This window comes from Arthrobacter sp. TJ-170, from assembly GCF_058269305.1.
Map to the genome: position 1 here is coordinate 1 of NZ_JBZCNL010000002.1, position 459,704 is coordinate 459,704.

The following is a 459,704-nucleotide window of genomic DNA, read 5'->3' on the forward strand; positions in this document are numbered from 1 at the left end:
GAATCCGGCGGGTTCGTCCGGGATCACTTCTTCGGCAAGACTCCGGCCACGAAGGATCTCGTGGCGGACATGACCGACGCCCAGGTGTGGGGCCTGAAGCGCGGCGGGCATGACTACCGAAAGGTTTACGCGGCGTACAAGGCTGCCACGGAGTTCAAGGGCAAGCCCACCGTGATCCTGGCCAAGACCGTCAAGGGCTACGGCCTCGGACCGCATTTCGAGGGCCGCAACGCGACCCACCAGATGAAGAAACTGACCAACGCCGACCTCAAGGCCTTCCGCGACCACCTCCGCATCCCCGTCACGGATGAGCAGATCGACGCCGATCTCTACAACGCCCCGTACTACCACCCGGGTCCCGACGCACCCGAGATCCAGTACCTGCACGAACGCCGCAAGGCGCTCGGCGGCTACCTGCCGGAGCGACGCTCCAAGCACACCGAGGTAACCCTCCCAGGGGATAAAACTTACGAGGTTGCCAAGCGCGGATCCGGGAAGCAGCAGGCTGCCACCACCATGGCCTTCGTGAGGCTCCTGAAGGACCTCATGCGGGACAAGGAGTTCGGTAAGCGAATCGTCCCCATCATTCCCGATGAGGCCCGCACGTTCGGTATGGACTCGTTCTTCCCCACGGCGAAGATCTACAACCCCAACGGACAGAACTACCTATCCGTGGACCGGGACCTTGTCCTCGCCTACAAGGAATCCATTGAAGGCCAAATTCTCCACGCCGGCATTAACGAGGCAGGGTCCGTTGCAGCTTTCACCGCCGCAGGCACCGCCTACGCGACGCAGGGTGAGCCGCTGATCCCGATCTACGTCTTCTACTCGATGTTCGGATTCCAGCGCACCGGTGACTCCTTCTGGGCCGCCGGTGACCAGATGACCCGCGGATTCATCATCGGTGCCACCGCCGGACGCACCACCCTCACCGGCGAAGGCCTGCAGCACGCAGACGGACACTCACCCATCCTCGCCGCCACCAACCCTGCCGTCATCACCTACGACCCTGCCTACGGCTACGAGATCGGGCACATTATTCAGGATGGCCTCGAGCGGATGTACGGGGACGGCCACGCTGTATCCGGGTCTGACCCGAACGTCATGTACTACATCACCGTCTACAACGAGCCCATCATCCAGCCCGCCGAGCCGGAGAACCTCGACGTGGATGGACTGCTTCGCGGCATCTACAAGCTCAAGGACGGACACGCGGCGGAGAACACTCCGAGGTCGCAGATCCTCGCCTCGGGCGTGGCTGTGCCGTGGGCGCTTGAAGCACAGCAAATTCTCGCGGACGAGTGGGGAGTATCTGCCGATGTGTGGTCGGTGACCTCCTGGAATGAACTTCGTCGCGATGCCCTTGCCGCCGAGGAAGAGGCATTCCTCAACCCCGGCGCAGAAACCCGCGTCCCGTTCGTCACGCAGCAGCTGGGCGAAGCACCCGGACCGATTATCGCCGTCACGGACTACATGAAGGCCGTACCCGACCAGATCCGGCAGTTCCTCCCCCAGGACTTCGCCACCCTCGGCGCCGACGGCTTCGGCTTCTCCGACACCCGCGCCGCCGCCCGCCGCTACTTCAAGATCGACTCACACTCCGTCGTCGTACGCACCCTGGAACTGCTCGCCAAACGAGGAGAGGTCGACCAGGACGCACCACGCCAGGCGATCGAGAAGTACTCCCTCCTCGACGTCAATGCAGGCACGACGGGTAATACGGGCGGGGAGTCCTAACCAACACCGCCGTAGCAGGACCCGCCGGCTCACGAGATGAGCCGGCGGGTCCTGCTCGGAGTTTAAGCCCACCTTTGTAGCCTTCGTACAAAATGGAGCCAGACGTACCGGAGCCGTATGCTCGATTCATGGCATCGCCCAACCCCCCTCGCGGGACATCCCTGCCCGCTCCGGATCCGGCCACGGTGGACCGGCTGAGGACGCAGATCGGCGCCCTCTCGACGACCACGCTGAAACAGCTTGATTCCTCCCTGCCGTGGTACCGCAGCCTGCGCCCGGATGAAAGATCCGCTCTTGGCCTGGTCGCTCAGAAGGGCATCGCGTCTTTTGTTAACTGGTACCAGAAGCCGGTGTCCCCAGCCTGGGTCCTCAGCGATGTTTTCGGAACGGCTCCGACGGAACTTACCCGCTCCATCAGTCTGCAGAAGGCACTCCAGCTCATCCGCGTCGTCGTGCAGGTGGTTGAAGACCAAGTCCCTGATCTCGCCTCTGACGCCGACCAGGGGCTCCTCCGCGAGGCCGTTCTCAGGTATTCCCGTGAGGTGGCTTTCGCGGCAGCTGACGTCTATGCCCGCGCGGCTGAAACCCGTGGATCGTGGGATACGCGTCTTGAAGCGCTGGTGGTGGATGCGATACTGCGAGGAGAAAGTTCTGACGCTCTTCGGTCCCGGATCGCAGCGGTGGGCTGGAAATCCCAGGCGCCGATCACGGTCATGGTGGGCACCTCACCAGCCGAGTCGAACGCAATGTTCCTCAATGACCTGCGCCGTACCACCGGCAGACTGGCTGAAGACACCCTCGTCGGCATTCAGGGCGATCGCCTCATCCTCGTCCTCGGAGGAGTACAGGACCGCGACAGTTCCTATGCAAGGCTGAGCGAACTGTTCGGACCGGGTCCGGTTGTCTATGGACCGGAATCAGCCTCACTCGTGGCGGCGAGCGGTTCCGCCCAGGCGGCGTTTGCCGGACTCACAGCAGCGCGAGCCTGGCCCTCCGCACCCCGTCCGGTCGCCGCTGACGATCTGTGGCCGGAGCGTGTCATCTCCGGCGACGATACCGCCCGCAAGGCGCTGCTACGCAACATCTACCGTCCTCTCGCCAACGCGCAGAACGGTCTGGAAGAAACACTTTCGGCGTACCTGGCACTTGGTCATTCCCTCGAAGCGACGTCCCGCGAACTTTTCGTCCATGCCAACACCGTCCGTTACCGCCTGCGACGCGTTTGCGACATCACCGGATGGGATCCACTGCTCCCCCGAGAGGCCTTTGTACTTCAGACAGCGCTTGTCATCGGACGCCTGGCACCCCCTCCCAAGGCCGCAGCAGAGCGGTCATCGGCAAGGGTGGATCGGACTGCTTCGTTGTAGACTTCCTACAAAGTGGCTTCGGGAGCTTGGTGCACCGGAACACCCTGCTAATGACCGCCCATTTGGAAAGCTTGATACGTGCTTGCAATTCTCTGCCCTGGACAAGGGTCCCAGTCCCCCGGATTCCTGACCCCATGGCTTGACCTTCCCGGCGTACGCGAGCATCTTGATGCCCTCAGCGAGGCCGCCGGCGTCGACCTGGTGCATCACGGCACCGTCTCCGACGAGGAAACAATTCGTGACACCGCCGTAGCGCAGCCGCTCATTGTTGCCGCCGGATTGGTCGTTGCCCGTGTACTCCTTGGTGATACGCCGCTCACGTCGGCAACCGTCGTGGCCGGGCACTCGGTGGGCGAACTGACCGCGTCGGCCGTGGCCGGAGCCCTGACCGAGCAGGACGCCGTCACACTTGTGCGCACACGGGCGCAGTCGATGGCTGCCGCGGCTGCGGTCACCCCGACGGGTATGAGCGCGGTTCTGGGCGGAGACCCGGACGACGTCGTCGCTACCCTTGAACGCCATGGGCTGACCGCGGCGAACGCAAACGGCGGTGGCCAGATCGTTGCGGCGGGTACGATCGAGCAGCTCTCCGCGCTGGCTGCAGATCCGCCGCAGAAAGCCCGCGTTATCCCGTTGAAAGTGGCCGGGGCCTTCCACACCCACCACATGGCGCCTGCTGTGGAAGCACTCGAGGAGCTACGGCCTTCCCTCACACCGGCCGAGCCCCTCGCCACACTGCTCTCCAACGACGACGGTGAACCGGTGGCATCCGGTGACCTGAATCTCGACAGCCTGATTGCCCAGGTGTCCCGTCCCGTCCGTTGGGACCTGTGCATGCAGCGGCTTCAGGACATGGGCGTTTCGGGTGTGCTTGAGCTTCCTCCAGCGGGTACCCTGACAGGGCTGGCCAAGCGCGGGATGCGCGGGACAGCCAGCCTCGCAGTAAAGACCCCTGAGGACCTGAGCGCGGCACGGGACTTCATGGCAGAACACTCCCGCACCCCTCCCCCGGCCGACGCACCCATTGCAATTGCAGAAGGAAACGCGTGACTACTCCTACTCTTCAACAGTCCCCGCTGCGGGAACATACCCGCATCCACGGCATGGGTATCTTCCGTCCGGAGGTAATCGTCACCAACGAGGACATCTGCCAGTGGATCGATTCCTCGGATGAGTGGATCCGCCAACGCACGGGCATTGTGACGCGACACCGCGCTGACAAAGACACCAGTGTCATCGACATGGGTGAGGCGGCGGCGCGGGCGGCCCTCGCTGACGCAGGCATTGAAGCGTCGCAACTGGGCGCTGTGCTGGTTTCCACCGTCACGCACCCGTATGCCACGCCCTCTGCCGCCGCGCAGCTGGCAGACCGCCTCGGCGCCACCCCGGCCCCTGCCTACGACATCTCGGCAGCCTGTGCCGGCTACTGCTATGGGATCGCCCAGGCCGACGCCCTGGTGCATGCGGGAACCGCTGACTACGTCCTCGTGGTCGGCGTCGAGAAGCTCTCCGATTTCATTGACAACACTGAACGGACCATTTCCTTCCTGCTCGGCGACGGGGCGGGCGCCGTCGTCATCGGCCCGTCCGATTCACCCGGCATCGGTCCCTCCGTCTGGGGTTCTGACGGCAGCAAGCACGAGTCAATCCGTATGTCCCATTCGCTGCTCGATGTGCGGGACCTTTCGCTTGCAGCGCTTGCAGACGGACCGGACGCGCTGTCAACCGCTGCCGAATCCGCAATTTGGCCCACCATGCTCCAGGACGGCCCCACGGTGTTCCGGTGGGCCGTATGGGAAATGGCGAAGGTTGCGCAGCAGGCGCTCGATGCTGCCGGCATCAAGGCCGAGGACCTGGTGGCGTTCGTACCGCACCAGGCGAATATCCGCATCATCGACGAGATGGTGAAGCAGTTGGGCTTGCCCGAACACGTGGCGGTAGCGCGTGACATTGTCGACGCCGGTAACACCTCCGCTGCCTCAATCCCGCTGGCGATGCATCGCCTCCTGTCCGAGAATCCGAACCTCAGCGGTGGTTTCGCCCTGCAGATTGGCTTCGGTGCTGGATTGGTATTCGGCGCCCAGGTGGTTGTCCTCCCTTAGTTTTCCACTTCAGGCCGCAGCCCGCGGCCTGATCAAACGGATCCGGTACGCACCGGAACACAGAGAAAAGGAGCCATCATGGCTAACAATGAAGAGATCCTCGCAGGACTGGCTGAGATCGTTAACGAAGAGACCGGCCTCGCCCCCGAGTCCGTCGAGATGGACAAGTCCTTCACCGACGACCTCGACATCGACTCCATCTCCATGATGACCATCGTGGTCAACGCGGAGGAGAAGTTCGGCGTACGCATCCCCGACGAGGAAGTCAAGAACCTCAAGACCGTCGGCGACGCAGTGGACTTCATCGCCAGCGCCCAGTCCTAGTGGCGTGCGGCGATGGCACGCTGATCCCGCCATCGCCGCCTCATCAGGCACATCTTCCAGCCTCATCAGGCACATCTTCCATACGGAAACAACGACGCATCAGAGAGTGAACCATGGCACGCAAAGTAGTCATCACCGGCTTGGGCGCCACCACACCCATCGGCGGCGATGTTCCCACCATGTGGGAGAACGCATTGAAGGGCATCTCGGGTGCACGCACGATCGAGGCCGACTGGGTGGCGGAGTATGAGCTCCCCGTAACCTTCGCTGCTCAGGTTTCGACCCCGGCAAGTGAGGTTCTGACCCGCGTCGAAGCCAAGCGGATGGACCCGTCCACCCAGTTCGCCGTGATTGCTGCCCGCGAGGCGTGGCGCGATTCCGGAATCGAAGAGGTGGATCACGACCGCTTCGCCGTAGCGTTTGCGACCGGCATCGGCGGCGTTTGGACGCTGCTCGATGCCTGGGACACGCTGAAGGCGAAGGGGCCTCGTCGCGTGTTGCCCATGACGGTTCCAATGCTCATGCCCAATGGTCCTGCGGCTGCCGTGAGCCTGGATCTCGGCGCGCGCGCTGGTGCACATACGCCCGTATCGGCGTGTGCATCCGGCACCGAAGCCCTACATCAGGGGTTGGAATTGATCCGTTCCGGCAAGGCCGACGTCGTCATGTGCGGTGGCGCCGAAGCTGCCATCCACCCGATGCCGATCGCTGCCTTTGCATCCATGCAGGCGCTGTCGCGCCGCAATGACGATCCCGAGCATGCCTCTCGCCCGTACGACATTGACCGCGACGGCTTCGTGATGGGTGAGGGTGCAGGAGCACTGCTTATCGAGGCGGAGGAACACGCCCTCGCCCGTGGCGCCCGGATTTATTGCGAGCTGGCGGGCACCTCGGTCACCGCCGACGCGTATCACATCACGGCGCCTGATCCCGGGGGTCTGGGTGCAACCCGGGCACTGAAAGCCGCGCTGTTCGATGCGCGGGTGCAGCCCTCGGACGTCGTCCATGTCAATGCCCACGCTACCTCCACGCCGGTGGGTGACCAGCCTGAGTATGTGGCACTGAAGACCGCTCTGGGTGACCAACTGGACTCGGTTGCCGTTTCGGCTACCAAGTCGCAAACCGGCCATCTGCTGGGTGCGTCGGGTGCAGTCGAGGCTGTGATGACTGTTCTTGCGGTCCACGACCGCCGGGCACCGCTCACCATCAACCTTGAGAATCAGGATCCGCAGATTCCGCTTGACGTGGTGACGTCGGCTCGTGATCTTCCTTCGGGCGATATTGTAGCGCTCAGCAACTCGTTCGGTTTTGGTGGCCACAATGCGGTCATCGTGGTGAAGAACGTCTAGCCTGCCGACATCCTTCAGACCGTGAATGAGGCCCGGGTACCTGTCGGTACCCGGGCCTCATTCTTGCGTTCAGTGGATGATTCTAGCCAACCTGGTGCAGCCAGCGTACGGGTGCGCCCTCTCCTGCATGGCGGAAGGGCTCCAATTCCTCGTCCCAAGACTCGCCCAGGGCAAGGGAGAGCTCGTGGTAGACCGCTGCCGGGTCGCCGGCTCCGGTCTCATAGGCGTACCTGATGCGGTCTTCGGAAATCATGACGTTGCCGTGAACGTCCGTGGTGGCGTGGAAAATTCCCAACTCCGGGGTGTGCGACCAGCGGCCGCCATCGGCCCCCGCGCTCTGCTCCTCGGTCACCTCGTACCGCAGGTGTGCCCAGCCCCGCAAGGCGGATGCCAGCTTGGCCCCTGATCCCTGTGCAGCTACCCAGGAGAGCTCGGCGCGAAACATTCCGGGCGCGGCAGGCTGCGGGGACCACTGCAGGTCCACACGCTGGTCAATGACCGATCCCACGGCCCACTCGATATGAGGGCACAACGCAGAAGGGGCTGAGTGAATATACAAAACACCGCGCGCCATCACAACAGACATTCCATCCTCCATAGCTGTAGGTACGTCTTCCCCAACGACCTTCAACCCTTGGTGGTACTGTCCCGTTGTTGCTCGGGTACGGTGTGCTCAGTCCTTAGATTTCGAACTACGCTTATTCTGCCCTATGAACGCAAATGGCGCCACTGTAATTACTCCCGCCGTATTCCGCGACTGCGGATAGCCGACGCGACGGTCAGGCGCGGGGGTGGGCCTGCTCATAACTGCGGCGGAGCCGGTCCACGGACACATGGGTATAGAGCTGGGTGGTTGCGAGGCTCCGGTGTCCCAGGAGTTCCTGTACGGCACGCAAATCCGCACCGCCGTCGAGCAGGTGCGTTGCTGCCGTATGGCGCAACGCATGCGGGCCGCTCGCGCCCGTGCCCTCGACTGTTAGAAGGAGTTTCTGGACGATCGACCTCGCCTGACGCTGGTCGAGGCGGTGCCCCCGCGGTCCCAGAAAGAGCGCGGCACCGCTGTCCGGCCTGGCCCATTGGTTCCTGCCGCGGGCCAGCCAGTCGTTGAGGGCTTGAGCAGCAGGCACACCGTATGGCACAGTACGCTCCTTGTTGCCCTTCCCCAGGACACGGATGGTCCGGCGGTCATGATCCACATCGTCGATGTCCAACCCGACCAGTTCACCGACGCGTATCCCGGAACCATAGAGCAATTCCAGCACTGCCCGGGCACGAAGCGTCGCGGGATCGCCTCCTATCGCCGCTTTCTGTGTGGCTACCAACAACGGTTCGAGCTGCGACTCTGACAGGACGTCGGGAAGACCGTTCTGCCGACGGGGTGCCTTCAGCCTGAGCGACGGGTTGTCACCGATGTATCCCTCGCGGGTGGCCCAAGCCAGGAAATTCCGCACGGTCGCTGCACGTCTGGCGATAGTCGCCCTAGATAGTCCCTGCTGATCGAGGAAAGCCAGCCATGACCTGAGACAGCTCAGATCCACTTCCGCAAGAGCCGAAATGCCGTGGGCACCCGAGAAGGACGCAAAGTCGTCGAGGTCACCGCGATAGGCGCGCACCGTGTTGGCGGACCGGTTCCGCTCTCGGGAGAGGTAGCTGATGAATCCGTCCGATTCGCGGACGAAGAGGGACGGAGGGCCGCTGCCGGGCGCTGCACTCATTCCCTGTCTCCCAACTCTTCCGCTGACGCGCCTGAACCTACTGTGCGTCACGATGGGGTGCCCATCAAGGAGGCGCACCGCCGATCCTTCGATGCTGCCGTACAAACTTGCGCCTTGGGAAAGGATTCACGCCGCGGCGCCAGCGGTTACCGCGGCTTCCAACTCGAGCAACGCACGCTTCACGGCGACCCCAGCCGCGTAGCCCGTGACTGCTCCGCCCGCACCCACCACCCGATGCCCCGGGATGATGATCGATAGTGGATTGGCGCGCACCGCCGCACCGACAGCCCGTCCCATCGATTCATTGCCCAGGGCGCCTGCGATGTCCTTGTACGTGCGGGTCTCACCGTACGGGATGGCCGCGACCGCTTCCCAGACGGTGTGCTGAAACTCGGTCCCATTCACGAGCTCGTACGGTAACGGCTGGGCAACGGTTCCGCTGAAGTACCGCTGCAGCCAGTCACCCGTCCCACGGAATACTTCGGATGCGCTCTCCTCGTTAGGGGCTGGGGAATCATTCGACCCGCCCTCCGGAAAGCACGTGTTTTGTGATCCTTCTGCAAAGGGCAGCCCGAGGAGAACCGGAGAGGGCTCCGGCGAGTGATACTCATGGTAAAGACCGACCAATTTTTCATTTCGGGCCACAAGCACCAGTCCTCCTAAGGGGCTGTCGACAATCTTGAACGTATTCATAGGTGGTTCCTTTCTTCATGCCGGGTAATGCAGGGATCCTTCCGGCTGAATCTGTGAAGGGTGTCCGGTGGGAGCGGATCAACGTGGATGCTTCCGCCAGCCGCCGTCATCGGTACGTTGCGCAAGGCCGTCGGTCTCCAGGCGGCCGAGGCCTGCAAGGACACCGGGCACGCTGAGGCCAGCGACCACCGCGAGCTTGTCGACTGTGGAGGAGGCACGCACAGGCAGCGCGTCCAGAAGCAGCAAATCCTCCACGGTCAGGCCGTCATGCGGCGCCCGCTGCTCGGGGCGCTCCTCACCGGGCGTCGCTAGGAGGGGACCCGCGAGTTCAACGACCTCAGCAACGTCAGTGACGCAGATCGCGCTGCCGTCGCGAAGCAGTCGATGACAGCCAGCGGAATTGGGTGACTGGACAGGTCCGGGAACCGCTCCGACCGCCCGGCCCAGGTTGGCCGCGTGATGTGCCGTGCTGAGTGCTCCCGAGCGCCAGCGCGCTTCAACCACCACAGTGACTGAGCTGAGGGCGGCGATCAGCCGGTTCCGTTGAAGAAACCTGTAGCGCGTAGGTGATGAACCTGGCGGTACCTCGGAGATCAGCAGTCCGCGCTGGGCGATTTCCCGGAGAAGTCCCTCGTTCCCGGCCGGGTAATACCGGTCGATGCCGCAGGCAAGAACTGCCAAGGTGGGCAATGGATGGTGCTCCCCCGCTATTGCCAGCGCTCCCCGGTGTGCCTGCGCATCGATGCCGTAAGCGCCGCCGGACAACACGGTGTAGCCTCGCCCGATCAGGCCAGCGGCGAGTTCGGCGGTCACGGAAGCTCCGTAGTTGGTGCTATCCCGCGAACCGACCACTGCCACTACCTGCTCCTGTGACGGGATGGCAACGGCATTCTGCCCGCGAACCCACAAACACAGAGGTTCTTCCAACTGGAGATCCTTCAGAGCCTGAGGCCACCAGTCCGATTCGGGGGTGAGCAGGGTTCCGCCGAACCGGCGCACGGTTTCGAGGTCCCTGAGCGGTGCAAGAGTCTCGGCGCGTGTCCGCCATCGATCAAGTGCCTGTGTGAGCGCGTCTGTTCTCATCCGGTGTCCGTTCGCGGCCAGCACGTCGAGGAATGCCCGGTGCAGCCGAGGACCACAGGTTGTGGTGCCCGTAGCTATCTTCAGGGCCTCAACGGGACCTGCAGCGGACACGAGCGCCAGCCCGACATTGTCGGATGGTTCCAACAGGCGCGCGAGAGCTGCACGCGCCACTTGCTCTTCGCTCCACCCGGAAGCGTTCATGCTGCGTCCTCCTGGGTGCGGAAGATCAGCGCTGTTGTGACGTCATCGCAGTTGGGCGAGGCCCTTCCGGCCAGATCAGCGATTGTCCAGGCGACTCGCAGGACCCTGTCGTAGCCGCGTTTGGTGATGGCAGCCTGCTCCATTTTCTTGTCCACGGATTCGGTTGCCTTCCTGGTAAGCCGGAGTTCGTTGTGCAGAAGTCGGGCGGGGATCTCGGCGTTGGTGGACAGTTCCCAGCGGCGTAGCCGCTCGTGCTGCGCCGCTCGGGCAGCGGCAACGCGCTTTGCGACCGCAGCGCTGGATTCTGCCGCGGCAGACCCGGAGAAATCCTTGAGGGACACTCGGTGTACTGCCAGTTGCAGGTCGACCCGGTCAAGGAGAGGCCCGGACAGCCGGTCGAAGTAGCGCCGGCGCTGCTGCGCGGAACACCTGCAATCCATTCCCTTACCGGTGGCCAGCCCGCACGGGCAGGGATTGGCCGCGAGCACGAGCTGGAACCGCGCGGGGTAGGTGGCCGTTCCGGCTGCCCGGTGTAGCACTAATTCCCCGCTCTCCAGGGGTTCCCGGAGCGCATCGAGAATGCGGCGCTGGTATTCCGGCGCCTCATCAAGGAACAGGACGCCACGATGCGCACGTGAGGCTGCGCCCGGACGGGGGATTCCGCTGCCGCCCCCGATGATCGATGCCGCGCTGGCGGTATGGTGTGGGCTCTCAAAGGGCGGCCGACGACGTAATTCCCGGCACGATTCGGCGCTCCCGAGAGAGTGTATGGCTGTCACTTCCATCGCCTGCTTGTCCGAGAGATCCGGAAGTATCCCGGGCATGCGCTCCGCCAGCATGGTCTTTCCCGCACCGGGCGGACCAACCATCATCAGGTTGTGTGCTCCAGCGGCGGCTACCTCCACTGCGAATCGTGCCTCCGACTGGCCCGCCACATCAGACATGTCCTTGGGGACGAGAGCAGCACTCACACGAGACCCTGACGAAAGCTCCGACGCCTGCGGTACAGGAAGATCGACGGAGGCTGGATCCGCTCCGAACGCCAACGCCACTTCGGCAAGGGAGTCATAGCTTCTCACCTCAGCGCTCGGTACGAGAGCCGCTTCCGCGGCGTTCCCGCCGGCAACGACCACGCTGGTGAAACCGGCCGCCACCGCAGCCATCACTGCTGGAAGCACCCCGCGGATGGGCCTGAGGCGCCCGTCCAGACCCAGCTCGGCAAGGAAAACGGTACGGCCGCAGTTGCGGACGTCTCCCGCCGCTGCCAAAGCAGACATAACGATGGCAAGGTCGAAGCCCGAACCTCTCTTGGGCAACGACGCTGGAACCAGGTTCACCGTGATCTTCCGGCGTGTGAGTGGGAGCCCTGCGTTTCTCGCCGCTGCCCTGATTCGCTCCTTTGCCTCGGAAAGCGAAGCGTCGGGCAGCCCGAGGAGGACAAAGGCGGGGAGAGTTTGCCCGATGTCCGACTCGACCTCAACGATGTAGCCGTTCAATCCCACCAGTGAAACGGCGTAGGTGCGTCCAAGCGGCATCAGCTCACCGCCCGCAGGTGCTCGATGGCAGGTTGACCGGTGCCGTCATCCACGATGGCGACTGCGTCCACGCGAAACCCGGAGAACCGGAGATCATGTGCCCGCGCCCAGCGTGATGCCAACAGATACAGCCGTTCCAGTTTCCCGGGCGTGATCGCTTCCAGCGGGTGACCGAATGCCTCGGAGGACCGCGTCTTGACTTCAACGACGACCAGCGTGGCGCCCTCAAGCGCTACAAGGTCAATCTCGCCGATCGAGCACCGCCAGTTGCGATCGATGATCCGGAGCCCGCCGTCCTCCAGGTAACGGGCCGCAAGGTCCTCGCCCCGCTTACCCAGCTCATCCTTGGTTCTCATAAAAACACCTCCGGTACCAGCGTGTTGCAACTGGTACCGGAGGTGCCGGAGTTTGGGGTCTATGTGGGAAACTGCAGGAAAGCCACCGGGTTGTGGAGCGGCAGTCAGCTGCCCAGCGAGCCGTCCTTGGGAAGCGGGATGTCATCGCTCTTCGCCAGTTCCTCGACGTTCACATCCTTGAAAGTTATGACGCGCACCGTCTTGACGAAGCGGGCGGAGCGGTACACGTCCCACACCCAGGCGTCATTCAACGTGAGATCGAAGTAGATTTCGCCGTCCGCCGAGCGCGCCTGCAGGTCAACGTGGTTGGCGAGGTAGAACCGCCGCTCCGTTTCGACCACGTAGTTGAAAAGGCTGACGACGTCGCGATACTCACGGTAGAGCTGCAGCTCCATGTCGGTTTCATAGTTTTCGAGATCTTCGGCGCTCATGAACCCATCATCCCCCAATTTCTGCGGCAGTCATGCCGGTATCCGCGCTCATGCTGCCAAGGCGCCAGGTCCGCCGATGTTCGACGCAGGGTCCGAGCCCGTCAATTGCAGCCCGGTGGGCAGCGGTTGCATAACCTTTGTTCACTTCCCAGCCATACCCGGGATACTTCTCTGCGAATTCCACCATGAGCCGGTCCCGTTCCACTTTCGCCAGGACACTGGCCGCGGCAACGCTCAGGCACTGCATATCAGCCTTGATCCGGGTATGAACGGGGGCATCGCAGCTGGCTTCTTGGATATCGACGTCGTCGAACAGTGAACCCTGGGAAGTGGGTGCCAGCCAATTGTGGTTACCGTCCAGGATGACCGCATCCGGCCGGACTACCCGTGTGGCCTGTGCCCATGCACGGTTCCCGGCGGACCGCAGCGCCGCCATGAGGCCGACGGCGTCGATCTCCGCAGCGGTCGCGTGACCCACGCCATAGGCCACTGCCCACCGCTGTATTCTCGGCACCAGCGCTTCCCGATCCGGCGCACTGAGCAGCTTGCTGTCCCGGACCCCGCGCAGGCCTTTCACTGCTGCGAGGTCAACGACTACGAGGCCGACAGTAACCGGTCCTGAGAGTGCGCCCCTCCCCACCTCGTCACAACCTGCGAGGAAACGGAGCCCCTCATCAAGGAAGGAGCGTTCATAGCGCAGCGTTGGGGCTTTTCCGGTCACGGCGTCGACTGATCCCGTCCGGTGCTGCTCTGGGGAGCATCAGGAACGTCGGCGAAGACGTCAGGGTAGTTGCCCAGGAAGCCCATGCGGTTCAGGGGCCATGCGATGACGGCTGCCTTGCCCTCGATCTCATCCACGTCGATGAATCCCCCACCGGACTTGCCGGTGTTCGCTCGGGAGTCCGCCGAGGCATTCCGGTGGTCGCCCATGACCCAGATCTTTCCTTCGGGCACGGTCACATCGAAAGGCGTGTCCGAGGGGTTGGCGCCCGGGAACAGGTACGGCTCATCGAGGGGCTCACCATTGACGGTGAGTCGGCTCTCGGCGTCGCAACATATCACCCGGTCACCTTCGAGACCGATGACCCGCTTGACGAGATGCTGCTGGGACTCATCCGGCAGGAGCCCGACGAATATTACGGCGTCCTTGAACCAGTTGCTTGTCGCAGTTGCGGCCGCTGACTCGGGGAGCCAGCCCTCGGCATCGCGAAAGACAACGATGTCGCCGCGCTTCAGCTCGAACGGTTGGGGAACCAGCTGGTTGACGAAGATACGGTCATCGACCTCGAGGGTGTTCTCCATGGAACCCGAGGGAATGAAAAACGCCCGGAAGAGGAACGTTTTGATGAGGAAGGAAAGCAGCAGCGCGACCGCGACAATGATGACGATTTCCTTGGCCCAGCTGCCCAGGCTGCGGACCGCGGACCTGCGAGAGGACGCCTCCTCGGCGGCACCATCGAAACGCGGCGCGCCTGCGGGATCTTCCGCGCCGTCGTTCGGGGTCCCGGAGTGGGCTTTAGCCATTATGTGTGGTTCCTCTGCTGTACGTTCGGTGTAGGACCGGCCGAGGGTGACCGATCAGCGGGGCGCGGGACTATGGTGGAGCGGTCAAGAGGCCAGATCACGTGGGTGGCACGGCCGATGACCCGTTCCTCGGAGACGAGGCCACCGCCCGGTGCGCCGAGCAGGCCTCGTGAGTCGAAGGACTCCGATCGGTGATCGCCCATGAGCCACAACTTACCCTCTGGGACCACGACCTCGAACTCCGTTTCGCTGGCAGTGTCCATGGGGAAAACGTAGGGCTCCTCGAAGGCGTTCCCATTGACGGTCAGCCTTCCGCTGGAATCACAGCATGCGACCGTGTCACCGCCCATTCCGATTACCCGTTTCACATATGTGGTCTCGGAGGACCCCAGGCCAAAGAAGCGGGCCGTATCTGTCAGCCTCTGCCCGAGTCCGCCGTGACCGAGCGGTGCGAATGATCCCCTGCCATCGAAGACGACGACGTCGCCCCGCCTGATGTCGCCGAACGCATAGTCGGTGCGCGAGACAAGGACCCGGTCGTCTTCCTCGAGCAGTGGTTCCATCGACCCGGACGGGATGTAGAACACGTCAGCCAGGAGCGCACGGACGGCAATGATGGCGACACACACGAAAGCCACGGTAAAAAAGGCGAAGCGCCAACCCGCAATACCGGGCCAGCGCTTCGACGGCTGCCTGGGTGCTTTCCGTGCAACGGAAAATTCAGGCATGAGAAAGGAAAAGAGTTACTTGGCGGTCTTCGGATCGCGCTTTTCCTTGATCTTTGCAGCCTTGCCGCGAAGATCACGCATGTAGTAAAGCTTCGCGCGACGTACGTCACCCTTGCTGACAACCTCGATCTTGTCGATCACCGGAGAGTGCACCGGGAAGGTACGCTCAACACCGACACCGAAGCTGACCTTGCGGACCGTGAAGGTCTCGCGAACGCCGTCACCCTGGCGGCCAAGAACGAAGCCCTGGAAAACCTGAACACGGGTGTTCTTGCCTTCAATGATGTTCACGTGAACCTTGAGGGTGTCGCCCGCACGGAAATCGGGGACGTCGCTGCGCAGCGATGCTGCATCCACATTGTCGAGAATATGCATTTGATTGCTCCTGGTGAACGCCACAGGTCATTCACGTTGGTCACAACGACGAAGACCTGCACGCAGGCAATTGCCGTTGAAGATTAGTACCGGCGCGCCCTTTGGCGAATGCCGGTGTGCCTTCCTGTTGGCTACGCTCCCCCTGTGGCAGGTGCGTACCAGTTGGCACGAGCTTCAATTATGCCACAGGCAGCGCTTCACCTGGAATCGGACGGCGAATCGGACGACGGCGGTGCAGCCGGCCGCACCTTTCCTTCGACGAGCGCGTAACCCTCCTCGGAGAGGACTCTCAGGTCGGCAGCATCCAACGTGCCGGCGCCGAGCTTTTCCAGAAGATCCGGCCGGCGGTTTGCCGTCCTGCGCAACTGCTCATCCCTGCGGTACCGCGCTATACGGGCATGGTTGCCGCTGAGGAGCACATCCGGGATGTCCAGGTCCCGCCAGGACGAGGGCTTGGTGTAGACGGGATATTCCAGCAGGCCGTCGGAGTGCGACTCCTCGACGAGGGACTCCGGGTTACCGACCACTCCGGGAAGCAGCCGCGCCACCGCCTCGACCATTGCAAGGACCGCCACCTCACCGCCGTTCAGAACATAGTCACCCAGACTGAGTGGACGCACATCGAACGATTCTTCGGCCCACTCGATCACCCGTTCATCGATGCCCTCATAACGACCGCACGCAAACACCAGATGTTCTTCCCGGGCCAGTTCGTGCGCCATCGCCTGAGTGAAAACTGCTCCAGCCGGTGAGGGAACCACCAGGACCGGGCGCGACTCTCCGCGCACGCTCTCGAGTGCCTGAGCCCACGGCTCCGGCTTCATGACCATCCCTGCGCCGCCGCCGTACGGAGTGTCATCGACCGTGCGGTGCCTGTCGGTCGTGAAGTTCCGGAGATTATGAACGGAGAGGGTGAGCAGCCCGTCCTGCCGAGCCTTCCCGATTAGCGAGAGATCCAGGGCGGCGAGGTACTCCGGAAAGATACTGACGACGTCGATACGCACTAGCTGCCGTCAGCCTTCTGCTCATCGCTGATACCCTCTTCCTGATCGAGCTCTTCCTGATCGAGCTCTTCCTGATCGAGCTCTTCCTGATCGAGCTCTTCCTGATTGTGCTCTTCCTGATCGGAGTTTGCCTCTTCGGCGTCTGCCTGGTTGGACCCGGGAAGGTTCAGCTCCAGCAGGCCCTCCGGCGGGGTCAGGAGCACGAAGCCGCCCTCGACGTCGACCTCGGGAACAATTTCCTCGACGAAGGGCACCAGGATCTCCTCGCCGTCGGACCGCTCAATGATGAGCAGATCCTGGACCGTCATGGTGCGCAGCGCGCTGACCCTGCCGACGACCTCGTTTCCAACGCGAGCCTCGAGCCCCACCAGCTCGTGCTCGTACCAGGCGTCATCTTCGTCGTCGGCAGTCTCATCGGACTCGATGAAGAGCTTCGCGCCCCGCAGCACCTCGGCCGCATTTCGGTCAGCAACTTCCTCAAAGCCAAGAACGAGAATTTCCTTGTTCCATCGTGCGCTTGAGACGGTAAGCGGCCCATGCGCTGCCGGCTCGACACGGAAGACAGCTCCGGGTTCGAAGCGCTCCTCGGGTGCGTCTGTGAAGAGCTGGACGGTTACTTCACCCCGAATGCCGTGGGGCTTTCCGATACGGGCGACCTGCAGATCCATGGGTTCTCCGGTGTATAGGTGGCGTGTCAAAACAGTAAAAAAGTCCGGCCCCAACACCTGCGTGGTGGGGCCGGACTTCAGGAATTTGTGCTGCTGATCAGCGGCGGCGGTCAGTGTCCACGACATCGACCCGCACCGGCTCGCCATCCGCGAGGGCGGAAATGACGGTGCGCAATGCGCGTGCCGTTCGACCCTGACGGCCGATCACGCGGCCGAGGTCTTCCTGATGGACGCGCACCTCGAGGGTCTCACCACGACGGTTCGACTTGGAGGAAACCTGCACATCATCAGGGCTGTCCACGATTCCGCGGACTAGGTGCTCCAGCGCTTCAGCGAGCAACTTACTCGGCCTCGGTAGCTTCAGCCTCGGACTCGTCAGCCTTCTTGCTCTTCGGGGTGATGGCCTCAGGCACAATGACTGAGCCCTTCTCAGGAGCCGTGAAGGACTCCTTGGGAGCCTTGGTCTTCAGGGTGCCTTCCTGGCCCTCGATGCCCTTGTACTTCTGCCAGTCACCGGTGATCTTCAGGATCGCGGCAACCTGCTCTGAGGGCTGTGCACCGACGCCAAGCCAGTACTGTGCACGGTCCGACTTGACCTCGATGAACGAGGGCTCCTCGGTGGGATGGTACTTGCCGATTTCCTCGATGGCGCGTCCATCGCGCTTTGCGCGGGAGTCCATGACGACAATGCGGTAGTACGGTGCGCGCATCTTACCGAAGCGCTTCAGGCGAATCTTTACGGCCACTTGTGTGGTCACTCCTTGTTGATCAAAAGGGCGAACTCCGGTTTCTGCTCCCGTGGGGCGGGCCATACATTTTGGAGTCCTAGAGGACACAATGCGCGCAGAGAGAGGGGCTGCGCGGATTGGGTACGGATCCATTGTGCCAGAAGTTCATGCATAGTGGCGACTTCGCGCAGTATCGGTCGCGTCTTACCGCACAGCTACGCGGAGCTTGTTCCGCCACGGGTCTTCGAAGCGCAGCTCCAGACCGGTGTGGTGGTGCCCGATACCGGCGCCCTTCAGGCGCTCGGCAAGCGCCTCGACCTCATCGGTGTGGGGCACCCGGATGAGGACTTCCCCGAGCCCGAGGGTGTCCTTGCGGGGGCCGGCACCGCGGCTGTTCCACACGTTCATTGCCATGTGGTGGTGGTACCCGCCGGCGGAGACGAACAATGCCTGGCCGTGCCAGCCGGCAGTCCGCTCGAATCCGAGTGTGTTGACGTAGAACTGTTCCGCGGTCTGTACGTCACCTACCTGCAGATGAACATGCCCGACGCCGGCAGCCGCCTGCTGCTGATGCGCCACGGACTCTTCAGTGAGGTTGCTTTCGAGGTATTGCCTTGGCGGGAGCGGCGCGTTGTCCATGACGACGGTGCGCCGGCCCTCGCTGATGGTCCAGTCCCAGGTGTCACGCGGCTTGTCGAAGTACAGTTCGATCCCGTTTCCTTCCGGATCCGAGAAATAGAATGCTTCACTCACGAGGTGGTCCGCACTTCCCACATACCGCCCTTCGGCGGACTGTGCTGCCTGTGCGGCGGACGCCACCGTAGCTGCAAGGTCGGCACGGTCGGCGAACAACAGCGCGGTGTGGAAGAGGCCGGCCTCCGTGGGTGCTGGCAGCCTCAGCCCGGCTGCGGGAGCCAGATGAATCAACCGCTCGTTTCCGCGGCCGAGGTAAAGGCCGCCGTCGGATTCGGCAATATCAATGAGGCCGAGCGCGCTTCGGTGGTAGGCGGCCATACGGTCGAGATTTCCAACTTTGAGCATCACGGTGCTCATAGCGGTCTCCGCCGGCATCAGGTCTTGTGCATTCATGGTGTCCTCCAAGCATGTGGTTCATTTACCACAACTACTTGAAGATTAAACTTATTCCCGTTGACCCCGGAATATCAATGGCTGGTGACGAACTCACGGATGAGGGCATTGCCCTCATCCGTATCCTGCGGACGATGTCCGCCTCCAACAACCCTGTGGACGGCACCGGTCCCCGCGAGGTACTCCGCCACCTCTTCATAGAGCGGCTCCCAGCCACCGGTCAGCACGAGAGTGGGCACACCGGGAACAATCGTCAGCGGCGCCGTCCAGGGCGGTGTCTGGAGCCGGAGACGCCGGGCACGGTGACGGTCTTCGGCGGTATTGATCGGCTGCGGTTCCGAATCGAAGAGCGCCCGCGCGAACTCGCGGTGAAATTCCTCATCAGTCAGGTCCGCTGCACGGGCGAACAAAGGCTCCACCCGGGCACGGTGCGCCGCTGTTGCAGGCAACTCCTCTGTAAGGGACAGGCACGCGGGTTCCGCAAGAATGAGCGACCGCACCAGCACTGGCCGCTCAACCGCAAGCATCATCGCAGAAACAGCGCCCTGCGACGCCGCCACAAGATGACCGCCCTCCCCCAGTGCGTCCTCGAGGATTCGCAGGTCCGCTGAGAAGTCTGTTGGGAGCGGAGCCGCAACGGGATCAAAACCGTGGCGCCGCACGAAGAGGCAGTCAAACTCGAGCGCCATTCCGTGTTGCCTCGGCCAGGCTGCCGCACCGAAGGTTCCCGCGCCATGCACGAAGGTAACGCGATCGCCTTTCATGACCTCAACCTAGCTGCCGCGCCGGACATACCTGGCCGGCCGGCGTCACGACCGTCGGGACGGTCTATTTCCCGAGAAACTTCTCGAACCCCTTCGGAAGGTTCAATGACGCCGGGTCGAAGTCGTTCTGCTGGCCGAAGGCTGCACCGGTGGGAACGGACGCACGCTGACCGTTCCGGCGAGCCTCCGCGGCAGCAGCCTCCTGAGCGGCCTTCGCGGGATTGCCCGAGCGCGGCTTCTTCTTCCCCTTGGCGTTCGCCTTGCCCTTCCTTGCACCACCATTGAAGCCACCCGGGCCCGGTACACCCGGCATACCGGGAATGCCGCCACCGGCAGCCATCTTGCGCATCATCTTCTGCGCCTGACCGAAACGCTCCAACAGGCCGTTCACCTCGGAGACGTGGACACCGGAGCCGCGCGCGATACGGGCGCGCCGTGAGCCGTTGATAATTTTTGGAGCAACCCGCTCATGCGGGGTCATGGAGCGGACGATTGCCTCGACACGGTCAATCTCGCGCTCGTCGAAGTTCTCCAGCTGCTGCCGCATGTTGGCGGCACCGGGCATCATCATGAGCATTTTCTTCATGGAGCCCATGTTGCGGATCTGCTGCATCTGCGCGAGGAAGTCGTCGAGGGTGAAGTCTTCCTGATCGGCGAATTTCTTCGCCATCCGGGCAGCCTCGTCCTTGTCCCACGCCTGCTCCGCCTGCTCGATCAGGGTGAGGATGTCGCCCATGTCGAGGATGCGCGAGGCCATGCGGTCAGGGTGGAACACCTCGAAGTCCGTCAGTGCTTCGCCGGTGGAGGCAAACATGACCGGCTTGCCGGTGATGGATGCGACCGAGAGTGCGGCACCGCCGCGGGCGTCGCCGTCGAGCTTGGTCAGGACGACGCCCGTGAAGTTGACGCCCTCGTTGAAGGCCTGGGCAGTGTTCACTGCGTCCTGGCCGATCATTGCGTCAATGACGAAAAGCACTTCGTCCGGGTTGACGGCGTCGCGGATATCGGATGCCTGCTGCATGAGCTCGGCATCGATGCCGAGGCGGCCGGCTGTGTCGACGATGACGACGTCGTGGAGTTTGGTCCGTGCCTCGGCAACGCCCTGGCGGGCTACCTCCACGGGGTTGCCGGTGGCGGCCTCGAACTCGGAGCTGACACCCGGATGGGGAGCGAAGACAGGAACGCCGGCGCGCTGCCCGTTGACCTCCAGCTGCTTGACTGCGTTGGGCCTCTGGAGGTCACACGCCACCAGCAGGGGGCTGTGCCCCTGCCCCTTGAGCCATTTAGAGAGCTTTCCCGCGAGGGTGGTCTTACCCGCACCCTGCAGGCCGGCCAGCATGATGACCGTCGGCGGGTTCTTGGCAAGGCGGAGCCGGCGTGTCTCGCCGCCGAGGATGCCGACGAGCTCCTCGTTCACGATCTTGACGACCTGCTGCCCCGGATTCAGCGCCTGGGAGACTTCCAGTCCGAGGGCGCGTTCCTTGACCTGCGCGGCGAAGGCGCGCACCACCGGTACGGCGACATCCGCGTCGAGCAGCGCGCGACGGATCTCGCGGACCGTTGCGTCGACGTCGGCCTCCGACAGACGGCCCTTGCCGCGAAGGTTTTTGAAGGTCGCTGTCAACCGGTCTGAGAGTGAATTGAACACGGTGCGTGAACTGCTTTCCTCGAACGGAGTGGATTCAACTTCTAGGGTATCAACTGGGTTCGCTCCCACGGGCAGCAGACAGCCACCCCCTGGCAGTGGCAGGGTGTAAGGGTGACTACTCATGCGATTGACGAAAAGGCATCCGGGCAACAGTTCCGGGGGCAGACAATTCGTACACTGCTGATTCTTGGGGCCTCAGGCGACCTGACGGGCCGGCTGCTGCTGCCCGGGCTTGCCCGGCTGGTCAGGCACGGAAAGGCCGAAGGCCTGGCCCTGGTGGGAGCAGGATCCGATGTCTGGAACGCGGAAGACTGGCAGGAGCGACTGGCCACGTCATTCGCCGCTGCATCGCCAGACTCCGGCACACGGGACGACGGCGGAGCCCTGCAGCAGATTTGCGCCGCCAGTACCTATCATCAGGTCGACGTCACAGCGAAGGGTGCGCTGGCGGAGCTCATCGCCGGGTTGGAGCCCCCGGTAGCAATCTATTTCGCACTGCCGCCGGCTGTCAGTGAAAGAGCCTGCGCCACGCTCGAGCCGGAAGATCTCCCGGACGGCTCCCGCCTGGTGATGGAGAAACCGTTCGGCACGGACACGGAATCGGCAACCCGGCTGAACACAATCCTGAGCCGGCTGGTACCTGAGGACCATATCCACCGTGTTGACCACTTTCTCGGCAAAGCCACGGTGCTGAATATCCTCGGCCTCCGCTTCGCGAACCGGCTGTTGGAACCGGTGTGGAACAGTCTCCACATCGATTCAGTGGACATTGTGTTCGACGAGAAGCTGACGCTAGAGAACCGTGCACGCTACTACGACGGCGCCGGCGCCCTGCGAGACATGATCCAGAGCCACCTCTTGCAGGTGATGGCCCTTCTCGCTATGAATGCGCCGTCGACCCTGCACGAACGGGACCTGCGGGATCATATCGGTTCCGTGCTGAGGGCCAGCTCGGTGCATCCGGACTTCCGGGCCAGTACCCGGCGTGCCCGTTACACCGCCGGAAGCATCGATGGACGCGACGTCCCGAACTACGTGGACGAAGACGGCGTCGACCCGTCCCGCGGAACCGAGACGCTCGCTGAAATAGTGGTGTCCATCAACAACGACCGTTGGGCCGGGGTGCCGTTCCGGTTGCGGTCAGGAAAGTCGCTCGGCCGGACCCGCAAGGAAGCAGTGATCACTTTCAAGCCGGTCAACCACCTCCCCGATGGCTTCACCGGGGTTGACTCCCCCACCCGGCTCCGGATCGGATTCGGACCGGACACGCTCGAGCTGGACATCGACGTGAACGGACCCGGTGACGTGTTCTGCCTGGACCGGGCAACTTTGCAGGCAGAGTTGAACGCCTCAGACCTCCTCCCCTACGGAGAGGTTCTGGACAGCGTACTCTCGGGTGACCCCACGCTATCCGTTCGTGGGGATACCGCTGAGGACTGCTGGCGCATTGTGGAGCCGGTACTCGCTGCCTGGGACGCAAACGAGGTTCCGATGGACGAGTATCCTGCCGGGTCCGACGGCCCACCGAACTGGTAAGCAGCGACTCATCGGTTGCGCTGCGCCCCTGTGCAGCAACAAAGGTCAGGCCACGTGCTGAACACGTGGCCTGACCTTTGAGTACGGTTTATCAAAGGGCTGCTTCGCCTCTTTCGCCCGTGCGGACGCGGACTGCGTCCTCAACGGGCAGGACCCAGACTTTGCCGTCCCCGGCGCGGCCTGTGTTGGCTGTCGAGACGAGCACGTCCACGATGTCGGTGACCGAGGAGTCCGAAACCAGTACCTCGACCCGGGCCTTCTGCAGCAGGTCAACGGTGTATTCCGCGCCGCGGTAGACCTCCGTGTGCCCACGCTGGCGGCCATAGCCGCTCGCCTGGCTGACGGTGAGGCCCTGGACTCCGTAGTTCTCGAGGGCTCCGCGAACACTATCCAACTTGTCAGGACGAACGATCGCTGTAACTAGTTTCATGAGTTCACCTTCTGCTCGGCCTGATCGGCGACGGGAGCCTGACTGGTTGCGTGGAACGGGTGGAACTGTCCTCCAACGCCCAGCCCACCGAATTCGTAGGCGGTTTCTGCGTGTTCGGAGAGGTCAACGCCCGATACCTCGTTGTCAGGAGTGACCCGGAAACCAATGGTCTTGTGGATTGCCAGACCGATCAGAGCCGTCATCACCGCGGACAGCGTGACCGCTACGAGCACGGAGACGATCTGTGCGACCAGCTGACCGGCACCGCCGCCATAGAACAGGCCGCCGCCTTCGCCATCAACCGGCATTGCGATGAAGCCGATGGCGATGGTTCCCAGTGTGCCGGCCACCAGGTGCACGGCCACCACATCGAGCGAGTCGTCAAAGCCGAGCTTGTACTTCAGGCTCACGGCCAGCGCGCATACTGCGCCGGACACCAGTCCAAGTCCGATTGCGCCGATAGGGCTGACGCTTGCACAGGCCGGTGTGATCGCAACGAGACCGGCGACGATACCGGAGGCTGCACCGAGGGAGGTGGGTCGGCCATCGCGGAAGCGTTCAGTGACGAGCCAACCGACCATCGCCGCTGCCGGTGCTGCCATGGTGTTGACCCAGATCAAGCCGGCTTCCTCGGCAGTACCCGCGGCACCGCCGTTGAAACCGAACCAGCCGAACCACAGCAGTGCTGCGCCAAGCATGACCAGGGGAACGTTGTGGGGGCGGTGTGCCGGGTCCTTGCCGAAGCCCTGACGCTTGCCGAGGATGATCGCGAGGACCAGGGCGGCAACGCCTGCGCTGATGTGGACGACGGTTCCTCCGGCGAAGTCGATAGCCTCACCGACCGCACTGCCGATGGCGCCTTCGGCGCTGAGCAGGCCGCCTCCCCACACCATGAATGCGAGTGGGCAGTAAACGGCGGTGACCCAGATGGGCACGAAGAGCGACCAGGCACCGAACTTGGCCCGGTCTGCGATGGCACCGCTGATGAGTGCAACTGTGATGATCGCGAACGTTACGCCGTACCCGGCGCCGATCATGTCTTCCGTCCCGATGAGTCCTTCAAGCCCGAATGAGGCGAAGGGATTTCCGAAGAGCTGGGCGACGCCGTCGCCGCCTGTCATCGAGTAGCCCCAGAGCACCCACACGATGCCTACCAGGCCCACAGCGATGAAGCTCATCATCATCATGTTCAGGGCTGCCTTGGCACGGGTCATGCCCCCATAGAAAAATGCCAGTCCGGGGGTCATGAGCAATACCAGGGCGGCGGAAACCATGACCCAGACGTGACCTGCTGTCAGATCCATCTTTACGTCCTCTCGCGAGTGGCGGGCACTTCCCGCTGTCGAAAAGTCTCGCAATGGCGTGTTTCGTCGTCTTGGGAATTGTGTTGCCGGGACGTTACGAGCGCTTCACTGACGTAAAGAGTGCATATCAGTCATGTTTCCTTCGTGTTTCCGGGCTGCAGAAACGGCTCCGGGGCCTGTTAAACGGGTACACCCCGCGTTAGGATCACTTCCTTCGCGGGGCGTACCGGGTGCTGACTGCGGAGTGCACCGGGACTTTTGATGTCAGTTCAGCAGCGCATCCACAAATTCTTCTGCGTCGAACGGAGCCAGGTCATCGGCACCTTCACCGAGGCCGATCAGCTTCACCGGCACACCGAGCGAGCGCTGGATGGCCACTACGATGCCGCCCTTGGCTGTGCCGTCCAGCTTCGTGAGGACGATTCCGGTGATATTGACGACCTCGGCGAAAACCCTTGCCTGGTTGAGACCGTTCTGTCCGGTTGTCGCGTCAAGGACCAGCAGCACCTCATCGACGGTGCCCTGCTTTTCGATGACGCGCTTGACCTTGCCGAGCTCGTCCATCAGCCCAACCTTGTTCTGCAAACGGCCAGCAGTGTCGATCATGACGACGTCAACCTCGCCTTCGATTCCGGCCCTGACCGCCTCGAAGGCAACGGAGGCAGGATCGGCGCCGTCGACGTCGGACTTCACTGTGGGCACCCCGACCCGTTGTCCCCAGGTTGCCAGCTGCTCAGCAGCGGCGGCCCGGAAAGTATCTGCTGCTCCGAGCAGCACGTCCTTGTCTTCGGCCACGAGGACACGCGCGAGCTTGCCGACCGTGGTCGTCTTGCCGACGCCGTTCACGCCGACCACCATGACGATGGCGGGGCGGTCCGCGTGGCGGTGGGTGGCGAGGGAACGGTCCATGGTGGGGTCAACGAGCTTGATCAACTCATCCCGGAGCATGTCCTTGACCTCTTCGGGGCTGCGGCTGCCGGCGATCCTGACCCGGTGACGGAGGGCGTCCACGAGTTCACCCGTCGGTTCGGTGCCGAGGTCGGCAAGGAGCAGCGTCTCCTCGATCTCGTCCCACACGTCTTCGTCTATGCGGTCACGGGAGAGCAGGGCCAGAAGACCCTTGCCTAGTGCGTTGTTGGACTTGGCGAGCCGCGCCCTCAACCGGGCCAGGCGGCCCTGTACCGGGTCCGGAGTTTCGATCGGAACGGTCTCGACACCGATCTGGGTTTCCTCGAGGTCCCGCAGGTCATCGGGGACAACTACATCCGGCCCGGTGTCGAAGTCCGTGGGCCTCTCAAGCGTGTCAGTGCCTACGCGGCGCGCGGCGATACCGCCGTCGTCGTCGGCGTCCCGCGTGGTGGTATAGGTGCCCGGCGGCGTGCGGCGGGAGCGCACGAACAAGGCGGCAAGGGACCCCAAAAGGGCCAGTGCCACGACTACGTAAATTACTATCGGGAGGATCTCATTCACGCTCCCAAGCTTCTCACACGGCCGGCGGACGGACGGGGGGCCAAGAAGCTGGGAGAATCGTGAATCGTGGTTGCTTCTCGAAACTTTCTCCGGCGCGGCAAGCAGGACCCGGATACTGAAGAACGCCCGCGCCTGCCGCGGGAACTGAAGGTCCTCATCGCCGCGGCGTTTGTCATTGCGATCGGCTTCGGGCTGGTTGCCCCGGTCCTCCCCCAGTTTGCGCAGAGCTTCGGCGTGGAGGCGACCGCCGCGGCGGTCATCGTCAGTGCTTTCGCGTTCACCCGGCTGGTCTTCGCGCCCGCCGGCGGCAAGCTCGTTGAGCGCCTCGGTGAGCGCCCCGTGTACGTGACGGGGCTGCTGATCGTCGCGCTGTCGACGGCCGCCACCGCATTCGCTGCCGACTACTGGCAGTTGCTGATCTTCCGCGGACTCGGAGGGATCGGTTCGACCATGTTCACCATTTCGGCGATGGGCCTGATTGTCCGGATGGCACCGGCAGGAATGCGTGGGCGTGTCACAGGCGCCTATGCGTCGGCGTTCCTTCTCGGAAGCATCGGCGGGCCGTTCCTGGGCGGGCTGCTGGCCGGGTTCGGCCTGCGGGTTCCGTTCCTGGTCTATGCCGGAGCTTTGCTGGTTGCGGCCGCCGTCGTCTTCTTCCAGCTCAAGGACACGACGCTGGGCAGTCGGAGAGGTGCCGCAGCGCAGCCGGTGCTCACAGTCCGCGAGGCGGTCCGAGACTCGGCGTACCGCGCCGCGCTGGTTTCCGGGTTCGCCAACGGTTGGGCGTCATTCGGGGTCCGGATGGCCCTTGTCCCGCTGTTCGCGGCGGCCGTACTGGGAGCAGGCCCGGAAGTGGCGGGTATTTCCCTGGCCTTCTTCGCCGGAGGCACCGCGCTCGCTCTCACTGTCTCGGGCAGACTCGCCGATTCACTGGGCCGAAAGCCTCTGGTGCTAACCGGGCTGGCAGTGAACGGTGCCGCCATGGCGTGCCTCGGCCTGACCGGTGACGTGGTGACGTTCCTGGTCGTCTCGGTGGTTGCGGGCATCGGTGCAGGAATCCTCAACCCAGCCCAGCAGGCGGCGGTTGCCGACGTCATCGGGAACGATCGGAGCGGCGGCAAGGTTCTGGCAGCGTTCCAGATGAGCACCGACACCGGAGCAATCTTCGGTCCCATCCTGGCCGGCCTGCTGGTGGATGCGTTCTCCTATGGCTGGGCGTTCGGGCTGACCGGCGTCACGGCCCTCGCGGCTTTCATGATGTGGCTGGCCGCACGCGAAACCCTGGTCGACCCGGGCCGGTCCGTCACGCGTCCACCAGCCGTTGGCTGATCACCGTGGACACGCCGTCGCCCCGCATGGTCACGCCATAGAGCGCGTCCGCGACTTCCATGGTGCGCTTCTGGTGGGTGATGACGATCAGCTGACTGGACTCCCGCAGTTCTTCAAAAATGGTGATGAGCCGCCCAAGGTTGGTGTCATCCAGAGCCGCTTCAACCTCGTCCATCACGTAGAAGGGCGACGGCCGAGCCTTGAAGATGGCCACCAGCAGCGCGACGGCGGTCAGGGACCTTTCGCCCCCGGAGAGCAGTGAGAGCCGCTTGATCTTTTTGCCCGCGGGCCTCGCCTCGACCTCAATGCCCGTGGTCAGCATGTTCTCCGGGTCGGTCAGCACGAGACGGCCCTCACCTCCCGGGAACAGGCGCCCGAAGACCCGCTCGAACTGCTCGGCTGTGTCACGGTAGGCGGCGGTGAACACCTGCTCCACCCGCTCATCGACCTCTCGGATGATGTCCAGCAGATCCTTCCGCGTGGCCTTTAGGTCCTCAAGCTGCGTGCTGAGGAACTGGTGCCGTTCCTCGAGCGCCGCGAACTCTTCGAGTGCGAGCGGGTTCACCTTGCCCAGCGCTGACAGGTCCCGCTCGGCACGCTTGAGCCGCTTTTCCTGCTCCTCACGCACAAACGGCACTCCTTCGCGGATCGGTTTGCCGTCGTCGTCCACAGCCACGCGCAATTCCGCCCACTTGTCCGCCGGTTTGGCGGCCGTGGGAACGGGCTGGTCCGGTCCGTACTCCGCGACAAGGTGGTCCGCGGTAAGTCCGAGCTCGTCAATGGACCGGTTCTCCAACGCCTCGATCCTCAGTCGCTGCTGAGCGCGTGCCAGTTCATCCCGGTGAACGGAGTCGGTAAGCTCTGCCAGCTCGGTCATCAGCGACTCATTGCCGCTGCGGACGGCGGCAAGCTCGGTCTCCCAGGCTGATCGCACCTCTTCTGCAGCGTCCCGTGCCCGGCCGGCGCGGTCAACTGAGACATCAATGAAGGCGAGCGCCTGACTCACTGCCTTCGCGACTGCAGCGGCCTTGGCCGCCTGAAGCCTTCGGATCCGAGCCCGTTCCGCAGCCTGCTCGCGGGCTTTCCGTTCTGTCTGGGCGGCGTGCTCCAGCGAGGCGGCCCGGTTTGAAGTTGCCCTGAGCTGCTCCTCCGCGCTGCGCAGCGCGAGGCGAGCCTCCATCTCCGCCTGGCGGGCGGAGGTGGCGGCGAGCGCGAGCATGTCGCGCGTCCGGGTGTCGGGTTCAACGTCCGCCGGGGCCTCCTGGGCCTGGGCAAGCCGCTGGGTGATTTCCTGAAGGCGCTCCTGCTCCGCAGCGAGGTTTCCCTCCGCGGCCTCAGCCAGCCGGGCCAGGCGCTCCGCTTCGCCCGATGCCGAACGCAACACGGAGCCAAGCTGGCCGAGCTTCTCGGCGACTGCTGCAAGCCGCGCGTCCGACTCGTGAAGCCGCTCAAGCGCGCCATCTGTCCGTTCCTGTGCCTCCTCACGTTGGGCGGTGGCCGCCGAAATACCAAATCGGGCCCGCTCGTACCGTTCAGTGACCATACGAAGGGCTTCGGCAGCCTCGTCGACGGCAGCCTGGACCTCAAGGGTCCCGGGAGCTGCGGCGGTTCCTCCCCGCACCGACACGGCCGTGTAGACATCTCCCTCTCGGGTCACCGCAGTCAGTAGGGGGTGCCGCTGCACCAGATCGGCGGCGTCGGCCAGAGAATCAACGACGACGGCGGCGGAAAGCATCGTTCGCACGGCACCTTCCAGTGCCCCCTGGGTCGAGACAAGCGAGGAAGCCGCACGGGCGCCGTCGGGCAGGCCGCCGCTTGCCAGAGCGCTCTGAGCGCCCGCCTCGGCGGCGACCGAATCTGCAGACACGACCAGTAGCTCGACCCGGCCGGCGTCGTCGTCCTTCATCCGGCGAAGGGCGGCACCCGCTGCCTCGAGAGAATCGACCGCTACGCCTTCTGCCACCGTGCCGAGCGCTGCCGCAATGGCGGCCTCATAACCGGACTCCACAGTCAACAGTTCAGCGACAGGACCGAGTACCCCGTCCATGCCGGCATCCAGCAGCGTGCGTGAACCGTCCTTGCGCTCCAACCCCAGCCGCAGCGCCTCGATACGCGCCTGCAGCGCATCGCGTTCCCTCTCGGCGGTCCTCTCTTCGGCGTGGAGTTCCTCGAGGGTCTCAAGCACGGCGTCGAGGGCAGCGCTGGCCGCTTCATAGTCGGCGTCGAGGCTTTCCTCCCCCTCTTCGGCGCCCGCTACCTGGGTTTCCAGTGCCGTGAACTCGCTCTGCGCATGCCGACGGCGATCCGCCACTTCGACGACGGAGTCCCGGAGCCTTCCCAGCTCCGCCTCTGCCGCCTCAACCCGGGACCGCGCTGCCCCGACCTGGCCGGACAGCTTCGCAAGCCCCTCGCGCCGGTCGGCAGCCGCTCTCAGGCGTGACGCGAGGCGCTGCTCCTCGGCGGCCGCCGCGTCTTCGGCTTCCGCACGCTGTTCCAGCGCATCCTCGAGCATGTCGGAACGCTCAGCGATATGTTCCTCCAGCTCGGCCTCCTCTGCCCGGACGAGTGCGGCCTGCCGGTCCAGCTCATCAGGGTCCCGTCCACTCTCCACTGCCGTATCCGCCGACCCCAGCAGACGACGCCGTTCCTCGGCGAGGCTGCCGAGGGAGCGGAAGCGCTCGCGGGTGGATGAGAGGCGGTACCAGGCATCGCGTGCTGCGTTCAGCCGCGGTGTTGCCTCCGCCGCGAGGCGCTCAAGTTCAGCCTGCCGGGAGCGCCCGGACTCCAGGAGAGCTTCAACCTCCGCCCGGCGTTGTTTCAGGGCCGTTTCGTCGGCAATCTCCTGCTTGAACGTCGTGATTAATTGAACCAGGTCGTCAGCGAGCAGGCGGGCGCGTGCATCGCGTGCCTCGAACTGCACCTGTTGGGCGCGGCGCGCAATGTCTGCCTGCTTACCGAGCGGCGTCAACTGCCGTCGGAGTTCCCCCGTGAGATCGGTGAGACGGGTGAGGTTCGCCTGCATCGCCTCGAGCTTGCGGACAGTCTTTTCCTTGCGCCGACGGTGTTTCAGGATGCCGGCTGCCTCCTCGATGAAACCGCGCCGGTCTTCCGGGGTTGCATGCAGGACGCGGTCGAGCTGGCCTTGCCCCACGATGACGTGCATCTCACGCCCGAGTCCGGAATCGGAAAGGAGCTCCTGGATGTCAAGGAGACGGCAGTTGTTCCCATTAATTGCGTATTCGGAACCGCCGGCCCGGAAAAGGGTGCGGGAGATTGTCACCTCCGAATACTCGATCGGCAGTGCGCCGTCGGAGTTGTCGATGGTGAGCGACACCTGCGCCCGGCCCAGCGGGGGCCTGCCGGAGGTGCCGGCGAAAATGACGTCCTCCATCTTCCCGCCGCGGAGAGTCTTGGCCCCCTGCTCGCCCATTACCCACGCCAGAGCGTCGACGACGTTGGACTTGCCGGAACCGTTGGGACCGACGACGGCGGTGACTCCGGGTTCAAAGTCGAAGGTCGTTGCAGAGGCAAAAGACTTGAAGCCTCGAACGGTCAGACTTTTCAGATGCACGGGTCTCGGGTTCTCCGATCGGGATTGTTACCCCACAATCTACTGTGTTCACGGCTATTTCAGAGGCATTTCACCCGGCACGGGCGCCCCTCGCGTCCGCGAGGCGAGATGCCGTTATCTGCTGGAGGAACTAGGCTTTCTTTAGGATCGTTAGTAACCGAAGTATGCTTATCATTTCCAGATTGGCATTCACTGCCGGCAATGCGCTATCGGTTCCGGTGCAGCAAACAGCGGACCAGCGGATAAATCCGCGGAACACTAGGCAGGAAATTTGACCGGTAATTCTAACTTCCGACATCACAACACCGCGCTCATCGGCGTGGAAAGTGTTGAGGCACCGGTCATTATCACCTCCTCAGAATTCGATCGCATACTCTCTCCGGCTCTCAGACGGCTGCGGCTCTCAAAGGGCCTTCTGCAGCGCGTCGCCGGCATCACCGAGCGGCGTTGGTGGGCCCCCGGTACAGGCTTCGAAGACGGAGCGATCGAGGCAGGCGCAAAGGCGCTGGCTTCTTCCGGCATCGAAGCGTCCCAAATCGGTCTCCTGATCAACACATCGGTTTCGCGCACCAATCTTGAGCCGTCCGTCGCCGTGAAGATTCATAACGGGCTTGGGCTGCCCTCTTCCGCCATGAATTTTGACGTCGCCAATGCGTGCCTCGGTTTCGTCAACGGCATGACCCTGGCCGCCAACATGATCGAAGCGGGCCAGATTCAGTACGCCATGATCGTCAACGGCGAAGACGCTCAGGCCACGCAGGAAGCAACGCTCCGCCGTCTGAATGAACCGACCGCTACGCGGGAGAGCTTCATGCAGGAGTTCGCAACCCTGACCCTGGGCTCCGGCGCTGCTGCGGCAATTCTCGGTCCTGCCGACCTGCATCCGGGTTCCCACCGGATCCTCGGCGGTGTTGCGCGTGCGGGGACCGAACATCATGAACTGTGCGTCGGGGGTATCGACGGAATGTACACCAACGCGCAGGGGCTGCTCGATGGCGGCCTCCAGCTGGTGGTTGAGGCCTGGAACGAGGCGCAGCAGGACTGGCAGTGGGCGGACATGGACCGGTACATCACGCACCAGGTGAGCACCACCCATACAGCCGCCATCATCGACGCCGTCGATCTCGACCCGAAGAAGGTCCCCCAGACCTTCCAGCGATGGGGGAACGTTGGGCCCGCGTCGCTGCCCATGACGCTTGCCGCGGAGGCCCAGACGTTGATCACAGGCGACCGCGTACTGTGCATGGGGGTCGGCTCCGGCCTCAACACCGCGATGCTGGAGATTGAGTGGTAGAACTTCCCGGCGTCGACCCTGCGTGGTCGGCCTACCTCGACGTGCCGTCGACCGCTGGTGTGGACCCGGACGGGACCGTCAACCGCTGGCATTACTTGGACAACCTGCCCACCCTGGACGGTGAGGCGCGCGGCACGCTGCTGTGCGTGCACGGAAATCCCACCTGGTCCTATCTCTGGCGCACCCTGCTTGCCGCCGGTGTCCGGCACGGCTGGCGCGTCGTCGCCGTTGATCAGCTTGAGATGGGCTTCTCCGAGCGGACGGGCCGGATGCGGCGGCTCGCCGACCGCGTACGGGATCTTGAGGACTTCGTGTCCTCGCTCGGACTGAGCGGACCGCTGGTGACCGTCGGCCACGACTGGGGCGGCGTTGTCAGCCTCGGTTTCGCCGACCGTAACCGCGCCCACCTGACCGCCGTCGTGCTCACCAATACGGCAGTCCACCAGGAACCGGGCTCCCCCATCCCAGCACCGCTCCGTCTTGCGCTCAATGGCGCTGTCCACCGGGTGGGAACATCGACCACACCCGCTTTCCTCGAGACAACGCTGGCACTGGCGCGCCCACGCCTCTCCGGTGATGTACGTGCCGCCTATCGCGCGCCTTACCGCACGGCGGCCCGCCGCCGGGGCATTGAGCAATTCGTTGCCGACATCCCCGTCGGTCCGGAACACCCAAGCCACGCGGACCTGATCCGGATCGCCGAGGGCATACGGTCCCTTCAGGTACCAGTACTCATGCTCTGGGGCCCCGGCGATCCCATCTTCTCGGACACCTATCTGGAGGACCTCGCCCGGCGCCTTCCCCAGGCGGATGTCCACCGGTTCGAAGGCGCAAGCCACTTGGTTGTTGAAGATCGCGACATCGCCACGCCGGTTTTCGACTGGCTCGATCAGCCCACCACGAGCCGTGACGGCGGACCGGCAAGTGGTTCCGACGGAAACTTCACGCCGCTGTGGCACCAGATCAGGGAACGGAGCAGCGGTCCGGCCGCGGACACCCTCGCTATCGCCGACATGGGGCACGATGGCGCGGTGGCCAACTCGCTCTCCTGGCGGGACCTGGACGCCCAGGTCAGTCGCCTCGCAGCGGCGTTGAACGGGATTGGAGTGACGACCGGCAGCCGGGTTAGTCTGATGGTCCCCCCGGGCATCGAGCTGACCGTCCTTATCTACGCCTGTCTCCGTCTCGGCGCTGTCATTGTCCTTGCCGACGCCGGACTGGGCGCAAAAGGCCTTAGCCGGGCAGTCCGCGGCACCGTGCCGGATTTCCTCGTCGGCATTGAACGGGCGCTGATCGCCGGAAGAGTCTTCGGATGGCCGGGCGTCCGCATCAGCGTTGGACAGGTACCGACGGCGCGTGCCCGCCTGCTCGGGGTGAGCCACCACCTCGAGGACCTTACATCACAGCGCATCACCTACGAGGGCACCGATCCATCTCCTGACTCGGACGCGGCGATCCTCTTCACCTCCGGATCAACAGGACCGGCGAAGGGCGTCGTGTACACGCACCGCCGGTTGTCCGCGATGCGCGATACCCTCGCTGCCACTCTGGATCTGGTACCCGGCAGCGCGCTGGTTGCGGGTTTTGCCCCTTTCGCCCTCCTCGGACCCGCGCTGGGAGCCGCGTCCGTCACTCCCGATATGGACGTCACCGCACCCCGTACGCTGACAGCGCGTGCTCTTTCCGATGCCGCCGCTGCTATCGAAGCCACCACGGTCTTTGCCTCCCCTGCCGCGCTGCGCAATGTCCTCGCCACAGCCTCAGGGATCACATCTCAGGGAAGACAGGCACTGCAGCGGATAAAGGTTCTGCTCTCGGCAGGGGCGCCCATTCCGGTAACCCTCCTCGAGCACCTGCAGCCACTGGTGCCGAATGCCTCGCTGCACACCCCCTACGGAATGACCGAGGCGCTTCCGGTCACGGACATTCATCTGGAGCAGCTCCGGGAGGCTGTCGCTGGATCCGTAACCGGAGCGGGGAACGGCGTCTGTGTGGGCAGGTCCGTGCCGGGGGCAGAGGTCAGAGTCAGTGCACTCGACCATCAGGGTCAGGCCTCAGGCGAACCCTCGGCGGAACCGGGCATCACCGGTGAGATTCTTGTCCGTGCCCCGCACGTCAAGGACCGCTACTACCGGTTATGGGTTACCGAAAGGGAATCCTCGCGTACCGCGGGCTGGCACCGTACCGGCGACGTCGGGCACTTGGACACGGAGGGGAGGCTCTGGGTGGAAGGCCGGCTCGCGCACATCATCACGTCCCCGACCGGCGTCGTCACGCCGGTCGGTCCCGAGCAGATAATCGAACAGCTCACGGAGGTCCGCCAGGCAGCCGTTGTCGGTGTTGGCCCATCGGGCACGCAGGCTGTGGTCGCTGTCGTCGTGACTGCTGACGGAACGAGCGCCGCCGGCCTTGCCCCGAGCAGTCTGTCCAAGAGCATCAGGAAGGCGCTCCAGGCGAGTGGAGTACAACTCGCTGCCGTGCTGACCCTTCCGTCCCTTCCCACGGACATCCGTCACAACGCGAAAATCGATCGGGCAGCCGTGGCGAGCTGGGCGGAGGAAGTTCTGGAAGGGAACAGGAGGAAGAAGCCGTGAAGGTTCTTGTCACCGGTGCCAGCGGGATGCTTGGCAGCGCCGTGGCCTCCCTGCTCGTGCGGAATGGGTATGCCGTCCGAACTTTCCAGCGTCGCCCCTCCGGGGTTCCCGGCGTCGTCGACATATCCGGACAGCTGACTGACCATACGGCCGTAGCGCACGCTGCAGCCGGGGTTGACGCCGTCATCCACCTGGCAGCCAAAGTGTCCTTCACGGGAGATGCCGATGAGTTCCACCGGGTCAACGTACTCGGAACAGATGATCTCCTGAAAACCGCCAGGGCAGCCGGCGTCGAGCGGTTTGTGCATGTTTCCTCGCCATCGGTGGCCCACGCCGGACGGTCACTGTTCGGGGCCGGAGCCGAACCTGCCGACCCTGATCACGCGAGGGGGTACTACGCCCGCACCAAGGCGCAGGCGGAAATCCTTGCCCTGAGCGCAAATGACGAGCGCATGTCCGTCGCTGTCGTCCGGCCGCACATCGTCTGGGGCCCGGGCGACACCCAGTTGGTGGAGCGGGTCCTCAACCGTGCCCGCGCGGGCCGGTTGCCACTACTCAGCGGCGGCACCGCTCTGGTCGACACAACCTATGTGGACAATGCCGCATCGGCCATCGCTGCCGCGCTGGAGCGCATGAAGTGGGTGCGCGGGCTGCCGCTGGTTGTCTCCAACGGCGAACCGAGACCCATCGGCGAACTCCTCGCGAGCATCTGCTCAGCCGGCGGTGTGCCGGAGCCGCGGAGGTCGGTCCCTGGATGGCTCGGCAGAGCTGCGGGTAGCGCCGTTGAGACCCTGTGGCGCGGCTCAAACCCGGACGGTGAGCCGCCGATGACTCGGTTCCTTGCAGAGCAACTTTCCACCGCGCACTGGTTCGACCAGCGGCAAACCAGATCATTGCTCAGCTGGACACCTGAAGTGGGCCTGGACGAGGGCTTTGCCCGGCTGGCAGACCACTACGGAAGCCGTTCCCCCCGGCATCTCTCCGTCCCCTGAGTCTTCGCGAAGGCTCAGGCCGTGATGTCGCGGCGCTGGATCAACGCGGCAGCGGCCCCCGCAAAGCTGACGGCCGCAGCAATCAGCAGCGCGGCACTGATTGGTTCAAAGCGTTCGACGGGCATTGCCGAGGAGTGGCGGAACGGGCTCAGGTCCTGCACCCAGACGGGAAATCCAAGGAGGCCGCCGAACTGACCCAGGATCAGTGCGGCGGTGAGGAAACCCCATCCTGCACCAATACTCACGCGCGGAATTACAGCGTAAGCAATGGCCGCCAGGGCAGGAAATATGATCGCGGCCGGAGCGTGCGCGAGGCTGGCGCCCACAATGGACATCCCCCGTGTGCCGAGAGACCCTGACAGCGCAAGCCCAGCTGTCGCGGAGCACCCCGCCAGGACGGCGACGGAAAGAACCGATATACCCGCCACCACGAGGTTCGCGGCAACCCATCGGCTTACGGTGGCGGGCGTGGCCAGCAATAACTCCGCCCGTCCTTCCACTTCCTCAGCCCTCAGCCGTAGAACTGCCTGCACACCGGCAGCAGCGGCAAGAACCGAGGAGATACCCAGCAGGGCAGTGAGGAAGAGATCGACAATTCCTGACCCAGAGGCCGTTCCGGGAGCCAGTCGGCCAAACAGGTCCTGCATGGTTGGGTTGCCCGCAATCACATTGGTAACCACAGGAGCCAAACCGCCGGCCAAACCTCCGAGGACCGCTCCGGCTGTGCACCACCCCGCAAGGGTTCCACGCTGCAACCGCCATGCCAGCCCGACCAGAGATTGACCTGCACGCCCGGCCCTTTCCCTTGCCGTCCGTTCACCGAGCAGGCTGGCCCCCAGATCCCGGCGACTCCGGATCAGGAACGCAATCAGCCACAAACCTCCGGCCGCGATGGCCAGTATGAACAACGGCCGGGCGTCGGCTTCCGTGAAGGGCCGAACCCGCTGTCCCCATCCGATGGGTGAGAACCAGGATGGCCATGCCGGATCGACTCTCAGGAGCCCAGCGTCAGGCTCCCCCAAGGCGTCGCCGATCCCCCTGATCAGGTAGGCGAGGCCGACGAGGGCCGCTGAAACACCGTTGGTGCCGCGGGCCGTGGGCATGAGCTGAGCGATGACCGACGCAGCGCTTGCAAAGAAGAGCCCGACGACGCCTATTGCGGCACCCGCCCGCATGGAACCGGCAAGGGGCAGCCCTGCAGCGGCAAACCCGAGCCCCGTGGAAACGGTCAAGACGAGAAAGGCCAGCAGGCTCAGCAGGAGGGTCGCTGCCAGTGCGGCTGCGCGGGGAATGGGAGTGGACTCAAGGATCTCACTACGACCGGATTCCTCTTCCGCCCGAGTGTGTCTGCTTACGAGTAAAACTCCCAGGAGTCCTGCCAGGACAGCCGTGAAGGCGTAACCCTGGAAGAACACTACGGAGCCGAGGCCGGTGCCGTCCGGCAGCCCACGCAGGAACAGGAATGCCGGGCTGGCGGAGGCAATTGACACGATCGCCGCACGCTCATCGGTACCGGTGAACTGGGTGGACACTGCTACGGCCGCAAGTAGCCCGAGCGCACTGATCCCCCCGATCCAACTTGGGAGGAACCAACGATCGCGGACCAGGTGCATCCGCAGCATCAGCAGGACCCCGAACATTAGGGTGATCGATCCGTGGAAGACGCGTCGCCAGCCTCGGTATAGTGCCGAAGGAACAGTTCCTCGAGGGACGGCGGGTTTGCTGTGATCCCAGTCAGTCCGGCCCGTGAAAGGTGGGCCAGCACGGCCGGCAGGTGTGCCTGGTCAGCGTCGAACTGGGTGCCGCCGGGCACCGTATACAGGTCATAAACACCGGGGAGGCCTTCCAGAACATCTGCTGTCTGCGCCCCTGCCACGAGAAAGCGAGTGCGGCGGAGGTGCCGAAGTTCGGACAGGGCGCCGGATTCAACCACTGTCCCGGCACGAATGATGGTGATGCGCTCGCAAAGCTGCTCCACCTCGCTCAGAATATGGCTGGAAAGCAGGACAGTTGCACCCTCCGCGCTTACGCGCTGCACCTGTCGTCGGAACACAGCATCCATGACGGGATCAAGACCCGCGCTCGGCTCGTCCAGCAGGTAGAGGCGCGCGGGCCGCGCGAACGCCGCGATCAGCGCAGCTTTCTGGCGGTTGCCCTTTGAATAGGTCCGTGCCCGGCGTCGGGGATCAAAGTCGAACTCCTCAATAAGCTCGCGGCGCAGTCTCTCGTCCGCGCCGCCGCGGAGGCCGGTGATCAGATCAATCACCTCACCTCCACTCAGGTCCGGCCAAAGATTCACATCACCCGGCACATAGGCAATGTCCCGGCGCGCGTGAATGGGTTCAGTCCACGGGTCCAGACCCAGGACCCGGACGGAGCCGCTGGTAGGACGCATGAGTCCAAGCAACAGCCGGAGGGTGGTGGACTTCCCGGCACCGTTGGGGCCGAGGAACCCGTGAACTTCACCGGCCCGGACGCGCAGGTCAAGCCCCGTCAGCGCCATGACCGAGCCGAATCTCTTGACCAGGCGCGAAGCCCGGATGACGTGTTCCGGTTCCATGGCAGGGCATTACCTCCCGCGCGTCGCACTCTGAGGAGCACAGCCTATACCGAGGTGCAGCGGCACCCGCAGAGTGACAACCCGTCCTTCTGCGTAATCCTCCGAGTGATGTAACCGGCGCTTAAACACCGCTGGGGAGGACCTTTTCAGGTCCTCCCCAGGGAGAAAGGCTAGTCCGAAGACTAGACGCGCACGAAGAACGCGCCGGCGAGGTCGCTCAGCGGGTGCTGCATGGTGAGGTTTGCACCATTCATGCCGCTGCTGATGACCTGGCCACCGCCAGCGTAAACAGCCACGTGGCCACCGGTGATGACGAGGTCACCCGGTGCCGGGGTGCTTACCTGCGCGCCGTAGCCTGCGAACTGCATGGGGCCGAGGTCACCGACAGGCTTCCCGGCTGCAGCCATTGCGATCTCAACGAGGCGGGTGCAGTCCTGAACAGCGCCACCGGCGAGCTGCGCCCGGGCAGAAGCGAGGATCGATGCGCCTGCGCCGCTTGAAGAACCATCAGCCACGGTGATCTTGGAGGACGCGGTGGTGATGTTCATGGTGCTGGTCTCTGCCGGTGCCGGAGCAGCCTGAACCTGCGGTGCAGGTGCGGGAGCCGGTGCCGGAGCGGGTGCAGCAGGAGCCGGAGCGGGTGCAGCCGCGGCAGGAGCCGGAGCGGCTGCAGCAGGAGCGGGTGCAGCCGCGGCAGGAGCCGGAGCGGCTGCGGCGCTGCCGGACAAGCTGATGACCTGGCCCGGGTAGATGATTGACTCCCAGCCGAGGCCGTTCGCAGCGAAGATGGCGTCGAGGCTGACACCGTAGTTGCCGGCGATGGCGCCGAGGGTGTCTCCGGCCTGAACGGTGTGGGTCGGAGCGTTCACAGCAGGTGCCGGAGCAGCCGGAGCCTGAGCAACGGGGGCCGGGGCGACGGGCGCCACTGCTGCCTGCACGCTTACCTCAGCGGCCGGGACGGTGGCAGAAGTGGTGGTGGTTCCCGCGCTGGCCGGAAGGGCGGCTCCGAACATGATGCCGGAGGCTGCTACAACTACAGCTGCAGGGCGGCCAACGGTGCCAGCGTGCGAGCTGACTGCCTTGGACACGATCTGCATGGTGCTGGGCGGAGTTGCACGGTGGCGCGCGATATGACGGTTTTTGGACACGGAATAGCCTCTCCCAACGCCTGCGGAGTTAGCTGTCGGATTCGGATGGGAGCCACCCGGACGACCGGCACAGAGCCGGTACGTCTTCACCCCTAGGACTTCACAGAAGTCCGCTAATCTGGTTCCCCCGCTCCTGCCGCAGTGTGTAGCGAACGGACCTTCCAGCGGCGGCAGGATTAGGCAATCCACCAGAAGGAAGCCGGGCTTTTGAACCCGGCGTGTCCATAACGTTACATACCTTTCATTGAATTGTCACGTTTCGATCACGGAGAGGCTGATCACACGTGCCGCAGCATCCGGTCAGATCTTGTATTCGGCGTTCGGGTCTTTTGAAGCTTCGTTATCGCCGCCACGGTGCATCGCCGACTGGGCCTTCTTCAGTGCCTGCTCAGCCTGCGCCTGAACCTCGGGAGCTTTGGCTTTCACGGTCTCCGACGCCTGGGAAACCTTGCCCTGCACCTTCGGACTGTTCCACAGCTCGTTGGCCTTGACCTTGATCTGCTCATAGCTGGCACGACCGGCCCGGGCGCCCAGAACGTAGCCTGCCGCCATGCCTGCTGCAAAAACCAACTTGTTCTTCATCGCGTTACTCCTGACGTGTCGGATACTGAGATATCGAATCTAATCAGCATACTTACTTTTGTCACGTCAGGGGATACTTACCACCGTCCGTTGCGGGGCCTCGGCTGGCATCGTGGGCAGGTATATGAGGAACGGTTCATGAAGGTGTCGCGCCGGATGCGCGAGTCCAGACCGTCTGCCGAGCATCGCCGGCAAGGGTCGCGTTCCCTGCCATAGGCGTTCAGTGAGCGTTCAAAGTAACCGGAGGCGCCGTTGACGTTCACGTAGAGGGAATCGAAGCTCGTGCCTCCTGCGTCGAGCGCGCGAGCCATCACGTCGCGGCAGGACGTGAGCAGCCGGGCAGCTTCCGCCCGGCGGAGAGTGTCCGTGGGACGCGCATAGTGCAGTCTGGCAGCCCACAGCGACTCGTCCGCGTAGATGTTGCCGACTCCCGAAACCAGAGTCTGGTCGAGCAGTGCACGCTTCAAACCGGTGCGCCGGGCGCGCAGCTTCCGGTAGAACTCCTCGAAGGAAAATGCCGGGTCCAGCGGGTCCCGCGCGATGTGCGCCGCTTCGAGCGGCACCAGTGGCGCTGGACACTCCCCCAGTCCACCCGGAAGCCCGTCCGAGGTGGGCACCATGCTAGTAACGAAGAGGCCACCGAAGATTCGCTGATCAACGAAGCGGAGCTCTTCCGGCAGCGGTTCGCCTCCGGAAACTGTGGACAGCCGCAGCCGTACCTTCAGGTGCTTTTCGTCGGGCTGGGTGTGGTCTTCGACCAGAAGCTGTCCGCTCATGCCTAGATGCGCCATCAGCGCTATCTGTTCCGTGCCGGCCGTGAGGCCGGCCGGAGGCGGCGGGTACGACGACATAGGGTCACCGATGTCGCCGTCATCCGTAGCGAGCGGCAACCAGAGAAATTTCCCACGGCGTACCGCATCTGTGACGCGGGCGCCGACAAGGTTGCCTCTGAAGTCCTCAGTGCCGAGGGCATGACGGCGGATTGAGCGGGGGTCAAGAACGTCTACCGCCTCGATGCGGCGCCCGCTGACCCAGCGTGCGAGCCCCCGGCGTACAACCTCCACCTCGGGAAGTTCAGGCATCACAAGCTCCCGGGATCACGTGGACTGACGTGCCTCCGCGTCAGCGTGCGCATCGACGTTCCCTAGCTGCAGCAGCTTCCAGGAGGCCGCCGCCGCCTCTTGCTCGGCTTCCTTTTTGGAGCGGCCGGAGCCGGAACCATAACTGGTACCGCCGATGACAAGCACCGCTTCAAACCTGCGGTCGTGATCGGGACCGAATCCGGTGACCTTGTAGTCGATGACGCCCATCCGCTGCGCGGCGGCGATTTCCTGAATACTGGTTTTCCAGTCCGTTCCGGCACCGAGCGCTGCAGCGTCTTCCAACACAGGGCCGATGATGCGCATGACCAGGCGCCTCGCCGTCTCCATGCCACTACTGAGGTAGGTGGCGCCGATGATGGCTTCCATCGTGTCGGCAAGGATGGACGACTTGTTCCAGCCGTTGGTGAGCTTTTCGCCCTGCCCCAGCAGGATGTGTTGCCCGAGGCCGAGACCACGGGCAATCTCGGCGAGGGCGCGGGTACTGACGACGGCGGAGCGCCTCTTGGCGAGCTCGCCCTCGGACAGATCCGGATTGTCCCGATACAGGGCATCCGTGACCGAGAGTCCAAGGACTGCGTCGCCCAGGAACTCGAGCCGTTCGTTGGTGGGGATGCCGCCCTGCTCATACGCGTAGGAGCGATGCGTCAGGGCAAGACGAAGCGTCTCGGCGTCAATACTGACACCGAGACGCTTCAAAAGATCTTCAGAACTTTCCACGCGGGCGACGCTTTCGCGATCGTTGCCGGCAGCACCGTGAAGCGGTGCCGTCAGCATTTAGACGTCGGCTACCTTGCGGCCCTTGTACTCAAGGAACAGCTCGGTACCGGCGGAGTCGGTGACAACCTTGGCCTGGTGGGCAAGGCTGTAGGTGACGCGACCGTTCTCCACCGTCTTCACCAGCTTGGGAGCAACAGCCTTCCACTGGGACCGGCGTGCACGCGTATTCGAGCGGGACATTTTCCGCTTGGGAACAGCCACGACTAACTCTCTTCTCTCTTGTCTGACTCTGTCTTAACTTCTGGTTCCGCTGCCTCAGGGCCGGCGGCCGCGCCGGCCAACCCTGTCAGAGCAGCCCAGCGGGGGTCGAGGACCTCGTGCTGGTGTCCGGGATCCTCTTCCAGGCGTGCACCGCATTCAGCACACAGACCCTGGCAGTCCTCCCGGCATACCGGCTGGAACGGCAACGATGTTACTACCGCATCCCGCAGTACCGGCTCAAGATCGACGGTGTCGTTCTCAACCAGGCGCTGCACGTCCTCCTCTTCATCCTCCGCCGACTCAGGGGCGTCGTAGTAGAAGAGTTCCTGCACATCGACACTGCTGCCATAGCTGAGCGGGTCAAGGCATCGGCCGCATTCGCCAGTTACTTCGACGTATACGGTTCCCGATACCAGGATCCCCTCATGTACAGCCTCGAACCTCAGGTCCAACTCCACTTCGGAGCCTTCCTGAACGCCGATGAGCGCCACACCAAAATCCTTCGGTGCGGGCACATGTTCTTCGACTGTTCGCATGCTCCCCGGGCTGCGCCCGAGATCCCTGACACTGAAGACCAGGGGCGAACTGAGATCGCTTCTAATGAAAACTCCTGTAGAACATGTGACCGACGAACCATCTTAGCCCGAAACGAAGCCCCACCCCAAACCGGTGGGTCTCTCGCACGCCTGGCGAATAGGAAATCTGTGGCATCGGGAGAACAATCCTCGCAAATACCACGCTAAGTTTGGAATTATGACTCAGATACGTGTGCGGGATGCTGCACAGTTCCTCGGCGTCAGCTCAGATACGGTGCGTCGCTGGGTAGAAGACGGAACACTGTCCGCCTCGCGATCCTCGGGTGTTCTCTCGGTTGACGGGCTGGGACTGGCCCGGTTGGCTCGGGATCGTGCCGTGCTTCCCTCGGACCTGTCCAGCGTGGCCACCTCTGCGCGCAACCGTTTCGTCGGGCTGGTTACCGAAGTGATCAGCGACCGGGTGATGTCCCAGGTGGAGCTCCAGTGCGGGCCGCACCGGGTCGTGTCCCTCATGAGCAGCGAAGCCGTGCGCGAGCTTGGGATAGAACCCGGCACGGTCGCGGTGGCCGTCATCAAAGCGACCAATGTGATCGTGGAGACAGCCACAGCCGAAACCACCCCGGCAACGCGCCTTCCGGACGGACCGCGATGATGCACCGGCTGCTCCGTGCGGCGAACGGGGCCGTCGTCGTGCTTGTCGTGGCAGCCTGCGGCAGCACGAGCCCTGCAGCGGAGGACACGCTCCATGTATACGCTGCGGCCTCACTGCAGGCGCCCTTCGAGGAGATGTCCTCGGAGTTCGAAGCCGATCATCCCGGGGTGAGTGTCCAGCTGAATTTTGCCGGCTCCTCCGACCTCGCAACGCAGATCATCGCGGGCGCACCCGCCGACGTGTTCGCATCGGCCAATACTGCAACGATGGAGAAGGTTGCCGCTGAAGGGCTGCTGGCGCCCGGACCCCGGACCTTCGCCACCAACGTCCTGACGATCGCAGTGGCAGAGGGGAACCCGCTTGGCATTGACTCGATGGAGTCGCTCGCTGACCCGGCTATTTCGGTGGTGTTGTGCGCGGCACAGGTGCCGTGCGGCGAAGCGGCCATGAAGGTCCAGCAAGCCGCCGGCGTTTCCATCGAACCTGTCAGCGAGGAAGGTTCGGTCACGGACGTCCTCGGCAAGGTTTCCTCGGGGCAAGCCGACGCAGGCCTTGTCTACGTGACAGATGTACAGGCGGCAGGCGGCGCCGTCGACGGTGTGCCCCTCGATGCTGCCGCACAGGCCCGGAATGCCTACCCCATTGCGGCGACCGGTTCGGGCGGCGCCCTGGCTGCAGACTTCGTCGACCTCGTTGTCGGCCCGCGAGGCCAGCAGATTCTCTCTGGTCACGGGTTCGGGGGTTCAGACCAGTGACAGGGACCTACTCCGGGATCCCGCGATGGCTGCTCGCAGTCGCCGCAACAGGAGCCGTGTTTCTGGTCCTTCCGCTGCTTGCCATTGTGCTTCGTGTCGACTGGCCCCGGTTCGGTGAACTGATCACCTCCGACTCGTCCCGCGCCGCGCTGATACTGAGCCTCCAGACGTCGGGAACGAGTACGGTGCTGTGCGTACTGCTCGGTGTTCCCATGGCCTTCGCCCTTGCGCGGACCCGGTTCAGGGGACAGCGGCTGCTCCGCGCGCTCGTCCTGCTGCCGCTGGTGCTACCGCCGGTTGTCGGCGGCATCGCCCTGCTGTACACCTTCGGGCGTCAGGGACTGCTCGGGGAGTCGCTCCAAGTTATCGGCGTGGATATCGCTTTCTCGACGGCCGCCGTCGTGCTCGCGCAGACTTTCGTCGCCCTGCCGTTCCTCGTGTTGAGCCTCGAAGGGGCGCTGCGGACAGCGGGCACACGGTATGAGACCGTCGCTGCGACGCTGGGAGCACGACCCACCACTGTTCTCCGACGGGTGAGTCTTCCGCTTGTGGGGCCGGGCATTGTCTCCGGCGCCGTGCTGTCCTTCGCCCGGGCCCTGGGCGAGTTCGGGGCGACACTGACGTTTGCCGGCAGCCTGCAGGGTGTCACCCGGACGCTGCCGCTGGAGATCTATCTGCAGAGGGAGACGGATCCGGACGCTGCCGTCGCACTGTCGCTCGTGCTTGTCGCGGTTGCCGTCCTCGTGGTTGCCCTCGCCCACCGGATCCACGAAGGCTCTGCGCCGTGAGCCTTGAATGCAGCGCGCAGCTTGCCGCACGGAACGTCGATGTGCGGTTCTCCCTCTCAGCCGGGGAAACGGTAGCGCTCATGGGCCCGAACGGCGCCGGAAAATCCACTGTGCTGGGCGTGCTGGCGGGCCTGGTTCGTCCCGACCACGGCACTGCGACCCTCGATGGACAAACCCTGTACGACGACGGCACGTGGTTGCCGCCGCATGCCCGTGGCATCGCGCTGCTGGCCCAGGATGCGCTGCTGTTCCCCCACTTATCGGTTCTCGATAACGTGGCCTTCGGGCCGCGGTGCGCCGGCGTCCCGCGCACCAATGCCAGGGAAGCAGCGCGCCGTTGGCTTCGTGAAGTCGACGCCGCGGACCTCGCAGACCGTCGACCAACGAGCCTGTCCGGAGGGCAGGCGCAGCGGGTGGCAGTGGCGCGGGCACTCGCCGCTGAGCCTGCGCTCCTGCTGCTGGATGAGCCGCTGGCAGCCCTCGATATTTCAGTGGCGCCGATGCTGCGCAGGACCCTTCGGCGGGTGCTTGAGGGGCGCAGCGCGATCATTGTCACGCACGACATCGTCGACGCGTTGCTGCTCGCCGATCGGGTGATGGTTGTCGACGGCGGACGGATCGTTGAGGACGGACCGACCCGGCTGGTCCTTGAGCAGCCCCGGAGCTCCTTCGCAGCGGGGCTCGCGGGTGTGAACCTGATGACCGGCACCACGACCCCTGGAGGCCTGCTCACGTCATCCGGGATGCACGTGGCAGCCCTGACGGATCAGGAACTTCCGGCGGGAGAGGAAGCAGCCGCCATCTTCAGTCCGCGCGCCGTCGCCGTGCATCGGGTTCAACCGACAGGCAGTCCGCGCAACGTGCTGGCCGTGACCATCACAGACCTTGAACAGCACGGAGGACGAACAACCGTGCGGGCAGGCCACCTGAGCGCGGAAATTACCACTGCGGCCGCAGCAGAACTGGACCTGCTGCCCGGCGCGGAGGTGTTCTTCGGTGTGAAGTCGGCTGAGGTGAGTATCTACCTGCGCTGATCAGTAGCGTCGATCAGGATTGCGCTCCGGGGCAAGTTCCGGCACTGAGGCTTCGGGCGCTGATGCTTCGGGCACTGCCGCTCCTCCGCCGTCGTCGTTGTAGTCGTCCGAGGATGTTTCGACAGAAGGCCTGATCGAAACTTCCGACAGGAGGTCCCGATCATCGAGTTCCTCGTTGATCTCTTCCTGTCGGTTCTCGGTCTCGGGATGAGGAAGGCCCTCCTCGACATACTCGACCTCGAGCTGACGGTGGACCTTGCTGTTCAGGATCTCGACCTGATCGTCTTCCAACTGATTCAGGTTCTCAGGAAAGGAGTCCTCCGGCTTGATTCGACTCTTGCTCAATGCTGCCCCCTCTGTCCGCCTGCCATGGAAATCTTGATTGTACTGGCGCAGCCCCAGTTTCAGGAGGTGGTCTCCCGGAGTCTTTTGAGCACCGCCTTCGGGACGAACGGCGAAATGTCACCGCCAAGAGCGGCGACTTCCTTCAGGAGGGTTGACGACAGGTGGGAGTAGCTTGCCTCCGCCGGAATGAATACAGTCTCAATGCCGCCCAGTTGGCGGTTCATGGTGGCCATGGGCAGCTCGTACTCGAAGTCGGCGCTGGAACGAAGCCCCTTGACGATCAGGTTCGCTCCGTTTTCGCGACAGAACTCAGCAAGCAGCCCATCCCCCATGGGCAGCACCGAGACGCCACGGAGGTAAGTGAGGGTCTCGTTGGCGATGTCCAGCCGATCCTCGAGTTCGAACCGGTACTTCTTCGCGTAGTTCGTTGAGACAGCCACGATCACTTCGTCAAAGAGACTGGCGGCACGGGCTATGACCTCGAGATGGCCGTTATGAATGGGATCGAAGGACCCGGGGCAGACGGCGCGACGCATACAACGAATGTACCCTTTTGTTCCCTTCGTTGTTCGCTTTCGCTGTTCCCTCTCGCTCACCGGCCCTTCCGCCGCCGAACTGCATGGCGCCAAGCGCATTCGACATACTGGATGACATGGAATCGAACCAACCCGTCGCCACAGGCCGGCTTTCCGGCTGGCAGCGCACCGCGCAGGGTGCGAACCTCCTCTCCCCCGACGGCCGCCTTGGCACCGTCATCTTCGAGGAGATTACGGCGCTCGCGGCGCAGCACCGTGCGATCAACCTCGGCCAGGGCTACCCGGACGAGGACGGGCCGGACGTCCTCCTGAACAGCGCCCGGGAGAACATCGCCTCGGGCCTGAACCAGTACGCGCCCGGGCGCGGGCTCCCAGCGTTACGGGAAGCGATCGCGGCCCACCAGCAACGCTTTTACAGACTTCCGGTCGACGCCGAGCGGGAGGTTGTGGTCTCCACCGGCGCCACCGAGGCCATCGCTGCGTCAATCCTCGCCTTCGCCGGACCCGGAGATGAAGTGCTGACATTCGAACCGTTCTACGACTCCTACGGCGCCATCATTGGACTCAGCGGAGCCCGGCACACCACCGCGCCGCTGCTCGGACCCGACTTCCAGCCGGACCTGGATGCACTTGAAGACGCCATGAGCGAGCGGACCCGGGTGATCGTGGTCAACAACCCGCACAACCCTATGGGCACGGTCTTCTCAAGGGAGTCACTCGAACGCGTCGTCGAGTTGGCGGAGCGGTTCAACGCCATCATTGTGACCGACGAGGTGTACGAACACCTGACGTTCGACGCGGCACACATTCCCGTAGCGACGCTGCCCGGCGCCTGGGAACGCACGGTCTCGATTTCATCGGCGGGTAAGACCTTCTCCGTGACCGGCTGGAAGATCGGCTGGTTGACCGGGCCGTCAGCCCTCGTGGATGCTGTGCGCAGCGTGAAGTCCTTCCTCACCTACAGCTCCGGCACACCGTTCCAGGGAGCTGTGGCACTGGGGCTGGGTCTGGAGGACGGGTTCTACCGCTCCATTGCCGATTCACTTCGCCACAAGCGGGATGTGCTCGGTGTCGGCCTTCGCGCCGCCGGTTTTGAGGTTTTTACGCCTCAGGCAACCTACTTCACCGTGGTCGACGCAGCTCCCCTCGGCATCACGGACGCCACGGTGCTGGCGAGGCGGTTGCCGGAGCTGATCGGAGTGGCGGCCATCCCCGTCCCCGTCTTCTGCCACGAGGACGGCGCACGCCGGACGCGATCACTACTGCGTTTTGCCTTCTGCAAGAAGGAGGAGGTGCTGGCCGACGCTGCCCGTCGCCTGGCCGAGCTCCAGGACCGGTTATGACCGTTCCGTCGCGTTACCTTCGGGCGGCGGGAGCTCATGCCGAAATCGACCAGGACGCCTTCAACGACGGCGCTTTCATCCTGAGCATCGGCGGAGCTCAGCAATCCCATGTCGATCTCGCCAATCCCCGGAACGTGTTCTACGAGTACCTCCGCAGGATCGCGAACGTCCTCGACGTCTTCAGACCCGGGGCCGAGCCGATTCGCGTCCTGCATCTTGGAGCAGGTGCGCTGACACTTGCTCGTTATGTCCAGGCCACCCGCCCCGGTTCCCCCCAGGTCGCGGTCGAGCGGGAACGGGAATTGCTTGCCTTCGTTGTGGAACACCTGCCGCTACCGCCGGGCACCGATTGCACGCTGCTCGTGGAAGATGCGCGCGACACACTCGCTGCCTGCACCCCAGGTTCCTTCGACGCCGTCGTTCTGGATGTTTTCTCCGGCATCGATGGAGCCACGGAACTAGCCGCGCCGGAGGTTTATGGGCTGCTCACCCGGGCGGTCGCGCCGGGAGGCGTGGTGCTCGTCAACGTCGGCGATGATCCCCCGCTTGCTTTCGCCCGCGCGCAGGCGCGCCTGCTGCAGGACACCGGATACGACGTCGCTGCCCTCGGTGAGGTTGCCATGTTCACCGGGCAGCACGCAGGCAATATTGTGCTCGCTGCGACCTCGCGCTGGAATCCCGACTGGGAACCTGCTCTGGTAGCTGCAGGACCGCATCCCGCGGCGGTCCTCACCGGCTCTGGATACGACGATTTCGCCCATCCCGGGCTCTGATTTACGCGCAAATATCATGCGCTATTGAACCCGTGTCATCGGCCGGCACCCGCAGTACCGTTGAACTACAGCACGGATGAAACAGTTTCCGAATCACCACTGACGGAGGAATCATGACTGCGGAAATTACAGAAGTATCCGATTGCAGTGTTCACAGTTGCGCCTTCAATCACGACGGCTGCACCGCGTACGCGATCACGGTCAGCGGCAGTCCCGATCACGCATCCTGTGCCACCTTTATCGACACGTCGGAAACGGGCGGCCTGCCGATGATCCTTGCGCACGTTGGAGCCTGCCAGCGTAACGAGTGCGTACACAACAGCCATCTCATGTGCAACAAACACGATGTGAAGATCGGATCTGGCTCCGACCTCGCAGACTGCCTTTCCTACGAGCCGCGGTAGGGTCACTGCCTTCAGACGCTGAACCCACGAGGCGCCCATCCTGCCTGCAATTGTCTCTGGAGGCAGGATGGGCGCTCGTTCTTGCATTGAGGAATCCGGACGGTCGGTTCCACTCTGCGGGGTGAAATGAAGCCCTCTCAACGGGAAGATTAACCAGCGGTAACGGACCTGTCCCGATTAGCTAACGACACGACGACACATGCAGTAATGGTCAGCAAGCTGTTCAATACTGAGTGCATGGGCACGCAGCAGTTCGAAGAGACAGTCAGGGCAAAAGTGCGTCGGATACTGCGTTGGGATTGTGCACCCGCAGTGATCGTTTTGCTCGGAGTCGCGGTTTTCTGGATCGGGGGGTCCTTGGAATGGTTTGAGATGCTCAGCGTTCCTGAGAACGCAGTGGGTAGCGTGGTGTGGCTTTACCTGATTCTCGCTGCGGTGGCAGGCTCAATCGTGCTGGGAGGCGGCGCTGTCGTCGATCTCGCCCGCCGCATGAACCGCAGGTCCGGACGGGACCAATAGCGGCAGCCCCTTCGGCCGGTTAGCGGTCGGGAACAGCGCCGCGTGTGGACGCCCGAGTGCACGGTAGGTCCAGCCGGCGTCGCGCCAGGTGGCCGGGTCCAGGCAGTTACGGCCATCCACAATGGCCGGACGTGCCACCAGTTCACCGAGCACCCTCGGGTCCAGCGTGCGGTACTGCTCCCACTCGGTGAGCACCAGGACGGCGTCGGCGTTTTGCGCTGCTTCTTCGACTGAGGCCGCATAGGCAAGGTCGGGAAACCGACGGGATGCGTTTGGGACCGCTTGCGGATCGCTGGCCGTAACCGCAGCCCCTTGAAGCTGAAGCTGGGCGGCGACGCTGAGCGCAGGCGAATCGCGGACGTCGTCGGAATTGGGCTTGAAAGCCAAACCGAGTACGGCGATCCGTTGCCCGAGCAGTGATCCGCCACAGACCTCGCGTGCCAGGTCCACCATGCGGGAGCGCCGCCTCATGTTGATGGAGTCCACCTCGCGCAGGAAGGTCAGCGCCTGATCAGCACCGAGCTCGCCGGCACGGGCCATGAATGCGCGGATGTCCTTGGGAAGGCAGCCTCCACCAAAACCAAGCCCGGCATTGAGGAACTTCCGGCCGATACGCGCGTCGTGCCCCATAGCATCCGCAAGCATGGACACATCGGCACCGGTCGCCTCGCAGACCTCCGCCATGGCATTGATGAAGGAAATCTTCGTAGCAAGGAATGCGTTCGCTGATACCTTCACCAGCTCAGCCGTTTCATAGTCCATCACCAGGCGCGGACGACCCTCGGCAAGCGCCTGCGCGTACACCTCGTCGAGAATCAGCTGGGCTCCGCTGTCCGTATTCCCCAGTCCATAGACGAGGCGGTCAGGCTCGAGGGTGTCCTTCAGCGCGAAACCCTCCCTTAGGAATTCCGGATTCCAGGCCAAAGTCGCTGAGGGACATACCTCTCTGATCCTGGCCGAGATGTCGCGGGCAGTGCCGACAGGAACGGTGGATTTTCCCACCACGACATCCCCGGCGCGTAGATGCGGCAGGAGCGAGTCGACGCTCGCGTACACGTAACTCAGGTCGGCGCCGTTCTCGCTGCGCTTCTGCGGCGTTCCGACCGCGATGAAGTGCACGGTCGAACCGGCAGCGTCGGCGATATTGGTCGAGAAGCGGAGGCGGCCGGTCCCGAGTGCGTCCGCGAGCAACTCGGGCAGTCCCGGTTCAAAGAAGGGAGCCTCCGCTGAGTTGAGGGCGGCGACCTTCGCGCCGTCAACATCGATGCCCACCACCTCGTGTCCCAGCTTTGCCATGCAGGCTGCGTGCACTGCTCCGAGGTAGCCGCATCCGATGACAGACAACCGCATAATGAAAGCCCCTTGCTCCGATATTTCCGTGTTCTGCAGACACGGTACGGACGCTGGGTGGGGCGCAGATGAACTGGAGATGAGAGTTAGATGAGCTCGGGTGGTCGGGCCGGCGCCGGCTACGCTTTCGGAAGCGTCAGGCCGGTTCCAGGTACCAGAGCCGGGTCTCGCCGTATTTCTTCTCCGCGAAGCGCTCAAGCCCGTCCGGCCAGGCCGGCTCCCCGGAGCGGGACGAGCGTTCCAGTACGACGACGGCGCCCTCCGCAAGATGCGGAAGCAGGGCAGAGAGGATCGTCATTAGCGGTGCATCACCCAGCGGGTAGGGCGGGTCCATGAGCACGACGTCCCAGAGGGCATCATCCGGGACCCGGTTCACGTAGGTCTCAACCTTGGATCGGTGCACACGCACGCACGTCCATCCCAGGACCCGGTTCATGGCATCGGCGTTGGCTTTGCAGACCGCGGCTGCGCGATCCGCGGACTCCACCAGGTCGACAGTTGCTGCGCCCCGGCTCGCCGCTTCCACTCCGAGTGACCCTGACCCGGAGAACAGGTCGAGCACGTGCGCACCGTTCAGGACGTTGTATGCGTCGAGCCGTGAGAACAGTGCTTCCTTCACCCTGTCCGTGGTGGGCCGCGTCGCATTGCCAGGAACGCTGGCGAGGGGAGTTCCTCCTGCGGCGCCGGCGATGATTCGACTCATGAAGAAACACTCTAATCCACTAACAGAAACAGGTTCCGCATGGTCAAATAAGTGCAGCCGAAAAGCAGCCGCGTCAGCGAAGTGCAAGCGGCGCGCGCCGCTCAAGGGGGACTTGGGGGCTTCTCACGAAAGTCAAAAATACAGATGAATACTCGCTCCTGCCTGCTTACTGTTGGTGTCTCAGCACTTCTCGCCACAGGTACGGTTGTTACCGCTGCGCCGGCATCCGCCGCTTCCGGATCGGCTGGATGTGTCGCTGCGCAGAGCGCCCTGAAGACTCAGCTCGGCGTCGCATCGGTCGATATCAGCCTGGCGAATCAGCTTCGTGACGGGCTCGCGGCTTTCGACGCGCTCTTCGCGCAGCTCGATCCGCTCGTGTTTGAAGCAGAGCTGACCCTCGAAGACGAGTGGGCCACACTGGAGCTGGCCTGGGCAGCCGAAGCAGATGCGGACGCTCGTGTTGCAGCTGCGGAGATTGCGCTGGAACAGGCAAACACCGCAGACCCCGCGGATTCCGACGCAGTAGCTGCGGCGGAGTTGGAATTGGCGGATGCGCTGGCAGAGCAAGAGAAAGCAACAGAAGCCGTGGCTGTCGCGGATGCAGCCCTTCAAACTGCCACAGATGCTGCACTCGGTACACCGGAGATTGTCGCGCTCGAACAGCAGATCGAGACCGTCTCAATATCCCTGGAGGACGCCTTCACCCGGCTGGGGCTGACTGACGGAACCGACCCTGAGCAGCTCATCGCCCTCGCGGATGACGCGGTTGCGATGTGCTCCGCTTCGGCAGTGCAGGCTCCTGTGGTCCGCGCAGCCGCCCCCCAGCAGCAGCGTGGCTTGAATATCCAGACAGCAGCGCACGACGCCGGTGCCACCGATCCGGCGAACCTCGCCCTTCTCGCGGGGCTGGCAGGATTTGGTGCGGCGGCAGCAACGGGCGCCGTCGTCGTGCGACGGCGGCGCGCAGGACGGGTCTAACACCGTAGAGGTACGCCTACAGCGAGACGATGCCCCTGCTCCCCGACCGCGCTGCGGTCACGCAGCAGGGGCAGCAATGCTTGGCGGCCTGCGAAGAACGGCCTCTAGAACGTGCCGAATCGGCGTCGCTCCGAGTTCAGGTTCTGTATCCGGTCGTTGCGCTCCGGCGAGGACTGGGCGCCCGGAAGCGGAACTTCCGGGCGCCCAATGCCGACCCATCGGAGTGCGCGGCGAGGCCAGCTTTCTTTCACTGCTGGATGCCGCCCCGATCAGAGTCCGCGGCGGGTGTCATCCGTCCCGTCGGTCTCGACCTGTTCCTTGCGAACTTCCTCGCTGACGGTCTGCTCCTCGGTGACGACCTCTTTGTCGAGGCGCACCCGCTCCACCGGCACAGTTTCCTTCTCCACCACGGCGCGCTCCTCGTGAAGCGTCACCTCGTGCTCCTCCTCGCTGAGGGCCGGACCGTCGTATGCGGCGTCGCGGTTCGCATCAGTGATCGGCTCGCGCTCGATTCGTACTTCCTCACGCTGCACCGGAACGGTCTTCGTTACGTTCTCCGTCACCACGTATTTGCGGAGTCGGGCGCGTCCGGTTTCCCGGTTCTCGGTGCCTACGCGCAAGCGCTCCTCGGACAAAGTCATGGCGTCATCCGTGGTGGGACCCGAGGTGTCGTGTCCCACGGTTCGGTCACCGCGATCCGCGTCGTATGGATCCCGCTCACCGGCGTCGGCAATGCCCGGACCGGAATCACCAAGATCGTCAGTGCCGGTGGTGGTTCCGGCGTAGGTGCCGCGTTCGGCTGCGTCGTAGTCGCCGCCCGACCGGCTCAGTGCGTAGTGGCGGTAGAGTTCCGCTTCTTCCGCCTCGCTCAGGTTTTGGTCTGGATCGACCTTGGGAGCGTCCTTGACCTGGTCCTTGGTATAGGCGATGCGCACGTCGTCGCCCTGCATTGAAGCACCCTGTAGCGGTGCGAAGGATTCAGAGGTGCCGAAAAGCCCGGTCTTCACGGTGACCCAGCTCGGCTCTCCTGTGTGGTCATCCACGTAGACCTGGCCCGCGGATCCGACCTTGTTGCCGTCCCGGTCGACAACGTTGCCATTGCCGTCAAGGATGCGGTCGATGTGTTCCTGCGTGATCATGGTATCTCCTTGAGATTGATAGCAGAGGACTTCTTCCGAAGTATCCGGTGCCACAAGCGTAGGCACACCTGAAGCCAAATTGGAAGCATGCTTATTACTTTCTTGGAAACAGGAGTGGAACAGGCGTAGAACTGTCCTCCGCGCACCCCGTAGACCAAGGACAGACGACACGCTGATGCCAGTATGTGAACCCGTCCCGGTGTTGCCACACGATGTGAGCCGACTAGACTGACAACAGGTTCAGCAGCGAGCCACAGTAAAACTACTTGTGGGAGTGCCTCCACTATGGACGCTCAGTTGCGCTCAATATTAGAACCTCATCAAACCTCGCCCTACAGTTTCTCCGTTGATGCTCCTACGCCGGCCGAGATCGACGACGACTTTCCGACAGACCTCTCCTCGACCCCGGAACGCTGCCTCTTCCAGTTGTCCGACACCCTGTTCCTTGAGCTCGATTCGGAGACGCCCGATCTTCGCGCCATAGAGCGCTACCAGACAGTATGCGATGAGCTCACACTTCGCCAGCTCAACTCCGGTGTTGCCTGATTAGGCAAAATACTTTGTCAGCCTACTGATTGTCGCTATAGTTGTTTGTACGGTTCAGCAGCGAGCCTCACCAGCCTCATTTGACTGTGGGAGTTCTCATGGACCTGCGTTCTACAAACGCCTCTTTTACCAATCTGCGTACCGCCGTTCGGGACAATATGAAGTTGAGCCGTTTCGAACTGTACGTTGACGGCGACAATGTCGGTCATCTCCAATATGAGACGCGACAAGGCCAGATCTGGCTCCTGCATACAATCATCGAGCAGCGCTTCAGGCGGTCCCGGATGGACAACTACTTCATCGGGAACGTACTGGAAAACCTCCACAGGAGGCGGCTCGCAGTGATGCCGTTCTGCCCCGCCGTACGCGGTTATCTGGCAGGGCATCCCGAATGGGCACCGTTGATTCCGGCCTCCGAACGATCCCGTTTCCGGCTCCCGACCGCCACAAAGTCACGGAAAACCACGTCCCGCGCTTCCTGACGGGGACCTTCTGTTTCTACCCGCGCTCCAGGAAGGCTTCCTTTTCGGCATTCAGGTAGAGGTCTAGTGCCTCTTCGAGTTCGGGGTGGTCCGCGAGCGTCGGGTCCGCATCGATGAGTTCCTGCGCGTCCGTCCGGGCTTTCTCGATTACTCCGGCATGCTGGATGACTTTGAGGAAGCGTAGAGCCGACCTCCCGCCGGACTGTGAGGCACCCAGGATGTCGCCTTCCCTGCGCAACTCGAGGTCCTTCTGGGATAGCTCGAACCCGTCGGTGGTAGACGCGACTGCATCGAGTCGTTCCCTGCTGGGGTGGTCCGGTTCCAGCTGGGTTACCAACAGACACGTGCCGGGGTGTCCCCCGCGGCCGATCCGACCGCGCAGTTGGTGAAGCTGCGAGATACCGAACCGGTCCGCGTCCATGATCACCATGAGCGTTGCATTGGGCACGTCCACCCCCACTTCAATAACGGTGGTGGAGATCAGTAGGCTGACAGATCCGTCATTGAACCCGGCCATGGTCGCCGCTTTCTCTGCCGGGTCCAGCCGCCCATGCAGCGATCCCATGCTCACGCCGTTCAGGGCGGGAACGTCCGAGAAGGCCTCAAACAGCTCGACGACCGATGTCAGCTCCTGCCGCGGCGCCGACGGCCCCTCGTACAGCTCCAGCGCGTCGGCGCTGTCTGCTTCCATCTGGGAGTCCCCGATCTTCGGGCATACAACATAGACCTGCCGACCAGCGTTTATCTCTTCCCGTGCCCGGGCCCACGCGCGGTCGATCCAGCCGGGATTCTCTGAGAGCCCCACCACGTGGGTGGAAATCGGGGCACGCCCGGCGGGCAGTTCCGTAAGCGTGGAAACATCCAGGTCTCCAAACACCGTCATGGCGACGGTCCGGGGAATCGGTGTGGCCGTCATCACCAGCATGTGGGGTGCCGCGGCCGCTTTTGCCCGGAGGGCATCTCGCTGCTCAACACCGAAGCGGTGCTGTTCGTCCACCACGATCAGTCCAAGGTCGAAGAACTGGACGTTTTCGGACAGAAGCGCATGCGTTCCGATCACTATCCCCGCATCACCGGAGGCGGCGGCCAGCAGTGCCTCGCGTCTCTGTGCTGTCGACATTGAGCCGGTCAGAAGCACCACGCGGGTGCCGTCCTCGGCCCCGCCAAGCATGCCCCCCTCGGCCAGCGGACCCAAAGTCCGTGTGATGGATTGATAGTGCTGCGCGGCCAGTACTTCCGTGGGCGCAAGGAGCGCCGCCTGCCCTCCGGCGTCGATGACCTGAAGCATGGCCCTGAGCGCCACGAGTGTCTTGCCCGACCCCACCTCTCCCTGTAGCAGCCGGTTCATGGGGTGCGCCGCTGCGAGATCCGCGGCCAGCTGCTCCCCTATCTCTCGTTGGCCGGCGGTAAGGGTGAACGGGAGCGAAGCTTCGAACCGCTCCCGCAGGCCGCCCGCGCGCTGCGGACGCGACGTAGCTTCCTCCGCAAGCACCTCCGCTCGCCGTCGTGCCAGTGCCGACTGCAAAACGAGAGCCTCCTGGTATCGAAAGCGGCGTTGGGCACGGTACGCATCCTCCACCTCGACCGGGCGGTGGATCATCTCGTACGCCTGAGTGATGTTCATGAGCCGGTCACGGCGCGCGATGTGCGCCGGAATGGGATCGTTCAGTTGCGAGTGGACGAGGCCGTCGAGAAGCTGATCGACGCACTTCTTGATTGTCTCGCTGCTGATCTGCTCGGTTGCCGGATAGATGGGAACGGGCTTCAGGTGCTCATCCACTCCGGCTTCTCCTTCGTTCAGGAGGGAGAACCGGGGATTGGTGAGCGTGAGTTGCCCACGGTAGCTGCCCGTCTTACCGGAGAAGATGGCGCGGGTGCCGACGGTGAGCTGCCGCTCAGCGGCGAAACTATTGAAGAACGTGAGATGCATGGTGCCGAGGCGTCCGGCGTCGTCATCGGTAATCACGACGTCCAGCAGCTTGCCCTTCCGTGTGCGCATACGCCGGGAGTTGGCAGACTGGACACGCGCTATGAGGGTGATCTCCTCGTCAAGCGGAACGTCCGTCAGCGCAGTCAGTTCACCGGCAGCCAGGTAGGTTCGCGGGAAATGGTTGAGCAGTTGACCGACCGTGTGAATGCCCAGGCTGTCCTGAAGTGCCTTTGACGCCTTGGTACTGCCCAGTTTCAGGTGCAAGGGGGTGGCAAGCTCGGGCGTGCGCCTGTTCTCCATATACCTTCCCTAAAACAGCCCTCCTGCGCGGCAGGAACCATCGTCATGACAGTGCGAGCATAGCGGAGGCTTCTGACGATGTTGTTAGTCCTCATAATGGGTTGCGGGGGAAGATCCGGAGACCCGCTGGACGATTTCCGACGCGATGACCCGCAGCTTGACGTTGCGCGTACTCGATGCCCGCTGCAGAATTTCGAACGCTTCGACCTGTGAGCACCGGTTCTGAGCCATCACAATGCCAACGGCTACGTCGATATCCGTCCGCGACTCCATGGCCCGGCTGCGGTTGTCGGCTTCCTCGCTGTAGTGCGCCATCCGCAGCGCAAGCTGCAGCCCCTTCGACGCCTGCCGTGCATACGACTCGGCGAAGTTGATTTCATCATCCCCGAAGGAACCTGGGCGGTATGAGTACAGATTCATTGCGGCCTGCGCGCCCGGCCCGATCGTGAAGGGGGCGGAAAGAATCGAGCGAAGACCGTGTTCCGCGACCGCCCCTGCGTACGCCGGCCACCTTTCGTCGGTGCGGAAGTCCTCCACGATTATGGTGCGCTGATCACGGGCTGCAGTGAGACACGGACCTTCTTTAAAGGCGTACTGCAGCTCGTCCATTGCTTTCGCCTTGTCGGTGTTGTACGCCACAGTTGCGGCACGACGGCGGCGGAGCAACGTGATGCCGCAAAGGATGTCTTCCTCTTTCCCGCTCACGCTGCGGGCTGAAAGCTCCGCAAGTTCGTTGAGGAATTCCTGCATGTCAGAGGTGGACAGGATGAGATCCTGCATCTCCTCAAGGAACGACCGCCGAGCACCCGCAACGGACTGCTCCGCTTCAGGACCGGGTGCGTAGATCTCCTCCTCAGCATCGAAGGAGACGGATTCGCCCACGGTTCCATCCTTTCAATGGTTCAAACGTCAAGTTTCATCGCATAGGATACTTCACTAAGCGCCCTTCTTAATTCAGGAAGATTCCTACCGTCCGTGGGGTGGCGCCGCCGGTGCCGTACCACCGGGTTTGGTTCGAGTGTGCAGCACTACCACAGTGCGCACCTCTTTCGGCGTTAGAAGGTTGAGGCATGGATACTTCGCACTGGTCAACAAGCCGCCTGCTGAGCACAGCGGCTCGGCTGAATGAAAACCGCGACAATGAGCGGCTCCGCAGCATCGGAGTTACACATTCCGGCGTAACCATCCTGAAGGTTCTTGCCACCGTTGGGTCGATGAGCCAGGTGAAGTTGGCGCAGACCGTCCGGGTTCAGGCACAAACGGTGGGAAAGGCTCTGGAGCGCCTCGAAGCGCGCCAACTGGTCACTCGCTCCAAGAGCGATACCGATCGGCGCGTGACCTTCGTCGCCCTCACCCCGGCGGGCCTGGCGCTCCTTGACCAGGTGCAGCAGGGTGAAGGGGTACCTCTCGGAGGCGGGGGCTACCTGGAGGAAGACCTGCGTGCAGCGCTCATCAGCGTCATCAACGCCACCCGTGACAATCTCCTCGCCAGCGGCGTCGCCCCCGAGCCGGAGTTGGCTGTTTCCGCCTAGAGTGCTCCCGAGCCGACTGCTGTCTCGCGGCTGATCACCCTCTCTCTACCCGCAAGCACGCCCATCAGCGCGAGTACTGCCATGATGGCCGCGGTGGCGAGGAGCGGAAGCGTCCAGTCACCGCTCACATCACGCAGTGCGCCGAACATCACCGGCCCGGCTGCTCCCAAGCCATACCCGACAGATTGGGCCATACCGGAGAGGGCAGCGGCCTGCGGATAGTTCACGGTGCGGAGGCTGAACAGAGACAGTGCGATCACGATGAGACTGCCGCAGCCCACCGCACCGAACAGCACCCACAACAGCGAGAAGTCCGGCGCAACCGCCAACCCGAGAAAGGTAACGAACGTCAACGCGCTGCTTGTGAACGATACAAGGCGTTGATCCGACCCCCGATTCAGGATCCCCCCGGTCGCAAGGCTCGCGAACACGCTGACGAGCAGGAAAACGGACAGATGCAGACCGGCTGCCGTCGCTGACACTCCTCGGCTCTGCTCAATGGTCGGCAGCCAGGCCATCAGGACGTAGAACGCGATCGACTGCAGCCCCATGAACAGCGTCACCTGCCAGCCCAACGCTGAGCCCCAGGGCGACCGATACGGAGCGGGCGGCGTGACAGCATGCGCGCTGCCCGATGCCTGGCGGCGCACCCATGGCAGCAGAACGGCCATGGCGATCAGCGCAAGTCCCACCCAGATGCCGAGGGCCAGCCGCCATCCTGCCGGCGAAGTCTGTGCTACCGGAACGACGACGGCGGCGCCGATCGCGGCGAAAGCGGCCTGTGTTGCGGTATAACTTCCGGTGATCTGGCTGACCTTCGTCGGGAAGTCCCGTTTCACCAGAGATGGCAGGAGGACGTTGAGGAATGCAATCGCGAGACCGATCAGGGCAGTGCCTACCCAGATGAAACCGGGGACCGGCAATGATCGGAGCACGATACCGGAAGCGAGGATCAGCAGGGAAATCCATAGCGCCCGGTCGAGCCCCAGACGGACAGCAAACCCGGGCGCCACGGGTGAGAAGACTGCGAACGCGATGAGCGGCAGGCCTGTGAGTAATCCGGCTGCGGCGCTGGATAGTTCAAGATCGCTGCTGATGTTCGCGAGGACAGGCCCCACGCTGACGAAGGACACGCGTAGGTTGACCGCAATAAGAAGGACGCCGATGAAGGCGAATCCGAAGCGGGCAGTTCGTTCCGGTGCGTTCCAGGTGGCAGCGGGCATGGTGCGGTCTTCCATCCTTCGAGGCTAGAGGAGCGCCTCACCGCGCATCCTCTTCCACCCTAGCGCCGGGTACGCCTCAAATTGCCGTACCGCGGGTCCTGCAACAGGCCTCGTGCCGCTGCCGTCCGAGTCTTTAGTGGGGGTCCTGGGGCACGACCGCGCCCGCTCCTGCGAGCTGGGTGATCGCGATGTGGCTGGGCTCGCCGGCTTCCTCAATGAACTTCAAGGCCAACGCGGCCTCAGGAACGTGAACGTGCACGCGCCAACGGTAGCCTTCCTCGACTTCTGTCACGGCGCTCATGATCACCGAATCGCCCACCTCGTCCAGGTGCAGGCGCAGGGTCGCGGCGTCGAGGGGGCTGAGGTTTATGGTGCACATCACTTCGACGCCTTCAGCGGGCATGCTGCTGTGGATATGCGGTGCCTGGACGTCGTAACCGTGCAGGCCGTCGAGTAGCTCGTCCTGCAGCTCTTCGCCCAGTGAGGCTGCACGGAGCGCGTCCATGATGAGAAGGAACCCCACTCCTCCGGCATCCACGACTTGCGCTTCGGTGAGCGCTCCGAGCTGGCTTTCGGTGTGCACGACGGCTTCGAGCGCGGCTTCCACGGCGCCCTGCAGGGTCATGGCGAGCGCGTGATTGCTGTCATCACCCTGGTTCGACTGGTCCACTGTTGCCGCGCCGATGGCTGCTGCCTCGAGGACAGACAGCATGGTGCCCGGAACCGGGTCGCTGAGTGCAGACCAGCTTCGGATCTGCGCGCGGTTGAGAGCGGTTGCCAGCAATGGCCCGGACAGTCGGGAAGCACCGTGAAGAGGCTCGGCGATCGCCGCCAGGAAGACGGCGAAAAGCGTGCCGGAATTACCGCGGGCATCCTCCATGGCAGCCTCGCCCGCGATTTTCAGCAGGTCGCCGAGATCGTGTGTGTCGAGCTCCGCAATAGCCTGTGCTGCCGCTCTAACGGTCAGGTAGAGGTTGGTGCCGGTGTCACCATCGGCCACCGGGAAGATATTGATGGCATTCAGCCGGTCGCTGTGATTGCCGAGGGATTCTTCAGCCTTGCCTAACCATCGCTTCATCGCTGTTGCGTTTGCGGTGATTTTAGTCTGCAAAGTGATCCCATCCCACGGTGGCTGGAGACTGTGACCCGACGGTCACTTCGGCAAGTCCGGCCTCTATCGAGCCTACCGCAGTGAAGCCCGCCAGCGGCATAACGTTTGGGTTAACCGCGGCCAGCAGCCCGTGGTCCTCCCCGCCGCCGAGGACCCATTCAAGGGGGTCTATAGCCAGCAGATCAGCGGCCGGTGCCAGCGGTCCGGCAAGGCGTCGGAGAGCTGCCGGGTCGAAGTCGATCCGTACTGAACTGGCGGAGGCGAGGCGATGCGCGTCCCGCACCAGGCCGTCGGAAATATCCATCATCGCGCTTGCTCCGGCGCCAGCCGCGGCTGGGCCCGCGTGCAGCGGCGGACACGGCCTGCACTGCAAGTCGATCAGTTCGCGATGTTCAGCTCCCAGCGAACTGTAGTCATGGGCGGACTCCAGCAGCGCCAACCCAGCTGCTGCGCGCCCTACCGTGCCGGCGAGCACAACGACGTCCCCTGGTTGCGCACCGGACCGGACCACCGGGAGGCGCCCATCCAGGGAACCGGTGGCGGCCGCGGTGACTGAGATTTCCGTCCCCCGTCCGAGGTCACCACCGACCACTGCGCAGGTGGAGGCGCCCAGTTTACGGATCGCTGCGGTGAGACCGTCAGCGAGATCCTCGACCCAGGAAACCTCTGTACTTCCGGGCAGGGTAAGGCTGACCACCAGGCAGGTGGGGCGGCCGCCCATGGCATTGATGTCGCTGAGATTCTGGGCGGCAGCCTTCCACCCGACGTCGAACCCCGTGGTTCGGTACCCACTGGGCCACTGCAGCCGAAAGTCCATGTCCTGGACCTGGGTGTCGATGGAAACCACCACCCTGCCGTCCGGAGCGGCTATTAGGGCCGCGTCGTCGCCGGGCCCTAGGAGGACCCCCTCAGAACCACTGTGCCCTCCCCCGAGGCGTGGCAGGATGCGCTGCAGCAGGGCAGCCTCGCTCAAGTGGGCAACGGTGAGTGGCATGGTTCCACCGTACTTGCCGGAAAGGACATTTAAGTGATCATCAGCGGCAGCTTTGAGAGCCACTGGACTGCACGTTCCTCGCCCTGCCACTTCGTCAGCCACCAGCACCTCCAGAAGCCCCCTTGAGTTTCCCCAATCACTGTGGGACTGTTCACACATGGCAAGCGACTCAGTTAAGGTCAACGATCGGGTCCGGGCACCGCTCGGCGCCTCCTACTGGAAGCTGTGGACCTCCTCCGGCCTCTCCAACCTTGCCGACGGCGTCTTCAAGATCGCGCTGCCACTGCTCGCGATTCAGTTCACCCAGTCGCCCACACTGATTGCAGGACTGACCTTCGTCGCTACGCTTCCATGGCTGCTCTTCGCGTTGACGGCCGGCGCACTGGCGGACCGGCTGGACCGCCGCCGGCTCATGCTCGTAGCCAACCTCACCCGCGCCGCGTTGCCCGTCTTGCTCATCGGAGTCATCCTCCTTGACCTCGGGTCCATCTGGGCGCTTTACGTCACGGCGCTCCTGGTGGGAGTAGCTGAAACCCTCTACGACACGTCCGCGCAGTCGATCATGCCGCAGCTGGTCCACCGCGATCAGCTTTCACGGGCGAACGGACGGCTCTACGCCGTCGAACTCGCAACCAACCAATTCATTGGCCCTCCTCTGGGCGGACTGCTCGTCGCAGCCGGAGTCATCGGTGGATTCGCCGTTCCCGCTGCGCTGTGGCTGGCCGCCGTCGGCGCCCTGTTCCTGGTACGCGGAAGCTTCCGCATCGAACGCGAAGAGAAAACCACCCTGCGGTACGACGTCGCCGAAGGCCTGCGGTTCCTCTGGAACCAGAAGATCCTGCGGACACTCGCCGTGATGACGGGAACCTTCAATTTTGCTTCCAGTGCAGCCTTTGCCCTCTTTGTCCTGTTTGCCGTCGGTCCGTCGTCAGCCATGCAGCTTTCCGAAGTGGGTTTCGGAGTGCTGCTCACCACCTCTGCGCTCGGCGCCTTTCTCGGCTCCTTCATCTCGGAATGGGCCGAACGGAAGCTGGGACGGTCCAGGTCCCTCGGCCTGACGATCCTTGGTGGTTCCTTCTTCGTCGGAGCACCCGCGCTCACCGACAATCCCTACATCCTCGGGTTCGTGTTCTTCATCGGCGGCATGCTGGTCATGCTCTGGAACGTCATCACCGTATCCCTGAGGCAACGCATCACACCGAACCGGCTGTTGGGACGCGTGAACAGCGCGTATCGCCTGCTCGCGTGGGGCATCATGCCGCTGGGCGCCGCAGCCGGCGGCCTTCTTGCGCAGTGGCTGGGACTGCAGGCGATGTTCGGCATAATGGGCGTGCTCACGCTTGCCCTGCTGGCCCTTATGCCGATCCTCACAGACAGGGCAATAGACGCGTCCGACGTCGAATCCTGAAGTCTTCTAGCCTTGCGCCTCCCAGCGGTGGGAAAGTAGGGTATGGTCACCGAAACTGACGTGCGGCGGATCTGCCTCTCGCTGCCGGACGTCGTGGAACGACCCAGTTGGGGTCAACCCGCCTGGTTCGCCAGGACCCTGATGGCCCGCATCTGGGAACCGGGAGTGCTGACCGTAAAAGCCCGGGAGCGCGATGCTCTCGCGGGCTCCGACCCGGAAACCTACTTCTGGACGCCGCATCACGAGAGGTCGCCACAACTGGTCCTCACCCGGCTGCCCCGGCTCTAGCTGGAGGAGCTCAACGAACTGCTTGAGGATTCGTTCCTGCTCGCCGGTGGCCGGCTGGCCAAGAGGTAGTCCCTCGCCTATTGGATGCGGCTCAGGCGTCCGGCGCGTCCTCGCCCCGGTCCACCCGGAACGGGTGCCGCCGCAGCGCCCGCTAGGCTTTAATCCATGCCTTTGAAACTGCACGCTTTCGTCCGCGCCTCCGGCTCCGGTGTGCTGCTCGTGGCATCGCTGAGTGCCTGCTCCCCCATCGTCGATGTTGATGCGGCTCCGGATGCCGTCAACCCGGCGTGCGCCAACGTCATGGTCGCTTTGCCGGAACAGGTTGCGGGAAACGACCTGCGGGAAACGAACAGCCAGGCCACGGCGGCGTGGGGTGACCCGTCGCAGGTGGTCCTCAGGTGCGGAGTCGAGGTCCCCGGACCCACCACCGATGCGTGCGCCTCAGTGAACGACGTCGACTGGATCATCCAGGAATCCACGGAGACGGATATCTGGACGGCCGTAACCTACGGCCGCAACCCGGCCGTCGAGGTTCTTTTCGACCCCAACCAGGTCGCTTCCAGCACGGTTCTGGTCGATCTCGGCGGTGCGGTCTCGCAGGTCGAGCAGACAGAAAAATGTTTGAGTCTGAACGACACGGTGGACTTGCCCACGGACAGCTAGCACCGCCGTCGTTCTCACGTTCTACACTGGGGCTCGATGAAAACTACCGATTCCACTCCCCTGTCCGGTACCCAGTACACCCTCCAGCACGGTCCCTACACGGCGTCGATCGCCAGCGTTGGAGCGACCCTGCGCTACCTCCGCCATGAGGACCGCGACCTCGTGGTGCCCTATGACGCCGGGGAAATTCGGCCGTCCTTCCGGGGTGCGGTGCTGGTGCCCTGGCCAAACCGGGTGGTGGACGGCAAGTACTCCTTCAACGGTGAGTCGCATCAGCTCGCGCTGACCGAGCCACAGCGCTCCCACGCCATCCACGGCCTGCTCGGCTGGGTGGACTGGACACTGGTCGATCAGTCTTCTGCCGCGGTCCGTTTGGCGGCCTCGGTCATCCCGCAGAAGGGCTACCCGTTCCGCCTCGAGGTTGAAGTGCTCTACACGCTCGACGACGACGGCCTCGCGACGACGATCACCGCCGCGAACCCAGGACCCTCCGCAGCCCCCTACGGCGCATCGGCGCACCCATACCTCGTCGCCGGCGAGGGACTCGTGGATGACTGGACACTGCAGGTCCCCGCGTCAACGGTCCTGCAGGTGACCGAAGACCGGCTGATCCCCACAGAGCTCACCGGCGTGACGTCGTCGCACTTTGACTTCCGTGAACCGCGTCTCATCGGGGATACTTTCGTTGACCACGCCTACACGGACATCACGTACGACGACGGCGCCGCCACCGTTTCGGTGCACGCAGCAGACGGCCGCGGCGCGGCCATCACCTTCGACGAGTCATGCACGTGGGTACAGATCCACACCGCGGACAAGCCGAACCCGGCGGTGTCGCGGCTAGGCCTTGCAGCCGAACCCATGACGTGTCCGCCGGACGCGTTCAACTCCGGGACAGACCTGATCGTCCTGGAGCCCGGGGACAGCCATTCGGTGGGGTGGCGCATTCACGCGCTATAGCCCCTACGGAGTCCCCGGCGGCGTGTGGCAGGAGCCGGTGGAGCCGCGGACCAGGAACTCGGGACGAAACGAGACCGATGCCGGGACGTCTTCATTCACGACGGACTCGATGGCGGCCGCCACGATGGCCGACTCGTCCCAGCCGAAGGTGGTGAGCCCGGGGCTGACGAGCGGGGCCATCTCGCTGTCATCGAACCCCATGATCGAGACGTCCCCGGGGATGGACAGATCGAGGGACCGGGCCGCCCGGTAGGCACCAAAAGCGAGTGAGTCGCTCAGGCATAGCAACGCCGTCGGACGCTCCGGCCGGGCGAGAAGGACGGTTGCCGCCTCTGCCGCTCCAGCTACCGACGACGTCGACGGCGCCACGGCAACGCTCAGCCCCATGTCCGCGCCCAGTTTTTCCACCAGCAGCTGCGCAGGGCGCCCCGGCGTCGACGGCAACGACGGCGCCAGCAGCCCGACCGAACGATGCCCCAGTTCGGCGAGGTGACCAAGGGCACTGCTAATCCCGAACTCGTTGTCGAAAAGAACAGTACGGGCAACCGGGCGGTGAAGCAGCGCGTCACCGACCGACACCAGCCGGATCCGTTCCGGCACGTCGGCCCAGTACAGGGCGGACGGGTCCACGGGAAACACTATTGCGGCGTCAACCCGGCGGGTCGCGAGCGTGCGCAGCGCGTTCTGCTCACGTTCCGGCGATGTGTCCACGTCAGCGATGGCCGAGAACATGGCCTGGTCGTGCAGTGCTTCCGACAGCATCACCGCGAGGCCCTGCCGCCAGAGGTCTCCCAAGGATCCGATGATCGCCACGTTGCCGCTCCGGCCGCCCGCGAGGGCCCGCGCTACCGGATCCGCCGTCCATCCCATCTCCTTGGCAATGGCCTGGACTCGGGCAACCGTCTGCTCCGACCCACGGAGCCCACGCAGCGCGTAGGACGTGGCTGCTTTGGAAAGCCCCGCCGCCCGGGCGATGTCCTGTAGGGTTGCCCGCTTCGGCTCTGTCATCGATTGGTGCCTGCCGCGCTTAACGCAGGCCCGTCCTGCGATGCAGCGCCAACTCGATGAGTTCGTCGATCAGCTCCGTGTAGGTCAGTCCTGACTTGGCCCACATTTGCGGGTACATGCTGATGGGTGTGAACCCCGGCATGGTGTTGATCTCGTTAATGATGAGATCACCGGCAGGTGTGTAGAAGAAGTCGACCCGGGAGAGCCCTTCCGTACCGAGAGAGTCGAAAGCGCGGGTAGCGAGCTCCCGGACCTTGTCCGTCACAGCGGGCGGGAGGTCGGCGGGGCAGCTCAGCTCGGCCGCGGAACCGTCAACGTACTTCGCCTCGAAGTCATACCATTCGTGTTCACCGGGCTGGACCGCAATCTCTCCGGGCAGGCTCGTCCGTGGCGCTTCCGTTCCGCGGCCCTGCAAGACGGCGACCTCGATCTCACGCCCAACAATTCCGGCTTCGACGATCACCTTCGGGTCGAAGGCCCGTGCAGTTTCCACAGCGGTCTCCAGTTCCGCCGGTGAGGTCGCCCGGGAGATGCCCATGGAAGAGCCGGCGCGGGCCGGCTTGACGAAGACGGGGAAGCCCAGCTTCGCGGCGCGGTCAAGGCATGCTGAACGGTCACGAGCCCAGTCCCGGTCAGTAATGACCTCGTAAGGTCCGACCGTGAGCCCGGCGGCGGCGAACACCACCTTCATGTAGTGCTTGTCCATCCCGACTGCGGACGCGAGCACGCCCGCACCGACGTAGCGCACGTCAGCCATCTCGAGCATGCCCTGCAGGGTGCCGTCCTCACCAAAGGGACCGTGCAGCAGCGGCAGTACAACGTCCACCGCGCCGAGGCTGCGGGGCAGCTGCTCGGAGGCAGTTGCAACAAGTTCCTGCGCCGTTCCGCCGTCGGACGCCGTCGCCAGTACCACCGGCTCCGATGACACGGGGACTTCCGGAAGCACGGTGGAGCGCAGCGACCACTGGGAGGGGTCGGAGGAGACAAGTGACCACTGGCCGTTCTTCGCGATGCCCACCGGAACGACGTCGTACTTGTTCCGGTCGATTGCGTCCAGCACGCCCGCAGCGGTCACGCAGCTGACGGCATGTTCGCTCGAACGCCCACCGAAAAGCACAAGGACGCGGGGCTTCGCAGATGAGGTCACAGTTAGCCTTCGGATTTCAGTTCGCGGGCCAGCAGTCGCGGGCCAAGGTCATGTACGGACAGGTTTCCCTGAAGTACGGCAACAACACTATCCGTTATCGGCATATAGACATCGAGTTGGCGCGCGAGATCAGCCACAGCCTGCGCGGATTTGATGCCCTCGGCGGTCTGGTTCATGTGGGTTGTGACCTCGTCCAGGGTGAGTCCCTGTCCCAGGAGCCTGCCGGCGGTGTGGTTGCGCGAGAGCGGTGAGGAGCAGGTGGCGATCAGGTCTCCCATGCCGGCGAGTCCCGACATGGTTTCGGGTTCGCCTCCCAGCGCAACGGCCAGACGGGTTGTCTCGGTGAGCCCGCGCGTGATGACAGAGGCCTTGGTGTTGTCCCCCATCTGCTTGCCCTCGCAGATACCTACGGCCAGTGCAATCACGTTCTTCACGATGCCGCCGATTTCCACACCCACCACGTCGGTGTTGGTGTAGGGGCGGAAGTACGTGGCGGTGCAGGCCGCGGCAACCCACGTGGCTACCTCGGCGTCCGGGCAGGCCACCACCGAGGCGGTCGGCTCGCGGCGTGCAATCTCCATGGCAAGGTTAGGGCCGGAGACCACTGCGATGCGGTCCGCGGGCAGGCCGAGCTCCTGGGCCAGGACCTGGCTCATGCGGTCATCCGTGCCGACTTCCAGGCCCTTCATGAGCGAAACGACGACGGCGTCAGGCGAGATCAGCGGTTTCCAGGCTGAGAGCTGGGACCGGAGGGACTGCGCGGGAACGGCAATGACCACGAGCTCGACGCCGTCAAGAACCGCCGCGACGTCGGCGGAGCACCGGATGTTGTCCGGCAATACCGTGTCCGCGAGGTAACGGCCGTTGGTGTGGCGGGTATTGATTTCATCAGCGATTTCCTGACGACGCGCCCACAGCCGCACCTGGGTGCCGTAACGCGCACCCGCGTCCGCGAGCACCTTGGCGAAGGTGGTCCCCCAGCTGCCGGCCCCCAGCACGGCAACGACGGCGGGTGGCCGACGCGTCACTGACCCTCACCCGCGGGGGACTCGAAGTTCCTGCCCGTCTGCTTCTGCTTTCGTGCGGTGGGGTCCCACCGCTCCGTGGGCGGCGTTTCGCCGCGTAGCTCGGCAACAAGCTCAGTAAGCGCGTCCATGATGCGGGTGGTCGCTGCGTCCAACGTGGTGCGCGTGATGGGGCCGCCCCGGAAATCAGACAGGTCTACCGGCTTCCCGACAAGTACGCGGGATCTCTTGCGCGGGAACAGATACAGCCGTTTCGCGTACCGCGGGAACACCTCCTGCGCACCCCAATGCGCAATGGGCACAACCGGCGCGCCGGTCTGCAGGGCCAGCCGCGCTGCTCCGGTCCGGCCCTTCATAGGCCACATGTTCGGGTCACGGGTCAGCGTGCCCTCGGGGTAGATGATGATTCCGCCGCCGCCCTCAATGGCCTCTTTGGCGACATCGAGCGAGTGGTTAGCTCCCGCCGTCGTGCGTTCCACCGGCACCTGCAGTGTGGCGCGCAGCACTGTGCCCATCACGGGGACCTCGAACAGCGAGGCTTTCGCGAGAAAGTGTGGCATCACCTTGTTGTTGTAAAGGAAGTGCGCAATCACTATCGGATCGATCTCGGTGACGTGGTTGGGGCAGACAATGAAGCCGGTGTCGCGCGGAAGGTTCTCGGCTCCGCTCCATTTCTTGGCCATCAGGGCATTCATGAGCGGCCGGATGAAAGCCGCGAGGACCGCGAACGTGGCGCGGGAGGAGACTGGTTCCGTCATGCTGATGCGGCCGCGCTTAGCGGCCGGTTCCCGGCTCTGAGGATTCGGCGATGTCGAAGTCCGCGCCGAGTCCCTCAAGCTTGCCCTGGAACCGCTCGTAGCCGCGGTTGATCAGCTCGATGCCGGTGACACGGGACGTTCCGTTCGCTGCCAGTGCGGCGATGAGGTGGCTGAAGCCACCGCGCAGATCCGGCACGTCGATGTCGGTTCCGTGCAGCTGCACCGGACCGGAGATCACGGCGGAGTGCGAGAAGTTCCGCTGACCGAAACGGCACGGAACACTGCCGAGGCATTCACGGTGCACCTGGATGTTGGCGCCCATGCGGACCAGCGCGTCGGTGAAACCGAACCGGTTTTCATACACGGTCTCGTGCACGATCGATACGCCTTCAGCCTGGGTGAGTGCAACGACCAGCGGCTGCTGCCAGTCGGTCATGAAGCCCGGGTGGACGTCCGTCTCAAGCACCAGCGGCGATAGTTTCCCGCCCGGGTGGTAGAAGCGGATGCCGTCGTCGTTCACATCAAACGCCCCACCGATCTTGCGGTAGGTGTTCAGGAAGGCGGTGAGGTCCAGCTGACGGGCGCCTTCAACGTAGATGTCACCACGGGTGACGAGCGCAGCTGACGCCCACGACGCCGTCTCGTTGCGGTCGGAGATGGCCTTGTGGTTGAAGCCACTGAGCTTGTCCACACCCTCGATGCGGATGGTGCGGTCCGTCTGCACTGTGATGATGGCGCCCATCTTCTGCAGCACGGCAATGAGATCCATGATCTCCGGCTCCACAGCGGCACCGCTCAGTTCGGTGATGCCCTCGGCGCGGGTAGCTGTCAGCAGTACCTGCTCGGTGGCGCCGACGCTCGGGTACGGGAGCTCCAGCTTGGCGCCGTGAAGGCCCTTCGGAGCGGAGATGGAGATACCGCCGGGGCGCTTGTCCACGACGGCGCCGAAGTTCCGCAGCACCTGCAGGTGGTAATCAATGGGACGGTCACCGATCTTGCATCCACCCAGATCAGGGATGAAAGCCTCGCCGATGCTGTGCATGAGAGGGCCGCAGAAAAGAATAGGGATGCGGGAATCACCGGCGTGGGCGTCGATATCCTTGGACGCCGCCATCATGGCGTTGGCGGGATCCATGGTGAGATCGCCCGTCACCGGATCCTTGGCCACCTCGACGCCGTGCAGCTTCAGAAGGCTGGTCACGACGTCAACGTCCTTGATTTCAGGGACGTTCCTCAGCACCGAAGGTGCACTTCCCAACAGCGCCGCAACCATTGCTTTCGGCACCAGGTTCTTGGCGCCGCGGACGGTCACCTTGCCTGCAAGGGGGACACCACCACGGATTGTCAGAACGCTACCCATGAACACCTATTTCCTTCAACGTGTAAGCCCCAACAGCAGATAAGACCCTTGCTAAGCATAGGAGCTACTGTTACCAGACTGAAATACCGACGGCCCCCGAGCGGGATCGTGTTGGATCGTTATGATCCCGACAGGTAGTTCAAACGGCCGGGTTCAGCCCAGAATTCCGGTGTAGCGAGTGATTTTCCTTGCACCGGTGTTGGAGTCTAGGTGCGGACGGGCAGCGTCTTGGGTTTGAAGCTTGGGCGTTCGGCCTCGTAGGCAGTGATGTCCTCCTCGTGTCGGAGGGTCAGCCCGATGTCATCGAGTCCCTCCAGAAGGCGCCAGCGCGTGTAGTCATCGATCTGGAACGTGGCAACGATGGAGCCGCACGTCACCAGGCGGGACTCGAGGTCCACGGTGATCTCTGTGCCCGGGTGGTTCTCGAGCTCTTTCCAGATCAGTTCGATGTCATCCTGGGCCACCTGGGCCGCCACAAGCCCCTGCTTCCCGGAATTGCCGCGGAAGATGTCCGCGAACCGGGACGAGATCACCGCCCTGAACCCGAAGTCCTTCAGCGCCCAGACAGCGTGCTCACGGGAGGAACCTGTGCCGAAATCCGGTCCCGCAACCAGCACGGAGCCGCGGTTGAACGGCTCCCTATTAAGGATGAAGTTTTCATCCTTACGCCACGCTGCGAACAGGGCGTCTTCGAATCCGGTGCGGGTGATCCGCTTCAGGTAGACGGCGGGGATGATCTGGTCGGTATCCACGTTGCTCTGCCGCAGTGGAACACCGATCCCGGTGTGCGTGCTGATCTTTTCCATGGTGTTCTCCTCTTGCCCGAATCAGGCAGCGTGGCTTGTGGAGCCGTTCTCAGCGGGCAGCGCAGCGCCCGGCGGTACGGGATCCAGGTCCGAGGGTGAGCTCAGGGTTCCGCGTACGGCGGTGGCTGCGGCAACGACTGGAGAGACCAGGTGGGTACGCCCTCCTTTGCCCTGCCGGCCTTCGAAGTTGCGGTTCGACGTCGACGCGCACCGCTCCCCCGGCGCCAACTGGTCCGGGTTCATACCCAGACACATCGAGCAGCCGGCGAAGCGCCATTCGGCGCCGAAATCCTTGAAAACCTTGTCCAGGCCCTCTGCTTCGGCTTCCAGACGCACCCGGGCGGAGCCCGGGACCACCATCATGCGGATGTTCGGGTCTTTCTGCCGACCGCGGATGATGTCCGCGGCAAGACGCAGGTCCTCGACCCGGCTGTTGGTGCAGGAGCCCAGGAAGACGGTGTCCACCCGGATGTCCTTCATCTGTGTACCGGCTTCGAGCGCCATGTAGTCAAGCGCGCGCTGGCACGCAGCCTTTTCATTCTCATCGGCGAAATCGTCCGGGGAAGGAATGGCCTGGCTGAGTGACACGCCCTGTCCGGGATTGGTTCCCCAGGTGACGAAGGGCTCCAGCTCATTGGCATCCAGGAAGACTTCGGCGTCGAAGGTCGCGTCGTCGTCGGTACGCAGCGTGCGCCAGTTCTCGACGGCGGCGTCCCAGTCCGCGCCCTCCGGCGCGTGCGGGCGGCCCTTGAGGAATTCAAAGGTGGTCTCATCCGGCGCGACCATGCCGGCACGGGCACCGGCTTCGATCGACATATTGCAGATGGTCATCCGTGCGTCCATGGACAATGCCCGAATGGCGGAGCCGCGGTATTCCAGCACGTAGCCCTGCCCGCCGCCGGTACCGATCTTGGCGATGACGGCCAGGATGATGTCCTTCGAGGTGACGCCCGGCTTGAGAGTGCCCTCGACGTTGATCGCCATGGTCTTGAACGGGGTCAGCGGGAGCGTCTGAGTAGCCATGACGTGCTCCACCTCGGACGTACCGATGCCCATCGCCAGCGCTCCGAAAGCACCGTGTGTGGAGGTGTGCGAGTCTCCACACACCACGGTGAGGCCGGGCTGCGTCAGGCCGAGCTGTGGGCCGATGATGTGCACGATGCCCTGCTGTGCGTCACCCAGTGAGTGCAGCCGCACTCCGAACTCCTTGCAGTTCGCCCGCAGGGTTTCGATCTGCGTCCGGCTGGTGGGGTCGGCTATGGGACGGTCGATATCGATCGTCGGAGTGTTGTGGTCTTCGGTGGCGATCGTGAGATCGGGCCGCCGCAGCTTGCGGCCGGCCAGCCGGAGGCCTTCGAACGCCTGCGGCGACGTGACCTCATGGACGAGGTGCAGGTCAATGTAGAGCACATCGGGCTCGGCCTGGCCGTTGACGACCTCACCCTTGCGCACAATGTGCGATTCCCAGACTTTCTCTGCGAGCGTCTTGCCCATGGCCGGTTCCTCCGCGTGCCTTCGATCAGATCTTTCAATAACTGAAGCAGGAGCGCGGCGATCCGCGCTAGTCCAGATACTTGCGTCTCAGATAATGAGACGGCAATATCAGTCTATGGACAATTCTAGTGGTGTCGGCGTGATTGATAAAGCAGCACTTGTGCTTGACGCATTGGAGGCCGGACCAACCACGCTCGCCCAGCTGGTTACCTCAACCGGGCTCGCCCGCCCAACCGTGCACCGGCTTGCCCAAGCACTCGTCCACCACCGTCTCGTCAGCCGGGATATCCAGGGGCGCTTCGTCCTGGGGAGCCGCCTCGTTGAGCTTGCTTCGGCCGCCGGCGAGGACCGCCTGATTGCGTCCGCCGGTCCGGTCCTGCTCCAGCTACGCGATGCGACCGGAGAAAGTGCCCAGCTCTTCCGGCGTCAGGGCGATGCGCGCGTCTGCGTCGCCTCCGCTGAACGCCCGATCGGTCTCCGCGACACCATTCCGGTCGGCACACAGTTGTCCATGAGGGCAGGATCCGCTGCGCAGTGCCTGCTCGCCTGGGAAGACCATGACCGGCTGCTCAAGGGTCTTCAGAACGCCCGGTTCACCCCCACTGTCCTTGCCGGAGTACGACGGCGCGGCTGGGCACAGAGTCTCGGCGAACGTGAGGCCGGGGTTGCGTCGGTCTCGGCCCCGGTGCGCGGGCCTTCCGGACGCGTGATTGGTGCGGTGTCGATCTCCGGACCGATCGAGCGTCTCACCCGCCAGCCCGGCAGAATCCACGCCGAGGTCGTGGTGAACGCCGCCCTGCAACTGACCAACGCGATCAGCAAGTCAGCCGAATAGCAGGTGTTGGTGGACGTCGCCCAATAGGCTGGCCCCGTGACCAGGTACGCGGTATTTCTTCGGGGCGTCAACGTCGGCGGGATCACCATCAGGTCCGCAGACCTACGGGAGACCTTCGGTGCACTCCCGGTGTCGGACGTGCAGACGTTGCTGGCATCAGGGAATGTGGTCTGTAGCAGTGACCTCACGGCGGCCGATCTGAAATCCCAGAGCGAAGATGCCCTGAGGGAGCGCTTCGGATATGAAGCCTGGGTCGTGGTGCTGGAGGCGGACACCGTACAAACCATTGTGGCCGGTTGCCCTTTTCCCGCGGACGACCCTGCCACCCACACTTACCTCACGCTCTTCTCGGACCCCGCGGTGCTCACTGAAATGGTCGAATTGGCTCGTTCCATCGACGAACCGATCCACAGGCTGGGAACGATCGCCGCGGCCTGGCAATCACCGAAGGGGAGCACGCTTGATAGCCCGCTCAACGCATTCACCAACCGGGCCCGTTTCAAGAGTGCAACAACCACCCGTAACCTTCGGACACTTCAGAAGGTGCTCGTCGCCCTCCGAGCCTGACTACCGGCGGGAACGTGCAGCCTCAACCGCCCGAACGAAGTTGTTATAGCGCTCGATCTCGGCGGCGGCCGGTCCAACCGCCACAGCTTCCGTGGTCTCCGTGATCGAGCCAACCAGGCGCCGTCGTACGCGTTTTCCTCGCCGGCGGGCGCCGAGGCGGGCCAGGCCGGCGCACAGGATGCCGAGCGCTATGCCCGCGGCCACTCCCCCGACCGCGAGGAGCGTGGGGACAGGGATCCCCTCGACCGTCGGTGATTCGGGAACCGGGAACTGCAGGAATCCGAGGCCGGCCAGCAGCGCCAACCACCCGATGCCAACGACCATCGCAGCGAGGAACAGCCACTGGAGCACACCGGCGACCGGCCACCACCAGGCACGGGATCCGGAGGTGAAATCGGTGCGGGCAACGGCCTCATCCAGGCGCTCGAGCAGCTCCGGCTCGGGGCTCCTCGCTGAATCCCGGATGGCCGTCTGCCACGGTTCCACCGCCCCGCTCGAAAGCTCTTCACCGAACGTCCGCAACGCGCGGTCCACGGACGCCCGCTGGGCGGGACCCGGCTCGGGAAGGGAGGTCCGGCCCACGAAGTCCTGCACATCGCTGCGCCTGAGGTTCAGGCGCCGCAGCGGATCGGCACGGAGGTTCCCGAGCCATCGCGTCACGGGCCACCCTGTCACCGCGTGCGCATCACGGCGATAGGAACGCACGACGGCGTCAATCACCGCATCGGCGCCGGTCGCGCCTGCCAACCGGTCCGAGAGCGCACTGCGCGCCGCTTTCGACGGCGGCGGAAGTTCCGGTCCGGTGAATTCCCGCAGGGACTCGACGGCCACATCGACGTCCGCCGACAAGCGTCCGGTTGCAGCTTCCTTCCGGCGCACAATCGCACGAACTTCCTCCGCCAGCCCAGCCAGCCCGGTACCGGTGACAGCGGAGATCGAGTGCACCACCGCAGAACCGTGCCCCTCCGAGGCAAGGATCTGCTTGAGTGACCCGGTTACCTGCGTGAGGTCCTGCGCGGAGAGGCGGTCAGACTGGTTCAGCGCAACGAGGATGACGGCCTCATGCGTTGCCAGCGGCTCCAGGAACTCGCGGTGAAGCGCGGCATCCGCGTACTTTTGGGGGTCTGTGACCCAGAGCAGCACATCCACCTGCCCGGCGAGCCGTTCGACGATCGCACGGTGGCCAAGCGCAGTGGAATCGAAATCAGGAAGGTCGAGCAGGATAAGCCCGCCATCGGCGGAACCGTTCCGATTCGGGCGGTGACCGTTGCTGGACACGGCGAGCAGGGGCGACCCATCCGGCATCACGTGGCGGTTCTGCACCTGCAGCCAGTCGAGCAGGTCTGCGCTGCCGTCCTCGCCCCAGATCACGGCGAGGGGTTCGGCGGTTGTCGGTCGGCGTGCCGCGACATGGGCAAGGTCGGCGCCCGTGAGCGCGTTCAGCAGGGAGGACTTTCCGCTCCCGGTGGGCCCGAAAATGCCGACAACGGTGTGTGCCGACGAGAGCGATCTGCGCGAGCTGGCGCGGTCCAGCACGTCGTAGACCGCCCCGAGCTGATGTTCATCCACCCGCCCCTCAGCGAGTTCGCGAGCGGTGTTCAGCGCCTCCAGCCGGACCTGCAATCGGGAGGATGATGCCTCCCCGCGGTGACGGCTCACTGGCTGCCCTCCGGCGCAGGAGCTTCATTGCGCAAGTCTTCCGCTACCGAGCGCCGTTCCGTAAGGTTGACTGCCAGCGCGCGCAGATCCTGCGACGACGGTTCGTCCGCCAGAACCTGAAGCCTGTCGGTAAAGCTCCCGCGCTCGGCGGCCATGAGTCTTTCGCACCGCTCCTGTAACTGCATGCGGGCGGTCTTGGTAAGCCGACGGACTGCTTCCTCGCCGAAGATCGCCTCAAGGAGTTTCTGGCCGACAACCGCGGACCCGCCGGCGATGAGCACTTCCCCTCCGGTGAGCCCCGCCGTGGAAGCGAACACCACGATCATGAGCGCCACGGCAACACCGTTGACGCCGAAGGAGAGCATCCGGGCTGCGAATCGCTTGTCTTCGCCCTCGGAGCGGACAAGGTCCAGCAGATCCTTCTGCCAGGCACGGATTTCGCGGGCGACCGTATCGGTGAAGTCCGGCGACATGACCGGAGTTCCAGGTTCCAGCAGTGCGCGTCCGGCGGCCTCGGCACGCCATTGCCGTTCCGTCCGGTCCGCAGCTTTCGCCGCTTCCTCCACGATCACGGTTTGAAGCCCGGTCTCGATGGCGTTTTCCACAGTAACTGCGCGCGGCGGTTTCCCGGTGAGGAAGCCGCCGATGCGGTCACGAATGCGTCCAACCGTTGATTCGAGACCCCGCATGAATTCCCCCGTGCCGACGAAGTCCTGCCAGCGGGCCAGCACCTCTCCGCGCAGGAGGGTGCCGTCCTTGGTTGATTCGAGGACGGCATCGAGGGCGGTTTCGTAAGACTCGTGTGCCGCTCCGTCGAGCCGCGCAGCAGTCTCTGCCTGCCGGTCTACTGCATCTGCCACCTTCGCCACCCTGTGCCCCAGTGCGCGCAGTGCGCCCTCGAGGGTACGCCGGGCGATCTCCCGCCGTCCCTCAGCGTCGGCGGCGATGGCACCCAGCCAACGCCGCAGCGGGTCAACGCTCTCGGGCGGCAACATGCCGAGCGGGTCCAACCGTTCCTCAGGGATCACGAAGATGGGCGCGTGTCCAAGCTCCTCGGCGGCGAGCAGCGTATGCAGGTCCGCCCGAATCTCCTCTTCGACGCCGTGTGGAACACGGTCCAGCACGACGGCGAGCAGGATGTCCCGCTGAGCTGCTTCCCTGAGCAGATGCCAGGGAACGGCGTCGGCATAGCGGTTGGCTGTGGTGACGAACAGCCACAGGTCAGCTGCCGCGAGCAGCTGTGAGGCGAGGCGGCGGTTCTCATCAGCAATTGAGTCGATGTCCGGCGCATCCAGCAGTGCCAGCCCAAGGGGAATTGTTGGGTCCGGCTGCAGCAGCAACGCAGCTGCTCCGCCGGCGTCGTTCGAGGAAGAGATCTGCGACGCCGGTACGGTCTGCGCTTCCGCGCTAACGACGACGGCGCGCTGCCGAGCCAGCGACGGCAGCACGCGGTCGCCTGCGAACCAGTGTCCTTCAGCAGGGTGGTGCAGCAGGATCGGTTGCCGGGTGGTGGGTCTGATCGCTCCGGACCGCGTAACCGGGTGTCCTACAAGGGCGTTGACGAGCGTGGACTTGCCGGCTCCGGTGGACCCGCCCACTACGGCCAGCAGCGGCGCGTCCAGGCTCTTGATGCGGGGCAGGATGTAGTCATCGAGTTGCGCTGCGGCGGCGTGCGTTTCACGCCGGGCTTCAGTAGCACCCGGAGACTCCAGGGGGAACGTGAGGCTGGTGAGCGTTTTGCGTACGCTGCCCAGCAGCTCGGCAAGCCCCGCAGCATCGGCGTCGGGCAGCGAGGCATCCATGGTCCCATCATGCCAGTTCCCGAGGATTCGGCGGGGATTGACCGATTAAACGAAAATTCCGCCCCAACCGTGACCGATTGAGGCGGAATCTTTGTGACCCCAGCGGGATTCGAACCCGCGTTACCGCCGTGAGAGGGCAGCGTACTAGGCCGCTATACGATGGGGCCAGTACTATGTTGTTTGCCGGTTTCCCGTCAAACAAGCTAGATGATTCTTTCACATCCGATGCTGTGAGCCAAATTGATTCGAACCATGATGCCGACGTGGCGATCCGCTCAATTTTTGCTGTTTCTACAGCGCTGGGGTACCAGGACTCGAACCTAGAATGTTGGTACCAGAAACCAATGTGTTGCCAATTACACCATACCCCAATGGCACTTTTCGGCGGTTTTCCTTGCTTCGCAGCAGGTCAACCCCGTCCGCGCCGAGATACGACTTTACCGGATTCCCTGCACGATTCGCAAAACGTCGTCCAGAGCAGTAATCCGGCGGACTGAGAAACCGTCATCCTGACCGCCGCGACGGTCCAACCAGACGCCGATCAGACCGGCTGCGTCCGCTCCCTCAGCGTCCAACACGAGGTTATCGCCCACATAGAGGGTGCACGCGGGGTCGGTGCCAAGCCGCCGGGCGCCTTCCAGGTAAATCGCCGGGTCGGGTTTGGCCACCCCGACCGCATCTATTCCAACGAGCGCTGCAACCCGCTGCAGTCCGGCCTTGTCCAGCTTGGCCCGCTGATAGTCGTGCACATTGTTGCTGACGGCACCGTACGGAATTCCCTGCAGGTCCAGCTCGTCAAGGACAGGAACGACGTCGTCGTAGGGTTCAAAGTGCAGCGGCAGTATGGCCTCGTACGCGTTGTTCCACCGCACTGCAGCTTCACCCTCAAGGGGGTCGGCGATGAACGATGCCTGGGCATGCCGCGCACGGTGGATGCGCTGTTCCGTGAAGGTCAGCTTCCCGGCGAGAAACTGTTCGTAGTAGCCGAGCGGGTCCCGCGTATACAGATCCTTGTATTCGATCCACTCCGCCTCGCTGAGGTGCGCAAGCGTCTCAGCGCCGATGTGATGGAGCGTGCGCCCCATCGCTGTGGCGAGGTCCACCAGCGTGTCGTCAATATCGAACAGCACGCCTTGGATAGCCGGCAGAGCGGACTCACTGTTCACGCAGCGACCTCACCCGAGCCAGCGATGATTCCTTGCCGAGAATGACCATGGACTCGAACAGGGGCGGTGAGATCTTGCGTCCGGAAACCGCTGTGCGCACGGGCCCGAAAGCGACGCGCGGCTTCAGTCCCAGTTCATCGACGAGGGCTGCACGCAGTGCCGCCTGGATGGACTCAGCGTTCCAGTCCTGAACCGGCTCAAGAGCGCGCAGGGCAGCATCAAGGACCTCCTGGTAGTTCGCAGGCAGGCCCTTGCGGGCGTCTTCAGCGACCTCGATCTCGTTGTCCGCCCTGAACAGGAAACCGAGCATCTCGGGAGCCTCCCCGAGCAGGGTGATTCGTTCTTGGATGAGCGGCGCAGCCTCCGTAAGGATCGCCAGTTCGCGAGGGCTGGTCGTCTGGCCCAGCAAACCTGCGGAGTGCAGATACGGAACGAGTCGCATCCGGAAGTCCTCCGGGTCCAGCAGACGCACGTGGGAACCATTGATCGCTTCGGCCTTCTTGACATCGAAGCGTGCCGGGTTGGCGAGAACGTCATGGACGTCGAACTTCTCAACAAGCTGCTCGACGGTGAAGATGTCCTCGTCAGCACTCAGTGACCAGCCCAGCAGCGAGAGGTAGTTGAGCAGACCCTCACGGATGAAGCCGCGCTCGCGGTGCAGGAAGAGATTTGATTCCGGGTCCCGTTTGGACAGCTTCTTGTTGCCCTGGCCCATCACGTACGGGAGGTGGCCGAATAGCGGCATGTAACGGGCGACGCCAATATCGATGAGCGCGCGGTACAGCGCTATCTGGCGCGGCGTCGAGGAGAGGAGGTCCTCACCACGCAACACATGTGTGATGCCCATCAGCGCGTCATCAACGGGGTTCACGAGCGTGTAGAGCGGAGCACCGTTCGCCCGTACTACTGCGAAGTCCGGAACGCTCCCGGCAGCAAAAGTGATATCCCCGCGCACAAGGTCCGTGAAGGTAATGTCCTCTTCCGGCATGCGCAGACGCAGGACCGCCTGCCTGCCGTCCGCTTCATAGGCAGCTTTCTGCTCCTCAGTGAGATCGCGGTCGAAATTGTCGTATCCGAGCTTCACATCCCGTCCCGCTGCCTTGTGCCGCTCCTCAACCTCGTCCGGTGTGGAGTAGGACTTGTAGAGGTGGCCGGCGGAGACCAACCTTGAGATGACGTCCTGGTAGATCCCACTCCGCTGGGACTGACGGTAGGGCTGGTGCGGCCCGCCAACTTCGACGCCCTCGTCCCAGTCGATACCGAGCCATTTCAGCGCGTCGAGAAGTTGCCCGTAGCTTTCCTCACTATCGCGGGCGGCATCCGTGTCCTCGATCCGGAAGATCATTTTTCCGTCAGTGTGCCGTGCGTACGCCCAGTTGAACAGGGCGGTACGGATCAATCCGACGTGCGGCACACCGGTTGGAGAGGGACAGAAGCGGACGCGAACGGGAGTTTCGGGCGTGACGGTGGGGAGATCAGCAGTAGTCATGATGGACCCCAGTCTACTGTCCGGCTGTCAGCGCTCCGGCAGGGAAGCTAGCGGCGGACGGGGTTGGAAAGCCGTCCGATTCCTTCGATTTCCACTTCGTACCGCTGGCCCTCCGTGATAAGGCCGACCCCGGCTGGGGTGCCCGTGAGGATGATGTCGCCAGGCAGAAGCGTGAAGGCCTGGGAGACGTAGGAAACGAGCTCTTTCACGCCCCAGATCATCTGGCTGGTGGAGCCGTCCTGCTTGAGTTCGCCGTCCAGCCAGCCGCGTACGGCAAGGTTCTCAGTGTCGAGTTCCGTTTCGATCCACGGCCCGATCGGGCAGGAGGTGTCGAACCCTTTTGCCCGGGCCCATTGGTTGTCCGTTCGCTGGATGTCACGGGCTGTGAGGTCATTGGCGCAGGTGTAACCGAACACGACGTCATCGACGCGATCAACAGGCACGTCCTTGCAGATTCGGCCAATGATGACTGCGAGCTCTGACTCGTAGGAGATTTCCTCGGAGAAGGAAGGAAGGACAACCGGGTCCCCGGGACCGACAACCGAAGTGTTGGGCTTCAGGAACATCAGCGGAGCGGGCGGCACCTCGTTGCCCAGTTCGGCGGCATGATCGGCGTAGTTCCGGCCAATGCCGACAACTTTGCTGCGGGGAATCACGGGAGCCAGCAGCCGAACGTCCTCAAGCTTGTGGCGCGCCCCGGTGGGCTGGACACCCCCGTAGAACGGGTCGCCGCTGATGACGGCTACCTCTTCCTCCCCCTCACGTCCTTCAACAAGGCCAAACGCTGGATCATCATTGAGCACAAAACGGGCGATACGCATGGACCTAGGCTAGTACAGACCCAACCCGAAAACGCGAGAGACCGTTCGAAGGACCGGAGTCCTCCGAGCGGTCTCTAAACCGTGCTTCATTAGTAACTGTCAGTGAGGCCAATCGTCGATCAGGATGCCATAGGTGACAACGCCCGTTTTCGGTGCGCTCGCTTTGTCCTTGGCTACAGCCGCAGAGCCGCCTCCCAGTGCCAGGGCCGCCGTAAGCAACAGAACTGCGGAGAGTCTTTTCATAACGGGTTCCTTTGAGTTAGGAGTGCCGAGGCTCTGACACCAGATTGATTCAGTATACGAAGCGGTTGTGATATGCAACACCCTCAGGCCCCCGGATCAGTTTCCGTTCTTTGCTTCCTGTTCTTCCACGGCCCCTGTTTCAACCGCGCCTTTACGCATAAACTCAGGGACAGTCACGTCGGATCCGCCGGGAATCCCCCGCCCGTCCGGCACAACCTCAAGAAAAAGGGGGAAACGTGGCAGCCCAGCAGTCGGGTGAATTGGTGATGCGTGAGCTGCGGGCGCGTGAAGCGTGGAGTCAGCGCGACTACCCTGCTGCGAGACAACTCGCGGCAGCCGCCGTGGTACTCGCGGCGCAGACCGAAGATCACCATGCCTGGTGGAATATGACGTTTCTTCAGGCCGAGTGCCTACGCGAGGAAGGGTCCCTCGATGACTCCCTCCAATACGCTGAGGCGCTCAGCATCAACAGCCTCACGCTGGAATCCGCAGCACTCAAGGCACGCGTCCACACCCTTGCCGCGGTATGCCAGCAGGGCCTAGGACATCTGGACCAGGCAGTGGAAAGCGCCACGATCGCCTTGAAAAGCGCGGCCACCGTCCCCGATGCTCCCGAACTCCAGATAGAGGCGCACCACGCGCTCATTGCCGCTCTGGCCGAGAGCGATCGGCTGGACGAAGCCTGGAGCACCTGCCTTGACCTTTCCACCCACATCACGCCGGGTATCCACAGGCAGACGGCGGGTAAGGCATTCTGGGTGATCGGGAATGTAGCGTTCATGCGACACCAGGTCAACGACGGCACCCGCTTCCACCGGCTTGCAGCGGACCATCTCGCTCCCAACAACGACCTGGATCTGTGGGCGCGGTTCAACCGCGCATCCGCTTCACGGCGTCTGGCCGCTGGTGTTGTGGATGCGCAGACCCTTGAGTGCATCGAACGGGCCGAGGTAGCCAGTTCCATAGTGGGTGGCACCGAACGGGATCAACTGCAGCTTTCACTGACCCGCGCGCACTGGCTTTTCCTGACAGGCCAAATCAATGCCGCAGTGGAACGCTTGCGGCCTATTTGCGCGGAGGGCTCGGCTCTTTCCCGGCAAACCGAGGGAGAAGCAAACCTGCTCCTCGGTCAGGCACTATCAGCACGGGGCGAATGGGTTGAGGCACTGGCCCACTTCGAGACGAGTGAACAGTGCTTCAACGAGGCCGGCGCGCCGGACCGGGCAGCGCATGTCCGGGACATTGAGGCCAAACTGAGAGCCTGAGTGAAAGCGCTACGGGCATGCAAAAGGCCGTGGAATTGGATCAGACTTCCAATCTTCCACGGCCTCTTTGCAGTCCGGAGTGAAGCGGACCATTGCGGGCAATTACTAAACAGACCGGTACGTGCTGTCCGGCCAGTTGCCGCTCTTCGTTGTCGTTGTAGTGTCCGGCCAGTTACCGCTCTTGGCAGCCTGAGCAGCCGTGCCGCCCCCAACCAGAAGCAACGCAGTCAGCAACAGAGTTGCGGAGACCTTCTTCATACTTATTCCTTGTCACTTGATGGACGCAGAAGAACGAATTGCCTTCTGCGGTGCACAGCACCCCCAGTATATGGATCTGGCTCAAGCAAATCAGTCACTTTTGTCTCATCTTTTCCGCAGTTTTCTCGCGCTTTTAGAGAAATAAAGAACTCCTGCCACACCACTGACAATATTGGCGGATCATTCTGAGAGAATTATCCGCGGGGACCCATCCGAGCACAGCGTTGGAACGAGGCCATGAACAATACAGCGGAACCCGGACATCATGTTTTCCTGGAATTGCGCGCCCGCGACGCCTGGGCTCAGCGGGATTACGGTGCCGCCCGAGAAATCGCTGCTGAGGCACAGCGTGCTGCAGACGCCAACGGGGACGAGAACGCTTCCTGGAATATGGCGTTCCTACAAGCGGAGTGCTTGAAGAAAGAAGGCCTGTTCGAGGAGGCCGCTTTGAGCGCGGAGACGCTTCGTGGGCACCACCTGACACATCGATACTCTGACCTGGCGGCCAGAGTTTCCACTTTCCTCGCCGACACCCTCATTGGACGTGGCAATCTTGAGGCGGCTGTAGTTGAGGCGCGCCGAGCAGTTGATGCTTCTGAACAGGCTTCCGGGTCGCCTGATCTCCGGATTCGTGCCGAACACGCCCTCATCGCCGCGCTCGCAGAGAGCGACCAGATCGATGATGCCTGGAACGAGTGCCTTCGGCTGGCAGAGCTCATCACCCCCGAAGTGAACTCACAGACTGCCGGTAAGGCGTACTGGGTCATAGGAAACGTGGCGTACCTCCGCCGGGATGCGGCTGTCGGAACCGACTACCATCGGCGGGCGGCCAGCCATCTCTCACCCTCGAACGACCTCGACCTGTGGGCGCGGTTCAATCGCGCGTCCGCTGCGCTTCGCCTGGCCGGCGGCGTCGTGGAACCGGAGACGCTGGAATGCATCGAGCGGGCCGAGCTCGCGGCGTCGATCGTCGGAGGAAGTGAACGCGACAAGATTGAGCTGTCCCTGACCCGCGCGCACTGGCTGTTTCTTACCAAGCAGTTCGACGCCGCCGCCGAGCGGCTCAGGCCGATCTGCGAGGCGTCCTCCCTCATTGCAAGCCAGACCGCGGCGGAAGCCTACATGCTCCTGGGTCAGACACTGGCTCGGTCCGGGGACCCGCTTGAGGGCCTGTTCCAGCTTGAGAAAAGTCAGGAACTGTTCAGGCAATCAGGAGCCCCCGACCGGGAGGCTCACGTGGGCGCACTGATCGACGAGGTCGTTCGAAAGGCAGAGGCCTAGACATCCGGTCTAGGTTTCCCATGAACGCACCCTCGCTGATACCCACCGATGCACCGATGCCTGCCTCCTTCATCCGGCTGGTGCTGCCGCAGGGCGAACACATCACCGCAGAAGTGGCGGGTGCGTTCGCGGAGCAAGCCCATACGGAAGCGGCCGGCGTCCCCCGTCCTGTTTTGCTGGTGATCACCGGGGTGGCATCGCTCAGCCGCGAGGCACGCGGCGTTCTGAGCCGCTCGCGGTCAGCATCGGCGCTTGCGGTGGTTGGAGCGAGCGCTGTGGACAGGGTGCTCGCTAACTTCCTCCTCGGCGGGGAACCGCCGCCGTGCCCAACGCGCTACTTCGGGGACGAAGAGTCCGCCGCTGACTGGTTGACGGGGCGCACGTATGACAGCTGACGACGGCGACCCCCGCCTGGCCATGCTGGTCAACGGCATCGTGCGGCTGTCCCGGGGAGACCTCAGCAGCCGGATGACCCCCTCCCCCGCGCGGGATGACGTTGACGCTGTCATCACCGGGGTGAACCTCCTCGCCGAAGAACTTGAACTGGTCTACCGGCAGTTCGAGAAACGCGTGGAGAACCGCACGGCCATGCTTCACCAGGCACATCTGGATATGAAGCGCATGGCAATGACCGACGCACTCACCGGATTGTCCAACCGCGTGGAGCTCGTCGAGAAAATCGAGGAGTCGCTCACTGCCCAACACGACGGCGCCCCTCCCCCTGCGCTGCTGTTGCTCGACCTCGATTCCTTCAAGAACGTCAACGACCGCTTCGGGCACGACGCCGGCGACGATGTCCTGCGCGAAGTCGCGGAGCGTTTGCGCAGCGTAGTCCGGGCTACAGACACCGTTGCCCGGCTGGGCGGCGACGAGTTCGCCATCCTGGTGACCGAAGCCACCATGGAAATTGCTCTCAGCGTGGCACACCGTGCACTGGAAGTGCTTGAGAAGAGCATTGACGTGGATGAGTTCAGCGTGCACCCCCGCGCGAGCATAGGCCTTCGGCTCGCCACCGGCGAACACACGGCGGCATCGCTACTGCACGAGGCCGACACAGCCATGTATGCGGCGAAGAACGAGGGCCGCAGCATCATCAAGACGTTCGAGCCCGTGATGCTCTTTAACCGGCAGCTTCGCACGCTCATGGCCTCCGAACTGCGGGACGCCATCGGGACGGACCAACTGTGCGTGCACTACCAGCCGGTGGTCAACCTGGACGACGGATCAGTCAATGGCGTGGAAGTCCTGGTGCGCTGGGACCATCCAACCCGGGGCGTGATCTCGCCGGAATCCTTCATCCCGCTCGCAGAAGAGATAGGCGCCATCTCAGAGCTCGACCGGTGGGTTATGGCCACCGCGCTGCAGCAATACGCGATCTGGCGTGCGGCGCTCCTGATCCCGGAGGATTTCCAGGTACGGGTCAATATCTCGGCCATCGAGCTGCGCCAGATCGACATGGTGGACTTTGTCCGCGGACTCCTCAAACGCATGTCCGTGCCACCGCCCTCACTGGTCATCGAAATCACTGAGTCGGCGCTGATCAGCGGCGGTGAGGTGGAAACCTACTCGTTGCTCAGCTTCAGGCAGTTGGGTGTGTGCATTGAGATTGACGATTTCGGAACGGGTTATTCGTCCATCAGCTACCTTCGCAAGCTGCCGGTCGACATGGTGAAGGTGGACCGCTCCATCCTGCAGGAGCCCGCAACCGGATCCTGGCAGCCCGAGTTTGTGGCCGCCGTCTTCCAGCTCATACGGGCAGCGGGCCTTGGGGCTGTCTTCGAGGGCATAGAAACCGAGGAACAGGCCGAGTTCCTTCGCTCCCTCGGTGAGCTCAGCGGTCAGGGCTACTACTTCAGCAGACCCTTACCCGAACCGGATGTCACCGCGCTGCTGCGCTCGGGCAGTGTCCTTCCGCTGAAGTCCTCCCACTGACGCCCCGCGGGAGCTGACGAAACCGAAGCCCGGCCCCCGTCGGGGAACCGGGCTCCAACCTGTGCAGTTTCGGAATCTGCTAGACGAGGCGGGTCATCCAGCCATGGGGATCCTCGACCTTGCCGGTCTGGATTCCGAGCAGCTGCTCACGCAGGGACATGGTGACCTCCCCGGCCGACGGATCCGGTGCGCTGATGACATCGTCGCCGTCCTTGAGCTGACCGATCGGGGTGATCACTGCGGCAGTGCCGCAGGCGAAAACCTCCGCGATGTCGCCGCTGCTGACGCCGTCGCGCCATTCATCGAGCGTGATGACGCGCTCCTGGACGTTCAGTCCGCGGTCCTTGGCCAGCTGAATGATCGAGGAACGGGTTACCCCTTCAAGGATGGTCCCGCTCAGCGCGGGGGTGACGAGCGTGCCGTCCTTGAAGACGAAGAACACATTCATGCCGCCCAGTTCCTCGACGGCGTTGTTGTTCAGCTGGTCGAGGAAGAGCACCTGCTTGCAGCCGTGTGCCTCTGCCTCCAACTGTGCCGCAAGCGAGGCCGCGTAGTTGCCGCCGCATTTCGCGGCGCCCGTACCGCCCCGACCGGCGCGCGCATAATTCCGGGACACCCAGATGGAAACAGGAGCCAGTTCGCCGCCGAAATAGTTTGCTGCGGGTGAGGCGATGACCCGGTACGACACCTCGCGGGCCGGACGGACGCCGAGGAACGCTTCGGTGGCGATCATGAACGGACGCAGGTAGAGGCTCTCGCCATCACGCGTGGGCACCCACTCCTTGTCAGCTGCGACGAGCTGGCGAAGAGATTCCAGGAATATCTCCTCGGGCAGTTGGGGAAGTGCAAGCCTTGCTGCTGACCGGTTGAGCCGCGCCGCGTTCGCCTCCGGCCGGAAGGTCCAGATGGATCCGTCCGCATGGCGGTACGCCTTCATACCCTCGAAGATTTCCTGACCGTAGTGCAGCACTGCAGCGGCCGGGTCCATTGCAATGGGCCCGTAGGCTTCAAGGCGTGCGTTTCCCCAACCTCCCTCACCGGCGGCGTCGACCGTGTAGTCGACCACGACGGTGTGGTCGGTGAAGTGGTTGCCGAAGCCGGGGTTGGCGAGAATTGCCTCCCGGTCCGCCTCCGGCTTGGGGCTCGCGGATGGGTACTGGGCGAATTCCAGCTGCGTAGCTGTCATGGTTCCTCCACGGTTACCTGGCCGCCGCGTGCACTGCGGACGGACCCTGTCATGCCTCGCGGTGATCCCGAACGGGATGCACTCGGACGGCTAGTTGAGTTAACGCTTCCTAACCAGCTTAGGACACCGCGGCGGCAATCGCATCGCCGACCTGCGCGGTGGCGCGCGACGCGCCGGACCGGGTGGCGACGTCGTTCTCCACCGCCTGCTCAATCCGTGCCGCCTGCTCTCCGAAGCCAAGGTGCTGCAGTAGCAGCGCCGCGGAGAGAATCGCCGCAGTAGGATCTGCCTTCTGCTGTCCCGCGATGTCGGGGGCGGAGCCGTGTACCGGTTCGAACATCGAGGGGGCAGTGTGGTCCATGTTGATGTTTCCGGACGCTGCCAGGCCGATTCCGCCGGTAACGGCTGCGGCGAGATCGGTGATGATGTCACCGAACAGGTTGTCGGTCACGATCACATCGAATCGTGACGGGTCGGTGACCAGGAAGATCATCGCCGCATCTACGTGGAGGTAGTCATGAGTGACCTGCGGGTACTCTGTGGCGACAGCTTCGACGGTGCGCTTCCACAGGTGACCGGCATGCACCAGGACGTTGTGCTTGTGCACCAGAGTGAGGTGTTTCCGGGGGCGTTCGCTGGCCCTACGGAATGCGTCACGGACCAGCCGCTCAACACCATGTGCCGTATTCACCGAGACCTCGGTCGCGATCTCGTGTGGCGTGCCCGTGCGCAGTGCGCCGCCGTTGCCCACGTACGGCCCTTCGGTGCCCTCGCGGACCACCACGAAGTCGATCTCGCCGGGATTGGCGAGGGGACTCGTCACACCCCGGTAGAGCCTCGACGGACGCAGATTGACGTAATGGTCGAGGCTGAAACGAAGCTTGAGCAGCATCTCCCGCTCAATCAGGCCGGAGGGAATGCGGGTGTCTCCCGGGGCAGCGCCAACGGCACCGAACAGGATGGCGTCGTGTCCGCGCAACCGGTCCAGGGTCTCCTCCGGGAGCGTCTCCCCTGTGGCCAACCAGTGCTCGGCGCCGAGCTTGTACTCGGTGAGGCTCAATTCCGTGTCTGCGGCGGACGTTGCCGCACGGAGCACCTTGACCGCCTCGGTGATGACCTCCGGTCCGATTCCGTCCCCGGGGATTACTGCCACATTGATGCTGGATGAAGTCATGGGATTAGCGTAGGCAACTATCCCGCATCACGGACAATTCCGGTTCGTATATTGAGACGGGTACGCACGGCCGCCTTGCCCGCCACCTCCCCTATTCCGGAGGTGGCCCGCGGCGGTTCGCGTACGGAAAGAACTCCACCCGTGGGGCGATGCCCGTTGCTCTCAGCCCGCCCTAGAGTTGGTAGCTATGGATGCGCACCACCGGTTGGCCACCTGGCTGCGGGAGAACCACGGAACGGTCGACCTTGTAGTGGCGGGAGCAGCGTTCGTCCTCCTGGCTCTGCCGTTTGTGCTCACTGGATCGCCGGCGGAGTTTGTGGTGTCGACGGCGCTGGTGATTCCTTTGGCATGGCGACGCCGGCGGACCGTCGCTGCTGCCTCCACGGTCGCCGCCGTATCCGTCAGCCAGCTTCTGATCAATCAGCCACCGGTTCCTGCGCAGTTGAGCGTCCTCGTGATGGTGTATACCCTCGCGGCATATGCCCCGCGTTGGGCAAGCCTCGGCGGTCTGGGCATTGCGTGTTTCGGCATGGTAGCCGGCGTGGCGCAGTTCGGGCTGAACCAGTACGAGACCGGCGTTGCTGAGCTCCCGCTGTATGCGCTGTACATCTTCTTCGCCGTGGCTGTGGTGCTGCTCTGCTGGGCCTTCGGCGATCTAGCCCGCAACCGCAGACTCACACTGCAGGCGCTGGAGGACCGAACCCGCAGGCTGGAGATCGAACGCCAGCAGGAACGCGACCTCGCCGCCGCCGATGAGCGCAGCCACATAGCCCGCGAGATGCATGACATCGTTGCCCATTCCCTGTCGGTGATGATTGCCCAGGCCGACGGCGCCCGTTACGCCGCCGCTGCGGATCCCGCCGTCGCAACATCCACGCTGGGAACCATTGCGGCAACCGGGAGGGGATCGCTACGCGAGATGCGCCGGCTGCTGGGCGTGCTGAGGAACGATAACGACACACCCACCCGCCCGCTGCCGACTCTGGCGGAGGTACCTGCCCTGATCGAGACGGTGAGACGGGCGGGGCTCGATGTGGCGCTGACCTACCTCGGCACGCCGCGGCGACAGCTCCCCGCCGGCGCGGAACTCACCGTTTACCGGGTGGTTCAGGAGGCCCTGACGAACGTTCTGAAGCATGCCGGACCCCGGGCGTCGGCATACGTTTCCCTGTCCTGGACGGGGAAAGGCCTCGAAGTGACAATCGACGACGACGGACGCGGCGCCGCGTCCGACGGCATGGGGAATGACACGGGAAGCGACAATTGCGGTCAGGGCATCAGGGGAATGGCGGAACGGTTGAAACTTTACGATGGGACTGTGGAAACCGGTCCGCTCACCGGCGGCGGCTTCCGCGTCCGCGCACAGATCCCCTACACAGAGGCCTGAATGAGCACCCCTCTAACCACCGCAACCATCCGTGTGGCCCTGGTCGATGACCAGCATCTCGTCCGCAGCGGTTTCTCTATGCTGATCAACTCCCAGCCGGACCTGGACGTCGTTTGCCAGGCCGGCACCGGCACGGAGGCGGTGTACCTGCTGGCGTCCACGGCAGCCGACGTCGTACTCATGGACGTGCGGATGCCCGGCATGGACGGGATCGAAGCGACCCGGCGCATCCTGGCGCAAGCACAGGAGCCTGGGCCGCGCATCATCGTCCTGACTACTTTTGATCTCGACGAGTACGCGCTTGCCGCGATCCACGCCGGAGCCAGCGGCTTCCTGCTGAAGGACGCACCTCCCGAGGAACTTCTGGAGGCGGTACGGACGGTTCATCGCGGCGATGCTGTCATTGCCCCGTCCACCACACGCCGATTGCTTGAACACGTGGCGCCGCTGCTGCGGGCACCGTCTGCGGCGAACGAACGGGCGAAAACCGCGGTGGAATCCCTCACTGCCCGCGAGCGCGAGGTGTTCACCCTGATTGCCCAGGGAAGGTCCAATACGGAGATCGCCTCGGACCTGTTCCTGTCGGAGGCGACCGTGAAGACGCACGTCGGGCACATCCTCGCCAAGCTCGGCGCCAGGGACCGGGTGCAGGCCGTAGTGCTGGCCTACGAGGCCGGCGTCGTTCAGCCCTGATCCCCTCATCCCGTTCTCCCGTCCACCTCATCCCGGGGTAGGAGGCTGGAGCCTGCAGAAACCTCCCCCCGTCCGATCCGCGGGCACCCACGCGTTTCCTAGCGTGGAACCATGACACCGAATCCTTCAACGGCCACCGCGCCGTCGTCCGTCTCCGCCGCAGCGGTTGCTGCTGAAACCCTGAACAAGTCCTATGGCAGGGACAACACCATCGTGCACGCGCTGCGCGATGTAACGGTTGCTTTTCCGAGCGGTCGCTTCACCGCAATCATGGGCCCGTCCGGGTCCGGGAAGTCCACCCTGATGCATTGCCTTGCGGGACTGGACACAGCGGATTCAGGACGTATTTATCTGGGCGGAGCGGACATCACCGGACTGAACGACGCCGAGCTGACGCGGTTGCGCCGCGACCGCGTGGGCTTCGTGTTCCAGTCCTTCAACCTCATCCCAACCCTCACTGCGGAACAGAACATCACCCTCCCGGTAGCCCTCGCGGGAGGGAAGGTGGACCGCGAATGGCTGGAACAGATCTGCACCATCCTCGGCCTGACTGACCGGCTCAACCACCGCCCGCATGAGCTCTCCGGAGGACAGCAACAGCGTGTAGCGGTGGCCAGGGCCCTGCTGACCAAGCCGGACGTCATCTTCGGCGATGAACCGACCGGAAACCTGGACTCGCGTTCGGGAGCCGAAGTGCTGGCACTGCTGAGGCGCAGCAGCCTGGAGATGGGTCAAACCATCATCATGGTCACGCACGACCCGGTGGCCGCGTCCTATGCCGACCGGGTGATCCTGATGCAGGACGGCGCCCTGGTCGGGGAGCTGGACCGGAGCACGCCCGATGCGATCCTCGCGGCGCTCTCGCAGCTGGGAGCGTAACCGTGCTCACAGTTGCCCTTTCCCAGGTTGCGAGGCACTCCCGCCGCTACATCGCCGTCGGTCTTGCCGTCATGCTCGGCGTAGGATTCCTCGCAGCGACCCTGATGGTAGGTGGAACCACTACCGCCACCCTGCAGAACAGCATCGGCACCGAGTACGCCAAGGCTGATCTGGTGGTCTCCGACGCAAACGGCAATACGCTTCCTGCCGACGTGGCTGAACGGGTGGAAGCCGTCCCCGGCGTCCAGGATGTCCACGCAGATACGCAGGGGGTCTTTGCCCTCGCCGCCTCGTCAAGGACAAACGTCGCCTCCATCGCCACGCTCGCATCGCCTGCGTTGGAATCTCTGAAAATCGAAGAAGGTCGACTTCCAACATCCGCCGGTGAGATAATCATCGACTCGGAATCAGCTGCGCAGCTGGACCTGGCGGTCGGTGACCTCGTCGAGGGCGCCCCGCTGAGCGAGGGAACGCCCGCAGAGAACGTCGCCTCTGCCGGTGTGGAACTGGCCGTGGTCGGGTTGAGCGAGCCGTCCACACACCCCTTCGCCTCCGGAATGATCCAGGTGCACGCGGTCGGTTCCCAAGTTGCGGTGCTCGCGGTCGACGCTGCTCCTGCCCGGCTCCAGCTGGCCCTGAGCGATAGCGCTGATCAGACTCAGGTCCGCGAAGCCCTGCACCCGACCCTGAACGACGCCGGCGTCGATGCTTTGGTACTCTCCGGTTCAGAGCAGACCGCCGAGGATGTCGCCGCCCTGTCCGGCGGGCAGGACCAGCTGACCATTATTCTCCTGGCGTTTGCGGTCGTCGCCGTCATTGTCACCGCGTTGGTGATCTCGAACACCTTCGCCGTGCTAGTCGCCCAGCGAACCCGCGAACTGGCGCTGTTGCGCTGCATCGGGGCAGGCCGCGGCCAGATCCGGCGCTCCGTACTCATCGAGGCGGCTGTGGTGGGAAGTGTCGCCTCGGCGCTCGGGGTGCTGCTGGCTGCGGGCGTTATGTGGACCCTGGTGTCGATTGCACGTACTGTTCCGGGCAGCGAGTTCGCAACCCTCGCCGTGCCGATGTCCGCCGTAGTCATCGGCATGGTGGTGGGCATTACGATGACTCTTGCTGCTGCACTGGTACCCGCACGGACGGCGACCGCGGTCGCACCCCTGGCGGCCCTTCGTCCGGCGGATTATGCAGGGATCGGTACCCGTCGCGGACGTCTTCGACTACTGTTCGGCGTGACGCTCCTCGTCGGTGGAAGCCTGCTCCTCGCCGTGGGCGCGATCACCGCCAACCTGCTCGTTGCCCTGCCCGGCGGCGCCTTGTCGTTCCTCGGGCTGCTGCTCTGCGCCGGTCTCTTCGTCCCGGCACTCGTCACGAAGGTGGGTGGGCTGGCGAAGCCGCTCGGCGTGCCTGGAACGCTGGCGGCGGTCAACGCGGTACGCAATCCTGCCCGGACCACAGCCACGGCGACCGCCCTCATCGTCGGTGTCACTCTGGTCAGCATGATGATGACCGGAGCGCAGACCTCACGTACCGCCTTCGATGATGCCCTGGCTCAGAACTATCCCGTGGACCTGGCCGTCGTGCTCGAGGGTAGCCAACCGGCGGAGCCCGCGAACCTGCTGCTGGCAATGGAAGGTGTCGAAGCCGTGGTCCAGCCCACCCCCGTCGCGCAGACCGGCGAGGACAGCGGCGCTCAGGTCGTGTACACGCTCTCGCCAGCTGAGGCGGAAGCAGTCCTGCGTTCCGAGACCGCATACCCACAGGAGGGTGCCGTCATTATGCCCGAGGGCACAGAATCGGTTGCACTCACGGTCGAGGGTTCGTTCTCGGAACAGACGCTTCCAGTGGTGGAGGCTGAGAGCAGTACTCTCGTGCCGCTCATTGCAGAGTCGACGGCGGCGGACCTCGGTGTTGCGCAGGATTCCGGCGGCGCGGCGGACCTTATTTGGCTGAAGCTGGATGATTCCATGAGCTCCGGCGACATCACTCAACTGCGTACGGAGATCGTCAACTCCCTCGGCCTGGCCGAGTATCTCGTTTCAGGAGCGGCACTCGAGCGTGCGACATTCAATCAGATCATCGATGTGCTCCTCCTCGTGGTCACCGCTCTCCTCGCCGTCGCCGTCCTGATTGCATTGATCGGGGTAGCCAATACGCTGTCCCTTTCGGTACTAGAACGCACCCGCGAGTCGGCGCTGCTGCGCGCTCTGGGGCTGACCAAAGGCCAGTTGCGCGGAATGCTGGCCGTTGAAGCCGTGCTGATCGCCGGCGTCGCGACCCTGATCGGAATCGGGCTCGGGATGCTCTACGGCTGGTTGGGTGCCCAAGCCGCACTGGGCTCAGTGGCCGTGGTGACGCCGTCATTCCCATGGCTGCAACTGCTGGGTGTACTCATCGTCGCCACGGTCGCGGGCCTCGCGGCATCGGTGATGCCGGCACGCCGCGCTGCCCGGCTCTCCCCCGTCCAGGGATTGGCCGTAGAGGGCTGACCTGAAAGGATTGCTTCACGGTCCGCGAGTGCGGACCGTGAAGTCAACAGGAGGACCGGTGAAGAAACCTGCCCACGCAGAACCGCAGTGGATGTGCCGCTATCTTGAGGACCATCTCCTCGGAGCGACGGGCGGAGTACGCCTGTTTGATGCAGCCGCACAGACATGGAAGGGTACGCCGCACGGGCGCACCCTTGCCCGTCTCCACGACGAGATCGACAGCGAGCGCTCCGAGCTTCATCGTTCGCTGAAGGCTCTCGGACATCGCCCGAACGTCTTCAAGATGGGCTTCGGGCATTTGGGCGCAGTCGCTGCTCGGCTGAACCCGCTCAACGCACGCAGAACCGAGAAAGGCCCCGGCGCTCAGCTTGAACTTGAAGCACTGCAGAGCCTGGTCCGCGGCAAGCAGGCACTGTGGGAGACGCTCCTGGTCCTGCTGGACGCCGGCTGGTCCTTCCCCGGGTACGACCGCGATCACCTCAGGGAGCTCGCCGAGCGGGCACGCGGACAGCAGCAGGAGGTTGCTGCCATCATGGTGGCGACGGCGGCGGACCGTTTCCGTTCCTGAACTGCGTCGGCTTGGCAGGACACAGCGTGTCCTGCCAAGCCGCTTTTCTGACAGGCCGATCAGGCCTCGGCGGGTTCCTCGTACTTCGGGAAGATCGGAGTAGGCGCCGGCAGTGCGATTCCGACTACGAGCGGTGTGGCGAGCGCATCGAAGCGGCGCGCGGCGTCGTCGTCCTCCGTGCCCTGTCCCAGTGCTGTGAGCAGTTTCGCCGCGCCGTCGGGCATTACCGGCTGCACAAGGATGGATACAATCCGGAGGATCTCCAGCGTCACGTAGAGGACGGTGTTCATGCGGTCCAGGTCCGTCTTTCGCAACACCCACGGCTGCTGCTCGGCGAAGTACGCATTGGTATCGCCGAGGACCGTCCAGATCGCCTCCAGCGCGCGGGACAGTTCCTGCTTCTCGTACGCCGCCCGGCAGGATCCGAGCAGGGTATTCGCGGCCGCCAGAATGCGCTGGTCGGCGTCTGTCAACGACGACGGCGCCGGCACCAGTCCATCGCAGTTCTTCGCCACCATCGACAGGGACCGCTGGGCGAGGTTCCCCAGATTATTTGCGAGGTCCGAATTCATGCGGCTGACGATCGCCTCATGGCTGTAAGAGCCGTCCGCCCCGAAGGGCACCTCGCGGAGCAGGAAGAAGCGGATCTGGTCGCGGCCGTACTGTTCCATCCAGTCCTTCGGCGCAATCACGTTGCCTAGTGACTTGGACATCTTCACGCCCTTGTTGTGAAGGAAGCCGTGGATCATCACACGCTTGGGCAACTCAATGCCTGCCGACATCAGGAACGCCGGCCAGTAGATGGCGTGGAAGCGGGAGATGTCCTTGCCGATCACATGGACGTCCGCCGGCCAGTACTTGCGGAAGGACTCCGATTCGGTGTCAGGGTACCCGACGCCGGTGAGGTAGTTGGTGAGCGCGTCCACCCAGACGTACATGACGTGCTTGGGGTTGCCGGGCACCGGTACACCCCAGTCAAAGGTGGTGCGGCTGATCGAGAGGTCATCCAGTCCGCGTTTCACGAAGCTGATCACCTCGTTGAACCGTGACTGCGGCGCACCGAATTCGGGCTGGTCCGCGTACAGCGCGAGTAGCCGATCCTGGTAGCTGGACAGGCGGAAGAAGTAGCTCTCCTCCTCCGTCCACGTGAGCTCCGTGTCGGTGTCCTTCGAGTAGCGGATGCCGTCCTCGCGGAGCTCCGTCTCTTCCTCGGTGTAGTAGGCCTCATCCCGTACCGAGTACCAGCCGGCGTACTTGTCGAGGTAGATGTCGCCGTTGGCCTCCATCCGCCGCCAGATGTCCTGGGAGGCGGCGTAGTGGTCCTCGTCCGTTGTGCGGATGAAACGGTCGTAGGTGATCGCGAGGTCGGCGTGAGCCGCCTTGTAGACTGCGGCGTTGCGGTCCACGAGCTCCTTGGGGGTGATCCCCTCTTTCTCGGCCGTCTGGGCAATCTTCATGCCGTGCTCGTCAGTACCGGTCAGGAACATGACGTCGTAACCATCCAGCCGCTTGAACCGCGCGATGGCGTCGGTAGCCACGTATTCATACGCATGCCCGATGTGGGGCACGCCGTTCGGGTAGGTGATTGCCGTGGTGATGTAGAAAGGGGGTTTCTGCGCAGAACTCACCCTAGAAAGTTACCCTGCCGTGGTTGGGTTGTCGCATCATTGCGCCGGCGGTACCCGCGATCATGGTTTTCCCATGGTGGAAACCGAACACTACTTGCATGGCACACCAGCTCGACGACCGCCCCGTTTCCCGCCCACGGGCTGTTCCCCGGCACCGGATACTTGTTCCTGCCGCGCTCCTGATCGGCGTGATGGGCGGGACAACATGGGTGCTCACGAACAGCGTTGAGGAGGAGACGCCCACGATGCTCGGCGCATCGGACACGGTGGATGGCGGACTCGCCCGCATCAACGGAATCCTGCCACTGGAGACGGACGGGTGGGCACCTCCCGATAACGGCGCAGCATTGCAGACGGAAATGCCCGACGGCGCTCATCGCGTGCGCGTGCTACTCGAACTGACGGCGCTGGAACCGGACGGCATTACGTTCAGGGCCTCGGACTACTTCATTGACGGTCTTGGCACGGGCGAACCGCGGGTCATCTGGGCATCACCGTCCGAGCACACCGCCGAGCAGGGCGAAACCATCGACGCCACACTGGTCTTCGAAATCCCGAACAATGCCCTTGCGCTGGTACTCAGCGACGACGGCGAAACCCGGCTTTCGCTGGGAACTGAGCATCACACAGCGGGTCAGTGAGTACAGTGAGTAGCCGTCTCCGCTACTCAGGAGACCACCCGGATCGATACTCTCGCATTTTCGAGTAGTGCCCCCGAATCCTCTCCGATCGGGGGCATATTTTCGGGTAGACCCTACTCGTGATCCGTGTTTCTCGGGTCCCTAGGTTTGATCTCGTCATCACAAGCAAGAAAGACGAGGTCTCGCTCATGTTGCAGTCAGACACCTTCTCACCGTTTCACTCCGGTATACCTGCGGATGCGCCAGGCGTGCCGGCATTCCTGAGCGTCCAGCTGATCGGCTCCCTTCGTATCCGGCGCGGTGATACCGTGCTGACCGCCCGGACCCTCGGCGGCCCGAAGCCGCGCCAGATCCTGGAGATCCTCCTGCTGAGCCTCGGCACCCCCGTTTCGAAGGACCGCCTCATCGAGGTCCTCTGGGAAGGGCACGCACCGACAGAAGCGCTTCCTACGCTTGAAAGCTACGTCAGTGTCCTTCGGCGGAACATCCAGCCCGGCAGCGGCAAGCAGGGTCCCCTGCGTACCACGACGGGCGGCTATGTCATGGACGCCGCCATGGTGGACCTGGACGTGTTCCGCTTCGACCAGCTCCTTCGCCAGGCACAGCAGAGCGCACCGCAAACGGCGCTTGAGCTGCTCCATGAGGCCCTCGCACTCGCGACAGCACCGTTGCTCGGTGACGAATTGCTCCCGGCATGGGCGGAAGATGAGCGGGAACTCCACAGCTCCCGGGTCCTCGAAGCGACCGTTCTGGCGGCAGAGACGGCCGCAGAGCTCGGTGCCGTGTCCGAGTCGATCGAATGGGCGCAGAAAGCCCTGGGTATGGACGCGCTGAACGAGCGGGCCTGGCTGGTCCGCGTCGGTGGCCTTGAGCGTTCGGGACGATACGCAGAAGGTCTTCAGAGCTACGAGAAGTGCCGGCGGGCCATGATTCGGGAGCTGGGCTGCGCACCCGGACCCGGCCTGAAGGCCGCACACGCACGACTCCTGCAGGCTACCGCCGAGAGCGAAGGGGAACTCTCCGATGTTCTGTCTGCGCTCCTTGTTCTGCACAGCCAGCTCAGCAGGACAGCTGCACCGGTGGCGGCAGCAGCATCCCCGCAGGTGGTGCGGCAGTCCCTGCGGGAAGCTACCCACGTCATCAACTCGTTCCTCGTACGGGCGATGTCCGGAGCGTAAAACTTCCCGTCCCGTGCCCGTCCGCGATGGGGCGGGAGGGCGCGGACGGGACACTGAGAGGGTTTCTGCCCATGAGGGCGGGAACCCTTTCAGTGTGTCCGGGAGGGCCTTTCGGTGTTTCGTTGCAGATGTGAGCCGGCACGAAAGAGAAGGACCATGGCGGGTGGTCGAAGCTACCCGCCATGGTCCTTCCCGGTCGAACCGGTCCTACGCACTCACGCGATCAGGAAGGAACCCCATCCGCTCCCGATCTGCGTCCGGGTTGTGACCCGCCCCGTGCCGGTTCCCGGGTACAGCCACAGCCTTCCTGCGGAGTCCCGCGCCAGGAGATCGGAGCGCGAATCGCCGGTCTGGTCGCCGATGCCGATCAGTGTGTACCCACGCCAGCCGCTGCCGAACTGACTCCTGGACTGGAAGCCGCCGATGCCGTTCCCTGGGTAAAGCCACAGCCGCCCCGTGCTGTCGTACGCGATCACGTCCGAGCGGCTGTCGCCGTTGAAGTCACCGGTACTGTCCATCCGGAAGCCGTTCCAACCACTGCCTGCGAGGACCCGAGACTGGAACCCATTGGCTCCGTTTCCGGGGTAGAGCCAGAGCCTGCCGGACGAGTCCCGCGCGAGCAGGTCGGATCGCTTGTCTCCGTTGAAGTCGCCTGGGGCGGTGAGGGTGAAGCCGCTCCACCCCTTTCCGATCTGAACCCCCCGCTGCAACTTGCCCGCGCCGTTGCCGCGGTAGAGCCAGAGCCTGCCGGTGGAATCGGTGGCGATGATATCCGCGATGGCGTCACCGCTGAAGTCGGGGGTGGCAATAATGCTTCGCATTCCCTGCCAGCCGGTTCCGAACAGTGATCGGGTCTGGAGGTGCCCTGCCCCGTTCCCGGGATACAGCCACAGCCTTCCAACGCTGTCCCGCGCAACCACGTCACCGATTCCGTCCCCGTTGAAGTCTTCCTTCAACTCGGAACTGACGGGCGTAACGGGCTGGGAGAGAGCAGAGAACTCACCGGCGCCGAGGGCGTTTACAGCCCTCACCTGGAAGCGGTACTCCGTTCCGTTGGTAAGGCCGGTAACCTCGAGACGTGTGGCTTCCGCACCGGCTGCCCGAAGGGCTCCCACCGGCTGTCCATCAGCACCGACCACCTGGACTGCGTAACCGGTGAGGGCAGAACCGCCGTCGGTTTCGGGTGCCGTCCAGTTCACCATTACGGATCCCGCCCCCGCAGTCACCGCTCCGACCACGGGAACGCCCGGAACAGTCACTGGCGTGACCGGTTCCGAAGCCGCCGAGAGCGCGCCGTCACCGTGGGCATTGAATGCAAGGACCCTGAAGCTGTAAGCCGTGCCGTTGGCAAGGCCGGTAACCTCCGTGGTCGTCGCTGTCCCCGTGAGGGGAATGTTCTGGATGAGGGTCTCTCCGACGAGCACCTGCACCTTGTATCCCGTGAGCGCTGTGCCGCCGTTGGAAGTCGGCGCGGTCCATGAGAGACTGACGACGCCGTTGCCGCCGACGCCCGTCACGTCCACCGGTGCGTTTGGCACGACGTCCGGGACTACCGGTGCGGACAGGGGCGAGAACGCACTCGTCCCGATTTCGTTGGAAGCGCGTACCTGGAAGCGATATGCCTGCCCGTTGGTCAGCTCGTTCACAACCGTGGTGGTTTCATTGCCGGGGACTTGCCGGAGTGCTCCGACAGGGGCCCCGCTGGCGTCCACCGCGCGCACTTCATAGGTGGTGACGGGAGAAGCCGGTGCATTCCATTCCAGGTTGACGGAGCGGTCGCCCGCGGTTGCGGCCGCGACCTCCGGCACACCGGGTGCCACTGAATCCGCGAACAACAGCTTTTCGACGTTCCGCAGGGTGTCAACGCCGTCGCCGTCACCGAGTTCCGGCAGGGCATCCGGGTCATCACCGAGGTGGGTCACCGTGGTGACGCTGCCTGGAGCCCCCAGAGCCGCACCCGATGGAACGGTGGTTACGGTGTAGTTCTGTTCGAGGTCCGAGAAGACGGCGCTGTCCACATCACTACCGGTGCCACCGTCGACGATTTCCCGGACAATGACGATGTTTCCGGGATCGACGTCACCGGCGAAGACCGCAGCCTGCAGGGTCCGTGAGCTGCCGGACAGGTACGGCTTGTCCATTGCCTGGGTGCTGCCGATTTCCGTCGCAGGATCCGCAGGGTCGGTACGGACGCTCAGCCGCACGCGCAGTTGCCTGTCCCCATCGAGGATGTCGTTGCCGGCACGGCCCTCAAGGACATCGCTGCCTCCACCTCCCAGGATGATATTGCCTTCGCCCCAGACGCCGCCGTTATCGGTTGCGCCGGCGGGAAGCAGGTCCCCGAGGCCGCTGATCCGTGCCACACCTTGGCCGTCAAGCCAGTTCTTCCCGGAGAAGCCTTCGCCCTCGACCAGCCTCGGGACAACGTTGTCGCCGCGCAGCACATCGTTCTTTCCCGCACCTGAGAGCGCCTCCACCTCCGCGTAACGGTCCCGCAGGACGTCCACGGGCTGCGGGACACCGAGTAGCTTCAGGGCAAGGTCGGCGTTTGCCGCCAGCGGGTCGAACTGGTGACTGGACCAGTCGAACCCGGCCGCGCCCGCATTCCGCTCGATTCCGGGATCGGCAAGCATGATGTCGTCGCCGCCTTCGGCGTCGTAATCGTCGTCGCCGTTCCCGCCGATCAGGACATCGTGGCCGGGATCGTTCGGATCGTCGAAGAACGGGGCGCCGCTGTCGCCCATCAACAGGTCGGCACCTTCGCCGCCCTGCAACCAGTCGCTCCCGGAGTCACCGCGGGCCATATCATTACCACCGCCGGCGATGATGAAGTCATTGCCCACGCCGCCGAAGACGTTGTTCGTGTTGGCTCCGCCATTGATGAAGTCCTTTCCGTCACCTCCGAGGATCAGGTCCAGGCCGGGACCTGCGTCGAGTGCGTCGTTACCGGGTCCGCCCTTGAGGACGTCGTCGCCGGCGGAGTCGGTGATGATGTCGTTGCCCTCTCCTCCGAGGGCGGTATCGCCGCCGTCGTTGCCTTCAATGATGTCGTTGCCCTCGTTCCCGAGGAAGGTGTCATTGTCGACGCCGCCCCACACCCGGTCGGCCTCAGCCGTGCCGTTGTAAACGCTCTGGCCATTGATACCGGCCGGATCGACGGAATTGGTGGTTCGGTACCGGATGGTGCCGTCGGGCATCCTGATCAACAGCGACTCTTCGTTGCACTGCGACAGCGGATCGTCCAGCACTGTTGTGCCACTGAATTGCAGCCGGCCGAGCTCGAACGTGCAGTCGGAGGTCCCGAAGACATCAGCCTTCATGGCGGTGGCGGTGGTGTTGCGCATGATGATCTCGGCGAAAGAGTTACCTTCCAGCTGGGAGAGGAGGTTCATGCCGCCGGTTCGTGCCAGGTAGTAGAACCGGTCTCCGCTTTGCAGGTCGAGCATCTGCTGCTCGAAGACGTAGTTGAACGTTGACCCGAGCAACCCGCCGAAAAGATTGGTGCGCTCGGCAAGTCCTCCCACCCACAGATCCACTTTGTCCAGACCCGTCTTTGACGCATCCCCATCGTTCGCCCATGCTCCGGTTGAGCCCATGAAGTCCGCCGCGTCCGTGGGGACTGTGCCCTCCGCAGCGTCGATAGGCGGGTTCACCAGTAGCGTGGCGGCTGCCCGCTTGTCCGCCAATGTCGTGGCGTCGGTGATGGTTGGGTGCTGGCCGTAGGCAGCGACGAAGTTCACCAGCGACTGAGGGTGCTTCAGGTTCAATCCGAAGTCGATCCAGTTGGTGTAGGGCTTCAACTGTCCGTCGTTAGTGGTGTTGTAAAGCTGTTTGCGCAGATTGTTCAGCGATGGGATGCCGGTTTCCCGGGCGCGGCCGATATTGATGGCGGCCAGATCCAGCGGCAGCCCCAGGAGGTTGTTGCGCAGGGTGTCCGTTGTGAACTCGTCGAGCTCGTTACCGACCTGGTCAGACATGCCCATGGCGATGGCTCCCGCTGCCTCCTTGGGCGTCAACTTTCCGGCACTTCCGCCGTCGAAGTATTCCTGCGGATTGAGGAAAGCGTCCAGCAGCGGGACATCGTTGGTTGAGCCGTCGACATTGGTCCGCGAAACGGTGTCGGTCAGCATGGAGTGACCGAAGCGGTAAACCGCGTGGGCGAACTCTGCAGTGATGGCCGGGTTGACGTCATCGTGGTAGGTGCCGAAAGGTTCGATGAGTGGCTGTACCTTGCGGGCGAACTCCTCGAAAGCCAGGTGTTGGTACTCCATCTCGGTCACGAACCGTGCAGCCTGGAAGATACGCTCGCCGTTCCAACCGTCGGCGCCGGCTGCGCTCCTCCATTCGGCCAGGGCAGCTATGCCACGGGCGGAAGTGTCTGCCTCCAACGTGCGCTTGATGTCATGCACCATGCGGTTGTGCTCGGAGTGGAAGACCTGGTGGATCATGGTGAGCGCCACGTTCTCGTTGACGCGGCCGTCACCGGCGACGAAGTGCGCATCCAGCATCTCGTTGTCGTAGGTGCTTCCCGGTGCTCCGGGAGGAGTGATGACATCGTCGGCGTCGGGCGTCAAGCCGGGCTTCGGCACAGCGTTGTGGGCGATGTCGTCCAGGAATGCCTCGTTGATCCGGAGAGCATTGTCCGGAACCGGGACCGGAGCGGCGACATTGCCCTCGACCAGGCCGTCAGCCGTTACATACTGGGGCAGTCCGCGTGCCGGGCCGGGGATGAACTTCCCGTACGGGTCGACGGCGATCATCGGAATGCTCAGTGCATCGGAATCAACCAGTTTCAGGCCCAGCTTTGTTTCCGCTTGCGCCTTGAGCATCGCCCAGGTGCCCATGCCGCCGTCCGCCGATTCGAGGAGGATTCCCGTGGACACCGGCTTCCCGTCGACGTTGTTGGCGTACTCCCTCAGGAACACCTGATGGGAGGGGTCGGAGCTGTAGGTCTGTGACTGGTCCACATAGGGGTTGGTCCGGTTGGTCGCCTCACGTACGTCGTCAGCGGTGCCAAGCTGCCCATCCGGGCCCGGCTGGTTGGTTGCCCGGGTGAGCACCATGAAGCGCATACGGGCCGGAAGGTCGTCAGCGGTTCCCAACTGGCCGTCCGCTCCGGGAATCAGCGGATCGTCGTCCTTCAGCGGAATGAAGACAGCACTTCCGGACTTGTTGACCAGGTCCAGGCCATGGTCGAAGAACTGGCCGAAAATGGTGAACAGGGAGTTGTAGGGCGGTGATAGCCCGACGTCGGTGGTGATGTTCGGAATGAAGAGTGTCTCCCCGGCGGGCACGCACCCTGCCGGCAGTCCCTCGGCGTCACACGGGACAACGCCTTCGTTGCCCTGGCTTCGCACTGGATACTGGGCCGCGGCGACGGCTGCGGGATTGGTCGAGGTTTGGTCGACGATCAGGTTGCTGATGACGCGGGGGTGGGAATCCACCACGTTTCCGATGCCGTCATAGGTTGTCTGCCCGGGTTGGCGAATAATCGCTCCGTCTTCGGCGGCGTGAAACTCCGGCGTAGTCATGCGGGGGAACGGGTGGTTCGAGGCACCGAAATTCTCGCGCTCGGCCTGCAGGTTGTTGCAGGATCCGTCCACGGTGCGAAGTCCGTAGGAGACCAGCGGCCCCGGCACCTGGTCGGGTGAGGTGCCGAGCAGCGCGCCGCAGGGTCCCGTTTCTGACGTGGTGTTGCGGACGTGCGCCTCAGAAATCTTGATCTGGCGCAGGATGAACGCCAGGTCCGAGGACGTCACGTTGAATCCCTGTCCGACCGGCGCCGCCTGCGCGGGTCCAGCAATGAGGGGCAGACCAACGCCCGTGAGCATGACAAGCGAGGTGAACGCTGCAAGTGTGCGCCTGAACGGGAACGCCCACGGCCGCGTCTGCGCGGCCGGGTGCTCCTCCGGAGTGTGTGGTGCCTTTCCCATAATTCCTCCCAAGACCTAGTCGACGGACTTCCGCCGGTGCCGCAAGGGTTTCGTACGAGCGTTATGAATACCTTGGGAGGGTCAGGGTTTCCCCAAGCAGACAGGCGGATCATCGAACCAGTCGACGGTTGGAGTTGGATTCATGGGTAACCACGTGGTGATCACCACACGCAGTTCCTCCGGCTCCGCAGTGCATCGCCTGCTGGTGACGCTCACCGCAGCGGCATTCGTGCTCACGCTGCGGCTCTGGGTTATGGAGCCGCTCTGGGTTTCGTCCTCAAGCATGGAACCGACCATCGCCGAGGGGAGCGTCGTACTGCTCTACCGGCACGGCGAAGTCACGGAAGGTTCTTTAGTCTCATTCCAGAATCCCGTCGAAACGGGAACAGTCCTCAAACGGGTTGTGGCCGTAGGTGGGCAGACAGTCGCCATCAAGGACGCACGGCTCTACATTGACGGCACCGCGGTGCCGGAACCGTTCGTTGACCATTCGCGTATCGACGGTACGTACTTCGGGCCTGTCACCGTGCCGGACGGCCACGTCTTCGTCATGGGCGATAACCGTGCAGAGTCTGTGGATTCCCGCGAATTCGGTCCACTGCCTGTGGACGGCGTCGAGGCAACCGTCGTCTGGCCGGACGTGTCCTGAACCCACGGGACGAACCGTGGCTTAAACGACGGGGGCGTCCGCGCGAAGAACGCGCAGACGCCGCCGACTCATGGTTGCGGACCAACTAGTCCTGCAGGTCCACCTCACGGGCAACCGAAGCGCCGATGGCTTCCTTCAGGCTCTCCAGAACGTCCTGGGGCACAGAGCTGTCCACGGTGAGCAGGGAGAGCGCCTGGCCCCCCTCCTTGCTGCGGGCAACCTGCATACCGGCGATGTTGATGCCGCGCTCCCCCAGCACCTGGCCGAGGGTACCGATCACTCCGGGCCGATCCTGGTACAGGATCACCAGCAGGTGCTCGCTGATGGGAATTTCCAGGTCATAGCCGTTGACGCCCACGAGTTTCTGGATTTGCTTCGGTCCTGTCAGGGTACCGGCCACCGAAATCTGGGAACCATCGGACAACGCGCCGCGAATTGTCAGTACGTTTCGGTACTCCTCCGAGTGGTCGGTTGTGACTAATCGGGTGTTGATACCCCGCTGCTCGGCGAGAACCGGTGCGTTGACGTAGGAGACCTGTTCGGAGACGACGTCGGTGAAAACGCCCTTCAGTGCGGCCAGTTCCAGCGCCTTCACGTCGAGTGATGCAATCTCGCCCGCTACCTCGACCTCGATCTGCGTGAGCGAGTCGTGGGTCAGGGCGGTGAAAATACGCCCAAGCTTTTCCATTAGCGGGATGCCGGGACGCACGTCCGGCGCAATGACGCCGCCCGCAACATTGACGGCGTCGGGCACGAGCTCACCAGCCAGGGCAAGGCGAACCGACTTGGCGACGGAAATGCCTGCTTTCTCCTGGGCCTCGGCCGTAGACGCGCCGAGGTGGGGTGTGACCACAATGTTGTCCATCTCGAAGAACGGCAGGTCAGTGCTGGGCTCCTTGACGAAGACGTCAACACCCGCGCCGGCGATCTGCCCCTCCTTCAGGGCACTGTAGAGCGCCTCTTCATCGACGAGCCCACCACGGGCCACGTTGACCACGTAGGCGCTGCTCTTCATCTTTTGGAAGGCGGAGGCCCCGAGCATGCCCACGGTCTCCGGCGTCTTTGGCATGTGGATGGTGACGAAGTCCGACTCGGCCAGGAGCTCGTCCAGTGTTACAAGCTGCACACCCAGCTGCGCAGCGCGGGCGGAAGTGACGTACGGGTCATAGGCGAGGATTTCGGTGCCGAAACCCTGCAACCGCGCCGCGACCAGCGCGCCGATACGGCCGAGGCCGATGATGCCGATCTTCTTCTCGTAGAGCTCCGTGCCCGAGTACTTGGAGCGCTTCCACTCGCCGCCCTTCAGCGCGCCGCTGGCCTGCGGGATGTGGCGGGCAAGGCTGAGGATATGACCGACGGTGAGTTCGGCAGCAGAGATGATGTTCGAGGTCGGTGCGTTGACCACCATCACACCGGCCTGCGTGGCGGCCTTGATATCAACATTGTCCAGCCCCACGCCTGCGCGGGCGATTACCTTGAGTTTGGACGCCGCAGCGATCGCCTCGGCATCCACCTGGGTTGCGGAACGCACGAGAATAGCGTCCACGTCAGCGATAGCTGCTAGCAGCTTGGACCGGTCGGCGCCGTCGGTCTGACGGATTTCGAAGTCCGGTCCGAGCGCGTCCACGGTTGCCGGCGAGAGTTCTTCAGCAAGGAGAACTACTGGTTTTTCCACGGGAGATCCTTCGCAGTGCGTTGGGCAGAAAAGTTCGAAGTATGTCGTTCAGGAGTTGCGTTAAGTGTAGTTTGCTGCGCTGGACCACCCACTTTGTTACCCCGATTCGGGGCAGATGAGAGAAGCGCCACACATAGGCGCGGCCGGACCGGCGGAACACTCCGCCGGTCCGGCCGCCCTATGAAGATAATCAGCGCCAACGGCTAGCGGGCGACTGAACCTTCGGTGTAGTCGTCGTTGGTCTTGATCCACGAGAACAGCTTGCGAAGCTCGCGTCCCGTTGCTTCGATCGGGTGATCCTCACCCTGCTTGCGCAGCTTGGCGAATTCGGGAGCACCGGCATCCTGGTCGTCGATGAAGCGCTTGGCGAAGGCACCGTTCTGGATGTCCGCGAGGACGGCCTTCATGTTCTCCTTCACCTCAGGGGTGATGACCCGCGGGCCGGAGACGTAGTCGCCGTACTCGGCCGTGTCGGAGACGCTCCAGCGCTGCTTGGCGATGCCGCCTTCAACCATCAGGTCGACAATGAGCTTGAGCTCGTGCAGCACCTCGAAGTAGGCAACCTCCGGCTTGTAACCGGCCTCGGTGAGGGTCTCGAAACCGTACTGGATGAGCTGGGACGCACCGCCGCAGAGCACTACCTGCTCACCGAAGAGGTCGGTCTCGGTCTCTTCGGTGAAGGTGGTCTCGATGACGCCCGCGCGGGTGCCGCCGATGGCCTTCGCGTAGGACAAGGCCAGCTCACGTGCCTTGCCGGATGGGTTCTGCTCCACGGCAATCAGGTCGGGAACGCCGCGGCCTGCTTCAAACTCGCGGCGGACGATGTGGCCGGGGCCCTTGGGAGCCACGAGGGCAACGTCGACATCCGCCGGCGGCTGGATGTAGCCGTAGCGGATGTTGAAGCCGTGGCCGAAGAACAGTGCGTCCCCGGGCTGCAGGTTGGGGGCGATGTCCTCGGCGTAGACATGGCGCTGGACCTGGTCCGGGGTCAGCACCATGATGAGGTCAGCCTCGGCGACGGCGTCGGCAACGTTCAGGACGCGGAGGCCCTCGGCTTCGGCCTTGGCACGGGACTTCGAGCCCTCCTTGAGGCCGACGCGGACGTCGACTCCGGAGTCCCGCAGGCTCAGCGCGTGAGCATGGCCCTGGCTGCCGTACCCGATAACAGCCACGGTGCGGCCCTGGATGATCGAAAGGTCTGCATCGTCGTCGTAGAACAACTCGGTCACTTGTATTTCTCCTGTGATGTGATTCTGCTGCCCACCTATCGTGGACAAGCGTGGTTTCGGGTACTTGATGCTGTTTGTGCGCTACCGGCTATGCGCTTCGCAGCGCCCTGTCACTCATTGACTTGGCGCCGCGGCTGATCGCCAGCGTCCCGGACTGCACTATTTCGCGGATGCCGAACGGCTCGAGCACTGACAAGAGGGCTGTGAGCTTTTCGGCGGTGCCGGTGGCTTCGATGATCAGCGAGTCTGTGGACACGTCAACCACTGAAGCACGGAACAAATCTGCTGCCTGGGTTACCTGCAGCCGTGTTGCGGCATCCGCACGGACCTTGACCAGGATGTGGTCGCGCTGCACGGAAGATTCGGGAACAAGCTCGACGATCTTGATGACGTTGATGAGCTTGTTCAGTTGTTTGGTGACCTGCTCGAGCAGGTCACCCTCTGCTTCGACCACAACCGTGATCCGGGACATTCCGGTCACTTCAGTGGGGCCGACAGCGAGCGAGTTGATGTTGAAGGCGCGCCGTGCGAACAGGCTGGCAACGCGTGTCAGAACGCCCGGGACGTCCTCGACCAGAACGGATAGGGTATGACGGGCCATGGTTAGTCCTCCTGCTCCCAGTCCGGGGTCAAGTTGCGGGCAATCTGGATAAGGTCGTTGCTGACGCCGGCGGGCACCATGGGCCAGACCATCGAGTCCCGGCTGACGACGAAGTCGACGACGACGGGACGGTCGTTGATCTCGAGCGCCTGCTGGATGGTGGCATCGATGTCCTCGTCCCGCTCGCAACGCAGTCCGGCGCAGCCATAGGCGTCGGCCAGCTTCACGAAGTCGGGGACGCGAACCGTGTTGTGCCCGGTGTTCAGATCGGTGTTGGAGTAACGGCCCTCGTAGAACAGGGTCTGCCACTGACGCACCATGCCCAGGGACGAATTATTGATCACCGCCACCTTGATGGGGATGTTGTTGATGACACAGGTGGCAAGCTCCTGGTTGGTCATCTGGAAGCAGCCGTCGCCGTCGATCGCCCACACCACCCGGTCCGGGTCTCCGATCTTGGCGCCCATGGCTGCGGGCACCGCGTATCCCATGGTGCCCAGGCCGCCCGAGTTGAGCCAGGCGTGCGGACGCTCGTACTTGATGAACTGTGCTGCCCACATCTGGTGCTGACCGACGCCCGCCGCGTAGATGCCTTCAGGGCCGGTGAGCTCACCAATGCGCTGGATGACGTGTTGCGGGGCGGAAAGTCCGTCGTCGGGCTGGGTGAACCCGATGGGGTAGCTCTGGCGGAGGCGGTTCAGCACGGTCCACCAGGCGCTGTAGTCAGGAGCACCGGAGGCGGTGAACTGCTCACGCAGGGCAGCGGTGAATTCCGGAATGATTTCCTTTACCGAACCGACGATCGGTACGTCCGCGGTGCGGTTCTTCGAGATTTCCGCCGGGTCGATGTCTGCGTGGATGACCTTGGCGCCGGGCGCGAAGCTCGACAGTACACCGGTCACGCGGTCGTCGAAGCGGGCGCCCAGCGTGATCAGCAGGTCCGACTGCTGCAGAGCGGTCACGGCGGAAACCGAGCCGTGCATCCCCGGCATGCCGACGTGCTGCGGGTGGGAGTCGGGGAACACGCCGCGGGCCATCAGGGTGGTGACAACAGGTGCGCCGACGAGTTCGGCCAGTTCCAGCAGCTCAGCAGCTGCACGTGCCTTGACCACACCGCCGCCCACGTAGAACACCGGTCGTTCGGACGCCATGATGAGCCGGGCCGCCTCACGGACCTGCTTGGAGTGACCCCGTACAACCGTGCGGTACCCGGGGATATCGATTTTCGGCGGCCAGGAGAAGGTCATCGACCCCACCTGGGCATCCTTGGCGATGTCCACCAGCACCGGCCCGGGGCGGCCGGTGGACGCAATGTGGAACGCCTCGGCAAGGACCCGCGGGATGTCCTGCGACTTGGTCACAAGGTAGGAATGCTTGGTGATCGGCATGGTGATGCCGACGATGTCTGCTTCCTGGAAAGCATCGGATCCGATGACGGCGCTGGAGACCTGGCCGGTGATGGCGACCATCGGCACGGAATCCATGTGTGCGTCGGCGATTGCGGTGACCAGGTTGGTGGCGCCGGGACCTGACGTTGCAATGCATACGCCCGGGCGGTCCGTCACCATCGCATAGCCCTGCGCAGCGTGGCCGGCGCCCTGTTCGTGACGAACGAGGATGTGCCTGAGCTTGGTGGAAGCCATCAGCGGGTCATACGTCGGGAGGATGGCACCCCCCGGAAGGCCAAAGATGTCATCTACGCCGAGTTCCTCGAGAGCGCGGACAATCGCCTCGGAACCGGTCATCTGGGTGGGCGGCACCACCCGGTTGGGTCCGAGGACGGGGCTGACGTGCGCAGTCGCAGCGTCCCTACCCGACTGCTGGCCGGGCGCCGCCGGGGCGGGTTGTTTGGCTGCCATCAGCGCTGGGCTAATGGGCGATCCCTTGGACATCCTTGAACTTCCTTTTGTATCCAGCACAGCGTGACCGCTGCGCAAATGTTCTGCGCGTTGTGTTCGGTGGGAACAAAAAAACCCCTCAGCCTGGTGGGCTCTGCGAGGGGTTTGCGCGTGACGTAGAAGTACCAGTCGGGGCTTTAGGCCACGCGCTTGGTAACTAGGACTACGGATACGAGCTGCATACCTGTAGTTTTCACTCCCCCGCGAAGAGTGTCAACAGCGCCTCCCCGCGTCTCACTATATGGACAGGCGTTCCAGTTACTGGACTGTAACTGAAGGCTACGACAGCCGCGCGTGGCCGCCGTCGTAGCCTTCGGTCCTGCTACCGGAACGAGAGCGGAACTAGCCGCAGTATGCGCCCTCGGAAGCCGAGTGCACCAGCTTCGCGTACTTCGCCAACACTCCCCTGGTGTACCGGGCGGGAAGCGGCTCCCAGCCGATCTTCCGGCGCTCCAGTTCCTCGGGCTCGACCAGCAGGTCGAAGGTCTTGTTCGGGATGTCAGCCCGGATCCGGTCGCCGTCCTCGACGAACGCGATAGGGCCGCCGTCCACTGCCTCCGGTGCGACGTGGCCGATGCACAGGCCGGTGGTGCCGCCCGAGAACCTTCCGTCCGTCAGCAGGAGCACGTCCTTGCCGAGGCCGGCACCCTTGATCGCGCCGGTGATGGCCAGCATCTCCCGCATCCCGGGACCGCCCTTGGGCCCCTCATAGCGAATAACGACGACGTCGCCCGCCTTCACTTCGCCGGCGGCGAGCGCCAGGAGGGCTCCCTGTTCGCGCTCGAAGACACGAGCGGTACCCTCAAACACCTCGGCGTCGAAGCCGGCTGTCTTCACGACAGCGCCCTCAGGAGCGAGTGATCCCCGCAGGACGGTCAGGCCGCCGGTCTTGTGGATGGGGTTGTCCAGCGCGCGCAGGATCTTGCCGTCAAGGTCCGGCGGATTGATCGACTCAAGATTCTCGGCCAGGGTCTTGCCGGTCACGGTCATCACATCGCCGTGCAGGAGCCCGGCGTCAAGAAGCGCGCGCATGATGACGGGCACGCCGCCGATCTTGTCCACGTCGGTCATCACGTAACGGCCGAACGGCTTCAGGTCTCCCAGGTGCGGGACCCGGTCACCGATGCGGTTGAAATCATCGAGCGTCAGGTCGACGTCGGCCTCACGGGCAATCGCGAGCAGGTGCAGGACCGCGTTCGTTGATCCGCCGAAGGCCATGGTGACCGCAATGGCGTTCTCAAACGCCTTCTTGGTCATGATGTCGCGGGCCGTGATACCGAGCCGCAGCAGGTTGACAACCGCCTCGCCCGACTTGCGGGCGAACTCGTCCCGACGCCGGTCGGCTGACGGTGGCGCGGCAGAACCCGGGAGGGACATACCGAGCGCCTCGCCGATGCACGCCATGGTGTTCGCGGTGTACATGCCCCCGCATGCACCCTCGCCCGGGCAGATGGCGCGCTCGATGCGGTCGAGGTCCCCCTTGGACATCTTTCCCGCTGCACACGCTCCAACGGCTTCGAAGGCGTCAATAAGCGTGACTTCCTTCTCGGTGCCGTCTTCCAGCTTCACCCAGCCGGGCATGATCGAGCCCGCGTACAGGAAAACGCTTGAGAGGTTCAGGCGGGCAGCCGCCATGAGCATGCCCGGCAGGGACTTGTCGCAGCCTGCCAGCAGGACCGAGCCGTCTATGCGCTCGGCCTCCATCACGGTCTCCACGGAGTCCGCAATGACTTCACGGGACACGAGCGAGAAGTGCATTCCTTCATGGCCCATGGAAATGCCGTCAGAGACCGAGATGGTTCCGAACTGCATGGGGAAACCGCCGCCTGCGTGTACGCCTTCCTTGGCCCCCTGGGCCAGCCGGTTCAGCGAGAGATTGCAGGGCGTGATCTCATTCCACGAACTTGCGACGCCGATCTGGGGCTTGACGAAGTCGTCATCGCCCATCCCCACCGCCCGCAGCATGCCGCGGGCGGGCGCCCGCTCCATGCCGTCTGTGACCGCACGGCTTCTCGGCTTGATATCTGGTGTTGCTTTGGCTTCGCTATCCACGCTCATGGGTAAAAGTCTAGGCCCGCCGCGACACCGCCTCGTGCGTGTGACCCACCTATTACAGGACTCCCGGAAGGCGTCCTGTCTCGCACCCCGGCAAAATTAGCTTCCAAAGGGCTCCGAAGAACGCCGGCCTCTTCATCGGGTAGGGTGGTCGGCGCGGACCTTGTGCGGCCGGCCAACGGCGGCCGCATCCTGACCAGCCGTCCCGCGGGCACATCCCCTATCCAGGCTCATGACATGACCCCCCAGTTGCCGCACGCCTCATACAACGAGCCCGACAGCGACGCCCTGAAATCGATACTGAGGGGGATTTTTGATTCCCAGATCCTGAATTACGGTGACTACAACCTGGTCTTCGCCGTGAACGAGCGTCGCGAGGGAAGGGACTCAAATGGGGTCCGGATCAATAAACCGAGGTATTACGTGATCGGTTACCGCTGGCAGCCGGCGGAGATTATGGTGGCGCCCGTCAACGGCCAGACCCTCACCGGCGGCGGCGTCCCGGTGGAGCTGAACATGACCAACCTCTCCCATGCCATTCAGTTGGCGGACGGCGATTACGAGGTCGGCACCAGCACGGGCAGAACGTTCCGCTTCGGAGTGCAGCCGGAAGTGATCTTCAAACCTGCGCCGGACAAGGAACTTCGGCTCGAACAGACGAACGACTGCGCCGACTTCGAACTCTTCATGCACGCTTTCATCGCGATGGCGTAGGCGTTACCCCTCAGTGCGGTCGGTCCCCCACGGCCCCGGCACCACCAGGTTGACCGGCTCCTGACCGGCAGCGAGCGCTTCGAGCTGCTTCCGCAGCAGCCGCACGATCCGCGGCCAGAACGCGCCGGTGTTTCCGCCGTTGTGAGGAGTGATAATCGCATTGTCCGCACCCCAGAGTGGGTGATCGGCAGGGATGGGTTCGGGGTCGAAGACGTCCACGGCGGCGCATAGGCGTCCGCTGACGACCTCCGCCGTGAGCGCGTCCGAGTCCACCACGGGTCCGCGTGCCACATTGACCACGAGGGCGCCGTCGGGCAGAGCTGCGAGCACTTCGCTGCCCACCAGGCCGCGGGTGGAGTCCGACAGCGGAGTAATGATGATCAGCACATCGTGATCTGCCGCCAGTTCAATGAGCTCGTCGCTGCTGTGCACCTGTCCGCGTTCATCCGACCGTGCACTGCTTCCGACCCTCGTGAGCTCAACCTCGAAAGCGTCGAGGCGCCTGGCGATTTCTTCTCCGATACCGCCGACTCCAAGCAGCAGTACCCTGCGATCGGCGAGGCCAGGGAAGCGCCCCGGCTTCCACACACCCTCGCGCTGATTGCGTACCGCGACATCAATACCGCGAAGTGACGCGATGGCCAGGCCGATCGCCATCTCGGCGGTGGCCGCCGCATGGACTCCAGCGGCGCTGCACACGGCGACGCCGTCCCCCGCCATTTCCGGCACGCCCTCGTATCCAGTGGACTGGGTCTGTACCAGCTTGAGCGCCGGAGCTGCCTGCAGCTGATCGCTGAGATCGCCCCTGGACATGTACGGCAGGACCGCAACGTCGATGTCCTGCAGGTCCGCACCGACCGGCGGGGTCTGAAAGTCCCACACGGCAAGGTTGATTCCTTCAGGAACAGGCTGAAGGGCTTCCAGGAGATCGTGATCGGGCACTGTGACGGTACGGATAGAAGGAGCTGTCATCCGACCAGCGTATCGACAGCGAAGGACCGCCGGGGCCTGGTGACCACTGCTTCCCGTGTCCCGCTGAGCGGATGCGCTTATGGACAGCCGTTTTCCGCCGTCGTAACGTTCTAGTCATGCGGGCCGCACGGGATGGAAAGCGGGACAGTGGGATGGACCCAGTACTCTGGGCCCTGCTCATCGGCTCCGCGGTGCTGGCTGTCCTGTGGTACCGGAACCGGCCGGAGCCGGCTCAGAGCGCGGCCCGGAATGAGTGGACGCTAACGCCGGCTGAGACCGTGATCCCCTCTACTGGCAGGAAACAGTGACGGTGTGCCGCCCCGGGTGGTCCATCAGACGTGCCGCGGTCATTGCCACAGCATTCGGCATGCTCGCCGGTCTCACTGCGTGCAACGGTGGGCCGGGATCCGACCCGGTCATCCAGCAACCCGACCCTTCACAGACCACGGCGGGCGCATCCGCCACGGAGTCCGTTCAACCGGAGGCAGACCCGACAGTCACAGCCGAACTGGTGACCGGCCTCGGCAGCCCCTGGGCCATGGCGGTGCTGCCGGACGGAAGCCTCATTGTCACTGAGCGGGATACCGCGGAGGTTAAGCGGATCGTCGACGGTGAGGTTGAAGTCATCGGCGTGGTGGAAGACGCAGTCGCTGCCGGCGGTGAGGGTGGACTGTTGGGTGTTGCGGTGCCGCCCGACTTCACTGAGGATCCGCGCCTCTACCTGTACTACACGAGCCCGGACGACAACCGGATCGTCACCATGGCCTATGACCAGGACGGCCTGGGGACTATGGAAGAGATCCTGACCGGGATCCCGAAGGCCAGCATCCACAACGGAGGGCGCATCAAATTCGGCCCGGACGGGTATCTCTACGTCGGTACCGGGGACGCAGCGAACGCAGACAACGCCCAGGACCAGACGAGCCTCGGCGGGAAGATCCTTCGGCTGCGCGCCGACGGTGCACCTGCACCGGATAATCCGTTCGGCTCTGCGGTTTATTCTTTGGGTCACCGCAATGTGCAGGGTCTGGACTGGGACTCTGATGGCCGACTCTGGGCGAGCGAGTTCGGCCCGGATCGCGATGACGAACTGAATCTCATTGTGCCCGGCGGCAACTATGGGTGGCCTGCTGTCACCGGGGCCCCGGGAGATAGCGACTTCATCGACGCTAAGGTCGTGTGGCCGTCCACCGCCACCTCGTCGCCGAGCGGCATGGCCATTGTCAATGATGTCGCCTTCATCGGCGGGCTGCGGGGTGAAAGATTGTGGCGGGTTCCCTTGGCCGGTACCTCCGTTGGAGAGCCGGTGAGCTACTTCGAGGGGACTTACGGACGGTTGCGGGACACGATTACGGGGGGTGACGGCGAGCTGTTGATAGCGACCAACGAAGGCGGCGGTTCCCGCATCCTGCGGGTGGAAGTGGACTAGCTCACATCCGGCCTCCCGATTTCAATTTTCCGTCAGAGTGCTGGTACAGTTTAGTGCTGTTGCGGAACGCGGTAGGACCGGATTTCGCAGGCACCTCTAGCTCAACTGGCAGAGCAATTGACTCTTAATCAATGGGTTCCGGGTTCGAGTCCCGGGGGGTGCACAGAGAAAAAATCCTCCTGTCGGGCGTACCGACGGGAGGATTTTTTATACTTTTCGGGCAGATTCGTTCAAGGGCAACCGATGACTCACCGGTTGCCCGTGAACGAATGAAGCTATTCCGCTCCTAGTTTTCCTGCTGGCCCCGACGGGTCGCGGGAGCCTGCTAATCCTTACTCAGCGCAGGCTCCAGCAAGCCCACCTGCGGCACACCGGAACCCGGCGTCGCAACATCCCAGCTCCAGCGCGGAGCGCCAAGATCGCGAATGACGCCCTGAAGGTGTGATCTCAGTTCGTTCGATACGAGTCCCTCACCGGGGATGAGCGTACGCTCGACGTCCTGGGCTTCGCTGAGGACCCGACGTCCGGCCGGCGTGATGGAGACAGCATGGCTTCGACGGTCAACATCACTGCGTGTCCGGACGATATGTCCCCGCACTTCGAGGCGGGAGAGCGTCTTGCCCATAGTCTGTGCTTGTACACGAACAAGTTGCGCGAGGTTGGCCTGCGTCATGGCACCCTGGGATTCCAGGACCCCAAGTGCGATCACTCCGGCATGCGTGACGCCGATGGAAACCAAACGTTCATTCCACGCATGCTCCACCAACCGAGCGGCCGTCGTCAGTAGTCGACCTGTCGGCCATTGCTCGAGATCCGGCATCTGCTAAAAACTTCCTTCCGCCCCACGCTGCCTCGTGCAGCCTCGCTGGGGACCTACAAATCCACCCCCATATGATAGCTACGGCCGAAGCCATAACTCGGACGAGTTGCACGGCTGATGCACAATTGAGACCGAAAAGAGAGGCTCGTATGTCAGAACGACTCCAGGCCGGGGACCGCGCACCCGACTTCACACTCCAGTCGGCGGACGGCTCCACCGTTTCGCTCGGCGACTTCGCGGGAGAGAACGTCGTCGTCTATTTTTACCCGGCGGCAGCAACACCGGGCTGCACCACTCAAGCCTGCGATTTCCGGGACAACCTCGCCTCGCTGGGCTCAGCGGGCTACAAGGTCGTCGGCATCTCCCCTGACTCAGAGACCAAGCTCCGCTCCTTCACCGAAAACGAGGCGCTTACCTTTCCGCTGCTCTCTGACCCTGACCACGCAGTGGCCGAGGCTTGGGGAGCCTGGGGCGAGAAAAAGAACTATGGGAAGACCTACGAGGGTCTCATCCGCTCCTCCGTCGTAGTGGATGGATCGGGTCATGTTGCATTGGCGCAGTACAACGTGAGGGCCACCGGACATGTCGCTAAATTGCGCCGCGATCTGGGGCTCAGCTGACCGACCCGCGATCGGCTCGTAACCAGGAACTGAACGCCGACTGAACTGAGTACAATGGAGCGTGCGTTGGCCGGTTTCGGCAAGTCAGCGCACCTATGCGCGAGTGGCGAAATTGGCAGACGCGCTGGATTTAGGTTCCAGTGTCTTCGGACGTGGGGGTTCGAGTCCCCCCTTGCGCACCAGTGATTGCGGTCGTCTCAGACGCCGAACATGTGGACCCCCGGCCTTGGGCCGGGGGTCCACTGCTTTAACGCCCGGCGGTTGCCCTCCTGCGGCCTCGCGATCACCCTTCCCGGATAGCTCCCACACAATTTCTTTTCATCCTCACCCATCCACCGACATTTCCCAGCCGAAGTAAGCGTGAGACACCTGCACGGTGTGTTCGTCCGGAAATTAGACCGCCGCGTTTGACGTGAGGTCGGAATCTTTAAAGGAGAATTGAAATGGAACTTCTGAAGCGCAGGAACCTTTCCGTACTCGGTGTCGCAGCTGTCGCCATGTTCGGCCTGGCTGCATGTGGCGGCGGCGAAGAAGCAGCTACCGGCGATACGGGGACCACCGAATCGACGACGACGGAGTCCTCCGAGGCTGAGATGACTGAAGAGTCGACGGATGAGGCAATGGATCCCGCCGCAAATCTGGTGGGTCCCGCTTGTGAGGATTATGCAGCACAGGTTCCGGATGGAGCAGGCTCCGTTTCCGGCATGGCCGAGGATCCCGTGGCCACTGCTGCCTCGAACAACCCGCTGCTTACCCAGCTGACTGCGGCTGTTTCCGGCGAACTCAACCCCGAGGTTGATCTTGTCGACACCCTCAACGGTGGCGAGTTCACGGTCTTCGCACCGGTTGATGAAGCCTTCGAGGCACTTGATGCCGAGACGGTAGAGGCTCTGAAGACAGATGCAGACCTCCTCAGCGGCATCCTTACCTACCACGTGGTTGAGGGCCAGATGGCTCCCGATGAGGTGGCCGGAACCCACACCACCGTCAACGGTGCTGAGCTGATGGTCGAGGGCGAAGGCGACTCCATCACGGTCGGCGAAGAGAATGCGGCCGTGATCTGCGGCGGCGTCCAGACCGCCAATGCCACGGTGTACCTGATCGACGCCATCCTGATGCCCCCGGCCGAGTAATTCCTCGGACTATCTCGTCGAGCAATGGACTGAATAATCAAGCCAGCCAAGTAGGCTAAGCGATTCAGTCCAGCAATAGAGCCAGATTATTAGGGCGCGTATTTGGCCCGCGTAAAAGGCAAAACAATCATGCGAGAAATCGCTCGATATAAAACCCCTGATTCGAATCCTCTAATCTGTTTCAGGGATACGGCGGGTATCTGCACCTCTGTGCAGATACCCGCCTTCATCGTCTCGAAGCTCCCACCTCCCCGGTGCCACGATCAGCCGCCGTCCAGCCTCGTGACCTACACTGGATATTCCGTCCGCAGTCCTTGCCCACTGCACGCGCGCCCAGAGGAGACCATGCCAGCGAGCCCCACGCACCGCCGTCGTCGGCTGTCGATGCCACTGCGCGCGCTGGCGGCCGCTACAGCTCTCGGGCTCACCGCGTGCACTGCCGGAACTCCCATAGCTACGCCGACGATGGCGCCCGCCACCTCGACGGAACCGTCGGCATCGGTCGGAGACACCACCACCGGTACGTTTTCCTTCGGCGCCGCCGCGGATCCTACCGGCCTGGACCCGGCACTTGCGTCAGACACCGAGTCGTTCCGGGTCACACGGCAGGTACTCGAAGGCCTTGTCGGGATCGACCCGCTCACCTCTGAACCGGTTCCGCTTCTGGCCACATCGTGGGAGGAACGGAACGAAGGCCGGGCCTACGCCTTTGAGCTGCGCAAGAACGTGAGCTTTCATGACGGCCAACCATTCAACGCGGCGGCCGTCTGCGCCAACTTCGAGCGCTGGTACACGATGCCTCCGGAGACCCGCACGGCGGTTGCATCTATCGCCTTCAAGTCGGTATTCAAGGCATTTTCGGACGCACCCGGGGAGTCTGTCTTCGACTCCTGCCAGCCTCTCGGCGAGCATAAGGTGCTCATCCGGCTCACCGGGCGCCTGACCTCGTTCATTCCGGCCCTTGCACTGCCGGCCTTCGGCATGGCCTCCCCGCAGGCGCTTGAGGAGCTCAACGCCAATGAGCTGACTGTGGAGAAGGATGGCAGGCAGCTCTCGGAGTTCGCACTCAGCCCGGTGGGTACGGGACCGTTCACCTTCGAGGCGTGGTCCGAGGACGGGGTGATCCTGAACGCCTATGACGATTACTGGGGTTCACCGGGGGAAATACAGACCGTGACATTCCGGACGATTCCCCGCCCGGATGCACGCCTTCGTGCGCTGTTGGGTGGAGATATTGACGGCTACGACCTTGTGACCGTGGACAACGCCGCTGAGCTTGCCAGACAGGGCCAGCAGATCCTCCAACGCGACCCCTATTCCGTGCTCTACCTCGGGATGAACCACGACTTCCCTGGAGTCGACGATGCACTGTTCAGGCAGGCGGTTGCCCACGCCATCGACAAGTCAGCCCTCATCGAGGGCCGCTTCCTGGACGGCACAAGCCCGGCAACGCAATTCACCCCGCCGAAACTCGGCGTAACCAACGAAGAAATCACCGACTACGAGTACAACCCGGAGCGTGCAAGGGAACTTCTGGATGAGGCCGGGTATGACGGGGAGCCTCTCCCCTTCCATTACCCCCGCAACATCTCCCGCCCATACCTCTCCTCCCCCGAGAAGGTCTATGCCGAGCTAAGCCGCCAGCTCACAGCGTCCGGGTTCAACCTTCAGCCCGTCCCCACGGAATGGTCACAGGGCTACATTGAGACCGTCCAGAACGATGACAACCGGGCCTTCCACCTGCTCGGCTGGAGTGGAAGCTACCAGGATCCTGACAACTTCGTCGGGGTGCTCTTCGGAAGTTACGGCGAAGAGTTCGCCTTCCGCGACAACCAGCTCTTCAGCAAGGTCGCACGCGCCGTCACCCTGCCCAACGGGGATGAACGCACAGCCGCTTACCGGGACATCAACGAAAGTATCGCCGTCGACGTTCCGGCGGTTCCGCTCGCCTTCCCCATCTCGGCCGCGGTGGTCTCCCCGCGGGTGCTCAGTTACCCCGTGAGCCCGGTTATGCACGAGGTGTTCAACAACATTGACCTCGCCGATGTCGAGCAGCCCACCCCTTCGAAAGGCAGCTGAACAGGGAACTGGGCATGCAGCTCAACTGGGACGAGGATCACGCCGCCGCCAGGGCGTTCAAATTTAGGGAACACCACCGCCAGAGGCTACGCTTCAAGGGCTAGCGCCCTTGCTATTGGAGACCCATCGTGACTGCTGAGAGCCAGGCGGGAAAGCCCGCGAACCACACTGACGTCGTTCTTATTGGCGGCGGAATCATGAGTGCCACCCTCGGTGCGTTCCTCAAGCAACTGCAGCCGGACTGGGGCATCACTCTTTTCGAGCGGCTCGACCGGGCCGGACTGGAAAGTTCAGACCCCTGGAATAACGCCGGAACCGGCCACGCAGCACTGTGCGAGCTCAACTACGCGCCGGCCGGCAAGGACGGCTCGGTTGATCCGTCCAAGGCCATCGCCATCAACGAGCAGTTCCAGGTCTCCCGCCAGTTCTGGGCGCACATGGTCTCGAACGGACATCTCGGCGATCCGGGCACCTTCATCAACGCTGTACCGCACATGAGCTTTGTGTGGGGCGAAGGCAACGTGGAGTACCTCCGCCGCCGGTATGAGGCTCTCCGCACGCAGCCGCTCTTCAAGTCGATGGAGTTCGCAACGGACCACTCCGCCATTGCCGAGTGGGCTCCGCTCATCGTGAAGGAACGCAATCCCTCACAGCACGTGGCAGCATCGCGGGTGGCCGGTGGAACCGACGTCGACTTCGGCGCTCTCACGCGCGGCCTCACAGCCTATCTCGGTGAGAACGACGTCGACCTCCGCTACGGACACGACGTCACGAACCTTTCCAAGACTTCGCAGAACCGCTGGGATGTCACGGTGCGAAACCGTGCAACCGGCGAGGAGCACACGGTCAACACCCGCTTCGTGTTTATCGGCGCCGGTGGCGGCGCGCTGCACCTGCTCCAGAAGAGCGGGATCCCTGAAGGGCGAGGATTCGCCGGGTTCCCGGTCTCCGGTCAATTCCTGCGCTGCACCAACCCGGATACCGTCAACCAGCACAGTGCCAAGGTGTACGGGCAGGCGTCGGTCGGTGCACCGCCCATGTCCGTGCCGCACCTTGACACCCGCTACGTCAACGGCGAACGGTCATTATTGTTCGGTCCGTACGCGGGGTTCTCCACCAAGTTCCTCAAGCGCGGATCGCTGCTGGACCTGCCGACCTCAATTCGACCGTCCAATCTCGTGCCCATGCTCGCAGTAGGCAAGGACAACATTCCGCTCACCAAGTACCTCATCAGCGAGGTGCTCAAGAAGCGGGAGGCGAAGAACGAGTACCTCAAGGAGTTCGTACCGTCGGCCGATGGCAACCGGTGGGAACTGATCACTGCGGGGCAGCGTGTACAGGTCATCAAGAAGGCACCCGGGAAGGGCGGCGTCCTGCAGTTCGGCACCGAGATCATCACCTCGGCTGACGGCACTGTCGGCGCCCTGCTGGGTGCATCCCCAGGAGCATCGACCGCGGCACCGATCATGATCGAGCTGATGCGCCGGTGCTTCCCCGGACAGCTTGCTGGCTGGGAGCCCAAACTGAAGGAAATGATCCCCGGGTACGGCACGAAGCTCAATGAGAATGAGTCTCTCGCCGATGATGTCCAGTCAATGACCGACAGGGTGCTGGGGCTCAAGTAGACCGCGGCGCCACCAGGACTGGTCGCCCGCAGAAGGCAGAACCGATGTTCCGTTTGGCGCAACTGTCCCTGGGGAATCGCGCACTGATTGCCCTGATCACCGTGTTCGCTGCGGTGTTCGGGGTAATCACCATGGGCTCCCTGAAACAGGAGCTCATCCCCTCGCTGGAGTTTCCCCAGGTCACGGTGGTGTCCTCCCTCCCAGGGGCCAGCCCGGAGTACCTTGACAAGCAGGTCAGTGAGCCGCTGGAACGAGCGCTGAGCGGTGTGGAGGGGCTGGAGTCGTCGTCGGCGACCTCACGCAACGGCGTCTCCACGGTCAGCCTGATGTTCGCCTACGGCACCGACCTTGACCGTGCCCGCGGCCAGGTCGACCGCGCTATCTCGACCGTGCGGCCCGCGCTTCCCGAGGATGTGGAACCCCAGTCCCTGGCGGGCAGCATCAACGACTTACCGATCGTCTTCATGGCGGTGTCCTCTAATCAGTTGCTCAGTGAACTGGGTGAAGAACTGACGCGGCTCACCGTGCCGCAGCTTCAGAAAATAGAGGGCGTACGCAGCGCCGAAATTACCGGCGGCGCCGAACAGCATATTTCCGTCCTCCCTGCCCCCGAGGAACTCGCAGCCCAGGGGCTCACCGTCGGGGACATCGTTGACGCCCTCGAGAACAACGGCGAACTGTTTCCGATCGGCACCCTGGACGAGGGCGAACGCTCGCTGACGATTCAGGCCGGCAGTCCCATCCAGTCACTGGCCGATATCCGGAACCTGCCGCTCCTCCCCCAGGATCCGCCGACTGGCTCCGCCACCGACCCTGTGACCATCGGCGACGTTGCGGATGTGGCAGTAGCCGACGACGACCCCACCTCCATCACGCGGACCAACGGCGTCGAGACGCTGGCACTGACCGTGACGAAGGTTCCATCGGCGGATACCGTCACGGTCTCGAACGCAGTCACGGCCCTGATCCCGGAACTTGAGGCCGAACTGGGTGACGGTGCGGACATCACGGTGATCTTCGACCAGGCGCCCTTCATCGAGCGTTCCATCTCCGACCTCACCACCGAGGGCCTGCTTGGTCTGGGATTCGCCGTCCTCGTTATTCTGGTGTTCCTCCTCTCGGCCCGCTCCACCCTGGTCACCGCCGTGTCCATCCCGCTGTCGCTTCTCATCACGTTCATCGGGTTGGCGGCCACCGGTTACTCGCTCAACATCCTGACCCTGGGAGCGCTGACCATTGCGATCGGTCGCGTTGTCGACGATTCGATCGTGGTCATCGAGAACATCAAGCGCCATCTCAGCTACGGCGAAGACAAACGCTCGGCGATCCTGACGGCCATCCGCGAGGTGGCCGGCGCCATCACCGCCTCCACCCTCACAACAGTGGCGGTGTTCGCACCGATCGCCTTCGTCGGGGATCTCGCGGGTGAGCTGTTCCGGCCGTTTGCCCTGACCGTCACCATGGCCCTGCTCGCCTCGCTGGCTGTCTCGCTGACGATCGTTCCGGTGCTGGCCTACTGGTTCCTGCCGAGGACCCGAATTTCCTCGGAGCTGACGGATCCCGCAACGGCGGCGGCCGAGCAGCGGTACCTGGCAGAAGAGAAGGAGAAACGCTCCTGGCTCCAGCGGGGGTATCTTCCGATTCTTCGCGTGACCCAGCACCACCCGGTGTGGACGGTAGTGGCCGGAGTGCTGGTGCTTGCCGGGACGGTTGCGCTGGTGCCCTTCATGCAGACCAATCTTCTGGGCAACACCGGCCAGAACAGCTTTAGTGTCATCCAGCGCCAGCAGCCGGGCTCGAGCCTGGAAAACACCGTTGCCGAGGCGGGGCGCGTGGAGGAAGTCCTCTCCGGCTTCGAAGAAATCCGTGATGTGCAGGTGACCGTCGGAAATGCAGCCGGAGCCGTAGGCGCGCGGTTCTCCGCCGGTGCTTCCACCGCGCAGTTCACGGTGACCACGGAGGAAGAGGCCGATCAGCAGCAGCTTCAGAATGAGGTTCGTGCCTCGCTGAACGAACTTGAGGGAGCAGGCGAGATCGCGCTGTCGACCCAGCAGGGCGGGTTCGGCACGTCGAACACCGTGGACATCAACATCACCGCGCCGGAACCTGACATCCTTGCCGAGGCAAGTGACGCCGTCGTCACCGCGATGCAGGGTGTACAGGGGGCCCGCGACGTGACGTCCAACCTCGCTGCAGCTCAGCCGCAGATCCAGGTCAGCGTCGATCGCGCGGCCGCGGTGCGGGCGGGACTGAGCGAGGGCCAGATCGGCGCCCTGCTCGGAGGCAATGTCAGCGCCATCCCCGGCGGCGTGGTCCGGGTTGAAGCCACCGACTATCCCATCCTGATCGGGGAAGGGACCGAGATCACCAGCCTGGACCAGCTCCGCGACCTCACCGTGCCGACCCCCGCCGGACCGGTCCCCCTCACGGATGTCGCAACCGTCGAGGAGGTACAGGTTCCGCTCACGATCACCAGCTCCAACGGTGAACGAACAGCACAGGTTTCCATCACGCCGTCGGGAGACAACCTGGGCGCCCTGACCGCGGCCGTCACCGAACGCCTGGAGGGTGTAACGCTCCCGGCCGGCGCAACGGCCACGCTGGGCGGGGCATCGGAGCAGCAGGCGGAGTCCTTCGGGCAGCTGTTCCTGGCACTGTGGGCTGCCGTGGCCATCGTGTACGTCATCATGGTTGCCACCTTCAAGAGCCTCATCCAGCCGCTGATCCTCCTCGTATCGGTCCCGTTCGCGGCGACGGGCGCCATTGCCCTGCTGGTGATCACCGGGATCCCGCTGGGGCTGCCTTCGCTGATCGGCATGCTGATGCTGGTCGGGATTGTCGTCACCAACGCGATTGTCCTGATCGACCTGATCAACCAGTACCGGCGGCCGCTTGACGGTTCTGTCGGGCTCAACGTCGCGGACGCAATCACGCGAGGAGCCAGACAGCGGCTTCGACCGATTCTCATGACTGCGCTGGCGACCGTCTTCGCGCTGACACCGATGGCGCTTGGTCTGACCGGAGAAGGAGGCTTCATCTCCCAGCCGCTTGCCGTCGTCGTTGTTGGAGGTCTGGTCTCCTCAACGCTGCTGACGCTGGTGCTGGTTCCAGTGTTGTACCGACTGGTCGAAGGCCGCCGGGAGAAGCGTGACGAGGTGGCGGAGGAGTGGGAACAAATCCGGGAAGGCGCTGGTTACGGAGTACAGTAGATGCAAATGCATGTACTTCTAGGAGGAGGAATTCCATGCAGATCGGTATCTTCAGCGTCGGCGACGTAACGGTTGACCCCATCAAAGGCACCGCTCCCACCGAACACGAGCGTATCAAGGCCATGGTGACCATCGCGAAGCACGCCGAAGACGTTGGACTGGACGTCTTTGCCACCGGCGAGCACCACAACCGCCCGTTTGTCCCCAGCTCCCCCACCACCATGCTCGGATATGTGGCGGCGCAAACCTCCCGCATCATCCTCTCGACCTCAACGACACTGATCACCACCAATGACCCGGTCAAGATCGCCGAAGACTACGCGATGCTCCAGCACCTTGCCGACGGCCGGGTGGACCTGATCCTGGGACGCGGCAACACCGCACCCGTCTACCCCTGGTTCGGCAAGAACCCGCAGGACAGCGTCGAACTCACGGTCGAGAACTACCATCTGTTGCGCCGGCTCTGGGACGAGGACGTAGTCACCTGGGAAGGCAAGCACCGCACGCCCCTGCACAACTTCACCTCCACCCCCCGCCCGCTCGACGGCGTCGCCCCCTTCGTCTGGCACGGCTCCATCCGGACTCCCCAGGTCGCTGAGATTGCCGCTTACTACGGTGACGGCTACTTCGCCAACAACATCTTCTGGCCGAAGGAGCACTACCAGCAGCTCATCTCGCTCTACCGGGAACGGTATGCGCACTATGGGCACGGCACTGCGGAACAGGCGATCATCGGTCTAGGCGGACAGTTCTTCATCCGCCCCAACTCCCAAGACGCCATCAACGAGTTCCGTCCGTATTTCGACAATGCGCCGGTGTACGGTCACGGCCCATCGCTGGAGGACTTCAGCTCCCAGACGCCACTGACCGTAGGCAGCCCGCAGGAAATGATCGACAAGACGCTTTCCTTCCGCGAATTCTTCGGTGACTACCATCGCCAGCTGTTCCTCGTGGACCATGCAGGGCTCCCGCTGAAGACGGTGCTGGAGCAGCTCGACCTGTTCGGTGCCGAGGTCCTGCCTACCCTGCGCAAGGAATTCGCCGAGCGCACACCTTCTTCAGTGCCCGCTCCACCGACATTCGAGAACCGCAAGGCTGCGGTGCCTGCCGATGCCTGAGTCCCCAGGCACGCCGATGCGCCTCACCGCCGAAGCATGGGAGTCACTCTTCCGGGCGCAGGTTGCGGTGATGCGCAGGCTACGGCGGGAAGGGTCCTTCTCTCCGCTCGCAATCGGTGAGTACGACGTCCTTTTCAATCTCAGCCGCTGCCCCACCGGATGGACCAGGCTCAATGAGCTGAACAGCCACCTTTTGATCAGCCAGCCGAGCCTCAGCCGGATGGCGGAGCGCCTCGAAGACAAGGGACTGATCCAGCGCAAGCAGGCGCCGAACGATCAGCGCGGTGTCCTGCTGGCCCTCACCGACGAAGGACGTTGGCTCCAACGCGAGATCGGGGCGGCACATGTGCGCAGCATCCATGCCATCCTGGGGCCGATCCTTGACGAGGAGGAACTGGAGCAGCTGTTGAGCCTGACCACGAAACTCAGGGCAGGCCTGGAGAACGACGACGGAGCGCATCATCCGGCCTGACGGCCGCTTTGCAGCCGGTCGGCTGGATGCACGCTAGTTGAGTTGCACCAGCGAGGCGCCGTCGTCGTCGTGCAGGGTGCTTGACGTAGCGGTGACCGTGAGTGTGTCCAGCGTGAGGCTGCCACCGACGGTGGACAGGAAAGCCGTATCTGCGGCGTCGCGTCCTGTTGCAATGCGCAGGAGGTTGGTCCGCGGTGCGAGGCCGGTTGCGTCGACGACATGCCACGCCCCGTCCACCCATGCCTCCACCACCGCGTGGAAGTCCATCGGGGTCAACCCTGGGGCATAGACGGACACCAGTCGGGCGGGGACATCCTTGGCCCGCAACAGCGAAATCACCAGGTGAGCGTAATCACGGCAGACGCCGCGGCGGGACAGCATCGTGTCCGTGGCGCCGTCCGTGTGGCGGGATGAGCCGGAGACATAGCTGAGGTTCCCGCTCACCCACTCCCGCACGGCCGACAGCAGTTCACCGCCCTGCATACTTCCGAACAGGGCGTACGACGACGGCAGCAGACGGTCCGATTCGCAGTAGCGGCTGGGGCGCACATAGCGGATGAGGTCGGCGTCGTCCTTTTCAGCGGCGGCGGCTGTGCCCGAGACCTCCGCACGGTAGTTCAGTTCAAGCGTTGCGGGCCGCTCGAGCGTGAGCGTATGCAGGACTCCCCCATGGAGGTCCCCGACGGGCGTGAGCGCCACCGGTTCGCCGTCGGCCGTGACCTCGAAGACTTCGTCAACGGATGAATACCCGGCATTCCGGGCAACCGCCACAGAGAAGGCAATCGACGTGTTGGCCCGTGCCTGGGCGGTCAGGTGAGCCGTAACGGTTCGATTCATTCGGCGAAGCTCCTGGCGGATCTCGGTGAGCGTGGACTGTGCCGGTCTGAAACACTGGCTGTAACACGGTACGACGAGAAAGGCGCACTTTGTGAATCACTCAATCAACGAAACGTCCGGAGAGTCCCGTCTGGACGGGCTGACCGCTGTTGTCACCGGCGCCAACAGCGGCCTCGGGCTGCAAACCGCCATTGGTCTGGCCCGGCGCGGGGCGTCAGTGGTTCTCGCGTGCCGCAACGAGGAGCGGGGTGCGGCCGCCCTGCAGCGGGCGCGCGACGCGTCCGGAAGCGCGTCACTGACCCTGCGGCAGCTTGACCTCGCAGATCTTGGGTCGATCCGGTCCTTCAGTCGCGACTGGGCCGGTCCGCTGGATCTTCTGGTCAACAATGCAGGGATGATGGCCACACCGCTGAGGCGCACGGCTGACGGCTTTGAGCAGCAGTTCGGCATCAACCACCTGGGTCATTTCGCGCTGACCGGACTGCTGCTGAACGCACTCCGCCAGTCGCCCTCGGCGAGGGTGGTCACTGTCTCCTCGCTGGCTCACAGGCGCGGGCGGATTGACTTCCAGGACCTCAATGCCCATTCCCGGTATCGGCCGTGGAAGGCCTACAACCAGAGCAAGCTCGCCAATCTGCTGTTCACGATGGAACTCGACCGCCGGGTACGCGCTGCCGGCTGGCCGCTGATCGCCGTTGCCGCACATCCCGGGTTGTCCACGACCAACCTCACCGCTGGGATGCGTGGCGCGGCAGTTCTCGATTTGATGGGCGGTTTTTTCCGGCTGATGGGCCAATCGGATGCAGAGGGCGCAAAGCCGATCCTTCTGGCTGCCACCGGCGCGCAGGTGCACGGCGGCGACTACTACGGCCCGAACGGACCCGGCGAAACCCGCGGGACCCCGGTTCTCGTTGCTCCCTCTCCGTCGGTGCTCGACGAGGCTGTCGCCGCGAGGCTGTGGGCAGTCAGTGAGGAACTTACCGGGGTGACCTACGACAGCCTTCCCGCCGGCCTTGGTTCTGATTTCCAGTCCGGCCCTTGATCAGAGGCGAATGGTAAGCATACTGTTTGTTCGTGCCGCGGAGCTGCCTGCAGCGGCTGCTCCGTAGCCCGAAACCGAGCGAAAGGAACACCATGGCTGATTCACCCAGCCCGATCGACATCCAGAAGGCCCTCGGCGGCGTCAGCTACCCCGCGAAGAAGGACGACCTCATCAGCAACGCCGAAAGTTCCGGTGCGGACGACACCGTGCTCGAATCGCTGAGGGGCATTCCCGACAAGGAGTACGAGTCGCCCGCCGATGTCAGCAAGGCCGTTTCCAAGTAGGAACTCCCCCGCCTGCCGGAGTTTGGATCATCCGGGAGTGACAATCGACGTGAGGATTCAACTCGCTACCTGGAGCGACAAGATCATCCTGCGTATCTGGTCAAAGTCCTTCTGACCGAACCGCTTCTGAGCCTCCGCGATGGTCGCAAAGGAGGCGGTTCGGGAACCGACCTGCGCCGGCTCCAGGGCACGAAGCTGGATGCTGTCCCCGAAGGAGTACAGCCCGATGTGGTTCGGCCCCTGGACGGTGTTGTGGAGAACGCACGCCGCACCATCCGCTCCACCAACCATGTCCGTAATCCCATACGAACTGAAGAACCTGTACCCCTGGATCAGCCGTACTACGAAGCGTGGCTCAATGGAGCCCTCCGCTTCTGCTGTCGACGGGATGTCAACGGGCTCGCTGCTCAGCACAATGTAGGGACTTGCGGCGTCCGCTGCACACTCCTCCGACGGCGGGGTTATCCGGGTGTGCAGTTCAGCCACGGTGGCGCCGTCGGCATTGGACACTTCGAAGTGCACACCGCCCTCACCGAACCCTTCGCCCGGGTTCTCGATCACCTCTACCGTCCAGTCCTCCGGCACCTCGAAACTGACGAACCGTTGCTCGTCCGTGAACGCGGTCCACCCGTCACCCGGCGCCGCCCGTTCCGGAAGCATCGGGAGCGCAATAGGGGTCGGGCTGGCTGTTGCCGGAGCCGGACTCTCGGCGGCGGCACTCACAGAAGGGCTGGCTGGCGGACGATCACCGATCTCAAAGTCCTCACACCCGGTGATCGTCGCGGTAACGGCAAGAAGTGTGACAGCACCGAGGAGACCAAACCTCACAGGTCGCGTCATATTCGATCCTTCCGAGTAGCCCTGCTTCCACTCTATGCAGTGAAGTGAGCCGTCTGGAGGCATCCGCGGCAGGCGTGGCGCAGAATCACTACCATGAAGCGCTTAGTCCAGACCTCGCTGGGGCCGGTCGTGATTCGCATTCATCGCGGTTCGCATTCGGTCACAGACCCCGACGCACCACCGTGGGTGTTCCTGCACGGCGCATCCGGTTCGTGGCGTTCCTTCCGCGCGCTGGCTGACGACCACGCGGTGCGGGAAGGCAGTGATCGGGTCTTTGTTGATCTCCCCGGCTGGGGCGATTCCCCGGGCCGGTTCCCCTTCACGGTTGAGCAGCAGAGCGCAGCCGTCGTGGAAGCGCTGAGAGAGCTCAACTACCGGAGGTGGTACCTCTTCGGCCACTCGATGGGAGCAGTTCTTGCACTGGATATCGCAGCGTCATATCCGGCCGAGACCTATGCCGTCGTCGCCCTCTCCCCAACCGCGCTGACTGCCGTCGCAGCTTTGAACCAGCCGTTCCGCTATCCCGCCATGGCGCCGCTTGTCGGCATGTACGGGCTCATGGTCATTCTGCGTGCGCTCGGAGGCATGGCGCCTGGGCTACTTCGCATCGTGGAGCGCTTAGGACTTCTCCGTCTCATCCTGAGCCCGTTATTCGCCCGTCCGTACCTGCTGCAGCGTCAGGTATTCGTTGATCTGGCAGTAGACGCCCGGCCGGCATCATTCATTGCTGCCGCGGGCGCGCTGAGAAAGTACGACGTCGGCACCTGGCAATCCATCGCAGCGCCGACAATTCTTGCCCGGGGAAGCAGGGACATCTTCACCCAACCGTCCGAACTCCGCGCGCTTGCGAACCTCATCCCGCATGCCCGAAGCGTGGTGCTGGACGGTTCCGGGCACTTTGCGCATCTTGAGGATGCGGACCGCACCGCCGCACTGCTCACGACCTTACGCGCGGGTGCCCAGCCCCTGGACGGTCTTGACTGACGAGACGACGGCTCGTGCGGCGAGCGCGATCTCTGCATCGGTCGTTGCAGCTGTCCAGGACAGGCGCAGTGCGGTCTGGGCGACCTCGGCTTCCAGGCCCAGTGCCAGCAGCACAGCGGAGGGCTCGCTGGCACCCGCGGCGCATGCCGATCCACTTGAGGACACCACGCCCGCACGTTCGAGTTCGAGGAGGATCGCCTCACCGCTGGCGCCCGGGAAACAGAACGAGGCGATATTCGGCAGCCTCTGCGTCCTGTGTCCGGTCAGAAGGGCGCCGTCCACTCCGCCGAGCACCGAGTCAATCACATGGTTCCGGCGCGCCACCGAGGCAGCCGAATGAGCAACCCGCTCCTGCTGCGCCAGCCGTAACGCCGTCGCGAGGGCCACCGCACCCGCAACGTTCTCGGTACCGGACCTCTTCCCGCGCTCCTGCCCGCCCCCATGCACCAGCGGCTCCAACGGAAGCCGCGAGCGCACGAACAGGACGCCGCAGCCTTTCGGTGCACCGAGCTTGTGACCGGAGATGCTCATCGCATCCACACCAAGCTCGACGGTATCCAGCGGCAGCCATCCCGCGGCCTGCACGGCATCGGTGTGGAAGGGCACGCCCTGCTCACGGCACACTGCCGCCAACGCAGGGATGGACTGCACGGTTCCGACCTCGTTGTTTGCGTACATCAGCGTGCACAGCGTGGTCTCTTCGGTCAGGGCCGCGCGGAGTGTTCCTTCCTCCACGAGGCCCTCCGCGGTCACAGGAAGGAGGGTGATCCGGAAGTTGTGCAGCCGCTCGAGGTAGTCCAGCGTTTCGAGCACGGCCGGATGCTCGATCGCCGACGCAACGATATGTCTCCCCCTGGGCCGCGCCAGTGCAATCCCCTTGATTGCAAGATTGTCCGCCTCCGTGCCGCCCGAGGTGAAGACGACGTCGTTCGCTTTGCAGTTCAGCTCCGCCGCTACCAGCCGGCGCGCATAATCCAGCGCCCGTGCGGCAGCCTCACCCACGGTATGGTGACTGGATGGGTTCCCGTACTCGGTAGTGAGCAGCGGCCACATGGCTTCCAGCACCTCCCGACGTACTTCGGTGGTGGCAGCTGCGTCGAGGTAAATCACCGCACACCGTCCGAATTGGTGTGGCTGTGCTGGCCTCCTGCACCGAACGCAGGCGTACCGATTCGGATGTCGAGGCCGAGATCCAGCGCCCGGACGCTGTGGGTCAGCGCTCCCGACGAAATAATGTCTACACCTGTGCGCGCAATGGCACCGATGGTTTCCAACCGCACGTTGCCGCTCGCTTCCACGAGTGCCCGCCCGGCAATCTGTTTGACTCCGGCTTCAAGGTCTTCAAGGCTGAAGTTGTCGAGCATGATCGTATCCACGCCGGCGGCGAGTACCGGTTCCACCTGGTCGAGACGGTCCACCTCGACTTCGAAATGGACGGTATGCGGCAGGCGCCGGCGCGCAGCACGCAGTGCGTCGGTTACATCGACCGCACCGCCCTGCGTCAGTACAGCAAGGTGATTATCCTTGGCCATGACGGCGTCGGAGAGGCTGAAACGGTGATTGGCCCCCCCGCCGCAGCGCACCGCATACCGTTCAAGAACCCGCAGCCCCGGAGTCGTCTTGCGAGTGTCCACCACGCGGGCGCCGGTTCCGGCCACCTCTGCAACGAAGCGGCCTGTGAGCGTCGCAATACCGCTCAGGCGCTGTGCCAGGTTAAGTGCCACACGCTCGGCAGTGAGGACGGACCGTGCGGGGCCGGACACGGCAGCCAGCACGGCACCGGCGTCGAACGCGTCCCCGTCGCGGACCTCGAACGTGACCTGGATCCCCGGGTCCGTCAGGCGCATGGCGGCCTCAATGACCTGCTCGCCGCAGAAGACGCCCGGTTCTCGTGCAATGACGGCCGCGTCTGCGCGTGTTTCTCCGGGTATGAGCGTCTGGGATGTCACGTCTCCCCAGGGCGCATCTTCGGCGAGCGCAGCCGCAACGATGCGGTCGACGTCAGCGGCAGACGGTCCGGCTGGTGCAAAAGTCATGAGGTGCTCCTCAGGATGATGGGGCTGCCCGAAGGCTCGGAGGTGGCGGGGAAATCGGCACGGTAATGAGCTCCACGCGATTCCTTGCGCGCGAGTGCTGCCGAGGCGATGAGCCGGGAGCAGAGCAATAGGTTCGCAGTCTCTCTCTCCCCGAGCGAGGTACCGGTGGAATGCCATTCGGCGAGTTGCTTGGAGGCAACGCGGAGGCCGGCATCCTCGCGAAGGATGGAAACGTGTTCGGACATGACGCGCAGCACGTCGTTCCGGGCAGCCTTCAGCGGACCCGGTGCCAGCGTGAGCGTCTCAGCTTCAACGGTTGGCCAGGCCGCAGGCGTGGCGACAATCGCCTCCGCGGCCCGTGCACCGAAGACCAGCCCCTCCAGCAGCGAATTGGACGCAAGCCGGTTGGCGCCGTGCACCCCTGTTCGGGCAACCTCTCCCACGGCATACAGTCCCGGCAGGGATGTCCGGCCTTCGGTGTCCGTGACCACTCCGCCCATCCAGTAGTGCGCCGCCGGAACCACCGGCAGCACGTCGCGCCCCCAGTCGAACCCGGCTTGCCTGGTCACCGCGGTCAGGGTGGGAAACCGCTTGGCCAGGAACTCACCGCCGAGCGAGGTCGCATCGAGGAACACTTCCCTACCGCCGGAGCGCGCGAGGTGCAGCGCTATGCTCCGGGAAACCACATCCCGTGGCGCCAGCTCACCGGCGGGATGGTAGTCGGCCATGAATCTGTGCCCGGTCCCGTCCCTGAGCACCGCTCCCTCGCCGCGCACCGCCTCGGAAATGAGCGGGTGCCCGGGAACGTTGAGCGATGTTGGATGGAACTGGAAAAACTCGAGGTCCGCTACAGCCGCACCTGCCCGCCAGGCGGCGGCAACGCCGTCGCCCGTGGCGACTGACGGATTTGTGCTGTGCTCGAAAATACCTCCAGCACCGCCCGTTGCGAGCACGACGGCGTCAGCGGACACGCTCTGAAGCTCACCGGCGCGGAGAACGACGGCGCCCGTCACCTTCCCGCCGTCCATGACGAGGTCGGCGGCGAAGGCGTGTTCCTCCAGGCTGATACCCGGATCCGCCTGGACAGCACGGATAAGCGGAGCCCCAATTCCCGCTCCGGTTGCGTCACCGCCAATGTGGAGGATGCGCGGTGCTGCGTGCGCCGCTTCCCGCCCGAAAGCCAGGTGTCCGTCGGCGGTGCGGTCGAAGAGCACACCGAGCTCGATCAGCCTCCTGATACCCGCCGCCGCGCCGGAAGACAGCACGCGCGCTGCTTCTTCGTCACAGTGCCCCGCACCCGCCGCAAGGGTGTCTGCCACGTGGGACCCGACGCTGTCCTCCCCCGCCGGCACTGCCCCAATCAGGGAACTGTCGAACGGCGCTGACCCGGCAAGGACCGCCGCTATGCCGCCCTGGGCGTACCAGGTATTGCTCTCGGCAACGGCGGCCTTGGCAAGAATCGTGACGTGCACGTCCGAACGCCGGCGCAGTTCCAACGCCGTGTACAACCCGGCAATACCGCTGCCGATCACGAGGACATGATTCACGGCTTGGCCGCCAGCATCCGTTCCAGTGCCACTCGTGCATGAGTCGCCACGTCGGAATCCACCGTGATCCGGTTACGGACTTCTCCTGCTACAAGACCCTCAAGTACCCAGGCCAGATACCCGGGGTGAATGCGGTACATCGTGGAGCACGGGCAGATGACCGGGTCGAGACAGAAGATGGTGTGCTCGGGGTACTCAGCGGCAAGCCTGTTCACCATGTTGATCTCCGTACCCACCGCAAAAGTGGTGCCTGGAGCTGCCGCGGCGATAGCTTTCCGGATGTAGTCCGTGGAACCGGCTTCGTCCGCAGCATCGACCACAGGCATGGGGCATTCCGGGTGCACTATTACGCGGACGCCCGGGTACTCGGTGCGCGCCTGCTCGATCTGGTTGACGGTGAACCTCTTGTGGACGGAGCAGAAGCCGTGCCAGAGGATCACCCGCGAATCCAGCAGCTCCTGCTCGGAATTTCCGCCGAGCGCCTTGCGGGGGTTCCACATGGGCATCTGGTCGAGTGGCACGCCCATTGCCTTCGCCGTGTTGCGTCCAAGATGCTGGTCCGGGAAGAACAGAACCCGCTGGCCGCGCTCGAAGGCCCATTCGAGCACTGTGGCGGCGTTGGAGGAGGTACAGACGATGCCGCCGTTCCGTCCGCAGAATGCCTTGAGCGCAGCGGAGGAGTTCATGTAGGTGACGGGGATGACCGGTTGGCGGCCGGCCTCGTCGGGTTCTGATCCGAAAAGCTCTTCGAGCTGCTCCCAGCACTCGGTGACCGAATCGGCATCAGCCATGTCCGCCATCGAGCAGCCGGCAGCGAGGTTGGGCAGGATCACGTTCTGATCGGACCGGGAGAGGATGTCAGCGGTTTCTGCCATGAAGTGCACCCCACAGAACACGATGGCTTCAGCGTCCGGACGGGTCAGCGCCGCGTTGGCAAGCTGGAATGAATCGCCCACGAAGTCGGCGTGCTTCACTACCTCGTCACGCTGGTAGAAGTGGCCCAGGATGACGAGGCGGTCGCCGAGCGTTTCCTTCGCCGCAAGGATGCGCGCTTCGAGTTCCGCCTCACCGGCGAGCTGGTACTCCTCCGGCAGGGCACCCTGACGCGGGGTGGAAGCCGGAGCGATGTCCTGCATGGATGCACCGGGGCCGTAGTCCGGACCCTGTGCAGGACTGGCGGGAATGTCGAATTCCCATGGGTTCTTGGCGAGGTCGGGACTGCACGTTCCGCCCCGTGCTGCGGACCGCTCCGCGTCGTCGCGCGTCATGAGCTGAATGGCGGTATTAATGCTCGTCATGGGACTCTCCCTCGTGGAAACGGGCTGGTGTAAGCCGGTGGGTACTGGGTGGGTTTGGGCGGAGGTTCACGGTCACGGCGATTCAGCCTGCTGCGGCTGACGCGCTGCCGTCAGGCACCGGGCCGGCGTAGCGGTAGAGCCGCGGCGGCCGGTGGCGCGTGCCGGTGAGGTAGTCATCAGTGGGTTCGATGTACGGTGTGGCACGGAGCTGGCGACGGAAATTAGCCGGATCCAGTTCCTTGTCCAGCACTGCCTCATAGACCTCGCGGACCTGAGCCAGCGTGAAGCGGTCCCCGAGGAGGTGGTAGGCGATGGAGCCGTACTCCATCTTGTTGCGCAACCGCCAGAGCGAGTAGTCGACAATCTCGTTGTGGTCGAACGCGAGGCGCTCCAGCCTGTCAGCCCGAAACCACCGGACGTTCTCGGATTCCCGCGTCAACGCCGCCTCGTCAGGTTGCACGAGCGCCCAATAAACAATGGACACCAGACGCTGGCCGACAGATCGATGCAAGCCTCCGAAGGCGTACAGCTGCTCAAGGTATCGGGGCGCCAGGCCGGTGGTTTCAAGCAGGTTGCGCGACGCCGCGTCCTGCAGGGACTCGGAATGCGCCAGGGGCCCGCCGGGCAGCGCCCACTGACCAAGATACGGCTGGCGGATGCGGCGAACCAGCGGCAACCACAACGTCGGGCGTCCGGAGGCTTCGCTGGGGCGCAGGCCGAAGATCACCGTAGAGATAGCCAACGACGGCGGCTGCTGGCTCCGCTCGGAGACATTGGCTGACGTTGGGCTCATTCGGCACCCCCTTCCAGGTCCACCGTAACGGGCCATCTGATCACTTATGGTCAATATGACTATAACTCATTGTAGACTGCCCGCCGGTCAGGAACGAATCGGACACCATGGCGCGGTCTTCACCTCACAATTCTGGGAAATGGATGGGAATGCGTCTCTTCGATTTGCTTTCCTGCACAAGCGGTGACTAAAGTCACACGGGTTGGCCACTGCTGGCCGGGCGGCGGAGATCTGTTCAATGGAGCACAGTTCTCTGCCGCTTTTTCTTTTCCCGGCCACTCGCGCACGGGGCGCTAGAGTTCAGGGAAGAGCCGCAGCAAGGAGAACCCGGGAGGAACGCATGGGACGACACAGCGATCATCTTGTCGAGGGGACGAATCCGGGGCTGAATGTAGTTGTTCATGAGCCAACTTCCGCATCTGCACTGAGGCCCGTCCTGCTCCTTCACGGATTTGCATCCTCTGCCAGGCTCAACTGGGAAGATTCCGGCTGGGTGCGTGCGCTGACGGACGCGGGCCGGAAAGTCATCACTCTGGATCTGCCCGGCCATGGTTCAAGCGCCGCTCCGGAAGAGATGGACGCCTACTCCCCCAGCCGCATCCGCGCCGACCTGCTGCAAATCCTGCTGGATGCGCACGTCCGTCCCCTTGTCGAGGATCGCCCCGATAGCGGCGTCGACATCATCGGCTACTCGCTGGGCTCGAGGCTCGCCTGGGAATTCGGTGCAACACAACCGGAACTGGTGCACCGAATGGTTCTGGGCGGACCGGGAACCGGCGACCCTTTGGCCGCGTTCGATCTTGCTGCTGCGCAGCAGTTTCTGACCGACGGAACCCCCATCGAGGACCACTCAACCAACGAGCTCCTGCGCATGGCGCGCCTCATCCCGACCAACGATGTTTTCGCGCTGCTCACCATGATCGAGGCCATCAAGCGCGAGCCCTTCATTCCGGCAGATGCAGTGCCTCATATGCCCCTGCTCCTCGTGGCCGGAGACCAGGACGAACGTGCACGCACCCTTCCGGATCTGGCGGAACTGAGCGGCCGGGCGGAAATTGTCTGGCTGCCCGGGCGCACCCATACCAACGCAGTCACATCGCGCGCCTTCAAGGGCGCAGCGATAGACTTCCTCGCTGCGTAACAATTCCCAAACTTTTGATGGCTGGCGTAGTGTGCTGGCTTCCGCACTGCCTCCGACAGGGTAGGATAATCAAGGTGATCAGCATGCTTATCACCTGCTCTTCACCCCATAACATTTTCTTTCTTCCCCGGAGGTCTCACGTGGATGAACTCCTGGCCGAGCGGTACCAACCCATTGAGTTGATCGGTACCGGCGGCGCAGCATCGGTGTTTCGGGCACTGGACCGGAACCTCGGCCGGGACGTAGCGATCAAGGTCTTCAACCCCACTACATCCGATGATGACGACTATCGGCGGCAGCACACGGAAACGATGCTGCTGTCCACGCTGAACCACCCCGGATTGGTGACGCTGCATGACGCCGGCCTGCAGGAGGACGGCACGGGCAAGACCACCAGCTTCCTGGTCATGGAACTGGTGGACGGTCTGGATCTGCGCAAACTGCTGAAGTCGGGCGCGCTACCTTCCGAGCATGTAGCGCAACTGGGCGCGGACCTCGCGGATGCACTGGCGTATATCCATTCTCAGGGTGTCATTCACCGTGATGTGAAACCGGCGAACATCCTCATGTACCACTCAGGTGAACATGAAACGCGGCTCTACCCCAAGCTCACCGATTTCGGCATCGCACGAATGATGGAAGCCACGCACTCCACCGCGCACGGCGCCACTATCGGCACGGCGAACTACCTCAGTCCGGAGCAGGCCGAGGGTATCACTGTTGAACCTCGCACCGACATCTACTCGCTTGGCCTGGTGCTCCTCGAGTGCCTCACCGGTGAGAAAGCGTTTCCTGGGCCGGTTGTCGAAGCGGCCGTCGCCCGCCTGCTGCGGGACCCCGAGATTCCCGAGCATCTCAGCTCCGATTGGGTTCAGTTGCTGACCCGCATGACCGCCAGGGACCCCCAGGCCCGCCCCGACGCGCATGAGGTCGCAGTGGCCCTACGCGCGCTGGGTTCCGACAACGACGACGGCGCCATGACACTAAACCTACATACCCCCCATGAGGCGCTACCAGACACTCCCGACGTCATCACAGGCGGCGTGACCACCGGAAACGTGCATATCCCGGCACCGCCGTCGCGGGCGCCATCCCTGGGCTAGCTTCTTCGCTCTAACAAAATGAGACTTGACGCGGTTACTGCTGGCTGCCGTCCTCTTCGGAGTCCTTCCCGGTGTCTTCCTCAGGTTCGAAGCTGCTCGGCTCCTCAGTGGTGGTGACGCCAACACCGTCTTCCGTATTGGGAATGGTTCCCTCCGGCTCCGTGTGCGACGAATCCTCGCCTTGGTCGTCCTGCGCGCGGTCGCTTGGTTCACTTGTCATGATGACCTCCGTAGTTGGAACCGGATCCTTACACTCTCGATCTTAGGGTTCCCGGTGGAGCAACAAAAGGGCAGGCCATCAGCAACAGCCCTCGAACCGGCATCGGCGTCCACATCAGAAGATGTAGAGGTGCTCGGTCACTTCAGAAATTTGGAGGTTCGCCGGTCCGCAAGCGGTTTGCCCCCCGTCTGGCACGTCGGGCAGTACTGGAGCGCTGAATCGGCGAATGACACCTCACGAACGGTGTCCCCGCACACGGGGCAGGGCTCACCGGTTCTACCGTGCACTTTCATTTCGCGCCGCTTTGCATCCTTCAACTCCTTCGCTGGTTTGCCGGCAGCTGCACTGATGGCGGCTCCCAGAACCGAGTGCATGGCGTTGTGCAACGCGGCCAACTGCTCGTCACTGAGGTTGGCCGCCAGCGTAAACGGAGAGAGCCTTGCGGCATGCAGGATTTCGTCGCTATAGGCGTTGCCGATCCCCGCAATGAACGATTGATCACGCAGCACGCCTTTTAGTTGGCTGCGGTGTCCGTGCAGCATCGCCACGAACTGTTCCTGCCCCACATCCAGCGCTTCGGGACCCAACCTGCTTACGCCCGGGACCTCGGCGACATCACGCACAAGGTAGACCGCGGCTGACTTCTTGGTGCCGGCCTCGGTGAGGTCAAACCCATAGCCTGAAGGTTCGGTGCACCTCAGCCGGAGCGCTATCGGGCCTTTCCCAGGCCGCAGAAGGGTGTCGGGAACGGAATCGGACCACCGAAGCCACCCGGCGCGCGCCAGATGCATCACGAGGTGCACACCCTCCAGACTCAGGATGAGGAATTTACCCCGCCTGTCAACGCTGGTGAATTTCATGGAGGACGCCGCTGAAAGCGGCACCTCAGCCGTCTTGAGCACGGCGAAGGAGCCAAGCTGAATGTCCCGTACACGAGCGGGTGCGCCGTCGTCGGGAACCAGTTTGCTGGCCAGGAACTGGGCGAGCCCCTGAACCTCAGGCATCTCCGGCATGGCACTACGGTAGCAGCGGACACGTTGCCCATGGGGCGGCGGCCACGCGCCGTCTGTGTCGGGCGGGCAACACTGCAGGAGGTCTTCCATTACCGTGTAGGTGAGGGAGCATCTCCGCTCCGGACTGGGAAGGATTCAGGAACACAGGCAATGGTCAGCGCAACCGGTTCTACCCGTCGATCAGCCGGCAGGCCGCTGAACAGGATCCTCTCCCAGGAGGCGATCACCCGGGCCGCCCTCACGCTCATCGAAGCCCGCGGGTATGAGGGGCTGACCATGTCCTCCCTTGCGCGTGCACTGAAGGTGGCCCCGTCATCGTTATACAACCACGTCGAGTCCAAGGGCGATGTATTGATTCTGGTGCAGGACCACGTCATGACGCAGGTCGACGTATCGGGGTTTGATACCGAGCCGTGGGATGAGGCCATCCGCCGGTTCGCGTGGTCCTATCGCGATGTCTTCACCCGGCACACACCGCTCATCCCGGTGATCGCCGTGCTGCCGGTAAGCGGTGCCCCCCAGACCCTGGCCGTCTATGAGGCGCTTACCCAGGGTTTCGAAAAGGCCGACTGGCCGGAGCCCCTGATCGTTCCGGCAATCATTGCGTTGGAGTCCTTCATTTTCGGATCCGCTTTCGACGCCACCGCCCCTGAGACGATCTTCGAGTCAGGACAGCTTGCAGCACACTATCCGCGATTCACCTCCGCAGTGTCTGCACAGAAGAAGAACGCGGACCAACGGCAGGCCGACATAGCATTCGGCATGGGCCTTGATGCGCTCATCCACGGGTTGCGGGCGCGGGCGGCCGGGTACTCAACGTAACCCGCAGGCAGCAGGAAAGCCGCCCCACCTGCACCCGGTATTCCTACCTATGGGCGGTGGAGCGGCCTTCTCTGGTACTACTTTGCTTCCGTGTGGCGTTCAGCTACACGCAGTGGCACCCCGCGGGTTTCCTTCACCAAGGTCACGCCGACGAAGGAAATGACGCACAGCACCATGATGTACACGCCGATTGAAATCGACGTCCCGGTGCTCGTCAAGAGCGCTTCCGCGATCAGCGGAGCGAAGGCGCCGCCAAGGATCGCGCCCAAAGCATAGCCGATCCCGATCCCGGAGTACCGGACGTTCGCCGGGAACATCTCTGCGTACATCGCCGACATCGGTCCGTAGGACAGTCCGAGGCCGATAGTGAGAACAAACAGGGCAACCCCATAGGCAACGATATTCTGGGTATCGATCATCATGAACAGCGGGATCATCCAAACGAACACCAGGGCGTATCCGATCTGGAAGGTCCGCACCCGGCCAATCCGGTCGGAAAGGATCCCGCCGAACATGGTGAAGGTGAGCCATCCGAAGGACGCCAGTAGAGTCGCAAACAGGACGGGGCCTCCGGGCATACCAAGCGTGCGCTGGGCGTAGGACGAGAAGAAGGCAATCAGCAGGTATCCGGCAGCGTTGTTGGCGATGAAGATGGCCGCCGTGAGCACAACCTGCTTGCTGCTGTGCTTGAAGAGCTCCTTGAGCGGAACCGACGACTCCAGCTTCCGCTCGGTCATCTCCTTGAAAACTGGGCTCTCCGCGACTGCCATCCGGATGAAGTATCCGACCACGATCAGTACTACGGACAGCAGGAACGGCACACGCCAGCCCCAGTCGAGGAAGGCTTCCTCCGACATCGACGAACGCAGGGTGAAGAGCACCAGCGTAGCGAGGATCATTCCGAGAGGAACACCGATCTGCGGGTAAGCGCCCCAGAAGCCGCGCTTGTTCACGGGCGCGTGCTCTACAGCCATGAGAGCAGCCCCGCCCCACTCTCCTCCGGCCGAGAAACCCTGGAGGACGCGCAGGATCATCAAAAGGATGGGCGCCGCGACCCCGATTTGGGCGTAGGTCGGCAGGAGGCCGATCAGCGCCGTGGCTGAACCCATCATTATCAGGGTGAAGACGAGCATCGCCTTGCGCCCGATGCGGTCTCCAAGGTGACCGGCAACTACTGCCCCGAGCGGCCGGAAGAAGAAGCTGATACCGATGGTGGCCCAGGAAACCAGCTGTGCCAGCCCGGGGTTCTCATCATTCAGTGGCGCGAAGTACAGCTGGGCGAAAATGAGGCCCGCTGCCTGCGCGAAGATGAAGAAGTCGTACCATTCGATGGTGGTGCCAACCATGGTGCCGGCGACGACCTTGCGGTCCTCCCGGGACATACGCTGCCGGGGGGCAGCCGTTGAAGACGTCATTGTTACTCCAAGTGGACGGATTGAATTACTGACAGAACGTTCGGTAATTGTGGTCTAGATCATACCCGCAATCAAGAGCGCGGCCCAGTCCTTCCAATCCCGTGCAGGATCGATGACGAGAACGGAGTTGGTCCCCCTCAGTTCCTGTTCGATAGTTGAACATATCGTTCCGATATAGAATAATATCTGAACGTGACCTCCGACACAACGACTCAGCATTCACAGACCCTCTCCCGAGGTCTACGCTCCCTCGAAATCCTTGCGGATGCCCCAAGGGCGCTATCCATTGCGGAACTATCAGCAGAACTGGGAGTGCATCGTTCCATCGCGTATCGGATCGTTCGCACACTGGAAGATCATTCGCTTGTCGTCAGGGATGACGCAGGCAAGATCTCGTCGGGTCCCGGTCTTGCCGCGCTCGCCCGGGGAGTGTCCCGCGACCTTCAGACGGCTTCACTCCCGGAACTGACAGTTCTGGCGAATGAACTGGGCATGACCGCTTTTCTTGCTGTCTGGGACCGCCATGACTGCGTGACCCTCGTGACCGTGGAGCCGCGTCATTCCCGTGCCGCCGTCGCGCAGCGCCCGGGAACCCGCCACGCGTTCAGCGCAGGGGCGCCGGGAATAGCGATTCAGTCCGCGGTCAGCGAGGAGGAATGGGAACGGCTTGCACCCGGTCAGCTTTACCGCGAGGAATCTGCTTCGGCACGCATCCAGGGGTTCGCCACCAGTCACGACGAGGTCATTGCCGGCCTGTCTTCTGTCGCCGCACCGGTCAGGGTGCCGGGGAGGCTGCCCGCGGCAGTTGCCGTCGTCTATATCCGCTCAGCCCACCCGGAGGCCGAACTCGGCGCCCGGATTGCAGCCAGTGCCCGTGCTATTGAGGAACAGCTCAGCTGACCTCTGCGACTTCCGGCCTGCGACGAAGTACACCGGCGGAGACGAAACCCAGGAGCAGCAACACGACGGCGGCCACGACAGGCACCAGGAATGCATTCTGCACACTGCCCTCCGCCAGCGCCCCGGCAATCGAAGCGCCGATCGCGGTGCCTGCGACGATTCCACTCGCCAGCAGGGTCATCACCGTCCCGACCAGATGCTTGGGCGCCACCAGCGAGCCGACGCTGAAGATGCTGACCATTGTTGGTCCTACGGGGAGGCCGAGGATCAACAGCGCAGTGAGCATCAGCGGAATGTCAGGTGCAAACAGGGGCAGTAACGCGGCGATGCTCATGGTCCCGGCTGAGACCACCCACCGCAGTGGGTGCCGGAATCGCCGCGGCCAGTAGGCAACGGACAGCGCCGTAAGCGCAGAGCTGATGCCCATGACGGCATAGAGCAGGCCTGCCGCCGTCTCGACGCCGAAGCCGCCGGCGAAGGCGATGAGTGCCGTTTGCGTTGAACCGAAGAACGTTCCCATACTCACCATTCCGAGAACCGGCAACGCCACGAGGAACCGCACCCGCGAAGGTCCTCGCTTGCCTCCCCGATGGGGCTCCCGAACCCTGGGGCGGCGCCGCAAGGGAACCACCGCCCGTTCGGTGGGGTGGACAGCGAACGCGGAAACGAAGGCAACCGTCAGCGCCGCAGCCAGCGCCAGCGGCAGCCATGGCGCGATGAGGCTGGCCAGCAGCCCGACCAAGGCGGGGCCGAGTACGAAGGTCAGTTCGTCGGCGGTGCTTTCGTAGGAGAGCGCTGTATCGAGATCGGCCGGCCGCTTGTCCTGAGTCAGCGCCATCCAGCGAACCCGCGCAAGAGGACCGATTTGCGGGCAGGTTGCGCCCATCAGGAAGGAGGCAATCAGCGTGGGCAGGAGGCCGGTTCCGCTCCCCGGGAGTCCACTGACGGCAAGCAGCGCGACGATGGCCAACGCATTGAGCACGGCCGCGACCAGCAGGACCGGGCGCTGGCCGTGACGGTCGGCCAGATAGCCGAGAACCGGCGCGCCCAGGGCAGAGCCGATTCCCACCGATCCGGCCGCGAAACCACCGGATGCATAGGAGTCAGTGGCGGCGGTGACAAGAGTGAGCGCTCCGACGGTAAGCATCGCCAGCGGCAGGCGTGCAACCAGGCCCAGGGGAATGAAGCTGGAGCCTGCGATGTCCGGCAGGCGGCTGAAGCGTCCGCGATCGCTCGCAGGTGGCGGTGCGTTGCCGGGAACCGGCGATGTACCCGATGATGCGGCGGACGCATGTTCGGTCGGAAAAGTTTCAGATTCAGAGGTTGGTGTAGCCATGTGCTTTCCGGGTGCTTTGAACCGCGCATCGTCCCTCCTCCCGATGCGCCCGACCCGGTAACACCTCGATTTTACACTCGCTGCAGTTGATTCACTAAGCGGACGGTGGAACCTGTCCGGCCCTTGGAGACGTGCAGCTGCGCGGGTATACGCTGCTTGAGTTCGCCAACGTGGCTGACCAGACCGACTACGCGTCCGCCGTCGCGCAGGTTCTCGAGGGCATCCATCACCTGTTCGAGGGACTGCTCGTCGAGGCTGCCGAATCCTTCATCCACGAAGAGGGTCTCGATGTCGAGTCCGCCCGACTCCTGCTGTACGACGTCGGCCAGCCCCAGAGCAAGAGCCAACGAGGCCATAAACGACTCCCCACCGGAAAGCGTTGCGGTGTCGCGGCGCACACCGGTCCAGCTGTCGATGACATTGAGTCCTAGCCCGGACTTCCGGTTTCCCGACTTGGAATCGCTGTGCACCAGAGAGTATCGGCCATCCGACATCTGCTGCAGACGCGCAGTGGCAGCGTCTGCGACCTGTTCCAGACGGGCGGCAAGCACATAGGTCGACAGGCTCATCCTGTAGAGGTTCTCGCCGTTGCCGCGGGCTGTGTCCGCGACCGATTTCGCAAGCTGGTATGCGTGCCGCAACGGCACCAGTCGTTCCTCAAGGGCTGCAGCTCGGTCGGCGTACGAGCCCAGCTGAACCACTGACTGTTCAAGCAAGCCCACCTCAAGCACAGCGCGACCGAGCCGCCTTGCTGCTTCCGCTTCGTCATTCGCAGCGGAAGCAATCTCGTCCTCCTCAGGCAGCCCCCCGCCATCCTTCTCAAGGGCGGCTGCGGCAAGATTCTCCGGACGCTCCAGGTCCCGTTCGATCCTGTGAGCTGAATTCTCGGCGTCCCGGATGGCCTGCTCCGCGCTCTCCACCTGCGCCTTACTCATCAGTGAGTCACGGACAGCATCCGGCGACGCGAAATTCGTTGCCAGCAACTCGGCCTGCAGTGCAGCTTCGGCTTTCTCCAGTCTCGCCTCTGCCTGCTCGCAACGTGTCAGCGCAGCACACACAGCGCCAAGCCGCCGCTCTGCCCTCTCAAGCGACGCTGCCTTTTCAGACGCGGAGTTGTAGGGGCCGCGCACCTGCGAGAGCCTCGCGGTCAATGCGGCCTGATGCTCCAGGAGCGCGCCAAGCCGTGATGATCCTTCAGCCTGACTCTGAGCGAGGTCACTTTGTTGGTCCTTCAGACCGGTGAGCGTTTCCTCCAGCTCCGATTTTCGTGCGCTGAATTCTGTGACCGCACGTACCGCCTGTTCCGCCTCGGCTCGTTCCTGTTCGAGTGACGAGAGCGCAGCGCGGAGTTCAGGTGCCGATATATCGCCGCTACGGGCCCGCAGTCCTGCGGCTTTAAGAGCCACAGCGTCGCGAGCCGCTGAGGTCTCCCGCAGCCGGAGCTCAGCGTGGTCCTGTTCAGCACGCGCAAGCTCCTCCTCCTCGCGGCTTACGAGGGATTGGAATCCTGCTGTTGCCGGCTTCGGATGTTCTTCGCTGCCGCAGACCGGACAGGGCTCCCCTGCGCTCAACCGAACCGCAAGTTCCGCAGCTGTTTGTTCCAGGCGCAGCTGCAGCTTCCGCAGCCAAATCTCCTTCGCAGTGAGGAAGACCGTCTGATGTTCCTGTTGTTGCTCGTCGAGCTCCTGCAGCGAACGTTCCGCGAGTTCCGCCTGCGCAAGCAGCTCTAACCGGGAGGCCGCTTCCGCACAGTCAGTTGCCAGCTGCGCCGCTCGTCCTGCTGTTGCCTCTGCGACGACCAGCCCCTCTGTCAGCCGCGTAAGCTCCCGGCCAAGATTCTCCTGTCCCTCCTTGCACTGCACCGCCTCCAGCCTCTGCTGTTCGAGCCTGCACTCCACATCCCGGATTCTCTGCGCGAGCTGGGTGAGATCCTCTTCCAACGGAAGGGCCGCACGCGCCTCGGCCAGCTTTTCCCGAATCTGCTCGTGTGCCCGCGCAGAGCAGGCCAGCGACCGCGTAGCCTCGGGTTCGAGGATTTCGGGTACCTCGTGCCCGACCGCAGGGTCCGTCTTCAGCTGGAGCGTCGTGGAAAGCAGTTGCTCCTGATCGATGTGCAACTGTTCCGCTGCCTCATCCCGTGCGTGGAGGGGGCCCTGGAGGATTTGTGCCCGCCGGTGGTTCTCCAGCATGGACCGCAGCGTTGCTGCCTCCCCCAGTGCGACCTGGTTCGCCTCAGCCTCGGCTACCAGACGCCGGAAGGCAATGCGGTCCCAGCGTTCGGCCTCAAGCTTGGAACGCTGCGTTGCCGTGGCATCCCGCAGCGCGGTGAGCTCCTTGGCATGGTGACGCCCTGCAGCCAGCGCGGCCGTCAACCGATCCTGCAGGGCACCAAGATCCGGTTCCGGGTCAGCAGTGTCGCTTCCCACCGGGACCATGTCCGAAGATTCTTCTTCAGGAAGCGCCGACGCATCCGACACCGGCTGCGCGGATAAGCCGTGACGCAGTACCTCTTCAGCAGCCCGGGCAAAAATATCCTCCAATTCCCCTTCGACCTTCTGGACCCGTGCGGCAGCTGTGGCGGCGTGGTCCGCGAGCATCTGCTCCACGGTGGAAAACCGGTCGGTCGCGAACAATCGCTGCAGGAGCTCACCGCGAGCGACAGCGTCCGACCGGAGGAAGGCCGCGAACTCGCCCTGGGGCAGCATGACCACCCGTGTGAACTGCTCACGGTTCATCCCGAGGAGGTTCTGCAGTTCCGCTCCAGCCTCATCGTTGCGGGTGGAGCGGACAACCCACTCCCCCGCAACGCGCTCGCGCAGGAGCGTTTTTGCCTGCTCCGTGGTTGTTCCACTGCCCCGCCTGGTCGGCCGGTTCCAGGACGGGTTGCGCGTGACTTCAAGACGGCGGGAACCTGCCGAGAATTCACAGACCACCTCCGGTGCGAGGCCGTCCGCGGCGTGGTCGCTGCGTAACCGCTTGGCGTTCTGGCGCGCGCCCGGAACAGAGCCGTACAGGGCGTAGCAGATCGCATCGAGCACGCTCGACTTACCCGCGCCGGTAGGCCCGTTCAGCAGGAACAGGCCCTGCTCGGTGAGAGTGTCGAAATCGATGTGCTGGCGTTCGGCGAACGGCCCGAAGGCCTGGATCTCGAGCCGGTGGATTCTCATACGCCGCTCTCCGCAGCACGCATGGCATCGATTGTTTCGGCGAAGAGGGCCGCCTCCTCAGCGTTGGCCTTGCGCTGGCGCACGTGCTCAAGGAACCCGCAGCAGATCGCGGCGTCATCAGCGGCGCGTGCGATGCGTTCACTGTAGGTGCGTTCCTCACCGGAGTTCCGCGACGCAGGTTCGAAGGCGAGTACCAGTGTGCCGGGGAAACGGGCCCGCAACCGTTCCATGGCCTGTTGCGGCCGCTCAGTGTCGGTCAGCGTCACATGGCACCACGCGCCCTCCGCTTCAACATGGTCGGGTGAGGAGATGAGGTCATCGATGGGACCGCGCAGAATGGCCAGGTGGCGTGGCGGTGTCCACCTCACCGGCCTGATGCCGCCCACACCATCCACCCCGATGTCGATGAGCCACGCGCCCTTCGACTGATGTACCTCCGAAAATGAATACGCCAGCGGAGATCCCGAGTACCGGACCCGCTCATGCAACTGCTGTTGACCGTGCAAATGACCCAGCGCAACGTAGTCGAAATCCTCGAAGAGGTCCAACGGCACCACACCGAGGCCGCCCATGCTGAGCTCCCGCTCGCTATCCGACCCGACACCACCGCTCGCGAAAGTGTGTGCCATGACCACTGAATGTACGGTGTTCCGACTTCGGCGGCGTGCCAGATCCGCGCGCACCCGTTCCAGCGCCGCGGACGTCACAGCAGTATGCGTAGCGCTCTCACACCCAAGCGGGTCTGCAACCATGCGAGGTTCCAGATACGGCACTGCGTAGACTGCAACCTCAACGCCGTTCTCCAGCGGGAATACGGCAGGGCGTCCGATATCTTCCAGCCGCGTGCGCAGGTGGACGCCGCCTCGCTCGATCAGCTTTCCACCGAATCCCAGCCGGACTGCTGAGTCATGGTTGCCGCTGCTGACAACTACCCGAGCGCCTGCCTCTGTGATCCGTTCCAGCGCTTCATCGAAGAGTTCAACGACGTCGACAGCAGGCAGTGCGCGATCGTAGACATCCCCGGCAATCAGGACCACATCCACGTTCTCCTCACGGACCGTCTTCTCCAGCTGGTCGATGAAGAGTTGCTGCGCCTCAAGCATTCCCACCCCATGGAAGGATCGACCCAGATGCCAGTCCGACGTGTGCAGTAACCTCATGATTCCAAGCTACCGGCCACCTCCGACAGTTCCGGAGGGCAACGCCGCGGCACCGTGGAACGAGGTGCCAACCGGGCAGGTGATCTCGATTACCGGCTACCGGCGTAGTCGTCGTTCGTCCCGAAGCGGCGCCGGTAGTGAGCCCCGTGCATCGACTGCCTACACTGGCGGGGTGACTCATTCTGCAGGCTCCTCCACCACACTCCGCAATAAGATCACCGGTTCCCTCCTGGGCTGCGCGCTCGGTGAAGCAGCCGCAGGATCACCCGATGCTTCCACGTTCGCCGACGCCACGCAGCTCACGCTTTATACGGTTGATGGCATGACCGAGGTGCTCGAGTGGGCCAACGACGGCGTCGCGGCCGACGAGGCCGCCTGCCTCTGGCTCGCCTATCTCCGCTGGCTCGGCGCCCAGGGTGAGACGCCGCCATCGTCAGCTCCCGCTCCTCCCGCCCGCTGGATCGACAGGCAGGAGGTGCTCCACCGCCGCCGGTCACCCGACGCTGCCACCCTCCGCGCGCTCAGGAGCGGCGACATGGGCAGCCGCCAGCGCCCGCTCGAACGCGACGACGACGGTCCCGGCGCCCTGCAGCGCTCCGCGCCTTTCGGACTGGTTGCCAATGTGCCGCCCGCGATGATCGAGAAGCTTTCACTTGACGCCGCAGCTATCACCCACGGCAATCCGAACGCGCAGATGTCCGCTGCCGTCTTCGCCGGGCTGATTCACGTGATCGTTGTGAACAACCATTCGCTGACTGAAGCGGTGAGTGCGGCGGCGGAGCATGCAGCAACGTTGAGAGCGACGCCCCTGTCCGAACAGCTGCAGGCACTGACCGCATCCTCGCCTGTCACGGGAGAGGATGCAGCGGGCGTTCTGTGTGCGGGGATCCGGCTGGTCCTTGCCACCGCGGATGACGACGGCGCTGTTTCCATGCGCGCGCTGCTCGCCGCAGCGGCGGATCAGGACGGACCGGCAGCACGCGCTGTCGGTGCTGTTGCCGGTGCGATTGCCGGGGCTTTACACGGCCGCGATTCTCTCCCTCCCGCTGCATGCGAGCAGCTGGAAGGAGCCGGCGTCGTCGAGGAAGTGGCTGTTCGCTTCGCCGCGGCGATGGGCGCCTGAGAGTAGCGCTACTGGCTGGTGACGGGCCAGCGCCCGCCGGTCATCTGCAGGAATTCCGCTTCGGAGAGTACCTCGATGTTCTGTCCCCGGCTGTGCAGTTCCATTACCCGCCGGGCCTTTCCCGTCACGCGACCGCTGCGCAGGTCTGCGGCAACGAAGCCATTGCCCACCACCAGCACCGTGGTGCTTCGTGTCACCGTGCTCGCAGGCTGGGCGCCCAGCACCGCAGCACGCTGTTTCGCCTGGGGCCGCGGGATGCCCAGATCGCCGGTGAAAACGACGGTCTGTCCATACAGAGGGTGCGTCGGGTCCGCGCCCGGGTTCGGCTCCGGGTTATTCCCTTCGTCCGGCCACCCTGCCCAGCCTGAGGCAGGCCCGCGGTCCAGAGCGGTCCGGGTTGCCTTCGAAAGCTCAGACACTCCAGGCTCGTAGGCTTCCAGACGAGACAGTTTGAGGCGGTGCCCTGACACCAGTTCATCGATCGTCGCCGCTTCCGCGCGGCGTGCTATATCCACCAGAATTCCGGCGCAGGCGCGGGCGTCCTCGACGGCGTCGTGATGGTTCACCAGCGGCACGCCGGCGGCCTCCGCGACATAGGGCAGCGAGTAGGAGACAAGGAAGTAGCTGCGCCGTGACAGTAGAACCGTGCAGGCGTAGTCATACGCAGGACCCGCGCGGTTGGACACCTCGAGCGCCGAGCGGATAACCCCCATATCGAAGGCGGCGTTGTGCGCAACCACGACGTCGTTCCCGATGAAGGCGCCTATCTCCGGAAAGAGCTCACCGAAGCGTGGGTGGTGCGCCACCATGTCGGCTGTGATTCCGTGAATGGCGACGTTGCGCGAATCGAAGTGATCGTGGCCCGCGGGCGGACGCATCAGCCACTGTGCTTCCTCGACGATGCGGCCGTCACGTACCTTCGTGAGCCCTACGGCGCAGGGCGAGCCTCGAAACCCATTGGCAGTCTCGAAGTCGATCGCCGTAAACTCAATTGCCACCTGATCACGTTATCGGGTAGTAGGTCTCCAACCCCGGAACCGGCTCCGCGTGGCGGACGCTACTGCGCGCTGCAGCCCCTCGGCGCTCTACTGCGCTCCGAGAGATGGCAGGATCCGTTCCACGCCATCCACCTCCAGCGCCCAGTCCGGCCGTCGGAACAGGTCTGCCTCGAGACGCATATGCACTTGCTTAGTCACCTCACCTGGGCGGGCAACCACCTCGGACACGCCGTTCGCTTCGTAACCCAACGCGCGGGAAACCCCAAGCGAGGCGCTGTTCCATTCGGCGGCTTCTGACAGAGCAGTGGCGGCACCGAGGTGGTCGAACGCAAACAGGAGCATTGCCGCCCGCATCTCCCTGCCGATGCCGCGTCCCTGCACGGACTGTGTGAGCCAGGAACCGCTGTGGACTGTGCGCAGGACAGAGAAATCACGGGCGGAGATGTCCTGCATGCCAACCACGCACCCTTCGAAGCTCACGGCGAGATTTATGGTCCAGTGATCCCGTTCGAGGGAACAGCGCTGACGCCACTGGTGTTTGGCGGTTTCGCGGATCAGGACGTCGCGGGGAGCGTCCGTCCACGGCACGCTGAACGGCATGACTGCCGGGTCATGGATCCCGGCCAGCGCCGCATCGACGAGCTCGGGCAACTGCTCATCGCGGATGGGTGTCAGCGACAACCTCGGAGTTCGAAGCTCGAGCCCGAAGAGCGGCCACACGTCGGTGGGCAGCATCATGACGCTTCGCGCTTGCGCCGCACCTTCCGCACCTTGCTGATGACAAAGAACGCCAGCAGAAGCACGACGGCGGCAATCACCAGCTTCTGGAAGATGTCCGCATACTGCTCCACAAGGTGCCAGTTCTCGCCCAGGTAAAAGCCAGCCAATACGAAGATGGAGTTCCAGATGAGGCTCCCCGCGAGGGTCAGGCCGAGGAATGTCCAGACCGGCATTCGTTCGATGCCGGCAGGAATGGAGACCAGGCTGCGGAAGATCGGCACCATGCGCCCGAAGAACACGGCCTTGTAGCCGTGGCGGTTGAACCATGCCTCCACGCTGTCAACGTCCTCAAGATCGACCAGCGGCACCTTGCCTACCAGCCGGCGCATGCGGTTCCGGCCAAGGAGCACGCCCAGCATGTACAGCAGGTAGGCCCCCACGACGGATCCGGTTGTGGTCCAGAACAACGCCTCAAACAGGGTGAAATCTCCCCGGCTGGCGGTGAATCCTGCCAGCGGGAGGATGACCTCGCTCGGAAGGGGCGGGAAGAGATTCTCGAGAGCGATGGCAAGGCCCGCGCCGGGCGCGCCGATCGTCTCCATCATGGTGACCGCCCAGTCGGCGACACCTCCGAGGGCGGATTCATTCCCGGTCTGCAGGGGCAGGTAGCTCACGAAAGTCCTCATATCCCGATCAAGTTTGCCCTATCGAACTGTGCACGCTGGAACGGCAGTTGAAACGCCGGCCCAGGACGATACGGTCAGCGCAGGACCTCGATGATCGACGGCAGCAATGCGGCAAATGCCTTGGCCCGGTGGCTGATGGCGTTTTTCTCTTCGGGGGTCAGTTCGGCACAGCTGCGGTTCAGGCCGTCAGGCTGGAGCGCCGGATCATATCCGAAACCGCCGTCTCCGCGCGGCTCGTTGAGCAACGTTCCCCCCAGTTCGCCCCGGGTCACGACGTCGGCACCGTCAGGAACTGCCAACGCTGCGGCGCACACGAACCTGGCCGCCCGCCGATCCGCCGGAATGTCGGCGAGCTGGCTGAGCAGCAGGTGCAGGTTCGCGGCATCATCACCGTGCCTCCCGGCCCACCGGGCCGAGAAGATGCCGGGAGCTCCCCCGAGCACGTCGACGGCAAGGCCGGAGTCATCGGCCACCGCGGGGATGCCCGTGGCTTCCGCCACTGCGCGTGCTTTGAGGAGCGCGTTTTCCTCAAAGGTTGTCCCGCTCTCCACCACGTCGGGAGCACCCGCCGTGACGGCATCGATCACCTGGGTGTCGACGTCGAGCCCGGGAACCCGGTCCCGCAGCAGGGCGCGGAGTTCACGCAGCTTGCCCGCATTGCGGGTTGCGAGAACCAGCCGTGCCGGTGCAGACCCGGCGTGCTCAGGCACCGGCGGCTTCCCCGAGCGTCTCGCGCTGGATCTGTGCGAGTTGTGACGTTCCCAGCAGGGCGAGGTCAAGCAGGGCGTCCAGTTCGTCCCGGTCGAACGGAGCGCCCTCGGCGGTCCCCTGAACCTCGACGAAGCTTCCGCTTCCCGTCACGACGACGTTCATGTCAGTTTCCGCGCGGACGTCTTCGACGTAGGGCAGGTCCAGCATCGGCACACCATCGATGATGCCGACGCTCACCGCGGCGACCGTATCGGTCAATGGACGGGAGGACTGCGGAATGATCCCGTGTTCCTTGGCGTACCGGATCGCCTCGGCGAGCGCCACATACGCGCCGGTGATCGCGGCGGTACGGGTGCCGCCGTCGGCCTGCAGTACGTCGCAGTCCAGGACGATGGTGTTCTCCCCCAGCGCACGGGTATCAATGATCGATCGGAGGGACCGGCCGATCAGGCGTGAGATTTCATGGGTACGCCCACCGATTCGGCCCTTCACCGACTCACGGTCTGAGCGGGTGTTGGTGGCACGGGGAAGCATGGCGTACTCGGCCGTCACCCAGCCCTTGCCCTCGCCCTTCAGCCACCGGGGAACACCGGTGGTCAGCGAAGCAGTGCACAGCACCCGCGTGTTGCCGAACTCGATCAGCGCGGACCCTTCGGCCTGGTTGGACCAGCCGCGCGTGATGCTGATGTTTCTGAGCTGGTCCGGCGCCCTGCCGTCTGCCCGGACAACTCCATTTTCGGAAGCGGATGGAGACATGGATGCAGAAACGGACCCGGGAGAGGAAGGGGAAGTCATGGGTCCAGTCTGCCAGAGGCCGTTCTGTGTGAGCGATTTACGCAGGTGCGGACCGGTCCCGCCGTCATACCGAGTAGGAGACCCCGGCAACGGCGACTGCGACATCCCCCGAGTAGCTGCTCCGCGCCTCTTCCATGGTCCGGACCGCGTCATTCCAGACAGGGAGGTGGGTAAGCAGCAACCGCCGCGACGCGGCGGCGGATGCGACGTCGCCGGCCCGTTTCCCCGTCAGGTGGACGCCGCGGACGGCGTCGTCCCTGCCTTCGTGGAAAGCGGCTTCGCAGAGGAAAATACTTGAATCGGCTGCCGCCTCGATGAGACCGTCGCACGCGTCAGTGTCGCCCGAGTAGGTTAAGACCCGTTTTCCGCCCGGAACGCCGGGGTCGGCCACTTCGACGCGCAGCGCGTATGCCTCCTCGACCGGATGAAGGACGGGATAGGGCGTAATGCTGAAGGGCCCTACCTGCACGGCCGTCCGCGGTGACCAGGCGTGGAACTCGAAGTCCTCGTGCATCCCGGGTTCCAGGTCCAGCCCGTAGGCGGTGGCCATCCGGTCTGCAGTGCCGGCGGGCCCCCACACGGGGATCCGCGGCTGGTTCCAGCCCTCCGGGTCCCAGTGGACTGCCACGTGTAAGCCGCACAGGTCCATGCAGTGATCGGGATGCAGGTGGGTCAGCAGGACGGCATCAATGTCCCGCAGGTCCATGTAGCGCTGCAGCGCGCCCAGCGACCCATTGCCGAGGTCAAGCAGGATCCGCCATGTCTTGCCGTCCTCCTGCACCGTCACGAGATAGCAGGAGGCAGGCGAATGCGGGCCGGGGAAAGATCCACTGCATCCGACGATGGTCAGCTTCATACGCGGCGGCTCCCGCCGGCATCTGCGCGGGCGGTGGCAATCATCTCCGGAGTGATGCGGGCCATGCTCCCCGTCGGGTATTGGGCCGATACATGGTCAACGTGTTCCACGCTGAGGACTTCCGGACCAAGAAAGCGCCGTGCAAGCTCCTCGAATCGCGCTGCGTTCCCGGTGGCGACGAAGTGATGTTGAGGCTGGCCGGAGCCGGTGCGCAGGAGGTTATGGGACACGAGTGCGCGGTAGACGTCCTTGGCAGTTTCCTCCGCACTGGAGACAAGCGTTACGGAATCGCCCATGACGTACGAAATCACCCCCGTCAGGAGCGGATAGTGGGTGCATCCGAGAACCAGCGTGTCGACGTCGGCCTCCTGCAGCGGCCGCAGGTAGCGGGCTGCTGTTTCCAGAACCTCGGAACCTGCAGTGACGCCGGCTTCCACGTAGTCAACGAAATCCGGACAGGCCGCGGAGAAAATCTCCAGGTGCGGGGCCGCGGCGAATGTGTCCTCGTAGGCGCGGGAGCCGACGGTGGCACTGGTTCCAATGACACCCACCCGGCCGGTGCGCGTGGAGGCCACCGCGCGCCGGACTGCCGGCTGGATCACCTCGATGACCGGAATCCCATACCGGGCGGTGTAGCGCTCGCGGGCATCCCGCAGCACGGCAGCGGACGCCGAGTTGCAGGCGATGACCAGCAGTTTAACGCCGGAATCGACCAGTTCGTCCATCACGCCGAGCGCGTACGCCCTCACCTCGGCGATGGGGAGCGGGCCGTACGGGGCGTGGGCGGTATCTCCGACGTAGAGCACCGATTCGCGGGGTAGCTGGTCGATGACTGCCCGGGCGACGGTGAGACCTCCGACGCCTGAGTCGAAGATGCCGATGGGTGCTTCGGTGGACCTCAGTGCGGCCATCTCGGCAGCCTCAGAGTCGGCAGGGTCAGAACTCATGATCTCTTGAGAATAGGACGCGCCGCTCCGGTTGGCGAAGAGATGGGGCGTGTCCTTAATCACAGTGTTTCCCCGCGGGCGGGGCACGCGACCGTCACCGGACGGTCATTCGGCGGGCTCTACAGTCGCAAGTAGAGCTTGCATCAGCCCCTCCTGCACCCAGGTGACGAAGTTGTAGACCAGGGCGAGATAGGACTCAAGATCATCCGCGTCCTCAAGGTTCGCAATCTCGTGCAGCCGCGCGGCGTCGTCGTCGGTTTCGATCTTCAGGCGGTCAGCCAGAACCAGCCGCACGTCATTGAGCGCGCGGGCCAACACCTGCGCCTGGTCCGGGTTCATAACCACCCGGGTGTTCTCAAGCAACAACGCCGCCCCGCGCAGGACACTGACTTTCTCTTCCCGCAGCGAGCGCTCGGTAAGGCGGCGGAATTCGAGCGCGCCGTCGTCGTCGTTCTTCACAGCGTCCGGCAGCAGGCGGATCACCGCGCTGTCCTCAGGCTTCACTGCTTCCATATCGAGGCCTACCAATGCCACCAGGGGATCCTCGTTCTCCCGCTTCTCCGGTTCGAGCAACTGCACGACGTCGGCGAACAGCCGTCGCAGCAACTTCAACTCGCCCGGTTCGAAGTCACCGGTGATACCCCGCCGCGTTCTCCTGAATGCCCTGGCCACTGCCGCTCCCTATGCGTCCGCTGTCTGGAAAGTAGCCCACAGGCCGTACGAGTGCATTGCAACGGTGTCCCGCTCCGCCTGTTCCCGGGAACCGGTGGAGACAACCGACCTGCCCAGCTCATGAACCTCAAGCATGAGGGTGCGAGCTTTAGCCTCGCTGTAGCCGAAGTAGGTCTGGAAGACGTACGTCACATAGCTCATCAGGTTGACCGGGTCATTCCACACGATCACAACCCACGGCACATCGGTACTGGTCAGCGAGTCTTCTTCCGTCGCCTCAGTCTGGTGGGTTTCGGGAACAACGCCAACACTCATGGTCCCCATTGTAGGTTGGCGGGCGGATGCCACTGCGCGACCCCCGGCGCGGGCCCTTCTGCACACCCTGCCGGTACTCACACAGCAAACGCGGGGCTAGAGTTTTGGTGTGAGCCCCCATAAAACCTGGCAGCACCCCAATTCCGCGCTCTACACGGACCACTATGAGCTGACCATGCTGCAGGCTTCCCTTCATTCGGGAGCCGCGCACCGTAAGTCCGTGTTCGAGGTCTTCACCCGGCGCCTGCCGGAGGGGCGCCGCTACGGCATCGTGGCGGGAACCGGGCGCCTGCTTGAGGGCCTGAAGCATTTCCGCTTCGAGCAACCGCAGCTGGACGCGCTGTCAGCGGCTGGGGTTGTCGATGACGCCACGCTCGGCTGGCTCGCGGACTTCCGCTTCACCGGCAGCATCTGGGGGTACGCCGAGGGCGAAGCCTACTTCCCCTCCTCTCCCATCCTCATCGTGGAGGGCTCGTTTGCGGAGGCGTGCATCCTCGAGACGTACCTGCTCTCCGTCCTGAACCATGACAGCGCCATAGCCTCCGCAGCATCCCGCATGACAGGGGCTGCCGGAACCCGCCCGTGCATCGAGATGGGTTCCCGGCGGACGCAGGAGGAATCAGCCGTGGCGTCCGCGCGTGCAGCCATCATCGGCGGCTTCGCCAGCACCTCCAACCTCGAGGCAGGACGCCGCTACGGCCTGCGGACCGTCGGCACGGCAGCGCATTCCTTCACGCTGCTCCACGATTCCGAGCCCGAGGCCTTCGCCGCGCAGGTCGCCGCCCTCGGGAAGGGCACTTCGCTCCTTGTCGATACCTACGATGTCGAGCAGGGCGTCCGCAACGCTGTCGCCGCCGGAGGGCCGGATCTAGGAGCGGTGCGCCTTGACTCCGGCGACCTCGTTGAACAGGCCCGCTGGGTCCGGCAGCTGCTCGACGACCTGGGCAACCACCAGACGCGCATTGTGGTCACCTCCGACCTTGATGAGTACGCCATCGGCCTGCTCGCGTCCGCTCCGGTGGACTCCTACGGCGTCGGCACCTCCCTCGTCACGGGCTCAGGAGCGCCCACCGCCGGCATGGTTTACAAACTGGTCAGCCGGACGGACGACGACGGCACTTTCGTCTCGGTGGCGAAGGTCGCCAAGAACAAGGCCTCCGTGGGAGGCCGCAAATACGCGCTGCGGCGCCTCAACGAGTCCGGCACGGCGGTCGCCGAAGTGGTCGGGATCGGCAATAATCCGTACGACGACGGCAACGACCGTCCGCTGCTGCAGCAGTTCGTGGCAGACGGCGAGGTGCTGCCCGGGTGGACCGGCCGGGAGGGCGTACAGCGCGCCGTCGAACGCCACCGGGTGTCCATGGCGGAGCTGCCAAGCTCCGTAATGCGGCTCCAACGAGGGGAGCCCGCTATACCCACCGAGTACGAGGAGTCCGCATGACACGCGCACTAATTATCGTCGACTTACAGAACGATTTTTGCGAGGGCGGATCCCTGGCGGTCGCCGGCGGTGCCGGTGTGGCTCAGGATCTCAGCGATTACATAGACGCCCAGGGCGACCACTACGACTACATCGTCGCCACCCAGGACTGGCATATCGACCCGGGTTCCCACTTCTCCGACCAGCCGGATTTTGTGGATTCGTGGCCGGTGCACTGTGTGGCGGACCAGCCCGGCGCCCAGTTCCACCCGAATCTGGACACCGAGGGGCTCGACGCCGTCTTTCGGAAGGGGCAGTACGAGGCGGCGTATTCCGGCTTCGAGGGCGTTCTTGCCCCCGAGGACCAGGTGCCCACCGGTGACCAGAAACTGGGCGCGGCCGTTGCGGTCACAGCCGACGATGCCGTCTCGCTCGACGACTGGCTGCGCGACCACGAGGTGGATGAAGTGGCGGTCACCGGCCTGGCGGCCGACTACTGCGTGCGGGCCACGGCCCTGGATGCGGTGGGCGCCGGATACACCACGCGGCTCCTCGTCGACTACATCCGTCCCGTTCACCCCGAACGCCTCAGTGAAGTTCTCGCCGAACTCGAAGACGCCGGCGTCGAACTCATCGACTGACCCGCACTCGGCCGCGGACGTAGCGGAAGGGGCGGGTCAGGTGCGCCCGATGAACCAGTCCTGGAGCTTCTTCAGCCGCCGCCGGAGCTGCTCCTCGTTCGCCTGTGCCACGGCCGGACCGCCGCACGCCTTGCGCAGCTCGGTGTGTACGACACCGTGCGGCATCCCGGAACGGGCAGACCAAGCCGATACGTTCTTGGCGAGCTGTCCACGCAGTTCCGTGAGCTGGCGGTGATCAACCACCTCAGGAGCCACCGGTTCATGTGCGGCAACCGGGCGCCGTCGTCGTGATTGCTGCTCCTGCTGGCGCTGCCGCAGCAGAGCGCCCACCTGATCGGCATCAAGCAGACCGGGGATTCCAAGGAAGTCCAGCTCCTCCTCGCTGCCCATTTCGCCGCCCGTGCCGAACTCACCGCCGTCGAACAGCACGCGGTCAAAGGAGGCCTGGGACTCGAGCGCCTCGAACTTCTGCTTCATCAGCTCACCGGAGGCCTTCTCCTCACGGTTCGCGGCCTCCATCAGCGCTTCTTCGGGCGCGAAGCCGTCCTCGTTGTTCTCCGGCCGGTCGAGCGCGTGGTCCCGCTCCACTTCCAGCTGGTTTGCCAGCGCCATGAGGTTCGGTACCGAAGGCAGGAAGACCGACGCCGTCTCCCCCCGCCGTCGTGCACGCACAAACCGTCCTACGGCCTGCGCGAAGAACAGCGGCGTGGCAGTTGATGTGGCATACACGCCAACTGCCAGGCGCGGAACGTCCACGCCCTCGGACACCATGCGGACGGCGACCATCCAGCGCGCCTCGCCCGCGGAGAATTCCTCGATCTTTCCCGATGCCTTGGCGTCATCGGACAGGATGACCGTGGGTGATTCACCCGTGATCTTCTTCAGCTGCCCTGCATAGGCCCGTGCATCCTCGTGGTCGGTGGCGATCACCAGGCCGCCCGCGTCCGGGACTGCGCGCCGGACCTCGGTGAGGCGCCGGTCGGCCGCCGCAAGTACTGCCGGAATCCATTCGCCGTTCGGGTTCAGGGCGGTCCGCCACGCCTGCGCGGTGATGTCCTTGGTGACGGCCGCCTCGCCGAGGGAAGCCGCCATCTCCTCCCCCGCGCTTGTCCGCCAGCGCATCTGGCCGGAGTAGGCCATGAACATCACCGGACGGACTACGTGGTCCCGGAGTGCTTCGCCGTAACCGTAGGTGTAATCCGAGCGCGAACGCCGGATGCCGTCTGCATCTTCCACGTACTCAACGAACGGGATGGCTGCCGTGTCAGAGCGGAACGGGGTTCCGGTGAGGGCGAGCCGGCGGGTTGCGGGTTCGAAGGCTTCGCGGATGCCATCGCCCCAGGACAGTGCATCACCGCCGTGGTGGATCTCGTCGAGGATCACCAATGTCTTTGCTGCTTCGGTCTTCGCCCGGTGCAGCATCGGTTTGCTGGCCACCTGCGCGTAGGTCACGGCGACGCCGATGAAGCCCTCGCCGTGACGACCGTCGGCATTGCGGAAGTTCGGATCAATCGACAGCCCGACCTTGGCGGCGGCGTCGGACCACTGTCGCTTGAGGTGGTCCGTGGGAGCAACGACGACGATGCGGTTGACGATCCGCCGGTCCACCAGTTCCGTAGCGACCCGCAGCGCGAAGGTGGTCTTACCGGCACCAGGCGTTGCTACCGCCAGGAAATCCTGGGGAGAGTTGGCGAAGTACTTCGCGAGCGCCTCTTCCTGCCACTGCCGAAGCTTGGGTGCGGTACCCCAGGCGGCTCGTTCCGGGTACGCGGGAGGAAGAGCCGGACCGGCGCCGAACAGTGCATTGTTGCTCACTCTTGGGACGGCACCTTTCGTGTGTCGGTCGTTACTGGGAGGGGTTCCCGGTCGCCCCGGGCAGCCCTCAACCCGGCCACTATACCGACTACCGCGAAGACGCACAGAGCCAGCCAGATTGCAACAAAGACGGGTACCTGCCCGGGTGCATCCGGGTCCCGCAGGAGGGCGAACATGCCACCGGCACCGGCGGTTCCGATGACCCCGCCGAGCTGGTCCGAGAGTTGCAGCGCGGCCGAATTGCGGCCCTGCTCGCTCGGGGGTGACAACTTGAGGACGAGCACCGACGTGCTGGAGAGGGTCAGTCCCATGGCGAAGCCGGCAGCACTCCACACGAGCACGAGAACCCAGAATGGAACCTCAGCCGCTGCGGCGAGGGCAAGGCCACCGATGCATAGAGCCAACAGGGATGAGCCGATGACCAGCAGCCATTGACGGCGGAAGCTCACCCGGGCCTGGACGAATGAACCTGCGCTCCAACCGATCGCGGCAGCACTCAGGGCGAGGCCCGCTGTTGATGCGCTCAGACCGCGGGCGGAGACCAGCATCAGGGGCACGAAGGCTTCCGCACCGAAGAAAGCGACCGTCAGAAGGCCGCGAGTGGCAATGACGCTGGGGAGCCCCGGCGCCAGGCGCACTGTCCCGGGAGGCAGAAGCCGGGGGAAGGCGACAGCAGCGGCAGCAAACCCGGCCACTCCGAACGCCACCAGGAGCCAGGCCCGTACCGTGTCGGCAAAACCGCCCGTAGCGATTTGCGTTAGAGCGAACTGGGCTGCGAAGACGCCAGCCGCCAGCAGTACGCCGGTCGCTGCGTTCCTGCGCGCCGCCGCGTCGAGCGGCTCACGCGCACCGGAAACCTTCAGGCCCCGTGTACGCGGCCAGACCAGCAGGAACGCCGCAACAACCACGGGAGCTACGCCCAGGAAGACCCAGCGCCAGCTCGCCTGTTCGGCCAGCACGCCGGAAACGTACGGCCCGATCAGCGAGGGCACCACCCATGCGGCGGCAAGCCAGCCGAACACCACGGGCTGCATACGCTGGGGGTACGCCCTCGCGATGATCACGTAGACGGCGACAATCATGAAGCCGCCGCCGAGTCCGGACACAGCGCGTCCGGATGTCATGATCCAGAAGGCCGGAGCGCTTCCGGATACCGCGAGGCCGGCAACCATGAGACCCAGGCCGGCGGCAAGTGCCGGGCGCGGTCCACGCCGATCGCACCAGATCCCGCCGAGAACGCTGCCGAGCAGCGAAGCGGTCAGGTACATGGAGAAAGCCAAGCCATAACTGGATACACCGTCCAGTTCCGCTGCCACCGACGGCATTGCCGTCACCACCGCCATGGCCTCGAAGGCGGCGCAGGTGATGATGGCGATGACCCCGACCGTCAGCGGCCGCAGAGAGGACATCTCCCCGCCACGCAAAGCCTCTGGTTGTGACATGGCTTCCTCACGAACATGCGAACGTCCGCCAGGCCGGGCCCGGCGGACGTGCCAATCAACTTTCCTAGGACTTGTCCCCGGGACGCATGGAGTTGTAGATTTCCTTGCACGTTGGGCAGACCGGGAATTTCTCCGGATCCCTGCCGGGCGTCCAGACCTTGCCGCACAGAGCGATTACAGGCTCTCCGGACAGCGCCGACTCCATGATCTTCTCTTTGCGCACGTAGTGGGCGAACCGATCCCTGTCACCGGGCTCGATCTCCTCGCGCAGTTCCTCGCGCTCGATCGTAGCCGTGGATGTGCCGGAATCGCCGGGTGCTCCGTGGGGGCTGTCATCAAATGGGTCTGCTGGCGTGCTCATTGCTCCATCCTACTGCCGATGCTGTGTGCGGTCAGGGGCTCACTTATTGACGCTGACTGCCTGCAGCAGTTCGGGGCCGCGCTTGTCATACCAGGCGCCACCGAGGCGAATACCACCGATGAGAACCGCGCCACCGAGCACCACCCCCGCGAGGAGCGTCAACCAGCCGAACATGGCGCTGCCGGTAAGGAGGTACGCAATTGCCAGCGCGATCTCCGGCAGCAGAAGCACCAGCAGGACCACCCAGCCAAGGAACTGGATGGCGAGCATCGAAAACCCCGTTCCGGGCGGTGTCTTGAACGGGCTTTCGCCGGGAAGCGGAACATTGTAGGTGTAGCGCGCGGAGAGGACACTTGAAAATCCCGCTCCCGACAGGAGCGCACCGAGAGTCAGCCCGAGCATCATGGGGAGATCTGCCAGCGAGCCGCTCATCCAGAGCGGGACGATGGTGAAAATCAGCACCACGGGCACTGCGAAGACCATCAGGGCGATCGTTCTGCCCGCGCGATCCGCCCTGCCGCTCACCCCAGCCGAGAGGTGAAGCCAGAAGGCGGTGTTGTCGTAGGAGATGTCCGCCGAGATGGACCAGGCGAGCAGGAAGGCCGTGATTGGACCGAGGTAGTTTAGCAGGAACAGGTCACCGGACTCCCCGTTGATGAACCAGAGCAGAATCGGCAGCAGCGGCACCACAATGATTGATGCGGCATACCGCGGGTCCCGCATCCAGTAGGTAAGGGCGCGTGCGGCGACCGCGCCCGTGGGCGTTGCCGGGAAACGAGCGAAGAGGCCCAGCCGGCCCGCACCCTTACGGGTCACTGCGTTATACGGCGGCGTGACCAGGGCATGGCTAAGGCTCCTGTGCCAGAGGTAGACCAATCCCGCGATGGTGCCCAGACCGATAGCAAAACGTGCCAGAGCAGTAAGCACCTCACCCGCGGCAAGGTCCGCAGGGATGGCAACGAAGACGCCGAGGGGCGTCCACGCCATCACATTCGCCAGTTCCCCTGCGAACTGGGGTGAGTTCTGGAACCCTGCGGTGATTCCGGCAGATATCGGACCGAGAAGAATAAGTGGGATGATCGCGATCGTCGAACTGAGATCCTTGAACCGCCGCGAAGAGGCGAGAGCTGTGCCCGCCGTCGTAATCAAACGGGAACCCACGATGCACAGCAGGACAATACAGACCGCGCACACGATCGCTGCGAGCGCCGCAGCAGGGTAACGAATCCAGGTCAGGGCCAGGGTAAGGAACGCGATCAGCGTGACGACCCCTGGGATACCGATGACACCGCCAAGAGCGAGCCCGGTCATAAGCTGACGCATCGGTACGGCGAACGTGACAAACCGGGCAGGATCCAGCGTCATGTCGACGCCCGCGGCAACAAGAGGGATGACCAGCCAGCCAAGTACAGCAGCAGATCCGCCCAGCACCACAACGGTTCGGATCAGTTCGAGGTCCAGGGCGCCCAGACCGATCAGGCCCGCGACGATCAATCCGAGCAGGCCCAGGCCGTACAGACCGCCGAGGATCACTCCGACAAGCTGCCAGGTGCTGCGGCGGAGCGAGTTGCGCAGAAGCAGGAGTTTTAGCTTCAGGAGGTGCGCAACCATGACAGCCCCTCTGCGGTGTTCCTGCCCCCGACAAGCTCCACGAACCGGTCTTCAAGGCTCGCGTCGCCACGCACTGCGTCGACCGTGCCCGCAGCCAACACGGTACCTGCCGCGATGACGGCGACGTGGTCACACATACGCTGGACCAGGTCCATGACATGGCTCGACACGATCACGGTCCCGCCGGAACGTACATAGGTGGCGAGGATATCGCGGATATTGGCCGCCGACACCGGGTCAACCGACTCGAACGGCTCATCCAGGACCAGCAGCCGGGGCGCGTGAACTAGTGCGGATGCGAGGGCGATCTTCTTCGTCATGCCGGCTGAGTAGTCCACCACGAGGGTTCCGGCGTCCTCCGCCAGATCGAGCGCCCGCAGCAGGTCCGCGACCCTCGTTGCAACCTCGTCCCGGTCCATTCCGCGAAGCAGGCCGGCGTAGGTCACCAGCTGTTCACCGGTCAACCGGTCGAAGAGCCGGACACCATCCGGCAGTATCCCCATCAGCCGTTTGGCCTCGAGCGGATTCTGCCACACACCCACGCCATGCACCCACGCCCCGCCATGATCCGGACGCAGCAGTCCCGTGGCCATGGAGAGCGTTGTGGTCTTGCCCGCACCGTTCGGCCCGACCAGCCCGTAGAACGACCCGGCCGGAACATCGAGGTCGATGCCATTGACCGCGACCTTGTCGCCGAAGCGCTTCGCCAGCCCGCGCAGCGCCAGTGCGGGCCGGCCGTCCGCCTGTGCGTCGACCGGTTGCTCATGCGGTTCCGGGACAGGCGGGAGCGAGGGGAATGGCGGGGAGGTCATGCGTCAACGCTAACAACGGCGCTGGCCGCATTCGTCATCCGAAAGGACTAAAAACCCGCCATACGCTGGTACCGACAGGATCTAGAACAGCGCCCTCGCCAACGCGCTGCGCGCCTTGTTCACCCGCGGGTCAGTGGGACCGATGATGTCGAACAGCTCCAGGAGACGGACACGTGCCGCCTCCCGGTCCTCTCCAGCGGACCGGGCAATGAAGGTGGTCAGTCGCGCGAAGGCGTCCTCCACATGCCCGCCCGCCAAATCCAGGTCGGCTACGGCCAGCTGGGTCTGGAGGGAGTCCGGAGCTTCTGCCGCCGCAGTGCGCAGGGCGGTGGCGTCTGCGTCCTGAAGCCGCTGCATCAGCTGTACCTGCGCAAGGCCTGCCTTTGCGTCGGCGTCGGCCGGTTGTTCCGCCAGGGCCTTGCGGTAGGCAGCGGCAGCTGCGGCGTAATCGCCTGCCTCGATGGCGTCGAACGCCTCCTGGTGCAGTGGCGGCAGGGATTCTTCAGCCGGTTCGCCCGCGGCTGCCGGATCACCGGCCGGCGCGTCATTGAGCGAACCGCTCACACCGTTGGCCTGTGCGACCTTGAGGAGTTCATCCACGTAGGTCCTGATCTGGGGTTCTGCGAGCATGCCCTCGAACAGGGGCACGGGCTGTCCCTTCAGGATGCCGACGACGGTGGGAACGCCCTGCGCCTGGAACGCCTGTGCGATCCCCGGCTGGCTATCAAAATCGACCCGTGCGAGCAGGATCCGGCCAGCCTGTTCCACTGCGATCGCCTCGAGGACCGTGAGAACCTGCGAAGACTGGTCGCTCCAGGAAGCCCCCAAGGCAACGATCACGGGTACCTGGGCGGACAGCTGCACGAGCTGCGGAAAAACCTGCTCGGTGACGTCGACGATATAGGCGCTGCCGCTTTCCGCTGCACCGGTAGGGCCGGCGCCTCCGGCAGCCGGTCGGCCCGGTGTGCCGCCCGGCGCACTGCCGGACTGCGCTCGGGCTTTCAGCGCCGACAGGTCGACGGCGCCGCGCAGGTTCATTGACGACGGCGCGGAGCCGCCGGGGATATTCGGAGTGGTCATGCTTTCACCTTATTACTGGGGCAATATGTGTGGGCAAAAAGAGATTCTGCTGAGGATCTTCCGGCGTCATCTCAATTCAGCGGAAAGCAGCTGCTGCGCGGCACCGATTACGGTGATTTTCCCACCACTGCCTTCGGCGGGAACGTACATCATCACTGCTTCCCCGTAATGGACGTCGATGCCGTCCTCCGTGGACTCTTCACCGGTGAGCGCTTCGTAGACCGTATCCTCAAGGGCGATCGAGTCTCCGGGCCCTTCCGGCACGCTGCTGTAGGTGTGGTCGAGATATCCGAACACCATCGCTCCACCGTCACCGGTCGAGATTGCCCTCGTGTATTCAGCGACGGGTTTATGAGAGAAGGTGATTTCAGCCGAATCATTCCCGGCATCGGCTACCACGTCGGACTGGAACGAGGTGATCGCATCCGCGAAGGAGTTCGACTCGAATGTCGCCTCGTTCCTGCCGTCCGGGCTGGTCAGGTAGTCGGCAATGGCCGCAACTGCATCCTCCGGGGAAGCAACGAGGCCCTCATCGCCGTCGACGGGAACCTCCTGAAGACCGTCCGGTGACCCCGCTGTGGGGAAGGTTGTGCCGGGCAGCATCTGGATGGAGGAGGTGAGCCGGTAATTGGAACGGGGGTCCTCCTGCACGAGCACGAGCGCCTGCGGCACCGGGTTTGCCTCGCCCTGCGTCAGAGCGACGACGGTGCGGGGCCATTCGTTCGCCGCCGGGATCATCGTTGTGAGTACCGGATCGGCGACAACCGGCGTGGGTGCGGGCACATCATCAGCCTGGGCGCGGACTGAATAGTTGGCGCTTCGCAGGGCGGCGGCCGCGCCGGCAACGCGCGGCTCAAGGAGGGTGGCGTCAGCGGCGGCATCGGCTTCCGTGACCGTGGTGGCCACGGAAGCAAGAATGCGGTCCAGCTGGCTCTCCAGGATCACCGGGTGCTGTTGAGCCGTTCCACTGTCGACCGGCCCCGCGGATTCTGAAGGCACCACGGATTCTGAAGGCACTGCGGATTCTGAAGGCACTGCGGATTCCGTGGCAGCCGGCTCGCTCGGCTGCGCCGACTCGGTCTGGGATGCTTGGCCCACAGCAGTTCCGGAAATCCCGAGTGCGGTCGCCAGTCCAATCGCTGCCCATGGACGAACGGGGTGGGCAGCGAAAACAGTTCCCGAATCGCGGCCACGGTTCTGCTGCCGGGCATGGGCGCGGGAACCGACTGTGGCTGGTTGACGCCGGGGCCTGCCCGGCGTCATAAAGGCAAGGGCAATACCGAGGACTAACAGCAGCGCGCCCAGGATGATCAGCGGGACCGCCCACGGAGTCGCCGTGTCGTTGGCGCTTGTGATCGAAATCGCGGTGGGAGCCGGAGATTTGCCGTCAGCAGCGATGAGGATGGACCACTCCCCCTCGCCCGGATCGAGCCAGCGGTGGGTCAACGTGCGGTCGGCGGTTTCCTCGCTCGTCCAGAGGTCCGCGCCGCTCGGGTTGGGAACCGTCTCCTCACCTTCCGCGAATTCGGTCAGCAGCTCATCCTCTCCAACACCGGTCACCGTAAGATGAGCCGCGTCTGCCACCCAGGAGTCGACGTCGGACGCCCTGCCCACAGCAAGAGTGAAGGTGCCCTCCGATTCCACCGTGATGTCAACGTCCTCGGTCTCGGTTTCCTTGGCACCGGCATCAATGACTGTGACAGGTCCGCTGCGTGCATCCGCCGGGACGGCAACCGTCACCGTTTCCGACGGCGCCCACCAGGTGAGCTGGCCGATACCCAGCAATACCAGCAGCGCGCCGATCGCCATGGCGGGAACAGCAAGAGGAAAGCGCACGCGAGAACCTAACGTTGGGTTGGGTGAAGCCCGGATCACCGGGCAAAAAGGACTAGACCCATGGTAACGAAATGTGTTGGCAGCACCTGCCGGGCACCGGCATCGGGCCCCGCGGCGAGGCTTCCCCAGCCAAGGCCCGGAGCGAGGCCTGCGTTTGCCACGAAGAGCCTTACGCGCCTGTTACTGTTTCGCTAGTCATACAAGGGTTCTGCCCGTGCCGATACGCGAACGAAAGCGGACCATTACGTGAGTGAACACGAAGACGTGCCGATCAGCGAGCCCCTGCCTCGCCCGGCGTCGTCAGTGACGGAGGCGCCTGAGGCGGAAGAAACCGTTCCGCGTGTTGAGGCACGCCGCCGGGCACTGGGTATCGCCATGGCGCGCCTGCGGCACCTGATGCCGGTCGCGCACCCCCGGCCGCGATTCGAGTTCCCGCCTGAAGTCAGCGATGACATTCCCGTGGACGAGTCGGTAACCATCAGGGATGCCCGGCTGAAGTTCGGCGGCCCGCAGCCGCGGTCCATGCGCCAGCACCCCATCCACTTCGGTTTCATGGCCAGCGTCGGTGCGGGGCTGGCGCTGCTCGCATACTTCATGATCACCAACGTCGGCCATCTCCTGGTCTGGATCGGCGCCGCACTGTTCATAGCCCTCGGCCTGGACCCGATCGTGCGCTGGCTTGAAAACCGGCGTTTTCCCCGCCCAGCCGGCATCACCCTGGTGCTGACGATGCTTGTGGGCATCATCGTGGCTTTCTTCGCGGTCCTTATCCCGACGATCGTCTCGCAGACGACCCAGCTCGTTGAACGGGCTCCGGGTTATGCGCGGGAATTTCTTGCTTCGGACTTTTTCCAGACCGTCGACCAGCAGTTCGAGTTGCGTGAACGGGTCACGGAGGAAGTAAACAGGTTCTTCGCCGATTCCGAGGCGGTCGGTGGCATCTTCGGCGGCGTCGTGGGGGTCGGTACGGTCATCCTCAACAGTGTGTTCGGTGTCCTGGTCATCCTGGTGCTCACGCTGTACTTCCTTGCCTCACTGCCGGCGATGAAGAAGTGGGCCTACCGCCTTGCCCCGCGCTCACGCCGCGCGCGCGTGGAGCGGCTCGCTGAGGAAATAACGAGCAGCGTCGGCAACTACGTGATCGGGCAGGCGTGTGTCGCCCTGCTGAATGCAACCTTCGCGTTCATTTTCATGACGATCGCTGATGTCCCGTTCTCTGTCCTCCTCGCATTCATTGTGGCGATGCTGGCATTCATACCGCTGGTCGGTGCGATGATTGCGGCCGTCGTCGTGAGCCTCGTGGCTCTCACCGTCGGATGGCAGACCGCGGCGCTCTTCGCGGTGATGTACGTTGCCTACCTCCAGGTGGAGGCGTACTTCATCTCTCCGCGCATCATGCAGAAGGCTGTGGCGGTGCCGGGCGCGGTGGCCGTCATCGCGGTCATTGCGGGCGGAAGCCTGCTGGGCGTGCTTGGGGCGCTCATCGCCATTCCGTTGGCGGCCGGCGCGATGCTGCTCCTCAAAGAGGTCTTCATCGCGCGCCAGGACAACCAGTAGCGGCAGCCCCAGGAGGACGGCGCTCTAGTCCGCGCGCGCCGTCGGACCTTCCCATTCGGTGGGCAGGCTGACTGCTTTCCCGAGCACGACGCCGGCAATCTCATCAAGCACGCGGCTCACGTACTTCTCCCCCACCCAGAGGTGCTTCGCGCCGTCGGCGCCGACAACGCGCGCCTGGGGCACTCGGGCGAAACGTTTGGCGGCTTCCTCTGGCCGGAGGAAATCATCATGCTCCGGGACCAGGACGTGCAGCGGAAGGCCTGACCTTGCCCAGGAGTCAAGGTCAGGATCCTCTGCGCGGTGCAGCGGCGGAGAAAGCAGAATCGCGCCCTCGATGAGTTCGGCGACGGGCTCCCTTGCTCCGTACTTCAGGCAGAGCTCGGTGCCGAAGCTCCAGCCGACCAGCCATACGTGGGTCAGCCCTTCGTTGACGACCCACCGCACAGCTGCTTCGAGATCATGCTGCTCCAGGCCGCCGCCGTCGAACTCCCCTTCGCTGCGACCGCGCGGGGATGCGGTGCCGCGGGTGTTGAAGCGAAGGACCGCAATATCCGCCAGCGCCGGAAGCCGGAAGGAGGCCTTGCGGTAGACGTGTGAGTCCATGAATCCTCCCGCAGTGGGAAGCGGATGCAGCGTCACGAGCGTCGCTGCCGGCGTTCTGCCCTCCGGTGAGGCGAACTCGCCCACCAGCGTCTTGCCGTCCGCTGTCGTCAATTCAACGTTGCGGCGGGTGGCGGGCAGCACTGTCCCTGCCCTTATCTCGGCGGGTTCGGAGCTTTCGGAGAACTGGTACACGGGCTCTGGGCTGGTCATCTGATTCAGTCTACTGAAGTTACAGGTGCGCCCCGGGGGACCGGCCCGCTGTTCGTGTCGGCCGGTTAACCCGACCGGCGGGTCCGCCAGCACGTTAGATGCCAGTGGCGCCGGTCTGCCAGCGCGGTTTCCGCCCCAAACAACGAATCCTCCTGCCACGCCACGAGGTGGGCAAGGCCGGGCGGGATGTCGCGATGGCAACCCGGGCACACGTAGTGCTTCGCAGCGTTCCGTTCGGTGATTCGCCGGACCGACCAGACGCCGTCGGATGCGGATTCCCTGGTCGGAATGCCCGCACGGGCGCGTTCGAGATCCAGTTCCGGCGCATCGGACCACTTTGGACGCGGCTGGCCGCGGGGCTTCCGGGGCCGGTTGGATCGGGGCATGGATCCAGTCTGCACCGAAGGCTCGGTGAACAGAAAACCGCCGCCGGCCCGGTAAAGTTCCAAGGGTGCGTTTAGTTATTGCCCGCTGCTCCGTTGATTACGTCGGACGCCTCCGTGCCCACCTTCCGTTGGCGACCCGGCTGCTCATGGTGAAAGCCGACGGGTCGGTTCTGGTTCATTCCGACGGCGGTTCATACAAGCCGTTGAACTGGATGAGTCCCCCGGCCACGCTTAGGATCCTCGAGCCCGCGGCCGAGGACGCCGAACTGGGTGTGACCGAGACCTGGAATGTGCAGCATGCCAAGAGCGATGACCGCCTGGTGATCAGCATCCACGAACTGCTTCACGAAAGTTCGCACGAACTTGGGGTGGACCCTGGGTTGGTCAAGGACGGGGTGGAAGCCGATCTACAGAGGCTCCTCGCGGAGCAAATCAGTCTCCTCGGCGACGGTTATTCACTCATTCGCCGCGAGTACATGACCGCCATCGGTCCGGTGGACATTCTGGCCCGTGACGGTCAAGGCCGGACAGTTGCCATTGAGCTGAAACGACGCGGCGACATCGACGGCGTCGAGCAATTGACCCGGTACCTGGAGCTGCTCAACCGGGACCCGCTCATGGCTCCGGTCAAGGGAGTTTTCGCGGCCCAGCAGATCAAGCCTCAGGCGCGAGTCCTCGCTCAGGACCGTGGCATCGATTGCCTCACCCTCGACTATGACGCCATGCGGGGCGTCGACGACGTCGATTCGCGCCTCTTCTAAAACCAACTCCGCGGACGGTGTGCGCTACACGACCGGTTTGAACCGGTTACCGCAGTCCTGACCGTCCGGATATTCGAATTTCCCCTTAACAATCGGTTTAATCGTCGGATTGTCCGTTGACCAGCCCATACGGCTATGTGATGCTTATTTCAGTCTTTGTGTACGTGGTTTTCATGCTCGCAAGACAGGTTGCGAGCGTGAAGTTTCGCGTAGGTACAAGGTCATTCCTGTCCTCGGTGGAATTCACGCGAAGTAACTCGCGGTCGGCACGCAGGGTGCCGATTAGAAATATGTTCCATTATGAGGAGATATACAAATGGCACAGGGAACCGTGAAGTGGTTCAACGCTGAGAAGGGCTTCGGCTTCATCACGCCGGACGACTCCGAGGGCGACGTTTTTGTTCACTACTCCGAGATCCAGACCGGCGGGTTCCGGACTCTTGATGAGAACCAGCGCGTACAGTTCGAGATCGGCCAGGGCGCCAAAGGCCCGCAGGCTACCGGCGTCACCGCGCTGTAACTCGTCCTTACGCAAATAAGTCAGGGCCCCCACTTTGTGCGGGGGCCCTGACTTATTTATTCCTCTGTAAGTGTTGTTCGCCCACGGGTGGGCGCCTAACGCCAGGTGCCGATGCCCACCACCGGACCAGCTTCCAGCCACGAAGATAGCCCAGCGTAGACGTCGAACTTCATCGCAAGGAGCACATCAGCGCCTTCATAGTTCAGCATGACCACTATTGCTCCGGGTTGAATCTGCGCCTTCTCCGCTTCCGTGGGCTGACGCCAGCCCTTCAGCTCAAGAGAGCTGCGCAGATACCGGTGCCGTGGCCGTGGGCTGAGGGAAACCAGCCGTAACCACTCCAGATGCTTGTCGGTATAGCGACAAACCCCCATCCGCCACCCCTTGGAGGGGAGGCGGATGGAGGCGTCGAACGTTCCCAGCGCTGTCCGCAGCTGATACTGCCGGAGGCAGAAAGCACCGACCATTAGCACCAGCAGGGCAAACAGCACCCCGAGCGTGATGAACGTGATACCGATTCCGTCCATCAAGCCAACTGCTACTTCGCGTCTGCGGTCACTGAACCGCCAATTCTGGCATTGTCGGCAACAATCACAACACGGTTGCTGTCCACGGAGAAGAATCCACCGTCGACACCCACCGAGATACGCTCGCCGGAAACCGGCTGAATAGCGAGTTCACCTTCCGCGAGAATTGCCAGCACCGGCGAGTGTCCGGGAAGGATTCCGATCTCACCGTCGGCGGTGCGGGCTTTGACCATGGTCGCCGCACCGGACCACACGAAGTGGTCCGCCGCGACGATTTCAACCTCAAGCTCGGCCATCGGGGCTTACTTTCCGCTCTGCTCTTGGATCCGCGCCCACTGACGCTCGACGTCGTCGAGGCCACCGATGTTGAAGAATGCCTGCTCAGCGATGTGGTCCAGGTCGCCGTTGCAGATCGCGTTGAAGCCCTCGATGGTGTCCTTGATGCTGACGGTCGAGCCCTCGACACCGGTGAACTGCTTTGCGGTGTAGGTGTTCTGCGACAGGAACTGCTGGATGCGACGTGCTCGCGAGACGACAATCTTGTCTTCTTCGGAGAGCTCGTCAACGCCGAGGATGGCGATGATGTCCTGAAGTTCCTTGTTCTTCTGCAGGATCTGCTTCACGCGGACCGCGGTGTTGTAGTGCTCGTGTCCGATGTACTGCGGATCGAGAATACGCGAAGTCGAGGTCAGCGGGTCGATAGCCGGGTACAGACCACGCGATGCGATCTCACGCGAGAGCTCGGTGGTGGCATCCAGGTGCGCGAAGGTGGTGGCCGGAGCAGGGTCCGTGTAGTCATCCGCCGGCACGTAGATTGCCTGCATCGAGGTAATCGAGTGGCCCTTGGTGGAAGTGATGCGCTCCTGGAGGAGGCCCATCTCATCAGCAAGGTTGGGCTGGTAGCCCACTGCGGAGGGCATACGGCCCAGCAGGGTCGAAACCTCGGAGCCCGCCTGCGTGAAGCGGAAGATGTTGTCGATGAAGAGGAGTACATCCTGCTTCTGCACATCGCGGAAGTACTCCGCCATTGTGAGTGCCGACAGCGCAACACGAAGACGCGTTCCCGGCGGCTCATCCATCTGGCCGAAGACCAGCGCCGTGTCCTTGAGGACGCCTGCCTCTTCCATTTCGACCCAGAGGTCGTTTCCTTCACGGGTACGCTCGCCAACGCCGGCGAAGACCGAGGTACCACCGAAGTTACGTGCGACACGGGTGATCATTTCCTGGATCAGAACCGTCTTGCCGACGCCGGCTCCACCGAAAAGTCCGATCTTTCCACCCTTGATGTAGGGCGTCAGAAGGTCGATGCTCTTGATACCCGTCTCGAGCATCTCAGTTGAGCCCTCGAGGGACGCGAAGGACGGAGCCTTGCGGTGGATCGGCCAGCGCTCGGTGATCTCGAGCTGGGATTCCTCAACGTCAAGGGGCTTGCCCAGAACGTTGAAGATGTGGCCCTTGACGCCGTCACCGACGGGAACCGAAATAGCAGCACCCGTGTCCTGCACGATGGTGCCACGGACGAGGCCGTCAGTTGCCTGCAGGGAGATCGCGCGCACCAGGTTGTCGCCCAGGTGCTGCGAGGTCTCGAAGGTGATGGTGTGTGTCTGGCCGTTGAGGGTCACCTCGGTGGTCAGCGCATTGTAGATGGCGGGAATGGCGTCAGCCGGGAACTCGACGTCGACAACCGGGCCGATGACACGGGCAATGCGGCCGGTCGCGCCGGGGGCAACTGAGTCCGTACTGTTCTCAACAGTCTGGGCAGTCATCTCTCTCACTTCATTCGGTAGATGGCGTGGTGCTAATAATAGTGCGGGTGGGATCCCGTAAGGATCCGCGGAGGCCTGCGGTCAGGACGCGCTCAGTGCGTCCGCACCCGCCACGATCTCCGAAAGCTCCTGCGTAATCTCCGCCTGGCGGGCGGTGTTGCGAAGGCGCGTGTACTTTTTGATCAGTTCGGTTGCGTTGTCGCCCGCAGACTTCATGGCGCGCTGGCGTGCCGCCAACTCACTTGCGGCTGCCTGGAGCAGAGCTGCGAAGATCCGTGACTCGATGTACCGCGGAAGCAGTGCATCGAGGACTCTCTCGGGTTCGGGTTCATACTCGTACAGCGGAAGGAAATCCGACTCGCTCGCGGCTTCCTCTTCCACGACCTCCAGTGGCAGCAGTCGGATGACCGTCGGTTCCTGGGTGACCATCGAACGGAAACGCGTGTAGACAACGTGGATCTCGTCCACGCCACCGTCTTCGAAATCCGTTCCAAATTGCTCCAGGAGCACCCGGCCGACCTCGCGGGCGGTGTCGAACTCCGGCGCATCCGTGCCGCCGGTCCACACCTGCTCGTACGGCCTGCGGCGGAAATCGAAATATGCCTGGGCCTTACGTCCGACCAGATAGGTCTTGACTTCCTTACCCTCCTCGTGCAGCAGCTCGATGAGGGATTCTGCCTGCTTCAGCACGGTGGCAGAGTAGGAGCCTGCCAGGCCTCTATCCGCGGTCATGATAAGCACCGCCGCGCGCCGAATCTGCTCCGGCTCGGTGGTCAGCGGGTGATCAATCTCGGACTGCGACGCCACAGCGGAAACTGCACGTGTAATTGCGTTGGCATAGGGCAGTGACGACGACACGCGAGCGCGTGCCTTGCCAATGCGAGAGGTGGCGATCAGTTCCATCGCCTTGAAGATCTTCCGCATCGACGTCGTCGACACGATCTTCTGGCGGTAGACCCGGATCTGGGCTCCCATACTTGTCCTTTCCTTCGTAGTCCCTTCGAAGGCACTACGGCTCAGGCATCGGGCGTTCGCGCGCTGTGCGCGAACGCCCGCACCGTTAGCGCTTCTGCTTGACGATCTTTTCCTGGTCTACAGCGCTCTCATCGAGCGGGCTGTATTCCTCGTGCCCTGCGACAAGACCGTCATGGCCCTCACCGAAGAAGCCCTGCTTGAAGTCCGTGATCTGAGACTTCAGCTCGTCCACGGTTGAGTCTTCGAGCTGGTTGGTCTGTGCCAGCGTGTTCAGCACGGAGGACTTGTGACGCAGGTGCTCGAGGAACTGGGACTCGAACTTGCGGATGTCCTCGACCGGGACGTCGTCCAGGTACCCGTTGGTGCCGGCCCAGATCGAAACGACCTGCTCCTCCACCGGGAAAGGCGCGTACTGACCCTGCTTCAGCAACTCCATGAGGCGTGCGCCACGGGTCAGCTGCTGACGTGACGCCGCGTCCAGGTCCGAAGCAAACATGGCGAAGGCCTGCATGTCGCGGTACTGGGCGAGATCGAGCTTCAACGTACCCGAAACCTTCTTCATCGCCTTCACCTGTGCAGCACCGCCCACGCGGGACACCGACACACCCACGTCAACGGCGGGTCGCTGGTTCGCGTTGAACAGGTCCGACTGGAGGAAGATCTGTCCGTCGGTGATGGAGATGACGTTGGTCGGGATGTAAGCGGAAACGTCGTTAGCCTTGGTTTCGATCAGCGGGAGACCGGTCATCGAACCGGCACCCAGCTCATCGGAAAGCTTGGCACAACGCTCCAGCAGACGGGAGTGCAGGTAGAACACGTCGCCTGGGTAGGCTTCGCGTCCCGGCGGGCGGCGCAGCAGCAATGAAACGGCGCGGTAGGCCTCTGCCTGCTTGGAGAGATCATCAAAGATGATCAGGACGTGCTTGCCGCCGTACATCCAGTGCTGGCCGATGGCGGAACCTGCATAGGGCGCGAGGTACTTGAAGCCGGCAGGGTCGGACGCAGGAGATGCCACGATTGTGGTGTACTCCAGAGCGCCCTTGTCCTCGAGGGTCTGACGAACCGCAGCGATCGTCGACGCCTTCTGCCCGATGGCAACGTAGATGCAGCGAACCTGCTTCTGTACGTCACCGGACTCCCAGTTGGCCTTCTGGTTGATGATTGTGTCGACCGCGATGGCGGTCTTGCCGGTCTGGCGGTCACCAATGATGAGCTGGCGCTGGCCGCGACCGATCGGAATCATCGCGTCGATGGCCTTCAGGCCGGTCTGCATCGGCTCGTGAACCGACTTGCGCTGCGTTACGCCCGGTGCCTGGAGCTCAAGCGCGCGACGCGCTTCCGCCTTGATCTCACCGAGGTCATCGATGGGCTGTCCCAGCGGGTCAACCACGCGGCCGAGGAATGCGTCACCGACGGGAACGGAGAGAATCTCTCCGGTCCGGTGCACTTCCTGGCCTTCCTCGATACCGGTGTAGTCACCGAGGACAACGACGCCGATTTCACGGGTGTCGAGGTTCTGGGCGAGGCCCAGCGTGCCGTCTTCAAAGCGCAGCAGTTCGTTTGCCATGACGGAGGGAAGTCCCTCTACCCTGGCGATGCCGTCACTTGCGGTTGTTACGCGGCCAACTTCGACCCGCTCCGCGTTTCCGGGTTCGTAGGACGCCGCGAACTCGTTCAACGCATTACGGACGTCGTCGGCGTTGATGGTCAATTCGGCCATCTGCAGTCCCTGCTCTCCTGTGTTGTGATCACCGCGGGGAGCGGCGACCGGTGTTGTATTCGTCTGTGTCGAAGCCCGGGAGCTTCAGCGTTGGCCGGCAGCTAGACAGCCATCTTCCGGCGGAGGTCAGACAGGCGGGTTACCGCCGTGGCATCCACCACTTCGTCCCCCACCTTTACGCGAACGCCGCCCACAAGACGTGGGTCCACGGTCACATTGATCTTGAGATCCCGACCATAGAGGGCGTTCAGCCCAGCCTCAAGACGTGCATATTGAGCATCCGACAGCGGACGGGAGACGCTGACGTGCGCAATCCACCGTTCTTGGCGCAGGGCTACAAGCTCAATGAACCGTTCCACCAGTGCGGAAGGCCGGAGTCCGCGTGGCGAGAGAACCGCCTGGCGGATCAGGAGCCGGGCCTCGTCCCCGGCTTCGGGAACGAGCTTCAGTGCAAGGGCCACCTTGGCGGACCCAGCTGCTTGCGGCTCAGACAATGCCCGCTGCAGATCGTGGTTCGATTCAACGACGCGCAGGAAGGAGAAGAGATCATTCTCCAGACCCTCGAGTCCCTGGATCCCCTGTCCCCTGTTCTCCGCCACGGCGATGGCTACGGTCGCAGCAAGTGCTTCCAGTGCATCGCCGAGATCGCGGGGCCTGGCCCAGCGACGGGCAACGAGGTCCCGGACGATCTCCCCGGCTTCCGGTGAGATGCGGCCCGCGAACAGCCGCGTAACAAGAGCAACCTTGTGCTCGCCTTCGCGGTTGGGGTCAGTCAGGGCACGGCGAAGTCCCGCGTTCGAATCGAGTGCATCAAGCACGCCGAAAAGTTCCTCCGCCAACGTCAGCGATGCTGAGCTGAGGCGGGGTTCGAGCTCGAGTCGTGCCGCCGTGAGGGACTGGCTTGATACGCCTGCCATTACTTGGCTGCACCTGCGCTCTGGGTAGCGGACTGCGCTTCCAGGTCAGCGAGGAAACGATCGACGACGCGGCCTGAACGTGCGTCATCGGCCAGGGACTCACCGACGATTCGGCTGGCCAACTCAGTAGCAAGGGTTCCGACCTCAGCGCGCAGCGAGACAGCAGCTGCCTGGCGGTCAGCCTCGATCTGTGTTGCAGCCTGTGCGGAGATGCGGTTGGCCTCGTCAACGGCCTTCGCCTTGAGCTCGGCCAGAATCTGGGCGCCCTCGGCACGTGCTTCCTCGCGAATGCGATTGGCCTCGGTGCGGGCATCCAGGAGTTGCTGCTTGTACTCCTCGCGCGCCGCGTTGGCCTCAGCCTGAGCGGCCTCCGCCTTGGCGATACCGCCCTCAATGGCTTCAGTCCGCTCTGCAAACGTCTTCTCAAACGCCGGCATGACGAACTTGATAACGATGTACATCAGTACAGCGAAGCCTGCGACCGTAACCAGTAATTCCCACAGGTTCGGTGCGAGGGGACTTTCAGCTGCAAGTATGACTGCGCTATCCATGTTTCACCCGTCTTTCTACAACTAATCCGTTGAGATGATCGAAGCGGAACTACGCGCCGATAACGAAGGCGAAGACCAAGCCGAGGATGGCGAGGGCTTCGGTGAGTGCCAGGCCAAGGAAGGCGATTGGCTGCAGCACACGCTGCGCTTCAGGCTGGCGTGCAACACCGTTGATGTACGCGGCGAACACCAGGCCCACACCGATACCACCGCCGATTGCGGAGAGACCGTATCCAATGAGGTTGAGGCTACCCTGTACTTCCATTGTGTTCCTTTCAAGATGCCGCGCTGTGCGGCAGGTTGGTTGGGATCATCCCCAGCGGGGAAGACTTTGTTACTTATTAGTGGGCGTCCGCATGAAGCGCGCCCTCGATGTAGATCGCGGCCAGCAGGGTGAAAACGTAGGCCTGCAGGACCATGATCAGCGCTTCCAGCATGTACATCGCGATAGCGCCACCAAGAACCAGCACGCTAGTTCCCTGCAGAAGAATGTTCCCGGACAGCGCCATGAACTCGATGGCGCTGCCTGCCAGCATCACGATGAGGTGACCGGCCAGCATGGTGGCGAACAGACGGAGGGAGTGCGTTACCGGGCGAACCAGGAAGTTCGAGATGATCTCGATCGGTACGACCAGAGGAAGGATGTACCAGGGCACACCCGAAGGCACCACCGACAGCTTGAAGTAGCGAAGGCCGTGTTTCTTCAGCCCGACCGCGATCCAGAGAATATAGAAGATCGCCGCGATCGCGTAGGCACTGCCCGGGTGCGAGAAACTCGGTATCTGAAGCAGCGGCACGGCACCGAAGATGTTGTTCACCAGGATGAAGAAGAACGCGGTGAAAAGCCACGGTACATACTTCAGGTAATCCCGACCACCGATGATGTCCTTGCCGATGGAGTTGCGCACAAAGCCATAGGCGGCTTCGCCGACAAACTGCAATTTCCCGGGTACCAGCTGCCCTCGGCGCGATGCGACGTAGAAGAAGGCACCAATGAGGACGACTGACAGGATGACGAGCAGCATCTGCTTGCCGAAGCCCGGCGCGAACCATACGCCGTACTCGGTGTTCCACGGCAGGATGTTCGGAGGGTGCGCTTCATCTATCGTGGGAGCGACAAAGCCCTCTTCAGTGGTGGTTTGAGCGGGGAGCGCAAGCGCGATCAACGCGTTTCCTCTCTGCAGTGTCCATCGTTGGGCGTGGTTGAATCGGGCACAGCGTTGCTGCTCCGACGCATGAAGTTATTTGACGTCACTCCGGGGACCTTCCTCCGGACCGTTCTTGCGTTCCGGCGAAGAACCGGAGGCGGAAGGGCTGGAACGAGTGAGGTTGTGCTTGTAGGAAAGGTAGAAACCACCCACGGCACCCAAGAGGCCCCCTGCGAGCACGAGTAAACGCGTTCCCAGGAGATTGTCCAGAGTCAACCCTATCAAACTCCAGACCAGGATCCCGCCAATGATGTAGCTGAAAACGGCCAGCCCAGCGTTATAACCGGCCTCGCCGTATCGCCCGCGGGGATCGGCCTCGGAGCGTTCGTTGCGCGAGTCTTCACCGGCGTCGAACCCACCCTTATGCATGTCCCTCCACCGCCTGCGCGCCGGAGATTCCGCCGCCGTCATAGTCGTTGTACAACTGATGGCGTGCCCGGGCGAAAACGGCTACCTCGACAAGCTGCCACAGGACCACGGCACCCACCGCCGAGCTGAAGAACCACGTGCGGTCGAGCCAGTCCGGAGTGCCAAGGAAGAATAGCGCAACCGCGAACCCGACCACCTTGACGGCGTAGGTCACGATGAAAATTCCCAGCGCCCCGCTTGGATTGGAGCGCCCGACAAAGTGTCCAACAAGCAGGCTGACCGCGAAGAAGAGGGCTACAACAAGATAACCGAAGGCGGCACTGGTTGCTGCACTCTCCCCGTGCACCAGGTATGCCACGACGGCGACGACAAGGAGCGCAGCGCCTGTCACGGTCGCACATCGCACCAGTATGCGCAGCCACAAGGAACCCGTGGGCCCGGATGCGCCGGAGCGCGGGGCACTTGGTGTCTTCATGGGGGTTCCGTTCAAGCTGGAGGAAGGGCGGTGCAGATAGCACCGCCCGCACCTGAAGATTCTACAACACGTAGAACTCTTCTTATCCATGAACCTTTCGGTCACGGAAATAGGGAACCGCTGTAAACGTGGCCAGGAGAAGAACGGCCACGGTGTCGATCACTATCACCAACTGCCAGGGTAGAAACGCGAAGGCTATCCCGCCGAAAGCCAAGACGAAGGTCCATAGATACATCATGGACACCGCGTGCCGGTGTGAGTAGCCGAGGTCGATCAATTTGTGGTGAAGGTGTCCCCTGTCTGCTGACCACGGAGTACGCTTTGCTGCGGTTCTCCTGATAACTGCCAGACCGAGATCCAGCATGGGCACCATCAGGATCGCAATGGGCAGGATGATCGGCATAACTGTTGGTAGACCGTTGGCACGGTCGTAGAGACCGGAGAATATCTGGCCGGTCGCTGCCATACCTGCGGAAGCCATCAGCAGGCCGATGAGCATAGATCCGGAGTCCCCCATGAAGATCTTCGCCGGATGGAGATTGTGCGGAAGAAACCCGAGACAGGCTCCTACCATGAGAGCCATCAGAAGCGTCGCCAGGTCCGAATAGTCAGGGAGAAGCGCGTTCCGTCGCACCCAGTAGGAACACACAAAGAATGCTATGCCGGCGATGACGGCGACGCCTGCGGCTAAACCGTCAAGTCCGTCGATGAAGTTGATGGCGTTCATGGTGACGACGATCAGGAAGACGGTCAAGAGCACCTGAACCACGCGGGATTCGATGGGGAGTGGACCGGTAATGAAGGGCAGTACCGACATCCGGACGCCCCATGCGGCCACGATCGACGCTCCTACTACTTGGCCCAACAACTTGACCCACCATCGGGCGTCATAGATGTCGTCAATCACGCCGACAACCATGATCACAATGGCACCGGCAAGGATTCCCCACGGCGCGACGGTGTCTTTGAAGATTTCCTTCACGAAGTAGGTCTGCGACGCAACCAACAGGGTCACGGCAAATCCTGCAAAGATTCCCAGACCACCCAACCGGGGCACAAGGTCTGAGTGGATGTCCCTGGAGCGAATCGGAGCGTAAACCTTGAACCTCAGCGCGATCCTACGCGCTCCCCAGGTGCTGAAGTAGGAAATGAGGGCAGCCAAGCCCAGCATGAGCAGATAGATCGTCATCTAGCTGAAAACCACGCTCTCATCACAGGCCATCAGCTGATCGTGCGTCAGTCCAACCGTGGCGCTGGCGCCTCGGCCACTGAACACTCGCATGCGTCCATTGTGCCACTGGGGATGAGTCGTACCCCGCAAGAGGGCATTTCGCCCGGCGATTTGCGGTGTGCAACGTCAGGCCGCAATGTCCTTGTAATAGGGTGGACCTGTCTTATGATCGACCGGATCATGCGCCAGATAGCGAGGATTTTTTGCAGAACAAGGTGGCGGTGGCGGCCGTAACATACAACCGGCCCGAAGAAGTGAAGATTCTGCTCGATTCACTCGCAGTCCAGAGCCACGTTCCTACCTCCGTGGTGCTGGTCGACTCAGGATCGGAGGCTGTCGGAGACATCGCCTCCTCCAGCGCCGCACCCGTCACATATGTGCGATCGGAGGCGAATCTCGGCGGCGCCGGCGGATTTTCGCTAGCTATCCTCACCGCTCTTGCATCTGGGGCCGACTGGGTGTGGATCATGGATGATGACGCCCACCCCGAGGACGCCAATGCTCTCGCCGCTCTCTTGGCCGCTGCCAATGAGCGGGATCTCGACGTGATCAGCCCATTGATCGTGGCCCCGGACGAACCTCAAAAATTGTCCTTCCCCTTAAGGCTGGGGGGACACCTGATTCATGACCGCGCCGAAGTTGAACCCATGTCCTTCATTCCCAACATCGCGTCCTTCTTCAATGGAGCGCTCATACGGTCAGAAGTCTTCTTCAAGATCGGCTTGCCTGACCTCCGCCTGTTCATTCGCGGAGACGAGGTCGATTTCATGCTGCGTCTTCGTGCGGCCAAGGTGCCCTTCGGCACTCTTACAACGGTGGCGGTTACGCATCCGCCAGGCTGGAGCGAGGTGAAGTACATTCTCGGTGACCGGATGCACATCCTGGTACCCGAAACGCCCTTTAAGCAGTTCTACTTCTACCGCAACCGGGGGCAACTAACCCGGAAGTATCGTCGGATCAAGTCTCTCGTCGCCGACCTGACGGGTTACCCCATCTACTTTTGGCGAACACGGGACATGCCGGGACTAGTCAAGTGGGCGAGGACCTATGCAGCCGGCTTCCGCGGCCAGGCGTTTGGTCCCCCCGAGAAGCAGGATCATTGAGCTCGGAGGACCGGAGCATGAGCTTCCAGATCGTCATCACTACCTTCAACCGTGCAGGATATCTCCGCCGGTTACTCTCGTCCATCGCTGAGCTCGATCCGGCTCCGGACAAGGTTATCGTCGTGAACAACGCGAGCACGGACGATACGGCATCGGTCATAGCAGACGCGGCTGCTTCCTTGTCCTTCCCATTGATCGAGGAACACCTCGCCGAGAATCGTGGGGGTGCGGGAGGGTTTTCAGCCGGGGTTCAGCGCGCGCTGGATGAAGGTGCGCAGTGGTTGTGGCTCATGGATGACGACGTGGAAGTATTGCCCGGTGCAATTGGCGCCCTTCTGCCGTGGCTCGACGAATATAGCTGCGTCATCGGGCGACGGTATGACTGCAATGGCCAGCCCTTCTTCTGGCAGCACAGTTTCAAGGAGTTTCTCGGAGTCTTCCTTCCTGTCCCTGGCAACGTCTTCAAAGAAAAGGACACCTTCGCCACCAACGTCGGCGTATTCGAAGGGATGGTCGTCGGTGCCTCTGCTGTTCGGAGCGTCGGCCTTCCCGACCCCCGCTTCTTCATTACCTGGGATGACGCTGTCTACGGCTGGCTCATCTCACTTGAACGCCCGGTGGTTTACGTGAATGAATTTACCCTTCGCAAGATACGTCCCCAGAAGCAGATCGACTTCGGGATCCGCCATCTCAACGACTCGAGCGACTTGAGTCGGTTCTACGTGATGAGGAATCGTGGCTACGTCGCCTGCTACTTGCGCGCACACAACAGGTACAACCCCTTGGGATTTGCGCTGGGAACCGCAATTACAGCTGCGAAGGAAATCGTGCGCCTCGTGGCGGTCGAACGCACATTGAGAGGCTTGGGCGCCCTTTGGAGGGGCTGGAGGGCATCCCGAATCCTGCTGAAGGATAGGGATTGGCAGCCTATGCCGCCTGTGACCGTCTAGGGTCAGTTCGATCCTTGAGGAGGCCGGGGTACGTCAACACCCTGCCCGGTAAGGTCCGGGCTCTCGTCCGACGTACTCCCAGCTGCCCCCTCTGCACCTTCCCCGGTTGCATCGGCGTCATCGTCGCGGGTTCCAAGGACAATCCCGGGTACCACTGCGCGTATTTCCTCGAAGGAGATCACGCCTTCGCGAACCACTATGGGCAGGTCACCCGTGGTGTCCACGATGGTCGATGCGCCGGCGTCGGCCGAACGCGCCCCGTCCTCGAGGTACACCTCGACCGCGTCTCCCAACTGCTCGTACGCTTCCGCCGCAGTAGCGGCAGCAGGCTGTCCGGTGCGGTTGGCTGAGGAGACCGCGAGTGGGCCTGTCAGGATGAGCAAATCCAGGGCAACGCGATCATTCGGCATGCGCAGTGCCACGGTCCCGAAGGTGTCGCCAAGGTCCCAGGTCAGGGAGGGCTGGGCATGGCAGATGAGGGTCAGCCCGCCGGGCCAGAACTCCTCTGCGAGCCGGCGTGCCTCAAGACTGATATCGGTCGCCAGTCCGTCCATGGTTTGCAGGCGCGGGATGAGAACGGGCGGCGGCATGCTGCGTCCTCGACCCTTGGAAGCCAGCAGCGTGGCGACAGCCTGCGGAGCGAAGGCGTCGGCGGCGATCCCGTACACCGTGTCAGTAGGAATCACCACGCACTGCTTTGCGGCAAGCGCACGTTGGGCGCGCGCAATGCCCTCACTGCGCTCGGTCGGATCCGAACAGTCGAACGTGTCACTCACGCGAGCCATCCTTTCATTTACTGCCGTCCCATGGCACATCGGTTCGAACGGCCGACGTCGCGCGGTCCCGCTCGGAGAGGTCCTGGTGCGTACGAACTGTCCCCCACAACGGATCCGTCCCCAGGATGCGTGCCAGGGCTGGGGCCTGCACTTCGGCATGCTCCATCACGAAGAAACCCCCGGTTTTGAGGAGGCGGGCGGCTGCGGCGGCGGCGGCCAGCGGCAGGCGCAGCCCGTCGGCGCTTCCTCCGTAGAGCGCAATCTCGGGATCGTGCTCAGCCACTTCAGGCTCCCTCGGAACAGCGTCGGTGGGGATGTAGGGCGGATTGGAGACGACGACGTCGAAGGTTTCGTTCTGCTCTGCAAGCGCTTTTGCGTAGTCGCCCCTGACCAGCGTGACGTTCAGCGGCGCAAGATTGCGTTCAGCCCAGGCAAGAGCGAGATCACTCAATTCCACGGCGAAGACGTCCGCTTCCGGTACTTCCTGCGCAACCGATCCCGCGATGGCGCCGGAACCGGTGCCAAGGTCGGCCACACGGGCGCCGGGAAAGAGCCGGGCGGCATCGATGGCGAGCTGGGCGACGGTCTCCGTCTCGGGCCGGGGAATGAAGACGCCGGGTCCCACTGCGAGTTCCAGTCCGCGGAAGTATGCGACGCCGGTGATGTGCTGGAGGGGAACGCGCTGTGACCGCTCCGCGACGAGCTCGCCGTAACGTTCCGGAGCTGCCGCACCGATCAGGGCAAGTGCACGGACCCTTCCCACGCTCTCCCCCAGCAGGTGCGCCGCAAGCAGCTCCGCGTCAGTCCTGGGACTTGGCACGCCTGCCTCTGCCAACGTCGACGCAGCATCGCGCAGGGCATCGGCGAGCGATTCCATGGTGCTGAGCGCTCCCTACGCGTCGTCGCCGATGGCGTCGAGCCTGGTCTGTTCGTCCAGCTCAATGGCTGACTGCACTACCGGTTCGAGTTCACCATTTATGACCGCGTCGAGGTTGTAAGCCTTGTAACCGGTGCGGTGGTCAGCAATGCGGTTCTCCGGGAAGTTGTAAGTGCGAATGCGCTCCGAACGGTCCATGGTCCGAACCTGGGACTTGCGGATGTCGGAGTTCGCGGCGTCGATCTCTTCCTGCCTTGCGGCGAGGATTCGGGAACGCAATACGCGCATGGCCGCCTCACGGTTCTGCAGTTGCGACTTCTCGTTCTGCATTGCGACGACGATGCCCGTGGGAAGGTGGGTGATGCGAACGGCCGAGTCAGTGGTGTTCACCGACTGCCCGCCGGGTCCCGAGGAACGGTAAACGTCGATCTTGAGGTCGTTCTGGCTGATCTCAACTTCCTCGGGCTCATCGACCTCGGGCAGCACCAGTACCCCGGCGGCGGACGTGTGAATACGCCCCTGCGACTCGGTCACCGGAACGCGCTGTACCCGATGGACGCCGCCCTCAAACTTCAGGCGCGCGTAAACGCCTTCAGCCGGATCATTGGACGATCCCTTGATGGCCATCTGCACGTCCTTGTATCCACCAAGATCGGATTCCGTTGCGGAGATGATCTCGGTCTTCCAACCGCGGGTTTCGGCGTACCGCGTGTACATGCGGAGCAGGTCACCGGCGAACAGTGCAGCCTCGTCGCCGCCTTCACCGCCCTTGACCTCGATGATGACGTTCCTGGCGTCGTTGGGATCGCGCGGAATGAGCAGACGGCGCAGGCGTTCCTGTGCAGTCGCGAGCTGCGCCTCGAGCTCGGGAACCTCGGCAGCGAACTCGGGGTCGTCGGCCATCTCACGGGCAGCTTCGAGATCGTCAGCGAGCGCCTGCCAGCGTGTGTGTGCTTCGACGATGCCGCTCAGTTCGGCGTAGCGCCGTCCTAGCTTTCGGGCAAGTGACTGGTCAGCATGTACCGCTGGATCGGACAGCCGAACCTGCAGATCAGCGTGCTCGTCGAGCAGGCCCTGAATGGACTCAAACATGGCAGACACAACCTCTTTCGGCTCTTTCGAGCCAGTCTAGATTAGGACAATTCCATCGACCCGTAGGCGATCGGTGGCTTAACGCGGGAAGCCGCTCGAGACATGCCGGCCAGGGAGTGGCATCGGGCCTGTCGGAGCGCGGAGCGCGAGTCCGACAGGACGAGTGCCTCCGCGCGCAGGGGCGGGGCCGGCATGTCTCGAACGGCTACTTAGCTAATCGTTGTCGCTCTTCGCTCCAAGCGTGGTCTTCTGGACCTGCATCAGGAACTCAACGTTCGACTGGGTCTCCCGGATCTTGTTGGTGAGCAGCTCAAGTGCCTGCTGCTGCTCCAAACCGGACAGTACCCGGCGGAGCTTCCACATGATCTTGACCTCGTCCGCGGAAAGGAGGTTCTCTTCGCGGCGGGTACCGGACGCGTTCACATCGACCGCCGGGAAGATGCGCTTGTCCGCGAGGTTGCGGGACAGTCGCAGTTCCATGTTGCCGGTGCCCTTGAACTCTTCGAAGATCACTTCGTCCATCTTCGAACCGGTCTCGACCAGCGCCGTGGCGAGAATGGTGAGCGAGCCGCCGTTCTCGATGTTGCGGGCTGCTCCGAAGAACCGCTTCGGCGGGTACAGTGCCGCTGAATCGACACCGCCCGAGAGGATACGGCCCGATGCCGGCGCTGCCAGGTTGTAGGCGCGTCCGAGTCGGGTCATCGAGTCGAGAAGTACGACGACGTCCATGCCCATTTCGACGAGGCGCTTGGCGCGTTCAATCGAGAGTTCGGCAACAGTCGTGTGGTCATCAGCCGGGCGGTCGAAGGTGGAGGCAATGACCTCACCCTTGACGGTGCGCTGCATGTCGGTGACTTCCTCGGGACGTTCGTCCACGAGAACCATCATGAGGTGCACTTCCGGGTTGTTCACCGTGATGGCGTTGGCAATAGCCTGCAGAATCAGGGTCTTGCCGGCCTTCGGAGGTGAGACGATGAGTCCGCGCTGGCCCTTGCCGATCGGTGCCACGAGGTCGATGACCCGAGGACCGATCTTCTTGGGCTCGGTCTCCAGGCGCAGGCGCTCGGAGGGGTAGAGCGGAACCAGCTTCGCGAAGTCAACGCGATCCTTCAGCTCTTCGGGGTTTTTCCCGTTGACAGAGGTCAGACGGACCAGCGCATTGAACTTCTGGCGGGTGCTGGCCTGGGTCTCGCCGTCGCGGGGCGCACGGATGGCACCGACGACTGCATCGCCCTTGCGCAGTCCGTACTTTTTGACCTGTGCCAGCGAAACGTAGACGTCGTTGGCGCCGGGCAGGTAGCCGGAGGTGCGCACGAACGCGTAGTTCTCCAAGACATCCAGGATGCCCGCGACGGGCAGCAGGACGTCGTCATCGGTGACCTCGACGTCGTCGACATCGGGATTCTGGTTACGCCCGCGGCGGCGCTCGTTGCGGTCGCGGAAGCGGGTGTTGCGGTCGTCCTCGCGGTTGTTGCGGTTACGGTTGCGCCGGTTCCGGCCGTTGCCCTCGTCGCGGTCGCCACGGTTGTCCCGGTCGCCACCACGGTTGTCACGGTCGTTGCGGTTATCGCGGTCGTTCCGGTTATCGCGGGTGTCATCGCCGGAGCGGCGCTCATCGTTGGAGCGGCGCTCGTTGCGGTCACGGTTGCGGTCGCGGCGGTCGTTGCGGCGCTCGCCCTGGCCTTCGCCCTGCGAGTCGGCGCTGTCCGTGTTCTCGCTGCCCTGCTGATCGCCCTGCTCGCTTCCCTCAGCGGCAGCGGCTTGTGTACCGGCCTGCGCATCGGAGTCAGCGCGACGGCCGCCGCGACGGCCGTCGCGGCTTCGGCGTCCGCGGTCAGCGGTTTCGGCTTCGGGTGCGGAGGTTTCCTGCGCAGCGCCACCGTCGGATTCAGCGGCGGAGGCCGGAGCTGCGTCGTTCGGTGCATTGTCTGGAGCGGACTGGTCCGTCTTGACGACACCGTCGCTCACTGCACGCCGATTGCGGTTGCGGGTGCGTGTGGGCTTCTCGGCAGGCTCCGATGCCTGCTCCTGCTCGGCAACACCGGAACCGTTCTGTGCGGAAGCGTTGCGCGTTGATTCCTTCGCGGGCGCTGCGTCTTCCTGCGCCGGAGCCGGGGCGGACAATGCCTTGGGGCGGTCCGCTACTGCCGAGCCGCGCTGGTGGTCGGAAATTGCAGCCACAAGGTCGCCCTTGCGCATACGGGAACCCACGGAAATGCCAAGCTGGCCGGCAAGAGCCTGCAGTTGGGCGAGCTTCAGGCCGGCAAGTCCGGAACTTTTGGAAGCTGGTGCGCCGTTCGTTTCGGCGGCTTGGGTATCCACGCCTGTCGGCAGGTCAGTGGTTTGAGTCACGAAGGATTCCTTCCCCCTCGTCGGGCGATCCATCTCTGATGTGGATCGCGGTTTGGTTTGCCCGCCGCCAAGTCGTGAAGAGTTGGAAGCTAAGGTTTTCGGTGCTGACCGGATGCTCTCCGGCATGGCCGAGCGTGCTGAAACCTCAAACCCGGTGCAAAGCAGCGCACGATTTAATGTGCTGCCGCATCAGGTTCTGGGAGGTACACCTGAGATTGAGCCACTGCTGACACACAGGCAGTTTCACGACGGTCACAGAAATGACGGCCAGATCAACAGAAGCACATCTAAATACAGAATTGCCTTCGTGACATCGGTGAGTGATTAAGGTCAACGATTCAAGCTGGCGATTACCGTTGGTGCACCTTCACTTTAGCACCTTCTGTGTCAACGTTCAGCCGAAGAACACGCCAATCAGTGCCCTCTTCCATACCGACGACGATGCGTTCCACCGCGGAGATGACCGCGGCTGCCTGATCCTCCCCGACGGCGAGGGTCATCACGGTGGGACCGGCACCGGAAATCACCGCGGCGAAGCCCTCTGCCCGCAGTGCGCGCATCAGCGTGGCACTGTGCAGCATTGCCTGCGCGCGGTAGTCCTGATGCAGCAGGTCACGGGTCCCGTCGAGAAGGAACTCCGGTGCTGATGTCATGGCATGCACCAGGAGTGCTGCGCGGCCCGCGTTGGAGGATGCGCTGTTGTGCGGCACCGAGGCCGGAAGCAAAGCGCGCGCCGTCTCGGTGGACAACTCACTGGCGGGAATCGCCACAACGGGCACCACATCGGGGTGTACCGGAATGATGGTGCTCTGGTATGCCCGGCCCGTTTCCCAGGACACAGCCAGCGATCCGAGCAGCGCCGGGGCCACATTGTCGGGGTGTCCTTCGAGCGTGGAACACAACTGCAGCACGGCCCGGTCGTCCATTCGCGCGGACTCGGGCAGAAGGGCGTTGGCAGCGAGCACCGAGGAGACAATGGCCGCAGCCGAGGAACCGAGGCCCCGGCCGTGCGGAATGATGTTGCGTGTCTCGATCTCCAGGCCCGGGCTGGAGAAGCCCGCCCGCTCAAGCGTGCCGAGGATGGTGGCGGCGACGAGGTGCGTCTCGTCCTGCGGCAGGGACTCTTCGCCCTCACCGGTTACCGTTACCGTCGTCGTACCGGAGTCGGTGGTGCGCACGAGCACCGAGTCGTAGAGCGTCACTGCCAGGCCGAGGCTGTCAAAGCCCGGGCCAAGGTTGGCGCTTGTCGCCGGAACCTCGACCGACACTTCCTGCCCGGACGCGACCACGGCCGCTGCGGCCACGGCCGGCGCTCCGCTAAGCATCTGCCGGCTGGCCTACGTGGGCGTCGGCAAGTCCGAGGGCGCCTGCAACGCTGACGACGTCGAATTCCACCTTGGTTGGCTCGACATCCGAACCGTCAGCCGCCTTCAGCGCCCACTGCGGATCCTTGAGACCGTGTCCCGTTACGGTGATGACGATGGTCTTGCCCTCGGGAACGTCGCCGGCCGCATGCTTCTTGAGCAGACCCGCCACTCCCGCAGCCGACGCCGGCTCCACGAAGACGCCCTCGCGGGAGGAGAGCCAGCGGTGTGCCTCGAGAATTTCTTCGTCGGTCACTGCCTCGATGAGCCCACCGGATTCATCCCGCGCAGCGATGGCCTGATCCCAGGACGCAGGATTGCCGATCCGGATGGCGGTGGCGATGGTGTCGGGCTCGGTAACCGGGTAGCCCTTCACGAGCGGCGAGGCACCTTCTGCCTGGAAACCCCACATGGTGGGGGTCCTGGTCGAAACCGCCGGCAGCTCACCGGCCGTAGGCGAGGTGTAGGGCTGCGAGTACTCCTTGTAGCCCTTCCAGTAGGCGGTGATGTTGCCTGCATTGCCGACCGGGAGCAGATGATAGTCGGGGGCGTCTCCCAGGAAGTCGACAACCTCGAAGGCCGCCGTCTTCTGCCCCTCGATACGCGCGGGGTTCACGGAATTGACGAGGAACACGGGGTAGGACTCCGCAAGCTTCCGCGCCACCTCAAGGCAGTTGTCGAAGTTGCCGTGAACCTGGAGCAACTCGGCGCCGTGCGCGATGGCCTGGCTGAGCTTGCCCATCGCGATCTTGCCGTCCGGCACCAGCACCGCGCAGGTCAGCCCCGCCTGCGTCGCGTAGGCCGCTGCGGACGCAGAGGTATTGCCCGTGGAGGCGCAGACCACTGCCTTGGCTCCGGCTTCGACGGCTGCGGTGATGGCCATGGTCATGCCGCGGTCCTTGAAGGAACCGGTGGGATTCATTCCCTCGACCTTCAGGTACACGCTGCAGCCGGTGCGTTCGGAAAGCGCCGGTGCATATACCAGGGGTGTTCCGCCTTCACCGAGCGTGATCACCCGGGTGGATTCGGTAACGGGCAACCGGTCAGCGTATTCGCGGATTACTCCGCGCCATTGGTGAGCCATCAGACTCCCTCTACTCGGAGGACCGATGTCACCGCGTTGATGACGTCCAGATCCTGGATGTGTTTCACAGTTGCCGCCAGCGCCGACTCAGCGGCCCGGTGCGTCACGATGCGCAGTTCCGCACTGGCCTCACCGCCGTCGTCCGCAGAGTGGATGGTTTGGCGCATGGTTTCGATCGAGACGCCGTGCTCGGCGAAAAGGTGCGCAATCTTGGCGAGCACGCCAGGCTGGTCAGCCACGTCCAGCCCGATGTAGTAGCTCGTGTTCACCATGTCGATACTGAGCGCAGGAACGTGGCCCGTGGTGGTTTCGGTTCGGCCGGGCCCACCGAGGACCATACGCCGGGCGGCGCTCACCACATCGCCCAGTACGGCGGAGGCGGTCGGAGTGCCGCCGGCTCCCTGGCCGTAGAACATGAGCTCGCCGGCGTTCTCAGCCTCGATGAAGACGGCGTTGAACGCGCCGCGCACAGCGGCGAGGGGATGCTCCCGCGGCAGGAGGGTGGGGTGCACGCGGACGCTGACGCCGTCGTCGCCCGCCTGGTCCTGCAGTAGCTCCGCGATTGCAAGAAGCTTGATGACGAAGCCTGCGTCCTTGGCCGCGGCAATGTCTTCCGCCGAAACCGAGGTGATGCCCTGGCAGTGCACATTTTCCAGTGCAAAGCGGGTGTGGAAGGACAGGGAAGCGAGGATCGCGGCCTTCGATGCGGCGTCGTATCCCTCGATGTCGGCCGTGGGGTCAGCCTCGGCGTAACCGAGTCGCTGCGCGTCAGCCAGGGCATCGGCGAACTGCGCGCCGGTGGTGTCCATCTGGTCGAGGATGTAGTTGGTGGTGCCGTTCACGATGCCGAGGACGCGCGTGATGCGGTCGCCCGAAAGGCTGTCGCGGATCGGGCGCAGGATGGGGATGGCACCGGCGACGGCGGCTTCGTAGGACAGCTGGACGTGGGCGGCATCCGCCCGCTCGTAGAGAGTAGGTCCGTCCTGGGCGAGCAGCGCCTTGTTGCCGCTGACGACGGTTGCCCCGTGGTCGATGGCACGCAGAATCAGGGTGCGGGCCGGCTCAATGCCGCCCATCAGCTCGATGACGATGTCCGCGCCCTCGACCAGGGACTCCGCGTCCGTAGTGAACAGCTCCCGCGGCAGCTCGGCTTCGCGCGGCGCGTCAATCGAACGCACGGCAATACCGGTGAGCTCAAGCCGTGCGCCGATGCGGGCAGCAAGGTTGTCTGCGTCTTCCAAGAGGATCCGCGCAACCTGCGAACCGACGTTTCCGCAGCCCAGCAGGGCAACACGCAGTGTCGCATTGGGAACGGTGGTGTGGGGGGCATTCATCAAATCGATCAGGCTCCTGCTTCCAGAGTTGCTCGTTCGTTTCTCTCCTGCCGCAGCACGTCGCGCGAGAGGAGGTCTTCTTCGGTTTCGCCTCGCACGATCAAACGCGCTTCGCCGTCCTTGACAGCGACGACGGGCGGGCGGGTGAGGTAGTTGTAGTTGCTGGACAGCGACCAGCAGTAGGCACCCGTTCCGGGAACCGCGATGAGGTCTCCGTTCGCGGTGTCCCCGGGAAGGTACACGCTGCGCACCACGATGTCGCCGCTCTCACAGTGCTTGCCGACGACCCGCGACAGCAGCGGCTCCTGGCGGGAAGTGCGCGATGCGACCGCCGCCGAGTAGTCGGCGTCATACAGAACCGGCCGCGCGTTGTCGCTCATGCCGCCGTCAACCGAAACGTAGCGGCGTGGGTGGGAGGCGCCGTCGACATCCACCTGAACCGTCTTGGTGGTGCCGGCGGTGTACAGCGTGAAGGTGCTCGGGCCGACAATCGCGCGGCCGGGCTCGATCGAGATCCGCGGCGCCCGCAGACCGTGCTCGGCACAGGCATCACCGACGACGGCGGCCAGCGCCTGCGCGATTGCCGCGGGCGAGCGCGGGGTGTCGGCTTCGGTGTAGGCGATGCCGTAACCGCCGCCCAGATCAAGTTCCTTCAGTTCGACGCCGTGGTGGTCTCGGATCTCAGCCAGGAATCCGAGGAGTCTGCGGGCCGCCAGTTCGAATCCGGCCGACTCGAAGATCTGCGATCCGATGTGGCTGTGCACGCCCAGCAGGCGGATGGAGGGGTGCCCCAAAGCGGCTGCTACACCCTGCGCTGCCGGTGACGCCTCCCCCGACGACGACGGCGCCAGCGAGAGCCCGAACTTCTGGTCTTCGTGCGCGGTGGCAATGAATTCGTGGGTGTGGGCGTGGACACCGGGAGTGAGCCGGAGCATCACGTTAGCGGTCGCGCCGCGCGCCTGAGCCAGTGCACCGACACGCTGCAGCTCATCGAGGCTGTCGACCACGATGCGGCCGACCTCCAGATCGAGTGCACGGTTCAACTCCGCGTCGGACTTGTTGTTGCCGTGCAGCGCGAGCTGGCGCCCCTGCAGGCCGGCGCGGACCGCGACGGCGAGTTCTCCGCCCGAGGCCGTGTCCAGGCGGAGCCCTTCCTCCGCCACCCAGTGCGCCACCTCGGAGCAGAGGAACGACTTGCCCGCGTAGTAGACGTCCACTCCCCCGCACAGGTCCCGGAAGGCGGCGTTGAACGCGTCCCGGAAACCCCGTGCCCGGGTACGGAAGTCGTTTTCGGACACTACGTAGACGGGTGTTCCAAACTGCTCGACCAGTTCGGTGGCCGATACGCCGTCCACGGACAGCACGCCGTTCCGCGCCCTGCTGACTGTGGAAGCCCACAGGGCAGGATTGAGCGTATTGGCGTCCTCAGGGTAGGACAGCCAGTCGGGAGCAAGAGGTGAGACAGCCACGCTACATCCGTTCCGGCGCTGAAACGCCCAGCAGGTCCAGCCCGTTGGCAAGCACCTGGGTTACGGCGTCGTTCAGCCACAGCCTGGTGCGGTTGGTGTCGGTGACCGGTTCGTCGCCAAGCGGTGTGACGCGGCAGGCGTCGTACCAGCGGTGGTAAGCACCGGCGATGACCTCGAGGTGGCGCGCGACGCGGTGCGGCTCACGGAACTTCGCTGCCTGCGCCACAACGGCGGGATAGGAGCCGAGGTGCGCGAGCAGTTCCTCGTCAGCCGCCTGGTCCAGGGCACCGGCGTCGAAAGCGGACCGGTCAACGTTCGCAGCGACCGCGTTACGTGAAACCGCGCAGGTACGGGCATGTGCGTACTGGACGTAGAATACCGGGTTTTCATTGGTGTTCTTCTTCAGCAGCTCCGGGTCCAGGGACATGGCGGAGTCCGCGGGAGAGCGCCCGAGCGAATAGCGCAGCGCGTCGGCTCCCAGCCAGTCCAGCAGATCGCGGAGTTCGATGATATTGCCGGCGCGCTTGGACAGCCGCGCACCGTTGACCGAGACCATCTGGCCGATCAGCACCTCGATGTTGGTGTCCATGTCATCACCGGCGCACGCGGCAATCGCTTTGAGCCGGCCGATGTAGCCATGGTGGTCAGCGCCCAGCAGATAGATCTTCTCGGTAAACCCGCGGTCCTTCTTGGAAAGGTAGTACGCGGCGTCCGAGGCGAAGTAGGTCGGTTCGCCGTTGGCGCGGATCAGGACGCGGTCCTTGTCGTCGCCGAAGTCCGTGGTGCGCAGCCAGACCGCACCGCCGTCGTCGTACACGTGACCCTGCTCGCGCAAACGGTCCACGGCCTGCTCGACCGCACCGGCGTCATGCAGGGCTGCTTCGGAGAAGTAGACGTCGAAATGGACGCCGAACGCGGCCAGGGTCTCCTTGATGTCATCCATCTGAGCGCGGTAGGCGATGTCCCGCACCACCGGCAGGGCGTCCTCGTCCGGCAGCTCCGCCGCGTCGGGGCGCTCAGCCAGCACCGTGCGGCCGAGGTCAGCGATGTACTCACCCGGGTAGCCGCCCTCCGGCGTCGGCCTGCCCTTGACGGAGGCAAGCACGGAGGCGGCGAAGTTGTTCATCTGGGTACCGGCATCGTTGATGTAGTACTCCTTGGTGACCTCCGCACCGCTTGCGGACAGCACGCGTGCAAGGGAGTCACCGAGGGCAGCCCAGCGCGTGTGCGCCAGATGCAGGGGGCCGGTGGGGTTCGCGGACACGAACTCCATATTGATCACGTGGCCGTCGAGCGCAGCGTTCTTGCCGTAGGCATGGCCGGCTTCAACGATGCTGCGGGCAAGTTCACCGGCGGCGGCTGCATCGAGCCGGATGTTGAGGAAGCCCGGCCCTGCGATGTCCACGGAGGAAACGCCGTCGATTCCCTCAAGCCGCGATTTCAGGATGCCTGCGAACTGGCGCGGGTTCATGCCCGCCATTTTCGACAGCTGCAGGGCGATGTTTGTGGCCCAGTCCCCGTGGTCGCGGCTCTTGGGCCGCTCGACCCGCACCTCTGAAGGCAGCTCCACGTCGATTTCGCCGGCAGCGACGGCCTCTTTCAGGCATGAGGAGATTGCGGAGGAGAGTTCTTCGGGAGTCACCCATCCAGCATAACGGCGCGGGTCTAATCCCCCTGATTCTGTGACGGACGCCTTATCCGGGCCCATTCCGGAACGCTGTCCATCCAGAAGGCCTGCTGAACCGAATCGGGGGTACTAGCGTTGTACGGAGCAGAACCGCCACCAAGCCCGCCAAGGAGATTTCGTGACGAACGCCGTGAACAAGCCCTACCAGCGCTGGACCCTGACGGGGCTCGCGGCGGTTTCCCTCCTGGGTTCAGCTGCGTGTGCTGCCAGCCCGACGCCGTCGCCCGGGGCCGGTGGGGATGCCGCCAACGCTGCCGAGGAGACCCCGGTCGGCGCTGAGACCGGCGAGTACACGGACGGAACGTACTCGGCCACCGGGTCCTACCAAACGCCCGGCGGTGAGGAGTCGATCGGAGTGACGGTCACGCTTGAGTCGGGCAGCGTCGCCGACGTCCAGACCGAACCGATGCCGAGCAACCCCACCACGGAGCTCTACCAGGGCAAGTTCAGCAGCGGAATCAAGGAGCAGATCGTGGGAACGCCGCTTGGCGAGTTGAACGTCGAGAAGGTGTCCGGGTCGTCCTTGACCAGCGGCGGCTTCAGCGACGCAATCGAGCAGATCAAGAGCGAAGCCGCGCAGTGACCCCAGCGGGCTACGGGCAGCGGTACAGCTTCGACGCGATCGGCACGAAGTGGCAGATCGACATCCCGGGAGAGCTGCCCGCAGCGGCCCGCGCCACCGTGTCCCGCGTGATCGAGCAGTACGACGCCGTCTATTCCCGTTTCCGCCCCGACTCGCGGATCATGGCCCTCGCCTCCGGCGGCCGCGTCGACCTGCCGCCTTCGGGCGAAGCGCTGGGCAACCTCTACCGGACGCTTCACCGTCTCACGGACGGTGCCATGTCACCGCTGGTGGGCCGGTCGCTGGAGCAGTTGGGGTACGACGCCGGCTACTCTTTCGTGCCGCACGGCACCCCTGTTCCGGCAACGGCCTGGGACGCAACCTTCCAGTGGCACGGATCTACCGTGCGGTCCGAACAACCGGTCACGCTCGATGTCGGGGCAGCAGGCAAGGGTCAGCTCGTTGACCTGGTGTCCGCAGCACTGCGGGACTGTGGTTTCCCGGAGCACACCGTAGATGCCGGCGGGGACATGCTGCACGTCGGTCCCTCAACCCTTCTGGCTGCGCTGGAACACCCGTATACACCGGATTCGGCCATCGGCGTGGTGACTCTTAAGGACCGGGCGCTGTGCGCGTCGGCCTCCAACAGGCGCCGCTGGGCTGACGGCCTGCACCACGTCGTGGATGCCACAACCGGGCAATGCGTCGATACAGTTGTTGCTACCTGGGTGCTGGCCGACGAGGCGCTTGTCGCGGATGCGCTGGCCACTGCACTCTTCCTTGTCCCGCCCGAAGTACTGCTGACCGAGTTCGATTTCGACTATGTCCAGGTTCACTCCGAGGGACGCGCGCAATACTCATCATCCCTGGCAGGAGCGTTGTTCTAGATGGTCGGACGGCAGAACTGGCTCACGAAGGTCGACACATTCCTCGGCCGCGCCACCATGTACAGGCTGGTCCTGATCCTCCTGCTGGTCCTCGCCGCGTACGCGTTTGCCCTGTCCGCCGTCGGGCTTCTCGCGTTTACGCCGGCAGAACTTTCCGCAACGCTTGCCACCGCCGTCGTCGCCTCCTGGGGAGGTACGCGCGTGATGGCGATGATGTTCCGAACCCGCCCGCACAACGAGTCGTCACTCATCACCGGCCTGCTGCTCTTTTTCGTGATGTTTCCCTCCGATGAGCCGGCGGGCGTAGGCGGTATTGCACTGGCCGGCCTCATTGCGGCTGCCTCCAAGTACCTGATCGCCCTCCGCGGGCGCCACATCTTCAATCCCGCAGCGTTCGGCGCCGTCGCCGTGACGCTGCTTGGACTCGGCGCCGCAGCGTGGTGGGCTGCGAACCCCGCCATGTTGCCGCTCGTGTTGCTCAGCACCGCCCTGATCCTCTACCGGACCCGGAAGCTCTCAATGGGAACGGTGTTCCTCGTCGTGGCCGTCGGTATTCTGGTGGTCCGTCTTGCGGCCGGCGGCACCGACCCCGCCACCGCCCTGCAATTGGTCCTCACGTCCTATCCCGTGTTCTTCCTGCTCGGCTTCATGCTCACCGAACCGTTGACCCTTCCGCCCAGGCGCTGGCAGCAGCTCCTGGTAGCCGCCGTCGTTGCAGTGGTGCTGGCCCTGCAGATCAACTTCCCGCCGGTGTTCCTCGGGCCGGAGTACGCGCTGCTGATCGGCAACGCCGTGGCGTTCGCCATGGGCCAGCGGCGCCGCATCCGTCTGCGCTACACCGGGTCCCGGCAGCTGACTCCCACCAGCACCGAGGTCTCCTTCGCTCCCGAGACGCCGGTACGTTTCGAGCCCGGCCAGTACATGGAGCTCACGCTGCCCCACGCGAGGGCGGACCGCCGCGGACTCCGGCGCATCTTCAGCATCAGTTCCGCGCCCGACGACGGCGCCATCCGCTTCGGCCTGCGCCTGTCGGACCCGCCGAGCTCCTTCAAATCGGCACTGTTGAACCTGCGTCCCGGTGCGGCAGTGGATGCCACGTCAGTGGCCGGCGACTTTGTACTGCCCGCCGATCCCTCAGTGCCGCTGCTGTTGTTCGCCGGTGGAATCGGCGTAACGCCGTTCCTGAGCCAGATCCGGGCGGGGGACGGATCCGGGCAGGGCCGCGACATCGTTCTTGTCTACGTGGTCAGCGGACCCGCGGAGCTCGGTTACGTCGACGAGCTTGCTCCGTACCGAGTGATCCTGTTCTGCCCCGGCGAGCCCGGGCCGCTTCCGGACGCCTGGATTCACTGCGGCACGGGTTTTCCCACGGCCGAAGAACTGCATTTCCTCGTACCGGACCTGGACCGGCGGAGTGTCTACCTGTCAGGATCCCCGGCGACCCTCGCGCGGGCAAAGCCAGTGATCCGCGATGCCGGTGGGAAGTCCATCCGGACCGATGCCTTCCTCGGCTACTAGGGCTACCGGGAGCACCGCCTCCAGCGTTTCGTTCAGCCAACTTTTCCCTGCTAAGCTTCATAAGTCCCTTTCGGCCACTGGTTCAGTCCAGTGGGCCGTGCCCTCGTAGCTCAGGGGATAGAGCGTCTGCCTCCGGAGCAGAAGGTCGTAGGTTCGAATCCTATCGAGGGCACTTTTTCTTCCACCTGGACGTCGTTGCGTAGTCCGGATGATCAGGACCTTTCACCGTGAACGTAGCGGTGCGCCCACAAGTCCCGCAGTAGCGCCACCTCGGCCAAATGGTGAATCATTTCCCGATTGATGTGCTGGATCAGCGCAGCCATGGGAGCCTCGGCGAACGGACCCTCCGCCGGGCCAACCGGGCGTTCCAGTTCCTCCTGCGACAGCGCAGTGACAGCACCGGACCAGTGCGCATACATACCGTCCAGCTGTTCAAGGGCGTGCTCTGCGTCCCCGGGATACTCGTAGTTTTCATAGCTGACCGGTGCGCCGTCGAAATGCGAAGCCAGCCGCTCGCCCAACACGCCGACCAGCATGTGGCCGAGCCGCCAGGCGATGGTGGTAACCGGGGCCGGCTCGGGTTCCGGATTGGCGAAGTCGATCGTGTAGTCGCCCCGGCCGACCTGGAGCGGCGCAGTGCCTGTGCCCCGCCGACGTACATTCCAGCTTCCGGGTACCGGTTCCCAGAAGTACTCCTCATCACTAAGCCCATCCAGTCTCGGACGCGCCTGGTTCTCCCAGTGCCATTGAAGCTGATCCGTCAGTTCCTTGCGGATGTCCATGTTCCTTCCCTTCTTACCGGCCCCTCTGCGTGGCGCTGATCACACTGTAGGAGCTATTGCGGACAGGAGCTGTCCGCGTCCATAGGTACCGTAGTGGCATGTTGGAAACCTCTGCGAGGCTGCTGCAACTGCTTTCCCTGCTTCAACTTCGGCGGGAGTGGACCGGATCCGCGCTCGCCGAACGGATGTCCGTGACCGAACGCACCGTCCGCAGGGATATCGGCAAGCTGCGCACCCTCGGTTACCCCATCCACGCCTCCCCCGGCATTGCCGGTGGCTACCAGTTGGGCGCGGGCGCGCAGCTGCCTCCGCTGCTCCTCGATGATGATGAAGCCCTCGCCGTCGCCATCGGGCTCAGCGCCGTCACGGCAAGCCCTGTTTCAGGGCTGGGGGAAGCCTCCGTCCGTGCGCTTACAAAGCTGGAACAGGTCCTTCCGGGCAGGCTGCGGCCGAAGTTCGCCGGGCTGCGCACCGCGGTTACCCGGATGGCTGCGGTCAGCACACCGGTGAACCCCGAAGTGCTCACTGCGCTCTCTTCCGCCATCACTGAGCGCCGGGTCGTGGTGTTCCGGTACGCACGGCAGGACGGCGAATCCTCCCGCCGCGTTGTGGAGCCCGTGCGGCTGGTGGACACCGGGCGGCGGTGGTATCTCGTCGCGTGGGACACCGCCAGGCAGGATTGGCGCACCTTCCGCGTGGACCGGTGCCAGAGCGTCCCGTCCCCGCGGGAAAAGTTCGCCGCACGTCCGCTTCCCGCCAAGGATCTTGCCGCTTACGTCCAGAAATCAATCACCCGCTCGCCGTACAGTTACGACATCGTGGTGCGTATCCACGGCCCCCTCGCAGACGTCGGCCAGATGATCCCGCCCAATATCGCCGAACTGGAGGACGACTCCGGAACCACCCTCATGCGCTTCGGGGCAGATTCCCTCGACTGGCCGCTCATGCACGTGGTGGCGTTGGGTTTCGAGTTCGACATCGTTGCACCCCAGGAACTCCGGGAGCACGCCGTGGCGGCTGCCGAGCGGCTGACCCGGGCAGCAGGCGAAGGATTCAGGAGCGACTGAAAAGCGCGGCCGCGCGGGTGACCCTCGTCAGCCATTCCGTTCCCGCCGTGGCCGTCCCGGTCGACGACCACCAACTCTGCCGCAGGCCAGGCCTTCGCGAGGTCCCAGGCGGTTGACAGCGGTGAGCTGCCATCCAGGCGGCCGGTGATCCAGGCGATTTCAGCGGCCGACGTCGTCGTAACCGCTGCAAGGATGAGTTCCGAGACCCGATCCGGGCCCACCATGGACGTAGAGCGCGGCCTTTCCGGACGGGTTGCCGGACGCCTCCCAGTAGATTTCGTTTCCGTCCCCGACTGGTAGCATTCCGGGGCCGAGGGGCTCGTCGGAGATGAACATCCGTCAAGCCTACGCACCGGGCCGGCCGCGCCGAGTAAACTTGCAGGTAATCATGTCGCTGACAATCTCTTACCCTGCCCAGCTCCCTGTCTCGGAACGCCGGGCGGACATCATGGCTGCCATCGCAGCGAACCAGGTCACCATCATCGCCGGCGAAACCGGCTCGGGGAAAACTACGCAGATTCCCAAGATGTGCCTGGAGCTGGGGCTTGCCCAATCCGGGATGATCGGCCATACGCAGCCTCGACGCCTCGCAGCGCGCACGGTCGCCGAGCGCATTGCCGAGGAACTGGACGTCAAACTTGGTGAAGAGGTTGGATACCAGGTCCGGTTCACCGGGGAGGTGGGCCGAAGCACCCGCATTAAACTAATGACGGACGGCATCCTGCTCGCCGAAATCCAGCACGACAAGCTGCTCAAGAAGTACAGCACCATCATCATCGACGAGGCCCATGAGCGCAGCCTCAACATTGACTTCATCCTCGGCTACCTCAAGCGCATCCTGCCCAAACGCCCGGACCTGAAGCTGATCATCACCTCCGCCACCATCGATCCGGAGCGCTTCGCCAGCCACTTCGCTGCGGATGAAGCGGTTCCCGAGAAGAAGCCTGCGCCCATCATCGAGGTTTCGGGACGCACCTACCCGGTCGAGATCCGGTACCGTCCGCTGAGCCAGCCTGCCGGTGACTCCGAGTCCGATTCAGACGACGAGCTTGAGGAAGACCGCGATCCCCTCGACGCTGTGTGCGACGCGGTTGACGAACTCGCGGGCGAAGCACCCGGAGACATCCTCGTCTTCTTCTCCGGCGAGCGCGAGATCCGTGATGCCGCCGACGCACTCCGCTCGCGCGTGCAGGTGAACCCCCGCCTGCGCGGGACCGAGATCCTGCCTCTCTTTGCCAGGTTGTCCCTGCAGGAGCAGCACCGCGTCTTCAACCCGGGCGGGCCGGGCAGACGCATCATCCTGGCAACGAACGTCGCCGAAACTTCCCTGACCGTCCCGGGAATCAAGTACGTCATTGACACCGGCACCGCCCGAATCTCCCGGTACTCGCACCGCACGAAGGTGCAGCGGCTTCCCATCGAACGTGTGTCGCAGGCCTCGGCGAACCAGCGGTCGGGTCGCTGCGGCCGTGTGTCCGACGGCATCGCCATCCGCCTTTACTCCGAGGAAGACTTCGAGTCCCGACGGCCGTTCACGGATCCGGAGATCCTGCGGACCAACCTTGCGGCCGTGATTCTCCAGATGACGGCAATGGGTGTGACGCGCGGCCCGAAGGATGTCGCCGCCTTCCCCTTCGTCGAGCCTCCCGATTCAAAGGCCATCAACGACGGCGTCACGCTACTCCGTGAACTTGGCGCGGTGACGGCCGACGGCGGTATCTCCCCGGTGGGCCGGCAACTGGCCCAGCTGCCGGTGGATCCGCGCCTCGGACGCATGATCGTTGAAGCCGGGCGCCGTGGCTGCGCCAAGGAGGTTATGGTTCTGGCCGCCGCCCTCACCATCCAGGATCCGAGGGAACGCCCCCAGCCGGATCAGGCGGCGAAGCTTCAGAGCGCAACGGAGAAGCACCGCAGGTTCGCGGATGAGAATTCGGACTTCACCGGCTACCTGAACCTCTGGCGGTACCTGCAGGACCAGCAGAAGGAACTGTCCTCCACACAGTTCCGCAAGCTGTGCCGGAATGAATTCATCAATTACCTGCGGGTGCGCGAATGGCAGGACCTTTTCGCCCAGCTGCGCCAGCTCGCCAAGCCGCTCGGCATTACCCTGTCTCCGGCCGAGGTGGATCCGGTGGCGCAGCATGATGCCGTCCACATCAGCCTGCTGTCCGGTCTGCTCAGCCACATCGGTCTGTATGACCAGCGGAAGCGCGAGTACGCCGGTGCCCGCGGCACCCGGTTTGCGGTCTTCCCCGGCAGCGCACTGTTCAAGAAGAACCCCGACTGGGTGATGGCAGCGGAACTGGTCGAAACATCCCGGCTGTGGGCTCGGGTAGTCGCCAAATTCGATCCGCTTTGGGCTGAGGAAGTCGCACCGGACCTGGTGAAGCGCAGCTACAGCGAACCGCATTGGTCGCGCAAGATGGGCTCGGTGATGGCCTACGAGAAGGTCACTCTCTACGGCGTGCCGATAGTTCCGCAGCGGCGCATCAACTACGGCCGCATCGACAGGGAACTCGCTCGCGAACTCTTCATCCGGCATGCGCTGGTTGAGGGCGACTGGCGCACCCATCACAAGTTCTTCCACCGCAACAAGGCTCGGATTGCGGAGATCGAAGAGATGGAAAACCGCATGCGCCGCCGCGACCTCATGGTCGATGACGAAACGCTGTTCGAGTTCTACGACGCACGCGTCGGCAAGGATGTGGTGTCCGAGCGCCATTTCGACAAGTGGTGGAAGCAGGCCCGCCAGGACAGCCCTGAGCTGCTGGACTTCAAGCCCGAGGAACTTCTCAGCCGCGACGCAGATCTCGACGAGACCGCCTTCCCGAAGACGTGGGGCCAGCAGGGATTCGAGCTGCCGCTGACCTACGAGTTCTCTCCCAACGTTCCCGGTGTCTCGGACGGCGTCACTGTGCAGGTCCCGATCCTGTTCCTGAACCAGCTGGACCCGGCACCGTTCCACTGGCAGATTCCCGGGCTGCGCGTGGAACTCGTGACCGCGCTGATCAAGTCCCTGCCCAAGCAGGTCCGCAAGAACTTCATTCCCGCTCCGGACGTCGCCCGGTCCGCCGTCGACGGACTCCATGCTGACTTCGACCCTGCCAGGGACGAGCTTGAGGCGTCACTGGAACTGACCCTGCGCAGGCTGAAGGGACACGTTATCCCGCCGGGTTCGTGGAACCGGGATACGCTGCCGCCGCACCTGTTGATGACCTTTCAGGTGGTCGATGCGAACGGCCGCATCCTCGATGAGGACAAGGACTTGCCCGCGCTTCAGGACAGGCTCGCCCCGCAGACCAGGCGCGCGATAGCCGAGTCGCTGGGGGCAACGCCGGGGTCCGTGCAGCAGACGCATAAGGCGCCGCGCCGGAAGCAGCAGGTGCCGCCGCCGTCGTCGTCGGACGCCGGCCCCGGCATCAAAGAGATCAGCGGCGCAACAGCGTGGACGTTCGGTGCGGTCCCGCGGGAGGTGTCCCGGATCGTCGGCGGGCACCGGGTAACCGGGTATCCCGCGCTCGTTGATGAGCAGACCGCCGTCGGGCTCAGGGTCTTCCCCAATGCGGCCGAGCAGACAGCGGCGATGCGCACAGGTGTCATCAGGCTCCTCGCGCTGCGCGTCCCGAGTCCCGCCCGGTATGTCCTGGAGCATTTGAGCAACTCCGAGAAACTCACCTTCAGCCAGAATCCGCACGGCAGCGTCAGTGCGCTGATCGAAGACTGCTCGATAGCAGCGATCGACAAGCTCACGCCCGAGGAGCTGCCGTGGGCTGTCGAGGAGTTCGATGCGCTGTACGAGAACGTCCGGGCCGACCTCATTGACACGGTCTTCACCGTGACCGCAACGGTCGAGAAGATCCTCGCCAGCGCCCGCAGAATCGAGAAGCGGCTGAAGGGTTCCACGAGCCTGGCCCTCATCACTGCCCTGAACGATGTGAAGAGCCAGCTCGAGCAGCTCGTTTTTCCGGGTTTTGTAGCCACTACGGGTTATGCCCAGCTGGCCCATCTCCCCCGGTACCTCGCGGGTATCGAGAAGAGGCTGGAGAAACTTGAGACCAATGTTCAGCGCGATGCCTCGAGTACGGCGATTGTGCAGCGCCTCGAAGACGAGTACGACGACGCCGTGGCGGCCGTCGCTCCAAACGGACGCCGGGTGCCGCCCTCTTTGGGACGGGTCCGCTGGATGCTTGAGGAACTGCGGATCAGCCTGTTTGCGCAGGAGTTGGGAACCGCCCACTCGGTATCCGAGAAGCGCATTCGCGCCGCCCTCGGGGAAGCTCTCGCCGCCTAGGCAGCGGGAACATTCTCGGCATACCCGGCGTCGCGCAGCGCAGCCCGGAGCCGTTCCGCGTTCTCGTCGAGTTTTGCCAGATCGGGATTGGGGTCAACGTTGTGCACGTCGAAGTCAGCAGCGCTCTGCGTCGGCCAGATGTGGACATGCACGTGGGGGATCTCGTACCCCTCAACGAGCACACCGATGCGTTTGGCGTTGAATTCCGACTCCTGCACCTTGGCGATCTTCTGCGCGACGTCCATGACCTTGCCGAGCAGGTCCGGTTCGAGGTCCACCCAGTGCGCCACCTCACGGCGGGGAACAACCATGAGGTGACCGTCGGTGATGGGCTGGATGGTCAGGAATGCCACAACGTCCTCGTCCTTCCAGACGAAGCGGCCGGGGATTTCACCTTCGATGATCCGGGTGAACAGCGTGCTCATGAGTCCTCCTTCAGGGTGCTGGCGTCAAGAACGAACCGGTACTTCACATCTCCCGCAACCATGCGGTCGTAGGCCGTATTGAGCTGGTCGGCTGTGACAAGCTCAATATCCGACACCACTGAATGCTGCGCGCAGAAGTCGAGCATCTCCTGGGTTTCGGCTATACCGCCGATGAGCGAGCCGGCGTAGGTGCGCCGCTTGCGGATCAGCAGTCCGGGGTCAACGGCCGGCATCGGGTCTGCGGGCAGACCGAGCTGGAACAGGGCTCCGTCGAGCCTGAGTGTGCGGATCAGCTGGTTGAGGTCATGCGGCGCTGCAACCGTATCGATCACCACATCCAGCGTGGTCGCGACGGCCTCCATGGCCTTCGAATCCCTGGAGATGACAACGTGGTCGGCTCCAAGCTCCCGCGCGGCATCCACCTTGCCGGACGAGGTGGTGAATACCGTTACCTCTGCGCCCATGGCCTTGGCAATCTTCACCGCCATGTGGCCCAGTCCGCCCAGTCCGACGACGCCGACAGCGTCCCCTTTCTCGACACCGAAATGGTTCAGCGGTGAGAAGGTGGTGATGCCGGCACAGAGAAGCGGCGCGGCGGCGGCCGGGTCCATGTTTTCGGGTATCCGGAGAACGTATCCTTCGTTGACCACGATGGAAGTCGAATAGCCGCCCTGCGTGATTTCGCCGTCGTTCCTGCGGTCCGGAGTGCCGTAGGTGCCGGTCACCCCTCTCTCGCAGTATTGCTCCAGGCCGTCCGAGCAGCTCTCGCATTCCCGGCAGGAGTCCACCATGCAGCCGACTCCCACCCGGTCGCCGACGGCGAACGACTCCACGGAATCCCCCACCCGGGTCACCCGGCCGACGATCTCATGGCCGGGCACCAGCGGATAACGGGCGGCGCCCCACTCACTCCGCGTGGCGTGGACATCCGAGTGGCACAGTCCGCAGAATTCGATGGCTATTTCGACGTCGTCGTGGTTCGGTTCCCGGCGCTCAACGGTGGTGCGGCCCAACCCGCTGGACGCCGACGTAGCGGCGTAGGCGTATGCAGTGGTCATACCGGTTACTCTCTCACAACGAAGTTCGGCGGGCCGAGTAGGGCCCGCTGCCCCGTCAGGGACCGGTGGCCACCGGCAGATCAGCGCGCTGGGACCACTGGGACCACGATCCCGGATACAGCGCCGCCGCGAACCCGGCAACCTCGAGGGCGGCGATCTCGTGCGCCGCGGTGATCCCCGATCCGCAGTACACCGCGACGTCGACCGTGTCCGTGATGCCCAGCGCGGCAAACCGTCGGTGCAGCTCCGCTGACGGAAGGAAGGTCTTCTGCGGTGTGAGATTCCCCGACGTGGGAGCACTGCATGCCCCCGGGATATGCCCGGCCTTCGGGTCAACCGGCTCGATCTCGCCACGGAAACGTTCCGGTGCCCGGGCGTCGAGCAGGACACCGTGCTGCGTCAGGGCCGGAACGTCATCGACTTTGAGGACGGGCATGTGGCCGGAGCTCAGGGTGACATCACCGAGGCAGTGCTGCTCCTCGCCTCGCTCGGTCTCAAAACCGGCTGCCTGCCATGCACTCAATCCGCCGTCGAGCAGATAGACACGGGTCAGGCCCGCATCCCGTAGCAACCACCAGAGCCGGGCCGCCGCCAGGTTGCCCGTGTCGTCATACGCAACAATCACATCGCCGTCGTTGATGCCCCATTGACGGGCCGCTTCCTCGAACGCTTCCGGTTCCGGCAACGGGTGGCGTCCTTCCGCCGCGGATGGGCCTGAACACAGTTGCCTTTCAAGGTCGACGTAGACTGCGCCTGGGATATGAGCTGATCGGTACTGCTCGTGGCCGTGGGGATCACCCAACGCCCAGCGAACATCCAGCAGGACGGTCTGCTGACCGGAGGTCATCCGGTTCCGCAGCGCCTGCACGTCCATCAGAGTCTCCATGAAGATCTCCTTATGAAAGTGTGACCGGTGGCACACCGGTCAGGTGTGAGCCCAGTTCACCACAGCTCCGCTCCTCGCTCCAAGCCCGTCGCGTCGGGATGTATTTACTGCTCTGGCCCTCCCACCCGTCAGGGGGTACAAAAGGGTAATGACAGCTACTCTGGTGCTCGGTCCGATGCTCCGGTATGTCGATGAAACTTCGGCCTCGGTTTGGGTGGAGACCAGCGCAGCGTGCACCGTCGTCGTGCGCGCCGACGGCAGTGAATGGTCCGCCCCCACGTTTGCCGTCCATGATCATCACTACGCGCTGGTGGAGGCGTCGGACCTCCCCCCGGGTGCGACCGTGCAGTACACCGTTGAGATCGACGGTGAAAGTGTCTGGCCGGAGCCCGGCTCATCTTTCCCTGCCCCGTCCATCCGCACGCTCCATCCCAACAGACGGCTGCGGCTCGCGTTCGGCTCCTGCCGAACGAGCGTCCCCCACGACCGCATGGGCAACGCTACCCACGGCGTCGATGCGCTGCGTGCCTACGCGCTCGACCTTGCGGACAACCACGACGACGACGCCCGTCCCGACCTTGTCGCCTTCCTCGGCGACCAGGTGTACGCCGACGCAACGAGCAGCGAGATGCAGGACTTCATCAAATCGCGCCGGTCGATCCATGAGCTACCCGGGGAGGAACTGCAGGACTACGAGGAGTACGCCCATCTGTACAGGCTCGCCTGGTCCGACGAGGCGAACCGCTGGCTGCTCTCCACCCTTCCCAGCGCCATGATCTTCGACGATCACGACATCCGGGATGACTGGAACGCATCACTTTCCTGGCGGGAACAGATGCATGCAACCACCTGGTGGCATGACCGAATCGTCGCTGGGCTCTCGTCCTATTGGGTATACCAGCATCTCGGGAACCTCTCTCCGGCGGCCCGCGCAGAGGACATTCTGTGGCGCAGGATAACTTCCCACGCGGGTCCTAAGGAACTGGATCTCACCGCCGAGCTCGACGCATTCGCCGAACGGGCGGATTCTGACCCCCTCAGCTACCGCTGGAGCTACTCTCGGGACATCGGCGATGTACGGATCATCACCGTCGATTCACGTGCCGCGCGGGTCCTTGATCCGGGTCAGCGCTCCATCCTGGACGAGGTTGAACTCAAATGGCTGGATGAGCACTTTCAGGGCGGCATGAGGCATCTGCTGATTGCGACCTCGCTTCCCTTCCTCCTCCCCCGCGGCCTGCACTATATCGAGGCGTGGGACGAGGCTCTAGCGGAGGGCGCCTGGGGAAAACGGGGTTCGAGGATCGGCGAGGGCCTTCGGCAGCTTCTCGACCTTGAGCACTGGAGCGCGTTCCAGCGCAGCTTCCGGTCGGTTGCGGACCTTGCTATTGAGGTGGCCGACGGTAAGCGCGGACCCGCTCCGCAGACCGTGACGTTCCTTTCCGGAGACGTTCACTTCTCATACATTGCTGAGATCGACCGCCCGTCCGGCAGCCGCATTCTTCAGTTCGTCTGTTCACCCATCCGCAATCCGCTCCCGCGCGCCCTGCGGTTTGCCACGGTGGTCATGTCCTACAGCGTCGCCAGCCCGATCGGTTCCCTGGTGGCGCGCTCGGCGAAGGTCCCGAAACCGCCGTTCTCCTGGACGAACATCAAGGGGCCGTGGTTCGACAACAACCTTGCGGTACTCGAAGACAGCGATGACGGGTTGAAACTGCGGTGGGCAACCGGCGTGACCGACGGCGGCCCGGACACCCCCCGGCTGAAGGAAGTGGCGAGCTATACCGTCACCCCCGAAGGACGTCGCGTCAAAGGGTGACGCTCTGGCCGGGGGCCAGGTGCTCGAAGTCCGTTCCATAGTGCTTCCCCAGTCGGGAAACATGGCCCTCGACCATTTTCAGACCGGTCTCGTTCAGCAGCGCGTCATGAATCTGGTGCGCCCGCGGTGCCCGAACCGACGTGACGAAATCGATCACCTCGGCGGTCTTCGACCATGGCGCGTGCACCGGCACGAGCAGGGTATGCACCTGGACCCCATGCGGGACTATGAACGAGTCGCCCGGATGGTAGAGGGCGCCGTCGATCAGGTATCCGATGTTCTTTACGACCGGGATGTGCGGATGAATGAGGGCGTGCTGCCCGCCGAAAGTTCTGACGTCGAACCCTGCGATGGTGTAGTGCCCCTCAGGTTCCAGAGCATGGACGCGGCCGGCGGCGTCGTCGTGGTCTGAAAGTTCCTCCCCCAGCTGGGTGGCGACGCCCTGCGGGGCATAGACCTCCAACCGGGAATCAGCACGGACGGCAGCTGCAATCCTTGTCTTGTCAAAGTGGTCGGCGTGCTCATGGGTGATGAGAATCGCCGCCGCCCCGGAAACGGCCTCTTCGACCTCGGAGAAGTTCCCGGGGTCCAGAACGATTCGGGTCCCGTCCTTCTCAAGGCGGACGCACGCATGGGTGAACTTCGTCAGCAACATTCGCCCAGACTATCCGGCGTTCGACCCCTCTGTCTGCGGGCGCCACCCAACCGGCGCAGTGGGCGCAGCGTGCGCCGGTGCTACCCTTGACGCGGGTCAAATTGAGTACATGGGAGGTGACCAGCCGGGCATGTCATCGGAGGCAGAACAGCCGGTCCGCAAGGGGTCGGAACAGCGGGTGACCAGGCAGCGCCGGGCGGTCAGCGCCACCCTCGATGACCTGGACGACTTCGTGAGCACGCAGGAGCTGTACCGCAAGCTTCACGAACGGGGCGAGTCGGTCTCGCTGGCCACCGCGTATCGAATCCTGCAGTCAATGGCCGACGACGGCCTCGTGGACGTTCTGCGAAACGGCGAGGGCGAAGCTGTCTACCGCCGGTGCGCCGTCGAACACCACCACCACCACCTGCTGTGCCGCAAGTGCGGACGGGCTGTTGAGATTGAGGCGCCTGCGGTCGAGCAGTGGGCTGCACGTATGGCGCAGGAGCACGGATACACCGACGTAGCACATACCGTCGAGATTTACGGCCTGTGCCCGGAGTGCACCTCCGCGAAGAACTAGGCCTGCTGCGCCGCGCGGAGCTCGGACGTGGTGGCCTTCTTGGAACGGTGCCAACTGATGGCCCTGCACACCAGGTAGATCACGAAGGAAATGGTGGTCACATAGGGGCTGATCGGTATCCGCCCACCCAGCGCCAGCAGGATGCCGCCCACAACCGACGTACAGGCGAACACGACGCTGAGCAGCACCACCAGCCGTGGTGATGAGCTGACCTTCAGCGCCGCCGCTGCGGGTGTGATGAGCAGCGCAAGCACCAGCAGCGCGCCCACCACCTGGATGGACAGCGCCACCGAAACTCCCAGCAGGAACATGAACGTCAGGGACAGCCCGCGCACCGGCACGCCCCGCGCCTCGGCCAGCTCCGGGTCTACGCTGGCAAACGTGAGTGGGCGCCAGATGGCCCCGAGGGCAACCATGACGACGACGGCGCAGCCGGCCAGGAGCGTCAGCTGCACCTGGTCAACAGAGACGATCTGCCCGGTAAGCAGACCGAACTTGTTCGCCGCCCTACCCTCATAGAGCGCCAGAAACAGAATTCCCAGGCCCAGCCCGAACGGCATGATGACGCCGATGATCGAATTGCGGTCGCGGGCGCGGATGCCCATCAGTCCGAGCAGAAGAGCAGCTATCACCGATCCGGTCAGCGAGCCGAACACCACGTTAGCGCCGATCAGCAGGGCAAAGGCGGCACCGGCGAAGGAGAGTTCGGCGATCCCATGAACGGCGAAGGCCAGGTCCCGCATCATCACGAAGGTGCCGATCAGCCCACCCAGTAGACCCAGCACAGCACCGGCCCAGATCGAGTTCTGCACCAGCGGGAGCAGCTCGGCGTAGTTGTCGAACGTGAAAATCGCCCGGAATATCTCTTCAAAGGTCACGGCAGCGCTACCTCTGCATGATGGTGGTGTGTGGTGGCATCCGGCAGGCCCACCACGACAATGCGGCCGTTGTTATGCATGACGTCCACTCTGCTGTCGTAAAGATCGGACAGAACTTCACTGGTCATGACATCCTGCGGCCGGCCGACCCGGAACCGTCCGCCCGCGAGGTAAAGGACACGGTCAACGTAATCGATGATGGGATTGATCTCATGCGTCACGAAAACCACTGCGGTGTTGTGGTGGCGACACTGATCGTTGATGAGCTTGCTCACCGCCTGCTGGTGGTGAAGGTCGAGCGAGAGCAGCGGTTCGTCGCAGAGCAGCACCTGCGGATCGGTGGCGAGGGCCTGGGCAGCGCGCAGCCGCTGCTGTTCCCCGCCGGACAACCGTCCGACCGGCGCGTCCGCGTACGACGACGCCCCCACCTTCTCTAGGAGTGCATCCACCGTGCGCCGGTAGCTTCCCCCGCCCCGGCGAAAACCCCAACGGTGTCCGTCGACCCCGAGTCCGACCAGGTCACGTGCGCGCAACGGGGTTTCGGCCGCGAAGGACTTCTGTTGCGGGATGTAACCGAAAGCGCGGCTCCCGCGGTGCAGCGCGTGACCGTTGACCGTAGCTGTACCCGAGTCCAGCTCCTGCAGGCCAAGGAGTACTCTCAGCAGGCTCGTTTTGCCCGAACCGTTGGGACCGAGAACGGCCAGGAACTCCCCCGGACGGATGTCCAGGTCCAGATCGTGCCAGAGCGTTCGGCGGCCAAACGAAAGGGACGCCGAGCGCAGGCTCGCCACCGGGTCAGCGGCAGCACCGTCGTCGGCCACGCGGCCTCCTAGCTGCAGAGTTGGGAGTGTCTTGGCCAATTCTGTCAGGACTTAAGAGCTTCGGCGACGTTGTCGACGTTGGTGGTCATCCAGGAGATGTAGTCTGCGCCTTCGGGAAGGGTCTCGGTGAAGTTGACCACCGGCACTGAGGCCGATTCGGCGGTGCTGCGGACGGCCTGGGTCTGCGGGCCTTCGGTCTGCTCGTTGTATGCGAGGAAGGCGACGGAGCCGCTCTTCATGAGTCCCTGCATCTCGTTCAATGCGGCAACGGGCACATCCGCGTCCTCTTCGATGGCCTCCGTGTAATCAGCGGGGGTCACGTCCTCAAGGCCGACAGCTTCCAGCAGGTAGGCGGGAACAGGCTCGGTGGCCGCAACGGGCTTTCCGTCAGCGTCGGGGGCCAGCGCCTCAGCTCGGTCCTGCAGCCCGGCAATCTGCTCCGCAAAAGAGGCGGCGTTACTCTCGTAGGTATCTGCGTTGTCCGGATCGAGCGCCGACAGCTTTTCACCTACTGCGCCTGCGAGATCTGCCATGGCGTCCAGCTTGTACCAGACATGCTCATTGAAATCACCGTGAGCGTGCTCGTCCTCGGCGCTGGCCTCCTCTTCTGAGTGGGCCTCCTCTTCTGAGTGCGCCTCTTCCTCGGCGGCTACGCCGGCGATTTCGACGGCGGTGAGGATGTATTCGTGGTTCATCTCCACTGAGTCGGCGAGGGTGTGCAGGAAGGGATCGTAACCGCCGCCGTTCTCCACCAGAAGGTCCGCCTTGGACACAGCGAGCTTGTCCTGCACTGTGGCCTCGTAGGAATGGGGATCCTGGCTCAGGCTATTGACGATTGCCGTCACTTCCACGTGCTCACCGCCCACGGACTCGACGATGTCGCCGTAGACGTTCGTAGAGGTCACGACCTGCAGCGCACCTGATTCTGATGTCTGTCCGGAGCCTTCGGCGTCCTGTCCGCAGCCGGTGAGGGCGAATGGAAGAAGAGCTGAAGCGGTGAGCGCCGCCGTCGTTCGCGCGTAGATGCTGCGCATGATTGTCCTCTACTTTTTCTCAGAGAGTATGGGGCCCTCGACGGGCTCATCCAACTCTAACCTAAACGTGAATCATTCGCATTTCGGTTCGAGTCGGATGAGCCCGGAAATGCGAAGATGAAGCCGTGTCGAATTACACCGTGCGTTGGTGCCCAGGCCCGTGACCGCGATTGCCTTACTCTTTGTGTCGGCGTGTGCAACGTACCTGCTCAACGCCTGTTTTGGTGTGGCGGTGCGGACGGGGCTGGTCGATTCGAGTGGATTCCGCTGGTTTCATCACGGATTTTATGTCGTCACGTTCGGCCTGGCACTGATTGCCGCGAGTTCGCTGTGGTGGAGCCGCAGCCCGGCCGGTTGGTACCTGATTCCCGCGCTGGTGGCCTTGGCCGCCCTCCCCTACATCGGGTCAGCACGACGCCATCCCTACCGGCATGCCTGCGCGGCGATGGTTCCGTTGCCGTTCTATATCCTGAGCGTAATGGCGGCACTTGCCCCCTGATCCGCACACCCTAGGACACCAGTGGAATTCCTTGACGTCATCTTCAATCGCAAGACCACCAACGGTCCGTTTCTCCCCGATCCGGTAAGTCAGGACCACCAAAAGCTGCTGATGCAGGTGGCCGGCGCCGCACCCTCCCAGCTGAACAGCCAACCGTGGCGCTTCGTCATCGTCGAGGATCGGGACGCTGTCGGGCGGATCGCGGCCATAAGCGGCGAGAGCATGACCCAGGTCATGGCTGAGGGAACGTTCTTTGAGCGCTATAAACGCTATTTTCGCTTCAGCGAGGCCGAAATGGACGAACGGCGGGACGGCATGCTCTTCGACCAGCTCCCCGCGGTGCTTCGCCCCTTCACCAGGAAGGTCTTCACTCCGTCCGGGCAGACCCTGATGAACAAGCTTCGGGTGCCGCAAACCCTCGGTGAGGAAAACCGGAAACTCGTGGCGGGCTCGCCACTGTTGCTGGGCGTCATGCTGGACAGGAGCGAATACCGCCCCGGCGAACTGTCCGGTTTCTACTCGGTGTTCAGCATGGGTGCCGCGATGGAAAATCTGTGGCTCACCACCGTGGAGCTGGGGATGGGCATCCAGTTTGTCTCCTTCCCCATGGAGGTCCCAGCGAACTGGAGGAGGGTCGAATCGATTCTCGGGATACCGGACGGGTTGGAGCTGATGGCGGTGTACCGGCTGGGCTACCTCCCCGAAAAGCAGCGGCGCCCAGCCATCGACTGGTCAAGCCGGCAGCGGAAGCGCCCTTCCCAATATGTGTTCCGGGACACCTGCGCCACGCCGCAGCAAGGCTGGGACTGACGCTTGGCAGCGACAGCGGGGACCCTGTCATGAGTCAGGATCCCGCTGTCGAACCTTTGGTTAGCGCGCTTCCCTGGTTCCCAGGTGCACGCCCTGCTGGAGAAACTCGCCGGTTCTCCGAAGTCCCTGGTTCTGGGTGGCGTCACGGATCTCCCCGATCAGCTGCTCGATGACGTCCTCCAGGAAAAGCACGCCCCGCGCATGTCCGTCGTGGGTCATCACGCGAGCCAGGTGTGAGCCGGTGCGCTGCATGATCGCCAGTGCGTCCTCGATTTCGTCGTCCACGCTCAGGTTTGCGAGGGCGCGGACCTTGTTCTCCGTGATCGGCCGCGAGTAGGCCGCTTCCGGCATGGACATGACGTCCTTGAGATGCATGTACCCGGTGAGGTTGTTGTGCTGGTCGACCAGCACAAAACGGGAAAAACCGGTGCGTCCGACTGCCTTCTCAAACTCCTCGGGCGTGGAGTCGGTGCTGAGCGTGACGAGTTCATCCAGCGGAACCATCACGGTTCCGGCCGTCTGCCCCGAAAATTCAAGCGCACTGCTGATCAACCCGGCGTCGTCGTCCACCAGCCCATGCCTCGTGGACTCCTGCACGATGGACTGCACCTCCTCCAGTGTGAAGGACGAAGTCACCTCATCCTTGGGCTCGATGCGCATGGCGCGAAGGATGTGGTTGGCCGTCCAGTTCAGGCTTGAGATGACAGGGTGCACTACGCGCGCCACCATCACGAGCGGCGGCGCGAGGAACAGCGCAGCCTTGTCTGCCACCGAGACCGAGATGTTCTTCGGCACCATTTCGCCGAAGGTGACGTGGAGGAAAGTCACCAGCGCCAGTGCGATACCGAAAGCTATACCGTCCGCCAGGGCGCCCGGGAGCCCGATCGCTTCGAGCGGAACCACCATCAGGTGGTGAATAGCGGGCTCAGCCACCTGAAGGATCAGCAGGGAACATACGGTGATACCCAGCTGCGCACAGGCGAGCATGAGGGAGACGTGCTCCATCGCCCAGAGCGTTGTTCGCGCGCGTTTCGAACCTTCTTCGGCAAGTGGCTCAATCTGGCTCCTGCGTGCGCTCATGACTGCGAACTCCGCACCAACGAAGAACGCATTGGCAATCAGGAGAATGACCAGCCACAGTATTCCTGCCCAGTCGCTCATCGTGTACCCCCTACGGCACGCGTGCCTGGATCGGACTGTTCGGCATCTTCGGGCACGATCGGGATGAAGCTGATGCGGTCGATCCGGCGTCCGTCCATGCGTTCCACTTCGAGGATGCCGCCCGTCACCTCCACCCGGTCGCCGATCTCGGCGATCCGGCCGAGGACGGACATCATGAATCCGCCGACCGTCTCATAGCCGGGTTCGTCAGGAACTACCAGGTGCGGGACCTGGTCGCTGACCTCGTCGGGACGCATGATGCCGGGGAAGAACCAGTTACCGGCCGCGCTTTGCAGGACGCCGGCCTTCAGTTTGTCGTGTTCGTCGGCCACCTCGCCGACGATCTCCTCGACCAGATCTTCGAGCGTTACAACACCGGCCGTGCCCCCGTACTCGTCAAGTACCACCGCGAGCTGCAGGTTCGCCTCCCGGAGTTCGCTCAGCAGGGAGTCCAGATGGACGGTCTCGGGAATGCGCAGTACGTCGGTCATGATCGTCCCGGCCGGTAGCTCGGCTCGCTTCGGCCGGGGCACGGCCACGGCTTTCTTGACGTGCACAACGCCCCGGATGTCATCCGGAGACTCTCCGATGAGCGGGAACCTGGAGTATCCGGTGCTTCGTGCCAGATCGACGACGTCGGCCACCGTTTGATCGGACTCGATCGTGGCCATTCGAATTCGCGGCGTCATGACATCAGCAGCGGTGCGCTGCGAAAAGCTGAAAGTTCGGGCGAGGAAGTTCGCGGTGCCCTGATCGAGGGTTCCCAGTTCGGCTGACCGCCGCACCAGTGACGACAGTTCGGAGGGTGTTCGCGCTCCGGAAATTTCTTCCTTCGCTTCCAGGCCGAACAGATGCAGGACACGATTGGAAAAGCCGTTCAGGACAACGATCGCGGGCTTGAAGATCGCGGTGAAGATGAGTTGCGGGCGGGCAAGTGCCCGCCCGACCCTGAAGGGCAGGGCTATTGCCATGTTCTTGGGCACCAGCTCACCGATCAGCATCGAGAGCAGGGTCGCCAACACCATGGCGAGGATGAGGGAGATCGAGGCGCGCGCAGTCTCCGGGACGCCGACGGCGCCCAGAGGCGTCTCAAGCAGTCGTCCAACCGACGGTTCCATGACATAACCGGTGAGCAGCGTTGTCAGGGTGATCCCCAGCTGGCAGCTGGAGAGTTGCGTGGAGAGCGACTTGAGGCATCGAAGCACTGGCTCCGCCCGCTTGTCACCTGAGTCCACCGCCCGCTGAACATAGGTTTGATCGAGCGCAACAAGCGCGAACTCAACGGCGACGAAGAAGCCGGTGCCGAGGATCAGCAGCAGGCCGACAACAAGGTATAACCATTCCATTATCTGGTCACCGCCGAGGGCAGCACAGGTGCGCCGGTTCCAACCGGCGCACCGGGTTTCGGAGGTTCCGCCGGTTGGGAGGGCTCGTCCGGTTGGGAAGGCTCCGGCGGCGCCGCATTACCGGAGACAAGGTCTCCGGTCCCGGCGTCCGCACATGCAGTGGCGACCGAGGACGGTCCGCCTACTGCTGAACGGACGGAAGCGGATGGGTGATGGGCATGTGAACGGGGATTGCCGGCACTGGATGGCTGCGCTGCACATCGGATCGATGCTGCCTGTCGCTGCGTGCGCGCCATGGGCCGGCCCCTAGAGGAACTGTCCATAAGGTTTCCAGTTTACAGCAACGGCACCGACCCTGCCGCGAAGGCCTCCCCGCCGACTTCGCCCTACCAGCTCTGCTGGAGCGGGCGGCCTTCGTCATAGCCGGCTGCCGACTGCACGCCGACGATCGCCCGGTCGCGGAACTCCGCGAGCGACCGCGCTCCTGCATAGGTCATTGAACTGCGCACACCCGCCGTGATCATGTCCAGCAGGTCCTCAACGCCGGGGCGGGCGGGGTCGAGGTACATGGTGGAGGTCGAGATGCCTTCCTCGTACAGTCCCTTGCGGGCCCGGGCGAATACATCGTCCCGCTGTGTCCGGTTCTGGACCGCACGGGCGGAGGCCATGCCGAAGCTCTCCTTGTACTGGCGTCCCTGGCTGTCGGTCTGCAGGTCTCCGGGGCTCTCGTACGTGCCGGCGAACCAGGATCCGATCATCACCTGACTGGCACCGGCCGCCAGTGCGAGTGCCACGTCCCGCGGGTACCGGACACCGCCGTCCGCCCAGACATGGGCGCCGAGTTCCGCAGCGGCCTGCGAGCACTCGTAGACTGCAGAGAACTGCGGCCGGCCTACCGCCGTCATCATCCGGGTGGTGCACATGGCGCCGGGGCCCACGCCGACCTTGATGATCGAGGCTCCCGCCTCCACGAGGTCGCGCACGCCGTCGGCGCTCACTACGTTTCCGGCCACGACGGGAACAGAGGGATCGAGTGACGTGACCGCTTTCAGTGCGTCGAGCATCTTCCGCTGGTGTCCGTGGGCAGTGTCCACTACGAGGACATCAACACCTGCTTCCAGCAGTTCGGCCGCCTTGGCAGCGACGTCGCCATTGATACCGACGGCGGCGGCCACCCGCAGCCGTCCCTGGCGGTCTGTTGCCGGCTGGTAGATGGTGGACCGCAGCGCACCCTTGCGCGTAATGACGCCGGCAAGTTGACCGTTCCGTGAGACGGCTGCGAGAGACGCACCTGCGGCGTCGAGTTCCTCGAAGGCCTCCTGAAGGGCTGCGTCGCGGTCCGCAGAGAACCGCGAAGCCTCAAGGTTCAGGGGTGGCCGCATAACAGCTTCGAGCGACGCGAAGCGGTCCACACCCTCGCAGTCGGCTGCACGGACTACACCGACGCAGCGGTTGTCGTCGTCGACCACCATGACGGCTCCGTGTGCCCGTTTGTTGATCAGGTGCAGCGCGTCGATCACCGTGTTGCCCGGCTGCAGCTTCAAAGGTGTCTCGAAGATCAGGTCACGCTGCTTGACCCACTGTGTGACTTCCCTGATGACGTGCGTGGGCACGTCCTGCGGAAGTACGGCAAGTCCGCCTCGCCGGGCCACGGTTTCCACCATGCGGCGTCCGGTGACGGCCGTCATATTCGCGACAACCAGCGGGATGGTTGTGCCGGTTCCGTCTTCGGTGGCCAGGTCGACGTCGAACCGTGAGATGACTTCCGAGGCCGACGGTACAAGGAAAACGTCCGAATAAGTGAGGTCAGTTGAGGGCGTGTTGATGAAACGCACGGGTGCTCCTGCGGTCGGTTACACAAGCGAGTGTATGCCTAATCTCACGTGGATCCCGACCCGTGTCCGGACATGGCGATACCTGCGTGCAAGGAAGCCGCGAGATTGGCTTGTTGCCCAAAACTGTCATTAGACTGAAGGGCAGGTCAACAGGGTCAGGCGAGCGCCGACGTAAACCTTTTTTGGGCCAAGGGCAACTCATGGAAGAGGGCGTATAACAAGTGCCACAACAACCCAACCACCGTCTACCGGAAGAATTCGGCGGAAACGAATGGCTTGTGGATGAGCTCTATGAGCAATTCCGGCAGGACCGGAGCTCGGTAGACAAAAAGTGGTGGAGCCTTTTCGAATCCTTCGAGGCCGAAGACAGCGGCTCGGACAATGGGCGGCATGCAGCGCAGCGGTCAGCCGGTTCCGATCCCCATCCGCCTACGCGGGAACTGCCCGTCGTCTCGGCGGAGCAGAACGCGCCCAAGGCCTCGGGTGAGTCACCGGCCGCAACCCAGGAGTCCGGCAAGCCTCCGGTCGCCAAGGATCCCGGCAAGGACAAGGGTGCGGAGCAGCCGGCTCCTGAGGCCAAGACTGAAGCAAAGGCAGAGACTAAGCCGGAAAAGGCTCCGATCCCCGCTCAACTCCCCAAATCGGAGCTCAACCCGGAAATGGACGAAGACACCGTCACGGTCCTTCGCGGGCCGGCCAAGGCGATTGCCACCAACATGGACGCCAGCCTCACGGTTCCCACCGCAACCAGCGTGCGCTCCGTGCCGGCAAAGCTGCTCATCGACAACCGGGTGGTCATCAACAACCATCTCGAGCGCGCTCGCGGCGGCAAGGTCTCGTTCACCCACATCATCGGTTACGCGATCATCCGGGCCCTGGCGCAGTTCCCGTCCCAGAATGTCTACTACGACGTCGTCGACGGCAAGCCTGCAGCGGTGCAGCCTGCCCATGTGAACTTCGGTCTGGCGATCGACATGCCGAAGCCGGACGGCACCCGACTGCTGGTTGTGCCCAACATCAAGAAGGCGGAGACGCTCAACTTCTCCGAGTTCTGGCATGCCTATGAAGACCTCGTGAAGCGGACACGGGCAGGCAAACTCGGCGCTGATGATTACGCCGGCACCACTGTCTCCCTCACCAATCCAGGAGGCATCGGTACTGTTCACTCGGTTCCCCGTCTGTCGAAGGGTCAGGCCTGCATCATCGGCGCCGGTGCACTGGAGTACCCGGCGGCATTCCAGGGTGCCAGCGAGAAGACGCTGGCACAGCACGCGATCAGCAAGACGATCACGCTTACGTCGACCTACGACCACCGCGTCATCCAGGGTGCGGGCAGCGGTGAGTTCCTCCGGATCGTGCACCAGCTCCTGCTCGGTGAGCAGAACTTTTACGACGACATCTTTGAAGCCCTCCGCATCCCGTACGAGCCTGTGCGCTGGAGCGCGGACATCCAGGTTGATCCGATGGACGAGATCAACAAGGTTGCCCGTATTCAGCAGTTGATCCATGCCTACCGTGTGCGCGGCCATCTTATGGCGGACACCAATCCGCTCGAGTACGTGCAGCGTAAGCACGCTGACCTCGATGTCCGCACCCACGGGCTGACGCTGTGGGATCTGGACCGTGAATGGCCCACCGGCGGTTTCGGTGGGAAGCCCGCGCTGAAGTTCCGGACCATCCTCGGCGTACTTCGGGACGCCTACTGCAGGACCACCGGCATCGAGTACATGCATATCCAGGATCCCGAGGAACGCCAGTGGTTCCAGGACGAGCTTGAGCACTCCTATTCGAAGCCGAGCCGTGAGGAACAGTTGCGCATCCTGCACCGGCTGAACGCTGCGGAGGCCTTCGAAACCTTCCTGCAGACCAAGTTTGTCGGTCAGAAGCGGTTCTCGCTGGAAGGCGGGGAATCACTGATTCCGCTCCTGGACGCTATCCTGTCCGACGCCGCAGACGACGGACTGGACGAGGTGGCCATTGGCATGGCTCACCGCGGACGCCTGAACGTCCTCACCAACATCGCCGGAAAGACCTACGCGCAGGTTTTCCGCGAGTTCGAGGGCACCCAGGATCCGCGTTCCGTGCAGGGTTCCGGTGACGTGAAGTATCACCTCGGCACCGAGGGCACCTACACCTCGGACAGCGGCAATGAAACGAAGGTCTACCTCGCGGCGAACCCATCCCACCTGGAGGCCGTCGATTCCGTGCTTGAGGGAATTGTGCGCGCCAAGCAGGACCGACTGGATCAGGGAGACACGTTCCCCGTCCTGCCGATCCTGATCCACGGTGACGCTGCGTTTGCCGGCCAGGGCGTGGTGGCGGAAACGTTGAACCTCTCCCAGCTGCGCGGTTACCGCACCGGTGGAACCATCCACATCATCGTGAATAACCAGGTCGGCTTCACAACTTCCCCCACCGCATCCCGCTCCTCGGTGTACTCAACCGACGTCGCCAAGATGGTGCAGGCCCCGATCTTCCACGTGAACGGTGACGATCCGGAGGCCGTGGTTCGGGTGGCCCAGCTCGCGTACCAGTTCCGCCAGCGGTTCAACAAGGATGTTGTCATCGACATGGTCTGCTACCGTAGGCGCGGCCACAACGAGGGCGACGACCCCTCGATGACACAGCCGATGATGTACAACCTGATCGAGGCAAAGCGTTCGGTGCGCAAGCTGTACACCGAGGCCCTGATCGGTCGCGGCGACATCAGCCAGGAAGAAGCCGAGCAGGCATTGCGCGACTACCAGGAGAGGCTCGAGCGTGTCTTCGCGGAAACGCATGCCGCCCAAACCTCGCCGATTCCAGTGGTCACCAAGGACTCCGCAGCTGTCTCCAACATCGAGCGCCCTATCGCCCAGCGCGATAACGGAGTGGGAGTACCGGCGAGTACTGCAATCACGGCGGAGACGCTGGCGCACATCGGAAAGGCTCATCTGGCCTTCCCCGAGGGCTTCACCGTCCACCCCAAGCTCAAGGCGTTGCTCGAGAAGCGCGAGCAAATGTCACGCGAAGGTGGGATCGACTGGGGCTTCGGTGAAATCGCGGCTTTTGGTTCCCTGCTGATGGAAGGCGTGCCGGTGCGTCTCGCCGGACAGGACTCCCGCCGCGGGACCTTCGTCCAACGGCACGCGGTGTTCCACGACCGCGCCAACGGCAACGAGTGGCTCCCGCTCGGTGAGCTCAGCGAAGGACAGGCCAAGTTTTGGATCTACGACTCACTGCTGTCCGAGTACGCAGCCATGGGGTTCGAGTACGGCTACTCCGTGGAGCGGCCCGACGCACTCGTGCTGTGGGAAGCCCAGTTCGGTGACTTCGTCAATGGGGCGCAGACCATCATCGATGAGTTCATCTCTTCGGCCGAGCAGAAGTGGGGCCAGCGTTCCTCGCTTGTACTGATGCTCCCCCACGGCTATGAGGGCCAGGGACCGGACCACTCGTCGGCACGCATCGAGCGATTCCTGCAGATGTGCGCGGAAGACAACATGGTCGTGGCCAACCCCACCACGGCAGCGTCACACTTCCACCTGCTGCGGCGGCAGGCGTACAGCCGCCCCCGGAAGCCGCTCATCATCTTCACGCCGAAGCAGCTGTTGCGCCTGAAGGCAGCGGCAAGCAGCGTGGAAGACTTCACGCAGGGCGGATTCGAGCCGGTCATCGAGGACACCGCCGGGCTCAACCCGTCGGATGTCAAGCGTGTGTTGTTGGTCTCCGGTCGGCTCTACTACGATTTGGCAGCCGCCCGCCAGAAGGCGGATGACACCTCAACCGCAATCCTGCGCGTGGAGCAGTTGGCGCCACTCCCTGTGGACGAAATCAAGACCGCAATCTCCAAATACCCGGACGCGGATGTGGTGTGGGCTCAGGACGAACCGGCGAACCAGGGACCCTGGCCCTTCATCGGCCTGAACCTCCCGCAGCACCTGGACCGTCAGCTTCGGCTGGTATCCCGTCCGGCCTCTGCATCGACGGCAACCGGGTCAGCCAAGCACCACGCGGTGGAACAGGAAATCCTCATCAAGAACGCGTTCGACCACAACTAGTAAGCCTGGGGCCCGAACGTACAATGGGCAGGGTCTGTTTGGACCCTGCCCATTGGCGTTTCCCGCATGGATGGCTATGTAATCGCGCAACCATCCAGAAACAACACGACAAGCAACCAGAGGTGACGAGTGGAACAGCGCAGAATAAGGCTTGCCGCAGTGGGAGACGAACTACTCGCGGGACTGGGTGATCCGCGGGCACTCGGTTGGCTCGGCAGGGTCTTGGCGCGGACCACGCCGGATAACGCAACGCTCGAAGCGTTCAGCCTGGCCGCTCCGGGTGAGGGGACTGAGGCTCTGGCAGCCCGTTGGCTGGAAGAGTCCAGCCGCAGGTTCGCGGACAACACGGAAAACCGCCTGCTCATAGGACTGTCGGACCGCGATCTCGATCTGGAGATTTCCACGGCGCGAAGCCGGCTGAATCTCGCGAACATCCTCGACGGGGCAGCGCAGATGAGCATCAAGGTGCTGGTGGTTGGACCGCCGCCGGGACTGGATGCGGAACGGAACCGCCGACTTGCCGACCTCTCGGCGGCTTTCGCGGACGTGACGACGCGCCGTAAACATGTGTACGTCGACACCTTCACTCCCCTGCATGCCCATGAGCAGTGGCGTTCTGATCTGGCTAAGAATGGCGGCGGACCGGGTCAGGCCGGTTACGGTCTCATAGCGTGGCTCGTCCTCCACCGCGGCTGGTTCCAGTGGCTGGAGATTCCCGCACCCGCCTGACGTGAGGACTGGCCGATGTCCGGGAGGGCGCCGGCATCAGGTCCCGTGGTTGAGAACAACCTTCCCAAAGACGCCGCCGCCAGCCATACGCTCAAATCCTGCGCGTGCGTCCTCCAGCGCATGAACTGAGTCGATGGTCGGGCGAACTCCGGTCACGGCAAGGAACTGGGCCAGACGTTGGAGCTCGTCACGGGTACCCATGGTGGAGCCCAGCACGCGCAACTGCAGAAAGAACACGCGGTTCAGGTCCGCCGACGGAGCCGGGCCGCTCGTGGCGCCGCAGGTAACGACGGCGCCACCCGGCTTCAGAGCTTTCAGTGAGTGCGCCCAGGTTGCTTCTCCGACCGAATCGAACACGACGTCGACGCGCTCCGGAAGCCGGGCACCGGCGTCGAACGCGTCGGCCGCTCCCAGTTTCAGCGCCATTCGCCGCTTCTCTTCGCTGCGGCTGGTGACCCACACCCGGTAACCGGACGCTGCGGCGAGAAGGATGAGCGCGGTGGAGACACCGCCTCCAGCCCCCTGCACCAGGACGGTCGAGCCTGGAGCAGCGGGCGACGTCGTAAACAGCATCCGGTATGCAGTCAGCCAGGAGGTCGGCAGGCACGCTGCCTCCTCAAAGCTCAGGTCCGTGGGCTTCGGTACCAGGTTTCGCTCCGGCACCCACACGTAGTCCGCCATTGTGCCTGGATAGTGCTCGGAGAGCAGGGATCGGCGGGGGTCCAGGGTTTCATCACCCTGCCAGCCCGGCGAGGAAATGACGCTGTGCACAATGACTTCATTGCCGTCGTCGTCCACTCCGGCGCCGTCACAGCCGAGGATCATCGGCAGCTTGTCCGGGCCTAGGCCGACCCCGCGCAATGTCCACAGGTCGTGATGGTTCAGGGTAGAGGCCCGCACCCGAACCCGGCGGAAGCCTGTCGGCACCTCAGGTTCCGGGAGCTCACCCACCCGCAGTCCCTCGAGCGGGGACTGAGCGGACATCGACTCGGCGTACACTGCGCGCATTCGGCGCTCCTTCGCTCGGGTTTGCTGGGGATGCTTCCGTTCCATCCTAGGCACGAGCTATCCGGCAGACGCCCCCGAAAGGCAGGCCCGCCCGTTTAGGTTCCCCGCGCTTGCGTGTGGGAGACTGGAGGACAGTCCGGACCCATGTGGTCGATCGGCAAAGCCAAAACAGGCAAATGTAAGGAGGCAGCCATGAGCAAGCGTGCACGCAAGCGCCGTGATCGCAAGCGCGGCGGCGCTAACCACGGTAAGCGCCCCAACACCTGACATCACGGTCAAAGCAGACAGAAGAACCCCCGTACCTGTACGGGGGTTCTTCTGTCTGTCGGCGGTCCTTCTGAAGGGAGCCCTAGTGGTCCACGGTCTTGATCTGGCTTATGCGATCAAGAATGTTCGCCTTCAGTTTCGCCGGTGCGACCTCAGTGCAGGACCGCTTCACAACCGACCGGATAAGGCACTCCAGGTCGTGTTCCTGGGCGCAATCCGGGCAGTCCTCAAGGTGGTCCTTGATCTCGACCAGATCGGAGTGCGAGAGGGCGCCGTCAAGGTACTCATAGAGTCGTTCGATCCTTGAATCGTCGCAGTCGCCAAGGCTATGGCAGTCGCTCATTTTCCGTTCTCCTGTGTAGTTCCACGATCAGCTGTGGAGGCGCGTACCGCGGCACCCATGCCCCGCTCGTGAGCATACTCGGACAGCAGATCCCGCAGGAGCTTGCGTCCGCGGTGCAGCCGTGACATCACAGTGCCGATCGGTGTGTTCATGATTTCCGAGATTTCCTTGTATGCGAAGCCCTCGACATCCGAGAAGTAGACCGCCAGGCGGAACTCCTCGGGGATGGCCTGCAGAGCCTGCTTCACATCCGAATCGGGAAGGTGGTCGAGTGCTTCCACCTCGGCCGAGCGCAATCCTGACGAGGTGTGCTCGGCCGCCTTGGCCAACTGCCAGTCCTCGATGGTGTCCGAGTGGGACTGCAGGGGCTCGCGCTGCCGTTTGCGGTAGAGATTGATGTACGTGTTGGTAAGGATCCTGTACAGCCACGCCTTGAGATTGGTGCCCGGCTTGTACTGGTGAAATGCGGAGAACGCCTTGGTGTAGGCCTCCTGCACGAGATCCTCGGCATCAGCCGGATTGCGTGCCATTCTCATCGCGGCCGAATACAGCTGATCCACATACTGCATGGCATCCCGCTCGAACCGTGCAGTCCGCTCCGCAACGGACTCGGTTGACAGGTCCAGTTCCTCATCTTCGGCCGGGGTGGGCCCCGCCGCGGCTGTGGTATTCATTGCTGCAAAGTCTACGCGCCCGACGGTTCGCCGGCGCTGCGCCGGACGTGCCGGTGCGTCCACGTGGAGGCGCGGCATCTGGTCCCGTACCGATGTTGCTGTACCCATCTGCTCCTCGTATCCGTCTGTCCGATGTTCAGGCTCCGGTATTCACAACCATCGGACGGATGCGGATATTCCGGCGCGGACACCGCAGCCGGATCGCCTCGATGCGCCAAAAGTGCAAAACTAGACACATTCCATCCACGGTTGTAACTGACGTTGTTCGCATAAGTAGATCCGGTGCCTCCAGGGGTGCTGGAAGCCAGGAGGCATTGTGACCCTTGTTCGCGTACTCGCCCGCCCATTGCTCGCCAGCAGCTTCGTCCTCACGGGCATTGACCGGCTTCGGCACACCGACGCCACGGCCACAGCTCTACGTCCTACCCTGGACCGCATCACCAAGGCGGTGCCCGCGGCAGCATCGGCCACGGGCAACGAACAGCGCGTCGCGAAGGTCCTCGGCGCGGCGCATCTCGGTGCGGCGGTGCTGCTGGGGATCGGCCGTTTCTCCCGGCTTTCAGCGACGGTGCTGGTCGGTACGTCTGCGCTGAACGCCATAGTCGAGTTCAACAACGCCGACTCATCCACGTCGAAAGCCCGCAAGGACCGGCGTAATCAGCTCATCAAGAACCTCTCCCTGATGGGTGCCGTGCTGCTTGCAGCGGTGGACACCAACGGACGCCCGAGCTGGGCATGGCGTGCAGAACACTTCGCCGAAGATGCGCGCCGAAATGCTCTCGCTCTGAGCCATGACACGCGCAAGAGCGCACGTTCGCTGGCCCGCGACACTGAAAAGCGCCTCAAGATCGCCGAGAAGGCAGTGCGCAAGACGGCGTCGGAAGTCACGGGTAGCTAAGGGGCATGAGCGCGCTGTCCGCTGCACCATCCACGTCGTTCTGGCCTGCACCACACGCACGAGGCCCCGTTGATGCAACGGTCGAGGTCCCGGGGTCGAAGTCGCTGACCAACAGGTACCTCATCCTTGCCGCACTTGCCGACGGTCCGAGCAGGCTGCGCGCTCCGCTCCACTCGAGGGATTCACAGCTGATGGTGGATGCACTGAGATCGCTCGGTGCCCACGTGGAGGAGGTCGAGGGCGACGGCACGTTCGGACCGGACCTGCTCATCACCCCCATCCCGGCGGATGCATCGGGGGAGGCAAGCGTGGACTGCGGGTTGGCCGGTACGGTGATGCGCTTCGTCCCGCCGCTGGCAGCGCTCCGCAACGGACGTACCTCGTTCGACGGTGACCCGCATGCCCGCCGGAGGCCGATGGGTGCGGTGATCAGCGCGCTACGCGGTCTCGGCGTCAACCTCGAGAACGACGACGACGCCCTCCCCTTCACGGTCGCCGGTTCCGGATCCGTGGAGGGAGGCACCCTGGTCATAGACGCCAGCGCCTCCTCTCAGTTCGTGTCGGCGCTGCTCCTCGCTGGCGCGCGTTTCGCCGAAGGCCTCCATCTGCAGCATGTGGGCAAGCCTGTCCCGAGTCTGGACCACATCTCGATGACCGTCCGAGTACTGCGCGAGGTCGGCGTCGTCGTGGACGACTCCGAGCCCAACACGTGGCGTGTGGAGCCTGGGACCATCAACCGGTTTGACGTGCGCATCGAGCCGGATCTTTCCAACGCGGGACCGTTCCTCGCCGCGGCCGTTGCCACGGGCGGAACTGTACGGATCCCTCACTGGCCCGCTAACACCACACAGGTCGGTGAGAAGTGGCGGACCATACTGCCCATGTTTGGCGCCGCCGTCGAACTGACCAGTGATTCCACTCTCGTGGTCCGGGGCTCCGGGATGATCACGGGCGCTGAACTCGCTGATACCAGCGAGCTGGCACCTACTGTGGCTGCGCTCTGCGCGCTTGCACAGTCGCCGTCGGTGCTGACGGGCATCGCCCACCTGCGCGGTCACGAAACGGACCGCCTCGCGGCGCTTGTCGCCGAGATCACGCGTCTCGGCGGCGATGCCGAAGAGACAGCCGACGGACTGATCATTCGACCGGCTCCGCTGCACGGTGGCCCTTTCCACACCTACGATGACCACCGCATGGCCACCGCAGGGGCAATCCTCGGCCTCGCGGTGGAGGGCGTCGAGATCGAAAACATTGCAACAACCGGTAAGACCATGCCCCAATTCCCCGAGCTGTGGGAGGCAGTGGCAGCCACCGCTGATCCGAGCGACTCACTGTGACACCCGCCGGGTCCAGGCGTGGGACCTCCTCCTGGGACGAGTCCGATGTCCGCATCAGGCCGAACAAGAAGGGTTCCCGTCCCCGCACCAAGGACCGCCCGGCTCACGATGACGCGGTGACCGGCCGGATCATCACTGTGGACCGCGGACGGTATACCGCCGTCGTGGATGAAGACACGAACGCGGAACGCATTGTCATTGCCGCCCGTGCCCGGGAGCTGCGCCGCTCCCCCGTCGTTGCCGGCGACCTCGTTGCACTGGTGGGTGATGTGAGCGGCGAGCCGGACACCCTTGCCCGGCTGGTCCGGATCCAGGATCGACACACCCTCCTGCGACGCAGCGCCGATGACACAGATCCCGTGGAGCGGGCGGTGGTCGCCAACGCCGACCAGCTGGTAATCGTCGTGGCTGCCGCCAACCCCGAACCGCGCACCGGATTCATCGACCGCGCGCTGGTCGCCGCGTACGACGCCGGTATCCAGCCGCTGCTGTGCGTCACCAAGGCGGACCTCAAGGATCCGGCGGACCTGCTGGCCAATTACGAACACCTCGACCTGCTCATCATCACGAGCCAGACCGCCTCCACCCCCGACGGCGTCGAAACGACCTCCGCCAGCGGCACTTCCGCGCTGCTGGCCCCGGGTGCCGTAAGCCGGCTGAAGGGTCTCCTGGAGGGGAAGGTGAGCGTGCTCCTAGGCCACTCCGGGGTCGGCAAGTCCACCCTGGTGAATGCGCTCACGGGAGCCAACCGTGCCACCGGCGGCGTCAACGCGGTGACCGGCCGCGGTCGCCATACCTCTTCGTCGGCCTACGCGCTCAAGGCCGCCGACTCCGCGCCCGGCACGTGGATCATCGACACGCCGGGGATTCGTTCCTTCGGCCTCGCCCATGTCGACGCCGACCGCATCCTGGCCGCCTTCCCGGATCTCGCGCCCGGGACCGAGCAGTGCGAACGGGGGTGCAGACACGACGACACCGCAGTCAACTGCGGGTTGGACGGCTGGGTCGATTCCGGGGACGCCGGAGAGTCGGGACCCGTGCGCCTAGCTTCCCTGCGAAGGCTGCTCGGTGCTGGGATCGAGCCCGCCCAAGGCTCGAAAGAATTAGGGCTCCAATAGCCGGTGCGCGCACAGCGGCTCATTGCCTGCTAGACTGAACGTAGTTGTTGTGTTGCGCATGAATATTTAGCCTTGATTTCTCTACGGAGTTCGAAAGCTTTTTTTGCAGGCGATGGAACACCGCGACGGGAACCCCGAAGTACGGGGGGATCCTACACTCAAGGAATGATTTAAATGGCAACAGGTACAGTCAAGTGGTTTAACGCTGAAAAGGGCTTTGGATTCATCGCTCCTGACGACGGCGGCGCTGACGTCTTCGCTCACTTCTCCGCAATCAACTCCGGCGGCTTCCGCTCGCTCGAGGAGAACCAGAAGGTCAGCTTCGAGACCACCCAGGGACCCAAGGGCCCCCAGGCTGAGAACATCTCCGTTCTCTAACTCTTAGTTTTCAAAGGAAGGGACATCGGCTATCGGCCGATGTCCCTTCCTTGCGTTAAGACCGCAGTCAGCGGGCATCGCCCACGTGCAAGGGCACTCAACGCCCCGGGCATCAGGCCTCCCGCATCTGCGCGTCCCGAGGATATAGGTTGAACAGTATGAACCTCCAGAGCTACAACGATGACCTTCGCCTTGCCCATGTGATGGCCGATTCCGTCGATGACCAGACCATGTCCAGGTTCAAGGCGTTGGATCTGGCGGTTGAGACCAAGCCGGACTACACCCCGGTTACCGATGCAGACAAGTCAGCGGAAGAGGCAATCCGCGGACAACTCTCACGCGCCCGCCCGCGGGATGCCGTGCTCGGCGAGGAATTCGGGAGCAGCGGCGCGGGCTCGCGGCGGTGGATCATCGACCCGATCGACGGCACCAAGAACTTTGTCCGTGGAGTGCCGGTGTGGGCCACACTCATCGCTCTGGTGGATGAGGGCCGCCCCGTCGTCGGCGTCGTCAGCGCTCCCGCCCTCGGGAAACGGTGGTGGGCAGCAACCGGGACGGGAGCTTTCACCGGCAAGTCGCTGGCCGCCGCAACACGCCTCCGGGTCTCAAGCGTGTCTCGTCTGGAAGATGCTTCACTCTCCTACTCGAGCCTGTCGGGATGGAAGGAACGCGGCAACCTCGATGAATTCGTATCTCTCACCGAATCGGTCTGGCGTACACGGGCCTATGGTGACTTCTGGTCATACTGCCTCGTCGCTGAGGGCGCTGTGGACATCGCGTGTGAGCCTGAACTCAACCTGTACGACATGGCCGCCCTGGTACCGATTGTTACGGAAGCCGGTGGCCGGTTCACATCATTGGAAGGCGCGGACGGGCCCTTCGGCGGCAACGCGCTCGCAACCAACAGCACCCTGCATAACGATGTCCTGAAGATGCTCAACCCTTCGCTGGACGATCTGCTCCAGGAGAATACGGGTGCCTGACGTAGCCGCGTAACAAAGCGAGCGGAGGGTCCGGACTGTCTTATTCTGGACTCATTGGTCACGAGTGCCAGCGATAAACCCCGGTTTGCTGGCCGGCAACCCTCCTTCCGCGGTGGGGTGCCCCGGGTGACGACCAGGCCGTTCCAGAAAAGTGGTTCGGCAAGCGCGGGGCCTCCCTTGGCAGGTCCCTTGAGACCACTATGGGGTTAACTTCCGTGAGCAATGCACTTCTAGAGAGCACCAGCGAACTATCCGCGGCACCGCTTGCATCCGTGTTGGGCGCTGAACTGCAGGCGCCGCTGGTTGACGGCACCGCTGTCCGCTACGTCAATCTGGACTACGCCGCTTCGACGCCGGCACTGCAGCAGGTCAATGACTACCTGCAGAGCGTTCTGCCCTACTACGCCAGCGTTCACCGGGGCGCCGGATACGCATCCCAAATTTCAACGTCGCTGTACGAGAATGCACGGAAGACCGTCCGGACCTTCGTCGGCGGTCGTGAAGACGACGCGGTCATCTTCACCCGAAACACCACGGACTCCCTGAATCTCCTGGCAGGTTGCGTACCTGGAGACGGCGAGGTCCTTTACCTCGACCTGGAACACCATGCCAATCTCCTGCCCTGGCTGGGCCGCCCCCATCGCGGACTCGTCGCCGCCGACACGATAGAGGCGACGTTTACCGCTGTGGAGGAGGTGCTGGCTTCCGGGGGAATCAACCTGCTTGCCGTAACCGGTGCCTCAAACGTGACCGGTGAGGTTCTGCCCATCAACCGGCTCGCCGCCCTCGCCCATGCTCATGGCGCACGCATCGTCGTCGACGCAGCCCAACTGGCACCGCACCGACGGATGGATATCGGGCATGACGGCATCGATTACGTCGCTTTCTCCGGACACAAGCTGTATGCACCGTTCGGCTCCGGAGTTTTGGTCGGCAGGCCTGACTGGCTTGACGTCGGAACACCCCACCTTGCCGGCGGCGGCGCCGTGAAGGCGGTGAAGGTCGATTCAGTTTCCTGGACAACCGGCCCTGCACGGCATGAAGGCGGGTCGCCGAACGTCCTGGGCGCAGCAGCGCTTGCCCACGCGACGGAGGTTATCGCAGCCCTGGACGCGGAAGACTGGCTCCGCCATGAATCAGATTTGCGAAACGCCCTGGTGGACGGGCTCTCCGCCCTTACCGGCGTCACCGTACACCGCATCTTCTCCGACAGCACCGACGCAATCGGTGTAGTGAACTTCTCCGTCCACGGTTACGACGCCGGCCTCGTCGCCGCCTACCTTTCCGCGGAGCATGGCGTGGGGTTGCGGGACGGGAAGTTCTGCGCCCACCCGCTGCTGAAGCGCCTGGGCCTGCCATCGGGATCGCTGCGCGCAAGCTTCGGGCTTGGATCGCGGCAGGACGATGTCGACAGGCTGCTCACCGGCCTCGCCTCACTCATCCGGGATGGGCTGGGAACCGACTATGTTGTCGACGCAGGGCGTTGGGTACCGGCTGTCGAGACCCGTTCCTTCCCGGATTGGGCTCCGCACACTCCGGGAACTGCGGGCGCAGCACCCTGCACAGCTGACTGATGGCGCGCTGACACTCCCGTTTCCCGAGCAGTCGAGACCGGGTGATTTAATTGACGGGTTCTGATCAAGTATCGACAGGAGCTATCGTCATGGGCGTTGGGGGTCCGCGCCTCGCTGAGCACCGCCGTCGTGAGTTGGCTCGGGGCTATCTGCAGGACAGTGAGCGCTATGAGCGCGTCCGTCCGGGGTATCCCCCGGAATGTGTGGACTGGCTCGTCCCGCGGGATGCACGGAGCGCTGCCGATATCGGGGCGGGAACAGGAAAGTTCACTAGGGAGCTCATCCACCGTTGCCCTGAGGTGACGGCGATCGATCCGTCGGAGGACATGCTCTCCGTCCTAGGACAGCAGCTCCCGGCGGTGGAGAAAGTTCAGGGCACGGCCGAGGCATCCGGTCTCGGCACTGCGAGCGTTGATGTTGTTTCAATCGCCCAGGCCTGGCACTGGTGCGACGCGGCGTCGGCGAGCGCGGAAGCGGCGCGCATCCTGGTACCGGGAGGAGTCCTCGGCCTTGTCTGGAATCAGCTGGATGTCAGCGTGCCGTGGGTGCACCGGCTCTCCCGCATCATGCATGCCGGAGACGTGTTCCGGCCGAACTACCGTCCCGCGTTGGGACCACTCTTCTCGGAACCGGAATCGATGGTAGTCGCCTGGACCCAGGCCCTCCCGGCTCCGGACATCGTTGAACTCGCCCGGTCCCGCAGTTACTATCAGAACGCTTCGCTGGGCACGCGTGCGAAAGTGGAGGCGAACCTGTCCTGGTACCTCCACGACCACCTCGGGCACAATCCCGAAGCCGTGCTCAACCTGCCGTATCTGACCTACTGCTGGCGGGCCGTCCGCCTCGACAGCACCGGCTCCGCCGGCATGTGATCCCTAGTCCGGGTCCGAGGCCCCGGATGTTTCCGCCGCGGAATCCGCACCCTCCGCAGGATCCTGCGCATGCGTCCCTGTGTCGGCCGGATCCTGCGACCGGTCCCCTTCCGCGGGCTGTTCGCTGTGCTCTCGCGGTTCTTCCTCGTACATTGACTCTTCGCTCATCCTGCCGGCCTCCTGGGTCGCGTTGGTGTCTGCACCCACTCTGCACTGCCGGGCGTGTCCTGTCGAGGGAACCTCCGCCCGGTCCCGCCCTGAGGCTAGCCATCCAGGGATGAGGCGAGTTAGATTTAGGTATGCCGAAATTTATATTTCCGGTATGCCTCATCTGGTTGCTCGTGCTGTCGGGATGCGGCAACCCGCGCACGGACCGTACAGCGGCCGCTGCTGATCCGCGCCCCGTGGTGTTGACCACATTCTCCGTCCTTGCGGATCTCACCCGTACAGTGGCCGGTGACCATATCCGGGTCGAATCCATCACCAAGGTCGGTACCGAGATCCACGGATATGAGCCAACGCCCTCCGACCTCATCAATGCGCAGGATGCCGACCTGATCCTCGATAACGGTCTGGGACTGGAGCGCTGGTTCGAGCGTTTCGTACTGTCTGTCGATGCGCCGCACGTGGTGCTGTCAGAGGGTGTGGTCCCCGTTGACATCAGGTCCGGAGACTATGAGGGGCTTCCCAATCCGCACGCGTGGATGTCGCCGAAGGCCGCACAAATCTATGTCGACAACATCGTTACCGCACTGTCGGACCTCGACCCGGCCAACTCCGAAGACTACGCGGCCAATGGCGCCGCGCTGAAGAAGGAGCTTCAGATACTGCTGACCGATCTCGAGAGCGCCTTCGAAACGGACACGGCAACGCCGGCACTGGTCACCTGCGAAGGAGCTTTCTCCTACCTCGCCCGTGACGCCGGTTTGAAAGAAGCATTCATCTGGCCGGTCAATGCCGATAGCGAAGGCACTCCACGGCAAATCAAGGACGTCATCTCGTTCGTCGAGGAGCACAACGTGCCAACGGTCTTCTGCGAGTCCACAGTGAACCCGTCGGCGCAGCAACAGGTCGCCAACAGCACCGGTGCCACGCTTGCCGGCCCACTGTACGTGGACTCCCTGTCGGAGGCCGACGGACCGGTTCCCACCTTCCTTGACCTGTTGCGGCACGACATCAACCTCATCGTCGAAGGATTAGGCTCATGACCCTGACATCCACCGGACAAACCGCACACCCGGCAATCGCCGTCGAACGCTTGAGCGTGCACTACGGCGATGTCACCGCGCTCGACGACGTGAGCTTCACCCTCCACCGCGCCCAGGTGTGCGGGCTGATCGGAGTGAACGGCTCCGGAAAGTCCACCCTCTTCAAGTGCCTGATGGGGCTGGTAACCGCCCAGCGAGGGTCCCTCTCACTCTTCGGCCGGACCTCCACGGCAGCCCGGAAAGGCAAGCTGGTGGCCTACGTGCCGCAGTCCGAAGACGTCGACTGGAACTTCCCCGTGTCAGTCGGCGACGTCGTCATGATGGGCCGCTACGCGCACATGGGGCCGCTGCGGCATCCGTCGCGGGCCGATCGCAACACCGTAACTGAAGCACTCGAGCGGGTGGGTCTGGCGGAACTGCGCAACCGGCAGATCGGAGAGCTTTCCGGCGGTCAAAAGAAGCGGGCCTTCGTTGCACGGGGAATCGCGCAAGACGCCCAGCTCCTCCTCCTCGATGAACCCTTCGCAGGCGTGGACAAGGGCAGCGAGGGCACCATCGTTGAGCTACTTCACCAACTGAAGGATGAGGGAAGAACCGTGTTGATGTCCACGCACGACCTCGAGGGCCTCCCCCAGCTGTGCGACCGCGCGATCCTGCTGCACCAACGCATCCTTGCCGAGGGAACGCCCGCCAGGGTGCTCACCCACGCGAACCTGGCGCGGGCGTTCAGCGCCACGGGCCCACGTGCCGCCGCTACCGCCTCACCGGGAGCATAAATGGACCCCGTCACATTCATCCTCGAACCGCTGCAGTACGGTTTCCTGACCCGTGCGCTCCTGGTCACCCTCGCGGCCGCCGTCGTTGCTTCAGTTCTGTCCTGCTGGCTCATCCTGATGGGCTGGTCGCTGATGGGCGATGCAGTGTCCCACGCCGTGCTGCCCGGGGTCGCGCTTGCGTATATTGTCGGTATTCCGTTTTCAATCGGTGCGTTCATCTTCGGGGCGGGGGCAGTTGCGTTGATCGGTGCCGTGAAATCGACCACGAAACTGAAGTCAGACACAGTGATTGGTGTGGTGTTCACCGCACTCTTCGCCGTGGGTCTGGCGATTATCTCGCGGACACCGTCCCAGGTGGACCTCATGCACATCCTCTTCGGAAACGTTCTCGGCGTCACGGACGGCGAACTCTGGCAGGTGCTGATCCTCGGAGCGCTGACGCTCGGAATTGTGCTGTTCAAGCGGCGTGATCTCACCCTGCTCGCTTTTGACCGCACACACGCGCATGTAATCGGATTGAACACGAAGGCACTGGGCGCACTTCTGCTGGGGCTTCTCGCCCTCAGCGTCGTGGTCGGACTGCAGGCGGTCGGGATCATCCTCGTCGTGGCGATGCTGATCACGCCGGGCGCTACGGCGTTCCTGCTGACGCGCAGCTTCGACCACATGCTGATTCTCGCTGTCCTGATCACCACAACGGCTGCCGTCTCAGGTGTCTATGCAAGTTACTACCTCGACATCTCCACAGGAGCATCCGTGGTGCTTGCGCAAGCGCTGGCGTTTGCCGTGGCCTACTTCGCGGCGCCTCGCACCGGACTCATCCGTCAACTGAGGCAACGGCAACTGAGGCACCGGCAGCAGCGAGGCCGTTCCGACGTTACGCAGGCGGCCTGACATGGCCGCGAAAACAAACGCTCCCGGCGTCGATTCCTCGAGCGTCCAGGACTATGTGAAGACCATTTACGCGCTGTCGGAGTGGCACGATGAGCCAGTAACGGCGTCACGGCTCGCAGCCCGGCTATCCGTGGCTAACTCGTCGGTGTCCGAGATGATCCGGAAGCTGGCCGAGCTGGGTCTTGTTGACCACAAACCGTACCGACCCGTTGAGCTCACCGTTGACGGCAGGCGTCTGGCTCTGGCCATGGTGAGACGCCACCGGCTGCTCGAGACTTTCCTGGTGCAGGACCTCGGCTACCGGTGGGACGAAGTGCATGATGAGGCCGAGCTGCTCGAGCACACCGTCTCTGATACCTTCATCGATCGGCTGGACGCCCGGCTCGGCTTCCCCGCAGTCGATCCGCACGGTGACCCAATCCCGACGGCAGCAGGTTCGATTTCCCTTCCGGATGCGCTCCCCCTGGACAGCTTCGACGACGGGCACTCAGGACGGGTGACCAGGATCAGCGATGAGAACCCTCAGCTGCTGCGATTCCTGGCCGCCGAAGAGGTGGGCATCGGTTCTCCCGTCACAGTGCTGCGGCGGACGCCTTTCGGCGGCCCCCTTCAGGCCCGCGTCGGCACAGGCAGCGGCGCCCGCGATCTCAGCTTCGGTGATGAGCTCACCCGGTCCATCTGGGTGGAATCGGTGGGAGATCACGCCGGCTGTAGTTTGGTCCAATGACCGCACAGCCGCACGATCTTCCCGCACGCATTGGCTGGAAGATATGGACCGCCGTTGCGATCGGCGGGTTCATTGGAACGGAAGCGCGCTACCTGCTCGGTCTGCTGGTTCCGGAGACGCCCGCAGTCTTTCCCTGGACCACGCTTGGAATCAACGTTGCGGGCAGTTTTGTGCTTGGTTGGCTGACAGCCCTGTGGGCAGGTGGCACGCGGGAACCCCGGTGGCTGCAGGCCGGGCTCGGGCCGGGGATCCTCGGCTCCTTCACCACGTTCTCGGCAGTCACGCTGACTATGGTCACGGAGCCCGTCCTCCTGGTGCCATATCTGGCGGTGTCACTCGCGGTGGGCCTTGCTGCCGCAGCAGCCGGGATCGCGGCCGGACAGAGGACAGCGGCGTGATCATTGCGGCCATGGTCGGCATCAGCGGCATGGTCGGAGCGCTGGTTCGCTTCGGCATCGACAGGGGGTTTGAAACGCTCCGTGCACGACGACGGCACCCCATACCGCCGAAACCTCCCTTCCCCGGCGGCACACTGGTGGTCAATACCCTGGGGTCCGGCGGCATCGGCGTTCTCTGGGGCATGCTGCTGAACTCCGCCATCGATGCCCATTGGTACTCTGTGTTGGCCGCCGGGCTGGCGGGTGGCCTCACCACGTTCAGCACCTTCACGGTCGCCGCCGTCTCGCTGTGGCAGGGCAGGAGGCAGGCTGCCGCCGTCGTTCATGTGATTTCCAACCTGGGATGCGGGCTCGCGGCAGCGTGGCTGGGCCTGCTGGCGACAGCTGCGGTGTGACACGGGCGCCCATGGACTCCGGTCTGTCTGCCTACACTGGGGGAAGCTGCTCGCTCCACCGGAAGGCCCTCCATGACCACGCTGGGAATTGAAGAAGAGTACCTCCTGCTCGATCCGGCAACAGGATTGCCCGTCTTCAATGCGTCTGAGGTCCAGGCGCTGCTGGAAACCGGCGGCACGGTCAAGGGTGAAGATATCCAGCGGGAGTTGCTCAGTTGCCAGATTGAGACGGCGACGCCGGTGTGCCAGACGCTCACCGAGGCGGAGGAATCGCTCCTGAACTTCCGGCGCCAGCTTTCGGCCGCGGCGCGGAAGTCAGGCGTCCGGGCGTCGGGCTCGGCAACCGCGCCGCGCATCGAGGAGGGTTATCCCAAGCTCACGGACAAGCAGCGCTACTACGAGTTGAAGTCGAGCGCCCGGGGAATCGTGGCGGACCAGTTCGTCAACGGACTGCACGTGCATGTGGGGATTCCGGACAAGGAGACCGGTGTGCAGGCCCTCAACCGGACCCGTCCGTGGCTTCCGATCATTACCGCGCTCAGCACCAATTCGCCGTTCTGGCTGGACCGGGACAGCGGATTTGCGAGCTGGCGGACGGTGCACTACCGCCGCTGGCCTGTGCAGGGTTGTGCGCCTATTTTTGCGGATGCAGCGGATTATGAACGGCGCATCCAGCGCCTGCTCGACACCGGAGTGATTATTGACCGCGGCGTCCTCACCTGGGTGGCGCGGCTTTCAGACCATTACCCCACCCTGGAGGTGCGCACGGCTGATTCCCAGCTGGAAGCGCAGGACTCCGTGCTGATTGCCGGTCTGGTACGCGGCCTGGTCACCACGGCAGTCAATGAAGCGCTCGCCGGCGCACCGTACCCTGATCCGGACCCCGAGCTGCTGGATGCAGCCCAGTGGCAGGCGGCGCGGGAGGGGCTGGGGGGCGTCGTCGTCAATCCCCTGACCGGAGAGCTGACGCCCGCCCGGGAACAGATGGACCGGCTGCTGGAGCACATCGGCACGGCGCTGGACGACGCCGGTGATTCACACTGGATCCAGACCTGCCTGAAGACGGTCTGGGAGCGGGGCACCGGCGCGGTCCGTCAGCGCCGTGCGATGGAGCAGAGCGGCATGACCGGGCTGATTGACCTCTACACCGCGACGCTCACCGCCGAGCGGTAACGCGAAGCGGCAGGACACACCCCTAATGCCGCGCATGAGGGGTGTGTCCTGACAACTCAGGGCAGGTTTCACAGCTGGAGGATGCGCACTTCCCATGGTCGGAGCTCGGGGGTCAGCTCTCCGTCGTAATTCCCAAGGATCAGCATTCCGCCTTGTGCGGAGTCCGTGAGCGATGGCTCGTCCGGCAGAGCCATCGTGGCGCCGGAGACATTCCCGAGGACCAGGAGAGTGGTGCCCTGGTGTGAACGGGTGAACGCGTACAGGGTGGGATGATCCTCGGCAAGCATCGCGAACCGGCCCAGACGGACCGTCTCGTTCTTGTGCCGGAATTCGATGAGCTGCTGGTAGAACCGAAACACCGAGTTCTCCGCCGCACGGTCGGTCTCGGCATTGACCAAAGTGTGATTCGGGTTGACCCCGATCCACGGTGTACCACTCGTGAACCCGGCGTGCTCCGCCGCCGTCCACTGCACGGGCGTACGCGCGTTGTCCCGGCTCATGATGCGCAGGTTCCGCAGCACCTCCTCGGGCTCGTGGCCCAATGGCCCTGTTGCCTCGTAGAAGTGATTGATGGACTCGACGTCGCGGAAGTCGTCGACGGTCTCGAAGGGTGCGTTGGTCATGCCGATTTCTTCGCCCTGATAAACGTACGGCGTACCCCGGTGCAGGTGGAGCAAAGCGGCCCAGAGGGTGGCGGACTTGTACCGGTAGGCGCCGTCGTTGCCGAACCGGGAAACCACTCGCGGCTGGTCGTGGTTGTTCAGGTACAGGCTGTTCCAGCCCGTTTCGGCCAGACCCTTCTGCCACCTGTTCCACGAGGTCTTCAGGTCACGGAGGTCCAGTCCCCTGTAGTCCCACTTGCCGCCCTCCCCGTGGTCGAGACCGACGTGCTCGAACTGGAACACCATGTCCACTTCACGCCGGGAGGGATCCGTGAAGAGTTTCGCCTCGTCGATGGTGACGCCGGGCATCTCACCAACTGTGATCAGACCTGACTCGCGACCATCGAAAACCTCGCGGTGCATCTCCTGGAGGTACTCATGAATCCGCGGACCCGAAACGAAATACCGTGAGCCGTCGCCCCATAACCTTCCGGTCGGTACCGGCCCGTCGGGCAGGGCGGGGTCTTTGGAGATGAAATTGATGACGTCCATGCGGAAACCGTCGACGCCGCGGTCCAGCCACCAATTCATCATCGCGTAAACCGCCCGGCGCACCTCGGGGTTCTCCCAGTTCAGGTCCGGCTGCTCCGGTGCGAACAGGTGCAGGTAGTACTGGTTCGTGGTGGGGTCCAGCGTCCAGCTCGGACCGCTGAACGCTGAGCCCCAGTTGGTGGGTTCGGCGCCCTTCTCGCCGACCTCGAAGCCCTCACGGGCATCCCGCCACCAGTACCAGTCCCGTTTGGGGTTATCGGTCGACGAAGAGGATTCAACGAACCAGGGATGCTGGCTGGACGTGTGGTTGACCACGAGGTCCATGACGAGTTTCATCCCCCGGCCGTGCGCGCCCTGCAGGAGTTCGTCGAACTGCTCAAGCGTGCCGAAGGTCGGATCGATCTGCTGGTAATCACTGATGTCGTAGCCGTTGTCGTGTTGCGGCGAAGAGTAGATCGGGGACAGCCACACCACGTCCACGCCGAGTTCCTCAAGGTGGTCCAGCTTGCTGACGATCCCGCCGAGGTCACCGACTCCGTCGCCGTCGGAGTCGGCAAAGCTGCGGGGGTAGACCTGGTAGACAACGGCGCTTGTCCACCAGGCGGGTTCGGCTGCCGGGTTCTCTGTACTTGGGCTCATGTGGTTGGTCCTCTCGTCACGCCCGAGACTACCCATCGCCGGGCGAAAAGGTACACCGGGCGCAGTTTCCCTAAACCGAGTGCGCCCGGACTTCGATCAGAACGGACTGTTCCGGGAAGATCACCGGCGCGTGCACGCCGAGTGCGCCCAGAAGCCGGCCGCTCATGGCAAGGGGTGTGCCGGAACGCGCTGCTTCGGCCCAGGCGAGGCCGGATTGGCCCTGGTCTGCGTAGTCGAAGGATGCCGGTGCGATGGTGTAGGTCACCGAGGGGTCCAGCCCGGGGAAAGTGATCCTCCCGGGAGGGTAGGACGCACTGGAACCGGTGAGTGAATAGCCGTACAAAGCGCTCTGCCGGTCGCGGGCAACGACGCCGCGCAGGTCCATTGATGGGTCCGGAAGGTCCGCGTGCACGGTGGTGCCGCTATGAAGCACGTCCCGCCACTGTTTGTGCAGCTCAACCCAGGAAGCGAGCTGGTCCAGCTCATCGTCGTTGAGCCCGGAGATATCCCATTCGACACCGAAGTGCCCGAAAATGGCGGTAGCGACACGGAATGAGAGCGTGTGGGTGCGGCCGGTGGAGTGTGAACGGGGACCGCCCACGTGCATGCCCATCAGCTCCGGCGGGACGAGCAGCCCTGTGTGCTTCTGGTTCACGAGCCGCTCGATGGGGTCAATGCAGTCACTCGTCCAGATACGGTCAGTGTGACGCAGGATCCCCATGTCCACCCGCGCGCCGCCCGAGGCACAGGATTCGATTTCCAGCCCCGGGTGGCGCCCCTTCAGCTCGGCCATGAGCCGGTAGACCGCCTCGACATTGGAATGCACGACGGCGGCACCGCTGGTTGCGTCGCTGGCCTCCAGCAGGTCGCGGTTGTGGTCCCACTTGATGTAGGCGATGTTGTTTGCGTTGAGGACGTCGTCGATGCACGTCAGGATGTAGTTGTACGCGTCGGGCTTGGCAAGGTTGAGCACCTGCTGCTGCCGGGCTGCGACGGGAAGCCTGCCCGGGGACTGCACGATCCACTCGGGATGGTTGCGGGCGAGCTTCGAGTCCGGGTTCACCATTTCAGGTTCGAACCAGAGACCGAACTCCATCCCCAGGGCGTTCACATGCTCAATGAGCGGCGTGAGACCCTCCGGCCATACTGTCTCGTCAACGAACCAGTCCCCCAGTCCGGCGGTATCATTCCGGCGACCAGCGAACCAGCCGTCGTCGAGTACGTACCGTTCTATCCCCGCCTGGGCTGCCCTGTCCGCGAGGGCTTTCAGGGTGGACAGGTTGTGGTCGAAATAGACGGCTTCCCATGTGTTGAGAGTGACCGGTCGCGGCCGTACCGGATGTTCCGGCCGGTTTCGAAACTCGGAGTGGAAGCGGGACGCGAGTTCGTTCAGCCCGTTGCCCCAGGAACCAAAGGCGTCCGGCGCAATGTAGGTCGCTCCGGGAGCAAGGGTCATCTCCTGAGACAGCAGCAGCTCACCGCATGCCAGAAACTTCTCCCCGGAGGGAGTCTGCTCCGCAATGTACTGGTGATTTCCACTCCAGGCCGCATGGACGGCGTGAACCAGACCCTGCTCGAAGCCGAACGCTCTCTCTCCCGCGGCCACGAGCACGGTCGCGTCAGCACCGGGACGGCCCCGCCTGCTCTCGCGGTGATAGGAGCCGGTGGTGAGGTTATGGCGCTGGGGTGAACGCTCCCGCAGGTGGCGGCCAGTGTGATCAAGAATTTCCTGCGCACTCGCGGGGAGCGGGAAGACCGCAAGGAGGGAACGCACTTCGTACTCTTCGGCGCCGGTATTCGTAACGGCCAACCGTTGATGGAGGAGACCAGCCGCAGTCAGGGTGAGCCGAACCGTCAGGGTGAGGCCGGCGTCGTCGTCGTGGGCTGTCACTCTCAGCTGGTGGTCATCGGCATCGAGCTCCGCGACCCGGAAGGCAGGCGTGAGGAAACCTCCGCGGCGATGGCCTGTGAACGCCGGGGTGCCCTGCCATCCGTGCGCTTCCAGCGGAACCAGGGAGAGACGGGCGGGTTCATCAATGCTGCCGGATACGCGCTGTGGGACGGATGCGGCTGCCAGGGACTCGAGCTCGGAGGCCGGGATCTCGCCAAGGGCCGGTCCCCAGTAGAGGATGGTGGGGAATCCAGCGGTGGTGGTATCGAGAAGCACGCTCGTGTTGGCGCGGGAAAGGTGGACGGTGCCTGGCTGGTGCATTCAATAGTTTTTACCGTAGAACTAATGGAGCGTCAATTGGTGCAGTCGGGCTGGTAATCCGCAGGACGGAGCGCTATCCCTGGGCATAGTATGTTTCACGACGAAATCATTCTCGCGACGGAAGGAGCGCTGTGAACGTAGTCGCGTCCCTCGCTCGTGATAGCCCTTCCCGCCTGCTCGCGAGGGAGGTTCTGATCGTCGGTCCCCTGTCCCGGGGAGAACTGTCCCGGCGTCTCGGACTCTCGGTCGCAAGCCTCACCCGTCTGAGTAAGCCGTTGATCGAGGCCGGAATCCTGCAGGAGGGCCGCGAGATTCTTGAAGGCGGCGTCGGCCGGCCAACCAGGCCCCTCGAAGTGCCGGGTGGAACCCACAGGTACATCGGAATCAAGCTGACCGGCGATGCCGCCTGCGGGGTAGCGACGGATCTGAAATGCCAACCCGTCGCTACAGCACAGGAGCTGCTCGGCAGCGCAGCTGTAGATGAGGTCGTGGACGCAGTTGCCGCCGTCGTCGACGGGTTGTCGGACGGTAATGCGGTAGACGGAATCGGCATCAGTCTCGGCGGCAAGGTATGCGACGACGGCACGGTGGTGCGCGCGCCGTTCCTGCGCTGGCGGAATGTGCCGCTGGGTCATCTCGTCCGGGAACGCACCGGTGTGCCGGTCACTGTGGAGAACGACGTCGTTGCCCTCACCGTGGGAGAGCAGTGGTTCGGAGCGGGCAGGGGGATCAGCAGTTTTGCGGTGCTCACCATCGGCGCCGGCGTGGGCTACGGCCTCGTGATCAATGATCGCGTCGTCGCTCCGGTGGACGCGGGGCTCGGGCTGGTGGGGCACTATCCGGTAGCTTCATCAGGACCGCTGTGCCGGGAGGGGCACCGGGGATGCGCAGATGCCGTCCTCACTTGGGGAGGCATTTGCGGCCAGTTCAGAATAGCCACTGACGAGGACTGCAGCTATGAAGAAATCCTTGACTTGGCGAAAAACGGCGACAGGGTGGCTTCCCTGGTGGTGAAGAGCGCAGGTACCGCCCTCGGCGTACTCGTTGCCGCCGTCGCCAACCTCACTATGGTGAACCTTGTGGTCCTCTCCGGCGAAGGTGTTGCCCTGGCGGATGTTGCATCGGAGGAGATCACAGCGTCGATTCTTGAGCACCGGGATGCCGAAGCCGCACCGGTGAGGCTGGTGCGTGAGCCGACCGACTTCGGCCAATGGGCAAGGGGAGCTGCGGCCGTGGCTATCCAGAGCTCGATACTGGGGCGAAACCGCTGAGCTATCGACCTTCGTTTCGCCTCGTCAGTCCCACGATCAGGCAGAGCAGCCCGGTGGCGAGCGGAAGCAACGTGTACAGGGTGTGCGTGCCGCCCAGGTAACTCATCACGAAAAAGTAGACGAACGTGCCGACCACGAGCACAAGACCGACCGTGATCAATGCACGGCCACGGTGTGGAGGCGGCAACGGAGGCAACCACGACGGGCGATCATTCATCCAGCTCACACGGACAGTCTACGGTTGCTGGTTCCCCGGTAAGCGGGCCAGGCCTCGATCAGCGGAAGAGGTTGTAGCTGCTCCATCCGGACCCGATGACGGATCTGCTGCCCCAGCGGCCGCCGGCGAACGGATAGTAGGCGAGTCGGCCGTCGGTGAGCCTGGTCATCAAACCCTGCTGACCGATCCCCCCGAAGCCCGGCAGATTCGTCACCGAGTCGATGCTCTGCCATCCGCTTCCGACCGTCCTGCGTGGCTCCGGGACGAAGCGACCGCTTCCGTCCGACCGGTACTGAACAAGCTTCCCGTCGGATTTCTTCGCGAGGATGTCCATGCGGGAGTCCCCGTCGAAGTCCGTCATCGTCAGGTACAGGCCCTGCCAGCCTGTGCCGATACCGGTCCTGGGGCTCAGCCCTCCCGCCGCAGCGTTTCCGTAGAACCACAGCGCGCCGGTGGGATCCGTAGCGACAATCCCTGGGTACCGGTCTCCCGAACGCCACTTTCCAACAGTCACGAAGTAGCCACCCCAGCCATGTCCAATGGATTGAGCCGGCGCGAACCCTCCCTCGTACTTTCCTGCGTAGTGGCTTAGCCGTCCGTCCTTCCACTGGGCGATGATGTCCAGTACGCCGTCCTGGTTCCAGTCGGTGACGAACCCGGTTTTCAGGGATCCCCATCCGCTGCCGATGCTCGCCCGCCTCAGGAGGCCGCCGGTGCCGTTTGACGGGTACGTCCACAGGGTGCCGGCGGAATCGGCGGCGACCACATCGGCGGGGCTGTGGAGGGATGGCGAGTAGGTAACGCCTGCCGCCTGCCTGAGCGCAGCACCGGCGTCCACGATGCCGGTGCCACAGCCCGCGGTGCACTTCCCGGCCAGTGGCCGGGTCGATCCTCGCAGGATCTGCTCGACGTGTGCCGGTTTCAGAGCCGGATTGACCGCCAATATCAAAGCCGCAACTCCGGCGACGTGGGGAGCCGCCATGGATGTACCCTGCATGTACCGGTACGTCTCGCTGGACGGATCGATTAGTCCGAGATTCGACGTGGACAGAATGTTCTGTGATCCGGTGCTGCCGTCTCCACCCGGTGCCATGACGTCTACTTCGGGTCCGTAATTGCTGTAGATGGCGATGTTTCCCAGTCGGCTGCTCGCTCCGACCGTCACTACGTTGGCGCAGTTTGCAGGCGCAACCTTCGCTGCGGGTTGTGCCTCATTGCCGGCAGCCGCGATGACGACGGACCCTCGCTGCACAGCAGAATCGATGGCCGATTGCAATGTGGGACCGCACGCTTCCTCGGATCCCAGGCTCATGTTGATGATCCGCGCCGGAGTGGTGTTCGCCGGAACACCCTTCACGGTTCCACCAGCTGCCCAGGTGAGCGCGTCCACGGTGTCGCTCAGGAACCCTCCGCAGGCTCCCATCACGCGAAGCGGCAGAAGCTTTGCCCCATAGGCCACCCCCGCCATTCCCCTGCTGTTGTTCGCCTCGGCTGCCACTATTCCCGCCACGTGAGTGCCGTGCCAGGAAGAGTTCGTCGGTTCCTCCCCGGGTTTCGGAATGAGGCAGGCGTCGCCCGGGTCACTGGGATCGGGGTCGCGTCCGTCGCCGTCAAGCGCAATGACCGGATCGGCAACGAAGTCATAACCGGCAAGGCTGTTGCGCGCCAGGTCGCTGTGCGGCGTGTGGCCGGTATCAAGGATCGCTATGGTCTGGCCGGTACCGATGGAACGCGTCCATGCTTCCGGGACCCGAAGCCCCCCGGCCTCCTCATACAGGTTCCACTGGTACTGGTAGAGCTGGTCATTAACCGTGGCGAGGGGACGCATGAGCACGTCCTCTTCGGCGTACTCCACGTCAGGATGCGCGTCGAGGACCGCGACGACGTTACCCGCACCCTCCGCCGAAACCTCACCCGCAGCTTGAACCACCACCGCTCCGTCCACCGTTTCGCGCAGCTCCCTGACCGAGATACCAAGCTCTTTAGCCAGCCGGCCGTACGCATGTCCCCTGCTGCCCGACTCGGCTCCCTCCTCGAACTTGACGATGAAGCGCTCCGTGGACTGAGATGCGTCCGAGTCCGCCGTGAAGGGCCCCGTCACCACATAGTCGGAAACGATCTGGGTCGGCGCAGGGGTAGCGTGGGCAGGAGGCGCCGCCAGCAGGGTGCCGCACACCGCCGTCGTAATGGCGGCTGGAAGCAGAGTACGGAAGCCTGGACGCAGAAAGGGCATGCTGAAAGTCCTGAAGGTTGTGGAAGGGAGCGCAATGATGTCTACGGTACAGAAATCGACTCACCGCGGGGGTAGTCCTGTGCATAACTTGCCGGTCTTCACAGCACAAAACTGAGGCGGACACAGAAAAAGCCCCGGCGAACCGGGGCTTAGTCAGTGGAGATGGCGGGAATTGAACCCGCGTCCGATGCAGTTTAGTCAGGGCTTCTCCGGGCGCAGTTTGCGTCGGGTTTTCTCAGCTCCAGCCATCTTGCAAACAAGTGGCTGCCGAGCTCAGTTGCATAAGAGTCCCCTTGGTTCCTGCAACGAAAACCAAGAGCAGTGGCCCTCTAAATGACGCCAGTATCCGGGTCGAGAGCATACCCGGGCTGACGGACTAGCTCCGCTGCTTAGGCAGCGAGAGCGAAGTCAGTGCGCTTCTGTTCGGCACTTATTGTTTTACAGAGAGCGTTTACGAGATAACTCTGTATCCTCGGCCCGCTTCCCCTGTCGCGACTAACATCGTCGAAACCTGTCATCCCCATATGCAGTTATCAACCAGCGTGATCAATCAACCGTGCCAATCAATTTTGCTGTCCCCGAATTCCTCCGGGTTGTCTATTCTAACGCACCCGGGCCGGGAATGATTCCCTACGGGACCCGATCCCGATGCCTGCTCCTAGAACCTGATCCCAAGGATCACTATCTGGGCCTGCCACAGCATCAGCACAACGAACGACACCGCGACGAAAGCCAATCCCAAGGCTGCCAGCGCCGTGGTCGCGGCCTGCTTGCGCCGGAAACTCCACCAGAACACGGCAATGTTGAGCAGGACCAGGATCGGCGAGATCCAGACGAGGATCTGCGCGAAAAAGACGTAAATCAGGAAGAAGAAGGGGATCAACGCCAGAAACCCAGCCGGAACCACGGCGAACAACAGCAGCAGGTTGACGATGGCACCGATGGTCACCCACCAGGGGCGCTTGTACCTGAGTTCGGATTCTTCCTCTACGTCATCAGGTTCCTGCGCATCCCAGAAAACGTCGCTCATGCGCCGAGGTTCCGCTCTCGCATGGCGCGTTGCGCCTCACGGTTGTCCTGTTGCTCGCGCAGGGTCTGGCGCTTGTCATAGTCCCGCTTACCGCGGGCGATGGCGATCTCCACTTTCGCGCGCCCATTAAGGAAGTACAGCTGCAACGGAACGATGGTGAAGCCGCTTTCCCGGATCTTGTGGGAGATCTTGGTGAGCTCCTCCCGATGCAGAAGCAGCTTACGACGGCGGCGCGCGGCATGGTTTGTCCAGCTGCCCTGCGAATACTCGGGAATGTGGATTCCCTCGAGCCAGAGCTCATCGTTATAGAAGATCGCGAACCCGTCCACCAGGGACGCCCGGCCTGCCCGAAGTGACTTCACCTCGGTGCCCTGCAGGACGATTCCAGCCTCATAGGTATCCAGCACCTGATAGTCATGCCGGGCCTTCCGATTGGTGGCCACTACCTGACGGCCACTTTCCTTGGGCACGGTTCAACTCCTTCAATAGTGCGGTGCGCTTCAGAACTGAAGCAAACAACGCGTCCCAGTCTACGGCGTCGGGCTGTCTGCGGCTGCTCACGGAGAGTGAGCTTCAGCGCCAGCGCTAGAGGAGGCCCATCGGATCGACCAGGCTTCCGTTGAGAACTGTCTCGAAGTGCAGGTGGCAGCCGGATGAGTTGCCGGTAGTGCCGGTGTACCCGATCAATTGGCCCGCGCTAACGCGCTGTCCCGGTCCCACGAGATAGCTCGAGAGGTGATAAAAGTTGGTAGCCAACGCATTGCCACCGACGACGCCGTGATTCAGTACGATTCGGTTGCCCGCCCCGGGGAGAGCGTTGGCGTCTGCATACCAGACTTCGCCTGCCGCGGGAGCGTACAGCGGCGTTCCGCAGGCTACTCCGTAGTCGATTCCGGTGTGGGTGTAACCGCCCGAGCCGTTGAAGTCGATGGTTCCCAGCGGCGTGGGACGCCAGCCGTAGCCGGAGGTGATCGGGCCGCTTACCGGGGCGCGCAGCGCGAACGCTGACGGGCTCGACGCCGGCGGAGGCACAATCACCGGCGCTACCGGTCGGGGGACGACCGGGGGCGGCACCACCACGGGCGCGGGCTTCGGCCGGTTGGCCGCGGCCGCTGCTTCTGCGGCACGCCGGTTGGCTTCGGCCGCCTCCGCTGCCGCGCGGCGGTTCGCCTCGGCCGCTGCAGCCGCACGACGCTCGTTCTCGATCCGCGCCCGCTCCTCGGCTTCTGCCTTCAGCCGTGCTTCTTCCCGCTTGCGTGCCTCTTCGATCAGCTTGCGCTGGCGTTCGGCAATGTCGACAACAACCTGTTGGTGCGCGTTCTCGACCTTGGCGAGCTTGGCCTCGATCACCGGCTTCTGTTTCTGCAACTTGTCGGAGAGAGTCGATGTGTCAGAGATGAGCTTGTCCACCTTGGCCTTTTCGGCCGCAGCTTCATCGCGGGCAACTTGCTCAGCGGCGAGCGCGGCATCCGCCTTGGCTTTCAGGTCAACGATTTCCTCTTCAACCGCAACGAGGCGCGCCTGCGAGTTCACGTTCGTTGCGTTCTGCTCGGCCAGTCGTTCCAAGGCCGAATTCTGGTTACGGAGCGCCTGCTCCACCAGTTCCATGGAAGCGAAGCCGTCGGAACCGTTGCTGCCGAGCATCAGCGAGAGACCGGTGGGCACGCCCCCGCTCTTGTAAGCCTGCGTTGCAATCTGACCGATCACCTTGCGGGTCTCAGCCATCTCGGCTTCGTCCTGCTTCAGCTGCTCGGTGATCTTGTTCTTGGTTTCCTGCGCCAACTGCACGCGTTGGGCCAGTGCGTTAACTTCGCCGGTCGCTGCTTCGACCCGGCCCTGTGCGTCTGCGAGCGACTGCTGCGCGCCCGGTAGCTGGCCCTGGTAGACCTTCAGCTGCGCGATGGTCTCTGCGATGTCCGAGTCGAGGTACTCAATCGACTGCTGAACTTCCTCAATCTGCTGCTCAAGGGCGGACTTGCGATCTCTGAGCTCATCCGCGTGGACAGGTCCGCTCAGCGTCAAGGTGAGCGCTGCCACGGTGGCCAGCGACAGGGCAGTAAGCGTTCTTACGCCTGCGGCACGGCGAATCTGTCGAAGCTCGCAAGGGGTTACGCTGCGCATACGGTCTCAGTTCTCACAAGTACCTACCCTAAACCTTCAAGTAACGTCTGAGGGTCAGGAGGGACGAAGCACCCGCAAGGAGTGCACCCAGAAGGAACAGCGCGGGAACCACCAGCAAGAGTTCCTGTGTGGAGATGAAGCCCATTTGCGGGTATTCGCGTGCAAGCCACTCCCCGCCGTAACGGAGCACAGCCCACAGCGTCCCGGAAGCGATGGCTGCACCCAGGATTGCGGCGATGACGCCCTCGAGAACAAAGGGAAGCTGGATGATCGCCTTGCTCGCTCCTACCAGGCGCATGATGCCTGTCTCCCGTCTCCGGCTGAAGGCAGAGAGGCGGATTGTGGTTGCAACCAGCAGGACCGCGCCCACGCTCATGACGACGGCAATCCCCAGCGCAACGAGCGAGGCGATATTGATGTAACCGAAGATCTCTTCGAGGTACTCGCGTTGATCGCTGACAATATCAACGCCGGGCTCCGAGGAGAAAGCCTCGCTGATGACTTCGTACTTTTCGGGATCCACCAGCCCCACGCGGAATGATTCGGGAAGCTGATCGGCTGTGATCGCTTCCACTATGGGCGAGTTCGCGAGCTGCTCACGGAAGTGGACCAGAGCCTGGTCCTGCGACTCATACTCCACAGTGTCAACGTAGGCACTGAGCTCCGGGGATTTCAGCTTGGCCTCAACAGCCGCCCGCTGCTCATCTGTGACCGGTCCCGATGCGCAGCTTTCGGAGGTGGAGTTTTCCACGCACAGGAACACGGCAACCTGCACGCGGTCATACCAGTACCCCTTCATCTGGTCTATCTGAAGCTGCAGGAGACCGGCCGCGCCGACGAACGTGAGCGAGATGAAGGTGACGAGCACAACCGACACCACCATCACGAGGTTCCGCCGCATGCCTGAGGCGATCTCGCCGAGAACGAATGCAAACCTCATCCGGCGGCCGCAGCCGTCGTAGTCGTTGATCCGATGTAGATGCCCTGCGCATCATCGCGGACCACGGAACCGTCCCGAAGCTCTACTACCCGCTTGCGCATGGTGTTCACGATGTCGTCGTCGTGGGTTGCCATCACCACGGTGGTGCCGTTCTGGTTGATTTTGTCGAGCACTTTCATGATTCCCATGGAGGTGGTGGGGTCCAGGTTTCCCGTTGGCTCGTCAGCGAGCAGGATGCCCGGCTTGTTCACGATCGCGCGCGCAATCGCCACGCGCTGCTGCTCGCCGCCGGAGAGTTCATGGGGCATGCGGTTGTTCTTGCCCTCCAGACCGACAGTCTTCAGTACCTCCGGAACCGTCTCGCGGATAACCGCCCGGCTCCTTCCGATGACCTGCATCGCGAAGGCGACATTTGCGAAGACCGATTTATTCGGCAGCAGTCGGAAGTCCTGAAAGACGACGCCGATGCCGCGCCTCAGCTTCGGAACACGCCAGCTGGGGATGTTGGCAACGTTCTGTCCTGCTACGTATACCGCGCCGCGGCTGGGCCGATCCTCCTTGAGCACCAACCGGATGAACGTCGACTTGCCGGAACCGGACGCGCCGACCAGAAAGACAAACTCGCCCCGGTCAATATCCAGGGTGACACCGTCAAGGGCCGGCTTCGACTTCTGGTCGTAGACCTTGGTGACTTGCTCGAATCTGATCATGATTTTTCTGCGCCCACATCCTTCTGCCTGTGCTCGGGCATGGGTGGAGGAAGCAAGCACCCAGCTCTTTTGACTATAGGCAGCCCGCCGGCGCAACGGCGGCATGGGGGCGGTGTGTCGCGATCTATCACCGACGCCCGGAAGCCGTGATCAGTCGTCGCTGTTTCGGTTGTTGGCGCGCCAGCGAATGCCAGCGTCGATGAAGTCATCGATCTCACCGTCGAACACCGCGGAGGTGTTGCCCACCTCGTGCTCGGTGCGCAAGTCCTTCACCATCTGGTACGGGTTCAGCACGTAGGATCGCATCTGGTCTCCCCAGGATGCCTTGACGTCACCCGCGTGTGCCTTTTTCTCGGCGTCTTCCTGCTCCTTCTTGAGCAGCAGGAGCCGCGACTGAAGGACCCGAAGCGCGGCGGCCCGGTTCTGGATCTGAGACTTCTCATTCTGCATGGAGACGACAATGCCCGTGGGGATGTGCGTCAGCCGCACGGCCGAGTCCGTGGTGTTGACCGACTGGCCACCCGGGCCGGAGGAGCGGAAAACATCGACGCGGATCTCGTTGTCGGGGATCTCGATGGAGTCTGTCTGCTCGATGAGCGGTATGACCTCGACCGCCGCGAAGGACGTCTGGCGCCTGCCCTGGTTGTCGAAGGGGCTGATTCTCACCAGTCGGTGGGTGCCCGCTTCGACTGACAGAGTTCCGAACGCGTAGGGAGACTTGACCTCGAACGTTGCTGACTTCAAGCCGGCTTCTTCCGCATACGAGGTGTCGAGCACCTGCGTGGGATAGCCGCGACGTTCAGCCCAGCGCAGATACATGCGCAGCAGCATCTCGGCGAAGTCAGCGGCGTCCACTCCCCCGGCGCCGGAACGTATGGTGACGACTGCTTCGCGCTCGTCCCACTCACCGGCGAGCAGCGTCACGACTTCGAGTTCATCGAGGGCCTTGCTTAGGGAGGTGAGTTCCTTGACGGACTCAACGCGGGAATCTTCGTCGTCCTCATCCGCAGCGAGTTCGACCAGGACTTCCAGATCATCGATGCGGGCCGCCAGCTTTTGGATCCGCGCGATTTCGGTCTGCTTATGGGAAAGACGCGACGTAATCTGCTGACCAGCGGAGGGGTCATCCCACAGGTTCGGCTCCCCTGCCTGCTCACTGAGTTCAGCAATTTCTGCTCGGATCGCTTCGACGTCGGTGACAGCCACAATGGAGTCGTATTTTGCTCGGAGGGCGCGGATCTCCGCGGAAAAATCAATATCTGCCATGGTGTTTCAAGACTACGTCATGGTCCTGCCGGCGCAGTTACCGCGTCAGGTCAGCCCGTGCGTCGGACGTCGCGGCAATCGGGATGCCGGCGGGAACCAGGAAATTCACGATCGGGGGATGAACAACCGCGGTGAGAACTACCCGAGCGGTTCGGAAATCCGGTGCCCCTGTTGCGGAATCCAGGGCAAGCCCGTTGAAGCGCGAAGGGGCTCCGGAGCGCTCAAGGTAAGCGGTAGCCGCCCGTGAGACGGATTCGGAATCGAGTGCGGGGGCCGGTTCGCCTCCGTTCGCGTCGATGGAGGCTACCGAGAACGTGTCCGCTGCACTCAGCGCCGCTCCGTCCGCTACCGAAAGCAGCTTCTTGTGCTCGATGTAGACGGCGGAGACAGCGGTGACCACCGCAACAACCAGCAGCGAGAGCAGGATGTAGCCGATGATCAGTACCGTGATCTGGCCGTCTTCATCCGTGGAGTGTTCGTAGTTGCGTGCGCGGGCTGCCATCATCCGAATCGCTCCACGAGTTGGGTGGCGCTCGAGTCGACTGTGGCTGCCGACGTATTCAGGCCCGGCATGGTGGGAATTAGTGGAAGCGGAACCAACAAGTCAACGGCGACGGTAACACTCGAGCCGGGTTCGAGACAGGTGCCGCCGCAGGTGATTGTGATCCCTGCACTGTCGGACGGGAAGCCGAAATCGGTCACCGTAAGGCTGACTGCCTGCTGCGCACGGGCGTAGGCCTCTTCGGTTGTCTCCGAGTCCACAAAGACCTTCGCCGCCTGATCAGCCGCACCGACCACGGCGAACGATGCCCCCTGCACTGCGCCCACCGTCAGGACCAGGTAAACGACCGGCGCCAGGAGGAGCAGCCCAAGGAAGGTGAACTCGAGAACCGCGCTGCCGCCGTCGTCGTCGGAATGCGCGGCAGCGCGGACATGCTCAGGAAGGGAGCGCAGAATGACCCGTCACCTCCATGGTTCCGCTCGGACCGATGAGTCCGATCACTGGGATAGGAGCCCGGACGGTTACCTGCAGTACGACGGCTCCTCCGCGGTTGACCTGGCTCACCGATACGTCCTGCGCATACGTGCTGTTGATCGCACCTGCGATCAGGGAACTTGTACGGGCAGCAGCGTCGGCGGGCGAACGGTCGGCAAGGGTTCCATAACGGGCGCCGGAGGAGGCGGCGTCGATCAGGGTGTTTCGCACATGAAGGACCAGCGTGAGCTGCACGACAGCGATGAAGAGTACCGTCACCAATCCGCCGATAAGCGCGAAGTCGACGCTCGCAGCGCCGCGTTCATTCGCGAGCCCTTGGCGAGGCGTTGTGTGTTGGGGCCGGTGAATCACCGCCTTATCGACTGACGCGACTGATCGCCTCGTTGAACAGTCCTTCCAGGGCTGGGGAGGCAATCGCCAGGAGTCCTGCCACAAGGACAGCGGACATCAGCGTGATCATCACCCAACCAGGGACATCTCCGCGCTCGGGATGGTCCTCTGAGGAAGGGACAGTCAGATTGGTCCGTAGAACGGCGGTGGTGAACAGGAAGCTTGCGATGAGGCGGTTACGCATGCTGGGTTCCTCTCTTTCGTGTGGTGTTCAGTAGGGAGTCGAAGGTACGTCTGCCTGGTCAGAGTCCGAGGTTGATCAGGGCGATGCCGGGGTAAACGGCAAAAAGAACTGTTAGCGGCAGAACGCCGAAGACCAGCGGGACCATCATGGCGATTTCCTTGCGTCCAGCGGACTCCATGAGTTCCCGTTTGGACAGGTCTCGAACGTCCTGGGCTTGCGCGCGGAGGACCTCTGCGAGCGGCGTTCCACGCTCTACCGCGACGCTGATTCCGTCGACGAACCGCACGAGCGGCGCCAACTGAGTACGGTTGGAAAAGTGCTGGAGGGATTGCAACAAAGGCGTTCCGGCTCGCGTCTCAGCGAGGACCTGGGCGAATTCCTTCGTGAGTTCGCCGTGCCCTGTCCTACAGATGCGCTCCAATGCACCCGTAGCGCTCTCACCCGCGCTGACGGCAAGGGCCATCAGCTCGGCAAGGCTTGGGAATTCCGCCAGGATCCGGCTTTCCCGTTTCCTTATCTCGGCGCCCAACATGTAGTCACGGAGCAAATAACCGCCGGCAGCGCTGCCGAACACAATGAGAACAGCCAGCATTGGGCTGAAGCTTCCGGAAGCTGCCAGGCTCAGGATGATGGTTGTCGATGCAGCGAGCCCGACGCTTCCCCAGATGACCTGCTCAGCACGGAAGTCGAGGACGGTCTGGGTTCTTCCCGCCTGCTCCAACCTTCGCGCGAGAGCCGATGAGGCAGGGCTGAACTTATTGAGCCAGGTAACGGCGTCGCGGGTAACCGGACGGATGATGCGCTCGAGTGGACCGAAGGGCGTCACTGCCTGCGCATTGAGGAGCCTGGAGCTGACGTCGACGGACTTGAGCTGCGGAGCGATGCGCTCAGCGAATCTGGGCAGGCGCATGATCGGCAGCCGAACGAAGGTGAGCCATAGTCCCGAGCCCAGACACGCACCGACCAGGGCCGCCAGGGAGGAGGCGGCCATCAGCGAAGCACCCGCTCATCGTTGGGAAGGGCACCAATGCGCAGCATCACCCAGTAGCAGAACGCCGAGACCAGCAATCCGCCGACAAGCACGATTGCGCCGCCCGCGGTGTTGTAGGCAGCGACGGCCTCCTGGCGCGTTGAAAGAAGTGCGAGCACAATCCACGGCGCCGCCACGGCGAGACGGGCAGCATTGACGGTCCAGGACTGACGGGCTTCCAGTTCGCTCCGGGTGCGTGCGCTGTCCCGTAGGAATTCCGCCAGTGTGCCGAGCAGCCTGCCCAGGTCCGTGCCACCGACTTCGCGAGTAAGGCGTAGGGCTTCCACGATCCTGTCCGCCACCGGGTCAGCCAGGCGGTCCTTCAGCCTGTCGAGGGAATGATCGAACTGTCCGCCCGACCGATAGTCAGCCGAGAACTCGCGGAAAGCCGGCCGCAATTCCTCGGGCCCCTTCACGCCAAGCTGCATCAGCGCTTCCGGGAGAGACAGACCGGCCCTGATCGCGGATCGCAGGTGGTCGACGACATCAGGCCACAGTTCCCGCAGTGATGCTGTGCGTTTGCGTGCGCGCCACCGCACCAGCATGAGAGGTGACAATCCACCGAAGAGGGCGAAACAGGCCGCAATAGCCGGTGTTCCGGTGAAGACAAACACGACAAGAAATACGAACATCCCGGCGACGCCACTGGCGGCGAACAGACCGCCCGCTGACACCCGCTCCACTCCAGCCCGCAGGAGGAGTTCCTCCACCTTTGCCGCGCGCCGCTTACTCATCCGCGGACGCGGGGGAACCTCCCACGTAGACCACCAGACCAGAAACAGACCCGCTCCAAGTGCTACACCGACTGCAACTGTCATGACGGCATGAGGAGGGAAGCGACGGTATATCCGGCGGACGCGAATTTCTCCTCCGCCGGCATGGTTGACGCAGTGACATGCAGTTCACCATCGACCCGTTTGAACACGGTCGACGTCTCGATCACGCCGTTCTCGACTCTGCGGCCCAGTGCAACGATTTCCGTCACGCGTCGTTGACCGGAACGCTCGCGGACACAGTGCACCACCAGGTCAATGCAGGAGGCGACAGTAGGCACCACAAAAGCGCTCGAGATGTTTTGGCCCGCCAGCAGAGGAAGCGTGCAGATCTTCGTTATGGCATCGTGCGCGCTATTGGCGTGGACGCTGCACATGCCGGGAAGGCCCGAATTCAGGGCGATCAGCATGTCGAGGCTCTCAGCTTCGCGGACCTCGCCGACGATCAGGCGGTCCGGTCTCATGCGAAGTGCTTCCTTCACGAGTCGGCGCAGAGGAATCTCACCATGACCCTCAAGATTGGGCTGTCTGCACTGCAGGCCGACCACATCGCGCAGGGGAAACTGAAGCTCGAAGATTTCCTCGACCGTCACAACTCGTTCGCGCGGCCCGATGCTGGCGCCAAGGCAATTGAGCATCGTCGTCTTGCCAGCCTGAGTTGCACCGGAAACGAGGATGTTCAGACCGCTCGCCACGGCAGCACTTAGAAATGTGGCGGCCTGCGGCGTCAGGGATCCCAACTCAACGAGATGCTCCAGCCTCGTCGCACGAGAGATGAACTTCCGTATGTTCACTGCCCAGTGGCGACGGGTGACATCGGGTATCACCACGTGCAGCCGGGAGCCGTCCGGCAGCGATGCATCGACGAACGGGGATGATAGATCCAGCCGTCGGCCGGACGCTTTGAGCATCTTCTCCACCAGATCGCGAACCTGCTGCTCGGAGAGAGTCAGTGAGGTCAGCTCGGACTCCCCCGCTCGCGCTACGTAGATTTCCGAGGGCGAGTTGATCCAGATTTCTTCGATGGCGGGGTCATCCAACAGCGGCTGCAGGGCACCGTAGCCGGCAACCGCGTCGAAAACATAGCGATTGGCCTGTTCGAGGTGCCCGAGGGGAGGCAGGGATCCGACGAGCGACCGCTCGTCATAGTCATTTACGGCAGCTTCAACAAGACGCCGCACCTCCGCGCTTTGAAGCGTCGGGTCTAGGCCACGGCGGCGGATGAGTTCTCTTACTTCATCCTCAACAATGCGCACTGCATCCATAGTTTTCCCCAAGGATTCGGCATGCAGACGGGAGAGGCACGCCGGAGACTGTCAGACTGATATTGCACGTTCAAGCTCGTTTCCCTGGCTCAAAGCGTAGGGCACACCAAATCAACTTACCTAGCCGGATGAAGGGCCTGTGGAGAACTTTGCCACGGCTCGTCACTCCCGACCCTCTAGCCGCATACGTAACACGCAGGTTCCTCTCCACCGGGAAGATACCCGGTCCATTCGGGGGCCTGCACCTATCTGGAGACCTCACCGTGATAGCTTCCCGCGCATCCAAGACCTTCGCGCTCTCTTCCCTCGTTACCCTGAGCCTCCTCACGGGTATGACACCGGCAGTCGGCATTGAACCGGGAGCTACAGCATCTCCGAGTCCCGCCGACGCGACGGCCACGACCGAGTCGGCGGTTCCAATCGAGGAGCCGTCGCCTTCCCCGTCGGCGACGCTTTCGCCGTCGGTGACAGCGACGCCGTCGTCGGAAGGGGAGCTCACTGCAGCTGACTACAAAAACAACGCAGCCTTGCTCGCGGAGCTTATCGGGAAACACGGTGCCAGCATGGGCCAGGGACTCGACCGTCTGGAAGAGACGGGGAACGCGCAGGAGCCGTCGCCGGCTGAAGCTTCTTCTCTCCCGAAGAGCTTCGACAGCACCTCTGAAACGGACTCAGGCGCTGCGATGGCTCCCACCGCTACCAACTACTGGCAACCGTCGTCGGGAGTTCTGGGCGTCGATGTAAGCAGCCACCAGGGCGAGGTCAACTGGAGCGGCGCCTGGAATTACGGCTCCCGCTGGGCGTACGTCAAGGCCACGGAAGCGCTGGTCTATAAAAACCCCTACTTCGGCAGCCAATACAACGGCGCCGGCAACCGCGGCATGCTCCGCGGCGCATACCACTTCGCCATCCCCAACGTCTCCAGCGGCGCTGCACAAGCAAACTATTTCGTCGCCAACGGTGGTGGGTGGAGCGCAGATGGGAAGACTCTTCCCCCGCTCCTGGACGTGGAATACAACCCCTACCCCGAGTTGGGCAATACCTGCTACGACATGAGCGCTTCGCAGATGGTCAACTGGATTCGCGATTTCTCCAACCGGATGGTCACGCTCACGGGACGCAAGCCGATGATCTACACCACCACGGACTGGTGGTACCGGTGCACGGGAAACAGTGCTGCGTTTTCGGACCATGCTCTGCACATAGCCTCATACAACAACTACGGTGCCGGCACTCTGCCCGCGAGCTGGAGCTTCTACAGCGTCTGGCAGTACACGGACAAGGGTCCGGTCGTCGGCGACTGGAACCAGTGGAACGGTTCCATGACCAGCCTCCAGTCGTTCGCGGGGGGCGGGAGCGCTCCCACGGCTGTCTCAAGTAAGCCGTCGGTGGGGGCGCTTGCGGATATGGTGGCGATCGATTCATCCGGCAGGCTGTGGAACTACCCAGCCAACGGGAAGGGCGGCTTCGGCACACGATTCCAGATCGGTTCAGGATGGACGGGTATTAAATCGATCAACCCTGTCGACTGGAACGCCGACGGCACCATCGACCTCCTCACCCAGCGGGACAATGGAACCCTGAGCTACTACCCAGGCAAGCCCACCGGCGGATTCAACCCGCCCGTTCAGATCGGCTCCTCCGGCTGGCAGAACTTCAGCCTCGCAGTAGGACCATGGGTCAAAGGCCAAGGCATCACAATAGTCGGCGCACGCTCCGACGGAGCCCTCTACTACTGGCCCCACACCTCAACCCACCAACTCGGCAGCGCAGTCAAAATCGGTTCCGGCTTCACCGACATGCCCATCGTCATGGCCGACCAAAACCTCGACGGACGCATGGATCTACTCTCCCGCGACGCCAACAACAACCTCCTGCGCTACACCGGAAGCGGAACCGGAACCATCCTCTCCGGCTCACGCACCACCATCGGTAAGGGCTGGGGAGTCATCGATACCGTAAACGCCGTCGACGGATTCAACGGCACCACCAGCCGCGGCATCATCGGACGCAACACCACCGGAACCCTCACCTACTACCCCTTCACCACCAACGGCTTCGGAACGGCCGCCACCATCGGCGCCGGCTGGACCACCTACACCCTCGCCGGAACAGACTTCGCGCAAAGCGCACCGCTGTCCGAGTCGACCTCGGCTCCGGCCCCTGAACCGGCTCCTGCACCTGCACCTGCACCTGAGTCACCGTCGGTGGGGGCGCTTGCGGATATGGTGGCGATCGATTCATCCGGCAGGCTGTGGAACTACCCAGCCAACGGGAAGGGCGGCTTCGGCACACGATTCCAGATCGGTTCAGGATGGACGGGTATTAAATCGATCAACCCTGTCGACTGGAACGCCGACGGCACCATCGACCTCCTCACCCAGCGGGACAATGGAACCCTGAGCTACTACCCAGGCAAGCCCACCGGCGGATTCAACCCGCCCGTTCAGATCGGCTCCTCCGGCTGGCAGAACTTCAGCCTCGCAGTAGGACCATGGGTCAAAGGCCAAGGCATCACAATAGTCGGCGCACGCTCCGACGGAGCCCTCTACTACTGGCCCCACACCTCAACCCACCAACTCGGCAGCGCAGTCAAAATCGGTTCCGGCTTCACCGACATGCCCATCGTCATGGCCGACCAAAACCTCGACGGACGCATGGATCTACTCTCCCGCGACGCCAACAACAACCTCCTGCGCTACACCGGAAGCGGAACCGGAACCATCCTCTCCGGCTCACGCACCACCATCGGTAAGGGCTGGGGAGTCATCGATACCGTAAACGCCGTCGACGGATTCAACGGCACCACCAGCCGCGGCATCATCGGACGCAACACCACCGGAACCCTCACCTACTACCCCTTCACCACCAACGGCTTCGGAACGGCCGCCACCATCGGCGCCGGCTGGACCACCTACACCCTCGCCGGAACACCATTCATGAAATGACAACGTTTGCCTCAAGAGTGCAAGGCTTCAGATTAAGCCTGCTCTAGAACCCGTCCATACAACTCCAGCAGGGACTGGACGCCAACCTTTACGTCGTGATGCTCGGCGATGAACTGCTTGCCTCCTTGCTGTCGGGAACCCTGTCCCGGGTCGGCGAGAATGCGGGCAACGGCTTGTGCCACCGCTACCGGTGTCGGGGCGCTCAAGTGAACCAGGTCCGGGTAAAACTCAGGTGAAGCGCTGCTGACCAGCGGTACTCCGATCGACAGCGCTTCAAGCTCGCTTGTTGCCAGGATGTTTGTCATCTGGCCGACGACGACGGCGGCGCTCCCAAGCCACGCTTTGTACTCCGCGTAGGGCATTTTCGGGAGCAGCTTTACCCCTGCACTGCGTGCCGCTTCCGCGTCCTTCCCCCAGTCCAGGCCTAGCAGCTCAGCTTCGGGGCATTCAGTGCGAATCCGCCGCGCGACCTCGATCTGGGCCTCGCTGCCCTTTACCTCTTCCCAACGGGAGGCAAAAATTACCCGGTTTGGGACCGGTAACCAGCGTGGCGCCTGGTCCAGCCGAACCGGGATCGGGAAGTAGCTGGCTTCCGAGCGCGGGTCGAGGTTATGAACGTGCGGCAGCAGATCGGGTGTGGCATAAAGGATCGCAGCCGCGTGTTCGGCGCCAAAGCGCAACCGCGGCGCCCATCCGTCATACTGCCGGCTTCGGACATCGGAGCCATGCAGATGCAGCACCCACGGCCGCCGCACCCAGCGCATGTGGGGAGACAGGCCTCCGGTGTGAAGGTGAACCACGTCCGTCTGCATACTACTCACTGCCAGCGCGCCGTCCCACAGCGCCGGGCGCGCCCGGATGGCAGGATGCATCAGGGGGCCGGTCCATACTTTCCGGTAATACCAGGGTATGTCCGTGGTCCTCCAGGCTTGCCCGGTCTCGTTGGCATAGTCGACGAGATTACGCCCGACGCTCGCAGCATCGTGGACGTGAAGGGCGCGGATGCGGGGCATCGACTCAACCATTAGTGATACCAGCAATCTTCCGTACGGCGTCGGGCCACGCACTGCTCGTCGCTTCGGCGCTCAGTTCCCTTGCTGCGGTGTGCGAAGCTTCCTTCATCCGCATCACTTCATTTGCTGACATACGGGTGAGCGCGACTGCGGCGGACTCCGCGTTGAATCCCCCCGCTACGAGTCCAACGCCGTGGCGCTCCACCAGTGCCTGCATCTCCGGGGAAGGACCTATGAGAAGGGCAAGCCGCGCCTGAATGAATTCAAATAGCTTGTTGGGCAGCGCGTGTTCCATATTGAAGTTACTGGGCGGGCAAAGGTAGAACCCGATGTCGTAAGCCTGCAGCATAGGGACGATCTGCTCAAAAGGGACCGGAGCCTTCATACACACGGCGCCGTCAGGCACGGTGGAAGCCTTCTGCGCTAATTCGTCAATGTAGCGTTGTTCCCCCGGCACAAGTACCAGGTCCAGCGTCGCTGTGCCCGGACGAAGTTCGTTGGCGCGGCGGACGGCTTCTATCATCACTTCGATTCTCCGTACACGACCGGCCGCGCCAGTGTGCACCACCCTGAGAGGTGATTGAACGGGAGTCGGGCTGAAACAATCCTCATAAGCGGAAGCATTCGGAACAACCGAGGGCTTCGGGATTCCGTACACGGAGGCGTATTCGTCCGCGATGCCGTCGGCCACTGTCGACACCGAATCCGCTTTCGTGACGTATTGCCGGCATGCCCAGTCCATGAACGGGCCCATCACCAGACGCCATTTCAGGTCGTCCTCGCCTTGTTTGGGTGCGTACTCGTGGAGATCGGCGTGCACTCCTCTGCGCGGTTTCAGGGAGACAGCCAACGGAACGGCGAGTACATCGTTCGCGACCACGACGTCCACGCTGCCTGGGGGAATATGGTCCTGCACCAACCGGACCTTGTCGGCGCCGAAATAGAGGCGGTGGTATCGGCGCGCGCTGAGGAAAAACCCGACACGGAATTTGCTTGCGTGCCAGGCGGGGAGGCTGTCGGGGATCTCAACGTGCCGGACCACGCCGTCAGGCGATGGCCCGTAACCGCAGGAGATAACATCAGCGAACTCCCGGAATAGACCAATTTGCCGAAGCACGCGGGGATCGCGCGCTATCCCAGAGAACGAGAGGACAAGTACCCTTGGGCGGGTTGGGCCAGATGCTTCATCGTGTGGCATATTTTCCACCCTAGCGACGTCGGTGCAAGTCCATGGCGAATCTGACATTCCCAGGACGTTAACCCATGGCAGCGAGCTTTCGTACCGCATGGATCCATGGGCGGGTCAGCTGTTCTGAGCTCAGTCGACTCGCGGCCCTGTGGGCGTTCTCCTTCAGCTCGCTCACCCGCTCGTCCGTGAGCGACAGGAGGACCTGCGCGGTCGCCTCCGCATCAAATCCCGCCGCTACGCATCCCACTCCGTACTCGTGAATCAATTTGGCCATCTCCGGGGAGGGACCGATCACAATCGCGAGCCGGGCCTGAATGAACTCGAAGAACTTGTTCGGCAGCGTGTGTTCCAGGTTGAAGGTGCTGGGTGGGCAGACGAAGACGCCGACATCGTAGTCCTGCAGCATGGGCACAATTTGGTCGAACGGCACCGGAGGTTTCATGCGCACGGCACCGCCCGGCACGGACGCTGCTCGGACTGTCAACTCATCGATATATCGTTGCTCACCCGGCACGAGCACCAGGTCCATTATCGCCGTCCCGGGACGGAGCTGGTTGACCCGCTCGACGGCGTCTATCATCACTTCGATTTTCCGTCCGCGGCCTGCGGCTCCCGTGTGGACCAGCCGCAGTGGTGACTGAATGGGGGTGGGCGCAAACCTGTCGTCGTACCCGGAGGCGTTCGGTACCACGGCGGGCTCGACGATGCCGTACACCGAGGCGTACTCCTCGGCGATCCTCTTGCCCACGGTTGATACCGAATCTGCTTTTGTCACGTACTCGCGGCAGGCCCAGTCCATCAGGGGGCCCACAAGAAGCCGCCATTTCAGATTGTTTTCTCCCTGACGAGGAGCGTACTCATGAAGGTCGGCATGCAAACCCATGCGTGGACGTAGAGACGATGCCAGCGGGACGGCAAGAGCGTCGTTCGCTACCACCACGTCCATGCTGCCTTGGGGGAGTCGGTCCTGCACAAACCGGACGCGCTCCGCTCTGAAGTAAAGGCGCTTGTGTTGGCGGGTGGCCAGGAGCGCCGCTACCTTCTTGTAATTGGTGCGCCACGAGTTTAAATGGACCGGTATCTGGATATGCTCGACGACGCCCTCCGGCGCCTCTCCGTAACCGCAGGAGATAACGTCGGCGAACTCACGGAAGAGACCAATTTGGCGCAGCACCCGCGGGTCCCGAGTGATGGGCGAGAACGACAGCACCAGTACGCGCGGTCGAGACGAGTCACGCGGATTTTCAGTCACCGTTTCCATATCTCTGCTTTCATAAAGCACAACCGGCGAGCGACTGTGATCGTCGCTATTCTATCGGCCAGGTCTGAACCTCCACTGAATGCGGATAATACCGATCTCAGTGTTTGACAGCAGCCCTATAAATGGCGGCAAGCTGCGGAACGAGTGTTTCCGGCCCGTGGTGCCGGCGGACCCAGGATGCACCGTTCGAGGGTCTTGACGCTGATATGGGGTCCTCGAGAACCTGTCGGACGCGATGTGTGACCGCTTCCGGATCGGCCTCGGTCAGGAACGGGCTTCCGGGATAGTACCCGGACCGCACACTCGTAACCGTGGGAGCCCCCATAGCAACTGCCTGGAGTTCACTTGTTGCCAGGATGCCTGCTGTTTGTCCCACCACACAGTGGGCTCCTGCCATCCACTGTAGGAAGCGGTCCTTGGCCATCCGGGGAACCAGCTGAACGCCCAGGGCTCGAGCTTCGGCGGCTCGGTCACCCCAGTTCAAGCCTTCGAAAAGAACGTCTTTTTCTAGACCTGCTTTAAGCTGCCGAAGGAGTGCCACCTGCGTTTCCCCGCCTTTAGACTCGTCCCAGCGCGACGAGAACACCAGCTTGGGAGGCCCGACCGGTTTCCACGAAGGAAGTTCCGAGAAGTCAATCGGGATTGGCAAGTAGGTCGCATCTGGCCGAGCTGGTAAGGCGTGTTCGGCCAGGTCTGGTGTGGCGTAAACCACGTGCGCTGCTCGTTCTGCCCCCCACTGAATAGACGGCCGGCTCGCGGCATTGTAGTAATAGTTTCTGATGTCCGTTCCGTGCCAGTGCATCACGAACGGAATGTACGGCCGGCTCCTGGCTGCCCCGGCCCGCGTGCCAAAGTGGATGTGCATGATGTCCCCCCTTGCTGCTTCTACAGTCCTGCGAATCCTCCACTGCGTCTCCGTCAGCGCGGGAAATCTGGGCTTCTGATCCTGCGGGCGCATACTTTCGGCAAGCCAGGGTCGGTGACGCCATCGATATCCTGCCTCTCGTCCATACTTCACCAGAGTCCTGCCCACGTCGGCGCAGTCGAAGAAATGAACGACTTTCGGGTCTAATCCTCGCTCGACCATGTGAGAGAATCTACGGCAAGTACACCGCTGACCATGGAATTTTGCGTACGGCGCCCCATGTTCCGTAGAGCAGTTCCTGGTACGCCGACGTCATTGCCTGCGTCAATGGAAATTCCTGTACCACGGTTCAGCGGGAGTCCCTTGCTCGGAGGTTTCGAGTACGCTGTTGGACGGCATGAAAAACCTATTCGACATACTGCGCCCTCTTCTGGCCACGCTCCCCGCAGGCAGCCGCCGCTTCCTTCTCGGTTACGGAGTTGCCAGCGCATGTCTGGCCGTACTCGACATGGTGGCACTGGGAGCTGTAGCCCTGATTCTTCCTGCTCTCGTTAGCGGAGAGTCAGTCGTGCTTCCCCTCATCGGCGATGTGTCGGGAGTGATTCTTCCTATCCTCATTGGGGTTTGCCTACTCATTGTCCTCAAGGGCGTCTTGGCAGTCCTGCTACTGCGGATGGCCACTGCGCGGTTCGCCCAACATGAAGTTTCCATCGGTGACCGCCTTTTCGCCTCTTATCTCGCTTCCCCCTGGGTGAATCGTCTGAAGAAGAATTCCAGCGAACTCGTCCGCATGGTCGACGTTGGTGTGGGAATTACAGTCGCGGGCGTGCTCATCCCGGCCATGACGTTGTTCGGTGAGTTCGGAACGCTTCTGGCCGTTATCGTCGTGTTGTTTGTGGCGGAGCCGATCATCGCGGTCGTGACACTTGTTTATCTTGGTTTCGTTGCCTTCCTGCTCGCCCGGGTGATCTCTCCCATGTCAGTTCAAGCGGGTCGAGAGAATCGTCAGTGGTCGGGAAAAACCGTCACGATGCTCACCGAGGCAATGAACACTTTGAAGGAACTGACGTTGGCGGGGAGGGCTCCCGACGTTCAGGAGCGAGTCAACATGACCCGGACCAGGAGCTCGAGGGCACGCGCGAGATCCATCTTTCTGAGCCAAGTGCCGCGCTACGTCCTCGAAACAGCGCTGATCGTAGGGTTCGCGCTGGTGGGCGGGGTTGGACTGGCAATGGACGGCCCTGAGGGTGCTGTCAGCGCGGTCGGTCTCTTTGCCGTGGCCGGCTTCCGGCTCGTTCCGTCGCTCACTCGCCTTCAGGCGGTTCAGTCGCAAGCGAACTCGAGCGCTTCCTTTGCCAATAACGTCATGCGGGATATTCGGGAAGGCGAGGAGCTACTCGCGGCCCGCGTGCGTGATCGTCCTCAACAGAAGTTGGATTCAGGAAGAGTTGATATCGAGCTGCGAAACGTCAGCTTCACCTATCCCAATGCTGAATCGCCGGCCTTGGACCGCGTCAGTATCCTCGTTCCTGCCGGAACCCACGTTGCTTTTGTCGGAAGTTCCGGTGCGGGGAAATCCACACTCATAGACCTTCTCCTGGGGCTGCTTGAGCCCAGCGACGGGCACATCGAAGTGGGTGGCGTGCGCATGGACTTTGTTCTTGATGACTGGCGCAAGCGCATCGGCTACGTTCCGCAGGAGGTATCCCTGTTCGATGCAACTGTCGGGCAGAACGTTGCGCTCACATGGAACCCGTCCAATGTTGACCGGGCCAAGGTGGAGACGGCGCTTCGACGGGCCCAGCTGCTGGATACGATCAACAGTCGCCCGGGAGGAATCGATGCTCTGATCGCTGAAAGGGGCCATTCGCTCTCGGGCGGCCAGCGGCAACGATTAGGGATAGCGCGCGCCCTCTACGACAACCCGAATGTTCTTGTGATGGATGAAGCCACGAGCGCGCTGGACACAACGACTGAAGCAGCAGTAACAACTGCAATACGAGAGCTTCACGGTGAGGTTACCGTTATAACGGTGGCCCATAGGCTTTCGACCATCAGGAATGCCGATATCGTTTTTTTCATGAAGGACGGGCGCGTAGACGCGCAGGGGTCGTTCGACGAGGTAGTTGCGCAAGTCCCCGACTTCGCGCGGCAGGCTGCTCTGGCAGGTCTAAGCTAGTTGCCCATAAATCGTTGCAAGCTGGTCCACGATGACGTCGGGCGAGTGGTATTTCTCCACCCACTTACGTGCCTGTAACTGGTTTGCAATCGTCACCGGGTCCTGCATGACAAAGGCGACCTTGGCGGCGAGATCCTCCGCGGTTAGTCCGGTGACAACGGGAACGGGATCTGGATATAGTCCCGGGCCGAGACGCGCCACCAGCGGAATCCCCATGGCAACGCTCTGAAGCTCGCTCATAGCGAGGATCCCCGACGTTTGCCCCACGACGCAATGTGCCTTCGAAAGCCACCGTAGATAGTCCTGCTTGGACATCCGCGGAACTAGCTCGACGCCTCGTCGCTGCGCCTCCTTAGCATCGCCACCCCAATCGAGGCCTTCTATTCGAACCTCAGGTCCCAATACCCGACGAACTGCGGACAGTAGCTCCAGTTGCTGGTGTCCGCCCTTGGAATCCTCCCACCGTGAGGAAAAGACTACGAGGGGCGCTCGCCCTGGCCGCCACGATGGCAGTTCACTCAGATCTACGGGGTTAGGCAAGTAGATGGCGTCGCTCCGCGCCTGTTCCGCATGAACTTTGAGATCCGGCGTCGAATATAGTACAGCCATCGCGTTGTCCGCTCCCCACTGGATGCTGTCGCGTTGAGCCGGATCATGATAGAAGGTCCGTATATCGGTCCCATGATAGTGAACGATGAAGGGCCTGCGGGGCCACTTAGCAAGGACATCTAGTCTGGTTCCAAAGTGAACATGGATCAGATCAGCATCAACACTTCCCAGCCAGCGCTTTGCAGTCCATCCTGCAACGCTGGCACTCCTCCTGAGAGACCCCACCGGGCTCACGCCATCAACACTTGTGTCTCGCGCCGGAAGGTAGCGCCACGGACGGCCCCCAGCGCGGCCGTACTTGACGAGCGTCGCTCCGACGTCGGCACAGTCGTAGAGATGGAGCGCTTTGGTTTCCTTGATGCTGTCAGACATACTTCGAAACTAGCAGTCCTTTCGCTCACTCGAGCATGCCAATGTAAAGTTGCTAGCGCCCTAGCCCGGAGGAGACCACTGGATGACTGCTGAGAACCGACCCCATCTGCTGTACGTCGCTTGGGGGTACCCGCCTTCTAGGGGCGCGGGCGTTTACCGCGCACTTGCCACGGCGAACGCGTTCGTTAGTCAAGGGTGGGATGTGACGGTTCTGACTGCTAGTCGCGAGGTCTTCGAATACCAGACTGGGACCGATACGGAACTCGAGAAGAACATCGATCCCCGAGTCAACGTGGAGAGGGTACCGTTCAGCTGGATCCGAGGGGAACCCGATCTTTCCAAATGGTCCCGTGGGCGCGTCACTTCCAATCTCTTATGGACCTATCTGCGCTCGCAGAAAGACCGGATCCGGTTCCCGGAACCCGTGTACGGCGGATGGAAGGGCGCGCTTATCGCCGCCACGGATAGAGTGCATCGGATCAAGCCAGTCGATCTGGTCATCGGTACAGCGAATCCGAATGTCGACTTCGTTCCAGGATGGCACTTGTACAAGCAGGCAGGCGTTCCATATGTCATGGACTATCGAGACACTTGGCATCTGGACGTTTATGCAGACAAACGCATCGGATCGCCTCGCTCCCGCTCGGCGCGCAAAGAGCGAGAGCTTCTCAAACACGCGGCCGAAGCGTGGTTCGTAAATGCACCGATACGCGACTGGCACGCCCAGGCGTACCCTACAGACCGAGCGAACTACTACGTCGTGGCCAATGCGTTCGAGAAAGAGTTCGCCGCTGAGTTTAGAGGAATGCGACCCCCGGCGCTGGAGAGTCAAGGTGGTGGCCTCGTGTTCGGTTACCTAGGAACTATCTACGGCCCCATGCCGCTTCGCGAATCTCTGGAGGGATGGCGTTTAGCCCGAGAACAGTCCGAACTGGTTGCGGCGTCTCGCTTGGTTTTTCGAGGGCGATTGGGGCACTACGCGGAGCCCGACCCCAAGGTGCTTGCATTGCTGGATGAGTATCGCAATGATGCTGTTTCCTATGAAGGACCGGTGAGCAAGACGGACGTCGCAAACGTTTACAAGCAATTCGACGCGCTACTTTTGATACTTGGACGTAGCAAATATGTTACAAGTGGAAAAGTATTCGAGTATGCCGCGACAGGATTGCCCATAGCGTCACTACATCACCCGGAAACAGCCTCAAGCGACATTCTCCGCGGAAGAAGAGACTGGTTTGCGTTGGATGAAGTGACACCTGAGGCAGTGGGCAAAGTGTTCCTCCAAACTGCTGATCGGGCAGGTTCAATGACTGCAGAGGATTACGCACAGAACCAAGACTGGGCGCAACATCTTTCCCGAGATAAACAATTGCAACCTCGTATCGAACATCTACGCCACCTCGTGGGAGGAAACAATTGATGAGCGCGCCGCTCCATGTAGTCGTCCTTGCCGGCACCACAACGGCGCCGGAGCAACTGCTCAAATCATCCCTGGGCGACCGCTCCCCAGCGGCAGTTTTTAGCGACGCAGCAGGACGTGAGGTTCATGTTTCGCTTGTCTGCAGTGGCACCCCGAGCGGCGGCCGGGAGATCTCAATGAAGAGAAAAATCCAGCCGGAGAATCCCCCATTGACCGACCGGCTCATCTCAGCGTTACGTCTTGACCTGCTGGACAGAGTCCTCAGGCGAACCTCGCTCGGTCGGCTACTCATCTCCCTCGGACCTACGGATCCCTCGCGGGTCGTGTGGCGTGCTGTACAAGCCGACCGAGAAGCTATGCGGCTTCTTTCCTCGGCCGATATCGTTTTAGCCGCAGACCTAGCTGCCGTACGGGCGGCCTGGCACTTAGCACAACGCGGAGTGGTCCCGTATTCCTACTTCGGATTGCAGGCGGCCGAGAAGATATTCTCTGCAAAGTTCCGCGTGAACGCTGACCGCTAAGTTTCCTGCTTCGTCCTTGCGGGACTAACGGATATTCACCCAATCGCACTACGGTAGATTTCACAAAGACGGTCCACCGTTGTGGCCGTATTGTGATTGACGCTGATCCAGCGAGTGCCAGCTTCTCTCAGTGCCAGCATCGCTGCTTCGCTGTCAATGTGAGCATCTATCATCTCCGCCATCGCCTGTGGATTTACGCCTTTCCCCCATCCCACCGGCAGGTCGGCGGAGTAAAGGCCCGCTTCCAACGGCATGTATAAAGGCACACCTATGCCGAGAGCTTCCAACTCAGTTGCACCGAGTAGACCGGATGACTGCCCAATCGCCACATGAGAACGACTCAATTCCTCGAGGAACAATTGATGGCTCATTCTATTCACCAGCTTCACGCCCATTACGGATGCCTGACCAGCAGAAGGTCCCCAATCTAGGCCACAGACCTCATAACGCCCCCGGCTCAATCGAATCAGTTCCCGGGCGGTTGCAAGTTGCGCTTGAGCGCCCTTCGAGTCGTCCCAACGTGACACGAAGAAAATCCGTGGTAGCTTCCCGCGGTCCGGTGCGGCCGGGGGAAGTGCATCAACTGATATGGGCACCGGCAGGTAGATCGCATCCGGGCGGAGCGGAAGCACATGCTCCCGTAGATCGGGTGTGGTATACATGACCACGGCCGCTTCGTTGACTCCCTTGACTATTGATGCCCGCCAACGAGGATCGTACTGCAGAGTACGGATATCGGTTCCGTGTAACGTGAGAACGAATTTCTTGGGAATGAACCTTGTGTGCTGAAGCATGCTTCCGGAGTGGATGTGCAACAGGTCTGTCGACAAGGAGCGCCAGGCGAGTCCCCTCAACCATGACATCCCGTCCGTCATGTACTGCAAACGCCCAACGAGGCCAGATGCGGACCGTACCGTAGCCCGCGGGTAGAACCCCCAGGGCAAACCTCTGCTCGCTGCTTCCGTGAGCACTCGTTCTGCGTAAAAGGCGCAATCATTTACATGAAGAACACGAACAGCATCTCGCGCATCCTCGTTAGGCATACGGTTCACCCCGCCAGTCTTCCACAACTCTTTATAGACCGTGTATCGTCACTCGACCGTGCCATCGATACGTTCGTTCACAACAACTTACGTGCTCGAGACGGCTGAGGGAACTGGAATATCCATTGCAACGGCGTCTTCGCGGTCAAGTCATACAGCACCACCGCAACGGTGACGCTTATCGCGACAAGCGCAGGCACGATTAGGGAGTTCAATAGCGCGTGGCTGGATGGCAGCACTGTAGATCCTTCACCCAGAGCAACCGAAACTGCTATCAATGCGTTCAAAATAATGGGATGGACCACGTATATCGGCAGCGTTCTTGCGGCGATATACGTTGAGGCCGATCGAACCCATCGGAACTTCGACGCCCAGCAAGAAAGAACCAATACGCCCACAATTCCAACGACTGAAAGGGCCAGATTCAATGACAGGCCAGCGTTCTTCAGATTCACAACGTGAGTAAGCGCCGCATAAAGAACAAAAGCTGCGCCCACGAGCGGCCATGGATTCGCGGCTGCGATCGCACGAACGGCGGCAGCGGCGAAACATCCCGTGACATACCAAAACAGGAATACGGTCCCCCTAAGAATATTGGTCACGAGTGCGTCAGGCAGAAAGACCTGCAGTTGATCTTTGAGAAAGGGCGTCACCATAAGAAGGAAAAAAGCGGTGAGCATCATCAGGCCTGGCCAGTGGCGAAGCAACTTGGTTACAACAAAGAAACTCACGAGTAACGACAAAAACCAGTAGGCCGTTCCACCAAAGGGAATCGCAGCCAAATTCTCCCAAAAATACGACCTTGGTGCTGAGGGTCGGTAAGCAAACGCCGTCACAGCGGCGAATAATACACTCCATAGAAGAAACGGCCATAATAGATCAGCCAGACGCCTACGCCAAAGATCCTTCCAAGGCCGCCACACTGCTCGCGCTGCAAGAAGCCCCGCCACGAGGAAAAAGAGCGGCATCCGCACCGGCAGCAGCATACGACTCAGCTCATCCCAGAAGGACAAAATTGCGCTGTCCGCATCAGGCAAAAGACGTGCTACCCCGACGACACTGACGTGGTAAACCACCACCAGAATGATGGCTACGGATTTTGCCGTATCAACCCAAGCCAATCGGTTCCCACTTGTCGAAGAGGTGATCTGAGCGTCGACAGCCGGCTGCGAGATTGATTGGGGTACGCCCGACAAAGGAAAGTTCACGGGGATCAGCCTATCTGCAATTGCCTTCTATAACCCCCAAGCGAGAGCCCACCGGACAGAATAGACATCCTCATATGGACCGCTCGCAGCTGTGACACCTATGAAGATCCCGCAGCCTACCAGCTTGCCGTGACTCCTTCGCTAGGGATTTGGGCTGAATCGGTCGCCCTGAGACTGGTTTCTTTCCCAGGGACGTGTCGCTTCGTCCAGAGCGACCCGACGGGCGAGTTTGGTGATCGACGTTTCCATATGCCGGAACCGTTGGTGGGTCGTCGACATGTATACCAGAAAGCTGACGATGAAGGCATAAAGGACGAGATCGGTCCCCCGCCCGATTCCCAATAGGTGAGCGGCAGAGGAAAGCAGAGACGGGAAGAAAATGGAGAGAACAGCGGTCAGCGCGAACAGTAGAACCATAATCCGTCTGACGGCCATATGCTTGGCGTTGGAACCACCACGAATGAGTATCAGAGAGACAAGAGCGACCGCTAGGACGAGCAAAATTTGGACAACGATGAGCACGTTAGATCACCTAAACAGGAGGTCAGCGATGATGTTGACCGAGTTGAGAAGAGACTGGCCTTTGGACTTTGAATATTCCGTATAAACGATTTGGACCGGGTGTTCAGTCCAACGGGGCTGCAGCACCGCAAGCAATTGCACAAGTTCGGAGGCATGCGCCATTCGGTTCTGCGTCAGATGGATATTCGACGTCACGTTTCGTGAGAAGGCACGGAGGCCATTGTGTGCGTCCGTCAGCGGCATGCCAGTCGTTAACCGGGTCTGGAATGCTGCTGTACGTAGGACCAACCGCTTCAGCCACCCGATGTTGGTACGGCTATCGAGGAATCTCGATCCAAGAACTACGTCGGCTTCACCTGAGTTGAGACGAGCGACCATTGCCATGGCATCGTCGACGCGGTGCTGACCGTCCGCGTCGAACGTCACCACGCTGGTCATATCGGGATCCGACAGGGCGTACTCAAAACCCGTCTGCAACGCGGCGCCCTGGCCCAGGTTCACCGGGTGCTGAACCACTACAGCGCCCGCCTCACGAGCGGCCTCTGCGGATGTATCAGTACTGCCATCGTCGACGCACACCACGTGCGGAAAGTACGGAAGCACTCCCCTGACAACATCACCAATAACAGGCGCTTCGTTGTAGAGGGGAATGACGATCCAGGTGCGACTCACCAAGTAAGTATCCCATAGCGAGTAGGTTCGCCCGCTGCGCGCCCGCACCAGGACTAAATCTAAGCAGTGAGTTCGAGTTCGGGATCAAGTGGTCCGGGACACGAGGGTAACTTGCCCGTCAGCCGGCGATAAGGCGCGCTTGCCCTGAGCTAAGGTCTTTCCTATGAATTGCGGGCCTATCTACCTCATCGGATCCTCGGGCAACCCAAACTTCGGCGACGAGTTCATCACTGCGTCTTGGCTTCGCTTCCTCGCCGTTGAGCGGCCGGAAGCTGAGATCTGGCTTGACTGTCCTCACCCGGGCACAGCACAGACCCTCTTCGCTGGTCTCCATCCCCGTTTGCACATCACGGATACACTGTGGCGCTGTGCATTTGAGAACCGCGAGCTGAAGGGACCAGCACTCAAAGCCAGGATTGAGTCGCTCGTAGAGAACCTCGGCTCTCCTGCCTATGATCTCGGATTGTTGAAACTCCGGGAGATGAGCTCGCTTCACTTGATCGGTGGAGGCTATATCAACGGGATGTGGGCTAATCACTCGGCTCTCGTCTATGCGGTGCGTGCAGTGCACCGACTGACAGGCGCGGACCTGTTCGCAACGGGTCTGGGCTTGATGCCCGCCGTCGGGGACGAGCTGGTGAATCTGGATCTCTTCGCCGACTTCAATCACGCGACCGCTCGGGACCTCACTAGCGCACAAACCTACGGGATTGCACAAGCCGCGGACGACGCGTTCCTGGGAGTGAAAGACGAATTAGAGAGGAATTCGCGCGATGGCGTTTTCGTATGTATCCAGAGTGACACTGCTGAACCTGCGCTTGTGAATTCCGCCGTCTCAGCAGCACGAGACCTCCTGCGGCCCATGGCGGATGCCGGACGCACCCTGCATTACGTAGAAGCCGTGCCCGGGGCCGACCGTGTTGCCTATGAGCAACTGGCCGACATCATCCCGGAAGAAAATTTTCTGCCCTTCACGGAGCTATGGCGAAGCGGTCTCCCGCTGTCGCGCCGGCAAACCTGGATCACAACACGATTTCACTTCCATTTGTTGGCTGCGGCGGCAGGTGCAGACGGCGTCGCTCTCCCCGTGAATCCCGGTTACTACGATGTCAAGCATCAGTCCCTTCTGGACCTGGGTAGCGGCTGGGCGACCACCGCATCGGACAGTCCTCCAAATAGGGCCTCGGGCGCGGGGACCCTCTCGGACAAATTAGGGGAACTTTCGGCCCTGAAAGAATCCGAAGCGAAGCAATTATATGGACAGAAAAAGGTGACCGACCTGGCGCGCGCCCGTCCGCTCGCCCGGTTGAGCCGCTCTGCCGGGAGGTCTTTCAACGCCCGACTGCGCAAATGAGTACCAGCTTCTAATGCTCTCTGAGTTATCCGCTCTGGTAGCCCTTGTGCCGCTAGGGATCTCGGCGCTTGCGATCCTCATGGGACCCGGACTTCTGATACTGCTCCCCCTGCGGACTCCCATTCCCGCAGCTTGTGCACTCGCGCCGGCGGCCGGGCTTGTTCCGTTGGGCGTGACGAGCCTGGCATTGGCGGTTTGGGGAATCCCCTGGAACCTTCCTACAGCGCTGTGTGGAGTCGTCATCAGTTCCGTCCTGTTTTGGATGCTCGGCCGCTGGTTCCGGGTAGGGTTCCCGCGTGGAGAGGAGGCACAGCTCGACCGTCTGTACGCTGTCGGTCTGGTCGCCTCCCTCTTCGTGGGATCGCTGCTGACGGTGATTGCTCTCCACCGGGGCATGGGAAGCATCGGAGTTGCATCCCAGGGATGGGATCCGATCTTCCACATGAATGCAGTCCAGTGGATTCGCGAATCAGGAAGCGCAACCCCATGGAGCGTGTCCCCCATTTACGGCGAGTCAAGCGCCAATTACTATCCCGTCGGATGGCACCTGATCGCTTCTCTCATTCCAGGTGACGTCGTGGCGGCAGCAAATGTCTTGACTCTTTTGATCGGCGGCGTCCTCTGGCCGATCAGTCTCACCTATCTCGCTTCGGTAGTCTTCCCGAAACGCCCCCTCATCTGGTTACTCACACCCGTCCTTACAGCTTCCTACATCAGCTTTCCCTACGCTCAGTTGATTCGCAGCGGACAATGGCCCAACGGCTTCGGGACGGCCCTCGTTCCCGCTGCGCTTGCAATTCTGATCGTTGTCCTTCGTATGCTTTTCACACGGCGGATGGAACGCCAATACCCGCGGGGACCGCATCTTCGGGACGGCTCCTCTGCATTCCTGGTAGGAGCGTTGACGGTCACGGGCACCGCTGCTGCCCATCCCGGCGCCTTAATGGCACTGGCCATAGCCGCGATACCGTTTACCGTCACATATGGGTTTCCGTGGCTGCGGGACGTTCTGCGGCATCGTGACAGGGTCGGCGTCCTATCGTTGCTTGCGGGGGCAGGACTTCTGACAGTCGCTTTGACAGTTCTCTCCCGTTCCTCTCTCTTGGAGGCAGTGATGCGTTATGAGCGCACTGTGCGGGCAGAGCTTCCGGATTCGCTTTATCTGGCAGTGTTCGATCTTGCAACCTTCCCCGCACTGCAAGCGCCCGACATGGATGAGTTCAATACCTATATCGGCCTGCTCGCGATAGCGGGCGCACTGGTTGGGCTGTTTCTTAAGGAGCGCCGTCCGCTCGCAGTCGCGTGGATGGCGTTTGTGCTGCTCCACGTCTTGGCGGCAGGGCCCGAAAATCCCGCGCGTTGGCTTACCGGGTTCTGGTACAAGGACACTCAGCGCATCGCTCCCATGATCACGATGACCGGGGTTCTTCTCGCGGGCTGGATGCTTGACGCGTCTGCGCGGAAGCTCTCCTCCATGGTCCGTCAAGCAATCGACCACACGCCGGCTTCCAGAGAGTTTTCCCGCACGGCGGCGGTCGTTGCTCTCGCGCTCGTGGCTGTGACCTATTTTGCTTCCGATAACTACCGCTCTGCGGAGCGGATAGCGGTCGCAGCAAAGAATTACCGGACCGATACGGCGGGCATGGGTGTGCTTTCCGCCGGTGAGCAGGAGTTCATATCCGCGAAATCGGACCTCCTGCCTGAGGACGCCGTTGTGGTCGGTGATCCTTTCAATGGTGAGACGTTCTTCTACACTCTCGCGCAGCGGCGAGTCGTGTACACCCAACTTGGTTCCGCCACTTACGGGCACGAAGCCAAGGAGTACTTGCGTGGGTCCTTCAATCAAATCCATGCCGATCCCGCCGTATGCCAAGCGCTGGGAAGCGTGGGGGCGACTCATTTCTATGAGGATCGTCCCGGTATTTCTCACGGGAGTGACGTGCTCCGGACGTGGCCCGGTTTCTACAGCACGAACACCGACCAGGGATTTGAGGTTGTGGCTACGGACGGCACTCACACCCTTTACAGAATTACAGCGTGTTGATTCAGACTGCAGAGTTTCGACGGCTTGTTGAGAATCGCGCGTGATAGTGTCGATGGGTTCGCCAGCCTAGATTTTCTTCCTCGACGCAGGCGCTAACCCTTCTTATTCGGATTCCGCAGGAGTAATAGATGTCCTGGTGGGCTGCCCTGCCAGCGATCGCGATAGCGATCGCTTTACTTTTGATACCCGGGACCCTGTTTTCCCTAGCACTCCGCGCCCGGGGTCCTCTAGCTGTGGGCCTGGTACCAGTGTTCTCGGTCGGGTTGGCAGGCGTGAGCGGAGCGATAGCGCCATATCTGGGCATCGACTGGTCGGTCGTTACCTATTTGCTACTGAGCCTCGCGCTCTCTGCGGTCGCTTTCGGTATAAGCAAACTGGTTGACTCAAAGGTTAAACGGTCGCCTTCCCCCAGGCTGGACCGCTACTCCCTGGTTGCGGCCGCCGTCGGACTGGTCGTCGGCGGCGTAGCGACGGTCTACAACCTCACCCGCGCTCTGGGCGCTCCCGACAACCTCGCTCAACGCTACGACAACGTCTATCACCTGAACGCGGTCAGGTATGTCCTTGAAGAAGGTGAAGCTTCGAGTCTCACCCTCGGTCGCATGCTTCATCCAGACGCCGGCGTGGCAATCTATCCGGCCGCTTGGCACAGCTTTGCTTCGATCGTTGCACAACTGACCGAACAACCGATCCCTGTCGCAGTCAACGCATTGAACATCGTCATCTGCTCCGTCGTCTGGCCAGTTAGCGCTATCCTGCTGACTCGGATTGTCCTCGGCCCGAAGCCGATCGCGCTTCTATTTGCCGGAATTTTTTCAGCAGCGTTCCCTGCGTTTCCACTCGGATTGCTCGACTTCGGGCCCCTGTACCCCAACCTTCTTTCGTACGCTGTCCTTCCGGCGGTACTCGCCATCGTCGTGTCCAGTCTAAGGATGGTGGTCCGAAACGGACTCAGTCCCTTGGGTTCCCTCATCGCACTTGCCGCCGGACTTGCTGCGCTGTTCACTGCTCAGCCGAACGGGTTCTCAGCCCTGCTGGCTCTCAGTCTGCCGATCATCTCCTGGAAATGGTGGAGTTGGACCCGCGAGAGGTACCGGACAGGTTCGTTTAAGAGACTGTGGATTCCCCTTCTTGTCGCTGTCGTCTCAGCCAGCGCCTTTCTCGCGGTATGGCGGGCGCTTCTCATCACCAGATATGACAGCTGGCTTCCCTTCAATGACAGCCACTGGGACGCAATGGGCGAAGCGCTCACGAGCGCGCCACACGGAAGACAAGTGGCAGTGGTTCTCAGCATCGCCACCGCAGCCGGGATAGTCGGGATCGCGAAACGAAGGGCCCCCGGGTGGATGCTCGGCGTGTTCGCCGTCGCTGTTCTGCTCTATGTAGTCGCCGCGAGCCAGCCCCGCGGGTTCATCAGGATGGTACTCACGGGGTCCTGGTACCAGGACCCCCAACGGCTGGCGTCCCTCCTCCCGATTCCCACCGTCGTCATTGCGGCCTTCGGGGCCGCGTATCTGGTTACCGGAAGTCGCCGTGTTCTGCAGCGAGCATTCAATGCCCTTGGCGCCAATCACACGACGACGGGAATTCTCGCCGGAGCTCTCACCGTAATCTTCGTGGTGCTGGGCGCTGTGTACAGCCAACGTGGATCGATCGATCAGATGGTAGTGGAAACCCATATAAACCACACTTACGACGGCAACCCAACGATTCTGTCCCCCGCCGAGCGTGAGCTTCTTGAGCGTCTGGACGAGACCGTACCCGACGATGCTGTTGTCGCCGTCAACCCTTGGAATGGCAGCGCTCTGGCCTACGCATTCAGCGGCATCGAGGTTACGCAGTATCACATGGGGTCGCTGTCACCGGATCTGTCGCTGGTCGCCCAGGAGCTCAACAGCGCCGACAGCGGTTCGGAAGCCTGCACCGTCGCTGCAGACCTAGGAGTCGAGTATGTCCTGGACTTCGGGGACTACTATCTGCTTGACCGGCCGCTGGCCCACTCGTACCCGGCGTTCGACGACGTGGACGACCCGAGCAACTATCGACTCGTTGACCAGGAAGGCGACGCCAAGCTGTACGAAGTCGCTAACTGCGGTTAGGTTCCGGAAGCGCAGCGCGTCAGGAACCGCGGATATGGGCTATGGCCTCCGCAACCGGCGCGTCGTGGACGATACGTCCCTTTTCCAGCACGACTCCGCGGCGACAGATTTGGCCGATTAAATCCAGGTCATGACTGACCACAATCAACGTTTTTCCTGCATCGGCCAACTCTTTGATTTTGCCGATGCACTTTCGCTGGAACGGTTCGTCGCCTACCGCAAGGATCTCGTCGATGAGGAAGACATTCGGATCGGTGTGGACGGCTACCGAAAACGCTAATCGCAGGTACATGCCCGACGAGTAGAATCGGACTTCCGTATCGATAAACTCGCCGATTTCAGCAAAGTCGACTATCGAATCGAATTGCTTGTGGATGTCCTTTTCAGACATCCCGAGAATGGCACCGTTGAGGAATACATTATCCCTGCCGCTGAGGTCAGGGTGAAACCCGGCTCCGACCTCGATGAGGCCCGCAACGCGGCCTCGAGTCCTTACCGTTCCTGAGTCCGGCAACATGACCCCGGAAATATGCTTGAGGAGCGTGGACTTTCCGGATCCGTTGAACCCGAGCAGCGCGACAGTTTCTCCCTCTTCCACAAGGAGGGACACATCGTCCAACGCCGGAAATGTGCGGGAAAGATCTCCTTTTCTGCCTTTCAGCAGCCACACGACAGTTTCCTTCAGGGACCGCGTGTGTCGGAGTGCGAAGCGCTTTCGGATTCCGCTGATCTCGATTGCCAGTGCCATCTCTATAACTCCTGTGCGAAGCGGCCCTCAAGGCGGCGGAAAAGATACTGGCCGAAAACAACTGTCACCGAAGCAATGACCAGGGCGACGGGAAACCACACCGTAAAGAACCCAGGAGGGAGGTCAAACTCTTGATCTGAAGTCGGCATCCAAAAGGCATAGTGGAAAGTTTCTACGCTGACGGTCAAAGGGTTCAACATATAAATCGACAGAGCAGTGTCACCCAATTGCCGACGAACCATTTCCCATGAGTAGAGCACGGGCGACGCCCAGGTGGCGACCATCAGCAACATGTCCACGAGGTTCTCAGCGTCACGATAGTAGACGTTGATCGCGCCGAAAATCAGGCCGAGCCCCGTCGCAAGCAAAGCCGCGATGAGGAAGCCCACCACTGCCGCACCGAGCTGCAAGAGCGATGGAGACCATCCAGTGAGGAGACATGCCGCAGTCAGGATGACAATCTGCGGCAGGAAATGAACGGCTGATACCCATATCGCGGAAACCGGGAAAAGCTCACGAGGCAGATATATCTTCTTGATCAATCCGCTATTTCCCACGATGGAACGGGAAGCGTTCCCGAGCGCTTCCGAGAAGAAGTTGATCAGGACTATTCCGGCAAAAAGGTATATAGCGTAGTTCGGCAGTCCATCCGGGTTTCTGCCGCTCTGCTCCAAGCCTAGGAAGACACCGAGCGCTATATAGAACACGATGAATTGCACACCGGGCTTCACATAGGACCAGATCAGGCCGAGTATCGATCCCCGGTACCGGACTTTGATCTCTTTGTCGACCAGGAGCTTGAGCAGGAAACGATGCCGCGCGACGTCCCGCAAACCGGCGCCGCGACCGGGTATCTTTAGTTCCGCGTGCGCGGGCTGCCCGGACTCCCCTGAAACTGCTGTCATTCCGCCTTGTTCCCAGTTGCACCTGCGGCGTAGAACGTCTCTGCCCACGCCGTAGGCGACGTGAATTGTGGCATCGCCGCCCTGTAACGCTCGGCAAGCTCGTCCCATTGCGCGTATAGACGACGATGGAGTGTCGCGCTTCGCAACGCGAGCTCGCGGGCTTTGTCGACGTCACGCTTATGCCAGGAAACGCCGGCACCGTCTGAGGACGTTACAAGGGCAGAGTCCAGCTGCGAGAGCCTCCACCAACGAGCGTCCATGGCAGCGATATGCGCTTCGGGGTGCTGCTTAGCTTCGGTTGGTACCGGCCTGACCTGATGCAGGACGCCGGTCGCGACCTTGATGAGAGCACCAGGCACGCTACGGGCCGGGGTTGGTCCTTTGCCCTTCCGGGGCGGTTTGCTCGACTTCACAGCTGGGAAGGAGGCTGGATCAGCTGAGATGCGTGCGTCGTCGTACTGTGCCCTGATGGCCCTGACCTCCCCCAGTTTCGACCCTAGGGACTCATGCAAATGATCGGGTCCCGTTAATAGATCTTCGAGCGCCCGGAGCCGCAACTCGACTGAGGAATACTGCATCGAGAGAAGATGACGGACATCCACAGCGAAACTTTCCCGTGGCATCCGGCCTCCCCTCTTGTAAGGCGAGTAGAGCAGGGTAGCGAGCCATCGATTGCGCTGGTGGTAGTAAGCCTGCCAGTCGATCGTGTCGTCTTTCTCGGTCCAGGGCATGTGCCAGACCGCCGCCCCCGGCAACGTTACTGTCCTATACCCCTTGTACTGCGCCCGAATCCCATACTCAACGTCATCCCATTTGATGAAGACGGGAAGGGCCAGTCCGATGTCGTTGATGATCTCGGTGGGAATGAGGCACATCCACCAGCCGTTGTAATCCACATCGATGCGGCGATGCATCCAGGGAGTATCGCGTAGATTGCTTGCGGCGAAGTCGTGAGCCTCCTCCGTGTTTGGGGAGGACCCGTATCGGAAGCGGTATCGATCGACCGACTCTCCGAAGTGGTGCATCACGGAGCGCTCAAACAGGTTGAACATGTGCCCGCCAACGATGGTTGGTTCCCTCGTGAAGTCAGCGAACTGCGCTGCCCTCAAGATTCCCTCTGTTTCCATCTCGACGTCATCATCAAGCAGCATCACATAGCTGCTTTCCGAGTCGTTTACAGTCTCCAACATGCCCCGGGCGAAGCCGCCTGAACCACCCAGGTTCGGTTGGTTCACGACGGCGAGGCGTCCTTCTAACCTTGCTTCGGCGTCCGAGAAACCTTCCTCTGCGGCTACCTTCTGGGTTCCCTGATCCGTCACGATGACACGATGAAGAATCTGCACCAGTTCATCCGACGATGCGATCGTGGCGAGATTTCGTACGCAATAGTCCGGCCGATTGAAAGTGGTGATCGCGATCGTGAGCTTTCCGGCGGCAAATTGGTCCGGTTCCGGGACGCTCCAGTGAGCATCCTGCAGGGTGACCCGCTCACCGTGCGAAGATAAGTCGAACCAGTACCAGCCGCCGTCACCGAAGTTGGTAAGTGGAAGCTCGACGGTCAAGGAGTGGCCCTCCGCCGCGCTCACCCTATGGCTGCTGACCCTGTTGACGGTCCCGCGAGCGGTAGAGCGGTATACAACGATAGAGGCTTCACCATCGAGCAGGACGCTCAGCCGTACCGTCCGTATTTCGGTATGGGCGCGCCAGTAGCTGGCGGGGAAAGCGTTGAAGTAAGTGCCCAGGGACACGCGTTCGTGGGGCGGCAGCGCTAGCTGCCGACGATCCAGGACATAGTTAGGTTGTATATCGGCCGCGGGCAACGACACCGGTGCGGATTGACTCTCATCACGCCGCACGCGCTTGGCGCCGTTGAAGTCGACGTAGAGAGGCATGGTATCGATGTCTCCGCCTTCAGGAAACACCACCCTGTGCACGGTCCGCCAAACAGGATCCTGGCCGGATCGGCTCATCTGGTCATTCACGACGACAGAGGTACTCATGCGTCGATCCCTCCACTCTCGAGCTTTACGCCATCATTGAAATGAGGCCTAATTTTGTTGTCGAACATCGACAGCGCTGATCCGATGGCCATGTGCATGTCGAGGTACTTATAGGTTCCCAGCCGGCCGCCGAACAGGACCATCTGTTCCCCCCGGGCAAGATCACGATATGCAAGCAGCTTGGCACGGTCGGCCTCCGTATTCACCGGGTAGTAGGGCTCATCGCCCTTCTCCGCGAACCGGGAGAACTCCCGCATGATGACCGTTGCATCCTTGGTGTATTCCCGCTCCGGGTGGAAGTGACGGAACTCGTGGATGCGGGTGTATGGGGCATCTTCATCGGGATAATTCATCACCGGACAGCCCTGAAAGTCTTCGATCGGCAATACCTCTTCTTCGAGGTCGATCGTCCGCCACGACAAGTCACCCTCGACGTAGTCGAAGTACCGGTCGACTGCGCCCGTGTAAACCACCGGAACCTGGCCCAGAGTCGCGTTGCGCGAGTAGGGATGTCCGTCGTCGAAAAAGTCAGTGTTCAGCTCCACAGTAATGTTCGGGTGCGCCGCCATGCGTTCGATCCACGCGGTGTATCCGTCAACCGGCAAACCCTCGTACTTGTCATTGAAGTACCGGTTGTCGTAGGTATAACGGACCGGCAGCCGGGAAATGATCTCCGCCGGCAGATCCTTCGGATCCGTCTGCCACTGCTTGCCGGTGTAGTACTTGATGAAGGCCTCGTAAAGCGGACGGCCGATCAGCTGGATGCCCTTGTCATTGAGGTTCTGGGGGTCCGTTCCAGCGAGTTCTCCCGCCTGCTCCTGAATCAGGGCGCGCGCCTCGCTTGGGCCCATGGAAGCGCGAAAGAACTGGTTTATTGTTCCCAGGTTGATGGGCATCGGGTACACCTCGCCTTTATGGCTCGTGTACACCTTGTGCTGGTAGCTCGTGAAAGCAGTGAAACGATTGACGTACTCCCACACCTTTTCGTTCGACGTGTGGAAAAGGTGGGCGCCATAACGGTGGACTTCAATGCCGGTTTGCTGCTCGTTCTCGCTGTAGGCATTGCCACCAATGTGGTGACGGCGATCCAGCACCGCGACCTTCAACCCTAGTTCTGTTGCGGCCCTTTCGGCGATGGTGAGGCCGAAAAAACCTGACCCGACCACGACTAGGTCAACGTTCACAAATTCTCCTGGGTAGAGTTTCAGCGGTGTTCAAGGGACGTCTGCCCGCGGGTCAAGGTTACCCGACCGTCCCTCTCAAACCGCATTGCACGAAAGCCACGGTCTAGAGTTGAGCCCATGCGTCCGAAAATCCTGTGCATTTCTTTCTCCGAGATAGTCGCGGACTCCCGCGTCCTGCGTCAGCTCGACCTGCTGGCTGAGTTCGGTGATGTATCCACCCTTTCCTACGGCAAGAGGCCCGCCGCCGCAGCGGAGCATCTCGAGATTGACTCGGGGCTGGCTTCCCTTCCGCAGACCCCCATGGGAGTGGCTTTCCTAGCGGCCAGGCTCCATTCCAAAGCCGAGCTCATGGCCCCGGCGGTGAAACGGGCCCTCGCTCTTTTGGAGGGCCGAAAGTTCGACCTCATCGTGGCGAACGAGGCACGAGCCCTCCCACTCGCGCACCATATCGCTGAAGGGACGCCAATATGGGGCGACATGCACGAGTGGGCACCGGAGGAGAGAGTACAGGTGCTGTCTTGGCGGCTTCTGGTCGCACCGCTTATGACGAGCGTCTGCGAACGCTATCTGAGGTCTACTGACGCCATATCTGTGGTCAATGACTCAATCGCAGAGCTCTATGAGAAGCATTTTTCCTGCCGCACCGAAACCGTACGCAATGCCCGTCCCTACGTTGACCTCGAGCCCCAGCCTCTTGAGGAAGGGCCAATCCGACTCGTTCATAGCGGCGCAGCTGTCCCGGGTCGAAATCTCGAGGGAATGATCGAGGCTGTGAAACTACTCGGTTCGGACTACACCCTCGATTTCTATCTCATAGAGGCGAGGGATAACGGCAAATACTTGCGTCGTATCCAGCAGATAGCAGCGGGGAACGAGCAGATCAGATTTCACCCCTCCGTGGCTCCGCACGAATTGCCTCAGGTTCTGAACCGTTACGATCTAGGCGTCTACAGTCTCCCGCCGCAAACACGCAACCAGGCCTTGATGCTGCCCAACAAGTTCTTCGACTTCGTTCAGGCCCGCCTCGGAATAGTCTTCAGCCCTTCTCCGGAAACCTCTCGTTTAATTCAGCAGTATCAGGTAGGGGTAGTCACTGACGACTTTTCACCGGACTCGCTGGCAGCCGCGATCAGGAGCCTCTCAAGGGCCCAAATTGAGAGGTACAAGTTGAATACACACCGAGCGGCGAGGGCACTGAGTTCGGAATCAGATGATCGGGTTGTGCGCGGGATTGTCTCTCGACTGCTCTCCCGAGAGGTCCAGCCTTCGGACCGGTAGAGTGGAAACCATGCGAATTCTCAGCGTTGTAGGCGCGCGCCCTCAGTTCGTGAAGCTGGCTCCCATCGCCTCTGCACTGCAGGGCAAGGCTGAACATCTCATTGCCCACACCGGACAGCATTACGACGAGCTAATGTCCGACGTGTTCTTTCAGGATCTTGACATCCCGGCACCTGACTTCAATCTCGCCGTCGGGTCCGGGTCCCATGGACGGCAGACAGGCGCAATGCTCGCCGGGCTTGAAGAGGTGCTGGAGCAGGCTAAGCCGGATTGGGTGCTCGTTTACGGAGACACAAACTCAACGCTCGCTGCGGCTGTTGCTGCCGTCAAAATGCACATACCGGTCGCACATCTGGAAGCTGGTCTACGGTCATTCAATCGACGGATGCCGGAGGAACACAACCGCGTACTGACTGATCACGCGGCGGATCTCCTTCTTGCTCCCACCGAAGTGGCGATGAAACATCTCGCAACCGAAGGTCTCGCTGAGCGCAGCGTGCTCGTCGGTGACGTCATGACTGACGTGTTGTACCTGACCAGAGACGCCGTTAGAGCGAAGCAGGAGCCCCTCCCCGAGGGGCTCACGGCGGGTGACTATTACGTAAGCACCATTCATCGTCCGGACAATACCGACGATTCGGAACGCTTGTCCGCTATCGTGGCGCAGCTCTCGGCACTGGACAAGCCCGTTCTTCTGCTAGCTCATCCGCGTCTGCGCTCGTTGGCGCAGGGACACGGGATCGCACTGAACCAAGGGTCCCTCAAATCCATCGACCCCCTTGCCTACCCCCAACTCATCAACGCTGTTCAGGACTCCGCGGGTGTTGTGACGGATTCAGGTGGGTTGCAGAAAGAAGCTTTCCTTCTGAGAGTTCCCTGCACGACGATTAGACCGGAGACCGAGTGGGTGGAGACGGTCGAACTGGGCTGGAACACACTCGTATCGACAGACCTGCACCAGCTGGGTGATGCGGTCACCCGCCCGGCGCCCGCGGCCACCGACGCCGCTCCCTACGGCTCGGGCGAGGCAGCGCACCAGGTCGTTGCTGCCCTTCTCGACGCTGGAAATCAAGGCTGAATATCTTCAGCGACTGTCCGCCGCCCGGTGCTCAAGCCGGGCGGCCAGGACTGCTGCGGCCGCTCGCTCGCCTGCACTGCGCAGCGAGGCGTTCTCATTCACCCAGGCGATGCGGAACTCTCGATCATCAGCTCCGTCATCGAGGAGCCGGCGCATAGCGCCAGCAACTTGTATGGGGTCATAGGGGACGCTTTCGCCGAGATGGTTCTCGCTCACCATGGCAGCGCTATCGCCGACGCCCGCATAAATGACCGGCGTGCCACATGCCGCTGCCGCATATATCTTTGTCGGCTTGGCGAAGTCGTAACCTTTTCCTGGAACGATGCTGACCAATGCGCCGGCAGCCCCGCGAATCCATGAAGCAGTTTCTTCCGGTGACTTCACGCCCCCGAAGGTAACGCGACCGGGAACCATCTGCTTGGCCAGCCCGCGGAGCTTTGTCTCCGACGCTCCTTGACCAAAGAAGTAAAGGCGGACAGTTTCGTCTTCGAGTTCTTTAAGTGCCTCGATGAAGATCTCGGCGCCCTGCCATTCGGACATCGTGCCGGTGTAGACGAAGTACGGGTGTCCGGGCTGTTCCTGCGGCCCGTTCGCGTTGAACAGGTCCGTATCTATGCCGTTGCCTACGACGCTCACCCGATCGGGGGAAACTCCGAATTGGGATAGTTGCTCCGCGACGCCGTCAGATATCGCCAGAACCTGCGCAGCATTCCGCAAGGCCACACCTTCAACCCACCGCATGATTGAAACGACCGGTGCGGCGGCACCCATTGCGATCACTGCATCCGTCCAGACGTCGGCGGCGTAGTAGACGTAAGGACGTCGTCGCAGCCAAGAGGACGCCGCGACAACGAGCCCTGTGGTGGGCGGAGGCTCCGACACAACCACGTCCGCCCGGCCCAGAAGAAGGCGAAAGAAGAGAGGGAGGTCGAAGCTCAGATACTGAACGTACCCCCGAACGTTCCCTCCGGGATCACGCAAAACCGGCCATCGCGAGATTCCCCGCTCCGGCAAATGCTGCGTGGGCGGAACGGTAGTCAGTACCTTTACCGAAGCTTGCTGCCTGTGCAGCGCGCCCACTAGCGCCTTCAATCGAAAAGCGGCGGCACCAACTTCCGGCGGGAAGAGCCTGGTGGCAAGTATCACCCGCGAACTCACGCGGTGACGTCCACCATCTGCCCGACCCGGGCAGACTCGATCATCGCTTCAGCAACCCGCAGCGTGTTCAGGCCTTCGCGCATGGTCACGACGTCGTTGCCCTCCCCGCGTACAGCATCACGGAACGCTTCGTGCTCGGCCTTCAACGGCTCGCGCTTGGTGAGCGCCAATCGCGTGATATTGCCTTCACTGACGCCACGGAAATTCGATACAGCTTCCCATTCAGTGTTGACAGTGCCGTTCTCGTAGAACGTCAGATCAGCCGTCAGTGTGTCGGCCACGAAAGCACCCTTCTCCCCCGTCACTACTGTCAACCGCTCCTTCATGGGTGAAAGCCAGTTGACGAGGTGGGAAGTGATGACGCCGTTCGCCAACTGGCAGGACGCAGTCACCATATCCTCATGGGGACGCCCCGACCGGGTGCTGGTTCGTGCCGAGACAGACTGGTAGGGCGACTGCGCGAGCCAGGCTGTGAGGTCGATATCGTGGGTACCGAGATCCTTCACTACGCCCACATCGGCGATGCGCGAAGGGAAAGGTCCCTGACGACGCGTTGCCAGCTGGTATACATCGCCCAGGTCGCCGTTCTCGATACGGGCGCGCAGCGATTGCAGCGCCGGGTTGAAGCGTTCGATATGCCCCACGGCACCGACGAGGCCTGCGCCCTCGAACGCTTCCGCGAGTTTGACTCCGCCCTCGATCGTCGATGCAATCGGCTTCTCCACCATCGTGTGAACACCGGCAGCGGCGAGGGCGAGACCAACTTCCTCGTGAAGACCGGTGGGCACAGCGCACACGGCCATGTCGATCCCCTGCGAGATCAACTCGTCCACGGATCCGCACAACGGCAAGTCCCCGGCGACACCGTGCGGGTCACCGTAAGCATCGGCCACCGCGACCAGTTGAACACCATCCAGTTCACGCACAACGCGAGCGTGATGGCGCCCCATCATTCCTAGACCAATCAGCCCTACCCGAAGGTCCCCCATTATGCGCCCGCTCCTGCAAGCTTGTTCACAGCTGTCACGATTCTGTCCAGATCCTCGTCATCAAGGGACGGGTGCACAGGAAGGGAAAGTACTTCACGCGCCGCGATCTCAGTGTTGGGCAGATCCTCGGTACGGTTGAAGGACGGTAGCCGGTGATTCGGGATCGGATAGTAAACCCCGCTGCCGATGTTGTATTCGTCCTTCAGGGCCGCCGCGAAACCATCCCGGTCTCCCGAGATGCGGATGGTGTACTGGTGGTACACATGTTCGGCCCCCTCCGCTACCACCGGAGTCCCCACGCCTTCAAGGTTCTCGTTCAGAAACTGCGCATTCGACTGGCGCTGGGCCGTCCAGCCAAGCACCTTCGTCAACTGCACGCGTCCGATCGCCGCATGAAGGTTCGTCATTCGCGCGTTGAACCCCACCAGTTCGTTCTCGTACTGGCGCTCCATGCCCTGGTTCCGCAGGAGGCGCAGTTTCCGCTCAACCGTTGCGTCTCCGGTCGACACCATGCCGCCCTCACCCGAGGTCATGTTCTTGGTCGGGTACAGCGAAAACATCCCGAAGTCGCCAAATGTGCCGACCTTCTGCCCATTCAACCCCGCACCGTGCGCCTGGGCGGCGTCTTCGAACAATTTGATGCCGCGGGTGTCCGCCAACTCACGGAACGCAGCCATATTGGCCGGATGACCGTACAGGTGAACCGGCATAATCGCCTTGGTCCTGTCAGAGATCAGCGACTCGACATGGCTGACGTCCAGGCAGTAGTGATCAAGCTCAATGTCGGCGAAGACCGGCGTCGCACCGGCCAGTGCCACAGAATTCGCTGTCGCAGCGAACGTGAACGACGGAACGATCACTTCATCACCGGGCTTGACCCCGGCAGCCAACAGGCCCAGATGCAACCCAGACGTACCCGAGTTCACGGCCACTGAGGCCCGCCCGTCAAGAAGGACGTCCGAGAACTCCTTCTCGAACTCGGCGACCTCCGCGCCCTGGGCGAGCATGCCCGAGACGAGAACCGCGTCGACGGCTGCACGCTCCTCATCGCCTACGATGGGCTTCGCTGCCGGAATGAATCCTGTGCTCATTTCTGTTCCTCTATTGGTGCCAATATTCCGTCTGCTTCGCTATATTTCTCACCGGTCTCAGGACAGACCCACAGCCCGTTTTGCTCCGTGAGCGGATGCCCGGATTTCCCAACCCACCCGAGACGGCGAGCAGGCACTCCAGCCACAAGCCCATAAGCGGGAACGTCCTTGGTCACTACGGCGCCAGCGGCGACCGTAGCCCACGCGCCAATAGTGACCGGGGCAACGCAAACAGCCCGTGCGCCGATGGACGCTCCATCCTCGATGGTGACGCCCACGGGAGTCCAGTCATGCGCGCTTTTCAGTGTGCCGTCCGGTGATACGGACCGAGGGTAGGTGTCGTTTGTAAGCACGACAGCAGGGCCAATGAAGACGCCCTTTCCGAGCGATGCCGGTTCGTACACCAGGGCATAGTTCTGAACCTTGGTGTTCTCTCCCATCGAGACACCTGTTCCGATATATGCTCCGCGCCCGACGATGCAGTTGGCTCCCAGTTTGGCGTTCTCACGCACCTGCGCGAGATGCCACACTTTGGTACCCTCGCCCAGTTCCGCCTGGTCCGAAACGTCAGCGCTATCCGCGATGTAGGTCATTCGACTACCTTCCGTTGAATCAGGCCTTGCCGATGACCCGGTAGGTGACTCCGGCCCACTTGTCCGGCGTGCTCACCCGACGGCCGTCGATGAATGTCTTCACACCGGGGAGGTCCGAGGGCGTCAGATCTGCATACTTCGCGTGATTCGCCTGCACCACCGCAGCATCCACCGGATCGCCGAGACTATAGGCATCAAAGCCCAGAGACGCGAGTTCTTCATCGGTGTACAGAGGGTCATGCACCAGTACCTTCGCGCCGCGCTGCTTCAGCGCGTCAACGGTGGCAAAGACGCCGGAGAATGCTGTTTCCTTGACCTCTCCTCGGTAGGCAGCGCCAAGTACGACGACGGTGGCACCGTCGAGATCCCCATGAGCGCCTTCCAGCAGCCCGACTGTGTACTCGGGCATCCCGGCGTTGGCCTCGCGGGCTGCCCGAACGACCGTCGCAGACGGATCATTCCAGAGGTAGAGGCGGGGGTAAACGGGGATGCAGTGACCGCCGACGGCGATGCCCGGCTGGTGAATGTGGCTGTAGGGCTGCGAGTTGGACGCCTCGATGACCTGGTAGATGTCGATTCCGGCAGTCGCAGCAAAGCGTGCGAACTGGTTGGCCAGGCCGATGTTGACATCGCGGTAGGTCGTCTCGGCAAGCTTGGCCAGTTCGGATGCTTCTGCTGATCCGAGGTCCCACACCCCGTTGCCGCGGACCAGGTCGGAGCGGTCATCAAAATCGAGAACGGCCTCGTAGAACTCGACCGCGAGCTTTGCGCCTTCGTCGGAGAGGCCGCCAACGAGCTTTGGGTACTTGCGGAGATCTTCGAAAACCCGCCCGGTCAGCACGCGCTCCGGCGAGAAGACCAAATGGAAGTCCTTGCCCTCCTCCAGCCCTGAGCCTTCCTCCAGCATCGGCTTCCACCGGTTACGGGTGGTGCCAACCGGGAGCGTGGTCTCGTACGAGACCAGTGTCCCCGCTGTGAGGTGCTTGGCAAGCTCCGCCGTCGCTCCGTCCATCCATCCGAAGTCAGGTTTGGCGTCAGCGTCCACGAACAGCGGCACCACCAGCACCACGGCATCTGCGTTGGGCACAGCCTGCGCGTAGTCGGTTGTGGCCCGAAGTTTGCCCGAAGGGACCAGTTCGGACAGCTTCTCCTGCAGGTGCGCTTCGCCGGGGAACGGCTCCACCGCATTGTTGATGGACTCGACAACCTGTGCGTTGACGTCGACGCCCACCACTTCATGACCCTTCGAAGCGAACTGGACCGCGAGGGGCAGGCCGATCTTTCCAAGGGCAATAACAGCAATCTTCACGATGGAATGACCTTTTCTCTGTACGTGGAGCAGACCCAGCTCCAGATCCAGTAGCCAAGCCTATCGTCCCAGTTGCAATATCGCCTGTTCCGGTCGCCGTGGCGCACGACACTTGGATGCCACGGTGTTATCCACAGGAAAACGACGACGCCATCGCCGCTGGTCTCGGTGCCCATAGGCTCGAACCATGGATCTGCACGTCACGCTCGCCGCAGGTCCCGGAGTGCGGCTGCGCGGCGGTGGAACTACCGAGGAAATAGTCATCGTGAGGGCGCACCTGGCTACCGGCGAACAGCTCCAGGACCAACTGGAAAAGCGAACGGGCGCACAGCACCACTTCGTCAAGGGGAAACCGCTTCAAGAGCTCGAACCGGGGGTGCCACCCCTGACCTCCGGTGCCGTGATAATCGCGGCGGCGAGTGCACGCATGGCCCCGAGCCCGTCCCGCCCGGGTAGCCTGTTTTTTCTCGTACGGTCCGGGCCCGACGCAGGCAAAGCGATTCCGCTGACCCGCGGAACCTACACGATCGGCCGAAGCGCCGCAGACATCACCATTCATGACCCCGAGCTCTCCCGGGTGCACGCCGTTCTCACGGTGACCGATGACTCCCTGACCCTTCGCGATCGGAACTCAGCAAATGGCGTCTGGGTGAACGGGCACCGGGTTGAGCTGACCCGGGTGACCACGGCCTCCGACATCCGCATCGGGACCAGTCAATGCGCGCTCGTCCTTCCCGATACACCAGCCCAGCCGCCCCTTGCCGCCGACCTCAGCGAACCATGCGACATCAATGCTCCTCCACCGCAGGAAGCAAATCGTCTGATCTTCCTGACTGCATTCCTGCCGCTTGTGCTCGGGGTCGTGTTGGCCGTAACCACCGGAATGTGGTTCTTCCTCGCTTTCAGCGCCCTCTCCGCCGTGACAGGGTTGGTTCCACTCATCACCGGACGAAGAAAACGTCGCGCATTCTCCGCAGCCGTCACGGATGCAGTGAACGTGGACAGCAAACGACGACGGCGCGCAGCATCAGAGCCGGGCAGGTTTACCCTGACCACGCTCCGGCCATCATTGACCGCAGCCGGTAAGGCCAGCCCGCTGCTCACCGGTGGGCGATACCTGCGGCTCGGCGCTGCCGACCAACCCGCTAACGTCCGGCCCAAACCCGCACCGCCAGAGTGGCAGGTACCGGTCATTGCGGAGGCGCCAGTGCTCGTCCCGTTGGTTGAGCCGGGAAGCGAAAAGCCTGTCAGCCTGCACATCCGTGGCCCGGAGGAAGTTCTCATGCGCGTCGCTCACCTCCTGCTCCTTCAACTCTCCGCCCTTCTCGAATCCGGCGAGATCCTCTGTTATGGTCACTCGTCGGGCCTGCCGGCGGCAGCACGGTTCCTGCCACGGGTATCCCTCGTCGCTCACCGGGCGCGCCTTGTCGAACTTCTCGCGAGCGGTCGGTACACCTCGCTCGTGTTATTCGGCGCCGACCACGTTCCCGAGACTCCCCGTCTGCGTATCTACCGCTTCTCCTCGTCCGCGGGACTTGAGGATGAAAGTTGGACGGCCGATTACTTTCCGTCGGATCCGGTCCTGCGAACTCCTAACGGCGTCATTTCCTTCCGCCCTGATTACGTGCGTGCTGAGACGTTCGATGTGTTGGCCCGGTCAATCGGAGCCCAAGCAGATCCCGACGCGGACGACGGGCCAGATACATCGGTACCGGAGGCTATTGCATTGCCGGACCTCTTACCCTGTGACGCCGCAACCATTGGAGAGAGGTGGCGTGAGTCCTCGAACGGAGCGCGTCTGAGGACTGTCGTGGGTTCATCTGCTGCAGGGCCCCTCATCCTTGACCTGGTCGCGGACGGTCCGCACATGCTCATCGCCGGGACAACCGGGTCCGGCAAATCAGAGTTCCTGCGGACGCTGGTCCTGGGCCTCGGCTTGAACTGCTCCCCCGCTGACCTCAATTTCCTCTTCATCGATTTCAAGGGCGGCTCCGGACTCGGCGCGCTGGCAGGTCTTCCCCATGCCGCCGGCATGCTCACCGACCTGTCTGCTGCCGCGGTCTCACGAGCCCTGATCTCCCTGAGAGCCGAGGTCAAACGGCGGGAAGCGATGTTTGCGGACAGTGGAGCTTCCGACTACCTCGAATACCGTCAACGCACCTCGATTCAGCTGCCCCGGCTCGTAACCGTCATTGACGAGTTCCGGATGCTGAGCGAAGAGATCCCCGGTTCCGTACACGAGCTGATGCGGATCGCGACCCTGGGCCGCTCGCTCGGCATGCATATTGTCCTCGCAACCCAACGCCCGCAAGGCGCCATCACGTCCGAAATCCGCGCGAACATCACCACAAGCGTCGCCCTGAGAATGCAGTCCGCAATGGAATCCCAGGACGTCCTCGAATCAGCTGCCGCCTCCTCAATTCCAGTTGGCCTCCCCGGTCGTGGATACCTGCGCGTCGGATCCGGCCGAGCCATCGAATTCCAGACGGCTACGACTTCGGGACACGGCAAGGGAACACTATCGGCTACCATTACGTCCTTCACTTCCCTGCTGACTCGGAAGGCCCGCTCGAACTCTCCCACGCGATCAGCAGAAGAAGTTCCCTCCGACGCCAAGACCAGCATTCAGGCGATGGTCGATTCTGCCGACCGCGCCGCACGGGCACTTCAGCTCCCCGTGCTCCAGGCACCGGTCTGTCCGCCCCTGCCCTCCACACTGGCTCGCGCAGCGGAGGCGCCGGCCGACACCCCACAGCTCGGCTTACTCGACATGCCGGATAAACAGCTCCAACGCCCGCTGATGTGGGAACCCGCGCGTCACTCTCATCTCGCACTTGTGGGGCAACCCGGAAGCGGGCTGAAATACGCCCTCACACACATGGCAACAGAGCATCTGCGCGCAGCTCCCGACCGACACCTCTACCTTCTTGACGGAGACTCAAGCCTGCGTGCAGTGATGGACACCCCTCAGGTCGGCGCCTATGTGACCGCTTCCGAGGTCAAGCGGGCCGCCCGTGTCCTCCAGCGCATCAGTGAACTCGTGGCTGACCGCCTCAACGATGCTGCTGAACGTCGGGGAGGAGTTCAGCCCCTCACCGTTTTCGTCTCCGGGTGGGGCAGGTGGGCGACGGCCTTCAGGAGCGGCCGCTTCGCCTCGGCGGAAGAAGCTCTGCAGGACATCGTGCGTGACGGAGAAGCGGCCGGGATCGCGCTTGTCATCGCCGGCGACCGGGAGCTCATCGCCAGCAGGTTCTTTTCCATGCTGCCTAACCGGCTCTACCTGCCACTGGATGCCAGCCCGGAGACGCTCCTCAGCTGGCCGAAGCTACCTGCAATGGACGCCGTACCCGGCCGAGCCTTCGTCCAGGGCCGCATCAGCCCGGACACAGAAGCTGTTGCGCAACTCGTCACGGAAGGTAGCCCGATACCGTACGTGCAACCCGCACAGAATCCTTTTCCTGTGGCCGGGCTCCCTCGCGTCGTCAGCGGCACCGAGCTGAAACCAGCCAGGTCAGGGTCGCGGACGCTTTGCGTTCCTGTCGGATTGGGCGGAGACGATCTTGCCACCGCGTACCTCCCCCTGCCGCAACACACCCCGGCACTGATCGTGGGCGCCCGAGGAACGGGTAAGTCAGAAACGCTCGATCTGATCGCGCAAATGGCCCCGCCCTCACTCAGATGCCGGAGACCTCTCAGGAACGAGGACGCGGAGGCCTTCTGGAGACTGGAGGCTGCCGCGGGAGCCGGCTCAGGTGACCTGCTATTGGTCGATGATGCCGATCTGCTTCCGCGCGATACACACCAGCGACTCGCTGCGATGCTTGCGGCCGGCGCTCGGGCAGTCTTCGCATCCTCACCGTCCCCTTCCGCTGCGACCAGTCCGGCTCTGACCACCCTCCGGATCAACCCGCTGGGAATCGTCCTCGGCCCCCGGTCGCCGACTGACGGCGATGTATTCGGCTTGCGCCTCGACGTGGACGGCACCCCGCCGCCGGGACGCGGCATCCTGGTCGAGACACGCCGCACCGTCGAAATCCAGATTGCGACAGGCGGAGACATCGAGCCGGGTGGCGATCTTTGCAATCAGATCGCATAGCTACCGGTTCAGAGCATCGGGGTACCGTCGCCAACCCTACTCGTGTACGCCACAACGGGGCGCGTGAATAGTTGGTGGACCACAACCACGGCAGGAACCAACATCAGCAGTCCCACCCAAATGACTCCACCGGTCAGTGTGGGGACGGCAATAACAATCAGGAACAGCTGGAAAACGAGGGCAGCCGAACGAGTCCACCGGTAGCCGCGGAAAAAGAAATGAGCCACGACCAGAAGCCATCCTGCGAAGAGCAGCAGAAGGACCAGCATGAAGACCGCACCACCCAAAGAGGCAGGAGTACTTGTCATCAGCCCGAAAGCGAACCAGCCGGCGACCGCAAGGAGGACTGCGGCCTCACATAATAGGATCACCGCGATCACCGTGACGCCTCCCGGCCGCGTTGTTCCGTTGGGCTGGGGCAGCGGCGAGGGTCTTGACACAGTGGCACCCTACCGGACATAGTCGTTCACATCCACGACCGTTCTGGTGATGTCAACTGTGTGACGCATCCCTCACGTTCTGAGGCAATTACCTATGCGTTACCTCTTGTTTGCGTGTGCGTAACGTGACAGCCTTAATGAAGGAAAATGCGGGGGCCGTTGTGGCCCCCTTTACTATGAGACCCCTCGTGAATGTTTTCACAAAGCTTTCACGAGTCGTAAGGAGAATGTGATCAGCATGGACTGGCGTAGCCGCGCTGCCTGCCTAGACAAGGACCCGGAATTGTTCTTCCCGGTCGGCAACACAGGGCCTGCCCTGCTGCAGATTGAAGAAGCAAAGAGCGTTTGCCGTCGCTGCCAGGTCATGGACACCTGCCTCCAGTGGGCCATCGAGTCCGGACAGGACGCCGGAGTCTGGGGCGGCCTGAGCGAAGACGAGCGTCGTGCACTCAAGCGTCGGGCAGCCCGCGCGAGGCGAGCATCCTGACGTAAACACGTACATACTGCAGGGAGGGCATCTTTGATGCCCTCCCTGCAGCATGTACGGACCCCCTTGCGCGGGTCAACTCCCCTGTGAAGAAGGCCGGGCCGCACCTGTCTTGCGGCGAGCCCCGGGAATACCCATTTCGATGGTCACCACCGTGCCGCCCCCCTCGCGCGCGGTCCATTCAATTGTTCCGCCGAGCTCGCTCATGACGAGCGTCCTTACGATCTGTAGACCGAGTCCTTCGGTGTAGCCCTCGGCGGGCAGGCCGGCGCCGTCGTCCATGATGGACACGGTGAGCAGTTCGCCCTCATCGTCCACACTGCGGTCGGCCCTCAACCACACAGTGCCGGGCTGGTCCGCAAGTCCGTGTTCGACGGCGTTGGTCACCAGCTCGTTGATCACCAGGGCGAGTGGAGTGGCGAAGTCGCTTGGCAGTTCGCCAAACTCGCCGGCCCGTTCAGTCCGGACAGCCTGATTCGGCGACGCGACCTCCGCCGACAGACGGAACTGGCGTGCAATCAGTTCGTCGAAGTCGACGCTCTGCGACAGACCCTGGGAAAGAGTCTCATGAACCAGGGCGATCGTCGCTACACGTCGCATTGCCTGCTCGAGGCCCTGTTTCGCTTCATCGCTCACCATGCGCCGTGACTGCATTCTCAACAGTGCAGCGACGGTCTGCAGATTATTCTTCACCCGGTGGTGGATCTCGCGGATAGTGGCGTCCTTGGAAACCAACTCCATCTCCCTGCGCCTGAGTTCAGACACATCCCGGCAGAGCACCAGCGCACCGAAACGCTGCTTCTCGTCGCGCAGGGGAATGGCGCGCAACGACAGGCTCACGTTCCGGGACTCGATCTCAGTCCGCCAGGGCATCTTCCCAGTCAGCACCAGAGGAAGGGTCTCGTCGACCATCCTGCGGTCTTTGAGCAGCGAGGTCACGATTTCGGCAAGCGGGCGACCCTCGAGGGTTTCGACATCACCCAGCCTTCGGAACGCCGAGACGCCGTTAGGGCTGGCGTACTGCACGACGCCGTCAACATCGAGCCTGATCAGGCCGTCCCCCACACGCGGAGCGCCACGTCTGGAACCGGTGGGAGTAGCAAAATCCGGCCACAGCCCCAGGGTGCCCATCCGCAGCAGATCATACGCGCACTGGCGGTAGGTGAGCTCCAGCCGCGAAGGCATGCGTGAGCTGGAGAGGTCCATGTGTGAAGTGACGACGGCGAGCGTCCGGCCGTTCCGCACCATGGGAACCGCTTCAACCCGCATGGCCATCTCTGTGGTCCAGTTCGTTTCACCTGAACGCTCGATCTGTTGGCTGTCCCAGGCCTTGTCAACAAGCGGCTGAAGGTCGGCTCGAATCCGCTCCCCCACGAAGTCGCTGTGGAAGACGGTATGGGAGGTCGACGGGCGCACGTGCGCCAAGGCGACGTATCCGCCGTCGTGCAGTGGGAACCACAGTGCCAGATCAGCGAAAGCCAGATCCGCGACCATCTGCCAGTCCCCCACCAGCAGATGCAGCCACTCAGCGTCTCCGGGGGCAAACCCTGTATGTTCCCGGATCGGATCCGTGAAGATTGCCACCAATGTCTCCCTTACTGCCGCACGATGGAACGCAGTAAGCGTAGTGCAACCGACAGCGATGCCATATCGTCGCGTTCCAACTGATTAACCTCGGCGAACATTTTCCTTGCCCGATCCAGATATTCAGCGTTGAGCTTCTCCCACTCCTGAAGCCTGCTCGACGCGTCGGACGATTCCAGATGTGACGAGCTGTTCATGACTGACACAGTCATTTCCGACACCGTTGTGTAGAGGTCATCACGCAGGGCTGCGCGTGCCAATGCCTGCCAGCGGTCTTCTCTGGGCAGCGAGGTAATGCGCTCGAGCAGGTTATCCACGTTGAAGCGGTCGTAGATGGCGAAATAGACCTCGGCGATGCGCTCCACCGGTTCAGCCACACGTCGCGAAATCAGTGCAACGTCGAGCAACCCGAAGGATTCGAACTGCTCCGCCCAGTTTTGCGCAAGTGAATCGGGCAGCCCCCACTCCTCGGCCCGCTTGAACCCGGCCTTCACCCGTTCGAGGTCGCCGCCCCGCACGTAATCAATGAGCCTTGTGCGCAGCGGATCGATGAGCGGCTTGAAAGCCGCAATGTCTTCCTGCACGGTCGAGCCGCGTCCAACGTGATTGACGAACCAGCGCACTGCACGGTCCAGCAGCCGTCGAACGTCGAGATGGACGGTTGTCCAGTTCTCGGTCGGGAAGCTGGGTGGGAGTGCGGCGAGTGCTTCGACGGTCCGCTCGAGTTCGTAGATCTCCCGCAGGGCAATGAATGCACGCGCCACGACCGGCTCACCGACCGATGTTTCCTCCATGACCCGGAAGACGAACGTGATACCGCCCAGGTTGATCATGTCGTTCGCGATCACCGTGGAAATGATCTCGCGGCGGAGCGGATGAGTGTCGAGTTCCTGATCGAACCGTTCGACGACCTGACGGGGGAAGTAACTCCTCAGCGTGTCCTTGAACCACGGGTCATCGGCGAGATCGCTCTTGGTGAGCGCTTTTGTCAGCTCGATCTTGGCGTAGGCGGCAATGACGGACAGCTCCGGCGACGTCAGGCCCTGACCACGCTCCGCCCGTGCACGTAGCTCCTTCGTGGATGGAAGAGCTTCAAGTTCCCGATTGAGGTCCGCGTGCGACTCGAGCCAGTCCATCAGCCTTTCGAAGCTCGGGCTCCACTCCAGGACGCGCTGCCGGTCATTGAGGAGCAGCATGTTCTGGTCGATGTTGTCCTGGAGGACGAGGTCAGCTACCTCGTCCGTCATCGAGTGCAGGAACTCAGTACGATCTTCCGCGCGGAGTCGGCCGATACGCACCATCCGGTCAACGAAGATCTTGATATTGACCTCATGGTCGGAACAATCGACGCCTGCTGAGTTGTCGATTGCATCCGTGTTGAGGAGCACTCCGTTCAGCGCAGCCTCGATCCGGCCACGCTGGGTCATCCCCAGATTGCCGCCCTCGCCGATGACCCGCGCACGCAGCTGGTTCCCGTTGACCCGGATAGCGTCGTTTGCCTTGTCGCCAACATCGCTGTGGGTTTCGGTCGAAGCCTTCACATAGGTACCGATACCGCCGTTGTAGAGGAGGTCAACCGGTGCAGTGAGGATGGCGCGCAGAAGCTCCGGAGGACTCATGCTGGTGATGGACTCATGGAGGCCGAGCGCCAACCGTACCTGCTCACTGAGGGGAATGGACTTCACATGGCGGGCGTACACGCCGCCCCCCTCGCTGATCAGCTCCGGGTTGTAATCGGCCCAGCTGGAGCGCGGAAGCTCGAAGAGCCGCTTGCGCTCAGCAAACGACGTCGCAGCGTCGGGATTGGGGTCAAGGAATATGTGGCGATGGTCGAAAGCCGCAACGAGGCGGATGTGTGTGGAGAGCAGCATGCCGTTGCCGAACACATCTCCGCTCATGTCACCGACGCCCGCGACCGTAAACTCCTCGTTCTGGGTATCAACGCCGAACTCGCTGAAGTGGCTCTTTACTGATTCCCAGGCGCCGCGCGCCGTGATACCCATCGCCTTGTGGTCGTACCCAACCGAGCCGCCCGAGGCGAAGGCATCGCCCAGCCAGAAGCCGTATTCAGCCGACAGCTCGTTGGCGATATCCGAGAAGGAAGCCGTTCCCTTGTCCGCTGCCACAACGAGGTAACTGTCGTCACCGTCGTGCCGGACCACCCTTTGCGGGGGGACGACCTGCTCGCCGTCCTCTGTGGTCACGAGGTTATCCGTGATGTCCAGAAGCGCCCGGATGAACGTACGGTAACTCGCCTGGCCCTCCGCCATCCACGCGGCACGGTCCTGGACGGGGTCGGGCAGCTGCTTCGCGTAGAAACCACCCTTCGCGCCCGTGGGAACGATCACGGCATTCTTGACCGTCTGGGCTTTCACAAGTCCGAGGATCTCCGTGCGGAAGTCCTCCCGCCGGTCAGACCACCGTAGCCCGCCGCGAGCGATGTCACCGAAGCGCAGATGGACGCCCTCGATCTGCGGCGAATATACCCAGATCTCGAACTTGGGACGGGGATGCGGTGCACCCTCGATCGCCGCCGTATTCAGCTTGTAACTGATGTGGTGCTTGTCCTGGAAGTAGTTGGTGCGCAGGGTGGCTTCAATCACATTGGTGAACGTGCGCAGCACCCTGTCCGCGTCAAGCGTGGGAACCTGCTCCAGATCGCTGTCCAACTTTCGGCGGACCTGGGCAGTCGTCTCTTTCCGCTGGGTGTCGCTGAGGTCCGGGTCGAAGCGGGCCTCGAAGAGCGCGATGAGCCCGCGCGTCACTGCAGGATTGCCCAGCAGGGTGCCGCTGATGAATCCGTAGGAATTCATGTTGCCCATCTGCCGCATGTATTTCGCATAGCTGCGAAGAACCGCGACCTGCCGCCAGCGGAGGTTCATCCTCAGAACGAGTCGATCGAAGGAATCCGATTCACTGGCGTTGGCCATGGCAGCAGCGAACGCCTCCTCCAGCAGTTCACCTGTACCTTCCGGATCGATTCCGGGTGGATACCGCAGGCCGAGGTCGTAGAGGAAGAAGTCCCTGCCGTCGGAGCGCTCAATCTCAAAGGGCCGCTCGTCGAGCACCTCCAGACCGAGATTGTGCAGGAACGGCAATATCTGGCTGAGACTCTTCGGTTCAGTCAGATACAGCTTGAGACGCGCATTCTCCTCCAGATGTTCGCCGGCTCCGGTAGGCACGTACACGTGCATGATGGGACCGGGAGTATCAGTGCGGTCATAAACCGAGAATTGTTCGATGTCTTCGAGAGCATCCTCAACTTCATAGTCCACCCGGTATGCCGCGGGGAAAGCCTCGGCCCACAGGCGTGAGAATTCTTCAGCATCCTGGCGGCTGAACCTGGTACGGGCTACTTCATCGATGCCCTCGGACCAGGACCGGGCTGCCATGACGAGCCGCTGTTCGAGCTCGGAAACCTCCACCTTCGCCACTTCCGCCCCTTTGGGGAGCCGGATCCGGAAGAAAAGGCGGGCAAGCGCGGATTCGCTCATGCGCGCCTCATAGTCAATCGACTCGGCATTGAAGGTGCGCCGCAGCTCGTCCTCAATGCGCAAACGCACGCTGGTCGTATAACGGTCCCGCGGAAGGTAGACCAGCGCGGACATGAAACGTCCGTAGGTGTCGGGACGGAGGAACAACCGGGTACGGCGCCTCTCCTGCAGCTTCAGGATCCCCATTGCCGTGTTGACCAGATCGTTGACATCTATCTGGAACAGCTCGTCCCGGGGGTACGTCTCGAGGATGGAGAGCAGGTCCTTGCCCGAGTGCGAATCGGATGGGAATCCGCATCGGCGCAGGACCTCATTGACCTTCTCCCGCACGATCGGAACATTGCGTACCGATTCGGTGTAGGCGCTGGTGGCGAACAATCCAATGAATCGTTGCTCGCCGCAGACATCACCCTGCTGATCGAACTGCTTGATGCCGATGTAATCGAGGTAGGCGGCACGGTGAACTGTTGACCGGGAGTTTGCCTTGGTGATCACCAGCGGCTGCTTCTCCCGTGCTTTCGCGCGTCCTGCCTGGGTCAGATGCTGAACCGGCCGGCCCTCGAGCGGGTGGCGAAGCAGGCCCAGCCCGCTATCGTCGCGGACGCTGAGCACGTCCTCGCCGTCTACCGTCTCAAGGTCGTATTCCTTGTACCCGAGAAAGGTGAAATTGCCCTGGTCCAGCCAGGCAAGCAGGTCCCTGGCCTGTTCCAACCCAACGACACCGGCGCTTTGCGGCACTGCCTGCAGGGTGTTCGCCACTTCACGCAGCTTGCCGCGCATGGCAGCCCAGTCCTCTACTGCGGCACGGACATCGGAGAGAACACGCTGAAGACCGGCGATGATTTCCGACCGCCGCGCCTCATCACCGATCCGGCCGACTTCGACCGCTATCCAGGACTCAATGTGCGCGCTGACATCCCCCTCAGCCACCAAATCAGCCAGGTTAGGGAGTGCAGCGGTGTCCCCGCTTGATGATCCAGCGGAGGAAGGAACCCGCTGGAGCCTCCTCAGGTCAGCAGACGAACGATCCCGCACGGCAACGAACGTGGGGTGCACAACCAACCGGATGGCCGCCTGTTGCCGCACGAGTTCCGCGGTAACGGAATCCACGAGAAAAGGCATGTCGTCCGTGACGACCAGGACGATGCTCGCATCATCCTGATCGAAAACTCCAACAAGTGCCTCGCCGTTGGGCCGCGCCGCGGCCAGAGCGCGGTGCTCAAGCGCCCGTTCGGTCAGCGCGTCCGGCGAATAGGCGCCGGCGTCGTCGTCCGAGAGGTGCTGGTAATAGTGCTGGATGAACTCGGTGAATGAAGTGTCAGAGCTGGACTGTTCCGTGGTGCTGGATCCAGACGACATGAACCGCCTCCGTAACGAAATGAAAGGCCGCCCCTTTGCGACCCCCTTACTGTGAGAGCCTAACGCCGTTGGTCGAAAACTTCATTTCATTGTGTCTTAGCCCAGAAGCGCCTCGTCTTGCTTGTTCATCCGGCACATCGACGAGGGCGGCAATTGCGTGGCGAAGCGGCGAGGTCATCGCGACCTCGCGTAGTGCCGAGCCTTTGAGCAAGGCATTATCGGCGGCGTCGAAATCGGCGGGCAGGAATGCCGAAATAGGCATCGACGGACCGAACCTTTCCCATGCCTCGCGAAGCTGACGCTCCGGTGAGCGACCGACTGCAGCCGCCCTCACTTTGTTGAAGATGACGCGCGGCATTGCGGTCGGTACCGCTTCATCAAGTTCTGCCAGCGATCGAACCAGTCGTGGAACCCCCACGGAGTCCGCTGACCCGATGGCGTACACCTCATCCGCCAGCTCAAGGCACCGCAGCGTCGCACCGTTACGCCGCGGTGCCAGAGTGTCGAAGCTCAATTCCTCGTCCGCTTCCAGACCAAAAGCGCAGTCGATGACGACGGTGTCGAACATCGAGCGAGCTAGCGAAAGGACGCGGGTGAGCGCGGAAGGTCGCACTTCCGCCCACCGGTCAGCCCGGGTGACACCGGTAAGCACATGCAGCGGATGCCCATCGATGGTTACCTCTGTGCAAATGCGCTGCAGTGAAATACGGTCCAAAATCCCCTGGTCAGCCAGGCGGCAGGCTTGCGCGATTCCCGCTGATTCATCCAGAAGGCCCAGAAAGGCGGCAATACTGGCGCCGTAGGTGTCGGCGTCCAATAACAGGACCCGAGTTTTCATCGCAGCTAATTCGGCCGCAACGTTGACAGCCACCGTGGTGCGGCCGGTTGCACCGGTGGGACCCCACGCAACTACCACGGTTCCAGCGCCCGGTGGCTCAGCTTCTTCAGCCGGGGACGGCGCTTCAGGTTTCAGGGCGCGGGAAGTATCAGCAAATGCAGAGCTGGTCGTGCCCGTTCGACGCAGGTCCAGGTCCGCCACGGCAGCGGCAACTTCGTCCGCGAGCGCTCCGGCCTCCACGGTGGTGGCTGCATGCCGTATTTCCAGCGCGCGCAGGCGCTCCCGTGCATCGTCGTCGTCCGTCAACGCGACTATGGCGACATCTGAAGCGCGCAGGCGCTCGACGAGATACGAGGTGAGTTCACCGGCGTCAAAGGCAACAATGGCAGCGCGGGCTATTCCTGTTTGGCATGCCACGATCATTTCCGCGAATTCATCGCAGCGTCGAACCACGGTAACGGGTCCGCGCAACTGTTCCAGGCCAGTGACACATTCGCTGGCGGCACGCCCGACGGTGACTACGGGAATACTCACCGCGCACCCGCGTTGACGACGACAGCGATCCTCGCCTCGTTCGACAGTGCGTCCAGGAGTGCAGGTAGGGTTTCATCACCGACCAGCACGAAGACCCTAGCGGACTGGGTGGCGCCCAGCGCAGAATCTTCCGTCGTGTAGTCATAGATCTCCGCGCCTTCAAGGAGCAACTCCGGTGCACCGAACTCATTGCCCTCCGCCCGCGGAGAGACCCACACGTCTACCCGACCTCCTGTGGCAGTACCAGCCGGCAAGGGGTCCTCTATTGTGAGGCCTACCGGTTTACGGTCGAGGGCATCGGCTGTTCCCATGCCGGAAACGGGAAGTAACTCTCCGGCGGATATCAGCCTTTGCGCAACTGCGTTGTCCGGAAGCCCCTCGCTGACCATTCGGTACGAACCTTCAACCTCACCGAGCCTCACCGGAACGATGTGGAAATCATCTTCGGTGAGCTCAGCGCCAACCGGCAGGTCCTCGCGCGCGGCATAGACGCCGATCGTTTTGTCCGCACTTTCGACCAGGGCGATCACGCCAACAATAGACACGCACACCAACAGGATGCCCACAAGCAGGCGCGGGTCCTTCCACGACGGTTTGCGCAACCGAATTGGCGCATCCGCGCGCACCGGACTATCGATCTTGAGACTCACGTGCGTTCCCCTGTTCCCCGCTGCTTTGCCATCTTCTGCGTCGCGCAGTGGAGAACTGCGCGCCAGAAGCAATTCTCTGCCAGCGTTTCGACAATTGGAAACCACTTGCACGAATAAGCAACAAACTGTGGATATCGAAGCCGAACACCGCCTCGGGGTGGCAAGATGAATGAAGAAGTTTCTTGCATAGAACGAAGGGAAAGGCGGCTTTCGTGGCACAGAAACGGTTCATGACGCTTGCCGATGTGGGAGAGGTGCTCAATATTTCCTCATCGCAAACTTACGCGCTGGTACGCTCCGGTGAGCTGCCGGCGATTCAGGTAGGCGGCCGCGGACAGTGGCGGGTGGAGACTCAGGTCCTTGAGGACTACATTGCCCGCGCCTACCAAAAGACGGCCGCAAGCGTGAAGGAAGGTTTACACGCTGAGCAGGATGTCTAGCATCCAGCTTCAACGGTGACTGAGGGCGGCGCCTGCATCGGCGCCGCCCTCAGCAATTTTCTGTGCCGCAACCGTTCAGGTAACACCGCCGTTCTAGCGGGAGGAAACCGCAGCGATTCCCGAAAAGGGAACGGCGTAAACGGCAGACACCCTCGCCGAGCGTCGCGACTCTCCGGGCAACACTGCCGCGATTTCAAGAAAGTCCTTCCCGACGCGGTCAATAATTCCCTCAATGCGAGCCCCGCCTTCCACCCTGTGCACGCTAACGGATGCGCGGTCCCTGGCCAGCGTTCGCATGGCGGATCCCAGCCCGAGCGCCCCATGGACGTGGGATTTTTCCCCGGTCACGCCGCGACCCAAGCCCTCAACAAGTCGAATGGCGATCAGCGGGACCACTACTTCCGTTGGCGCTTTGCTCAGTACCAGCCACTCAGACCCAACGTGGGTTAACTCTCCATCGAAAAGTTCGCCGCCGGACGTCCCCACCCGCAGGAGGAGTCCAAGTTGCCCCCGAAGACGGTCAGCGAGGGTGACGGTTCCCTGCTCTCGACGAACCCGGTCGGCTATCTCGGCATCTCCTGCCACTTGCTCAGCAGCGTCGAATTGGGCCTCGAGGTCCTCGAAAAGAGCTGTCCAGCGCATCGGATCAGCCTACGATTCGGCGAATCCCACGGTCAACTGGTAGACATCTAGACTCATTCAAGATAGACAAGTGCTAATCAAACGCATCAAAACACATCAAACTGCATCAAACAGGAGAAGCGATGGATTCACGGACAAGCGGAGCATGGTGGGCCTTTGCCGTTTTCCTGCTGGGAGGCATGCTCACATTGGGGGGCAGGACTCTCGTAAACGGCCCTGAACTTTCAGCCGCCGATACTGGGCTGACCGCGATGGTGGGAGTGGGAGTTACCCTGCTGGGCGCGCTCGTCCTGGCTTGGTGGGGCCTCAGCTTCTGTTCTGCCATTGCCGCCGAGCTACTAGCTCGACGTGGTCGCCTGAAAGCCGCACGACGCATTGGTGCCATTGCTCCCGTGTTCATGCGACGAGCAGCCTGCCTGGCCTTAGGCGTGAATCTCATTGCGGTGCCGTCCGCCTACGCCGGAACAGGTGTAGTCCCCACTACCTCTCAGGCCGCGGGGGTGCACACCGCCGAGGAACCGGTGAGCCTCAGCCCGCAGTGGGTGCCGGTTGAAGAGCGGCAGGTACTCGAGCCGACCTGGCGACCAACACCGTTGCCTACCCGCGGAAGTCTGATGGTGAAGGAAAGCCGTGAAAGCCGGGCCGCCGCTGACACTGCACAGGACGAGGTCATCGTGCAGCCCGGCGATTCTCTCTGGACCATCACCGCGCGGCATCTCAGCCCGGACGCGTCGGACGCAGAGGTGGCCGAAACCTGGCCTCGATGGTACGACGCAAACAGGGACGTGATCGGCGAGAACCCCGAACTGCTCCAGCCTGGACAAATACTCCATCCGCCAACCGGAACACCGACGGAATCACATTGAAGCGAGGAAATCCCGTGAGCACTATCTCCCACCTGCCTGCCGCTGCCGATGCCGCTCCCCTGGCTGACGTCAGCGGTGATCCAAGGCCCGTCCTGCACGGCTCCGCGGGTAGCGTTCCCATCCCAAGGCACGAGTACGCTACGGTACTTCCGCTCACCCGCCGGCCGGTCCCAGTGCCGACACCGGAACCTGTGATTCCGGAAGAACTGGAAGCGATAGCGCGGAAGGTAGCGCGGGGAGCGCTCGAAGTTCTTGGCGGAACAAGGCCCCTCCAGCAAATGGCGAGACTCCTCGACACGCGGAGCTACGAGCGCCTGCAGTTGCGCTCCAACCTGGTTCGCAGCATCCAGCAGACCCCTGGGTCCGCTTCCGGCGGAAGCGCGTCAGTCAATACCCGTCTCCACCGCAACGTTCTCATTCGGACGGTACGCATCTGCCCCATCACCCCGAGCATCTTCGAAGCTTCGGTGGTCGCAGCAGAACAAAAGCGCGCCAGGGCAATAGCGCTCAGGATTGAACGCTGGCGTGGTCAGTGGCGCGTCACCGAACTCCAGATCGGGTGACGCGCTCCTCCCGGTTGAGCCCTATGACTACTTGCGACGCCGCTTGGCCGCCGCCCGCTGCTCGGCCCGGGTGCCGTTCCCCGCGCTACTGTCCGACTCGCTGCGACGGCGTTCAACCCGGGTCTCCACCCCGCCCTGTGCATTGGGTGCTGTGAATGCCAAGCTGGCTGGCCGCTCGGGCGCTTCCAGTCCCGCGGCCTTGATAGTTGGGGTATCCACCAGTCCCCGACCGTCAGCCACACCTGGAAGCCCAGTCCGCTGTGCGGGCGCGACCTCAACCTCCAGGTTGAAGATGTATCCGATACTTTCCTCGCGGATAGCTTCCATCATTGCCTGGAAGAGCACAAAACCTTCGCGCTGGTACTCCACAAGCGGGTCACGCTGGGCCATTGCGCGCAGGCCGATACCTTCCTTGAGGTAATCCATCTCGTAGAGATGCTCCTGCCACTTCCGGCCGATCACCGACAGCACCACGCGACGCTCGAGTTCCCGCATGGATTTTTCGCCAAGCGCCTCCTCGCGCTGCTTGTAGGCGACCTTCGCATCCGAGAGGATTTCCGCGTGGAGGAAGTCACGGGTGACTTTCGACTTTCCGCCGGCTTCCTCGATTACCTCGTCGATCGTCAGGCTGATTGGGTAAAGGGTTTTCAGATTGGTCCACAGCAGCTCATAGTCCCAGTCATCTCCGTGTCCCTGGGCAGTCGCTTCGTCCACCATGGCTGTAACCACGTCTTCGAGGAAGTGCTCGACCTTCTCGTGCAGGTCATCACCTTCGAGGATGCGCCGCCGATCGCTGTAGATCGCCTCGCGCTGCCTGTTGAGGACGTCGTCATACTTCAGGACGTTCTTGCGCTGCTCCGCATTGCGGCTCTCCACCTGCCCCTGCGCGTTCTCAATCGCCTTGGATACCATCTTGGATTCCAGCGCCACGTCATCAGGCATGGACGAGCTGTTCATGATCCGTTCCGCCGCACCGGAGTTGAACAGTCGCATGAGGTCATCGGTGAGAGACAGGTAGAAGCGGGATGCGCCGGGATCGCCCTGACGGCCGGAGCGGCCCCTCAACTGGTTATCGATACGCCGGGACTCGTGCCTTTCGGTACCCAGCACGTAGAGCCCGCCGAGCTGCCGGACTTCCTCCTGCTCGGTTTCGACCCCTTCCTTCGCCGCCGCAAGGGCGTGCGGCCACTCGGCTTCGTATTCCTCGGCATTCTCGGCCGGGTGAAGGCCCTTGTTCTCCATAGCGGCTACGGCATTGAACTCGGCATTTCCACCGAGCATGATGTCCGTACCGCGACCGGCCATGTTGGTTGCCACAGTGACCGCGCCCCTGCGCCCTGCCTGCGCGACAATCGCAGCCTCACGTGCATGGTTCTTGGCGTTCAGCACTTCGTGACGGACGCCTGCCTTTGCGAGCTGCTTGGACAGGTATTCGCTTTTCTCGACCGAAGTTGTGCCCACCAGAACGGGCTGACCCTTTTCGTGCCGTTCCACGATGTCATTGACGACTGCTTCGAACTTGGCAACCTCATTCTTGTAGATGAGGTCGGAGCGGTCCTCGCGAACCATTGGCCGGTTGGTTGGGATGGGAACGACGCCGAGCTTGTAGGTTCCCATGAACTCAGCCGCTTCCGTCTCAGCGGTACCGGTCATTCCGGACAGTTTCTCGTAAAGGCGGAAGTAGTTCTGCAGCGTGACGGTGGCGAGGGTCTGGTTCTCGGCCTTGATCTCGACGCCTTCCTTGGCCTCGATTGCCTGATGCATTCCCTCGTTGTAGCGCCGACCGGCGAGGATGCGGCCCGTGTGCTCGTCGACAATCATCACCTCACCGTTGAGGACGACGTAGTCCTTGTCCCGCTTGAAGAGTTCCTTCGCCTTGATCGCGTTGTTGAGGAACCCGATAAGGGGCGTGTTCGCAGACTCGTAGAGGTTCTGAATGCCGAGGTAGTCCTCAACCTTCTCGATGCCGCTCTCCAAAACGCCAACGGTGCGCTTCTTCTCGTCGACTTCGTAGTCTGTATCCCTCGTGAGGCGGGTGACAACCTTGGAGAACTCGGTGTACCAGCGGTTAACGTCACCGGATGCCTGACCGGAAATGATGAGCGGCGTGCGAGCCTCATCGATAAGGATGGAGTCAACTTCATCGACGATGGCGAAGTTGTGTCCGCGCTGCACCAGCTCGGCGGCGCTCCAGGCCATATTGTCGCGGAGGTAGTCGAAGCCGAACTCGTTGTTTGTACCGTAGGTAATATCCGCAGCGTACTGCGTACGGCGTGTGGCGGGGTCCTGCTTCGACAGAATGCAACCGCAGCTCAGGCCGAGGAAGCGGAACACACGACCCATCAGGTCCGACTGGTATTCGGCCAGGTAGTCGTTCGTCGTGACAACGTGAACGCCCTTGCCCGTAAGCGCATTCAGGTAAGCCGGCGCAGTTGCGACAAGGGTCTTGCCTTCGCCGGTTTTCATCTCGGCGATGTTTCCCAGGTGCAGGGCGGCGCCACCCATCAGCTGCACGTCAAAGTGGCGAAGGCCCAGGGTGCGGCTGGCGGCTTCCCTCACCGCGGCGAACGCCTCGGGCAGCAGCGCCTCGAGGGTTTCACCGTCCTGATAACGCTTCTTCAGCTTGTCGGTCTCTCCACGAAGTTCCTCGTCACTGAGGCCGCGGAACTCGTCCTCGAGCACGTTTATCGCGTCAGCGTAGTTGCGGAGTTGCTTCAGTGTCTTCTTATCGCCGGTACGAAGGACTCGTTCAAGAAGTGATGGCACTGGTTTTTGCTCCCAATCTAGGTACGCCGTTTCCTGGCGAATTCAGTCTACGTGAGAGACGTACTGTCCCCCGATTTAGTTCCCATCCGTACTCCTGCGCCAAATGTGAAGCCAATTGCGCGGACAGGTTGCCGCGTGGCTCGACGATCACATGGTCGAGCCCAAGCCAACCGGCCATGAGGACAAGCTCCGCCGCAAGTTCGACGGCGGTGTCCGCCGGCATCGAAGGCTCGCCGTGCGCGGCTCTTACTACAAGACGCGCCTCCAATCGGTCCGCCTTGAGATCCACCCTTGCCGCCATGCAGTCGCCCAGAAGGAAAGGCAGTACGTAGTAGCCATAAGTGCGCTTTTGCGCCGGTGTGTAAATTTCGATGCGGTAATGAAAGCCGAACAGGGATTCCAGTCGGCGGCGTTCGAAGACAAGGGAGTCGAAAGGACTCAGCAAAGCGCGGCCTTGAGCTGCCCGAGGGAGAACTGAACCGGCATAGCGGTACACGGGCTGGCGCCATGATTCGATCGACACGGGAATTAGTGTTCCCCGCTGCACCAGGACGTGAATCGCAGCGGCGGCTGCCTTCACGGGAATACGGAAATAGTCGGCGATACAGCGGGTGGAACCCACCCCCAGCGCTTTGGCTGCCCGTTCCGTCAGGTGTAGATAAGCGTCGGCAGCGGGAACTTGCAGGCGTGCGAGCGCGGGATCAGGAAGGACTTTTTCGGTAAGGGCGTACCTCCGCTCAAATTGGGCGGTCCTGCCCGCGGACGAGATCAGGCCATGCTGGAAAAGATCCTCCAGGACTCTCTTCGCCGAGCTCCAGTTCCACCCCCACTGATCTGTTTTCTTCTGTTCTGTGTGCCCGATACGATCCTGCACCTGAGCCGCGGTCAGTGGCCGGCTTGCGGCCAGCAGGTCGAGTATGCGGCTGCTGAGGGCGTGCCGTACCTCGTCAGGTAACGATGATGCGCTCGCCCACTTCCGGCTTTGAGTGGTGACGAGGTAGGGAAACAGCTCTGGCAGGACCAGGCTTGCCTCGTGCGCCCAATACTCCACCAGGCGCCGCGGCGCCCGCGATGAAAAGTTGTCAAGCAGCGTGCGGTCGTACGAGCCCAACCGGGCGAACAGGGGGAGATAGTGGCTGCGGGAGAGAACGTTCACCGAGTCAATCTGCAGGAGCTGCAGTTGCGCGAGGGCACGGCCCACCTCCCGGGTTCCCGGGGTCCTGGTGGGCCGCTCCCTTGCCAGTCCCTGCGCCTCCAACGCGATTCGACGTGCCTGGAGGGTAGTCAGGGAAGAGGTCATTGCTCGATCATAGGCTCCCGTTCAAACGCTAGGCGGTCGCTGTTTCCCGGGCACGGTATGCGATCAGTTCTTCGTGTGGGTCTTCAAGACCTTCCGCACACTTCGCGTCAAGAGTGATGACTCCGTAGGTCCAGCCCTGGCGACGGTAAACGACGGACGGCGCACCGGTCTGTGAATCCACGAAGAGGTAGAAATCGTGTCCGACGAGTTCCATATTGTCGACGGCGTCATCAAGGCTCATCGGGATCCCCGAGAAGACCTTCCGGCGAATCAACACCGGCGAATCGCCCGCCGGGATCTCGCTGTCGAGTTCATAGTCGTTTTGATCGGCCGTGTCAGCACCGGCATTGCCTGTGTGGTTTGCGGAAGCTGCGTAGATCGGCTGTTCTGTGCTCGCGGGTTCCAAAGTGGCAGTCGCTTCCCGGACTGCTACGGGTGTGTGCCTGCCATGGTGAACCTTACGACGGTCCCGGGCCCTGCGGAGCCGCTCCAACAGCTTGCTGTAGGCCAGGTCGAAGGCCGCGAACTTGTCCGCAGCTGATGCTTCGGCCCGGATGATCGGACCCTTCTGCAATACCGTGAGCTCGACGGTGAGTGCGCTATCTGCCTGACGTGCGTTGGGCTCCTTCGTTACTTTCGCGTCAAGCCTCTGGACCTTGTCCCCCAGTTGTTCGATTTTGTCGATCTTCTCTTCCGCGTACTCCCGGAAGCGGTCAGAAACTGCGAGGTTCCGTCCGTTGATCATGAATTCCATAGTGCCCTCCAAAATCGCTCAGGTGACACAACAGCGGCCGAGGATCTGCTCCTTCCAGCCGCTGTCGATGGGTAACTGTCTTCGTTGTGATACCCATACTTCACCGTAGTTCACGCGCTGTTTGAATTCACCCCTACCCGTCGGTTTTTTTCCGTGGGTTCCCTGGGAGCCGCCTTATTACGTCTGGGAGCACCGCCGTCGTCGTCCTGTCCTTCCCGCGGGGAGCGGGCGTGGCAGCAAGGACGACGGCGCCGGCCACCACCGCACCTGCCTCGCGGAGTACACGCGCGGTTTCGGCGATTGTTGCTCCTGTAGTGAGGACGTCGTCAACGATGAGGCACGGCCGACTCCGGTCCATAGTGCGCATTGCCGACGCCGCCTCCATGCTGCCGTCAAGGTTTCGACGCCTGCCCTGCCTTCCGAGGGCCTTCTGTGACAGTCCGTCCGAGAAAAGGTTCAAGAGCACAAGAGGCTGGCGGCGGAGCCGGACAACTCCGGCAATTGTCGTCCCAGCCGGCAACTCACAGCGTCGGGCCAGTCCCACAAGCAGCAACGCTAGAGGATCATAACCACGGCGCCGGACAGATGCTCCGCGGGCAGGGACCGGGACCAGCAGGATCTCCGCAGTATCCCCGCAGAGCGTCCATCTGGCTTCATGCAACGCTCCGCAAAGGGCGGCCTGCAGCCAGCGCGTGATGTCCGTATGACCGTGATTCTTGAACGCCAGGAGAACAGCCGACACTGCTTTGGAATACTGGCCTGCCGCGATAACGGGAAGCGGTGACAGCACCTCGTCACCTGTCGACTCCTGCTCCGGCGGTGACCACTCCTTCCCGGGCAGCCCCTCCGCGCCGTGCTCGGCCCGGAAGGGGCGCACGGTCGCGCGTCTGAAGGCTGCTGCACACCCCGAGCAAAGGGAACTGTCCGCAAGTTCGCACACCACGCATTCGGTCGGGAAGATCAATGACCAGAATTCGCCCGATGCTTCAGCTGCCCTCCTCCAGAACGGATGGAGGCGAACCCGATCCAAACCCCGCTCCGCAACTTCCCGCCACATGGCTAAACGGTGTCACGATCGGGTGAGTCGGATCAGCAGGGGACGCGAAATGTGGATAAGTTGCGTACGCGAGCAGTTATCCGGCGAATGACGGGTCACGGGCAACTACGCCCTGGTCCGTCCAGGTGTTACCGACAACGCCGTAGATACTGTCTCCGCTCTGGGCGAAGACATTTGAGGCGCCTGTGCCGGCGCTGAGGTGCTGCAGGCCTTCGAGGGGCACGAATTCGTCGGGGTCCGATGCGAAAGGGATCAGCGTGGCCACGACCTCGGCGTCCCTCGAGGTATCTGCCACGACAACGGAGGTTTCCGAAACCCACTTCGCGGTATCGATTGCACCCGCGGGATTGAGTGATATCGGCTCGCTCAATGTCTGTGGCACCCCGTCCTCGCTGCGGCTGACCCCGGACAACAGCAGCTGACTCTGTCCTGACTGCTGGGCGACGATGAGGGCCCTGGCTCCGTCGCGGGAAATCCGGATCTCGCTGATCGTTCGGTTCCCCAACCACGGCGCAAGAACCTCGATTGCGTTGCTCGTACTTCCACCGGGCGGGATGGCTCGGACGTAGGAACGGCCGTCAGAAGTGCCCGCCGTCCAGATCCAGTTCGCGGGGTCATAACTGGGAGCGGTCAGATTCGACCCGGCGGTGACGGTCCTGACGGTCTGCCCCTCACCCGTCGCCATGAGCTCGGTTCGTTCGTCGTTCAGGAAGGCATAATTCCTTCCGTCGTAGGACATAGCCGGGTCGACCGGGTCGAAACCCGCAATGGAGGGCACGTCACCGACAGGAGTCAGTTGACCGCCTTCAAAGAAGGCCAGCTCATTTTCGCTGATGACGATCTGCCTGCTCGGAACGGCAGGATCCTGCTCCGGGAGCACGAGATCGGGGTCGATCTCGAAGGGGATTGGCTGACCCGCCCGCAGTTCTACTGAATTCACGGTGTTGAGTCCCGTCATGGTCACCCTGAGCTGCTGTTCCATCTGTTGACGGCGCAGGTTGTCGGTGCCGGTGAGAATGTCCTGTGTGAAGTCGATGGTCGCTGTCCCGGATTCAATGGGCACCGATTCAACTGCGAGGGCCGCGTTCTCGGGGAAGGCGCTCGTGACCGCACCCTGCAGGTACGGTGCCGGACCCTCAATGAGTGCTTTGACGATGTTCGTGGCGATTCCCTGGCGGGTGACGAACCAGCGAACATCGGGAACCCAGTACCGGTAACTGCTGCTGTAGAAGTAGAGCTCGTGCGGTTGCAGGAGGTTCTCGGCGTCGGTCGTGGAGATCATGATCCCGCTCGGTATTTCGGCGACGCGCCACTCCCCCTGCACCTGTTCCATTTTGACCGTCATGGACTCTGTGGTGCCGGGCCCGACGTTACGCCGAATACCTGCGGCGTCAATATATCCGGCCACCTCAAGCTGGAGCTGTAATTCGCCCTCTGTGGGCGTGGAACTGATCTTGAAATCAGACCGGTAGATGGTGATCTCTTCCTCAGGTTCCCAGTCTTCCGCCAGCGCTGGAGTGAGATAGGACCGGGCCACACGGTAGTCTTCCGCAACGCCGATGCCGGCGACGATAAACCCGCTGAGGATTTCCCCTGCGCTGGCCCCCTCGCTAGGAGGCGGTGGGTTGTTGACGAATCGCGCACCTGTTTCGGCCTCGGCGGTCGCTTCGATCGTGCTCACCGGACCGGCCGTGGGAATGGACGAGCACGCGCTCAGCAGCGTGAGTAGGAGGATCAGGGCAATGACTGCAAGTGAACGTGCACGCGCCATCAGTCCTCGCTCCCTGCCACGCCGTGCATGGTGGGCACGGCGTCCGGCGTTGTGGTTGTCCCTGCCGGTGCGGGCGGAAGTGTCGCCTGCCGCGGCGGAAGCGGAAGCGGGGATACCTTCAACACTGAGTCGCGGCGTTTGGGCAAGGTAAGGCGGAAGCAGGAGCCTTCGCCGGGTGACCCCCAGGCCTGAAGCCATGCGCCATGGAGTCGCGCATCCTCAGTGGCGATCGACAGCCCGAGACCGCTGCCGCCGGTAGTGCGCGCACGGGCAGGATCGGCACGCCAGAACCGGTCGAATACCCGGGCAGCCTCGAGCGGCATCATCCCGATGCCGTGGTCCCGCACGGCTACGGCAACGGCATCCGGGTTGGACGCAATGTAGATATTGATCGGTTTTCCTTCGCCGTGTTCCAAGGCGTTGACAACAAGGTTGCGGAGGATGCGGTCGATTCGCCGGGGGTCAACATCAACCACACACTTGGACTCGTTCGAGATCACCGTGATCTCGGATTTGTGGCTCTCTGCGAGCGGACGCGTTCCATCGATAACGTGGTGGACAATCTGGAAGATGTCGGTCGGCTCCGCGTCCAGGACCGCCGCGCCGGCATCGAAGCGTGAGATTTCCAGGAGGTCCGCGAGCAGCGCCTGAAAGCGCTCCACCTGGTTGTACAGGATTTCCGCGGAGCGCCGGTTCACCGGGTCGAATTCCTGGCGTGCTTCGTGCAGTACCTCTGCGGCCATCCGGACAGTTGTCAGCGGCGTTCTCAGTTCGTGTGAGACGTCGGAGACAAAACGCTGCTGCATCTGCGACAGCTGGGCCAGCTGGGTGATCTGATCCTGGAGACTGGCAGCCATGTGATTGAAGGATGCGCCCAGGCGTGCGACCTCGTCTTCGCCCTGGGTCTCCATGCGCTCCTGAAGTTGCCCAGCCGCCAGTTTCTCCGACACCAGTGCGGCGTGGCTGACCGGCCCCACCACGCTCCTCGTGACCAGCCACACGATAGCGCCGATGGTCACCAGGAGAAGTGTGCCGCCGATCAGGGTTACCCCGTGGATGTAATCCAGGGTCGCCTGCATCGATGAGAGGTCATAGATGAGGTAAAGCGAATACTCCGTCTGCTCCGGAGGGAGGGTCACCTTCGTGCCGAACGCGATACCCGGCACGTCGAACTCGTCGCCTGACGCTGACGTGGCAAGTGCGATCGGTGACCAGTACTGATCATCACCGTTCCGGACTGCTTCCGCCAGCGCTTCCGGGATAGCAGAAGACTCAGTCAATCCCGGACTTGCGAACGGCGACACGAAGATGCTCTCCTGACCCGGAACGCCCTTCAGCATGAACTGCCGCGGGGCGTCGGCTCCTCCGCCCTCCAGACTGGGCAGGGTGTCACGTACAAGCTGCGCGGTTGACTCACGATCTGTCACCGATGTCTGGGCGAAAATCTGCTTGACCTCGCTCAGACCGGCGCTCGCCTCAGCCTGGAACTGCTCGAGCCTCTCCTGGTAAAGCCCGTTTGCTATCTGGCTGGAGAGAAAAGCGCCGACTGCCAACAGCGCGACGGCGGTCAGCACCAGTGTGGAGGTGACAGTCCGGAACAGCAGCGATCGGCGCCAATGGCGCCCAGTCTGCACCATGGTGGACTGGACCCACTGCCACCCCCGCGCGACGCCCGTGGACGCCGAGCTCAGGGACCGGCCTGCCCGCCTTTCCAAATTACGCTTGTCCTGCCTTATATCCGACGCCGCGAACGGTCAGTACGATTTCGGGGGCTTCAGGATCCCGTTCGATCTTGGATCGCAGCCGCTGTACGTGAACGTTAACGAGCCGGGTGTCGGCTGCGTGCCGGTATCCCCAGACCTGTTCCAGCAGTAGCTCACGCGTGAATACCTGCCACGGCTTCCGTGCCAGGGCAACGAGCAGATCGAACTCGAGCGGCGTCAGGGAAATATGTTCGCCGGCGCGTGTGACCGAGTGACCCGCAACGTCGATACTGACCTCGCCGATGCGCAGGGTTTCAGGAGCCTTCTGATCACCGGGGCGCAGGCGTGCCCGAACCCTGGCCACCAGTTCTGCGGGCTTGAACGGTTTCGGCACATAGTCATCTGCGCCGGACTCCAGCCCACGGACGACGTCGGACGTGTCCGACTTGGCCGTGAGCATGACAATGGGCAGATCCGACTCGTTGCGGATCTGCCGGCAGACCTCGATGCCGTCGATGCCCGGGAGCATGAGGTCCAAAAGGACGAGGTCCGGCTTGGTGCTCCTGAAGACATCCACCGCCTGCGCTCCATCGGCGCAGAACACAGGGTCGAAGCCATCGTTGCGCAGAACGATACCGATCATCTCAGCCAGTGCTTCGTCGTCATCTATGACCAGAATGCGTGCCTTCATATCCTCATAATCTCCCATTGCCCCATCAATGTCGCATCGGCGCGCGACCGGCGTCCGCGGCCAGCATGCACTTGTCATCCTAGAGGACGATTTGCCGGCAACTTCGCACGGATCGCCCGCCGCAGGACGCGGGATGGAGAACAATGGGAGCATGGCCTTCTCCTGGGCATCGGACGCGGGCCGAAACGTCAGGGCCGGTAACTATAGTTCTAGGTGTAGAAGCCGGAAGAGTCGCGTGTAGAGCGTGTGAAGAGTTGTTCACAGCGCAACCCAACTATTCGTGCACAGCGGGAAGCACATCAGGCGTAAGGGGATAAGCATGAGCGGGAACTTCCCGGGAGGGAATCCGGAGGACCGGCCATGGCAACCTCCTTCCGGGACGCAGCAGTGGGGCCAGAACCAGCCTTGGCCTTCTGATCAGCCACCCGGTCACGCCAACCCGGGATGGCCCGTCCCTCCCCCCGGCCAGTTCCATGGTTACCAGGCGCCGCCCAAGCCCGGCATCATTCCCCTGCGCCCGCTCGGTCTGGGTGAAATCCTTGATGGCGCTTTCCAGGCCTGCCGCCGCAATCCGCTTGCGACATTCGGAACGGCCATCCTATTTCAGGTGACTGTGGCAGTCCTGACAGTTCTCCTGACGATCGGCCTGACGGGCTCGCTTGCCACCTTCGACCCGTTTACCGCCTCCTCCGCAGAGGTCACCGGGCTGGTAGCCTCCGCGCTCTCCGTCGGCTCCGTTCTGGTGCTGCTGACCTCGGTGGGTGTCCTCATCCTGCAGGGCGTCCTGATTATTCCCATTGCCCGGGCGGTACTAGACGAACGCACCGGATTCACTGAGCTGTGGAAGCTTGCCGGACGCAGGGTCCTCCCCCTGCTCGGGTTGGGAGCTATTCTCTTTCTTCTCTGGACCGTTTCCGTTGTCGTCCTCGTGCTCATTTTTGTCGGCCTTTCACTCGCTCTTGAGGACGCCGCCGTCGCGATTGTCGTGATCGGGGTGCTGGCGGCGGTGATAGGTGCAATCTGGCTGAGTATCAAACTAGTTATGGCTCCGGCCGCACTGATGCTCGAGGGTGTCGGCCCTGTCGCGGCACTGCGCCGATCCTGGACCCTCACCACCGGTAACTGGTGGCGGACATTCGGAATCCTGGTACTGACTTCGATCATCGTTTCGATCATCACCCAGGTTGTGGCCGCGCCGGTGTCATTCCTTGCCTTCGGCTTTGGATCCTTCACTTCGGCGCCCGCTTCCACCGAAGCAGCGCTGCTCGAATCCCTACCCGTGCTGCTGGTCGTTCAGGCAGTGACAGCTGTCTTCACTGCCATCGGCTTTGCTTTCCAGGCTGGCGTCACCGCTCTGCTTTACGTAGACCTTCGAATTCGGCGCGAAGGTTTCGACATCGTGCTTCTGCGGGAAAATGAAGCACGCGCGAAGGGCACCTACTCTCCCATCCCCGGGCAGTCTGCTGGCGGAGGAACAGGCAACCCAGGGCAGCAAAACCCACAAAACTGGCAGGGAGCCTGACATTCATGCCCGCTGAACGAGCGATGTATCTGGTGCCTGCCGAAGTGCCTGTTCAGCCGGACGACGACGAAGCCCGGCAACTGTTGCAGGAGGAACTGGCGAAAGGCATCTATCGGGATGCTGAGCCTTCGCTTCTTGAACGCGCCTGGACGGCTCTCCTCAACTGGCTGGGAGAGATTCTGGGGCAAGTCAGGGGCGTAGACGCGGGCCTCGGTACCCTCCTGCTGGCGATCGGCGCCGTCGTCGTCATCACGGCGGCCGTACTCCTGATCAAACCGCGACTCAACGCCAGGAAGCGTCCCGATCCCACGGTCTTTCAGGCCGCTGTCCAGATTTCCGCGCAGGCTCATCGCGATTACGCGGACGCTGCTGCGCGAACAGGAGACTGGGACGAGGCGCTCACAGAACGCTTCCGGGCCATCACCCGCTCGGCGGAGGAACGAGTCATCCTGGATGAGCAGGCCGGACGTACCGCCGTCGAGGTTGCCCACCAACTGCAGGTTCTGTTCAGCAGTCAGGCAGAGGAGCTCCGCTGGTTGGCGATGCGCTTCAATGAAGTGCACTATGGCGCACGGCCCGCAACCCAGGCCGACTATCAGCGAGCCGTGGACCTTGATCAGGGGCTGCAGCGGTCGCAGCCGCACCGGCGGGCCGACAGTCAGCAATGGACGGCTCCGGTATGACCAGTGACATGAAGGCAACCCTGATTGCAGAGGACGGGACAGACGCCGTCGACCGCGAAAGCAGTGTCGGCAGTGAAGTAATGGGCGACGGAGGAAGCGCCCGCTCCACGCTTCTTGGCAGGCTGAAGCGGGCACGGGGTTGGACCGTTCTTGCCGTCCTCCTCGTGATCGCCGTCGTCATCGGCGCGGTGGCCTCGGGTGCCGGTGAACCGAGACCGCTCTCTCCAGACAATGCTGCGCCGCAGGGGGCACGCGCAGCCGCGGAGGTGTTGAGCCGCACCGGCGTCGAGGTGATCCGCGCGGAGTCACTCGAAGAGGCCGTCGGTGCACTTGGGGACACCGATGACACGCTGCTCCTGCATGATCCCAATGGTTGGCTCACGTCAGAGCAGCTGGCGACGCTCGGCGGCGGGCTCGCCGACCGGACCCTCCTGATCGAGCCGAGCCTCACCATGCTGACCGAACTGGCTGACGGTATTCGCTCCGCCGGAGTGGTCCCTGATGACATTGAAGAAGCCCTGCAGGCACAATGTGCTGATCCGGATGCGAGGGCCGCGGCGGCCGTGAGTCCCGGCGGATTGTCCTACCGCGGCACGGTCACCTGCTTCCCACTACCCCAGAGTGAGGGCGAGAATCCGGCGGGGACCTTCGCAACCACTGCCGACGGAACAGTGGCCGTTCTGGGTAACGGGGCGATCATGAGCAACGAGCTGATCGACGAGAATGGCAACGCCGCCCTCACGCTCCGAGTTCTTGGCAGCGCCAGCACCCTTGTCTGGTACCAGCCCACTGAAGACGACCTGGCGATTACCTCCGGGCCGGCTGATGCCTTGAGCCTGCTTCCCGACTTCGTCAACCCATTGATGTTCTGGCTGCTGGTCACGGCGCTGCTCGCCATCCTGTGGCGGGGCCGCCGGTTGGGCCCGCTCGTCGCGGAGCCGCTGCCTGTCATCGTCCGTTCGGCCGAAACCGCGGCCGGCAGGGCGCGTCTGTACCAGGATGCCGGTGCAGTGGAGCACGCCGCCGAGACGCTCCGCGCAGGGACGCTGACCCGGCTGGCGACACAGCTGCGGATACCGCCATCCAACACCCGGGCGTCAGTTGCAGCGGCCGCCGCTCGAAGAACCAACCGCGAATTCGCCGACGTCGACCGGTTGCTCAACTCCTTTATGCCTCACTCCGATGCCCAACTCGTGCAGTGGAGCCAGGAACTGGAAAAACTCGAACAGGAGATCCGTCGTTCATGAATCAACACCACCAGCACCAACCTGCTCCCCCCGCCCACGAAGCATCCGATGGCGCTTCCTCACACCCGGCTGGAGCCTCGGCTGAGCGCACAACTCCGGCGGATCCGTCCCGACGCGCGCTCGTTGCAGTGCGTGAAGAGGTGGCGAAGGCGGTCGTAGGGCAGGACGCGGCGGTGACCGGAATGCTCATCGCACTCCTAGCGAAGGGTCACGTACTACTGGAAGGTGTACCCGGTGTGGCGAAGACGCTGCTGGTGCGCAGCATCTCGGCGGCCCTTAGCCTCGATACCAAGCGGGTCCAGTTCACACCGGACCTCATGCCCGGCGACGTGACGGGATCGCTCATCTTCGAGTCCCGCACGGCTGAATTCACCTTCCGGGAGGGCCCGGTCTTCACCAACATCCTCCTCGCCGATGAAATCAACCGGACACCGCCTAAAACGCAGGCCGCACTCCTGGAGGCCATGGAGGAGCGGCAGGTATCCGTGGACGGTGTGACGAGGCCGCTGCCGGAGCCTTTCATCGTCGCCGCAACGCAGAATCCGGTGGAATACGAGGGCACCTACCCCCTTCCCGAAGCACAGCTGGACCGCTTCCTGCTCAAGCTCACCCTTCCGCTGCCTGATCGGAACGACGAAATCGAGGTAATCCGCCGGCACAGTGTGGGGTTCGACCCCCGGAACCTCGAAGCAGCCGGAGTGAGGGCAGTAGCGGGTGAAAGGGACCTTGCCGCCGCCAGGCAAGCGGTACAGCGGGTGGGAGTGGCTCCCGAGGTGCTGAGCTACATCGTCGACGTCGTACGTGCAACGCGCGCCGCGCCGTCGTTCCAGCTTGGAGTCTCTCCCCGCGGTGCCACCGCCCTGTTGAACACCTCCCGCGCCTGGGCGTGGCTTTCCGGTCGCGACTTCGTCACACCCGACGACGTGAAGGCATTGGCTCTTCCTGCGCTGCGACACCGAGTCGCACTGCGCCCGGAAGCCCAGATGGATGGTGTGAGCGTCGACAGCGTTCTGGGTAACATCCTGGCGACCGTTCCCGTGCCGAGGTAGTTGTGAGCGCAACAGCATGAGCATTACTGCTCGTCTCGTCATCCTGGCCTTCCTCGGCGTCATCCCGGTAGTCCTCTACCCGGGCGCCGTGTCGATCGCTGTGTGGCTTGCCCTGCTGATTGTTGGATGCGCGGTCGATCTTGCCCTCGCCGCTTCCCCGCGGTCGATCGGCGTTCAGCGGAAGCTACCTGAGACTGTCCGCCTCACGGAGGGGGCCACAAGCACCCTCACTGTTCGGAACCATGCCAAGAGGGCCTTTCGCGGCTGGATACGTGAGGGCTGGCAACCTTCGGCAGGTGCCCAGAACCCAGCGCACCGGCTGAGCATTCCTGCGGGTGAGGGCCGCAATCTCCAGGTGCGGCTGGTTCCACGGCGTCGCGGCGATTTGTCGGTGCACCACGTGACAATCCGCAGTGCAGGTCCGCTTGGGCTTGCCGCCCGTCAGATCACAATCCCAGCGCCAGGCACCCTCAGGGTGTTGCCGCCGTTCAACTCCAAGCGGCTACTGCCCTCGAAGCTAAGGCGTCTGCGGGAACTTGATGGGCGCGCGGCAGTGCAGATCCGTGGGGCGGGAACAGAATTTGACTCTCTGCGTGACTACGTCCGCGGAGACGATGTCCGTTCCATCGACTGGCGGGCATCCGCCCGAAGGCGGGACACGGTGGTGCGGACATGGCGCCCGGAACGCGACCGCCGCGTCGTCATTGTGCTCGACACGTCCCGCACTTCAGCTGTCCGCATCGAGGACGAGCCCCGCCTTGATACGGGAATTGAGGCGTCGCTCCTGCTGGCGGTGCTGGCCCAACGGGGCGGTGACCGCGTCGATTTCCTCGCCTTCGACCGGCGTCCGCGTGCGAGGGTGGAGTCCGCGGCCAAGGGCAACCTGCTCGCATCCCTCGTCACAGCAATGGCTCCATTGGACTCCGAACTGATCGAGGCTGACTTTTCAAGAATCCCTGCACAGGTGCGCTCGATCTCCGCCCACCGCAGCCTGGTGGTGCTCCTGACCGCTTTGGATGCGGGGGCAGTCGAGGAGGGCCTGCTGCCGATGCTGCCGTCACTGACCGCGCAGCATGTCGTCGTGGTGGCGTCCGTCCGCGACCCGCACCTTGATGAGCTGCGCCACCAGCGCGGCACAGCTGCGGAGACATACCGCGCGGCTGCCGCTGAACGTGCTCTTCTGGACCGCGCTGCCATCAAGGAACGCCTCCGCCAGCTCGGCGCGGAGATCGTGGACGAGCCTCCGCACGAGCTTCCGTCGAAACTGGCAGACCTTTACATTCGCCTGAAGGCAGCGGGTCGGCTGTGACGGCGCGCCTGCAGGCCCATACGCGATTCACAGCCGGCATCACACTGGACTGGCTCATACAAAGGAGATGGTCATGACGTCCTCGGTCTACCAGCGAGCGCTCGGAGCAGAGTTCGGTCGCCTGCAACCACAGCTCCAGGAGTACTTCAGTCTGCACGAAGACTCACAGCAGTTCGGAACCGGACGCGGATCTTTTGACGTGGCGGGTAGCCCTGCCCCACTCCTCAGACCGTTCTTTGCGCTGGCCGCGAAGGAGAACTCCTTTTTCCCGGAGTACGAGAACAACGTGGGCTTCACCGTGCGGAACTGGGCCCACCTGGACCCGTTCGGTAGGCCCTCGCTCACCGCGCGCCGCGACATTTCGTTCAATAACGTGTCCCGGGTCTTCGAGGACACCACATCATGGGTCGAGGGCCGGTTGGTCGATTATCTGGGGCTTCACCGGCGTATGGCCACCGCCCTCACCTGCGAGGTAACGGCCAACGGACATATGCGGATGACCTCTTCTGCCACCCGTATCCTCGCCGGTCCGCTCAGGCTGCCGCTGCCCGACGTCGTCGGCGCCCAGGCCTACATGGAGCAGTGGTGGGACGAGGACGAGCACCGGTTCCGCATCAAGACAAACGTCCTGCACAGGCAGCTCGGGCCGGTTCTCGTGTACGCCGGCTGGTTCACCTATGAACTGACCCCATACAGCGGCGGCCTGCCCGATGAGGCGGCGCCGGCACGCTGGGAACGACGCGCGTGACCGGTCAAGCGTCCGCGATGGCCTGATTGAGGGCGTCAGCGCTCTGGTGAAGATGCGCCAGCATTCTGCGGGCGTGGTCAGGCGAACGCTCCGCCAGACATTCGGCGGGGACCAGCCGAATGGACCGCAGCGACTGGATGGCCAGGCCAACCCCCCTCCAGGGACGCAGCAGCGCATCGGCCGTCTCCTGCACCCGCGGCGGCCTGCCGCTCGGAACCTGGACACCTGCCCACAGGGTGCGGCCGGCTTCGACCAGTTCCGCGAGCGCTTCCCAGTCGCGGTTGCACACACCGCTCATCGGAACAGCAACACCTACGCCAGGCACCCGCTGGACAAGAGTCAACTGCTCTGCGGTTCTGAAGGAAAGCACGACGGCAGCGGCACCGGCCTCGCGCGCTCCCTCCGCCAGCACTGTCCAGGCTTCGATTGCTTCATGCTTCGGTACGGCGCGCAGCGTCCGGTATCCGCTGGCCGTAGGTATGCTGCCCTCGAGCACCCCTGCGATCTCCGGTTCGTCCAACTGCAGCGTGAGCGCAGCACCGGGGCTCGCAGTGACCGCGCGACGCAGAAGCGAACTGACGCCCTCAATCAGCCCATCGCGGAGGTCCCGCCGCGCACCGTAATCGAGCAGCGCACGTTCGCCATTGTGCAGATGGAGGTTCGCAGCGAGCGACATGGGTCCCCGACAGTGCACTTTGAGCTCCTCGGCGGGACGCTCTTCGGAACCCACCATGTCGGCAAGGATGTTGAAGTCGGTGGACAGCGCGGAAACAGCCCGCCGAACATCCTTGCCGGGCCGGTCCACCAGCCTCCAGCCGTGCGGCTGCAGGTCGACGGGAAGTTCTGGGAGTAAACCGGCGGTTCTGCCAATTTCGTCGCTGCCGACACCGCGGTCAGGCAGCGACGGCAGGAACGGCAGGTTCGGGCTCCCGAGCTCACCGCGGATGACCCGGAGTGCTTCAACAGGGTCCTGGCCGGGCCAATCGCCCAGGGCAGTGACCGTGACCGCCGCGGTGTCAGGCACCGCTGCCGTATCAGGCATCGCGCGACGAGTGGTTCTCGGAAATGTCCTGGTGGTGGCGGATGACCTCGGAAATGATGAAGTTCAAAAACTTCTCCGCGAAAGCAGGATCCAGATTGGCTTCCTCGGCCAGTGCACGCAGCCGGGAGATCTGCGCGGCTTCCCGAGCAGGGTCCGCGGGCGGCAGCTTGTGCTCGGCTTTCAGGTGGCCCACACGCTGTGTCGCTTTGAAGCGTTCAGCCAGCAGGTACACCAGGGTGGCGTCAATGTTGTCAATGCTGCCCCGAACTGAGAGCAGTTCTTCCATGACGGCGGGGTCAACTTCGCCGGCGAGTGAGCTCGCTGCAGGGTCGAAACGCCGGGTCTTCTCAGTCATGGTTCCAGTTAAGCAGACCGCACGCGGGCACCGCGCATTGTGTCTGCGATCGTCTGATCGTCAGCGTGCCGCAGCGAGGTCGGGGCGCTCCAGCGACCGGGCTGAATCCAGTGTCGCCTGCCCGAGCACCCGGGTGCCCTGATAGATCACCACGGTCTGTCCGGGGGCGACGCCGCGCATCGGCTCGACGAGCCGTACCACGAGGCTCTGGCGGCCCTCGTCGTCGTACTCAACGTGTGCGCGGGCGTCCACGGGATCACCGTGGGCACGCACCTGCGCCATGCAGTCGAACTCCTCACCGGACTCGACGGCGGGAATCGGCAGTCCCGCCCAGGACACCTTGATCCCGCGCAGCTGATCGACAGCGAGCATGCGCTCCGGACCGACGACCACGGTGTTTTCCTTCGGGCGGATTTCGAGGACGAACCGGGGCTTGCCGTCGGGAGCGGGGCGCCCGAGCTTGAGGCCCTTCCGCTGGCCGACGGTGAATGCGTTGGCCCCGGGGTGCGTACCGATGGTCTCGCCTTCGACATCCACGATGTTGCCCTCGGTAAGCTCAATGCGCTCCTCAAGCCAGCCGCGGGTGTCGCCGTCGGGAATGAAGCAGATGTCGTGGCTATCGGGCTTGTTGGCTACCGACAGTCCGCGCCTCTCGGCCTCGGCCCGTACCTCTGCCTTGGAGGGGGTGTCAGCGAGCGGGAACATGGAGTGCTTCAGCTGCTCGTGCGTGAGGACGCCGAGGACGTACGACTGGTCCTTGGCCCAGTCTGCCGCCCGATGCAGCTCCCGGCTGCCGTCTGCGTTCTCTATGACCTTTGCGTAGTGTCCGGTGCAGACCGCGTCGAAACCGAGCGCGAGAGCCTTCTCCAGCAGTGCAGCGAATTTGATGCGTTCATTGCACCGCATGCACGGGTTGGGGGTGCGTCCGGCGGCGTACTCGGCGATGAAGTCATCCACCACGTCTTCCTTGAACCGCTCGGAGAAGTCCCAGACGTAGTAGGGGATGCCGAGGATATCGCAGGCACGCCAGGCATCGCGGCTGTCCTCGATCGTGCAGCAACCGCGGCTGCCGGTCCGCAGGGTCCCGGGCATGCGTGAGAGCGCGAGGTGAACGCCGACGACGTCATGCCCTGCCTCTACTGCGCGGGCCGCCGCAACCGCCGAATCGACTCCGCCGCTCATCGCTGCGAGTACCTTCATGAACTGAAACCCGTTCCTGCTGTCTGGATGGATGATGCGTGGCCGGACATGCCCGCCTTCCGCGCACGGTCGTACGCTTCGGGCAGGGCGCCCACCAAAGCGTCAACGTCTTCGGGCGTCGATGTATGCCCGAGGCTGAAACGCTGGGAGCCGCGGGCTTCGGTTTCGGTCAGGCCCATGGCCAGAAGGACGTGCGACGGCCGGGGCACCCCGGCGGTGCAGGCCGACCCAGTGGACGTCTCCACTCCTGCGACATCGAGCAGGAAGAGCAGTGAGTCCCCCTCGCATCCCGGGAAGGTGAAGTGCGCGTTGCCTGGCAGCCGTTCGGTTCGCGGTCCCCTGAGGACCGCCTCCGGCACAACGCGTTCGACGCCGGCAATCAGCTGGTCGCGCAGCACGGCGATGCGTGCCGACTCCCCCTGCAGGGAACCGACGACGTCGTCGGCTGCTGCCGCAAACGCCGCTATTCCGGCCGTATCGAGGGTGCCGGAGCGGATGTCGCGTTCCTGCCCACCGCCGTGCTGAACGGGCGTGAGCTTCACGGACCGCCCAACCAGCAGTGCGCCAACGCCCACCGGACCGCCGATCTTGTGCCCGCTGACTGCCATGGTGGCGAGCCCGGACTCGGCGAAGGAGACGGGTAATGAGCCGAAGGCCTGGACAGCGTCCGAGTGCACGGGGACGCCGTAACGGGCAGCCGCCGCGACGATGTCCGCCACCGGCTGGATGGCGCCGACCTCGTTATTTGCCCACATCACAGTGACCAGCGCGATCTCGTCCGCACCGGCGCTGAGTTCCTCCTCGAGCACATCCAGGCGAACGACTCCCTCCGCGGTGACGGGGAGCCAGGTGACCTGCGCGCCCTCATGCTGTTCAAGCCACTCAACGGTGTCCTGGACGGCGTGATGCTCGACGGAGCTGCACAGGATCCGTGTCTTCCGCTGATCAGCTCCGCGGCGGGCCCAGAACAATCCCTTGACGGCGAGGTTGTCCGCTTCGGTCCCACCGGAGGTGAAGATGACTTCCGACGGGTGCGCTCCGGCTGCCCTTGCGAGGGTTTCGCGGGCGTCTTCTACCACCCTGCGGGCACGACGACCCGAGCCGTGCAGCGATGAAGGGTTGCCGCTGCGGCTGAGTTCGGTGGTGAGTGCGGCGAGCGCGGGCGCCGAAAGGGGCGTGGTCGCCGCGTGATCCAGGTACACGGGCACCCCATGATTCTATCGTCGGGGAAAGCCAAAGCCGAACTGGCCGCTGGACGCAGCGGAATCGTTGTCAGGAAGGGCTGATAGAAATGAGCTGTGGAAGAGACGCCCGTTCAGACCGGTTCCCCGCTGTTCATTCCCCGACTGCTGCACGCCAGGCATGAGTTCGGGCATCGCGTACTCGACTTCGACCGACAGATCGCACTGATGGCGATCATCAACCGCACTCCGGACTCCTTTTACGACGGCGGGCGCACGTTTGCCCTGCAGGCGGCAGTGGACGCTTCGCTGCAGGCCGTTGCCGACGGCGCCGATTGGGTCGATATCGGCGGCGCACCCTTCGCGCCCGGGCCCGCGATCCCGGCCGTCGAGGAAGCCGACCGCATTGTTCCGGTGATCCGGGCCGTCAGGGAAGCGTCCGACGTCGTCATCTCGGCCGACACGTTCCTGCCCGAGGTGGCCGAGCAAGCAATCAGGGCAGGGGCCAACGTTGTCAATGACACCACCGGGCTGCGGAACCCCGATCTCGCCGCTGTGATCGCCGGGACAGGTGCGCATGTGGTCATCACCCACAGCCTCGCGGAACCGCGGACGGTGCTGGGCAGACCGACCTACACCGACGTGGTTACAGAGGTTGCCGATTTCCTGGTTCGGCAGGTGGAACGTGCTGTAGCGCTGGGCATCAGCGAGGGCCGTATCCTCGTGGACCCGGGACATGACCTGAACAAGAACACACTGCATTCGCTCGAAATCACACGCCGGTTCTCTGAGATTGCGGGGCTGGGGTTCCCGACTCTCGCCGCAGTGTCGAACAAGGACTTCATCGGCGAGACGCTGGATCTGCCGAAACAGGCGCGGGCCGAAGGATCCATTGCCACGGCCGTCATGTGCGCCCTGGGTGGAGCGCGGGTCCTCCGGATGCACAATGTCGCCGCTGCCCGCTCCGCCATCAACATGGTGGAGGCAGCCATGGGCTGGCGCCGGCCAGCTTACCTCAAGCACAACATGGGAGATTTCAACACCCGATGATCAACCAGATCCTTCCAGCCCGTGCCTCCGACCGTACCGACGAGGAGCTGCTCGCACTCTACGCGTACCCGGCTCAGCGCCCGTGGGTGCGGTTCAACTTCATCTCCAGCCTCGACGGATCGGCAACGCACCGGGGCGTCTCCGCGCCGCTGGGTAACGAGGGCGACCGACGGTTGTTCGGGCTCATCCGGCGGCTCTGTGATGTGATCCTTGTGGGAGCAGGAACGGTGCGTGCTGAGGGCTACGCGGGGCCGCTGGTCAGTGATGAGGACACCGCCTGGCGCGCTGCCCATGGGCTTACCGAACACCCTGCGCTTGCCATGATCTCCCGCACGCTTGGCATCGAGCCGGACAGTGAGTTGTTCAGACTCTCCCCGGTGCGCCCCATCATCTTCACGACGGCGGCGGTCGACCCGACGCGGGTGCGGTCCCTCTCCGGGGTTGCCGACGTCGTCGTTGCCGGCGAAGAGGACGTTGATGCGCACAGGTGCTCTGCCTGGCTCCACGAGCGCGGGTTGGGACGCATCCTCTGCGAAGGCGGGCCAAGCATCTTCGGCGGTTTCATCGCCGAAGATACTGTGGACGAGCTCTGCCTTTCATTGAGCCCTCTGTTGACCGGAGGCGAGGAATCCCACATCTCAGCCGGCGTCGATAGCCCGGCCCTCCGCCGGCTGACACTGGCGTCACTGCTCGAGTCAGATTCCGCCCTCTTCGGACGCTGGGTCCGGGCAAAAGCGGGGTGACGCCGCTCAGGCCGGGTTTTCCAAGCACCGGGTAATACGTCGAGGCGTACCAACCCATCGCCGACCGAGCTTCACCGGATCACCGCCCCATGCGCCTCTGCTATCGCAAGCGCCTGGGCGACGTCGACGACGGCGCCGCGGACATTGAACTCCTCCCCCTCTATCCCTTCGAGGGTGCTTCCGCGCAGGTCGGCTTCTCGCAAACGCGCGCCGCTCCAGGCGATGTTGGCCAGGCGGCAATTACGCAACACGGTATTGCGGAGGTCTGCGTTGGTGAAGTCAGCTTCCGTGAAGTTCACTTCAGAAAAGGATCCACGCTGCAGGTCTGCCCCCACCAGCGAGACGAAGGACCAGTTGCCGCCCTTGACCCGCACCGGCTTCAAAGCTGAGCCGATCAAGACGCTGCCTGTGAACTTGCACCCTTCAAACGTGGCGTCGAAGAAGTTGCAGTGCTCGAAGCGGCAATTGTCGAAGGCGCTGTTGATATGGGTCGAAACGTTGAACCGCACGTTGCGGAACACACAACCGCTGAAGATGCTGCCCTCGGTACGCAGTTCAGTGAAGTCGCAGTCGACGAAGCGCGCTCCGCTGTGATCTTCGCGCTCACTTTTGAACGCGTACCAGTCCAGTCCGCTCCGTACCTCGTCATCGCCCGCCATTCTCCTGATGCTAGCTGCCCATTTGCCGGAGGTGACGCCACCGTTTACAGTCAAGCGCGGAACCTGAACGACGTTACTGATCCCGTTTCGGACGAAAGGCCACTATGGCAAGCCCCGACCGCACGTACTACGCCGTGCTTGGGGTGAGCAGAAGCGCCACTGCGAAAGAAATCAAGAGCGCGTACCGCAAAGCCGCCCGTTCAGCCCACCCTGACCAGGGCGGCAGCGCCGAGCTATTCCACGATGTCGCCGTAGCCTACGAAATGCTCTCCGATCCTGAGCGCCGGCGTCGTTACGATCGCACCCTGGGCATCGAGGATCCGTTACCGGATGCGAGGCCTGCATCGGCCGCGAGGCGCCAGCCGCCTGCGCCCGAGGTCTACACCCAGCCCCCTCGCTACGAACCCGGCTACGACGACGACGCCGCAGCGGCAGTGGTGCCTCTCACCCTGGCGCAACAGCAGGTTCACGGAACCGCCCGGGAGCCCGGCGGCTTCGCCAAGCTTCGACCGGGCGCCACGGCACGCTACGACGGCGAGCGCGCCACCGCGCGCCTGTTGGAGGCCAGTCTGCTGCCCGGTTTTCCTGCAGCCCGGTTGGTCAATGGATTGTCTTTCGGCCGCGGCGTGGATGTCGGTCACGCGCTGCTGGCCGGTTACCGCATTGCCGTCGTCGACTCGCTCGTGGCGCCCCCTGGAAATTACTCCTGGGACGGGCACCGTCTGCGACACCGCGGACGGCACGCGGGAGACGTGCGAATCACCGAGACCGTGCGTCGGGTTCAGGACCTCTTTCCGGAGTGCAACGTGCGCGGCTGGCTGGTGCTCCACGGCCGGCAGAACAACCCGTTCGAACCGATTGTGGACTACCCGCCCTCGCTGGACCGCTCGGCGTTGGTGTCCGTCCACGTTGCCAACCCCGGGACACTGCTTCGCGAGGTGCGGCGCTTCCTTTCTGAGGGCCCCCAGGCCAATACGGTGCAGGTACCTGTGCTCGGCCGCTTGCTGCGTGCGGCCGGGCGCTAGGATTACACGGTGTTCCGCATCCTCTTCTATACGCCCGAGATCCCCGGTAATACCGGCAACGCCATCAGGCTTGCTGCGGTCACCGGTGCAGAACTTCACCTCGTTGAACCGTTGGGCTTCGACCTCGACGATACGAAGCTTCGAAGGGCCGGACTGGACTACCACGATCTCGCCGTCCTGACCGTCCACCGGGACCTGGACGCCGCTCTGGGAGCTCTTCGACCCGATCGCCTCTTCGCCTACACCGCCGAGGGCACGGTCACGTACTCAGACATCGACTACCGCCCCGGGGACGTGCTCCTCTTTGGGCCGGAGTCTGTGGGACTGCCGTCCGAAGTGAAGAATCATCCGGCCGTCACCTCGCGCGTGCGGTTGCCCATGCTCCCCTCGCGGCGTTCACTCAACCTGGCGAACTCGGCGTCCATCGTGCTCTACGAGGCCTGGCGTCAGCAGGGTTTCGAGGGTGCCAACCCAAGCCAGTCCATCTTGGAGGAACGTTCGTGACCGATGTAGGCAGCCTGTTCGACGACGGCGCAGAGCACTTCGAGCGCCTGGCCCCGGTTCTCTGGAACACCATGGGCAACGCGGTTGTTGCCGCAGCCGATCTTCACGTGGGCGAAAGCGTGCTCGACGCCTGCTGCGGAAGCGGCGCGAGCTCTATCCCCGCAGCACAGCTGGTGGGTCCCGATGGACGGGTTGACGCCGTGGACCTGTCTACTGAACTACTTTCGCTCGCGACTGCCAAGGCAGCCGCGCTGGGCCTCGACGCCATCACGTTCACAGAGGCGGATGCGTCGGTATGGTCGTCCGGGCAGCAATATGATGCCGTGCTCTGCTGCTACGGGCTCTTTTTCCTCCCCGACATGGCCGCCGGTACCCGTCATCTTGCTTCGCAGCTACGCAGCGGCGGAAAGCTGGCCATGAGCACCTGGCAGGAACACGCCCACGAACCGTTCGCGACGCTCCTGCGCGAAGTGTGCCTCGAGGAGCAACCGCACCTGCGCGAAGCTCCGGTTCCCAAGCCGACACGGCAAATGGCGGAGATTTCATCAGTTGAAAAGTTGCACGCCTTCCTGGAGACGGCAGGGTTCGCGTCCGTCGAGGTGCATGAGACGCCTTTGGAGGTTCCGCTGGACGCCGAACTTGCCTGGACCCTGGTGCTTGGCACCGGATACCGGTTCCTGCTGCCTGCCGACGCTGAGGGCCGGGAGCGCATCCGCAGCCGCTTCATGGAGAAACTCGGCAGCGATCTGACCCTTAACGCCGACTCATTGATCGCCGTCGCCGTCCGTCACTAGCACAGACGCGAACCCATCCATGTCGCTCTCCGCGACGAACAAAAGATGTCATCGGTTGCAACTGATCAGGCATGCAGTTCTGGAGAAACGGCGGTAGGACATGGGCGCACGGCCAATTGGGCGAGACGTGCTCACACGCGCCGTCGGCCATGCTGTTAGAGATAGACACCGGGGCGCTTTATGCTTGAAGCCTATGGATACTCCACGTGTGAGCCGGACAACCGCTGCCGGATCGGACCCTGATCAGGCCACCGGTGAGTCCTCCGGCTCGGCGGCTGACCTGTCTGGTCTGTTGGCGCGGATCGCCCAGCATGACCAAGGCGCCTTCGCGGAGTTTTACGCACAGACATCGCGCAGGGTATATGGCCTTGCCCGACGCGTCCTGATCGATCCCGAGCTTAGCCAGGACACCACACAGGAGGTTTACCTTCAGGTGTGGAACATGGCGGACCGCTTCAATCCGGACGCGGGGAGCCCGATGGCGTGGCTGATGACGCTGGCACACCGCAGGGCTGTGGACAGGGTGAGATCGGAGCAGAGTTCCACCGACCGTGAAGCCCGGTACGGCGCGGCCATGCAGGTCAAAGACCATGATGATGTCGTCGACACGGTCACCCAGCGGCTGGAAGCTGAAGCTGTCGTCAAGTGCTTGGAGACGCTGACTGAGACGCAGCAGGAATCTGTCCGGCTCGCCTACTACGGCGGACTGACGTATCGAGAAGTGGCGGAAAAGCTTGATGTGGCGGTACCGACCATCAAGTCAAGAATCAGAGACGGATTGATCCGACTGAAAACATGTTTGGGGGTGAACTGAAATGCAGGCCAAGGATATGAACAAAAACTTCTCGGGTGATCTTCGGCAGGACCTGGCCAACGGCCTCGCCCCGGAATGGGCCGAGCTGTATGCCCTGGATGCCATAAGCGAAGAAGAGCGCACCACGCTCGAGGACTACATTTCAGATGCCGCTCCTGAGATCCGTCAGGCCTTCGACCGGCGCGTCCAGTCAGCGCACGAGACCCTTGCACAGGCCTATGCCACCCACGAGGAAGAGCCGCCGGCTGACCTGTACACGCGCATCGTGGATAATTTGCCGGATGACACGGCCTCGACCACTCCAGCGGCCGAGGCCGGAGACGAGCTCGCCGCACGCCGTACCGCGCGTCGCGGTCATTCCGCCATGGGGCGCTGGCTGCTCGCAGCCGCCGCTGCCGTGGTGGTCGCGGTCGGCGGTGTGACGGTGGCACAGAACCTGCAGCCTTCCTCCATCCAGGAGCAGGTCCTGCAAGCGGACGACATCCAGCGTGAAGAGGTCGAGATCGGCGACTCCGGCACAGCTGAACTGGCGTTTTCCGAGTCCAGGGATGCTGCCGTCGTCACCCTCGACGGTGTCCCGGCACCGCCGGAGGGCAAGGTATACCAAATGTGGCGCATCCCTGCAGATGGTGCTTCCCCGGAATCGCTCGGAACCATGACCGGCGAGGAAGTCGCGCACACCGAACTGGCGATCGAAGGCATCAACTCATACACAGGCCTGGCGATCACTGTAGAGCCCGAAGGCGGCTCAAATACGCCGACCCTTCCAATAGTGGTAGAAATTCCCTTCAACGCCTGACTGAACCGGTAAGGTCCAGCCTGCTTGCTTGACTGCGGTCAGAACCCGGCGATCGTTGTCTCCGTGTTGACCGGGACCACCTGGAAAACCTCGGCGCTGCGCCCTACCGCCAGGCCGCCGCGCTGGGCGTTGGCCGTGAGGAAACCCCGGACGGTACTGTCCATCCGCTCGATGTCCGGATGCTGGCTCGCGTGGAAACGCAGGGCACGCATTTTGTCTTCCACGTGGTCGGTCACGTCGACGAAGTGGTTCTCGAGTTGAGTGGGCCCGCCGAAGAACCACAGCCACGGAACGCGGTATGAATCCAGTCCGCGGGCAGCCAGTTCAGGGAAGGCATACGGGTTCTCAACGGCGGGGTAGATTGCCCGGGTGACGGCTTCCCCGCACGCCAGGTGATCTGGGTGGCTTTTCTGGATCCTTTCCCAGTTTCGTTCCGGGTGCATCGACAGGACTATCTGCGGCCGCACGCTCCTGATGAGCTCCACGACACCTGCCACCAGCTCCAGTGTGGGTTCCAGATAGCCGTCGCGGTGGCCAAGGAAATGCACCGTTTCCACGCCCACCAGCCGCGCAGCCGCGCGCTGTTCCTCGCGCCGCAACTCGACGATGTCAGTGCGGTGTTCCTCGGAGAAGCCGCCCGCGTCGCCGTCGGTCATGATGCAGTAGTCAACGTCGACGCCGGCTGCGGTCCATTTCGCTACCGTCCCGGCAGCGCCGAAATCGATATCGTCCGGGTGCGCTACAAAACAGAGGACCCGATTCACGCCGTCCGTGGTTTGTTCAGGAACCTCAGTCATGCTCAGCTCTTGCGCTTCCTGATCTCATCGGTCGCCTGAGGCAGCACGGTTGTCAGGTCTCCAACAACACCGAAGTCCGCGATCTCGAATACTGGAGCGTCGGGGTCCTTGTTGACTGCAACAATGACCTTCGCCGTCTGCATGCCGGCCTTCTGCTGGATGGCGCCGGAGATGCCGGCGGAGATGTACAGCTGCGGGGAGACCGTTTTGCCGGTCTGGCCGATCTGGGCCGAATGATCAATCCACCCGGCGTCCGTTGCGGCTCTCGAGGCACCGACCGCACCGCCCAGCGCGTCCGCCAGATCCTCGACCGGCCCGAAGTTGCCGTCGACTCCCCTGCCACCGGCCACTACGACGCGTGCTTCATCCAGTGTTGGGCGGCCGCTCGCCGCCTTCTCCGAGCGGCCGGTGATACGTGCTGCCGCTCCCGGCACCGCTACATCCACGGAACGGACCTCGGGCAGGGAACCGCTCTGGGGGGTCGCGACCTCCACGCTGTTCGACTTGACCGTGATGATCGGACGCCCCGTAGTGACCGAGGCGTTCACGGTGTATGAGCCGGCAAATACCGACTTCGTGGCGGTGAAATCCTCACCGACCGCCACGGCATCCGTGATGACACCCGAGGCCAGGCGGATACCTGTCCGGGCGGCTATCTCTTTGGCTTCGAATGTATTGCCAAGGAGTATCGCGTCAGCTTCTGCTGCTGCGGCTGCTGCCCCGAGGAAAGCGGCCTTCCCGGCAACGAGCAGATCGCTCAGCCCGTCGGACGACGGCTGATAGACGGCCCCGGCGCCGTACGCACCAAGCTCAGCCGAGACCTGGTCAGTCAGCTCTCCCAGCAGCGCCACCACGGGCTCCCCAAGGCTTCCCGCGAGAGTCAACAACTCACGGTCAGTCTTGTGCAGGTTCTCACCGGGCGTGTCAATGTAAACGAGGACTTTTGCCATTCCAAGGGCTCCTAGAGAAGTTGTGCGCAGGATAGGCTGCTGCTAGAGCAGCTTCTGCTCGGCGAGGAAATCAACCAGTCGACGCCCGGCATCACCATCGTCGGTGATGATGACGCCCTGCGAACGCGGAGGCCGCGGCTCCGCCTGCTCTACCCTCGTCCATGCACCGGTGAATCCCACCTCGGAGGCGTCCAGCCCGACGTCGGCGAGCGCAAGGGTAGTAATCGTCTTCTTCTTGGCCGCCATGATGCCCTTGAAGTTCGGGTACCGCGGTTCGTTGATCTGGTCGGTGACGGACACAACGGCGGGCAGGCCGCTCTCCACCGTCTCAGCCACATTGTCGCTTTCCCGGCGGGCCGTGAGGTGCCACGCGCCGTCGTCCTGCTGCAGTTCCAGGCTGGACGCGAAGGTGACCTGCGGGAGATCCAGCAGCTCTGCGAGCTGAGCGGGGACAAGGGAAGTTTCGCCGTCTGTGGAAGCCATGCCCGTCAGCACCAAGTCGATGTTGCCAAGGTGCCGTACGACGGCGGCAAGCGCCCGTGAGGTGCCGGACGCGTCCGAGCCGGCGAGCGCCTCATCGCTGAGGTGAACACCTTCATGTGCGCCGATCTGCAGAGCCTTCTTCACCGCGTTCACGGCAGCCGGCGGGCCCATGGTGACGGCTATGACATGGTGACCGGCGCCGCCATTGGCTTCCGCGAGTTGCAGGGCAGCTTCAAGAGCGTACTCATCGAGCTCCGACAGAATGCTTTCCGAGCGGTCGGTGGTGTTGTGCTCTCCGCGAAGGTGACGATCGAACTGGGCGTCCGGTACGTGCTTCACCAACACCGCGATATTCAGCGCGGGATTTGTCTCGTCCATTGCTGCCTTTCCTCCGGCTAGTAGCTGCCCGCACACAAGCTAACCACACCGGTGTGCCGATTACCGCAGCCATATGACGAAGCAGCAGCCCCCGGTCCGGTGGCTGCTGCCGCGTCCTATTCCTTCTGTATCAGGCAGGTGCCTGACCGACCGTGACGTCAAGGGTCAGGGTTTCGTCAGCCCGCACCAGTTCGACCTCTGTGGACTCCCCCTCGGCGAGCATCCGCACGGCGGCCGTAAGCGACTGTGGATCCTCGATTGGGAAGTCGCCGACCCGCGTGATGATGTCACCTTCCTGGAAACCCGCGGTTTCCGCCGGGCTGCCCGATTCGATGGATTGCACCTGCGCGCCGATGGAGAAGGAGCTGCTGCCCTGTGCGCCGCCGGACGAGGCGGCGCCCACGCTCACCCCAAGGAAACCGTGCGTTGCCTTGCCGTTGGCAATGATTTCGTCGGCCACGCGCTGGGCGTAGTTGATCGGAATTGAGAATCCGACGCCGATGTTGCCTGCGCTCTCGCCGGTGCCGGCTGACGCGATTGCCACATTGACGCCGATGATCTCGCCCTGGGAGTTAACCAGCGCACCGCCGGAGTTACCCTGGTTGATAGCAGCATCCGTCTGTATCACGTTGAGGTAGATCGAGCCTTGGCCGGCCTGCTGGGGCGCTTGAGAACCGTCCGGTGGGAGGAAGTTGAAGCCATCCCCTGAGTCCTGTTCCGGTGCGTCCGACTGTTCTTCGGGAACCGCAGAGGACTGCACACTGATCGTGCGGTTCAGAGTCGAAATGATGCCGTCGGTGACGGTGCCGCTAAGGCCCAGCGGGGCGCCGATTGCGATGGCGACATCACCAACGTTCAGTTCGGAGGAATTGGCGAGCGTCGCAGGTTGAAGGTCGGGAGCATCAATCTTGATCACCGCGAGGTCCGAGAGTGGATCCGTGCCAACTATCTGCGCCTGGAAAACCCGCCCGTCATTGGTACGCACTTCAACGGCAGGTTCGGCAACCTGACCGCCGAGCGTGACAACGTGGGTATTGGTGACAATATGGCCATCAACATCAAGGATGATGCCGGAACCGGAGCCACCCGAACCGCCACCGCTGACGGAGATGGTAACGACGCTGGGCGACGCCTTGGCTGCCGCGCCCGTGATCTCGTTGACGCTCTCCGTGTCATTGATCACGACGGACTGGGGCCGGGAGCCACCGTTGTTTGAGACCGGGACGCCCGACTCGAGCAGTGCATCAGCGCCGGCCACCACACCGCCGCCGATGAGCCCCGCAACCAGCATGCCCGCAAGGAAAGTTCCTGTACCGACCCGCTTCTTCGGCTCACCCTGTTTTTTTCCCGGTCCGTCATGGCCGGCATATGGCCCGGGCCCAAACGCCGTGCCCGGGGCCTGCGGTCGGCTCGCCAAGTGGTCCCCGTGCTGGGACCCAGAACTTCCGAGCGGCGAGGTGAAGGGATGCCCCTGATGCTGCTGCGTCGCGGGGAAGTTCGGGTTGTGACTGGGAGGATTCAGCGGCCGCGGCGGAAGCGGTCCGTCATATGAACCGGGGTTGTTCTCGGTCATCGGTTGTCCTTTCAATGGTGCTTCCTGAACTATGGCAAAGCAGCCTGTAATAACGGCCGACGTTGCCTGTATGGAAGCTGTGAGCCAGCCGAACGCGTTAGTGCCTTCTGTAATTGTCTCGCACCGCCGAAGGGTGCGGTAAGCCGGAAGATTTCGCTCGGGGCATAGCTTCCCCGGTGGACGGCCCCTAGAGCGCACCATAGAATCGCAATCAGGCGAACCCCCGGGACTTATGCCTTGCACAACGGCGGTTTGCCAGTTCCCGGAGCGCCCGGCGGACACTGCTGAAGGGTCGTGAATGAAGTCGAGCATCACACGCATCTGCTCCGCCGCGGGTGTTGGAACATTGGCTCTGCTGAGCCCGGTCGTCGCCGCGCCTGCCTACGCTGTCGATCCGGTCGACTTCAGTTCGGAGACGGTGGTGGACCAGGCCGACGTGCTCACCGACGCTGAACAGCAGCAGGTGGAGCAGTCGATCGAGCAGCTCCAGAGCGAGCATGGTTATACGCTCCATGTCGCCTACGTTGACTCCTTCAGCAACCCGTCCAGTCCGCGCGAATGGGCCGCCGCGACTGCGGACATCAGTGGGTTCCAGGCTGATGACGCAATTTTCGTAGTCGGCGTCGACGACCGCACCGGTGGTATCCTCGCCGACAGCTCAAGCGTGGTGGACGATCAGTCCACCGCGATCTACCAAAGCTTTGCCGTCCCTGAACTAAGCGGAGACGATTGGGCAGGCGCAGCCGTGGCAGCTACCACCGGGGTTGACCAGGTCCTTGACGGCGGCACACTCGGTACGGCTGGAGCCTCCGACGTTGGCGGTGGAGGTTCAGTCCTGTTCATCGGGGCGCTCCTGGCTCTTGCTGGTGCGGGCGGCTACTTCTATCTCCGGTCGAAGACCCGGAGGCCCGAGCCGCAGGAGCAGCGCCAGCGCCCCTCGGAGATAGAGTTCGGTCCGGGCCGGGGAGCTGACGGACAGGTGCTGGATCCTCTGGCCTCTCTCAGCGTGGAGGACTTGCGCCGTCGGGCGGGAAGCCTGCTGATTGCCGCCGATGACGCCATCAAGTCCAGCGAACAGGAACTCGGCTTCGCGCAGGCCCAGTACGGTGATGATGCAGTGAAGCCGTTCGCGGAGGACATCGCTGTAGCGAAGGCCCACATGAGCGAATCATTCAAGCTTCAGCAACAACTCGACGACCATATTCCCGATACGGAAGAGGACCAGAGAAAATGGCTCGGTGACATCATCCGCCGCTGCGAGTCGGTGAACGCGAGCCTTCAGGAACACAAGGCCGATTTTGACGCCCTCCGGAAGCTGGAACGCAACGCTCCTCGGGCATTGGCGGAGGCACAGGCTGCTGCGGGTGATGTCGGAACGCGCCTGGCAGCAGCGGAAGGAACCTTGCGGCAACTCCAGGGGAGATACGCCACCTCGGCGACGTCACAGATCGAAGACAACGTTGACCAGGCGCGCGAGCGGCTACAGTTCGTCGACAATGCCTCTTCCACGGCGCAGAGGCATCTCTCGGAAGGTAACACCAGTGCCGCCGTCGTTGCCGTCCGCGCCACCGAAGAGGGTGTGCACCAGACGAAGGTCCTTCTGGAAGCAATCGATCGCCGTGCATCGGAACTGGCCACGGCTGAACGCGAGATGCAAAGCGCTGTCTCGGATACGGCCCAGGACCTCGCCCAGGCGCAGGCAATGGTGGATGCGGGATCCAATCCGGAGCTCGCCGGTCCCGTGGCAGGGGCGAGGGCTGCGCTGGAGTCGGTGGAACGTGAGATCGGTTCCGGGAAGATCGACCCTGTGTCGCTCCTGCAACGCGTTGAGAACGCACACATGCAGCTGGACTCCGCCATTGGCGGAGTCCGCGACCAGGCAGTGCAGATCCGGCGGGCACGCGAGACCCTGCAGCACACCATCATGGCTGCCCAGTCGCGTATTTCCGGAACGTCGGATTACATTCGCGCCCGCCGCGGCGGCGTGGGCAGCGAGGCCCGAACGCGTCTGGCGGAAGCAGAGCGCAACCTTGACTACGCGATGCGCATACAGACCGAGGACCCCGTGACCGCTCTCTCCCATGCGCAACAGGCTGCAGCTCTTGCAGAGCAGGCGGGCCAGATCGCGCAAAACGACGTGGACGGCTTCGGCGGACGTATGGGCGGCTTCGGCGGAGGCGGGATGTTCGGCGGCCGCGGAGACGGCATGGGTGGCGCCCTCCTCGGGGGCATTCTCATCGGTTCCATCCTCAACGGCGGCGGCCACGGCGGCGGGTTCTTCGGAGGCGGCGGTGGCGGCTTCAGCGGAGGCGGCGACGGCGGCATGTTCGGCGGCGGCGGATTCGGTGGGTTCGATGCCGGCGGGGGCGGATTCGGTGACTTCGGGGGCGGATTCGGAGATTTCTAGGTGAGAGACCTCAAAAGGCAAGGAATTACTCAGGCAGATCGAAAGGTATCCCATGGTAAAGCAATCAATTTTCGGACGTATCTCAACACTGGCGAAGGCCAACATCAACGCACTTCTGGATCAGGCGGAAGACCCCCAGAAGATGCTTGACCAGATGGTCCGTGATTACTCGAACAGCATCGCCGAGGCCGAGAGCGCCGTGGCGCAGACCATAGGCAACCTGCGCATGCTGCAGGAGGACTACAACGAGGACCGCGAGAACGCGCGGAGCTGGGGCAACAAGGCGCTCGCGGCGTCGAAGAAAGCCGACGAGTACCGCTCATCCGGCGATCTTCCGGACGCTGAGAAGTTCGACAATCTGGCCAAGGTGGCCATTCAGCGCCAGATGACGGCCGAAAACGAGGCCAAGGGCGCAGAGCCGACCATCGCTTCCCAGACCGAGATTGTCGAGAAGCTCAAGACCGGCCTCAACCAGATGAAGGGCAAGCTTAACGAGCTGACCAGTAAGCGTGATGAGCTGATCGCCCGCTCGCGCACAGCAGCTGCCCAAACGCAGGTGCACGACGCCATGAAGAGCATCGATTTCATGGACCCCACGAGCGAAGTCGGCCGCTTCGAGGAGAAAATCCGCCGCGAGGAAGCCCGTGTCCTCGGCCAGGCCGAACTGACCAACTCGAGTCTTGATGCGCAGTTCGAGAGCCTTGAGGACCTGGGCGAGCAGAGCGAGATTGAGGCTCGCCTCGCCGCCCTCAAGTCCGGCGGTTCCAGTGCGGACTCCCCGTCCGCCATCGAGCAGGGCGAGGAAAGCCCGAAATACTGACCCCCAGCTCCAACCCAGACGACGGCGGTTCCCAACGGGGCCGCCGTCGTCTGGGTTAACCGGGGAGCAGTCCGCCGATGACAGGCACTGCAGCCACCGGTCCACCTCTTATGATCAGGGACCGGCGGTAGATTGGGCCGTATGGCACTGACCGTAGTGTGGCTTCGTGACGATCTGCGGATCGCAGATAACCCTGCCCTGCACGCCGCAGCCGAGCGCGGCGGCGTCGTTGTTTGTTATGTGCTGGACGAGGTGAGCGAGGGAATACGGCCGCTGGGCAGCGCCTCGCGCTGGTGGCTTCACCATTCACTGTCCTCCCTCGCCGCCGCCCTCGACCAGCGAGGCATCCCGCTGGTGCTGCGGTCTGGCCGTGCGGCGGATGCTCTCCCCCGCCTTGTTGAAGAGTCCGGGGCCGACGCTGTCTTCTGGAACCGTCGATACGCCCTCGCCGAGCGAAACATCGACGCTGCGCTCAAGGAATCATTGGGGAAGGACGGCTTCCAGGTACACAGCTTCCAGGCGAACCTGCTGTTCGAACCGTGGGAAGTGACTACAGGCAGCGGCTCGCCATACAGGGTGTTCAGCCCCTTCTGGCGCGCATGCCAGAGTCGGCCCGCTCCACGCAGACCCCTGGATGCGCCGCCGGTGCTGAGCGGGCCAGGGATCACTTCGGAAGACCTTGACGCGTGGCAGTTGCGTCCCGTTGCACCCGACTGGGCAGGCGGCCTTCGAGCGACCTGGGAACCTGGCGAGCAGGAAGCACAGGCGCTGCTCGAGCGCTTCCTGTCGGTAACCGTTGACGGTTACGCGCAGTCCCGCCAACTACCGAACGTTGAGGGAACCAGCCGCCTTTCGCCCCATCTGCGGTTCGGCGAGGTCAGCCCCTTCCAGGTGTGGCATTCCGCTCAGATCAACCCGACGGATGCGCCGGCCAAGGATCTCACCGTCTTCACCCAGGAACTCGGGTGGCGCGAATTTTGTTGGCAGCTGCTGTATCACCAACCGAAGCTCGCTACGGAGAACTACCGCACGGAGTTCAACGCCTTCCCGTGGCAGCAGCCGGACCCGCAGGAGCTGGACGCGTGGCGTTACGGTCGCACGGGATTTCCCCTGATCGACGCGGGCATGCGTCAGCTCTGGCACTCCGGATGGATGCACAATCGAGTGCGCATGGCCGTCGGTTCCTTCCTCGTGAAAAACATGATGGTGGACTGGAGGGTGGGCGAGCAGTGGTTCTGGGACACCCTGGTGGACGCAGACCCGGCGAACAACGCCGCGAACTGGCAGTGGGTGGCCGGTTCAGGGGCCGACGCCGCCCCCTACTTCCGCATCTTCAACCCGGTCACACAGAGCAAGAAGTTCGACGCCGACGGGGGTTACCTCCGTAGGTGGATACCGGAGTTGCGCTCCGTGACCAACATCCATGAACCATGGAAGGACGCACCCGCAGGATACCCGCAACCGCTGCTGGACCTGAAAGCGTCGCGCGATCAGGCACTCACCGCGTATCAGGAACTTCGCCGCGGTGAGTTGCCCTGATTGACCGCCGCTTGAGCACCTGCGGCATAACCACCCACAGCGCGAGGATAACCGTCGCCAGACTTGCCGCAGTGATGGTCCCCGCCGTGCGATTCAGCACGATGTCGAAGATCAGACCTGTCACCCCAATGAGCACCATCGCCACCAACACCATGGTGATCCACAGAATCCGGTGTGCGTTCGTGACCAGCGACTTCTTGATACGCAACCGGAAGAACGTCCGGTGCATAATCACGGTGCCCAGTAACAACGACGTGATTAGTGCGGACAGCACCACCAGTACCAGATAGGTGCCGACCTGAAAGGAATCCAATTCGGCGAAGCGCGACTGGAACGGCAAGGTGAGCAGGAACCCGGTGAGGATCTGGATTCCGGTCTGAAGGACCCGGAGTTCCTGCAGCAGTTCGAGCCAGTTACGGTCCACACGCTGCAGAGCAGTCTCCCCGCGTTCCCTATCGCCCCCCACCATGCCCTGATCGATCATGGACATAGTTTAGGTGAGCCGCGGTGTGCGAGGGGCGAAATGGTGCGGACAATAACAAAGGTCCTGGAAGCTGAGCTTCCAGGACCTTTGCCGTCTAGTTGCGGGGGCAAGATTTGAACTTGCGACCTCTGGGTTATGAGCCCAGCGAGCTACCGAACTGCTCCACCCCGCGGCGTGATTACTACTCTACCCGCCGCGGGGCCGGATCCCAAATCGGGACCGGAGTGCCTTATTCGGTGGCGCCGGACAAGCGGGACTCGGCGTCAAGTGCGCGCTGCAGCGCCTGGTCAAGCCTCCCCTGGGCTTCTCCGTATGCTGCGAAGTCACCGTCAGCGAGTGCCTCCTGACCTTCCTGAATGGCCGCATTGGCATCTTCCAGTGCAGCTCGGAGATCTGCCGCTGGGTCCCCCGTGCCGGGCTCCGCCGGCGTAGTGGGCTCCTCGGTGGGCTCCTCCTCCAGCGGGTCATCCGCCGAGCCCACCAGCGGAGCAGGCAGATCGTCTGTCGTCTCGCCGACATTCTCGCTGTCTCCGGTGACCGCGCCCGAGTCGCCCTGGAACACCTGATCGAGTGCTTCGTCCAGGGTCGGCGCAAAGCCGACCTGCTCCCCGAAGCTCACCAGCACGCGCCGCAGGACCGGGAAGGAGGAATCGCCCGAAGACTGTACATACACCGGCTGCACATAGGCGATTCCGCCACCTATGGGCAGTGTGAGGAGGTTACCGCTGATCACTTCGGAGGCTCCCTGGCGCAGAAGGTTCAGCTCCTGCGAAACCTCGGTGTCCGAATTGAAGAGGTTCGCCGCCTGGCCGGGGCCAACGGCAGAGTCCTGTCCGGACGAGTCAAGCAGTCGCAGGGTTCCGTAGGTTTCCGCCTTGACCCCGTCCTCACCGGTACCAGCGTCGCCGTCCGCTGCGAGGAACCCGTAGAGAATGTTGCGCGGCTCCTGTCCCTCAGGAACGAAGGGGATGAACGGTGTGGTAAGCGAGAAGCTCGCTGATTCCTGGTCCGGCATCTGCAGCGAGAGGTAGAACGGAGGCTGCTTGACCTCCTGCTCGCCCTCTTCGAGAGTTGGGTCGACAGGAACCGCCCAGGCTTCGTTGTTGCTGTAGAAGGGCTGGGTTTCAGTCACGTGGTAACGGGCGAGCAGCTCGCGCTGGACCTTGAAGAGATCCTCCGGATACCGAACGTGCGCCATGAGGTCCGCGGACATCTCGCTGTATGGCTGCAGAGATGTCGGGTAGACATTCTGCCAGGCCTGCAGGATCGGATCCTGATCGTCCCAGGCATAGAGATCCACAGAGCCGTCATAGGCGTCCACCGTTGCTTTTACAGCATTACGAATGTAGTTGACCTGCTCTGCCGGCAAGGCGGTCGAGACCCCTGTAGCGGTGAGCGAGTCGACCGTGGCCGACTGGAGTTCCTGCTGGGTGGAGTACGGGTAGTCGGCCGTGGTCGTGTAGCCGTCTATGATCCACTTGACGCGTCCGTCCACGATCGCGGGGTAGGTGTTGCTGTCGAGCGTGAGGTACGGCGCCACCTTCTCCACCCGGTCAACCGGATCACGGTCGTAGAGGATCTGCGATTCGCTGTTGACCTGGTCGGAAAGCAGGAGGTCAGTGGACTGGAACTTCAGTGCGTACACGAGTCGGTTGAACAAATTTCCCACCATCGGACCGCCCTCGCCCTGAAAAGTGCTCCGGGCCTCCTGGTCTGATTCCTCGGTCTGCGGCCGGTCGATCTCTAGGGGCGTGACACCTTCGGGAGCACCAACAATCGAGTACACCGGAGATTCCTCTCCGAAGTAGATGCGTGGCTCGAAGGTGCTCTCATCGCCGAGCAGACCGGTCGATGGGATACCGTACTGAATAAATTCCGGGCGCCCGTCCGGTTCAACCGTTGATCCGGCTGCAGCCACCACTCCGTAGCCGTGGGTGTAGTACACGTGTTCATTGATCCAGCCGTCGGGCACACCGGCCGTATTGAGCTCGCGGACAGCGATCACAGTGTCCTCGATCTCACCGTCGATCTCATAGCGGTCGACGTTCAGGATCTCCGGGAACTGGTAGTACTGACGGAACTGCTGAAGCTGGCTGAACGCGTCACTGATGAGGTTTGGATCCAGCAGCCGGATGTTGGCTGTGGTTTCGCCGTCCTCATTGAGGGCACCCTCCTGTGGGACTTCCTCCGCGTTGTAGTCATTGACCTTCACTTCATCGAGCCCATAAGCCGCGCGCGTCAGCTCGACATTGCGCTCGATGAAAGGCTCTTCACGGCTGAATTCCGAAGGGACAACCTGGAAGCGCTGGATCACCCACGGGTAGACACCGCCGGCGAGGATGGCAGTAATGACGAGCATCGCCGTGCCGATCACCGGAAGTCGCCAGCGTCCTGCCACCGCAGAGACAATGAAAAGGATCGCAACGATGATTGCGGCAGCCGCCAGGATTGCCTTGGTCGGTATGACCGCGTTCACATCCGTGTAGAGGGCACCTGCCCACTTGCCGCTGCTACTGGTGACTGTGGCGTACCGGTCCAGCCAATAGTTCACTCCCTGCAGGATCAGGAAGAGCGCGGCGAGGACCGCGATGTGGGTGCGGGCAGCTTTGCTGGTGAATAGCCCCTTCTCCTCGAGCCGTATGCCGCCGTATAGGTAGTGGGTAAGTACGCCCGCGATGCCGCTGATGACGACGACGCTGACCAGGAACCCGAGCAGAAAGTTCAGGAACGGCAGGGTGAAGACGTAGAACGCGATATCCAGGCCAAACTCCGGATCCGTCTCGCCGAACGGCACCGAGTTGAAGAACAGGAGCATTCGTTCCCACTGCGATGACGCGGCCGTTCCGGCGAAAGCGCCGAGCACAATCGGAATTCCAATCATGAGCAGCCGGCGGATTGGCTCAAGCTGAGCCTGATACCGGTTCAGGTTGTCCTGCACGCTGCTGTCCGGCGCGTAGATGGGCCGGGAACGATAGGCGATGCGCAGGCTCAGATAAACGCTGGCACCCATGATCAGGAACGCAGCCACGAAGAGGCCGATCCGTGAGAGATTCTCGGTGACAAACACCTCGAGGAACCCAAGCTGGTTGTACCAGAGCACATCGGCGTAAATTTGCGAGAAGTAAACGAAACCTATGACGAGTAGTCCGAGAACAACCAGGGTGGGAACCAGCGGTCCTCGCCGCCGGGTTGGGGAGGAGTACGGTCGGCTAGGGCTGCTACCAAATGGCCGGTCTGGTCCGGATGTCACTATTACCTCATCCTCGGGGGTACTGGTGTGCTGGACACGCGCATGAGCGCGTGGATCCACTGCTGTTCATTCTGCCTTGTGCACGTCTGGGCCACACAATTGAGTTCCGCCCGAGCGGGAGCACCCATAAATCGTTTCCCAATCGTGTCCAAATAAGGTCGGGCACCGATAGTCAGTCCTCGCAGGAAGGGAGCTTTGCGCCGTTGTCGTTCGCTTCTCCAAGTGTGCCGACGGCTGCGACAGCGTCCTCAAGCCTTTCGACGCGGATCACCCGTAGCCCATCCGGAATGTGGCCGATCACTTCGCCACAGTTTGCCGCCGGCGCCAGGAAAACCTCTGCGCCTGAATCCCGGGCGCCAACCAATTTCTGCCGGATGCCTCCGATCGGTCCGACGGCGCCGGAAGAGTCGATGGTCCCGGTTCCGGCAAAGTGCTTCCCGCCGGTCAGTTGCCCGTCGGTCAGTTTGTCCACGATTCCGAGCGCGAACATCATGCCGGCTGATGGGCCGCCTACATTGTTGAGCGCGATCTGGACCTCAAAAGGGAATTCAAATTCGGACATCAGGAACACTCCAAGCTGGTAGTCGCCGGAGTCACCCCTGCGCGGCTCCACCGATTCCATGACGGTCTCGCCGTCCCGGGTGACGGTGATGTCGACGCTCTCTCCGCCCGCCGCATTCAATGCATCCTTAAGCGGTTGCAACGACTCGATCTCCTCGCCCTCGATCCGGGTGAGAAGGTCTCCTTCCTGAAGGATGCCTTCGGCTGCCGACCCGGGCGCGAAGCCCACAACCGAGAGCGTCTCCTCGTAGGGAATCTCCAGGTGGGAGAGCGCTGCTGCAACTGCCGACTCCTGAGAGGACGTCATCGCTTCAGCGTTCTGCTGTTCGATGTCAGACTCCGAGACTTCCGGCGGGTAGACCAGTTCACGGGGCGTGACGGCCTGGGCGGGATCCGCCCAGGCGCGGAAGGCATCAAAGATGCTGACCTGTTGCCCCGGCCCGCCCGCGACGAATACGGTGGTCAGGTCCAGCGCGCCGCCCGTCGGGAAAGTCTCTGCGCCTTCAACGGTGATCAGCGGTTCCTCGTTGATCTCGCCGATAGTGTTGAAGGTGGGACCGGGCGATTCGACAACGTAGGGAGAGGGCAGGAGCACGGCCGCGGCTCCAAGCCCCAGTGCGAGTAAACCCGAAACCGACATCACCGTGAAGCGGGGGTCCCGTTTCATGGCATCATGCTGTGGCCGGTCTGTTTCCCGGGAAAGCGGCTGGGTCAAGAGGTGTCACCTTCAGGTTAGGGGCGCCCTGTGCCCCGGTGCGAAGCGGATGCAAGGGCATCACATCTCAAGCGTACAAGCCAATCATGTAGCCGAGGCGGTGGCTGCTCGCATGTGCTTTGCCTAGAGCGAACTCCCTCGCGGTGTGCAGGACAAGTGCAGAGGCTGAAGGTAACGTTTGAGAGATCGCGACGGACCATAGCTGCACGCTAACTGGGGCGTCATTCGCGCGACCGCAGGGACCGCTCCCGCGGCGCAACATATTTCGAGCATGATTTGACCAAGGACCGGTGGTATCGATGAGTTCCAATCCGTCGAACAACGACGACGACACTCCCAAGGATCCTCTTTCCGAGATGCTCGAGCGCCTGATGGGCGGCAATATGCAGGGGATGAATCCGCAGGACATCGCAAAGGCGGCCGGACTCCCGAACGATCCGCAAGCCATGGCGATGATAATGCAGCAGGTGCAGGCCATGTTTTCGGCTCAGTCCGAAGGCCCGGTGAACTGGACTCTGGCGCAGGATCAGGCGCGGCGGGCCGCTGCTACAGGCGGCGATCCTTCTGTGAGCAGCACCGACCAGCGCGAGGTCGACGACGCCCTGCGGCTCGCGGAAATGTGGCTCGGCCCCGTCACCGACTTCCCCGCCACGGCGCTGCTGGGCAAAGCATGGTCCCGTGCTGAGTGGGTCGAGGCGACCATGGCCACCTGGAAACGACTCACTGAACCGGTAGCTACCAGCATTGCGCTCGCGCTCTCCAATGCCATCACGGAGCAGATGCCGGAAGAAATGAAGACCATGATGGGCGGCGCTACGTCCATGCTGCAGAACATGGGCGGCGCGATGTTCGGGATGCAACTGGGCCAGGCTGTTGGTGCTCTCTCGCGGGACGTCGTCAGTTCGACAGACATCGGTATACCGCTGGCGGAGAACAGCATGGCGCTCCTCCCTGCCAACGTTGCGGCATTCGGGCAAGGGCTGGATGTCTCCGAGTACGACGTTAGGCTGTTCCTCGCCGTCCGCGAGGCGGCCCACGTACGGCTCTTCACTCAGGTGCCCTGGCTGACGGGGCACCTCCTCGGGGCGATCGAGAGTTATGCGCGCGGCATCCACATCGACATGTCCAAGATCGAGGAAGTCGCACGGGACATCGACCCGTCCAACCCCGAATCACTCCAGAGCGCGCTCTCAGAGGGCGTCTTCATGCCTGAACGTACGCCAGCGCAGGATGCCGCGCTCGCCCGCCTGGAGACCACGCTGGCGCTCGTGGAAGGCTGGGTCGATGAACTGACCGCTGCAGCTACCGCGAACCTCGAATCGTCGGTCGCCCTGCGCGAAATGGTCCGCCGCCGCCGCGCTACGGGCGGACCGGCGGAGAATGCCTTCGCTTCCCTTGTGGGTCTGGAGTTGCGTCCACGGCGCTTGCGCGATGCGGCAGCCTTGTGGGAACTCCTGCGCCAGGAGCGGGGAATCGCTGGGCGGGACGCAATCTGGCAGCACCCGGATCTGCTTCCTACGCCGGAGGACCTCGATGATCCGGCCGGTTTCAGCAAGAGGCGTCAGCTGGCTGAATCAGATGGCGCCGATGTTGACGCCGCCCTCGAGAAGCTACTCGCCGGCGGATTCGAGCCCGATGCCGATGAGGCATCGGCATCAGCTGACGAGTCTGACCCGGACGACGGCGCGGCTGATTCCAGCGGGGAGGACGACAACCCACGTTGATCCGTGGTGGCGCTTCGCTTTTAGCGCCCGTTCAGGCTGTGGTCTGCAGCGTATGCCGCGCCGAGCAGGAACGCTTTGGCGGTTTCGGTATGCGGGTAACTCGTCAATAGAGCCCAGAACGTTCTGTTATGTGAGGGCTCGATCAGATGCGCCATCTCGTGCAGAATCACGTAGTCGATGACCCAGTCCGGCATCCCCTGTAGTCTGTGGGACAGCCGGATAGCCCGGGAAGCGGGCGTCGCGGACCCCCAGCGCGAGTTCTGATTGGTGACCCAGCGGATGCTCGCGGGAACTCCCCTGCCCCCCAGAAATTGCGAGGAGAGCTCCGCCGCACGCTCGCTCAGCCCGGCTTCGGAATGGGCGGGACGGACGGCCGTTGCGCTAAGCTTCGCGGTCATTCGTTCCACCCATTGCTTTTCCTGCCGGGCAGTGAAGGAAGCAGGTATCGAGACGACCGCGACGCCGTCGCGCAGGTCCACGCTGACCGTCCGTCGACGGCGGGCCGACCGGCGCACTTCCACCGGGTAAGGTGCACTGCCCGGCGTCATGCAGCTTTTCCTTCACTTCGGACGCTGCGAACCACTCCGCGGGCGCTGTCAGTTACTCTGCGCGAGGACATTCAGTACCGACTCTCCGTAGCGGTCCAGTTTGGCGGGGCCCACACCGGCGAGCTGTGCCAGCTTCTCCAGTGAGTCTGGCCGCGCTTCTGCAATGGCGACCAGGGTGGCGTCCGTGAAGACGACGAAGGCGGGAACGTCTGTCTCCCGCGCGGCCTTGAGGCGCCAGTTCCGCAGCGCTTCAAACGTTTCCTCACTGTAATTGGCTGGGCATTCCTGGCAGCGTCCGATCTTGCGTTCAGCACCCGATCCCAGGACCTTTCCGCACGTGCGGCAGTGTGCAGGAGCCGAGACCTTGCGCTCGCGCCGGACGCTGGGTTGGCGGAAAGAACGCGTGCCCCCGGAGTCCGGGCGAAGGCCGTCGAGGAATCTGGACGGCTTGCGCGATGCCCGGCCGCCGGGGGTGCGCGAAGTGGACCAGGAAAGAGCCAGATGCTTACGGGCCCGGGTGATGCCGACGTAGAGGAGGCGGCGCTCCTCATCCACGGCATCCGGAGTATCGGCGAACGAGATGGGCATCAGGCCCTCGCTGAGTCCCACGAGGAATACTGCGTCCCACTCCAGGCCTTTCGCCGAATGAAGTGACGCCAGCGTGATCCCCTGGACAGTGGGCGCATGCTGTGCGGCCGCCCTCTCCTCCAGCTCGGCAACGAAGTCCTGGAGTGTGAACCCCTGCGCCGAACGCGCCTCGTGAAGCTCGTCAGCCAGCGACACCAGCGCGGCGAGGGACTCCCACTTCTCCCGGACGGCACCTGAGCTTTGCGGGGCCTCACGGGTATAACCGAGGGACGCAAGGACATCACGCACCAGCTGCGGGACGTCGTCGTCCGTTGCTGCGCGGGCCGCGGCTCGAAGCTGCAGCAGACTCTCACGCACTTCGCGTCTGGCAAAGAACCGCTCGGCGCCGCGAAGCTGGTACCCGATTCCCGCGGCCGCCAGGGCTTGCTCGTAAGCCTCAGACTGCCCGTTGGTTCGGTAGAGGATAGCAATCTCGCTCGCCGGCACACCGCCATTGAGCAGTGCTGAGATCCGCCGGGCAACGTCAGCGGACTCAGCTTCGTCATCGCTGCATTCAGTGAAGGTCGGTGCCGGGCCCGGAGGTCTCTGCGCTATGAGCTGTAGCGGCGTGGCCCACGTGCCGACTCCACCGCGCCGCTCTGCCTCGGCCGTGCGGGCGGCGAGCAGCGAATTCGCGAGGTTAACAACCTGCGGTGTGGAGCGGTAGTCACGGACGAGCTTGATGACCTGCGCCTGCCGGTATCTGCTGGTGAAGTTCAGGAGGTGGGCGCTGGTGGCGCCAGTGAAAGAGTAGATGGTCTGGCTGGCGTCACCGACGACACAGAGCTCTTCGCGCTCGCCCAGCCAGAGATCCAGAAGCTGCTGCTGAAGCGGCGATACGTCCTGGTATTCGTCCACGACGAAGTGTCGGTACTGTGCACGGACAGTCGCTGCTACCTTGGGGTCTTCCTGCAGGATGCCCACGGTGATCAGCAGTACGTCCTCGAAATCAATGACGTTGCGATCCACTTTGAGATCTTCGTAGGCGCTGAACAGACGGGCCACCGTTGTGGCGTCCATGCCCGCCGGTTCCACCCGGCCGCTGGCGGCCTCAACGTAGCTGTCCGGTGTCAACATGGATACCTTCGCCCATTCGACCTCGGCGGCGAGATCGCGGATTGTGGCGCGATCAGTGCTCAGCCGCAGCCGCCGCGACGCTTCTGCGAGGAGCTGCGCCTTGTGGTCAACGAGAGCCGGCAGCGTTCCCCCGACGGCCTGTGGCCAGAAGTATTGCAGTTGCCGGAGTGCGGCTGCGTGGAAGGTGCGCGCCTGCACCCCCTGCGCTCCGAGGTCACGAAGCCGTGTGCGCATCTCCGCGGCGGCCCTCGCGGTGAAGGTCACCGCAAGGACCTGCTGGGGCTTGTAGACGCCGGTGTGCACTCCGTAGGCGATCCGGTGCGTAATAGCGCGCGTCTTTCCGGTTCCGGCTCCTGCAAGAACGCAGAGAGGGCCGCTCAATTGGGATGCAACAGCCCGCTGTTCGTTATCCAGGCCGGCGAGAATCCGTTCTTCGACCGAAGGCTCCACTACGGTCTCCCGGAGGACGGCTCTTCATCGAGGGGGCCGCCGTACCAATGTTCAATGAGCGAACGGGCGATGGACGCACCGGACGCCACCGACAACCGTTCCTCCTTCAGGCCGACGAACAGTTCCTCCCTGGTGAACCAACGCACGTCCCGGATCTCGACGCCGTCCGGAACGGGCACAGCGTGGGAGGCTTTCGCCGTAAAGCCAAGCATGAGTGAGGCCGGGAAAGGCCAGGGCTGCGATCCGAGATACGTGGGCGAGTGAACTACGATGCCGGACTCCTCTTCCACCTCTCGCACCACCGCTGCTTCCAGCGATTCGCCGGGTTCAACGAAACCTGCAAGCGTGGAGAACCGGTTTTCCGCCCAGGTAGCGGACGAACCAAGGAGCAACCGGTCTTCCTCGTCCGTCACGGTCACGATGATCGCAGGATCGGTCCGGGGGTAATGCAAGCTCTCATCAGCCGGGCACCGCCGAACCCAGCCACCGTCAATGGGTTCCGTGCGATGTCCGCAGCGCGGGCAGTGGTTGTGGGTGGCATGCCAGTTCGAGATTGCCGTAGCCTCCACGAAAAGCCCCGAGTCCTGCGCCGGCAGACCGGCGGCTGCATCGCGTAGACCCAGCCACGATTCTTCAGGCGCGATACCGGGCTGCACGCCCTCATGTTCCACCAGCACGATATGTGTTCCGGCAGGCATATCTGCCGTGGTTTCCACTGTGCTACCGAGATAGATGGGGTTTTCCGGACGCTCCACCTCCCCGACTGGGCTCAGCACCAGTCGGTTGCCCTGGACAGGAGAACGCTGTTCAGCGAGATGAAGGATGCGGGTTTCCGGTTGCACCCACAGCCGGTCAAACAGATCCGGAGCGATGCGGAATACCGAGCCGCGATCAGCGGAGCCGCGTGCCAACGGCAGGGATCCGAGTGGGGGGAGGCTGGCGATTCCGGCTGCTTGCATGCCGACGGCTTGGGTCATATTTCTACGGTACGGTCCCGCACCCCCAAAAGGACATTCGAATGGGAATTTCTGGAGGATTAGTGAGGGCGAGCAGCGACTCGCCGCACAGGACATTCGAGCCGGTGACCTCGCGCGCTTACGGTGGATGTGTGAAACGCTCACCGATGGAACTTGCGGCCCTTGCCAGCGCGGCCGTGCCGGGTCTCGCCCCGACGGGCGTCTCCAGTACCCCCGACGACCCGGCTGACTTCGAGTCGGCTCTGTTGATCGACAGCTCCGGCAAGCAGTGGCGTGTCCGTGCGCCGCGGCACGCTGAGGCCAGTATGCGGCTTGAAACGGAACTTCAGGTGCTGCGCGCTTTCACCCCGGGTGTACGGGCAGAGCTTCCGTTCCTTGTTCCGCATGTTGCTGGCACCGTGCGCCTCGGGGACCTGCGCACATTCGTGTATTCCCACATCGAAGGATCCACTCGGTCCCTTGAGGAACTTGCGGCCGGCGGCCCTGAACTGGCACGTGAGATCGGCAAGGCAATTGCCGCCCTCCATGAGTTGCCCAGAACACTCGTCAGCGAAGCCGACCTGCCAGCTTATGAAGCCAACGAGGTACGGCAGCGGCGGCTCAATGAGCTGGATCAGGCTGCCATCACCGGCCGGATCCCGTCTGACCTGCTGCGCAGATGGGAGCATGCGCTGGAAGATGTCTCGCTCTGGCAATTCAACCCCACCGTGGTTCACGGCGACATCCACGAAGACAATCTGCTCCTTGCGGCGGGGCGGGTCTGTGCTGTGACGGGCTGGACCGACCTGTCGGTGGGAGACCCCGCAGACGACTTCGCCTGGCTTGCAGCGACGCAGGACACGCACTTCGCCGACGAGGTGCACGAGGCTTATGTCAGTGCCCGGTCAGATGCCGCTGACGACCATCTGTTGCGGCGGGCTGCCCTTGCCGCGGAGTTCGCCCTGGCGCAGTGGTTGGTGCGCGGACTTGCCCTTGACGATGCCAACATGATCGCAGAGGCCGAAGAGATGATGCGGACTCTTTCCGCTGACCTCGCTGCCGAGGAGGCAGCACTGGCAGCCGAAGCCGCCGACGAGCTAGCCGCCGGAGACCATGGAGTCACCGAAAGGACTGAAGACGAGCCGGACAACGCTCACGACGGCCATGTTGGCGGAGTCAGTACTGGTAGCGCGCCAGTTCGTCCGAACGTTGGCGGTGCTGAGGACGAAGCCGGCGGAACAGCCACCAGTGCGCCTCAGGGCCCGGAGGATCTCGAAACCTCCGCCCTGCCCGTTGTACCGCGCCCCTGACCTCCAGCCCCACCTGCGGTCGCCCGCCGGATGATGCCTTCCAGCGCACTGTCATCTGCCAGGTCGTGTGGCCGCACCAACAAGTCCTCGCCGACGTAATAGAACGCCGCCCGCACCGACTCCAGGGGGATGTCAAGCAGGCGTGACCACGCCAGGCGGTATACGGCCAGCTGGACTGATTTCGCTTCCCGGCCTCCCGGTGCGGGGGGCCTACCGGTCTTCCAGTCAATGAGATCCCACGCGCCGTCGTCATCCTTGAAGACGGCATCGATCCGGCCGCGGACAACAAGCGACTCCACGCGGGTTTCCACGGGCACCTCAATGCCATGAGGAACACGCCCAGCCCACGTGGACTTCCTGAAAGTATCTGTGAGCTGCTCAAGCTTCAGCCCGTCGTCCACAAAAGAGTCGGCGGCCCCGGGGAACTCCCCCAGGTTCAGCATCCCGGTAGTGCCGTAAAACTCCTCGATCCAGGCATGGAAGGCAGTACCACGCCGGGCAGCGGAACCCGGACGGCGTGGCACAGGCCGTCGTAGCCGCCTTGCCACGCCCGCGCTGTCCTCAGAGAGTTCGACCATCAGGGAAGCGGAGATGTGGGTGGGAAGTTCGACCGGTGCGGGTCTGAACCTGTGCTGCTGCCTCGCGAGCGCCGTTCGGACCTCATCGCTCCAGCGCCCGGACGGGCCTGAGTCCCTGGTGCCCGGTTCCGGGTTGGCATGCCGACGTTCATCCGCCGCTCCCAGGACAGCCGCTGCTGCTCTTTCCATGGGATCGCGGCGCTGACGCAGCGGGTCAATGGGCCAGACCGCCCTGTCGCTTTGGGCACGGGCGGGATTATCATCCCCTACGGCGCCGTCCTCGATCCACGCGAGTTCCCGATATCCGCGTTCGCCTGCTGCCGCGAGTTCCCGCAGCTGCTCCAGATAGCGGGAGGGAGCGGTCGGCTTGGACCGCCCCCCTCCCCACGCTGACGACGTGCAGACGAGGACATGGCGAGCGCGGGTCAGGGCAACATAGGCAAGCCGCCGTTCTTCACGTTCGGTATGAGTAAGCGCGTCTTCAGCGAACAGTTTCTCGCTTTCGAGCCAGGACCTCTGGTCGGGCTGGTCCCAGTCCCACTGCGGCAGTTCTGCCGCGTCGCCGCGCAGCGGCCAGGGCACTGAGGAATCCCCCGAACTCCAACGCGAGCCCGTCCCACTAGGGAATGAGCCCTCATTCATGCCCGGTACCAGCACCACATCCCATTCCAGACCTTTGGCTGCGTGCACGGTCAGCAATTGGACCGCTTCCCTGCTTGTCTCCAGAGCAGTCACGGGGAGGCCGTCCTCCTCAGCATCAGCGGCTTCGAGCCAGGCCAGAAAAGCGGGCAGGTCGATGCGGTCGGAGGTTGAGACGAAACTGCTGACTGCGTCCGCGAAGGCGTCAAGATTCCGTCTTGCTTCGTGGACGCTCACACCCGGCTTCGCCGCAAGCTCGATGTCCAGAAGGAGAGTCTGCTCAATCTCGCCGATCAGGGTATGCAGATCATCACCTACTGACTGGCGGAGCCCGCGCAGTTCGTCCCGCAGCAGCACGAGCCGCTCCCTCGCTGTGTCCGACAGGCCCCGGCCGCTGCCCGAGACCCACCCCACCGGCGGGAGATGGTCCACGGCGTCAACGAGGCTCGCCGGTTCCGCATACTCCATGGGCGTGAACTGCTGCTCCTGGTCAGGATTCGGTGCTTCCGATGCATCAGCCGGTTGTGCGGTGTTCGTCGAAGGCTCTTGCGCGTACGCACGGAGTTGACTCATCCGGACATCGCGATCATAGGCCAGCTGGCGCGCCCAGTCACCGAGGGCCATGAGGTCCGCGCTGCCCAGGCGCCAGCGCGCTCCGGCCAGGAGGCGCAGCATGGCGTCGGACCGTTCCGGATCCCCGAGAACCCGCAGTACGGAGAGAATCTCGATGATCTCCGGTGTGCGCAGCAAACCTCCCAGTCCGATGATCTGCACCGGTATGCCTGCCGATTGGAGCTCCCGACGCAGAGGTTCGAACTGCCGCCGTCCACGGCAGAGGACGGCAATGGTGGGGCGGAGGGGCTGGCCGTCGCCGTCCACGTCAAAGAATCGGCGCCGTTGCGCTTCGATGAGACGCGTCAACGCGGCTGCCTCATTGGCGTGCGGGTTATCCGGCGCCGAGAGGTCCATAGGGTGAGCGGCGCTCTCGGCGAAATAACGGGCGAGGTACACCTCCCCCACGGGTGCCTTCGGTCGAGGAAGCAGAGCGGGAACCTTCAGCTGATGTTGTGGTCCCAGCCATGGCGGCGGGACATTGAGGGAATCAGCCACAGCGTTTGCTGCCTCAAGAATGCTCGTGGAGTTCCGCCACGCCACCGAGAGATTCACCATCGGTGCAGGCTCCAGAGCAGCACCGGCGTGGACCGGGAAACGTGATCTGAAAGTCCCGAGCTGACCGGCGGAGGCACCGCGGAAGCCATAGATGGACTGATGCGGATCCCCCACCGCCGTTACTGATCTGCCGTCGCCGAACAGTCGGGAGAAGAGCACCATCTGCGCGTGCGAGGTGTCCTGGAACTCGTCGAGGAGAACGACCGAGTACTTCTGTCGTTCGACGTCAACTGCCTGCGGCACCTCGCTGACAATACGGGCGGCCAGGGATACGAGGTCACCGTAATCCAGTTGTCCGGACTGATGCTTTGCGGCTGTGTAGCGCTCCACCAGTTCGGTGACGGTGACACGGGTCCGCAGCTTGTCCAGGAGATCCTTCGTGCGCTGCGTAGCCGCCTTCGGCTTTCCCAGCTGGTGGGGACGTGCGCACATCGCGTCGATCTGTTCCAGCAACGTGGACCTCGCCGCGGCCGGATCAACGAGGTGCTCTGCGCATTCGGAGGCCATGGTGAGTACCGCGTTCGTCAGTGTTGTTTTTGCTGCCGACAGGTGCTCCCATGGCCCCTGATAGGACTCCACGATCCTGGCGGCCAGCTGCCATGACTGCGCCGTGCCCAGCATGACGGCGTCGCGTTCCACTCCGATACGCAATCCGTAGTCCTGGACTATGCCGTTGGCATAGGAATGGTACGTGGAGATGGTGGGTTCCAGCCGGTCCTCGGCGGAGTCGTGGGCGCTCTCGCCCTGGGCACGGTACAGCGCCAGGAGCTGCTGTCGGATGCGGGCAGCCAGCTCGCCGGCCGCCTTCCGCGTGAAGGTGACGCCGAGTATCTGTTCGGGACGGACCAGTCCGTTGGCGACCAGCCACACTACGCGGTCGGCCATGGTCTTGGTCTTGCCTGAGCCTGCGCCCGCAATAACCAATAGCGGCTGCAGCGGCGCTTCTATGATGCGGGTCTGCTCCCCGGTAGGGTACAGGGCTTCCGCGTCACCGCCACCGGCAAGCACCCGTGCCAACGCCTCTGCCGAGAGCTGCGGCGCCGGATCTGTCTGGGCCTGCCCGTGTGCCGTCTCGATGCTCATTCGGTCACCTGTCTTCCTTCAACGCACAGCGGGCAGATTTCCGGGAGTCGGCAACCGACTCCGCCGTATGACGACCGTTTTGGATCGTGAACGGCTTCGAATTCGGCAGCGGACATCAGGCCTGCTGCCTGCTCGATCATCTCGTGGGCCCAGGTATCTTCCTGTCCGAGCGCCGGCTGATCCTGCACCTTGGGAGATTTTGCGCTGGTACCGAGATGCACGAGAGCAGCACCGCCGACCGGCAGCATCTGGCGGGATTCGGCGTCTGCCCCGGCGACGTCTGCCTCGACAAAGCCCCCGGCAACCGCAGACACCTGGTACGCGGCAAGTTGTGGATGGGTGGGCACCTCGGGGTCCGGTGGGGAAGACTTCCCGGTCTTGAGATCCACTATGAAAAGGCAACCATCATGGGTGATTTCAAGACGGTCGACCTGGCCGCGAAGACGAGCCTGTCTCTCGATGCCGTCGACCGTGACGGGAAGATCCACGCTGAAGCTCACCTCGGTGCTGGCCAGGGAACGCTCGGCTTTCCTCATTTCCGCTAGGTAGGCCCCCAATTTTCTCACCATCTCTTCGGCCCTTCGAAGGTCCGCTTTGGATTCCCAGGTGTCCTTCATCCCGAGCGTCGGCCAGCGGCGGATCAGTTCCGCGACGTACTGGTTCCCGGTGGCGTCGGGGATGTCCTGTGCAATCGAGTGGACGAGCGTTCCTAGTGACCGTGCGAAATCGGTGGGCCGTTCCCCTCCCGCCGCGGAGACGAACCAGTTCAGCGGTGAGGCAAGCACTGCCTCCACCTTCGAGGGCGAAACGGGAATAACAGCATCCCCGGGCACCACCGGTTCAGTGGAGGAAAGCCCCGCCAACCCCCACCATTGGGCAGGATCGGCGCCAGGGACCCGCGGCTGGTGCAGCACCATCGTGCCGAGATGCTGGACGGCTTCATACGCCATATCCGGACTTCGATCGGGCTGCTGGGCGTACTTTCGAAGTTCAGCAACAAGTGCGCGAAGGGTGAGTGGCCGTTTCACCTCTGTGCGTGGACGTTCGTAAATGCCCTGCGGCAGCGGGTCGAGGATATCGAGGAAGGATGAAGGCTGCTGGTCCTCCGACGAGACCGCCACACAGACCAGCTCCTCGGAGGCCCTGCTCACCGCCGTAGAAAAGCTTCGCAGCTCATCTGCGCGGGTGAGTTGCATGAGAAAGAGCGGATCGCGATGGCGGCGGAAGTCCCTGCCATGCTCGAGCAGCGCTACGAGGTCCCCGGATCCCAGCAGTTCCCCCCTGATGCGCAGGTTGGGCCAGACTCCCTCCTGCACTCCTGCCACGATCACCACCGGCCACTGGCGCCCGGCTGCTGCGGCCGGCGTCATGATGGCAACCGCGGCACCCTTCTGGGCGCGTGCTGCGAGGGTGTCCATCGGGAGTTCCTGGCTCAGCAGATACTCGAGAAACCCGGTTGTTGGAGCACCGGGCATCTGGTCGACGTAACGTTCAGCGGTCTGAAACAGCGCGACTACGGCGTCCAGGTCGCGGTCCGCGCGCGCAGACGAGGATCCCTGCCTCAGGGCCGCTTCTTCCCATCGGGAAGAGAGCCCCGAAGCGGACCATACGGACCACAGCACTGTCTCGGGCGTACTTGCCTCGTCCTGCAATGCCTCACGGCCGGCGCTCAGCATCGCGTGCAGGCGACGAGCGGGGCGGAGCTGGGGGCGAGGGTCATCGATCACAGCCTCGCCGAGCAGATCGACGATCAGCTGATCGGAATCCCTCGCCCCGCCGACCGCGCGTTCCTCCTGCCTGAGGAGTTGGCGCATACGGCGGATCTCGAGGGGTCCCACGCCGCCTACTCGCGACGTCATTATTGAAACAGCCCGCTCGGCGTCGAGTTCCTCGACGCCGGTCACGACGGCGAGTATGTCCAGTAACGGCCGCACCGCGGGTTCGTCACGGATTGCGCGCTCCGCAGGCGGAACACTGACCGGAATGTCCTGGCCTGCCAGATAGCGCTGGAGTTCCGTCACATGCCCGCCGGTTCTGGTGATTACGGCGATTTCATCGAAGCTCCGGCCCTGTTCCACGTGGGCTTCAAGTATTCGCTGGGCTATGTAGCGCTGCTCGTGGTAGCCGGAGTCAACCACATGAACGGACAGAACGCCGCTCGGCGGGGAGTCAGGGAGATTTGGAACGAGCAACCTGCGGTAACCCAACGGCGTCCCGCTCACAGGAGTCCTTGAGGCGATGGACTCCCACCCCGAGGGAAGCTTCCCCGTCAGACGGTGGGAGGTGGTCAGCTGAACAGTGCATACATCACCGAGAATCTCCGGCAGGCGCGCAGCCAGCTCCGGGCGGGCACCCCGAAAACCTTGCACTGCGGTGTCAGGGCAGGCTGTGATCAGGGTGTCCCTGCCCTCCGCGAGGACACCGCAGAGTGCATGCATGGCGGTGTTCGATTCCTGATAATCGTCGATCAGGATCAGCGCGTACTTGTCGCGTTCCTCAGCACAGAATTCGGGATTGTTTTCGAGGATGCCGCGGGCGGCGGTGAGGATTCCGGCGGGATCGAAGGCTTCGGGCATCCTGAGATCCAGAACATCCCGGTACTCGCTATACAGCGCAGCCGCGGCCACCCAATCGGGTCGGTCGAACCTGCGCCCGAAATCAGACAGTTCTTCCGCATGCAGGCTGTATTCGCTGACCCGGTCGAAGAGCTCCCTTACCTCCTGACGGAAACCCCTGGTTCCGAGCGCCAGCCTCAACTCCTCCGGCCAACGGGACTCCAGAAGGCCAATCCTGCGGTGACCCTCAAGAAGCTCCTTGATGATCAGGTCCTGTTCTGCACCCGACAGGAGCCGCGGGGAACGCGTCACCTCGGGCAGCAGCCCTGCCACGCGCGCTCGCCGGATGAGGTCAAAAGCGTAGGACGACCAGGTGCGGGCAGGCGGTGCGCTGAGACTGCGGTCCAGCCGGGTTGTCACCTCATCGCGCAGACGGGCTGCCGCAAGCCGCGTAGGCGCCATGATGAGAATGCGGCCCGGCTCCACCTCCCCGTTTCGGATCCGGCTGACCGCAGTTTCAATGAGGAGTTCTGTTTTACCGGTTCCCGGTCCCCCAAGAACGAGCACCGGACCCGCGCCCACGCCCAGGGAAAGCACGTCCTGTTGGTCCCTGCTGAGGACCGGGCCCGGTGCGACCGCCGCTGCGTTGGAGGGCAACCGTAGACTGGCCGGAAGCAGGGAAGCGGGATTGACGCGAGAGGAACTGCTCATGCTTTCACTCCATCATCCGGCTCCGACAATTTCGATGAACCGCCCGCTTCACCGGGAATGCCGCCGGGAATAGTGCCAGGAACGACCCTCTCCACACGCGCGCGGATACGTTGCAAAGCCTCCTGCTCTGCGGGCGTTGGCGTCCAGCGGGACCTCGCAAGATCAACCCGCTGCTCCGCGTGCACACCTGCCCGCCGGTTGCGGGCGGGCGCCCGCAGCGCCGTCGATTCCTTGCGATAGTGTTCGACGGCGGCAGCTGCCAGTCCCTGCGGCGGCCTCCCATCGGCGCGAAGTACGCGCCACCACGGCACATCATCACTTCCCCGCGACATGATCGCTCCCACCTGTCGCGGCCCGCCCTTCTCAAGGATCTCCGCTATGTCGCCGTATGTGAGCACCTTCCCTGCAGGTATCAGGCTTACGATGTCCAGGACCGCCTCTTCGTAGTCCAGAACCCTGTCGCGCACCCACCCAGCCTATCGAAGCCGACTCAGGAGTCGGCCATACCCGAACCGGCGCAGTTCGAGCCGGACCGGAATGTCGTAGCCGACGGATACCGTCTGGGCCATGGACAACTGGCATATGCATCCCCGGGCGGCATTCGATCTCGAGACCACCGGCCGGAATCCCCTCACAGCGCGCATCGTGACCGCTTCAATCATCCTCGTCGACGGGCGGGGAGAGATTCTGCAACATCACGAGTGGCTCGCCAACCCGGGCGTGGAGATACCCGCCGAGGCAACCGCCGTCCACGGCGTTGCCACCCGCACTGCAAAGGAACAGGGAACTCCTGCTGCCCAGGTAGTAAATCAAATCACCGGAGTCCTGAACGGTTACTTCCGGGATGGAATCCCGGTTCTTGCATTCAACGCCCGCTATGACTTCACGGTCCTCGCTCGCGAGGGACACCGACACGGCATCAGCACCCCCAGTCCCTTCCCGGTACTGGACCCTTATGTGATGGACAAGCACGCAGACCGTTACCGTCCCGGGAAGAGGACGCTCACCGCCATGTGCGCCCACTATGGTGTTCCGTTGGAAAACGCTCACACCTCAGCGGCGGACGGCCTGGCGACGCTCGGGGTCGGAGCCGCTCTCGCTGACCGGTTCCATCAGCTTCGGCGACCGGCACCCGAACTTCATGAATTCCAGGTGACCTGGGCACGGGGCCAGGCAGCAAATTTCCAGGAATACCTCCGCCGCAGCGACCCCAGCGCGGTCGTGGAGGGGCGGTGGCCGGCTGTCGCCTCGTGAACCGGTAGTTGTTGCCGTACCGCCGCCGAACGCGCGCCCGTTGCCTGCTGCAATTCGAAGAATCTTCGGCAGGGAAGCCGGAAAATATCAACGCCGCACCCACCCGTGATCCTGCGCACTAAATTTCAGTCGAATCTTTCGTTCGTGCCACAATTGCAGGGCATCGCCACGCGCCCGTTGCGGCCGTATTCCGGGCGACTGAGGCCTTCCGAACCTCCCAAACAGCGTGCTGACCGATGCTTCATTCCTGCTCGCCGGAGTAGCGGCTTTCGCGGAAGACCCTGCGGAGCCCCAGACAGCATGAGGACCAATGATCACAGTCACCAACCTGCGCAAAACGTACCGCCAGGGTGAGCGAACCGTTACAGCACTGGACGACGTCACCCTCTCGGTACCCAAGGGTTCAATTCACGGCATCGTCGGGCACTCCGGCGCGGGTAAATCGACTCTTGTCCGGTGCCTGACCCTTCTCGACCGTCCGACCTCCGGATCCGTCGTCATCGACGGACGCGATCTAACCAGCGTCAAGGACTCCGAGGTCCGCACCGCCCGGCGCCGCATCGGAATGGTGTTCCAGCACGCCAACCTGATGGATTCACGGACGGCTGCCCAGAATGTCGCACACCCGCTTGAGCTAGTGAAGACGCCGAAAGGTGACATCAGCCGCAAGGTTGCCGAACTGCTCTCCCTCGTCGGCCTGACGGAGTTCGCAGACGCTTATCCCTCCCAACTCTCCGGCGGCCAGAAGCAGCGCGTCGGCATTGCGCGTGCGCTGGCGTCAGATCCCGACGTGCTGCTGTGCGACGAACCGACATCTGCCCTCGACCCTGCCACGACCGAGGACATCCTCACGCTGATTCGCAACCTGACCCACACCCTGAACCTCACGGTCCTGGTCATCACCCACGAAATGCATGTGGTGAAGCAGATCTGCGACTCAGTCTCCCTGCTTGACCGCGGCCGCATCATCGAGCACGGTCCGCTCCATGCGATCGTCGGCGACAGGTCCGGTTCCCTCGGCAAAGCCCTGATGCCGTTGCCCTCCAGTTCCGCGAGCACCACCCTGCCGGAGCTGGAACTGCTGCTCGTCGGCGAACCCGCCTCAGCTCCCGTCCTCTCCGAACTGACGCGGCGTTTCGATGCCAACGTCAATGTGATCGCAGGGACTGTAGAGACGCTCGGAGGGTCCCGCTTCGGTCGGCTCCGCGTGGAAGTTGACTCCCCCAGACCGCTCAGCGAGATAACCGCATACCTCGAAGGCGCCGGCGTACACGTGGAGGTAGCGGCATGAACATCCTCGACAACCTCTTCGAGAATCCAGGAATCACGCAAGCCCTTCCGGAGGAGTTCCTCGCGACCCTCCAGATGATCGGCATCTCAGGTTTCTTCACCCTGCTCGTCGGGCTTCCGCTCGGCATCTTCCTGCACGCCAGCAGCCCGGGCGGCCTCCGTCCGATGCCTGTCACAAATCGGGTTGTCAGCGATGTAGTCGTGAACATCACGCGGTCCATTCCGTTCGCCATCCTCATGGTGTCACTGATCCCGCTGGCCCGTTTCCTGACCGGATCCTCCATCGGGCCCGTTGCGGCCTCTGTGTCCCTGAGCATCGGAGCCATCCCGTTCTTCGCCCGCCTCGTGGAAACGAGCCTGCGCGATGTTTCCTCCGGCAAGATCGATGCTGCCCTGGTCATGGGTTCAACGCGTCTCCAGGTCATCACCAAGGTCATGATCGCGGAAGCCCTTCCGTCCCTCATCGCCGCGTTCACCACCACGCTGGTCACGCTCGTCGGGTATTCGGCAATGGCGGGAATCATCGGCGGCGGCGGACTGGGCAGGCTCGCCTACAACTACGGTCTGCAACGGTTCGACACAACGGTGATGGTGGTGATCATCGTGATCATCGTCGCCATCGTCCAGATCATCCAGATCATCGGCGACCGGCTCGCGCAGCGTGTGGATCACCGCACAGCTGCCACCGCAGGAGTCCGCCGCAGCAGGCGCGGCCGTCGGCCGACAGCAGCCAACGAAGTCGTTGGCGTCTAGGAAACTCTCCCACCCTGCCCCGCCGTGAAGCGGGGCTGACGACGGTCGGTAGCCGCCAGCCGTCACTCCCCGGCGTCCCGGTTCCACCCGGCCGCCGGTACTACGAAAGGAACGCACCACACATGCGCAAGCAGTTTTCGCTGGCAGCCGCCGGGCTGGCCGCACTTCTCACCCTCTCAGCATGCGGCGCAGGCGACAGCGCTCCCGCGGCCGTTGAAACCCTCGACCCCACCACCCCAGCGACGGTTAAGGTCGGCGCCAGCCCCGTGCCCCACGCGCAGATTCTGGAATTCGTCCGCGACAACCTGGCCGAGGGCAGCGGAATTGAGCTCGAAATCCAGGAGTTCGACGACTACACCACTCCCAACATCGCTCTCAGCGAGGGTGACCTGGACGCCAACTACTTCCAGCACCTGCCCTACTTCGAGAGCCAGGTTGAAAGCCAGGGCTACGAATTCGCCCACGGCGAGGGTGTGCACATCGAGCCTTACGCTGCCTTCTCCGAGAAGCATGACGACGTCTCCGCCATCCCCGACAACGGCCGCGTAGCAATCACCAATGACCCATCCAACCAGGCGCGTGCGCTCACGCTGCTGCAGGAATCCGGCCTGCTTGAGAACATCGAGGCTGACGCCTCCGTTCTGTCGCTGACCGAGGAGCAGAATCCGAAGGGCCTGGAGTTCGTGGAGAACCAGCCGGAACTGCTGCTCAACGATCTGCAGGACCCCACCGTAGACCTCGCGATCATCAACGGCAATTACATCCTCGACGCCGGTCTCAGCACCGAGGACGCCCTCCTGGTTGAGGCCGTCGAGAACAACCCGTACGCGAACTTCCTCGCATGGAACACCTCCTCGGAGGGCGATGCCCGGATCGCCAAGCTCGAGGAACTGCTGCACTCCCCTGAGGTCAAGCAGTACATCGAGGAGACCTGGCCGAGCGGTGACGTAGCTCCCGCTTTCTAGGACTTCCTGCGGCGACCCGCAGCACAGAACACGAGCACAAAACACAATGGCCGGCTGACCCGCAGATCCTCGGGTCCGCCGGCCATTTCTGTGTGCCGGAGCGTCCGGCACACAGAAAAAACTGTCTTACACGCCCGAGGGTGTGGCGCCGGCGGCGGCAGCGGCTCGCGCGGCGGCGGGCAGCGCGGCCACGATGTGTTCCATAGCGGCGTCGTCGTGCGCGGAGGAGAGGAACCACGCCTCAAAAACCGACGGCGGCAGGTAGACGCCTGCTTCGAGCATGGAGTGGAAGAACGGTGCATACCGGAAGGTTTCCTGGGCCTGGGCGTCGGCATAGTTGGCGACTCCCCGGTTGGAGGTCCCGAAGGCAATGCTGAACAGGTTCCCGGCGCGCTGGACGGAGTGGTCGACACCGACGCGCGAAAGCTCCTCCGATACCGCCGCGGAAAGCTCCAGGGAACGGGTGTCGATGGAACGGTACACCTCGTCCGTGGCATGGGTCAGCTGGGCAACACCTGCCGCCATGGCCAGCGGGTTACCGGAAAGCGTGCCGGCCTGATAGACGGGACCGAGCGGTGCCAGGTACTCCATGATGTCTGCCCGTCCACCGAGAGCGGCTGCCGGAAGTCCTCCGCCGATCACCTTGCCGAAGGTCAGCAGGTCCGGAGTCCATCCTTCACCTTCGCCGGTCAGTCCCCAGTAGCCTCCCGGGCCGACCCGGAAACCGGTCAGAACCTCATCCATGATCAGCAGGGCCCCGTGCTCGGTGGTGATCCGCGACAGTGCGGCGTTGAATCCGGGAGCCGGCTCCACCACACCCATGTTGGCGGGGGCAGCTTCCGTGATGACCGCTGCGATGGAGTCGCCATGCTCGGCGAAGGCAGCTTCCACTGCGTCAACGTCGTTGTAGGGCAGGACGAGTGTCTCGGCAGCAGTCGCGTCTGTTACGCCCGCAGAACCCGGCAGTGCCAGCGTTGCCACTCCGGAGCCGGCTGCGGCAAGCAGTCCGTCGAGGTGGCCGTGGTAGCAGCCGGCGAACTTCACAATGAGGTTCCGGCCCGTGTAACCGCGGGCGAGGCGCACTGCGGTCATGGTCGCTTCCGTGCCGGTGGATACCATGCGCAGGCGTTCGACAGCGGACACCCGGTCGCTGACGATCTGCGCCAGTTCCGCTTCCGCAGGTGTGGAGGCCCCGAATGACAGTCCGCGGTCAGCGGCCTGGTGGACGGCATCCAGTACCGCCGGGTGGGCATGCCCGAGCAGCGCCGGCCCCCAGGAGCACACCAGATCAACGTACTGGCGGCCGTCGGCATCAGTCACGTACGGCCCCTGTGCCGACACAAGAAACCGGGGGGTGCCGCCGACGGACCCGAAGGCCCGCACCGGTGAGTTCACACCGCCCGGCATGAGGGTTTGCGCGCGGGCAAACAGGTCTTCGGATCGTGTCATTTACTTGTTCTCCTTCAGCCAGGTGGCCAGTTCCGTTGCCCAGTATGTGAGGATGATCTGCGCGCCGGCACGCTTGATTCCGAGCACCGATTCCTCGATGGAACGACGCCGGTCGATCCAACCATTCGCAGCAGCAGCCTCGATCATGGCGTACTCACCCGAGATCTGGTAAGCGGCGACCGGGACGGGCGACATCGCCGCGACGTCGGCGACGATGTCGAGGTAGCTCATCGCCGGCTTGACCATCACCATGTCCGCGCCTTCCTCGAGATCCAACTGCACCTCAAGGAGCGCTTCACGACGGTTGGCCGCGTCCATCTGGTAGGTCCGCCGATCACCCGTCAGCTGGGAATCCACCGCCTCCCGGAAAGGACCGTAGAACGCCGAAGCGTACTTGGCTGCGTAAGCCAGGACTGCGATGTCCTGGTGCCCGGCTGCGTCAAGGGCACGGCGGATGACCCCGACCTGGCCGTCCATCATCCCGGACGGACCCAGCACATGGGCGCCGGCGCCGGCCTGGGCAACGGCCATCTGCGCATAAAGTTCCAGCGTGGCGTCATTGTCCACTCCGCCGTCTGCCGCCAGCACGCCGCAGTGGCCGTGGTCGGTGAACTCGTCGAGACAGACATCGCTCATCACGACCAGAGAGTCACCCACTTCCGAACGCACGTCGGCGATTGCCCTGTTCAGCACACCGTCGGGGTCGATACCGGCACTTCCCGTGGCATCACGGTGCGCGGGTATGCCGAAGAGCATGATGCCGCCAACACCCAGTTCCGCGGCTTCGACCGCAGCACGCCTGAGGGTGTCCGTGCTGTGCTGGACCACTCCGGGCATCGAACTGATGGGGACCGGCTCACTCAATCCCTCCCGGATAAATGCCGGCAGGATCAGCTCAGCCGGGCTGAGCCGGTTCTCTGCGGTCAACCGGCGGATCGCCGGGGTTGAGCGCAACCGACGGGGCCGGTGCTGTGGGAAGCTCATGCGTTAGTTCCTCTTCCGATGATTAACGACGGCGGCACTCACTGCATCTGCAATTCCTGATGGACTCGGTGACGCCGCAGTGGCGTCGATCCGAATCCCCAGCGCGGATGCGTCCCGCTCCGTCCTACGCCCGATGGCTATCGTCGCCACCGTGTCCGGCAACTTTCCCATCATGGCATGCAGGCGGGCGGCGATGCTCGGTGAGGTGAGGACGACGGCGTCAATCCCGCCCTGCTCCAGCGCCATGGACAATTCCTCCCGCGTGGCCACGCCGGCGACCTCGACGGGATCCTCCTCGCTCCCGCCCACCCGTCGTTCGGCGGACGCCGGATAGTCGACCGTAAGGTAGGCGGTGACGGCATCAGCAGTCCACCCGCGTTCGACCAGGCCGGTCCTCAGCGTATCGGCGGCGAGGTCAGACTGCGGAAGAAGAGCGCGTGCCCGTCCCGCAGGCAGTTCGGCCAGGAGCCCTTCCGCAGACTGGTCCTCCGCGGGTGTCAGATCGACCGGCACACCCATCTGGGTGAGCGCGCTCCGGGTAGACGCTCCGACTGCGGCTACCCTCGCGGAACCGATGAGCGATGTCAGGGACAACTGCCGCGCCCTCGCCCATTGTGCGAGGACACGCACGGTGGTCACGCTGGTGACCACCAGCCAGTCATAGGAAGGAACAACATCCAGGAACCGGTCCAGCTCACTCGTATCGGCCGGCAGTTCCCAGTCGATCATGGGTATCAGCAGGGTCTTCGCTCCCCGTTGCGTCAGCGCCGCAGCCATCGCCGCACCCCGGTCAGGGCTGCGCAGCAGCGCGACAGTAATCCCCGAGAGATCCCCGGCCGCTGGAGCGGCGTTCATGAACCGGCGGTGAGCCCGGCAATCTCCGCCGCCCCGTGGGCAAGGAGTTCCTCGGCAAGCACGATGCCGACAGCGGCTGCCCCATCCACCGAAAGCTCCGTCGTTGTCTGTGTGCGCCGAAGCAGTCGACTGCCGTCCGGACTGCACACCACAGCTTCGAGGGTCAGCTTCCCGCCGTCCGCCGCTGCATGGGCACCAATGGGCGCCGTGCAGCCGGCTTCAAGCCGGCGCAGGACGGCCCGCTCAGCCGTCACCGCGAGCCGGGTGGGAGCGTGGTCATACTGTCGTAATGCTTCGGCGAAGGCCGAGGAACCGGCGTCGTGGCTGCGGCATTCCACAGCCAGCGCGCCCTGACCTGGCGCAGGCAGCATGAGCGACGGATCAAAATACTCAGTGATGTGGTCCTGGCGGCCAAGACGCTCAAGGCCGGCGGCTGCCAGCACGACGGCGTCAAGGTCACCCGGTCCCCCGTCCACCAGGCCGGCCACACGGGCCAGTCGGGTGTCGACGTTGCCCCGGATGTCGATGACCGATAGGTCAGGGCGCGCCGCCCTCAGCTGTGCGGCCCGCCGGGGCGAGCCGGTTCCGACGCTGGCGCCCGCCGGCAGGTCCGCAAGTTTGAGGCCATCGCGCGCACACAGGGCGTCCCGGATATCGGCGCGTTCAGGCACTGCCGCAACGGTGAGTCCCTCGGCTTCCCCGGTGGGCAGATCCTTCAGCGAGTGCACGGCGACGTCACAGGTGTCAGCAAGCAGCGCCTCGCGCAGCGCGGCGACGAATACGCCCGTTCCACCGATCTGGGACAGTGAGGCTCGGTTGACGTCGCCGGTTGTGCTCACACGGACCAGTTCATAGTCGAAGCCACCCAGGCGGGCAAGCGACTCGGCGACCGTCGTGGTCTGAGTCAGGGCGAGCGCACTGGCCCGCGTGCCTACCCGGACAGCCGGGTTCATGCCTGCCCTGTCTCCGGGAGCCCGACGGTGGAGTCGGCACCGGCAACGGTGGGCTTCTCGCCACGCCGGTTTGCACAGCAATTAGGCCGGCAGACGTCATACCAGGGACCGAGGTCGGTGGTGGCGGGGCGCTCAGAGACGGTGTTGTCAGCCGTGCGCTCACCAACGAGGTCGATGAGTCCCGAGACGAACTTGGCGTGCGTGCCCGGCGTCGGGACGCGTTCTGCGACCAGGCCCAGCTCGGCGCAGGTCTCCATGGCTTCTGTGTCCAGGTCCCAGACAACCTCCATGTGGTCGCTCACGAAACCGAGCGGCACAATAACTACACCCTTGGCGCCGGTTGCTGCCAGGTCTCCCAGGGCATCGTTGATGTCCGGCTCCAGCCACGGGATGTGGGGGGCGCCGGACCGCGACTGGTACACCAGCGACCACTCGCACCCGGCCGCTTCGGGGACACGGTCGAGCACGGCCTGCGCAGTGGCAAGGTGCTGGGCGACATACGCGCCGTCCTCGAGCGCGGGACCGCCGTCCTCGTCACGGGGGCCGGCGGCGTCGGCGTCGGCGGTGGGAATCGAGTGCGTCGCGAACATGATGTGCACGGGAGCATCAGCCTCACCGTCTGCGGCCAGGCGTTCGCTCACGGACTTCAGTCCGCTGGTGACACCCTCGACGAACGGCTCGACGAAGCCGGGGTGATCGAAGTACTGGCGGACCTTGTCCACTTCGAGCTGGCCGGCCAAACCGGTTTCAACCAGCGCCATTCCCAGGTCTTCGCGGTACTGCCTGCAGCTGGAATAGCAGGAGTAGGCACTCGTGGTGACGGCCAGAACGAGGCGGTGACCGGCGTCGTACGCGTCCTTCAGCGTGTCCGCGATGAACGGCGGCCAATTGCGGTTGCCCCACAGCACCGGCAGGTCGATGCCACGACGGGCGAGTTCGGCCTCCATGGCAGCCTTCAGCTCGCGGTTCTGCTGGTTGATCGGGCTGATGCCGCCGAACGCGCGATAATGGTGTGAGACCTCCTCGAGACGCTCATCCGGGATGCCCCGGCCGCGCGTCACGTTCCGCAGGAAAGGAATGACATCCTCCTGGCCTTCGGGCCCCCCGAAGGACGCGAGCACGATCGCGTCGTACTCCTTCGGTGCCATGCGACCGTTCTCGTCGACGCCGTCGAGCGGGTGAAACGTGGGAGTGCTCATCGGAGTACCTCTGCTACTTCCTGGGCATTGATCCGCCGGCCTGTGTAGAACGGGACCTCTTCGCGGACATGCCGGCGGGCCTCGGTCTCCCGCAGGAACCGCATAAGGTCGACCAGGTCCACAAGTTCGGGAGCTTCGAGCGCCAGGATCCATTCCCAATCGCCGAGCGCGAACGAGGACACCGTGTTGGAGATGACCTGGGGGTACTGGCGCCCCTTCATACCGTGGTCGTACAGCATCTCGCGGCGTTCCTCGGTGGGGAGGATGTACCAGTCATACGAGCGCACAAAGGGGTAGACACACACCCACTCCTCCGGGGCGACCCCGCGGGAGAAGGCGGGCGAGTGGCTCTTGGAGAACTCAGCGTCACGATGCACGCCCATCGCCGACCAGATGATCTCCGCACCGGCAAGGGTTGCAGTTCGCCGAAGCGTGCGGACAGCTGCCTGCAGATCTTCGGGCTTCGGGCCGTGGAGCCAGACCATGATGTCGGCCTCGGCCCGCATCGCGGAGACATCGTAGAAGCCGCGGACGGTCACGCCGGCAGCCTCGAGTTCCGACGCTGCAGACTCAAGCGAACCGCCATCATCCGGTGCGCCCGCAGACCTCTTGAAGACGGTCCAGAGCGTGTAGAACTGGGATGTTTCGGCGTCTTCGCCGCTCTGGAGAGTATCGACGGTGGAGGTGCCCTGCATGTGTTCGTAACCCGAATTCTCGCTCATGGATCCAGTCTGCTCCTGTCAACAGGCAAATGAAAATTAGTGGCTTCTACACTCGGTAGAAGGTTATCAACCTCACAGCGCCCAGTGTTAGCGTCCGGCCTGAAGTCGCCGAGCAAGCGCGGCACCACGCTCGCGTGCGTTATCGATCACCGCGACCAGCCCCGTACCCGCGAGCCATGCCCCGGTGATTTCAAGCCCACGCTCCTCAGCGGCAGCCGCCCGGATGCGCGCGACGCGGTCCCGGTGCCCCAACGTGGCGTGCGGCAGTGCGTTGGTCCAGCGCACCACATCCCAGTCGACGACGTCGGTTTGGCTGATTACCACGCCGAGCAGTGACGATGCGTCCTGCAGAGCTAGCTGGTAGAGCTCGCTGTCGGGCAACTGAGCAGTGTCATCAACATCGGCACCGCGTCCGAAGGACAGGCGCAGGACGTGGCTCCCGGGGCCCGCGCGCTCCGCGAGCCAGGGCCACTTGGCTGTGGCGTGCGTGAGGGCCTTCGCTCTCACGCCCGGGGTATCACGGGCCACCAGGACGCCTGTTCCGCGAGGCGCTGCATCCAGTTCCGGTACGTCCACCACCAGGCTGACAAGCGCCACCGCAGGCACCACCGCGGGCCGGTCATCCCGCAGCCGCGGCACGGCGGGAGTCAACAGATCGACGGCGGTTGGACCGTCGGTCGCTACCACCACCCCGTCAGCCTTCAGCGTTTGGGTCTGGGTGGTGACTGTCCAGCCGTCAGGAGTCCGTACGAGGTCCTGCGCCCTTTCCGACGTACTCAGGATTGCGCCGTCGCGCTCCAGTTGCTGTATGAGCGCGGCGGGAAGCTGATGCATGCCGCCCTCCAGACCGGCAACGGCCGTTCCCGCGGGAGCCGCCTTCCGCATGGCGCCGACCGCGGCACTGAGAGAGCCGTGCTTTCGCAACGATGCCCGCAGTCCCGGAACAGCGGCGTCGACATCGAGCTCGTCCGGGTCAGCCGACAGGACGCCCCCGACAACGGGAGCAACCAGCCGCTTCAGTACCTCCGAACCCATACGTGCCCGCACCACTTGGCCCAGGCTGAGCTGCTCCTGGTTCAGCAATCCGCCAAGGGGAAGCGCGCGGTCGAGGCTTGCCCGCACGCTCGCTGCACGGCCGATCAGCCTGGGCAGCTCCGGATCGCGCACGTCGGCAGGGATGCCGAGCAGCCCGGACTGCGGGAGCGGAACAGCGACGGAACCGCCCTCCTGTGACGGCAGGAGAAGCCACGCACCAGAGGGATTCGGGGTGCAGATCAGGGAACCGAGCCCCAGCTCGCGTGCCAGGGAAGGCACAGTGTCGGAGCGTGTGGAGAACGATTCCGCACCGGCGTCGAGCGTCAATCCGGCAAGTTCATGACTGGCCACGTTGCCGCCGAATGTCGCGGACGATTCCAGCACGGTTACCCGCAGGCCCGCTGCCGTCAGCTCCCGTGCCGCGCACAGTCCGGCAATTCCGCCTCCGATAACGACGACGGCGGGGCCCGTGTTGACCTGCTTCCCGCGGCTCATCGGCTGGGCGGCACCGAATGGACGAGTGAAACGACCCGGGTCAGCACCTCGGGGTCCGCTTCCGGCGGAACACCGTGACCCAGATTGACCACGTGGCCAGGAGCCGTGGAACCGGCGTCCAGCACTGCCCGCACATGCGCTTCCAGGACCTCCCACGGAGCCGAAAGCAACGCCGGATCGATGTTGCCCTGCAGCGCGACTGTTCCGCCGAGACGCTTGTTCGCCTCATCAAGCGGAAGGCGGTAGTCAACACCCACGACGTCCACGCCGACATCCCGCATGGCTACCAGCAGTTCCGAGGTACCCGTTCCGAAGTGCACCAGCGGCGCACCGAGCTCACGGACATGATCAAGCGCACGCGACGACGCCGGGGCAACATGCTCGACGTAGTCTGCCAGTCCCAGCGACCCGGCCCACGAATCGAACAGCTGGCCTGCGCTGGCGCCGGCCTCCAGTTGCGCCCGGAGGAATTGACCGGAGGCGTCTGCCGCCCAGTCAGTGAGAGCCCGCCAGGTGGCAGGGTCGGCATGCATCATGGTGCGGGGGCCAAGGTGGTCGCGGGACGGCCTGCCTTCGACCATGTAGGCGGCAAGCGTGAAAGGTGCTCCTGCAAAGCCGATCAGCGGCGTGCTCCCGAGTTCGGCGACGGTGCGCGCGACGGCCTCACGGATCGGGTCCAGGGCACTGTCGGTAAGTTCGGGCAGTGCTGCCACGTCCGCGGCGCTGCGAATGGGGCTTCCCAGTACCGGGCCGACGCCGGGCACGATGTCCACGTCAACGCCGGCGAGTTTGAGCGGTATGACGATGTCGGAGAAGAAGATGGCGGCGTCGACGTCGTGCCGCCGGACGGGCTGAAGAGTGATCTCAGCGGCCATCACCGGGTCGAGGCACGCGTCGAGCATCGCCGTGCCCTCCCGCAGCGCGCGGTACTCCGGCAGGGAGCGTCCGGCCTGCCGCATGAACCAGACTGGGCGGCGGGACGGCGTGCGCCCCCGATAGGCCTGGATAAGCGGAGACTCCGACGTCGTGCCGTCCGTCAGGGGGTGCGTTGCGCTGAGGGTCATGACTCGATTCTGCCGAAGTTCGACTCGCTTGGATAACTGCACGGCTGGCTGGTGGTCGAAATCACCTTCCCCCGAGGCACGGTCCGCAGTCACGCCACCCCTCGACTTCGGCTTAACCGTGCGGGTTTGCGGACATTGGAAGAAGCTTGGAACTTAGGCAACCCTATTAGGGCTCGGGTGCCCGTTTTGGCTATGCTGAGATGGCTGTGAACTACTTTTCCCTGGTTGCGACCCACTCGGATATCGACCTGGAGACCGTGGCCCGACTTAGCGTCGGAGCGTCCCAGGTCGCTTCGTCCGCGCTTCAGGACAGCCCGGCACTCAACGGAGCCGTAGCGCTGGCAACCTGCAATCGGTTCGAGATCTACGGCGAGGCCTCCTCGGAAGCAGACATCGAGGCCGCCCGCTCATCCATCATCACAGCAATCAGCAACCAGTCGGGGCTGCCTAAGAGTAAAGTGTCAGGATCCTTCACCACTCTGACCGGACAGGACGTGCCGCGGCACCTCTTCAGCGTGAGCGCAGGGCTGGATTCCGCCGTCGTCGGTGAACGGGAGATTGCGGGCCAGGTGCGCCGTGCACTCATTGAATCCCAGGGTGTGGGAACCGCCAGCGGCGGTCTCGTGCGCCTCTTCCAGGCCGCCTCGCGCACCGCGCGCGACGTCGGCGCCCAGACCGCCCTCGGCGCCCGGGGCCGTTCAATCGTCTCGGTCGCACTCGATCTTGCGGCTGACCTCTCGAGTACCCGTGACCTCGGGGAAAAGGCCGTTGTTGTCTTCGGCACCGGCGCGTATGCAGGTGCCACCATGGCCCTGCTTCGCGAGCGGGGGTGCACCGACATCTCCGTCTACTCGCCGTCCGGACGCGCCGAGAGTTTCGTGGCCACCCGTGGTGGAACAGCGCTCACAGACGAGACACTGCCCGCCGCCCTCATTCAGGCTGACGTCGTCATCGGTTGCAGCGGCAGTGAGCGGCGTGTAGGCGCCGAGGACATCCGCCAGCTCAGGGAGGGCGTCGAGCGCACCCTGGTGATCGTAGACCTCGCCCTCAGCCACGACTTCGACCCTGAGGTCGCCGCCGTGGAGAACGTGGAACTCATCACCCTGGAATCCGTGCGCCTCGCGGCACCTGATGAGCAGGCGGAATCACTCCGCCAGGCAAGTGAGCTGGTGTCCAACGCGGCACATTCCTTCCAGGAACAGGTAACCTCCCGCTCCATGGACGCTGCGATCGTTGCACTGCGTAAGCACACCCAGCAGGTGCTTGACGCCGAGATGGCTCGTGTGCGTGCCCAGCACGGGTGCACCGCCGCTGCGGAGGAAGTCGAGTTTGCTCTCCGCCGAATGGTTCGCCAGCTGCTCCACGTCCCGACTGTTCGTGCGCGGCAGCTCGCAGCGGAGGGCCGGCAGGAAGACTACACCGCGGCTCTTGAGGCGCTGTACGGGATAGAACCCGATTTCCACCCGGCAGCTACGCCCCCGCAGTCCTGCCCCGTTCACGAGGTCAACGAAGCGCGCACAGAGACCGCTTAGCGGGTCGTGCCTACAACGCGCTCGATGAATCCGGGTCAGTAGAGCGGCTTCTCGGGTTCGACGTCGCGTACCCACTGCAGTATGCCGCCGTCCACGTTATAGACCTCCCGCGCACCCCTCTCACGCAGGTATCGGACGACGTTGGCGGAGCGGCTGCCGGCCTTGCAGTGAACGTAGATTTCCCGGGAGGAATCAAGCTCCGTCTCGCCGGTGAGGATCCGGTTCTGCGGCACCAGCGTGGCGCCTTCAATCCGGACGATTTCGTACTCTCCCGGCTCCCGCACATCGACCAGGTCGAAGTCACGTGCGCCCGCGGCGCGCTCCCGCAGCAGTTCCTCAAGGCGGGCGGCGGTGACGGAGGGAAGTTCATCCACTCCTTCATCCGCGGCGGGCGCAAGGCCGCAGAATGCTTCGTAGTCGGAGAGTTCGGTGATGGGCGCGGCGGAGGGATCCCGTCGCACCCGCAATTCCCGCCACGTCATATCGAGCGCGTTGAAGATCAGGACGCGGCCAAGAAGGGTCGACCCGATACCGGTGATCAGCTTGATCGCCTCATTGACCATCACCGAACCGATCTGGGCGCACAGCACACCCAGCACGCCGCCCTCCGCGCAGGACGGAACAGCGCCGGGCGGCGGTGCTTCGGGGTACAGATCGCGGTAGCTGGGTCCCCCTACGGAGGGCTTGGCCCAGAAGACGCTCACCTGGCCGTCGAAGCGGAGGATGGACCCCCAGACGTACGGCTTGCCGAGAATTTCGGCCGCGTCGCTCACCAGGTATCGGGTAGCGAAGTTGTCTGTGCCGTCAAGGATAAGGTCGTACCCGGCGAACAGGTCCAGGACATTTCCCGTGTCGAGCCGCACCTCGTGTCGGATCACCTTCACGTGCGGGTTCAGGTCCGCGATGCTCTCTTCCGCCGAGCTCGCTTTGCTCTGCCCTACGTTGCCCACTCCATGGATTACCTGCCGTTGCAGATTGGAGACGTCGACGACGTCGTCATCCACGATGCCCAGCGTTCCGACGCCGGCAGCGGCCAGGTACAGGAGCGCCGGCGAGCCGAGCCCACCGGCCCCGATGACGAGCACCCGTGCGTTCTTCAGCCGCTTCTGGGCCTCCATGCCGAACTCGGGAAGAATGAGGTGGCGGGAATACCGCTCCATCTCTTCCCTGGTGAGCTCGGCATGGGGCTCCACCAGTGGGCCGGGGGCAGGAGTCAAAGAACTCATGCTTCAATGTATGCCCACCAGCGTGGCACCGCGCAATACGTCGGGCAACACACCGGCAGCGCAATCTCCAGACGTTGGCCAGCCGACGCGGGTAGACGCGGGTAGACTGGGGAACCCGCTGTACCGGCGGGTGAATTAGAACGTACAACCGAAAGCCCAGACACGTGAGCTCAGAGGCACCGGCGAGCGGAAAGGCCACTCGGCTTCCGCGAGACGAGCGGCGACGACAGTTACTGAATGCCGCCCATGAGGTGTTCGTTGCCAACGGGTACCATGGGGCGGCGATGGACGAAATCGCCGAAGTGGCGCATGTCAGCAAGCCTGTGCTGTATCAGCACTTCCCCGGCAAGAGAGAGCTGTACCTCGCGCTGCTTGAGAGCCATCTGGCCTCCTTGACCCAGCTGTTGGTTGACGCCCTGAAGTCCACGTCCGACAACAAGCTGCGAGTGCACGCCACCATGCGTGCATATTTCCAGTTCATCGCCCAGGACAGTCAGGCCCACCGGATCGTCTTTGAGTCGGACCTGAATAATGATCCTGACGTCAGCCGTCGGCTTGAAGCGTTCAACGCACACTTCGCGGACCAGATCGCCGGCGTGATTTCCGGAGACACCCGGCTCTCCCATCTGGAGGCAACCCTGTTGGGGCGGGCGATGGCGGGCATGGCACAGGTCAGCGCCCGGTACTGGCTCGAGACGGACGGCAGCCTGGATATCGATACCGCCAGCGAGCTGATCTACCGTTTAGCTTGGCGCGGAATTAGTCGATTCCCCAAGGAAATCTGAGTTACATTTCCCTTAAGTTTGGTAGCGCTGATTGAGAGCGCAACAAGTCCCCTGCTCATCAACGAAAGGCCTTAGCTGTGGAGATCAAAATCGGCGTTCAGAACGTCAACCGTGAAATTGTCCTTGAGTCGAACCAGACGGCGGGCGAGGTGGCGGAGATTGTAAGCAAGGCGATGAACGGCGGTGCGGAGCTGCGCCTTACGGATGCCAAGGGACGTCAGGTCATTGTTCCTTCCGGCGTCCTCGGCTACGTCGAAATTGGCGAGAGCGAATCACGGCGCATCGGATTCGGCGCCCTCTGACCGAGCAGGTGCTTGCCCATGGTCTCGCTGATAGTTGTCACCGGCATCGCGATCACCATCGGGTTCTTCGTCTGGTTCGCGGACCGGCGGTGGCGGCCGCGTGATGGTTCGGCCGCCACCGTGAAAATGCTGACGCCAACGCCATGACGGCGATCCTGAAACGGCACTGAGCGGTCCCCGAAACTGAGCAGCCAGGACCCGTTGGTCAGCCAGCCGAGGGTCCTGCGCGCGCTTAGAGGTCGGCCCGGCCCTCGAAAGACGACGATGCGAGCGCATGCTCCCGCTTCGGGATCCTTCCGGCCTGCGCGGCCAGACGTCCGGCGATGACCGCGTGCCGGAACGCGGTGGCCATCGCCACCGGATCCTGCGCGCGGGTAACCGCCGTGGCAAGGAGAACAGCGTCGCATCCCAGCTCCATGGCAAGCGTCGCATCGGAGGCTGTCCCGATCCCTGCGTCCAACACGATGGGAACGCCCGCTCTCGCAACAATGAGTTCGATGTTGTGCGGATTAAGGATGCCCAGTCCCGTGCCGATAGGAGCACCCAGCGGCATGACGACGGCGGCACCCAGTTGCTCGAGTCTGAGGGCCAGTACGGGGTCGTCGTTGGTATAGGCGAAAACGGTGAATCCTCGGGCCACCAGTGCTTCCGTTGCCTCCACGAGTTCGACGGCGTCGGGCAGCAGTGTCTGCTCGTCGGCGATGACCTCAAGTTTGACCCAGTTGGTCTCGAGCGCCTCGCGGCCCAGCTCAGCAGTCAGGACAGCCTCGCGCGCAGTGAAGCAGCCGGCGGTATTGGGCAGGATCCGCATGCTCTGCGCGTTCAGGAGCTGAAAGAGCGACGCTCCGGATTGGGGGGTGTAGCGCCGCATCGCGACGGTGGTCAGTTCAGTTCCCGAGGCGGCCAGCGCATCCCCGAGTCCCTCGATGCTGGGGGCTCCCCCGGTTCCCATGATCAGCCGGGACGTCAGCGGGACACCATCGATCATCAATGGGTCGGCGTGCAAGGTTGTGCTCGATTGCATGTCATCCTCCCTGTACAGCGGTGACGAGTTCGACGTCGTCGCCTTCGGTCAATGGCCGCCCTGCCCATTGGCTGCGTGGGACCACTGCCGCATTGACTGCGACGGCCACTCCCAGCCGTGACCCGTCCAGCGGTTGCCCGGTCGGAGCCAGTTCCCTTCCGGTGAGCTCGGCGACCAGGTGCAGCAGGTCCCCGGCGGCGGTGGCTGATTGAGTCCCGTTCACGGTAATAATTGTTTGACTCATGCTTGTCCTCCTTTGAATCGGTCGGGCCTGTAGCGGTCAAGGCCTGGTGGGGACGGCTTGCCCTCCAGCAGATCCACGCATATGGCCGCCGTTGCGGGCGTCAGGAGCACGCCATGGCGGAAGAAACCGGTGGCTATGATGAGCCCGTCAACACCGGCAACACCGCCGAGCAGGGGCGCGTTGTCGGGTGTCCCGGGGCGGGCACGGCACAGGATTTCCTCCAGTTCCAGCTCTGCAACGGCCGGAATGAGCTGCTGAGCGTCGCGCAGCAGCTGGTACACGCCTCCCGCGGACACCGCGCTGCTGCCGTCCTCGCGCATCGTTGCGCCAAGCACCACGGTTCCGTCCTCGCGCGGCACAATATAGACCGCATGGCCGCGCACCAGCCCACGGACGGTATGGGTGAGCAGCGGCTGGAGCGCAACGGGCACCCGCAAGCGAAGGATGTCACCGTAGACAGGCCGCAGTGGAAGCTCACACGGCAGCCCCTCAAAGTCTGCCGCGGCCAGGCCGTTCGCAACGATAGTGTGGCGTGCTGTCAGGAAGCTGCCGTCGTCGAGGGCCACGCCGGTTACGCGGTTGCCGACCCGCTCGACGCCGGAAGCCGCTTCCAGTATGAGCCGCCCGCGTGCCGATACGGCTGCTAGCAAGGATGCGGCGAGCTTCCGGGGATCCACCTGATGGTCCTCGGGCGCATGGAAAGCCGCCGTCGCTGCCGGTCCAATCATGGGTTCCGACCGGCGCGCCTCCCGCAGGGAAACCTGTTCGACCGACAGGGAATGGAGGTTTTGAACCGCCTGCAGATCCGCTAGCGCCCGGCGGTCAGCCCCGTCAAACGCCAGAACCATGGTGCCGGTCTTGCGGTAACCGGGATCGATGCCTGTCCAGGCAAGGGACGAGAGGAACTCCTGGTACTTGGATGCGGAGTTGAGCGTGAGCTGGAGCAGGTGCTCCTCGCGGTAGTGCAGTTCACTGGCGGGCGCGATCATGCCGGCTGCCGCGTGGGTTGCTCCTGCCGCGGGCTCCGGGTCCACCACCGTGACCGAGTGGCCCCTGCGGATCGCTTCCCAGGCAATCCCGAGCCCGATAATCCCTCCGCCGACGACGGCGACATCAACGTCAGTTCCCATCAGGAGTCCTTCCCTACGCCGGCATGATCCGGATCAGGTTTGTTGTTCTCACAACGCGGTCGGCGCCGAACGCCCTCTCAGCCAATGGAACATCGGGTCTATTCCCGAGCGCGGCATGGCTCCCGCAGTACCCCCTTATTGTAGAGGGTATGCATCTCAGCACCGCCCGCCTTTACCTGTGCACGGATTCGCGTCAGCAGCAGCGAGACTTCGGTGACTTCGTCAACGCCGCCTTTGCCGGTGGCGTGGACATCATCCAGTTGAGGGACAAGTCCCTGGAAGCGGCGCAGGAACTCGAACTGCTTCAGGTGCTGCGCGCTTCGGCCGTTTCACACGGGAAGCTGTGGTCCGTCAACGATCGCGCGGACGTCGCCGCCATCAGCGGTGCACCCGTGTTGCATGTGGGGCAGCGGGACCTTCCGCCGGCGCTCGCGCGGCCGTTCCTCCGGGACGGCGGCGTTCTTGGCCTGTCGACACACTCTCCTGAGCAGGTGGCGGGCGCTGCCTCGAACGACGACGTCGGGTACTTCTGTACCGGGCCGATCTGGGCCACACCCACCAAGCCGGGTAGGGCTGCGGTCGGGCTGGAGCTCGTCAGCGAGGCAGCCCGGCTGGAAGCAGACCACCTGCAGAAGGGTCAGGCGTTGAAGCCCTGGTTTGCCATCGGAGGCATAGACCTGCAGAACGTGGACGAGGTAGTCGAGGCCGGCGCCGGGCGCGTCGTCGTCGTCCGCGCCATCACCGAGGCCGAGGACCCGCAGGAAGCAGCAGCGCAGATCCGCGCGCAGCTCCCCGACTAGCGGAAGCGCGGAGGTATCAGGCCGTCAGGCTGTTAATCCAAGCGAGCTCATCCGCCGCGAATGGTTACGGGTGAGCTGGGCGAACAACTGAGCAGTCTCGCGTTCCCGGTCAGCCGTTGGTCCCTCGAACAGCAGGCCGCCGAGGAACTCACGCTCAATACCGACGCGTTGCGCCTGCGTCAGGGCCTCCCCCACCAGACGGCGGCCCCACAGTGCGAGCCGGGAAGCGAGCCGCGGGTCATCGGAAAGCGCGGACTTCAACCGCGACTGCAGCAGCCCGCCCTGCTCGGCAGTCGACTGGATGCGCGCGATGATGTCGCGGGTGTCCTCGTCGAGATGTTCGGCGAGCGCAGTGTAAAAGTCGCCGGAAATCGCGTCGATGACGTAGGCCTTCATCAGTGACTCGTACCAGTCGGCCGGACGGGTTCGTTCGTGGAAAGAGTCGATCGACGCCTGGAACGGGCTCATCGCATCTTCGACATCAACGCCGAGCGCGGCAAGGTGTGCGCTGACCAGCTCAAAATGCTCGAATTCCGTCACCGCCAGGCGACCGAGCGTTGCCCGGTCCCGCAGCGTCGGCGAGAACCGAGCGTCTGAAGACAGGCGCTCGAAAGCGGACAGCTCACCGTAGGCCATGACGCCGAACAGGTCGACGACGAACGTGTTCAGCGGCCCCGTGCCGGCGGCAGGCCCTTTCGCCGAGGGTGCTGGCGAGTGGGTTGCCGGGGATTGCGGGTGCAAGGCAGTCATGAGACAAGGTTACCCGCGTGCAAGTTTGCGGAGGCGGTTAGTCACAGCTGTGTACTACGGTTGGCACTGTGCCGTATTCGCATCTGGATCTGAGCAACCGGGACTCCCAGGTTCAGCTCACTGCCGCGTTGGAGAATCTGCGCCAGGAGCTGGAACTGCGTGCCGAGTTCCCGCCTGAGGTGTTGGCCGAGGCACATTCGGCGGTCCAAACCCACATCCTGCCGGACCGTGACCTCACCAGCCTGGGCTTCATCACCGTTGATCCTCCCGGATCGACGGACCTGGATCAGGCTTTCCACCTGGAGCGCGACGGGTCCGGCTACCGGGTCTGGTACGCGATCGCCGACGTTCCCGCTTTCGTGACGCCCGGCGGTGCGATCGACGCCGAAGCCCGGCTGCGCGGCCAGACCATGTACGCACCGGACGGCCGGATCTCACTCCACCCCGAAGTGATCGCGGAAGACGCAGCCAGCCTGTTGCCGGGCCGGGAACGGTCGGCTTTTGTCTGGACATTCGATCTGGACGAGGACGCGCGGGTTGGGTCCGTCGTCGTCGAACGGGCAGTAGTGAAGAGCCGCGCCCAGCTCACCTACGAGCAGGTGCAGGAGGACATCGACACCGGCGGCGCAGCCGAGAACCTGACACTGTTGAAGGAGATCGGCACCAAGAGGATCGCACTGGAGAAGGAGCGCGGCGGGGCGAGCCTGAACCTGCCGGAGCAGGAGATAGCACACGACGGCGAGCGCTACTTCATCGTCACCCGTCCGCCTCTCGCGGCCGAGGACTGGAACGCCCAGCTTTCGCTGATGACCGGTATGGCAGCCGCAGAGATCATGCTCGAGGGCGGCGTTGGGATCCTCCGCACCATGCCGGCTCCAGACGAAACCTCGCTCGCCCGCTTCCGTCACCAGGCCCGGGCGCTCGGCCGCTCCTGGCCGCATAACGTCCCGTACGGGGAGTTCCTGCGCAGCCTGGACACGACGGACCCCCGCCAGCTCTCGCTCATGCATGCGGCGGCCTCGCTGTTCCGTGGCGCCGGCTACACCGCCTTCGACGGTTCAGTGCCGGACGCCGTGGAACAGGCCGCTATTGCAGCTCCCTATGCACATGCCACCGCGCCGCTGAGGCGCCTGGTCGACAGGTTCGTCCTGGTGACCTGTGAAGCGCTGTGTGCCGGCATGGAGGTTCCCGGATGGGTTCGCGCTGCGCTTCCCGACCTGAACTCGCTCATGTCCTCGTCCAACCAGCTTGCCTCCCGGCTGGAAAGCGGAGCGATTGCCGCCGTGGAGGCCGCGCTCCTGAGCAACCGGGTCGGCGAGGAGTTTGACGCCGTCGTCATCACGGGGTCCAAGCCCGCCCCGGACCAATCCGTGACCACCAACCCTTCTGGGCCTGTTGGTCCGTCCGGCGCCGCCGGCCCTATCCTTGCCGCCGGCCGCCACGGGCCCGCCGACCCCGCTGAGCCTTCCGGTCCGGGTGGGCGGCCGGCTCCCGTTCCGGCCACCAATGGCCGGAACGGCGGTAACGGCCGCAACGGGAACGGCATCCCGCACGGCGTCATCCAGGTCGCCGAGCCAGCCGTTGAAGCACGGTGCGACGGCGTCATGACAGCCGGCGACGAAGTCCGCGTCCGGTTGGTGACAGCGGACATCGCCCGGCGTGAGCTGCGCTTCGAACTGATCAAAAGCAAGCGGCAAGCGGCGTCGTCGTCGGAAAGTGAAAGCGCGGCGGGGTAGACTTGGACGTGTAGTAATGGATGCCCGGTCGTTCTTATGAACTTTTGTCGTTCTTATTGAACTTTTGTTCCAGTTCTCCGAACGTGGTGGTAGCGGTTCAATGAACACACACGCAGCCCCCAGCAATCGACCCGCAATACCTACGCGATCTTGAGTTTTTCCAGCTCGAGGCGGAAAGTTCCGCTCCCGAGCCGCAGTTGATAGCCCGCGATCGGCTTCCACTGGACGCCCTGCTTCGTCCTGCTCCGAGCGGACCTCCCGGTCCGGCGTTGAGCCCGGCGGCGGCAGTGCCTAATCGAAACGGTAGTAAGAGTGACCATAGACAACCACCACCTCCACGCGGACAACAGCGACGACGAGATCTTCGTAGAAGAAACCCTTGTCACCACTGAAGAACCGCACCAGGAAGCACCGGAAACCTTCGCTGACTTCAACGTCCGCGCCGACATCGTCGAGTCCCTTGCGGACGCCGGAATTGTGCATCCCTTCCCCATCCAGGCCATGACGCTTTCCATCGCGCTCGGCGGCCATGACATCATCGGCCAGGCCAAGACGGGAACCGGTAAGACGCTGGGCTTCGGCGTGCCCGCGCTGCAGCGTGTGGTCGGACCGTCGGATGAGGGCTACGACAAGCTGCCCGCACCGGGTGCTCCGCAGGCGCTCGTCGTCGTTCCAACGCGGGAGCTCGCCGTCCAGGTCGCGGATGACCTGACGAAAGCTTCAAAGAAGCGTAATGCGCGCATCGTCACCATTTACGGCGGTCGTGCCTATGAGCCGCAGATCGAGGCGCTCAAGCGCGGAACCGAAGTCGTCGTCGGCACGCCGGGCCGCCTGATCGACCTCTACCGGCAGAAGATCCTGTCGCTGAAGAACGTCCGCATCGTGGTGCTGGACGAGGCTGACGAGATGCTTGACCTCGGGTTCCTGCCCGACGTCGAGACCCTCATGGCCGCAACTCCTTCGGTTCGCCAGACGCTCCTGTTCTCGGCCACCATGCCTGGCCCCGTCGTGGCCATGGCCCGCCGCTACATGTCCCACCCGACGCACATCCGCGCAGCGGACCCCGAGGACGACGGCGCCACCAAGAAGGACATTCGCCAGGTCATCTACCGCGCACACAACCTTGACAAGGACGAAGTGGTGGCGCGCATCCTCCAGTCGCGCGGACGCGGACGGACCATCATCTTCACCAAAACCAAGCGCACGGCCGCCAAGTTGTCGGAAGAGCTGATTGACCGTGGTTTCGCGGCCGGCGCCATCCACGGTGACCTCGGGCAGGGAGCACGTGAGCAGGCGCTCCGGGCTTTCCGCGGTGACAAGATTGACGTTCTGGTGGCAACGGAAGTTGCGGCCCGCGGCATCGACGTCGAAGACATCACCCATGTCATCAACTTCCAGTGCCCCGAGGATGAGAAGGCGTACCTGCACCGCGTGGGCCGTACCGGCCGCGCGGGCAAGAAAGGCACCGCGGTTACGTTCGTGGACTGGGACGACCTCCCCCGCTGGGGCCTCATCAACAAGGCACTCGGGCTCGACCAGGCCGAGCCGGTCGAAACCTACTCGTCCTCGCCCCACCTCTACACGGACCTCGACATCCCCGAAGGCACCAAGGGCCGGTTGCCCCGCGCGCAGCGTACCCTCGCGGGAATCGGCGCCGAGAAAATCGAGGACCTCGGCGAAACCGGCAAGAAGAACCGCACCGGCGACCGCCCCCGATCCGGCGGAGGCGGCGACCGGCAGGGCTCCGAGGGGAAGTCGGGCGGCCGTCGTCGTACCGGTGGATCCGCGTCGTCCGGTGAGGATCGCGGCGCTGCGGACAGCGGCACCAAGCGCACCGAGCGGGCTGAACCGGCCAGGCGTAACCGGTCACGTACCCGTCGCCGTAACGGCGAAGTAGTTTCCAAGCCCGCTGCAGACAACTAGCAAACGCGTGGAAGATTTTCCGGTCCATCCGGCCTGGCGGCCGGATGGACCCAATCTTGTGGTGCATGCCGAGAATCTGGAGTACCTGGCCGGGCTACCGAATAACGCCTTCACCGTGATCTACGTGGACCCTCCGTTCAATACGGGACGCGCACAGCGCCGGCAGCAGACCTCAATGGTTCGCAGCGCGCCCGGTGCCGGAGACCGCGTCGGGTTCAAGGGGCTCAGTTACTCCACGGTCAAGGGCATGCTGTCGAGCTACGACGATGCGTTCGAGGACTACTGGGAGTTCCTAGCCCCGCGCCTTGCGGAGGCGTGGCGGCTGCTGGCGGAGGACGGAACGCTGTACGTGCACCTCGATTACCGGGAAGTACACTACGCGAAGGTGATGCTCGATGCCCTGTTTGGGCGTGAGTGCTTCCTCAACGAGATCATCTGGGCATATGACTACGGTGCCCGCGCCCGGCGCCGGTGGCCCGCCAAACACGACAACATCCTTGTTTACGTGAAGGACCCGGCGGGATACCACTTCAACAGCGCCGAGGTGGACCGCGAGCCGTACATGGCTCCCGGCCTCGTCACGCCGGAGAAGGCCGCCCTCGGCAAACTTCCGACTGACGTATGGTGGCACACCATCGTCTCGCCGACGGGCAAGGAAAAGACGGGATATCCCACGCAGAAACCCGAGGGTCTGGTACGCCGTGCAGTGGCCGCGAGCAGCAGGCCGGGCGACTGGGTGCTGGACTTCTTCGCCGGCTCCGGAACTCTCGGGGCTGTCGCCGGAAAACTGGAGCGGCGTTTCGTCTGCGTTGACAGCAATCCGCAGTCCATCGACGTCATGTCCAGGCGCCTCGCGCCATGGCTGGGACGGTCCGCCGAATCCACGCCCGGCGACAAGGAATCCGCCCGGGTCGATCCTCCCGCCGCTACCGGATGACGCTGCTCCCGGTGGCCAGCTCCTCGAGCCTGGCGAGTATCTCGGGCCTGGTGAGGTTCTCCCCCAGCCGGTTCGGCTTTCCAGTTCCGTGGTAATCGCTGGACCCGGTGACAAGCAGGTCATTCCGGGCAGCGATCCGCTCCAGCTCCGCCCGTCCCTCCGGTGGGTTGTCACGGTGTTCGATCTCCAGTCCGAGCAGACCGGCGTCAATCATCTCCTCCGTCACGTCGCTGTCCACGATCCGGCCGCGTGAAGACGCCACCGGGTGGGCAAACACCGGGATGCCTCCTGCTTCCCGGACCAGCGCGACGGCGTCCGCCGGGTGCGGTGCGTAGTGCCCCACCCAGTATGGCGATCGGACGCTGAGTATGCTGGCGAATGCTTCACTGCGCGTGCCGACAAGCTTCAGTGCCACGAGTGTGTCTGCAATGTGCGGGCGCCCAATGGTGGCGCCTTCGGCAACATGCTCAAGCACGTGGGCCCAGGAGATCGGGTAGTCCGCGGACAGCTTCTCGACCATGCGCTCGGCCCGGGTTAGCCGGGCGTCGCGGGACCGTTCGATCTCGGCCAGCAGGCCCGGGTGGGCGGGGTCGTGCAGGTAGGACAGCACATGAACGCTGATGCCCTTATCGGTTCGGCATGACACCTCCATACCGGGAACCAGCACCAGGCCCAGGTTTTTGGCTTCCTCTCCCGCCTCTGCCCATCCAGCCGTCGAGTCATGGTCCGTAAGTGCAACGACGTCCAGTTCGGCCGCGGCAGCGGCTCGCATGACATCCGCGGGGCCTTCCGTGCCGTCTGACACGGTGGAGTGGGTGTGCAGGTCAATTCTCACCAAACAACTGTACGCCCGTCCCTGCTGGATGCCGCAGCAGGGACGCACTGAAGTGTTTGGCTCACTCCACGGGCCGGTGAGACGATGGTCGGGTGAGTACAGCAGAGAACAGCCCATCGGCAGGAACCATAAATCCGACCGGACCCGGCAATGACGCCACCCCGGTGACACCGGAAGACCAGCCACTTTCCAGCCGCAACGAGAACCGGTCCCAACGGCCCGACTCGGACGCCTTCAGAACGTTCATGAGCTCGAACTGGGCCGCGAAAAACACCGAGCTTCCCGCGGAGGCAGAGGTTGCACCCTATGCAGCGCAGCGCCGCCTGAAGATTTCCCTGCAGTTCCCGGGTGAACGCCTGGTCATTCCTGCCGGTCCGCTGAAAGTACGCTCGAACGACACCGACTACCGCTTCCGCCCCCATTCCGGCTTCGCCCACCTCACCGGGCTTGGTCTGGATCACGAACCCGACGCGGTGCTGGTGATGGAACCCACAGAAGAAGGCAAGGGCGACGACGGCGGCAACCACCACGCCACCCTGTACTTCCGTGAGCTGGCCGGAAGGGACAGCGCCGAGTTCTACGCGAACGCCCGCTACGGCGAATTCTGGATCGGTTCGCGGCTGTCCCGCGCCGAGGTCCGAGCGCTGCTGTCGCTCGAGACCGCTGACCTCGCCGACCTCGAAACGGCGATCACCAAGGACGCTGGTGCCGTCGAGATCGGCGGACTCCGGATCCGTCTGCTGCGCGAAGTTGATATGAACGCCGACGCCCTCGTGGACACCTCCCGCATCAACACCGGCGTGGACCTTGAAGCCTCCGATGAGCTGGATGCGAAGCTTGCAGAAGCCCTGTCCGAACTCCGCCTGATCAAGGATGAGTGGGAGATCGAGCAGATGCGCAAGGCGGTTGAGGCCACGGTGAACGGCTTCCACGAGGTCGTCAAGGAACTGCCCCGGGCCATCTCCCATCCTCGCGGCGAGCGGGTCATCGAAGGAGCTTTCTTCGCACGCGCCCGGGAAGAGGGCAATGACCTCGGTTACGACACCATCGCCGCCTCCGGCAACAACGCCACCATTCTCCACTGGATCCGCAATAACGGATCGGTCGACGCTTCAGACCTGCTGCTGCTTGATGCGGGAGTGGAAGCGGACAGCCTCTACACAGCTGACATCACCCGCACCCTGCCCGTGGGCGGAAAATACTCCGAAATCCAGCGCAAGGTTTATCAAGCTGTCCTTGAGGCAGCCGACGCCGGTTTCGCGGCCGCGAAGGTAGGTGCGAAGTTCCGCGACGTGCACGCTGCCGCCGTAGCCGTCCTCGCCGAGCGTCTGGACGAGTGGGGCTTCCTGCCGGTACCGCTGGCAGAGGCGCTCTCCCCCGAGGGGCAGCATCACCGTCGCTGGATGCCGCACGGCACCAGCCACCACCTCGGCATGGACGTGCACGACTGCGCCCAGGCCAAGCGCGAGCTCTATCTGGACGGTGTCCTCACGGAGGGTATGGTCTTCACCATCGAGCCCGGCCTCTACTTCAAAGAAGAGGACCTCGCCGTTCCCGAGGAGTATCGCGGCATAGGAGTCCGAATCGAGGACGACATCCTGATCACGGCCGATGGGCCGGTCAACCTCAGTTCGGCGCTCCCCCGTGATCCCGATGACGTCGAGGCCTGGATGGCCGGCATCTACAGTCCCACCGGCGAATAGGCACAGGGACCGCACTCGCAAGGCGGGTCGATTGAACGCGCGGGCGGTTGAGCGCGAAGAAGGCGGACAGCCATACGGCTGTCCGCCTTCTTCGCGCTCATGAGCCCGGCAGTGTTGCGGGACCGCTTACTCCTTGCGGGATTCCTCGTTGTGTCCGGCTGACTCGGGCGAGTCCTTGACGGGCTGGGGTTCGACGCGAACCCCGTACTGCGGCCGGCCGTCGGGAAGATCGGGGAACTGGCCCCGGGTGGAACGGCGGGTAGCGGCTCGCTGTTCCTCGTCCCCCTCCGGGGAGTCAGAGTCATCCAGCCGGCTTGACCCTTGGGGGCGCGGCTGCTCGGCCGGCGGCTGTCCCCACCCTTCAGGACGCTGAGGGACCTGATTCTGCTCCTGCGGCTGATTCTGTTGCGGCGGCGCACCCCATGGCTGCGTCGGCGCACCGCCGTTCTCCTGCGGGCGCGAGTTCATCGGAAGTTGCTGCAGCATCCTCCGGGCTTCACCCGCAGCGGCGGGATCCACAATGACGTCGTAGCTGGTGGCCACCACCTGGCTGGTAGAGGTAAAGTCCCGCTTCCCCCGTTGGAACGCATAGGCTATTACGCCGAACAAAACCCAGAACACCGCACCGAGCGCCATGGAGGACAGAATCGGCAGGTACGTTGAGTCGCCGCCGAAGAGCGTCAGGATGAAGCCAACGAAGAGTCCGAACCACGCACCGGTTGCTGCACTGGCAAGCGCAACCCTCGGATAGCTGAGCCGGCCGGTCACCCGCTCCACAGTCTTGAGATCATTCCCGATGATCGAAACCTGCTGCACGGGGAATTTGCTGTCCGCGAGGTAATCCACCGCTTTCTGAGCATCGAGGTATGAGCTGTACCGCCCAATGGTCTCGCCCTTAGGGAGAGTACGGCCCTCATCACGTGAGGCGGTTCGTCCAAGAACGTTTGACATACTTTCATTCTCGCCTACATGCGCTGCGCTGGGGCGCCGTATCGCTCGGGGTGAACTTCGGGCACACCCTCGCGTGCCTTCAGAGATGAGGCGGTGCTCCTCGCAAGCTGTGCGTGCTGTCACGCAATACGGCTGTAGTACCGCAACGGCAGTAGCCTAGGCATGTGAGCAGCAACCCAACGCGCGTATTTGTGGCACGTCTCTTGGGCCTGGACGTTTTCGACCCGCTCGGCGACCGTCTCGGGCGCCTTCGTGACGCCGTCGTGCTGGACCGCGGTCCCACGGTTGTCCCACAGGTGGTGGGTCTTGTGGTCGAAGTTCCGGGCAAGAAGCGGGTATTCGTTCCCATGACCCGCGTGACCTCGATCGACGCCGGGCAGATCATCTGCACGGGGCTCGTCAACCTGCGCCGTTTTGACCAGCGCGGGGCCGAGCGGCTCGTCGTTGCCGAGATTTTCGACCGCAGGATCACGCTCCGTGACGGGAGCGGCGAGGCGACGATCGAAGACGTCGCCATGGAGAAGGATCGCTCCGGCGACTGGCATGTCTCCCAGATTTTCGTCCGTCGCGGCGCCCCCCAGTCACGCCTTCGCGGCCTGCGTCGCGGGGAACGGCTCATCATCGACTGGCTCGACGCGTACCACGGAGACGCGGACGAGCCGCAGGCGGCGACCTCGTTTGTCGCCCAGCATGACGACCTGAAAGCCGCAGACTTCGCAGACGCGCTCCACGAGATGAGCGACAAGCGCAGGATCGAGGTGGCCAGTGAGCTTCAGGACCAGCGCCTTGCCGACATCCTCCAGGAACTGCCCGACGACGACCAGGTTCAGATTCTGTCTTCGCTGGACCGCGAGCGGGCAGCCGACGTGCTCGAGGAGATGGATCCCGACGACGCCGCCGACCTCCTCAATGAATTGCCGGAAGAGCAGAAGGAAGAACTGCTCCAGCTCATGGAACCGGGCGACGCGAAAGATGTCCGCCGCTTGCTGCAGTATGAAGAGGACACCGCCGGATCGCTCATGACCCCGGTTCCGGTCATCCTGCCTCCCGAGGCGACGGTCGCTGAAGCACTGGCCCATGTGCGCCGCGAAGAGCTGACACCGGCATTGGCGTCCTCCATTTTTGTCTGCAGGCCGCCGCTGGAGACTCCGACGGGGCGCTACCTCGGCGTGGTGCACATCCAGCAGCTGCTGCGCTTCCCGCCTCCGGAACAATTAGGCAATATCGTGGACACCGATCTGGAGCCGGTCAGCGACCAGGCGAACATCAGCGAAGTGTCCCGGATTCTTGCCACCTACAACCTGAACTCACTGCCGATCGTTAACGGGGATGGCCGATTGGTGGGGGCGGTGACCGTTGACGACGTTCTGGATCACCTGCTCCCGGAAGACTGGCGTGCCCAAGACGTCACGCCCCATACAACCCGGGGAGGCATAAATGGTTGAAAGAACCAGAACTGTAACCACCAGTGGTCTGGATACGCCACGGGAAAGCCGCGCGCGTTGGCTGCCAAGACTGCGCCCCAACCCGGACGCGTTCGGCAGCGCCACCGAGAACTTCGCGCGCTTCATGGGCACGCCCCAGTTCCTCTTCTACATGACAGTGTTCGTTGCTGTATGGCTGGCATGGAACAGCTGGGCACCGGAAGAGTGGAGGTTCGACAGCGCGGCGATTGGATTTACGCTGCTTACACTCATGCTGTCCCTGCAGGCTTCCTACGCCGCCCCGCTTCTGCTGCTGGCCCAGAACCGGCAGGATGACCGCGACCGTGTCTCGCTTCAGGAGGACCGGCAGCGCGCTGAACGGAACCTGTCAGACACCGAATACCTCACACGGGAGATTGCGGAACTGCGCATCGCACTCCGCGAGGTCACCACACGCGACTTCGTCCGGTCCGAGCTGCGGTCCGTCATGGAGGAGCTGCTCGAGTCTGCGGACGGGCAGGAAACACAACCCCAGCGCAAGTCCAAGCGCAGGGTATCGGACGCAACGGTTTCGCTGCCTCAGGTAGCGCCTGGGCGCAAGGACCGATAGTGACGCTTGAATCCTCGGTCCGCACCGCGCTCGGGAAGGTTATCGATCCAGAGCTTAGGCGGCCCATCACCGAGCTGGGCATGGTGGAGAGTGTTCTCGTGGACGACGACGGCTCCGTCGTCGTTAGCGTGCTGCTCACCATCGCAGGGTGTCCGCTCCGCGACACCATCACCAGAGACGTAGAGGCGGCCGTCCGTGACCTGCCAAGGGTAAGCGGGGTCGCAGTGAACCTGGGTGTCATGACCCAGGAACAGCGCGACGCTCTGAAGGAGCGGTTGCGCGGCCCGGGTGCCAAGCGGGGAATACCCTTCAATGAGCCGGGTTCCCTGACACGGGTCCTCGCCGTCGCGAGCGGCAAGGGCGGAGTAGGCAAATCAAGCGTCACCGTGAACCTCGCGGCGGCGATGGCCGCGCAGGGGCTGCGGGTGGGAATCGTCGATGCCGACGTCTACGGATTCTCCGTCCCGGCGTTGATGGGAATCAACCAGTCGCCCACCCGGGTCGACGAGATGATCCTGCCTCCGGTGGCTCACGGGGTCAAGGCGATCTCGATCGGTATGTTCGTGGCAGGCAACCAGGCAATCGCCTGGCGCGGCCCCATGCTGCACCGTGCGCTGGAGCAGTTCCTGCAGGATGTGTATTTCGGGGATCTGGACGTGCTCTTTCTGGACCTGCCGCCCGGGACGGGCGACATCGCTATCTCTGTGGCACAGCTGCTGCCCGGCGCCGAACTGCTCATTGTCACCACCCCTCAGGCTGCAGCGGCGGACGTCGCCGAACGCGCCGGTTCCATGGCAGTGCAGACCGGACAGAAAGTTGCCGGAGTCATCGAGAACATGTCGTGGCTCGAACTTCCCTCCGGGGAGCGAATGGAGGTTTTCGGCAGCGGCGGCGGCGCCGAACTCGCGCGGCGGCTCACGGCGACTGTCGGTTACGACGTCGGGCTGCTCGGCAGCATTCCGCTGGAACCGGCGTTGAGGGAAGGCGGGGACAGCGGGCAGCCCGTAGTCCTGGAGACAGGCTTCCGCGCCGCTGAGGAGCTTCGGCAGATTGCCTCCGCGCTCGCCCGCCGGCCCCGGGGGCTGGGCGACAAACTGCTGAGGGTCACACCGAAGCTGGCCTGACTAATCACTCGGTCATTCAGTGACAGCCGGCTCCGGCCGTGAACCTGTCAGGTTGCTTCGACGTCGAATGGAGCGGACTGGCCGGCGCCCAGCCTCGATGTGGTGCCGGGCGTAGGGACGCGTGTTGCACCGCCGGGCGGATGTGCTGCACTGCCCGGCGCGGAGTTAGCCTGTGCACCCAGCGACCGGGGTTCCGGTCGGGAACCATTTTCGCTGACCGGTTTGATGGCGTCTTCAATGTCATCAAGGAGCGCCTCCTTGATGATGCGGCGCGGATCATATTGGCGGGGATCAAGCTTGCGCCAGTCGACGTCGTCGAACTCGGATCCAACCTCTTCGCGGAGCTGCTCGCGTGCTCCTGTGGCCATACGGCGCAAGCCCTTGACCAGCTGCGCAAGCTGGGACGCATATTCGGGCAGGCGTTCGGGACCAAGGACGATCACAGCAATGAGCGCCAACAGGAGGAACTCGTATCCATTGATTCCAAACACTCTCGAAGCCTACCTGCCGGACAAGACCGAATCTATTTACGTCAGGGCGCCGGCTGCGCCAGCTTTGCGAGGCCCCGGAGAATGCGGCTCACTGGGTCGTCCGGCGCGTCCGGGCGCGAGTGGTCAAGCTGCGAGTGTTCGTTGAACATGAGCTGGCTGACGGCGCGGGGCATGTCGGCGACGGGCAGGGTGGAGACCACCGTGTACGTGGCGGAACCGGAATCGATCACCAGCTGCCAGGCCCGTCCGGGATGGAGCCATACAGTCTGTTCAGTGCCCCCGATCTCCTCGAACCCGTCTTCCTGCACGGTGTTGCCGGTCGCAGCGTTGATGGGAGCAGGCTGCAGTTCAGTCCCGCCGTCGCGCTGTTCGTAGATGGTCAGCGAGTGGCTGCCGTCGTAGAGATCCAGCTGCAGGGTGGGCCGACCGTCGATGGTGAGCGCTTCAGCCCGTTCAAGCTGGAAGCCGAGCGCCTCCAGTTCCGGACAGAACCAGCCGTCGTTGCGTAGTTGTTCGATCTGGGCGGAACTCAGTTTGGTGGGTGTGCCCGCCGCCACGGTCTGGAAACTCTCCGCTACCGTCACGGCACTGGCTCCCGCGACCGCGTCATTGGAGTCAGCTTCGGACCCGAGCGCATAAGCGGCTGTCAGAGTGGCAATCGCCGCAACTGACAGCCCGCTGGCGACGGCCATAACGGTACGGTTCCTGTGAGCAAACGACTTCCGGGCATGTTCCCCATCGACACCATAGTGGACGCTTCCAGCCGCATCAGCCGGTCCATCCGGCTTGTCCGGTCCTGCCGCAGACCTGCGCAGTATGCGCTCGCACAAATCCTCCGCCGGGCCGGGAGTCGAGGAATTCTGCAGCCGGTGACGGATGGATTGTTCCTGCGCCACAACTTCCTGGCACCGGGCGCAACGGAGCAGGTGCTGCTCGACCGCGCGCTGTCGCGCGGGGCTGAGTTGACCAGCCACGTAGTCGATCAGAAAACGGGTGGGATGGCGCATGTATCTAGCGGGCACCCGCAATCCGAGGCAAGCTCAGGCGGGACGGAACGGGGGTGGTCTGTCGGGGATCACGGTGGGCCAGTTTCTCACGGAGGATGGTTCGGCCGCGGTGAATCCGCGAGCGGACGGTGCCGAGCTTCACACCGAGCGCCAGGGCCACCTCGTCGTACGGCAGTCCCTCAAGATCACACAGAACAACGGCAGCGCGGAAGTCAGGCGGCAGTTCCTCCAGTGCGGCCTGTACGTCGAGGTCAAGGTTATTGAACTCGAAACTGCGCTCGGGGCTCGGATGGGTGCTGGGCAACCTGCTCTCGGCATCTTCAGCCAGGCCATCGAAGCGGATGCGGTTTTTCCGGCGCGCCTGGTCCAGGAAGAGGTTGGTGGTGATCCGGTGCAGCCACCCGTCGAGTGTTCCGGGCTTGAAGTTGGCGAGGGACCGGAACACACGAACAAACACTTCCTGTGTGAGGTCCTCAGCGTCGTATTTGTTACCTGTCAGCCGATAAGCAAGCCGGTAAACCTTCGGCGAGTGGTCCCTGACCACTTCCTCCCACGACGGCGGTGCCCAGTCAGCTACCTCCTGATCGTGCTCTCCGGTGGCGGCGCTCCCTGTGGGCGTCACCGTGTGCGAAGTAGACATCGACCTTCTCCTCTCGCCCTCGAATGAACATGTCCGATGCAATCCGTGAACTGCTGGAAACGGACGCATTAGCTATTCGGGGCTCCGCCTCTGTTGGATGCCTTATGTTGGATAACTTGTGTTGCGTGTGCTGCACTTCCATGGTGCCGGACCTTGCTGTGAGCTCGCTGAAAAACTGGGGGGAAACAACCGGGCAAAAGCGCCGTAATACAGGGACGCGTCCGCATCCGCAGTAGGCTGAGGGAGGCGACGCCCGGCAACCCGGCCGGAACCGCCCAACCCTATTGAGCTCTGGACAGAACGGAACATCATGAGCGCGCAGAAGCAGGCTAACTGGTCCTATACGGAAGGTCTGCCTGTTGAAGATGATGTTCTGCTCCGGGCGCGCGACCGGTCCCATGAGCTCGGAGTCGCGCCCGTCAGCACCGGCATCGCCGCAGCACTGACCGTTCTCGCTGCGGCGTCGAAGGCCATGACCGTGGTGGAAGTCGGCGCCGGCGCAGGGGTTTCCGGCGTTTGCCTGCTGCGAGGAATGGGCCCGAATTCCGTACTGACAACGATCGACTCTGATGTGGACCACCTCCGGGCTGCCCGGGAGGCGTACGCAGAGGCGGGAATCCCGGCCAACCGCACCCGCACCATTTCCGGGCGTGCAGCGGACGTACTCCCCCGCCTGACTGACGCTGCGTACGACCTGGTTTTTCTCGATGCCGACAAGACCAACCTGGCGCTGTACGCGGATCAGGCTGTACGTCTCCTGAAGCGCGGAGGACTGCTCCTCATCAACGACGCGCTCGACGGCGGTAAGGTACCCGATCCCGCGGTGCGCGAGGCGTCAACCAACACCCTGCGGCAGGTGGGCAAGACTCTGCGTGCAAATGATCTGCTGGTCAGCACGCTGATGCCTGCGGGGAACGGCCTACTGATGGCCGTAAAAATGCCCGGCTAACCCGGGCACCTGCTCTAGTCCGTTACGGTGAGCAGGCAGTCTTTGAGCTTGCCCGCTTCTTCAGCATTCAGTTCGACCACCAGACGCCCGCCGCCGTCGATCGGTACCCGCATGATGAGGCTGCGTCCCTCTTTGGTGACCTCCATAGGTCCATCACCGGTACGGGGTTTCATCGCAGCCATCTAAGTAGTTTCCTTCCACGGTGCGCGGCCGGAACTGGGCCGCGATCAACATTGCACGGCGGTTTTCCCCCGTATGCTCGTCCTCCCCTATTATCCCGTAGAAGTGCGCGGCTAGCTAATCGCCGGTGCGGCGCCCATCACACCATCACGGTGAATAGTCCCCTCCACTAAACAGTGGAACCCACGCCCACAACCAGCTGACCCACACAATCTGGAGGCATGCACAACTTGCGAGTGCAAGCCACCGGTAGGCCCTCGACGGCGAAAGAAGCACGGCGGCGAGAAGGAGGGGAAAGAGTGGAAGCAGGATTCGGAACGTGCTCGTCTGCGGGTTCCAGACGGCCGCCAGGTAGAGCAGGTAGGAAGCAGACCACAGTTGCAGCGGTAGCCCGAGCGTGCGGCCCGCCGGTGAAAGCAACAGCCCTGCGAAGGCAGCGATTATTACCACCAGCGCCAACGGGCCAATCACCGGGCCGAGCAGACCCAACGCAGTACTCATCCAGGGCAGAAACAACGTCAGCTCCGATCCGCGCCAGGCCGTCTCGGTCTGCACGTAGGCATCCGGCACGCCGGTGACAACCCATGCGATGACCGGCCACGCGAGGGCTGTCACGCCTGCGATTCCAACCAGCAGCGCCAGCCTCCACAGTCCGCGCGTGGAGGAGTCGCCGCCGTCGGCAGCAGTGCCCCTGCCGGACAGTTCCAGCAGCAGGAGCAACCCAAGCATCGCCGCAAATGGCACGCCGGCAGGCCTGGCAGAGCACATCAGCACAACTACAGGAATGGCAGACAGGTAACGCCTGGTCATCACCAGATACAGCGCGAGCGCCAGCAGCATCAGGTGGAGCGATTCAGCGTAGGGGATCTGCAGGATCGGCGAGACCGGCAGGAACGCGACCCAAGCCACCGCCCAGAGGGCATCACGGTGGGGAGAGCGCAGCAGGAAGACGCGGTAGATGATGAGCGCGGCCACAAATCCGTACACCGTCGCAAGCAGGAGGGCGCCCGGGTTCCATCCGGTGCCGGTAAGGGTTGAGAAAAGGCGCACGCTGGCAGGGAAGAGTGGATAGAACGCCCACTGGTTCTCAAGCACTGTTCCATCGTCGCCACGGGGCAGCTCGGTGGGGTAACCGTCATCGTGGATCCGGGCGTACCAGCCGCTGTCCCAGAAGTTGACGAATTCCTCGTAGCCCGGAGAACCCTGAGCCCAGGGACTGGGCATCTGCCGGTGGGCAACCGCCATTAGAACGATGGCGGAGTACAACCTCGCTGCGCCATAGACCAGGACCACCTGCACCCACCAGGGCAGCGTCGCCAGCCATTCACGCAGGGAACGCGCCCTTGCGGCGAAGGACAACCCGGGGAGTCTCAGCGACTCACGCAGTCTCAACGACATCGGCAGACTCATCGACACTGGCGGACCTGTCAACATCCTCCCGCACCCAACAGGACGCGAGATGATCATTCACGTACCCGGTCGCCTGTTGCATGGCGTAGGCAGTTGTCGGCCCCACGAAGCGAAAGCCGTGGGACCGCAGCTCCTTCGCCAGCGCCACTGATTCCGGCACGACCGCGGGGACGTCCTCAAGGGACAATGGTGGGGCTTTTGAAAGCGGCCGGTGCGCCTCAAGGATTCCCGACAGTGTTGTTCCTTCAGGCAGCGCGAGCAGCGCGCGTGCGTTCGCGATGGTCGCGCGAATCTTCGCCCGATTCCGCACGATGCCTCCGTCACCGAGCAAGCGCGCGACGTCGTCGTCGTCGAAAGCAGCAACGGCATGCGGATCAAACCCGGCGAAGGCTGTCCTGAAGTTTTCCCGCTTGCGGAGGATGGTGATCCAGCTCAGTCCGGACTGGAAAGCCTCGAGACTGATCCTTTCGAAGAGGGCAGCCTCCCCCGCGATGGGACGGCCCCATTCACTGTCGTGGTAGGCCTCGTATTCCGTGCTCGACACCGCCCAACCACACCTCAGACGGCCGTCGCTGCCGGGAAGCGCGCTCATCGGGCGTCCTGATTCCGGTCCCGCAACGCTTCGATGAGCTCGTCACGTTCGGCGAGCGCCGCGGCCAGCCGGTCCAGGACCTCATCCACCTGGTCCATGCGATACCCGCGCAACCCAAGCGAGAATCGAATCCGGCCCACATCGGAGGCACTCGGGTACTCCGGCAGCAGGACAGGCGGCAGCGTGGGAGTCGGTTCAACCAGTCCGGGGACAACCTCCGGATCTCGCCGTGGGCTCCGATTCCCACCCTGCCAGCCGCGCCCGACCGCGAAAAAGACAGTGGCGCCGACGGCCACGATCGCAATCAGTACCAGGAAAATCGTCATGGTTTAGGGTCCGGTGTGCCTGGCGGTGTCAGCAAGGACCGCGCGCACGGCGTCAGCCGGGTCATCGACCAGATGCACCAGGGACAGATCCTTCTCCGAGATCATCCCGTTCGAGAGCAGTGTGTCGCGCACCCAGTTCCAGAGCGGACCCCAGAACTCGGAACCGATCAGCACAATCGGGAAGGACGTGACCTTCTGGGTCTGTACGAGCGTCATCGCCTCGAACAGCTCGTCCAGGGTTCCGAACCCGCCGGGTAACACAATGAAGCCCTGAGCGTACTTGACGAACATCGTCTTCCGGGCGAAGAAGTACCGAAAGTTGACGCCGAGGTCCACCCACTCGTTCATGCCCTGCTCGAACGGGAGCTCGATACCAAGGCCCACCGAAACGCCGCCCGCCTCACAGGCCCCCTTGTTCGCTGCTTCCATGGCTCCGGGTCCCCCACCGGTTATCACGGCGTAACCGGCCTCGACGAGGAGCCGTCCCACTTCCTCCCCGACCGCGTAATACGGGGAGTCGCGCGGAGTGCGCGCGGAGCCGAAGACGCTGATTGCCCGGCCCAGCTCCGAGAGAGTGCCGAAGCCCTCCACAAACTCGCTCTGAATCCGTAGCACGCGCCACGGATCGGTCTTCGTGAAGGGGGTCTCCTCCACAGAATCAAGCAGGTACCGATCAGACTGCACGGCCTGTGCCTGGTCCCGGCGGAGCTCCACCTGTCCACGGCGCCGCGCGGGGGCCGTCGAATTACCGTCCTGCTGATGATCATTGCCGTTGTGGGGACTCATACCCCCAAGGCTAACTGCCGCGAGCGCCCTCCCGCTTTGGTTGCTCTTGAATCACGATTTCCACTTTCCGCAAGCCGATGTATCACCGGTGAGGAATTCTTGGCTACATTTCTACTTATGACTCGTGACACACAGTCGAGCACGTCCACGTCCAATCCGTCAGCACAGCCTCTCGTCTCTCTCAAGAACGTCAACAAGCACTTTGGGGATCTCCATGTGCTCAAGGACATCGACCTTGAGATTTCGCGCGGCGAGGTAGTAGTGGTGATCGGTCCCTCCGGCTCCGGCAAGTCCACACTCTGCCGGGCCATCAACCGCCTCGAGACGATCGACAGCGGGGAAATCCGCATCGACGGGAAGGAACTGCCGGCGGAAGGCAAGGCGCTGGCGAAACTGCGCGCCGACGTCGGCATGGTCTTTCAGTCGTTCAACCTGTTCGCTCACAAGTCGATCCTAGAGAACGTGACACTCGGCCCAGTGAAGGTCAAGGGGATGAAGACCGGCGCGGCGAAAGAGCTGGCCATGTCGCTGTTGAAGCGCGTGGGAGTGGACAACCAGGCGCAGAAGCTTCCCGCGCAGCTCTCCGGAGGACAGCAGCAGCGCGTTGCCATTGCACGGGCGCTGGCGATGCAGCCGAAGGTGATGCTCTTCGATGAGCCCACCTCCGCCCTGGACCCGGAAATGATCAACGAAGTTCTCGACGCCATGGTCTCCCTGGCGAAGGAGGGAATGACGATGATCGTCGTCACCCACGAAATGGGTTTCGCCCGCAAAGCTGCTGACCGCGTGATCTTCATGGCGGACGGCCAGATCGTCGAGGAGGCCAAGCCCGAAGATTTCTTCACCAATCCGCAGAGCGATCGCGCCAAGGACTTCCTCGGCAAGATCCTTGCCCACTAACTACCGACGAATTCCAACCAGGAAATAACGCGAGGAGAAATCATGCGAACAACACGATACGGCGCACTGGCCATGGCGGCGGCTGCCGCACTGACCCTGTCTGCCTGCGGTGGTGGCGGCGGCGGCGAAACCGCGGGCGGCGGTGAAACCGCGGGCGGCGGTGAAGCTGCTGCCGAGTCCGTGCGGATCGGCATCAAGTTCGACCAGCCGGGTCTCGGCTTCGACGAGGGTGGATCCTACTCCGGCTTCGATGTAGACGTCGCCAAGTACGTGGCGGGCGAGCTGGGTTACAGCGAAGACCAGATCGAATGGGTGGAGGCCCCTTCGGCGAACCGCGAGAACCTGCTGTCCAACGAGCAGGTGGACATGATCTTTGCCACCTACTCGATCACTGACACCCGCAAGGAAACCGTGGACTTTGCCGGCCCATACTTCATTGCCGGCCAGGACCTGCTGGTTCCGGTGGACAGCGATATCGCCGGCCCCGAGGACCTGAACGGAAAGAACCTCTGCTCCGTCACGGGTTCCACCTCCGCACAGCGCGTGAAGGACGAATTCGCCGAAGACGTCAACCTGATCGAGCAGCCGGGTTACGCGGAGTGCGTCAGCCTGATGGGCGGCGGCCAGATCGATGCCGTCACCACCGATGACATCATCCTCGCCGGCCTCGCTGCACAGGAGACCAACCAGGGCCAGTTCAAGGTTGTGGGCAACCCGTTCTCCGAGGAGCGCTACGGTGTTGGCCTCACCAAGGGCGGCGAGCTGTGCTCCGACATCAACGCCGCCATCGAGAAGATGATTGAGGCAGGCGCATGGGAAGAAGCCCTTTCGAACAACCTTGAGGGCGTCGACTATGAGCCGAACTCGGAGCTGAACCCGCCGACGCCGGACGACTGCGCCTAACACTCCATGAATCTGTGTGGGGGCCGCCTGGCGGCCCCCACACAGATGTTTGACGTACAACAAGAAAGGTTGCCGTGGACGGTTTCCTGTCGCTCTTTGAGCAGTACGACGTCGCAGGAGCCTTCTGGATAAATATCCAGTTGACGTTCTGGGCCGCTATCTGGTCGTTCCTACTGGGAACCCTCTTGGCTCTGTTCAGGATCTCGCCCATCGCAAGCCTGCAGTGGTTCGGCGCCATTTACGTCAACATCTTCCGCAACACGCCGCTGACAATCATCATCGCCTTCGGTGTACTCGCCCTGTTTGGCCAGCTCTTTGTCAGCCTCTCCTCGGATTTCGACCTGAATTTCTTCCGGCTGGCGATTCTCGGCCTGAGTCTTTACCACGCCGCCTTCGTATGCGAAGCGATCAGAAGCGGAGTGAATACTGTTCCACTGGGACAGGCCGAGGCAGCCCGCGCTATCGGCCTGTCCTTCCTTCCGGCCGCCCGGCTCGTCATTTTTCCGCAGGCTTTCCGCGGAGCCATCGCACCGCTGGGCAACGTGCTGATCGCGCTCACCAAGAACTCCACTGTTGCTGCTGCCGGTTCAGTCGCCGAGTCAGCCGGGTTGATGAAAACCATGATCGAATTCCGTTCCGACATGGTGATTCCGATCTTCTTCACCTTCGCGATGGGCTTCGTGATTATCGTTATCCCGATCGGCCTGCTCACAACGTGGGCGTCCAAGAAACTGGCGGTGGCACGATGAGCGCACAGCAGGTACTTTTCGATGCTCCCGGCCCCAAGGCCAAGCGCAACATCCTGATCGGCAACATTGCCGGTGTTCTGTTCGTCGTCGGGCTACTGGCGTGGCTTCTCATCACCCTTGCTGAGCGCGGCCAGCTGGAACCGGCCAAGTGGACACCTTTCCTCGAGGTCAGAACGTGGCAGTTCTTCCTGCTCCCCGGCCTTTGGGATACGCTCCGGGCAGCCGGCGTTGCAATCGTCACCTCGGTGGCCCTCGGACTCATCCTGGGCATCGGGCGGCTCTCGCATTTCCTGCCCATCCGCTGGCTCGCCGGCGTCATCGTGGAGTTCTTTCGAGCGGTACCGGTCCTGCTGATGATGATCTTTCTCTGGCTCGCTATCGGCGCGGCAGGCGTCATGCGTCCTCAGGACATCCCCTTCATGGCTGTGGTTATCGCATTGACTCTCTACAACGGTTCCGTGATCGCTGAACTTGTGCGCTCCGGCGTTGAGGGCCTTCCCAAGGGGCAGCGGGAAGCTGCGGTGGCGATCGGCATGACGCGTGGGCAATCGCTGAGGAGCGTTGAGGTGCCCCAGGCGCTTACAGCCATGCTGCCCGCGCTTGTCAGCCAATTCGTAGTGATCCTGAAAGACTCCGCGCTCGGTTACATCATCACCTACACCGAACTGCTGCAGAATGCGCGTCGGCTGGGCGTTGGCGAAGGAAACCTGCTTCAGGCTCTCCTTATCGCCGCGGTCATTTTCATTATCATCAACTTCGCGCTGTCCTCACTGGCGAACCGTTTGTCGAAGCTGCTCAGCTTCCGTACCGCCGGGAAAGCAAAGAGGGAGAAGGACCAGAAGGTACTGCTCCCCGACGCGACCAACGCAGGCTAGAAACAGTAGATCCCTATCGCCGGCTCGCCTGGACCCACGGGTCTAGGCAAGCCAGTCGTTCAACGCCTTGAGGCAGGTCCGGATAGCGTCCGCGTGCACGTGCTCGTCGTCCGAGTGGGCAAGCAGCGGGTCGCCCGGTCCGAAGTTCACGGCGGGTATGCCGAGCGCGCTGAATCGTGCGACGTCGGTCCAGCCATATTTCGGTTTCGGCTCCGCACCGACTGCCTGAACAAAGGCAGCAGCAGCGGGATGGTTCAGTCCCGGGCGTGCGCCGGCAGCGGAGTCCGTCCGCTCCAGTTCGAAACCGTCGAGCAGCTCGCGTACGTACTGCTCGGCGTCTTCCGGGGACTTGTCCGGCGCGAAGCGGTAGTTCACCTCGACGACGGCGCGGTCCGGGATCACGTTGCCGGCGATACCGCCGCTGACAAGGACTGCATTGAGGCTTTCGCGGAAGTCCAGACCGTCCACGGACACCGTTGCAGGCTCATGGTCCCGCAGGCGGACAAGCACCTCGGCCATCTTGTGAATTGCGTTCTCACCCATCCATGCCCGCGCTGAGTGGGCGGCGCGCCCGGTGGTGGTGACGTTGAACCGCGCGGTTCCATTACAGCCACCTTCCACAGTGCCGTCGGTGGGTTCAAGCAGGACCGCGAAGTCAGCCTCAAGCAATGAGGGGTAGCTGTCAACCAGCCTGCCCAGTCCGCTGAGCGCTGCCTCGACTTCCTCGTGATCGTAGAAGACATAGGTGATGTCCCGTGAGGGTTCCGTCAGCGCAACAGCCAGGGCGAGCTGCACCGCAACTCCGCCCTTCATGTCGGTGGCGCCGCGCCCGTAGAGGACCTCTCCCTCCCACGAACTTGGTACCGTCCCGCGCGAGCCGGATATGCGGGGCAATGGGACCGTATCGAGATGCCCGGCGAGGATCACCCTTTCCCTTCGGCCCAGGGACGTGCGTGCAATGAGGGAATCACCGTCCCGGACCACTTCCAGGTGCGGGCACGAGAGAAGGACCTCCTCGACCGCGTCGGCGAGCACACGCTCATTCCCCGAGACGCTGTCTATGTCGATGATGTCCGCGGTGAGTTGCGCCACGTCGGCTCTGGGATCAAGGCTCGGGAGTTCGGAAGAAGTCATGGGCCCAAGCCTACTGACCGAGGGCACCGCGCCGAGCGAAGCGAGGTGCGGGAGGCCAGTAGAATGGACGCCATGACTGAGACGGCTTCCGCATCCCTGACCCCTTCCTCAACCGCACCCCGAACCGCTTTCGGAGTCGGACTGGCAACGCTGGCCGAAGACGGAACCGTGCTCGATGTCTGGTATCCCCAGCCGGTGCTTGCCGAAACACAGGCCGATTCGCAGTCGGAGACGCTGTACACCGAACTCGCCGCGATCGCAGCCCCCGATGCGCTCCGGGGCGTGACCCAGGAAGTAGTGACCACTACTTCCTCGCTCGACGACGCCCCGACGGACGCAACTGATGCCTACCTCCGCCTTCACCTCCTTTCGCACCGTCTCGTGCAGCCGAACAGCATCAACCTCGACGGCATCTTCGGCTTGCTTGCCAACGTGGTGTGGACGAACTTCGGCCCCTGTGCTGTAACCGGGTTCGAAACCACCCGCCTCCGCCTGCGCTCCCGCGGCACGGTTGTGGTGTACGGCGTGGACAAGTTCCCGCGCATGGTCGATTACGTGATGCCTTCCGGCGTCCGCATTGCCGATGCCGACAGGGTCCGGCTGGGCGCGCACCTCGCCGAAGGCACCACCGTCATGCACGAGGGCTTCGTGAACTTCAACGCCGGGACTCTGGGCCATTCGATGGTTGAAGGACGCATATCCGCCGGCGTCATTGTGGGCAACGGGTCGGACATCGGCGGCGGATCGTCAATCATGGGCACTTTGTCCGGCGGCGGCAAGGAACGCATCAGCATCGGTGAGCGCTGCCTCCTGAGCGCCCAGGCGGGGATTGGTATCTCCCTCGGGGATGACTGCGTAGTCGAGGCCGGCCTGTACATCACCGCTGGAACAAAAGTCACCCTTCCCGACGGCTCGATCGTCAAAGCTGCCGAGCTTTCCGGACAGTCGGGTGTGCTGTTCATCCGCAACTCCACCACCGGCGTTGTGGAAGCACGGCAGCGGTCAGGCCAGGGAATTGCGTTGAACGCAGCGTTGCACGCCAACTAGGAACCGGCGTGCTCCAAACCAAAGCGCAAGCCCCACGACGGCGCCGGCTCCGCGCGGCCGGTGTGCTCACCCTGTTGACGGCTGTGGTCGGCGGCGGAGCTTATCTTGCTGTCACGCAACTGAATTCGTCCGAGGTGCTGGTCCGCGAACGGTGCAGCGCAGTCGTCGGAACCGACACCTACGAACTAGGTCCGGAGCAGGCGGCGTACGCGTCCACGATCGCGGGGGTTGCTGTGACCCGCGGTTTGCCGCCGCGGGCCGTCTCCATTGCGCTGGCCACCGCCGTGCAGGAATCAGGTCTTCGCAATCTCGATTACGGGGATCAGGCAGGACCAGACTCGCGCGGGTTGTTCCAGCAGCGCCCATCGCAGGGCTGGGGCAGCGAGGAGCAGGTGCAGGATCCCATTTACGCCGCCGGCGCGTTCTATGACGCGCTGGTCACCGTGCCGGGATACCAGGTCCTGCCCATCACCGAGGCTGCGCAACTTGTCCAGCGAAGCGCGTACCCCGACGCGTACGCCGACCACGAGCCGGAGGCGCGCGCCTTTGCATCGGCGTTGACTGGCCAATCCCCCGCTTCGCTCAATTGTGTCCTGCGCAAGCCGGAGGGGTCCGGCAACGCGGCGGGTGCTGTGGAACGCCTCTCCGCCGTCTTCCCGGCCCTCCCAGTTGCGGCTACGGAGCAGGGCGTCGTGGCCAGCGCATCCGGCTCCACAGGATGGGCTGCGGCGCAGTTCGCAGTGGCGCATGCCAGAGAATTCGGGATCACCTCTGTTTCCCATGCGGGTCTGCAGTGGAACCGCGGAGAGGGTGGCTGGAGCACCGCTGAAACGCAGACCGGCGAGGTGCTCATTACGGTCGCCGAGGTTCCCGCCTAACAGCGGAACTCAGGCAATGAACTCCACGACGGGCTGAACATAGCTGCGGAACGCTGCCTCATCGTCGCAAAGGTTCTCGCTCATGATGAGCATGTCCGGTTCAACGAACCATGCCCGAGGCTCGCCCAGCGGCAGTTCAACCAGCTCGAGGCTGAAGTTTCGGGCTGACCTGCCCAGCTCGAGTTCGCGTTCCTCGACGAGTTCAGCGAATCCCGGCCAGTGGCCGATTGAAGCACCGCTCCGCGTCCGGTTCCGTCTCTCCTCTTCCCACCCCTGAACCCAGGCCAGGGCGGTGCCGAAGTGTGCGTGGGTGTACCGCTGAAGGGCCGGCATGGCCTGAAACTCAGGAAAATCGGGGGGCGTCGGGAACTCCCGGTTACGCCCGCGATCGCACACGAGTTCGTACCACCAGGCCTCCCACTCAAGCTTCAGGGCCGCCATCCCGCCCACCGCGCGGACGGTTTGCCGGGGGTCCGTGCAATGTACGGCGGGCTTCAGCGGTGAAACGGCCGGAATCCCGACCATCCCGAGGCCGGCGCAGTCCCGCAGGTAGAGCGCAAAACACATCATCGGCGACAGGCGCGAGCTCACCTCCCAGGAGGTCGCTCTATTGACGTGCATGCGGTGTCCTGCCCTCTCCGCCGACGGTCCCCGGCCGGCTCGCGCGTGGTCCTCCAAGGGTAGACCGATAGGGCTGAAAGTCTCCAGAGTCCGGGGCACCCGCTCTGTTTGACTTGAGCGCGCACGCCGGACCTTCCCGGACGCCCGCGGCCTCCCGGGCCCGCTTCGCTCGATCCGGCGCCCGGTCGGTAGGCTTGAGCACATGAAGATACTCGTCACCGGCGGAAGCGGTTACATCGGCTCGCACACCACACTGGCGCTTCTGGAGGCGGGTCACGACGTCGTTGTCGTCGACAATCTCTACAACTCAAGCGAAATCGCCCTCAAGCGCGTGGAAGAGTTGGCAGGACGCGAACTGAGCTTCCGCAAGGTGGATCTGCTCGACGAGCATGCGCTCGACGATGTCTTCGACACCGAAGCGGTTGACGCCGTCATTCATTTCGCCGGGCTGAAGGCCGTGGGTGAATCAGTGGACAAGCCGTTGTTCTACTATCACAACAACGTCGGCGGCACGCTGAACCTGCTGCGCACCATGGACCGCCACAATGTCCGCACGCTCGTCTTCAGTTCCTCGGCCACCGTGTACGGTGCCTCGGAAGAGGTTCCGCTGATCGAGAAGATGCCGCTGGATGCCACGAACCCCTACGGGCGCACCAAAGAGCAGATCGAAGATATCCTGACCGACGTCGGTGCCTCCGACGGCCGCTGGAACATTGCCCTGCTGCGCTACTTCAACCCCGTCGGCGCTCACGAGTCCGGGCGTATCGGTGAGGACCCGACCGGGGTTCCGAACAACCTGCTCCCTTTCGTGGCGCAGGTTGCGGTCGGCAGACGCGAGAAGGTCATGGTCTTCGGTAACGATTACCCGACGCCCGACGGCACTGGAATCCGCGACTACATCCATGTGGTTGACCTTGCCGACGGCCACGTCGCTGCGCTGAACTTCCTCACCACCCACTCAGGGGTTCACCGCTGGAACCTGGGAACCGGCAACGGATCCTCCGTACTCGAGGTTCTCGCGGCGTTCTCGAAGGCTGCGGGGCATGAGATCCCCTACGAATTTGCTCCGCGGCGACCCGGAGACGCAGCTGTCAGCTATGCCGATCCCTCTTCAGCCCTGGCCGACCTGGGCTGGTCCGCCCACCGGTCACTCGACCGGATGTGTGAGGACCACTGGCGCTGGCAGAAGAACAACCCGCAGGGCTACGCTTCCTGACCTGCCCCTCCGGGACCCCAGGTACGACGGCGGCCGGTTGCCTTCGCTGCGAAGGTAACCGGCCGCCGTCGTACTGATACCGCGCGCTTGCCCTAGCGTGCGGGGTAGTTCCGCTCTCCGGCGCCCGTGTACAGCTGGCGGGGACGGCCGATCTTGGTCTGGGGGTCCTGCATCATTTCACGCCACTGCGCGATCCAGCCCGGCAGGCGTCCGATCGCGAAGAGCACCGTGAACATCTTCTCGGGGAAGCCCATCGCCTTGTAGATCAGGCCGGTGTAGAAGTCTACGTTCGGGTACAGCTTGCGTTCGATGAAGTAATCATCGGCGAGGGCCTTTTCCTCGAGCCGCATGGCGATATCCAGGAGTTCGTCGTTGCCGCCGAGCTTGGAGAGAATCTCGTGGGCGGTAGCCTTGACGATCTTTGCGCGCGGGTCATAGTTCTTGTAGACACGGTGTCCGAAGCCCATGAGCTTCACGCCGTCTTCCTTGTTCTTGACCTTCTCCATGAAGTCCTCGGGCTGCATGCCCTTGGCCTGAATCTCGCGGAGCATGTTCAGCACAGCCTCGTTGGCGCCGCCGTGCAGCGGACCGAACAGCGCGTTGATGCCTGCGGAAACCGAGGCGAACAGGTTCGCGTTGGAGCTTCCCACCAGACGGACCGTCGAGGTTGAACAGTTCTGCTCATGGTCGGCGTGGAGGATGAGCAGCAGGTCGAGGGCCTTGACCATTGTGGGATCGAGGTCGTAAGGCTCCGCCGGGAGGCCGAAGCACAGGCGCATGAAGTTCTCCACGAGATTCATGGAGTTGTCCGGGTACAGCATGGGCTGGCCGATGGACTTCTTGTGTGCGTAGGCGGCGATGACTGGAAGCTTCGCCATCAGGCGGAAGGTGGAGAGCTCCACCTGCTCGTCGTCGAACGGGTCCAGCGAGTCCTGGTAGAAGGTGGAGAGCGCGGAAACGGCCGAGGAGAGCACCGGCATGGGGTGCGCATCGCGCGGGAAGCCCCCGAAGAAGCCCTTGAGCTCCTCGTGCAGCAGCGTGTGGCGGCGGATGCGCTGATCGAAAGCGTCAAGTTCCGTCGGTGTCGGCAGTTCGCCGTAGATGAGCAGGTAGGAGACCTCGAGGAAACTCGAGTGCTGCGCCAGCTGATCAATCGGGTAGCCCCGGTAGCGCAGGATCCCCTCGTCGCCGTCGATGTAGGTGATCGCTGAGGTTGTGGCCGCGGTGTTCATGAAACCGGGGTCGAAGGTCACGGAGCCGGTCTGCTTGAGAAGCTTCGAGACATCGTACCCGTGGTTGCCCTCTGCCGCTGGGATCAGCGGGAGGCTCAGGCTTCCTCCGTCAAACTGGAGTGAGGCGCCGTTGTGCTCAGTCATTGACTCTCCTTGTGGAGCTTATGTGAAAGCATGCGAGATTGGCTGGATCAGCTTAGTCAGCTAAAACGCTACCGGCACTAGCACCTCCAGCACTAATCCGTGTGGCCGTCGTTGTGCAATAGCAACATGGCGTCAGGTTCGCAGACGGGCAGCAGCAGCAGCGACTCTTTCGTCCGAACCCGTGAGTGCGACCCGGACGTACCCGTTTCCGGCATCACCATAGAATGTGCCGGGCCCGACGATGATCCCGAGCTCCGCGAATCGCTTCACCGAAAGCCAGGTATCCTCTCCGGCGGTGGCCCAGAGGTAAAGGCCGGCGTCGGAGTGGTGGATGGTCAGCCCGAAAGCCTCAAGCGCGGGGATCAGTTGCTCCCGGCGGGCGCGGTAGAGGTCTTTCTGCGCGGCAACATGCTCATCGTCGGCGAGGGCTGCCCGCATGGCTTCCTGAACCGGGAAGGGAACGATCATTCCCGCGTGCTTCCGTGAGTTGATGAGGTTCGGCAGTACGGCGCTGTCACCGGCCACGAACGCCGCACGGTACCCGGCGAGGTTCGACTGCTTGCTGAGGGAGTAGACGGACAGCAACTGGTCCGTGGATCCGCCGCTGACCCTCGGATCGAGGATGCTGGGCACCGGACTGCCGCCCTGCGCGGGATCCCAGGCACCCCAGCCCAGCTCGGCATAGCATTCGTCGGAGGCCACCATGGCGCCGAGCGCACGGGCGTCCTCGACGATGCCTCGCAGCGCCTCCACATCGTGCACCGCGCCGGTTGGGTTGGACGGCGAGTTGACCCATACCAGACGCACCCTGGCGCGGGTATCGGCGTCGAGATCGGCAAGTGAATCCGCGGCTACCGGTGTTGCGCCGGCGAAGTGTGCGCCCATGTCATAGGTGGGATAGGCAACCGTAGGGCGCACGACGACGTCGTCCGCTCCCAGCCCCAGCAGGGTGGGCAGCCAGGCGACGAGCTCCTTCGAGCCGACAGTCGGCAGGATGTCAGCCGGATCCAGGCCCTCAACACCACGACGGCGGCGGTACCACTCGCTGATTGCTTCCCTCAGCTCCACGGTGCCGTGAGTAGTGGGATATCCGGGTGCGTTCGATGCATCACAGAGCGCGCGCTGGACGATCTCCGGGGTGGGGTCGACGGGCGTGCCGATCGAGAGGTTGACGGCGCCGTCGGGGTGCTGCTGGGCTTCCTGAACGTAGGGCGCCATGGCGTCCCACGGGTAATCCGGCAGATTGAGCCCGAAGGTCCGGTTCGGGGTCACGCTACTGTCACGCTTCCTGGTTCTGCGGCGGCAGGGCGGCGATCATCGGGTGGTCCTTCCCGGTATTGCCCAGCTTCGCGGCGCCGCCGGGCGAACCGAGGTCATCGAAGAACTCGACGTTCGCCTTGTAGTAGTCGGCCCATTCCTCCGGAGTGTCGTCCTCGTAGTAGATCGCCTCCACCGGGCAGACCGGTTCGCACGCTCCGCAGTCCACGCACTCATCCGGATGGATGTACAAGGAGCGTTCACCTTCATAGATGCAATCGACCGGGCATTCCTCAATACAGGCCTTGTCTTTCACATCCACGCACGGCTGTGCGATTACGTAGGTCACTTCCCACGCCTTCCCTAGGATTCTGGTGCCGATACCGGCTCTTCGTCGCTGTCCCAGCTTAACGCAACCGGAGTTGGGATCGGCATCGGCCGGCACCCGCCGTAATATGACACGCTGTGCGCATGACCAACGCGGCTGCAGCACTCCTGACGTCCCTGCCGCTGGGGACCCGCGTCGTCGTCCGGTATCGGATCGAGGGGGGCCTCACCGACGCCCTCGGCGATCTGATCGCCCGCGACCCAGTTTCCTGCACCGTGGCTGCGCGGCGGGGAGACGTCGTCGTTCCCCTTGACGCGGTGACCGCCGCGAAGCCGGTGCCGCCTCCGCCCCCACGGCGGGCTCCGCGCGTCGCGCCGCCCGAATGAGAGCGCCCGCAGATGCGCGATTGACTAGATTCAATCAGTGCACGCCTGCTGACGTATGCTTTTGATTATGGCAACTGATGAGGACGTCCAGGCCCGCGGCAGGGCGTTGAGCTCCCCCGTTCGGCTCAGGATCCTCCGGCTCTGCCTGCACAAGGCGCGCACCAACAAGGAGATAGCCGAGGTCCTGGATCTGAACCCGGCCACGGCGCTGCACCACGTACGGACCCTCCTCGCGACCGGGTTCCTGCGGGCTGAGGAACCCCGCTCGGGCAACCGCGGAGCGAAGGAAATCCCCTACCGCGCTACCGGATTGTCCTGGGGAAGCCGGATGCCCAATGCGGCGCCCGTACTTGTCGAGACGTTCCTGCAGGAGATCGACGGACTAAGTCCCTCGGAGATCGATGTCTGGCGTCTCGGCGTACGCCTCAATGACGCCAACCGCGCCGAAATGATGGAGAAGATCCGCAACGTGTTCGAGGAATATGCACAGCGGGAATCCGATGAAGACGGCACGGCAACGTCCATCATGCTTGCCCACCATCTGGACCGCACAGCCGACTGACCGGCCTGAAGGGCTGGGTCCAGCAAGCGTTAGGGTCGCTGCGAGGGGCGCAGGGCCCACCAGGATACTGCCACGGCGATGATCGTCCCGACGGCCAGCCCCACCACCCACACGTAGCCGGCAACGGCAACCGGCGGCAGTTCGCCCTCTACCTCAACTCCGGCGGCAATGACGTCACCAGCGGAGAACGACGCCGTGAGGCCCACCAGAGCGTACGCAACCATCCCGGTCAGGGCTGCGAAAAACACCCCGCGAGCCGACAATGCGACAAACACGGCAACACTGATAGCCAGCACTACCGCAGCAAGCGCACCCACCGGAAATCCGACGCCGCCCACGTACCAGATCTGGGCGTGAAGGGCCGTTCCCAAACCGGCGGCGAGAACCCCGCCCGCTACTGCAGCCAGCATCGCGCGCCACCGCCGGCGGCGTGAACTTAACGGAACGACGACGGCGGCCGGGTGGCCGCCGTCGTCGTCCTTATGCTTCTCCACGGATTCGCCGGAAACCGGCCGGTCCCTACGCCCGGGCGCGTGAGCGCGCTGCGCGCATACGCTCATTGGCGTCGAGGATGACCTTGCGGATGCGGATGGCCTCGGGAGTCACCTCCACGCACTCGTCCTCGCGGGCGAACTCCAGCGATTCTTCGAGGGTCAGCTTGCGTGGAGGGGTCAGGTTCTCGAAGCTGTCGGAGGAAGCGGCACGCATGTTGGTGAGCTTCTTTTCCTTGGTGATGTTGACGTCCATGTCGTCGGCGCGGGAATTCTCGCCGACGATCATGCCCTCGTACACCTCGGAAGTGGGTTCAACGAAGAATGACCCGCGCTCCTGCAGGTTGATCATCGCGAACGGCGTGACCACGCCGGACCGGTCCGCGATCATCGACCCGTTGGTCCGGTACTCGATGTCGCCGGCCCAGGGCTCATAACCCTCGGAGTAGGAGGACGCAATGCCTGCGCCGCGGGTGTCCGTGAGGAAGCGCGTGCGGAAACCGATGAGGCCGCGTGCAGGAACGATGAACTCCATGCGGACCCAGCCGGTGCCGTGATTGGCCATGTTGGTCATGCGGCCCTTGCGTGCAGCCATCAGCTGCGTGACACCGCCAAGGTATTCCTCGGGAACGTCGATGGTCATGTGCTCCATCGGCTCGTGGATCTTGCCGTCGACGGTCCTGGTGACAACCTGCGGCTTGCCCACGGTCAGTTCGAAGCCCTCACGGCGCATCTGCTCCACGAGGATGGCGAGCGCGAGCTCACCACGGCCCTGCACTTCCCAGGCATCCGGGCGCGCCGTGGGGAGGACCCGCAGCGACACGTTGCCGATGAGTTCCTTGTCCAGGCGGTCCTTCACCTGGCGGGCGGTTACCTTTGCGCCCTTGACCTTCCCGGCAAGCGGAGAGGTGTTGATACCGATGGTGACGGAGATAGCGGGGTCATCCACGGTGATCAGTGGCAGGGGCTGCGGGTTGTCCACGTCCGTCAGGGTTTCACCAATGGTGATGTCCTCGATGCCTGCGACGGCAACGATCTCACCGGGACCGGCTGAGTCAGCCGGCACGCGCTCCAGCGCCTTGGTGGCGAGCAGTTCGGTGATTTTGACCGTCTTGAGCTCACCGTTCTGGCGCGCCCAGGCCACGTGCTGGCCCTTGCGGAGGGTTCCATTGAAGATACGCAGCAGCGCGAGGCGCCCGAGGAAGGGCGAGGCATCCAGGTTGGTCACGTGCGCCTGCAGGACCCCGTTGGGGTCATAGCTCGGCGCCGGGATGTGCTCGATGATGGTCTTGAAGAGGGGCTCAAGGTTGTCATTGGCCGGGGCGCTGCCATCTGCAGGCTGCTCAAGGGAAGCTGCACCGACGCGTGCTGCGGCGTACACAACCGGGACGTTGAGGACGGAATCAAGGTCCAGGTCGGGAACCTCGTCCGACAGGTCCGACGCGAGGCCGAGGAGCAGGTCCATCGATTCGCTGACGACCTCGTCGATTCGGGAGTCGGGGCGGTCGGTTTTGTTGACCAGCAGCACCACGGGCAACTTCGCCGCGAGGGCCTTACGCAGCACAAACCGGGTCTGCGGCAGTGGACCTTCCGAAGCGTCCACCAGCAGGACCACGCCGTCAACCATGGAGAGACCGCGCTCGACCTCGCCGCCGAAGTCGGCGTGACCGGGGGTGTCGATCACGTTGATGGTGATGCGCTCACCGTTGGCGGAAGGCCCTTCGTAGAACACCGTGGTGTTCTTGGCGAGAATAGTGATGCCCTTTTCCCGCTCCAGGTCACCGGAGTCCATGACGCGATCCGCAACTTCGCCGTGGCTGGCGAAGGAGTTGGTCTGCCTCAGCATCGCGTCAACGAGCGTCGTCTTGCCATGGTCTACGTGCGCCACGATGGCAACGTTACGGAGGTCACTGCGGATTGCAGTGTTGCTCGTGGAAACAGACATGCGGAATGACTCGCTTCTTGGGGGTCGGGATCAGCGTCAGGTAAAAAATGAGAGCGGGCGGCACAGCGCGCACTACTACCAGTCTAAGCGTTAGGCAAAAGATGGCCTAACGAGGATACGCGCACCTCTTGAAAGAACCTTCCATAGCCACGATCCAAACGACAAATTAAACGACGACGGCGACGCCCTCCCCCCGCTGGAACGCGGAGGAGGGCATCGCCGTCGTTGGCTGGATTGGGTTACTCCGCCGAGGAAAGCAGCCGCGCGCGAAGCTCCCGCCGCTCGCGCTGCTTTTCCGGATCCGGCAGCGGCACGGCGGCGAGCAGCCGCTGGGTGTACGGGTCCTGCGGGTTACGGAGGATCTGGTCCCGGGTTCCCTGCTCGACGATCTTCCCTCGACGCATCACACAGATGTGGTCGGCGAGAACGTCGACCACCGCAAGGTCATGCGTCACGAACAGGCAGGCGAAGCCCATCTCCCGCTGCAGGTTCTGAAAAAGCTCCAGCACCGTTGCCTGGACGGAGACATCGAGTGCGGACGTGGGCTCGTCTGCCACCATGAGCTTGGGCTTCAGCGACAGAGCACGGGCAATGCCCACGCGCTGCTTCTGTCCGCCCGAGAGTTCATGCGGGTAGCGGTTGCGGTAGGAACGGGGCAGTTCCACCTGGTCCAGCAGTGTCTCGATGCGCTTCTGCAGCTCGGCGCCCTTTGCCTCTCCGGCGAGGAACATCGGTTCGCCGATGCTTTCGCCGATCGGCAGGCGCGGGTTCAGCGATGAGGACGGGTCCTGGAAGACCATGCCGATGTTGCGTCGTACCGCCCCGAATTCGCGGGAGGTGGGCTTGAACCCGGAGATGTCGGTGCCCACAACACGCAGCGACCCTTCCGCCACCGGGAGCAGCCCAACGGCCGCGCGCCCGATCGTGGTCTTGCCGGACCCGGACTCCCCCACCAGGCCCATGACCTCGCCGGGACGGATGCTCAGGGTAGCGTTCTCCACCGCCCGGAATGCCGGAACCCTGCCTTGCTTGGGATACTCGATGGCTACGTTCACCAGTTCCAGAACTGCCTCGCCCCGGCTCTCCCGCTCCGCCTGGACTTCCTCTTCCAGGCCCTGTAGCACAGCACGTTCGCGACGCTCGAGCTCTTCTGCATCCACACCGGCGAGGTCCGACTTGGTGGCGGCCGCGAGGGCAGCCGTGATGTCGACGTCGTCGCTGCCACCAGCCAGGCCCTGGCCAAGGTGCGGCACGGCAGCCAACAGGTCCCGGGTATAGGGGTGTTCGGGCCGGCTGAAGATCTTTTCTGCCGTTCCGGTTTCAACGATGACGCCCTTGCGCATGACAGCGATGCGGTCGGCAAGGTCAGCGACAACTCCCATGTCGTGGGTAATCAGGACGATGGCGCTGTCGAGCTTGTTGCGCAGGTTGCGCATCAGATCGAGGATTTCCGCCTGGACGGTCACGTCAAGAGCAGTCGTGGGTTCGTCAGCGATGAGGAGCTTTGGATCACAGGAGAGCGACTGCGCGATCATTGCACGCTGTCTCTGCCCGCCGGAAAGCTGGTGCGGGTAGGAACGGAACGCCTTCTCCGGGTCGGGAAGCTCCACCATGTCCAGCAGTTTGATGGCACGCTGCCTTGCTTCATCGGGCGACATGGCATTGTGCAGCCGGAGGGTCTCGACAATCTGGAATCCAACAGTGTACACCGGGTTGAGCGCCGTCATCGGCTCCTGGAAGATCACCGCTACCTCATTGCCCCGGACCTCCCGGAGCTTGCCCGGCGACAGGTTGAGAATCGACCTGTCGTTCAGTATCACCTCTCCGGTGACCCGGCTGTTGCTGGGCAGGAGACCGAGCAGGGCCATCGAACTGGCGCTCTTGCCGGAACCGGATTCACCGACGATGGCAAGCACTTCACCGGCGTTGACGTAGTAATTGAGGTCGATGGCCGCTGGGACCCATTCCTTCTCGACGCCGAAATCGACGCTGAGATTCCGAACTTCGAGCACGGGGCCGCGAACGGATGATCGCGATTCCCTGCTCCCGTCACCGTCAATGATGTCGTGGGTCATAGTGCTGTCCTTCCACTGTGTGACCGTGCGAACGGCGCACTCAAGCGGGCTGTTTGCCCGCAGATTACTGCGCTGATCCTGAATGTTGGAAATATAGGGGTATGAACTCGCCGACCGGCCCTACCCGGACCACCGTTTTCCGCCCACGCAGCAGCCGCTGGATACTCGCGGTTGCCGCCGTCATTGTCGCTGTGGGTCTGGTGGCTTCCATCGTGACGTCCGGACCGCAGGCGCTCGCTACCGCTGCTCCCCTGCTGGCTGTAGCCGCCATTGCCTGGTGGCTGTTCTGGTACCCGGCTGTGGTTGTCGGACCGGTAGGAGTTGAACTGCGAAATCCGGTGCTGACCATCGATGTTCCGTGGGCCGGGCTGATCCACGTCGACACCAAGTACGCGCTGAAGCTGATCACTCCCGCAGGCAGCTACACGGCGTGGGCCGCGCCGGCTCCGGGCGTCCGTGGAACCCATGCTGGCAAGCCGGAGCACATGCAGAACCTTCCGGGAAGCAGCTACGGAGCAGGGGGAAGCGTCCGCCCCGGGGACCTGAGCAACACCGACTCCGGACTGGCCGCCCTGCTGATCCGGACTGAATGGCAGCGACGGATCGACAACGGACTGATCGACGTCGACGCCACAGATTCCGCCCGTGTGGAGCGCCGGATCAACTGGCAACCGCTCGGCGTGGTCGCCGTCCTGCTGCTGCTGAGCGTGTTTACCTTCGCTCTGCAGTGACAGCAGGCCGACGCCGCGCGGGCGGGTGACGCTGATAGGCGCCCGTACCGTAGGACGGCTCATCAGGCGGGCTTCCTCGGCTCTGCAGCCTTCTTGGCGTTGAACTTCTTCTGCCGTGGATCGAAGGCATCCCGCAGACCGTCGCCAATGAAGTTGATGGACAGGCAGATGATCACGATGAAGAGGCCCGGCCACCAGAACAGCCACGGACGGGTGCTGAACGCAGCCTGGTTCGCGCTGATGAGGCTACCCAACGAGATGTCAGGAGCCCGGACTCCGAGGCCAAGGAAGGACAGCGCCGTCTCCAGCAGAATTGCGGAGGCCATGACCAGGGTCGTGTTGACGATGATCACGCCTACCGCGTTCGGCACAATGTGTTTGAAGATGATTCGCGTGTTCGATGCCCCGGCAATGCGCGCTGCGTCGACGAACTCGCGTTCGCGAAGGCTGAGGAATTCGCCGCGGACCAGACGCGCGAGGCCGGTCCAGATGACGAACCCGACAAACACTCCGAGCAGAATGACACCGGCACTGCCGCCGAAGATCGTGCCGAAGAAGGTTCCGGGTCCGGAAATGGAGTTACCGAAGGTGCCCAGGACAGCCGCGATGATCACGAGCGGGATGATGATGATGACGTCTGTGAGACGCATCAGCACAGCTTCAACCCAGCCCCGGAAGTAGCCTGCCACGCCACCGATGACTACGCCGATGATGCCGCCGACGATTCCGATCAGGAACATCACGATCAGGGACAGCTGCGCACCACGCATTGTCATGGCGAACAGATCGCGGCCCACCCTGTCCTGTCCGAAGGGGTGGTCGCCGAAATCGAAAGGTAGCGTCCAGGTGGGAGCGCCCGTGGGATTGGAAAGTGGAGGGGTTTGAATATAGTTCCACTTCCACCAGCCCGGGATGCCGGCGTAGCCGACGGACGTGAAGGCAAGGATGACGACACCGATGAAGATAATAAGGCTCGCCACCGCGGCAGTGTGTCCGAAGAACCGCCTGCGAACGATCTGGCCCTGGCTGAGGCCTTTGGCTTCTTCCGGCGTCGCCTGCGTTGTTTCTTGTGCTGTAGTGCTCATGCTTTCACCCTTACGCGCGGGTCAAGAACGGAGTAGACAAGGTCGGCTACCAGGTTGAAGACCAGAGCCACGATGCCGGTGATCAGGAATACGCCCATGACCGGGTTCAGATCCTGTCTTTGAAGTGCCTGTACGAACAGTTGACCCATGCCGCTGAAAGCGAAAACCTGCTCGGTGATGATAGCGCCGCCGATAAGGGCACCGATGTCAAAAGCAACGAGGGTGGCCAGAGGAATCAGCGCGTTCCGGAAGGCGTGACGCATGACGACTGTCCGCTCGCCCAGACCCTTCGCCCGTGCGGTGCGGATGTAGTCCTGGTTCATGATTTCGAGCATTGATGCGCGTGAGTAGCGGCTGTAACCGGCGAGCGAGATAAGCATCAGTGCGATGGTCGGCAGCAATAGGTGGGTGTAGGTGTCCAGCCCGCGAATCCAGAAATCGCCGCTGAGGTTCGGGGTGGCCGAACCGATGGTGGCAATGGGACGACCGTTGATGCGGTTGTGGTCGAAGTAGGCGGGCCATGCCTGCATGAAGCGGTCGAGCAGGATCAGAAAGCCCATGAGGAACGCAGTCAGTCCGGCGGAGGTCATATTCTGGCGCCTGTCGTAGCCGCCCATGAGGTATCCGACGGCGATGCCGATGAGAACAGTTGCGATTCCGAGCAGGACAATCATCAGCAGGGTTGCCCGGCTCAGCAGGGGCTGCACCGCGAAGTAGGCAACGACACCGATTCCGACAACAATCAGAGAGCTATAGAGCGCCTTGCGGTTCTTCAATCCGGCGGCAAGGAGTGTGACGCCGTAGGCGATACCGACCGAGAGTAATGCGATGACAATCGGGCCGAAGCCGGGCGTGAGGAACCAGCCCGTGAAATCAAGGAACCAGGCCAGCGCGGCTGCAAAGCCGAACCCGATGGCGGCCCACGTCAGGCGCCGTTTAAGGGTTCCTGCTGTGCTCAGGTAGAAGAGGAAGGCTACAACGAGACCACAGAGCACTGTGGCGACCGGGCCGATGTCGGGCTCGTTCAGGAAGTTGTTGAAACCGATGGCTCCGAACTCCTTCAGGAGCACCGCCACCCAGAAGACAGGAAGGGAGAAGAAGAGGAACGCCATGAACGTAACGCCGTAATCCAGGCCACTGTATTGGCGAAGTGCTGTCACGATGCCGAGCGTGATCCCGATGATGATCGCGAGGATGGTTGCAGCAGTGACAAGGAGGATGGTCTGTCCCATCGCGCGTCCCAGGAGCTGGGTCACTTCAATACCTGTCACGCTATTGCCGAGATCGCAGGTCATGGCAAACGGGACGACGCAGCGGACGGCACCTGACAACCACGTGAAATACCGCAGGACGGGCGGGACGTCGAGATTCAGCAGATCGGTCCGCTGTTGGATGAGCTGCTCACGGTTGGGGGCGTTGCTTTGGCGCAGATCCGCGAGTGGATCTCCTGAATATGCAGTCAGGATGTACACGAGGAACGAAGCGCCAAAAAGTATGAGTACGGCGGCGATCAGCCGCCTGACAATGTATGTCACCATGGTCTTTTTGGCCTCAAGGGGTTAGGTAACGGGTTGTGCCCGATATGTTGGATTTTTGAGTGTAATCCACGTTACGTTTCGTAAATGTTCGGTATTCGCCAATCGCTGCGACTTTTCCTGAGCGCCCGAAAGCGCTGGGGCCAATGGTGCGACCCCAGCGCTTTCGATCATCCAGCGAAGGCGGGTGGTACGGGAGCGGTTAGGCTACCGCCCAGTCCCAGAAGTTCCACCAGATCCCAACGAGGCCGGGGTTGAAGGTCAAACCCTGGACCTGCTCATCGGCTGCGTTGATGCCGATGGACTGGAAGAAGGGCAAGCCGTAGCCCGTTTCAAAGAGGCGGGTGTCAACGGTGGTCATCAGTTCCTGCTGTTCGGCAGGGTCTGTGGTGACAATCAGCTCGTCCATAGCCGCCTGAGCCTCTTCGTCGCAGAAGCCGTTGAAGTTGGAGGCCGAGTCGCAGCCGTAAAGCTGCGGTACGCCGCTCACACCGACGCCGGGGCTGACCCAGCCGAAGATGGTTGCATCGTAGGTTCCGCCGCCGAGGGCTGCGCCCCACTCGTTGCCGGGGAGGCCGCCGTTTACGACCTTGAAGCCGGCCTGCTCAGCACTTTCCGCGATCAGCGTGTAGGCGTCAACACGGTTCGGGTTATCCGCGTTGTACATGATGCGCACCTCAGGTGTTGCACCGGCGAGCAGTTCCTTTGCCTTTTCGATGTCAGGCTCAGCGAATTCTTCTGATCCGTTCACCTGCACCGCGGCCTCATAGCCCTCGGTACCGATGTCGAAGATCTGCGAGTTGCGCGGCTCGGCATCAGGATCCAGTGGACCGATCACCGACGAAACGATTGAGTCCCGGGGAATGGTGTGCATGAAGGCACGGCGTACGTTCTCATCCTCGAAGACGCCCGAGTAGTTCAGGTCGATGTGGTCGAAGGAAAGTTCTTCGCCCTCAAGGATCTGCACTCCGTCGATGGCTTCAAGTGAGCTGAGGGTGTCTGCCGATGCCTGAGGCTGAATGATGTCAACCTCACCGTTCTGCAGCGCCTGAACCTGTGCATTGGCGTCCGCAATGTAGCGGATGGTGATCTCGTCCAGCGCAGGCTCGGGGCCCCAGGCGTAGTCCTCGTTGCGGACCAGTGTCATGGACTGGTCAGGAACCATGTCCTGAACGATGTACGGTCCGCTCGACAGGTACAGCGCCGGGTCGGACGGCAGGGTGGTGGTGTCGAATGCTGTGTTCCAGTACTCGGCTACGGCCTGGAGCTCGGGGCGATCCTCCGGGTTCTCGGGATCCCCGGCGGGAGCAGTCTGGAGGAGTTCAACGAGGGCGTCCTCGTCGGCCAGTCCGCCACCGGTAGCAACAACATGCGCCGGAGTGTCGAGGACATCGAAGGCAATTTCGTAGTCAGCGTACGGTTCGGAGTATTCGAGGGTCAGCGTGCGGCCGTCTTCGCTGATCTCGGGCAGCGAAGTCAGTCCGAGACCGCTGGTGTCACCGGCGTATGCAAAGTAGGTGGTGCCCGTCTCAGCCTCGGCGTCTTCGTCATCGAAGTATCCGGACTGGATGGCCCAGGACAGAAGGAGGTCGCCGGCGTCGATGGGCTCGCCATCCGACCAGGCGACGCCCTCGTTCACGGTGTACTCCACCGTGAGCGGATCTTCCGAGGTCACCTCGTACGTGCCGAAATCTTCATTGCGGACGACCTCGAGCGCGTCGTTCACGTAGTAGAAGCTGCCATGGGTCAGGTAACTGACCTTGCCGTTGATATCGACGTTGCCGGTGGCACTGTCAGAGTTGAACGAGGTGAACGGGTTGACCTCGGCAACGGTTACCGCACCGCCAGATGCTTCGCCCCCGCCCCCCGTCCCAGGGTCTTCGCCGCCGCCACTCTCGGCGCAGGCGCTCAATGCAAGCGCAGCGATTGCAGCTACACCTACGGCTTTGGAAGTACGTCCGAAACGCATTCCGCCTCCTTGTTTCATGTTGTGGAAGATGTCCTTCATGGTTTTACAAAGGACTGACACGCACTTCGATGATTGAAAGTGGCGTGCCTCACATGAAAAGAAGCATAGGCCGATTTTGTTACTGTCAGGTATCAAACGCGAATGGCGAATATGGTTGTTACCGAGATGCAACCAAATTTGACCAACGGAGCACCGCGAAGCAACGGGACCGATAACGGCGTTCCACAGGAGCGGGCCGGAGGGTTGGGTTTCGGACCTCACCGTTGAAGCGGAACTTCACCACGTCCCGCCACTCAGGAACGCATGGCTCGCCAGAGGTTCTTCAGGTCGAGTCAGTCCACGACTGCGGCCGCGACGCACCCGAAGCCGGTGGTGGTGGCGGCCCAAATCATCTGAACCGGCCAAGCACGGACCGGATCGGCGGACCGTACTGGAGCGGAGGACGGCGGCGGGCGGCTGGAAGCACGGCGCCAGGGCCATTGGCAGCACTACCGCTCCGGTGTCAGCACCTTGGAGAAGACCGTGGCGCCGTTGGCGTTCCGCAGGCTTACGGTGAAAGTGTCGTCCTCCAATTGGACATGCCCGAAGAATTGGTTCTCGCCATTGCGCGGTGATTCGCCGGGGAAGCGTCCGGCCTTGGAAAACACCACCTCGGGGCCGAAGGTACCGTCCATTGCACTGGGCCCGAACGAACCTGCGGCGATCGGCCCTGCCACGAATTCCCAGAACGGGTCGAAATCGGTGAACGCGGCTCGTGCGGGCGAGTAATGATGTGCGGCGCAGTAATGCACGTCGGCGGTCAGCCAGATCACGTTCTTCACCCGTTTCCGCTTGAATGCGCTCAGCACCCCCGCGATCTCCAGTTCCTTGCCCAACGGAGCACCGTGATCCCGGTTGGCGAGGCTCTCCTGGTTCACCGGACCGTCGGGCACGATGATGCCCAGCGGCAGGTCCGCGGCGATCACCTTCCAGGTGGCCTTTGACTTCGTCACCTCGCGGATGAGCCAGTCCACCTGCTCCTGCCCCAGGATGTTGGTGGCGTAGGGTTCCTTGCCGTCGGTGTTGGGAGACTTGAAGGTGCGCATGTCCAGGCAGAAAACGTCCAGCTGCGGGCCGCGGTTGATCTTCCGGTAGATGCGGGCGGGCTGGTACTGGCCTGCGTCGTCGAACTTCCCCGGCCTCCACAACGTGGCACTGTCGGTGATGGGCATGTTCTCCTGCCATGCCTGCCGCCCGCGTGCTGCCAGGGTGTTGACGTCCCGGACCGTGTAGCGGGGATCGTCCAGGATTTCGCCGGGGTACCAGTTATTGGTGGTCTCGTGGTCATCCCAGTTGGCGATCACAGGCACGTCGGCAAACATGGCGCGCATGTTGGCGTCCATCGAGTTGTACCGGTGCCGGCCACGGTATTCAGTGAGAGTTTCGGCCACCTTGGACACCTCCTCCGTGACGAGGTTCTTCCATACCTGCCCGTCCTTCTCCACCACGGTCTCGGCCAGAGGCCCGTCCGCGTACACGGTGTCGCCGGAATGGATGAAGAAGTCCGGGCGCGTTTGGTGCATAGCCCGGTAGCCGCGCATCCCGCCGATCTCCTCATTGATGCCCCAGCCCTGGCCGGCCGTGTCACCGGTCCAGACAAAGCTCTGTGCGGACGACGCCGGCACTTCTCCTCCGTTGCTCCCTCCACCGGTGCGGCCCTTGCGGTTGTACGTCCCGGCGTCGGGAGCCGTGAGGAAGGTTCCCCGAACCGTCTCGCCGGCAGCGCCGTCGTCGTCCTCAAAGCTGATCTCCAGAGCAAAGCGCGTGTTGGACGGCAGGTTGCCCGCGTGGATCTTGGTTGTGAAGTCGGAGGCCTGGGTGGCGCGGGGCCCCCGCAGGGTGCGCTCAAACGCGCCGCGGCCGCGAAGGACCTCGCCGCCATCGTTCACTGCGCGCAGGACCGCTGTCATCTGGCCGGCACCCGACGAACGCGACCACAACACCGCCGAGGCCGAGGTGACGTCGCCAGTTGCGATGCCACTGGGCAGTGTGAGTCGGTTGCGGACCAGCGCTACGCCGGCGGGGGACCGGGTGGGTGCTGCGGCGTTTGCCGCGGCGGGAACGGAGGCCAGAGCGGCAGCCAGGACTGAGCCCTTGGCGAGGGTACGGCGAGAGATGCCAGCACGGGAGTTGGAAGTCATTTCCTCAGGGTTTCGCCCCCCGGAGCATGGACTCTTTCCTGCAGGTGAATGACCGGTAAGCCCGGGTTGAACAGTAGGGCGGACCCCGCTGTGGCCAGCGTCATGGGGCCGATGGTGTTGGGTCGAGGTTGCTTGCTAGCAGCACGATCCCGGACACTTCGCCTGGGCATTGACCCACAGCTCGTGCCGAGACCTCTGCGGTCTGGTTGACCGGTCGAGCTTAGGGATTTTCCCGCAGCTGAGCAGAGCGACCTGGAACGCCCGATTCGTTCAACCAGACATTGGACTGGAATTTAGCTATACATTGAAGCGGAATTCCACCACATCTCCGTCGGACATGATGTATTCCTTGCCCTCTATCCGGACCTTGCCGCGGGACTTGGCTTCCGCCATGGAGCCTGCCGCCACCAGCGCCTCGAAGGAAACAACTTCGGCCTTAATGAAGCCGCGCTGGAAGTCGGAATGGATGACGCCGGCGGCTTCGGGTGCGGTTGCCCCCTTCCGGATGGTCCAGGCGCGCGCTTCCTTCGGTCCGGCCGTGAGGTACGTCTGCAGTCCGAGCGTGTGGAAACCGACACGGGCGAGCTGATCGAGCCCGGACTCTTCCTGTCCGTTCATCTCGAGCATTTCCCGTGCTTCCTCGGGATCCAGCTCCACCAGGTCGGCTTCGAGCTTGGCGTCGAGGAAGATGCAGTCCGCGGGTGCGACCAGGGCCGCCAACTCGCTCTGACGCTCGGCGTTACCGAGCACCGAGTCATCGGCATTGAAGACATAGATGAAGGGCTTGGCCGTGAGCAGGCTGAGCTCCCTGAGGTGTTCCATCTCCAGCTTGTCGCTGGCGACCGACGAGAAGATGGTGTCGCCTCGTTCAAGAACTGCCTGAGCTGCCAGCATCGCGGAGAGCTGCGCAGCTTCGCGCTTCTTGATCTTCACTTCCTTCTCCACGCGCGGGATTGCCTTCTCCAGCGTCTGCAGGTCGGCGAGGATCAGTTCGGTGTTGATCGTCTCCATATCCGACACAGGATTCACTGCACCGTCGACGTGCACTACGTCGGGGTCATCAAAAACACGCACTACCTGGGCGATCGCCTCTGCTTCACGGATATTGGCGAGGAACTGGTTGCCGAGACCTTCACCTTCCGAGGCTCCCTTGACGATGCCGGCGATATCCACGAAGGACACCGTCGCGGGCAGCACCCGCTGGGAGCTAAACAGCTCAGCAAGCTGCCCAAGCCGCGGGTCCGGCAGGTTCACGACTCCAACGTTGGGCTCGATCGTTGCGAACGGGTAGTTCGCGGCCAGGACAGTGTTCCTGGTGAGCGCGTTGAAGAGAGTTGATTTGCCGACATTGGGCAGTCCGACGATGCCAATAGTAAGAGCCACGGGAGAACAGTCTACCGTCGCATGGCCTGAGCGCGACGCGGCTCCTGACAACATCGGCGTTAGCCGGAATTGTCAGAGGCACCTGACATGGTGGAGCCATGGACGGAAACACTCTTTTTCCCGTGGTGCTCGCCGCAGTGCTGGGCCTGGTAATCGGTGCGGGCATCGCCGTTGTGCTCCTGCGTCCAGTCCTCTCCGGGCTCCGGAGTGAACTGGACGACGCCGGCTCGCGCCTGGGCAATACGGTGTCTGCCCGCGCGGCCGCGGAGGCAGAGAACCGGCTCCTTCACATACAGAACCGGCAGCTCCTTGAACAGTCAGGCCAGGACCAGTCGGTATTGCGTGCCATCGCACCGCTGGCCGACAAACTCGGGCAGGTCCAAGCGCATGTGGGTCAGCTCGAACGTGAGCGGGCACAGCAGTTCGGGCAGCTCGCCCAGCAGTTGCAGGAGGCTCAGCTTTCCGACTCGAAGCTTTTGTCGACCACCCATTCGCTGGCTTCCGCCCTCCGCAGCACCACAACTCGCGGGCAGTGGGGAGAAGTGCAGTTGAGGCGGATTGTCGAGGCCGCCGGGATGCTCCCCCGTGTGGATTTCTACGAGCAGGCTACCCTCACCATCGCTTCCCGGGACGGCTCTTCGAACAGCGCACGCCCCGACATGATCATCCAACTACCGGGAAACAAGCAGATAGTTGTGGATTCGAAGGTGCCGCTGGACGCCTATCTGCAGGCCCAATCCTGTTCTTCGACGGAAGATCATGAGAGTGCCGGTCTGGAGGAGGCGCGCCGCAGGGAATTCCTGTCCCAGCACGTCAAGGCAGTTCGTGCCCATGTGGATGCCCTTGCGCGGAAGAAATACTGGGAGGGCACGGACAACTCCCCCGATCTGGTGGTGTGCTTCATTCCACTGGAGTCGGTCCTGTCCAGTGCGCTGCAAACGGATCCCGCATTGTTGGACTACGCCTTCGCGCGCAACGTGGTGCTGGCCTCGCCCGTGTCGTTGCTCGCCATCCTGAAAGGCGTCGCCTTCAGCTGGCGCCAGGACGTTCTTACGGAAAACGCGAAGGAACTGTACGACCTCTCGCGGGAGCTGTATGAACGGCTCGGCACCATGGGCTCGCACATCACCCGTCTCGGCAGTTCGCTCAAGAGCTCGGTGGAGAAGTACAACTCCTTCGTGGGCACGCTGGAGTCCCGGGTGCTTCCTACGGCTCGCCGGATCAATGCGTTCGAGCCTGATGAGAGTGATGCCGGGCTCACAACCAAGGCCGTCGAGACGACTCCCCGCCTGCTCAGCGCGCCGGAACTTATCGACACCGAATCGGAAAACGAACGCGTGGAAAGGTCCGCGTGAGCAAAGCCCGCGCCGGGGATCAGTTCAGGAGGTCAGGCGCTGCCCGCGTCCACCCAGCCCGCTGGAGGGATCCCCCATGGCTTTGAGCGCCGCACGGATTTCTTTCGGCAGCGAGAAGATGATGTCTTCCTCAGCCGTCACCACTTCTTCGACGTCCGCGTATCCATAGTCGGCGAGCAGTCTCAAAACATCCTGTACCAGGTTCTCCGGAACGGACGCGCCGGATGTAACGCCGACTGTTGAAACTCCTTCGAACCAGGATTCATCCACTTCGTTGGCGAAGTCCACCCGGTGTGAAGCCGATGCGCCGTACTCGAGCGCTACTTCGACCAGCCGAACTGAGTTGGACGAGTTCGCCGACCCCACCACAATGACGAGGTCAGCGTCGGGTGCAATCTTCTTGATCGCCGCCTGACGGTTGGAGGTGGCGTAACAGATGTCGTCGCTGGGAGGATCCTGCAGCGTCGGAAACCGTTCCTTCAACAGCGCCACCGTCTCCATCGTTTCGTCAACGCTGAGTGTGGTCTGCGAGAGCCAAATCACCCTGTCAGGATCACGGACAATGACCTTGTCCACATCTTCGGGCCCATTCACAATCTGGATATGGTCGGGGGCTTCTCCAGCGGTCCCTTCCACTTCCTCGTGACCGTCGTGACCGATCAGCAGGATGTCGAAATCGTCCCGTGCGAATCGCACTGCCTCACGGTGGACCTTCGTCACTAGCGGGCACGTCGCGTCGATGGTCCGCAGATTCCGCTCCTCCGCAGAGCGAACCACTGCCGGGGAGACACCGTGCGCCGAGAACACGACAAGTGCTCCTTCGGGAACCTCGTCGTTCTCTTCGACGAAGATCGCACCCTTCTCTTCCAGCGTGGACACCACGTGGAGATTATGGACAATCTGCTTGCGCACGTATACCGGCGGGCCGTAATGGGCCAGCGCCTTCTCGACGGCGATGACTGCGCGGTCAACTCCCGCACAGTATCCGCGGGGCGCTGCCAGGAGGACCCTGCGCGGTCCGGCAACCGGCGCGGCAGCGTGCACTTCTTCCGGTGAACGACGCTTGCGGGGCACCGAGGGCATGGGTACCGATACAGCTGTGGTGGACATATCTCCATGCTAACGGCCCAGACACGCCGGTTCGGCGGGGGCGGGCAGCTGTCCGCTGAGAGCCGAGGGGATGCGGCGGGTCAGCGGGGTTGGTGACCTACCTGCGTGAGCCGATCAACAGCCGGCCGACGATGCCTGCAACCATCAGCAGTATCCCGGCAGCTGAGGCGGCAAGGCACCATTCCTGGAAGTCGCTGACTGCGCGCGCAATGAACACGTCCCTGAAAGTATCCGCCACTTCGACTCCCCCAGTGCCCTGGTTCGCCAACTCTGGCCCGAAGCCGGCGGCGAGCCACCACCCGGCTCCGACAAGCAGAACTCCGAGACCGAGGACGGCGAGCGCAGTGCTGCGACGGCGCGCCAGGGCGAGCGCAAGCAGTGCACCCACCAAGGAGGCGATTGCCAGCGCCGGCCACAGCTCTGCGGCCGTTTCGGCCCGATCCACGAGGTCGAACTGGTCCGTGTCGCCGACTTCCAGAAGCGTCTGCTCGGATGCGGGGACGTCGATGCCGAATTGACCACCAATTTCAGCAGTCATCAGCTCTACGAGCGGCGTGACATCAAAAATGAAAAACGGGGAAGACCCGGGCTCGTTCGTTGTTTGCCCCTCGTCCGTGAAGGTGATGGCATGCGACCGGCGGAGTGTCTCCTGCCACGCCTCATCGAACTCGGGCTGTTGGGTGATGCCTTCCATTACGTCCCTCAGGAGGGGCTGGACCATGTCGGTCATTCCGAAAGGCAGTTCAACCCCGGCAGCTGCCTCTTCGGACATTGTTTCAGCGAGTGCGCCGGTGAATTCCGCGTCATCGGCGAGAGGCGCGGCGAGATCCACAAACCCCTCTTCAGCGACCACGTTGAAAGCGATCCAGGCGCTGGGCAGGGCCACAGCGCCGAGCACCAAGGCAAATAGGACGAAGAAGGCCGAGGCGGCTGTTCTCATCAGCTCCCGCTCCTTTGATCGACGGTCCTACGATTATGCCTGCAGGATTCATGCGTGTGCAGGAACCCCGGCCGCGAACCTTTTCGCGGTGTTCTGCTCCTGCACATCGGCGCATCCGGTACCGCCGATGTCAGGGGCACCTGATAAACATTAACCAGTAGAGCAGGTTGTATCGGGAGGATGCGGTAATTCATGAACCACGACGGCGCGCAACAGGGCACCGTGGTCGCAGCTGACCCGCCCGGCCCTGGCGATCCCTCTACCCTTCCGGAGACGGCGGCTGAAACTTCCGCTGATCATCCCTGGCCGCTTCACGTGCTCTCCGAGAAGCTGAAGGCCCACATCGAGCGGGCCCCTGCCGCCTGGGTCGAAGGACAGGTCATCGAGCTCAATAAGCGGGGGACAATGTGCTTCGTCACCCTGCGCGATGTCGACGCCGAGATTTCCCTGTCGCTGACCGTTTGGGGCAGTGTCATGGATCGTCTTGCTATGCCGCTGGAGCGTGGTTCCCGGGTTGTCGCCCGGCTGAAGGCGGACTTCTGGGTCAAGACCGGACGCCTGTCGATGCAGGCGTGGGACATCCGTCCCGTCGGCCTGGGGGATCTGCTCGCGCGGATCGAACGTCTTCGCCAGGCGCTTGCAGCTGAAGGACTCTTCGCAGCTCACCGCAAACGTCCGCTTCCGGCTCTGCCGCATCGAATCGGGCTCATTACGGGGCGGGATTCGGACGCCGAAAATGACGTTCTCCGGAACGCGCGCCTGCGCTGGCCCGCCGTGGAGTTTGAGATTCGCCAGGTCGCCGTTCAGGGAGTGAACGCTGTCGCGCAGATCCGCTCGGCACTGGCGGAACTTGATCGGATGCCGGAAGTCGATGTCATCATCATCGCCCGCGGCGGCGGGTCCCTGGAGGACCTTCTTGCCTTCAGCAACGAGGACCTCGTGCGGGCTGTATCGGCGGCCACCACGCCCGTAGTCAGCGCGATCGGCCACGAGGCCGATCATCCACTGCTGGACGACGTCGCAGACCTCCGGGCGTCCACCCCCACGGACGCCGCAAAACGGGTTGTGCCCGATGTCACCGAAGAACTGCAGCGTATCCGCCAGGCGCGGGCGCAGCTTTCACGCTGCGTGGACCAGCTCATGGCGCGCGAAACGGAGCGGCTGGCACATCTGCGGTCGCGTCCCGTCCTTGCCCAACCCGCCGGAATGGTGAGCGTCCGTCATGAGGACCTCGTACGGCTCCGCAACCGCAGCACCATGGCAATAGAGGGCGCAGTCGCCAGGGAAGCTGATCGCGTGTCCCACCTTCGCGCGCACGTGCGGTCGCTCTCACCCCAGAACACCCTCGACCGCGGATATGCGGTGGTACAGAACGAGCACGGCGAAGTGGTGAGGAGCCCTGATCAGGCGCCTCCGGAGTCTCTGTTGGCCATCAGGGTTGCCGGCGGAAGACTTAGCGCCCGATCGGAATCGATCCCGGGATCATCCCAGAGTAAGGACCAGATATGACCGAGAACGCGACGAACGTCACCCCTCCCGCCACAGAAGTGGCAGACCTGAGCTACGAGGAGGCGCGCGAACAGCTGGTCAAAGTAGTGAGCCAGCTGGAGGCGGGCGGAGTCAGCCTTGAGCAGTCACTTGCGCTGTGGGAACGCGGCGAGTCTCTCGCCGACCATTGCGAACAATGGCTCGAGGGAGCCCGAAAGCGCCTCGCCGCAGCGCGGGACCAGACCGAGCCCCAGGGCACGCCGCAGGACTGAATGTCCCTCAGGTAGCCGCTAGCTTGGCTTTCTCAGCGGCCACGTCGAACGTGGCTTTCGGCCAACTGAGCTGCATGTCGGCAAGGGTATCGGTCAGTAACTGCTGGACGGCTATCCGCGCGTACCACTTGTGATCCGCGGGCACCACGAACCACGGCGCGTCCGGGGTGCTCGTCTGTTCGATGGCTATCTGGTAGGCGTGCTGATATTCATCCCACAGAGCGCGCTCGGCCAGGTCGCCCGGGTTGTACTTCCAGTGCTTGTCCTTGCGTTCCAGCCGCTTGGCCAAACGTTCCTTCTGCTCGTCCTCGCTCAGGTGGAGCATCACCTTGATCACACGGGTTCCGGAATTCTGGAGGCCTGCCTCAAATTCCCGGATTTGCCCATACCGTTCCTCAAGAACCGCCGGCTCGGCGAGCTTGCGCACTCTGTGGATCAAGACGTCTTCATAGTGCGACCGGTCAAAAACACCGATCATTCCGGGGCCGGGTAGCTCCCTCCGCACCCGCCAGAGGAAGTCGTGTCTATTCTCCTCCTCGGTGGGAGCCTTGAAGGCGTGATGCTGAACCCCCTGCGGATCCACGGCCCCCACGACGTGTCGGACAATTCCGCCCTTGCCCGCGGTGTCCATGGCTTGCAGGATCAACAGCACAGAAATCGCACTGCCGAAACGGCTCTCCGCGAAGAGCTTCTCCTGCAATTCGGACAGCTCCTTCGTGCCCGCAGCTAGCCGTGCCTTCCCGTCCTGCTTCCCACCATCGAATCCCGGCGTGGAAGCAGGATCGATGAGCGCAAGGTCGATATCAGGCCCTGCGAGAAGCAACTTGGTGGGAGAAACGCTGAATTCGGGAACAACGTGCATGGGTCCTCCTCGTTGAGATGCGCTTAGGGTGCCGGTCAGGGCTTGTACGTGCTGAGGAACTCCGCGAGGCGACCGATCGCGTCCTCAATGTCCTTGACGCTCGGCAGTGTAACCATGCGGAAGTGATCCGGATTGATCCAGTTGAACGCAGTGCCGTGCGAAATCAGGATTTTCTGCTGCTTAAGCAGGTCCAGCGCGAACTGCTCATCGTTCTTGATCGGGTAGACCTCTGGATCAAGTCGCGGGAAGAGATACAGTGCGCCCTGCGCCAGTTCACAGGAAACTCCCGGGATGGCGTTGAGCAACTCGTAGGCCTTGTCCCGCTGCTCACGGAGCCGTCCTCCCGGCAGGATGAGGTCATTGATGCTCTGGTACCCGCCGAGAGCAGTCTGAATAGCGTGCTGCGCGGGCACATTAGCGCAAAGACGCATGTTCGCCAGCAGGTTGATGCCCTCAATGTAGTCCGCAGCACGATGCTTGGGCCCGGAGATGGCCATCCAGCCGCTACGGAAACCCGCGATGCGATAAGCCTTGGACAATCCACTGAAGGTCAGGCAAAGGACGTCGTCGCCAGTCACCGACGCGGCGTTCACATGGACGGCGTCGTCGTACAGGATCTTCTCGTAGATCTCGTCCGCGAAGATGATGAGGTCGTGGCGGCGGGCAAGGTCCACAATCTGCTCGATCACCGAGCGAGGGTACACGGCACCCGTGGGATTGTTCGGGTTGATCAGTACGATGCCCCGGGTCTGCGGGTTGATCTTCGACTCGATGTCGTCGACGTCCGGCCACCAGGAATTGCTCTCGTCACACAGGTAATGCACTGCGGTTCCGCCGGCCAGGCTGACTGATGCTGTCCAGAGCGGGTAGTCCGGCGTCGGTACCAGGACCTCTTCCCCGTTATTCAGAAGCGCCTGCAGGGACAGCGTGATCAGCTCGCTGACGCCGTTCCCGAGGTAGACGTCGTCAACATCGATGTTCTGGATTGCGCGGCTTTGGTAGTACTGGACCACTGCGGTGCGCGCAGAGAAGATCCCGCGCGAATCGCTGTAGCCCTGCGCCTTCGGGAGGTGGCGGATCATGTCGACGAGGATTGCATCGGGCGCCTCGAAACCGAACGGCGCCGGATTGCCGATATTCAGCTTCAGGATGCGGTGGCCTTCCGCTTCCATGCGCTTGGCATGCTCAAGCAGCGGCCCCCGGATGTCGTAGAGGACGTTATGCAGCTTGTCTGATTGCTTGAAATCGGCCATTAACAAAGAATGCCATAGCCCGGGCCGCCCCCTCACATTGTGATCAAGGCAACGGGACTGGCCCGGGCTGCAGGATGCTACTCGCCGGCCAAGCCGTTTTCCTCAAGCCAGTCAGCAGCGGCGCCGGCGGGGTTGCGCTTTTCGTCGCCGCTCACTTCGCGGTTGAGGTCAATCAGGTCCTCCGTGGTGAGCATGCTGGAGACCTCATTGAGAACCGCCCGCGCATCTTCACCAACGGTGTCCAGGTTAACGAGAGGAACGACCTGCTGGGCGATGAAGTTGTTCGCGGGGTCTTCCAGCACTACAAGGTCGTTATCAGCAATCGACGGCGTGGTGGTGTAGATGTCGGCGACCTGGATGGTGTCGTTCAGCAGTGCTTCGAGCGTCACTGCGCCACCGCCGTCGTTGATTGCCTCGAAGGACTTCGGAACGCAGTCGTAATTTTCCTGCAGGCCGGGCAGGCCATACGCGCGCTCGGCGAAGGTGCTCGGTGCACCGATGACGAGTTCGTCACAGACGGCAGCCATGTCCTCGATTGAGGCCAGTCCATACTCCTCAGCCGTGGCAGCGGTGACCACCATGGCGTCCTTGTTCTCGGCTGACGAGGCTTCCAGTACGCCCAGGTTCGCGTCCGGCGAGTTGGCAGCCAGCGCGTCAGGCAGCGCCGCCATGATGTCTTCAGCTGATTCAGCGGTCGCTTCCGGATCGGCGAAGAGGAGCAGATTGCCGCTGTAGTCGGGGACAATATCGACTGATCCGTCGACGACGGCGGTGAAGTAGATCTCGCGCGAACCGATGTTGAGCTGGGTGTCAGCTTCGATGCCCGCTCCGTTGAGCGCGCCGGCATAAATTTCGGCGACTATCTGGCTTTCAGGGAAGTCGGCCGAGCCGACAGTCAGTGGTCCACTGCTGCTGCCCCCGGTTGCTTCAGTCTCGGTTCCCCCCTGTGGGTCTGAATTCGCACCGCAGCCTGTCATGGCAAGCGCCACGGACAACCCGGCGGTCATCCCGAGTAGGCCGCGCCGGAAGCTGCGCATAGATGTTGTGATCATGGTGTTCCTCCTTGTGAACTGACGTGGGCTTCCTGCCCACCGGTCTTTGTCGGTTCCGCCGGTACGCGGGATGTCCGCAGGCCCGGCGATACAGCAAATCGTTGAAGCAGCGCCATAACGCCGTCGACGGCGATGGCGACGACGGCGATCACCACGGCGCCCCCGAAAAGGCGTCCGTTGTCACGCAGCTGGGTGCCCTCGATGAGGAAGACCCCCAACCCTCCGAGGTTGATGAAGGCGACGACGGCGGCGGTTGCCACGACCTGCAGCACAGCTGCGCGAAAACCGCCGAGAATCACCTGTAGTCCATTCGGCAATTCAACCCGGAACAGCACTTGCAGTTCAGTCATACCCATGCTGCGGGCTGCGTCCACTACCGCCGGGTTCACAGAGGAAATTCCGGCGTACACCCCCGCGAGGATGGGGGGAATCGCGAGCAGCACGAGCGCCCAAATGGGCGGCATCAGTCCGAGGCCCGCAAGTAGTACGAAGAGAATCAGCATGCCGAGTGTAGGGAGCGCGCGCAGGATTCCGACGCCCGAGACTATGACGATCCGGCCCCTGCCGGTGTGCCCTACCAACATGCCGATCGGCACTGCGATGGCGGCGGCGATCAGAATAGTGAGTCCGGTATAGCCCAGGTGTTCGACGATCCGGACCGGGATTCCCCTCGCTCCGCTCCAGTTCGGTGGGAAGGTGAGCCACTCGTGCATCTGGATAAGGAGATTGCTGCTCGAGTAATCCATCAGGTGACTTTTCCTGCCCGTGAGGCGTCAGCCGCGAGGTTCGCGTCATTCGTCAGGGCCATTGGACCGGGCGTCTTCACCGTGCGCGTCCAGGGTGTAAGCATCCGTTCGAGCAGCACCAGCAGCAGGTCCATGATCAGGGCCAGCACCAGCGTCACCACGATCCCGATCACGATCGGCGTCGGGAAGGATCGGAACAGACCGTCAGTGAACAGTGTTCCGAGACTCGGAATGCCGATCAGGGCTCCCACACTGACCAGCGATATGTTGGTCACCGAAATGACCCGCAGACCTGCAAACAGGACGGGCACGGATAGCGGGAGGTCCACGGTGAGGAAACGGCGCAGCGGCGTGAACCCCATCGCTACCGCGGCCTGACGGACGCCGTCGTCAATTGAGTTGAGCGCATCCAGGGTTGAGCGAACCAGCAGCGCCACTGCGTAGATGGTCAGCGCGACGATGACGTTCACCATGTCGAGGACCCGCGTGCCGAGAATCAGCGGCAGCAGGACGAACATCGCCAGCGAAGGCACGGTATACAGCAGGGCGGAGGTTGTGAGTATCACTCCCCCAAGCGGTTTGTTGAGCCTTGCTGCCTGCGCCACGGGAACGGCGATGGCAACACCGAACACCAGAGGAAGAATCGCCTGGATCAGGTGGTATCCCGTCAGCTCCGCGATGTAGGAGAAGTTGTCAATGAACCACTCCACGTCAGACCGCCGTGTTGTGGTCGGCGCGACCGCGGTTCAGGCGTGCTTCCTCAATGAGCTCAAGCACCTCGGCCGCCTGGACCGCCCCGAGCACCCGGCCGGCGTCATCGACGGTCACGCCGAGTCCGGATGGCGCTGACAACGCGGCATCGAGGGCCCGGCGCAGCGAGTCGCCGCGGCGGTAGAGGGACCCGCCGGGCACGAGGTCGCCGGCCGAGCGAATGCTGTGGCGCATGGCCTGCGGCACCCACCCCTGTGGACATCCGTCGTCGTCTACAGCCAGCGTCCAGGAGGAATCAACTGTGACGCTCGAATCCCCGAGCCTGCTCACCCTCACGGTTTCGACCGGGTGGACGGGCACGCTGTCGCCGGGCTGGAAAGACAGGCGGCGGAAACCGCGGTCCCTGCCGACGAAGCCGGCCACGAAATCATCCACCGGCGCGCGCAGGATTTCTTCGGGCGCCGCGTACTGGGCCAGCCGCCCGCCCGTGGCGAAGACTGCAACCTTGTCACCGAGCACGGTCGCTTCGTCGATGTCATGGGTGACGAAGACGATGGTTTTGGCTAGATCGCGCTGGAGCCGCAGCAGTTCCTCCTGCAGTTCGTGACGCACCACGGGGTCGACGGCGCTGAAGGGCTCGTCCATCAGCAGGATCGGCGGGTCTGCCGCGAGCGCGCGTGCCACCCCTACACGCTGCTGCTGACCGCCTGACAACTGTCCCGGGTACCGCTTCCCCAACGCCGGAGCCAGCCCAACGACATCGAGGAGTTCAGCCGCGCGCTTCCCCGCGGTCGACTTCGGCACGCCATTCAGCCGGGGCACGGTCATGATGTTGTCCAGCACAGTGCGGTGCGGCAGCAGGCCGGAAGACTGCATGACGTATCCCATGGAACGCCGCAGCTCCGAAGCGCGCTGCCGCCCGATGTCCTGACCGTCGACGATGATCGAGCCGGAGGTAGGCTCCACCATGCGGTTGATCATCCGCAGGGACGTGGTCTTGCCGCAGCCTGAGGGGCCCACAAGGACCGTGATCGCTCCGCGATCGATGTCCATGCTGAGATCCTCGACGGCAACGGCCCCACCGCCATAGTGCTTTGAGACGTTGCGGAACTGAATCATCGCCTTGGAGTTCGGGCTGCCCTCGACAGGGACCGAAGTTTCGCCAGTCATGGAAGTTATACCTTTCATCGACGTCAGGTTCGGCCGCGTGGCCGCTCCGTAGCGATCCTGTGCGCCCGGCAGGTTCGAAACGCTCAGCGGGGCCATCGTCCTGTCGAGTCTAGCTAGGCGTTCGTTCCGCACAAGCGCATGTATGGCCCGGATCTGAACTTTGTCTCGAATCGTTAGCACGGAACCGGTTCACGCCTTTCCCAGGCCGTTGGTGGAGGCAGCGCGGGCGATCCTCATCCCTCCAAAAATCGGTTGCGGTAGTCCTTGGCCATGACAGCCTCCTTCGCCATGCGGTGGAAGGACCGTCCGTACCGGCGCTGCTCCGCGACGCTTTGCCGCCGGTGAAGACTGGCCAGTTCGCGCTGCATCTTGCGATAGCTGAGCCAGCGGCGCTCCTCGAGTTCGCCGGCGTCGAGCGCGGCCCGGACAGCACACCCCGGCTCAGCATCGTGGGCACAATCGTTGAATCGGCAGCCCGCGAACAGTGCCTCTATATCGCCGAAGACCACCTCCAGCCCTTCCTCGGCGTCCCACAGGGCGAACCCTCGGACGCCCGGCGTGTCCAACAGGACAGAGCCCGCGCCGAGCGGAATGAGTTCCCGCGCCGTCGTTGTATGCCGCCCCTTTCCATCACCCGCTCGCACCTCTCCGGTGCTCTGGGCATGGAACCCGACGAGCGCGTTGATCAGCGTCGACTTACCCGCCCCGGATGGACCGATCAGCACCAGCGTGGTCCCGATGCCAATCCGCGCCCGCAGTGCGTCCAGGCCGTCACCTGCCTCGGCGGACGTAGTGAAGACTTCCACCCCGCGGGCACGCTCGACGGTCTGGGCCACGACCTCATCGAACCGGCTGCTCAGATCGGCTTTCGTCAGGATGACAATCGGCACCGCGCCGGAGTCCCAGGCGGCAACCAGGGTTCGCTCCAGCCGGTTGGCCGAGAGTGGACGGTCGATCGGGACCGCCACCCCGACAAGGTCGATGTTGACGCCGAGAATCTGGGGTTCGGACAGCGGATCGTGCGCTTTCTTGCGCTGCAGGGTCGAGTAGCGCGGCAGTATGCCGACGACGGAGGGCGGCGACGCGCCGTCGTCGTTGTTGCGTGCGAGCGCCACCCAGTCGCCGGTCACAACTGTGCCGTCGGTTTCCACGTGCAGCGGACCGCTGCCCGTGGTGAGCAGTACCCGTCCGCGGTCGGCTCGGACTACGCGGGCGGGTTCCAGGTGCTTGTTTTCAGATGGTGGGTTTTCCGATGTTGTGACGGTCGGTGGAAAAGAGAGGGAGAAGAGACCGCGGATGCGGTCGGTGAAGCCGTACTCGGCAAGAGTGTTCAAGGGAAGTCCTCAGGCAAGGCCTCCGCCCGTCGCGAAGAACCGCAGGAAACGGGGTCAGTGTGATCGCAGGCGGGAGGCGGGGGTTACGAAGGAAGTTGTCGTGCATGCAGTTGTCGTGCATGCAGTTGTTGGGCAAAGCGCAGCAACAAGAACCGTGTTCATAACGTCACCCCCTCCGGCGCCAAAGGCGATCAGATCGAGTGCCCGCCTGGTCTGGGCCTCGAACGGAAGAGTTTTATAGTAGCGCCCGGCTGGGACTTTGATAAGAGAGGCGGATCGCTTTATCCACGAGGTCCACGCGGCTCAGCGAGGGCACGTCGGCCAGCGGAATCCACGCCGCTTCATCGGTGGACCCGTCAAGTTCATGGACGAGCCGGCCCGAGACGGCATGCGCACGGTAGACGATCCGCAGCGCATGCAGGGGCCGGCCCGATTGGTTCAGGCGGTCCTCCGGACGGATGTGCAGGCTGTCCACCCCCAGGAGCTCATCGAGTTGGACGACGTAGCCGGTCTCCTCGAGTACCTCACGGACTGCGGCGGTCGGGGCGTCCTCGCCCAGCTCAAGCCCGCCACCGGGCAGCGTCCAGCCCTTCCGTCCGTGCTCATTCCAGTGCGCCAGCAGGATCATTCCATCCCTTACGACGACGGCGTACGCACCTACCCGGGTATCCCACTCCTGCGCCATGAAAGCCAGTCTAGACGCGGGTTACAGGCCGCCGGTTCGCAGCAGGTAGTCCACGCCGTAGACAGGATCCGCGGTGAGGAACCGCACCTCGCCGAATCCGTCCTGCGCCAGCCCCTCCATCAGAAGTTCCTGCAGTTTCGACTGATGAACAGCAAGACCGCCGCCGATGATGACGGGTCCATGGATGCCGAGAACAGAGGCGACGTCGTTCACCAGCCCGCACAGATGGCGTGCGCCGTTCTCGATGATCCGTTGCGCGACGTCATCTCCCGCCTCGGCCGCCTTGAAGACCAGATGCGCCTGCCCGGCCCAGTAGCGTCTGCCCGATGCTCCGTGGAACTGGGCAATGAGCTCTTCAGGGCGCTGCACCCCGTTTGACTGCAGGACAGACTCACCCAGAATGCCGAGCGGCTCTGCGCGGTTGAATCGATGGAGCGTGGCCCGCACCGCTTCCCTTCCCACCCAGTAGCCGCTGCCCTCGTCGCCGAGCAGGTATCCCCAGCCTCCGGAACGTGCCTGGCGACCTTCGCTGTCCACCCCCCAGGCCACGGATCCGGTGCCTGCGATCACCGCAATGCCGGTTGAGGCAGCGCCCGCAGCGAGAATCAGGCGCGTGTCATGGACTACGTCGATCCGGGCGTTCGGCGTCTGCCGTCCGATCAACCGGCGCAGGGCGTCGGCGTCGTCGTCGGTGTCCACGCCGCCGGACCCAGCCACCACGCGGTCTATCTCACCGCCCAGCGCGGTGAAGAGTTCAGCTAGGTTCCGGGCAGCTTCCTCCGGCGTGACGTTCTGGACATTGGCGCTTCCGCTCTTCGCTTCGGCAACCACTTCCCCCGCACTCCACCGCACCCCATGGGTCTTGGTGCCGCCGATATCAAGACCGACGACGTCGGCGGCACCTTCCGACGCTGCAGCGCCCTGTGCACTGTCCGGATTCCCAGGATCGCGATTCGAGGTATTCCCGTGCGGAATGTTTGCCATGAGCACAAGGTTACGCACCCGCCGGTAGGCTGGAGGAATCCCGCAGGACACCAGCGAAGCAGGAGCACCCGCATGGCGAACAGTGGCAAACCGGACGGCCTTGATCCGGTAGACCGTCGAATCGTCCAGGAACTGCTGGCAGACGCGCGGATCACCAATGCGCAGCTTGCCGAGAAGGTCGGCGTTGCGCCCTCCACGGCGTTACTGCGGACACGCCAGCTCACCGAGCGCGGAGTCATCACCGGCTATCACGCCGAACTGAACCTTGCTTCGATCGGGCGTGCAGTGCAGGCGCTGATCTCCGTACAGCTGAAAGGCCACAACCGCGAGGAGATTGACAGGTTCACCTCACGGGTGCCCGCCCTGCCCGAAGTGGTGGCTACGTTCCATGTCTCCGGCGCGGTGGACTATCTCATCCACCTCGCGGTTGCGGACACCGAAGCGTTGAGGGACTGGGTCCTGGACTACCTCACCACGGACCCGGTTGTGGGGCATACGGAAACAACACTGGTCTTCAATCGTATGGAAGGCAATGCGGGACTGCTTCCCGGCTCCGACTAGGGCCAGAGTCCCGAATGGCGCAGGGCTGCTCCGTCGCGGAGCCGGTCCTCGTGGGCACTGTGGTTGATGATGGCGTGTTCCTGTGCGGCGAGCCGCTCGCCCGTGGTGACAAGCCAGCGGCCGACGACGATGAGCAGGGCGTCGAACCCGGAGGGTCGAACCGGTGGGCACAGGCTGGTGAGCGTGGTCATGGTGTGGGTTCTTTTCGGGAAGCGGGCTCGGCGAACTGGCCCTGGATAATCGGGAAAGTATTCAAATGGATCTGCACCGCCTTGGCGTCCGGCGAATCGGCTCCGTCCGGGCGGTACTTTTCGAAGAGGTCGCGTGCAAGGCGCATCAGCTCATTGGACAGTTCAGCCAACTGATCTGCTGTGAGCCGCGCGTTGATGGTTGAAATGACTGAGGCATCGAGCCACTCCTCCGGCAGCACGAGCGCGCCGCGCTCCATGTAGTCCTCAAGGAGCGCTGCTCGGTTGTGGCTGAATTCCCGATTGACTATGGCGGCGACATCCCGTGTCCCGGGATCCTTTGCCATCTCACTGGAGTAGAGGTTGAGGGCGCCCGGCGGGCGCTCCCACCAGCGCTCGCGCGCTGATCCTCGGCCTTCTACTTCGCGAACCAGTTCGTGCCTGGCCAGCTGTCGCAGGTGGTAGCTGGTGGAACCGCTCGATTCCCCGAGCCGGGCGGCGAGCGCACTGGCAGTCTGCGGCCCGAACTGTGACAGCGCGTTGAGGAGCTGGATCCTGAGCGGATGCGTTAGCGCCTTCAGCGCGTTGAGATCGACGGTGCGATCGTTCGGCTTTGCTGACTCCATACAGGAAGAATAGTCCTGCAAAGGTATCTTTGCAACGCTTTGTTTGCAAACTATTCTTTGCTATTTCTCAACGGCTCACTCGGGCACTTCGCCAGAGGAAAAGGGCCATGGCCACGCACGCCGTAGCAACCATCACGGCGAAGACCGTGACCGCGGCCGTGAGGCCGAGCGCATCTGCCGCCAGGCCCAAGCCGAGCACAGGAACAGCACTTCCCAGATAGGTGATCACATAGACGGTGCTGATGATCTGTGCATGCTGGGATCCTTCAACCTGCTGCGCCACCGCGCTGAAGACGGTGCGGAAGGCGACCCCCTGGCCTACCCCTGCGATGACCAGGGCCGCAATGAGGAGCGGGACACTGCCGACACTGCCCGCGGCCGGAATCAGCGCTACACCGCCTGCCATAACGAGCAGACCGGACACACCGGATACCGTTGGGCGTGCACTGTTCTGCGGGAACAGCTGGCTTGCCGCCGAAGCCGCCAGCACCAGTCCGGAAAACAGGCCCACGAGTGGTCGACTCAACTCGCCTGCCATACCTGTGAGGTACGTCGGCGCGAGGCTGAGCGAGAAACCGAATACGGCGAAACTGAGGAAGCCAACGATCGCCGCAGACCAGAACGCCCTGCGCGCAGTTCGGGACACCGCGGGACGGCGCGGCTTCAACGCGGACAGCGGCCGGACCGGTGGCGCCGGCTTGCTCGCCGGTCGGGCATCGAGCAGTACCAGCGGAATCAGGAGCAGCCCCAGGAACACGGCATAAAGGGCGAACGGGAGCCGGGTCGGTTCGGGCAGCAGTGACAGCAGCCCACCCACGATCGGTCCCGCCGCAACTCCCCCGGCCGAGGCCACAAGCGTGAAGCGTGATGCCCACTCCGGACGGAGAGGCAATAGGTCGCGCAACGCAGCAGAACTGGCTCCCGTAGCGCATGCTACTGCCGCACCCTGGAGGCAGCGGCCGAGCACCAACATCGGAAGCGATGTTGCACTGCCGAAGACCAGAGCTCCGAGCACACCGGTCAGAACCGCGAGAACGAGCGCCGCGCGCCGCCCGATATGGTCCGACCAGTGGCCAACCAGGAGCAGCCCGGCAACGAGAGTGAAGACGTACGCAGCGAAGGCTGCCGTCGTATCGAAAGCACTCAGGCCAAGATCGGCGCGAATGAGCGGGTAGAGCGGAGTCGCAAGATTCGCCCCCACGAGCAGGGTGGCCATCACGACGACGGCGAGGCCCAGCCGGGTGCGGACGGAGGCATCCCAGCGGGGAGACTGCACGGGAGCAGGCCGCATACGCAATTCGCTGATGACGCTCATGCTCACCTTCCGGAGATACTTACCATTCTTACTATTCATAGTGAGGTCTGCGGGTTACTGTGGAAGTCCTATCGGGCCTGGCCTGATCATCGTGCTCAATATTCGAGGGACATCCCACTCCCCGATGAGCTGAACGAGGAGTTGTGCATGTTGGACCGAACAGACATTCGTCTCCTGCGCGAGCTTGTCCGCGACCCGCGCTCGCAGGTCAGCCAGCTCAGCGAGACGCTCGGCATGGCACGCAACACCGCCCAGGCGAGAATGCAGAGGCTGTTTCGGTCGGGTCTTCTCCGCCCGAGCGGACGGGAACTGGACCTCGCGCGCCTGGATTACGACGTCGTCGCGTTCGTCACGATCGAGGTCACGCACCGGGAACTGGACGGTGTCATCTCAGCGCTGCGCACGCTGGAGCAGGTACTCGAAGTCCATGAGATCTCAGGCAGGGGCGACGTCTGGTGCCGGGTAGCGGCGAAGGATACGCATCACCTGCAGTCGGCCCTCCGGTCGATCCTGCGCATCAAGGGCGTGATCCGGACGGAAACCGTGCTGGCACTGCACGAGCACATTCCCTACCGCGTTGAGCCCCTGCTTGACCGGTTGCTGGCGGAGAAGTCACAGGGCAAGCAGCAGTCCGAAGGATGACCTGGGACGAAGGTCCCGAAACTCAGCCGTCCTGGCCAGCTCCCGGCGTCAGGAAGCTTTCGGCCACCAGCAGCCTGCTGCGTGCACCAGCCCGCCAGCCGTCGTCGGACTGGCTCTGTCCCGGGTTTCTCGCTCCCGCGATGAGCGTCAGCGCCACGCCTGCAGCCCGGGCGCGCAGCGCCGTCGGATCCACCCGTCCTGCGAATGCCTCTTGGTACCGCACCACGGCCGCCGGAGCGTGGCGCTAACGGTCGTCCACCTCAGGCAGGACAGCAAGGTGGGCAAGAAAGCAGCCCAAATCGTCCACCATATGCCCCGGACCGACGCCGTCGAGATCGAGCACCCCAGTAACCTGGCCACCGGAAACCAGGAGGTTCCCCTCATAGAAGTCGCCGTGCGTCGCGACCACCGGTCCGGCAGGCGCCGTACGGATAAGTTCTTCAACCCGCGACGCGAGCGCTGCAATCCGCACCGATTCCGAGGGAAGCGCAGCGATGGCAGCCCTCGCGTAGTCGCGGACCCGTGCAGACCAGGGCAGTCTTGCCGGCAGCTCGCACGCCGCCTTCGGGAAACGGTCGAGCAGATCAATCAGAACCTGCGGTTCGAGCTCCCTCGCGCCGTTCAGCATCAACCGCTGGGCAAGCGGTGTTCCCGACGCGGGCAGGGTTACGACGACGTCCCGATCCCGCGGCCCGACCGGCCGCGGAGCCGGGATCCCCGCGTCATGCAGCAGTTCGTGCCGGCGGCGCAGGGGCCAGGCACGGCCGCGCGGCAATACCTTCACATAGCGGGTCTCCCCTGCCCCCTCCGCCCGCAGTACAGCCCGCCTCATCGGCCGATAACCGAGGGTTGTGAGCGTGGCGGTGCGAACTCCGAAGAGCTCCGGACCAACGGACCGGGCATCACACGCCCAATCCAGCGCAGGCAGCAGTGGATCATGGGGATGGCTCCAGGCCAGTAGGGCTATCCCTCCCGGACCGCGCAGTCGCATGGAGCGGGGAAATTCACCTTCCACGGTCCTCGTCGTGACACACAGGAACCCGGTCAACGGGCCGTTCGGCGCAAGGCACTGCACCTCGTAGATTCCCGTGACCCCTGCACCGGAGCGATGATGAAGGCTCCGCAGTGACCACTGACCCAGCCGACCGATGAGTTGATCCGCTGCCGCGGCGAGTGCCGGACCGATGGCGGGCCCTTCGAGCAGTGCGAGTTGGTCCGCCTCGGGCACTGCGCGCGTATAACTAGGCGCGGCGGCGCTGCAGGATGTCGTCCAAGTTCATCCGGGACGCAGAAGCCGTCTCGACCGTCGGCGCGACGGCACTGTTCTTGATCGGCGTCTTCGTCTGGGGCTTGGGTGCCTCCGGCAGATCCAGAGGGGCCGGGTCTTCCCGCTCAGCTTTCGGAGCCTCGACATACGTAGGCTTGGGCACCTCCACAGGCTGCCAGGGTGTGGAGGTGACCAGCTTTTCACCTGCTTCGGCAGCAACGGCAAGTGCCGCAGCCCGCAACTCAGCCGCGGTGAACTGGGGGGTGGCAACCGTGGCGTCCGCGTCGCGGTCCCTGTTATCTTCTTCCGAGCTGCTGTCTCCGGCTTCCTCGGCGTTGAAGAGGGTGGTGGGACGGCGTACCACCGGAGCCTCCTGGGCCGCCGGTGAGAAGGTCTCCTCCGTTGAGGCAGGGACCCGCTGCGGCGTACCTGACCGGTCGCGCAGTGCGAGCGTGCGCAACACCGCAACGCTTGCAATGGCAAGCACAAGCGCGATCACCGGAACGATTGAAGAGACCAGCCCGACGACGGCAAGTACCGACGTGACCAGCGCCGTTGCCAGTGCAACTGCGCCGACCAGCGCTATGGAGAGTCGGTCCCACCGGATCCTCAGTCCCTGCGCGGAGCCCAACACCCTCGTCGACCCTCCACCTGCCTGCCCGGTGGTTGCTGGTCCGGAGGCGGACCGGGAATCGTCGGCGGCGGACATGGTCATGACGCTCCTTTGGAACACGGCGTCCCCGGATGAGATGGCTGGAAAGGCGATGTGCGCGGTGCCGGCGAAAGGCTGTCGGCTTCGCAACAGATACGGAGCAACCCAAATGAGCCACAGCCCGACGATAGCCGCCAGTACAACTGAGCTGTTCAGAGAGAAGTCCACTTACAAAACGTTAGAGCAGATGCGTCTTTGCTCCTTCATTCACTACGGTGTGTCCGACGCGAAATCGAGAAGTTTGACTAGAGCCGCGGCGCAGTCTCCTGCCACCGTCGGAGGAGGCCGCCGGGAACCTCGTCGACTGTAAGGGCAAAGGTTCTATGGTCCGCCCACGAGCCCGCGATATGCAGGTAGTCCTTGCGGGTTCCCTCGTCCCGGAATCCCAACTTCCGGACGACCCGAAGGCTTGCCGCATTCTCCGGCCGGATGTTGATCTCCATGCGGTGCAGGCCGAGTTCCCAGAAGCAATAGTCCGTTGCGAGGGCGACCGCTGTGGGTGCGATTCCCCTGCCCGCACGCTCCTTGTCCACCCAATACCCAAGCGTCGCCGTCAGGGCGGAACCCCAGACAATTCCGGATACAGTGAGCTGGCCGACCATGGCCGGCCGGCCGCCGCCCTCGGGTCGCTCGGCGATCACGAACGGTAATGCGCTGGCGGAACGCACCTGGGAGTTCAGCGCACGCACCATCTCGTGGTACGTGGGCAGGTAACCGCCCGGGGCCGGGTTGGACGCCTCCCAGGGCGAGAGCCAGTCGAGGTTGCGGTGACGCAGTTCCATCCATTCGCGCTTGTCGCGATGTCGAAGCGGACGAAGGATGAGATTGCCGGTCTCGAGGGTGACCGGCCAGGCGAACCTACCCCACATGTCAGTAGTTAGCCGTCGAAGGAGCCGGTAAACTCCTGCAGCCACTTCCTGAGGTCAGGACCAAGGTCCTCGCGTTCGGAGGAGAGGGTGACCACGGCCTTCAGGTAGCTCAGCTTGTCCCCAGTGTCATAGCGCCGGCCGCGGAAAACGACACCGTACACGCCGGAACCCTCACCATCGGCTGCTGCCAGCGTCTGCAGGGCGTCCGTCAGCTGGATCTCGCCGCCGCGTCCTGGACCTGTCTCTTCCAGGACGTCGAAGACCCGGGGGTGCAGGACGTAACGCCCGATGACCGCCAGGTTCGACGGGGCTTCCTCAGCGGAGGGCTTTTCGACGAGCTTGTTGACGCGGACGTATTCCTCATCGTCGAGCGCGGAGATGTCAGCGCAGCCGTAGGCACTGATCTGATCCGGATCAACCTCGATCAGGGCGATCACTGACCCGCCGGTCTTCGCCTGGACATCGATCATGGTCTCAAGCAGGACGTCGCGCTCGTCGATCAGGTCATCGCCGAGCAGGACAGCGAACGGCTCAGAGCCGACGTGGAGCTTGGCGCGCAGCACCGCGTGCCCGAGCCCCTTGGGGTCCCCTTGGCGGAGGTAGTGGATGTCACCGAGCTCGGAGGCGCGGCGCACAGACTCCAGCTTCTCGAAATCACCCTTCGCTTCGAGCGTTTGCTCGATGAACGGCACCCGGTCGAAGTGGTCCTCGAGGGACCTCTTGTTGCGTCCGGTGATCATCAGAATGTCATTTATGCCGGCGCCGACGGCCTCTTCGACCACATACTGAATCGCCGGCCGGTCCACAACCGGAAGCATTTCCTTGGGCATCGCCTTGGTGGCCGGCAGGAACCTCGTTCCCAGGCCAGCTGCGGGAATGACGGCCTTGTTAACTCTTGGTCGCTCAGTCATGCCACAACACTACAGAATCGGCTGCTGTTCGATGAAAGTGCTACGCTCTCACGCCCTCACGCCCTCACGCCCTCACGCCCTCACGCCCTGTACAGTGCCACCATGGATTCCCGCGTGCAATCGTCGATGCCCTCACCGAGCCCTTCGTCGGTCAAGGAAGACTTGCGCCGCACATTGCGGAACCGGCGTCGCGCCCTTTCGGAGCGTGACCGCAGGTCAGCCGCCGCTGCGCTGAGCGACCAGGTGCTCGCGTGGTTGCGGAGCGCCCCCGGGAGGAGGTCCGGGCCCATTGCGGCGTACCTCTCGGATCCGCCGGAGCCCGGCACCGAGGAATTGCTGCCGGCCCTGATCAGTGCGGGGTACGACGTCGTCGTACCGGTGTGTGAACCGCTGTACCAGCTGAGCTGGGTGCGCTGGGAGCCGGGCGTCGAGCTGGCGAAAAGCCCTCGTGCTCCCCTCTGGGAGCCGGTTGGCGAACGAAAGCAATTCACGGCACTGGTGCCGTTCCGCCTGGTGCTGGTGCCCGGGTTGGCCATGGATGCGCTGGGAAACAGGATAGGCCAGGGTGGCGGGTACTACGACCGGTTCCTCGCGCAGCTGGTTCTCGAACAGCCCGACGTGGACAGGCTCGGCTATCTGTATGACGAGGAGATCCTCCCCGCTGGGGATGTCGAAACCACGCCCCTCGACATGCCGCTGCACGGCGCCTTCACGCCGTCCCGCCTGCACCGTGCGCCCGGCGAACATTCCTCATAAGCGCCAGAAGCAGTGTAGAATTGGCACTCGGACTGGTCGAGTGCCAAAATCCGGGGAAACCCGGACAACGAGACCGCCCACGAACAGCGTTCCCACAGGAGGATTGTCCATGCCTACATATGCTTACGCTTGCAGGGACTGCGGCCACGCCTTCGATGTCCAGCAGTCATTCTCTGATGACTCGCTGACGGTCTGCCCGGAATGCGAGGGCCTACTGCGCAAGAAGTTCAACAGCGTGGGTGTCGTCTTCAAGGGATCCGGCTTCTACCGCACAGACTCCCGCTCTGCGTCGTCGTCCGTCGAGACCGGCAGCAGCTCTTCTGCGAAGCCCTCCTCCACCTCATCCGGTTCCGACGGCAAAGCGGCTTCGTCGTCAACTTCTTCCTCCGGGGGAACGACGACGGCGCCGGCGGCTGCCGCTTCGGCCTAACCGCCGCACCCACTCCGGAGAAACCTTCCGCCGCGGGTGGACCGGTAGTCCTGCACAACCGGTTCTCCCGGGGCGGTTTTTCCACATAGGACCAACTCCCACGGTGCCGCCGTAGCAGGGTTCATATCGTTGGATCCATGAGTGAGCCATCACGCACCCCGAGTCACCTGCAGAGCCGGTTCCAAGCCTTCATCTTCCGGAAGAGGCGCCTTCTGGCCGCTGGCCTCCTGTGCGCTGCAGCCGGGGTGACCGTGGAAGCGCTCCTCCCCCATGAGCCCGCCACCGTGAGGGTTGTCGCTGCATCTTCAGATCTGCCCGTGGGCACGGTCCTCACCGCGGATCAGCTCGCCATCGTCGATCTTCCCGAGGCAGCTGTGCCCGAGCACTCGTTCACGTCCCCCGAACTGGTTGCCGGCCAGCAGCTGGCAACTCCTGTCTATGCGGGCGATGTCCTGGCCCAGAACTTTTTTGTAGGGGCCGGCCTGTTAGCCGGAAGCCCAGAGGGCACAGTCGCGGTTCCGCTCCGCCCGGCTGATGCATCCACGGTGCAACTGCTCTCGGCAGGGCAGCGCGTGGATGTGGTGCTCAGCACCGGAAACGGATTTGAGGTTTCCGCGAAGAACACCGTGTTGGCCCGTGGACTACCGGTGCTGTGGACGTCCGAGCAACCAGGTGCCGGGCCGTTCAGGCCCGCGTCAGGAGCGGAGGGCGGCCTGGTGGTCGTGGCGGCCAACCCGGACGAGGCGGCGGCACTGGCCGGCGCATCGAGCGCCGGCCAGGTTCACCTTGTACTCACGTCGGCGAGCAGCCAGGAGTGAACTGCTAGCTCCAGTGTGGAGGCTTCTGTTCCTTCAGCCACTCATCGTTGTCGCCGTCCTGGTCATTCCAGGACCGCGGATCATCCTCAGCCGCATGCTGTGGGATGACGTCCCCGTGCGGGGCCGTACTGGTGGTGGCCTCTGAACTCGGCTGGGCAACCGCCGAGGCCTCCGCGTCAGCCGGCTCGGCAGCCTCGCCGGATGTCCCTTCATCCGCTTGATCAGCGGGGCGGTCATCCGTCGGGTCTTCTTCATTCGCCCGGCTGTTCTCTGCTTCCGATCCCATCGTCTCCCCGTTTCCTGCAGGTGGCTCCTGTGCAGTCCGGCGCGGATTCGGCCGGTCAGTATGTTGAAGACCAAGATATCCCGATATGCGGTCGGCGCAGCCTTCAGGATCAGTGAAGACTTCAATGGTCCACAGCGGCATGTAACGCCAGCCCATCCGTTCAAGGAGCTGCGGGCGCAGCCTGCTCCGCTCCCTCACGGTCAGGCCGCGGTATCGATCGGATCCGTCGGACTCGATGGCTACAGGCGAGAGGAAGGGTGCACTGCCGTCCGCGCCGGAAGCGTGGCTGGAACTGAAGGCAGCAACGATGTCCAGCGCGCCGTCGTAATTGCTGTGGACGGTGGCACCGCGATGGCGCAGTCGTTCCACCAGGTCCGCAACCAGCGGGTCCTCGTTTTCGGACTCCACCACCGGGGCAACCCGGGTTTGCTCGGCGTCCCCGGAGAGCTCCCGGCGCAGCAGTTCGTAGAAGTCCAGCGCGCCGTGCCCCAACCGCTCGGGATCCAGGTCCTCGGGACGGAAGCACGTGAGAACATGCAGCCGGTACCGTGCACGAGTCATGGCGGCGACAAACTTGCCGCGGCCGTCCGGAGCAGACAGTGGACCGAAATTGTGCAGGGCCCGTCCGTGCGGGGTCCGCCCGAACCCCAGCGAGAAGATCACGGAGTCCCGGGTCAGCCCGGCGGCGCGGTCGATCGTGACTACCCGGAACGACTCGTTGCCAGGCTTGAAGAAGTCCGCAGCCCAGGGAGCATCAGCCATGGACAGACGGACGGCCTCGCCTACCCGCTGCGCGTGGCGGGCGCTTGCCGTGACGACAGCGAGTGAGTAGCTCGGCCGCTGCCGAATGTGTTCGAAGACCAGATCGACGACGCGCGTAACCTCAGCGGCGACACTCTCAACACCATCGTGATCCGAACTCGGCATGCCGGTTCCGTTGGGCAGGTACTCGACGGTGAGGGCGCGCTCCGTGCCGGTGATCTCTGATCCCGAGGGCAGGCGTGTGAGTTCTTTCCCGTAGAAACGTTCACTGAGGAAGGTGATGAGCCCCTTGTCCGCTCCGCGGTAGACATCCCGCAGCGCCAGTGACGGCAGGACCGCCGCAAGCGCCCGATAGGCGCTCGGAAGGTGTTCCGGCGTGTTGCGGCGTTCGTCCTCGACCGACACGGTGAAGCTACGCGGTCCGCCGAGGCGGTCATCACCGAAGGCAATGACCTGGCGCGAACGCGCCAGCGCCGGAACCACCGACTGCAGGGAGATCGACTCCGCGTCAAGCACGATCACGGCATCGAACATTTTGTCCTCAGGGAGCACCAGAGGCAGGACCAGCGGGCTCGCTGCCCACACCGGCATCAGCGCGGTGACCAGTTCATCGGCCTGGACACTGAGGGCGTCCAGGCCGGGCTCGCCCTCCCGCAACAGGCCGCGCAGTTGCTCAGCTTCGGCCGGCATGGTCTCCAGCGCCGCCCGCCAACGCTCCGCGAGGGCCCACCGGATCCGGCTGGCACCGGAGGCGACATGTGCGTTGTCGGCGAGCCGGTACTCGGCCTCGAGGGTGCGGAGGCTCGCGCCGTCGGACATCGCGAGGTAGTCGTCCCCGCTGATCATCGCCTCGAGGGCGGACTGCCACCACGCCAGCTCAAGTTCTCCCCCGACCTGACGGGCACCCACCTCACGTGCTGCGAGGTCGTCCAGCAGTTCACCGAGACCGTTCTCGCGCATTTCGTCGAGCAGCAGCGTGCGCTCGGGGAGCGTGGCAAGGCTCTGCTTGTCGCGTGCCAGGTCCGAGAGGCGGAGCACCAGCTCATCCAGCGGGATCGCGACGAGCTTGGGCTCGCCGGGAGTACCGGCCAGGATGGACGTGAGTTCCTTCAGTTTCGAGTCGATCGTGCGGTAGAAGCTGTTGATCTCTGCGAGCCCTGTGGGCACCGAGGGATGCCGCTCCGTGGTTGCATACCTGGTCCACAGGGTGCGCTGCTCCTGCACCTCGACGAGGGACTGATGAAGGTCGGAAATATGAACGCCGGGGCGGACGTACTCCTTCGCAACCCTGCGGAGGCGCGACCGGGTCATCGAACTCATCTCGATGGTGCGCTCCCGCCGCCACGATGAGGGCGCAGTTGCGGAAATAAGGTCGGTGACCGGCCGGTCGAAGATGTCCGGTGTGAACTTGTCGAGGCTGGCGCGCACAGCGACCAGCAGATCCAACTGCTCACCCCACTCTTCGAATGTGGTTCCGAGCTCGATGTGTGAGTGCTCGGCTACCGCTCGAACCTTCTCGCGCAGCAAGGGAATGTCCCGGGAAAGGTCCACCGTAAGGCTGTGAGCGTGTTCGGTTTCCTTGCGGTTGCGCAGGTTGGCACCGAACCAGGGGCTCTGTGTCGCTTCCCTGCTGAAGCCGCCGAGTTCAGCTGCACGACGGAGCCGCGTGGTCAGTTCCGTCCTGTTCGGGATGCTGTCCATGACGCTGCGCTTGAGCCGTTGGGTAGTGGCCGGAGCAGGGTCCAGGGACGTCAGCTCGGCGAGGGACTGCATCGCCTGATACGGCGAGCATCCCCAGCGCGACCGCACGTTGTGCAGCGAGCGGACATGATCGAGCAGCTTGTGGCGGTGCGAAACGAGCGTCTCGTGCAGCGACGCCAGCTTGGGCTCCACGGCTTTCTCGTTGCGGACAATCGCACGAACCAGCTGGTCCTTCAACTGCGCAGGGTTGCCGTTGGCATTCAACTGCAGCACGAGGGAGCCGAGGTTCAGCGCATCGAGTTCCTGCACGAACTGGTTCAGGGTCCCGCGGCGCTCGGCCACCACGAGGACACTCTTGCCCTGCTCTGCAAGCGCCGCTGCGGCATTCAGCGCGGTCTGGGTCTGGCCGGTTCCTGGAGGAGCGGACACCACGACGGAGCCACCGGCGGCGACGGCGTCGAGAACCCTCTGCTGCCCGGGGTCGGCGTCGAGGATCAGGAACTCGGTGGACGGGTGCCTGTCATCAAGGGGCGTATCCCGCGACGGCGCCTTCGCATCCGAGGGAGCATCGATGCCCTCGCGCGCTGCATCCATCAGAGCGGACAGCAGCGGGTGCTCCGGGCGCACCGCAGTGTCAACGCCGACGTCGGCAAGGTCCGCGAAGGTCGAGACGAGAATGTGGTGTTCGATGGTCATGCCGCGAACGTTGTCGGTGAGCGCGCGGAGACGGTCGAGCACTGGATGCGGATCGAAGCGGGCGGTGCTGTAGGCGAGCTGCGCAACGGCGTCGGGATCGAAATCGATGCCGTGGTCCTTGTGCAGCGTGCGCACGAGCGCCGGGTTGAGGCGCGCATGCTCCGTGAGCTGGAGCTCGTAATCGTCCTGCGAACTGTGCACCGTCAGTGAAACTGACGTCAGCAGGACCGGCGCCGTCAGCGAGTCGGTGCGGCCGCCGTCGTCCATGGAGCGCCAGGACGCGGTACCCGCGGCAAGGTAGCCGACGTCGATCCCGCGTTCGGTGGCGAGTTCGTAGACCTTCGCGCGGAGAAGGCGTGCGGCCTTCATGGCGGCGGCGTACTGGTCGGGATCCCGCAGCAGCGTGGACAGGCGGGTCCGACGGCCGGCCAGAAGCTGCGCGAGACCCGACGGGTGCGCATGCGTGAGATCGATGCTGTTGGAACGCGAAGGCGTGAAGTGCAGCAGAGTATCGGTTCCCGCGTGCGGTCCCAGTCTGCGCAGCCACGGAATCAGGAAATCTTCTGCGGAGTCCCCGGCTTCCTGCACTGGCACGGTTGTCCTCTTCCCTGCGGCCTCACGGCCTGATCTTGACCAGATAGGCATGTCTTCCAAGCTATCCGACGCTGCCTCCTACAAGCTGCAAGCAACGCGGACCGTCATCAATTTACCTGCTGATCGAGCGGCCTCGACCGACGCTGAGCGCCGGTGGAGGGGTCACTCCCACTCGATGGTGCCCGGCGGCTTGCTTGTAACGTCAAGCACCACGCGGTTGACGCCGTCGACCTCGTTGGTGATCCGGTTGGAGATTCGGGCGAGGAGATCATACGGAAGCCGCGACCAGTCCGCGGTCATGGCGTCTTCGCTGGATACCGGGCGGAGCACGATCGGGTGCCCGTAGGTGCGCCCGTCGCCCTGGACGCCGACGCTTCGCACATCGGCCAGCAGGACCACCGGCATCTGCCACACCTCGTTATCGAGGCCCGCAGCCGTGAGCTCTGCCCGCGCAATTGCGTCTGCCTTGCGGAGCAGCTCGAGGCGCTCCTGGTTGACGGAACCGACAATGCGGATACCGAGACCCGGGCCCGGGAATGGCTGGCGTCCGACGATCTCTGCCGGCAAACCGAGTTGGGCACCGACGGCTCGCACCTCATCCTTGAACAGCGTGCGCAGGGGCTCCACAAGCTCAAACTGCAGGTCTTCCGGAAGGCCGCCGACGTTGTGGTGGCTCTTGATATTGGCTGCACCCTCGCCACCGCCGGATTCGACGACGTCCGGGTAGAGCGTGCCCTGCACGAGGAAGCGGATCTTCTCTCCGTGGGCTTCGGCCTCAGCGATGATGGCGCGCTCGGCCTCCTCGAATGCGCGAATGAACTCGCGACCGATGATCTTGCGCTTGGTCTCCGGGTCCTCGACACCCTCAAGGGCTTCGAGGAACCGCTTCTGCTCATTCGCGACGTACAGGTTGACCCCGGTGGCGGCAACGAAGTCCCGCTCCACCTGTTCTGCTTCGCCCTCGCGGAGCAGGCCGTGGTCAACGAAGACGCAGGTGAGCTGGTCACCGACCGCCCGCTGGACGAGAGCCGCTGCGACGGCGGAGTCCACACCACCGGAAAGCCCGCAGATTACCCGGGCGTCCCCCACCTGCTGGCGGATTCGCTCGACCTGTTCCTCGACGATGTCGCCGGTAGTCCAGTTCGGGTTCAGGCGCGCACCCTTGAACAGGAAGTTTTCCAGCACCTGCTGGCCGTGCGCCGAGTGCTTGACCTCGGGGTGCCACTGCACGCCGTAGAGCTGCTTGCCTTCGTTGGCGAACGCTGCGACCGGAGCACCCGCGGTGCTGGCCAGGACTTCAAAACCGTCCGGTGCCGCCTGCACTGAATCGCCGTGGCTCATCCAGGCATTCTGGTGGTCAGGGGTTCCCTCAAGAATCGACCGCGCACCGTTGGAAACAACGACGTCGGTGGAACCGTATTCACGCAGACCGGTCTTCGCGACCGTGCCGCCGAGCGCGGATGCCATCGCCTGGAAGCCGTAACAGATACCGAGGACCGGGACACCGGCGTCGAACAGTTGGGGGTCCACCCGCGGAGCATCATCGGCATACACGCTGGACGGGCCGCCCGAGAGGATGATGGCCACAGGATTGCGAGCCAGCAGCTCGTCGGTGCTGATCGTGTGCGGAACAATCTCGGAGTAAACATCCGCTTCCCGAACGCGGCGGGCAATCAGCTGGGCGTACTGGGCGCCGTAATCGACGACGAGTACAGGCTGGTGTTCAGTGGCAGAAGCGGGGGTAGTCACGCATCAACAATAGTGGTAGTAGGGGTAACGCTGCACATTGCGCAGTCAGTACCTCGTCTTGGCTTCCGGGTGGGCGGCCAGTTCCTCTTCCACACGCCGGTGAACGCGCTTCTCGACGATGAATGAAAGCAGCGGGACAACACCGCCGAGAGCGATGATCACAAACTGGGAGAACGGCCACCGCGTGAACTGCCAGAGCCGGAAATCGGCGATGAGGTACACCACGTACAGCCAGCCGTGGACGATGAGAACGGCCGTGGACAGGTTGAAACCGCCCGCGCCGTCGACCTGGGCTTCCTCGACGAGGCCGAGCGCTCCGGCGGATCCGCCGGCGATGATCTCCGCGCCGAAGCCGTACTTCGCAACCATCTCCACCACTACGAGCAGCAGCATCACGCCGGTTGCATAGGCCAGCACCTTGTAGAAGCTGAGCGCCGATCGGATCTGGGCGTGTGTTCCGCCGAAGCGGCGTTTGCGGGCAGGGTTCTTGGCGGGTGCGCGTTCGGTCACGTTCTTACCTCGTCGGTGGTCGGTTCGTTCGAGCTGTCTTCACTGTGTTCGTCGTGTTCAATCTGTTCGTCTTCAAGCATGCGGCGGTGGTCGTCAGCAACGAGCCGCCACCACAGGAAGAAAGCGAAACCGGCGAAGACGAACCATTCCACGGCATAGAAGATATTGAGCCAGTTCACCGGCGTTTCCTGCGGCTGCGGGTCAATACGCACCGCTTCCAGGGGCGCCTCAGGCGGGACGGTGCTGCCGTCCCGCACAGTCTCGAAGGACACGACGAACCCGGAGTACACCGCCGGGATATCCCAGACGTTGATGAGTTGGGCAACGGATAGCGTGGGGACCTGCCCGGGAACCGGCCGCTCAACTTCCGGAGCTTCGGTGGGGAGAAGCCGGCCCTCGACCACCGCCGTGCCTACGCGCTCAGGAACTTCGGAGGCGGACCCAGTGTCGGGAACCCAGCCATGAACCACTGGGATAACCGCCGCGGGCTCGCCTGATCCAGCAACCTCGAAAGCCGAAACCAGCCACAGGCCGTCACGGTCCTCCTGCAGCCGGGTCTCCACCAGGACCCGGGTGTCCGGCAGGAAGCGACCCTCCATGCGCACCATTTGGTCGGCAACCCCCGCAGTCATGGGGATGCCCGGCTGGAACACCTCAGTGAGGGGCTGAACCTGCTCGGTGGTACTTGGAGGCGGGGGAGCGGCATCCTGCGAGCGCGAAAACTGCCACTGACTCAAGAGGACGAAAAACGCGGCGATAGCCATCGCGAGGATCAGGGCTAGGATCCATCGCGGCTTGAGCGCGGTTTTCAACACTTCTTAACGGTACTTGGTGCTGGTTGACCGGAACGAATTTCTTTCCGTCGGAGGAGATCGAGATCACACAAAACAGTGGTTGGGATTTATCTATCACTTCGGAGGATTTAGGACTACGATTGTGTCTCGTGCGCTCGTACCCCTACCCCGATCCAGGTCCGCCCGACCTTCGGTCGCCGTCCCGCTATCTGTTGTGGCTGGCCGCCAGGCAGAAGGGCACTCTGGCTGCCGCCGCCGTACTGGAAACGCTCCTCATGGTGGCGCAGGCGGTTGTCCCCTTCGCGCTGGGGCGTGCGGTCGACGAGGGAATCATCGGGCGCAGCTGGGATGCACTGCTTTGGTGGGTCGGCATCCTGGTGGTCCTCACGGTCAGCCAGGCCTTCGCCGGCATGCTTGCGCACCGCGCGGCCATCAGCAACTGGATGCAGGCAGCCTTCAAGTCGATCCGTCTCGTGGGTTACAAGATCACTCGCACAGGTGACGCGCTGCCCCAGAAACTCTCCACCGGCGAGGTCGTGTCAACGGCCGCGTCGGACGCGACCCGACTCGGCGAGATCTTCTATATAGCTGCCCGTCTCGCAGGTGCGCTGGTTTCCTGGCTCGTCGTGTGTGCGCTCATTGCGCTGAGTTCGGTCACACTGGCAATCCTTGTGCTGATTGGCGTCCCCGTATGCTGCGCCCTCCTCCTGTTCGTGGTGCGTCCGCTGCAGGCACGCCAGCGCGAACAGCGTGAAGCCTCAGGGAAGATGACCGCTGTCGGTGCCGACACTGTTGCCGGCCTGCGCGTGCTGCGCGGGATCGGCGGCGAGCACATCTTCGTCGACCGGTACCGTGAACGGTCAGCGGAAACGCGCGACGCCGGAATCAAGGTTGCGCGCTCCCTTGCAACTCTGGAGGCCTCGCAGGTTTTCATCGCGGGGGCCTTCAGTGTGGTGTTCACCTGGGTGGGTGCAACGCTGGTGCTGAGCGGTGAGATTGAACCAGGCCAGCTGGTCGCCCTGTTCGGCTACTCCGTGTTCCTCATGACTCCCATCCGGAGCGCCGCGGATGGCGTCTCACACTCGATCCGGGCGCTCGTTGGTGCCCGCAAGATCATCAATGTGCTGTCCGTTGACGCGAACATCACCGACAACGCCACCACCGCTGCACCCTCGGCGCCCGCTCTCCTCGTCGACACCTCGAGTGGTGTGGCACTGATGCCGGGCGGTCTCACCGCCCTGGTTTCAGCAGATCCTGCTTCTTCGGCCGACCTCGCCACCCGCCTCGGACGGTTCGACGACGCCGTGCTGAGGGAGGCTGTGGTCAGGTGGGGCCCGGCCGCACTGCACGAGGTTCCCCTTGCGGAGGTCCGACGCCGGATTGTGGTGAGCGAGGCCAACCCGCAGCTGTTCACAGGCACCCTGCGCAGCCAGCTCGATCCGCACGGGCGGCACAGCGACACGGAGATCCTTGCTGCACTCGAAGCCGCGAGCGCCCTGGACATCCTGGACGGTCTCGAGGCCGGCCTCAATTCCGAAGTCACTGAGCGGGGACGCGGCTTTTCCGGCGGACAGCGCCAGCGCCTGGTGCTTGCGCGGGCGCTGCTGGCCGACGCCGAGACGCTCGTGCTCATCGAACCGACCAGCGCTGTCGACGCGCATACGGAGTCCCGGATTGCCAAGCGGCTGGGAGGCGTGCGGCGCAGCGAAGGCAGAACCACCGTCGTCGTAACTGCCAGCCCTTTGATGCTCGGTGCCATGGACCGTGTGGTGTTCCTTGAAGACGGCCGTCTCCGAGCGGAAGGAACGCACCAGGAACTGATGTCGGCCGTCCCTGCCTACCGGAATGTGGTGATACGCAGTGAGTGATACGCAAGTGATTGAGCAGGCAACGGACCCCGGCGTAGCTGCGTCCGGCAAGTTGCCGGTCGCTGACGCGCGCGCCGTGAAGGCGGAGTCGTTCCGGCTGATCCGGCAGCACCGGAGCGGGCTTACCGTGGTGGTGCTGCTCTACGTCGGCTCAGCTGCCGCGGGGCTCGCGGGTCCGTTCATCCTCGGCAAAGTTCTCGATGCGGTCATCGCGGGCACCACCTCGGGCTTCATCGCTGGGATGTCGCTGCTGATGCTGGGGTTCCTCCTGGTGCAGGCCCTCCTGCGCAAGTTCGCCGTCCGGGCCGGCATGGTCTTCGGCGAGACGGTGTTTGCGGAGCTGCGTGAAGACTTCATGGCTCAGGTCACCTCGCTGCCGCTGTCCACGGTGGAGAAGGCGGGCACGGGTGATCTGGTCTCGCGGACGACGAACGACGTCGACTCCGTGTCCCACACCGTCCGGTTCGGTGTTCCGCAGGTGGTGGTGTCGGTGGTGACCATCATCATCACGCTTGCTGCCGCGATCCTCACCTCTCCGGTGCTCTCGCTTGCCCTTCTGGTGGGCGTTCCGCTGCTCTACCCGGCCACGCGCTGGTACCTCAAGCGCAGCTCAGCAGGGTACAAAACGGAACGGGAAAGCTACGCGGTGGTGAACGGGTCAATCACCGAAACCATCGAGGGTGCCCGGACCGTTGACGCGCTCGGACTGGGTGCACTGCGCCGGGCCAGGATGGACGAATCATTAGCAGGCAGCTTTGCTGCAGAGCGGTACACCCTGTGGCTGCGGTCGGTGCTCTTTCCGGCGGCGGACACCGCCTTCTGGCTCCCTGTCGCCGGGGTGCTGCTGTGGGGCGGATTCCTGGCTTCCACGGATGCGGTGACTCCGGGCGCCGTCGCGACGGTGGCACTGTTCGCCGTCCGTCTGATCGATCCGGTGGACCTGCTCATCATGTGGACGGACGAGATCCAGGTGGGTGCGGCGTCTCTGGCGCGGATCATCGGAATCAAGAACGTTCCGGGTGACCGCACCGCAACGAAGGAGCAGCCCGAATCCGACGACATCACCGTCTCCGGCGCCCGGTACGCCTATCGCCCCGGCCACGATGTGCTGCACGGCGTGGACCTTCAACTGCGCCGGGGAGAACGTCTGGCGATGGTCGGCCCGTCCGGTGCGGGGAAGTCGACGCTCGGGCGGCTCATTGCGGGCATCCACCCGCCCACCGGCGGTTCCGTCACGGTGGGCGGTGTGCCTCTCGTGGACCGGCCACTGGATGCCCTGCGCCGCGAGGTTGCCCTGGTGACCCAGGAGCACCACGTGTTCGTGGGCTCCCTCGCGGACAACATCCGGCTTGGGAAGGCTGACGCAACAGAGGCACAAATCGAACAGGCACTGAACGACGTCGGAGCCCTGGCCTGGGCGCGCGCGTTGCCGGAGGGTCTGGACACGGAGGTTGGGTCGGGTGCATATGAGTTGACCCCTGCCCAGGCACAGGAGGTCGCCCTCGCGCGGCTGGTGCTGGCCGATCCGCACACGCTGGTGCTCGACGAGGCGACATCGCTGATCGATCCTCAGGCGGCTCGAGACCTCGAACGGTCCCTGAGCGCCGTGCTTGAGGGCCGCACGGTGGTGGCGATCGCTCACCGCCTCCATACAGCGCACGACGCCGACCGCGTGGCAGTGGTGGAGAACGGCAACATCACCGAGCTGGGCTCGCACGATGAACTGCTTGCGCTCGGCGGCTCGTATGCGTCGCTGTGGCGGTCCTGGCGGACGGAGTAGGTTCGCAGGCCCGTCGCTAGTGGTCGAAGAACACCAGCGACGAGTTGATGAGCTCGCTGATCACTTCGGCGTCGTGCGCCCTGCGGAGCGATTCGCGGAAGTTCTCCTTGAACAGGGAACGCGCCAGCGTGGCGAGCACCTCGAGGTGCTCCGAAAAGGACCCCGCCGGAGTCGCAATCAACAGCACCAGGGTTGCCGGCCCGTCCAGCGCGCCGAAATCCAGGCTGTGCCCGAACCGCGTGACGCCCACGGCGATGGAGGTCTGCTCCACGTACTCGCTCCGGGCGTGGGGCAAACCCACGCCGCCGGGCAGGCCGGTGGCCATCTGGTGCTCACGGGAATTGACCTGCGCGAGGAAGGCCTCGAGGTCTGTGATCCGCCCGCATTCGTGCAGGCGGGCAGCCAACTGGGCAGCGGCGTCGGCCTTGTCCTCAGCCACCATGTCGAGGATCACCATCTGCGGTGTGGTCAGTTCGGCATCATGCAGGTCGAGGGGGGTCACAACCGGCCTCTCACGGAAATTTTGGGAACTGGCGTAAGGACGAGTGCTCCGGACGCCAGTGCCTGACCGGCGCCGCGATGCGGGTACTAGCTTAGCGGGACGATGTCTTCGACTCCCATGCGCGCGCTGTCCGCCGACACGTCGTCGGGCTGTTGCTGGCTGAGTCTCTCGGCTTCCACCCGCGCGAGGTAGTGCTTAACCTCACGGTCAACCTGGGCTTCGCTCCACTCAAGGTGCGGAGCCATCAGGTCCGCCACCACGGGAGCCGCTGACACACCGCGGTCCCAGGACTCGATCGAGATGCGGGTGCGGCGGGTCAGTACGTCATCGACATGGCGGGCGTCCTCATGGGTGGCCGCGAAGACAACCTCGGCACCCAGGTAGTCGTCAGCGCCGGGAAGCGGTTCGGCGAGCTCGGGATTTTCCCGGATAAGCCCAAGCACAAGTTCCGCCTGGGTCCCGTACCGCTGGAGCAGATGTTCAACGCGGGCCACATGGACCCCGTACTCCTCGGCCATGCGTGCACGCTTGTTCCATGCCGCCTTGTAGCCCTCGGCGCCGAGCAGGGGAACGGTCTCGGTGCAGCTTTCGGGTACCCGCTCATCGAGGGCGCGCGAGGCTTCATCCACGGCGTCCTTTGCCATGACCCGGTACGTAGTCCACTTGCCTCCGGCGACGACGACCAGGCCGGGGACAGGGTGCGCCACGACGTGCTCACGCGAAAGTTTGGCCGTGGAGTCATTCTCCCCGGCGAGCAGCGGACGCAGGCCGGCATAGACACCTTCCACGTCTTCGCGTGTCAGGGGCCGCTTCAGGACGCGGTTGACGTGTTCAAGGATGTAGTCGATGTCCGACGACGACGCCGCAGGGTGGGCCTTGTCCAGGTCCCAGTCGGTGTCCGTGGTGCCGATGATCCAGTGCCTGCCCCAGGGAATGACGAACAAAACGGATTTCTCGGTGCGCAGGATGAGCCCCACGGTGGACTGGAAACGGTCCCTGGGCACCACCAGGTGGATACCTTTCGAGGCTCGGACCTTCAACTGTCCGCGGTCGGTGACCATGGCCTGGGTTTCGTCAGTCCAGACACCGGTCGCATTGACGATCTGCTTGGCGCGGATGTTGAATTCCTCGCCGGTCTCATGGTCCTTGACCCGGGCGCCGACCACGCGCTCGCCTTCCCGCAGGAAGTCCTCGACGGAGACCCGGTTCGCCGC

421 protein-coding genes, 6 tRNA genes, 1 other RNA gene, 1 pseudogene and 2 riboswitches (1 of these 431 running past the window's edge) are annotated in these 459,704 nt (G+C 63.4%); of the genes and pseudogenes, 164 read left to right on the forward strand and 265 right to left on the reverse strand.

The genetic code is table 11. The features are described from left to right. The 6 genes from AC4D1W_RS03950 to fabF all read left to right on the forward strand — a co-directional run. The coding region (locus tag AC4D1W_RS03950; protein ID WP_490897895.1) for a transketolase-like TK C-terminal-containing protein at positions 1–1,737 on the forward strand (1,737 nt) is incomplete at its 5' end. A gap of 128 nt (positions 1,738–1,865) precedes the next feature. Then, positions 1,866–3,104 (forward strand): PucR family transcriptional regulator, encoded by a 1,239-nt coding sequence (locus AC4D1W_RS03955; protein WP_490888863.1) that lies wholly within the window; start codon positions 1,866–1,868, stop codon positions 3,102–3,104. Positions 3,105–3,182: 78 nt separating this feature from the next. Next, complete coding sequence (locus AC4D1W_RS03960) at positions 3,183–4,154, forward strand: ACP S-malonyltransferase (protein WP_490897896.1); 972 nt, start codon at positions 3,183–3,185, stop codon at positions 4,152–4,154. Next, positions 4,151–5,206 (forward strand): beta-ketoacyl-ACP synthase III, encoded by a 1,056-nt coding sequence (locus AC4D1W_RS03965; protein ID WP_490888866.1) that lies wholly within the window; start codon positions 4,151–4,153, stop codon positions 5,204–5,206. The genes AC4D1W_RS03960 and AC4D1W_RS03965 overlap by 4 nt, the downstream gene beginning before the upstream one ends. A 78-nt stretch (positions 5,207–5,284) precedes the next feature. Further along, on the forward strand, positions 5,285–5,530 hold the full coding sequence (locus tag AC4D1W_RS03970; RefSeq protein WP_490888870.1) for an acyl carrier protein: 246 nt from the start codon (positions 5,285–5,287) through the stop codon (positions 5,528–5,530). Between the two features lie 113 nt (positions 5,531–5,643). Continuing rightward, complete coding sequence (gene fabF, locus AC4D1W_RS03975; RefSeq protein WP_490888873.1) at positions 5,644–6,879, forward strand: beta-ketoacyl-ACP synthase II; 1,236 nt, start codon at positions 5,644–5,646, stop codon at positions 6,877–6,879. Between the two features lie 82 nt (positions 6,880–6,961). On the opposite strand, the gene AC4D1W_RS03980 is transcribed toward fabF, so the two are convergent. From AC4D1W_RS03980 to ffh, 18 genes are all read right to left on the reverse strand, one after another. Then, positions 6,962–7,465 (reverse strand): DUF3145 domain-containing protein, encoded by a 504-nt coding sequence (locus AC4D1W_RS03980; RefSeq protein ID WP_490888876.1) that lies wholly within the window; start codon positions 7,463–7,465, stop codon positions 6,962–6,964. Between the two features lie 193 nt (positions 7,466–7,658). Further along, positions 7,659–8,594 carry a tyrosine recombinase XerC gene (locus AC4D1W_RS03985; protein WP_490897897.1) on the reverse strand — a complete coding sequence of 312 codons (936 nt, stop codon included), beginning with the start codon at positions 8,592–8,594 and terminating at the stop codon, positions 7,659–7,661. A 126-nt stretch (positions 8,595–8,720) separates the two neighbouring features. Then, positions 8,721–9,287, reverse strand: a complete 567-nt coding sequence (locus AC4D1W_RS03990; RefSeq protein WP_490888882.1) for a methylated-DNA--[protein]-cysteine S-methyltransferase — start codon at positions 9,285–9,287, stop codon at positions 8,721–8,723. A gap of 78 nt (positions 9,288–9,365) precedes the next feature. Further along, positions 9,366–10,571: a DNA-processing protein DprA gene (gene dprA / locus AC4D1W_RS03995; RefSeq protein ID WP_490888886.1), complete on the reverse strand. Its 1,206-nt coding sequence runs from the start codon at positions 10,569–10,571 to the stop codon at positions 9,366–9,368. Further along, positions 10,568–12,106, reverse strand: a complete 1,539-nt coding sequence (locus AC4D1W_RS04000; protein ID WP_490888888.1) for a YifB family Mg chelatase-like AAA ATPase — start codon at positions 12,104–12,106, stop codon at positions 10,568–10,570. The genes dprA and AC4D1W_RS04000 overlap by 4 nt, the downstream gene beginning before the upstream one ends. Next, a complete protein-coding gene (locus tag AC4D1W_RS04005; protein ID WP_490888890.1) occupies positions 12,106–12,462 on the reverse strand; it encodes a YraN family protein in 357 nt (118 codons plus the stop codon). The genes AC4D1W_RS04000 and AC4D1W_RS04005 overlap by 1 nt, the downstream gene beginning before the upstream one ends. A 104-nt stretch (positions 12,463–12,566) precedes the next feature. Then, positions 12,567–12,893: a DUF2469 domain-containing protein gene (locus AC4D1W_RS04010; RefSeq protein WP_490888892.1), complete on the reverse strand. Its 327-nt coding sequence runs from the start codon at positions 12,891–12,893 to the stop codon at positions 12,567–12,569. A 7-nt stretch (positions 12,894–12,900) separates the two neighbouring features. Beyond that, positions 12,901–13,614, reverse strand: a complete 714-nt coding sequence (gene rnhB, locus AC4D1W_RS04015; RefSeq protein WP_490888894.1) for a ribonuclease HII — start codon at positions 13,612–13,614, stop codon at positions 12,901–12,903. Next, the gene (gene lepB, locus AC4D1W_RS04020; RefSeq protein ID WP_490888895.1) at positions 13,611–14,417 is read right to left on the reverse strand and encodes a signal peptidase I; all 807 of its coding nucleotides are present in this window, start codon (positions 14,415–14,417) and stop codon (positions 13,611–13,613) included. Before lepB (AC4D1W_RS04020) ends, rnhB begins: the two co-directional genes overlap by 4 nt. Next, positions 14,417–15,145, reverse strand: a complete 729-nt coding sequence (gene lepB, locus AC4D1W_RS04025) for a signal peptidase I (protein WP_490888897.1) — start codon at positions 15,143–15,145, stop codon at positions 14,417–14,419. The genes lepB (AC4D1W_RS04020) and lepB (AC4D1W_RS04025) overlap by 1 nt, the downstream gene beginning before the upstream one ends. Positions 15,146–15,160: 15 nt before the next feature. Next, on the reverse strand, positions 15,161–15,520 hold the full coding sequence (rplS, locus tag AC4D1W_RS04030; protein ID WP_490888899.1) for a 50S ribosomal protein L19: 360 nt from the start codon (positions 15,518–15,520) through the stop codon (positions 15,161–15,163). Positions 15,521–15,717: 197 nt separating this feature from the next. Beyond that, a complete protein-coding gene (gene trmD / locus AC4D1W_RS04035; protein ID WP_490897898.1) occupies positions 15,718–16,524 on the reverse strand; it encodes a tRNA (guanosine(37)-N1)-methyltransferase TrmD in 807 nt (268 codons plus the stop codon). Beyond that, positions 16,524–17,192: a ribosome maturation factor RimM gene (gene rimM, locus AC4D1W_RS04040; protein WP_490897899.1), complete on the reverse strand. Its 669-nt coding sequence runs from the start codon at positions 17,190–17,192 to the stop codon at positions 16,524–16,526. The genes trmD and rimM overlap by 1 nt, the downstream gene beginning before the upstream one ends. A 97-nt stretch (positions 17,193–17,289) precedes the next feature. Beyond that, positions 17,290–17,532, reverse strand: a complete 243-nt coding sequence (locus AC4D1W_RS04045) for an RNA-binding protein (protein ID WP_026543804.1) — start codon at positions 17,530–17,532, stop codon at positions 17,290–17,292. A gap of 1 nt (position 17,533) precedes the next feature. Then, positions 17,534–17,938: a 30S ribosomal protein S16 gene (rpsP, locus tag AC4D1W_RS04050; protein ID WP_490888905.1), complete on the reverse strand. Its 405-nt coding sequence runs from the start codon at positions 17,936–17,938 to the stop codon at positions 17,534–17,536. A gap of 186 nt (positions 17,939–18,124) precedes the next feature. Further along, positions 18,125–19,009: a VOC family protein gene (locus AC4D1W_RS04055; RefSeq protein ID WP_490897900.1), complete on the reverse strand. Its 885-nt coding sequence runs from the start codon at positions 19,007–19,009 to the stop codon at positions 18,125–18,127. Positions 19,010–19,083: 74 nt separating this feature from the next. Further along, the gene (locus tag AC4D1W_RS04060) at positions 19,084–19,773 is read right to left on the reverse strand and encodes an alpha/beta fold hydrolase (RefSeq protein WP_490897901.1); all 690 of its coding nucleotides are present in this window, start codon (positions 19,771–19,773) and stop codon (positions 19,084–19,086) included. Positions 19,774–19,837: 64 nt separating this feature from the next. Beyond that, positions 19,838–21,421 carry a signal recognition particle protein gene (gene ffh / locus AC4D1W_RS04065; protein ID WP_490897902.1) on the reverse strand — a complete coding sequence of 528 codons (1,584 nt, stop codon included), beginning with the start codon at positions 21,419–21,421 and terminating at the stop codon, positions 19,838–19,840. A 111-nt stretch (positions 21,422–21,532) separates the two neighbouring features. On the opposite strand from ffh, the gene AC4D1W_RS04070 reads away from it, so the two are divergent. Then, positions 21,533–22,957, forward strand: a complete 1,425-nt coding sequence (locus tag AC4D1W_RS04070) for a glucose-6-phosphate dehydrogenase (protein ID WP_490897903.1) — start codon at positions 21,533–21,535, stop codon at positions 22,955–22,957. Between the two features lie 91 nt (positions 22,958–23,048). On the opposite strand, the gene AC4D1W_RS04075 is transcribed toward AC4D1W_RS04070, so the two are convergent. The 3 genes from AC4D1W_RS04075 to ftsY form a co-directional block, all read right to left on the reverse strand. Beyond that, positions 23,049–23,387, reverse strand: a complete 339-nt coding sequence (locus AC4D1W_RS04075) for a P-II family nitrogen regulator (RefSeq protein WP_490888917.1) — start codon at positions 23,385–23,387, stop codon at positions 23,049–23,051. Next, the gene (locus AC4D1W_RS04080; RefSeq protein ID WP_490888920.1) at positions 23,384–24,691 is read right to left on the reverse strand and encodes an ammonium transporter; all 1,308 of its coding nucleotides are present in this window, start codon (positions 24,689–24,691) and stop codon (positions 23,384–23,386) included. The genes AC4D1W_RS04075 and AC4D1W_RS04080 overlap by 4 nt, the downstream gene beginning before the upstream one ends. Positions 24,692–24,955: 264 nt before the next feature. Continuing rightward, positions 24,956–26,161, reverse strand: a complete 1,206-nt coding sequence (ftsY, locus tag AC4D1W_RS04085; RefSeq protein ID WP_490888923.1) for a signal recognition particle-docking protein FtsY — start codon at positions 26,159–26,161, stop codon at positions 24,956–24,958. A 66-nt stretch (positions 26,162–26,227) separates the two neighbouring features. Here ftsY and AC4D1W_RS04090 point away from each other — a divergent pair, with 66 nt between their 5' ends. Continuing rightward, positions 26,228–27,490: an MFS transporter gene (locus tag AC4D1W_RS04090; RefSeq protein WP_490897904.1), complete on the forward strand. Its 1,263-nt coding sequence runs from the start codon at positions 26,228–26,230 to the stop codon at positions 27,488–27,490. On the opposite strand, the gene smc is transcribed toward AC4D1W_RS04090, so the two are convergent. Then, positions 27,465–31,061: a chromosome segregation protein SMC gene (gene smc, locus AC4D1W_RS04095; RefSeq protein WP_490897905.1), complete on the reverse strand. Its 3,597-nt coding sequence runs from the start codon at positions 31,059–31,061 to the stop codon at positions 27,465–27,467. The genes AC4D1W_RS04090 and smc overlap by 26 nt on opposite strands. 271 nt (positions 31,062–31,332) lie before the next feature. Between smc and AC4D1W_RS04100 the strand changes: the two genes are divergently transcribed. Genes AC4D1W_RS04100 through AC4D1W_RS04110 form a run of 3 tightly spaced genes read left to right on the forward strand, consistent with a single transcriptional unit; the run spans position 31,333 to position 35,941 of the window. Beyond that, on the forward strand, positions 31,333–32,355 hold the full coding sequence (locus AC4D1W_RS04100) for a 3-oxoacyl-ACP synthase III (RefSeq protein ID WP_490888927.1): 1,023 nt from the start codon (positions 31,333–31,335) through the stop codon (positions 32,353–32,355). After that, a complete protein-coding gene (locus AC4D1W_RS04105; RefSeq protein WP_490897906.1) occupies positions 32,349–34,949 on the forward strand; it encodes an alpha/beta fold hydrolase in 2,601 nt (866 codons plus the stop codon). Before AC4D1W_RS04100 ends, AC4D1W_RS04105 begins: the two co-directional genes overlap by 7 nt. Continuing rightward, positions 34,946–35,941, forward strand: coding sequence for an NAD-dependent epimerase/dehydratase family protein (locus AC4D1W_RS04110; protein WP_490897907.1), 996 nt, complete (start codon positions 34,946–34,948; stop codon positions 35,939–35,941). Before AC4D1W_RS04105 ends, AC4D1W_RS04110 begins: the two co-directional genes overlap by 4 nt. Before the next feature lie 14 nt (positions 35,942–35,955). Here the strand turns inward: AC4D1W_RS04110 and AC4D1W_RS04115 are convergent, their stop codons facing one another. The 8 genes from AC4D1W_RS04115 to AC4D1W_RS04150 all read right to left on the reverse strand — a co-directional run bounded on the left by AC4D1W_RS04115 (position 35,956) and on the right by AC4D1W_RS04150 (position 42,848). Beyond that, on the reverse strand, positions 35,956–37,581 hold the full coding sequence (locus tag AC4D1W_RS04115; RefSeq protein ID WP_490897908.1) for an ABC transporter permease: 1,626 nt from the start codon (positions 37,579–37,581) through the stop codon (positions 35,956–35,958). Next, entirely contained in the window at positions 37,581–38,501 is a 921-nt protein-coding gene (locus AC4D1W_RS04120; protein ID WP_490888937.1) for an ABC transporter ATP-binding protein, read from the reverse strand. Before AC4D1W_RS04120 ends, AC4D1W_RS04115 begins: the two co-directional genes overlap by 1 nt. A 182-nt stretch (positions 38,502–38,683) precedes the next feature. After that, the gene (locus AC4D1W_RS04125) at positions 38,684–39,649 is read right to left on the reverse strand and encodes a C40 family peptidase (protein ID WP_490897909.1); all 966 of its coding nucleotides are present in this window, start codon (positions 39,647–39,649) and stop codon (positions 38,684–38,686) included. A 3-nt stretch (positions 39,650–39,652) separates the two neighbouring features. Next, positions 39,653–39,810: riboswitch (cyclic di-AMP (ydaO/yuaA leader) on the reverse strand. Positions 39,811–39,949: 139 nt separating this feature from the next. Continuing rightward, on the reverse strand, positions 39,950–40,231 hold the full coding sequence (locus tag AC4D1W_RS04130; protein WP_490888940.1) for a YtxH domain-containing protein: 282 nt from the start codon (positions 40,229–40,231) through the stop codon (positions 39,950–39,952). Between the two features lie 77 nt (positions 40,232–40,308). Then, positions 40,309–41,313 (reverse strand): bifunctional DNA-formamidopyrimidine glycosylase/DNA-(apurinic or apyrimidinic site) lyase, encoded by a 1,005-nt coding sequence (gene mutM / locus AC4D1W_RS04135; RefSeq protein ID WP_490888942.1) that lies wholly within the window; start codon positions 41,311–41,313, stop codon positions 40,309–40,311. A gap of 15 nt (positions 41,314–41,328) precedes the next feature. Next, positions 41,329–42,051 (reverse strand): ribonuclease III, encoded by a 723-nt coding sequence (gene rnc / locus AC4D1W_RS04140; protein WP_490888943.1) that lies wholly within the window; start codon positions 42,049–42,051, stop codon positions 41,329–41,331. A 57-nt stretch (positions 42,052–42,108) separates the two neighbouring features. Further along, complete coding sequence (gene rpmF / locus AC4D1W_RS04145; RefSeq protein ID WP_056548281.1) at positions 42,109–42,312, reverse strand: 50S ribosomal protein L32; 204 nt, start codon at positions 42,310–42,312, stop codon at positions 42,109–42,111. A gap of 2 nt (positions 42,313–42,314) precedes the next feature. Then, positions 42,315–42,848 (reverse strand): YceD family protein, encoded by a 534-nt coding sequence (locus AC4D1W_RS04150; protein ID WP_490888947.1) that lies wholly within the window; start codon positions 42,846–42,848, stop codon positions 42,315–42,317. Positions 42,849–43,065: 217 nt separating this feature from the next. On the opposite strand from AC4D1W_RS04150, the gene AC4D1W_RS04155 reads away from it, so the two are divergent. Genes AC4D1W_RS04155 through AC4D1W_RS04170 form a run of 4 tightly spaced genes read left to right on the forward strand, consistent with a single transcriptional unit; the run spans position 43,066 to position 46,077 of the window. Next, the gene (locus AC4D1W_RS04155) at positions 43,066–43,500 is read left to right on the forward strand and encodes a TOBE domain-containing protein (RefSeq protein WP_490888948.1); all 435 of its coding nucleotides are present in this window, start codon (positions 43,066–43,068) and stop codon (positions 43,498–43,500) included. Next, positions 43,497–44,255, forward strand: coding sequence for a molybdate ABC transporter substrate-binding protein (modA, locus tag AC4D1W_RS04160; RefSeq protein ID WP_490897910.1), 759 nt, complete (start codon positions 43,497–43,499; stop codon positions 44,253–44,255). Before AC4D1W_RS04155 ends, modA begins: the two co-directional genes overlap by 4 nt. Continuing rightward, positions 44,252–45,043 (forward strand): ABC transporter permease, encoded by a 792-nt coding sequence (locus tag AC4D1W_RS04165; protein ID WP_490897911.1) that lies wholly within the window; start codon positions 44,252–44,254, stop codon positions 45,041–45,043. The genes modA and AC4D1W_RS04165 overlap by 4 nt, the downstream gene beginning before the upstream one ends. Further along, entirely contained in the window at positions 45,040–46,077 is a 1,038-nt protein-coding gene (locus AC4D1W_RS04170; protein WP_490897912.1) for a sulfate/molybdate ABC transporter ATP-binding protein, read from the forward strand. Before AC4D1W_RS04165 ends, AC4D1W_RS04170 begins: the two co-directional genes overlap by 4 nt. On the opposite strand, the gene AC4D1W_RS04175 is transcribed toward AC4D1W_RS04170, so the two are convergent. Both AC4D1W_RS04175 and coaD read right to left on the reverse strand, forming a co-directional pair. After that, complete coding sequence (locus tag AC4D1W_RS04175; RefSeq protein WP_490888957.1) at positions 46,078–46,422, reverse strand: hypothetical protein; 345 nt, start codon at positions 46,420–46,422, stop codon at positions 46,078–46,080. Between the two features lie 59 nt (positions 46,423–46,481). Continuing rightward, positions 46,482–46,958 carry a pantetheine-phosphate adenylyltransferase gene (coaD, locus tag AC4D1W_RS04180; protein ID WP_490888959.1) on the reverse strand — a complete coding sequence of 159 codons (477 nt, stop codon included), beginning with the start codon at positions 46,956–46,958 and terminating at the stop codon, positions 46,482–46,484. A 116-nt stretch (positions 46,959–47,074) separates the two neighbouring features. Between coaD and AC4D1W_RS04185 the strand changes: the two genes are divergently transcribed. From AC4D1W_RS04185 to AC4D1W_RS04195, 3 genes are all read left to right on the forward strand, one after another. Then, entirely contained in the window at positions 47,075–48,301 is a 1,227-nt protein-coding gene (locus AC4D1W_RS04185; protein ID WP_490897913.1) for an aminotransferase class I/II-fold pyridoxal phosphate-dependent enzyme, read from the forward strand. Further along, a complete protein-coding gene (locus AC4D1W_RS04190; protein ID WP_490897914.1) occupies positions 48,298–49,074 on the forward strand; it encodes a spermidine synthase in 777 nt (258 codons plus the stop codon). Before AC4D1W_RS04185 ends, AC4D1W_RS04190 begins: the two co-directional genes overlap by 4 nt. Positions 49,075–49,187: 113 nt before the next feature. Continuing rightward, the gene (locus AC4D1W_RS04195; RefSeq protein ID WP_490897915.1) at positions 49,188–49,478 is read left to right on the forward strand and encodes a DUF1540 domain-containing protein; all 291 of its coding nucleotides are present in this window, start codon (positions 49,188–49,190) and stop codon (positions 49,476–49,478) included. 444 nt (positions 49,479–49,922) lie between these two features. Here AC4D1W_RS04195 and AC4D1W_RS04200 read toward each other — a convergent pair whose 3' ends face one another. After that, entirely contained in the window at positions 49,923–51,347 is a 1,425-nt protein-coding gene (locus tag AC4D1W_RS04200; protein WP_490888966.1) for a UDP-glucose dehydrogenase family protein, read from the reverse strand. A gap of 136 nt (positions 51,348–51,483) precedes the next feature. Beyond that, positions 51,484–52,050 (reverse strand): 16S rRNA (guanine(966)-N(2))-methyltransferase RsmD, encoded by a 567-nt coding sequence (gene rsmD, locus AC4D1W_RS04205; RefSeq protein ID WP_490897916.1) that lies wholly within the window; start codon positions 52,048–52,050, stop codon positions 51,484–51,486. Positions 52,051–52,194: 144 nt separating this feature from the next. On the opposite strand from rsmD, the gene AC4D1W_RS04210 reads away from it, so the two are divergent. After that, positions 52,195–53,028: a hypothetical protein gene (locus AC4D1W_RS04210; protein WP_490897918.1), complete on the forward strand. Its 834-nt coding sequence runs from the start codon at positions 52,195–52,197 to the stop codon at positions 53,026–53,028. 269 nt (positions 53,029–53,297) lie between these two features. Here the strand turns inward: AC4D1W_RS04210 and AC4D1W_RS04215 are convergent, their stop codons facing one another. Continuing rightward, entirely contained in the window at positions 53,298–54,167 is an 870-nt protein-coding gene (locus tag AC4D1W_RS04215; RefSeq protein ID WP_490897919.1) for a YsnF/AvaK domain-containing protein, read from the reverse strand. A 285-nt stretch (positions 54,168–54,452) separates the two neighbouring features. Here AC4D1W_RS04215 and AC4D1W_RS04220 point away from each other — a divergent pair, with 285 nt between their 5' ends. Both AC4D1W_RS04220 and AC4D1W_RS04225 read left to right on the forward strand, forming a co-directional pair. Then, a complete protein-coding gene (locus AC4D1W_RS04220; protein ID WP_490888977.1) occupies positions 54,453–54,713 on the forward strand; it encodes a hypothetical protein in 261 nt (86 codons plus the stop codon). A gap of 164 nt (positions 54,714–54,877) precedes the next feature. Next, positions 54,878–55,195, forward strand: coding sequence for an N-acetyltransferase (locus tag AC4D1W_RS04225; RefSeq protein WP_490888979.1), 318 nt, complete (start codon positions 54,878–54,880; stop codon positions 55,193–55,195). A gap of 16 nt (positions 55,196–55,211) precedes the next feature. Here the strand turns inward: AC4D1W_RS04225 and AC4D1W_RS04230 are convergent, their stop codons facing one another. Both AC4D1W_RS04230 and AC4D1W_RS04235 read right to left on the reverse strand, forming a co-directional pair. Continuing rightward, positions 55,212–57,425 carry an ATP-dependent DNA helicase RecG gene (locus AC4D1W_RS04230; protein ID WP_490897920.1) on the reverse strand — a complete coding sequence of 738 codons (2,214 nt, stop codon included), beginning with the start codon at positions 57,423–57,425 and terminating at the stop codon, positions 55,212–55,214. An 84-nt stretch (positions 57,426–57,509) separates the two neighbouring features. Further along, positions 57,510–58,307, reverse strand: coding sequence for a GAF and ANTAR domain-containing protein (locus AC4D1W_RS04235; protein ID WP_490897921.1), 798 nt, complete (start codon positions 58,305–58,307; stop codon positions 57,510–57,512). Between the two features lie 188 nt (positions 58,308–58,495). On the opposite strand from AC4D1W_RS04235, the gene AC4D1W_RS04240 reads away from it, so the two are divergent. Then, entirely contained in the window at positions 58,496–58,957 is a 462-nt protein-coding gene (locus tag AC4D1W_RS04240) for a MarR family winged helix-turn-helix transcriptional regulator (RefSeq protein WP_490888986.1), read from the forward strand. On the opposite strand, the gene AC4D1W_RS04245 is transcribed toward AC4D1W_RS04240, so the two are convergent. The 3 genes from AC4D1W_RS04245 to thiL all read right to left on the reverse strand — a co-directional run bounded on the left by AC4D1W_RS04245 (position 58,954) and on the right by thiL (position 62,285). Continuing rightward, positions 58,954–60,195, reverse strand: a complete 1,242-nt coding sequence (locus tag AC4D1W_RS04245) for an MFS transporter (protein WP_490897922.1) — start codon at positions 60,193–60,195, stop codon at positions 58,954–58,956. The two genes, AC4D1W_RS04240 and AC4D1W_RS04245, sit on opposite strands and share 4 nt — an antisense overlap. 118 nt (positions 60,196–60,313) lie before the next feature. Further along, positions 60,314–61,258, reverse strand: coding sequence for a DAK2 domain-containing protein (locus AC4D1W_RS04250; RefSeq protein ID WP_490888990.1), 945 nt, complete (start codon positions 61,256–61,258; stop codon positions 60,314–60,316). A gap of 22 nt (positions 61,259–61,280) precedes the next feature. Then, a complete protein-coding gene (thiL, locus tag AC4D1W_RS04255; RefSeq protein WP_490898217.1) occupies positions 61,281–62,285 on the reverse strand; it encodes a thiamine-phosphate kinase in 1,005 nt (334 codons plus the stop codon). Between the two features lie 157 nt (positions 62,286–62,442). Between thiL and AC4D1W_RS04260 the strand changes: the two genes are divergently transcribed. The 4 genes from AC4D1W_RS04260 (at position 62,443) to AC4D1W_RS04275 (ending at position 65,604) form a co-directional block, all read left to right on the forward strand. After that, positions 62,443–63,693, forward strand: a complete 1,251-nt coding sequence (locus AC4D1W_RS04260; RefSeq protein ID WP_490897923.1) for an MFS transporter — start codon at positions 62,443–62,445, stop codon at positions 63,691–63,693. A 42-nt stretch (positions 63,694–63,735) separates the two neighbouring features. Continuing rightward, the gene (locus AC4D1W_RS04265; RefSeq protein WP_490897924.1) at positions 63,736–63,981 is read left to right on the forward strand and encodes an MmcQ/YjbR family DNA-binding protein; all 246 of its coding nucleotides are present in this window, start codon (positions 63,736–63,738) and stop codon (positions 63,979–63,981) included. Positions 63,982–64,146: 165 nt separating this feature from the next. Continuing rightward, positions 64,147–64,644 carry a DUF3515 domain-containing protein gene (locus tag AC4D1W_RS04270; protein WP_490897925.1) on the forward strand — a complete coding sequence of 166 codons (498 nt, stop codon included), beginning with the start codon at positions 64,147–64,149 and terminating at the stop codon, positions 64,642–64,644. Positions 64,645–64,680: 36 nt separating this feature from the next. Next, entirely contained in the window at positions 64,681–65,604 is a 924-nt protein-coding gene (locus tag AC4D1W_RS04275) for an aldose 1-epimerase family protein (protein WP_490888997.1), read from the forward strand. Positions 65,605–65,607: 3 nt separating this feature from the next. Here AC4D1W_RS04275 and AC4D1W_RS04280 read toward each other — a convergent pair whose 3' ends face one another. From AC4D1W_RS04280 to leuC, 7 genes are all read right to left on the reverse strand, one after another. Then, on the reverse strand, positions 65,608–66,612 hold the full coding sequence (locus AC4D1W_RS04280; RefSeq protein WP_490897926.1) for a LacI family DNA-binding transcriptional regulator: 1,005 nt from the start codon (positions 66,610–66,612) through the stop codon (positions 65,608–65,610). A 19-nt stretch (positions 66,613–66,631) separates the two neighbouring features. Next, the gene (locus tag AC4D1W_RS04285) at positions 66,632–67,774 is read right to left on the reverse strand and encodes a D-alanine--D-alanine ligase family protein (protein WP_490898218.1); all 1,143 of its coding nucleotides are present in this window, start codon (positions 67,772–67,774) and stop codon (positions 66,632–66,634) included. Then, positions 67,762–68,787: an NAD(P)H-dependent glycerol-3-phosphate dehydrogenase gene (locus AC4D1W_RS04290; RefSeq protein ID WP_490897927.1), complete on the reverse strand. Its 1,026-nt coding sequence runs from the start codon at positions 68,785–68,787 to the stop codon at positions 67,762–67,764. Before AC4D1W_RS04290 ends, AC4D1W_RS04285 begins: the two co-directional genes overlap by 13 nt. Further along, complete coding sequence (locus tag AC4D1W_RS04295) at positions 68,784–69,542, reverse strand: lysophospholipid acyltransferase family protein (protein ID WP_490897928.1); 759 nt, start codon at positions 69,540–69,542, stop codon at positions 68,784–68,786. Before AC4D1W_RS04295 ends, AC4D1W_RS04290 begins: the two co-directional genes overlap by 4 nt. 16 nt (positions 69,543–69,558) lie before the next feature. Further along, positions 69,559–70,902, reverse strand: coding sequence for a UDP-N-acetylglucosamine 1-carboxyvinyltransferase (gene murA, locus AC4D1W_RS04300; RefSeq protein WP_490889005.1), 1,344 nt, complete (start codon positions 70,900–70,902; stop codon positions 69,559–69,561). Between the two features lie 206 nt (positions 70,903–71,108). Next, positions 71,109–71,708 carry a 3-isopropylmalate dehydratase small subunit gene (gene leuD, locus AC4D1W_RS04305; RefSeq protein WP_490889007.1) on the reverse strand — a complete coding sequence of 200 codons (600 nt, stop codon included), beginning with the start codon at positions 71,706–71,708 and terminating at the stop codon, positions 71,109–71,111. 21 nt (positions 71,709–71,729) lie between these two features. Beyond that, positions 71,730–73,202 (reverse strand): 3-isopropylmalate dehydratase large subunit, encoded by a 1,473-nt coding sequence (gene leuC, locus AC4D1W_RS04310; protein ID WP_490897929.1) that lies wholly within the window; start codon positions 73,200–73,202, stop codon positions 71,730–71,732. A 115-nt stretch (positions 73,203–73,317) separates the two neighbouring features. On the opposite strand from leuC, the gene AC4D1W_RS04315 reads away from it, so the two are divergent. Together AC4D1W_RS04315 and AC4D1W_RS04320 are read left to right on the forward strand one after the other, a co-directional pair. Next, the gene (locus tag AC4D1W_RS04315) at positions 73,318–74,037 is read left to right on the forward strand and encodes an IclR family transcriptional regulator (protein ID WP_490889010.1); all 720 of its coding nucleotides are present in this window, start codon (positions 73,318–73,320) and stop codon (positions 74,035–74,037) included. Positions 74,038–74,073: 36 nt separating this feature from the next. Continuing rightward, positions 74,074–74,604 carry a DUF1697 domain-containing protein gene (locus AC4D1W_RS04320; RefSeq protein WP_490889012.1) on the forward strand — a complete coding sequence of 177 codons (531 nt, stop codon included), beginning with the start codon at positions 74,074–74,076 and terminating at the stop codon, positions 74,602–74,604. Here AC4D1W_RS04320 and AC4D1W_RS04325 read toward each other — a convergent pair whose 3' ends face one another. The 8 genes from AC4D1W_RS04325 to AC4D1W_RS04360 all read right to left on the reverse strand — a co-directional run bounded on the left by AC4D1W_RS04325 (position 74,605) and on the right by AC4D1W_RS04360 (position 81,784). Further along, positions 74,605–76,263: a GTPase family protein gene (locus AC4D1W_RS04325; protein WP_490897930.1), complete on the reverse strand. Its 1,659-nt coding sequence runs from the start codon at positions 76,261–76,263 to the stop codon at positions 74,605–74,607. Then, positions 76,260–78,065: a dynamin family protein gene (locus AC4D1W_RS04330; protein WP_490897931.1), complete on the reverse strand. Its 1,806-nt coding sequence runs from the start codon at positions 78,063–78,065 to the stop codon at positions 76,260–76,262. Before AC4D1W_RS04330 ends, AC4D1W_RS04325 begins: the two co-directional genes overlap by 4 nt. Before the next feature lie 94 nt (positions 78,066–78,159). Beyond that, a tRNA-Glu gene (locus AC4D1W_RS04335) sits at positions 78,160–78,232 on the reverse strand. 132 nt (positions 78,233–78,364) lie between these two features. Continuing rightward, positions 78,365–78,436: transfer RNA gene (locus AC4D1W_RS04340), tRNA-Gln, on the reverse strand. A gap of 66 nt (positions 78,437–78,502) precedes the next feature. After that, positions 78,503–79,231 carry an HAD family hydrolase gene (locus tag AC4D1W_RS04345; protein WP_490889019.1) on the reverse strand — a complete coding sequence of 243 codons (729 nt, stop codon included), beginning with the start codon at positions 79,229–79,231 and terminating at the stop codon, positions 78,503–78,505. Continuing rightward, entirely contained in the window at positions 79,221–80,720 is a 1,500-nt protein-coding gene (gltX, locus tag AC4D1W_RS04350; protein WP_490897932.1) for a glutamate--tRNA ligase, read from the reverse strand. The genes AC4D1W_RS04345 and gltX overlap by 11 nt, the downstream gene beginning before the upstream one ends. Before the next feature lie 47 nt (positions 80,721–80,767). Beyond that, positions 80,768–81,541, reverse strand: a complete 774-nt coding sequence (locus AC4D1W_RS04355) for a fumarylacetoacetate hydrolase family protein (protein ID WP_490897933.1) — start codon at positions 81,539–81,541, stop codon at positions 80,768–80,770. Positions 81,542–81,640: 99 nt separating this feature from the next. Further along, the gene (locus AC4D1W_RS04360) at positions 81,641–81,784 is read right to left on the reverse strand and encodes a hypothetical protein (protein ID WP_490897934.1); all 144 of its coding nucleotides are present in this window, start codon (positions 81,782–81,784) and stop codon (positions 81,641–81,643) included. Positions 81,785–82,020: 236 nt separating this feature from the next. On the opposite strand from AC4D1W_RS04360, the gene AC4D1W_RS04365 reads away from it, so the two are divergent. Then, positions 82,021–83,049: a hypothetical protein gene (locus tag AC4D1W_RS04365; RefSeq protein WP_490897935.1), complete on the forward strand. Its 1,029-nt coding sequence runs from the start codon at positions 82,021–82,023 to the stop codon at positions 83,047–83,049. A gap of 105 nt (positions 83,050–83,154) precedes the next feature. Here the strand turns inward: AC4D1W_RS04365 and AC4D1W_RS04370 are convergent, their stop codons facing one another. Beyond that, positions 83,155–83,307 carry a hypothetical protein gene (locus AC4D1W_RS04370; protein ID WP_490897936.1) on the reverse strand — a complete coding sequence of 51 codons (153 nt, stop codon included), beginning with the start codon at positions 83,305–83,307 and terminating at the stop codon, positions 83,155–83,157. A 237-nt stretch (positions 83,308–83,544) separates the two neighbouring features. Here AC4D1W_RS04370 and AC4D1W_RS04375 point away from each other — a divergent pair, with 237 nt between their 5' ends. From AC4D1W_RS04375 to AC4D1W_RS04385, 3 genes are read left to right on the forward strand one after another with little or no spacing between them, the layout of a single operon-like run. Then, positions 83,545–84,588, forward strand: a complete 1,044-nt coding sequence (locus AC4D1W_RS04375) for a hypothetical protein (RefSeq protein WP_490897937.1) — start codon at positions 83,545–83,547, stop codon at positions 84,586–84,588. A 20-nt stretch (positions 84,589–84,608) separates the two neighbouring features. Further along, positions 84,609–84,983 carry a DUF7793 family protein gene (locus AC4D1W_RS04380; RefSeq protein ID WP_490889029.1) on the forward strand — a complete coding sequence of 125 codons (375 nt, stop codon included), beginning with the start codon at positions 84,609–84,611 and terminating at the stop codon, positions 84,981–84,983. Beyond that, positions 84,973–86,520 carry a putative bifunctional diguanylate cyclase/phosphodiesterase gene (locus AC4D1W_RS04385; protein ID WP_490897938.1) on the forward strand — a complete coding sequence of 516 codons (1,548 nt, stop codon included), beginning with the start codon at positions 84,973–84,975 and terminating at the stop codon, positions 86,518–86,520. Before AC4D1W_RS04380 ends, AC4D1W_RS04385 begins: the two co-directional genes overlap by 11 nt. A gap of 79 nt (positions 86,521–86,599) precedes the next feature. Here AC4D1W_RS04385 and AC4D1W_RS04390 read toward each other — a convergent pair whose 3' ends face one another. Both AC4D1W_RS04390 and AC4D1W_RS04395 read right to left on the reverse strand, forming a co-directional pair. Next, the gene (locus tag AC4D1W_RS04390; RefSeq protein ID WP_490897939.1) at positions 86,600–87,706 is read right to left on the reverse strand and encodes a branched-chain amino acid aminotransferase; all 1,107 of its coding nucleotides are present in this window, start codon (positions 87,704–87,706) and stop codon (positions 86,600–86,602) included. A gap of 118 nt (positions 87,707–87,824) precedes the next feature. Further along, on the reverse strand, positions 87,825–88,880 hold the full coding sequence (locus AC4D1W_RS04395) for a 3-isopropylmalate dehydrogenase (protein WP_490889034.1): 1,056 nt from the start codon (positions 88,878–88,880) through the stop codon (positions 87,825–87,827). 187 nt (positions 88,881–89,067) lie between these two features. Between AC4D1W_RS04395 and AC4D1W_RS04400 the strand changes: the two genes are divergently transcribed. The 5 genes from AC4D1W_RS04400 (at position 89,068) to AC4D1W_RS04420 (ending at position 94,893) form a co-directional block, all read left to right on the forward strand. Further along, entirely contained in the window at positions 89,068–90,267 is a 1,200-nt protein-coding gene (locus AC4D1W_RS04400) for a sensor histidine kinase (RefSeq protein ID WP_490889036.1), read from the forward strand. Then, positions 90,268–90,960 carry a response regulator gene (locus AC4D1W_RS04405; protein WP_490897940.1) on the forward strand — a complete coding sequence of 231 codons (693 nt, stop codon included), beginning with the start codon at positions 90,268–90,270 and terminating at the stop codon, positions 90,958–90,960. Positions 90,961–91,071: 111 nt separating this feature from the next. Next, positions 91,072–91,839, forward strand: a complete 768-nt coding sequence (locus tag AC4D1W_RS04410; protein WP_490889040.1) for an ABC transporter ATP-binding protein — start codon at positions 91,072–91,074, stop codon at positions 91,837–91,839. 2 nt (positions 91,840–91,841) lie between these two features. Further along, complete coding sequence (locus tag AC4D1W_RS04415) at positions 91,842–94,325, forward strand: ABC transporter permease (RefSeq protein ID WP_490897941.1); 2,484 nt, start codon at positions 91,842–91,844, stop codon at positions 94,323–94,325. A 58-nt stretch (positions 94,326–94,383) separates the two neighbouring features. Continuing rightward, entirely contained in the window at positions 94,384–94,893 is a 510-nt protein-coding gene (locus tag AC4D1W_RS04420; RefSeq protein WP_490889044.1) for a hypothetical protein, read from the forward strand. A gap of 59 nt (positions 94,894–94,952) precedes the next feature. On the opposite strand, the gene metG is transcribed toward AC4D1W_RS04420, so the two are convergent. Beyond that, positions 94,953–96,521 (reverse strand): methionine--tRNA ligase, encoded by a 1,569-nt coding sequence (metG, locus tag AC4D1W_RS04425; protein ID WP_490897942.1) that lies wholly within the window; start codon positions 96,519–96,521, stop codon positions 94,953–94,955. 98 nt (positions 96,522–96,619) lie between these two features. Between metG and AC4D1W_RS04430 the strand changes: the two genes are divergently transcribed. Together AC4D1W_RS04430 and AC4D1W_RS04435 are read left to right on the forward strand one after the other, a co-directional pair. Further along, complete coding sequence (locus AC4D1W_RS04430) at positions 96,620–97,162, forward strand: hypothetical protein (RefSeq protein WP_490897943.1); 543 nt, start codon at positions 96,620–96,622, stop codon at positions 97,160–97,162. A 188-nt stretch (positions 97,163–97,350) separates the two neighbouring features. Then, positions 97,351–98,340, forward strand: coding sequence for an AfsR/SARP family transcriptional regulator (locus AC4D1W_RS04435; protein WP_490897944.1), 990 nt, complete (start codon positions 97,351–97,353; stop codon positions 98,338–98,340). Between the two features lie 215 nt (positions 98,341–98,555). Here AC4D1W_RS04435 and AC4D1W_RS04440 read toward each other — a convergent pair whose 3' ends face one another. Continuing rightward, on the reverse strand, positions 98,556–104,273 hold the full coding sequence (locus AC4D1W_RS04440; RefSeq protein ID WP_490897945.1) for a peroxidase family protein: 5,718 nt from the start codon (positions 104,271–104,273) through the stop codon (positions 98,556–98,558). A 142-nt stretch (positions 104,274–104,415) separates the two neighbouring features. Here AC4D1W_RS04440 and lepB (AC4D1W_RS04445) point away from each other — a divergent pair, with 142 nt between their 5' ends. Continuing rightward, positions 104,416–104,922 carry a signal peptidase I gene (lepB, locus tag AC4D1W_RS04445; RefSeq protein WP_490889052.1) on the forward strand — a complete coding sequence of 169 codons (507 nt, stop codon included), beginning with the start codon at positions 104,416–104,418 and terminating at the stop codon, positions 104,920–104,922. Positions 104,923–105,007: 85 nt separating this feature from the next. On the opposite strand, the gene serA is transcribed toward lepB (AC4D1W_RS04445), so the two are convergent. From serA to ilvD, 5 genes are all read right to left on the reverse strand, one after another. After that, entirely contained in the window at positions 105,008–106,597 is a 1,590-nt protein-coding gene (gene serA, locus AC4D1W_RS04450; protein WP_490889054.1) for a phosphoglycerate dehydrogenase, read from the reverse strand. A 203-nt stretch (positions 106,598–106,800) separates the two neighbouring features. After that, a complete protein-coding gene (ilvC, locus tag AC4D1W_RS04455; protein ID WP_490889056.1) occupies positions 106,801–107,826 on the reverse strand; it encodes a ketol-acid reductoisomerase in 1,026 nt (341 codons plus the stop codon). An 88-nt stretch (positions 107,827–107,914) separates the two neighbouring features. Further along, positions 107,915–108,427, reverse strand: a complete 513-nt coding sequence (ilvN, locus tag AC4D1W_RS04460; protein ID WP_490889057.1) for an acetolactate synthase small subunit — start codon at positions 108,425–108,427, stop codon at positions 107,915–107,917. 2 nt (positions 108,428–108,429) lie between these two features. Then, on the reverse strand, positions 108,430–110,319 hold the full coding sequence (locus AC4D1W_RS04465; protein WP_490889059.1) for an acetolactate synthase large subunit: 1,890 nt from the start codon (positions 110,317–110,319) through the stop codon (positions 108,430–108,432). 348 nt (positions 110,320–110,667) lie between these two features. Continuing rightward, on the reverse strand, positions 110,668–112,383 hold the full coding sequence (gene ilvD, locus AC4D1W_RS04470; protein WP_490889061.1) for a dihydroxy-acid dehydratase: 1,716 nt from the start codon (positions 112,381–112,383) through the stop codon (positions 110,668–110,670). Between the two features lie 234 nt (positions 112,384–112,617). Here ilvD and AC4D1W_RS04475 point away from each other — a divergent pair, with 234 nt between their 5' ends. Next, positions 112,618–113,094: a hypothetical protein gene (locus AC4D1W_RS04475; protein WP_490897946.1), complete on the forward strand. Its 477-nt coding sequence runs from the start codon at positions 112,618–112,620 to the stop codon at positions 113,092–113,094. 3 nt (positions 113,095–113,097) lie between these two features. Here AC4D1W_RS04475 and AC4D1W_RS04480 read toward each other — a convergent pair whose 3' ends face one another. Beyond that, positions 113,098–114,066 carry a 2-hydroxyacid dehydrogenase gene (locus AC4D1W_RS04480; RefSeq protein WP_490897947.1) on the reverse strand — a complete coding sequence of 323 codons (969 nt, stop codon included), beginning with the start codon at positions 114,064–114,066 and terminating at the stop codon, positions 113,098–113,100. 304 nt (positions 114,067–114,370) lie between these two features. Between AC4D1W_RS04480 and AC4D1W_RS04485 the strand changes: the two genes are divergently transcribed. Together AC4D1W_RS04485 and AC4D1W_RS04490 are read left to right on the forward strand one after the other, a co-directional pair. Next, a complete protein-coding gene (locus AC4D1W_RS04485) occupies positions 114,371–115,495 on the forward strand; it encodes a PQQ-dependent sugar dehydrogenase (protein ID WP_490889067.1) in 1,125 nt (374 codons plus the stop codon). A 90-nt stretch (positions 115,496–115,585) separates the two neighbouring features. Then, a tRNA-Lys gene (locus tag AC4D1W_RS04490) sits at positions 115,586–115,658 on the forward strand. A gap of 162 nt (positions 115,659–115,820) precedes the next feature. On the opposite strand, the gene AC4D1W_RS04495 is transcribed toward AC4D1W_RS04490, so the two are convergent. Next, on the reverse strand, positions 115,821–116,315 hold the full coding sequence (locus tag AC4D1W_RS04495; protein WP_490889069.1) for a MarR family winged helix-turn-helix transcriptional regulator: 495 nt from the start codon (positions 116,313–116,315) through the stop codon (positions 115,821–115,823). 149 nt (positions 116,316–116,464) lie between these two features. Between AC4D1W_RS04495 and bcp the strand changes: the two genes are divergently transcribed. From bcp to AC4D1W_RS04535, 8 genes are all read left to right on the forward strand, one after another. Further along, on the forward strand, positions 116,465–116,935 hold the full coding sequence (gene bcp / locus AC4D1W_RS04500) for a thioredoxin-dependent thiol peroxidase (protein ID WP_490897948.1): 471 nt from the start codon (positions 116,465–116,467) through the stop codon (positions 116,933–116,935). A 97-nt stretch (positions 116,936–117,032) separates the two neighbouring features. Then, a tRNA-Leu gene (locus tag AC4D1W_RS04505) sits at positions 117,033–117,117 on the forward strand. Positions 117,118–117,378: 261 nt separating this feature from the next. Next, positions 117,379–118,068 (forward strand): fasciclin domain-containing protein, encoded by a 690-nt coding sequence (locus AC4D1W_RS04510; RefSeq protein ID WP_490889072.1) that lies wholly within the window; start codon positions 117,379–117,381, stop codon positions 118,066–118,068. A 345-nt stretch (positions 118,069–118,413) separates the two neighbouring features. After that, positions 118,414–120,147 (forward strand): ABC transporter substrate-binding protein, encoded by a 1,734-nt coding sequence (locus tag AC4D1W_RS04515; protein WP_490897949.1) that lies wholly within the window; start codon positions 118,414–118,416, stop codon positions 120,145–120,147. Positions 120,148–120,275: 128 nt separating this feature from the next. Continuing rightward, positions 120,276–121,772: a malate:quinone oxidoreductase gene (locus AC4D1W_RS04520; RefSeq protein ID WP_490897950.1), complete on the forward strand. Its 1,497-nt coding sequence runs from the start codon at positions 120,276–120,278 to the stop codon at positions 121,770–121,772. Between the two features lie 44 nt (positions 121,773–121,816). Beyond that, positions 121,817–124,981 carry an efflux RND transporter permease subunit gene (locus tag AC4D1W_RS04525; protein ID WP_490897951.1) on the forward strand — a complete coding sequence of 1,055 codons (3,165 nt, stop codon included), beginning with the start codon at positions 121,817–121,819 and terminating at the stop codon, positions 124,979–124,981. Between the two features lie 35 nt (positions 124,982–125,016). Further along, positions 125,017–126,099 (forward strand): LLM class flavin-dependent oxidoreductase, encoded by a 1,083-nt coding sequence (locus AC4D1W_RS04530; RefSeq protein ID WP_490897952.1) that lies wholly within the window; start codon positions 125,017–125,019, stop codon positions 126,097–126,099. After that, entirely contained in the window at positions 126,092–126,571 is a 480-nt protein-coding gene (locus AC4D1W_RS04535; protein WP_490897953.1) for a MarR family winged helix-turn-helix transcriptional regulator, read from the forward strand. The genes AC4D1W_RS04530 and AC4D1W_RS04535 overlap by 8 nt, the downstream gene beginning before the upstream one ends. Before the next feature lie 33 nt (positions 126,572–126,604). Here the strand turns inward: AC4D1W_RS04535 and AC4D1W_RS04540 are convergent, their stop codons facing one another. Beyond that, positions 126,605–127,408 (reverse strand): transglutaminase-like domain-containing protein, encoded by an 804-nt coding sequence (locus AC4D1W_RS04540; RefSeq protein ID WP_490889083.1) that lies wholly within the window; start codon positions 127,406–127,408, stop codon positions 126,605–126,607. Between the two features lie 91 nt (positions 127,409–127,499). On the opposite strand from AC4D1W_RS04540, the gene AC4D1W_RS04545 reads away from it, so the two are divergent. Together AC4D1W_RS04545 and AC4D1W_RS04550 are read left to right on the forward strand one after the other, a co-directional pair. Continuing rightward, a complete protein-coding gene (locus AC4D1W_RS04545) occupies positions 127,500–128,450 on the forward strand; it encodes an oxidoreductase (protein ID WP_490897954.1) in 951 nt (316 codons plus the stop codon). 92 nt (positions 128,451–128,542) lie between these two features. Continuing rightward, the gene (locus AC4D1W_RS04550) at positions 128,543–128,734 is read left to right on the forward strand and encodes a DUF2795 domain-containing protein (protein WP_490897955.1); all 192 of its coding nucleotides are present in this window, start codon (positions 128,543–128,545) and stop codon (positions 128,732–128,734) included. 57 nt (positions 128,735–128,791) lie between these two features. Here AC4D1W_RS04550 and AC4D1W_RS04555 read toward each other — a convergent pair whose 3' ends face one another. Further along, positions 128,792–129,574, reverse strand: a complete 783-nt coding sequence (locus tag AC4D1W_RS04555; RefSeq protein ID WP_490897956.1) for a hypothetical protein — start codon at positions 129,572–129,574, stop codon at positions 128,792–128,794. Positions 129,575–129,667: 93 nt separating this feature from the next. Here AC4D1W_RS04555 and AC4D1W_RS04560 point away from each other — a divergent pair, with 93 nt between their 5' ends. Next, positions 129,668–130,558, forward strand: coding sequence for an alpha/beta fold hydrolase (locus AC4D1W_RS04560; RefSeq protein WP_490897958.1), 891 nt, complete (start codon positions 129,668–129,670; stop codon positions 130,556–130,558). On the opposite strand, the gene AC4D1W_RS04565 is transcribed toward AC4D1W_RS04560, so the two are convergent. From AC4D1W_RS04565 to AC4D1W_RS04585, 5 genes are all read right to left on the reverse strand, one after another. After that, a complete protein-coding gene (locus tag AC4D1W_RS04565; RefSeq protein ID WP_490897959.1) occupies positions 130,520–131,668 on the reverse strand; it encodes a cysteine desulfurase family protein in 1,149 nt (382 codons plus the stop codon). The genes AC4D1W_RS04560 and AC4D1W_RS04565 overlap by 39 nt on opposite strands. Beyond that, on the reverse strand, positions 131,665–132,594 hold the full coding sequence (gene nadC / locus AC4D1W_RS04570) for a carboxylating nicotinate-nucleotide diphosphorylase (protein WP_490889093.1): 930 nt from the start codon (positions 132,592–132,594) through the stop codon (positions 131,665–131,667). The genes AC4D1W_RS04565 and nadC overlap by 4 nt, the downstream gene beginning before the upstream one ends. After that, positions 132,591–134,126: an L-aspartate oxidase gene (nadB, locus tag AC4D1W_RS04575; RefSeq protein ID WP_490897960.1), complete on the reverse strand. Its 1,536-nt coding sequence runs from the start codon at positions 134,124–134,126 to the stop codon at positions 132,591–132,593. The genes nadC and nadB overlap by 4 nt, the downstream gene beginning before the upstream one ends. Before the next feature lie 11 nt (positions 134,127–134,137). After that, positions 134,138–135,439 (reverse strand): quinolinate synthase NadA, encoded by a 1,302-nt coding sequence (nadA, locus tag AC4D1W_RS04580; RefSeq protein ID WP_490897961.1) that lies wholly within the window; start codon positions 135,437–135,439, stop codon positions 134,138–134,140. Positions 135,440–135,521: 82 nt separating this feature from the next. Continuing rightward, positions 135,522–136,232, reverse strand: a complete 711-nt coding sequence (locus AC4D1W_RS04585) for an NUDIX hydrolase (RefSeq protein WP_490897962.1) — start codon at positions 136,230–136,232, stop codon at positions 135,522–135,524. Positions 136,233–136,572: 340 nt separating this feature from the next. Here AC4D1W_RS04585 and AC4D1W_RS04590 point away from each other — a divergent pair, with 340 nt between their 5' ends. Both AC4D1W_RS04590 and AC4D1W_RS04595 read left to right on the forward strand, forming a co-directional pair. Then, entirely contained in the window at positions 136,573–137,373 is an 801-nt protein-coding gene (locus AC4D1W_RS04590; RefSeq protein WP_490897963.1) for an alpha/beta fold hydrolase, read from the forward strand. A gap of 140 nt (positions 137,374–137,513) precedes the next feature. Next, positions 137,514–138,476, forward strand: coding sequence for a serine/threonine-protein kinase (locus AC4D1W_RS04595; RefSeq protein ID WP_490897964.1), 963 nt, complete (start codon positions 137,514–137,516; stop codon positions 138,474–138,476). Positions 138,477–138,510: 34 nt separating this feature from the next. Here the strand turns inward: AC4D1W_RS04595 and AC4D1W_RS04600 are convergent, their stop codons facing one another. Next, positions 138,511–138,696 (reverse strand): hypothetical protein, encoded by a 186-nt coding sequence (locus tag AC4D1W_RS04600; RefSeq protein ID WP_490897965.1) that lies wholly within the window; start codon positions 138,694–138,696, stop codon positions 138,511–138,513. A gap of 137 nt (positions 138,697–138,833) precedes the next feature. Continuing rightward, positions 138,834–139,709 (reverse strand): DNA-formamidopyrimidine glycosylase family protein, encoded by an 876-nt coding sequence (locus AC4D1W_RS04605; protein ID WP_490889105.1) that lies wholly within the window; start codon positions 139,707–139,709, stop codon positions 138,834–138,836. 150 nt (positions 139,710–139,859) lie between these two features. Between AC4D1W_RS04605 and AC4D1W_RS04610 the strand changes: the two genes are divergently transcribed. Beyond that, positions 139,860–140,531, forward strand: a complete 672-nt coding sequence (locus tag AC4D1W_RS04610) for a TetR/AcrR family transcriptional regulator (protein ID WP_490889107.1) — start codon at positions 139,860–139,862, stop codon at positions 140,529–140,531. 77 nt (positions 140,532–140,608) lie between these two features. Here the strand turns inward: AC4D1W_RS04610 and AC4D1W_RS04615 are convergent, their stop codons facing one another. Further along, complete coding sequence (locus AC4D1W_RS04615) at positions 140,609–141,946, reverse strand: MFS transporter (protein ID WP_490889108.1); 1,338 nt, start codon at positions 141,944–141,946, stop codon at positions 140,609–140,611. Between the two features lie 192 nt (positions 141,947–142,138). On the opposite strand from AC4D1W_RS04615, the gene AC4D1W_RS04620 reads away from it, so the two are divergent. Further along, positions 142,139–142,846 carry an IclR family transcriptional regulator gene (locus AC4D1W_RS04620; protein ID WP_490889110.1) on the forward strand — a complete coding sequence of 236 codons (708 nt, stop codon included), beginning with the start codon at positions 142,139–142,141 and terminating at the stop codon, positions 142,844–142,846. Here AC4D1W_RS04620 and AC4D1W_RS04625 read toward each other — a convergent pair. From AC4D1W_RS04625 to AC4D1W_RS04635, 3 genes are all read right to left on the reverse strand, one after another. After that, on the reverse strand, positions 142,839–144,182 hold the full coding sequence (locus AC4D1W_RS04625) for an MFS transporter (protein ID WP_490897966.1): 1,344 nt from the start codon (positions 144,180–144,182) through the stop codon (positions 142,839–142,841). The two genes, AC4D1W_RS04620 and AC4D1W_RS04625, sit on opposite strands and share 8 nt — an antisense overlap. Before the next feature lie 71 nt (positions 144,183–144,253). Then, the gene (locus AC4D1W_RS04630) at positions 144,254–147,349 is read right to left on the reverse strand and encodes an AAA family ATPase (protein WP_490897967.1); all 3,096 of its coding nucleotides are present in this window, start codon (positions 147,347–147,349) and stop codon (positions 144,254–144,256) included. Further along, positions 147,346–148,509, reverse strand: a complete 1,164-nt coding sequence (locus AC4D1W_RS04635; protein ID WP_490897968.1) for an exonuclease SbcCD subunit D — start codon at positions 148,507–148,509, stop codon at positions 147,346–147,348. The genes AC4D1W_RS04630 and AC4D1W_RS04635 overlap by 4 nt, the downstream gene beginning before the upstream one ends. 172 nt (positions 148,510–148,681) lie before the next feature. On the opposite strand from AC4D1W_RS04635, the gene AC4D1W_RS04640 reads away from it, so the two are divergent. After that, complete coding sequence (locus AC4D1W_RS04640) at positions 148,682–149,632, forward strand: ADP-ribosylglycohydrolase family protein (RefSeq protein WP_490897969.1); 951 nt, start codon at positions 148,682–148,684, stop codon at positions 149,630–149,632. 8 nt (positions 149,633–149,640) lie between these two features. On the opposite strand, the gene AC4D1W_RS04645 is transcribed toward AC4D1W_RS04640, so the two are convergent. The 9 genes from AC4D1W_RS04645 to clpS all read right to left on the reverse strand — a co-directional run bounded on the left by AC4D1W_RS04645 (position 149,641) and on the right by clpS (position 156,332). Beyond that, entirely contained in the window at positions 149,641–150,630 is a 990-nt protein-coding gene (locus AC4D1W_RS04645) for a 3'-5' exonuclease (RefSeq protein ID WP_490889117.1), read from the reverse strand. Between the two features lie 87 nt (positions 150,631–150,717). After that, entirely contained in the window at positions 150,718–151,368 is a 651-nt protein-coding gene (locus AC4D1W_RS04650; protein WP_490889119.1) for a GNAT family N-acetyltransferase, read from the reverse strand. Beyond that, positions 151,365–152,024, reverse strand: coding sequence for a DedA family protein (locus AC4D1W_RS04655; protein ID WP_490897970.1), 660 nt, complete (start codon positions 152,022–152,024; stop codon positions 151,365–151,367). The genes AC4D1W_RS04650 and AC4D1W_RS04655 overlap by 4 nt, the downstream gene beginning before the upstream one ends. Before the next feature lie 86 nt (positions 152,025–152,110). After that, positions 152,111–152,746: an RdgB/HAM1 family non-canonical purine NTP pyrophosphatase gene (rdgB, locus tag AC4D1W_RS04660; protein WP_490889123.1), complete on the reverse strand. Its 636-nt coding sequence runs from the start codon at positions 152,744–152,746 to the stop codon at positions 152,111–152,113. After that, a complete protein-coding gene (gene rph, locus AC4D1W_RS04665; protein ID WP_490898219.1) occupies positions 152,739–153,503 on the reverse strand; it encodes a ribonuclease PH in 765 nt (254 codons plus the stop codon). Before rph ends, rdgB begins: the two co-directional genes overlap by 8 nt. A gap of 103 nt (positions 153,504–153,606) precedes the next feature. Beyond that, positions 153,607–154,398 carry an MBL fold metallo-hydrolase gene (locus AC4D1W_RS04670; protein WP_490889126.1) on the reverse strand — a complete coding sequence of 264 codons (792 nt, stop codon included), beginning with the start codon at positions 154,396–154,398 and terminating at the stop codon, positions 153,607–153,609. Then, positions 154,395–155,345: a glutamate racemase gene (gene murI / locus AC4D1W_RS04675; RefSeq protein ID WP_490897971.1), complete on the reverse strand. Its 951-nt coding sequence runs from the start codon at positions 155,343–155,345 to the stop codon at positions 154,395–154,397. The genes AC4D1W_RS04670 and murI overlap by 4 nt, the downstream gene beginning before the upstream one ends. A gap of 105 nt (positions 155,346–155,450) precedes the next feature. Beyond that, positions 155,451–156,017: a DUF2017 domain-containing protein gene (locus AC4D1W_RS04680; protein ID WP_490897972.1), complete on the reverse strand. Its 567-nt coding sequence runs from the start codon at positions 156,015–156,017 to the stop codon at positions 155,451–155,453. 9 nt (positions 156,018–156,026) lie between these two features. After that, positions 156,027–156,332 (reverse strand): ATP-dependent Clp protease adapter ClpS, encoded by a 306-nt coding sequence (gene clpS / locus AC4D1W_RS04685; protein ID WP_490889132.1) that lies wholly within the window; start codon positions 156,330–156,332, stop codon positions 156,027–156,029. A gap of 109 nt (positions 156,333–156,441) precedes the next feature. On the opposite strand from clpS, the gene AC4D1W_RS04690 reads away from it, so the two are divergent. Next, the gene (locus AC4D1W_RS04690; RefSeq protein ID WP_490897973.1) at positions 156,442–157,773 is read left to right on the forward strand and encodes a nicotinate phosphoribosyltransferase; all 1,332 of its coding nucleotides are present in this window, start codon (positions 156,442–156,444) and stop codon (positions 157,771–157,773) included. Beyond that, on the forward strand, positions 157,770–158,393 hold the full coding sequence (locus AC4D1W_RS04695) for an isochorismatase family protein (RefSeq protein WP_490897974.1): 624 nt from the start codon (positions 157,770–157,772) through the stop codon (positions 158,391–158,393). Before AC4D1W_RS04690 ends, AC4D1W_RS04695 begins: the two co-directional genes overlap by 4 nt. Positions 158,394–158,429: 36 nt before the next feature. Here the strand turns inward: AC4D1W_RS04695 and AC4D1W_RS04700 are convergent, their stop codons facing one another. The 7 genes from AC4D1W_RS04700 to AC4D1W_RS04730 all read right to left on the reverse strand — a co-directional run bounded on the left by AC4D1W_RS04700 (position 158,430) and on the right by AC4D1W_RS04730 (position 167,350). After that, positions 158,430–160,208, reverse strand: a complete 1,779-nt coding sequence (locus tag AC4D1W_RS04700) for a DEAD/DEAH box helicase (protein ID WP_490889136.1) — start codon at positions 160,206–160,208, stop codon at positions 158,430–158,432. Beyond that, positions 160,205–161,650, reverse strand: a complete 1,446-nt coding sequence (locus AC4D1W_RS04705; RefSeq protein WP_490897975.1) for an MFS transporter — start codon at positions 161,648–161,650, stop codon at positions 160,205–160,207. Before AC4D1W_RS04705 ends, AC4D1W_RS04700 begins: the two co-directional genes overlap by 4 nt. Before the next feature lie 64 nt (positions 161,651–161,714). Then, complete coding sequence (locus tag AC4D1W_RS04710) at positions 161,715–162,011, reverse strand: DUF3039 domain-containing protein (RefSeq protein WP_490889139.1); 297 nt, start codon at positions 162,009–162,011, stop codon at positions 161,715–161,717. 39 nt (positions 162,012–162,050) lie between these two features. Next, positions 162,051–163,622: a transporter gene (locus tag AC4D1W_RS04715; protein WP_490897976.1), complete on the reverse strand. Its 1,572-nt coding sequence runs from the start codon at positions 163,620–163,622 to the stop codon at positions 162,051–162,053. Continuing rightward, on the reverse strand, positions 163,604–164,434 hold the full coding sequence (locus AC4D1W_RS04720) for an ABC transporter ATP-binding protein (RefSeq protein ID WP_490889141.1): 831 nt from the start codon (positions 164,432–164,434) through the stop codon (positions 163,604–163,606). Before AC4D1W_RS04720 ends, AC4D1W_RS04715 begins: the two co-directional genes overlap by 19 nt. An 81-nt stretch (positions 164,435–164,515) precedes the next feature. Next, positions 164,516–165,514 (reverse strand): co-chaperone YbbN, encoded by a 999-nt coding sequence (locus tag AC4D1W_RS04725; protein WP_490897977.1) that lies wholly within the window; start codon positions 165,512–165,514, stop codon positions 164,516–164,518. 66 nt (positions 165,515–165,580) lie between these two features. Beyond that, a complete protein-coding gene (locus AC4D1W_RS04730) occupies positions 165,581–167,350 on the reverse strand; it encodes a DUF8094 domain-containing protein (protein ID WP_490897978.1) in 1,770 nt (589 codons plus the stop codon). A 246-nt stretch (positions 167,351–167,596) separates the two neighbouring features. On the opposite strand from AC4D1W_RS04730, the gene AC4D1W_RS04735 reads away from it, so the two are divergent. After that, positions 167,597–168,907, forward strand: a complete 1,311-nt coding sequence (locus AC4D1W_RS04735) for an AI-2E family transporter (RefSeq protein WP_490889147.1) — start codon at positions 167,597–167,599, stop codon at positions 168,905–168,907. A gap of 24 nt (positions 168,908–168,931) precedes the next feature. Here AC4D1W_RS04735 and AC4D1W_RS04740 read toward each other — a convergent pair whose 3' ends face one another. Together AC4D1W_RS04740 and AC4D1W_RS04745 are read right to left on the reverse strand one after the other, a co-directional pair. Next, the gene (locus AC4D1W_RS04740) at positions 168,932–169,720 is read right to left on the reverse strand and encodes an alpha/beta hydrolase (RefSeq protein ID WP_490897979.1); all 789 of its coding nucleotides are present in this window, start codon (positions 169,718–169,720) and stop codon (positions 168,932–168,934) included. Between the two features lie 65 nt (positions 169,721–169,785). Continuing rightward, a complete protein-coding gene (locus AC4D1W_RS04745; protein ID WP_490897980.1) occupies positions 169,786–170,106 on the reverse strand; it encodes an Rv1322 family protein in 321 nt (106 codons plus the stop codon). Positions 170,107–170,171: 65 nt separating this feature from the next. On the opposite strand from AC4D1W_RS04745, the gene nucS reads away from it, so the two are divergent. Then, positions 170,172–170,867 carry an endonuclease NucS gene (nucS, locus tag AC4D1W_RS04750; RefSeq protein ID WP_490889152.1) on the forward strand — a complete coding sequence of 232 codons (696 nt, stop codon included), beginning with the start codon at positions 170,172–170,174 and terminating at the stop codon, positions 170,865–170,867. Between the two features lie 316 nt (positions 170,868–171,183). Beyond that, entirely contained in the window at positions 171,184–171,387 is a 204-nt protein-coding gene (locus AC4D1W_RS04755; RefSeq protein ID WP_026545871.1) for a cold-shock protein, read from the forward strand. Positions 171,388–171,482: 95 nt separating this feature from the next. Here AC4D1W_RS04755 and AC4D1W_RS04760 read toward each other — a convergent pair whose 3' ends face one another. The 12 genes from AC4D1W_RS04760 to AC4D1W_RS04815 form a co-directional block, all read right to left on the reverse strand. After that, the gene (locus AC4D1W_RS04760; RefSeq protein ID WP_490889154.1) at positions 171,483–171,914 is read right to left on the reverse strand and encodes a DUF2550 domain-containing protein; all 432 of its coding nucleotides are present in this window, start codon (positions 171,912–171,914) and stop codon (positions 171,483–171,485) included. Between the two features lie 11 nt (positions 171,915–171,925). After that, positions 171,926–172,210: a F0F1 ATP synthase subunit epsilon gene (locus AC4D1W_RS04765; protein ID WP_490889156.1), complete on the reverse strand. Its 285-nt coding sequence runs from the start codon at positions 172,208–172,210 to the stop codon at positions 171,926–171,928. Between the two features lie 6 nt (positions 172,211–172,216). Continuing rightward, positions 172,217–173,680, reverse strand: coding sequence for a F0F1 ATP synthase subunit beta (atpD, locus tag AC4D1W_RS04770; protein WP_490889157.1), 1,464 nt, complete (start codon positions 173,678–173,680; stop codon positions 172,217–172,219). A gap of 81 nt (positions 173,681–173,761) precedes the next feature. Continuing rightward, a complete protein-coding gene (locus AC4D1W_RS04775; protein WP_490889159.1) occupies positions 173,762–174,655 on the reverse strand; it encodes a F0F1 ATP synthase subunit gamma in 894 nt (297 codons plus the stop codon). 85 nt (positions 174,656–174,740) lie between these two features. Further along, entirely contained in the window at positions 174,741–176,375 is a 1,635-nt protein-coding gene (atpA, locus tag AC4D1W_RS04780; protein ID WP_490889160.1) for a F0F1 ATP synthase subunit alpha, read from the reverse strand. 101 nt (positions 176,376–176,476) lie between these two features. Then, the gene (locus tag AC4D1W_RS04785) at positions 176,477–177,292 is read right to left on the reverse strand and encodes a F0F1 ATP synthase subunit delta (RefSeq protein WP_490897981.1); all 816 of its coding nucleotides are present in this window, start codon (positions 177,290–177,292) and stop codon (positions 176,477–176,479) included. Then, positions 177,292–177,843 (reverse strand): F0F1 ATP synthase subunit B, encoded by a 552-nt coding sequence (locus AC4D1W_RS04790; protein ID WP_490889162.1) that lies wholly within the window; start codon positions 177,841–177,843, stop codon positions 177,292–177,294. Before AC4D1W_RS04790 ends, AC4D1W_RS04785 begins: the two co-directional genes overlap by 1 nt. Positions 177,844–177,892: 49 nt before the next feature. Continuing rightward, positions 177,893–178,108, reverse strand: a complete 216-nt coding sequence (locus AC4D1W_RS04795) for a F0F1 ATP synthase subunit C (protein ID WP_490889163.1) — start codon at positions 178,106–178,108, stop codon at positions 177,893–177,895. A 76-nt stretch (positions 178,109–178,184) separates the two neighbouring features. Next, positions 178,185–179,009 carry a F0F1 ATP synthase subunit A gene (gene atpB / locus AC4D1W_RS04800; RefSeq protein WP_490889164.1) on the reverse strand — a complete coding sequence of 275 codons (825 nt, stop codon included), beginning with the start codon at positions 179,007–179,009 and terminating at the stop codon, positions 178,185–178,187. 75 nt (positions 179,010–179,084) lie between these two features. Next, positions 179,085–179,420 (reverse strand): hypothetical protein, encoded by a 336-nt coding sequence (locus AC4D1W_RS04805; protein ID WP_490889166.1) that lies wholly within the window; start codon positions 179,418–179,420, stop codon positions 179,085–179,087. Next, positions 179,413–179,895, reverse strand: coding sequence for a Cg1360 family ATP-synthase-associated protein (locus AC4D1W_RS04810; RefSeq protein WP_490889167.1), 483 nt, complete (start codon positions 179,893–179,895; stop codon positions 179,413–179,415). The genes AC4D1W_RS04805 and AC4D1W_RS04810 overlap by 8 nt, the downstream gene beginning before the upstream one ends. Positions 179,896–179,977: 82 nt before the next feature. Beyond that, positions 179,978–181,084 (reverse strand): MraY family glycosyltransferase, encoded by a 1,107-nt coding sequence (locus AC4D1W_RS04815; RefSeq protein WP_490889168.1) that lies wholly within the window; start codon positions 181,082–181,084, stop codon positions 179,978–179,980. Positions 181,085–181,347: 263 nt separating this feature from the next. Here AC4D1W_RS04815 and AC4D1W_RS04820 point away from each other — a divergent pair, with 263 nt between their 5' ends. Together AC4D1W_RS04820 and AC4D1W_RS04825 are read left to right on the forward strand one after the other, a co-directional pair. Continuing rightward, positions 181,348–182,229 (forward strand): glycosyltransferase, encoded by an 882-nt coding sequence (locus AC4D1W_RS04820; RefSeq protein WP_490889170.1) that lies wholly within the window; start codon positions 181,348–181,350, stop codon positions 182,227–182,229. Positions 182,230–182,246: 17 nt separating this feature from the next. Next, on the forward strand, positions 182,247–183,179 hold the full coding sequence (locus tag AC4D1W_RS04825) for a glycosyltransferase (protein ID WP_490889171.1): 933 nt from the start codon (positions 182,247–182,249) through the stop codon (positions 183,177–183,179). 2 nt (positions 183,180–183,181) lie between these two features. Here the strand turns inward: AC4D1W_RS04825 and AC4D1W_RS04830 are convergent, their stop codons facing one another. The 4 genes from AC4D1W_RS04830 to rho form a co-directional block, all read right to left on the reverse strand. Continuing rightward, on the reverse strand, positions 183,182–183,955 hold the full coding sequence (locus tag AC4D1W_RS04830) for an L-threonylcarbamoyladenylate synthase (protein ID WP_490897982.1): 774 nt from the start codon (positions 183,953–183,955) through the stop codon (positions 183,182–183,184). Between the two features lie 13 nt (positions 183,956–183,968). Continuing rightward, positions 183,969–184,832, reverse strand: coding sequence for a peptide chain release factor N(5)-glutamine methyltransferase (prmC, locus tag AC4D1W_RS04835; RefSeq protein ID WP_490897983.1), 864 nt, complete (start codon positions 184,830–184,832; stop codon positions 183,969–183,971). A 15-nt stretch (positions 184,833–184,847) separates the two neighbouring features. Beyond that, on the reverse strand, positions 184,848–185,924 hold the full coding sequence (prfA, locus tag AC4D1W_RS04840; RefSeq protein WP_490897984.1) for a peptide chain release factor 1: 1,077 nt from the start codon (positions 185,922–185,924) through the stop codon (positions 184,848–184,850). A gap of 213 nt (positions 185,925–186,137) precedes the next feature. Next, positions 186,138–188,276 (reverse strand): transcription termination factor Rho, encoded by a 2,139-nt coding sequence (gene rho, locus AC4D1W_RS04845; RefSeq protein ID WP_490897985.1) that lies wholly within the window; start codon positions 188,274–188,276, stop codon positions 186,138–186,140. Positions 188,277–188,316: 40 nt separating this feature from the next. Between rho and AC4D1W_RS04850 the strand changes: the two genes are divergently transcribed. After that, on the forward strand, positions 188,317–188,604 hold the full coding sequence (locus tag AC4D1W_RS04850; RefSeq protein WP_490889180.1) for a hypothetical protein: 288 nt from the start codon (positions 188,317–188,319) through the stop codon (positions 188,602–188,604). A gap of 22 nt (positions 188,605–188,626) precedes the next feature. On the opposite strand, the gene thrB is transcribed toward AC4D1W_RS04850, so the two are convergent. From thrB to argS, 5 genes are read right to left on the reverse strand one after another with little or no spacing between them, the layout of a single operon-like run. Then, positions 188,627–189,601 carry a homoserine kinase gene (gene thrB, locus AC4D1W_RS04855; protein ID WP_490889181.1) on the reverse strand — a complete coding sequence of 325 codons (975 nt, stop codon included), beginning with the start codon at positions 189,599–189,601 and terminating at the stop codon, positions 188,627–188,629. Next, positions 189,594–190,724, reverse strand: coding sequence for a threonine synthase (gene thrC / locus AC4D1W_RS04860; RefSeq protein ID WP_490897986.1), 1,131 nt, complete (start codon positions 190,722–190,724; stop codon positions 189,594–189,596). Before thrC ends, thrB begins: the two co-directional genes overlap by 8 nt. Then, positions 190,724–192,058, reverse strand: a complete 1,335-nt coding sequence (locus AC4D1W_RS04865) for a homoserine dehydrogenase (RefSeq protein ID WP_490889184.1) — start codon at positions 192,056–192,058, stop codon at positions 190,724–190,726. Before AC4D1W_RS04865 ends, thrC begins: the two co-directional genes overlap by 1 nt. A gap of 8 nt (positions 192,059–192,066) precedes the next feature. Then, a complete protein-coding gene (lysA, locus tag AC4D1W_RS04870; protein ID WP_490897987.1) occupies positions 192,067–193,527 on the reverse strand; it encodes a diaminopimelate decarboxylase in 1,461 nt (486 codons plus the stop codon). A gap of 1 nt (position 193,528) precedes the next feature. Beyond that, positions 193,529–195,169, reverse strand: a complete 1,641-nt coding sequence (gene argS, locus AC4D1W_RS04875; RefSeq protein ID WP_490897988.1) for an arginine--tRNA ligase — start codon at positions 195,167–195,169, stop codon at positions 193,529–193,531. Between the two features lie 163 nt (positions 195,170–195,332). Between argS and AC4D1W_RS04880 the strand changes: the two genes are divergently transcribed. The 4 genes from AC4D1W_RS04880 to AC4D1W_RS04895 all read left to right on the forward strand — a co-directional run bounded on the left by AC4D1W_RS04880 (position 195,333) and on the right by AC4D1W_RS04895 (position 198,353). Then, the gene (locus tag AC4D1W_RS04880) at positions 195,333–195,797 is read left to right on the forward strand and encodes an FMN-binding protein (protein WP_490897989.1); all 465 of its coding nucleotides are present in this window, start codon (positions 195,333–195,335) and stop codon (positions 195,795–195,797) included. Further along, positions 195,794–196,663, forward strand: coding sequence for an FAD:protein FMN transferase (locus AC4D1W_RS04885; protein ID WP_490897990.1), 870 nt, complete (start codon positions 195,794–195,796; stop codon positions 196,661–196,663). Before AC4D1W_RS04880 ends, AC4D1W_RS04885 begins: the two co-directional genes overlap by 4 nt. Further along, positions 196,664–198,181 carry a ferredoxin--NADP reductase gene (locus tag AC4D1W_RS04890; RefSeq protein ID WP_490897991.1) on the forward strand — a complete coding sequence of 506 codons (1,518 nt, stop codon included), beginning with the start codon at positions 196,664–196,666 and terminating at the stop codon, positions 198,179–198,181. A gap of 99 nt (positions 198,182–198,280) precedes the next feature. Continuing rightward, positions 198,281–198,353 (forward strand) — tRNA-Arg (locus AC4D1W_RS04895). A 40-nt stretch (positions 198,354–198,393) separates the two neighbouring features. On the opposite strand, the gene AC4D1W_RS04900 is transcribed toward AC4D1W_RS04895, so the two are convergent. Continuing rightward, positions 198,394–198,963 (reverse strand): DinB family protein, encoded by a 570-nt coding sequence (locus AC4D1W_RS04900; protein ID WP_490889194.1) that lies wholly within the window; start codon positions 198,961–198,963, stop codon positions 198,394–198,396. Positions 198,964–199,061: 98 nt separating this feature from the next. Here AC4D1W_RS04900 and AC4D1W_RS04905 point away from each other — a divergent pair, with 98 nt between their 5' ends. Further along, the gene (locus AC4D1W_RS04905) at positions 199,062–200,030 is read left to right on the forward strand and encodes a helix-turn-helix transcriptional regulator (protein WP_490889196.1); all 969 of its coding nucleotides are present in this window, start codon (positions 199,062–199,064) and stop codon (positions 200,028–200,030) included. Between the two features lie 159 nt (positions 200,031–200,189). Here AC4D1W_RS04905 and AC4D1W_RS04910 read toward each other — a convergent pair whose 3' ends face one another. After that, positions 200,190–200,366 (reverse strand): hypothetical protein, encoded by a 177-nt coding sequence (locus tag AC4D1W_RS04910; RefSeq protein ID WP_490897992.1) that lies wholly within the window; start codon positions 200,364–200,366, stop codon positions 200,190–200,192. A gap of 52 nt (positions 200,367–200,418) precedes the next feature. On the opposite strand from AC4D1W_RS04910, the gene hrpA reads away from it, so the two are divergent. Beyond that, positions 200,419–204,321: an ATP-dependent RNA helicase HrpA gene (gene hrpA / locus AC4D1W_RS04915; protein WP_490897993.1), complete on the forward strand. Its 3,903-nt coding sequence runs from the start codon at positions 200,419–200,421 to the stop codon at positions 204,319–204,321. On the opposite strand, the gene AC4D1W_RS04920 is transcribed toward hrpA, so the two are convergent. The 3 genes from AC4D1W_RS04920 to AC4D1W_RS04930 are packed head-to-tail and all read right to left on the reverse strand — an operon-like array spanning position 204,318 to position 206,690. Next, positions 204,318–204,746 carry an HIT family protein gene (locus tag AC4D1W_RS04920; protein ID WP_490897994.1) on the reverse strand — a complete coding sequence of 143 codons (429 nt, stop codon included), beginning with the start codon at positions 204,744–204,746 and terminating at the stop codon, positions 204,318–204,320. The two genes, hrpA and AC4D1W_RS04920, sit on opposite strands and share 4 nt — an antisense overlap. After that, positions 204,743–205,804, reverse strand: a complete 1,062-nt coding sequence (locus tag AC4D1W_RS04925) for an NAD(P)-dependent alcohol dehydrogenase (protein ID WP_490897995.1) — start codon at positions 205,802–205,804, stop codon at positions 204,743–204,745. The genes AC4D1W_RS04920 and AC4D1W_RS04925 overlap by 4 nt, the downstream gene beginning before the upstream one ends. 55 nt (positions 205,805–205,859) lie before the next feature. Beyond that, positions 205,860–206,690, reverse strand: coding sequence for a sulfurtransferase (locus AC4D1W_RS04930; RefSeq protein WP_490889206.1), 831 nt, complete (start codon positions 206,688–206,690; stop codon positions 205,860–205,862). A 148-nt stretch (positions 206,691–206,838) separates the two neighbouring features. Here AC4D1W_RS04930 and AC4D1W_RS04935 point away from each other — a divergent pair, with 148 nt between their 5' ends. Further along, positions 206,839–208,509 (forward strand): alkaline phosphatase D family protein, encoded by a 1,671-nt coding sequence (locus AC4D1W_RS04935; RefSeq protein WP_490897996.1) that lies wholly within the window; start codon positions 206,839–206,841, stop codon positions 208,507–208,509. On the opposite strand, the gene AC4D1W_RS04940 is transcribed toward AC4D1W_RS04935, so the two are convergent. Beyond that, positions 208,499–209,164, reverse strand: coding sequence for an MBL fold metallo-hydrolase (locus AC4D1W_RS04940; RefSeq protein ID WP_490897997.1), 666 nt, complete (start codon positions 209,162–209,164; stop codon positions 208,499–208,501). The two genes, AC4D1W_RS04935 and AC4D1W_RS04940, sit on opposite strands and share 11 nt — an antisense overlap. Before the next feature lie 109 nt (positions 209,165–209,273). On the opposite strand from AC4D1W_RS04940, the gene AC4D1W_RS04945 reads away from it, so the two are divergent. Beyond that, positions 209,274–209,726, forward strand: a complete 453-nt coding sequence (locus tag AC4D1W_RS04945; protein WP_490889212.1) for a Fur family transcriptional regulator — start codon at positions 209,274–209,276, stop codon at positions 209,724–209,726. Here the strand turns inward: AC4D1W_RS04945 and AC4D1W_RS04950 are convergent. From AC4D1W_RS04950 to AC4D1W_RS04960, 3 genes are read right to left on the reverse strand one after another with little or no spacing between them, the layout of a single operon-like run. Further along, a complete protein-coding gene (locus AC4D1W_RS04950; RefSeq protein WP_490897998.1) occupies positions 209,723–210,604 on the reverse strand; it encodes a metal ABC transporter permease in 882 nt (293 codons plus the stop codon). The genes AC4D1W_RS04945 and AC4D1W_RS04950 overlap by 4 nt on opposite strands. After that, positions 210,601–211,425 (reverse strand): metal ABC transporter ATP-binding protein, encoded by an 825-nt coding sequence (locus AC4D1W_RS04955; protein WP_490897999.1) that lies wholly within the window; start codon positions 211,423–211,425, stop codon positions 210,601–210,603. Before AC4D1W_RS04955 ends, AC4D1W_RS04950 begins: the two co-directional genes overlap by 4 nt. A gap of 44 nt (positions 211,426–211,469) precedes the next feature. After that, positions 211,470–212,459, reverse strand: coding sequence for a metal ABC transporter solute-binding protein, Zn/Mn family (locus AC4D1W_RS04960; protein WP_490898000.1), 990 nt, complete (start codon positions 212,457–212,459; stop codon positions 211,470–211,472). Between the two features lie 160 nt (positions 212,460–212,619). Here AC4D1W_RS04960 and AC4D1W_RS04965 point away from each other — a divergent pair, with 160 nt between their 5' ends. Together AC4D1W_RS04965 and AC4D1W_RS04970 are read left to right on the forward strand one after the other, a co-directional pair. Continuing rightward, positions 212,620–212,958, forward strand: coding sequence for a hypothetical protein (locus tag AC4D1W_RS04965; RefSeq protein WP_490889222.1), 339 nt, complete (start codon positions 212,620–212,622; stop codon positions 212,956–212,958). Positions 212,959–212,979: 21 nt separating this feature from the next. Continuing rightward, positions 212,980–213,768, forward strand: a complete 789-nt coding sequence (locus tag AC4D1W_RS04970) for a nitroreductase family protein (RefSeq protein ID WP_490898001.1) — start codon at positions 212,980–212,982, stop codon at positions 213,766–213,768. Between the two features lie 60 nt (positions 213,769–213,828). Here the strand turns inward: AC4D1W_RS04970 and AC4D1W_RS04975 are convergent, their stop codons facing one another. From AC4D1W_RS04975 to guaB1, 3 genes are all read right to left on the reverse strand, one after another. Beyond that, positions 213,829–214,929 carry a hemolysin family protein gene (locus AC4D1W_RS04975; protein WP_490889226.1) on the reverse strand — a complete coding sequence of 367 codons (1,101 nt, stop codon included), beginning with the start codon at positions 214,927–214,929 and terminating at the stop codon, positions 213,829–213,831. After that, positions 214,926–216,275 (reverse strand): hemolysin family protein, encoded by a 1,350-nt coding sequence (locus tag AC4D1W_RS04980; RefSeq protein WP_490889228.1) that lies wholly within the window; start codon positions 216,273–216,275, stop codon positions 214,926–214,928. Before AC4D1W_RS04980 ends, AC4D1W_RS04975 begins: the two co-directional genes overlap by 4 nt. Before the next feature lie 386 nt (positions 216,276–216,661). After that, complete coding sequence (gene guaB1, locus AC4D1W_RS04985) at positions 216,662–218,110, reverse strand: GMP reductase (RefSeq protein ID WP_490898002.1); 1,449 nt, start codon at positions 218,108–218,110, stop codon at positions 216,662–216,664. A gap of 221 nt (positions 218,111–218,331) precedes the next feature. On the opposite strand from guaB1, the gene AC4D1W_RS04990 reads away from it, so the two are divergent. Both AC4D1W_RS04990 and AC4D1W_RS04995 read left to right on the forward strand, forming a co-directional pair. Continuing rightward, a complete protein-coding gene (locus AC4D1W_RS04990) occupies positions 218,332–222,150 on the forward strand; it encodes a multifunctional oxoglutarate decarboxylase/oxoglutarate dehydrogenase thiamine pyrophosphate-binding subunit/dihydrolipoyllysine-residue succinyltransferase subunit (RefSeq protein ID WP_490898003.1) in 3,819 nt (1,272 codons plus the stop codon). 129 nt (positions 222,151–222,279) lie between these two features. After that, on the forward strand, positions 222,280–222,879 hold the full coding sequence (locus tag AC4D1W_RS04995) for a GDSL-type esterase/lipase family protein (RefSeq protein WP_490889233.1): 600 nt from the start codon (positions 222,280–222,282) through the stop codon (positions 222,877–222,879). Positions 222,880–222,915: 36 nt separating this feature from the next. Here the strand turns inward: AC4D1W_RS04995 and AC4D1W_RS05000 are convergent, their stop codons facing one another. Next, positions 222,916–223,887 carry a zinc-binding dehydrogenase gene (locus AC4D1W_RS05000; protein WP_490898004.1) on the reverse strand — a complete coding sequence of 324 codons (972 nt, stop codon included), beginning with the start codon at positions 223,885–223,887 and terminating at the stop codon, positions 222,916–222,918. Positions 223,888–224,079: 192 nt separating this feature from the next. On the opposite strand from AC4D1W_RS05000, the gene AC4D1W_RS05005 reads away from it, so the two are divergent. Further along, positions 224,080–224,154, forward strand: a complete 75-nt coding sequence (locus tag AC4D1W_RS05005) for a 50S ribosomal protein bL37 (RefSeq protein ID WP_369299106.1) — start codon at positions 224,080–224,082, stop codon at positions 224,152–224,154. Positions 224,155–224,236: 82 nt separating this feature from the next. Here the strand turns inward: AC4D1W_RS05005 and rsrA are convergent, their stop codons facing one another. Further along, positions 224,237–224,497 carry a mycothiol system anti-sigma-R factor gene (rsrA, locus tag AC4D1W_RS05010; RefSeq protein ID WP_490889236.1) on the reverse strand — a complete coding sequence of 87 codons (261 nt, stop codon included), beginning with the start codon at positions 224,495–224,497 and terminating at the stop codon, positions 224,237–224,239. Next, positions 224,494–225,279: a sigma-70 family RNA polymerase sigma factor gene (locus AC4D1W_RS05015; protein ID WP_490889237.1), complete on the reverse strand. Its 786-nt coding sequence runs from the start codon at positions 225,277–225,279 to the stop codon at positions 224,494–224,496. The genes rsrA and AC4D1W_RS05015 overlap by 4 nt, the downstream gene beginning before the upstream one ends. A 208-nt stretch (positions 225,280–225,487) precedes the next feature. Between AC4D1W_RS05015 and AC4D1W_RS05020 the strand changes: the two genes are divergently transcribed. The 7 genes from AC4D1W_RS05020 (at position 225,488) to AC4D1W_RS05050 (ending at position 232,331) form a co-directional block, all read left to right on the forward strand. Continuing rightward, on the forward strand, positions 225,488–226,069 hold the full coding sequence (locus AC4D1W_RS05020) for a DoxX family protein (protein WP_490889238.1): 582 nt from the start codon (positions 225,488–225,490) through the stop codon (positions 226,067–226,069). A gap of 5 nt (positions 226,070–226,074) precedes the next feature. Beyond that, positions 226,075–227,406: a 3-phosphoshikimate 1-carboxyvinyltransferase gene (aroA, locus tag AC4D1W_RS05025; RefSeq protein WP_490898005.1), complete on the forward strand. Its 1,332-nt coding sequence runs from the start codon at positions 226,075–226,077 to the stop codon at positions 227,404–227,406. Then, positions 227,403–228,524, forward strand: coding sequence for a ribosome small subunit-dependent GTPase A (gene rsgA, locus AC4D1W_RS05030; RefSeq protein ID WP_490889242.1), 1,122 nt, complete (start codon positions 227,403–227,405; stop codon positions 228,522–228,524). The genes aroA and rsgA (AC4D1W_RS05030) overlap by 4 nt, the downstream gene beginning before the upstream one ends. 174 nt (positions 228,525–228,698) lie before the next feature. After that, on the forward strand, positions 228,699–228,902 hold the full coding sequence (locus AC4D1W_RS05035) for a cold-shock protein (RefSeq protein WP_026545912.1): 204 nt from the start codon (positions 228,699–228,701) through the stop codon (positions 228,900–228,902). 158 nt (positions 228,903–229,060) lie between these two features. Further along, complete coding sequence (gene hisN, locus AC4D1W_RS05040) at positions 229,061–229,885, forward strand: histidinol-phosphatase (protein ID WP_490889244.1); 825 nt, start codon at positions 229,061–229,063, stop codon at positions 229,883–229,885. A 56-nt stretch (positions 229,886–229,941) separates the two neighbouring features. After that, positions 229,942–230,057, forward strand: a riboswitch (SAM riboswitch). Between the two features lie 28 nt (positions 230,058–230,085). Then, on the forward strand, positions 230,086–231,459 hold the full coding sequence (locus AC4D1W_RS05045; RefSeq protein ID WP_490889246.1) for an aminotransferase class V-fold PLP-dependent enzyme: 1,374 nt from the start codon (positions 230,086–230,088) through the stop codon (positions 231,457–231,459). 89 nt (positions 231,460–231,548) lie between these two features. After that, positions 231,549–232,331, forward strand: coding sequence for a class I SAM-dependent methyltransferase (locus AC4D1W_RS05050; RefSeq protein WP_490898006.1), 783 nt, complete (start codon positions 231,549–231,551; stop codon positions 232,329–232,331). Between the two features lie 3 nt (positions 232,332–232,334). On the opposite strand, the gene AC4D1W_RS05055 is transcribed toward AC4D1W_RS05050, so the two are convergent. Beyond that, positions 232,335–232,499: a hypothetical protein gene (locus AC4D1W_RS05055; protein ID WP_490889249.1), complete on the reverse strand. Its 165-nt coding sequence runs from the start codon at positions 232,497–232,499 to the stop codon at positions 232,335–232,337. Between the two features lie 131 nt (positions 232,500–232,630). Here AC4D1W_RS05055 and AC4D1W_RS05060 point away from each other — a divergent pair, with 131 nt between their 5' ends. From AC4D1W_RS05060 to AC4D1W_RS05090, 7 genes are all read left to right on the forward strand, one after another. Then, the gene (locus AC4D1W_RS05060) at positions 232,631–233,539 is read left to right on the forward strand and encodes a metal ABC transporter substrate-binding protein (RefSeq protein WP_490898007.1); all 909 of its coding nucleotides are present in this window, start codon (positions 232,631–232,633) and stop codon (positions 233,537–233,539) included. Then, positions 233,536–234,315 carry a metal ABC transporter ATP-binding protein gene (locus AC4D1W_RS05065; protein ID WP_490898008.1) on the forward strand — a complete coding sequence of 260 codons (780 nt, stop codon included), beginning with the start codon at positions 233,536–233,538 and terminating at the stop codon, positions 234,313–234,315. The genes AC4D1W_RS05060 and AC4D1W_RS05065 overlap by 4 nt, the downstream gene beginning before the upstream one ends. Beyond that, positions 234,316–235,209: a metal ABC transporter permease gene (locus AC4D1W_RS05070; RefSeq protein WP_490898009.1), complete on the forward strand. Its 894-nt coding sequence runs from the start codon at positions 234,316–234,318 to the stop codon at positions 235,207–235,209. Position 235,210: 1 nt separating this feature from the next. Next, on the forward strand, positions 235,211–235,936 hold the full coding sequence (locus AC4D1W_RS05075) for a metal-dependent transcriptional regulator (protein ID WP_490898010.1): 726 nt from the start codon (positions 235,211–235,213) through the stop codon (positions 235,934–235,936). Then, positions 235,933–236,334 (forward strand): fluoride efflux transporter FluC, encoded by a 402-nt coding sequence (locus tag AC4D1W_RS05080; RefSeq protein ID WP_490898011.1) that lies wholly within the window; start codon positions 235,933–235,935, stop codon positions 236,332–236,334. Before AC4D1W_RS05075 ends, AC4D1W_RS05080 begins: the two co-directional genes overlap by 4 nt. Then, positions 236,331–236,729 carry a fluoride efflux transporter FluC gene (locus AC4D1W_RS05085; protein WP_490898012.1) on the forward strand — a complete coding sequence of 133 codons (399 nt, stop codon included), beginning with the start codon at positions 236,331–236,333 and terminating at the stop codon, positions 236,727–236,729. Before AC4D1W_RS05080 ends, AC4D1W_RS05085 begins: the two co-directional genes overlap by 4 nt. Before the next feature lie 72 nt (positions 236,730–236,801). Then, positions 236,802–237,902 (forward strand): carboxylate-amine ligase, encoded by a 1,101-nt coding sequence (locus tag AC4D1W_RS05090; RefSeq protein ID WP_490898013.1) that lies wholly within the window; start codon positions 236,802–236,804, stop codon positions 237,900–237,902. A 68-nt stretch (positions 237,903–237,970) separates the two neighbouring features. Here the strand turns inward: AC4D1W_RS05090 and AC4D1W_RS05095 are convergent, their stop codons facing one another. Both AC4D1W_RS05095 and AC4D1W_RS05100 read right to left on the reverse strand, forming a co-directional pair. Further along, positions 237,971–239,695, reverse strand: coding sequence for an alpha-glucosidase (locus AC4D1W_RS05095; RefSeq protein ID WP_490898014.1), 1,725 nt, complete (start codon positions 239,693–239,695; stop codon positions 237,971–237,973). A gap of 70 nt (positions 239,696–239,765) precedes the next feature. Next, the gene (locus AC4D1W_RS05100) at positions 239,766–241,907 is read right to left on the reverse strand and encodes an alpha-galactosidase (RefSeq protein ID WP_490898015.1); all 2,142 of its coding nucleotides are present in this window, start codon (positions 241,905–241,907) and stop codon (positions 239,766–239,768) included. A gap of 131 nt (positions 241,908–242,038) precedes the next feature. On the opposite strand from AC4D1W_RS05100, the gene AC4D1W_RS05105 reads away from it, so the two are divergent. Further along, a complete protein-coding gene (locus AC4D1W_RS05105) occupies positions 242,039–243,178 on the forward strand; it encodes an ROK family protein (RefSeq protein WP_490898016.1) in 1,140 nt (379 codons plus the stop codon). Position 243,179: 1 nt separating this feature from the next. Here AC4D1W_RS05105 and AC4D1W_RS05110 read toward each other — a convergent pair whose 3' ends face one another. The 16 genes from AC4D1W_RS05110 to AC4D1W_RS05185 form a co-directional block, all read right to left on the reverse strand. Continuing rightward, entirely contained in the window at positions 243,180–243,404 is a 225-nt protein-coding gene (locus AC4D1W_RS05110; protein ID WP_490889266.1) for a hypothetical protein, read from the reverse strand. 49 nt (positions 243,405–243,453) lie between these two features. Next, a complete protein-coding gene (locus AC4D1W_RS05115; protein WP_490898017.1) occupies positions 243,454–245,628 on the reverse strand; it encodes a S8 family serine peptidase in 2,175 nt (724 codons plus the stop codon). A gap of 154 nt (positions 245,629–245,782) precedes the next feature. After that, positions 245,783–246,150: a transfer-messenger RNA gene (gene ssrA, locus AC4D1W_RS05120) on the reverse strand. A gap of 136 nt (positions 246,151–246,286) precedes the next feature. Continuing rightward, positions 246,287–246,658, reverse strand: coding sequence for a hypothetical protein (locus AC4D1W_RS05125; RefSeq protein WP_490898018.1), 372 nt, complete (start codon positions 246,656–246,658; stop codon positions 246,287–246,289). Beyond that, positions 246,655–247,128 carry an SsrA-binding protein SmpB gene (gene smpB, locus AC4D1W_RS05130; protein WP_490898019.1) on the reverse strand — a complete coding sequence of 158 codons (474 nt, stop codon included), beginning with the start codon at positions 247,126–247,128 and terminating at the stop codon, positions 246,655–246,657. Before smpB ends, AC4D1W_RS05125 begins: the two co-directional genes overlap by 4 nt. A 115-nt stretch (positions 247,129–247,243) precedes the next feature. Then, entirely contained in the window at positions 247,244–248,779 is a 1,536-nt protein-coding gene (locus tag AC4D1W_RS05135) for a peptidoglycan DD-metalloendopeptidase family protein (RefSeq protein ID WP_490898020.1), read from the reverse strand. Between the two features lie 28 nt (positions 248,780–248,807). After that, entirely contained in the window at positions 248,808–249,719 is a 912-nt protein-coding gene (gene ftsX / locus AC4D1W_RS05140; protein ID WP_490898021.1) for a permease-like cell division protein FtsX, read from the reverse strand. Then, the gene (gene ftsE / locus AC4D1W_RS05145; protein WP_490889276.1) at positions 249,716–250,429 is read right to left on the reverse strand and encodes a cell division ATP-binding protein FtsE; all 714 of its coding nucleotides are present in this window, start codon (positions 250,427–250,429) and stop codon (positions 249,716–249,718) included. Before ftsE ends, ftsX begins: the two co-directional genes overlap by 4 nt. A 150-nt stretch (positions 250,430–250,579) precedes the next feature. Further along, complete coding sequence (gene prfB, locus AC4D1W_RS05150) at positions 250,580–251,695, reverse strand: peptide chain release factor 2 (protein WP_490889277.1); 1,116 nt, start codon at positions 251,693–251,695, stop codon at positions 250,580–250,582. Positions 251,696–251,732: 37 nt separating this feature from the next. Further along, positions 251,733–252,200, reverse strand: a complete 468-nt coding sequence (locus tag AC4D1W_RS05155; RefSeq protein WP_490898022.1) for a pilus assembly protein TadG-related protein — start codon at positions 252,198–252,200, stop codon at positions 251,733–251,735. Then, positions 252,197–252,514 (reverse strand): hypothetical protein, encoded by a 318-nt coding sequence (locus tag AC4D1W_RS05160; RefSeq protein WP_490898023.1) that lies wholly within the window; start codon positions 252,512–252,514, stop codon positions 252,197–252,199. The genes AC4D1W_RS05155 and AC4D1W_RS05160 overlap by 4 nt, the downstream gene beginning before the upstream one ends. Positions 252,515–252,632: 118 nt before the next feature. Continuing rightward, positions 252,633–253,043, reverse strand: a complete 411-nt coding sequence (locus AC4D1W_RS05165) for a TadE/TadG family type IV pilus assembly protein (RefSeq protein WP_490898024.1) — start codon at positions 253,041–253,043, stop codon at positions 252,633–252,635. A 4-nt stretch (positions 253,044–253,047) separates the two neighbouring features. Beyond that, the gene (locus AC4D1W_RS05170; protein WP_490889285.1) at positions 253,048–253,266 is read right to left on the reverse strand and encodes a hypothetical protein; all 219 of its coding nucleotides are present in this window, start codon (positions 253,264–253,266) and stop codon (positions 253,048–253,050) included. Between the two features lie 58 nt (positions 253,267–253,324). Next, positions 253,325–254,260, reverse strand: coding sequence for a type II secretion system F family protein (locus tag AC4D1W_RS05175; RefSeq protein ID WP_490898220.1), 936 nt, complete (start codon positions 254,258–254,260; stop codon positions 253,325–253,327). Then, a complete protein-coding gene (locus AC4D1W_RS05180; protein ID WP_490889287.1) occupies positions 254,257–255,114 on the reverse strand; it encodes a type II secretion system F family protein in 858 nt (285 codons plus the stop codon). Before AC4D1W_RS05180 ends, AC4D1W_RS05175 begins: the two co-directional genes overlap by 4 nt. Further along, on the reverse strand, positions 255,111–256,334 hold the full coding sequence (locus tag AC4D1W_RS05185) for a TadA family conjugal transfer-associated ATPase (protein WP_490889289.1): 1,224 nt from the start codon (positions 256,332–256,334) through the stop codon (positions 255,111–255,113). The genes AC4D1W_RS05180 and AC4D1W_RS05185 overlap by 4 nt, the downstream gene beginning before the upstream one ends. Before the next feature lie 263 nt (positions 256,335–256,597). Between AC4D1W_RS05185 and AC4D1W_RS05190 the strand changes: the two genes are divergently transcribed. Next, positions 256,598–259,282 (forward strand): GH25 family lysozyme, encoded by a 2,685-nt coding sequence (locus AC4D1W_RS05190; RefSeq protein WP_490898025.1) that lies wholly within the window; start codon positions 256,598–256,600, stop codon positions 259,280–259,282. 32 nt (positions 259,283–259,314) lie between these two features. On the opposite strand, the gene AC4D1W_RS05195 is transcribed toward AC4D1W_RS05190, so the two are convergent. The 4 genes from AC4D1W_RS05195 to AC4D1W_RS05210 all read right to left on the reverse strand — a co-directional run bounded on the left by AC4D1W_RS05195 (position 259,315) and on the right by AC4D1W_RS05210 (position 263,832). Next, on the reverse strand, positions 259,315–260,295 hold the full coding sequence (locus tag AC4D1W_RS05195) for a glycosyltransferase family protein (protein WP_490898026.1): 981 nt from the start codon (positions 260,293–260,295) through the stop codon (positions 259,315–259,317). Positions 260,296–260,299: 4 nt separating this feature from the next. Further along, positions 260,300–261,412 (reverse strand): glycosyltransferase family protein, encoded by a 1,113-nt coding sequence (locus AC4D1W_RS05200; protein ID WP_490898027.1) that lies wholly within the window; start codon positions 261,410–261,412, stop codon positions 260,300–260,302. A gap of 139 nt (positions 261,413–261,551) precedes the next feature. Then, positions 261,552–262,736, reverse strand: coding sequence for a glycosyltransferase family protein (locus AC4D1W_RS05205; RefSeq protein ID WP_490898028.1), 1,185 nt, complete (start codon positions 262,734–262,736; stop codon positions 261,552–261,554). Positions 262,737–262,842: 106 nt separating this feature from the next. Next, positions 262,843–263,832, reverse strand: a complete 990-nt coding sequence (locus AC4D1W_RS05210; protein WP_490898029.1) for a glycosyltransferase — start codon at positions 263,830–263,832, stop codon at positions 262,843–262,845. A gap of 346 nt (positions 263,833–264,178) precedes the next feature. Between AC4D1W_RS05210 and AC4D1W_RS05215 the strand changes: the two genes are divergently transcribed. Continuing rightward, positions 264,179–265,789: an ABC transporter ATP-binding protein gene (locus AC4D1W_RS05215; protein ID WP_490898030.1), complete on the forward strand. Its 1,611-nt coding sequence runs from the start codon at positions 264,179–264,181 to the stop codon at positions 265,787–265,789. Here AC4D1W_RS05215 and AC4D1W_RS05220 read toward each other — a convergent pair. Then, a complete protein-coding gene (locus tag AC4D1W_RS05220; protein WP_490898031.1) occupies positions 265,781–266,104 on the reverse strand; it encodes a glycosyltransferase in 324 nt (107 codons plus the stop codon). The two genes, AC4D1W_RS05215 and AC4D1W_RS05220, sit on opposite strands and share 9 nt — an antisense overlap. 868 nt (positions 266,105–266,972) lie before the next feature. Between AC4D1W_RS05220 and AC4D1W_RS05225 the strand changes: the two genes are divergently transcribed. After that, positions 266,973–268,190 (forward strand): glycosyltransferase family protein, encoded by a 1,218-nt coding sequence (locus AC4D1W_RS05225; protein ID WP_490898032.1) that lies wholly within the window; start codon positions 266,973–266,975, stop codon positions 268,188–268,190. Next, positions 268,190–268,711 (forward strand): hypothetical protein, encoded by a 522-nt coding sequence (locus tag AC4D1W_RS05230; protein ID WP_490898033.1) that lies wholly within the window; start codon positions 268,190–268,192, stop codon positions 268,709–268,711. The genes AC4D1W_RS05225 and AC4D1W_RS05230 overlap by 1 nt, the downstream gene beginning before the upstream one ends. 35 nt (positions 268,712–268,746) lie before the next feature. Here the strand turns inward: AC4D1W_RS05230 and AC4D1W_RS05235 are convergent, their stop codons facing one another. The 4 genes from AC4D1W_RS05235 to AC4D1W_RS05250 all read right to left on the reverse strand — a co-directional run bounded on the left by AC4D1W_RS05235 (position 268,747) and on the right by AC4D1W_RS05250 (position 272,156). Then, positions 268,747–269,505: a glycosyltransferase family protein gene (locus AC4D1W_RS05235; protein WP_490898034.1), complete on the reverse strand. Its 759-nt coding sequence runs from the start codon at positions 269,503–269,505 to the stop codon at positions 268,747–268,749. Positions 269,506–269,831: 326 nt separating this feature from the next. After that, complete coding sequence (locus AC4D1W_RS05240) at positions 269,832–270,962, reverse strand: acyltransferase family protein (RefSeq protein WP_490898035.1); 1,131 nt, start codon at positions 270,960–270,962, stop codon at positions 269,832–269,834. A gap of 141 nt (positions 270,963–271,103) precedes the next feature. Next, the gene (locus AC4D1W_RS05245) at positions 271,104–271,484 is read right to left on the reverse strand and encodes a DUF2304 domain-containing protein (RefSeq protein WP_490898036.1); all 381 of its coding nucleotides are present in this window, start codon (positions 271,482–271,484) and stop codon (positions 271,104–271,106) included. A gap of 6 nt (positions 271,485–271,490) precedes the next feature. After that, positions 271,491–272,156, reverse strand: a complete 666-nt coding sequence (locus tag AC4D1W_RS05250) for a glycosyltransferase family 2 protein (protein ID WP_490898037.1) — start codon at positions 272,154–272,156, stop codon at positions 271,491–271,493. 163 nt (positions 272,157–272,319) lie between these two features. Between AC4D1W_RS05250 and AC4D1W_RS05255 the strand changes: the two genes are divergently transcribed. The 3 genes from AC4D1W_RS05255 (at position 272,320) to AC4D1W_RS05265 (ending at position 277,653) form a co-directional block, all read left to right on the forward strand. Beyond that, complete coding sequence (locus AC4D1W_RS05255; protein WP_490898038.1) at positions 272,320–273,510, forward strand: polysaccharide pyruvyl transferase family protein; 1,191 nt, start codon at positions 272,320–272,322, stop codon at positions 273,508–273,510. Positions 273,511–273,523: 13 nt separating this feature from the next. Further along, positions 273,524–275,554: a DUF6541 family protein gene (locus AC4D1W_RS05260; RefSeq protein ID WP_490898039.1), complete on the forward strand. Its 2,031-nt coding sequence runs from the start codon at positions 273,524–273,526 to the stop codon at positions 275,552–275,554. Positions 275,555–275,682: 128 nt separating this feature from the next. Next, entirely contained in the window at positions 275,683–277,653 is a 1,971-nt protein-coding gene (locus tag AC4D1W_RS05265) for a DUF6541 family protein (protein WP_490898040.1), read from the forward strand. A 19-nt stretch (positions 277,654–277,672) separates the two neighbouring features. Here AC4D1W_RS05265 and AC4D1W_RS05270 read toward each other — a convergent pair whose 3' ends face one another. Genes AC4D1W_RS05270 through glf form a run of 4 tightly spaced genes read right to left on the reverse strand, consistent with a single transcriptional unit; the run spans position 277,673 to position 282,490 of the window. Next, positions 277,673–278,401, reverse strand: a complete 729-nt coding sequence (locus tag AC4D1W_RS05270) for an ABC transporter ATP-binding protein (RefSeq protein ID WP_490898041.1) — start codon at positions 278,399–278,401, stop codon at positions 277,673–277,675. Positions 278,402–278,403: 2 nt separating this feature from the next. Continuing rightward, positions 278,404–279,306, reverse strand: a complete 903-nt coding sequence (locus AC4D1W_RS05275) for an ABC transporter permease (RefSeq protein WP_490898042.1) — start codon at positions 279,304–279,306, stop codon at positions 278,404–278,406. Further along, a complete protein-coding gene (locus tag AC4D1W_RS05280; RefSeq protein ID WP_490898043.1) occupies positions 279,303–281,306 on the reverse strand; it encodes a glycosyltransferase in 2,004 nt (667 codons plus the stop codon). The genes AC4D1W_RS05275 and AC4D1W_RS05280 overlap by 4 nt, the downstream gene beginning before the upstream one ends. Next, positions 281,303–282,490, reverse strand: a complete 1,188-nt coding sequence (gene glf / locus AC4D1W_RS05285) for a UDP-galactopyranose mutase (protein WP_490898044.1) — start codon at positions 282,488–282,490, stop codon at positions 281,303–281,305. The genes AC4D1W_RS05280 and glf overlap by 4 nt, the downstream gene beginning before the upstream one ends. 117 nt (positions 282,491–282,607) lie before the next feature. On the opposite strand from glf, the gene AC4D1W_RS05290 reads away from it, so the two are divergent. Both AC4D1W_RS05290 and wecB read left to right on the forward strand, forming a co-directional pair. After that, positions 282,608–283,768 (forward strand): glycosyltransferase family protein, encoded by a 1,161-nt coding sequence (locus AC4D1W_RS05290; protein WP_490898045.1) that lies wholly within the window; start codon positions 282,608–282,610, stop codon positions 283,766–283,768. Positions 283,769–283,778: 10 nt separating this feature from the next. Next, the gene (gene wecB / locus AC4D1W_RS05295) at positions 283,779–284,846 is read left to right on the forward strand and encodes a non-hydrolyzing UDP-N-acetylglucosamine 2-epimerase (protein ID WP_490898046.1); all 1,068 of its coding nucleotides are present in this window, start codon (positions 283,779–283,781) and stop codon (positions 284,844–284,846) included. Between the two features lie 6 nt (positions 284,847–284,852). Here the strand turns inward: wecB and AC4D1W_RS05300 are convergent, their stop codons facing one another. Genes AC4D1W_RS05300 through AC4D1W_RS05320 form a run of 5 tightly spaced genes read right to left on the reverse strand, consistent with a single transcriptional unit; the run spans position 284,853 to position 289,986 of the window. Further along, positions 284,853–286,004 (reverse strand): glycosyltransferase family 4 protein, encoded by a 1,152-nt coding sequence (locus tag AC4D1W_RS05300; RefSeq protein ID WP_490898047.1) that lies wholly within the window; start codon positions 286,002–286,004, stop codon positions 284,853–284,855. Beyond that, positions 286,001–286,993 carry a Gfo/Idh/MocA family oxidoreductase gene (locus AC4D1W_RS05305; protein WP_490889325.1) on the reverse strand — a complete coding sequence of 331 codons (993 nt, stop codon included), beginning with the start codon at positions 286,991–286,993 and terminating at the stop codon, positions 286,001–286,003. The genes AC4D1W_RS05300 and AC4D1W_RS05305 overlap by 4 nt, the downstream gene beginning before the upstream one ends. Continuing rightward, positions 286,993–288,084 (reverse strand): DegT/DnrJ/EryC1/StrS family aminotransferase, encoded by a 1,092-nt coding sequence (locus AC4D1W_RS05310; protein ID WP_490898048.1) that lies wholly within the window; start codon positions 288,082–288,084, stop codon positions 286,993–286,995. Before AC4D1W_RS05310 ends, AC4D1W_RS05305 begins: the two co-directional genes overlap by 1 nt. Then, entirely contained in the window at positions 288,081–288,677 is a 597-nt protein-coding gene (locus AC4D1W_RS05315; protein ID WP_490898049.1) for an acyltransferase, read from the reverse strand. Before AC4D1W_RS05315 ends, AC4D1W_RS05310 begins: the two co-directional genes overlap by 4 nt. A 19-nt stretch (positions 288,678–288,696) precedes the next feature. Continuing rightward, positions 288,697–289,986, reverse strand: a complete 1,290-nt coding sequence (locus tag AC4D1W_RS05320; protein WP_490898050.1) for a nucleotide sugar dehydrogenase — start codon at positions 289,984–289,986, stop codon at positions 288,697–288,699. Between the two features lie 187 nt (positions 289,987–290,173). Between AC4D1W_RS05320 and AC4D1W_RS05325 the strand changes: the two genes are divergently transcribed. Beyond that, positions 290,174–294,082, forward strand: a complete 3,909-nt coding sequence (locus tag AC4D1W_RS05325) for a type VII secretion EssC family protein (RefSeq protein ID WP_490898051.1) — start codon at positions 290,174–290,176, stop codon at positions 294,080–294,082. Between the two features lie 8 nt (positions 294,083–294,090). Here AC4D1W_RS05325 and AC4D1W_RS05330 read toward each other — a convergent pair whose 3' ends face one another. Beyond that, positions 294,091–294,522, reverse strand: coding sequence for a hypothetical protein (locus tag AC4D1W_RS05330; protein WP_490898052.1), 432 nt, complete (start codon positions 294,520–294,522; stop codon positions 294,091–294,093). A gap of 238 nt (positions 294,523–294,760) precedes the next feature. Here AC4D1W_RS05330 and AC4D1W_RS05335 point away from each other — a divergent pair, with 238 nt between their 5' ends. After that, complete coding sequence (locus AC4D1W_RS05335) at positions 294,761–295,009, forward strand: WhiB family transcriptional regulator (RefSeq protein ID WP_026533500.1); 249 nt, start codon at positions 294,761–294,763, stop codon at positions 295,007–295,009. A 75-nt stretch (positions 295,010–295,084) separates the two neighbouring features. Here the strand turns inward: AC4D1W_RS05335 and AC4D1W_RS05340 are convergent, their stop codons facing one another. From AC4D1W_RS05340 to AC4D1W_RS05355, 4 genes are read right to left on the reverse strand one after another with little or no spacing between them, the layout of a single operon-like run. Continuing rightward, positions 295,085–296,593, reverse strand: a complete 1,509-nt coding sequence (locus tag AC4D1W_RS05340) for a sensor histidine kinase (RefSeq protein ID WP_490889341.1) — start codon at positions 296,591–296,593, stop codon at positions 295,085–295,087. A gap of 11 nt (positions 296,594–296,604) precedes the next feature. Next, positions 296,605–301,446 carry an NAD-glutamate dehydrogenase gene (locus AC4D1W_RS05345; RefSeq protein WP_490898053.1) on the reverse strand — a complete coding sequence of 1,614 codons (4,842 nt, stop codon included), beginning with the start codon at positions 301,444–301,446 and terminating at the stop codon, positions 296,605–296,607. A 46-nt stretch (positions 301,447–301,492) separates the two neighbouring features. Beyond that, positions 301,493–302,818, reverse strand: a complete 1,326-nt coding sequence (locus AC4D1W_RS05350) for a CpaE/TadZ family protein (RefSeq protein ID WP_490898054.1) — start codon at positions 302,816–302,818, stop codon at positions 301,493–301,495. After that, complete coding sequence (locus AC4D1W_RS05355; RefSeq protein ID WP_490889345.1) at positions 302,815–303,468, reverse strand: hypothetical protein; 654 nt, start codon at positions 303,466–303,468, stop codon at positions 302,815–302,817. The genes AC4D1W_RS05350 and AC4D1W_RS05355 overlap by 4 nt, the downstream gene beginning before the upstream one ends. Positions 303,469–303,680: 212 nt before the next feature. On the opposite strand from AC4D1W_RS05355, the gene AC4D1W_RS05360 reads away from it, so the two are divergent. Next, positions 303,681–303,908 (forward strand): helix-turn-helix domain-containing protein, encoded by a 228-nt coding sequence (locus tag AC4D1W_RS05360; protein ID WP_490889347.1) that lies wholly within the window; start codon positions 303,681–303,683, stop codon positions 303,906–303,908. 93 nt (positions 303,909–304,001) lie between these two features. Here the strand turns inward: AC4D1W_RS05360 and AC4D1W_RS05365 are convergent, their stop codons facing one another. Beyond that, on the reverse strand, positions 304,002–304,550 hold the full coding sequence (locus tag AC4D1W_RS05365; RefSeq protein ID WP_490889348.1) for a hypothetical protein: 549 nt from the start codon (positions 304,548–304,550) through the stop codon (positions 304,002–304,004). Between the two features lie 122 nt (positions 304,551–304,672). Here AC4D1W_RS05365 and AC4D1W_RS05370 point away from each other — a divergent pair, with 122 nt between their 5' ends. Together AC4D1W_RS05370 and AC4D1W_RS05375 are read left to right on the forward strand one after the other, a co-directional pair. Continuing rightward, entirely contained in the window at positions 304,673–305,416 is a 744-nt protein-coding gene (locus AC4D1W_RS05370) for a LysM peptidoglycan-binding domain-containing protein (RefSeq protein ID WP_490898055.1), read from the forward strand. Between the two features lie 14 nt (positions 305,417–305,430). After that, positions 305,431–305,979, forward strand: coding sequence for an Rv3235 family protein (locus AC4D1W_RS05375; protein WP_490898056.1), 549 nt, complete (start codon positions 305,431–305,433; stop codon positions 305,977–305,979). Positions 305,980–306,006: 27 nt separating this feature from the next. Here AC4D1W_RS05375 and secA read toward each other — a convergent pair whose 3' ends face one another. The 7 genes from secA to mtrA all read right to left on the reverse strand — a co-directional run bounded on the left by secA (position 306,007) and on the right by mtrA (position 316,021). After that, positions 306,007–308,745, reverse strand: coding sequence for a preprotein translocase subunit SecA (gene secA / locus AC4D1W_RS05380; RefSeq protein WP_490889354.1), 2,739 nt, complete (start codon positions 308,743–308,745; stop codon positions 306,007–306,009). Continuing rightward, a complete protein-coding gene (locus tag AC4D1W_RS05385; RefSeq protein ID WP_490898057.1) occupies positions 308,729–310,045 on the reverse strand; it encodes a winged helix-turn-helix domain-containing protein in 1,317 nt (438 codons plus the stop codon). Before AC4D1W_RS05385 ends, secA begins: the two co-directional genes overlap by 17 nt. Positions 310,046–310,073: 28 nt before the next feature. Continuing rightward, positions 310,074–310,799 carry a ribosome hibernation-promoting factor, HPF/YfiA family gene (gene hpf, locus AC4D1W_RS05390; RefSeq protein ID WP_490889357.1) on the reverse strand — a complete coding sequence of 242 codons (726 nt, stop codon included), beginning with the start codon at positions 310,797–310,799 and terminating at the stop codon, positions 310,074–310,076. Between the two features lie 133 nt (positions 310,800–310,932). Beyond that, complete coding sequence (locus AC4D1W_RS05395) at positions 310,933–311,676, reverse strand: ComF family protein (protein ID WP_490898058.1); 744 nt, start codon at positions 311,674–311,676, stop codon at positions 310,933–310,935. 256 nt (positions 311,677–311,932) lie between these two features. Then, the gene (locus AC4D1W_RS05400; protein ID WP_490898059.1) at positions 311,933–313,627 is read right to left on the reverse strand and encodes an LpqB family beta-propeller domain-containing protein; all 1,695 of its coding nucleotides are present in this window, start codon (positions 313,625–313,627) and stop codon (positions 311,933–311,935) included. After that, positions 313,627–315,264: an MtrAB system histidine kinase MtrB gene (gene mtrB, locus AC4D1W_RS05405; RefSeq protein WP_490898221.1), complete on the reverse strand. Its 1,638-nt coding sequence runs from the start codon at positions 315,262–315,264 to the stop codon at positions 313,627–313,629. The genes AC4D1W_RS05400 and mtrB overlap by 1 nt, the downstream gene beginning before the upstream one ends. Before the next feature lie 79 nt (positions 315,265–315,343). Then, complete coding sequence (gene mtrA / locus AC4D1W_RS05410; RefSeq protein WP_490889364.1) at positions 315,344–316,021, reverse strand: MtrAB system response regulator MtrA; 678 nt, start codon at positions 316,019–316,021, stop codon at positions 315,344–315,346. Positions 316,022–316,340: 319 nt separating this feature from the next. Between mtrA and AC4D1W_RS05415 the strand changes: the two genes are divergently transcribed. The 6 genes from AC4D1W_RS05415 (at position 316,341) to AC4D1W_RS05440 (ending at position 322,579) form a co-directional block, all read left to right on the forward strand. Beyond that, on the forward strand, positions 316,341–317,543 hold the full coding sequence (locus AC4D1W_RS05415; RefSeq protein WP_490898060.1) for a DUF7847 domain-containing protein: 1,203 nt from the start codon (positions 316,341–316,343) through the stop codon (positions 317,541–317,543). A 5-nt stretch (positions 317,544–317,548) separates the two neighbouring features. After that, positions 317,549–318,226, forward strand: a complete 678-nt coding sequence (locus AC4D1W_RS05420; protein ID WP_490898061.1) for a DUF4129 domain-containing protein — start codon at positions 317,549–317,551, stop codon at positions 318,224–318,226. Next, the gene (locus AC4D1W_RS05425) at positions 318,223–319,473 is read left to right on the forward strand and encodes a DUF4350 domain-containing protein (protein ID WP_490898062.1); all 1,251 of its coding nucleotides are present in this window, start codon (positions 318,223–318,225) and stop codon (positions 319,471–319,473) included. Before AC4D1W_RS05420 ends, AC4D1W_RS05425 begins: the two co-directional genes overlap by 4 nt. Next, positions 319,470–320,522: an AAA family ATPase gene (locus AC4D1W_RS05430; protein WP_490898063.1), complete on the forward strand. Its 1,053-nt coding sequence runs from the start codon at positions 319,470–319,472 to the stop codon at positions 320,520–320,522. Before AC4D1W_RS05425 ends, AC4D1W_RS05430 begins: the two co-directional genes overlap by 4 nt. Positions 320,523–320,538: 16 nt before the next feature. Further along, complete coding sequence (locus AC4D1W_RS05435) at positions 320,539–321,831, forward strand: DUF58 domain-containing protein (protein ID WP_490898064.1); 1,293 nt, start codon at positions 320,539–320,541, stop codon at positions 321,829–321,831. Positions 321,832–321,904: 73 nt separating this feature from the next. Continuing rightward, positions 321,905–322,579 carry a DUF4166 domain-containing protein gene (locus AC4D1W_RS05440; RefSeq protein ID WP_490898065.1) on the forward strand — a complete coding sequence of 225 codons (675 nt, stop codon included), beginning with the start codon at positions 321,905–321,907 and terminating at the stop codon, positions 322,577–322,579. 4 nt (positions 322,580–322,583) lie between these two features. On the opposite strand, the gene AC4D1W_RS05445 is transcribed toward AC4D1W_RS05440, so the two are convergent. The 4 genes from AC4D1W_RS05445 to AC4D1W_RS05460 are packed head-to-tail and all read right to left on the reverse strand — an operon-like array spanning position 322,584 to position 326,384. Then, a complete protein-coding gene (locus tag AC4D1W_RS05445; RefSeq protein ID WP_490898066.1) occupies positions 322,584–323,621 on the reverse strand; it encodes a uroporphyrinogen decarboxylase/cobalamine-independent methonine synthase family protein in 1,038 nt (345 codons plus the stop codon). Continuing rightward, positions 323,614–323,976: a chorismate mutase gene (locus AC4D1W_RS05450; protein WP_490889376.1), complete on the reverse strand. Its 363-nt coding sequence runs from the start codon at positions 323,974–323,976 to the stop codon at positions 323,614–323,616. The genes AC4D1W_RS05445 and AC4D1W_RS05450 overlap by 8 nt, the downstream gene beginning before the upstream one ends. 60 nt (positions 323,977–324,036) lie before the next feature. Beyond that, positions 324,037–325,176, reverse strand: a complete 1,140-nt coding sequence (gene mnmA, locus AC4D1W_RS05455; RefSeq protein ID WP_490898067.1) for a tRNA 2-thiouridine(34) synthase MnmA — start codon at positions 325,174–325,176, stop codon at positions 324,037–324,039. Continuing rightward, complete coding sequence (locus AC4D1W_RS05460; protein WP_490898068.1) at positions 325,173–326,384, reverse strand: cysteine desulfurase family protein; 1,212 nt, start codon at positions 326,382–326,384, stop codon at positions 325,173–325,175. The genes mnmA and AC4D1W_RS05460 overlap by 4 nt, the downstream gene beginning before the upstream one ends. Positions 326,385–326,474: 90 nt before the next feature. Here AC4D1W_RS05460 and folP point away from each other — a divergent pair, with 90 nt between their 5' ends. Then, positions 326,475–327,407 carry a dihydropteroate synthase gene (gene folP, locus AC4D1W_RS05465; RefSeq protein WP_490898069.1) on the forward strand — a complete coding sequence of 311 codons (933 nt, stop codon included), beginning with the start codon at positions 326,475–326,477 and terminating at the stop codon, positions 327,405–327,407. Further along, positions 327,404–328,150 (forward strand): pyrimidine reductase family protein, encoded by a 747-nt coding sequence (locus tag AC4D1W_RS05470; protein ID WP_490898071.1) that lies wholly within the window; start codon positions 327,404–327,406, stop codon positions 328,148–328,150. Before folP ends, AC4D1W_RS05470 begins: the two co-directional genes overlap by 4 nt. 71 nt (positions 328,151–328,221) lie before the next feature. On the opposite strand, the gene AC4D1W_RS05475 is transcribed toward AC4D1W_RS05470, so the two are convergent. After that, positions 328,222–328,809: a pentapeptide repeat-containing protein gene (locus AC4D1W_RS05475; RefSeq protein WP_490898072.1), complete on the reverse strand. Its 588-nt coding sequence runs from the start codon at positions 328,807–328,809 to the stop codon at positions 328,222–328,224. 104 nt (positions 328,810–328,913) lie between these two features. On the opposite strand from AC4D1W_RS05475, the gene AC4D1W_RS05480 reads away from it, so the two are divergent. From AC4D1W_RS05480 to AC4D1W_RS05500, 5 genes are all read left to right on the forward strand, one after another. Then, positions 328,914–329,834 (forward strand): J domain-containing protein, encoded by a 921-nt coding sequence (locus AC4D1W_RS05480; protein ID WP_490889384.1) that lies wholly within the window; start codon positions 328,914–328,916, stop codon positions 329,832–329,834. A gap of 9 nt (positions 329,835–329,843) precedes the next feature. After that, on the forward strand, positions 329,844–330,338 hold the full coding sequence (locus AC4D1W_RS05485; protein ID WP_490889385.1) for a tRNA (cytidine(34)-2'-O)-methyltransferase: 495 nt from the start codon (positions 329,844–329,846) through the stop codon (positions 330,336–330,338). Beyond that, a complete protein-coding gene (locus AC4D1W_RS05490) occupies positions 330,335–331,132 on the forward strand; it encodes a class I SAM-dependent methyltransferase (RefSeq protein ID WP_490898073.1) in 798 nt (265 codons plus the stop codon). Before AC4D1W_RS05485 ends, AC4D1W_RS05490 begins: the two co-directional genes overlap by 4 nt. Positions 331,133–331,325: 193 nt before the next feature. Further along, positions 331,326–331,946: an ECF RNA polymerase sigma factor SigK gene (sigK, locus tag AC4D1W_RS05495; protein ID WP_490889389.1), complete on the forward strand. Its 621-nt coding sequence runs from the start codon at positions 331,326–331,328 to the stop codon at positions 331,944–331,946. 16 nt (positions 331,947–331,962) lie between these two features. Then, entirely contained in the window at positions 331,963–332,745 is a 783-nt protein-coding gene (locus tag AC4D1W_RS05500; RefSeq protein WP_490898074.1) for an anti-sigma factor, read from the forward strand. Positions 332,746–332,783: 38 nt separating this feature from the next. On the opposite strand, the gene AC4D1W_RS05505 is transcribed toward AC4D1W_RS05500, so the two are convergent. The 4 genes from AC4D1W_RS05505 to AC4D1W_RS05520 form a co-directional block, all read right to left on the reverse strand. Next, the gene (locus AC4D1W_RS05505; RefSeq protein ID WP_490898075.1) at positions 332,784–333,542 is read right to left on the reverse strand and encodes a PIG-L deacetylase family protein; all 759 of its coding nucleotides are present in this window, start codon (positions 333,540–333,542) and stop codon (positions 332,784–332,786) included. A 2-nt stretch (positions 333,543–333,544) separates the two neighbouring features. Next, the gene (locus AC4D1W_RS05510; RefSeq protein WP_490889395.1) at positions 333,545–334,492 is read right to left on the reverse strand and encodes an electron transfer flavoprotein subunit alpha/FixB family protein; all 948 of its coding nucleotides are present in this window, start codon (positions 334,490–334,492) and stop codon (positions 333,545–333,547) included. Positions 334,493–334,534: 42 nt separating this feature from the next. After that, positions 334,535–335,353: an electron transfer flavoprotein subunit beta/FixA family protein gene (locus tag AC4D1W_RS05515; RefSeq protein ID WP_490889397.1), complete on the reverse strand. Its 819-nt coding sequence runs from the start codon at positions 335,351–335,353 to the stop codon at positions 334,535–334,537. A 130-nt stretch (positions 335,354–335,483) separates the two neighbouring features. After that, entirely contained in the window at positions 335,484–336,926 is a 1,443-nt protein-coding gene (locus AC4D1W_RS05520) for a S1C family serine protease (protein WP_490898076.1), read from the reverse strand. A gap of 298 nt (positions 336,927–337,224) precedes the next feature. On the opposite strand from AC4D1W_RS05520, the gene AC4D1W_RS05525 reads away from it, so the two are divergent. From AC4D1W_RS05525 to AC4D1W_RS05535, 3 genes are all read left to right on the forward strand, one after another. Further along, a complete protein-coding gene (locus AC4D1W_RS05525; protein ID WP_490898077.1) occupies positions 337,225–339,333 on the forward strand; it encodes a TPM domain-containing protein in 2,109 nt (702 codons plus the stop codon). A gap of 52 nt (positions 339,334–339,385) precedes the next feature. Beyond that, positions 339,386–340,153, forward strand: a complete 768-nt coding sequence (locus tag AC4D1W_RS05530) for a PspA/IM30 family protein (RefSeq protein WP_490889403.1) — start codon at positions 339,386–339,388, stop codon at positions 340,151–340,153. Between the two features lie 141 nt (positions 340,154–340,294). Continuing rightward, positions 340,295–341,692 carry a cryptochrome/photolyase family protein gene (locus AC4D1W_RS05535; RefSeq protein ID WP_490898078.1) on the forward strand — a complete coding sequence of 466 codons (1,398 nt, stop codon included), beginning with the start codon at positions 340,295–340,297 and terminating at the stop codon, positions 341,690–341,692. On the opposite strand, the gene AC4D1W_RS05540 is transcribed toward AC4D1W_RS05535, so the two are convergent. From AC4D1W_RS05540 to AC4D1W_RS05555, 4 genes are all read right to left on the reverse strand, one after another. Further along, positions 341,652–342,176, reverse strand: coding sequence for a DUF6328 family protein (locus AC4D1W_RS05540; protein ID WP_490898079.1), 525 nt, complete (start codon positions 342,174–342,176; stop codon positions 341,652–341,654). The genes AC4D1W_RS05535 and AC4D1W_RS05540 overlap by 41 nt on opposite strands. A 98-nt stretch (positions 342,177–342,274) precedes the next feature. Next, positions 342,275–342,348 (reverse strand) — tRNA-Met (locus tag AC4D1W_RS05545). 57 nt (positions 342,349–342,405) lie between these two features. Next, positions 342,406–345,426, reverse strand: coding sequence for a UPF0182 family membrane protein (locus tag AC4D1W_RS05550; RefSeq protein WP_490898080.1), 3,021 nt, complete (start codon positions 345,424–345,426; stop codon positions 342,406–342,408). Between the two features lie 172 nt (positions 345,427–345,598). Next, entirely contained in the window at positions 345,599–346,654 is a 1,056-nt protein-coding gene (locus AC4D1W_RS05555) for a YlbL family protein (RefSeq protein WP_490889410.1), read from the reverse strand. A gap of 347 nt (positions 346,655–347,001) precedes the next feature. Between AC4D1W_RS05555 and AC4D1W_RS05560 the strand changes: the two genes are divergently transcribed. Continuing rightward, on the forward strand, positions 347,002–348,426 hold the full coding sequence (locus AC4D1W_RS05560) for a zinc-dependent metalloprotease (RefSeq protein WP_490898081.1): 1,425 nt from the start codon (positions 347,002–347,004) through the stop codon (positions 348,424–348,426). Positions 348,427–348,446: 20 nt separating this feature from the next. Here the strand turns inward: AC4D1W_RS05560 and AC4D1W_RS05565 are convergent, their stop codons facing one another. The 3 genes from AC4D1W_RS05565 to nudC are packed head-to-tail and all read right to left on the reverse strand — an operon-like array spanning position 348,447 to position 352,105. Continuing rightward, positions 348,447–348,974, reverse strand: a complete 528-nt coding sequence (locus AC4D1W_RS05565; protein ID WP_490898082.1) for a M48 metallopeptidase family protein — start codon at positions 348,972–348,974, stop codon at positions 348,447–348,449. Between the two features lie 48 nt (positions 348,975–349,022). Next, on the reverse strand, positions 349,023–351,128 hold the full coding sequence (locus tag AC4D1W_RS05570; protein WP_490898083.1) for an ATP-dependent DNA helicase UvrD2: 2,106 nt from the start codon (positions 351,126–351,128) through the stop codon (positions 349,023–349,025). Continuing rightward, positions 351,128–352,105: an NAD(+) diphosphatase gene (gene nudC / locus AC4D1W_RS05575; RefSeq protein WP_490898084.1), complete on the reverse strand. Its 978-nt coding sequence runs from the start codon at positions 352,103–352,105 to the stop codon at positions 351,128–351,130. The genes AC4D1W_RS05570 and nudC overlap by 1 nt, the downstream gene beginning before the upstream one ends. Before the next feature lie 131 nt (positions 352,106–352,236). Here nudC and AC4D1W_RS05580 point away from each other — a divergent pair, with 131 nt between their 5' ends. After that, positions 352,237–353,394 (forward strand): macrolide 2'-phosphotransferase, encoded by a 1,158-nt coding sequence (locus tag AC4D1W_RS05580; protein WP_490898085.1) that lies wholly within the window; start codon positions 352,237–352,239, stop codon positions 353,392–353,394. On the opposite strand, the gene AC4D1W_RS05585 is transcribed toward AC4D1W_RS05580, so the two are convergent. From AC4D1W_RS05585 to AC4D1W_RS05595, 3 genes are read right to left on the reverse strand one after another with little or no spacing between them, the layout of a single operon-like run. Continuing rightward, positions 353,340–356,864 (reverse strand): ATP-dependent helicase, encoded by a 3,525-nt coding sequence (locus AC4D1W_RS05585; protein ID WP_490898086.1) that lies wholly within the window; start codon positions 356,862–356,864, stop codon positions 353,340–353,342. The two genes, AC4D1W_RS05580 and AC4D1W_RS05585, sit on opposite strands and share 55 nt — an antisense overlap. Then, positions 356,861–360,130 carry an ATP-dependent helicase gene (locus tag AC4D1W_RS05590; protein ID WP_490898087.1) on the reverse strand — a complete coding sequence of 1,090 codons (3,270 nt, stop codon included), beginning with the start codon at positions 360,128–360,130 and terminating at the stop codon, positions 356,861–356,863. Before AC4D1W_RS05590 ends, AC4D1W_RS05585 begins: the two co-directional genes overlap by 4 nt. Continuing rightward, positions 360,127–360,597: an MGMT family protein gene (locus tag AC4D1W_RS05595; protein WP_490898088.1), complete on the reverse strand. Its 471-nt coding sequence runs from the start codon at positions 360,595–360,597 to the stop codon at positions 360,127–360,129. The genes AC4D1W_RS05590 and AC4D1W_RS05595 overlap by 4 nt, the downstream gene beginning before the upstream one ends. Positions 360,598–360,697: 100 nt before the next feature. Between AC4D1W_RS05595 and AC4D1W_RS05600 the strand changes: the two genes are divergently transcribed. From AC4D1W_RS05600 to AC4D1W_RS05615, 4 genes are all read left to right on the forward strand, one after another. Further along, positions 360,698–361,384 (forward strand): 3'-5' exonuclease, encoded by a 687-nt coding sequence (locus AC4D1W_RS05600; RefSeq protein ID WP_490898089.1) that lies wholly within the window; start codon positions 360,698–360,700, stop codon positions 361,382–361,384. A 310-nt stretch (positions 361,385–361,694) separates the two neighbouring features. Then, positions 361,695–362,675, forward strand: a complete 981-nt coding sequence (locus tag AC4D1W_RS05605; protein ID WP_490898090.1) for a methionine ABC transporter ATP-binding protein — start codon at positions 361,695–361,697, stop codon at positions 362,673–362,675. After that, the gene (locus AC4D1W_RS05610) at positions 362,672–363,427 is read left to right on the forward strand and encodes a methionine ABC transporter permease (protein WP_490889429.1); all 756 of its coding nucleotides are present in this window, start codon (positions 362,672–362,674) and stop codon (positions 363,425–363,427) included. Before AC4D1W_RS05605 ends, AC4D1W_RS05610 begins: the two co-directional genes overlap by 4 nt. A 122-nt stretch (positions 363,428–363,549) precedes the next feature. Next, a complete protein-coding gene (locus AC4D1W_RS05615) occupies positions 363,550–364,392 on the forward strand; it encodes a MetQ/NlpA family ABC transporter substrate-binding protein (RefSeq protein WP_490889431.1) in 843 nt (280 codons plus the stop codon). 126 nt (positions 364,393–364,518) lie between these two features. On the opposite strand, the gene hemL is transcribed toward AC4D1W_RS05615, so the two are convergent. From hemL to hemE, 8 genes are all read right to left on the reverse strand, one after another. Continuing rightward, entirely contained in the window at positions 364,519–365,841 is a 1,323-nt protein-coding gene (gene hemL / locus AC4D1W_RS05620) for a glutamate-1-semialdehyde 2,1-aminomutase (RefSeq protein WP_490898091.1), read from the reverse strand. Continuing rightward, positions 365,842–366,825 (reverse strand): porphobilinogen synthase, encoded by a 984-nt coding sequence (gene hemB / locus AC4D1W_RS05625; RefSeq protein ID WP_490889434.1) that lies wholly within the window; start codon positions 366,823–366,825, stop codon positions 365,842–365,844. A 3-nt stretch (positions 366,826–366,828) separates the two neighbouring features. Continuing rightward, positions 366,829–367,680, reverse strand: coding sequence for a uroporphyrinogen-III synthase (locus tag AC4D1W_RS05630; RefSeq protein WP_490898092.1), 852 nt, complete (start codon positions 367,678–367,680; stop codon positions 366,829–366,831). Next, positions 367,677–368,633, reverse strand: a complete 957-nt coding sequence (hemC, locus tag AC4D1W_RS05635; protein ID WP_490898093.1) for a hydroxymethylbilane synthase — start codon at positions 368,631–368,633, stop codon at positions 367,677–367,679. The genes AC4D1W_RS05630 and hemC overlap by 4 nt, the downstream gene beginning before the upstream one ends. Further along, positions 368,630–369,832 (reverse strand): ferrochelatase, encoded by a 1,203-nt coding sequence (locus AC4D1W_RS05640; protein ID WP_490898094.1) that lies wholly within the window; start codon positions 369,830–369,832, stop codon positions 368,630–368,632. The genes hemC and AC4D1W_RS05640 overlap by 4 nt, the downstream gene beginning before the upstream one ends. Continuing rightward, positions 369,829–370,527 carry a hydrogen peroxide-dependent heme synthase gene (gene hemQ / locus AC4D1W_RS05645; RefSeq protein ID WP_490898222.1) on the reverse strand — a complete coding sequence of 233 codons (699 nt, stop codon included), beginning with the start codon at positions 370,525–370,527 and terminating at the stop codon, positions 369,829–369,831. Before hemQ ends, AC4D1W_RS05640 begins: the two co-directional genes overlap by 4 nt. A 114-nt stretch (positions 370,528–370,641) precedes the next feature. After that, positions 370,642–372,084 carry a protoporphyrinogen oxidase gene (gene hemG / locus AC4D1W_RS05650; RefSeq protein WP_490898095.1) on the reverse strand — a complete coding sequence of 481 codons (1,443 nt, stop codon included), beginning with the start codon at positions 372,082–372,084 and terminating at the stop codon, positions 370,642–370,644. Continuing rightward, on the reverse strand, positions 372,081–373,148 hold the full coding sequence (gene hemE, locus AC4D1W_RS05655; RefSeq protein WP_490889443.1) for a uroporphyrinogen decarboxylase: 1,068 nt from the start codon (positions 373,146–373,148) through the stop codon (positions 372,081–372,083). The genes hemG and hemE overlap by 4 nt, the downstream gene beginning before the upstream one ends. Positions 373,149–373,354: 206 nt before the next feature. On the opposite strand from hemE, the gene AC4D1W_RS05660 reads away from it, so the two are divergent. Beyond that, positions 373,355–374,680 carry a glutamyl-tRNA reductase gene (locus tag AC4D1W_RS05660; protein WP_490898096.1) on the forward strand — a complete coding sequence of 442 codons (1,326 nt, stop codon included), beginning with the start codon at positions 373,355–373,357 and terminating at the stop codon, positions 374,678–374,680. A 35-nt stretch (positions 374,681–374,715) separates the two neighbouring features. Here the strand turns inward: AC4D1W_RS05660 and moeB are convergent, their stop codons facing one another. Beyond that, positions 374,716–375,906, reverse strand: coding sequence for a molybdopterin-synthase adenylyltransferase MoeB (gene moeB / locus AC4D1W_RS05665; protein WP_490889447.1), 1,191 nt, complete (start codon positions 375,904–375,906; stop codon positions 374,716–374,718). A 164-nt stretch (positions 375,907–376,070) separates the two neighbouring features. Here moeB and AC4D1W_RS05670 point away from each other — a divergent pair, with 164 nt between their 5' ends. From AC4D1W_RS05670 to AC4D1W_RS05680, 3 genes are all read left to right on the forward strand, one after another. After that, positions 376,071–376,691, forward strand: coding sequence for a TetR/AcrR family transcriptional regulator (locus AC4D1W_RS05670; protein ID WP_490898097.1), 621 nt, complete (start codon positions 376,071–376,073; stop codon positions 376,689–376,691). Between the two features lie 77 nt (positions 376,692–376,768). Beyond that, positions 376,769–376,993, forward strand: coding sequence for a DUF3107 domain-containing protein (locus AC4D1W_RS05675; RefSeq protein ID WP_490889450.1), 225 nt, complete (start codon positions 376,769–376,771; stop codon positions 376,991–376,993). Between the two features lie 18 nt (positions 376,994–377,011). Beyond that, entirely contained in the window at positions 377,012–377,140 is a 129-nt protein-coding gene (locus AC4D1W_RS05680; protein ID WP_490898098.1) for a hypothetical protein, read from the forward strand. Positions 377,141–377,225: 85 nt separating this feature from the next. Here the strand turns inward: AC4D1W_RS05680 and AC4D1W_RS05685 are convergent, their stop codons facing one another. Genes AC4D1W_RS05685 through thiO form a run of 3 tightly spaced genes read right to left on the reverse strand, consistent with a single transcriptional unit; the run spans position 377,226 to position 379,391 of the window. Then, positions 377,226–378,017: a thiazole synthase gene (locus AC4D1W_RS05685; protein ID WP_490889454.1), complete on the reverse strand. Its 792-nt coding sequence runs from the start codon at positions 378,015–378,017 to the stop codon at positions 377,226–377,228. 1 nt (position 378,018) lies between these two features. Next, positions 378,019–378,261: a sulfur carrier protein ThiS gene (gene thiS / locus AC4D1W_RS05690; RefSeq protein WP_490898099.1), complete on the reverse strand. Its 243-nt coding sequence runs from the start codon at positions 378,259–378,261 to the stop codon at positions 378,019–378,021. Further along, positions 378,258–379,391: a glycine oxidase ThiO gene (gene thiO / locus AC4D1W_RS05695; protein WP_490898100.1), complete on the reverse strand. Its 1,134-nt coding sequence runs from the start codon at positions 379,389–379,391 to the stop codon at positions 378,258–378,260. The genes thiS and thiO overlap by 4 nt, the downstream gene beginning before the upstream one ends. A 149-nt stretch (positions 379,392–379,540) precedes the next feature. On the opposite strand from thiO, the gene thiE reads away from it, so the two are divergent. Beyond that, positions 379,541–380,191, forward strand: a complete 651-nt coding sequence (thiE, locus tag AC4D1W_RS05700; RefSeq protein WP_490898101.1) for a thiamine phosphate synthase — start codon at positions 379,541–379,543, stop codon at positions 380,189–380,191. Positions 380,192–380,215: 24 nt separating this feature from the next. On the opposite strand, the gene AC4D1W_RS05705 is transcribed toward thiE, so the two are convergent. Beyond that, positions 380,216–380,941 (reverse strand): ferritin-like fold-containing protein, encoded by a 726-nt coding sequence (locus AC4D1W_RS05705; RefSeq protein WP_490898102.1) that lies wholly within the window; start codon positions 380,939–380,941, stop codon positions 380,216–380,218. Positions 380,942–381,009: 68 nt separating this feature from the next. Between AC4D1W_RS05705 and AC4D1W_RS05710 the strand changes: the two genes are divergently transcribed. The 3 genes from AC4D1W_RS05710 to AC4D1W_RS05720 all read left to right on the forward strand — a co-directional run bounded on the left by AC4D1W_RS05710 (position 381,010) and on the right by AC4D1W_RS05720 (position 385,537). After that, the gene (locus AC4D1W_RS05710) at positions 381,010–382,677 is read left to right on the forward strand and encodes an RNB domain-containing ribonuclease (protein WP_490898103.1); all 1,668 of its coding nucleotides are present in this window, start codon (positions 381,010–381,012) and stop codon (positions 382,675–382,677) included. Between the two features lie 312 nt (positions 382,678–382,989). Next, positions 382,990–384,600, forward strand: a complete 1,611-nt coding sequence (locus tag AC4D1W_RS05715; protein WP_490889466.1) for a DEAD/DEAH box helicase — start codon at positions 382,990–382,992, stop codon at positions 384,598–384,600. 7 nt (positions 384,601–384,607) lie between these two features. Then, positions 384,608–385,537: a DNA-methyltransferase gene (locus tag AC4D1W_RS05720; protein WP_490898104.1), complete on the forward strand. Its 930-nt coding sequence runs from the start codon at positions 384,608–384,610 to the stop codon at positions 385,535–385,537. On the opposite strand, the gene AC4D1W_RS05725 is transcribed toward AC4D1W_RS05720, so the two are convergent. Beyond that, positions 385,527–386,372, reverse strand: coding sequence for a PHP domain-containing protein (locus tag AC4D1W_RS05725; protein ID WP_490898105.1), 846 nt, complete (start codon positions 386,370–386,372; stop codon positions 385,527–385,529). The genes AC4D1W_RS05720 and AC4D1W_RS05725 overlap by 11 nt on opposite strands. A gap of 92 nt (positions 386,373–386,464) precedes the next feature. Between AC4D1W_RS05725 and AC4D1W_RS05730 the strand changes: the two genes are divergently transcribed. Beyond that, positions 386,465–388,075, forward strand: a complete 1,611-nt coding sequence (locus AC4D1W_RS05730; protein ID WP_490889472.1) for an aminopeptidase P family protein — start codon at positions 386,465–386,467, stop codon at positions 388,073–388,075. A 126-nt stretch (positions 388,076–388,201) separates the two neighbouring features. On the opposite strand, the gene AC4D1W_RS05735 is transcribed toward AC4D1W_RS05730, so the two are convergent. Next, positions 388,202–389,026 carry a YflT domain-containing protein gene (locus AC4D1W_RS05735; protein WP_490889474.1) on the reverse strand — a complete coding sequence of 275 codons (825 nt, stop codon included), beginning with the start codon at positions 389,024–389,026 and terminating at the stop codon, positions 388,202–388,204. A gap of 164 nt (positions 389,027–389,190) precedes the next feature. Between AC4D1W_RS05735 and AC4D1W_RS05740 the strand changes: the two genes are divergently transcribed. From AC4D1W_RS05740 to AC4D1W_RS05750, 3 genes are read left to right on the forward strand one after another with little or no spacing between them, the layout of a single operon-like run. Beyond that, complete coding sequence (locus tag AC4D1W_RS05740; RefSeq protein WP_490889476.1) at positions 389,191–390,471, forward strand: magnesium transporter MgtE N-terminal domain-containing protein; 1,281 nt, start codon at positions 389,191–389,193, stop codon at positions 390,469–390,471. Further along, a complete protein-coding gene (locus AC4D1W_RS05745; RefSeq protein ID WP_490889477.1) occupies positions 390,464–391,060 on the forward strand; it encodes a DUF1003 domain-containing protein in 597 nt (198 codons plus the stop codon). The genes AC4D1W_RS05740 and AC4D1W_RS05745 overlap by 8 nt, the downstream gene beginning before the upstream one ends. Beyond that, positions 391,060–392,184 (forward strand): Mrp/NBP35 family ATP-binding protein, encoded by a 1,125-nt coding sequence (locus AC4D1W_RS05750; RefSeq protein WP_490898106.1) that lies wholly within the window; start codon positions 391,060–391,062, stop codon positions 392,182–392,184. Before AC4D1W_RS05745 ends, AC4D1W_RS05750 begins: the two co-directional genes overlap by 1 nt. A gap of 47 nt (positions 392,185–392,231) precedes the next feature. Here AC4D1W_RS05750 and AC4D1W_RS05755 read toward each other — a convergent pair whose 3' ends face one another. From AC4D1W_RS05755 to sigE, 4 genes and pseudogenes are all read right to left on the reverse strand, one after another. Beyond that, positions 392,232–392,675 (reverse strand): twin-arginine translocase TatA/TatE family subunit, encoded by a 444-nt coding sequence (locus tag AC4D1W_RS05755; protein ID WP_490889480.1) that lies wholly within the window; start codon positions 392,673–392,675, stop codon positions 392,232–392,234. A 41-nt stretch (positions 392,676–392,716) separates the two neighbouring features. Continuing rightward, positions 392,717–393,367: a hypothetical protein gene (locus AC4D1W_RS05760; protein WP_490890441.1), complete on the reverse strand. Its 651-nt coding sequence runs from the start codon at positions 393,365–393,367 to the stop codon at positions 392,717–392,719. 222 nt (positions 393,368–393,589) lie between these two features. Further along, positions 393,590–393,682 (reverse strand): annotated as a pseudogene (locus tag AC4D1W_RS05765) (zf-HC2 domain-containing protein); the annotation flags it as partial. Between the two features lie 4 nt (positions 393,683–393,686). Then, a complete protein-coding gene (gene sigE / locus AC4D1W_RS05770) occupies positions 393,687–394,322 on the reverse strand; it encodes an RNA polymerase sigma factor SigE (protein WP_490889481.1) in 636 nt (211 codons plus the stop codon). 310 nt (positions 394,323–394,632) lie between these two features. Here sigE and AC4D1W_RS05775 point away from each other — a divergent pair, with 310 nt between their 5' ends. Beyond that, positions 394,633–395,271 carry an O-methyltransferase gene (locus tag AC4D1W_RS05775; protein WP_490889483.1) on the forward strand — a complete coding sequence of 213 codons (639 nt, stop codon included), beginning with the start codon at positions 394,633–394,635 and terminating at the stop codon, positions 395,269–395,271. A 14-nt stretch (positions 395,272–395,285) separates the two neighbouring features. On the opposite strand, the gene AC4D1W_RS05780 is transcribed toward AC4D1W_RS05775, so the two are convergent. The 5 genes from AC4D1W_RS05780 to AC4D1W_RS05800 all read right to left on the reverse strand — a co-directional run bounded on the left by AC4D1W_RS05780 (position 395,286) and on the right by AC4D1W_RS05800 (position 398,565). Continuing rightward, positions 395,286–395,453, reverse strand: a complete 168-nt coding sequence (locus AC4D1W_RS05780; protein ID WP_084033880.1) for a DUF3117 domain-containing protein — start codon at positions 395,451–395,453, stop codon at positions 395,286–395,288. A 145-nt stretch (positions 395,454–395,598) separates the two neighbouring features. Beyond that, a complete protein-coding gene (locus AC4D1W_RS05785; protein WP_490898107.1) occupies positions 395,599–396,849 on the reverse strand; it encodes a hypothetical protein in 1,251 nt (416 codons plus the stop codon). Further along, positions 396,830–397,453, reverse strand: coding sequence for a DNA-3-methyladenine glycosylase I (locus AC4D1W_RS05790; protein WP_490898108.1), 624 nt, complete (start codon positions 397,451–397,453; stop codon positions 396,830–396,832). Before AC4D1W_RS05790 ends, AC4D1W_RS05785 begins: the two co-directional genes overlap by 20 nt. After that, the gene (locus AC4D1W_RS05795; RefSeq protein ID WP_490898109.1) at positions 397,450–397,779 is read right to left on the reverse strand and encodes a DivIVA domain-containing protein; all 330 of its coding nucleotides are present in this window, start codon (positions 397,777–397,779) and stop codon (positions 397,450–397,452) included. The genes AC4D1W_RS05790 and AC4D1W_RS05795 overlap by 4 nt, the downstream gene beginning before the upstream one ends. A 3-nt stretch (positions 397,780–397,782) precedes the next feature. Beyond that, positions 397,783–398,565, reverse strand: coding sequence for an LOG family protein (locus tag AC4D1W_RS05800; protein WP_490889490.1), 783 nt, complete (start codon positions 398,563–398,565; stop codon positions 397,783–397,785). A gap of 117 nt (positions 398,566–398,682) precedes the next feature. On the opposite strand from AC4D1W_RS05800, the gene AC4D1W_RS05805 reads away from it, so the two are divergent. The 4 genes from AC4D1W_RS05805 (at position 398,683) to AC4D1W_RS05820 (ending at position 401,992) form a co-directional block, all read left to right on the forward strand. After that, on the forward strand, positions 398,683–399,465 hold the full coding sequence (locus AC4D1W_RS05805) for an amino acid ABC transporter ATP-binding protein (protein ID WP_490889491.1): 783 nt from the start codon (positions 398,683–398,685) through the stop codon (positions 399,463–399,465). Positions 399,466–399,507: 42 nt separating this feature from the next. Next, positions 399,508–400,368 carry a glutamate ABC transporter substrate-binding protein gene (locus AC4D1W_RS05810; protein WP_490898110.1) on the forward strand — a complete coding sequence of 287 codons (861 nt, stop codon included), beginning with the start codon at positions 399,508–399,510 and terminating at the stop codon, positions 400,366–400,368. 74 nt (positions 400,369–400,442) lie between these two features. Beyond that, entirely contained in the window at positions 400,443–401,117 is a 675-nt protein-coding gene (locus AC4D1W_RS05815) for an amino acid ABC transporter permease (RefSeq protein ID WP_490898111.1), read from the forward strand. Next, positions 401,114–401,992 carry an amino acid ABC transporter permease gene (locus AC4D1W_RS05820; protein ID WP_490889496.1) on the forward strand — a complete coding sequence of 293 codons (879 nt, stop codon included), beginning with the start codon at positions 401,114–401,116 and terminating at the stop codon, positions 401,990–401,992. The genes AC4D1W_RS05815 and AC4D1W_RS05820 overlap by 4 nt, the downstream gene beginning before the upstream one ends. Positions 401,993–402,034: 42 nt before the next feature. Here AC4D1W_RS05820 and dapE read toward each other — a convergent pair whose 3' ends face one another. Beyond that, positions 402,035–403,126 (reverse strand): succinyl-diaminopimelate desuccinylase, encoded by a 1,092-nt coding sequence (gene dapE / locus AC4D1W_RS05825; protein ID WP_490889498.1) that lies wholly within the window; start codon positions 403,124–403,126, stop codon positions 402,035–402,037. 72 nt (positions 403,127–403,198) lie between these two features. Between dapE and dapD the strand changes: the two genes are divergently transcribed. Both dapD and AC4D1W_RS05835 read left to right on the forward strand, forming a co-directional pair. Further along, positions 403,199–404,173 carry a 2,3,4,5-tetrahydropyridine-2,6-dicarboxylate N-succinyltransferase gene (gene dapD, locus AC4D1W_RS05830; RefSeq protein ID WP_490889499.1) on the forward strand — a complete coding sequence of 325 codons (975 nt, stop codon included), beginning with the start codon at positions 403,199–403,201 and terminating at the stop codon, positions 404,171–404,173. Between the two features lie 8 nt (positions 404,174–404,181). After that, the gene (locus tag AC4D1W_RS05835) at positions 404,182–405,051 is read left to right on the forward strand and encodes a hypothetical protein (RefSeq protein ID WP_490898112.1); all 870 of its coding nucleotides are present in this window, start codon (positions 404,182–404,184) and stop codon (positions 405,049–405,051) included. 9 nt (positions 405,052–405,060) lie between these two features. On the opposite strand, the gene AC4D1W_RS05840 is transcribed toward AC4D1W_RS05835, so the two are convergent. Further along, complete coding sequence (locus AC4D1W_RS05840; RefSeq protein ID WP_490889503.1) at positions 405,061–405,672, reverse strand: hypothetical protein; 612 nt, start codon at positions 405,670–405,672, stop codon at positions 405,061–405,063. Between the two features lie 202 nt (positions 405,673–405,874). Here AC4D1W_RS05840 and galE point away from each other — a divergent pair, with 202 nt between their 5' ends. Continuing rightward, positions 405,875–406,888, forward strand: coding sequence for a UDP-glucose 4-epimerase GalE (gene galE / locus AC4D1W_RS05845; RefSeq protein ID WP_490889505.1), 1,014 nt, complete (start codon positions 405,875–405,877; stop codon positions 406,886–406,888). Between the two features lie 92 nt (positions 406,889–406,980). On the opposite strand, the gene AC4D1W_RS05850 is transcribed toward galE, so the two are convergent. From AC4D1W_RS05850 to fdxA, 3 genes are all read right to left on the reverse strand, one after another. Continuing rightward, positions 406,981–408,264, reverse strand: a complete 1,284-nt coding sequence (locus tag AC4D1W_RS05850) for a citrate synthase (protein WP_490898113.1) — start codon at positions 408,262–408,264, stop codon at positions 406,981–406,983. 132 nt (positions 408,265–408,396) lie between these two features. Then, positions 408,397–409,536 carry a succinyldiaminopimelate transaminase gene (gene dapC / locus AC4D1W_RS05855; RefSeq protein ID WP_490889508.1) on the reverse strand — a complete coding sequence of 380 codons (1,140 nt, stop codon included), beginning with the start codon at positions 409,534–409,536 and terminating at the stop codon, positions 408,397–408,399. Between the two features lie 7 nt (positions 409,537–409,543). Continuing rightward, the gene (gene fdxA / locus AC4D1W_RS05860) at positions 409,544–409,870 is read right to left on the reverse strand and encodes a ferredoxin (RefSeq protein ID WP_309072692.1); all 327 of its coding nucleotides are present in this window, start codon (positions 409,868–409,870) and stop codon (positions 409,544–409,546) included. 122 nt (positions 409,871–409,992) lie between these two features. On the opposite strand from fdxA, the gene AC4D1W_RS05865 reads away from it, so the two are divergent. Next, positions 409,993–410,235: a putative acetyltransferase gene (locus AC4D1W_RS05865; RefSeq protein WP_490898114.1), complete on the forward strand. Its 243-nt coding sequence runs from the start codon at positions 409,993–409,995 to the stop codon at positions 410,233–410,235. A 67-nt stretch (positions 410,236–410,302) separates the two neighbouring features. Then, a complete protein-coding gene (locus AC4D1W_RS05870) occupies positions 410,303–410,797 on the forward strand; it encodes an ArsR/SmtB family transcription factor (RefSeq protein WP_490889512.1) in 495 nt (164 codons plus the stop codon). Positions 410,798–410,826: 29 nt separating this feature from the next. On the opposite strand, the gene AC4D1W_RS05875 is transcribed toward AC4D1W_RS05870, so the two are convergent. From AC4D1W_RS05875 to AC4D1W_RS05885, 3 genes are all read right to left on the reverse strand, one after another. Further along, entirely contained in the window at positions 410,827–411,291 is a 465-nt protein-coding gene (locus AC4D1W_RS05875) for a hypothetical protein (protein WP_490898115.1), read from the reverse strand. Positions 411,292–411,316: 25 nt separating this feature from the next. Next, a complete protein-coding gene (typA, locus tag AC4D1W_RS05880) occupies positions 411,317–413,233 on the reverse strand; it encodes a translational GTPase TypA (RefSeq protein ID WP_490889516.1) in 1,917 nt (638 codons plus the stop codon). A gap of 239 nt (positions 413,234–413,472) precedes the next feature. Next, entirely contained in the window at positions 413,473–415,308 is a 1,836-nt protein-coding gene (locus tag AC4D1W_RS05885) for an ABC transporter ATP-binding protein (protein ID WP_490889517.1), read from the reverse strand. Between the two features lie 101 nt (positions 415,309–415,409). Between AC4D1W_RS05885 and AC4D1W_RS05890 the strand changes: the two genes are divergently transcribed. After that, on the forward strand, positions 415,410–416,039 hold the full coding sequence (locus tag AC4D1W_RS05890; protein ID WP_490889518.1) for a PH domain-containing protein: 630 nt from the start codon (positions 415,410–415,412) through the stop codon (positions 416,037–416,039). A 62-nt stretch (positions 416,040–416,101) separates the two neighbouring features. Here AC4D1W_RS05890 and AC4D1W_RS05895 read toward each other — a convergent pair whose 3' ends face one another. The 5 genes from AC4D1W_RS05895 to ychF form a co-directional block, all read right to left on the reverse strand. Then, complete coding sequence (locus AC4D1W_RS05895; protein WP_490889520.1) at positions 416,102–417,124, reverse strand: ABC transporter permease; 1,023 nt, start codon at positions 417,122–417,124, stop codon at positions 416,102–416,104. Beyond that, complete coding sequence (locus AC4D1W_RS05900) at positions 417,121–418,662, reverse strand: ABC transporter permease (RefSeq protein WP_490898116.1); 1,542 nt, start codon at positions 418,660–418,662, stop codon at positions 417,121–417,123. The genes AC4D1W_RS05895 and AC4D1W_RS05900 overlap by 4 nt, the downstream gene beginning before the upstream one ends. A gap of 199 nt (positions 418,663–418,861) precedes the next feature. Further along, positions 418,862–420,628 carry an ABC transporter family substrate-binding protein gene (locus tag AC4D1W_RS05905; protein ID WP_490889523.1) on the reverse strand — a complete coding sequence of 589 codons (1,767 nt, stop codon included), beginning with the start codon at positions 420,626–420,628 and terminating at the stop codon, positions 418,862–418,864. A 488-nt stretch (positions 420,629–421,116) separates the two neighbouring features. Further along, entirely contained in the window at positions 421,117–422,808 is a 1,692-nt protein-coding gene (locus AC4D1W_RS05910; RefSeq protein WP_490898117.1) for an alkaline phosphatase D family protein, read from the reverse strand. Between the two features lie 297 nt (positions 422,809–423,105). Continuing rightward, entirely contained in the window at positions 423,106–424,191 is a 1,086-nt protein-coding gene (ychF, locus tag AC4D1W_RS05915) for a redox-regulated ATPase YchF (protein ID WP_490889527.1), read from the reverse strand. A 98-nt stretch (positions 424,192–424,289) separates the two neighbouring features. On the opposite strand from ychF, the gene AC4D1W_RS05920 reads away from it, so the two are divergent. Beyond that, positions 424,290–425,546, forward strand: coding sequence for a DNA recombination protein RmuC (locus tag AC4D1W_RS05920; protein ID WP_490898119.1), 1,257 nt, complete (start codon positions 424,290–424,292; stop codon positions 425,544–425,546). Positions 425,547–425,570: 24 nt separating this feature from the next. Here AC4D1W_RS05920 and AC4D1W_RS05925 read toward each other — a convergent pair whose 3' ends face one another. Both AC4D1W_RS05925 and AC4D1W_RS05930 read right to left on the reverse strand, forming a co-directional pair. Then, the gene (locus tag AC4D1W_RS05925; RefSeq protein WP_490898120.1) at positions 425,571–426,656 is read right to left on the reverse strand and encodes a 4-hydroxy-3-methylbut-2-enyl diphosphate reductase; all 1,086 of its coding nucleotides are present in this window, start codon (positions 426,654–426,656) and stop codon (positions 425,571–425,573) included. A gap of 97 nt (positions 426,657–426,753) precedes the next feature. After that, on the reverse strand, positions 426,754–427,596 hold the full coding sequence (locus AC4D1W_RS05930; protein ID WP_490898121.1) for a hypothetical protein: 843 nt from the start codon (positions 427,594–427,596) through the stop codon (positions 426,754–426,756). Between the two features lie 192 nt (positions 427,597–427,788). Here AC4D1W_RS05930 and xseA point away from each other — a divergent pair, with 192 nt between their 5' ends. Both xseA and AC4D1W_RS05940 read left to right on the forward strand, forming a co-directional pair. Then, on the forward strand, positions 427,789–429,105 hold the full coding sequence (gene xseA / locus AC4D1W_RS05935) for an exodeoxyribonuclease VII large subunit (RefSeq protein WP_490889533.1): 1,317 nt from the start codon (positions 427,789–427,791) through the stop codon (positions 429,103–429,105). Then, positions 429,102–429,356: an exodeoxyribonuclease VII small subunit gene (locus AC4D1W_RS05940; RefSeq protein ID WP_490889534.1), complete on the forward strand. Its 255-nt coding sequence runs from the start codon at positions 429,102–429,104 to the stop codon at positions 429,354–429,356. Before xseA ends, AC4D1W_RS05940 begins: the two co-directional genes overlap by 4 nt. Positions 429,357–429,363: 7 nt before the next feature. On the opposite strand, the gene AC4D1W_RS05945 is transcribed toward AC4D1W_RS05940, so the two are convergent. From AC4D1W_RS05945 to AC4D1W_RS05985, 9 genes are all read right to left on the reverse strand, one after another. After that, positions 429,364–430,218 (reverse strand): polyphosphate kinase 2 family protein, encoded by an 855-nt coding sequence (locus AC4D1W_RS05945; RefSeq protein ID WP_490898122.1) that lies wholly within the window; start codon positions 430,216–430,218, stop codon positions 429,364–429,366. A gap of 35 nt (positions 430,219–430,253) precedes the next feature. Beyond that, a complete protein-coding gene (locus tag AC4D1W_RS05950; RefSeq protein ID WP_490898123.1) occupies positions 430,254–431,471 on the reverse strand; it encodes a pyridoxal phosphate-dependent aminotransferase in 1,218 nt (405 codons plus the stop codon). Between the two features lie 77 nt (positions 431,472–431,548). After that, a complete protein-coding gene (locus tag AC4D1W_RS05955; RefSeq protein ID WP_490898124.1) occupies positions 431,549–432,523 on the reverse strand; it encodes an ABC transporter substrate-binding protein in 975 nt (324 codons plus the stop codon). Beyond that, the gene (locus AC4D1W_RS05960; RefSeq protein ID WP_490898125.1) at positions 432,520–433,269 is read right to left on the reverse strand and encodes an ABC transporter permease; all 750 of its coding nucleotides are present in this window, start codon (positions 433,267–433,269) and stop codon (positions 432,520–432,522) included. Before AC4D1W_RS05960 ends, AC4D1W_RS05955 begins: the two co-directional genes overlap by 4 nt. Then, positions 433,269–433,979, reverse strand: a complete 711-nt coding sequence (locus tag AC4D1W_RS05965) for an ABC transporter permease (RefSeq protein WP_490889539.1) — start codon at positions 433,977–433,979, stop codon at positions 433,269–433,271. Before AC4D1W_RS05965 ends, AC4D1W_RS05960 begins: the two co-directional genes overlap by 1 nt. A gap of 1 nt (position 433,980) precedes the next feature. After that, complete coding sequence (locus AC4D1W_RS05970; protein ID WP_490898223.1) at positions 433,981–435,099, reverse strand: ABC transporter ATP-binding protein; 1,119 nt, start codon at positions 435,097–435,099, stop codon at positions 433,981–433,983. A 284-nt stretch (positions 435,100–435,383) separates the two neighbouring features. Continuing rightward, positions 435,384–436,484, reverse strand: coding sequence for a ribosome small subunit-dependent GTPase A (gene rsgA, locus AC4D1W_RS05975; protein WP_490898126.1), 1,101 nt, complete (start codon positions 436,482–436,484; stop codon positions 435,384–435,386). Positions 436,485–436,719: 235 nt separating this feature from the next. Next, the gene (locus tag AC4D1W_RS05980; RefSeq protein ID WP_490889542.1) at positions 436,720–437,169 is read right to left on the reverse strand and encodes an NUDIX hydrolase; all 450 of its coding nucleotides are present in this window, start codon (positions 437,167–437,169) and stop codon (positions 436,720–436,722) included. A gap of 21 nt (positions 437,170–437,190) precedes the next feature. Next, positions 437,191–438,153, reverse strand: coding sequence for an N-acetylglucosamine kinase (locus AC4D1W_RS05985; RefSeq protein WP_490898127.1), 963 nt, complete (start codon positions 438,151–438,153; stop codon positions 437,191–437,193). Between the two features lie 72 nt (positions 438,154–438,225). On the opposite strand from AC4D1W_RS05985, the gene AC4D1W_RS05990 reads away from it, so the two are divergent. Beyond that, positions 438,226–438,714 (forward strand): Lrp/AsnC family transcriptional regulator, encoded by a 489-nt coding sequence (locus AC4D1W_RS05990; RefSeq protein WP_490889545.1) that lies wholly within the window; start codon positions 438,226–438,228, stop codon positions 438,712–438,714. On the opposite strand, the gene AC4D1W_RS05995 is transcribed toward AC4D1W_RS05990, so the two are convergent. From AC4D1W_RS05995 to AC4D1W_RS06005, 3 genes are all read right to left on the reverse strand, one after another. Beyond that, complete coding sequence (locus tag AC4D1W_RS05995; RefSeq protein WP_490889547.1) at positions 438,711–438,905, reverse strand: hypothetical protein; 195 nt, start codon at positions 438,903–438,905, stop codon at positions 438,711–438,713. The two genes, AC4D1W_RS05990 and AC4D1W_RS05995, sit on opposite strands and share 4 nt — an antisense overlap. After that, entirely contained in the window at positions 438,902–439,528 is a 627-nt protein-coding gene (locus tag AC4D1W_RS06000; protein WP_490898128.1) for a helix-turn-helix domain-containing protein, read from the reverse strand. Before AC4D1W_RS06000 ends, AC4D1W_RS05995 begins: the two co-directional genes overlap by 4 nt. A 67-nt stretch (positions 439,529–439,595) precedes the next feature. After that, positions 439,596–440,843, reverse strand: a complete 1,248-nt coding sequence (locus AC4D1W_RS06005) for an MFS transporter (RefSeq protein WP_490898129.1) — start codon at positions 440,841–440,843, stop codon at positions 439,596–439,598. Between the two features lie 147 nt (positions 440,844–440,990). Here AC4D1W_RS06005 and AC4D1W_RS06010 point away from each other — a divergent pair, with 147 nt between their 5' ends. Then, positions 440,991–441,485, forward strand: coding sequence for an Lrp/AsnC family transcriptional regulator (locus AC4D1W_RS06010; RefSeq protein ID WP_490898130.1), 495 nt, complete (start codon positions 440,991–440,993; stop codon positions 441,483–441,485). Positions 441,486–441,507: 22 nt separating this feature from the next. On the opposite strand, the gene AC4D1W_RS06015 is transcribed toward AC4D1W_RS06010, so the two are convergent. The 5 genes from AC4D1W_RS06015 to galU form a co-directional block, all read right to left on the reverse strand. Next, the gene (locus AC4D1W_RS06015; protein WP_490898131.1) at positions 441,508–441,711 is read right to left on the reverse strand and encodes a hypothetical protein; all 204 of its coding nucleotides are present in this window, start codon (positions 441,709–441,711) and stop codon (positions 441,508–441,510) included. Between the two features lie 18 nt (positions 441,712–441,729). Beyond that, positions 441,730–442,713 (reverse strand): aminoglycoside phosphotransferase family protein, encoded by a 984-nt coding sequence (locus AC4D1W_RS06020; protein ID WP_490898132.1) that lies wholly within the window; start codon positions 442,711–442,713, stop codon positions 441,730–441,732. Between the two features lie 13 nt (positions 442,714–442,726). Further along, a complete protein-coding gene (locus tag AC4D1W_RS06025; protein WP_490898133.1) occupies positions 442,727–443,632 on the reverse strand; it encodes a hypothetical protein in 906 nt (301 codons plus the stop codon). Positions 443,633–443,709: 77 nt separating this feature from the next. After that, positions 443,710–444,333 carry a GNAT family N-acetyltransferase gene (locus AC4D1W_RS06030; protein ID WP_490898224.1) on the reverse strand — a complete coding sequence of 208 codons (624 nt, stop codon included), beginning with the start codon at positions 444,331–444,333 and terminating at the stop codon, positions 443,710–443,712. 8 nt (positions 444,334–444,341) lie between these two features. Then, positions 444,342–445,244, reverse strand: a complete 903-nt coding sequence (gene galU / locus AC4D1W_RS06035) for a UTP--glucose-1-phosphate uridylyltransferase GalU (RefSeq protein ID WP_490889557.1) — start codon at positions 445,242–445,244, stop codon at positions 444,342–444,344. Positions 445,245–445,346: 102 nt separating this feature from the next. Between galU and AC4D1W_RS06040 the strand changes: the two genes are divergently transcribed. The 3 genes from AC4D1W_RS06040 (at position 445,347) to cpaB (ending at position 447,248) form a co-directional block, all read left to right on the forward strand. Then, the gene (locus tag AC4D1W_RS06040) at positions 445,347–446,000 is read left to right on the forward strand and encodes a 5-formyltetrahydrofolate cyclo-ligase (RefSeq protein WP_490889559.1); all 654 of its coding nucleotides are present in this window, start codon (positions 445,347–445,349) and stop codon (positions 445,998–446,000) included. A gap of 109 nt (positions 446,001–446,109) precedes the next feature. Further along, positions 446,110–446,430 (forward strand): FmdB family zinc ribbon protein, encoded by a 321-nt coding sequence (locus tag AC4D1W_RS06045; protein ID WP_490889560.1) that lies wholly within the window; start codon positions 446,110–446,112, stop codon positions 446,428–446,430. Positions 446,431–446,567: 137 nt separating this feature from the next. Further along, entirely contained in the window at positions 446,568–447,248 is a 681-nt protein-coding gene (cpaB, locus tag AC4D1W_RS06050) for a Flp pilus assembly protein CpaB (protein WP_490898134.1), read from the forward strand. Positions 447,249–447,252: 4 nt separating this feature from the next. On the opposite strand, the gene AC4D1W_RS06055 is transcribed toward cpaB, so the two are convergent. From AC4D1W_RS06055 to AC4D1W_RS06070, 4 genes are all read right to left on the reverse strand, one after another. Continuing rightward, on the reverse strand, positions 447,253–451,338 hold the full coding sequence (locus AC4D1W_RS06055) for a DUF4011 domain-containing protein (protein ID WP_490898135.1): 4,086 nt from the start codon (positions 451,336–451,338) through the stop codon (positions 447,253–447,255). Positions 451,339–451,449: 111 nt separating this feature from the next. Beyond that, positions 451,450–453,036, reverse strand: coding sequence for a glutamine-hydrolyzing GMP synthase (gene guaA, locus AC4D1W_RS06060; RefSeq protein ID WP_490889566.1), 1,587 nt, complete (start codon positions 453,034–453,036; stop codon positions 451,450–451,452). Positions 453,037–453,081: 45 nt separating this feature from the next. Continuing rightward, positions 453,082–453,546 (reverse strand): DUF3817 domain-containing protein, encoded by a 465-nt coding sequence (locus tag AC4D1W_RS06065; protein WP_490898136.1) that lies wholly within the window; start codon positions 453,544–453,546, stop codon positions 453,082–453,084. Beyond that, entirely contained in the window at positions 453,543–454,361 is an 819-nt protein-coding gene (locus AC4D1W_RS06070; RefSeq protein ID WP_490889570.1) for an SURF1 family protein, read from the reverse strand. The genes AC4D1W_RS06065 and AC4D1W_RS06070 overlap by 4 nt, the downstream gene beginning before the upstream one ends. Positions 454,362–454,489: 128 nt before the next feature. Here AC4D1W_RS06070 and AC4D1W_RS06075 point away from each other — a divergent pair, with 128 nt between their 5' ends. Together AC4D1W_RS06075 and AC4D1W_RS06080 are read left to right on the forward strand one after the other, a co-directional pair. Continuing rightward, a complete protein-coding gene (locus AC4D1W_RS06075; RefSeq protein ID WP_490898137.1) occupies positions 454,490–456,208 on the forward strand; it encodes an ABC transporter transmembrane domain-containing protein in 1,719 nt (572 codons plus the stop codon). Next, positions 456,201–457,988 carry an ABC transporter ATP-binding protein gene (locus AC4D1W_RS06080; RefSeq protein ID WP_490898138.1) on the forward strand — a complete coding sequence of 596 codons (1,788 nt, stop codon included), beginning with the start codon at positions 456,201–456,203 and terminating at the stop codon, positions 457,986–457,988. Before AC4D1W_RS06075 ends, AC4D1W_RS06080 begins: the two co-directional genes overlap by 8 nt. A gap of 16 nt (positions 457,989–458,004) precedes the next feature. Here the strand turns inward: AC4D1W_RS06080 and AC4D1W_RS06085 are convergent, their stop codons facing one another. Both AC4D1W_RS06085 and AC4D1W_RS06090 read right to left on the reverse strand, forming a co-directional pair. Continuing rightward, complete coding sequence (locus AC4D1W_RS06085) at positions 458,005–458,490, reverse strand: PTS sugar transporter subunit IIA (RefSeq protein WP_490889575.1); 486 nt, start codon at positions 458,488–458,490, stop codon at positions 458,005–458,007. A gap of 86 nt (positions 458,491–458,576) precedes the next feature. Next, a protein-coding gene (locus AC4D1W_RS06090) for a glycerol-3-phosphate dehydrogenase/oxidase (protein ID WP_490898139.1) crosses the window boundary here: on the reverse strand, positions 458,577–459,704 show its 3' portion. The gene runs 597 nt beyond the window's last position; the window shows 1,128 of its 1,725 coding nt (coding positions 598–1,725); the start codon falls outside the window, past its right edge; it ends in the stop codon at positions 458,577–458,579.

Excerpts from the sequence above, each read along its gene's own strand:
- AC4D1W_RS04890 (WP_490897991.1), top strand. The coding sequence starts at position 196,664 with ATGGTCGGACGGCAGAACTGGCTCACGAAGGTCGACACATTCCTCGGC.
- AC4D1W_RS04435 (WP_490897944.1), top strand. The coding sequence starts at position 97,351 with ATGTTGCAGTCAGACACCTTCTCACCGTTTCACTCCGGTATACCTGCG.
- AC4D1W_RS05870 (WP_490889512.1), top strand. The coding sequence starts at position 410,303 with ATGGCAACTGATGAGGACGTCCAGGCCCGCGGCAGGGCGTTGAGCTCC.
- AC4D1W_RS04075 (WP_490888917.1), bottom strand. The coding sequence starts at position 23,387 with ATGAAACTAGTTACAGCGATCGTTCGTCCTGACAAGTTGGATAGTGTT.
- hemL (WP_490898091.1), bottom strand. The coding sequence starts at position 365,841 with ATGACACGATCCGAAGACCTGTTTGCCCGCGCGCAAACCCTCATGCCG.
- AC4D1W_RS03980 (WP_490888876.1), bottom strand. The coding sequence starts at position 7,465 with ATGTCTGTTGTGATGGCGCGCGGTGTTTTGTATATTCACTCAGCCCCT.
- AC4D1W_RS04605 (WP_490889105.1), bottom strand. The coding sequence starts at position 139,709 with ATGCCGGAGATGCCTGAGGTTCAGGGGCTCGCCCAGTTCCTGGCCAGC.
- mnmA (WP_490898067.1), bottom strand. The coding sequence starts at position 325,176 with ATGAAGGTACTCGCAGCGATGAGCGGCGGAGTCGATTCGGCGGTTGCG.
- modA (WP_490897910.1), top strand. The coding sequence starts at position 43,497 with ATGATGCACCGGCTGCTCCGTGCGGCGAACGGGGCCGTCGTCGTGCTT.
- AC4D1W_RS05990 (WP_490889545.1), top strand. The coding sequence starts at position 438,226 with ATGGCGAACAGTGGCAAACCGGACGGCCTTGATCCGGTAGACCGTCGA.
- AC4D1W_RS05790 (WP_490898108.1), bottom strand. The coding sequence starts at position 397,453 with ATGAGCGCGCTTCCCGGCAGCGACGGCCGTCTGAGGTGTGGTTGGGCG.
- dapE (WP_490889498.1), bottom strand. The coding sequence starts at position 403,126 with ATGACTTCTTCCGAACTCCCGAGCCTTGATCCCAGAGCCGACGTGGCG.
- lepB (WP_490888897.1), bottom strand. The coding sequence starts at position 15,145 with ATGCCTGAATTTTCCGTTGCACGGAAAGCACCCAGGCAGCCGTCGAAG.
- AC4D1W_RS05015 (WP_490889237.1), bottom strand. The coding sequence starts at position 225,279 with ATGGGTACAGCAACATCGGTACGGGACCAGATGCCGCGCCTCCACGTG.
- AC4D1W_RS06010 (WP_490898130.1), top strand. The coding sequence starts at position 440,991 with ATGTTGGACCGAACAGACATTCGTCTCCTGCGCGAGCTTGTCCGCGAC.
- AC4D1W_RS04360 (WP_490897934.1), bottom strand. The coding sequence starts at position 81,784 with ATGAAAAGACTCTCCGCAGTTCTGTTGCTTACGGCGGCCCTGGCACTG.
- AC4D1W_RS05000 (WP_490898004.1), bottom strand. The coding sequence starts at position 223,887 with ATGCGCGCAGTGTACGCCGAGTCGATGTCCGCTCAGTCCCCGCTCGAG.
- AC4D1W_RS05540 (WP_490898079.1), bottom strand. The coding sequence starts at position 342,176 with ATGATCGATCAGGGCATGGTGGGGGGCGATAGGGAACGCGGGGAGACT.
- AC4D1W_RS04695 (WP_490897974.1), top strand. The coding sequence starts at position 157,770 with ATGACACGCGCACTAATTATCGTCGACTTACAGAACGATTTTTGCGAG.
- AC4D1W_RS06055 (WP_490898135.1), bottom strand. The coding sequence starts at position 451,338 with ATGCCTATCTGGTCAAGATCAGGCCGTGAGGCCGCAGGGAAGAGGACA.
- AC4D1W_RS05445 (WP_490898066.1), bottom strand. The coding sequence starts at position 323,621 with ATGCCTGATACGGCAGCGGTGCCTGACACCGCGGCGGTCACGGTCACT.
- murI (WP_490897971.1), bottom strand. The coding sequence starts at position 155,345 with ATGAGTTCTGACCCTGCCGACTCTGAGGCTGCCGAGATGGCCGCACTG.
- AC4D1W_RS05035 (WP_026545912.1), top strand. The coding sequence starts at position 228,699 with ATGGCAACAGGTACAGTCAAGTGGTTTAACGCTGAAAAGGGCTTTGGA.
- AC4D1W_RS04080 (WP_490888920.1), bottom strand. The coding sequence starts at position 24,691 with ATGGATCTGACAGCAGGTCACGTCTGGGTCATGGTTTCCGCCGCCCTG.
- atpA (WP_490889160.1), bottom strand. The coding sequence starts at position 176,375 with ATGGCCGAATTGACCATCAACGCCGACGACGTCCGTAATGCGTTGAAC.
- AC4D1W_RS04440 (WP_490897945.1), bottom strand. The coding sequence starts at position 104,273 with ATGGGAAAGGCACCACACACTCCGGAGGAGCACCCGGCCGCGCAGACG.
- AC4D1W_RS04410 (WP_490889040.1), top strand. The coding sequence starts at position 91,072 with ATGACACCGAATCCTTCAACGGCCACCGCGCCGTCGTCCGTCTCCGCC.
- AC4D1W_RS04825 (WP_490889171.1), top strand. The coding sequence starts at position 182,247 with ATGAGCTTCCAGATCGTCATCACTACCTTCAACCGTGCAGGATATCTC.
- AC4D1W_RS04370 (WP_490897936.1), bottom strand. The coding sequence starts at position 83,307 with ATGAAGAAGGTCTCCGCAACTCTGTTGCTGACTGCGTTGCTTCTGGTT.
- AC4D1W_RS05235 (WP_490898034.1), bottom strand. The coding sequence starts at position 269,505 with ATGCTTCAGCACACAAGGTTCATTCCCAAGAAATTCGTTCTCACGTTA.
- AC4D1W_RS04635 (WP_490897968.1), bottom strand. The coding sequence starts at position 148,509 with ATGAGGTTACTGCACACGTCGGACTGGCATCTGGGTCGATCCTTCCAT.
- AC4D1W_RS05970 (WP_490898223.1), bottom strand. The coding sequence starts at position 435,099 with ATGATTCAGTTCCGCAACGTCTCAAAGCACTATGGCGGTGGGGCCGTT.
- AC4D1W_RS04865 (WP_490889184.1), bottom strand. The coding sequence starts at position 192,058 with ATGAATGCCCCCCACACCACCGTTCCCAATGCGACACTGCGTGTTGCC.
- AC4D1W_RS05370 (WP_490898055.1), top strand. The coding sequence starts at position 304,673 with ATGGATTCACGGACAAGCGGAGCATGGTGGGCCTTTGCCGTTTTCCTG.
- AC4D1W_RS04120 (WP_490888937.1), bottom strand. The coding sequence starts at position 38,501 with ATGGAACCGGAACACGTCATCCGGGCTTCGCGCCTGGTCAAGAGATTC.
- AC4D1W_RS05055 (WP_490889249.1), bottom strand. The coding sequence starts at position 232,499 with ATGAGCGAAGAGTCAATGTACGAGGAAGAACCGCGAGAGCACAGCGAA.
- AC4D1W_RS04935 (WP_490897996.1), top strand. The coding sequence starts at position 206,839 with ATGACAGCTACTCTGGTGCTCGGTCCGATGCTCCGGTATGTCGATGAA.
- AC4D1W_RS04330 (WP_490897931.1), bottom strand. The coding sequence starts at position 78,065 with ATGGATGCCTCGCTGCCCGACGCCGATGCTGCGGGGCTTGCCGAGCTG.
- AC4D1W_RS05280 (WP_490898043.1), bottom strand. The coding sequence starts at position 281,306 with ATGAGTACCTCTGTCGTCGTGAATGACCAGATGAGCCGATCCGGCCAG.
- AC4D1W_RS05275 (WP_490898042.1), bottom strand. The coding sequence starts at position 279,306 with ATGACAGCAGTTTCAGGGGAGTCCGGGCAGCCCGCGCACGCGGAACTA.
- ilvN (WP_490889057.1), bottom strand. The coding sequence starts at position 108,427 with ATGGCCCGTCATACCCTATCCGTTCTGGTCGAGGACGTCCCGGGCGTT.
- rplS (WP_490888899.1), bottom strand. The coding sequence starts at position 15,520 with ATGCATATTCTCGACAATGTGGATGCAGCATCGCTGCGCAGCGACGTC.
- AC4D1W_RS04260 (WP_490897923.1), top strand. The coding sequence starts at position 62,443 with ATGGCAAGCGACTCAGTTAAGGTCAACGATCGGGTCCGGGCACCGCTC.
- AC4D1W_RS04355 (WP_490897933.1), bottom strand. The coding sequence starts at position 81,541 with ATGCGTATCGCCCGTTTTGTGCTCAATGATGATCCAGCGTTTGGCCTT.
- AC4D1W_RS04940 (WP_490897997.1), bottom strand. The coding sequence starts at position 209,164 with ATGTTGCTGACGAAGTTCACCCATGCGTGCGTCCGCCTTGAGAAGGAC.
- AC4D1W_RS04795 (WP_490889163.1), bottom strand. The coding sequence starts at position 178,108 with ATGGAAGTACAGGGTAGCCTCAACCTCATTGGATACGGTCTCTCCGCA.
- AC4D1W_RS04555 (WP_490897956.1), bottom strand. The coding sequence starts at position 129,574 with ATGACGCGACCTGTGAGGTTTGGTCTCCTCGGTGCTGTCACACTTCTT.
- AC4D1W_RS05685 (WP_490889454.1), bottom strand. The coding sequence starts at position 378,017 with ATGCAATCGAGCACAACCTTGCACGCCGACCCATTGATGATCGATGGT.
- AC4D1W_RS05605 (WP_490898090.1), top strand. The coding sequence starts at position 361,695 with ATGATCACAGTCACCAACCTGCGCAAAACGTACCGCCAGGGTGAGCGA.
- AC4D1W_RS04005 (WP_490888890.1), bottom strand. The coding sequence starts at position 12,462 with ATGAGAACCAAGGATGAGCTGGGTAAGCGGGGCGAGGACCTTGCGGCC.
- AC4D1W_RS04150 (WP_490888947.1), bottom strand. The coding sequence starts at position 42,848 with ATGCGAACAGTCGAAGAACATGTGCCCGCACCGAAGGATTTTGGTGTG.
- AC4D1W_RS05435 (WP_490898064.1), top strand. The coding sequence starts at position 320,539 with ATGAGCATTACTGCTCGTCTCGTCATCCTGGCCTTCCTCGGCGTCATC.
- AC4D1W_RS04740 (WP_490897979.1), bottom strand. The coding sequence starts at position 169,720 with ATGACCAGCCCAGAGCCCGTGTACCAGTTCTCCGAAAGCTCCGAACCC.
- AC4D1W_RS04560 (WP_490897958.1), top strand. The coding sequence starts at position 129,668 with ATGAAGCGCTTAGTCCAGACCTCGCTGGGGCCGGTCGTGATTCGCATT.
- typA (WP_490889516.1), bottom strand. The coding sequence starts at position 413,233 with ATGTCTGTTTCCACGAGCAACACTGCAATCCGCAGTGACCTCCGTAAC.
- AC4D1W_RS04930 (WP_490889206.1), bottom strand. The coding sequence starts at position 206,690 with ATGGAGACTCTGATGGACGTGCAGGCGCTGCGGAACCGGATGACCTCC.
- AC4D1W_RS04380 (WP_490889029.1), top strand. The coding sequence starts at position 84,609 with ATGAACGCACCCTCGCTGATACCCACCGATGCACCGATGCCTGCCTCC.
- AC4D1W_RS04765 (WP_490889156.1), bottom strand. The coding sequence starts at position 172,210 with ATGGCCGAGCTTGAGGTTGAAATCGTCGCGGCGGACCACTTCGTGTGG.
- AC4D1W_RS04630 (WP_490897967.1), bottom strand. The coding sequence starts at position 147,349 with ATGAGAATCCACCGGCTCGAGATCCAGGCCTTCGGGCCGTTCGCCGAA.
- AC4D1W_RS04395 (WP_490889034.1), bottom strand. The coding sequence starts at position 88,880 with ATGACTTCATCCAGCATCAATGTGGCAGTAATCCCCGGGGACGGAATC.
- wecB (WP_490898046.1), top strand. The coding sequence starts at position 283,779 with ATGCGAATTCTCAGCGTTGTAGGCGCGCGCCCTCAGTTCGTGAAGCTG.
- AC4D1W_RS05505 (WP_490898075.1), bottom strand. The coding sequence starts at position 333,542 with ATGACTGAGGTTCCTGAACAAACCACGGACGGCGTGAATCGGGTCCTC.
- mutM (WP_490888942.1), bottom strand. The coding sequence starts at position 41,313 with ATGCCTGAACTTCCCGAGGTGGAGGTTGTACGCCGGGGGCTCGCACGC.
- hemC (WP_490898093.1), bottom strand. The coding sequence starts at position 368,633 with ATGAACCCGGCTGTCCGGGTAGGCACGCGGGCCAGTGCGCTCGCCCTG.
- sigE (WP_490889481.1), bottom strand. The coding sequence starts at position 394,322 with ATGTCTACTTCGCACACGGTGACGCCCACAGGGAGCGCCGCCACCGGA.
- AC4D1W_RS05590 (WP_490898087.1), bottom strand. The coding sequence starts at position 360,130 with ATGAGCAGTTCCTCTCGCGTCAATCCCGCTTCCCTGCTTCCGGCCAGT.
- AC4D1W_RS05995 (WP_490889547.1), bottom strand. The coding sequence starts at position 438,905 with ATGACCACGCTCACCAGCCTGTGCCCACCGGTTCGACCCTCCGGGTTC.
- AC4D1W_RS04385 (WP_490897938.1), top strand. The coding sequence starts at position 84,973 with ATGACAGCTGACGACGGCGACCCCCGCCTGGCCATGCTGGTCAACGGC.
- AC4D1W_RS04760 (WP_490889154.1), bottom strand. The coding sequence starts at position 171,914 with ATGGACGGAATCGGTATCACGTTCATCACGCTCGGGGTGCTGTTTGCC.
- AC4D1W_RS05090 (WP_490898013.1), top strand. The coding sequence starts at position 236,802 with ATGACCACGCTGGGAATTGAAGAAGAGTACCTCCTGCTCGATCCGGCA.
- AC4D1W_RS05910 (WP_490898117.1), bottom strand. The coding sequence starts at position 422,808 with ATGACTTCCAACTCCCGTGCTGGCATCTCTCGCCGTACCCTCGCCAAG.
- AC4D1W_RS05520 (WP_490898076.1), bottom strand. The coding sequence starts at position 336,926 with ATGACCGAGAACAACCCCGGTTCATATGACGGACCGCTTCCGCCGCGG.
- AC4D1W_RS04055 (WP_490897900.1), bottom strand. The coding sequence starts at position 19,009 with ATGAATGCACAAGACCTGATGCCGGCGGAGACCGCTATGAGCACCGTG.
- AC4D1W_RS05560 (WP_490898081.1), top strand. The coding sequence starts at position 347,002 with ATGAGTTCCAATCCGTCGAACAACGACGACGACACTCCCAAGGATCCT.
- AC4D1W_RS04525 (WP_490897951.1), top strand. The coding sequence starts at position 121,817 with ATGTTCCGTTTGGCGCAACTGTCCCTGGGGAATCGCGCACTGATTGCC.
- AC4D1W_RS05430 (WP_490898063.1), top strand. The coding sequence starts at position 319,470 with ATGAATCAACACCACCAGCACCAACCTGCTCCCCCCGCCCACGAAGCA.
- AC4D1W_RS05820 (WP_490889496.1), top strand. The coding sequence starts at position 401,114 with ATGAGCGCACAGCAGGTACTTTTCGATGCTCCCGGCCCCAAGGCCAAG.
- bcp (WP_490897948.1), top strand. The coding sequence starts at position 116,465 with ATGTCAGAACGACTCCAGGCCGGGGACCGCGCACCCGACTTCACACTC.
- AC4D1W_RS05600 (WP_490898089.1), top strand. The coding sequence starts at position 360,698 with ATGGACAACTGGCATATGCATCCCCGGGCGGCATTCGATCTCGAGACC.
- AC4D1W_RS05810 (WP_490898110.1), top strand. The coding sequence starts at position 399,508 with ATGCGAACAACACGATACGGCGCACTGGCCATGGCGGCGGCTGCCGCA.
- AC4D1W_RS05170 (WP_490889285.1), bottom strand. The coding sequence starts at position 253,266 with ATGCGTAACCGCCTCATCGCAAGCTTCCTGTTCACCACCGCCGTTCTA.
- ilvD (WP_490889061.1), bottom strand. The coding sequence starts at position 112,383 with ATGAGCGTGGATAGCGAAGCCAAAGCAACACCAGATATCAAGCCGAGA.
- AC4D1W_RS05415 (WP_490898060.1), top strand. The coding sequence starts at position 316,341 with ATGAGCGGGAACTTCCCGGGAGGGAATCCGGAGGACCGGCCATGGCAA.
- AC4D1W_RS03985 (WP_490897897.1), bottom strand. The coding sequence starts at position 8,594 with ATGAGTGCAGCGCCCGGCAGCGGCCCTCCGTCCCTCTTCGTCCGCGAA.
- prfB (WP_490889277.1), bottom strand. The coding sequence starts at position 251,695 with ATGGCAGATATTGATTTTTCCGCGGAGATCCGCGCCCTCCGAGCAAAA.
- AC4D1W_RS05220 (WP_490898031.1), bottom strand. The coding sequence starts at position 266,104 with ATGTCCAAGCAGGACTATCTACGGTGGCTTTCGAAGGCACATTGCGTC.
- AC4D1W_RS05530 (WP_490889403.1), top strand. The coding sequence starts at position 339,386 with ATGGTAAAGCAATCAATTTTCGGACGTATCTCAACACTGGCGAAGGCC.
- AC4D1W_RS05850 (WP_490898113.1), bottom strand. The coding sequence starts at position 408,264 with ATGACTGAGCACAACGGCGCCTCACTCCAGTTTGACGGAGGAAGCCTG.
- AC4D1W_RS04220 (WP_490888977.1), top strand. The coding sequence starts at position 54,453 with ATGGACGCTCAGTTGCGCTCAATATTAGAACCTCATCAAACCTCGCCC.
- AC4D1W_RS05795 (WP_490898109.1), bottom strand. The coding sequence starts at position 397,779 with ATGACGATTTTCCTGGTACTGATTGCGATCGTGGCCGTCGGCGCCACT.
- AC4D1W_RS05535 (WP_490898078.1), top strand. The coding sequence starts at position 340,295 with ATGGCACTGACCGTAGTGTGGCTTCGTGACGATCTGCGGATCGCAGAT.
- AC4D1W_RS06030 (WP_490898224.1), bottom strand. The coding sequence starts at position 444,333 with ATGTGGGGTAGGTTCGCCTGGCCGGTCACCCTCGAGACCGGCAATCTC.
- AC4D1W_RS04540 (WP_490889083.1), bottom strand. The coding sequence starts at position 127,408 with ATGAATCGAACCGTTACGGCTCACCTGACCGCCCAGGCACGGGCCAAC.
- AC4D1W_RS04060 (WP_490897901.1), bottom strand. The coding sequence starts at position 19,773 with ATGAAAGGCGATCGCGTTACCTTCGTGCATGGCGCGGGAACCTTCGGT.
- AC4D1W_RS05585 (WP_490898086.1), bottom strand. The coding sequence starts at position 356,864 with ATGAGCATCGAGACGGCACACGGGCAGGCCCAGACAGATCCGGCGCCG.
- thiS (WP_490898099.1), bottom strand. The coding sequence starts at position 378,261 with ATGAGTCAAACAATTATTACCGTGAACGGGACTCAATCAGCCACCGCC.
- AC4D1W_RS05610 (WP_490889429.1), top strand. The coding sequence starts at position 362,672 with ATGAACATCCTCGACAACCTCTTCGAGAATCCAGGAATCACGCAAGCC.
- AC4D1W_RS04245 (WP_490897922.1), bottom strand. The coding sequence starts at position 60,195 with ATGGAAGACCGCACCATGCCCGCTGCCACCTGGAACGCACCGGAACGA.
- AC4D1W_RS04475 (WP_490897946.1), top strand. The coding sequence starts at position 112,618 with ATGACCCCCCAGTTGCCGCACGCCTCATACAACGAGCCCGACAGCGAC.
- nadC (WP_490889093.1), bottom strand. The coding sequence starts at position 132,594 with ATGACTTTTGCACCAGCCGGACCGTCTGCCGCTGACGTCGACCGCATC.
- AC4D1W_RS05525 (WP_490898077.1), top strand. The coding sequence starts at position 337,225 with ATGAAGTCGAGCATCACACGCATCTGCTCCGCCGCGGGTGTTGGAACA.
- AC4D1W_RS05800 (WP_490889490.1), bottom strand. The coding sequence starts at position 398,565 with ATGAGTCCCCACAACGGCAATGATCATCAGCAGGACGGTAATTCGACG.
- AC4D1W_RS05195 (WP_490898026.1), bottom strand. The coding sequence starts at position 260,295 with ATGCCCCGCATCCGCGCCCTTCACGTCCACGATGCTGCGAGCGTCGGG.
- AC4D1W_RS05785 (WP_490898107.1), bottom strand. The coding sequence starts at position 396,849 with ATGTCGTTGAGACTGCGTGAGTCGCTGAGACTCCCCGGGTTGTCCTTC.
- AC4D1W_RS04790 (WP_490889162.1), bottom strand. The coding sequence starts at position 177,843 with ATGGATAGCGCAGTCATACTTGCAGCTGAAAGTCCCCTCGCACCGAAC.
- AC4D1W_RS04925 (WP_490897995.1), bottom strand. The coding sequence starts at position 205,804 with ATGACCACTGCATACGCCTACGCCGCTACGTCGGCGTCCAGCGGGTTG.
- AC4D1W_RS04745 (WP_490897980.1), bottom strand. The coding sequence starts at position 170,106 with ATGCCCCGATCCAACCGGCCCCGGAAGCCCCGCGGCCAGCCGCGTCCA.
- AC4D1W_RS03955 (WP_490888863.1), top strand. The coding sequence starts at position 1,866 with ATGGCATCGCCCAACCCCCCTCGCGGGACATCCCTGCCCGCTCCGGAT.
- AC4D1W_RS05745 (WP_490889477.1), top strand. The coding sequence starts at position 390,464 with ATGGTTGAAAGAACCAGAACTGTAACCACCAGTGGTCTGGATACGCCA.
- AC4D1W_RS05260 (WP_490898039.1), top strand. The coding sequence starts at position 273,524 with ATGCTCTCTGAGTTATCCGCTCTGGTAGCCCTTGTGCCGCTAGGGATC.
- AC4D1W_RS06040 (WP_490889559.1), top strand. The coding sequence starts at position 445,347 with ATGGATTCCCGCGTGCAATCGTCGATGCCCTCACCGAGCCCTTCGTCG.
- AC4D1W_RS05960 (WP_490898125.1), bottom strand. The coding sequence starts at position 433,269 with ATGGATTACTCGAGCAGCAATCTCCTTATCCAGATGCACGAGTGGCTC.
- AC4D1W_RS05680 (WP_490898098.1), top strand. The coding sequence starts at position 377,012 with ATGGTCTCGCTGATAGTTGTCACCGGCATCGCGATCACCATCGGGTTC.
- aroA (WP_490898005.1), top strand. The coding sequence starts at position 226,075 with ATGAGCGCGCTGTCCGCTGCACCATCCACGTCGTTCTGGCCTGCACCA.
- AC4D1W_RS04495 (WP_490889069.1), bottom strand. The coding sequence starts at position 116,315 with ATGCCGGATCTCGAGCAATGGCCGACAGGTCGACTACTGACGACGGCC.
- AC4D1W_RS05900 (WP_490898116.1), bottom strand. The coding sequence starts at position 418,662 with ATGGTGACATACATTGTCAGGCGGCTGATCGCCGCCGTACTCATACTT.
- galE (WP_490889505.1), top strand. The coding sequence starts at position 405,875 with ATGAAGATACTCGTCACCGGCGGAAGCGGTTACATCGGCTCGCACACC.
- AC4D1W_RS05555 (WP_490889410.1), bottom strand. The coding sequence starts at position 346,654 with ATGAAACGGGACCCCCGCTTCACGGTGATGTCGGTTTCGGGTTTACTC.
- AC4D1W_RS04945 (WP_490889212.1), top strand. The coding sequence starts at position 209,274 with ATGGGAGGTGACCAGCCGGGCATGTCATCGGAGGCAGAACAGCCGGTC.
- AC4D1W_RS04920 (WP_490897994.1), bottom strand. The coding sequence starts at position 204,746 with ATGAGCACGCTGTTCACCCGGATCATCGAAGGTGAAATCCCCGGCCGC.
- AC4D1W_RS05365 (WP_490889348.1), bottom strand. The coding sequence starts at position 304,550 with ATGCGCTGGACAGCTCTTTTCGAGGACCTCGAGGCCCAATTCGACGCT.
- AC4D1W_RS05470 (WP_490898071.1), top strand. The coding sequence starts at position 327,404 with ATGATCAACCAGATCCTTCCAGCCCGTGCCTCCGACCGTACCGACGAG.
- AC4D1W_RS04785 (WP_490897981.1), bottom strand. The coding sequence starts at position 177,292 with ATGGCAGGCGTATCAAGCCAGTCCCTCACGGCGGCACGACTCGAGCTC.
- rsrA (WP_490889236.1), bottom strand. The coding sequence starts at position 224,497 with ATGAGCGACTGCCATAGCCTTGGCGACTGCGACGATTCAAGGATCGAA.
- AC4D1W_RS03990 (WP_490888882.1), bottom strand. The coding sequence starts at position 9,287 with ATGAATACGTTCAAGATTGTCGACAGCCCCTTAGGAGGACTGGTGCTT.
- AC4D1W_RS04000 (WP_490888888.1), bottom strand. The coding sequence starts at position 12,106 with ATGCCGCTTGGACGCACCTACGCCGTTTCACTGGTGGGATTGAACGGC.
- AC4D1W_RS05985 (WP_490898127.1), bottom strand. The coding sequence starts at position 438,153 with ATGGCAAACATTCCGCACGGGAATACCTCGAATCGCGATCCTGGGAAT.
- thiL (WP_490898217.1), bottom strand. The coding sequence starts at position 62,285 with ATGCCACTCACCGTTGCCCACTTGAGCGAGGCTGCCCTGCTGCAGCGC.
- lepB (WP_490888895.1), bottom strand. The coding sequence starts at position 14,417 with ATGGCTAAAGCCCACTCCGGGACCCCGAACGACGGCGCGGAAGATCCC.
- AC4D1W_RS04805 (WP_490889166.1), bottom strand. The coding sequence starts at position 179,420 with ATGCATAAGGGTGGGTTCGACGCCGGTGAAGACTCGCGCAACGAACGC.
- AC4D1W_RS04315 (WP_490889010.1), top strand. The coding sequence starts at position 73,318 with ATGGACAATTCTAGTGGTGTCGGCGTGATTGATAAAGCAGCACTTGTG.
- AC4D1W_RS05630 (WP_490898092.1), bottom strand. The coding sequence starts at position 367,680 with ATGAACGCCGCTCCAGCGGCCGGGGATCTCTCGGGGATTACTGTCGCG.
- AC4D1W_RS05305 (WP_490889325.1), bottom strand. The coding sequence starts at position 286,993 with ATGGGGGACCTTCGGGTAGGGCTGATTGGTCTAGGAATGATGGGGCGC.
- AC4D1W_RS05425 (WP_490898062.1), top strand. The coding sequence starts at position 318,223 with ATGACCAGTGACATGAAGGCAACCCTGATTGCAGAGGACGGGACAGAC.
- AC4D1W_RS04230 (WP_490897920.1), bottom strand. The coding sequence starts at position 57,425 with ATGGAGAACAGGCGCACGCCCGAGCTTGCCACCCCCTTGCACCTGAAA.
- nadA (WP_490897961.1), bottom strand. The coding sequence starts at position 135,439 with ATGACGAGCATTAATACCGCCATTCAGCTCATGACGCGCGACGACGCG.
- mtrB (WP_490898221.1), bottom strand. The coding sequence starts at position 315,264 with ATGGTGCAGACTGGGCGCCATTGGCGCCGATCGCTGCTGTTCCGGACT.
- AC4D1W_RS05290 (WP_490898045.1), top strand. The coding sequence starts at position 282,608 with ATGCGTCCGAAAATCCTGTGCATTTCTTTCTCCGAGATAGTCGCGGAC.
- AC4D1W_RS05475 (WP_490898072.1), bottom strand. The coding sequence starts at position 328,809 with ATGGCGGGCGATGACGAGGTACGGAGCGGACTGGACTGGTACGCGTTC.
- thrB (WP_490889181.1), bottom strand. The coding sequence starts at position 189,601 with ATGCTTAGCGGAGCGCCGGCCGTGGCCGCAGCGGCCGTGGTCGCGTCC.
- AC4D1W_RS04375 (WP_490897937.1), top strand. The coding sequence starts at position 83,545 with ATGAACAATACAGCGGAACCCGGACATCATGTTTTCCTGGAATTGCGC.
- dprA (WP_490888886.1), bottom strand. The coding sequence starts at position 10,571 with ATGAACGCTTCCGGGTGGAGCGAAGAGCAAGTGGCGCGTGCAGCTCTC.
- AC4D1W_RS05180 (WP_490889287.1), bottom strand. The coding sequence starts at position 255,114 with ATGACAGTTGCAGTCGGTGTAGCACTTGGAGCGGGTCTGTTTCTGGTC.
- AC4D1W_RS05905 (WP_490889523.1), bottom strand. The coding sequence starts at position 420,628 with ATGCGTTTCGGACGTACTTCCAAAGCCGTAGGTGTAGCTGCAATCGCT.
- AC4D1W_RS05945 (WP_490898122.1), bottom strand. The coding sequence starts at position 430,218 with ATGCACGTTGTTCCCGAATTCAGCGTTTCTCCCACCAAGTTGCTTCTC.
- AC4D1W_RS05255 (WP_490898038.1), top strand. The coding sequence starts at position 272,320 with ATGAATTGCGGGCCTATCTACCTCATCGGATCCTCGGGCAACCCAAAC.
- AC4D1W_RS04670 (WP_490889126.1), bottom strand. The coding sequence starts at position 154,398 with ATGAAGCTGACCATCGTCGGATGCAGTGGATCTTTCCCCGGCCCGCAT.
- hpf (WP_490889357.1), bottom strand. The coding sequence starts at position 310,799 with ATGGAATTCATGATCAACGGACGGAACCTCGCAGTTTCTGACCGCTTC.
- AC4D1W_RS05760 (WP_490890441.1), bottom strand. The coding sequence starts at position 393,367 with ATGGCCGTCGCCAGCGGGCTGTCAGTTGCGGCGATTGCCACTCTGACA.
- AC4D1W_RS04975 (WP_490889226.1), bottom strand. The coding sequence starts at position 214,929 with ATGAGCGACTGGGCAGGAATACTGTGGCTGGTCATTCTCCTGATTGCC.
- AC4D1W_RS04720 (WP_490889141.1), bottom strand. The coding sequence starts at position 164,434 with ATGACCTCCCCGCCATTCCCCTCGCTCCCGCCTGTCCCGGAACCGCAT.
- AC4D1W_RS05925 (WP_490898120.1), bottom strand. The coding sequence starts at position 426,656 with ATGTCCACCACAGCTGTATCGGTACCCATGCCCTCGGTGCCCCGCAAG.
- AC4D1W_RS05500 (WP_490898074.1), top strand. The coding sequence starts at position 331,963 with ATGAACAAAAACTTCTCGGGTGATCTTCGGCAGGACCTGGCCAACGGC.
- atpD (WP_490889157.1), bottom strand. The coding sequence starts at position 173,680 with ATGACTGCCCAGACTGTTGAGAACAGTACGGACTCAGTTGCCCCCGGC.
- thiO (WP_490898100.1), bottom strand. The coding sequence starts at position 379,391 with ATGGGAACTGACGTTGATGTCGCCGTCGTCGGCGGAGGGATTATCGGG.
- ftsE (WP_490889276.1), bottom strand. The coding sequence starts at position 250,429 with ATGATCAGATTCGAGCAAGTCACCAAGGTCTACGACCAGAAGTCGAAG.
- thiE (WP_490898101.1), top strand. The coding sequence starts at position 379,541 with ATGCATCTCAGCACCGCCCGCCTTTACCTGTGCACGGATTCGCGTCAG.
- AC4D1W_RS05070 (WP_490898009.1), top strand. The coding sequence starts at position 234,316 with ATGGACCCCGTCACATTCATCCTCGAACCGCTGCAGTACGGTTTCCTG.
- prfA (WP_490897984.1), bottom strand. The coding sequence starts at position 185,924 with ATGTTTGAGTCCATTCAGGGCCTGCTCGACGAGCACGCTGATCTGCAG.
- murA (WP_490889005.1), bottom strand. The coding sequence starts at position 70,902 with ATGGGTAGCGTTCTGACAATCCGTGGTGGTGTCCCCCTTGCAGGCAAG.
- AC4D1W_RS05100 (WP_490898015.1), bottom strand. The coding sequence starts at position 241,907 with ATGCACCAGCCAGGCACCGTCCACCTTTCCCGCGCCAACACGAGCGTG.
- AC4D1W_RS06005 (WP_490898129.1), bottom strand. The coding sequence starts at position 440,843 with ATGAGCGTCATCAGCGAATTGCGTATGCGGCCTGCTCCCGTGCAGTCT.
- leuC (WP_490897929.1), bottom strand. The coding sequence starts at position 73,202 with ATGGGCAAGACGCTCGCAGAGAAAGTCTGGGAATCGCACATTGTGCGC.
- AC4D1W_RS05950 (WP_490898123.1), bottom strand. The coding sequence starts at position 431,471 with ATGGCCGATTTCAAGCAATCAGACAAGCTGCATAACGTCCTCTACGAC.
- AC4D1W_RS05640 (WP_490898094.1), bottom strand. The coding sequence starts at position 369,832 with ATGAGCACTCCCACGTTTCACCCGCTCGACGGCGTCGACGAGAACGGT.
- AC4D1W_RS05045 (WP_490889246.1), top strand. The coding sequence starts at position 230,086 with ATGGGGTTAACTTCCGTGAGCAATGCACTTCTAGAGAGCACCAGCGAA.
- AC4D1W_RS05565 (WP_490898082.1), bottom strand. The coding sequence starts at position 348,974 with ATGACGCCGGGCAGTGCACCTTACCCGGTGGAAGTGCGCCGGTCGGCC.
- rsmD (WP_490897916.1), bottom strand. The coding sequence starts at position 52,050 with ATGAGTCGAATCATCGCCGGCGCCGCAGGAGGAACTCCCCTCGCCAGC.
- AC4D1W_RS04815 (WP_490889168.1), bottom strand. The coding sequence starts at position 181,084 with ATGACGATCTATCTGCTCATGCTGGGCTTGGCTGCCCTCATTTCCTAC.
- mtrA (WP_490889364.1), bottom strand. The coding sequence starts at position 316,021 with ATGAAGGCACGCATTCTGGTCATAGATGACGACGAAGCACTGGCTGAG.
- AC4D1W_RS05450 (WP_490889376.1), bottom strand. The coding sequence starts at position 323,976 with ATGACTGAGAAGACCCGGCGTTTCGACCCTGCAGCGAGCTCACTCGCC.
- AC4D1W_RS05805 (WP_490889491.1), top strand. The coding sequence starts at position 398,683 with ATGACTCGTGACACACAGTCGAGCACGTCCACGTCCAATCCGTCAGCA.
- AC4D1W_RS05335 (WP_026533500.1), top strand. The coding sequence starts at position 294,761 with ATGGACTGGCGTAGCCGCGCTGCCTGCCTAGACAAGGACCCGGAATTG.
- AC4D1W_RS04210 (WP_490897918.1), top strand. The coding sequence starts at position 52,195 with ATGAATACTCGCTCCTGCCTGCTTACTGTTGGTGTCTCAGCACTTCTC.
- AC4D1W_RS04615 (WP_490889108.1), bottom strand. The coding sequence starts at position 141,946 with ATGACGTCTTCAACGGCTGCCCCCCGGCAGCGTATGTCCCGGGAGGAC.
- AC4D1W_RS04275 (WP_490888997.1), top strand. The coding sequence starts at position 64,681 with ATGAAAACTACCGATTCCACTCCCCTGTCCGGTACCCAGTACACCCTC.
- AC4D1W_RS05270 (WP_490898041.1), bottom strand. The coding sequence starts at position 278,401 with ATGGCACTGGCAATCGAGATCAGCGGAATCCGAAAGCGCTTCGCACTC.
- AC4D1W_RS04195 (WP_490897915.1), top strand. The coding sequence starts at position 49,188 with ATGACTGCGGAAATTACAGAAGTATCCGATTGCAGTGTTCACAGTTGC.
- AC4D1W_RS05920 (WP_490898119.1), top strand. The coding sequence starts at position 424,290 with ATGGACGGAAACACTCTTTTTCCCGTGGTGCTCGCCGCAGTGCTGGGC.
- AC4D1W_RS04405 (WP_490897940.1), top strand. The coding sequence starts at position 90,268 with ATGAGCACCCCTCTAACCACCGCAACCATCCGTGTGGCCCTGGTCGAT.
- AC4D1W_RS05075 (WP_490898010.1), top strand. The coding sequence starts at position 235,211 with ATGGCCGCGAAAACAAACGCTCCCGGCGTCGATTCCTCGAGCGTCCAG.
- AC4D1W_RS04530 (WP_490897952.1), top strand. The coding sequence starts at position 125,017 with ATGCAGATCGGTATCTTCAGCGTCGGCGACGTAACGGTTGACCCCATC.
- AC4D1W_RS05210 (WP_490898029.1), bottom strand. The coding sequence starts at position 263,832 with ATGGTCGAGCGAGGATTAGACCCGAAAGTCGTTCATTTCTTCGACTGC.
- AC4D1W_RS05185 (WP_490889289.1), bottom strand. The coding sequence starts at position 256,334 with ATGGATGCAGTGCGCATTGTTGAGGATGAAGTAAGAGAACTCATCCGC.
- lepB (WP_490889052.1), top strand. The coding sequence starts at position 104,416 with ATGGGTAACCACGTGGTGATCACCACACGCAGTTCCTCCGGCTCCGCA.
- AC4D1W_RS04240 (WP_490888986.1), top strand. The coding sequence starts at position 58,496 with ATGGATACTTCGCACTGGTCAACAAGCCGCCTGCTGAGCACAGCGGCT.
- dapD (WP_490889499.1), top strand. The coding sequence starts at position 403,199 with ATGACTGAGACGGCTTCCGCATCCCTGACCCCTTCCTCAACCGCACCC.
- AC4D1W_RS04390 (WP_490897939.1), bottom strand. The coding sequence starts at position 87,706 with ATGACAGCTACGCAGCTGGAATTCGCCCAGTACCCATCCGCGAGCCCC.
- AC4D1W_RS04705 (WP_490897975.1), bottom strand. The coding sequence starts at position 161,650 with ATGTCACAACCAGAGGCTTTGCGTGGCGGGGAGATGTCCTCTCTGCGG.
- AC4D1W_RS04905 (WP_490889196.1), top strand. The coding sequence starts at position 199,062 with ATGTTGGAAACCTCTGCGAGGCTGCTGCAACTGCTTTCCCTGCTTCAA.
- AC4D1W_RS04600 (WP_490897965.1), bottom strand. The coding sequence starts at position 138,696 with ATGACAAGTGAACCAAGCGACCGCGCGCAGGACGACCAAGGCGAGGAT.
- hrpA (WP_490897993.1), top strand. The coding sequence starts at position 200,419 with ATGTCGCTGACAATCTCTTACCCTGCCCAGCTCCCTGTCTCGGAACGC.
- AC4D1W_RS04585 (WP_490897962.1), bottom strand. The coding sequence starts at position 136,232 with ATGAGCCCAACGTCAGCCAATGTCTCCGAGCGGAGCCAGCAGCCGCCG.
- AC4D1W_RS05515 (WP_490889397.1), bottom strand. The coding sequence starts at position 335,353 with ATGGACGAGACAAATCCCGCGCTGAATATCGCGGTGTTGGTGAAGCAC.
- AC4D1W_RS04250 (WP_490888990.1), bottom strand. The coding sequence starts at position 61,258 with ATGAAGCGATGGTTAGGCAAGGCTGAAGAATCCCTCGGCAATCACAGC.
- AC4D1W_RS04715 (WP_490897976.1), bottom strand. The coding sequence starts at position 163,622 with ATGGTTGCGCACCTCCTGAAGCTAAAACTCCTGCTTCTGCGCAACTCG.
- AC4D1W_RS04550 (WP_490897955.1), top strand. The coding sequence starts at position 128,543 with ATGGCTGATTCACCCAGCCCGATCGACATCCAGAAGGCCCTCGGCGGC.
- AC4D1W_RS05050 (WP_490898006.1), top strand. The coding sequence starts at position 231,549 with ATGGGCGTTGGGGGTCCGCGCCTCGCTGAGCACCGCCGTCGTGAGTTG.
- AC4D1W_RS04510 (WP_490889072.1), top strand. The coding sequence starts at position 117,379 with ATGGAACTTCTGAAGCGCAGGAACCTTTCCGTACTCGGTGTCGCAGCT.
- AC4D1W_RS05155 (WP_490898022.1), bottom strand. The coding sequence starts at position 252,200 with ATGATGGCAGCCCGCGCACGCAACTACGAACACTCCACGGATGAAGAC.
- AC4D1W_RS04295 (WP_490897928.1), bottom strand. The coding sequence starts at position 69,542 with ATGACGGAACCAGTCTCCTCCCGCGCCACGTTCGCGGTCCTCGCGGCT.
- AC4D1W_RS04980 (WP_490889228.1), bottom strand. The coding sequence starts at position 216,275 with ATGGAATGGTTATACCTTGTTGTCGGCCTGCTGCTGATCCTCGGCACC.
- AC4D1W_RS05080 (WP_490898011.1), top strand. The coding sequence starts at position 235,933 with ATGACCGCACAGCCGCACGATCTTCCCGCACGCATTGGCTGGAAGATA.
- AC4D1W_RS04185 (WP_490897913.1), top strand. The coding sequence starts at position 47,075 with ATGGAATCGAACCAACCCGTCGCCACAGGCCGGCTTTCCGGCTGGCAG.
- AC4D1W_RS04155 (WP_490888948.1), top strand. The coding sequence starts at position 43,066 with ATGACTCAGATACGTGTGCGGGATGCTGCACAGTTCCTCGGCGTCAGC.
- AC4D1W_RS05735 (WP_490889474.1), bottom strand. The coding sequence starts at position 389,026 with ATGTCAAACGTTCTTGGACGAACCGCCTCACGTGATGAGGGCCGTACT.
- AC4D1W_RS04710 (WP_490889139.1), bottom strand. The coding sequence starts at position 162,011 with ATGAGCACGCCAGCAGACCCATTTGATGACAGCCCCCACGGAGCACCC.
- gltX (WP_490897932.1), bottom strand. The coding sequence starts at position 80,720 with ATGACTACTGCTGATCTCCCCACCGTCACGCCCGAAACTCCCGTTCGC.
- AC4D1W_RS03970 (WP_490888870.1), top strand. The coding sequence starts at position 5,285 with ATGGCTAACAATGAAGAGATCCTCGCAGGACTGGCTGAGATCGTTAAC.
- AC4D1W_RS04465 (WP_490889059.1), bottom strand. The coding sequence starts at position 110,319 with ATGTCCAAGGGATCGCCCATTAGCCCAGCGCTGATGGCAGCCAAACAA.
- AC4D1W_RS04115 (WP_490897908.1), bottom strand. The coding sequence starts at position 37,581 with ATGTTCGGGGTCCTGCTGATGCTGCGGATGCACCTGGTCCGCGATCGT.
- AC4D1W_RS05060 (WP_490898007.1), top strand. The coding sequence starts at position 232,631 with ATGCCGAAATTTATATTTCCGGTATGCCTCATCTGGTTGCTCGTGCTG.
- sigK (WP_490889389.1), top strand. The coding sequence starts at position 331,326 with ATGGATACTCCACGTGTGAGCCGGACAACCGCTGCCGGATCGGACCCT.
- AC4D1W_RS05420 (WP_490898061.1), top strand. The coding sequence starts at position 317,549 with ATGCCCGCTGAACGAGCGATGTATCTGGTGCCTGCCGAAGTGCCTGTT.
- hisN (WP_490889244.1), top strand. The coding sequence starts at position 229,061 with ATGAACCTCCAGAGCTACAACGATGACCTTCGCCTTGCCCATGTGATG.
- AC4D1W_RS04010 (WP_490888892.1), bottom strand. The coding sequence starts at position 12,893 with ATGAGCGCCGAAGATCTCGAAAACTATGAAACCGACATGGAGCTGCAG.
- AC4D1W_RS04810 (WP_490889167.1), bottom strand. The coding sequence starts at position 179,895 with ATGAAGACACCAAGTGCCCCGCGCTCCGGCGCATCCGGGCCCACGGGT.
- AC4D1W_RS05930 (WP_490898121.1), bottom strand. The coding sequence starts at position 427,596 with ATGAGAACAGCCGCCTCGGCCTTCTTCGTCCTATTTGCCTTGGTGCTC.
- AC4D1W_RS05385 (WP_490898057.1), bottom strand. The coding sequence starts at position 310,045 with ATGACCTCTTCCCTGACTACCCTCCAGGCACGTCGAATCGCGTTGGAG.
- AC4D1W_RS05840 (WP_490889503.1), bottom strand. The coding sequence starts at position 405,672 with ATGCACGTCAATAGAGCGACCTCCTGGGAGGTGAGCTCGCGCCTGTCG.
- AC4D1W_RS05310 (WP_490898048.1), bottom strand. The coding sequence starts at position 288,084 with ATGAGCACAGGATTCATTCCGGCAGCGAAGCCCATCGTAGGCGATGAG.
- coaD (WP_490888959.1), bottom strand. The coding sequence starts at position 46,958 with ATGCGTCGCGCCGTCTGCCCCGGGTCCTTCGATCCCATTCATAACGGC.
- AC4D1W_RS05440 (WP_490898065.1), top strand. The coding sequence starts at position 321,905 with ATGACGTCCTCGGTCTACCAGCGAGCGCTCGGAGCAGAGTTCGGTCGC.
- AC4D1W_RS04650 (WP_490889119.1), bottom strand. The coding sequence starts at position 151,368 with ATGATGCTGCCCACCGACGTGTGGCCGCTCTTCGGGCTCGAGCTTCGA.
- AC4D1W_RS04400 (WP_490889036.1), top strand. The coding sequence starts at position 89,068 with ATGGATGCGCACCACCGGTTGGCCACCTGGCTGCGGGAGAACCACGGA.
- clpS (WP_490889132.1), bottom strand. The coding sequence starts at position 156,332 with ATGAGTGTTGGCGTTGTTCCCGAAACCCACCAGACTGAGGCGACGGAA.
- AC4D1W_RS05125 (WP_490898018.1), bottom strand. The coding sequence starts at position 246,658 with ATGAGCGACGTTTTCTGGGATGCGCAGGAACCTGATGACGTAGAGGAA.
- thrC (WP_490897986.1), bottom strand. The coding sequence starts at position 190,724 with ATGGCTCACCAATGGCGCGGAGTAATCCGCGAATACGCTGACCGGTTG.
- rimM (WP_490897899.1), bottom strand. The coding sequence starts at position 17,192 with ATGGATCTGCAGGTCGCCCGTATCGGAAAGCCCCACGGCATTCGGGGT.
- AC4D1W_RS04755 (WP_026545871.1), top strand. The coding sequence starts at position 171,184 with ATGGCACAGGGAACCGTGAAGTGGTTCAACGCTGAGAAGGGCTTCGGC.
- hemE (WP_490889443.1), bottom strand. The coding sequence starts at position 373,148 with ATGACCCTCAGCGCAACGCACCCCCTGACGGACGGCACGACGTCGGAG.
- AC4D1W_RS04200 (WP_490888966.1), bottom strand. The coding sequence starts at position 51,347 with ATGCGGTTGTCTGTCATCGGATGCGGCTACCTCGGAGCAGTGCACGCA.
- AC4D1W_RS04610 (WP_490889107.1), top strand. The coding sequence starts at position 139,860 with ATGGTCAGCGCAACCGGTTCTACCCGTCGATCAGCCGGCAGGCCGCTG.
- AC4D1W_RS05315 (WP_490898049.1), bottom strand. The coding sequence starts at position 288,677 with ATGACCTACATCGCGGATAGCGCTGACGTTTCGGACCAGGCGGAACTG.
- AC4D1W_RS05400 (WP_490898059.1), bottom strand. The coding sequence starts at position 313,627 with ATGGCGCGTGCACGTTCACTTGCAGTCATTGCCCTGATCCTCCTACTC.
- xseA (WP_490889533.1), top strand. The coding sequence starts at position 427,789 with ATGAACCACGACGGCGCGCAACAGGGCACCGTGGTCGCAGCTGACCCG.
- AC4D1W_RS04265 (WP_490897924.1), top strand. The coding sequence starts at position 63,736 with ATGGTCACCGAAACTGACGTGCGGCGGATCTGCCTCTCGCTGCCGGAC.
- AC4D1W_RS04480 (WP_490897947.1), bottom strand. The coding sequence starts at position 114,066 with ATGACAGCTCCTTCTATCCGTACCGTCACAGTGCCCGATCACGATCTC.
- AC4D1W_RS04515 (WP_490897949.1), top strand. The coding sequence starts at position 118,414 with ATGCCAGCGAGCCCCACGCACCGCCGTCGTCGGCTGTCGATGCCACTG.
- ftsX (WP_490898021.1), bottom strand. The coding sequence starts at position 249,719 with ATGAGGTTTGCATTCGTTCTCGGCGAGATCGCCTCAGGCATGCGGCGG.
- AC4D1W_RS05940 (WP_490889534.1), top strand. The coding sequence starts at position 429,102 with ATGACCGAGAACGCGACGAACGTCACCCCTCCCGCCACAGAAGTGGCA.
- moeB (WP_490889447.1), bottom strand. The coding sequence starts at position 375,906 with ATGAGTTCTTTGACTCCTGCCCCCGGCCCACTGGTGGAGCCCCATGCC.
- galU (WP_490889557.1), bottom strand. The coding sequence starts at position 445,244 with ATGACTGAGCGACCAAGAGTTAACAAGGCCGTCATTCCCGCAGCTGGC.
- AC4D1W_RS05510 (WP_490889395.1), bottom strand. The coding sequence starts at position 334,492 with ATGGCAAAAGTCCTCGTTTACATTGACACGCCCGGTGAGAACCTGCAC.
- AC4D1W_RS04430 (WP_490897943.1), top strand. The coding sequence starts at position 96,620 with ATGGCACACCAGCTCGACGACCGCCCCGTTTCCCGCCCACGGGCTGTT.
- prmC (WP_490897983.1), bottom strand. The coding sequence starts at position 184,832 with ATGGAATCGCTCGCCGATGCCCTGCGCGATGCTGCGTCGACGTTGGCA.
- hemQ (WP_490898222.1), bottom strand. The coding sequence starts at position 370,527 with ATGCAGGGCACCTCCACCGTCGATACTCTCCAGAGCGGCGAAGACGCC.
- AC4D1W_RS05885 (WP_490889517.1), bottom strand. The coding sequence starts at position 415,308 with ATGACCCACGACATCATTGACGGTGACGGGAGCAGGGAATCGCGATCA.
- AC4D1W_RS04190 (WP_490897914.1), top strand. The coding sequence starts at position 48,298 with ATGACCGTTCCGTCGCGTTACCTTCGGGCGGCGGGAGCTCATGCCGAA.
- AC4D1W_RS04960 (WP_490898000.1), bottom strand. The coding sequence starts at position 212,459 with ATGCGCAGCATCTACGCGCGAACGACGGCGGCGCTCACCGCTTCAGCT.
- AC4D1W_RS04900 (WP_490889194.1), bottom strand. The coding sequence starts at position 198,963 with ATGGACATCCGCAAGGAACTGACGGATCAGCTTCAATGGCACTGGGAG.
- AC4D1W_RS04215 (WP_490897919.1), bottom strand. The coding sequence starts at position 54,167 with ATGATCACGCAGGAACACATCGACCGCATCCTTGACGGCAATGGCAAC.
- AC4D1W_RS05115 (WP_490898017.1), bottom strand. The coding sequence starts at position 245,628 with ATGCCCTTTCTGCGTCCAGGCTTCCGTACTCTGCTTCCAGCCGCCATT.
- AC4D1W_RS05230 (WP_490898033.1), top strand. The coding sequence starts at position 268,190 with ATGAGCGCGCCGCTCCATGTAGTCGTCCTTGCCGGCACCACAACGGCG.
- AC4D1W_RS05065 (WP_490898008.1), top strand. The coding sequence starts at position 233,536 with ATGACCCTGACATCCACCGGACAAACCGCACACCCGGCAATCGCCGTC.
- AC4D1W_RS06000 (WP_490898128.1), bottom strand. The coding sequence starts at position 439,528 with ATGGAGTCAGCAAAGCCGAACGATCGCACCGTCGATCTCAACGCGCTG.
- AC4D1W_RS05325 (WP_490898051.1), top strand. The coding sequence starts at position 290,174 with ATGGATCTGCACGTCACGCTCGCCGCAGGTCCCGGAGTGCGGCTGCGC.
- rph (WP_490898219.1), bottom strand. The coding sequence starts at position 153,503 with ATGTCTCCATCCGCTTCCGAAAATGGAGTTGTCCGGGCAGACGGCAGG.
- AC4D1W_RS04775 (WP_490889159.1), bottom strand. The coding sequence starts at position 174,655 with ATGGGAGCCCAGATCCGGGTCTACCGCCAGAAGATCGTGTCGACGACG.
- AC4D1W_RS04590 (WP_490897963.1), top strand. The coding sequence starts at position 136,573 with ATGGGACGACACAGCGATCATCTTGTCGAGGGGACGAATCCGGGGCTG.
- AC4D1W_RS04130 (WP_490888940.1), bottom strand. The coding sequence starts at position 40,231 with ATGAAGAACAAGTTGGTTTTTGCAGCAGGCATGGCGGCAGGCTACGTT.
- AC4D1W_RS05865 (WP_490898114.1), top strand. The coding sequence starts at position 409,993 with ATGACCAACGCGGCTGCAGCACTCCTGACGTCCCTGCCGCTGGGGACC.
- AC4D1W_RS05135 (WP_490898020.1), bottom strand. The coding sequence starts at position 248,779 with ATGCGCAGCGTAACCCCTTGCGAGCTTCGACAGATTCGCCGTGCCGCA.
- leuD (WP_490889007.1), bottom strand. The coding sequence starts at position 71,708 with ATGGAAAAGATCAGCACGCACACCGGGATCGGTGTTCCACTGCGGCAG.
- AC4D1W_RS04725 (WP_490897977.1), bottom strand. The coding sequence starts at position 165,514 with ATGACCACTCCGAATATCCCCGGCGGCTCCGCGCCGTCGTCAATGAAC.
- AC4D1W_RS05955 (WP_490898124.1), bottom strand. The coding sequence starts at position 432,523 with ATGATCACAACATCTATGCGCAGCTTCCGGCGCGGCCTACTCGGGATG.
- AC4D1W_RS05775 (WP_490889483.1), top strand. The coding sequence starts at position 394,633 with ATGAGCGCGCAGAAGCAGGCTAACTGGTCCTATACGGAAGGTCTGCCT.
- hemG (WP_490898095.1), bottom strand. The coding sequence starts at position 372,084 with ATGAGCCGCGGGAAGCAGGTCAACACGGGCCCCGCCGTCGTCGTTATC.
- AC4D1W_RS04270 (WP_490897925.1), top strand. The coding sequence starts at position 64,147 with ATGCCTTTGAAACTGCACGCTTTCGTCCGCGCCTCCGGCTCCGGTGTG.
- AC4D1W_RS05705 (WP_490898102.1), bottom strand. The coding sequence starts at position 380,941 with ATGACTGCCTTGCACCCGCAATCCCCGGCAACCCACTCGCCAGCACCC.
- AC4D1W_RS05895 (WP_490889520.1), bottom strand. The coding sequence starts at position 417,124 with ATGAGCACTACAGCACAAGAAACAACGCAGGCGACGCCGGAAGAAGCC.
- AC4D1W_RS04280 (WP_490897926.1), bottom strand. The coding sequence starts at position 66,612 with ATGACAGAGCCGAAGCGGGCAACCCTACAGGACATCGCCCGGGCGGCG.
- AC4D1W_RS05265 (WP_490898040.1), top strand. The coding sequence starts at position 275,683 with ATGTCCTGGTGGGCTGCCCTGCCAGCGATCGCGATAGCGATCGCTTTA.
- AC4D1W_RS05890 (WP_490889518.1), top strand. The coding sequence starts at position 415,410 with ATGAACTCGCCGACCGGCCCTACCCGGACCACCGTTTTCCGCCCACGC.
- cpaB (WP_490898134.1), top strand. The coding sequence starts at position 446,568 with ATGAGTGAGCCATCACGCACCCCGAGTCACCTGCAGAGCCGGTTCCAA.
- AC4D1W_RS05980 (WP_490889542.1), bottom strand. The coding sequence starts at position 437,169 with ATGGCGCAGGAGTGGGATACCCGGGTAGGTGCGTACGCCGTCGTCGTA.
- AC4D1W_RS04910 (WP_490897992.1), bottom strand. The coding sequence starts at position 200,366 with ATGTTCATCTCCGACGAGCCCCTCGGCCCCGGAATGCTACCAGTCGGG.
- hemB (WP_490889434.1), bottom strand. The coding sequence starts at position 366,825 with ATGAGCTTCCCACAGCACCGGCCCCGTCGGTTGCGCTCAACCCCGGCG.
- AC4D1W_RS05615 (WP_490889431.1), top strand. The coding sequence starts at position 363,550 with ATGCGCAAGCAGTTTTCGCTGGCAGCCGCCGGGCTGGCCGCACTTCTC.
- AC4D1W_RS04535 (WP_490897953.1), top strand. The coding sequence starts at position 126,092 with ATGCCTGAGTCCCCAGGCACGCCGATGCGCCTCACCGCCGAAGCATGG.
- AC4D1W_RS05780 (WP_084033880.1), bottom strand. The coding sequence starts at position 395,453 with ATGGCTGCGATGAAACCCCGTACCGGTGATGGACCTATGGAGGTCACC.
- AC4D1W_RS04625 (WP_490897966.1), bottom strand. The coding sequence starts at position 144,182 with ATGGCTACACCAACCTCTGAATCTGAAACTTTTCCGACCGAACATGCG.
- AC4D1W_RS05095 (WP_490898014.1), bottom strand. The coding sequence starts at position 239,695 with ATGAGCCCAAGTACAGAGAACCCGGCAGCCGAACCCGCCTGGTGGACA.
- nudC (WP_490898084.1), bottom strand. The coding sequence starts at position 352,105 with ATGACCCAAGCCGTCGGCATGCAAGCAGCCGGAATCGCCAGCCTCCCC.
- AC4D1W_RS05480 (WP_490889384.1), top strand. The coding sequence starts at position 328,914 with ATGGCAAGCCCCGACCGCACGTACTACGCCGTGCTTGGGGTGAGCAGA.
- fabF (WP_490888873.1), top strand. The coding sequence starts at position 5,644 with ATGGCACGCAAAGTAGTCATCACCGGCTTGGGCGCCACCACACCCATC.
- AC4D1W_RS06045 (WP_490889560.1), top strand. The coding sequence starts at position 446,110 with ATGCCTACATATGCTTACGCTTGCAGGGACTGCGGCCACGCCTTCGAT.
- AC4D1W_RS05345 (WP_490898053.1), bottom strand. The coding sequence starts at position 301,446 with ATGTCGTCTGGATCCAGCACCACGGAACAGTCCAGCTCTGACACTTCA.